At 69.6% G+C, this 461,373-nt stretch carries 411 protein-coding genes, 10 tRNA genes, 1 other RNA gene, 1 pseudogene and 1 riboswitch (2 of these 424 cut by a window edge); of the genes and pseudogenes, 197 read left to right on the forward strand and 226 right to left on the reverse strand.

Features of this window, described 5'->3' with window-relative positions; all coding sequences use genetic code 11:
• The 4 genes in view from NF557_RS13480 to pgm are tightly spaced (at most 27 nt apart) and all read left to right on the forward strand, a layout consistent with a single transcriptional unit that may run on beyond the window.
• A protein-coding gene (locus tag NF557_RS13480; RefSeq protein WP_252620040.1) for an alpha-1,4-glucan--maltose-1-phosphate maltosyltransferase crosses the window boundary here: on the forward strand, positions 1–1,990 show its 3' portion. The gene continues 71 nt to the left of window position 1, outside the view; 1,990 of the gene's 2,061 nt are visible here — the last part of the coding sequence; its start codon lies off the left edge, out of view; its stop codon occupies positions 1,988–1,990.
• Positions 1,990–3,696 (forward strand): maltose alpha-D-glucosyltransferase, encoded by a 1,707-nt coding sequence (gene treS, locus NF557_RS13485; RefSeq protein WP_252620041.1) that lies wholly within the window; start codon positions 1,990–1,992, stop codon positions 3,694–3,696. The genes NF557_RS13480 and treS overlap by 1 nt, the downstream gene beginning before the upstream one ends.
• Before the next feature lies 1 nt (position 3,697).
• On the forward strand, positions 3,698–7,582 hold the full coding sequence (gene glgB, locus NF557_RS13490; RefSeq protein WP_252620042.1) for a 1,4-alpha-glucan branching protein GlgB: 3,885 nt from the start codon (positions 3,698–3,700) through the stop codon (positions 7,580–7,582).
• A 27-nt stretch (positions 7,583–7,609) separates the two neighbouring features.
• Positions 7,610–9,247, forward strand: coding sequence for a phosphoglucomutase (alpha-D-glucose-1,6-bisphosphate-dependent) (gene pgm / locus NF557_RS13495; protein ID WP_252620043.1), 1,638 nt, complete (start codon positions 7,610–7,612; stop codon positions 9,245–9,247).
• A gap of 185 nt (positions 9,248–9,432) precedes the next feature.
• Here pgm and NF557_RS13500 read toward each other — a convergent pair whose 3' ends face one another.
• From NF557_RS13500 to NF557_RS13530, 7 genes are all read right to left on the reverse strand, one after another.
• Positions 9,433–10,473, reverse strand: a complete 1,041-nt coding sequence (locus NF557_RS13500; RefSeq protein WP_252620044.1) for a tetratricopeptide repeat protein — start codon at positions 10,471–10,473, stop codon at positions 9,433–9,435.
• Between the two features lie 119 nt (positions 10,474–10,592).
• Positions 10,593–11,738 carry a hypothetical protein gene (locus NF557_RS13505; protein ID WP_252620045.1) on the reverse strand — a complete coding sequence of 382 codons (1,146 nt, stop codon included), beginning with the start codon at positions 11,736–11,738 and terminating at the stop codon, positions 10,593–10,595.
• A 221-nt stretch (positions 11,739–11,959) separates the two neighbouring features.
• Entirely contained in the window at positions 11,960–13,702 is a 1,743-nt protein-coding gene (icmA, locus tag NF557_RS13510; protein WP_252620046.1) for a coenzyme B12-dependent isobutyryl-CoA mutase large subunit, read from the reverse strand.
• A 10-nt stretch (positions 13,703–13,712) separates the two neighbouring features.
• Complete coding sequence (locus NF557_RS13515; RefSeq protein WP_252620047.1) at positions 13,713–14,495, reverse strand: DUF1353 domain-containing protein; 783 nt, start codon at positions 14,493–14,495, stop codon at positions 13,713–13,715.
• A gap of 7 nt (positions 14,496–14,502) precedes the next feature.
• Entirely contained in the window at positions 14,503–15,024 is a 522-nt protein-coding gene (locus tag NF557_RS13520) for a GNAT family N-acetyltransferase (protein ID WP_252620048.1), read from the reverse strand.
• Between the two features lie 58 nt (positions 15,025–15,082).
• The gene (gene meaB / locus NF557_RS13525) at positions 15,083–16,039 is read right to left on the reverse strand and encodes a methylmalonyl Co-A mutase-associated GTPase MeaB (protein ID WP_252620049.1); all 957 of its coding nucleotides are present in this window, start codon (positions 16,037–16,039) and stop codon (positions 15,083–15,085) included.
• 10 nt (positions 16,040–16,049) lie between these two features.
• Positions 16,050–17,285 (reverse strand): acetyl-CoA C-acetyltransferase, encoded by a 1,236-nt coding sequence (locus NF557_RS13530; protein WP_252620050.1) that lies wholly within the window; start codon positions 17,283–17,285, stop codon positions 16,050–16,052.
• A gap of 142 nt (positions 17,286–17,427) precedes the next feature.
• Between NF557_RS13530 and NF557_RS13535 the strand changes: the two genes are divergently transcribed.
• Entirely contained in the window at positions 17,428–17,847 is a 420-nt protein-coding gene (locus NF557_RS13535) for a DoxX family protein (protein ID WP_252620051.1), read from the forward strand.
• 103 nt (positions 17,848–17,950) lie between these two features.
• Here the strand turns inward: NF557_RS13535 and NF557_RS13540 are convergent, their stop codons facing one another.
• Positions 17,951–18,301 carry a hypothetical protein gene (locus tag NF557_RS13540; protein WP_252620052.1) on the reverse strand — a complete coding sequence of 117 codons (351 nt, stop codon included), beginning with the start codon at positions 18,299–18,301 and terminating at the stop codon, positions 17,951–17,953.
• 87 nt (positions 18,302–18,388) lie between these two features.
• On the reverse strand, positions 18,389–18,709 hold the full coding sequence (locus tag NF557_RS13545) for a 2-polyprenylphenol hydroxylase (RefSeq protein ID WP_252620053.1): 321 nt from the start codon (positions 18,707–18,709) through the stop codon (positions 18,389–18,391).
• Positions 18,710–18,772: 63 nt separating this feature from the next.
• Here NF557_RS13545 and NF557_RS13550 point away from each other — a divergent pair, with 63 nt between their 5' ends.
• From NF557_RS13550 to vapC, 5 genes are all read left to right on the forward strand, one after another.
• On the forward strand, positions 18,773–20,287 hold the full coding sequence (locus tag NF557_RS13550; RefSeq protein WP_252620054.1) for a plasmid pRiA4b ORF-3 family protein: 1,515 nt from the start codon (positions 18,773–18,775) through the stop codon (positions 20,285–20,287).
• Positions 20,288–20,349: 62 nt separating this feature from the next.
• Positions 20,350–21,303: an Lsr2 family DNA-binding protein gene (locus NF557_RS13555; protein WP_252620055.1), complete on the forward strand. Its 954-nt coding sequence runs from the start codon at positions 20,350–20,352 to the stop codon at positions 21,301–21,303.
• 84 nt (positions 21,304–21,387) lie between these two features.
• Positions 21,388–24,771: a DEAD/DEAH box helicase gene (locus NF557_RS13560; protein WP_252620056.1), complete on the forward strand. Its 3,384-nt coding sequence runs from the start codon at positions 21,388–21,390 to the stop codon at positions 24,769–24,771.
• Between the two features lie 26 nt (positions 24,772–24,797).
• Positions 24,798–25,007, forward strand: a complete 210-nt coding sequence (locus tag NF557_RS13565; RefSeq protein ID WP_252620057.1) for a type II toxin-antitoxin system VapB family antitoxin — start codon at positions 24,798–24,800, stop codon at positions 25,005–25,007.
• Positions 25,004–25,408 carry a type II toxin-antitoxin system VapC family toxin gene (gene vapC, locus NF557_RS13570; RefSeq protein WP_252620058.1) on the forward strand — a complete coding sequence of 135 codons (405 nt, stop codon included), beginning with the start codon at positions 25,004–25,006 and terminating at the stop codon, positions 25,406–25,408. Before NF557_RS13565 ends, vapC begins: the two co-directional genes overlap by 4 nt.
• An 11-nt stretch (positions 25,409–25,419) precedes the next feature.
• Here vapC and NF557_RS13575 read toward each other — a convergent pair whose 3' ends face one another.
• The 8 genes from NF557_RS13575 to NF557_RS13605 form a co-directional block, all read right to left on the reverse strand.
• Positions 25,420–26,601, reverse strand: coding sequence for an acyl-CoA dehydrogenase family protein (locus NF557_RS13575; protein ID WP_252620059.1), 1,182 nt, complete (start codon positions 26,599–26,601; stop codon positions 25,420–25,422).
• 90 nt (positions 26,602–26,691) lie between these two features.
• Complete coding sequence (locus NF557_RS13580) at positions 26,692–27,864, reverse strand: N(5)-(carboxyethyl)ornithine synthase (protein ID WP_252620060.1); 1,173 nt, start codon at positions 27,862–27,864, stop codon at positions 26,692–26,694.
• Complete coding sequence (locus tag NF557_RS17615) at positions 27,848–27,982, reverse strand: hypothetical protein (protein ID WP_256842133.1); 135 nt, start codon at positions 27,980–27,982, stop codon at positions 27,848–27,850. Before NF557_RS17615 ends, NF557_RS13580 begins: the two co-directional genes overlap by 17 nt.
• Positions 27,983–28,055: 73 nt before the next feature.
• A complete protein-coding gene (locus tag NF557_RS13585) occupies positions 28,056–28,826 on the reverse strand; it encodes an ABC transporter ATP-binding protein (RefSeq protein WP_252620061.1) in 771 nt (256 codons plus the stop codon).
• A gap of 9 nt (positions 28,827–28,835) precedes the next feature.
• Positions 28,836–31,196: an FtsX-like permease family protein gene (locus NF557_RS13590; protein ID WP_252620062.1), complete on the reverse strand. Its 2,361-nt coding sequence runs from the start codon at positions 31,194–31,196 to the stop codon at positions 28,836–28,838.
• Positions 31,197–31,236: 40 nt separating this feature from the next.
• Complete coding sequence (locus NF557_RS13595) at positions 31,237–33,765, reverse strand: ABC transporter permease (RefSeq protein WP_252624188.1); 2,529 nt, start codon at positions 33,763–33,765, stop codon at positions 31,237–31,239.
• A gap of 2 nt (positions 33,766–33,767) precedes the next feature.
• Positions 33,768–34,520, reverse strand: coding sequence for an ABC transporter ATP-binding protein (locus NF557_RS13600; protein ID WP_252620063.1), 753 nt, complete (start codon positions 34,518–34,520; stop codon positions 33,768–33,770).
• A 14-nt stretch (positions 34,521–34,534) separates the two neighbouring features.
• The gene (locus NF557_RS13605) at positions 34,535–35,422 is read right to left on the reverse strand and encodes a hypothetical protein (protein WP_252620064.1); all 888 of its coding nucleotides are present in this window, start codon (positions 35,420–35,422) and stop codon (positions 34,535–34,537) included.
• Positions 35,423–35,811: 389 nt separating this feature from the next.
• Here NF557_RS13605 and NF557_RS13610 point away from each other — a divergent pair, with 389 nt between their 5' ends.
• Positions 35,812–36,831, forward strand: a complete 1,020-nt coding sequence (locus NF557_RS13610) for an RDD family protein (RefSeq protein ID WP_252620065.1) — start codon at positions 35,812–35,814, stop codon at positions 36,829–36,831.
• 44 nt (positions 36,832–36,875) lie between these two features.
• Here NF557_RS13610 and NF557_RS13615 read toward each other — a convergent pair whose 3' ends face one another.
• A complete protein-coding gene (locus tag NF557_RS13615) occupies positions 36,876–38,219 on the reverse strand; it encodes a DUF2254 domain-containing protein (RefSeq protein WP_252620066.1) in 1,344 nt (447 codons plus the stop codon).
• A 173-nt stretch (positions 38,220–38,392) separates the two neighbouring features.
• Between NF557_RS13615 and NF557_RS13620 the strand changes: the two genes are divergently transcribed.
• Complete coding sequence (locus tag NF557_RS13620; RefSeq protein WP_252620067.1) at positions 38,393–38,749, forward strand: response regulator; 357 nt, start codon at positions 38,393–38,395, stop codon at positions 38,747–38,749.
• A gap of 1 nt (position 38,750) precedes the next feature.
• Here NF557_RS13620 and NF557_RS13625 read toward each other — a convergent pair whose 3' ends face one another.
• The 3 genes from NF557_RS13625 to NF557_RS13635 form a co-directional block, all read right to left on the reverse strand.
• Entirely contained in the window at positions 38,751–40,823 is a 2,073-nt protein-coding gene (locus tag NF557_RS13625; RefSeq protein ID WP_252620068.1) for a sensor histidine kinase, read from the reverse strand.
• Positions 40,820–42,202 (reverse strand): sensor histidine kinase, encoded by a 1,383-nt coding sequence (locus NF557_RS13630; protein ID WP_252620069.1) that lies wholly within the window; start codon positions 42,200–42,202, stop codon positions 40,820–40,822. The genes NF557_RS13625 and NF557_RS13630 overlap by 4 nt, the downstream gene beginning before the upstream one ends.
• Positions 42,203–42,302: 100 nt before the next feature.
• Positions 42,303–42,971 (reverse strand): response regulator transcription factor, encoded by a 669-nt coding sequence (locus NF557_RS13635; protein ID WP_306239320.1) that lies wholly within the window; start codon positions 42,969–42,971, stop codon positions 42,303–42,305.
• Between the two features lie 180 nt (positions 42,972–43,151).
• Here NF557_RS13635 and NF557_RS13640 point away from each other — a divergent pair, with 180 nt between their 5' ends.
• The 8 genes from NF557_RS13640 (at position 43,152) to NF557_RS13675 (ending at position 49,009) form a co-directional block, all read left to right on the forward strand.
• The gene (locus NF557_RS13640; RefSeq protein WP_252620070.1) at positions 43,152–44,189 is read left to right on the forward strand and encodes an NAD(P)-dependent alcohol dehydrogenase; all 1,038 of its coding nucleotides are present in this window, start codon (positions 43,152–43,154) and stop codon (positions 44,187–44,189) included.
• Between the two features lie 46 nt (positions 44,190–44,235).
• Positions 44,236–45,135: an ABC transporter ATP-binding protein gene (locus NF557_RS13645; protein ID WP_252620071.1), complete on the forward strand. Its 900-nt coding sequence runs from the start codon at positions 44,236–44,238 to the stop codon at positions 45,133–45,135.
• Positions 45,132–45,935, forward strand: a complete 804-nt coding sequence (locus NF557_RS13650) for an ABC transporter permease (RefSeq protein WP_252620072.1) — start codon at positions 45,132–45,134, stop codon at positions 45,933–45,935. The genes NF557_RS13645 and NF557_RS13650 overlap by 4 nt, the downstream gene beginning before the upstream one ends.
• Before the next feature lie 70 nt (positions 45,936–46,005).
• On the forward strand, positions 46,006–46,713 hold the full coding sequence (locus tag NF557_RS13655) for a DUF4386 domain-containing protein (protein ID WP_252620073.1): 708 nt from the start codon (positions 46,006–46,008) through the stop codon (positions 46,711–46,713).
• 15 nt (positions 46,714–46,728) lie between these two features.
• Positions 46,729–47,205: a hypothetical protein gene (locus NF557_RS13660; protein ID WP_252620074.1), complete on the forward strand. Its 477-nt coding sequence runs from the start codon at positions 46,729–46,731 to the stop codon at positions 47,203–47,205.
• Positions 47,202–48,239 (forward strand): NAD(P)/FAD-dependent oxidoreductase, encoded by a 1,038-nt coding sequence (locus NF557_RS13665; protein WP_252620075.1) that lies wholly within the window; start codon positions 47,202–47,204, stop codon positions 48,237–48,239. Before NF557_RS13660 ends, NF557_RS13665 begins: the two co-directional genes overlap by 4 nt.
• A gap of 231 nt (positions 48,240–48,470) precedes the next feature.
• Positions 48,471–48,746 (forward strand): type II toxin-antitoxin system RelB family antitoxin, encoded by a 276-nt coding sequence (relB, locus tag NF557_RS13670; protein WP_256855696.1) that lies wholly within the window; start codon positions 48,471–48,473, stop codon positions 48,744–48,746.
• On the forward strand, positions 48,743–49,009 hold the full coding sequence (locus NF557_RS13675) for a type II toxin-antitoxin system RelE family toxin (RefSeq protein ID WP_252620077.1): 267 nt from the start codon (positions 48,743–48,745) through the stop codon (positions 49,007–49,009). Before relB ends, NF557_RS13675 begins: the two co-directional genes overlap by 4 nt.
• Before the next feature lie 182 nt (positions 49,010–49,191).
• On the opposite strand, the gene NF557_RS13680 is transcribed toward NF557_RS13675, so the two are convergent.
• Positions 49,192–49,347: a hypothetical protein gene (locus tag NF557_RS13680; RefSeq protein WP_252620078.1), complete on the reverse strand. Its 156-nt coding sequence runs from the start codon at positions 49,345–49,347 to the stop codon at positions 49,192–49,194.
• Positions 49,348–49,465: 118 nt separating this feature from the next.
• Between NF557_RS13680 and NF557_RS13685 the strand changes: the two genes are divergently transcribed.
• A complete protein-coding gene (locus NF557_RS13685) occupies positions 49,466–50,644 on the forward strand; it encodes an FAD-dependent oxidoreductase (protein WP_252620079.1) in 1,179 nt (392 codons plus the stop codon).
• 1,674 nt (positions 50,645–52,318) lie between these two features.
• Positions 52,319–52,738 (forward strand): hypothetical protein, encoded by a 420-nt coding sequence (locus NF557_RS13690; protein ID WP_252620081.1) that lies wholly within the window; start codon positions 52,319–52,321, stop codon positions 52,736–52,738.
• 814 nt (positions 52,739–53,552) lie between these two features.
• On the opposite strand, the gene NF557_RS13695 is transcribed toward NF557_RS13690, so the two are convergent.
• Genes NF557_RS13695 through NF557_RS13710 form a run of 4 tightly spaced genes read right to left on the reverse strand, consistent with a single transcriptional unit; the run spans position 53,553 to position 61,512 of the window.
• Complete coding sequence (locus tag NF557_RS13695; protein ID WP_252620082.1) at positions 53,553–56,798, reverse strand: type I restriction endonuclease subunit R; 3,246 nt, start codon at positions 56,796–56,798, stop codon at positions 53,553–53,555.
• A gap of 1 nt (position 56,799) precedes the next feature.
• Complete coding sequence (locus NF557_RS13700) at positions 56,800–57,969, reverse strand: restriction endonuclease subunit S (protein ID WP_252620084.1); 1,170 nt, start codon at positions 57,967–57,969, stop codon at positions 56,800–56,802.
• Positions 57,962–59,587, reverse strand: coding sequence for a class I SAM-dependent DNA methyltransferase (locus NF557_RS13705; RefSeq protein ID WP_252620085.1), 1,626 nt, complete (start codon positions 59,585–59,587; stop codon positions 57,962–57,964). Before NF557_RS13705 ends, NF557_RS13700 begins: the two co-directional genes overlap by 8 nt.
• Positions 59,587–61,512, reverse strand: coding sequence for a hypothetical protein (locus NF557_RS13710; protein ID WP_252620086.1), 1,926 nt, complete (start codon positions 61,510–61,512; stop codon positions 59,587–59,589). The genes NF557_RS13705 and NF557_RS13710 overlap by 1 nt, the downstream gene beginning before the upstream one ends.
• Before the next feature lie 179 nt (positions 61,513–61,691).
• Between NF557_RS13710 and NF557_RS13715 the strand changes: the two genes are divergently transcribed.
• From NF557_RS13715 to NF557_RS13760, 11 genes are all read left to right on the forward strand, one after another.
• A complete protein-coding gene (locus tag NF557_RS13715) occupies positions 61,692–62,165 on the forward strand; it encodes a hypothetical protein (protein ID WP_252620087.1) in 474 nt (157 codons plus the stop codon).
• 25 nt (positions 62,166–62,190) lie between these two features.
• Complete coding sequence (locus tag NF557_RS13720; RefSeq protein WP_252620088.1) at positions 62,191–62,700, forward strand: Rv1352/Rv1906c domain-containing protein; 510 nt, start codon at positions 62,191–62,193, stop codon at positions 62,698–62,700.
• Between the two features lie 114 nt (positions 62,701–62,814).
• Positions 62,815–64,080 (forward strand): hypothetical protein, encoded by a 1,266-nt coding sequence (locus NF557_RS13725; protein WP_252620089.1) that lies wholly within the window; start codon positions 62,815–62,817, stop codon positions 64,078–64,080.
• 37 nt (positions 64,081–64,117) lie between these two features.
• The gene (locus NF557_RS13730) at positions 64,118–65,308 is read left to right on the forward strand and encodes a DUF6361 family protein (RefSeq protein WP_252620090.1); all 1,191 of its coding nucleotides are present in this window, start codon (positions 64,118–64,120) and stop codon (positions 65,306–65,308) included.
• Positions 65,301–67,157 (forward strand): phospholipase D-like domain-containing protein, encoded by a 1,857-nt coding sequence (locus NF557_RS13735; RefSeq protein ID WP_252620091.1) that lies wholly within the window; start codon positions 65,301–65,303, stop codon positions 67,155–67,157. The genes NF557_RS13730 and NF557_RS13735 overlap by 8 nt, the downstream gene beginning before the upstream one ends.
• Complete coding sequence (locus NF557_RS13740; RefSeq protein WP_252620092.1) at positions 67,154–70,273, forward strand: helicase-related protein; 3,120 nt, start codon at positions 67,154–67,156, stop codon at positions 70,271–70,273. Before NF557_RS13735 ends, NF557_RS13740 begins: the two co-directional genes overlap by 4 nt.
• 73 nt (positions 70,274–70,346) lie before the next feature.
• Positions 70,347–71,117 (forward strand): heliorhodopsin HeR, encoded by a 771-nt coding sequence (gene heR, locus NF557_RS13745; protein WP_252620093.1) that lies wholly within the window; start codon positions 70,347–70,349, stop codon positions 71,115–71,117.
• Between the two features lie 385 nt (positions 71,118–71,502).
• Positions 71,503–71,658: a type II toxin-antitoxin system HicA family toxin gene (locus tag NF557_RS17890; protein WP_370584413.1), complete on the forward strand. Its 156-nt coding sequence runs from the start codon at positions 71,503–71,505 to the stop codon at positions 71,656–71,658.
• Between the two features lie 41 nt (positions 71,659–71,699).
• Entirely contained in the window at positions 71,700–72,050 is a 351-nt protein-coding gene (locus NF557_RS13750; RefSeq protein WP_252620094.1) for a hypothetical protein, read from the forward strand.
• 78 nt (positions 72,051–72,128) lie between these two features.
• A complete protein-coding gene (locus NF557_RS13755) occupies positions 72,129–72,494 on the forward strand; it encodes a hypothetical protein (protein ID WP_252620095.1) in 366 nt (121 codons plus the stop codon).
• Positions 72,487–73,149, forward strand: a complete 663-nt coding sequence (locus NF557_RS13760) for a vWA domain-containing protein (RefSeq protein ID WP_252620097.1) — start codon at positions 72,487–72,489, stop codon at positions 73,147–73,149. Before NF557_RS13755 ends, NF557_RS13760 begins: the two co-directional genes overlap by 8 nt.
• Before the next feature lie 57 nt (positions 73,150–73,206).
• Here NF557_RS13760 and NF557_RS13765 read toward each other — a convergent pair whose 3' ends face one another.
• The 3 genes from NF557_RS13765 to NF557_RS13775 all read right to left on the reverse strand — a co-directional run bounded on the left by NF557_RS13765 (position 73,207) and on the right by NF557_RS13775 (position 76,708).
• Positions 73,207–75,189: a S9 family peptidase gene (locus NF557_RS13765; protein ID WP_252620098.1), complete on the reverse strand. Its 1,983-nt coding sequence runs from the start codon at positions 75,187–75,189 to the stop codon at positions 73,207–73,209.
• Positions 75,190–75,281: 92 nt separating this feature from the next.
• Positions 75,282–76,508, reverse strand: a complete 1,227-nt coding sequence (locus tag NF557_RS13770; protein ID WP_252620099.1) for a type II toxin-antitoxin system HipA family toxin — start codon at positions 76,506–76,508, stop codon at positions 75,282–75,284.
• Positions 76,505–76,708 (reverse strand): type II toxin-antitoxin system Y4mF family antitoxin, encoded by a 204-nt coding sequence (locus NF557_RS13775; RefSeq protein WP_252620100.1) that lies wholly within the window; start codon positions 76,706–76,708, stop codon positions 76,505–76,507. Before NF557_RS13775 ends, NF557_RS13770 begins: the two co-directional genes overlap by 4 nt.
• A gap of 227 nt (positions 76,709–76,935) precedes the next feature.
• On the opposite strand from NF557_RS13775, the gene NF557_RS13780 reads away from it, so the two are divergent.
• The 8 genes from NF557_RS13780 (at position 76,936) to NF557_RS13815 (ending at position 83,734) form a co-directional block, all read left to right on the forward strand.
• Positions 76,936–78,135, forward strand: a complete 1,200-nt coding sequence (locus NF557_RS13780; protein ID WP_252620101.1) for a Fic family protein — start codon at positions 76,936–76,938, stop codon at positions 78,133–78,135.
• 113 nt (positions 78,136–78,248) lie between these two features.
• Positions 78,249–78,617 carry a hypothetical protein gene (locus NF557_RS13785; protein WP_252620102.1) on the forward strand — a complete coding sequence of 123 codons (369 nt, stop codon included), beginning with the start codon at positions 78,249–78,251 and terminating at the stop codon, positions 78,615–78,617.
• Positions 78,618–78,890: 273 nt separating this feature from the next.
• The gene (locus NF557_RS13790) at positions 78,891–79,793 is read left to right on the forward strand and encodes a phosphotransferase enzyme family protein (protein WP_252620104.1); all 903 of its coding nucleotides are present in this window, start codon (positions 78,891–78,893) and stop codon (positions 79,791–79,793) included.
• A gap of 242 nt (positions 79,794–80,035) precedes the next feature.
• Entirely contained in the window at positions 80,036–81,409 is a 1,374-nt protein-coding gene (locus NF557_RS13795) for a hypothetical protein (RefSeq protein WP_252620105.1), read from the forward strand.
• A 174-nt stretch (positions 81,410–81,583) separates the two neighbouring features.
• Complete coding sequence (locus tag NF557_RS13800) at positions 81,584–81,859, forward strand: type II toxin-antitoxin system VapB family antitoxin (protein WP_252620106.1); 276 nt, start codon at positions 81,584–81,586, stop codon at positions 81,857–81,859.
• Positions 81,856–82,251 carry a type II toxin-antitoxin system VapC family toxin gene (locus NF557_RS13805; protein ID WP_252620107.1) on the forward strand — a complete coding sequence of 132 codons (396 nt, stop codon included), beginning with the start codon at positions 81,856–81,858 and terminating at the stop codon, positions 82,249–82,251. The genes NF557_RS13800 and NF557_RS13805 overlap by 4 nt, the downstream gene beginning before the upstream one ends.
• 165 nt (positions 82,252–82,416) lie before the next feature.
• Positions 82,417–82,947 carry a hypothetical protein gene (locus NF557_RS13810; RefSeq protein ID WP_252620108.1) on the forward strand — a complete coding sequence of 177 codons (531 nt, stop codon included), beginning with the start codon at positions 82,417–82,419 and terminating at the stop codon, positions 82,945–82,947.
• A 358-nt stretch (positions 82,948–83,305) separates the two neighbouring features.
• Positions 83,306–83,734: an Ltp family lipoprotein gene (locus tag NF557_RS13815; RefSeq protein ID WP_252620110.1), complete on the forward strand. Its 429-nt coding sequence runs from the start codon at positions 83,306–83,308 to the stop codon at positions 83,732–83,734.
• Positions 83,735–83,767: 33 nt separating this feature from the next.
• Here the strand turns inward: NF557_RS13815 and NF557_RS13820 are convergent, their stop codons facing one another.
• Positions 83,768–84,007, reverse strand: a complete 240-nt coding sequence (locus NF557_RS13820; RefSeq protein ID WP_252620111.1) for a hypothetical protein — start codon at positions 84,005–84,007, stop codon at positions 83,768–83,770.
• A 169-nt stretch (positions 84,008–84,176) separates the two neighbouring features.
• On the opposite strand from NF557_RS13820, the gene NF557_RS13825 reads away from it, so the two are divergent.
• On the forward strand, positions 84,177–84,545 hold the full coding sequence (locus tag NF557_RS13825; protein WP_252620112.1) for a VOC family protein: 369 nt from the start codon (positions 84,177–84,179) through the stop codon (positions 84,543–84,545).
• 47 nt (positions 84,546–84,592) lie between these two features.
• Here NF557_RS13825 and NF557_RS13830 read toward each other — a convergent pair whose 3' ends face one another.
• The gene (locus NF557_RS13830; protein ID WP_252620113.1) at positions 84,593–85,138 is read right to left on the reverse strand and encodes a hypothetical protein; all 546 of its coding nucleotides are present in this window, start codon (positions 85,136–85,138) and stop codon (positions 84,593–84,595) included.
• A 160-nt stretch (positions 85,139–85,298) separates the two neighbouring features.
• Between NF557_RS13830 and NF557_RS13835 the strand changes: the two genes are divergently transcribed.
• Positions 85,299–87,266 carry a vWA domain-containing protein gene (locus NF557_RS13835; RefSeq protein ID WP_252620114.1) on the forward strand — a complete coding sequence of 656 codons (1,968 nt, stop codon included), beginning with the start codon at positions 85,299–85,301 and terminating at the stop codon, positions 87,264–87,266.
• Positions 87,267–87,306: 40 nt separating this feature from the next.
• On the opposite strand, the gene NF557_RS13840 is transcribed toward NF557_RS13835, so the two are convergent.
• Together NF557_RS13840 and NF557_RS13845 are read right to left on the reverse strand one after the other, a co-directional pair.
• Positions 87,307–87,492 carry a hypothetical protein gene (locus NF557_RS13840; RefSeq protein ID WP_252620115.1) on the reverse strand — a complete coding sequence of 62 codons (186 nt, stop codon included), beginning with the start codon at positions 87,490–87,492 and terminating at the stop codon, positions 87,307–87,309.
• Between the two features lie 13 nt (positions 87,493–87,505).
• Entirely contained in the window at positions 87,506–88,819 is a 1,314-nt protein-coding gene (locus NF557_RS13845; protein WP_252620116.1) for an MFS transporter, read from the reverse strand.
• A gap of 70 nt (positions 88,820–88,889) precedes the next feature.
• Here NF557_RS13845 and NF557_RS13850 point away from each other — a divergent pair, with 70 nt between their 5' ends.
• Positions 88,890–89,594, forward strand: a complete 705-nt coding sequence (locus NF557_RS13850; protein WP_252620117.1) for a winged helix-turn-helix domain-containing protein — start codon at positions 88,890–88,892, stop codon at positions 89,592–89,594.
• Positions 89,595–89,636: 42 nt separating this feature from the next.
• Here the strand turns inward: NF557_RS13850 and NF557_RS13855 are convergent, their stop codons facing one another.
• Positions 89,637–91,148 carry an amidohydrolase gene (locus NF557_RS13855; protein WP_252620118.1) on the reverse strand — a complete coding sequence of 504 codons (1,512 nt, stop codon included), beginning with the start codon at positions 91,146–91,148 and terminating at the stop codon, positions 89,637–89,639.
• A gap of 69 nt (positions 91,149–91,217) precedes the next feature.
• On the opposite strand from NF557_RS13855, the gene mce reads away from it, so the two are divergent.
• Complete coding sequence (gene mce, locus NF557_RS13860; RefSeq protein ID WP_252620119.1) at positions 91,218–91,709, forward strand: methylmalonyl-CoA epimerase; 492 nt, start codon at positions 91,218–91,220, stop codon at positions 91,707–91,709.
• A 10-nt stretch (positions 91,710–91,719) separates the two neighbouring features.
• Complete coding sequence (locus NF557_RS13865; RefSeq protein WP_252620120.1) at positions 91,720–93,045, forward strand: AI-2E family transporter; 1,326 nt, start codon at positions 91,720–91,722, stop codon at positions 93,043–93,045.
• 427 nt (positions 93,046–93,472) lie between these two features.
• Here NF557_RS13865 and NF557_RS13870 read toward each other — a convergent pair whose 3' ends face one another.
• Positions 93,473–93,751, reverse strand: a complete 279-nt coding sequence (locus NF557_RS13870) for a hypothetical protein (protein WP_252620121.1) — start codon at positions 93,749–93,751, stop codon at positions 93,473–93,475.
• Positions 93,752–93,786: 35 nt separating this feature from the next.
• Positions 93,787–95,442: a 3-hydroxyacyl-CoA dehydrogenase family protein gene (locus tag NF557_RS13875; RefSeq protein ID WP_252620122.1), complete on the reverse strand. Its 1,656-nt coding sequence runs from the start codon at positions 95,440–95,442 to the stop codon at positions 93,787–93,789.
• Between the two features lie 38 nt (positions 95,443–95,480).
• Here NF557_RS13875 and nucS point away from each other — a divergent pair, with 38 nt between their 5' ends.
• Both nucS and NF557_RS13885 read left to right on the forward strand, forming a co-directional pair.
• Complete coding sequence (gene nucS / locus NF557_RS13880; RefSeq protein ID WP_252620123.1) at positions 95,481–96,176, forward strand: endonuclease NucS; 696 nt, start codon at positions 95,481–95,483, stop codon at positions 96,174–96,176.
• Positions 96,177–96,350: 174 nt separating this feature from the next.
• Positions 96,351–97,898 carry a gamma-glutamyltransferase gene (locus NF557_RS13885; protein WP_252620124.1) on the forward strand — a complete coding sequence of 516 codons (1,548 nt, stop codon included), beginning with the start codon at positions 96,351–96,353 and terminating at the stop codon, positions 97,896–97,898.
• Positions 97,899–97,944: 46 nt separating this feature from the next.
• Here NF557_RS13885 and NF557_RS13890 read toward each other — a convergent pair whose 3' ends face one another.
• On the reverse strand, positions 97,945–98,334 hold the full coding sequence (locus NF557_RS13890; protein ID WP_252620125.1) for an STAS domain-containing protein: 390 nt from the start codon (positions 98,332–98,334) through the stop codon (positions 97,945–97,947).
• Positions 98,335–98,561: 227 nt separating this feature from the next.
• Here NF557_RS13890 and NF557_RS13895 point away from each other — a divergent pair, with 227 nt between their 5' ends.
• On the forward strand, positions 98,562–99,221 hold the full coding sequence (locus NF557_RS13895; protein ID WP_252620127.1) for a cob(I)yrinic acid a,c-diamide adenosyltransferase: 660 nt from the start codon (positions 98,562–98,564) through the stop codon (positions 99,219–99,221).
• Positions 99,222–99,279: 58 nt separating this feature from the next.
• Here the strand turns inward: NF557_RS13895 and NF557_RS13900 are convergent, their stop codons facing one another.
• From NF557_RS13900 to NF557_RS13965, 14 genes are all read right to left on the reverse strand, one after another.
• On the reverse strand, positions 99,280–99,708 hold the full coding sequence (locus NF557_RS13900; RefSeq protein WP_252620128.1) for a DUF2550 family protein: 429 nt from the start codon (positions 99,706–99,708) through the stop codon (positions 99,280–99,282).
• Between the two features lies 1 nt (position 99,709).
• Positions 99,710–99,982 (reverse strand): F0F1 ATP synthase subunit epsilon, encoded by a 273-nt coding sequence (locus NF557_RS13905; protein WP_252620129.1) that lies wholly within the window; start codon positions 99,980–99,982, stop codon positions 99,710–99,712.
• Positions 99,983–100,114: 132 nt separating this feature from the next.
• Complete coding sequence (atpD, locus tag NF557_RS13910; protein ID WP_252620130.1) at positions 100,115–101,572, reverse strand: F0F1 ATP synthase subunit beta; 1,458 nt, start codon at positions 101,570–101,572, stop codon at positions 100,115–100,117.
• A 17-nt stretch (positions 101,573–101,589) separates the two neighbouring features.
• Entirely contained in the window at positions 101,590–102,492 is a 903-nt protein-coding gene (locus tag NF557_RS13915) for a F0F1 ATP synthase subunit gamma (RefSeq protein ID WP_252620131.1), read from the reverse strand.
• A gap of 78 nt (positions 102,493–102,570) precedes the next feature.
• Entirely contained in the window at positions 102,571–104,217 is a 1,647-nt protein-coding gene (gene atpA, locus NF557_RS13920; protein WP_252624193.1) for a F0F1 ATP synthase subunit alpha, read from the reverse strand.
• A gap of 58 nt (positions 104,218–104,275) precedes the next feature.
• Complete coding sequence (locus NF557_RS13925) at positions 104,276–105,085, reverse strand: F0F1 ATP synthase subunit delta (RefSeq protein WP_252620132.1); 810 nt, start codon at positions 105,083–105,085, stop codon at positions 104,276–104,278.
• Positions 105,085–105,696: a F0F1 ATP synthase subunit B gene (locus NF557_RS13930; RefSeq protein WP_370584155.1), complete on the reverse strand. Its 612-nt coding sequence runs from the start codon at positions 105,694–105,696 to the stop codon at positions 105,085–105,087. Before NF557_RS13930 ends, NF557_RS13925 begins: the two co-directional genes overlap by 1 nt.
• Before the next feature lie 75 nt (positions 105,697–105,771).
• Positions 105,772–105,978, reverse strand: a complete 207-nt coding sequence (gene atpE, locus NF557_RS13935) for an ATP synthase F0 subunit C (RefSeq protein WP_109473824.1) — start codon at positions 105,976–105,978, stop codon at positions 105,772–105,774.
• 73 nt (positions 105,979–106,051) lie between these two features.
• Entirely contained in the window at positions 106,052–106,876 is an 825-nt protein-coding gene (gene atpB / locus NF557_RS13940; RefSeq protein WP_252620133.1) for a F0F1 ATP synthase subunit A, read from the reverse strand.
• A 79-nt stretch (positions 106,877–106,955) separates the two neighbouring features.
• Positions 106,956–107,189 carry an AtpZ/AtpI family protein gene (locus NF557_RS13945; RefSeq protein WP_252620134.1) on the reverse strand — a complete coding sequence of 78 codons (234 nt, stop codon included), beginning with the start codon at positions 107,187–107,189 and terminating at the stop codon, positions 106,956–106,958.
• Between the two features lie 29 nt (positions 107,190–107,218).
• Positions 107,219–107,686, reverse strand: a complete 468-nt coding sequence (locus NF557_RS13950; protein WP_252620135.1) for a hypothetical protein — start codon at positions 107,684–107,686, stop codon at positions 107,219–107,221.
• A gap of 129 nt (positions 107,687–107,815) precedes the next feature.
• Positions 107,816–108,913 (reverse strand): glycosyltransferase family 4 protein, encoded by a 1,098-nt coding sequence (locus NF557_RS13955; RefSeq protein WP_252620136.1) that lies wholly within the window; start codon positions 108,911–108,913, stop codon positions 107,816–107,818.
• Between the two features lie 56 nt (positions 108,914–108,969).
• Entirely contained in the window at positions 108,970–110,262 is a 1,293-nt protein-coding gene (locus tag NF557_RS13960; RefSeq protein WP_252620137.1) for a serine hydroxymethyltransferase, read from the reverse strand.
• Between the two features lie 4 nt (positions 110,263–110,266).
• Positions 110,267–111,100 (reverse strand): L-threonylcarbamoyladenylate synthase, encoded by an 834-nt coding sequence (locus NF557_RS13965; RefSeq protein WP_342454488.1) that lies wholly within the window; start codon positions 111,098–111,100, stop codon positions 110,267–110,269.
• Between the two features lie 74 nt (positions 111,101–111,174).
• Here NF557_RS13965 and NF557_RS13970 point away from each other — a divergent pair, with 74 nt between their 5' ends.
• Positions 111,175–111,858 carry a pentapeptide repeat-containing protein gene (locus tag NF557_RS13970; protein WP_252620138.1) on the forward strand — a complete coding sequence of 228 codons (684 nt, stop codon included), beginning with the start codon at positions 111,175–111,177 and terminating at the stop codon, positions 111,856–111,858.
• Between the two features lie 325 nt (positions 111,859–112,183).
• On the opposite strand, the gene prmC is transcribed toward NF557_RS13970, so the two are convergent.
• From prmC to NF557_RS14010, 8 genes are all read right to left on the reverse strand, one after another.
• Positions 112,184–113,074: a peptide chain release factor N(5)-glutamine methyltransferase gene (gene prmC, locus NF557_RS13975; protein ID WP_252620139.1), complete on the reverse strand. Its 891-nt coding sequence runs from the start codon at positions 113,072–113,074 to the stop codon at positions 112,184–112,186.
• Between the two features lie 102 nt (positions 113,075–113,176).
• Positions 113,177–114,268 carry a peptide chain release factor 1 gene (gene prfA, locus NF557_RS13980; RefSeq protein WP_252620141.1) on the reverse strand — a complete coding sequence of 364 codons (1,092 nt, stop codon included), beginning with the start codon at positions 114,266–114,268 and terminating at the stop codon, positions 113,177–113,179.
• A 69-nt stretch (positions 114,269–114,337) separates the two neighbouring features.
• On the reverse strand, positions 114,338–114,556 hold the full coding sequence (gene rpmE, locus NF557_RS13985) for a 50S ribosomal protein L31 (protein WP_252620142.1): 219 nt from the start codon (positions 114,554–114,556) through the stop codon (positions 114,338–114,340).
• A gap of 137 nt (positions 114,557–114,693) precedes the next feature.
• Positions 114,694–115,812, reverse strand: coding sequence for an alanine dehydrogenase (gene ald / locus NF557_RS13990; protein WP_252620143.1), 1,119 nt, complete (start codon positions 115,810–115,812; stop codon positions 114,694–114,696).
• Between the two features lie 143 nt (positions 115,813–115,955).
• Complete coding sequence (gene rho, locus NF557_RS13995; protein ID WP_370584412.1) at positions 115,956–118,136, reverse strand: transcription termination factor Rho; 2,181 nt, start codon at positions 118,134–118,136, stop codon at positions 115,956–115,958.
• 265 nt (positions 118,137–118,401) lie between these two features.
• Positions 118,402–119,835 carry an aldehyde dehydrogenase family protein gene (locus tag NF557_RS14000; protein WP_252624203.1) on the reverse strand — a complete coding sequence of 478 codons (1,434 nt, stop codon included), beginning with the start codon at positions 119,833–119,835 and terminating at the stop codon, positions 118,402–118,404.
• Positions 119,836–119,911: 76 nt separating this feature from the next.
• Complete coding sequence (locus NF557_RS14005) at positions 119,912–120,946, reverse strand: homoserine dehydrogenase (protein ID WP_252620144.1); 1,035 nt, start codon at positions 120,944–120,946, stop codon at positions 119,912–119,914.
• Between the two features lie 5 nt (positions 120,947–120,951).
• Complete coding sequence (locus NF557_RS14010; protein WP_252620146.1) at positions 120,952–122,598, reverse strand: arginine--tRNA ligase; 1,647 nt, start codon at positions 122,596–122,598, stop codon at positions 120,952–120,954.
• A 112-nt stretch (positions 122,599–122,710) separates the two neighbouring features.
• On the opposite strand from NF557_RS14010, the gene NF557_RS14015 reads away from it, so the two are divergent.
• Positions 122,711–122,782: transfer RNA gene (locus NF557_RS14015), tRNA-Arg, on the forward strand.
• A gap of 70 nt (positions 122,783–122,852) precedes the next feature.
• Here the strand turns inward: NF557_RS14015 and NF557_RS14020 are convergent.
• Together NF557_RS14020 and NF557_RS14025 are read right to left on the reverse strand one after the other, a co-directional pair.
• Complete coding sequence (locus tag NF557_RS14020; RefSeq protein WP_252620148.1) at positions 122,853–124,010, reverse strand: adenylate/guanylate cyclase domain-containing protein; 1,158 nt, start codon at positions 124,008–124,010, stop codon at positions 122,853–122,855.
• A 243-nt stretch (positions 124,011–124,253) separates the two neighbouring features.
• Positions 124,254–124,991, reverse strand: coding sequence for an RDD family protein (locus tag NF557_RS14025; protein WP_252620150.1), 738 nt, complete (start codon positions 124,989–124,991; stop codon positions 124,254–124,256).
• Between the two features lie 250 nt (positions 124,992–125,241).
• On the opposite strand from NF557_RS14025, the gene NF557_RS14030 reads away from it, so the two are divergent.
• The 8 genes from NF557_RS14030 to NF557_RS14065 all read left to right on the forward strand — a co-directional run bounded on the left by NF557_RS14030 (position 125,242) and on the right by NF557_RS14065 (position 134,875).
• Complete coding sequence (locus NF557_RS14030; protein WP_252620152.1) at positions 125,242–125,478, forward strand: DUF2249 domain-containing protein; 237 nt, start codon at positions 125,242–125,244, stop codon at positions 125,476–125,478.
• Between the two features lie 53 nt (positions 125,479–125,531).
• The gene (locus NF557_RS14035) at positions 125,532–126,956 is read left to right on the forward strand and encodes an aldehyde dehydrogenase family protein (RefSeq protein WP_252620154.1); all 1,425 of its coding nucleotides are present in this window, start codon (positions 125,532–125,534) and stop codon (positions 126,954–126,956) included.
• A gap of 133 nt (positions 126,957–127,089) precedes the next feature.
• A complete protein-coding gene (locus NF557_RS14040) occupies positions 127,090–128,067 on the forward strand; it encodes an ABC transporter ATP-binding protein (protein WP_252620155.1) in 978 nt (325 codons plus the stop codon).
• Positions 128,064–128,897 (forward strand): ABC transporter permease, encoded by an 834-nt coding sequence (locus tag NF557_RS14045; protein ID WP_252620156.1) that lies wholly within the window; start codon positions 128,064–128,066, stop codon positions 128,895–128,897. The genes NF557_RS14040 and NF557_RS14045 overlap by 4 nt, the downstream gene beginning before the upstream one ends.
• 179 nt (positions 128,898–129,076) lie before the next feature.
• Complete coding sequence (locus NF557_RS14050; protein ID WP_252624206.1) at positions 129,077–132,886, forward strand: multifunctional oxoglutarate decarboxylase/oxoglutarate dehydrogenase thiamine pyrophosphate-binding subunit/dihydrolipoyllysine-residue succinyltransferase subunit; 3,810 nt, start codon at positions 129,077–129,079, stop codon at positions 132,884–132,886.
• A 73-nt stretch (positions 132,887–132,959) separates the two neighbouring features.
• Positions 132,960–134,009 (forward strand): GNAT family N-acetyltransferase, encoded by a 1,050-nt coding sequence (locus NF557_RS14055; protein WP_252620157.1) that lies wholly within the window; start codon positions 132,960–132,962, stop codon positions 134,007–134,009.
• 9 nt (positions 134,010–134,018) lie between these two features.
• A complete protein-coding gene (locus NF557_RS14060; protein ID WP_252620158.1) occupies positions 134,019–134,204 on the forward strand; it encodes a DUF6104 family protein in 186 nt (61 codons plus the stop codon).
• A complete protein-coding gene (locus NF557_RS14065) occupies positions 134,201–134,875 on the forward strand; it encodes a GDSL-type esterase/lipase family protein (protein ID WP_252620159.1) in 675 nt (224 codons plus the stop codon). Before NF557_RS14060 ends, NF557_RS14065 begins: the two co-directional genes overlap by 4 nt.
• On the opposite strand, the gene pheA is transcribed toward NF557_RS14065, so the two are convergent.
• From pheA to NF557_RS14105, 8 genes are all read right to left on the reverse strand, one after another.
• A complete protein-coding gene (gene pheA, locus NF557_RS14070) occupies positions 134,862–135,791 on the reverse strand; it encodes a prephenate dehydratase (RefSeq protein WP_252624209.1) in 930 nt (309 codons plus the stop codon). The two genes, NF557_RS14065 and pheA, sit on opposite strands and share 14 nt — an antisense overlap.
• 5 nt (positions 135,792–135,796) lie before the next feature.
• Positions 135,797–136,762 carry a zinc-binding dehydrogenase gene (locus NF557_RS14075; RefSeq protein ID WP_252620160.1) on the reverse strand — a complete coding sequence of 322 codons (966 nt, stop codon included), beginning with the start codon at positions 136,760–136,762 and terminating at the stop codon, positions 135,797–135,799.
• 44 nt (positions 136,763–136,806) lie between these two features.
• Complete coding sequence (locus tag NF557_RS14080) at positions 136,807–138,375, reverse strand: sugar transferase (protein ID WP_252620161.1); 1,569 nt, start codon at positions 138,373–138,375, stop codon at positions 136,807–136,809.
• Positions 138,376–138,598: 223 nt separating this feature from the next.
• Positions 138,599–139,207, reverse strand: a complete 609-nt coding sequence (locus NF557_RS14085; protein WP_252620163.1) for an arsenate reductase/protein-tyrosine-phosphatase family protein — start codon at positions 139,205–139,207, stop codon at positions 138,599–138,601.
• A 3-nt stretch (positions 139,208–139,210) separates the two neighbouring features.
• On the reverse strand, positions 139,211–139,750 hold the full coding sequence (gene tsaE / locus NF557_RS14090) for a tRNA (adenosine(37)-N6)-threonylcarbamoyltransferase complex ATPase subunit type 1 TsaE (RefSeq protein ID WP_252620172.1): 540 nt from the start codon (positions 139,748–139,750) through the stop codon (positions 139,211–139,213).
• Complete coding sequence (locus tag NF557_RS14095) at positions 139,747–140,931, reverse strand: alpha/beta fold hydrolase (RefSeq protein ID WP_252620174.1); 1,185 nt, start codon at positions 140,929–140,931, stop codon at positions 139,747–139,749. Before NF557_RS14095 ends, tsaE begins: the two co-directional genes overlap by 4 nt.
• Positions 140,928–142,139, reverse strand: a complete 1,212-nt coding sequence (alr, locus tag NF557_RS14100) for an alanine racemase (RefSeq protein ID WP_252620176.1) — start codon at positions 142,137–142,139, stop codon at positions 140,928–140,930. Before alr ends, NF557_RS14095 begins: the two co-directional genes overlap by 4 nt.
• A gap of 30 nt (positions 142,140–142,169) precedes the next feature.
• The gene (locus tag NF557_RS14105; protein WP_252620177.1) at positions 142,170–143,405 is read right to left on the reverse strand and encodes a 3-isopropylmalate dehydrogenase; all 1,236 of its coding nucleotides are present in this window, start codon (positions 143,403–143,405) and stop codon (positions 142,170–142,172) included.
• A gap of 177 nt (positions 143,406–143,582) precedes the next feature.
• On the opposite strand from NF557_RS14105, the gene leuC reads away from it, so the two are divergent.
• Both leuC and leuD read left to right on the forward strand, forming a co-directional pair.
• On the forward strand, positions 143,583–145,037 hold the full coding sequence (leuC, locus tag NF557_RS14110; RefSeq protein WP_252620178.1) for a 3-isopropylmalate dehydratase large subunit: 1,455 nt from the start codon (positions 143,583–143,585) through the stop codon (positions 145,035–145,037).
• On the forward strand, positions 145,037–145,636 hold the full coding sequence (leuD, locus tag NF557_RS14115) for a 3-isopropylmalate dehydratase small subunit (RefSeq protein ID WP_252620179.1): 600 nt from the start codon (positions 145,037–145,039) through the stop codon (positions 145,634–145,636). Before leuC ends, leuD begins: the two co-directional genes overlap by 1 nt.
• Before the next feature lie 294 nt (positions 145,637–145,930).
• Here leuD and NF557_RS14120 read toward each other — a convergent pair whose 3' ends face one another.
• Complete coding sequence (locus tag NF557_RS14120) at positions 145,931–146,884, reverse strand: hypothetical protein (RefSeq protein WP_252620180.1); 954 nt, start codon at positions 146,882–146,884, stop codon at positions 145,931–145,933.
• A 302-nt stretch (positions 146,885–147,186) separates the two neighbouring features.
• On the opposite strand from NF557_RS14120, the gene leuA reads away from it, so the two are divergent.
• Positions 147,187–148,953: a 2-isopropylmalate synthase gene (gene leuA / locus NF557_RS14125; RefSeq protein WP_252620181.1), complete on the forward strand. Its 1,767-nt coding sequence runs from the start codon at positions 147,187–147,189 to the stop codon at positions 148,951–148,953.
• A gap of 161 nt (positions 148,954–149,114) precedes the next feature.
• On the opposite strand, the gene NF557_RS14130 is transcribed toward leuA, so the two are convergent.
• The 4 genes from NF557_RS14130 to glmS all read right to left on the reverse strand — a co-directional run bounded on the left by NF557_RS14130 (position 149,115) and on the right by glmS (position 153,409).
• Positions 149,115–149,543, reverse strand: coding sequence for a VOC family protein (locus NF557_RS14130; protein WP_252620182.1), 429 nt, complete (start codon positions 149,541–149,543; stop codon positions 149,115–149,117).
• A gap of 138 nt (positions 149,544–149,681) precedes the next feature.
• Positions 149,682–151,160, reverse strand: a complete 1,479-nt coding sequence (locus tag NF557_RS14135) for an NAD(P)H-hydrate epimerase (protein WP_252620183.1) — start codon at positions 151,158–151,160, stop codon at positions 149,682–149,684.
• Between the two features lie 19 nt (positions 151,161–151,179).
• The gene (locus NF557_RS14140; protein WP_252620184.1) at positions 151,180–151,536 is read right to left on the reverse strand and encodes a holo-ACP synthase; all 357 of its coding nucleotides are present in this window, start codon (positions 151,534–151,536) and stop codon (positions 151,180–151,182) included.
• Between the two features lie 13 nt (positions 151,537–151,549).
• On the reverse strand, positions 151,550–153,409 hold the full coding sequence (glmS, locus tag NF557_RS14145; RefSeq protein WP_252620185.1) for a glutamine--fructose-6-phosphate transaminase (isomerizing): 1,860 nt from the start codon (positions 153,407–153,409) through the stop codon (positions 151,550–151,552).
• A 76-nt stretch (positions 153,410–153,485) separates the two neighbouring features.
• Between glmS and coaA the strand changes: the two genes are divergently transcribed.
• Complete coding sequence (coaA, locus tag NF557_RS14150; RefSeq protein WP_252620186.1) at positions 153,486–154,439, forward strand: type I pantothenate kinase; 954 nt, start codon at positions 153,486–153,488, stop codon at positions 154,437–154,439.
• 52 nt (positions 154,440–154,491) lie between these two features.
• Here the strand turns inward: coaA and NF557_RS14155 are convergent, their stop codons facing one another.
• The 7 genes from NF557_RS14155 to NF557_RS14185 form a co-directional block, all read right to left on the reverse strand.
• Positions 154,492–155,922: a class II fumarate hydratase gene (locus NF557_RS14155; RefSeq protein ID WP_252620187.1), complete on the reverse strand. Its 1,431-nt coding sequence runs from the start codon at positions 155,920–155,922 to the stop codon at positions 154,492–154,494.
• A 146-nt stretch (positions 155,923–156,068) separates the two neighbouring features.
• On the reverse strand, positions 156,069–156,977 hold the full coding sequence (locus NF557_RS14160) for an aggregation-promoting factor C-terminal-like domain-containing protein (RefSeq protein ID WP_252620188.1): 909 nt from the start codon (positions 156,975–156,977) through the stop codon (positions 156,069–156,071).
• A 219-nt stretch (positions 156,978–157,196) separates the two neighbouring features.
• Entirely contained in the window at positions 157,197–158,633 is a 1,437-nt protein-coding gene (gene phoH2 / locus NF557_RS14165; protein ID WP_252620189.1) for an RNA 5'-3' helicase PhoH2, read from the reverse strand.
• A gap of 273 nt (positions 158,634–158,906) precedes the next feature.
• Positions 158,907–159,674: an amino acid ABC transporter ATP-binding protein gene (locus tag NF557_RS14170; RefSeq protein WP_252620190.1), complete on the reverse strand. Its 768-nt coding sequence runs from the start codon at positions 159,672–159,674 to the stop codon at positions 158,907–158,909.
• Entirely contained in the window at positions 159,674–160,468 is a 795-nt protein-coding gene (locus NF557_RS14175; RefSeq protein ID WP_252620191.1) for an amino acid ABC transporter permease, read from the reverse strand. Before NF557_RS14175 ends, NF557_RS14170 begins: the two co-directional genes overlap by 1 nt.
• 29 nt (positions 160,469–160,497) lie before the next feature.
• On the reverse strand, positions 160,498–161,349 hold the full coding sequence (locus NF557_RS14180) for an ABC transporter substrate-binding protein (RefSeq protein ID WP_252620192.1): 852 nt from the start codon (positions 161,347–161,349) through the stop codon (positions 160,498–160,500).
• 82 nt (positions 161,350–161,431) lie between these two features.
• A complete protein-coding gene (locus NF557_RS14185) occupies positions 161,432–162,196 on the reverse strand; it encodes an isoprenyl transferase (RefSeq protein ID WP_252620193.1) in 765 nt (254 codons plus the stop codon).
• A 134-nt stretch (positions 162,197–162,330) separates the two neighbouring features.
• Here NF557_RS14185 and trhA point away from each other — a divergent pair, with 134 nt between their 5' ends.
• Entirely contained in the window at positions 162,331–163,116 is a 786-nt protein-coding gene (gene trhA / locus NF557_RS14190) for a PAQR family membrane homeostasis protein TrhA (protein ID WP_252620194.1), read from the forward strand.
• Positions 163,117–163,288: 172 nt separating this feature from the next.
• Here the strand turns inward: trhA and NF557_RS14195 are convergent, their stop codons facing one another.
• Complete coding sequence (locus tag NF557_RS14195; RefSeq protein WP_252620195.1) at positions 163,289–163,510, reverse strand: hypothetical protein; 222 nt, start codon at positions 163,508–163,510, stop codon at positions 163,289–163,291.
• Complete coding sequence (mca, locus tag NF557_RS14200) at positions 163,507–164,559, reverse strand: mycothiol conjugate amidase Mca (protein ID WP_306239323.1); 1,053 nt, start codon at positions 164,557–164,559, stop codon at positions 163,507–163,509. The genes NF557_RS14195 and mca overlap by 4 nt, the downstream gene beginning before the upstream one ends.
• Positions 164,560–164,683: 124 nt before the next feature.
• Between mca and NF557_RS14205 the strand changes: the two genes are divergently transcribed.
• On the forward strand, positions 164,684–165,055 hold the full coding sequence (locus NF557_RS14205) for a DUF4307 domain-containing protein (RefSeq protein WP_252620197.1): 372 nt from the start codon (positions 164,684–164,686) through the stop codon (positions 165,053–165,055).
• Positions 165,056–165,078: 23 nt separating this feature from the next.
• Here NF557_RS14205 and NF557_RS17620 read toward each other — a convergent pair whose 3' ends face one another.
• Positions 165,079–165,207 (reverse strand): hypothetical protein, encoded by a 129-nt coding sequence (locus NF557_RS17620; RefSeq protein ID WP_256842224.1) that lies wholly within the window; start codon positions 165,205–165,207, stop codon positions 165,079–165,081.
• Between the two features lie 168 nt (positions 165,208–165,375).
• Between NF557_RS17620 and greA the strand changes: the two genes are divergently transcribed.
• A complete protein-coding gene (gene greA / locus NF557_RS14210) occupies positions 165,376–165,876 on the forward strand; it encodes a transcription elongation factor GreA (RefSeq protein ID WP_252620198.1) in 501 nt (166 codons plus the stop codon).
• Between the two features lie 76 nt (positions 165,877–165,952).
• Here the strand turns inward: greA and ilvA are convergent, their stop codons facing one another.
• From ilvA to aceA, 3 genes are all read right to left on the reverse strand, one after another.
• On the reverse strand, positions 165,953–167,206 hold the full coding sequence (ilvA, locus tag NF557_RS14215; RefSeq protein ID WP_252620199.1) for a threonine ammonia-lyase: 1,254 nt from the start codon (positions 167,204–167,206) through the stop codon (positions 165,953–165,955).
• 188 nt (positions 167,207–167,394) lie between these two features.
• Positions 167,395–169,098, reverse strand: coding sequence for a malate synthase A (gene aceB, locus NF557_RS14220; RefSeq protein WP_252620200.1), 1,704 nt, complete (start codon positions 169,096–169,098; stop codon positions 167,395–167,397).
• Between the two features lie 108 nt (positions 169,099–169,206).
• Entirely contained in the window at positions 169,207–170,514 is a 1,308-nt protein-coding gene (aceA, locus tag NF557_RS14225; RefSeq protein ID WP_252620201.1) for an isocitrate lyase, read from the reverse strand.
• A 139-nt stretch (positions 170,515–170,653) separates the two neighbouring features.
• Here aceA and NF557_RS14230 point away from each other — a divergent pair, with 139 nt between their 5' ends.
• The gene (locus NF557_RS14230) at positions 170,654–172,099 is read left to right on the forward strand and encodes a helix-turn-helix domain-containing protein (RefSeq protein WP_252620202.1); all 1,446 of its coding nucleotides are present in this window, start codon (positions 170,654–170,656) and stop codon (positions 172,097–172,099) included.
• A 45-nt stretch (positions 172,100–172,144) separates the two neighbouring features.
• On the opposite strand, the gene NF557_RS14235 is transcribed toward NF557_RS14230, so the two are convergent.
• Both NF557_RS14235 and NF557_RS14240 read right to left on the reverse strand, forming a co-directional pair.
• Complete coding sequence (locus tag NF557_RS14235) at positions 172,145–173,518, reverse strand: glutamate mutase L (protein ID WP_252620203.1); 1,374 nt, start codon at positions 173,516–173,518, stop codon at positions 172,145–172,147.
• Complete coding sequence (locus NF557_RS14240) at positions 173,500–173,790, reverse strand: hypothetical protein (RefSeq protein WP_252620204.1); 291 nt, start codon at positions 173,788–173,790, stop codon at positions 173,500–173,502. The genes NF557_RS14235 and NF557_RS14240 overlap by 19 nt, the downstream gene beginning before the upstream one ends.
• Before the next feature lie 153 nt (positions 173,791–173,943).
• Between NF557_RS14240 and msrA the strand changes: the two genes are divergently transcribed.
• A complete protein-coding gene (gene msrA, locus NF557_RS14245) occupies positions 173,944–174,633 on the forward strand; it encodes a peptide-methionine (S)-S-oxide reductase MsrA (protein ID WP_252620205.1) in 690 nt (229 codons plus the stop codon).
• Positions 174,634–174,733: 100 nt separating this feature from the next.
• On the opposite strand, the gene hrpB is transcribed toward msrA, so the two are convergent.
• The 5 genes from hrpB to NF557_RS14270 form a co-directional block, all read right to left on the reverse strand.
• Entirely contained in the window at positions 174,734–177,334 is a 2,601-nt protein-coding gene (gene hrpB, locus NF557_RS14250) for an ATP-dependent helicase HrpB (protein WP_252620206.1), read from the reverse strand.
• Complete coding sequence (locus NF557_RS14255; protein ID WP_252620207.1) at positions 177,331–177,960, reverse strand: class I SAM-dependent methyltransferase; 630 nt, start codon at positions 177,958–177,960, stop codon at positions 177,331–177,333. The genes hrpB and NF557_RS14255 overlap by 4 nt, the downstream gene beginning before the upstream one ends.
• A gap of 20 nt (positions 177,961–177,980) precedes the next feature.
• Positions 177,981–178,946 carry a hypothetical protein gene (locus NF557_RS14260; protein WP_252620208.1) on the reverse strand — a complete coding sequence of 322 codons (966 nt, stop codon included), beginning with the start codon at positions 178,944–178,946 and terminating at the stop codon, positions 177,981–177,983.
• A gap of 36 nt (positions 178,947–178,982) precedes the next feature.
• On the reverse strand, positions 178,983–184,583 hold the full coding sequence (locus tag NF557_RS14265) for an ATP-binding protein (RefSeq protein WP_252620209.1): 5,601 nt from the start codon (positions 184,581–184,583) through the stop codon (positions 178,983–178,985).
• 208 nt (positions 184,584–184,791) lie between these two features.
• Positions 184,792–185,652: a hypothetical protein gene (locus NF557_RS14270; protein WP_252620210.1), complete on the reverse strand. Its 861-nt coding sequence runs from the start codon at positions 185,650–185,652 to the stop codon at positions 184,792–184,794.
• 148 nt (positions 185,653–185,800) lie between these two features.
• Here NF557_RS14270 and NF557_RS14275 point away from each other — a divergent pair, with 148 nt between their 5' ends.
• The 6 genes from NF557_RS14275 (at position 185,801) to NF557_RS14300 (ending at position 194,667) form a co-directional block, all read left to right on the forward strand.
• Positions 185,801–186,823 (forward strand): 3-oxoacyl-ACP synthase III, encoded by a 1,023-nt coding sequence (locus NF557_RS14275; RefSeq protein ID WP_252620211.1) that lies wholly within the window; start codon positions 185,801–185,803, stop codon positions 186,821–186,823.
• Positions 186,820–189,507, forward strand: coding sequence for an alpha/beta fold hydrolase (locus NF557_RS14280; RefSeq protein ID WP_252620212.1), 2,688 nt, complete (start codon positions 186,820–186,822; stop codon positions 189,505–189,507). The genes NF557_RS14275 and NF557_RS14280 overlap by 4 nt, the downstream gene beginning before the upstream one ends.
• Positions 189,507–190,496, forward strand: coding sequence for an NAD-dependent epimerase/dehydratase family protein (locus NF557_RS14285; RefSeq protein WP_252620213.1), 990 nt, complete (start codon positions 189,507–189,509; stop codon positions 190,494–190,496). The genes NF557_RS14280 and NF557_RS14285 overlap by 1 nt, the downstream gene beginning before the upstream one ends.
• A gap of 70 nt (positions 190,497–190,566) precedes the next feature.
• A complete protein-coding gene (locus NF557_RS14290) occupies positions 190,567–191,673 on the forward strand; it encodes an SGNH/GDSL hydrolase family protein (protein WP_252620214.1) in 1,107 nt (368 codons plus the stop codon).
• A gap of 99 nt (positions 191,674–191,772) precedes the next feature.
• Positions 191,773–193,128: a Na+/H+ antiporter NhaA gene (nhaA, locus tag NF557_RS14295; protein ID WP_252620215.1), complete on the forward strand. Its 1,356-nt coding sequence runs from the start codon at positions 191,773–191,775 to the stop codon at positions 193,126–193,128.
• 315 nt (positions 193,129–193,443) lie between these two features.
• Complete coding sequence (locus tag NF557_RS14300) at positions 193,444–194,667, forward strand: acetyl-CoA C-acetyltransferase (RefSeq protein WP_252620216.1); 1,224 nt, start codon at positions 193,444–193,446, stop codon at positions 194,665–194,667.
• A gap of 294 nt (positions 194,668–194,961) precedes the next feature.
• Here NF557_RS14300 and NF557_RS14305 read toward each other — a convergent pair whose 3' ends face one another.
• Both NF557_RS14305 and NF557_RS14310 read right to left on the reverse strand, forming a co-directional pair.
• Positions 194,962–195,270, reverse strand: a complete 309-nt coding sequence (locus NF557_RS14305; protein WP_252620217.1) for a hypothetical protein — start codon at positions 195,268–195,270, stop codon at positions 194,962–194,964.
• Position 195,271: 1 nt separating this feature from the next.
• Positions 195,272–196,165 carry a Bax inhibitor-1/YccA family protein gene (locus tag NF557_RS14310; RefSeq protein ID WP_252620218.1) on the reverse strand — a complete coding sequence of 298 codons (894 nt, stop codon included), beginning with the start codon at positions 196,163–196,165 and terminating at the stop codon, positions 195,272–195,274.
• 166 nt (positions 196,166–196,331) lie between these two features.
• Between NF557_RS14310 and NF557_RS14315 the strand changes: the two genes are divergently transcribed.
• The 3 genes from NF557_RS14315 (at position 196,332) to NF557_RS14325 (ending at position 199,951) form a co-directional block, all read left to right on the forward strand.
• Positions 196,332–198,824 carry a M14 family zinc carboxypeptidase gene (locus NF557_RS14315; RefSeq protein WP_252620219.1) on the forward strand — a complete coding sequence of 831 codons (2,493 nt, stop codon included), beginning with the start codon at positions 196,332–196,334 and terminating at the stop codon, positions 198,822–198,824.
• A gap of 69 nt (positions 198,825–198,893) precedes the next feature.
• Positions 198,894–199,307 (forward strand): alternative ribosome rescue aminoacyl-tRNA hydrolase ArfB, encoded by a 414-nt coding sequence (arfB, locus tag NF557_RS14320; protein ID WP_252624212.1) that lies wholly within the window; start codon positions 198,894–198,896, stop codon positions 199,305–199,307.
• Positions 199,308–199,351: 44 nt separating this feature from the next.
• Entirely contained in the window at positions 199,352–199,951 is a 600-nt protein-coding gene (locus NF557_RS14325; protein ID WP_252620220.1) for an FMN-binding negative transcriptional regulator, read from the forward strand.
• 36 nt (positions 199,952–199,987) lie between these two features.
• On the opposite strand, the gene NF557_RS14330 is transcribed toward NF557_RS14325, so the two are convergent.
• A complete protein-coding gene (locus NF557_RS14330) occupies positions 199,988–200,395 on the reverse strand; it encodes an arsenate reductase ArsC (RefSeq protein ID WP_252620221.1) in 408 nt (135 codons plus the stop codon).
• Positions 200,392–201,729, reverse strand: coding sequence for an NAD(P)-binding domain-containing protein (locus tag NF557_RS14335; RefSeq protein ID WP_252620222.1), 1,338 nt, complete (start codon positions 201,727–201,729; stop codon positions 200,392–200,394). The genes NF557_RS14330 and NF557_RS14335 overlap by 4 nt, the downstream gene beginning before the upstream one ends.
• Positions 201,730–201,807: 78 nt before the next feature.
• Here NF557_RS14335 and NF557_RS14340 point away from each other — a divergent pair, with 78 nt between their 5' ends.
• The gene (locus NF557_RS14340) at positions 201,808–202,158 is read left to right on the forward strand and encodes an ArsR/SmtB family transcription factor (protein WP_252620223.1); all 351 of its coding nucleotides are present in this window, start codon (positions 201,808–201,810) and stop codon (positions 202,156–202,158) included.
• Between the two features lie 29 nt (positions 202,159–202,187).
• Here NF557_RS14340 and NF557_RS14345 read toward each other — a convergent pair.
• The 6 genes from NF557_RS14345 to eno form a co-directional block, all read right to left on the reverse strand.
• Positions 202,188–202,261 (reverse strand) — tRNA-Leu (locus NF557_RS14345).
• Between the two features lie 52 nt (positions 202,262–202,313).
• Complete coding sequence (locus tag NF557_RS14350) at positions 202,314–203,141, reverse strand: uracil-DNA glycosylase (RefSeq protein ID WP_252620225.1); 828 nt, start codon at positions 203,139–203,141, stop codon at positions 202,314–202,316.
• 19 nt (positions 203,142–203,160) lie between these two features.
• Entirely contained in the window at positions 203,161–204,102 is a 942-nt protein-coding gene (locus NF557_RS14355; RefSeq protein ID WP_252620227.1) for a Ppx/GppA phosphatase family protein, read from the reverse strand.
• A complete protein-coding gene (locus NF557_RS14360) occupies positions 204,099–204,671 on the reverse strand; it encodes a DUF501 domain-containing protein (protein WP_252620228.1) in 573 nt (190 codons plus the stop codon). The genes NF557_RS14355 and NF557_RS14360 overlap by 4 nt, the downstream gene beginning before the upstream one ends.
• The gene (locus tag NF557_RS14365) at positions 204,652–205,206 is read right to left on the reverse strand and encodes an FtsB family cell division protein (RefSeq protein ID WP_252620230.1); all 555 of its coding nucleotides are present in this window, start codon (positions 205,204–205,206) and stop codon (positions 204,652–204,654) included. The genes NF557_RS14360 and NF557_RS14365 overlap by 20 nt, the downstream gene beginning before the upstream one ends.
• A 60-nt stretch (positions 205,207–205,266) precedes the next feature.
• Positions 205,267–206,553 carry a phosphopyruvate hydratase gene (gene eno / locus NF557_RS14370; protein WP_252620232.1) on the reverse strand — a complete coding sequence of 429 codons (1,287 nt, stop codon included), beginning with the start codon at positions 206,551–206,553 and terminating at the stop codon, positions 205,267–205,269.
• Between the two features lie 194 nt (positions 206,554–206,747).
• Between eno and NF557_RS14375 the strand changes: the two genes are divergently transcribed.
• The gene (locus NF557_RS14375; RefSeq protein ID WP_252620233.1) at positions 206,748–207,713 is read left to right on the forward strand and encodes a hypothetical protein; all 966 of its coding nucleotides are present in this window, start codon (positions 206,748–206,750) and stop codon (positions 207,711–207,713) included.
• Between the two features lie 100 nt (positions 207,714–207,813).
• Here NF557_RS14375 and NF557_RS14380 read toward each other — a convergent pair whose 3' ends face one another.
• From NF557_RS14380 to NF557_RS14410, 7 genes are all read right to left on the reverse strand, one after another.
• Entirely contained in the window at positions 207,814–208,686 is an 873-nt protein-coding gene (locus tag NF557_RS14380) for a TrmH family RNA methyltransferase (RefSeq protein ID WP_252620235.1), read from the reverse strand.
• 89 nt (positions 208,687–208,775) lie between these two features.
• Entirely contained in the window at positions 208,776–209,582 is an 807-nt protein-coding gene (locus tag NF557_RS14385) for a hypothetical protein (RefSeq protein ID WP_252620237.1), read from the reverse strand.
• Positions 209,579–210,517: a nucleoside triphosphate pyrophosphohydrolase gene (locus NF557_RS14390; protein WP_252620238.1), complete on the reverse strand. Its 939-nt coding sequence runs from the start codon at positions 210,515–210,517 to the stop codon at positions 209,579–209,581. Before NF557_RS14390 ends, NF557_RS14385 begins: the two co-directional genes overlap by 4 nt.
• 110 nt (positions 210,518–210,627) lie before the next feature.
• On the reverse strand, positions 210,628–211,158 hold the full coding sequence (locus NF557_RS14395; protein ID WP_252620239.1) for a hypothetical protein: 531 nt from the start codon (positions 211,156–211,158) through the stop codon (positions 210,628–210,630).
• Between the two features lie 34 nt (positions 211,159–211,192).
• Positions 211,193–212,782, reverse strand: a complete 1,590-nt coding sequence (locus NF557_RS14400) for an ABC transporter permease (RefSeq protein ID WP_252620241.1) — start codon at positions 212,780–212,782, stop codon at positions 211,193–211,195.
• On the reverse strand, positions 212,779–213,732 hold the full coding sequence (locus tag NF557_RS14405) for an ABC transporter ATP-binding protein (protein ID WP_252620243.1): 954 nt from the start codon (positions 213,730–213,732) through the stop codon (positions 212,779–212,781). Before NF557_RS14405 ends, NF557_RS14400 begins: the two co-directional genes overlap by 4 nt.
• Before the next feature lie 30 nt (positions 213,733–213,762).
• Positions 213,763–215,838 carry a prolyl oligopeptidase family serine peptidase gene (locus tag NF557_RS14410; RefSeq protein WP_252620244.1) on the reverse strand — a complete coding sequence of 692 codons (2,076 nt, stop codon included), beginning with the start codon at positions 215,836–215,838 and terminating at the stop codon, positions 213,763–213,765.
• A gap of 78 nt (positions 215,839–215,916) precedes the next feature.
• Here NF557_RS14410 and NF557_RS14415 point away from each other — a divergent pair, with 78 nt between their 5' ends.
• From NF557_RS14415 to NF557_RS14425, 3 genes are all read left to right on the forward strand, one after another.
• Positions 215,917–217,860: an ABC transporter transmembrane domain-containing protein gene (locus NF557_RS14415; protein WP_252620245.1), complete on the forward strand. Its 1,944-nt coding sequence runs from the start codon at positions 215,917–215,919 to the stop codon at positions 217,858–217,860.
• Positions 217,857–219,824: an ABC transporter ATP-binding protein gene (locus NF557_RS14420; RefSeq protein ID WP_252620247.1), complete on the forward strand. Its 1,968-nt coding sequence runs from the start codon at positions 217,857–217,859 to the stop codon at positions 219,822–219,824. The genes NF557_RS14415 and NF557_RS14420 overlap by 4 nt, the downstream gene beginning before the upstream one ends.
• A gap of 112 nt (positions 219,825–219,936) precedes the next feature.
• A complete protein-coding gene (locus tag NF557_RS14425; RefSeq protein WP_252620248.1) occupies positions 219,937–220,371 on the forward strand; it encodes a DUF6918 family protein in 435 nt (144 codons plus the stop codon).
• Between the two features lie 25 nt (positions 220,372–220,396).
• Here the strand turns inward: NF557_RS14425 and NF557_RS14430 are convergent, their stop codons facing one another.
• Together NF557_RS14430 and mfd are read right to left on the reverse strand one after the other, a co-directional pair.
• A complete protein-coding gene (locus tag NF557_RS14430) occupies positions 220,397–221,527 on the reverse strand; it encodes a DUF2332 domain-containing protein (RefSeq protein ID WP_252620249.1) in 1,131 nt (376 codons plus the stop codon).
• Between the two features lie 64 nt (positions 221,528–221,591).
• Complete coding sequence (mfd, locus tag NF557_RS14435) at positions 221,592–225,182, reverse strand: transcription-repair coupling factor (RefSeq protein ID WP_252620251.1); 3,591 nt, start codon at positions 225,180–225,182, stop codon at positions 221,592–221,594.
• 158 nt (positions 225,183–225,340) lie between these two features.
• On the opposite strand from mfd, the gene NF557_RS14440 reads away from it, so the two are divergent.
• On the forward strand, positions 225,341–227,413 hold the full coding sequence (locus tag NF557_RS14440; RefSeq protein WP_252620253.1) for a TPM domain-containing protein: 2,073 nt from the start codon (positions 225,341–225,343) through the stop codon (positions 227,411–227,413).
• 116 nt (positions 227,414–227,529) lie between these two features.
• Complete coding sequence (locus NF557_RS14445; RefSeq protein WP_252620255.1) at positions 227,530–228,246, forward strand: PspA/IM30 family protein; 717 nt, start codon at positions 227,530–227,532, stop codon at positions 228,244–228,246.
• A gap of 90 nt (positions 228,247–228,336) precedes the next feature.
• Here the strand turns inward: NF557_RS14445 and pth are convergent, their stop codons facing one another.
• The 5 genes from pth to glmU all read right to left on the reverse strand — a co-directional run bounded on the left by pth (position 228,337) and on the right by glmU (position 233,104).
• Entirely contained in the window at positions 228,337–228,927 is a 591-nt protein-coding gene (gene pth / locus NF557_RS14450; RefSeq protein ID WP_252620257.1) for an aminoacyl-tRNA hydrolase, read from the reverse strand.
• 144 nt (positions 228,928–229,071) lie between these two features.
• The gene (locus NF557_RS14455; protein ID WP_252620259.1) at positions 229,072–229,752 is read right to left on the reverse strand and encodes a 50S ribosomal protein L25/general stress protein Ctc; all 681 of its coding nucleotides are present in this window, start codon (positions 229,750–229,752) and stop codon (positions 229,072–229,074) included.
• Between the two features lie 238 nt (positions 229,753–229,990).
• Positions 229,991–230,530: a DUF1697 domain-containing protein gene (locus NF557_RS14460; protein WP_252620261.1), complete on the reverse strand. Its 540-nt coding sequence runs from the start codon at positions 230,528–230,530 to the stop codon at positions 229,991–229,993.
• A 31-nt stretch (positions 230,531–230,561) separates the two neighbouring features.
• Entirely contained in the window at positions 230,562–231,545 is a 984-nt protein-coding gene (locus NF557_RS14465; protein WP_256855699.1) for a ribose-phosphate diphosphokinase, read from the reverse strand.
• Complete coding sequence (gene glmU, locus NF557_RS14470; protein WP_252620263.1) at positions 231,542–233,104, reverse strand: bifunctional UDP-N-acetylglucosamine diphosphorylase/glucosamine-1-phosphate N-acetyltransferase GlmU; 1,563 nt, start codon at positions 233,102–233,104, stop codon at positions 231,542–231,544. The genes NF557_RS14465 and glmU overlap by 4 nt, the downstream gene beginning before the upstream one ends.
• A 134-nt stretch (positions 233,105–233,238) precedes the next feature.
• Here glmU and NF557_RS14475 point away from each other — a divergent pair, with 134 nt between their 5' ends.
• A complete protein-coding gene (locus NF557_RS14475) occupies positions 233,239–234,054 on the forward strand; it encodes an SDR family NAD(P)-dependent oxidoreductase (protein WP_252620264.1) in 816 nt (271 codons plus the stop codon).
• 51 nt (positions 234,055–234,105) lie between these two features.
• Here NF557_RS14475 and NF557_RS14480 read toward each other — a convergent pair.
• Positions 234,106–234,184 (reverse strand) — tRNA-Gln (locus NF557_RS14480).
• A 139-nt stretch (positions 234,185–234,323) separates the two neighbouring features.
• Between NF557_RS14480 and NF557_RS14485 the strand changes: the two genes are divergently transcribed.
• Positions 234,324–234,935: a TetR/AcrR family transcriptional regulator gene (locus NF557_RS14485; protein ID WP_252624229.1), complete on the forward strand. Its 612-nt coding sequence runs from the start codon at positions 234,324–234,326 to the stop codon at positions 234,933–234,935.
• A gap of 58 nt (positions 234,936–234,993) precedes the next feature.
• On the opposite strand, the gene NF557_RS14490 is transcribed toward NF557_RS14485, so the two are convergent.
• The 4 genes from NF557_RS14490 to rsmA all read right to left on the reverse strand — a co-directional run bounded on the left by NF557_RS14490 (position 234,994) and on the right by rsmA (position 239,312).
• A complete protein-coding gene (locus tag NF557_RS14490) occupies positions 234,994–235,506 on the reverse strand; it encodes a MarR family winged helix-turn-helix transcriptional regulator (RefSeq protein ID WP_252620266.1) in 513 nt (170 codons plus the stop codon).
• A gap of 123 nt (positions 235,507–235,629) precedes the next feature.
• The gene (locus tag NF557_RS14495) at positions 235,630–237,477 is read right to left on the reverse strand and encodes an ABC-F family ATP-binding cassette domain-containing protein (RefSeq protein WP_252620267.1); all 1,848 of its coding nucleotides are present in this window, start codon (positions 237,475–237,477) and stop codon (positions 235,630–235,632) included.
• On the reverse strand, positions 237,477–238,436 hold the full coding sequence (locus NF557_RS14500; protein WP_252620269.1) for a 4-(cytidine 5'-diphospho)-2-C-methyl-D-erythritol kinase: 960 nt from the start codon (positions 238,434–238,436) through the stop codon (positions 237,477–237,479). The genes NF557_RS14495 and NF557_RS14500 overlap by 1 nt, the downstream gene beginning before the upstream one ends.
• A gap of 9 nt (positions 238,437–238,445) precedes the next feature.
• Positions 238,446–239,312 carry a 16S rRNA (adenine(1518)-N(6)/adenine(1519)-N(6))-dimethyltransferase RsmA gene (rsmA, locus tag NF557_RS14505; RefSeq protein ID WP_252620270.1) on the reverse strand — a complete coding sequence of 289 codons (867 nt, stop codon included), beginning with the start codon at positions 239,310–239,312 and terminating at the stop codon, positions 238,446–238,448.
• Positions 239,313–239,487: 175 nt separating this feature from the next.
• On the opposite strand from rsmA, the gene NF557_RS14510 reads away from it, so the two are divergent.
• Positions 239,488–240,117, forward strand: coding sequence for a superoxide dismutase (locus NF557_RS14510; protein WP_252620272.1), 630 nt, complete (start codon positions 239,488–239,490; stop codon positions 240,115–240,117).
• A gap of 108 nt (positions 240,118–240,225) precedes the next feature.
• On the opposite strand, the gene NF557_RS14515 is transcribed toward NF557_RS14510, so the two are convergent.
• Together NF557_RS14515 and metG are read right to left on the reverse strand one after the other, a co-directional pair.
• Positions 240,226–241,068, reverse strand: a complete 843-nt coding sequence (locus tag NF557_RS14515; protein WP_252620273.1) for a TatD family hydrolase — start codon at positions 241,066–241,068, stop codon at positions 240,226–240,228.
• 38 nt (positions 241,069–241,106) lie between these two features.
• Complete coding sequence (gene metG / locus NF557_RS14520; protein WP_252620275.1) at positions 241,107–242,915, reverse strand: methionine--tRNA ligase; 1,809 nt, start codon at positions 242,913–242,915, stop codon at positions 241,107–241,109.
• Between the two features lie 200 nt (positions 242,916–243,115).
• On the opposite strand from metG, the gene NF557_RS17625 reads away from it, so the two are divergent.
• On the forward strand, positions 243,116–246,751 hold the full coding sequence (locus NF557_RS17625; RefSeq protein WP_280923963.1) for a S8 family serine peptidase: 3,636 nt from the start codon (positions 243,116–243,118) through the stop codon (positions 246,749–246,751).
• Positions 246,752–247,015: 264 nt separating this feature from the next.
• On the forward strand, positions 247,016–247,624 hold the full coding sequence (locus tag NF557_RS14535) for a DUF4126 domain-containing protein (protein ID WP_252620276.1): 609 nt from the start codon (positions 247,016–247,018) through the stop codon (positions 247,622–247,624).
• A 24-nt stretch (positions 247,625–247,648) separates the two neighbouring features.
• Here the strand turns inward: NF557_RS14535 and NF557_RS17740 are convergent, their stop codons facing one another.
• Complete coding sequence (locus NF557_RS17740) at positions 247,649–251,371, reverse strand: nSTAND1 domain-containing NTPase (RefSeq protein WP_342454490.1); 3,723 nt, start codon at positions 251,369–251,371, stop codon at positions 247,649–247,651.
• A 32-nt stretch (positions 251,372–251,403) separates the two neighbouring features.
• Positions 251,404–252,624, reverse strand: a pseudogene (locus tag NF557_RS14540) (AfsR/SARP family transcriptional regulator); the annotation flags it as partial.
• 134 nt (positions 252,625–252,758) lie between these two features.
• Here NF557_RS14540 and NF557_RS14545 point away from each other — a divergent pair.
• On the forward strand, positions 252,759–253,043 hold the full coding sequence (locus NF557_RS14545) for a hypothetical protein (RefSeq protein WP_252620280.1): 285 nt from the start codon (positions 252,759–252,761) through the stop codon (positions 253,041–253,043).
• Positions 253,044–253,118: 75 nt separating this feature from the next.
• Positions 253,119–253,307 (forward strand): hypothetical protein, encoded by a 189-nt coding sequence (locus tag NF557_RS14550; RefSeq protein WP_252620281.1) that lies wholly within the window; start codon positions 253,119–253,121, stop codon positions 253,305–253,307.
• Positions 253,308–253,387: 80 nt separating this feature from the next.
• Here the strand turns inward: NF557_RS14550 and rsmI are convergent, their stop codons facing one another.
• The 4 genes from rsmI to NF557_RS14570 all read right to left on the reverse strand — a co-directional run bounded on the left by rsmI (position 253,388) and on the right by NF557_RS14570 (position 257,954).
• On the reverse strand, positions 253,388–254,236 hold the full coding sequence (gene rsmI, locus NF557_RS14555; RefSeq protein WP_252620283.1) for a 16S rRNA (cytidine(1402)-2'-O)-methyltransferase: 849 nt from the start codon (positions 254,234–254,236) through the stop codon (positions 253,388–253,390).
• 23 nt (positions 254,237–254,259) lie between these two features.
• Positions 254,260–255,003 carry a succinate dehydrogenase/fumarate reductase iron-sulfur subunit gene (locus NF557_RS14560; RefSeq protein WP_252620284.1) on the reverse strand — a complete coding sequence of 248 codons (744 nt, stop codon included), beginning with the start codon at positions 255,001–255,003 and terminating at the stop codon, positions 254,260–254,262.
• Between the two features lie 241 nt (positions 255,004–255,244).
• A complete protein-coding gene (locus tag NF557_RS14565) occupies positions 255,245–257,227 on the reverse strand; it encodes a fumarate reductase/succinate dehydrogenase flavoprotein subunit (protein ID WP_252620286.1) in 1,983 nt (660 codons plus the stop codon).
• A 31-nt stretch (positions 257,228–257,258) separates the two neighbouring features.
• Positions 257,259–257,954, reverse strand: a complete 696-nt coding sequence (locus NF557_RS14570; protein WP_252620288.1) for a succinate dehydrogenase cytochrome b subunit — start codon at positions 257,952–257,954, stop codon at positions 257,259–257,261.
• A 52-nt stretch (positions 257,955–258,006) separates the two neighbouring features.
• Here NF557_RS14570 and NF557_RS14575 point away from each other — a divergent pair, with 52 nt between their 5' ends.
• On the forward strand, positions 258,007–259,593 hold the full coding sequence (locus tag NF557_RS14575; RefSeq protein WP_370584215.1) for a dolichyl-phosphate-mannose--protein mannosyltransferase: 1,587 nt from the start codon (positions 258,007–258,009) through the stop codon (positions 259,591–259,593).
• Positions 259,594–259,632: 39 nt separating this feature from the next.
• Here the strand turns inward: NF557_RS14575 and NF557_RS14580 are convergent, their stop codons facing one another.
• The 5 genes from NF557_RS14580 to NF557_RS14600 are packed head-to-tail and all read right to left on the reverse strand — an operon-like array spanning position 259,633 to position 263,683.
• A complete protein-coding gene (locus NF557_RS14580) occupies positions 259,633–260,091 on the reverse strand; it encodes a GNAT family N-acetyltransferase (RefSeq protein ID WP_252620295.1) in 459 nt (152 codons plus the stop codon).
• A 28-nt stretch (positions 260,092–260,119) separates the two neighbouring features.
• Positions 260,120–260,443 carry a tetratricopeptide repeat protein gene (locus NF557_RS14585; protein ID WP_252620297.1) on the reverse strand — a complete coding sequence of 108 codons (324 nt, stop codon included), beginning with the start codon at positions 260,441–260,443 and terminating at the stop codon, positions 260,120–260,122.
• Positions 260,440–262,170, reverse strand: a complete 1,731-nt coding sequence (locus NF557_RS14590; RefSeq protein WP_252620298.1) for a PH domain-containing protein — start codon at positions 262,168–262,170, stop codon at positions 260,440–260,442. Before NF557_RS14590 ends, NF557_RS14585 begins: the two co-directional genes overlap by 4 nt.
• Positions 262,167–262,673, reverse strand: a complete 507-nt coding sequence (locus NF557_RS14595) for a PH domain-containing protein (protein WP_252620300.1) — start codon at positions 262,671–262,673, stop codon at positions 262,167–262,169. Before NF557_RS14595 ends, NF557_RS14590 begins: the two co-directional genes overlap by 4 nt.
• Positions 262,670–263,683 carry an ornithine carbamoyltransferase gene (locus tag NF557_RS14600; protein ID WP_252620302.1) on the reverse strand — a complete coding sequence of 338 codons (1,014 nt, stop codon included), beginning with the start codon at positions 263,681–263,683 and terminating at the stop codon, positions 262,670–262,672. Before NF557_RS14600 ends, NF557_RS14595 begins: the two co-directional genes overlap by 4 nt.
• A 124-nt stretch (positions 263,684–263,807) precedes the next feature.
• Here NF557_RS14600 and NF557_RS14605 point away from each other — a divergent pair, with 124 nt between their 5' ends.
• Positions 263,808–264,683: a DNA-3-methyladenine glycosylase family protein gene (locus NF557_RS14605; protein ID WP_252620304.1), complete on the forward strand. Its 876-nt coding sequence runs from the start codon at positions 263,808–263,810 to the stop codon at positions 264,681–264,683.
• Positions 264,684–264,695: 12 nt separating this feature from the next.
• On the opposite strand, the gene NF557_RS14610 is transcribed toward NF557_RS14605, so the two are convergent.
• The gene (locus NF557_RS14610) at positions 264,696–267,560 is read right to left on the reverse strand and encodes a cation-translocating P-type ATPase (protein WP_252620306.1); all 2,865 of its coding nucleotides are present in this window, start codon (positions 267,558–267,560) and stop codon (positions 264,696–264,698) included.
• Between the two features lie 108 nt (positions 267,561–267,668).
• Here NF557_RS14610 and NF557_RS14615 point away from each other — a divergent pair, with 108 nt between their 5' ends.
• On the forward strand, positions 267,669–269,369 hold the full coding sequence (locus NF557_RS14615) for a formate--tetrahydrofolate ligase (protein ID WP_252620307.1): 1,701 nt from the start codon (positions 267,669–267,671) through the stop codon (positions 269,367–269,369).
• A gap of 42 nt (positions 269,370–269,411) precedes the next feature.
• Here the strand turns inward: NF557_RS14615 and NF557_RS17895 are convergent, their stop codons facing one another.
• The 4 genes from NF557_RS17895 to NF557_RS14635 all read right to left on the reverse strand — a co-directional run bounded on the left by NF557_RS17895 (position 269,412) and on the right by NF557_RS14635 (position 272,679).
• On the reverse strand, positions 269,412–270,908 hold the full coding sequence (locus NF557_RS17895; protein ID WP_425342940.1) for an IS30 family transposase: 1,497 nt from the start codon (positions 270,906–270,908) through the stop codon (positions 269,412–269,414).
• A 179-nt stretch (positions 270,909–271,087) separates the two neighbouring features.
• Positions 271,088–271,163 (reverse strand) — tRNA-Ala (locus tag NF557_RS14625).
• An 81-nt stretch (positions 271,164–271,244) separates the two neighbouring features.
• Positions 271,245–272,180, reverse strand: a complete 936-nt coding sequence (locus tag NF557_RS14630; RefSeq protein ID WP_252620309.1) for an aldo/keto reductase — start codon at positions 272,178–272,180, stop codon at positions 271,245–271,247.
• Positions 272,181–272,226: 46 nt separating this feature from the next.
• Complete coding sequence (locus tag NF557_RS14635; RefSeq protein ID WP_252620311.1) at positions 272,227–272,679, reverse strand: hypothetical protein; 453 nt, start codon at positions 272,677–272,679, stop codon at positions 272,227–272,229.
• A gap of 56 nt (positions 272,680–272,735) precedes the next feature.
• Here NF557_RS14635 and NF557_RS14640 point away from each other — a divergent pair, with 56 nt between their 5' ends.
• From NF557_RS14640 to NF557_RS14650, 3 genes are all read left to right on the forward strand, one after another.
• Positions 272,736–274,412 (forward strand): bifunctional 3'-5' exonuclease/DNA polymerase, encoded by a 1,677-nt coding sequence (locus NF557_RS14640; protein WP_280923964.1) that lies wholly within the window; start codon positions 272,736–272,738, stop codon positions 274,410–274,412.
• A 43-nt stretch (positions 274,413–274,455) separates the two neighbouring features.
• Complete coding sequence (locus tag NF557_RS14645) at positions 274,456–274,836, forward strand: FitA-like ribbon-helix-helix domain-containing protein (protein ID WP_252620312.1); 381 nt, start codon at positions 274,456–274,458, stop codon at positions 274,834–274,836.
• A 121-nt stretch (positions 274,837–274,957) separates the two neighbouring features.
• Complete coding sequence (locus tag NF557_RS14650) at positions 274,958–280,321, forward strand: cell wall-binding repeat-containing protein (protein ID WP_252620313.1); 5,364 nt, start codon at positions 274,958–274,960, stop codon at positions 280,319–280,321.
• A 74-nt stretch (positions 280,322–280,395) separates the two neighbouring features.
• On the opposite strand, the gene NF557_RS14655 is transcribed toward NF557_RS14650, so the two are convergent.
• From NF557_RS14655 to NF557_RS14675, 5 genes are all read right to left on the reverse strand, one after another.
• On the reverse strand, positions 280,396–281,460 hold the full coding sequence (locus NF557_RS14655; RefSeq protein WP_252620315.1) for a hypothetical protein: 1,065 nt from the start codon (positions 281,458–281,460) through the stop codon (positions 280,396–280,398).
• A gap of 117 nt (positions 281,461–281,577) precedes the next feature.
• Positions 281,578–282,183 (reverse strand): GNAT family N-acetyltransferase, encoded by a 606-nt coding sequence (locus tag NF557_RS14660; protein WP_252620316.1) that lies wholly within the window; start codon positions 282,181–282,183, stop codon positions 281,578–281,580.
• Positions 282,183–282,665: a cyclic pyranopterin monophosphate synthase MoaC gene (gene moaC, locus NF557_RS14665; RefSeq protein ID WP_256855702.1), complete on the reverse strand. Its 483-nt coding sequence runs from the start codon at positions 282,663–282,665 to the stop codon at positions 282,183–282,185. Before moaC ends, NF557_RS14660 begins: the two co-directional genes overlap by 1 nt.
• Complete coding sequence (gene glp, locus NF557_RS14670) at positions 282,662–283,987, reverse strand: molybdotransferase-like divisome protein Glp (RefSeq protein WP_252620317.1); 1,326 nt, start codon at positions 283,985–283,987, stop codon at positions 282,662–282,664. Before glp ends, moaC begins: the two co-directional genes overlap by 4 nt.
• Positions 283,984–284,889, reverse strand: coding sequence for a UTP--glucose-1-phosphate uridylyltransferase (locus tag NF557_RS14675; protein WP_252620319.1), 906 nt, complete (start codon positions 284,887–284,889; stop codon positions 283,984–283,986). Before NF557_RS14675 ends, glp begins: the two co-directional genes overlap by 4 nt.
• Positions 284,890–284,944: 55 nt before the next feature.
• On the opposite strand from NF557_RS14675, the gene NF557_RS14680 reads away from it, so the two are divergent.
• The gene (locus NF557_RS14680; protein WP_252620321.1) at positions 284,945–285,559 is read left to right on the forward strand and encodes a 5-formyltetrahydrofolate cyclo-ligase; all 615 of its coding nucleotides are present in this window, start codon (positions 284,945–284,947) and stop codon (positions 285,557–285,559) included.
• 7 nt (positions 285,560–285,566) lie between these two features.
• On the opposite strand, the gene NF557_RS14685 is transcribed toward NF557_RS14680, so the two are convergent.
• The gene (locus NF557_RS14685; RefSeq protein WP_252620323.1) at positions 285,567–288,182 is read right to left on the reverse strand and encodes a penicillin acylase family protein; all 2,616 of its coding nucleotides are present in this window, start codon (positions 288,180–288,182) and stop codon (positions 285,567–285,569) included.
• A gap of 59 nt (positions 288,183–288,241) precedes the next feature.
• Here NF557_RS14685 and NF557_RS14690 point away from each other — a divergent pair, with 59 nt between their 5' ends.
• The 3 genes from NF557_RS14690 to mscL all read left to right on the forward strand — a co-directional run bounded on the left by NF557_RS14690 (position 288,242) and on the right by mscL (position 289,847).
• Positions 288,242–288,625: an FmdB family zinc ribbon protein gene (locus tag NF557_RS14690; protein ID WP_252620325.1), complete on the forward strand. Its 384-nt coding sequence runs from the start codon at positions 288,242–288,244 to the stop codon at positions 288,623–288,625.
• Between the two features lie 21 nt (positions 288,626–288,646).
• Positions 288,647–289,285, forward strand: a complete 639-nt coding sequence (locus NF557_RS14695) for an SAF domain-containing protein (protein WP_252620327.1) — start codon at positions 288,647–288,649, stop codon at positions 289,283–289,285.
• A gap of 169 nt (positions 289,286–289,454) precedes the next feature.
• Positions 289,455–289,847: a large conductance mechanosensitive channel protein MscL gene (mscL, locus tag NF557_RS14700; protein ID WP_252620329.1), complete on the forward strand. Its 393-nt coding sequence runs from the start codon at positions 289,455–289,457 to the stop codon at positions 289,845–289,847.
• Positions 289,848–289,975: 128 nt separating this feature from the next.
• On the opposite strand, the gene NF557_RS14705 is transcribed toward mscL, so the two are convergent.
• Both NF557_RS14705 and NF557_RS14710 read right to left on the reverse strand, forming a co-directional pair.
• On the reverse strand, positions 289,976–290,185 hold the full coding sequence (locus tag NF557_RS14705) for a hypothetical protein (RefSeq protein ID WP_252620331.1): 210 nt from the start codon (positions 290,183–290,185) through the stop codon (positions 289,976–289,978).
• 48 nt (positions 290,186–290,233) lie between these two features.
• Positions 290,234–293,911, reverse strand: coding sequence for a DUF4011 domain-containing protein (locus NF557_RS14710; RefSeq protein ID WP_252620333.1), 3,678 nt, complete (start codon positions 293,909–293,911; stop codon positions 290,234–290,236).
• Positions 293,912–294,039: 128 nt separating this feature from the next.
• Here NF557_RS14710 and NF557_RS14715 point away from each other — a divergent pair.
• A tRNA-Arg gene (locus NF557_RS14715) sits at positions 294,040–294,112 on the forward strand.
• Positions 294,113–294,595: 483 nt separating this feature from the next.
• Here the strand turns inward: NF557_RS14715 and NF557_RS14720 are convergent.
• Positions 294,596–294,916 carry a nucleotidyltransferase family protein gene (locus tag NF557_RS14720; RefSeq protein ID WP_252620335.1) on the reverse strand — a complete coding sequence of 107 codons (321 nt, stop codon included), beginning with the start codon at positions 294,914–294,916 and terminating at the stop codon, positions 294,596–294,598.
• Positions 294,917–295,086: 170 nt separating this feature from the next.
• On the opposite strand from NF557_RS14720, the gene NF557_RS14725 reads away from it, so the two are divergent.
• The 5 genes from NF557_RS14725 to NF557_RS14745 all read left to right on the forward strand — a co-directional run bounded on the left by NF557_RS14725 (position 295,087) and on the right by NF557_RS14745 (position 296,881).
• A complete protein-coding gene (locus NF557_RS14725) occupies positions 295,087–295,401 on the forward strand; it encodes a hypothetical protein (protein ID WP_252620337.1) in 315 nt (104 codons plus the stop codon).
• The gene (locus NF557_RS14730) at positions 295,391–295,624 is read left to right on the forward strand and encodes a YlcI/YnfO family protein (protein ID WP_252620338.1); all 234 of its coding nucleotides are present in this window, start codon (positions 295,391–295,393) and stop codon (positions 295,622–295,624) included. The genes NF557_RS14725 and NF557_RS14730 overlap by 11 nt, the downstream gene beginning before the upstream one ends.
• A 142-nt stretch (positions 295,625–295,766) precedes the next feature.
• On the forward strand, positions 295,767–295,997 hold the full coding sequence (locus tag NF557_RS14735; protein WP_252620340.1) for a hypothetical protein: 231 nt from the start codon (positions 295,767–295,769) through the stop codon (positions 295,995–295,997).
• A gap of 5 nt (positions 295,998–296,002) precedes the next feature.
• Positions 296,003–296,272: a hypothetical protein gene (locus NF557_RS14740; RefSeq protein WP_252620341.1), complete on the forward strand. Its 270-nt coding sequence runs from the start codon at positions 296,003–296,005 to the stop codon at positions 296,270–296,272.
• A 126-nt stretch (positions 296,273–296,398) separates the two neighbouring features.
• Entirely contained in the window at positions 296,399–296,881 is a 483-nt protein-coding gene (locus NF557_RS14745) for a P-loop nucleotide/nucleoside kinase family protein (RefSeq protein WP_252620343.1), read from the forward strand.
• A gap of 312 nt (positions 296,882–297,193) precedes the next feature.
• Here NF557_RS14745 and NF557_RS14750 read toward each other — a convergent pair whose 3' ends face one another.
• The gene (locus NF557_RS14750) at positions 297,194–297,703 is read right to left on the reverse strand and encodes a hypothetical protein (protein WP_252620345.1); all 510 of its coding nucleotides are present in this window, start codon (positions 297,701–297,703) and stop codon (positions 297,194–297,196) included.
• A gap of 782 nt (positions 297,704–298,485) precedes the next feature.
• Between NF557_RS14750 and NF557_RS14755 the strand changes: the two genes are divergently transcribed.
• The 4 genes from NF557_RS14755 (at position 298,486) to NF557_RS14770 (ending at position 300,384) form a co-directional block, all read left to right on the forward strand.
• Positions 298,486–298,710: an addiction module protein gene (locus NF557_RS14755; protein ID WP_252620347.1), complete on the forward strand. Its 225-nt coding sequence runs from the start codon at positions 298,486–298,488 to the stop codon at positions 298,708–298,710.
• Positions 298,707–298,904, forward strand: coding sequence for a hypothetical protein (locus NF557_RS14760; RefSeq protein ID WP_252620348.1), 198 nt, complete (start codon positions 298,707–298,709; stop codon positions 298,902–298,904). Before NF557_RS14755 ends, NF557_RS14760 begins: the two co-directional genes overlap by 4 nt.
• A 154-nt stretch (positions 298,905–299,058) precedes the next feature.
• Positions 299,059–299,126 (forward strand) — tRNA-Arg (locus NF557_RS14765).
• A gap of 634 nt (positions 299,127–299,760) precedes the next feature.
• The gene (locus NF557_RS14770; RefSeq protein WP_252620350.1) at positions 299,761–300,384 is read left to right on the forward strand and encodes a YceI family protein; all 624 of its coding nucleotides are present in this window, start codon (positions 299,761–299,763) and stop codon (positions 300,382–300,384) included.
• Positions 300,385–300,669: 285 nt separating this feature from the next.
• Here the strand turns inward: NF557_RS14770 and NF557_RS14775 are convergent, their stop codons facing one another.
• From NF557_RS14775 to vapB, 3 genes are all read right to left on the reverse strand, one after another.
• Positions 300,670–300,870: a hypothetical protein gene (locus NF557_RS14775; RefSeq protein ID WP_252620351.1), complete on the reverse strand. Its 201-nt coding sequence runs from the start codon at positions 300,868–300,870 to the stop codon at positions 300,670–300,672.
• A gap of 176 nt (positions 300,871–301,046) precedes the next feature.
• Entirely contained in the window at positions 301,047–301,457 is a 411-nt protein-coding gene (locus tag NF557_RS14780; protein WP_252620353.1) for a PIN domain nuclease, read from the reverse strand.
• A complete protein-coding gene (vapB, locus tag NF557_RS17635; RefSeq protein ID WP_280923965.1) occupies positions 301,448–301,672 on the reverse strand; it encodes a type II toxin-antitoxin system VapB family antitoxin in 225 nt (74 codons plus the stop codon). Before vapB ends, NF557_RS14780 begins: the two co-directional genes overlap by 10 nt.
• Before the next feature lie 126 nt (positions 301,673–301,798).
• Here vapB and NF557_RS14790 point away from each other — a divergent pair, with 126 nt between their 5' ends.
• The 6 genes from NF557_RS14790 (at position 301,799) to NF557_RS14815 (ending at position 306,297) form a co-directional block, all read left to right on the forward strand.
• Complete coding sequence (locus tag NF557_RS14790; RefSeq protein ID WP_252620358.1) at positions 301,799–302,179, forward strand: RidA family protein; 381 nt, start codon at positions 301,799–301,801, stop codon at positions 302,177–302,179.
• Positions 302,180–302,531: 352 nt separating this feature from the next.
• Positions 302,532–303,056 (forward strand): CarD family transcriptional regulator, encoded by a 525-nt coding sequence (locus NF557_RS14795; RefSeq protein ID WP_252620359.1) that lies wholly within the window; start codon positions 302,532–302,534, stop codon positions 303,054–303,056.
• An 87-nt stretch (positions 303,057–303,143) separates the two neighbouring features.
• Positions 303,144–304,034 (forward strand): alpha/beta fold hydrolase, encoded by an 891-nt coding sequence (locus tag NF557_RS14800; protein ID WP_252620361.1) that lies wholly within the window; start codon positions 303,144–303,146, stop codon positions 304,032–304,034.
• 104 nt (positions 304,035–304,138) lie between these two features.
• A complete protein-coding gene (locus NF557_RS14805) occupies positions 304,139–304,543 on the forward strand; it encodes a hypothetical protein (protein WP_252620363.1) in 405 nt (134 codons plus the stop codon).
• Between the two features lie 22 nt (positions 304,544–304,565).
• Positions 304,566–305,636, forward strand: coding sequence for an extracellular catalytic domain type 1 short-chain-length polyhydroxyalkanoate depolymerase (locus NF557_RS14810; protein ID WP_252620364.1), 1,071 nt, complete (start codon positions 304,566–304,568; stop codon positions 305,634–305,636).
• A 55-nt stretch (positions 305,637–305,691) separates the two neighbouring features.
• Positions 305,692–306,297, forward strand: a complete 606-nt coding sequence (locus NF557_RS14815; protein ID WP_252620366.1) for a class I SAM-dependent methyltransferase — start codon at positions 305,692–305,694, stop codon at positions 306,295–306,297.
• A 29-nt stretch (positions 306,298–306,326) separates the two neighbouring features.
• Here NF557_RS14815 and NF557_RS14820 read toward each other — a convergent pair whose 3' ends face one another.
• The 11 genes from NF557_RS14820 to NF557_RS14870 form a co-directional block, all read right to left on the reverse strand.
• A complete protein-coding gene (locus NF557_RS14820; protein WP_280923966.1) occupies positions 306,327–307,175 on the reverse strand; it encodes an alpha/beta fold hydrolase in 849 nt (282 codons plus the stop codon).
• A gap of 1 nt (position 307,176) precedes the next feature.
• Positions 307,177–307,974, reverse strand: a complete 798-nt coding sequence (locus NF557_RS14825; protein WP_252620368.1) for an IclR family transcriptional regulator — start codon at positions 307,972–307,974, stop codon at positions 307,177–307,179.
• On the reverse strand, positions 307,971–308,777 hold the full coding sequence (locus tag NF557_RS14830; protein ID WP_252620370.1) for a 2-keto-4-pentenoate hydratase: 807 nt from the start codon (positions 308,775–308,777) through the stop codon (positions 307,971–307,973). Before NF557_RS14830 ends, NF557_RS14825 begins: the two co-directional genes overlap by 4 nt.
• A gap of 7 nt (positions 308,778–308,784) precedes the next feature.
• The gene (locus NF557_RS14835) at positions 308,785–309,855 is read right to left on the reverse strand and encodes an ABC transporter substrate-binding protein (protein ID WP_252620372.1); all 1,071 of its coding nucleotides are present in this window, start codon (positions 309,853–309,855) and stop codon (positions 308,785–308,787) included.
• 62 nt (positions 309,856–309,917) lie between these two features.
• On the reverse strand, positions 309,918–310,754 hold the full coding sequence (locus NF557_RS14840; protein WP_252620374.1) for an ABC transporter permease: 837 nt from the start codon (positions 310,752–310,754) through the stop codon (positions 309,918–309,920).
• Positions 310,751–311,563 (reverse strand): ABC transporter ATP-binding protein, encoded by an 813-nt coding sequence (locus NF557_RS14845; RefSeq protein WP_252620376.1) that lies wholly within the window; start codon positions 311,561–311,563, stop codon positions 310,751–310,753. Before NF557_RS14845 ends, NF557_RS14840 begins: the two co-directional genes overlap by 4 nt.
• A 222-nt stretch (positions 311,564–311,785) precedes the next feature.
• A complete protein-coding gene (locus NF557_RS14850; protein WP_252620378.1) occupies positions 311,786–313,264 on the reverse strand; it encodes an aldehyde dehydrogenase in 1,479 nt (492 codons plus the stop codon).
• Positions 313,265–313,312: 48 nt separating this feature from the next.
• Positions 313,313–314,113: a 2-keto-4-pentenoate hydratase gene (locus NF557_RS14855; RefSeq protein WP_252620379.1), complete on the reverse strand. Its 801-nt coding sequence runs from the start codon at positions 314,111–314,113 to the stop codon at positions 313,313–313,315.
• A complete protein-coding gene (gene dmpG / locus NF557_RS14860) occupies positions 314,110–315,207 on the reverse strand; it encodes a 4-hydroxy-2-oxovalerate aldolase (protein ID WP_252620381.1) in 1,098 nt (365 codons plus the stop codon). The genes NF557_RS14855 and dmpG overlap by 4 nt, the downstream gene beginning before the upstream one ends.
• Positions 315,204–316,142, reverse strand: coding sequence for an acetaldehyde dehydrogenase (acetylating) (locus tag NF557_RS14865; protein ID WP_252620382.1), 939 nt, complete (start codon positions 316,140–316,142; stop codon positions 315,204–315,206). Before NF557_RS14865 ends, dmpG begins: the two co-directional genes overlap by 4 nt.
• A gap of 45 nt (positions 316,143–316,187) precedes the next feature.
• Positions 316,188–316,970 (reverse strand): 2-keto-4-pentenoate hydratase, encoded by a 783-nt coding sequence (locus NF557_RS14870; RefSeq protein WP_252620383.1) that lies wholly within the window; start codon positions 316,968–316,970, stop codon positions 316,188–316,190.
• Between the two features lie 228 nt (positions 316,971–317,198).
• Between NF557_RS14870 and NF557_RS14875 the strand changes: the two genes are divergently transcribed.
• The 3 genes from NF557_RS14875 to NF557_RS14885 all read left to right on the forward strand — a co-directional run bounded on the left by NF557_RS14875 (position 317,199) and on the right by NF557_RS14885 (position 320,111).
• A complete protein-coding gene (locus tag NF557_RS14875; protein WP_252620386.1) occupies positions 317,199–317,408 on the forward strand; it encodes a dodecin in 210 nt (69 codons plus the stop codon).
• Positions 317,409–317,494: 86 nt separating this feature from the next.
• The gene (locus tag NF557_RS14880) at positions 317,495–319,549 is read left to right on the forward strand and encodes an MMPL family transporter (RefSeq protein WP_252620388.1); all 2,055 of its coding nucleotides are present in this window, start codon (positions 317,495–317,497) and stop codon (positions 319,547–319,549) included.
• A 55-nt stretch (positions 319,550–319,604) separates the two neighbouring features.
• The gene (locus tag NF557_RS14885) at positions 319,605–320,111 is read left to right on the forward strand and encodes a hypothetical protein (protein WP_252620390.1); all 507 of its coding nucleotides are present in this window, start codon (positions 319,605–319,607) and stop codon (positions 320,109–320,111) included.
• 59 nt (positions 320,112–320,170) lie between these two features.
• Here NF557_RS14885 and NF557_RS14890 read toward each other — a convergent pair whose 3' ends face one another.
• Together NF557_RS14890 and NF557_RS14895 are read right to left on the reverse strand one after the other, a co-directional pair.
• Positions 320,171–321,016 (reverse strand): ABC transporter permease, encoded by an 846-nt coding sequence (locus NF557_RS14890; protein ID WP_252620391.1) that lies wholly within the window; start codon positions 321,014–321,016, stop codon positions 320,171–320,173.
• The gene (locus tag NF557_RS14895) at positions 321,013–322,017 is read right to left on the reverse strand and encodes an ATP-binding cassette domain-containing protein (protein ID WP_252620393.1); all 1,005 of its coding nucleotides are present in this window, start codon (positions 322,015–322,017) and stop codon (positions 321,013–321,015) included. The genes NF557_RS14890 and NF557_RS14895 overlap by 4 nt, the downstream gene beginning before the upstream one ends.
• A gap of 298 nt (positions 322,018–322,315) precedes the next feature.
• Between NF557_RS14895 and NF557_RS14900 the strand changes: the two genes are divergently transcribed.
• The 4 genes from NF557_RS14900 (at position 322,316) to NF557_RS14915 (ending at position 327,125) form a co-directional block, all read left to right on the forward strand.
• Positions 322,316–324,136, forward strand: coding sequence for a lipase family protein (locus tag NF557_RS14900; RefSeq protein ID WP_252620395.1), 1,821 nt, complete (start codon positions 322,316–322,318; stop codon positions 324,134–324,136).
• Between the two features lie 74 nt (positions 324,137–324,210).
• On the forward strand, positions 324,211–325,716 hold the full coding sequence (locus tag NF557_RS14905) for a sensor histidine kinase (RefSeq protein WP_252620396.1): 1,506 nt from the start codon (positions 324,211–324,213) through the stop codon (positions 325,714–325,716).
• Positions 325,713–326,339, forward strand: coding sequence for a response regulator transcription factor (locus NF557_RS14910; RefSeq protein WP_252620398.1), 627 nt, complete (start codon positions 325,713–325,715; stop codon positions 326,337–326,339). The genes NF557_RS14905 and NF557_RS14910 overlap by 4 nt, the downstream gene beginning before the upstream one ends.
• Positions 326,340–326,513: 174 nt before the next feature.
• On the forward strand, positions 326,514–327,125 hold the full coding sequence (locus NF557_RS14915) for a hypothetical protein (RefSeq protein ID WP_252620399.1): 612 nt from the start codon (positions 326,514–326,516) through the stop codon (positions 327,123–327,125).
• Between the two features lie 66 nt (positions 327,126–327,191).
• Here the strand turns inward: NF557_RS14915 and NF557_RS14920 are convergent, their stop codons facing one another.
• From NF557_RS14920 to NF557_RS14930, 3 genes are read right to left on the reverse strand one after another with little or no spacing between them, the layout of a single operon-like run.
• A complete protein-coding gene (locus tag NF557_RS14920; RefSeq protein WP_252620401.1) occupies positions 327,192–328,040 on the reverse strand; it encodes an aldo/keto reductase in 849 nt (282 codons plus the stop codon).
• 28 nt (positions 328,041–328,068) lie between these two features.
• Positions 328,069–330,267: an aminodeoxychorismate synthase component I gene (gene pabB / locus NF557_RS14925; protein ID WP_252620403.1), complete on the reverse strand. Its 2,199-nt coding sequence runs from the start codon at positions 330,265–330,267 to the stop codon at positions 328,069–328,071.
• Position 330,268: 1 nt separating this feature from the next.
• Entirely contained in the window at positions 330,269–331,258 is a 990-nt protein-coding gene (locus NF557_RS14930; protein ID WP_252620406.1) for a pirin family protein, read from the reverse strand.
• Positions 331,259–331,448: 190 nt separating this feature from the next.
• On the opposite strand from NF557_RS14930, the gene NF557_RS17640 reads away from it, so the two are divergent.
• The 7 genes from NF557_RS17640 to NF557_RS14970 all read left to right on the forward strand — a co-directional run bounded on the left by NF557_RS17640 (position 331,449) and on the right by NF557_RS14970 (position 342,889).
• A complete protein-coding gene (locus NF557_RS17640) occupies positions 331,449–333,317 on the forward strand; it encodes an SPFH domain-containing protein (RefSeq protein ID WP_280923967.1) in 1,869 nt (622 codons plus the stop codon).
• A complete protein-coding gene (locus NF557_RS14945; RefSeq protein WP_252620408.1) occupies positions 333,310–334,686 on the forward strand; it encodes an SPFH domain-containing protein in 1,377 nt (458 codons plus the stop codon). The genes NF557_RS17640 and NF557_RS14945 overlap by 8 nt, the downstream gene beginning before the upstream one ends.
• A 119-nt stretch (positions 334,687–334,805) precedes the next feature.
• A complete protein-coding gene (locus tag NF557_RS14950) occupies positions 334,806–338,024 on the forward strand; it encodes a S41 family peptidase (protein WP_252620410.1) in 3,219 nt (1,072 codons plus the stop codon).
• A gap of 94 nt (positions 338,025–338,118) precedes the next feature.
• Positions 338,119–338,865 (forward strand): TetR/AcrR family transcriptional regulator, encoded by a 747-nt coding sequence (locus NF557_RS14955; protein ID WP_252620412.1) that lies wholly within the window; start codon positions 338,119–338,121, stop codon positions 338,863–338,865.
• Positions 338,862–339,833 carry an ABC transporter ATP-binding protein gene (locus NF557_RS14960; protein WP_252620414.1) on the forward strand — a complete coding sequence of 324 codons (972 nt, stop codon included), beginning with the start codon at positions 338,862–338,864 and terminating at the stop codon, positions 339,831–339,833. The genes NF557_RS14955 and NF557_RS14960 overlap by 4 nt, the downstream gene beginning before the upstream one ends.
• Complete coding sequence (locus tag NF557_RS14965; protein WP_252620416.1) at positions 339,830–341,476, forward strand: ABC transporter permease; 1,647 nt, start codon at positions 339,830–339,832, stop codon at positions 341,474–341,476. Before NF557_RS14960 ends, NF557_RS14965 begins: the two co-directional genes overlap by 4 nt.
• A gap of 171 nt (positions 341,477–341,647) precedes the next feature.
• Positions 341,648–342,889: an MFS transporter gene (locus NF557_RS14970; RefSeq protein ID WP_252620418.1), complete on the forward strand. Its 1,242-nt coding sequence runs from the start codon at positions 341,648–341,650 to the stop codon at positions 342,887–342,889.
• A gap of 142 nt (positions 342,890–343,031) precedes the next feature.
• Here the strand turns inward: NF557_RS14970 and NF557_RS14975 are convergent, their stop codons facing one another.
• Positions 343,032–343,976: a GNAT family N-acetyltransferase gene (locus tag NF557_RS14975; RefSeq protein ID WP_252620419.1), complete on the reverse strand. Its 945-nt coding sequence runs from the start codon at positions 343,974–343,976 to the stop codon at positions 343,032–343,034.
• Between the two features lie 84 nt (positions 343,977–344,060).
• Between NF557_RS14975 and NF557_RS14980 the strand changes: the two genes are divergently transcribed.
• A complete protein-coding gene (locus tag NF557_RS14980) occupies positions 344,061–344,690 on the forward strand; it encodes a DUF2461 domain-containing protein (RefSeq protein ID WP_252620421.1) in 630 nt (209 codons plus the stop codon).
• 102 nt (positions 344,691–344,792) lie between these two features.
• On the opposite strand, the gene NF557_RS14985 is transcribed toward NF557_RS14980, so the two are convergent.
• Positions 344,793–347,024 (reverse strand): MMPL family transporter, encoded by a 2,232-nt coding sequence (locus NF557_RS14985; RefSeq protein ID WP_252620422.1) that lies wholly within the window; start codon positions 347,022–347,024, stop codon positions 344,793–344,795.
• A gap of 131 nt (positions 347,025–347,155) precedes the next feature.
• On the opposite strand from NF557_RS14985, the gene NF557_RS14990 reads away from it, so the two are divergent.
• Genes NF557_RS14990 through NF557_RS15000 form a run of 3 tightly spaced genes read left to right on the forward strand, consistent with a single transcriptional unit; the run spans position 347,156 to position 349,851 of the window.
• Positions 347,156–348,460, forward strand: coding sequence for a sensor histidine kinase (locus tag NF557_RS14990; protein ID WP_252620424.1), 1,305 nt, complete (start codon positions 347,156–347,158; stop codon positions 348,458–348,460).
• Positions 348,457–349,131 (forward strand): response regulator transcription factor, encoded by a 675-nt coding sequence (locus NF557_RS14995; protein ID WP_252620426.1) that lies wholly within the window; start codon positions 348,457–348,459, stop codon positions 349,129–349,131. Before NF557_RS14990 ends, NF557_RS14995 begins: the two co-directional genes overlap by 4 nt.
• A 3-nt stretch (positions 349,132–349,134) precedes the next feature.
• Positions 349,135–349,851, forward strand: coding sequence for a DUF4097 family beta strand repeat-containing protein (locus NF557_RS15000; RefSeq protein ID WP_252620428.1), 717 nt, complete (start codon positions 349,135–349,137; stop codon positions 349,849–349,851).
• A 31-nt stretch (positions 349,852–349,882) separates the two neighbouring features.
• Here the strand turns inward: NF557_RS15000 and NF557_RS15005 are convergent, their stop codons facing one another.
• Positions 349,883–350,344 carry a GNAT family N-acetyltransferase gene (locus NF557_RS15005; protein WP_252620430.1) on the reverse strand — a complete coding sequence of 154 codons (462 nt, stop codon included), beginning with the start codon at positions 350,342–350,344 and terminating at the stop codon, positions 349,883–349,885.
• A 91-nt stretch (positions 350,345–350,435) separates the two neighbouring features.
• Between NF557_RS15005 and NF557_RS15010 the strand changes: the two genes are divergently transcribed.
• From NF557_RS15010 to NF557_RS15020, 3 genes are all read left to right on the forward strand, one after another.
• On the forward strand, positions 350,436–351,461 hold the full coding sequence (locus tag NF557_RS15010; protein ID WP_252620431.1) for a PHP domain-containing protein: 1,026 nt from the start codon (positions 350,436–350,438) through the stop codon (positions 351,459–351,461).
• Positions 351,462–351,572: 111 nt separating this feature from the next.
• Positions 351,573–351,645 (forward strand) — tRNA-Glu (locus NF557_RS15015).
• A 79-nt stretch (positions 351,646–351,724) separates the two neighbouring features.
• Positions 351,725–351,798, forward strand: a tRNA-Asp gene (locus tag NF557_RS15020).
• Between the two features lie 60 nt (positions 351,799–351,858).
• Here the strand turns inward: NF557_RS15020 and NF557_RS15025 are convergent.
• The gene (locus tag NF557_RS15025; RefSeq protein WP_252620433.1) at positions 351,859–352,284 is read right to left on the reverse strand and encodes a transferase; all 426 of its coding nucleotides are present in this window, start codon (positions 352,282–352,284) and stop codon (positions 351,859–351,861) included.
• Positions 352,285–352,457: 173 nt separating this feature from the next.
• Here NF557_RS15025 and NF557_RS15030 point away from each other — a divergent pair, with 173 nt between their 5' ends.
• From NF557_RS15030 to NF557_RS15075, 9 genes are all read left to right on the forward strand, one after another.
• Positions 352,458–353,231: a CHRD domain-containing protein gene (locus NF557_RS15030; protein ID WP_252620435.1), complete on the forward strand. Its 774-nt coding sequence runs from the start codon at positions 352,458–352,460 to the stop codon at positions 353,229–353,231.
• Positions 353,232–353,270: 39 nt separating this feature from the next.
• Positions 353,271–353,993, forward strand: coding sequence for a class F sortase (locus NF557_RS15035; protein ID WP_252620437.1), 723 nt, complete (start codon positions 353,271–353,273; stop codon positions 353,991–353,993).
• 73 nt (positions 353,994–354,066) lie between these two features.
• Positions 354,067–354,627, forward strand: coding sequence for an ECF RNA polymerase sigma factor SigK (gene sigK, locus NF557_RS15040; protein ID WP_252620439.1), 561 nt, complete (start codon positions 354,067–354,069; stop codon positions 354,625–354,627).
• Positions 354,624–355,505 (forward strand): anti-sigma factor, encoded by an 882-nt coding sequence (locus NF557_RS15050; RefSeq protein ID WP_280923968.1) that lies wholly within the window; start codon positions 354,624–354,626, stop codon positions 355,503–355,505. Before sigK ends, NF557_RS15050 begins: the two co-directional genes overlap by 4 nt.
• A 137-nt stretch (positions 355,506–355,642) precedes the next feature.
• Positions 355,643–355,719 (forward strand) — tRNA-Phe (locus NF557_RS15055).
• A 138-nt stretch (positions 355,720–355,857) separates the two neighbouring features.
• Complete coding sequence (locus tag NF557_RS15060) at positions 355,858–356,736, forward strand: ABC transporter permease (RefSeq protein WP_252620441.1); 879 nt, start codon at positions 355,858–355,860, stop codon at positions 356,734–356,736.
• A 16-nt stretch (positions 356,737–356,752) separates the two neighbouring features.
• Complete coding sequence (locus NF557_RS15065) at positions 356,753–357,838, forward strand: taurine ABC transporter substrate-binding protein (protein ID WP_252620442.1); 1,086 nt, start codon at positions 356,753–356,755, stop codon at positions 357,836–357,838.
• Positions 357,835–358,620, forward strand: a complete 786-nt coding sequence (locus NF557_RS15070) for an ABC transporter ATP-binding protein (protein ID WP_252620444.1) — start codon at positions 357,835–357,837, stop codon at positions 358,618–358,620. The genes NF557_RS15065 and NF557_RS15070 overlap by 4 nt, the downstream gene beginning before the upstream one ends.
• A gap of 123 nt (positions 358,621–358,743) precedes the next feature.
• On the forward strand, positions 358,744–359,535 hold the full coding sequence (locus NF557_RS15075; RefSeq protein WP_252620446.1) for a TIGR03084 family metal-binding protein: 792 nt from the start codon (positions 358,744–358,746) through the stop codon (positions 359,533–359,535).
• A gap of 74 nt (positions 359,536–359,609) precedes the next feature.
• Here NF557_RS15075 and NF557_RS15080 read toward each other — a convergent pair whose 3' ends face one another.
• The 3 genes from NF557_RS15080 to NF557_RS15090 all read right to left on the reverse strand — a co-directional run bounded on the left by NF557_RS15080 (position 359,610) and on the right by NF557_RS15090 (position 363,633).
• Complete coding sequence (locus tag NF557_RS15080; RefSeq protein ID WP_252620448.1) at positions 359,610–360,167, reverse strand: dihydrofolate reductase family protein; 558 nt, start codon at positions 360,165–360,167, stop codon at positions 359,610–359,612.
• A gap of 117 nt (positions 360,168–360,284) precedes the next feature.
• Positions 360,285–362,306: an NADPH-dependent 2,4-dienoyl-CoA reductase gene (locus tag NF557_RS15085; protein ID WP_252620450.1), complete on the reverse strand. Its 2,022-nt coding sequence runs from the start codon at positions 362,304–362,306 to the stop codon at positions 360,285–360,287.
• Positions 362,307–362,415: 109 nt separating this feature from the next.
• Positions 362,416–363,633 carry a hypothetical protein gene (locus tag NF557_RS15090; protein WP_252620452.1) on the reverse strand — a complete coding sequence of 406 codons (1,218 nt, stop codon included), beginning with the start codon at positions 363,631–363,633 and terminating at the stop codon, positions 362,416–362,418.
• A 168-nt stretch (positions 363,634–363,801) separates the two neighbouring features.
• Between NF557_RS15090 and NF557_RS15095 the strand changes: the two genes are divergently transcribed.
• Positions 363,802–364,029, forward strand: a complete 228-nt coding sequence (locus NF557_RS15095) for a heavy-metal-associated domain-containing protein (protein ID WP_252620454.1) — start codon at positions 363,802–363,804, stop codon at positions 364,027–364,029.
• 85 nt (positions 364,030–364,114) lie between these two features.
• Here the strand turns inward: NF557_RS15095 and NF557_RS15100 are convergent, their stop codons facing one another.
• Together NF557_RS15100 and fdhD are read right to left on the reverse strand one after the other, a co-directional pair.
• Positions 364,115–364,822: a Crp/Fnr family transcriptional regulator gene (locus NF557_RS15100; RefSeq protein WP_252620455.1), complete on the reverse strand. Its 708-nt coding sequence runs from the start codon at positions 364,820–364,822 to the stop codon at positions 364,115–364,117.
• Positions 364,812–365,645, reverse strand: a complete 834-nt coding sequence (fdhD, locus tag NF557_RS15105) for a formate dehydrogenase accessory sulfurtransferase FdhD (protein WP_252620457.1) — start codon at positions 365,643–365,645, stop codon at positions 364,812–364,814. Before fdhD ends, NF557_RS15100 begins: the two co-directional genes overlap by 11 nt.
• A gap of 69 nt (positions 365,646–365,714) precedes the next feature.
• Between fdhD and rnhA the strand changes: the two genes are divergently transcribed.
• Together rnhA and NF557_RS15115 are read left to right on the forward strand one after the other, a co-directional pair.
• A complete protein-coding gene (gene rnhA / locus NF557_RS15110; RefSeq protein WP_252620459.1) occupies positions 365,715–366,170 on the forward strand; it encodes a ribonuclease HI in 456 nt (151 codons plus the stop codon).
• Between the two features lie 58 nt (positions 366,171–366,228).
• On the forward strand, positions 366,229–366,912 hold the full coding sequence (locus NF557_RS15115; RefSeq protein ID WP_252620460.1) for an HAD family hydrolase: 684 nt from the start codon (positions 366,229–366,231) through the stop codon (positions 366,910–366,912).
• Positions 366,913–367,118: 206 nt separating this feature from the next.
• On the opposite strand, the gene NF557_RS15120 is transcribed toward NF557_RS15115, so the two are convergent.
• The 7 genes from NF557_RS15120 to NF557_RS15150 form a co-directional block, all read right to left on the reverse strand.
• Positions 367,119–368,669 carry an HNH endonuclease signature motif containing protein gene (locus NF557_RS15120; RefSeq protein WP_252620461.1) on the reverse strand — a complete coding sequence of 517 codons (1,551 nt, stop codon included), beginning with the start codon at positions 368,667–368,669 and terminating at the stop codon, positions 367,119–367,121.
• A 187-nt stretch (positions 368,670–368,856) separates the two neighbouring features.
• Positions 368,857–370,935 carry an acyltransferase family protein gene (locus tag NF557_RS15125; protein WP_252620463.1) on the reverse strand — a complete coding sequence of 693 codons (2,079 nt, stop codon included), beginning with the start codon at positions 370,933–370,935 and terminating at the stop codon, positions 368,857–368,859.
• On the reverse strand, positions 370,932–371,405 hold the full coding sequence (locus NF557_RS15130) for a hypothetical protein (protein WP_252620465.1): 474 nt from the start codon (positions 371,403–371,405) through the stop codon (positions 370,932–370,934). Before NF557_RS15130 ends, NF557_RS15125 begins: the two co-directional genes overlap by 4 nt.
• 122 nt (positions 371,406–371,527) lie before the next feature.
• Complete coding sequence (locus NF557_RS15135) at positions 371,528–371,683, reverse strand: methionine/alanine import family NSS transporter small subunit (RefSeq protein ID WP_252620467.1); 156 nt, start codon at positions 371,681–371,683, stop codon at positions 371,528–371,530.
• On the reverse strand, positions 371,680–373,140 hold the full coding sequence (locus NF557_RS15140; RefSeq protein WP_252620469.1) for a sodium-dependent transporter: 1,461 nt from the start codon (positions 373,138–373,140) through the stop codon (positions 371,680–371,682). Before NF557_RS15140 ends, NF557_RS15135 begins: the two co-directional genes overlap by 4 nt.
• A 183-nt stretch (positions 373,141–373,323) precedes the next feature.
• Entirely contained in the window at positions 373,324–374,154 is an 831-nt protein-coding gene (locus NF557_RS15145; RefSeq protein ID WP_252620470.1) for a CoA transferase, read from the reverse strand.
• On the reverse strand, positions 374,151–376,046 hold the full coding sequence (locus NF557_RS15150; protein WP_252620471.1) for a chorismate-binding protein: 1,896 nt from the start codon (positions 376,044–376,046) through the stop codon (positions 374,151–374,153). The genes NF557_RS15145 and NF557_RS15150 overlap by 4 nt, the downstream gene beginning before the upstream one ends.
• A 203-nt stretch (positions 376,047–376,249) precedes the next feature.
• Between NF557_RS15150 and NF557_RS15155 the strand changes: the two genes are divergently transcribed.
• Positions 376,250–376,951 carry a hypothetical protein gene (locus tag NF557_RS15155; protein WP_252620474.1) on the forward strand — a complete coding sequence of 234 codons (702 nt, stop codon included), beginning with the start codon at positions 376,250–376,252 and terminating at the stop codon, positions 376,949–376,951.
• 41 nt (positions 376,952–376,992) lie between these two features.
• A complete protein-coding gene (locus NF557_RS15160) occupies positions 376,993–377,400 on the forward strand; it encodes a helix-turn-helix domain-containing protein (RefSeq protein ID WP_252620476.1) in 408 nt (135 codons plus the stop codon).
• A gap of 6 nt (positions 377,401–377,406) precedes the next feature.
• Here NF557_RS15160 and NF557_RS15165 read toward each other — a convergent pair whose 3' ends face one another.
• Genes NF557_RS15165 through uxaC form a run of 4 tightly spaced genes read right to left on the reverse strand, consistent with a single transcriptional unit; the run spans position 377,407 to position 382,042 of the window.
• Positions 377,407–378,702 carry a nickel-dependent putative hexonate epimerase gene (locus NF557_RS15165; RefSeq protein WP_252620477.1) on the reverse strand — a complete coding sequence of 432 codons (1,296 nt, stop codon included), beginning with the start codon at positions 378,700–378,702 and terminating at the stop codon, positions 377,407–377,409.
• Between the two features lie 9 nt (positions 378,703–378,711).
• Positions 378,712–379,236: a gluconokinase gene (locus NF557_RS15170; protein WP_252620478.1), complete on the reverse strand. Its 525-nt coding sequence runs from the start codon at positions 379,234–379,236 to the stop codon at positions 378,712–378,714.
• Positions 379,233–380,618, reverse strand: a complete 1,386-nt coding sequence (locus NF557_RS15175; RefSeq protein WP_252620480.1) for a mannitol dehydrogenase family protein — start codon at positions 380,616–380,618, stop codon at positions 379,233–379,235. The genes NF557_RS15170 and NF557_RS15175 overlap by 4 nt, the downstream gene beginning before the upstream one ends.
• A complete protein-coding gene (uxaC, locus tag NF557_RS15180; protein WP_252620482.1) occupies positions 380,615–382,042 on the reverse strand; it encodes a glucuronate isomerase in 1,428 nt (475 codons plus the stop codon). The genes NF557_RS15175 and uxaC overlap by 4 nt, the downstream gene beginning before the upstream one ends.
• 137 nt (positions 382,043–382,179) lie before the next feature.
• Between uxaC and gndA the strand changes: the two genes are divergently transcribed.
• The 3 genes from gndA to larB are packed head-to-tail and all read left to right on the forward strand — an operon-like array spanning position 382,180 to position 385,276.
• Positions 382,180–383,604, forward strand: a complete 1,425-nt coding sequence (gndA, locus tag NF557_RS15185; RefSeq protein WP_252620484.1) for an NADP-dependent phosphogluconate dehydrogenase — start codon at positions 382,180–382,182, stop codon at positions 383,602–383,604.
• Complete coding sequence (larE, locus tag NF557_RS15190) at positions 383,605–384,567, forward strand: ATP-dependent sacrificial sulfur transferase LarE (protein ID WP_256855703.1); 963 nt, start codon at positions 383,605–383,607, stop codon at positions 384,565–384,567. It begins immediately after the preceding gene.
• The gene (gene larB / locus NF557_RS15195) at positions 384,560–385,276 is read left to right on the forward strand and encodes a nickel pincer cofactor biosynthesis protein LarB (RefSeq protein ID WP_252620485.1); all 717 of its coding nucleotides are present in this window, start codon (positions 384,560–384,562) and stop codon (positions 385,274–385,276) included. Before larE ends, larB begins: the two co-directional genes overlap by 8 nt.
• A gap of 96 nt (positions 385,277–385,372) precedes the next feature.
• Here larB and NF557_RS15200 read toward each other — a convergent pair whose 3' ends face one another.
• The 9 genes from NF557_RS15200 to NF557_RS15240 form a co-directional block, all read right to left on the reverse strand.
• On the reverse strand, positions 385,373–386,683 hold the full coding sequence (locus NF557_RS15200) for a TRAP transporter large permease (protein ID WP_252620487.1): 1,311 nt from the start codon (positions 386,681–386,683) through the stop codon (positions 385,373–385,375).
• 3 nt (positions 386,684–386,686) lie between these two features.
• Positions 386,687–387,193 (reverse strand): TRAP transporter small permease, encoded by a 507-nt coding sequence (locus NF557_RS15205; RefSeq protein WP_252620489.1) that lies wholly within the window; start codon positions 387,191–387,193, stop codon positions 386,687–386,689.
• A gap of 1 nt (position 387,194) precedes the next feature.
• On the reverse strand, positions 387,195–388,118 hold the full coding sequence (locus NF557_RS15210; protein ID WP_252620491.1) for a TRAP transporter substrate-binding protein: 924 nt from the start codon (positions 388,116–388,118) through the stop codon (positions 387,195–387,197).
• Between the two features lie 253 nt (positions 388,119–388,371).
• Entirely contained in the window at positions 388,372–390,090 is a 1,719-nt protein-coding gene (ilvD, locus tag NF557_RS15215) for a dihydroxy-acid dehydratase (protein WP_252620493.1), read from the reverse strand.
• Positions 390,087–391,205: a ketol-acid reductoisomerase gene (ilvC, locus tag NF557_RS15220; RefSeq protein ID WP_342454491.1), complete on the reverse strand. Its 1,119-nt coding sequence runs from the start codon at positions 391,203–391,205 to the stop codon at positions 390,087–390,089. Before ilvC ends, ilvD begins: the two co-directional genes overlap by 4 nt.
• Before the next feature lie 75 nt (positions 391,206–391,280).
• Positions 391,281–391,601 (reverse strand): acetolactate synthase small subunit, encoded by a 321-nt coding sequence (gene ilvN, locus NF557_RS15225; RefSeq protein WP_252620496.1) that lies wholly within the window; start codon positions 391,599–391,601, stop codon positions 391,281–391,283.
• A 152-nt stretch (positions 391,602–391,753) separates the two neighbouring features.
• Positions 391,754–393,571 (reverse strand): acetolactate synthase large subunit, encoded by a 1,818-nt coding sequence (locus tag NF557_RS15230; protein ID WP_252620498.1) that lies wholly within the window; start codon positions 393,569–393,571, stop codon positions 391,754–391,756.
• A 341-nt stretch (positions 393,572–393,912) separates the two neighbouring features.
• Positions 393,913–395,418 (reverse strand): catalase, encoded by a 1,506-nt coding sequence (locus NF557_RS15235; RefSeq protein ID WP_252620500.1) that lies wholly within the window; start codon positions 395,416–395,418, stop codon positions 393,913–393,915.
• Positions 395,419–395,468: 50 nt separating this feature from the next.
• Complete coding sequence (locus NF557_RS15240; protein ID WP_252620501.1) at positions 395,469–395,903, reverse strand: Fur family transcriptional regulator; 435 nt, start codon at positions 395,901–395,903, stop codon at positions 395,469–395,471.
• A gap of 197 nt (positions 395,904–396,100) precedes the next feature.
• Here NF557_RS15240 and lpdA point away from each other — a divergent pair, with 197 nt between their 5' ends.
• Together lpdA and NF557_RS15250 are read left to right on the forward strand one after the other, a co-directional pair.
• Positions 396,101–397,501, forward strand: coding sequence for a dihydrolipoyl dehydrogenase (gene lpdA / locus NF557_RS15245; RefSeq protein WP_252620503.1), 1,401 nt, complete (start codon positions 396,101–396,103; stop codon positions 397,499–397,501).
• A gap of 9 nt (positions 397,502–397,510) precedes the next feature.
• A complete protein-coding gene (locus NF557_RS15250) occupies positions 397,511–398,035 on the forward strand; it encodes a YqeB family protein (protein ID WP_252620504.1) in 525 nt (174 codons plus the stop codon).
• A gap of 294 nt (positions 398,036–398,329) precedes the next feature.
• Here the strand turns inward: NF557_RS15250 and NF557_RS15255 are convergent, their stop codons facing one another.
• Positions 398,330–399,271, reverse strand: coding sequence for an alpha/beta fold hydrolase (locus NF557_RS15255; RefSeq protein ID WP_252620506.1), 942 nt, complete (start codon positions 399,269–399,271; stop codon positions 398,330–398,332).
• 144 nt (positions 399,272–399,415) lie between these two features.
• Between NF557_RS15255 and NF557_RS15260 the strand changes: the two genes are divergently transcribed.
• The 3 genes from NF557_RS15260 to NF557_RS15270 all read left to right on the forward strand — a co-directional run bounded on the left by NF557_RS15260 (position 399,416) and on the right by NF557_RS15270 (position 404,330).
• Positions 399,416–400,261, forward strand: a complete 846-nt coding sequence (locus tag NF557_RS15260) for an IclR family transcriptional regulator (RefSeq protein WP_252620508.1) — start codon at positions 399,416–399,418, stop codon at positions 400,259–400,261.
• 127 nt (positions 400,262–400,388) lie between these two features.
• Positions 400,389–402,134, forward strand: coding sequence for an NAD-dependent malic enzyme (locus tag NF557_RS15265; RefSeq protein ID WP_252620509.1), 1,746 nt, complete (start codon positions 400,389–400,391; stop codon positions 402,132–402,134).
• Positions 402,135–402,299: 165 nt separating this feature from the next.
• A complete protein-coding gene (locus NF557_RS15270; protein WP_252620511.1) occupies positions 402,300–404,330 on the forward strand; it encodes a beta-propeller domain-containing protein in 2,031 nt (676 codons plus the stop codon).
• 7 nt (positions 404,331–404,337) lie between these two features.
• Here the strand turns inward: NF557_RS15270 and NF557_RS15275 are convergent, their stop codons facing one another.
• Complete coding sequence (locus NF557_RS15275) at positions 404,338–405,456, reverse strand: hypothetical protein (RefSeq protein WP_252620513.1); 1,119 nt, start codon at positions 405,454–405,456, stop codon at positions 404,338–404,340.
• A 76-nt stretch (positions 405,457–405,532) separates the two neighbouring features.
• On the opposite strand from NF557_RS15275, the gene NF557_RS15280 reads away from it, so the two are divergent.
• Genes NF557_RS15280 through NF557_RS15290 form a run of 3 tightly spaced genes read left to right on the forward strand, consistent with a single transcriptional unit; the run spans position 405,533 to position 408,139 of the window.
• On the forward strand, positions 405,533–406,591 hold the full coding sequence (locus NF557_RS15280; protein ID WP_252620515.1) for a Glu/Leu/Phe/Val family dehydrogenase: 1,059 nt from the start codon (positions 405,533–405,535) through the stop codon (positions 406,589–406,591).
• Positions 406,591–406,944: a nuclear transport factor 2 family protein gene (locus tag NF557_RS15285; RefSeq protein WP_252624241.1), complete on the forward strand. Its 354-nt coding sequence runs from the start codon at positions 406,591–406,593 to the stop codon at positions 406,942–406,944. The genes NF557_RS15280 and NF557_RS15285 overlap by 1 nt, the downstream gene beginning before the upstream one ends.
• 10 nt (positions 406,945–406,954) lie before the next feature.
• Positions 406,955–408,139 carry a YbfB/YjiJ family MFS transporter gene (locus NF557_RS15290; protein WP_252620517.1) on the forward strand — a complete coding sequence of 395 codons (1,185 nt, stop codon included), beginning with the start codon at positions 406,955–406,957 and terminating at the stop codon, positions 408,137–408,139.
• 552 nt (positions 408,140–408,691) lie between these two features.
• On the opposite strand, the gene NF557_RS15295 is transcribed toward NF557_RS15290, so the two are convergent.
• Entirely contained in the window at positions 408,692–409,387 is a 696-nt protein-coding gene (locus NF557_RS15295; protein WP_252620518.1) for a LuxR C-terminal-related transcriptional regulator, read from the reverse strand.
• Positions 409,384–410,727 carry an ATP-binding protein gene (locus tag NF557_RS15300; protein WP_252620520.1) on the reverse strand — a complete coding sequence of 448 codons (1,344 nt, stop codon included), beginning with the start codon at positions 410,725–410,727 and terminating at the stop codon, positions 409,384–409,386. The genes NF557_RS15295 and NF557_RS15300 overlap by 4 nt, the downstream gene beginning before the upstream one ends.
• 115 nt (positions 410,728–410,842) lie before the next feature.
• On the opposite strand from NF557_RS15300, the gene NF557_RS15305 reads away from it, so the two are divergent.
• Both NF557_RS15305 and NF557_RS15310 read left to right on the forward strand, forming a co-directional pair.
• Positions 410,843–412,225: a PspC domain-containing protein gene (locus NF557_RS15305; protein WP_252620522.1), complete on the forward strand. Its 1,383-nt coding sequence runs from the start codon at positions 410,843–410,845 to the stop codon at positions 412,223–412,225.
• Entirely contained in the window at positions 412,222–412,557 is a 336-nt protein-coding gene (locus NF557_RS15310; RefSeq protein ID WP_252620524.1) for a hypothetical protein, read from the forward strand. The genes NF557_RS15305 and NF557_RS15310 overlap by 4 nt, the downstream gene beginning before the upstream one ends.
• Before the next feature lie 125 nt (positions 412,558–412,682).
• On the opposite strand, the gene NF557_RS15315 is transcribed toward NF557_RS15310, so the two are convergent.
• Positions 412,683–412,949, reverse strand: a complete 267-nt coding sequence (locus NF557_RS15315) for a hypothetical protein (protein ID WP_252620526.1) — start codon at positions 412,947–412,949, stop codon at positions 412,683–412,685.
• Between the two features lie 154 nt (positions 412,950–413,103).
• Positions 413,104–413,224: riboswitch (SAM riboswitch) on the forward strand.
• Between the two features lie 249 nt (positions 413,225–413,473).
• On the opposite strand from NF557_RS15315, the gene NF557_RS15320 reads away from it, so the two are divergent.
• The 4 genes from NF557_RS15320 to NF557_RS15335 all read left to right on the forward strand — a co-directional run bounded on the left by NF557_RS15320 (position 413,474) and on the right by NF557_RS15335 (position 416,922).
• Positions 413,474–414,790 (forward strand): bifunctional o-acetylhomoserine/o-acetylserine sulfhydrylase, encoded by a 1,317-nt coding sequence (locus NF557_RS15320; protein WP_252620527.1) that lies wholly within the window; start codon positions 413,474–413,476, stop codon positions 414,788–414,790.
• Between the two features lie 20 nt (positions 414,791–414,810).
• Positions 414,811–416,100, forward strand: a complete 1,290-nt coding sequence (metX, locus tag NF557_RS15325; RefSeq protein ID WP_252620528.1) for a homoserine O-acetyltransferase MetX — start codon at positions 414,811–414,813, stop codon at positions 416,098–416,100.
• A gap of 272 nt (positions 416,101–416,372) precedes the next feature.
• Complete coding sequence (locus tag NF557_RS15330; protein ID WP_252620530.1) at positions 416,373–416,606, forward strand: hypothetical protein; 234 nt, start codon at positions 416,373–416,375, stop codon at positions 416,604–416,606.
• Positions 416,587–416,922: a type II toxin-antitoxin system PemK/MazF family toxin gene (locus tag NF557_RS15335; RefSeq protein ID WP_252620531.1), complete on the forward strand. Its 336-nt coding sequence runs from the start codon at positions 416,587–416,589 to the stop codon at positions 416,920–416,922. The genes NF557_RS15330 and NF557_RS15335 overlap by 20 nt, the downstream gene beginning before the upstream one ends.
• Before the next feature lie 155 nt (positions 416,923–417,077).
• Here the strand turns inward: NF557_RS15335 and argG are convergent, their stop codons facing one another.
• The 5 genes from argG to NF557_RS15360 form a co-directional block, all read right to left on the reverse strand.
• Entirely contained in the window at positions 417,078–418,511 is a 1,434-nt protein-coding gene (argG, locus tag NF557_RS15340) for an argininosuccinate synthase (RefSeq protein ID WP_252620532.1), read from the reverse strand.
• Positions 418,512–418,633: 122 nt separating this feature from the next.
• Positions 418,634–419,833 carry an SPFH domain-containing protein gene (locus NF557_RS15345; protein ID WP_252620534.1) on the reverse strand — a complete coding sequence of 400 codons (1,200 nt, stop codon included), beginning with the start codon at positions 419,831–419,833 and terminating at the stop codon, positions 418,634–418,636.
• A gap of 22 nt (positions 419,834–419,855) precedes the next feature.
• Entirely contained in the window at positions 419,856–420,431 is a 576-nt protein-coding gene (locus NF557_RS15350) for an NfeD family protein (RefSeq protein WP_252620535.1), read from the reverse strand.
• 107 nt (positions 420,432–420,538) lie between these two features.
• Positions 420,539–421,069 (reverse strand): gluconokinase, encoded by a 531-nt coding sequence (locus tag NF557_RS15355; RefSeq protein WP_252620537.1) that lies wholly within the window; start codon positions 421,067–421,069, stop codon positions 420,539–420,541.
• Between the two features lie 56 nt (positions 421,070–421,125).
• Positions 421,126–422,526 carry a hypothetical protein gene (locus tag NF557_RS15360; RefSeq protein ID WP_252620538.1) on the reverse strand — a complete coding sequence of 467 codons (1,401 nt, stop codon included), beginning with the start codon at positions 422,524–422,526 and terminating at the stop codon, positions 421,126–421,128.
• 172 nt (positions 422,527–422,698) lie between these two features.
• Here NF557_RS15360 and NF557_RS15365 point away from each other — a divergent pair, with 172 nt between their 5' ends.
• Positions 422,699–423,946: a carboxylate--amine ligase gene (locus NF557_RS15365; protein ID WP_252620539.1), complete on the forward strand. Its 1,248-nt coding sequence runs from the start codon at positions 422,699–422,701 to the stop codon at positions 423,944–423,946.
• A 17-nt stretch (positions 423,947–423,963) separates the two neighbouring features.
• On the opposite strand, the gene NF557_RS15370 is transcribed toward NF557_RS15365, so the two are convergent.
• Positions 423,964–425,019 (reverse strand): lysylphosphatidylglycerol synthase transmembrane domain-containing protein, encoded by a 1,056-nt coding sequence (locus NF557_RS15370; protein ID WP_252620541.1) that lies wholly within the window; start codon positions 425,017–425,019, stop codon positions 423,964–423,966.
• A 78-nt stretch (positions 425,020–425,097) separates the two neighbouring features.
• Positions 425,098–425,736 (reverse strand): IMPACT family protein, encoded by a 639-nt coding sequence (locus tag NF557_RS15375; protein WP_252620542.1) that lies wholly within the window; start codon positions 425,734–425,736, stop codon positions 425,098–425,100.
• Between the two features lie 43 nt (positions 425,737–425,779).
• Between NF557_RS15375 and NF557_RS15380 the strand changes: the two genes are divergently transcribed.
• The 3 genes from NF557_RS15380 (at position 425,780) to NF557_RS15390 (ending at position 427,513) form a co-directional block, all read left to right on the forward strand.
• Positions 425,780–426,466: a copper resistance CopC family protein gene (locus tag NF557_RS15380; protein WP_252620543.1), complete on the forward strand. Its 687-nt coding sequence runs from the start codon at positions 425,780–425,782 to the stop codon at positions 426,464–426,466.
• A gap of 213 nt (positions 426,467–426,679) precedes the next feature.
• Positions 426,680–426,883 carry a DUF3073 domain-containing protein gene (locus tag NF557_RS15385; RefSeq protein ID WP_252620544.1) on the forward strand — a complete coding sequence of 68 codons (204 nt, stop codon included), beginning with the start codon at positions 426,680–426,682 and terminating at the stop codon, positions 426,881–426,883.
• Positions 426,884–426,985: 102 nt separating this feature from the next.
• A complete protein-coding gene (locus NF557_RS15390) occupies positions 426,986–427,513 on the forward strand; it encodes a hypothetical protein (protein WP_252620546.1) in 528 nt (175 codons plus the stop codon).
• A 94-nt stretch (positions 427,514–427,607) separates the two neighbouring features.
• Here the strand turns inward: NF557_RS15390 and purM are convergent, their stop codons facing one another.
• Both purM and purF read right to left on the reverse strand, forming a co-directional pair.
• Positions 427,608–428,711, reverse strand: a complete 1,104-nt coding sequence (purM, locus tag NF557_RS15395; RefSeq protein WP_252620547.1) for a phosphoribosylformylglycinamidine cyclo-ligase — start codon at positions 428,709–428,711, stop codon at positions 427,608–427,610.
• A gap of 41 nt (positions 428,712–428,752) precedes the next feature.
• Positions 428,753–430,354, reverse strand: coding sequence for an amidophosphoribosyltransferase (gene purF, locus NF557_RS15400; RefSeq protein ID WP_252620548.1), 1,602 nt, complete (start codon positions 430,352–430,354; stop codon positions 428,753–428,755).
• Positions 430,355–430,706: 352 nt separating this feature from the next.
• Between purF and helR the strand changes: the two genes are divergently transcribed.
• On the forward strand, positions 430,707–432,893 hold the full coding sequence (gene helR / locus NF557_RS15405) for an RNA polymerase recycling motor ATPase HelR (protein ID WP_252620549.1): 2,187 nt from the start codon (positions 430,707–430,709) through the stop codon (positions 432,891–432,893).
• 43 nt (positions 432,894–432,936) lie between these two features.
• Here helR and NF557_RS15410 read toward each other — a convergent pair whose 3' ends face one another.
• Positions 432,937–433,176, reverse strand: a complete 240-nt coding sequence (locus NF557_RS15410) for a hypothetical protein (protein ID WP_252620551.1) — start codon at positions 433,174–433,176, stop codon at positions 432,937–432,939.
• 118 nt (positions 433,177–433,294) lie between these two features.
• Between NF557_RS15410 and NF557_RS15415 the strand changes: the two genes are divergently transcribed.
• Together NF557_RS15415 and NF557_RS15420 are read left to right on the forward strand one after the other, a co-directional pair.
• A complete protein-coding gene (locus tag NF557_RS15415) occupies positions 433,295–433,660 on the forward strand; it encodes a hypothetical protein (protein ID WP_252620552.1) in 366 nt (121 codons plus the stop codon).
• 23 nt (positions 433,661–433,683) lie between these two features.
• Positions 433,684–434,334, forward strand: a complete 651-nt coding sequence (locus NF557_RS15420; protein ID WP_252624243.1) for a DUF4037 domain-containing protein — start codon at positions 433,684–433,686, stop codon at positions 434,332–434,334.
• On the opposite strand, the gene NF557_RS15425 is transcribed toward NF557_RS15420, so the two are convergent.
• From NF557_RS15425 to NF557_RS15440, 4 genes are all read right to left on the reverse strand, one after another.
• Positions 434,313–435,215, reverse strand: coding sequence for an LLM class flavin-dependent oxidoreductase (locus NF557_RS15425; RefSeq protein ID WP_252620554.1), 903 nt, complete (start codon positions 435,213–435,215; stop codon positions 434,313–434,315). The genes NF557_RS15420 and NF557_RS15425 overlap by 22 nt on opposite strands.
• Positions 435,216–435,499: 284 nt before the next feature.
• Positions 435,500–435,742, reverse strand: coding sequence for a hypothetical protein (locus tag NF557_RS15430; protein WP_252620556.1), 243 nt, complete (start codon positions 435,740–435,742; stop codon positions 435,500–435,502).
• Positions 435,743–436,844: 1,102 nt separating this feature from the next.
• Complete coding sequence (locus NF557_RS15435) at positions 436,845–437,207, reverse strand: sterol carrier family protein (protein ID WP_252620558.1); 363 nt, start codon at positions 437,205–437,207, stop codon at positions 436,845–436,847.
• 3 nt (positions 437,208–437,210) lie between these two features.
• Positions 437,211–438,449 carry an arginine deiminase gene (locus NF557_RS15440; protein WP_252620559.1) on the reverse strand — a complete coding sequence of 413 codons (1,239 nt, stop codon included), beginning with the start codon at positions 438,447–438,449 and terminating at the stop codon, positions 437,211–437,213.
• 129 nt (positions 438,450–438,578) lie between these two features.
• Between NF557_RS15440 and NF557_RS15445 the strand changes: the two genes are divergently transcribed.
• The 4 genes from NF557_RS15445 to NF557_RS15460 all read left to right on the forward strand — a co-directional run bounded on the left by NF557_RS15445 (position 438,579) and on the right by NF557_RS15460 (position 441,766).
• A complete protein-coding gene (locus NF557_RS15445) occupies positions 438,579–439,625 on the forward strand; it encodes a zinc-dependent alcohol dehydrogenase family protein (RefSeq protein ID WP_252620561.1) in 1,047 nt (348 codons plus the stop codon).
• A 104-nt stretch (positions 439,626–439,729) separates the two neighbouring features.
• Positions 439,730–439,817, forward strand: a tRNA-Ser gene (locus tag NF557_RS15450).
• Positions 439,818–439,920: 103 nt separating this feature from the next.
• Positions 439,921–440,017: signal recognition particle sRNA small type (gene ffs / locus NF557_RS15455), an RNA gene on the forward strand.
• A 111-nt stretch (positions 440,018–440,128) separates the two neighbouring features.
• Complete coding sequence (locus NF557_RS15460; protein WP_252620563.1) at positions 440,129–441,766, forward strand: vWA domain-containing protein; 1,638 nt, start codon at positions 440,129–440,131, stop codon at positions 441,764–441,766.
• A gap of 51 nt (positions 441,767–441,817) precedes the next feature.
• Here NF557_RS15460 and NF557_RS15465 read toward each other — a convergent pair whose 3' ends face one another.
• Entirely contained in the window at positions 441,818–443,371 is a 1,554-nt protein-coding gene (locus NF557_RS15465) for a helicase HerA-like domain-containing protein (protein WP_252620564.1), read from the reverse strand.
• Between the two features lie 42 nt (positions 443,372–443,413).
• Between NF557_RS15465 and NF557_RS15470 the strand changes: the two genes are divergently transcribed.
• Together NF557_RS15470 and NF557_RS15475 are read left to right on the forward strand one after the other, a co-directional pair.
• Complete coding sequence (locus NF557_RS15470; RefSeq protein ID WP_252620566.1) at positions 443,414–443,716, forward strand: type II toxin-antitoxin system VapB family antitoxin; 303 nt, start codon at positions 443,414–443,416, stop codon at positions 443,714–443,716.
• A 33-nt stretch (positions 443,717–443,749) separates the two neighbouring features.
• Positions 443,750–444,268, forward strand: coding sequence for a LytR C-terminal domain-containing protein (locus NF557_RS15475; protein ID WP_252620567.1), 519 nt, complete (start codon positions 443,750–443,752; stop codon positions 444,266–444,268).
• Positions 444,269–444,303: 35 nt separating this feature from the next.
• Here NF557_RS15475 and NF557_RS15480 read toward each other — a convergent pair whose 3' ends face one another.
• Complete coding sequence (locus tag NF557_RS15480) at positions 444,304–444,762, reverse strand: SRPBCC family protein (protein ID WP_252620568.1); 459 nt, start codon at positions 444,760–444,762, stop codon at positions 444,304–444,306.
• Between the two features lie 80 nt (positions 444,763–444,842).
• Between NF557_RS15480 and NF557_RS15485 the strand changes: the two genes are divergently transcribed.
• On the forward strand, positions 444,843–446,339 hold the full coding sequence (locus NF557_RS15485; protein WP_252620570.1) for an aldehyde dehydrogenase family protein: 1,497 nt from the start codon (positions 444,843–444,845) through the stop codon (positions 446,337–446,339).
• A 1-nt stretch (position 446,340) separates the two neighbouring features.
• Positions 446,341–446,805 carry a flavodoxin family protein gene (locus tag NF557_RS15490; RefSeq protein ID WP_252620571.1) on the forward strand — a complete coding sequence of 155 codons (465 nt, stop codon included), beginning with the start codon at positions 446,341–446,343 and terminating at the stop codon, positions 446,803–446,805.
• A 63-nt stretch (positions 446,806–446,868) separates the two neighbouring features.
• On the opposite strand, the gene NF557_RS15495 is transcribed toward NF557_RS15490, so the two are convergent.
• Complete coding sequence (locus NF557_RS15495) at positions 446,869–448,656, reverse strand: GMC family oxidoreductase N-terminal domain-containing protein (protein WP_252620573.1); 1,788 nt, start codon at positions 448,654–448,656, stop codon at positions 446,869–446,871.
• A gap of 45 nt (positions 448,657–448,701) precedes the next feature.
• Here NF557_RS15495 and NF557_RS15500 point away from each other — a divergent pair, with 45 nt between their 5' ends.
• Complete coding sequence (locus tag NF557_RS15500) at positions 448,702–449,085, forward strand: DoxX family protein (RefSeq protein ID WP_252620575.1); 384 nt, start codon at positions 448,702–448,704, stop codon at positions 449,083–449,085.
• A 55-nt stretch (positions 449,086–449,140) separates the two neighbouring features.
• The gene (locus NF557_RS15505) at positions 449,141–449,512 is read left to right on the forward strand and encodes a hypothetical protein (RefSeq protein WP_252620577.1); all 372 of its coding nucleotides are present in this window, start codon (positions 449,141–449,143) and stop codon (positions 449,510–449,512) included.
• Between the two features lie 7 nt (positions 449,513–449,519).
• Here NF557_RS15505 and NF557_RS15510 read toward each other — a convergent pair whose 3' ends face one another.
• Positions 449,520–450,026: a tetratricopeptide repeat protein gene (locus tag NF557_RS15510; RefSeq protein ID WP_252620579.1), complete on the reverse strand. Its 507-nt coding sequence runs from the start codon at positions 450,024–450,026 to the stop codon at positions 449,520–449,522.
• Between the two features lie 97 nt (positions 450,027–450,123).
• Here NF557_RS15510 and NF557_RS15515 point away from each other — a divergent pair, with 97 nt between their 5' ends.
• From NF557_RS15515 to NF557_RS15525, 3 genes are read left to right on the forward strand one after another with little or no spacing between them, the layout of a single operon-like run.
• Complete coding sequence (locus NF557_RS15515; protein ID WP_256842049.1) at positions 450,124–450,687, forward strand: Uma2 family endonuclease; 564 nt, start codon at positions 450,124–450,126, stop codon at positions 450,685–450,687.
• Between the two features lie 51 nt (positions 450,688–450,738).
• Entirely contained in the window at positions 450,739–451,563 is an 825-nt protein-coding gene (locus NF557_RS15520; RefSeq protein ID WP_252620581.1) for a class I SAM-dependent DNA methyltransferase, read from the forward strand.
• A gap of 41 nt (positions 451,564–451,604) precedes the next feature.
• Positions 451,605–452,885, forward strand: a complete 1,281-nt coding sequence (locus NF557_RS15525; RefSeq protein WP_252620583.1) for a threonine/serine exporter family protein — start codon at positions 451,605–451,607, stop codon at positions 452,883–452,885.
• A gap of 546 nt (positions 452,886–453,431) precedes the next feature.
• On the opposite strand, the gene NF557_RS15530 is transcribed toward NF557_RS15525, so the two are convergent.
• Positions 453,432–454,061, reverse strand: coding sequence for a TetR/AcrR family transcriptional regulator (locus NF557_RS15530; protein WP_252620584.1), 630 nt, complete (start codon positions 454,059–454,061; stop codon positions 453,432–453,434).
• A gap of 88 nt (positions 454,062–454,149) precedes the next feature.
• On the opposite strand from NF557_RS15530, the gene NF557_RS15535 reads away from it, so the two are divergent.
• From NF557_RS15535 to NF557_RS15560, 6 genes are read left to right on the forward strand one after another with little or no spacing between them, the layout of a single operon-like run.
• On the forward strand, positions 454,150–455,073 hold the full coding sequence (locus NF557_RS15535; protein ID WP_252620585.1) for an NAD-dependent epimerase/dehydratase family protein: 924 nt from the start codon (positions 454,150–454,152) through the stop codon (positions 455,071–455,073).
• Positions 455,064–456,041, forward strand: coding sequence for a CPBP family intramembrane glutamic endopeptidase (locus NF557_RS15540; RefSeq protein ID WP_252620587.1), 978 nt, complete (start codon positions 455,064–455,066; stop codon positions 456,039–456,041). The genes NF557_RS15535 and NF557_RS15540 overlap by 10 nt, the downstream gene beginning before the upstream one ends.
• Positions 456,038–456,574 (forward strand): hypothetical protein, encoded by a 537-nt coding sequence (locus NF557_RS15545; protein WP_252620589.1) that lies wholly within the window; start codon positions 456,038–456,040, stop codon positions 456,572–456,574. The genes NF557_RS15540 and NF557_RS15545 overlap by 4 nt, the downstream gene beginning before the upstream one ends.
• Positions 456,575–456,602: 28 nt before the next feature.
• Entirely contained in the window at positions 456,603–457,049 is a 447-nt protein-coding gene (locus NF557_RS15550) for an SRPBCC family protein (RefSeq protein WP_252620591.1), read from the forward strand.
• Positions 457,050–457,093: 44 nt separating this feature from the next.
• Positions 457,094–458,071, forward strand: coding sequence for an iron-containing redox enzyme family protein (locus NF557_RS15555; RefSeq protein WP_252620593.1), 978 nt, complete (start codon positions 457,094–457,096; stop codon positions 458,069–458,071).
• On the forward strand, positions 458,068–458,274 hold the full coding sequence (locus tag NF557_RS15560) for a CDGSH iron-sulfur domain-containing protein (RefSeq protein ID WP_252620595.1): 207 nt from the start codon (positions 458,068–458,070) through the stop codon (positions 458,272–458,274). Before NF557_RS15555 ends, NF557_RS15560 begins: the two co-directional genes overlap by 4 nt.
• On the opposite strand, the gene NF557_RS15565 is transcribed toward NF557_RS15560, so the two are convergent.
• Positions 458,271–458,906 carry a methyltransferase gene (locus NF557_RS15565; protein WP_252620597.1) on the reverse strand — a complete coding sequence of 212 codons (636 nt, stop codon included), beginning with the start codon at positions 458,904–458,906 and terminating at the stop codon, positions 458,271–458,273. The genes NF557_RS15560 and NF557_RS15565 overlap by 4 nt on opposite strands.
• A gap of 147 nt (positions 458,907–459,053) precedes the next feature.
• Here NF557_RS15565 and NF557_RS15570 point away from each other — a divergent pair, with 147 nt between their 5' ends.
• Positions 459,054–459,920, forward strand: a complete 867-nt coding sequence (locus NF557_RS15570) for an alpha/beta fold hydrolase (RefSeq protein WP_252620599.1) — start codon at positions 459,054–459,056, stop codon at positions 459,918–459,920.
• Positions 459,921–460,030: 110 nt separating this feature from the next.
• On the opposite strand, the gene NF557_RS15575 is transcribed toward NF557_RS15570, so the two are convergent.
• The gene (locus NF557_RS15575) at positions 460,031–460,297 is read right to left on the reverse strand and encodes a GlsB/YeaQ/YmgE family stress response membrane protein (protein WP_252620600.1); all 267 of its coding nucleotides are present in this window, start codon (positions 460,295–460,297) and stop codon (positions 460,031–460,033) included.
• A gap of 194 nt (positions 460,298–460,491) precedes the next feature.
• On the opposite strand from NF557_RS15575, the gene NF557_RS15580 reads away from it, so the two are divergent.
• Positions 460,492–461,316 (forward strand): IclR family transcriptional regulator, encoded by an 825-nt coding sequence (locus NF557_RS15580; protein WP_252620602.1) that lies wholly within the window; start codon positions 460,492–460,494, stop codon positions 461,314–461,316.
• A 54-nt stretch (positions 461,317–461,370) separates the two neighbouring features.
• Here NF557_RS15580 and NF557_RS15585 read toward each other — a convergent pair whose 3' ends face one another.
• Positions 461,371–461,373 carry the end of a tautomerase family protein gene (locus tag NF557_RS15585; protein WP_252620603.1) on the reverse strand. Its footprint extends 432 nt past the window's final position, so the window shows 3 of its 435 coding nt (coding positions 433–435); its start codon lies off the right edge, out of view; the stop codon is at positions 461,371–461,373.

The following is a 461,373-nucleotide window of genomic DNA, read 5'->3' on the forward strand; positions in this document are numbered from 1 at the left end:
GATCCCCGTGCAGGAGGTCCGGCCTGCCGTGGACGGGGGCGACCGGCCGACCAAGTCCGTGGTCAACGAGCTCTTCCCGATCACCGCCACCGTCTTCCGCGAGGGGCACGACCAGGTCAACGCGACCGTGGTGCTCACCGACCCCGACGGCGCCGAGCACCACGTGCGGATGCACCTGCTCAACCCCGGGCTCGACCACTGGGGCACCACCATCTTCGCCAACCGGCCGGGCATCTGGAGCTACCGCGTCGAGGGCTGGTCCGACCCCTACGCCACCTGGCACCACGATGCCGTCCTCAAGGTCGAGGCCGGGGTGGACGTGGAGCTGATGCTCGAGGAGGGGGCCCGGGTCCTGGAGCGCTCCCGCGGCGAGGTCGAGCACGCTGCCGAGACCCGGCAGCGCCTCGAGGAGTCGATCACCGCCCTGCGCGACACCGGTCGCCCGGTCGAGGAGCGCCTGGCTGCCGGCACCGGTCTGCGCGAGCCGCTCGTCGGCGCCCCGCTGCGCGACTTCGTCAGCCCCAGCCGCAGCTACACCTGGTGGGTGGAGCGCCCCCTGGCCCTGCACGGGGCGTGGTATGAGATGTTCCCCCGCTCCGAGGGCGCCACGCAGGACCCGGAGACGGGGCTGTGGACCTCAGGCACGTTCGCCACCGCCGCCGAGCGCCTCCCCGCGATCGCCGACATGGGCTTCGACGTCGTCTATCTGACCCCGATCCACCCGATCGGCCGGACCAACCGCAAGGGCCGCAACAACACCCTCGACGCCCAGGAGCACGACCCCGGCAGCCCCTACGCCATCGGCGCCGAGGAGGGTGGCCACGACGCGCTCCACCCCGATCTGGGCGACTTCGACGACTTCGACGCCTTCGTGGCCCGTGCCGAGGAGCTCGGCCTCGAGGTGGCCATGGACCTGGCGCTGCAGGCCGCGCCCGACCACCCGTGGGCCACCGAGCACCCCGAGTTCTTCACCACCCGCGCCGACGGCTCGATCGCCTATGCGGAGAACCCGCCGAAGAAATACCAGGACATCTATCCCGTCAACTTCGACAACGCCCCCGACAGCGCCTACGCCGAGGTGCGCCGGATCATGCAGGTCTGGATCGACCACGGCGTGAAGATCTTCCGGGTCGACAACCCGCACACCAAGCCCGTCGAGTTCTGGCAGTGGCTGATCGCCGATGTCGCGGTCGACCACCCGGAGGTGATCTGGCTGGCCGAGGCGTTCACCAAGCCGGCCATGATGCACACGCTGGCCAAGGTCGGCTTCCAGCAGTCCTACACCTACTACGCCTGGCGCAACCAGGTCGGCGAGCTGACCGAATACGTCACCGAGCTGTCCGGCAAGACCGCCCCCTTCATGCGCCCCTCGTTCTGGCCGACGACGCACGACATCCTCACGCCATACATGCAGTATGGCGGGCCGACCGCCTTCCAGCTGCGCGCGGCGCTGGCGGCCACCCTGGTCCCGACCTACGGCATCTATGCCGGATATGAGCACTGCGAGAACGTCGCCCGGCCCGGCGCCGAGGAGCAGATCGACAACGAGAAGTATGAGTTCAAGAACCGTCGCTGGGACCTCGACACCGAGCACGGCGGCCGCGACGAGGCGCACGGCCGGCCCAACCTGGCGCCGTTCCTGAAGCGGCTCAACGAGATCCGGCGCCAGCACCCGTCCCTGCACTGGCTGCGCAACATCACCTTCCACAGCGCCGAGGACGAGAACTTCCTGGTCTTCTCCAAGCGCGGCGGCGGCGCCCACGACGGGTCCGACAGCGACGAGATCATCGTGGTCGCCAACCTGGACCCGTTCGCACCGCGGGCGACGACGGTGCACCTGAACATGCCCTCGCTCGGCCTCGGCTGGAGCGAGCGGTTCGTGGCCCACGAGCTGCTCACCGGCGCGCAGTGGGACTGGGGCGAGGCCAACTTCGTGCACCTGGGCCCGGGCAGCCTGCCGGTGCACATCATCTGGGTGCGGAAGTTCTGATGCGCGGGCTCAACCTCCAGCAGCCCGGCCTGCGGCACGACCCGGACTGGTTCCGCAAGGCGGTCTTCTATGAGGTGCTCGTGCGCGCCTTCGACGACTCCACCGGCTCGGGGTCCGGCGACTTCAGCGGCCTGATCTCCCGGCTCGACTACCTGCAGTGGCTGGGCGTGGACTGCCTGTGGATCCCTCCGTTCTATGCCTCCCCGCTGCGCGACGGCGGCTACGACGTGGCCGACTACACCGCGGTGCTGCCCGAGTTCGGGACCCTGCCGGAGTTCCAGGAGCTGATCTCGCAGGCGCACGCGCGCGGCATACGCATCATCACCGACCTGGTCATGAACCACACCTCCGACCAGCACGCGTGGTTCCAGGCCTCCCGCTCGGACCCGGAGGGTCCCTACGGCGACTTCTATGTGTGGTCCGACACGGACGACCGGTATGCCGACGCGCGCATCATCTTCGTCGACACCGAGGTCTCCAACTGGTCCTTCGACAGCGTGCGCCGGCAGTTCTACTGGCACCGGTTCTTCAGCCACCAGCCGGACCTCAACTTCGAGAACGAGGCCGTCAAGGAGGCCATGTTCGACGTGGTCCGGTTCTGGATGGACATGGGGATCGACGGCTTCCGCCTCGACGCCGTGCCCTACCTCTTCGAGGAGGAGGGCACCAGCTGCGAGAACCTGCCCAAGACCCACGAGTTCCTGGCGTCGCTGCGGGCCATGGTCGATCAGGAGTACCCCGGGCGGGTGCTGCTGGCCGAGGCCAACCAGATGCCGGCCGAGGTGGTCGACTACTTCGGCACGCCCGAGGCGCCCGAGTGCCACATGTGCTTCCACTTCCCCGTGATGCCGCGGCTCTACTACGCCCTGCGCGACGAGAGCGCGGCGCCGATCATCCGCGTGATGGAGGAGACCCCGGCCATCCCGCAGGGCACCCAGTGGGGCACCTTCCTGCGCAACCACGACGAGCTGACCCTGGAGATGGTCTCGCCCGAGGAGCGCTCGGCGATGTATGGCTGGTATGCCCCCGACCCCCGGATGCGGGCCAACATCGGCATCCGGCGCCGGCTCGCCCCACTGCTGGACAACTCACGCGCCGAGATCGAGCTGATCAACGCCCTGCTGCTCAGCCTGCCCGGCTCGCCGTGCCTCTACTACGGCGACGAGATCGGGATGGGCGACAACATCTGGCTGACCGACCGCGACGCCGTGCGCACGCCGATGCAGTGGACCCCCGACCGCAACGCGGGCTTCTCGACCTCCGACCCGGGCAAGCTCTATCTGCCGGTCGTCTCGAGCCTGGTCTACCACTACGGCACGGTCAACGTGGAGGCCCAGATGGCCACCAGCTCCTCGCTGCTGCACTGGATGCGGGGGATGCTGCAGATCCGCTCCCGGCACGAGGTGTTCGGCGTCGGCGCGTTCACCCTGTGCGACGCGGACAACTCGGCTGTGCTGGCGTTCACCCGGCACGTCAGCGACCCGGCCGCGGAGTTCGAGGGCAGGCGCGGCGTGCTCTGCGTCAACAACCTGTCAGGGCGGCCCCAGGCCGCGCACATCCAGCTGCCCGCTGACCTGGCCAGCTCCGTGACCGCGGACCTCTTCGGGGGCGACGGGTTCCCCGACGTCGACGAGGACGGCCGGATCCACCTGACACTCGGCTCCCAGGGCTTCTTCTGGCTGGGCCTGACCACCGAGGGAGCATGAGATGGCCACGCTGACACCATCGTTCGCGGATTTCCTGCCCGGGTGGGTGGCGAGGCAGCGGTGGTTCGCCGGCAAGGGGCGCGAGCCCCAGCTGCGCCGCATCGGCGGCTATCGCCTGGAGGACCCGGCCGACGAGGTCGGCATCGACGTCCACCTCGTCGTCGACGAGTCCGGGCCCCGTCCGGTGACCTATCACGTGCCCCTCACCTATCGCGGCGAAGCCGCACCGGAGCTGCACACGGCACTGGTCGCCACGACCGAGCACGACGAGCTGGGCACCCGGTGGGTCTATGACGGCTGTCACGACCCCGTCTATGTCCAGGCACTGGCCGACCTGATGCACTCCGCAGGCAGCGTCAGCGGCAGTGACGAGGGCACCGGACTCACGGGGAGCGCCACCACGGCACGGTCCCAGGGTCCGCGCCCGGTGGTGCGCCGCAGCGCCGTCCTGGTCGGCGAGCAGTCGAACACGTCAATCATCGTCGAGACCGGGGAGCCTGGCGCGTCAGCGCCGGTCATCATCAAGGTCTTCCGGGTGCTGCAGGCCGGGGAGAACCCCGATGTTGCGGTGCAGAGCGCCCTGGCCGAGGCGGGCAGCACGCTGGTGCCGCAGCCGGTGGGCTGGGTGAGCGGCACCTGGCACGAGGCCGACGGATCGCTCGCCGAGGGTCACCTGGCGTTCGCCCAGGAGTTCCTGCCCGGTGTCCAGGACGCCTGGCGCCTGGCGCTGGTCGCCGCCCGCGACGACGAGGACTTCACCGAGCGGGCCCGCCTGCTGGGCAGCGCGACCGCCCAGGTGCACGCCACCTTGCGCGTGGCGTTCGGCACCCAGGAGCTGACTTCGCAGGTCCGTCAGGGACTGCTGGACCGGTGGCGCGAGCGGCACGAGGAGGCGGTCGCCGCGGCGCCGGAGCTGCAGGAGTATGCCGACCGGTGCGCTGCCGTCTATGCCGCGGCCGCGCAGGCCGACTGGCCCCCGTTGCAACGCGTGCACGGGGACTATCACCTCGGTCAGGTGCTCGATGTCCCCGATCGCGGCTGGGTCCTGGTCGACTTCGAGGGCGAGCCGCTGCGCGCGCTCGAGGAGCGCGCCCGCCCGGACCTGGCGCTGCGCGACGTGGCAGGCATGCTGCGCTCGTTCGACTACGCGGCCGGCTCGATCGCCCAGGAGGGCGACCTCGACCGGGGCAGCTGGGCCGGGGCGGCCCGGACTGCGTTCCTGGACGGCTACGCCACTGAGTCCGGCGAAGACCTGTCGGCTTCTGCTGCCCTGCTGGCGGCACTCGAGCTGGACAAGGTGCTCTACGAGGTGGTCTATGAGGCGCGCAACCGGCCGTCCTGGGTTGGTATCCCGGTCGCGGCGGTGCGCTCGCTGGTAGGCCGGCCGACGAACGGGGCCTCCGAGGGGCCTGCCTCGACCCTCCCGGCCGAGGGTGGCGGGGGAGACGAGGCGACGACACCCGGGCCCAGGGTCGACCTCCGCCAGCCCGCCGACCCCCCGCCGGCCGCCGGTGAGGCCGATCAGCAAAACCACTACAAAAATGCGGGGCCGGGCGACGAAACCACTACAAAAATGGGGGTGGAACCGCGGCCGCTCGACGACCAGGACCTCGAGCGGCTCCTCCGGGGCCTGCACCATGACCCCCACTCGATCCTGGGGGCGCACCCGCACGACGGTGGCATCACCATCCGAGCCCTGCGGCCGCTGGCTGAGACGGTGACCGTGCTGGTCGACGGCGGTCGCCACCCGATGCGCCACGAGAAGCACGGCATCTGGACCGCCGTGGTGCCGGGCACCCAGATCCCGGACTACCGCATCGAGGTGTCCTGGGGCGGCGGTGGGACCCACGTGCAGGACGATCCTTACCGCTTCCTGCCGACCCTGGGCGAGATGGACCGGCACCTGATCTCCGAGGGTCGTCACGAGCAGCTCTGGAAGGTGCTCGGCGCACACCTGAGGACGTATGACGGACCGCTGGGTCAGGTGCGCGGCACCAGCTTTGCGGTGTGGGCACCCCACGCGCGGGGCGTGCACGTCGTCGGCGACTTCAACCAGTGGGACAACACCGCCCACCCGATGCGGGTGCTGGGCACGAGCGGGATCTGGGAGATCTTCGTGCCCGATGTCTGGGAGGGCACGCGCTACAAGTTCGACATCAGCGGCCCCGACGGGCACCGCCGGCTCAAGGCCGACCCGATGGCGCGCGCGAGTGAGGTCCCTCCGAGCTCCGCCTCCGTCGTGACCCACAGCTGGCACGAGTGGGGCGACGAGGAGTGGCTCAGGGCCCGGGCCGAGCACGACCCGCACTCCGGCCCGATGAGCATCTACGAGGTGCACCTGGGCTCCTGGCGCCAGGGCGCGTCATACCGTGACCTCGCAGAGCAGCTGACCCGCTATGTGTCGCAGATGGGCTTCACGCACGTGGAGCTGATGCCGGTCATGCAGCACCCCTATGCGCCGTCGTGGGGCTATCACGTCACGGGCTACTACGCCGCAGACGCGCGCTTCGGCTCCCCCGACGACCTGCGCTACCTGATCGACCGGCTGCACCAGGAGGGGATCGGCGTGATCCTGGACTGGGTGCCCGGCCACTTTGCGACCGACCCGTGGGCCCTGGCCCGCTTCGACGGAACGCCGATCTATGAGCACCCCGACCCGCGGCGCGGCTGGCAGAAGGAGTGGGGCTCCTTCATCTTCGACTTCGGCCGGCCCGAGGTGCGCAACTTCCTGGTGGCCAACGCGCTCTACTGGCTGGAGGAGTTCCACGCCGACGGCCTGCGGGTCGACGGCGTCGCCTCGATGCTCTATCTCGACTACTCCCGCAACGACGGCGAGTGGCTGCCCAACAAGTTCGGCGGACGGGAGAACCTCGAGGCGGTGGCGCTGCTGCAGGAGACCAACGCCACGGCATACCGGCGCTCCCCTGGCGTGGTGATCATCGCCGAGGAGTCGACGTCCTGGCCCGGCGTGACCCGCTCGACCGAGAGCGGCGGCCTGGGCTTCGGGTTCAAGTGGAACATGGGCTGGATGCACGACTCGCTGGACTACATCCACCAGCAGCCGATCCACCGGCAGTACCACCACCACCAGATGACCTTCTCGCTGATGTATGCCTTCAGCGAGCAGTTCGTGCTGCCGATCAGCCACGACGAGGTCGTCCACGGCAAGGGCTCGCTGCTGCGCAAGATGGGCGGCAACGACCGGTGGCAGCAGCTGGCGAGCCTGCGCGCCTACCTCGCGTTCATGTGGGCCCACCCGGGCAAGCAGCTGCTGTTCATGGGGCAGGAGTTCGCGCAGATCGCCGAGTGGGCCGACGGCCGCAGCCTGGACTGGTGGCTGCTGGACCAGCCCGCGCACGTCGGGGTCCAGCACCTGGTGCGCGACCTCAACCTGGCCTATCGCGACACCTCGGCCCTCTGGCAGCTGGACCACAAGGAGGCCGGCTTCCAGTGGCTCAACGCTGACGACGCCGGCGGCAACACCTTTAGCTTCATCCGCTACGGCACCGAGGACGATGCCGGCCAGCGCCCGGTCCTGGTCGCGCTGGCCAACTTCTCCGGGCAGCCGCGTCAGCAGGTCCGGGTCGGCGTCCCCCGGCCGGGACGGTGGAAGGAGCTGGTCAACACCGACGCCGACTACTACGGCGGCTCCGGCGTCGGCAACCTGGGCGCGGTCGAGGCCGTCGACGAGCCCCACCAGGGGCAACCGCACTCGGTCGTGCTGACCCTGCCGCCGCTCGGCATGCTCTGGCTCGTGCCGGAGGCGGTCGAGTCTGCTGTCGTCGACTCTGAAGTTGTCGATTCTGAAGCTGTCGCGCCCGCTGTCGCCAAGTCTGCTGCCGTCGACAGCGCCACATCGCCGGACACAGCCGAGAACCACCCCTAGCCCACCGAACCATCCAAGGAGACAGCCGTGGTCCACGAACGTGCCGGTCAGCCCGCGCAGCCCGAAGACCTGATCGACGTCGCGCACCTGGTGACGGCCTACTACACGGTGCAGCCGGATCCCGGCGACATCGACCAGCAGGTCAGCTTCGGCACCTCCGGGCACCGCGGCAGCGCGCTGGACGCCGCGTTCAACGAGGCCCACATCCTGGCGACCACCCAGGCGATCTGCGACTACCGCGCCAGCCAGGGGACCGACGGTCCGCTCTTCATCGGACGTGACACGCACGCGCTCTCGGAGCCGGCGTGGGCCAGCGCCCTGGAGGTCCTGGTGGCCAACGGCGTCGACGTCCGGGTGGACAGCGAGGACCGCTACACCCCCACGCCGGCGGTGAGCCTCGCCATACTCCGGGCCAACCGGGACAAGGACTCCGGTCTGGCCGACGGGATCGTGGTGACCCCCTCGCACAACCCCCCGCGCGACGGTGGTTTCAAATACAACCCGCCCAACGGTGGGCCGGCCGACACCGACGCCACGGGCTGGATCGCCGACCGCGCCAACGAGCTTCTGCACGCCGGGCTCGACGGCATCAAGCGCGTGTCGTTCGGTGAGGCGCGCGCGGCGGTCACCGACTATGACTTCAAGGGTGCGTATGTCGCGGCGCTGCCCGAGGTGATCGACCTCGACGCGATCCGCAGCGCCGGCATCCGCATCGGCGCGGACCCGCTCGGTGGTGCGGCCGTCGACTACTGGGGTGAGATCGCGCGGGTGCACGACCTGGACCTGACCGTGGTCAACCCCCTCGTCGACCCGACCTGGCGCTTCATGACGCTGGACTGGGACGGCAAGATCCGGATGGACTGCTCCTCCCGCCACGCGATGGCCAGCCTCATCGCCACCAAGGACGCCTTCCAGATCAGCACCGGCAACGACGCCGACGCCGACCGGCACGGCATCGTCACCCCCGACGGCGGCCTGATGAACCCCAACCACTATCTGGCCGTGGCCATCGACTATCTGTATGGCGGCGCGCGCCCCCACTGGCCCTCCACCGCCGCGATCGGCAAGACGTTGGTGTCGTCCTCGATGATCGACCGGGTCGCCGAGTCGCTGGGGCGTGAGCTGGTCGAGGTCCCGGTGGGCTTCAAGTGGTTCGTGCCCGGCCTGCTGGACGGCTCGATCGGCTTCGGCGGCGAGGAGTCGGCCGGCGCCTCGTTCCTGACCCGGGACGGCCACGTGTGGTCCACGGACAAGGACGGCATCATCCTGGCGCTGCTGGCCTCGGAGATGCTCGCGGTGACGGGCAAGACCCCGTCGCAGCGCTATGCCGAGCTGGTCGCCGAGCACGGCGACCCGGCCTATGCCCGCATCGACGCCCCTGCCGACCGGGAGCAGAAGGCCAAGCTCAAGAGCCTGAGCCCCAGCGACGTCACGGCGACCACGCTGGCCGGCGAGGAGATCACCGCGACCCTCACCGACGCCCCGGGCAACGGTGCGGCGATCGGCGGGCTGAAGGTGCAGACGGCGAGCGCGTGGTTCGCCGCCCGGCCCTCGGGCACCGAGGACGTCTACAAGATCTATGCCGAGTCGTTCCAGGGGCCCGAGCACCTCGCCCGTGTCCAGCAGGAGGCCCAGGCCCTCGTCGACAGCGCCCTCGGCGGCTGACTCGTCGGCGCGCCCGCGTCGGCCCCAGCGTTCACCTGCACGCTCCAGCCGACGACACGCCGACAGCAACCGGCCCCAGAGTGCACCTGCACGCTCCAGCCGGTGCGGCGGGCGATCAGAGCGCCGATGCGCGGGCGATCAGAGCGCCGGTGCGGCGGGCGATCAGAGCGCCGGCGCGCGGGCGATCAGAAAAGGGCGCTCATCAGCGACTGACGGGCCTTGGTCACGCGCGGGTCAGTCGAGCCGACGACATCGAACTGGCCGAGCAGGTGCTTGCGGACCCGGTCGCGGTCATCGCCTGCCGAGCGCCGGACCAGCTCGATGAGGCGCAGGAACGCGTCCTCGACGTGACCACCGACCAGATCCAGGTCCGAGGCGTTGAGCTGGGCGTCGACGTCTGAGGGGTCAGCAGCCGCAGCGGCACGGACCGAGGCAGGGTCCAGGTCGGTCGTGCGCCGCATCAGGTCAACCTGGCCGAGTCCCAGCCGGGCGTCCTCGTCCTTGGGGTTGTCCTTCAGCGCCTGCTCATAGGCCGCAACGGCAGCGTCCAGGTCGCCCTTGTCGATCGCCTCCAGCGCCTCCTGGTGCAGCGGCGGCAGCTCTGCCTCCTCTTCGCCCTCCCCCGCAGCCGGGGCCTGGGCCAGGTCGACGCGTCCGGTGATCCCGTTGGTCACGGCCGCGGACAGGAACTGCTCGACGATCTGGCGCACCTGCTCGATCGGCTGCACGCCGAGGAAGAACGGGACCGGCTGGCCCTGAAGCAGGCCGACGACCACCGGCAGGGCACTCACCTGGCCGAACGCCTCCTGGAGCACCGGCGAGAGAGCCTGCACGATGCCGGGGTTGGTGGCGATGTCGACCGCGGCGACCCGGAAGCGCCCCTCGTTGGCGATGGCCTCGTCCACAAGGGTCTGCACGAAGTCCACCGACTCCGGGACCTGGTCGGTGACTAGCACGAGCACCGCGGGCACGGTGGTGCTGCCGGTGACCAGGGCGTTGAACGTCGCGTCGGTGGCCTGCACCAGCACACCGTCGTCACCGGCGGCCGCAGCGCCTGCGCCGGCCTGCGCGCCGGGGCCGCCAGCAGCACTGCCACCGGGCGCACCACTGCCCGCGGGGGCAGCGGCACCGGGCTGTCCTGGCGCCGTGGGGCGTGGGCGGGACAGTGCCGAGAGGTCGACGGCACCGCGCAGGGCGGCATTGAGCGACTGGGAGGGCTGTGTCATGCCCCTATTGTCACCCGGTTGAGCCGCCGTCGAGCAACTCGCTGCTCACGACGACCACTGTGCGAGGTGAGGTCAGCCAGCCGCTGGGCTCCTGGGTGCGCCGAGACAGGGCCGCGAGCTCAGCTGCCAGAAGCGCTGACGACCTGCTCGCGAGCGGCGATGATCTCGGGGGCACCGCCGTCCGTGCGGATGTGCACGGCGAGGAAGACCAGCGTCTTCATCTTGGCGCTGTCCGTGATCGTGTCGTCGCCGGTGAGGTGGGTGAACGCCGTCGGAGGCTTGAGGATCATGCCGCTCTTGACGTCGAAGGCGCTGGTGCGCTCGAGCACCGGGAACATGATCGCCGAGCCGTCCTCCAGCTCGATGGTGCGCAGGGTGTCCGCGCGCAGCGCGTGCGTCGAGGTCATGGTCGCCTGCTCGCTGACGCTGGCAGCCTGGGCCTCGGTGGCCTTGCGCACCTGGGGGCCATAGTCGTTGGTCCGGAAGTCCGGCCGGTCCTCGGCAAACGGGTAGTCCAGGATCTCGAACAGCTTGTCCACGACACCGCTCGGATAGTTGCTGAGCTCACCGCGGGTGTCCCGCAGGATCGTCGAGCCCTCGGAGCGCGGGTCGAACGTGCCGACCTTCGTGCCGGCGAGCATCGGCGCGCTCCACCCGATCTTCCAGTTCTCGCCGCCGTCCTGGCTCACCATCAGGTGCAGCTCGGGCAGGCCGGACTCGGGCACGGACTGCACGACCATGAAGGCGGGTGACTCACCGTCGTCCCTGCTGATCGCCAGCACGTTGGCACCGGAGGGGGCATAGTCGATGACGGGCGTCAACCCGGCGTCGCGCAGGGTGGTCGCGGCCGTCGCTGCCAGCAGCTCAGAGCCGACGAACGCCTGCTCGTTGAGCTCGGCTGCCTCGTCGACGTCCACGACCTGCGAGTCGGCGGCGGTCCTCATCAGCTGGGCCGCGACGCTCTCAGCCTCCTCCACAGAGATGACACCGGCGCCCGCGGCAGGGGCGGTGATCTTGCCGTCGTCGGTGGAGGTGGCGGCGTCACCGGTCGCAGTGCTCGCATCACCCGTGGTGGGGGCGGCGTCACCGGTGCTCGTGGCGTTGTCGCCAGTCCCGCCGGTCGTCGAGGTCGAGTCATCGGCCCCGTCGGCGGCGGTGGTCGACGAGACGGAGTCGGTGCTCTCGGTGTCGTCGGAGTCGGTGCACGCAGAGAGCACCAGGGATGAGGAGAGGGCAAGCGCGAGCGCAGCATGTGACAACTTCATAACGAAATGGTAAACCTAGGACAGGCAGGGTCACCTAATCGTCAAGCGGGCCGCAGAGGGTATGCCGAGGGTCCGGCGAGCACTCCTGAGCACGTCAAAGGGGTGATGAAGGACTCACCTGTGAGTTCCCTGGCAACGTCGCTCCAAGGCCGTTTTTGGCCACGATCCACCTGCGATCGCGTGATAGGCGCCCGCCTGCAGGCGTGCACGACCGCGCTGAATCAGAAGCGGGCCGGCTCCCGATAGACGCCCCACTCATCGCGCAGGGCGTTGCAGATCTCGCCCAGCGTCGCCTCGGCACGGACCGCCTCGAGCATGCTCGGGATCATGTTCTCGTCGCTGCGTGCGGCCGACAGCATCGCGTCGAGGGCCGTCTGCACCCGGCCCATGTCGCGCTCCTCGCGCCGGCGACCCAGCAGGCTCACCTGGTCGCGCTCGACCTCGTGGCTGACCCGCAGGATCTCCAGCTCGTGGCTCACCGACTCGGTGTGCACGTTGACGCCGACGATCTTCTTCAGCCCCTTCTCCAAGGCGATCTGGTATTCGAAGGCAGAGTCGGCGATCTCGGACTGGAACCAGCCGTCCTCGATGCCGCGCAGGATGCCGCTGGTCATCGGACCGATCGGGTGGTCGACGGTGCCGTCGGCTCTGGGGGTGCGACCGCGCTCCCCCATGCGGCGGATGGTCTCGAAGATCTTCTCCGCCTCGGCCTCGATGCGATCGGTGAGCTCCTCGACATACCAGGACCCACCGAGCGGGTCGGCCACGTTGGCGACCCCGGTCTCCTCCATGAGCACCTGCTGGGTGCGCAGCGCGACCTCGGCCGACTGCTCGGTCGGCAGCGCCAGGGTCTCGTCGAGCGCGTTGGTGTGCAGCGAGTTGGTTCCTCCCAGGACTGCTGCGAGCGCCTCGACCGCGGTGCGCACCACGTTGTTGAGCGGCTGCTGGGCGGTGAGGGAGACGCCGGCGGTCTGGGTGTGGAAGCGCAGCCACTGCGCCCGCTCGTCGGTGGCTCCATAGATGTCGCGCAGCCAGCGCGCCCAGATCCGTCGGGCGGCGCGGAACTTGGCGATCTCCTCGAAGAAGTCGAGGTGGGAGTCGAAGAAGAACGACAGGCCGGGGGCGAACTTGTTGACGTCCATGCCACGGGACAGGCCCAGCTCGACATAGCCGAACCCGTCAGCCAGCGTGAAGGCCAGCTCCTGCGCGGCCGTCGACCCTGCCTCGCGGATGTGATAGCCGGAGACGGACAACGGCTTGTAGTCCGGGATGTTCTCGGAGGTGTACTCCATCAGGTCGCCGATCAGGCGCAGGTGCGGCTCCGGCGGGAACAGCCACTCCTTCTGCGCGATGTACTCCTTGAAGATGTCGGTCTGCAGGGTCCCGTTGAGACCGCTGATGTCGACTCCCTGGCGCTCGGCCGCCACGAGATACATGCAGAAGACCGGCACGGCCGGGCCGCTGATCGTCATCGAGGTCGTCACGTCGGACAGCGTGATGTCGGAGAAGAGGATGTCCATGTCGGAGGCGGAGTCGATGGCCACGCCGCAGTGCCCGACCTCGCCCAGGCTCTGCGTCTCGTCCGAGTCGCGCCCCATCAGGGTCGGCATGTCGAACGCCACCGAGAGGCCACCGCCCCCGCGGGCCAGGATCATCTTGTAACGCTCGTTGGTCTGCTGCGCGTTGCCGAAGCCCGCGAACTGCCGGATCGTCCAGGTGCGCCCGCGATAGCCCGTGGGATAGAGACCTCGGGTGAACGGGTAGGACCCGGGCCAGCCGATGCGCTCCATCCGCTCGTCGGCCGCCTCGGCCTCGGCGCTCGGGCCATAGACCGGCTCGACGGCCATGCCGGACAGGGTCGTGAAGTCGGCGTCGCGGACCCGCCCCTTGGCTACGGCGGCGTCGAAGCGCTGCTGCCAGCGGTCGCGGCCGGAGGTGGTCTCGGGGACAGCACTGTCGCTCATGGTGCCTAGGCTACTCGCCGCCGACAGCATCGCGGTCGCGAGTGCGCACACCGTCACGGTTGGCCGGCCCGCTGACCACCCGCTCCACGCCGCGGTAGGCCAGCACGAGGCCGCAGAGCACGACCGTGACGTGCAGCAGGAGGGCCAGGGCGACACCGGTGATCACGCCCGCGCGCCAGTGCCTGCCCCAGGTCAGCCCGAGCAGCACCGGGATGCCGACCGCACCCACGCCACCCTGCAGCAGCTCGCGCCACCACACGTGCTCGCCCATCCACGGCAGCACGTCCCACACGTCGAGCAGGTCGAGGGTGGCCAGGGTCCCCAGCACCACGATCGCCGCCAGCACTCCCACGAGCAGAATCCGGGTCAGCAACCGCCGGGAGTGCCACATCGTGGTGAGCGTGACCGCCGCCCACATCAGCCACGCCCGCACCCGGCCGGTGCCCAGACCGATCATCGCCTCCCGGAAGACGAGGTCGGCCTCCGCGCGGTCGAACGGCTCCCCGTCGCGCCCGAGGGCAGGGCCGATGAAGGCACCGGGACGGGTGATCGCATCGTGCAGGACGGCCGCGGGCAGGAAGTCACCGCTCTTGGGCACCAGCCAGGTGAACAGCGCCGGCACCGAGGCCAGGTCGGTGGTGAACCGGCGCAGGTCAGCGGGCACCACGAAGCACTCCTCGTAGTGACGGCTGCAGAAGCCGATCTTGCGCAGCAGGTGGAAGTCGCGTCCGTCGACGCTGCGCAGCTCCAGGCGCAGCGGCCCACCCTCCTCAGCGTCGAAGAACTCCACCATGACTGCTCTAGTGACGCACCATGCGCAGCTCGACCAGTCCGTCTTCACGGTCGGTCGCCCTGGCGCCGTCGAGCCGGAAGTTGTTGCGTTCATAGAAGCGGATCGCCCGGTCGTTGCCCTCGGCGACCCACAGGTATGCCGACCGCTCACCCAGGACCTGCACCATCAGTTCCTGGGCCACCCCGGTGCCGAGGTGGTCGGAGACCACGTTGATCGCCCACAGCTGGGTGTCGGTGGGGGCATCCTCCTGCTCCCGGGCGGGCCCGACGCTGATGAACCCCACCAGCTGGTCGGCATGCTCCGCCACTGCGACGTGCTCACCGTTGGGGTGGTGCCCGTCAGGGCCCATCTGCTCCATCCGCCTGGCCCAGCCACTGGCGAACCGTTGCGGGGTCAGGGCGGCGAAGGCGTCGTCGTCCATCAGGCCGACGTAGGCCTCGCGCCACACCTGGCAGTGCAAGGCGCCCAGGGCGTCCACATCCTCGACCCTCGGTGGCCGGATGACGTATGCCGACTCCTCCTCAACCATGTCCCCCAACCTACGGCCAAACACCGACAGTGGCCATGAGCCACTCAGGACAGTGTCGTCAGAGGGCGGCGACGATGTCGTCGGCCGCGGCATACGGGTCCGTGGTCCCGGCCACCACCTGCTCGGCGACCGACTCCAGGTCCTGCCCGTCCCCGAGCCCGCCCATGCGCGAGCGCAGCCTGGCCAGCGCGATGGCCTCGATCTCGGCGCCCGCGCGGCGCACCCGGCGCCGGTGCAGCTCGCCGTCGGCCATCCACTCCCGGTGCTTATCGAGCGCCTCGAGCACCTCCTCGACACCCTCGTGCCGGTCCGCGATGGTCTTGACCACCGGCGGGCGCCACAGCCCGGGCTCGGTGCGGTCCCCCAGGCTGATCATGTGCCGGATCTCGCGAACCGTGTTGTCGGCACCATCTCGATCGGCCTTATTGACCACGAAGACATCACCCACCTCGAGGATGCCGGCCTTGGCGGCCTGCACCCCGTCGCCCATGCCAGGAGCCAGCAGCACCATGGTGGTGTCGGCCAGCCCGGCGATCTCGACCTCGCTCTGACCCACGCCGACCGTCTCGACCAGGATCACGTCGCACCCGGCGGCATCCAGCACGCGCAGCGCCTGGGGCGTGGTCCAGGACAGGCCGCCGAGGTGCCCGCGGCTGGCCATCGAGCGGATATAGACCTCCGGGTCCAGGGCGTGGTCGCTCATCCGGATCCGGTCGCCGAGCAGCGCCCCGCCGGAGAACGGCGAGGACGGGTCGACGGCCAGCACCCCGATCCGCAGACCACGGCCACGCAGCCCCGCGACCAGCATCGAGGTGCTGGTCGACTTGCCGACCCCCGGGCTCCCGGTGAGGCCGACGACATAGGCGTGACCGGTGTGCGGTGCGAGGGCAGCCATCACCTCGCGCAGGGCGGGGTCATGGTTCTCGACGAGGGTGATCAGGCGCGCAACGGCGCGCGCCGAGCCCGTCCTGGCCGCCTCGACCAGGACGGGCACGTCGACGTCACGACGCCGCATGTGCGCGGACTCAGGCCTTGCTCGGCACGCGGACGATCAGGGCATCGCCCTGCCCGCCGCCGCCGCACAGGGCCGCGGCCCCGGTGCCGCCTCCGCGGCGACCCAGCTCCAGGGCGAGGGTCAGGACCAGGCGCGCACCCGACATACCGATCGGGTGGCCGAGCGCGATGGCGCCGCCGTGGGGGTTGACCCGCTCCGGGTCCAGGCCGAGCTGCTTGCTGGCGGCCAGGCCGACCGCGGCAAACGCCTCGTTGATCTCGACGACGTCGAGGTCGGTGGGCTCGATGCCCTCCTTCTTGCAGGCGGCCACGATGGCGTTGGCGGGCTGGCTCTGCAGGCTGGAGTCAGGGCCGGCGACGACGCCGTGCGCACCGATCTCGGCGATCCACTCCAGCCCGAGCTGCTGGGCCTTGGCCTTGCTCATCACCACGACCGCGGCTGCACCATCAGAGATCTGTGAGGCGCTGCCGGCGGTGATGGTGCCGTCCTTGGAGAACGCGGGACGCAGCTTGCTCAGGGACTCGGTGGTCGTGTCGGCGCGGATGCCCTCGTCGGTGCGGAAGTCAACCGGGTCGCCCTTGCGCTGCGGCACCGGCACGCTGACGACCTCGTCATCAAACACGCCGTCCTCCCACGCCTTCGCGGCCAGCTGGTGGCTGCGGGCGGAGAAGGCGTCCTGCTCCTCGCGGCTGAACTCCTGGTCAGCGACGTTGGCGGCCTCGGTCAGGTTGCCCATCGACTGGTAGGTGAAGACGTCCCACAGACCGTCATAAGCCATGTGGTCGCGCATCGTGACGTCGCCATACTTAAAGCCGGCGCGGCTCTTCTCCAGCAGGTGCGGGGCGTTGGTCATCGACTCCTGCCCACCGGCGACGACCACCTCGAACTCGCCGGCGCGGATCAGCTGGTCGGCCAGCGCGATGGCATCCAGACCGGAGAGGCAGACCTTGTTGATGGTCAGGGCGGGCACATCCATCGGGATGCCACCCTTGACCGCGGCCTGACGAGCCGGGATCTGGCCCACCCCGGCGGTGAGCACCTGGCCCATGATCACGTAGTCGACCTGATCTCCGGAGACACCGGCCTTCTCGAGCGCGCCCTTGATCGCGAAACCACCCAGGTCAGCGCCGGAGAAGTCCTTCAGACCACCGGACATGCGACCCATCGGGGTGCGTGCACCAGCCACGATGACCGACACAGGGGCACCCGAGGGGGTGGGGTTTGTGGCGTCAGCAGTTGCGGTCATGGGGTCCTCCAGCGACATCGGTGGTGCACAACAGGTCTTCTCCTCATCCTAACGAGCACGGGACGGTCTCTATGCCCGGGCCATCACTGCGAGGTCAGCACTGGACTGAGCCGCTGGTCGTCACCGCACATACACTCCGGGCATGACCTTCCTGCGCACCGCGGCCCGCATCGCCCTCGGCGCCGCGATGGTCGGTGCCGGGATCGCACACCTGACCATCCAGCGCCGCGAGTTCCAGGCCCAGGTGCCGGAGTGGTTCCCGCTCGATGAGGACCTCACGGTGGTCGGCTCGGGGGTGATGGAGATCGCGCTGGGCGCCTCGTTCATCGCGCTGCCCCGGCACCAGCGGCTCATCGGTGGGCTGCTCGCGGCGTTCTATGTCGTGATCTTCCCCGGCAACATCGCCCAGTACCTGGAAGGGACCGATGCCTTCGGGCTGGACACCGACGGCAAGCGGCTCGGGCGGCTGTTCTTCCAGCCGCTCCTGGTGCTCTGGGCGCTGTATGGCGGAGGCTGGCCGCGCCGCAACCGCGAGAGCCGCGAGCCGGTCGGGTCAGAGTAGGCCACGGCACCCTTGACCGGGTCCGGACCGTCGAGTGACGGCATTGCGACCTGGCTTGTGTCAGGCGCTCACGGGCCAATGGCCCTGCAGGTGCCTGACACAGTCAGCCGCTCGTGCGGTCCAGCTCCTGGAGCAGCTCGTGCGCCGCGAGCTCGACGTCCTTGTGGCGCCACTGCGCGGCCCGGAACACGCAGGCGATGAGCGCGGACCGGTGCACCCGCCGGAAGTCGCCGAACCCGAAGGCATAGCGCGCCTTCGTCTCGCCGGTCGCCCCCTCCGTCAGACCCAGGTGCCAGCCGGCGTAGTCGTCCCACGAGTGCCGCTCCAGGTAGGCGTTCTGGGCTGCGGCATCCGGCTGCACCTCGTTCCACTCGCTGTCCAGGACATACTGCCGCGCGGCGATGAGCTCGCGGCACCGGGTCACTCCCGCCTCGTTGACTGCATAGGTGGCCATGGGACCAGCCTGCTCCCTCGCCAGCACCGCCGCACGCGCACAACCCCGTTGCACGCGTGGTGACCAGCCGGGACCGAGAGGCTGCACCTACCCGGTAGGGTCATCGAACGCGTCCAGCTCCTCCAGCGCCGCCTCCCACCGTGCCCGCCGCTCATCTGCATCCTGCTCCCACCATGGCGTGCCCCGCTCCCCCAGCCCGTGCTTGGCCAGGTCGACCCGCCGCCGCGCCGGAGCCGGGTCTTGGTCCGCCAGGCGTAGCGCACGGACCGACGAGCGCCCGCGACCCAGGTGGGACAGCAGACGCTGCGCGACCTTGGGTGGCAACGCCGGGTCCTGGCGGCGCCAGCGGCGGCCGTCGACGACCAACCAGCGCTCATCCGCTGCGGAAGCACCGCTGGACTCGACCATGGCATCGCCCCCTCACAGTTGGTTGTCCCAGGAAGTATGCCGCGCGGCGCATACGCTGAGTCCGTGGACAAGGACGCGATTGAGCAGATGCGCCAGAAGGTGGCCCAGATGTCTCCGGACGAGCTCAAGTCTGCCGTGGCGAGCATCCTCGGTGGTGGGCTGGCAGATCTGGTGGACGCGCGGCATACTCCGCCGTTGCCCACGGTGCCCGACGCCCCGGCCGTGCCGTGCGCGCTGACAGTGCGCACCGATATCGACGAGACGAGCCCGCCGGTCTGGCGACGGCTGGTGCTGCGCGGCGACCTGACGCTGGACCGGGTGCACGAGGTCATCCAGACCGCCTTCGGGTGGGCGGACAGCCACCTGCACCGGTTCTGGCCGGGGCCGGACAAGCAGCTCTGGCGCGGCCCCTACTTCCTCACCAGGTATGACGTCGACGAGGGTGAGGAGGGCATCCTGGAGGTCGACGTGCGGCTTGACCAGGTGTTGCGCGACCCCGGGGACCGGCTCTTCTACACCTACGACTTTGGCGACGACTGGACGCACACGATGCGGCTGGAGTCGGTGGACCCCCTGGCGGACACCGCCCCGCCAGCCGTGTGCACCGCAGGCCGCCGTGCCGGACCGCTGGAGGACAGCGGTGGTCCGCCCGGTCACAACGAGCTCGTGGCGGCCCACCGGACCGACCCGTCGCTGGCCGGGCTCGAGGACTATCTGCGCGACTGGGTGCCCGCGGGTTGGGACCCCGCCGAGTTCGACGCCGAGGAGGTGACCCGACAACTGTCGGTCGTCGGCCTGGCCCCGGAGGAGGTGCTCGCCTCTCTCGCTGGCGACGAGGGGGTGGACTGGCCGGTGTCGCTGGAAGGCCTGCTTGGCCTGGCGCCGCCAGCTGTGACCACCCAGCTCGCCCAGCTCTGTGCGCGGGCACGCACCGAGCACGAGGCCGAGCTGACCGCAGAGGACCTGACGGCGATCACCAAGCCCTACCGATATCTGGTGGAGCTCGCCGGCGATGACGGGATCCCGCTCACCGGCGCCGGGTGGATGAAACCGAGCCATGTCGAGCAGATCTACCGCGAGCTCGAGTTCGACGCGGAGTGGATCGGCAAGGGCAACCGCGAGGACCAGACGATGCCCATCGCCCAGCTGCGCGCGATGTGCCAGCAGCTTGGTCTGCTGCGCAAGCACAAGGAGCGACTGCTGCAGACCAGGCTCGCCCGGTCGCTGAGCTCGGACGATGACTACCTGACCGCGATCGCGTCCCGCCTGCTGCACGACAAGCACCCCTACCAGCGGGCCACCCTCGCCCTGTTCGCGATGTTCACCGCCGCGACAGGCAAGGCCGTGTCCGACCACGTCGACCCAGTCGCCGAGTTGCTCACGGCGTGCGGCCTGCGCACCGGCCCGCACGGGGTGGACCGGCGCGACGTGCTGGAGAACGTTCGGCCGCTCTGGTGCACCCTGCGCAGCGCCACCGGGCGCACCTTCCGCGACCGGGATGACCCCCTGCCCGGGGACCACCGCGCGGTCGCGCTGGCGCGGGCAGCACTCTGGCCGCACCCACCGACGACGTCCTAGACGCGTGTCGGATCCTGCTCAGCGGAAGGCGTTCGAGAGCCAGAGGCGGACATACTGACTCCATGCCGGACGACTTCGTCATCGCCCGCAACCCCGAGGAGGGCACGACGCTGCCCTACCTCCTGCGGATCCCGTGGGGGCCGGAGGGTGTGGTGCTGAAGGCCAAGGAGATGTGGCCGCGCACGGGCAAGGTCTACTGCCACCGCGCGGTCGGGTGGCCGCGTGACCCGGACATCATCGAGCAGGTGCCGGTGCGGTCCTGCGTGCGACGTGGCGCGAGCATCGACCTGGTGCTGGACCGGGGTCGGGAGAACCGCTCGCAGTTCGTGCTGACGCGGATCCGCGGAGGTCGCGAGGCGATCTTCTGGCAGACCGCGCGCATCACCAAGCAGGCCCGGCCGGCCGTGTCGATCCCGACCGCCCGCGGCTCGGGGGTGGCCGGGCTGGAGATCGTCGTGGACAGCCACGAGCGTTATGCCTGGAAGTTCGAGCACCAACAGGTCACCACCGTGCGGCGGGCGCTGCGGGCCGGGGACTACGGCGTGCTGGACGATGACCGGCTGCTGGCCTCGGTCGAGCGCAAGTCGCTGCAGGACCTCGTAGCCACGCTGACCAGCGGGAAGATGCGCTATGTGCTGGCCGACCTGGCGTCGCTGCCGTCCGCCGCGGTGGTGGTGGAGGACAGGTACTCCTCGGTCTTCAAGCTAGACCGGGTGCGTCCGGCTGTCGTCGCCGACTCCCTCGGCGAGTGTCACGCCCGCTTCCCCTCGGTGCCGATCGTGTTCTGTGAGACGCGGGCGCTGGCGCAGGAGTGGACCTATCGCTTCCTGGCAGCCGCCCTCGTCCACCACGGCGAGGAGGCTCACGTCGCGACCGAGGCCTCCGACCTGCCGTCAGCCACTCCCGCGAGCAGCGCCGAGATCCGGGAGTGGGCGCGGGCCCAGGGACTCACGGTCTCTGCCCGGGGTCGGATGAGTGCCGAGGTGCTGGACGCGTTCGCGCGACGGAGCCAGTGAGCCGCTGGTCGTCCACAGGCCGTCCTCGCAGTGTCAGTCCGGCGTCATACCCTGTGCTGTGACCGGAGCCAGGGAGGGATGCGGATGAGCCAGAACCCACGTGACCGCACGCCCTTCGTCGCTCCCGCCTGGGTGCTCGAGCTCAGCGGTGAGGACCTGGCGGAGATCTTCGGGCCGACAACTCTCAGCCGCGGGCACACCTACCAGCGCCAGGGGCGGGTCCACGCGCTGCGAGTCATGGACGACGAGCTGACCGCCCTCATCCAGGGCACGCACCCCTACCGGGCGGTCGTGGCCTGGGACCCGTTCGAAGATGCGCTCCCGGAAGACATCTCGACCGACTGCACCTGCCCGGTGGGCGACGCGTGCAAGCACGCGGCCGCCACGATCCTCGAGGCGCAGGCCATGGCGGCCAGACCGCCAGGACCGGCGGCAATCCCTGCGGCGGGCCAGGTCCTGCCCCTGCCCCACCGCTCAGCCCCGGCCCCCAGCTGGGAGGACCTCCTCGCGCCGGTGGTCGCCGAGGTCCAGCCGTCTCCGGCCGTCCAGACGTCGGCCGTCCCGCTGGCGCTGCACCTCGAGGCGAGCCGCAACACCACCAGGTTCGGCAGCGAGGAGCTGCGGCTGACGATGCGCCCGATGATCCGCGGAGCCTCGGGCGCCTGGATCAAGACCGGCTTCTCCTGGTCCGACCTGCAGCACCCCGACCACGGTCGCCGGAACGACCCGCGGCAGCGGAGCGCGCTCACCGCCCTGCTGCGCGCCCACCAGGCACGTGCCCCCCAGTGGCACCGGCTTGCCGACACGATCGGCGCCGACGCTCTCGGGCCCGCCCTGTGGCCGCTATTGCGCGACGTCGAGCAGTCCGGCGTCGCGTTGGTCACCGGCTACCAGGGCAAGGAGCGGGTGCACCTGCGGCCTTCGCCGGTGGAGTTCGTCCTCGACGTGACCCGCAGCGCCGGCGGACAGCTCCTGGTGCGCCCCGTCGTGGACCTGCCTGGTGCCGACGGGCTGGAGCTGCTCGGCACACCGGCCCACGGCCTGGTGGCCAAGGAGCGTGCCGAGCTGCACCTGGCTGCCCTGGCGCGGCCGCTCACTCCCGCCCTGACCAGGTTGCTGCACGCCCGTGAGCTGGCGGTTCCCGAGGCGGATGCGGAGCGCTTCCTCACCCACTACTACCCCGCCCTGCGCCAGCAGGCGACGCTGCGCTCCTCCGACGGCAGCGTCGAGCTCCCGGAGATCGGGCCACCACGGCTGGGGCTGGAGGTGCGCTTCCTCGACAACCACGTCACCAAGTTGACCTGGACTTTTCGGTATGCCGTGGGCCAGCAGGTCCACGCCCTCCCCCTGCTCCGGGGCACCGAGGCGCAGAGCCAGGTCGTGCGCGACCTGGTCCGCGAGGAGGAGCTGCTCGCCAGCCTCGACGTGCTCGACGGGGCGCCCGGGCTGCGTGTCTCGCTGGCGGGCAGGAGCCGGCTCGGGGTGGTCATCGACCCGGTGCTGCGTGGGTGGGCCACGGTGCAGCTCGTCCGCAACGTGCTGCCGGGCCTGCAGGAACGGGACGATGTCGACATCACGCTGATCGGTGAGCCGCTCACCTACACCGAGGCGGACGAGGCGCCGCTGGTGGAGGTCTCGACCCAGGACCTCGACGAGGACGACCTGCCGTCGGGGGCGGACGGCATACGAGAGGTCAGTCCGGACACGCAGGACTGGTTCGGCCTGGGCATCAAGGTCTCCGTGGGCGGGCAGCCGGTCCCGCTGTCCACCCTGCTGACGGCGCTGGCACGCGGCGAGGAGCAGCTCCTCCTGCCGGACGGGACGTGGTTCTCCCTTGACGTGCCCGAGTTGCACGCGTTGCGCCGGATCGTGGAGGAGGCCCGAGCCCTGCAGGACGAGGACCGGGGCGAGAGCCTGCGGATCAACCGCTACCAGGCCGGGCTGTGGGAGGAGCTGGTCAGCCTCGGGGTGGTGGCCGAGCAGAGCGAGCGGTGGCAGCGCACGGTCGGTGACCTGTTGTCGCTGGATGAGCTCCCGCACCCCGAGCCGCCAGCCGGGCTGACGGCGACGCTGCGCGACTACCAGCTCGACGGCTATCAGTGGCTCTCCTTCCTGTGGGAGCACGAGCTCGGCGGGATCCTGGCCGACGACATGGGCCTGGGCAAGACGGTCCAGGTGCTGGCCGCGGCCGAGCGGGCCCGCGAGCAGGGGCTGCTGAGCCCGGGGCGGCCGCTGCTCGTCGTCGCGCCCACGAGTGTGGTCGGGGCGTGGGTGCGCGAGGCCGAGCGGTTCACACCGGGTCTGCGGGTGGTGGCGCTGACCGAGACGGTGCGGCGCAGCGCCCGCCCACTGGCCGACACGATCGCCGGGGCGCACATCGTGGTCACCTCCTATGCGCTGATGCGCATCGACGAGCAGCACCTGACACCTGTGACGTGGAGCGCGGTGGTGCTGGACGAGGCGCAGGCGGTCAAAAACCACCGCTCGCGCACTTACCAGGCGGCTCGCAACCTGCGGGCACCGGTGAAGTTCGCGGTGACCGGCACCCCGCTGGAGAACTCCCTGATGGACCTGTGGTCGCTGCTGTCGATCTCGGCGCCGGGCCTGTTCTCCTCCCCGCAGCGCTTCGGCGAGGTCTATCGCAAGCCGATCGAGTCCGGCAGCTCTCCTGAGCTGCTGGGCACTCTGCGCCGCCGGGTCCGGCCGCTGATGCTGCGCCGGACCAAGGAGGCCGTGGCCACCGACCTGCCGCCCAAGATCGAGCAGGTGCTGCCGGTCACGCTGAACAGCGCCCACCGGCGCATCTATGACACGCACCTGCAGCGCGAGCGACAACGCATCCTCGGGCTACTGGGGGACGTCGACCGCAACCGCATCGCGATCCTCAGCGCCCTGACCAAGCTTCGGCAGCTCAGCCTCGACGTGCACCTGGTGGTGCCCGATGCCCCGGCGTCAGTGCGCCCCAGCAAGGTCGACGTCCTCATCGAGCAGCTCGTGGAGGTCGCTGCCGAGGGGCACCGCTGCCTGGTGTTCAGCCAGTTCACCCGCTTCCTGAAGGTCGTCCGCGAGCGCCTGGCCGCCGAGGGGATCGGCCACGTCTATCTGGACGGCCGCACCCGGGACCGTCCGCGCCGGGTGGCGGAGTTCACCGACGGTGACGACCCGGTGTTCCTGATCAGTCTCAAGGCCGGCGGCTCCGGGCTGACCCTGACCGAGGCCGACTACGTCTTCGTCCTCGACCCGTGGTGGAACCCGGCGGTGGAGGCCCAGGCCGTGGACCGCACGCACCGCATCGGTCAGGACCGCACGGTCATGGTCTATCGCTTGGTCGCCGAGGACACCATCGAGGAGAAGGTCGTCGCCCTCCAGGAGAGGAAGCGCGACCTGTTCGCCAAGGTCGTTGACGAGGGCGGGCTGATGGGCGCCCCGCTGTCAGCCGATGACATCCGGGGACTCCTCGAAGGCTGATACACATGAAGGTGCATGATGGTGTAGTGACCAGGACGAACATCGATCTGGACGACGAGCTCGTGGCGGCGGTGATGGCCCGTTATCGGTTGGAGTCCAAGCGCTCGGCGGTCGACTTCGCCCTGCGGCAGCTCGTGCGGGAGCCGCTGTCGCTCGAGGAGATCCTCGCAATGCGCGGCAGTGGCATCGAGGTGGACAACGAGGAGATCGAGGGCGACTGGACGGCTGACGAGTGATCGTCGACACCTCGGTCTGGATCGAGTTCCTGAGGCCAGGTCGATCATCCGCCGGTGACCATCTCGAGTCGCTGATCAGACGTCGCGAGCGCCTTGTCGTCCCTGAGACCGTGCTGATGGAGCTTCTCAGCAGCACCACCGACGAGACTGCCGCCGCCCGCCAGCGCCGGATGCTTGAGTCCTTCGAGATCGCACCGCTCGAACCGGTCGTCGACTCCCTGGCCGCTGCGCGTCTGCAGCGACAGTGCCGTCGCAGCGGCGAGGCAGTGCGCAACCTTGGCGACTGCTTGATCGCCGCCGTGGCACTGCGGCTAGCGATCCCCGTGCTGCACCGCGACCGAGATTTCGAGGCGCTCAGGACTCACTGCGGCGTGGAGACAGTCTCCCTGCTCCCGGCCTGACCTGATCGCGGTCAGCGGAAGGCGGCCTGACCGGTCAGCGCCTGGCCAATCACCAACTGGTGGATCTCGGAGGTGCCCTCATAGGTGAGGACCGACTCCAGGTTGTTGGCGTGCCGCAGGACGGGGTGCTCCAGGGTGATCCCGGCGGCTCCGAGGATGGTGCGCGTCTCGCGGGCGATCGCGATGGCCTCGCGGACGTTGTTGAGCTTGCCCAGGCTCACCTGGTCGGAGGTCAGCGTGCCCTCGTCCTTGAGCCGCCCCAGGTGCAGGGCCAGCAGCATGCCCTTGCCGAGCTCGAGGGTCATGTCCGCCAGCTTGGCCTGGGTGAGCTGGTAGGCCGCCAGCGGCTTGTCGAAGATCTGGCGCTCCCCGGCATACCGGATTGCGGTCTCGAGGCAGTCGCGGGCCGCGCCCAGGGAACCGAAGATGATGCCGAAGCGTGCCTCGGTGAGGCAGGACAGCGGGCCGGACAGGCCCTTGGCGTCCGGCAGCATCGCCGAGGCGGGCAGCCGGACGTTGTCCAGGACGAGCTCGCTGGTGACCGACGCGCGCAGGGACAGCTTCTTGGTGATCTCGGGGGCGGAGAAGCCCGGTGTGTCGGTGGGGACGACGAAGCCGCGGACGCCCTCCTCGGTCTGCGCCCACACCACGGCCACGTCGGCTACCGAGCCGTTGGTGATCCACATCTTGGTGCCGGTCAGCACCCAGTCCTCGCCCGAGCGGGTGGCGCGGGTGCGCATCCCTGCCGGGTTGGACCCGAAGTCCGGCTCGGTGAGGCCGAAGCACCCGATGGCCTCACCGGCGGCCATCCGCGGCAGCCACTCCTGCTTCTGCTCCTCCGAGCCGTGCTGCCAGATCGCGAACATCGCCAGCGAGCCCTGCACGCTGACCAGGGACCGCAGGCCGGAGTCACCCGCCTCCAGCTCCAGACAGGCCAGGCCGTATGCCGTGGCATTGGTCCCGGCGCAGCCGTATCCCTCGAGGTGCATCCCTAGCAGTCCGAGCTTGCCGAGCTCGGGGGCGAGCTCACGCACCGGCACGGTCCCGGCCTCATACCAGTCGGCGATCTCCGGCCGGATGCGGTCGTCGACGAAGCGGCGCACGGTGTCGCGGATCGCGCGGTCCTCATCGGAGATGAGGAGATCGGTGCCGAACAGGGCGAGCGGGTGCGTGGGGGGCTTGGGCTGGGCCATGGCGGGTTCTCCCTCGGGACTCGAACGAACCTAACAGCCCCGTCGCTGCACTCGCACTACGCCACCAGCCCCAACCCGCAGTCCCGCGACCTAGGCAGACGGCCTGACTGGGTGCGGGTAGTCCGCCTCGCGGTCCTGGAACGTCAGGATGTTGGGGTTGCGGATCACGCCGTCCTGGATCTCGATGGCGCGGTCGATGGTCGGCTCGGCAGCCCAGGCCTGCGGGCCGGACAGCACCGTGCGCAGGTGCGGCAGCAGCGCCTCGCTGTTGACCCACGTCGCCGAGTCCCAGAAGTAGGACGGCGTGTGGTCGACGGCGTAGTAGGTGATGTTGTCGCCCACCACGAAGGTCGGGTCCTCAAACGACGTCGGCCGGGCCCAGCTGAACCCCATGCCCTCATCGCACGACACGTCGACGATGAGGCTGCCCGGCCGGAAGGCGCTGAGCTCCTCCTCGCGCAGGAACGTCCAGGGCGCCTCCGTGTCCTGCAGGACGCAGTTGACGACGATGTCGTTGTCCGCCAGATAGCTCGAGAGCGGGACCCGGCCGTCGTTGGTCACGACCCGCGTCTGCGAAGGGTCGTCGTCATCGTGGTCGAGGTGCACGATCTGCACCGAGTGGATCGGTGAGGCGACGGCGGCGACCTTGCGGGCCGTGAGCACCCGGACGTCGTCGATGCCCTGCGCGCTCAGCGCCGTCACCGCCCCGCGGGCCGTGGCGCCGAAGCCGATGACGACGGCGCGCAGCTTGCGGCCGTAGGTGCCGGTCCGGCCCAGCAGGGCAAGCGCGTGCAGGACCGAGCTGTAGCCGGCCAGCTCGTTGTTGAGGTGGAACACGTGCAGCAGGAAGCTGCCGTCCCGGGCCCAGTGGTTCATCGCCTCGAAGGCGATCAGCGTCAGCCGGCGGTCGATCGCCTCCTGGGTGAGGACGGGGTCCTGCACGCAGTGCGGCCATCCCCAGACGATCTGCCCGTCGCGCAGCTCCGCCAGGTCCTCGGCCTGCACCTTGGGCAGCAGGATCACGTCGCACTCGACGATCAGTCGGGCCCGGGTGCGGACCCCGCCGAGGGCGCCGGCCAGCGTCTCGTCTGAGACACCGAACGGCAGGCCGTAGCCCTCCTCGACGAAGATCTGGGAGCGCAGCTCCGGGTCGATGGAGTCGACGTGCTCGGGGTGGATCGGGAGTCGGTGCTCGTTCTCCTTGCGGGAGCGAGCCATCACTCCGAGGGTCAACAGGGGACTGGCGTCAGCGCTTCTTGCCATGCAGCGCAGTCTCGATCCCTGTCGACTCTGCTTCCTTGGCCCTCTTGTCGGCCCGCTTCTCCTTGATGGACTTGCCGGACTTCTTGGTGAGCGAGTTGCGTGGTGACTTGTCGGACATATTCAGCCCCTTGATGGGGAGACCCGAAGGGTCCCGCTGACCTCACCATACGCCCAGACAGGCGAACGACCCCTCAGCGCGCGAGCCCGACCCGTTCGCCGGTGGCCAGCCACTGGCTGAGCTCGGTCTGGCGCTGGTCGAGGTCGGTGCCGTCGTGCCGTCCCTGGCGGCGGTCGCCGACGATCTGCCCGTCGACCATGTAGAGCACCCGGTCGGTGCGGGCCGCCACCCGCGGGTCGTGGGTGACCAGCATGAGCGTCATGCCGTCGGCGTTGAGCTCGGCGAGGATGTCCATGATCTCGGTGGCAGCGGTGGAGTCGAGCGCGCCGGTCGGTTCGTCTCCGAACAGAATGGTCGGGGCGTTGATCAGCGCGCGGCAGATGCCGATGCGCTGCAGCTGTCCGCCGGACGCCTCGGAGACGTCCCGGTCCGCCAGCTCGGCGACCCCGGTGCGCTCCATCAGCTGCAGCGCCCGCTCGTTGAGCTCGTCGCGGGGTGCGAGCCCGGCCAGGTAGGCCGGCAGCACCACGTTGTCGAGCAGGCACAGATTCTTGAGCAGGTGGACGTGCTGGAAGATGAACCCCATGCTGGTCAGCCGCAGCCGCGCGAGCTGCTTCTGGTTCATCCCCGTCAGGTCCTGCCCTTCGAAGCTCACGGTCCCGGCGCTGATCGTGTCCATGCCGCTGATGGTGTAGAGCAGCGTGGACTTGCCCGACCCGGACGGGCCCATCACGGAGAGGAACTCGCCGTGGTCGACCTGCAGGTCGATGCCGTGCAGGACGGTATGCCGGTCGAAGGACTTGGTCAGTCCGGTCGCCTGGAGGAGGGGGATCTGCGTGGTCATCGCGGTCACCTATTCGGTGGTGAGGGTGGAGATGCGGGCGTCGGAGATGGAGCGTGAGCTAGCGCCTGTGGTCAGGGCCACGGCCGCGAACAGCGCTGCGGGCAGCAGGACGTAGGTGAGCAGGGGGCTCACCGCGAAGGCGATGCGGCTGGTGCGCTGACCCAGCGACTCGAAGCCGCCGAACAGGCCCTCGAACATCAAGTTGAACAGCCCCTCACCCAGCGTGTTGGCCGCCACAGTGCCGACGAGGACACCCAGCAGGAGCACCAGCAGGACCCTGCTCAGGTATTGCCGTCGCAGGCCCTGGTCGTCGGCGCCCACCGCGCGCTGGACAGCGATCTGGCCAGCGTCCCGGGCCAGCAGCATCCGGGTGAACAGGGCTGTCATGAGCGCCGCGAGCGCCAGTGCCACGACGGCCGAGACGACCGCGGTGACCGTGATCTGCTGGGCGATCGGGCCGAGGGTCTGGATCCGCCACTGCTCGATGTCAGCGACCTTCGCCGGGGCGAGCTGGTCGGAGTATGCCGCGACCTTCGCCCCGCGGTCCGCCTCCGGGGCGAGCTCGACGCCGACGGTGTACCACATGATGTCGTCCGCGTCGGTGGGCAGGACGGACTTGGCGGTCTTGCCCCCGTTGGTGACGTCCTGGTAGCTGCCGACCACCGCCAGCTCGCGGACCTCGGTCCCGACCTGGACGGGGAGGGTGTCCCCGACCTGGCGACCGGCCTGGTTCATCGCCAGCAGTGACAGCGCGATCTCGGTGCCGTCCGCGGGGGCCCGCCCCTCGGCATACGCCAGCGGGAGCAGGGTGTGGTCGCCGTTCTCGACATACAGACCGACGCTGTTGCCGTCCGCGTCGACGGTGTCGTTGCGGGTGGTGACCAACGGGACAACCTCGGTCACCTCGGGGTCTGCCTCCAGCTCCTCGACGGCCCCGACGAACTGCTCGGCAGACGCTGGCTCGCTGTGCCGCAGGTCGATCCGCAGGTCGACCTGACCGGTCCCCATGTAGTTGATGAACCCGGGGGCGCTGGCGGTGCTGGCCGAGCTGATCGGCACGATGATGATGAACGTGCTCACCGCGAAGACGAGGAAGAGCAGCAGGTAGGTCGGTGCGCGGCCCACGACGTCCATCAGCCCGAGCCGGAACTGCACCGGCGCCCGCGAGCGGTGGAGCCGCATCCGGGCGCGGGACTGCCGGCCGGTGCTGCCCGCGCTGAGCGCGGTGACGGCGCTGATCTTGTTGAACCGGTGCAGCAGCACGACCACGAACAGCACGAGGACGGTCAGCACGGCCAGGGCCGCCAGGACGGGCGCCACCCAGTTCCAGATGCTCGGGACCGAACCCATGTAGCGGGTGATGTTGCGGGTGAGCAGGGGCGTCAGGGCCAGGCCGATGGGCAGCCCGAGCGCCGTGGCGATCCCGGCCAGCAGCGCGTACTTGGTCAGGTAGATCCGCTTCACCCCGCGCCCGGGGACCCCGATCGCCTTGAGGACGCCGATCTCGCGGTAGTCCTGCTCGGCGGCGGTGAGGAAGGAGAACCGCAGGCACAGCAGCCCGACGACCAGGAGCAGGGCGGCCACCAGGATCACGACCGCGGCCACCATGCCGTCGCCGATCATCGTGAACATGAGGAAGGCCGCGGAGTCGACCATCTGGCCCGCCGCCGGCATCTCGGAGTCCTGGTAGGCCTTCTGGAAGGTCGCGCTCTGGGTGCCGGGATCGGCCAGCCAGAACTCGATGAGCTGCTCGGTCTCGCCGGTGTGCTCGGCGACCTCCGCCAGGTCGACCGGTGACACCGCGAGTCGCTTCGAGCTGGTCACCGCGGGGTTCATGATCGAGTCACGGGCGAAGCCGGCGATGGTGAGCTCCTTGACGAACCCGTCAGGGGCGGTGATCACGACGGGGTCCCCGACCTCGAGCCCGGCCTCCACCTGATAGATGACCGGCAGCAGGATCGCCCCGGTCTCGACCGCGGTGATCGGCTCGTTGTCCAGGTCGAGCAGCAGGTCCCGCTCCGTGTTGGGCACCACCAGCGAGTTCTGCTGGATGTTGTCGGTCTGCACCACGCCATCGAAGAACAGGTTGGCCCCGTCGATGCCGAGCAGGGTCATGGTCTGGTGGTGCACGACCTCCGGCCGCTCGGCCACCCACTCGTCGACCTGCTCCTGCTCAAACGGCCCCACGTGCAACTGGGCCACGTGCGGGGCGTCGGCTCGCTCCATCAGGTCACTCGAGGCTCCGACGAGCCGGACCAGGGTCCCGGCGCTCGCGGTGGCCAGGACCACCGAGAGCATCATGAGCACGACGAGTATGACGGTGACGCCGCGGTTGCGGCGGAAGTCACGGACGATCATGCGGGCGTACACGACGCCTCACTCTCATGGTGTGTTGATGGGGCATGCGATGTCACTCCTGCACCACCGCGCGGAGCACGTCCACCTTGCTGGCACGGCGGGCGGGTGCGATGGCCGCGATGATGCCGACCGCCGCGGCCACCAGGAGATAGCCGGCGAGCTGGGCCACCGGCACGGAGACCTGGGTGATCCCTTCGTCGCCGAGGGAGCGGCTGATGGCCACGCCGACGAGCGTGCCGAGGGCGATCCCCGTGACGGCGCCGAGCATCGCCATGAGGACTGACTCACGGCGCACGATCGCCCGGACCTGTCGGCGGGTCGCGCCGACAGCCCTCATCAGCCCGAGCTCGCGGGTGCGTTCGAGGACGGAGAGCACGAGGGTGTTGACGATGCCGAGGACGGCGATGACGACCGCCAGGAGCAGGAGCGCGGTGACCACGCCGAGCAGCTGGTCCACCGACGCCTGGTTGCTCGCCACGAGCTCGGCAGGGTCGTTGACCACGACATTCGGGTGGTCCGCAAGCCTCTGACCGATGAGCTGCTCGGTCGCGACCAGGTCGGCACCGGGGGCGGCGGAGACCAGGACGGAACCATCGAGGGTTGACGTCACGTTGGCGGCGAAGTCCTCGAGCGAGACCCAGTGCGCAGAGCCGATGAGCGTGGTCGGCCCCTCACCCACGATGGCGGTGAGGGTCAACGTCACCTCGCCGGTCTCGGGGAAGGTGACGGTGACGGTGTCCCCGACCTCCACGCCATGGGACGCGGCCTCCCGGGTGCCCATCACCACGGCACCCGGGCTCAGGTCGATGACGCCGACAGGGTCGCCGACATCCATCACCAGCTCGAGGTCGCTCGGGTCGAGTGCGGCCACGACGGACCGGGTCCCCTCAACCTGGGCGCCGGCATACTTCAGCGCGACAACGGCGTCGAGGGCCTCCAGATCGCGCAGCGTGGCAGCAGCGGCCGGACTGATCCCCGCCCCGGTCCGGGTCAGGATGAAGTCGGCTCGGTTGCTGCCGGCCACCACCTCCTGCACCGACTCACCCATAGACGTCGCGGTCACGGTGACCGCCGCGACGACCGTGACGCCGATCGTCAGGGCCAGCGCGGTGGCTGCGGCTCGTCGTGGTGCGCGGGCGATGTTGCGGGCGGCCATCCGCCAGCTGCCGCCGCGGCGCCCGTGGCCGGCGATCCTGGCCGTGCCCTGTGCCAGGGACGGTCCAGCTAGGACCAGCCCGACGAAGGCCGTCAGGCTCGCGAGGGCGGTGAGCATCATCTCGTCCCCGACCACAGCACTCGCGACCAGACCCAGGACCCCTGCCCCCAGCACGAGCGGTCCCGCGATGCGCCGGCGCAGGCGGATGCCGTCGGTCGTCGGAGTGGAGTCCCGCAGTGCCTCGATGGGGGCGATGCGGGTCGCGGCCCACCCCGGGACCGCGGCGGCGAGCGTGGTGACCCCCACCCCGACGGCGAGGGCAGCGATGACGGTGCGTGGCTCCAGGGCTACAGCAGTGGTGGGGACCTCGATGCCGATCAGGACGAGCAGCTGTCGGATCCCGATGGCCAGACCCATCCCGGCGAGGATGCCGAGTGCCGAGGCGAGCAGTCCGATGGCTTCCGACTCCAGCAGGATGCCGCTCAGCACCTGCCGACGTGTGGCACCCACGGCGCGCAGCAGAGCAATCTCGCGGCGTCGTTGGGCCACAAGGACGTTGAAGGTGTTCCAGATGACGAACGAGCCGACGAGCAGCGCTACCGCAGCAAAGACGAGGAGGACCTGGGAGAAGACGGCCAGACCGTCCTGCATCGCCGTGGCCTGCTCCCCAGCGACCTCTGCGCCGCTGAGTGCTTCGGTCCCGGGTGGGAGCACGTCGGCGATGCTGGAGCGCAGATCCTCGGGGCGCACGTCCGACTCGGCGAGCACCGCGATCTCGTCCACCTGACCAGACTTGCCCAGCACCTGCTGGGCGGTCGGGAGGTCGAACCCGGCGAGCGTCGCACCCGCGAGGCTGTCGGAGTCGCCAAAACCGGTCACGGCGACGAGGGTGAACGTCTGGGCACCGCCGTCCGCCAGGACGATGTCCACCTCGTCACCCAGGTCGTAGCCAGCCCCCTCGGCCGAGCGCGCGTCGATCGTGACCTCGCCCAGCCCCTGGGGTGGCCGACCGTCCCGGTAGGTGAAGGCGCCGGTGAGGTCGGTGCTGGCACTCACGCTCGTCCCGAGCGTCGGTGCGCCGCCGGGCTGGATCGGTGCGCCGTCCTTGTCGAGGATCAGGGCGAAGCCGGTGACCGAGCCCTCCGCGACCGCGACGCCGGGCACCGCGGCAACAGTGTCCACGAGCCCCTGGTCGAGAGGACGGGCCTCACCCTGGAACGCCGGCTCGTCATACGCACTCGCGGAGCGGACCACCACGTCGGTGTTGCCCCTGATGCCGCTGAACAGCTCGTCGAACGCCTTGTTCATGGTGTCCGACAGCACGAAGGTCCCCGAGACGAAGGCCACGCCGATGGTGACAGCGGCCACCGTGAGGAGCAGACGGAGCTTGTGGCTGAGCAGGTTGCGCAGGGAGACCCGGAGCATCGTCAACGCCCCAGCCGCTTCATCGTCTCCAGCACACCGTCGTGCGTCGGGTCCTGGACGTCTTCGACGATGGCCCCGTCCACGAGGAAGATGACCCGGTCGGCGTATGCCGCAGCGATCGGGTCGTGGGTCACCATGACGACGGTCTGGCCCAGCTCGTCAACGGCGGAGCGCAGGAAGGTCAGCAGCTCGGCGCTGGCCCTGGAGTCCAGGGCGCCGGTGGGTTCGTCGGCGAAGACCACCTCCGGTCGGCCGGCCAGGGCGCGGGCGATGGCCACGCGTTGCTGCTGACCGCCGGAGAGCTGAGCCGGCGTGTGGTCCAGTCGGTCCTCCACATGGAGTGTGGACACGACGGTCGCCAGCCACTCCTGGTCAACCTGCCGTCCCGCAAGGTCGGCGGGCAGGGTGATGTTCTCCTCAGCCGTCAGCGGTGCAATGAGGTTGAACGCCTGGAAGACGAAGCCCAACCTGTCCCGGCGCAGGATCGTGCGCGCCGTGTCGGTCAGTGAGGCGAGGTCCGTGTCGCCGATGAAGGCGCGGCCTGAGGTCAACGTGTCGAGCCCCGCCATGCAGTGCATCAGCGTCGACTTCCCCGACCCCGACGGGCCCATGATCGCCGTGAAGGCGCCCGCGTCGAACCCGACGGTGACGTCGTCGAGTGCGGTCACCGTTGCCCCGCCCACACCGTAGGTCTTGCGGGCCCCCTCCACGCGTGCCGCGATCGTCGCGACATTCGGGACACTTTCCGTAGTCATGCTGCTGGTCATGGTCAACACCTCTGTGAATGGTGCACAAGGGGCAAGGAGGACGATGGGTCGCCAGCTGCGCCACTGCCGTCACGCGTCTCGGTCGTGCGCTGGAGATATGCCCAGCAGGCGGCCAGGCTCGCCAGCACCACGATGGAGACCATCACGGCCACGGGCACCGCGTCGCTCTCACCAGCGCCAGTCATCAGCAGCATCGCCGCGATGATGCTGCTGCCCATCAGGACCGAGAAGGCTAGCCACGGTCCCAGCCAGAACAGGCCCGCCTGGTGCTGCCGCAGGGCGGCGACACCGGTGGCGATGAATGCCGGCAGGACGAGCGCCAGGTCGATCACGTGGATCGGGTTGACCCACAGCCCCGCCTCGGTCAGGCTCGCCGGGGGTTGGCCCGTCACCAGAGCGGGGACCAGCTCGCTCAGCCACAGCGCGGCGAACAAGACCCCGGTCACGATCAGAGTCCAGGCCGCGACCGTGCGGACGCGCCCCGTGGGATAGCTGAGGGCCCCACGGCGCACCGGACCAACGTGGGTCACGACAGCCCACGAGCTGAGACCCAGGACCGCGACATACAGCAGGAACAGGTAGTTGAGGTGGATGGCCATCGCATAGATGGTGAACGCGTAGATGAGGTAGAGCAGGGTGCCGAGCCAGAGCAGGCCCGCACGGGTCGAGCCGCGGCGATAGCGGATGGCGGTGACGACGAGCACCAGTCCGGCCAGCAGGTTGCCGATGTCCTGGCCCTGAGCCTGCAACGTCCAGTTCTGCGTCTCCTGTGCGTAGACACGGGGGTCGACAAGCCCGGCGATGCTGCAGGCCACCACCAGCAGCGCGATCAGCCCCGACCACGCCAGCGGACCGGTCCACGCACGCGTCGCTGCCGGACGGACAGCCATTCAGATCACCTCTCCTGACTACTACACAGCGTAGCAGTAAGCCCTTCCTCTGCAGGCCACGGCCCCTGTGGCATCGGTCACTTCACTGCCCAACACCGGTGTCCACGACGGTCGCCGGTCGGTTCAAGGTTGGCCCAATGCCGCAGTGGGTTTGTCGACCACTTTGCGAATTGTTGACGGACTCTTGACCCCGAGCACTGAGGTCACTACGGTCCTCAGCAGGCACGACTGGGGTCTGGGACGCACGGTCACGGACCACGGCCACAACGTCGGGGAACGGAGTCCAGGTGTCGGATAGGGAGGGACAGCCCTCGAGCGCCCACGCAGGCCGTGGGGCCGACGAGCAGGCACGACGGGCGGCCTCACGCGTCGAGAGGCTGAGGGCGCAGTTGGCCTCCGCAGAGCGCCAGCAGCAGGCGTGGGAGGCGGGTGGCGAGGGAGAGCGGCTCGTCGCCCGAGCCCTGCGCGAAGCCTGTTGGCCCGCGCTCCATGACCAGGCCTGGCCAGGGCGCCCTCGGGCCAACATCGACCATGTGGCGCTCTCCTTGTCACGCATCTGGATGATCGACGCCAAGCACTGGTCCGGCGATGTCACGATCCGGCAGGGCGTGCTGCGGCAGAACGGCTATCGCCGCACCGACTATCTCGAGAAGGCGCGGGACGCGGCCGAAGCCATGGCCTCTGTCCTGCCGGCTGCCAGCCCGCGGGTCGCGCCGATGATCTGCCTCACTCAGTCTGGCCGTGACCTGCCCGCCACGCTGGTCGACGGAGTCATCGTCGTAGGCGTGACGCATCTGTCTCGGGCGCTGGGCCCTGCGCCCGAGGAGTATGAGGAGCTGGCAGGCCTCGTGGCTGACGTGCGGGAGTCACTCCACCGTGAGGCGGTCGGACCGCCACGTCACGGGGCGGTCCGCGCAACAGGGGGCAGACCCGTGACTCCTCCTTTGACCTCGACAGCCACCTCTCGGCGCACGCCATCTATGTCACTCCCCTCTCAGGCCACGCGACTGGCGCCCTGGGGGTTGAGGGCGCGGGCTACGGTGGTGGACTGGGCACTCATGGCACTTCCCCTGATCGCAGCGAGCACGGCGTCACCCAGCGGCGACCTGGACATGATCGGCGGCTGGGTCTGGCTCCTCATCTTCGTCTTTGCCTGGATGAACGGACGTCATGGGTCTCCGGGCAAGAGACTGTTCGGCCTGCGCGTGGCTCGAGCCAAAGATGGGACGCGGCTGGGTGGCTGGCGCGGGCTGCTGCGTGGGTTCCTCCTCTTCCTCACGCTGCCTGCCACCGCGGGCCTCCTGTTTGTGATCTCCCTCCTGTGGCCACTGGTCGATCGACGCAAACAGACCTTGCACGACAAGGCGGTTGGCGCAGTTGTGACAGTCACGCGGCCGGTCGGGATGTAGGGCACGCGCTCCGCCTCAGCGGCCGCAGACCATCGGCGCACCCATCAAGCCCGGGTGAGCACCTGCTCGATCTCGCGCACCCGGGCGGTGAACTCCTCCACGTCGTGGTCCTGATGACCCGCGGCCTGGAACGCCTCCTCGAGCAGCCGGACCTGGGTCAGCAGCCGGGCCCGCAGGGCACGGTCGCGGGCGCGGCTTCCGACCCGCTGGACCAGGTCCAGCGAGACGTGCATGACCGAGGGTGACTCAGCGGCATACCAGCGCATGTGGTCCAGCACGGTGGAGGTGAGGTCGACGGCCGCCACCTGCGGTGCGTGCACACGCAGGGTGCCGTGGGCGTCGTAGCGGCGGGTCGAGGGCAGCTCGCGCTGTGCCAGAAGTGACAGTCCGGAGGACAGGTCGTCCAGAGCGTTGATGGCGGTGAACGGGTCGTTGATGCCGGGGGAAAGAGCGCGGACCGCGAGCTCGGTCAGCTGCTGGACCGCGAAGGAGACGTCTTGGTAGGGGTTGCGGGCGTCGTCGATCTGGACCGCCGCGCGCAGCGCGTCGACGGTCTTCTTGTCGTCGCTGCTCAGGGCGTGCACTCTGGCGAGCACGGTGTCCTCCAGCACGTACTGACCAGGTCGGACGCACAGGTCGACCAGCACGTCCGCGTCCCGGGCCGCCTCCACCAGGTCCTCGCCGCGCACCGAGGTCACGTAGCCCGGCCGGCCGGCGTCGACCGGAACCGCGTCCTCGGCGAGGAGCTGGTCCAGCTCGTCGTCGTGGTGCGCCGGATGCTGGTCGACCTCGTGCTCGTCGCGGCCCACCTGCTCGGGATAGAGCCGCTCGACGGTGTCGCGCAGGTCGGTGCGCACCCGACGGGCGATCGTGGAGATCTGGATGGAGTCGGAGATGTGGTGGATGAAGTAGATCAGCACCGCCACGTTGAGCACAGCCAGGACGACCGCGAAGTTCACCGCCAGGTGCGGGACGAACACCTCCGCGTCCGGGCCTCTCGTGTCGCCCAGGACACGGATCGAGCGCAGCACCAGGAGGCTGTAGAGGAAGGTCGCGACGTAGACGCCGAGCACGGCCTGGTTGCCCCGGTCGGCCATGAAGTTGCGGATGAGCCGCGGGCCGTAGGTGGAGGAGGTGAGGGCGAGCACCGCCATCGTGATGGAGAACGTCGTGCCGGCGACCGCCAGGGAGGAGCCGGCGATGGCGCCGAGGATGTCCCGGCTGCCACTCTCGCCGACCCTGTAGAGGAACGCGTCGGCCCACCCTGGCAGGGACAGGCGCCAGACTCGGTCGGACCAGATGAGCAGCTCTGCCAGGATCACCGCAGCCAGGCAGAGCAGGGCAGGGACGAACCAGAAGCGTTCCTTGAGCCGCTGCAGCAGGGTCATGGACCCACCCTGTCAGGGCTGATGCGCCACGCACGTCAGGCGGGCCGTGCAGGCCCAGCGGCAGCGCAGCGTCCAGGGGGTTGAGCACCTGGACCGTGCGGCCTGCCCCCCTGCACCCTTGACGTCTCGAGGACAGAATTGTCGCAGGAGGTGGGTTCCTCGTGGATGTCCGTGTGTTGCTGGTCGACGACCAGCCGAGGTATATGCAGGCGCTGGCGTCCGTGGTGGGAGAGACGGTCGGTTTCACGGTCGTGGGGCAGGCTGGCACGGGCGAGGAGTGCCTGCGACTGGCCCCGACGCTGCGCGCGGATCTGGTGCTCCTGGATGTGAACCTGCCCGGCCTGGACGGCGTGGAGGTGGCACGCCGGCTGCGGGGTGGCGACGCACCACCCGTGGTGGTGCTGCTGTCGACGTATGACGAGGAAGCAGGCGAGCGCTTCGTCGTCGAGTCGGGGGCGAACGCCTACGTGACGAAGTCGGCCTTCGCACCCGAGCTCCTGACTCGAATGTGGGCGCGGTGGTCAGCCTGACTCATCCCCCAGCTGGTTGACGAGCCAGGCGCACCCCGGTGGCCGCCCTCTCGGTCGCCGGGAGGGAGACCGTGACCACCGTGCGGTTCTCCGACGCGGTCAGGGCGATGGACCCTCCGGCCGCGTCAACCCGGTCTGTCAGGTGCCGGAGGTCGAGCTCAGGGAATCGGCCCTCCCCCGACACCTCAACCGACAGCTCGCCGTGCCACACCCCCAGGCGGACGCTGACCGGCTGACCGAGTTCGCCGGCAAGCTCGGCCACACAGAAGTACGCAGCTGCTTCAGTGCGCGCGTCGAGTCGTCGACCGGCATCCCCATCAGCCGCGAACAGCTGCCCCGAGGTGTCCGCACGGGCCAGGAGAGAGCGGAGCGCCGCGGGCAGTCCGGATCGGGCGAGCTGGGCCGGGAACACCCCCCGCGTGATCTCGCGCAGGGCCTCGAGTGCACTGGTCACGGAGGTCACCAGCGGTTCTAGCTGTGCGGGACCGAGCGGCACGTGGTCCGCGCTCTCGGGACGGGACAGCCGGCGGAGCCGCTCCGGCATGGCCTCCAGGTGTGGGATGACCTGACCGGCTATCGCCCGCTGGAGACGGCTTCGCTCGGCGTCACCGGCGTTGATCAATCGACGACGGGACTGCGCCAGCTCCTCGGTGCGCTCACGAAGCTGCTCCACCTGGCCGGACAGCTCGGCCGTCAGCCGCGCGTTGCGGAAGGCCAAGCCGGCCTGGTCGGCAAGGTCGACCACCAGCCGATGCTCACGCGCCCGCAGCGGGTGTCCGGGTGCCATGGCGACCGTCACACTGCCCAGTCGCAACCCGCCGTGCACGATGGGCACCTCGATCGTCGATCCGCCCGGGTTGTCCAGACCCTGCTGCGGCCACCGGGCGAACTGGTCCTGCCCGTGCTCCACGTCCAGTCGCACGACCGCGTGGTGTGCGTTGACAGCCTGCGCGGTGGCCTGCGCCATGGCGGGCAGCAGCCCCGCCGGGTCCGGGCGCTCACCGAGTCGGAGGCTGAAGCTCGCGAGTGCCTCATATGGGGCGGCGGCTTCACCGAAGGCCACCCGGTCAGCAGCCCGGAGCACTCTCCCGCGCAGCGGCTGGAACGCCGTGGCCACGACCGCGGTCGCCAGCAGTGAGAGCCAGAAACTGCCGGTGCCCCCGCTCACGACCGACCCCGCCAGCACCACGACGAGGACGTAGCCGGCAGCCGCCACCACGGTCGCCAGGGCAAGGACGAGAGCCCTGTTGATGATGAGGTCGATCTCCAGCAGACGGTGCCGCAGGACGGCGACGGCCACACAGATCGGGACAGCGATCTGGGCCAGCCGCAGCGGCAGACCCGCAATCCAGGTCCCTTCTTCACCCTGCAACCGCGGGACCACGAGAACGACGACGACGCCGACGGCCAGGAACGTCGCGGAGGAGGCGATCCACAGCAGCTGCCGTCGGGCGTCGTCCCGCGCGCGCCGCAGCCTGACCAGCAACGACACGGCGGAGGCAATGAGACCGGCAGCGACCAGCAGGTAGCCGACGGTGAGTAGGACAGTCGCTGTGGTGCCGCCCCCGTACTGCTGCCCGACGACGAACTCGGCTGGCGGGGTGAACAGTGACCCCAACGTGTGCAGCACCAGGCCCGCGACCGTGGCCCGGACGGCCCAGCGCCACCGCGGTGACAGGAGATGACCATCAGGGGCAATCAGGAACACCATGATGAGCGCCACGAACGCGGGCCAGCCCAGCAGCGGCGCCGCCCACGCGCTGAGGTGCGCCCAGCGCGGGCTCCCGGGGCCGTCTCCGTCCAGGACCCAGATGCTGTAGGCCTCACCGGCCATGGTCACCGAGAGCAGGCTGGCGACGCTCAGCAGCCACCCGACCCGCTGTCTGGGGTCGTGCGACACGATGAGGGCCCCCATCAGCGCGCACCCGAGGCTGGCCAACGGGGTCAACGGCCAGCCGTGGTCCGCCCACGTGGCCTCGCTCAGCAGCGACCGGTGGGCCGCCGTGAACACCGTGTCGAGGACGATCGCCACCAGGGTGATGCCGACGACTGCCCAGGCCAGGCGGCGCCTCACGCTGGCACCACCGGGCGCAGGGCGGGCGCGGTCGGTGCCGGATCCAGGCACTCCTCACAGGGCACTCGTGCGGTCACGCTCGTCCCCCCACCGGGGCGCGAGGAGACGTCGACGGTTCCGCCGACCGCGCTGAGCCGGTCGGCCATGTTAAGGAGACCACCCGAGCCTGCCTCGGCGAGGAGCAGCTCGCTGTCGAACCCCACGCCGTCGTCGACCACGGTGAGCGACCAGTGGTGCTGGTCCTCCTGCACCACCTCCACGCTCACGTGGTCGGCACCAGAGTGCTTGGTGGCGTTCTGGACCGCCTCGAGTGCGCAGAAATACAGTGCTGCCTCCACCGGCGCCGGCAGGCGCCCCAGCGGGGCGGGGTGCACGGTGACGGGGGTGGGGCTGGCGGCGAGGGCGGAGCGCAGGGCGACCAGCAAGCCGGCCTCCTGCAGCAGCGTGGGGTAGATGCCACGGGACAACGAGCTGAGCGTCGCGATGGTCTCCAGCGCCGCATCCGCCTGCGACGCCAGCAGCTGCGCCGCGCGTTGTGGGGAGCTTTCTGCAACTGCCTGGGCGAGGCGCAGGTTGACGGCCAGCGCGACCAGGTGCTGCTGGGCACCGTCGTGCATGTCCCGCTCCAGGCGCCGCCGCTCCGCGTCCTGCGTGTCGACCAACCGCTGCCGGGAGGCGCGCAGGTCGTCGGCATGACCCACCAGCTCATCGTGGCGGGCTTCGAGCTGGGCCTGGAGCGCTACCAGGCGCAGGACGAGACCAGCCTGCCCCACGAGCCCGGCGAACAGCCGTTGCTCCACCGCAGTCAGCGCAAGTCCAGGACGCTCCTGCAACCGCAGCACCCCCAGGAGCTGACCGTCGTGCCTGACCTGCATGGACCGCCGTCCGGCCTCCTCGGCACCGGCCTGGCCCGTGAGCTGCACGGATGGCTGCCTGGTGTCGGTGCCGGCGTCGACCGGCCAGGTGCCGGCCAGGGTCAGCCGACCGGCGACGACCAGCCAGACCTGCGCCCACTGCGCACCGGTCCCCTCCGCCAACAGCTTCGCCATCCGACCGGGCAGCCCATCTGTGGTGCCGCCCGTGGTGAGGTCCTCGGAGAACCGGCTCAGCACGTCATACGGTGTGGCGACGCTGTGGTGCCCGGCCCGGGCCACGCTCCGTTCGAGCGCTGCCTGCACGGGCGCGAACAGCAGCGCAACGACCACGGTGGCCAGCACCGACAGCAGCACGGACGGTGAGTCTGTGCTCCCGATGAGGACGCCGCCCGCCAGGACCACGACGACATACACCCCGACGACGAGCCCGAGCAGCACCGCCATGACGGCCAGCCGCCCGACCCAGGGGTGGCGCAGGCGGGGTAGCACGCTGCGGGTCCGCATAAGGCAGTGTGCTCCTCTGCGCGCCCCACGGGAAGGGGGCCGTCCCGAGCCCGGACTCGCGGCTGCCCCCACTGCGTCGCTCAGCCTCCCGACAGCAGGCTCAACGGCCCGTGCCGCTGGCCTCCAGGTAGGCCAGGACCGCGCTGACGCGACGGTTCACTGCACGTTCCTCGACGAGCCCAAGCTTCTGGAAGACGGCTCCGATGTGCTTCTCCACGGCACGATCGCTCATGAACAGGACCTGGGCGATGGCAGCGTTGTTGCGGCCGGTGGCCATCTGCTCGAGGACCTCTCGCTCCCGGTCGGTCAGGCCGAGAAGCGGGGCGTCGGCGCCTCGGCGGGCGAGCAGCGCTTCCACCACCGATGGGTCCAGCACGGACCCGCCACTGGCGACCTGGTGCAGGGCCCGCGCCAGCTCGTCGAGGTCTGACACCCGTTCCTTGAGCAGGTAGCCCATGCCGGCCACACCGTCGGCGAGCAGCTCGAAGGCGTAGTCCTCCTCGACATACTGCGAGAGGACGACGACACCGGTGCCCGGATGCCGGGCGCGGATCTGCTTGGCCGCCTCGATCCCTTCCTTGGTGTTGGTGGGAGGCATCCGTATGTCGGTGAGCACCGCGTCAGGTGAGTGCAGCTCCACGGCACGCAGCAGGCTGGGCGCGTCACCGACGGCGGCCACGACCTCCAGTCCGTCAACCTGCGCCAGCAGTCCCGAGACCCCTTCCCGGACCAGGAAGTTGTCGTCGGCGAAGACGACCCGCAGCACCATGCCAACGACTGTAGGCCACAGTGACCGCCGGCCGTGGGGTCACCCGCCCGCGCACGGGGGGCTGGCCCACCGGGTCGTGCTGCCTGCCCCATCGTGTCGCAGCACCGCAGTTCGTAGCGTCAAACACGACAAGCCAACCGCGCGCACCAAGGCACGCGTCGACCACGACAGGACGTCACCATGGCACACACCGCACGCACACCCTCGACCGTGTCACCGCACGGTGACACGGCCCCGGTGATGAACGCCATCGTTCACACCCGCTACGGGACCGACCCCTCGCAGGTCCTCAAGCTCGCCACGGTGAGCCGGCCGGCACCCGCCGATGACGAGGTGCTGATCCGCGTCCGCGCTGCCAGCGTCGACCGCGGCACCTGGCACATCATGGCCGGAGTCCCCTACCCCATCCGCCTCGCCGGGTTCGGACTGCGCGCGCCCAAGCACCTCAACCCCGGCCGCAGCCTCGCGGGCACCGTCGCGGCCGTGGGGCGGGCCGTCAGCACGTTCACCCCGGGGGACGAGGTGTTCGGCACGTGTGACGGATCGTTCGCCGAATACGTGTGCGCCAAGCCGGCCAAGCTCGCGCTCCAACCGCCCGGTGTCTCCTTCTCCGAGGCCGCGGCGGTCCCCGTCTCCGGCGTCACCGCGCTGCAGGCCGTGCGCGACCACGGGCGGGTTCACACCGGCCAGCACGTCCTGGTCATCGGTGCCTCCGGCGGAGTGGGCGGGTTCGCCGTCCAGATCGCCAAGGCCTACGGGGCCACAGTCACCGGCGTGGGCAGCTCAGCCAAGCTCGACCACGTCACCGCCCTGGGTGCCGACCACGTCATCGACTACACGACGACCGACTTCGCCAGTGGTGAGCAGCGCTACGACGTGATCCTCGACATCGGCGGCAACCGGACGCTCACCCACCTACGGCGCGCGCTGGCCGCACGCGGAGTGCTGGTCCTCGTCGGAGGCGAGACGGACGAACGCTGGCTCGGCGGCATGGGCCGCACGGTGCGCGCCCTGATGCTCTCCCCGTTCCTGGGTCAGCAGCTCGGGTCGTTCATCGCCTCGGAGAACGCCGAGGACCTCGAGGTGCTCGCGGGGATGCTCCAGACCGGCCAGGTGAGGCCCGCCATTGACCGGACGTACCCGCTCGCCGAGGTCGACGCCGCCATCACCCACCTGGCTGACGGCGCAGCACGCGGCAAGACCGTCGTCGCGTTCTGACCCCCCACCAAAACATCGCCTCACCCACCCAAGAAAGGTCGGCTCCATGATCGTCATCGAGCAGCTCACCAAGAAGTACGGCACCACCATCGCCGTCGACGACGTCAGCTTCACCGCCGCCGCAGGACGGGTGACCGGCTTCCTCGGGCCCAACGGCGCCGGGAAGTCCACCACCATGCGGGTGCTGGTCGGGCTCACCCCCGCCACCACCGGCACCGCCACCGTGCACGGGCGCCGGTTCGTGGACTTGCCGAACCCTGGCCTCGAGGTCGGCGTGCTCCTCGACGCTTCAGCCCAGCACGCCGGCCGCACCGGACGGGAGACGCTCGGCGTCGCCGCACAGTTCATGGGCCTGCACCGGCGACGGGTGGAGGAGATGCTCAACCTGGTCAGCCTCACGCCCACCGAAGCGGACCGGCGCGTCCGCGACTACTCCCTCGGCATGCGCCAGCGGCTCGGCATCGCCGCAGCACTCATCGGTGACCCGCAGGTGCTCATCCTCGATGAGCCCGCCAACGGGCTGGACCCGGCCGGCATCCGCTGGATGCGCGACCTGCTGCGCGGCTACGCCGACCGCGGCGGCACCGTCCTGCTCTCCTCCCACCTGCTCCACGAGATCGAGGTCATCGCCGACGACATCGTCATGATCGGCCACGGCCGGATCGTCTCCCAGGGCGCCAAGTCAAAACTGCTGCACGCGGCCGGCACGCTCGTGCGGGCTAGCGACCTCCCCGCCCTGGAGCGGGCCCTGACGGCGTGGGGACTGACGGCAAGCCCGTCGCGAGACGGCGCCCTGCACACCGACGCCGACGCCACCCTCGTGGGCCACGTCGCGCACCAGGCGGGGGTCGCTCTCAGCGAGCTCCGAGCCGCCGACAGCGCCGGCCTCGAGGACATGTTCCTCGAGCTCACCTCCACCACCCAGCGAGAAGGAGTGCTGGCATGAGTGCCATCCCAGCCGACATCGTCCACACCCCCCACGTCGCGATCCCCCGGATCCCCCTCACCAGGGTCGCGGCCGTCGAGCTCCGCAAGATGTTCGACACCCGCTCCGGTTTCTGGCTGATCGCCAGCATCGCCATCTCCGCAGTCCTGGCGACGATCGGCGTCATCGTCTTCGCGCCGGAGGACCAGCTCACCTACTCCACGTTCGCCACCGCGATCCGCTTCCCCGTGGTGGTCATCCTGCCCCTCATCGCGATCCTCGCCGTCACCGGTGAGTGGACCCAACGCACCGGCCTCACGACCTTCACCCTCGTGCCGCACCGGGGCAGGATCATCGCCGCCAAGGCGACCGCCTCCGTGGTCATCGCCATCGCAGCGATGGTCGTGACCTTCGCCGTGGGCGCGCTCGGCAACCTGGTGGCCGGCGCCGTGACGGGCGCGCCCATGGTCTGGGACGTGACGACCACCCAGGTCCTGTACTACGTCCTCGGCATGATCCTCAGTCTCCTGGTGGGCTTCATGCTCGGAGTGCTCATCCGCTCCTCCACCGGCGCGCTCGTCGCCTACTTCGCCTACACCTTCCTGGTGCCGACGCTGTTCGGCCTGCTGGCGACCTACCAACAGTGGTTCCACGACCTGCAGCCCTGGATCGACATGCAGTTCGCGCAGAGCGGCCTGTTCATCTTCGAACGGTCCCTGACCGGCGAGCAGTGGGCCCAGATCGGCGTCAGCAGCACACTCTGGCTCCTCATCCCCCTGCTCCTCGGACTGCGGTTCGTCATGCGAGCCGAGGTCAAGTAGCCGCCACAACCTCCGAGTCCCCTACTGGCTTTATCACTCAGACAGCACATTCCAAACGAAGGAGCACATCATGGATTCTCAGAAGCGCCTCGCCCGCACCGCGGGGTTGTACTACCTGGTGGTCGCCGTCCTCGGCGCCTTTGCGCACGTGGTCCGGGCTCTGGTCTACGTGCCGGGCGACGCCGCGGCCTCGGCGGAGAACATCGTGGCCAAAGCCTCTCTGGTCAACTACAGCTTTGTCGCCGACCTCGTGCAGGCAACGTTCCTCGTGTTCGTCGTCATGACGCTCTACCGGCTGTTGCACCACGCGGGCAAGAACGTGGCCCGCGCGATGGTCATCTTCGTCGTCATCGCGGTCGCCCTCATCTGCCTCAACATGGTCCACCAGCTCGGCGCGCTCCTGGTCGCCACCGACTCCGCATACGCCGCGGCGTTCGACTCCCAGGGCTCGGAGGCACTGGTGCTGCTGATGCTTGACCTGCAGCACTACGGCTACCTCATCGCACAGATTTTCTTCGGGCTGTGGCTGTTCCCGCTCGGGCTTCTCGCTATCCGTTCCGGGATGTTCCCCCGCCTGCTGGGCCAGCTCCTCATGGTCGCCTCAGTCGGCTACCTCCTCGACGTGGCGCTGCAGTTCCTCGCCCCCGAGTTCGCCGATGCAGTCAACCCGGCGCTGGTCACCCTGTTCGTGGTCGCCGAGGGCGCGCTGCTTGTCTACCTGCTGGTCCGAGGCGTGCGAACTATGCGTCCCGCCGAACAACTCATCGCCGCGGCCTGAAGTCAGGAACCCATCATGCTCACCACAACGAAGCCACAACGCATCCACGACCAATCCCTGCGACCCAGAGTGGCTGTCGTGTTGGCGGCCGGCCTCCTGGTCGTGACGGCATTCCAAGTCGCCCTCACGTTCGGTGCACCGTTCGGCGCTGCTGCCCTGGGAGGCACGAACCCCGGGCAACTCCCCGACAGCTTCCGGCTCGTGACCGGGTTCTCCACTCTTGTGTGGCTCTTCGCCACGCTGCTTGTGCTGGCTCGTGGAGGGCGTGCCCTCGTTCCCTTGCCGGAACGTGTCTTCCGGGTGGGCACCTGGGTGCTGGTGGGCCTCCTGGGCCTGGGGGCGCTGATGAACTTCGCCTCATCCAGCCCCTGGGAACGCTTCGGCTGGGGACCCTTCACCCTCGTCATGTTCACCCTCTGCCTTGTCCTCGCGCGAAGTGGCTTGCCCGGTCACCCGACCCGGCAAGCCGGGCCGCCGCGACGGGAGTCATGATCGTGGTCCGTCACGGCTACCCCGCTCTTCACCGGCCGATACCCATAAGGTCCGACAAAGCAGCCCTGCCCAGGCCCGAACGGACGCCACCTGGCGACCTGGCCTACTACGACGTAGTGGTCATCGGCGGAGGAGCCGCGGGCCTGTCCGCGGCGCTGGTCCTCTCCCGCGCCCGCCGCAAGGTCCTCGTGGTCGACGCCGGCGCGCCACGCAACGCCCCCGCCTCCCACATGCACGGCTACCTCTCGCGGGACGGCCTCCCACCTCATGAGCTCCTCGCGGTGGGGCGTGATGAGGTGACGCGATATAGCGGCGAGGTTGTCGCGGGCACGGTCACTGACCTGGTGCCGGACGGCCGCAACGGCTTCTGGGTGCTTCTCGGCGACGGGCAGCGGATCCCAGCCCGGCGCCTGCTCGTCACCACTGGTCTTCACGATGAGCTGCCCGACATCCCCGGCCTGTCCGATCGGTGGGCTCGCGACGTGCTGCACTGCCCGTACTGCCACGGGCACGAGGTCCGCGACCGCCAGCTGGGCGTCATCGGCGGCTCTCCAGGCGCGGTGCGTTACGCCCAGATCGTGCGCCAGTGGACCCACGACCTGGTCTACTTCACCCCACCCGACCTCCTCACCGCCGCTGAGCGGTCCGAGCTCGTCGCCCGGGCCATCAGGGTCAGGGAGGGCACGGTCGCGCAACTCGTCATCGAGGATGACCAGCTCGTCGGCGTGCAGCTGAGTGACGGCTGCGTCGTGCCTCGTGATGCGCTGTTCGTCCCGCCTCGCTTCGTGCCTCACACCGGCCTCCTGGCCGGCCTCGGCTGCGAGGTCAACGACGACGGTTGGGTGACCACCGACGCCACCGGCCGCACCAGCGTCCCCGGCATCTGGGCTGCCGGGAACGTCGTGGACCCCCGCGCGCAGGTCATCACCGCCGCGGGAGCCGGCTCTGCATCGGCCATCGCGCTGAACGCAGACCTTGTCGAGGAAGACGTCCGCAACGCCGTCCGCGACTTCCACCGCGACGTTGCGTCCTGAGAAACACCGTCTGGCGCTGGTCGTCGTCGACCCGGGCGGGATCATTCGACGAGTGCCACGCGCGCATCTGGTGACGGGGTGGCGCACACGGCAATGGAGCACCTTGTCCGAGTGCTTGCTGGCGACCTGGGGCAGACCTCCGACAGCGCCACTGTGCGCATTGCCGCAGAGGCCCTTGCGACCGAGAGTGGTTTACCGTGGTGTGACTACGTGTAGTCATGGAGGTGCGCTGTGACAGTCAGTGATGTTCCCCGGTCTCTTCGTCTCCCGGTGGATGTTGACGAACGACTCTCACGGCTAGCGGCAGCCACGGGACGGTCGAAGAGTTTCTACCTCCGCGAACTGGTCACCGCTGGGATCGATGACCTGGAGTATGCCTACGGGGTGGCCGCTCGAGCGGAAGCCATCCGCGCCGGCCAGCGCGATACCCGGCCGCTTGAGGAGCTGATGTCCGAGATGGGCATCACCCGCGAGGACCTGGACGCGACGCCTGACCAGCCTGCATGACGTGGAGCATCCGCACCGACCGTGACTTCGACCGGGCGTTAAAGAAGTTGAACCGACAGGCTGCAGCGCGAGTGTTGAAGGCCCTCACCGCACTGGAGAAGCTGGACGACCCGACGCAACGATGCAAGGCCCTGTCGGGTCCCTACACGGGTCTGTGGGGGTTACGGGTGGGCGACTACCGTGTGATCCTCGACATCCGGCGCGGCGAACTCGTCATCATCGCCCTCGACGTCGGCAACCGGAGCAGCATCTACGGCTCATGAATCCGTCGGAGTCGGGCGTCGCAAGGCGGGTCGGAGCAACACGCCGATGATTCCTGACGAATAGGCAACGCAGCACGCACCAACTGGATGCCGTGCGAACTTGACCCACCATCGTGGCACTTCTGGATGATGCAGATTGCCACGTCTAGGAAGCGTAGGTCTCAGAAGGGGTGGCGTAGGGACTAGCGGTCCGACCTCAGCTTGAGCCAGCCCCAGGCGGCGGTGGCGAGGAACAACAGGAGGCCGATGAACAGCAACCACAGCAGTCCTTCGATGAGTGCGCCGACAAGGGCGAACACGAGCCAGAGGGCGAGCAGGGCGATGACGAGGGTCTTCATCTGCTCACTCTTCCACGTGCCAAGCACGCCACACTCGGTTGGGTGCCAGCTCGAGAGCGGTGCTGGGCTGCGGAACGTAGGCTCGTGCGAACGGCAGCACCCGAGGACGGGAGAGACCATGGCATCGCACGACGTCGTCATCGTGGGTGGTGGCAATGCTGGCATCTCGCTGGCCGCGCGGCTGCGCCGCATCGGGTGCCGGGACGTGGCAGTCATCGCCCCAGACCCGGTCCACCGCTACCGACCGCTGCTCAACTACGTCGGCGGCGGGCAGGCGTCGATGTCGCGCCTCACCCGGCAGATGACGGCGGTCATGCCGACCGGCTGCACCTGGCTCCCGCACCGCGCCGTGGCCGTTCACCCCGACGAGCGCGAGGTCGAGCTCGACACCGGTGAGCGGATCGGCTGCGGCGACCTCGTCATCGCCCCTGGCCTCGAGCCGGACCTCGCGGCGATCCCCGGCTTGGTCGAGGCGATGGACGCGGGATGGTCCGTCACCGCGCACCTGAGCTCGCGCGCCGAGGACACCTGGACGGCGATCAGGCGTATGACGCGGGGCCGGGTGGTCTTCACCATCCCTCCCGAGCCCGCACCCTGCGGCGGCACCGCGCTCAAGCCCCTCTTCCTCGCGTGTGACCACTGGCGTCGAGAAGGCGTCCTGGACGACATCGACGTCCGGCTCGTCACGCCATACTCCTCGCTCCTTGACCTGCCGTTCACCGACCGGCGGGTGGAGCCACACCTGCAGCGGTTCGGGGTGACCGTCCACCACGACGCGACCGTGGCGTCGCTGGACCACCAGGCCCGGACCGTCACGCTGCGCACCCCGAGCGGCGAGGAGGTGGTGGACGAGGTGGACCAGGCCTTTGTCGTGCCGCACTACCGCGCGCCAGGCTGGCTGGCCTCGCTCGCCGGTGACGACACCGGCGGCCTGGTCGACATCGACCCGGGCACGCTCGCCCACCACCGCCTCCCCCGCGTGTGGAGCCTGGGCGACGTGGCCCACGTGCGCACGCGCCCCTCTGGCGGGGCACTGCGCAGCCAGGTCGAGGTGCTCGCCGACAACATCCGGCGCGGACGGACCGGTGAGAGTCTGCGGCACTACGACGGCTACACGATCATCCCCATCACCGTGGACCGGCGACGCCTGCTGCTCGCCGAGTTCGACCGGACGGGCAAGCCGCAGCCGACGACGACCCTGATCGACCTCACCGTCCCCCGCCGCCTGCTGTGGGCCTTCGACCGATATGTCGAGCCGGTCGTCTACTTCCGAGCGCTCCTCAAGGGTCGCGTCTGACCGGAGGCATTCCGCCCACTTTAGGGCAGCGTCGATCCGGCTCCCTTCTGTTGTCAAGGGGTCGGGATCGGCTCACTGACAGCACCCGGTGCCGGGCAGGTTGAACAGAATCGACGCCGCGTCAGCCGTCATGCATAGGCTTGAACACGCTCGTGGTCCTCGCTACTGATGTCCTGAGCAACACCCATGCTGGCGCAGGGCCACGAACCCTCACGTCAACGCCACACCACGCTCGAAGTTGAAGAGCCGGATTACGTGGCTACTCTGCGATATTGTCACACGCATGTTCTTGCCGGTTTCGATCAAGCACGCGCCCCCCGAGACACCACGGCCGCGACCACAAACTGCCAATTTCGGGGACACGCCTCACATAACGCACCAGATCCCCCCTGATGAAGGTGCCTTTTTCAGCTCTTCGGGGGAGGCGTGACACAAGAGAGTCCACCACCCCAACCGCGCGCGGCGATTGGGGCACGTTCGCAGACGCGACGCTTCGCCGAATCGTTAACGGCAATTGCAGCATTCGGGGGCGTTTCATATTTATGCGTACAGACGCTTCAGGCTGGCCAGTTGCCGTCACTCTGGCTAGCGGCTGCCGTGGCGTGTCTCAGCATAGTTCACTATTTTGTGCGCATCTGGGCCACGGGTCGAGAAACCACCCTCAGACCAGACCCAGCACCGCCCCTTTCTTTCACTCCCAGCCCGATCTACTCCCCTGAAGAAGTGTTGCTTTTCTCGCGCGCGCTCCTTCAGCCCGCGGTTGTCTTCGACCGCATTAAGGAATCTGTCACCCCGCTGACGCGAGCACACCAGGTTTCCACGCGATACTGGCTACACTCTCCTAATAGGGCAGCACGCGACGGCTTCTTGAGAGTTCCCGTTCTAAGGCCAGAGAAGGGCGTCCTGTTCGACGACTTCCAAGTCCTAGACTCCTCTGGCGCAGAAGTTCCGTCTCTATCGTTCCCTGAAGCGACAGAGTATTGTTGCGCCGTGTTGAACAGCATCGCCACTCTATTAGATAATGAAAAGTATGATGTCTATCTAACTGAGTACGAGGAAACCCTGCGTGAATACGTTGGGGGTCCGCCGCCTATCGGAAGGGAGCGAAGAGACGCCGAAGTATGGCTTGGCAAGTTGCAGGGAGCCATGGGCGGAGACTCCGACATCGCTGACATACTAACTCGAACCGCCGCACTACTAACGAGCAGCTATTGCATAATCGCCCTATTTCCGGTAGCGAGCGAATCAGGCCCAAATGAAACGACTACTCCCGTTATCTTTGAGACACGGTCGAGAATAATCCTTGACCGCAGAAGGAGTGGACCAAAATGGGTGCAAGCGATCAAGGCGGTGGCTGGCCTGCCCGGCAAGGCCCTCGGCTTGCGTTCGCTACATTTCACATATCCATTGGCCCGCGCACACTGGGCGAAGAGTTACCATCTTGAGTTCTTTGGCCCAGAGGGCACCTACCTATTACGGCAGGGATTTCCCACGAGACACTTGGCCCTACAATTCAGCTATCACGCATTTAGACGGAGATTAGGGCAGCGGTATTCGCATTTGTACATTCGCGGGGCAAAGTCGAGCACGAAGCGGGACGAGGTGAGCTTCACGTTCCGAGAGCGCCCACCAGGATCGCTAGGATCGGCCGCCGCTACGGCCGCTGGATCCTTCGTGATCCTCTTTGGCGCCGCCAGCTATTTCAATAAATACGACGAACCAGCTACTCTTAGCATGTTCACGCTACTCCTAGCATTCCCCGCGGCTGCCGCAGCTTGGGTCGGCATAGACAGAACGCACAACTTTTTTGGCGGTTCGGCAAAGGCGCGCGTTATTAGTCTTACTACGTTTGCGGTATCCGTGTTTGCAGTGCTGGCATCGCTCAAAGTCGACTGGCCACCAGATTTCCCGAGGTTCGGCGACGCCGACGGTCAGATTTTGGGATATCCTTGGCCCTGGGGAGGTCTGCTCGTGGTGTCGGGGGCGACCATGCTGGTCGCGGTCTATCTCTGGCTGTCCGAGGCGATCATGTACGCGAGGTTTAGCGGCAGGGCACCAGACGGGGTGGACAAGACCTGGGATGAGGTGATGTGATGGCCGCTAGATGGCTTGACTTGACGTGGTACTCTGTCGCACCCGTGAATGTTACGACGGTGCGGCACCGTTTCAGGGAGGTTACGAAGTGCGTTCCCTACTAGGTCACTTGCTTGGCTCCGCCGTGTGGAGCGCCCCGGCGGTCGACGGCACGCCGCTTGCTGTGGACACCACACCCGACGGAGCCCAGCGCGATGAGGAGGCTCTCAAACGGGAGGAGGAGGAGGCTTTTCAGAGCATCACGGAGTTCCTCGCTTCGGATGAGGAGTTCGTGTCTGCCTATCTGAAGGCGAGAGCGCGTATCAGCACCGAGACTGATAGATCGAGCTCCGGACGGCAGCGTCGCGCCCGACGCCCACCCAAGCTCAGCGCTACGTTGCGGCCGCATCACGCCTAGTTCGCCGCTGCGCGGGCCCCTCGGTCCCCCGCGATAGAGTCCAACAAGTTTGCCGTACATGTGCAGCGTGCGGCTCCTCGCGCAAACTTCGGGATCCTGCCAGGGAGACACACTCACCCCCTCGTAGTACGGCCAGCATCCCGCCGTCTGCAGACGTCCAGATCACGCACGCTTGGGCGCATGAGACTCTTGAGGGGCCTATAACGGCCCCGTTTGTCCGTTGGACGAGCAACGACTTTCCTTTCATGGACGCCCCCGCCGAGTCGCCAGCCACGATCAGGGTCGCTTGCCTAGGAAGTTGCCCAGCACGGTGAGCGAGGTAGTGAGGCCCACTCTGCACCCTGTCGCCAGAACTGCATGGACACGTTGAGCAAACCTCGCTGACTCAGGGCCCGGTGGAACCAGAGCCCGCCCTGCCTACCGGCCAGTCTGGTTGCCAGGAGAGCGTGCCGTAAGCATACGCGGAGCCATCGCCTCCATCTGGTCCATCACCTGCTTGACTGCCGCCTGCGACTGGTCCGGTGGATATCCGTGCTTGAGCAGCAGCCGCTTGATCGTGGTCCGCAGCTTGGCCCGCACGTCTTCTCGCACCGTCCAGTCCGTGCGGATGTCGCGGCGCATCACCGTCACGAGGTCACGCGCGATCTCAGCCAACTTCCCCTCCCCCAGCGTGTGGACGGCGGACTCGTTCAGGCTCACCGCGTCATAGAAGGTGAGTTCATCGATCTCCAGTGGGGGGTCAAACCTCTTGCCGCGATCGTGCTCGGCCACGGTCTCCCTCGCGAGAGCGACGAGCTCGGCGATCACCTCGGCCGAGGTGAGCTGCTGGTTGGTGTACTTGCGCATGACCTCAGCAATCCGCTCGGAAAAGGCACGTTGCCGGATCGTGTTGGTGCCGGTGGCCTTGATTGACTCTCGTGCCACAAGGTCCCGCAGCGCCTCGATCGCCAGATGCGGGTTCTCCGCCTGCTGGGTCTGGGTGATGAAGTCCGGTCCCAGATCCATCAGACTCGGCCGCGGCATGCCAGCCGCCTCATAGATGTCGAGCACCTCCCCGATCTCGGTGCTCTGCGCGATGAGTGAGCCGAGCAGCCGCTCGACATCTGCCGGGATCGGCTCGCCGCTGGCCTGGCGCGCCTCAGCGTCCAGCTTGGCCATCCAGACGCGCACTTCTTCGTAGAAGCGCACCGTGGGACGGATCTCCTCCAGCTGCCCTGAGGCCGAGCACAGGGCCCAGGCGCGAGCGAGAGCTGTGGACTGCCGGCGGTATGTCGTGGCGAGGCCCATGCCGGCTTCCTCACCTGATCCTTCGGTCGCCTGGTTGCCGGGTGTGGCCGGGTTGCGCAGATAGTTAACCATCCGCGTCACTACGTGGAACCATGCCCTGGCGTCACCGCGACTGGCGCGATCGGAGTAGTCCTGACGCCAGTTGAAGCCGGCTGTCAGCGCATCAAGCTGGTCCACCAGCTCGTGGGTCAGCGTGATCGCACCACTGAAGTCTCGGCCCAGCGGCTTCGTCTCCTGGTCCGATGGGGTGTATTCCGCGAGCGCCGCCTGCAGGTTCTCTGCCAGCGGGGCGTAGGCCACGAGCAGACCGTCATGCTTGCCGCGGAAGGTGCGGTTGACGCGGGCCAGCGTCTGCATGAGCAGGGCGCCCTTGAGCGGCCGGTCGAGATAGAGCGTGTGCAACGGGGGCGAGTCATAGCCGGTCAGCATCATGTCCTTGACGATGACCAGTTCCAGCTCGTCATCCTCATTCTTCAGGCGCGCCTTGATCGCCTTGTTCTCCGACTCCCGCCGCACGTGGTCGGACACCGGTGGTTCGTCGGTGGGGTCCCCGGAGTAGACGACCTTGATCCGCCCCTTGTCCAGCTCGTCGGAGTGCCAGTCGGGACGCAGGGCCACGATCGCGTCATACAGCCGGGCACAGATCTCCCGGGTGGCCCCGACGATCAGCGCCTTGCCAGGTCCTTGGATGAACTCGTCCATCACCGCCCGCCGGGACTCCCAGTGGGCGACCAGGTCCTCGGCGAGCTTCTCGACCCGGGCTGGTGCGCCATAGACGGCGTTGACCACGGCCACACTCCGCTCGACCTTGTCGCGCTCGACGTCGTCCAGGCCCGCGGTGACCTCATCAGCGGCAGCGTCGAGTTGGTCCTCGGTCACGTCGTCAACCAGACCCACCTTGATGAGCCGTGGCTCGAAGTGCACCGGCACCGTCGCACCGTCGTTGACAGCGCGGGTCAGGTCATAGATGTCGATGTAGTCGCCGAACACCTCCTGGGTGTTGCGGTCGCTGAACGAGATCGGCGTGCCGGTGAAGGCGATCAGCGTCGCGTTCGGCAGGGCGTCCTTGAGGTGCCGCGCATAGCCGTCGAGGTCGTCATAATGGCTCCGGTGTGCCTCGTCGACCACCACGATGATGTTGCGTCGGTCGGACAGCAGCGGGTGGTTGTCGCCTGCCTCCCGCTCCTGCTTGGAGAGACCGAACTTCTGCAGTGTGGTGAAGATGATCCCGCCGCTCAGCCGGTCACTCAGGATCGAGCGCAGCTGAGCGCGCTTCGTCACCTGCACCGGGTCCTCCGGCAGCAGCAGGCTCCTCTTGAACCCGCCGTAGAGTTGGCCGTCCAGCTCAGTGCGGTCGGTGACGAGGATGACCGTCGGGTTCTCCAGGGCGGGGTGCCGCTGGACGTAGTGGGTGTAGAGCTCCATCTCCATCGACTTGCCGGAGCCTTGGGTGTGCCAGACCACCCCTGCCTTGCCGTGAGAGCCGACGGCCTTGATGGTCTCCCCCACCGCGCGGTTGACCGCGAAGTACTGGTGCGGCTTGGCGATCCGCTTCAGCAGTCCTTCGTCACCGGTGCTGTCGTATGCCGTGAAGTTGCGTAGGAGCTGCAGGAACCGGTCCTGGTGGTAGACCCCCGCGATGAGTTGCTCGAGCCCCGTGCCGGGACCCGCGTCGTCGGATGGGTCCGCGTAGGCGAAGGGGTTGCCATCTTCATCGACGTTCCACGGGGAGAAGTGGTTCAGCGGCGTGAAGGGCGTGCCGTATTTGGCGATGACTCCATCACTGGCGACGTTGAACACCACGAACCGGAAGATCATCGGCAGTTCACGGACGTATGTGCGGAGCTGGGCGTGCGCGGCAGCAACGTCCGCTGTCTGGGAGCCAGCCTTCTTGAGCTCGAGGATGGAGACGGGGAGGCCGTTGCAGTAGAGCACCAAGTCCAGACGGCGCTCCACCTCGAGGTCGCGCACCGTCACCTGGTTCACCGCAAGCCATTGGTTGTCAGACGGCTCGATCGAAACGAGGCGAATGGTCGGGTTGTGCTCGACCCCCTCGTGGTCGATCCAGCTGATCCCGCGGTATCCCTCGGTCAGGTAGACATGCGCCCGCCGGTTCTCGGTGATTGCGTCGTTGGAGGTGGGTCGCAGGATCTCCTCCGCTGCCTGCTTGAGGTACTGCCCCGGCACGCTCGGGTTGAGCCGTTGCAGTGCCTCCAGGAAGCGGGTTGGCAGGACGATCTCCGACCAGGACTCCCGCTCCCCCGAACCGGGCGCGATGTCCTTGCCGGTCTTTGGCTCCCAGCCCTGCTCGGCCAGGTCGTCAAGCGCGGACTGCTCCCACTCCGCCTCACTGATGCCTGCGAAGTTGATCGACATCTCACACCACTTCCTCGATGACGCGCTCCGTATCCTTGACGTGGATATTCCTCGACATCAGTCCTGGGAGCAGTGCATCCCTCGTTTCGGCAAGACGTGCACTCTCCAGCACCGCTGAAGCAACACGTGCGGACATGGCGTCGACGTAGGCACCAAACTCCCGCGCTGATTCCTCGCCCGGCCACGGAATCTGAACTGCTGCAAGGTCTTTCCACTTTGTACGTGGCATTCGAGTGCCTTCGCTCGCTGCAGTACAGCGCTCAACAGTCAAATCGCTACTTGCGGCAGCCAGGAGGAATCCCCGGAGACCTGGCTCAGTAGCTCGTACAACAAGGATGTCTGTCGAGGCCATCCCTGGTTCGGAGGCAACTACGACTTTGTGGAAGTAGGGACGCAACTTCCCAAACAGAACGTCACCCGCTCGAAACAGCGCCTTCGTACTGCTGATCTCACCCGCCGTGCCCTTCGCGGTCATCCACATGTGCCTACGTGGCACGTGCTCAAGCCCGACGTAGGGCACGTCTGGCGAGACGGTCGTCGGATCAATCAGATCCCGAGGATGAATGGCGATCGTCCCGATTGTGGTCAGTTCATCTGACAGATCACCTAAGGACTTGAAGCGAGCACGAACTAACTCGTCTGCCACTTCCGCCAGGCGCGCGTTGGCGGCAATCTTGTCGTCGAGCGCCCCCAACACCTCCGCAATCGCACGCTGCTCGTCTAGTGGAGGGAGGTCCAGGACCAAGCTCCTGGCAGACCCGATGTTGAAATGTTGCTGCACAGCTCCGACCAGGTGTGAGTCGATATGCGTCGCCGTTACCCAGTTCAGGTAATAGCTCAGCCAGCGGCCATGCAGCCCTGGGCCAGGCCTCGTGATGATCAAGTCAGAACAGTTGGCCACGGGAAGGCTCAGGGGGATCATGGCAGTCTGGCCAGGTTTGCCAGTCCTCACGGTCACCACGTCGCCGGGCGCCAGCGCCGATTTTCTGAGCGTCCCGTGAAATGCCTCATCGATGTACCTCAAATCCTCCATCTCAATCGCGTGAGGCCGCACATTGAGACTGCGCAAGAACGGAATCCCGCTGTCTCGATATTCGTCGATCATCGGGCCGACATGGCCGACAGTCACAGCAGCGACCTCAGCCAGCCGCACGCTCGTCCACTCAGACATCTACTCGTCCCAAGTGCTCCCGCACCTCGGCCTCAAGGCGCGCTGACTCGTCGAACTGAGCAAACAGCTCCTGCGTCAGCCGTTCGATCTTCTCCTCGATCGGCTCGCCGTCGTCCTCGGCCTCGGCTGCGCCGACGTACCGACCGGGCGTCAGCGCGTAGCCGGCGTCCTTGATCTCCTGCAAGGCGACAGACCTGCAGAACCCGGGGACGTCGGCATACCTTAGGTCCTTCTCCACCGCGGACGGGCTGCCGCGCCAGGCGTGGAAGGTGTCCGCGATCTTGGCGATGTCCTCTGGAGAGAACGCGCGCTCGGCGCGGTCGACCATGTAGCCCAGGTCACGGCCGTCGATGAACAGCACCTGTCCGGTCCGGTCCGTCGCCCCCTTGAGCCCCGCCGTCTTGTCCTTGGCGAAGAACCAGACGCACACCGGGATACCCGTGCTGCGGAAGAGTTGCGTCGGCAGCGCCACCATGCACGAGACGAGGTCAGCCTCGACGATCTGGGCGCGGATCTCCCCCTCGCCACCAGAGTTGGTCGACATCGACCCGTTGGCCATCACCACGCCCCCAGACCCGCCGGGGGCCAGCTTGCTCAGGATGTGCTGGATCCACGCATAGTTGGCGTTACCTGCAGGCGGGACGCCGAAGCGCCAGCGTGGGTCGTCGTCGGTGCGGTGCCAGTCCTTGATGTTGAACGGCGGGTTGGACATCACATAGTCCGCCTCCATCTGCGGGTGCAGGTCGCGGGCGAAGGTGTCGCCCCACACCGGCCCGAGATTGCCGTTGAGCCCGTGGATCGCCAGGTTCATCCGTGCCAGCTTCCAGGTCCGCTCGTTAAGTTCCTGGCCATAGATCGAGAGTGCGGTCTTGTCCTTGTTGTGTGCCTCGAGGAACTTCTCGGCCTGTACGAACATGCCACCGGAGCCGCACGCCGGGTCGTAGATCCGCCCCGACGTCGGCTCAAGGACCTCTACGAGCGCGCGCACCACCGACGGCGGGGTGAAGAACTCACCCCCGCGCTTGCCCTCGGCGCGGGCGAACTTCTCCAGGAAGTACTCATAGACCTCCCCCAGCAGGTCGCGCGCCTTGACCGCACCCTCACCGGTGAACCGGGCGGAGTTGAGGATGTCCAGCAGCTCACCGAGCCGTCGCTGGTCGACGGCCTCCCGGTTGAAGCCGCGCGGCAGCGCCCCCTTCAGCGACGGGTTAGTCCCCACGATCAGGTCGAAGGCCTCGTCGATGAGCTGGCCGATAGTCTTTCCCGGCTGCCCGTCCTGCGCGGGCAGGCCCTTGGCGTGTGCCACCAGGTAGGGCCAGCGTGCCGACTGCGGCAGATAGAAGACGTTGTGCGCGGTGTATTCGTCGATGTCGTTGAGCTGGAGCTCCAACTGGTCGGCGTCGCTGTAGAACTCTGCGAGCTCGCCACGCAGCTCCTCCCGGCGGGCGTCGAAGGCGTCGGAGACGTACTTCAGGAACACCAGGCCCAGGACGATGTCCTTGTATTGCGAGGCGTCCATCGAGCCGCGCAGCTTGTCTGCCGCCTTCCACAGCGTGTCCTTCAGCTCCTTCATCGTCGACGGGGCAGTGGGCAGTGACTGCTTCTTCCTCGGTGGCATCAGCGTCCTTCCTCTCGTGGGGCGGTGGCGTGAGCTATGGCCTGGTCGGCCTGCTGCTCAAGTTGGGTGAGTTGGTCCAGGATGTCGCGGCGCTCGCTCTCGATGCGGTGCAGCTCTTCCCGCAAGGGGGCTTGGCGCTCTGGCGGCACGAGGCGGATGCGCCATCGGCGCCAGTCGTTCCCGGCTGCCTGATTGATGTCGGCGGCGATCACCTCGGGCACCAGGTCAGGCATCCCCTCATCGGGGTCGGCCATCACCCGCAACGTCCGCGCCGGGGCGAGCACGACGGTGCCACCCTCGCGGTCCACCCTTGCGGACGGGCGGGGTGATGTGCAGAAGATGACGTCCCCGGGCTCGGTGTCCCGGGAGGAGGGGTATGCCGTGGGGAAGGTCAGTGGGTCCACCGCTCGTGAGCCGGTGGGAAGCGACCCAGTGAGCTCCTCGGGACCGATCACGGCACGCCCCGTTGCCTGCAGGTGCGCCGAGTCCACGCGATTGCCAGAGATCAGACGACACTCCCGTCGAGCGATCACGTCATCGAGGGTGCGGCGGCCGCGACCGGTCGACAGGACTGGGCTGCGGGTGTCAACAAGCGGGACGTGGCCCGGGATAAGGGTGGCCGTCACGACACGGTGGCCGAAACGATAGGCATGGTGCTCCACCTGTCGCGGATCCACCAGTGAAGCGAGCACGTCAGTGATCAGGTCGTCGCTGGTGCTGGCGTCGAGGGCCGCTGTGGACAGGTCGCCGACAACCGTCCAACGATCCATCACCGGGACGTCGGGGTGGGCTGGGCCAAGCACCCACAGAGCCAGGTGCTGGCGCGGCGCGCGCACCAGGAGACCCGATGGCAGCCGGATCGCCGCTCGGAGGCGGCCGCTGCGCAGCACGGCGTCCCGTGCACGGTCGGTCTCAGCACTCGTGGGACGGTCGGTCAGCGCCGACGCCGGCCCGACCACCACGACTCGCGAGTCCGGTGCCAGTTGGATGACGAGATCGCCCACCGCGTCCAGCACCTGCGTGTCGCTGGAGCCCATGCCGCTGCCGTCGGCGTGGTGCACGGCTGCCAGTTGCATTACGTGAACCGAACCATCGAACGGTGCTTCAGGGAGCCTGAGATCTCCCGCGTCGGTGTGCGCCACCGCGACCTGGTGCAGGTCGTGCACCCGGAGCCGGCGTCGGCGCAAACGCCCCACCGATGTGTCATCCGGTGCGACCGCGACGCTGGGAGCTAGCCCACCGGCATACTGCTTGGCTGCCTGCAGCAATAGGTCGCCGACCCCGGCGACGGGGCCCACGAACAGGGGCGCCTCCCACCCTGCATCCGCCGCCAGCTCTGCCGCCAAGCGCCCCACGAGAGTGCTCACCTGAGGCCGCAACTGCACCGCGGCGAGCCCACCCCCACCGCGCGCGAGCTGTTGCGCCAGCAGCAGCTCGAACGCCGCGCGGGCCGAGTAGGACGCGTCGGCGAGCGCATCAGCGTGCGCGGCGAGCTCGGACAGGTGCGGCCCCAGCGCAGCGATCTCGCGATAGAGCAGCTCGTCATGAGGATCTGCCTCTTCGGCCACCTCGAGCAGGCGTCCGTCTGTGAGATCCGCCAGTGCCTCTCCACGCTCGGCCCCCAACACCAACAGTGCGGTGAGCCCGGCAAACATGGTCTCCTCGGCCAGCCCACCCACCTGCGCGAGCTGTGCGTGGGCGGCGACATCTGCGCGCTCCACGGTGGCGTTGCCGCGACCGGTGACCGCCAGGTAGTCCACGACCTCGAAGGCGTCGAACCTGTCGTGCCCGGCCACGCGAGCAACAGGTGCGGGGAACGGATGGCCCGAGGCCGGACGGCTGCGCCAGACGGATGCTACAGGACGGGCCACACCTGCCAGTCGGGCCACATCGGCGAGCGACATGTGCAGCATCGATGCGGTCATGCGCCCTCCGTCCTGGCCGTCGGTTGCTTCCGGAGCCCAACGTAGGCGCTGCGCCTGCGGAGCACAAGGGTCGACGCGATAACCCCCCTTATCGGTTTGGTCGTTGGTCAGTTCATCACCCAGCGCGGACTCTAGGGGCACTACGGCAGCCAACCCGGCAGCGACACAGGAGGACTCCCATGGCTCCAGCCACGAACAGCCGCCCCGCGGCATACTGCGACCCGTTGCAGCCGGCTCTCATCATCGAGGACCTCCCCACGCGCCTGCCTCGCACGGCAGTCCTTCTTGCAGCGTCCTTGGCCCTCGCCGCGTGTGGCAACTCTGACCAATCCCCGGGCGCCGCAGCGCCCCCGGTGGCACAGGAGACGCCACTCGTCGTCGCCGCAGCCGACTGTGGCGACGTCGGGGAGATCGCCGACGAGGGGCACACGCTGTTCTTTGACACCGAGGGCGAGGAGGACACCACAGGGGACTCGCCCTTCGATGTCGCCTGCGTGCTCCTCGCTCTTGACACCCCGTCCGCCGTGATCCGGCACATGGACACCACGCGAGCCCTCGACGGAACCCAGACCGACGAGTGGGGCGATCTTCATGCCAGGTGGACCTATCACCCGAACGTCGGCATGAACCTCACCATCACCGTGCGCGACTGACGCACACAACTGAGAGGAAACTGGCATGAATAAGAGGCACCTGATCGGATACCCCGTCACGGCGCTCATGTTCCTGGGCGTTGGCATCGCCGGGAACGGCGGCGAGGGCGCACCAACCACAGCTCGTCCGACCTCTGCGGCCACCGTCACGGTGACCGCCGACGGTCCGTCTGCAACGGGTTCAACCGTCGCAGTCACCCCGCCCGCAGTGACAGAGACGGTGGACGGCCCCACAGTCACGGAAACGGCGGAAGGTCCGACCGTTACAGAGACAGTCACGCCCGCGCCGGAGGCCCCTGACGAGTCGATCCCAGGAGACGGCACGTTCGAGGTTGGTGTCGATGTGCAAGCTGGGACCTACGTCTCCGACGGTTCGGTCGGGGGTTGCTACTGGGCACGGCTCAGCGGAAGCGACGGGTTCGACTCCATTATCGACAACAACTTCGGGGAGGGCCAGATGATCGTGACGATCAAGGAGAGCGACCGCTTCTTTGAAACCAGCGGGTGTGAACCGTGGGCACGGCGCTCAGGCTGACCTACGCTGACTTGAACCGGCACGACATCCTTGTCGATACCATCATCGTGTGGGGCCTGCTCGGCCCACCGTAAACGAGTACGAACCTCTCCCTTGCCCTTCCAGGAGCCGACCATGGACAGTGAGATCCAACTCATTGCTGACGGCGAGGGACTGGCAGTCATCGGCGAGTCCGCGACTGTCGAACGCTTCCTCGCGTCTGAGGGGCTGCCGTCGAAGGACCTCGGCCTACACCGACTTCGCACGCTCATGGGTTCAGGAGGAGCGGTAGCCCAGGCAGGTTCAGAGATCGCGGCCTCCTCGGGCCGTTGGGTGAAACTCACGGAGGAATCTGCGCAAGCCATCAAGAAGTATGGACTGAGGGACAACTCGACGACGGGTCTCAGCACTGGCGTCCTCAAGGGAAGCAAGGGCCAGATCAAAGGATTCGTGGAGTTCGCGAAGGCTCCTGCCGCGTCTGCGCTGACCAATCCGGCGGTTCTCGCAGGCGCTGCCGGGATCATGGCGCAGGTCGCGATGCAACAGACGATGAGCGAGATCACGGACTACCTCGCAACCATCGATGAGAAAGTCGACGACGTGCTGCGCGCCCAGAAGGACGCCGTTCTTGCCCGAATGATCGGAGTCGGCTTTGTCATCGACGAGGCGATGACGATCCGGGAGAAGAGAGGTCGGGTCGACCAACTTACGTGGTCAAAAATTCAGAGTGCTCCGGCGACCATTGCGGAAACGCAGGCTTACGCTTTGCGCCAACTCGACTCCCTCGCGGAGAAGCTGGAGCGCAACGCAAACTTCGGTGATCTCGCCAAGGCGGCCAAGAAGGCAGACTCCCTATCGAAGGAGTGGCTTGGTGTGCTGGCGCGCTGTTTCCAGCTCCAAGACGCAGTCGCCGTGCTCGAGCTCGACCGGGTGTTTGACGCATCCCCGGATGAACTAGACGGGCATCGTCTGGGGCTGAAGGCTGCGCGGGCGAACCGGATGGAGCTCATCTCACGCAGCACCGAGCGCCTCATGGACCGCATGACCACGGCCGCTGGAACGGCCAACGCGAAGGTGCTCATGCACCCATCCAAAGCCCCTTCTGTAGTCCGATCGAGCAACCACCTTGCGGTCGCCGTCGTCGACTTTCACGGCAGGCTCGGAATCGAGGACGGACGGACGTCGCTAGATGCTAAGAGGTGGACGGACGCGGCTACAGAGGTCAAGGACAGGGCAGCCGAGGCGGGGTTGGACGGTGTCAACGCCGCAAAGCGAGTCCGCAACGAGGCACGCGACCGAGCCAGATCAGCAACGGGCAAAATCTCCAGTCAACTCGTCGATCGCACGCGCCGCTGGAGCCGTGATGATGACAAAGCCGAAACGCCGACTGACATGCCTTAGTCGTGCAATGTCCAGGTGACTGAGGCAGGCTGGCCAGATGCCGTCGAAGCTCGCCTGGGTGGACTACTCCTCAGCCCACCGTGACGAGATGGATCGGCTCCTGGACGCCTTCCGCGACAGGGGGACGGTGGATGAGCTGGGCATCGGCACCGTCCGGGACACCTTCAGCGAATTGCTCTTTCCGGGCACCTCCACGCTGCACACGCGTGCCCGATATCTGCTCTTCGTCCCCTGGGTCGTCACGTCCATCACGAGTCGCCGGCTCCCCGCGGACCGGGCGGGGCGTGAGATGCGCCAGCAGGAGGTCCGACTCATCGAGTCGCTGCGCGCCGGAGATCTTGACGGAGGCGTCATCGGTCGAGACGCGCGCGCCAACCTCGCGCGCATGCCGAGCGTTGTCTACTGGGGCGCGCTGGCTGCCTACGACATCAAGCGCTGCGGGCACACGATCGAGCAGCACCTGCGCTACGCAGGCGAGCGACCACTGGCTTCAGTCGACGAGGACGACGACCCCCAGCACGTGCGCCACGTCGACCCATGTTTCCGTCAGGTCCCGGTTCCCCCTGACAACTGGCTCAAGACCACCGACTTCACACTCAACCGTCACGAGGCTGAGTTTCTCCGCGATCGCATCAACGACACCTGCCGCAACCGCTACCTCGGGTGGCTGGTCCAGCATGGGATCACCGGCGACCCCGGCATCCCCTGGGACGACACCCTCGTGGTGGGCCTGCCTCCCGAGCTTCTCCGCGGCTTGGCCCACGCGCACAGGTTCAGTGTGCTCCACGAGGGCGGGCCGATCCTCTACAACCTGCTGCTGGCGCGGGACAAGAGTTGGGCGGACGGGGTGGATAGATACACCGAGCTCTTCCTCGCGTGGGCTAGCTACGAGGAGACGCGTCAGGCGGCGGGGACCTGGGACGGTGAGGACTTCTGGCGGTGCCTGTCCCAGGCCAGATGGCGGCTCAACACCTCCACTCGCGCCTATGTCGACACCTGGGTCGGACTCGTCCGTGAGGGACGGGATCTGACCAGCGATCCCGCAGCCGAGAAACTCATCCGCGACCGTGAGCTGCGGCTCAAGGGTCGCCGGTCCCGTTTCGTCAACGCCGACGCGCTCGAGGCATGGGAGGGCGGCAACGGGATGGGGCGGATGCTCTATCGCTGGTCCGAGACCAAGCAGCTCGTGCGCGACATCCACCAGGGGCTGGAGCGGGCCGATGCTTGAGCCGACCACCCGTGCCCTGTTCGTCGATGCCTTCCGTCCGCCCACGGGCCACGAGGTCGACCTCGCTGTCGGCACGACCTACACCCTGGGCCTGCGGATGCTGTTCCTGCCCCCGTTGGCCATGGCCGCCCACGACCGTGAGATGCACCTCGTCGACGATCAGGTCGAAGATGATCAGGGTCACGCGCACAGCGACACGCTGGCCCTGCTGGAGTCGGTCCGTCGGTATGCCGACCGCACCACGGTGTACTGCCACGCCGGCGCGATCGGGTCCCCCGGCGCCTACCCACGGCTGTTGACCTTCGCCGAGGACTGCGTCGTGCAGGTGCGGACGCCGGTGCCGGGCCACATCTTCCACCCCAAGGTGTGGGCGCTGCGGTTCCGTCGTGAGGACGAGGTGACCCATCGCCTCGTGGTGGGCAGTCGCAACCTCTCTGAGGACTCCTCGTGGGACACCCTCCTGGTCCTCGACGAGGGCCCGCGGGGTGAGGGGATCGAGGGCTCCCCGGCCGCGAACTTCGTCCGAACACTGCCCCGGTTCGCGCTGGGACACGTCGCCCCCGACCGGCCCGCACAGGCGGCAGACCTCGCCGACAGCCTCGCAGATGCCTGGTTCGAGCTGCCCAAGCCGTTCACAGGCGGCGAGCTGCGCCCGCTCGGCATCGGACCCGGTCGCGAGTCGGCGTGGCCCATGCCGCAGCGCCCCGACCGAGCAGTAGTCATCTCCCCCTTCCTCGACATCCCCACCACCACCCGGATCACGGCACGCAAACCTCCGGTGCTTGTCTCCCGTGAGGAGACCTTCGCCCTCGTCGGGGCCGACGCGGTCCGGCATACCCAGGTCAAGGTGCTCAGTCCCCACGCAGAGGCCGAGCTCGCCACCGCATCCGGCACCGTCCGCACGCACCCTGGGGAGGTCCGCACCGGTCTGCACGCCAAGGTCCTGGTCTGGGACGACGGCCCCACTGGGCACGTCCTGACCGGTTCAGCCAACGCCACCCACGCAGCCTTCCACGGCAATGTCGAGTTCGGTGTGCTGCTCACCGGCCCACGCCGAGTGTGCGGCGTGGAGGCGTTGCTCCCGGACAGTGGACCCTCCAGGGACCGGATCACATTCGGCCACATCCTCCAGGAGCACACAGTCTCGAACCCGGAGCCGGGTGAGGATCTGACCCTGGAGGCGGAGCGGCAGGCGACACTTCATCACGAGGCGCTCCTGGAGGCCGGCCCCCGTTTGACCTGCGAGGAGGACGACGACGGCCGGTATGCCGTGTCCCTGACCTTCGAGCGCTCCATGCCTGGCAGCCCGGGGAGGACCATGGTTCGTCTCATCAGCCGCCCGCGGACCGACCGGCACCCACCGGACGAAGCGGTCTGGCGCGGTGTCCAGCTGACCCAGCTCACGCCATACCTCGAGGCGGTCACCCTCGTCACAGTCCCCGGCGAGGATGAGGACCTCGAGATCGCGAGCGTGCTCAAGGCAGAACTGCTCGACGCCCCGGAAGGGCGAGCATCGGCGGTGCTGCGCACCTATCTGGGATCCGAGGAGGCCATCGTGCGCTATCTCAGATATCTGCTCGACGACGTCGATGCGGGCTCGCTCTGGGAGGACCTGCACCTCCCGGATGGGGATGACGAGGCGCGTGCCCGCCCCAGGATGGCCTTCGAGGACCTGTCAATCCTCGAGCCCCTAATGCGGGCCGCCTCCGACGGCAGCGAGGCGCTCGACCGGGTGGCGGCACTGCTGCGCGACCTGGGTGTCAGTGAGGACGCGCCGGGAGTGGTGCCACCGCAGTTCCTGGCGATGTGGCAGGCGATCTGGCAGGCGGCGCGGGAGGAGCAACGATGACCCCAGAGCGTCCCGATCTCACCGCTGCGCTAGCGGGCCTGAAGGACTTCCAGCTGCGCACAGTCGACGCGGTCTGCGAGCGGCTGTGGGGTGAGGCCGACCCATCGGCACGGTTCCTCGTGGCCGACGAAGTGGGGCTGGGCAAGACCTTGGTCGCCAAGGGCGTGCTTGCCCGCACCGTCGACCACCTGTGGGAGTCGGATCACCGGATAGACATCGTCTACATCTGCTCCAACAGCCAGATCGCCCGTCAGAACCTGCGGCGACTCCACGCCGGGCTGCACACCGAGATCCCGCACGCCGACCGTCTCACCATGCTGCCCACCGTCCTGCACCAGATGAGCAGGCAGAAGGTCAACATCGTCTCATTCACGCCGGGCACGTCCTTCCACCTCGGCACCAGCGGGGGCACGGTGCGGGAGCGGGCACTGCTGCTGGTCATGCTCGAGCGCGCCTGGGGAGGCCGCCTCCTGCACGACCGCAAGTGGATGAAGTTCTTCCAGGGCGGCGCGGGCGAGCCCCGCATCCGATGGGAGATCCAGCAGGCCCGAGAGGGGGCGATCGGCGAGCCGTTGATCGAAGCCTTCACAGAGGCCCTGCGTCTGCCGTCCGATGACGGGCGACCCCTCCAGGAAACCCTTCGAGAGTGCGCCGACGAGTTCCGCTGGCTCCGGAAGGGCTCGGGCGTGCCGTATGCCGTGTCCACGCGTCGTTACCGGCTCATCAGCCAGTTGAGGCAGGCACTCGCCCGGATCTCCATCTCCCACCTCCAGCCCGACCTGGTGATCCTGGACGAGTTCCAGCGCTTCAGCCGGCTGCTCACCGGCGACGACGACGCCTCGCGTCTAGTGCAGTCACTGCTCGGGCCGGTGGAGGTCGAGCGTTCCGGCGCTGCGCGCACCGCGCGCACCCTGCTGTTGTCGGCCACCCCGTTCAAGATGTACACGCTCCCGGACGAGCCGGAGGGCGACGACCACTATCAGGATTTCTTGCACACCGTCGAGGTGCTCGCAGGCAAGGCGCGCGCCCGCATCGTGCGGGACGCCATGAGCGAGATGCGGGCCTGCCTCCTCCGCGGTGACCTAGTCGATGCGACCGTGGCCAAGGACGTCGCGGAAGTCGAGCTGCGCCGGGTGATGGCGCGCACTGAACGTCTCGCCGCGACGTCCGACAGGGACGGCATGCTCACGTCACGGCGAGAGACCGTCCCGGTCACGACCTTGGACGTCCGGGACTACCTCAACCAGGCCCGGGTCTCCCGTGCGCTCGGGTCACACGACGGGCTGGAGTATTGGCGCAGCGCTCCGCATGTGTATGAGCTGATGGAGCGCTATGACGTCAAGCGTCGGATCGAGGACGAACTCAAGGCCGGGACGGGCCGACTCGACGGACTACTTCGCACTCGCTTCACCCCGGATGATGTGGATGGCTTCGAGGAGATCGAACCGGGGAATCCGCGCGTCAGGTGGCTGGCCGACGACGTGCTGGGGTCTGGCGCCTGGAAAGCCGCCTGGCTCGCGCCCTCACTGCCCTACTACTCCCCTGTTGGGATCTATGCCGAGCCCACGTTCCAGTCCTTCACGAAGCGCCTGGTCTTCTCGGCCTGGAGTGTCGCCCCCAAGGCGATCGCCACCACCTTGAGCTATGAGGTCGAGCGTCTCCTCGCGGCACGGTCGGCAACGATGCGCAACCGCGGCTACTTCGCACCGCGCCGGCGCGGGCTGCTGACACTGACCGTGAGCGAAGGCCGACTCGGTGGGATGCCAGTTCTTGCGCTGCTCTACCCATCGGTGGCCCTTGGGCGCGCTGGTGACCCACTGAGGCTGGCCGCAGACCTCGGCCGCACGCTTCCTCTTGAGCGCTCGGCGATGCTTGACGTGGTGCGTGATCGGGTCGAGGGACTGCTTCGCCGCTTACCGACGGGGAGAGGAGACGGTGCGGTCGACCAAAGGTGGTACTGGGCGGCTCCGATCCTCTTGGACCGGCTGCAGGGCGTCTCCACGGTCGAGGGCTTGAGTTTCGGTGGCGAAAGCGCCTCGGATCTCGGCGCCGATGGGCTGAAGCAACACCTCGATGAGGCACTGCGCATCGAGGCCGATGAACTAGGGCTGCGACCCGACGATCTGCTCGACGTGCTGGCTGAGCTGGCAGTCGCTGGCCCGGCTGTGTGCTCCCTCCGCGCCCTGGCTCGGGCTGTCAGCGCCCCCGAAGACCTGAGCGCATCGGACCTGCGATCAACCGCATCAGAACTGGCTTGGTCTCTTCGTGCCGTCTTCAACGGTGCAGAGATCATGGCGATCCTGGAGAGTGAGAGCGAGCACCCGTACTGGCGGCAGGTGCTGCGCCACTCGTTGGATGGCAACCTGCAGGCGGTGCTCGACGAGTACACCTCCGTCCTCAACGAAGCCCACTCGCTGGACCGTGAGCAACGGGGTGAGCACCTAGGTCGACTGTCCATAGCCTTCAAGGAGGGCAGCGGACTTCAGGCCTCACCACAGGCGATGGACTTCTTCAGCAATGGCGTCGATGCCCCTAATCGCCGCCGCATTCGCACCCACTTCGCCGCCCGCTACGGCCGCGCAGCCGCGGTCGATGACAAGACCATGCAGCGCGAGACCCAGGTCCGCGAGGCGTTCAACTCGCCGTTCTGGCCATTCGTGCTCGCGTCGACGTCTGTCGGTCAGGAGGGGCTGGACTTCCACCACTACTCACACGCCGTGGTGCACTGGAACCTCCCATCTAACCCGGTGGACCTGGAGCAGCGAGAGGGACGGGTCCACCGTTACCGCGGGCATGCGGTGCGCAAGAACGTCGCCGAGAAGCATGGCGGGAACGCTCAACTGGTGGGGGGCGGCAATCCCTGGTCTACCCTCTTTGACCTCGCAGCGGCCGAGCGTGGCGACCGGTCGGAGATCTTCCCGGACTGGGTGTATCCCGGATCTGCCTCGATCCTGCGGCTAGTGCCGGTTTTGCCGATGAGCCGTGGCACTCAGCACTACCGCAGGCTGCTCAAGACTCTCGGTGCCTATCGGCTCACGCTGGGGCAGCCTCGGCAAGAGGAGATGCTCGCCTACGTTGGTGAGCACAGGGAACTCGCGCTGGATCTGGCGCCCTGACGTAGCACATACAGAGGCAACGTGATCGTCGCGGCTAGGCTGAGTCGCACCAGGCCAACGAGACGGAGCGCCCGTGACCACACAGACCGACCAGTCGCGCTACACCCGGCTGCGCACCCTCAACTGGATCGCCGCGGCGTTGCACGCGGTTCAAGCAGTCGCCGTCGTCGTCCTGGCGACCGACTTCACCCTCCCGATCACCGCGACATACCTGTCCGGCCCGCCCGGCACCCCGCCCGGCGACCAGGTCACGCTGTGGGACGTCCCGACCGGCCTGGCCATCGCCGCCTTCCTGGCGCTGTCGGCGATCTTCCACGTCATCGTCGCCTCACCGGGAGCGTTCGACCGCTACCGGGCCGGGCTGGCGCAGGGCCACAACTACTTCCGGTGGGTGGAGTACTCCCTGTCCAGCTCGCTGATGATCGTCATCATCGCCCAACTGGTCGGCATCTCCAACGTGGTCGCCCTGCTCGCGCTCTTCGGCGTCAACGCGTCGATGATCCTCTTCGGCTGGCTGCAGGAGAAATATCACCAGCCCGGGGACGGCGGGTGGCTGCCCTTCATCTTCGGCTGCTTCGCCGGGGCCATCCCGTGGACCGCGGTCGTCATCTACACCATCGCCCCCGGGTCGACGACCGGCGCCGAGCCGCCCGGTTTCGTCTACGGCATCATCGTCTCGCTCTTCCTCTTCTTCAACGTCTTCGCACTCGTCCAGTGGTTGCAGTACAGGCCCGTCGGCCGCTTCCGCAACTACCTCACCGGCGAGACGACCTACATCGTCCTCAGCCTCACGGCAAAGTCAGCGCTGGCCTGGCAGATCTTCGCCGGCACCCTCGTCGGCTGAGGAGGGCCTCACTGGCCGCGCAGCCAACTCGTCGCGGATAGTCGCAAGCCCGTCACGGCCGTCAATAAGGGTGGCGGTACCGTCGAGGACTTCAGTGGTCGTGGAACTGAAGCAGTGGGGCGCTACCGAGCGGTTCGAGACAGCGACACGGCTCTCGGGCAGAGTTATCCACAGGCTGCGCGAGGAGCGGGCGTCCGCCTCGCGGCGTGGCAGGGTGGCCGGTCATGATGACAACTCCTGGACCGCAGGTATCCCTCCGCCTCGAGGAGCGTCGGAATGGGCGAGCGACACTGCAACATATGTCTAGTCTCCTTGCCTTGTTTTTGCCTATCTGGGTAGACTAAAGTCAGTGGTCAGCGACCAGCCCACGCGGGTCATGCAAAAGATGTTCCGGCGAGCCGGCTGGACGCCGGTGCGCAGCGTCGGTTCCCACACTGTGTGGGAATCACCGAGCGGCAAGAGATTCACCCTGCCTGACGGGCACAGGACGATCTCTCCCGGAGTCGTGCGCAAGGCCACCAAGGCATTGGAGGAGGGCTGATGGTGCATCAAGTCGACGTCACACGGGACGGACGCTGGTGGATGGTGTCGATCCCCGAGATCGACGGGCTCACCCAGACCCGCCGACTGAGCGAAGCTGAGAGCATGGCCCGCGAGCACATCGCAGTGACGCTCGACGTGCCGCTGAGCACTGTCGAGGTGACGATTCGCACAATCTCCGTCGACGATGTGGCGGTCTCCGACGAAGCCGCTGCGATCCAGCGCGACCGCACCGAGGCGGCAAGGCTGAACGAGGAGGCGACCGCGCGCGCCGAGCGCCTGGCCAAGGCCCTCGTCGAGCACGCCGTGCCGATCCGCGACATTGGCACGGTCCTGCGTGTCTCCCATCAGCGCGCTCATCAGTTGGCGTCCCACGTGGCCAACGCCAGCTGAGTCACGCCAGCGGCGACGTCCGCGCCCACCGGTGCGCAACTCTTGCGCATGTGCATTTCTTGCGCATACACTGACCGCATGAACGACGAGCTGAACACCCGCTACTCCGACGCCGTGAGCGCGCTGAGCGAGGTCGACCTGACCTCATCCACCTCGGCGGTGACCTCGTTGACGCGGGCTCGGGACGCCGTGCAGTCCGCGCTCGATGAGGCGATGGCTCAGGCCGTCACCCTCGAGGGCGCCTCGCTGCGGCAGGTGGCGGCCCTGGCCGGCATCGCACCCAACAGCGTGTCGCCACGACTGGCCCGCTCGGCCACGCTCTCGGCCTACAGCCGGGACGGCCGGGTCGATGCTGCCGGCATCACGCTCGCGAGGGCCGACAACCAGGAGGACGCACCGATGAGGTTCGTCCGCCGCAAGAGCAAGGGGAACACCCGTGACTGACCCGAACTACACCCACATGGCCTTTCTGCTCGACGCCTCCGGCTCGATGGCCACCATCAAGTCCGACATCGAGGGCGGCTTCAACGCCTTCATCACCGACCAGCGCACCCAGCCCGGCCGGTGCACCGTCACCCTCGCCGACTTCTCCAGCCCCGGCGACTACGTGGTGAGGTATGCCGCCAAGGACCTCTCGCAGGTCCCTCCCCTCTCCCTCGAGCCGCGGGGCATGACGGCCCTGCTCGACTCGATCGGGCGCCTGATCAGCGAGACCGGCCAGTTCCTGGCGGGGCTGCCGGAGGACCAGCGACCGGGCCTGGTGATGGTCGGCATCATGACCGACGGCCACGAGAACAGCTCGCGCGAGTGGAAGCACCAGGCCATCAAGGAGCTCATCGAGCGCCAGGAGCAGACCTACCAGTGGGTCTTCAACTACCTCGGTGCCAACCAGGACGCGATCGAGGTTGGGGCCACCCTCGGCGTGCGCGCCGACTCCGCCTTGACCTATGCGCCGGATGCGGCGGGGTCGGCGATGGCGGCCTACTCAACCTCGATGTCTTCACTGCGCGGGGCCGTCGCCGCTGGCGCGAGCGTCGGCTCGGCCCGCAAGCGCGCGGCCTACACCGACAAGCAGCGTCGAGAGGCCGCCGAGCGCTGAGCTGCGCATGTCCCACGATGAGGGCGAAGCCGTGCGGCTGGTCCGGGTCGGGCCGCCTCAGGCCCGCAGCTGCGGCTCGTGGCTGGCCAGCGCCTCGGTGAGGCCGGGCACGCCGTCGGCGCCGGTGAGCACGGTGAGGCTGGAACCCGTCAGGTCCTCGCCGACCGGCTCGACCCGGCCGCCCAGGTGCGCGGCCAGGAAGCCCTCGGCGAGCGCGGTGAACGCCGTGTTGTTCTCCGGCCGCGCGAAGCCGTGTCCCTCGTCGGGGAACAGCACATAGGTGACCGGGATCCCCTTGTCCTGCATGGCAGCGACGATCTGGTCGCTCTCGGCCTGCTTGACCCTCGGGTCGTTGGCGCCCTGGGCGATGAGCAGCGGCCGGACGATCCGGTCGGCGTGGGTCAGCGGGGAGCGCTGCCTGAGCAGCTCGCGCCCCTCCTCGGTCCGCGGGTCACCCACGCGGCGGGCCAGCTGCTCGAACATCGCGGTCCAGTAGGGCGGGATGGTCTCCAGCAGGGTGTGCAGGTTGGACGGCCCGACGACGTCGATGCCGCAGGCGAACAGCTCGGGGGTGAAGGCGAGCCCGGCCAGGGTCGCGTAGCCGCCATAGCTCGCCCCCATGATCGCCACCTGGTCGCGACTGGTGACCCCCTGCTCGACCGCCCAGCCGACCGCGTCGACCAGGTCCTCGTGCATCGCAGCTCCCCACTCGCCGTCGCCGGCGTTGATGAAGTCCTTGCCGAAGCCGGTCGAGCCGCGGAAGTTGACCTGCAGCACGGCATACCCGCGGTTGGCCAGCCACTGGACCCAGTCGTCGAAGCGGTAGGCGTCGCGCCACCACGGGCCACCGTGCACGAGGAGCACCATCGGCACCGGCCGACGCGGCAGGCCGCTCGCCGTGTCGGCCGTGCCGGCCGGCACACTGAGATAGCTAACCAGGAGCCTGCCATCCCGGGCCGGGATCTCCACCGGCGTCATCGCGACCAGCGGTGCCGCCTGCAGCGCGGGCCGAGACCGGAAGAGCTCGGTCACCCGACCGGAGTCACGGTCATAGAGGTGATAGACGCCAGAATCCCCGGCCGCCGAGCGCATGACCATCCAGGTCCGGTCGTCCAGCGTCCGGGTGAGCACGGTGACCTCGCCCGTGCCGTCTTCCTCGAGCCGTTCCAGATCGGCGGCCACCCCCTCGTCGACGACGGTCCACTCCTTGCGCAGGTAGGTCACGGCAGCGGCCTGCACCTGCCCCGTCGCGGGGTGGAGCAGCACGTCCTCGACGTCGGCGCGGGCGTCCTGGTGCACCAGCCGACGCGCGCCGCCAGCGGTCGGCACGGCATACAGGCCCGTCGTGTCCCGACCGCGCGAGTCGAGCAGATAGAGGATCTGGCCGTCGTGCGTCAGCGACAGCGCCTCGGTCGTGAGCGCGTCCTCGAAGCCGATGTCCTCGACCCGCTCCCAGCCCTCCCCGCGCCGGGCGAGCAGGTCGACCCCGCCGTCGGGGCGCGTCCGCACCGCGTAGCGCACGACGAACTCGGCGTCCGCGAGGTAGCGGGCGAAGCCGTCGACGTTCTCCTCGACCAGCGTGCGCTCGCCGGTCTCCAGGTCGATCCGATAGAGGTCGTGCCACCGGGCGTCCCGGTCGTTCATCCCGACGAGCACCTCGTCGGGGCGGTCGTGGCTCAGTCCGGCGACCTGCGCCGTCGTCTGCGGGTATGGCGTGAGGTCCCGGGCCTCCTGCCCGTCGAGGGTGACCCGGTGCAGGTGGTAGTCCTCGTCCCCGCCGTCGTCCCGCAGGTAGAGCAGGGTGTCGGGACGGTAGGTCCAGAAGTAGGCCTGGATCCCCCGGCTCGTGTCGCTGGTGACCGGCTCGGCGGCCGACGGGTCGTCGACCGGGGCCACGAAGACGTTGATCACCCCGTCCAGCGGGGCCAGCCAGGACAGGTGCCGCCCGTCCGGGCTGAGCTGGACCGCGGCCCGCTCCGGGTTGCCGAAGATGGCTGAGCGGGGGATCAGGGGGACGTCGGTCGCGCTCGTCGTGGGCATGGGTCGATTGTTCCCGCTCGTCGGGTCGGGCGCACCCAGGTTCTGGTGGTCGTCTTTGACGGGAACGGATGACGACCTGGGTCGGCACAGGCTCAGGCGCCCAGGTCTCGCCGCCGTCGCTCCAGCACCCGCACGAGGTCCCGCCGCCGACGTGCGTCAAAGGGCACCACGCCGTCCCGCACCTGTTCCACGACGTCGGCGGTGGCGGCCAGCACCTCCGCCAGGACCCGTTCGACCGCGGGTGGTGGCACGCCAATCTCGTCACCGAACTGCCGGAGGGCCTTGGCCGTGAGATTCTCGCGCCTCCCGGCCAGCGACAGCGCGAAGGTCGTGTCGCCATAGGGCACGGTCGATGGGATGTCATAGATCGACGCGACCGTGCGGTCGGCCGACCCCACCACCGACAGGTTCTTGGCGTGCAGGTCGCCGTTGCCGGTGGCCCACGCGAGCACCACCTGCTGCAAGATCGCCCGCAGGGCCAGAGGACGGGAGCGGCACACCGCGGCCAGGGCGGTCGCGAGGTGTTCCATGCTCACCGCATACTTGTCCGCGGGGTGGATCCCCAGCACCTGTGCCCCGTCCTCCACCGCCAGACGCCGAAGGCCACCTCCCTGAGCGTCGGGCACTCGGTCGAATCGGGTCACCAGGAGGCCGGGGCGACCGTGGCGGTCGCGCACCACCTCGGCGTCCACCACCGGGTGCCGCAGGCGCCGGGCGACCCGGAGGAAGAACGCCTCGCTCTCCACGACGTGTGGGAGCTCCGGCACCTCAAACTTCAAGAGGTGCGCTCTGCCCTGATGCGCCAGCGGCACCGTCAGCATGCGTCCCGACACCTTGTCCTGCACGCCGGCCAGCGCAGACGGGTCTCCGATCCCCTGGGTCGCCAGGAGGTCAGCGAAGTCAACGTCAGCGAAACTGCCTTTGACCACCGCCGGGCTGACAGCAGCAGCGGTGTTCTCCGGCTGGGTCAGCACCTGCACGTCACCGACTGGGTCAGCGCCCACGGCCAGCAACAGGGACAGCTCGTCGTCCGCGCTGGTCTTGACCGCTCTGCGCAGCGCGGTCAGCCGGCGGCCCTCGGGCAGCAGGTTCGCAAAGAAGGCAGGCACCGCGCCCGCCACGGTCCGCACCGGCTCCTCGGTCAGCGGGAGGGTCGTGGCGACAGCCCTGCGACCCGAGTCCAGGTATGCCGTGGTGTAGGCGAACTCCACACCACCCGCAGTTCTGGTAAGGGTCGCCGCAGGCTGACCATCTTTGACGACATGGGCGACCTGGATCTCGCGCGGGTCGGAGGGAGTCCCCGCACCGACGCGGGTCATGGCGTCTCCGTGGGCACCAGCTCAAGGCGGAGGCCCAGGACCTCGAGCACGGGCTCCACCTTGTCAAGGCGGACGCTGGGCTTGCCTGACTCGAGCAGGCGCACGAACCGCTCGGACACTCCTGCCAGCTCGGCTAGGTCGACCTGCCGCAGGCCGAGCTCTCGCCTACGGTCGGTCAGCTGCTCATGCCACGCCTGCATAACACCTCCACCATCAGCACGATCGTGCCGGTTTCGTCCAGTTTGACGCCTCCCAGGCCGCTTGTCTAGATGAACCGGCACGATCGTGCCTCATGCGCGTGACAAAGCGCATTTTCGCCCGATCCCTCTGGCCGACAGGCACGATCGTGCCTGTGGGGCCGCGTTGGTCTAACCTCAGTTGAACTCCACTGTCTTATAGCTTATGCAGATAAGTGATAAGATGCCCCATGGTCGATCTCAGCTGGCCGGCGGTCTCCCAGGAGCCTCGGGCATGGGCACCCACGCATGGCGCGGTGGGCCTGACGCGACGTGAGCGCTTGGCCGCGTCCCAGACCTCGTATGACGCGGCAGTGGTCGCGGAGATCGCCGTCCTCACACCGGCCCTCCCTGCGGACGTCACGGCCGAGGCCGAGGATGCGGTCGCCGAGCTCGCGAGATTCGACGAGAGCATGGGGCGGGACGTCCTGCCCTACTCGGCTGTGCTGTTGCGGGGTGAGTCGATCGCGTCGTCTGACATCGAGCACATCACCTCTTCGGCTCGTAACATCAGTCTCGCCGAGGTGACCCGTGACGAGAGCACGGGCTACGCTAGCCTCGTCGCTGCCAATGTGCGGGCCATGCGACGAGCGATCGACGTCGCGATCGCCCCGGACGTGGCGGGTGTCCTCACCCTGCACGAAGAGCTGATGCGCCATGACCCGCGCCACGAGGCTGGCGCCTTCCGCGCCGAACAGGTGTGGATCGGTGGGCACGACTCCACTCCCGTGGGGGCGCACTTCATCCCGCCCCATCACGAGCGCATCGCTGCTGCCATGGACGACCTGGCTCGCTTTGCCCGCCGGACTGATCTGTCGCGGATGGCTCAGCTAGCCCTGACCCACGCACAGTTCGCGACCATCCACCCGTTCACCGACGGCAACGGCCGCACCGGGCGTGCGCTGATGCACGTCATGCTCAGGGAGAGCGGGCTCGTCCAGCACGGCGTGGTCCCGGTCTCAGCCGGCCTCCTGACAGACACACGCGGCTACCACGAGGCCTTGGATGCCTACCGCGACGGCGATCCGGAACCGATCGTCCGGCTTTTCACAGCCAGCTCGCTGAAGGCGGTCACCAACGCCAGCCGCCTCGTGACAGAGGTGCGGGAGATCCGACAGTCTTGGGATGCGCGCGTCCGCGCTCGCAAAGGCTCGACGACGTGGCGGATTGCGGACCTGCTCCTGCGCTACCCCCTCGTCACTGCCAGGACCTTGCACGACCACCTTGGGACCTCGCCGACCAACGCACCCCGCGCCATCGCGCCTCTGCTCGAGGCCGGTGTGGTGCGAAGCGGCAGACACTACGCGTCCAGGTCCGCCTACTGGTGGAGCCCCGAAATCACCGACGCCGTGGATGACTTCGCTGTCCGCGCCGGACGGCGGCACCTGTGAGCGTCGACCCGGCCTGAGCGGACCGCCACGATGTTGGTCGTGACGCAGCGTCCTCAGTTTCAGGACCTGGGAGCGTTGTTCCAATTTTCCACTTGTTCCCGTGGCATGAACATATGCGCGAAGTGGAACGCAAAGAGCACGCTCTAGGGCGCGACGGGCTGCTCAGGGTCGTCATGCGCTTGCTCAAGGCCCTGAACTTGGACACTCGATGGGACTACCTCCCCCACAAGGGAACCGACGCTCAAGTAGTGGACGGGCATCTGGAGGTGCGGTGGGCAGGCGGCGAGCACGGCTTTCAAGCCCATATCAGGCGCACCGTCCGCCCCAGCCTCATCACACTGGCCGGACCACCTCCCAACAACACCATTCTGATCACCGAGCACGTCACTGACGGCGTGGCCAAGGCACTCGAGCGGATGGGGTGGGCGGGATATGTTGATGCCGCTGGCAACGCATCTCTCGCCGCGCGTCGCCACGAGTGAGGCGAGCACTCGCCCGGCCTCTTGTGGCGTGTCAGTGAGCGGGGCGTGCCTGCGTGGCCGCTGAACTGGGCGTCGACGCGGCCCCGGCCGGGCGCGCCGCCCCCTTCACGGCCTGCGGAAGAAGGAGGACCACCAGCGAGTCCTCCGGACCCTCAGTCCCGAGGAAAAGGGAGAAGTGCTCCAAGTGTGGCGGCGTCGCCTGCTCACTCGTCGCTTGCATGCGTGGCGCACCCCCTGGGGGTGAGTGGAAACAGTTGCATACGATCCCTAGTTATGACTACCTCGAAGATCGACCTCCTTGAATGGGCTATGGCCCCGGACGGCGTACCGTCCGAGTCGATGCACCGCCTAGCCCAACAACTGCTCGGTCATGACGTGTCGGGCGTAGAGGTGATTCGGCGTGGATCCAACCTGGTACTCAAGGACACGGCTGAGACGACCGTCTTTCGCGTTCAGCATGTGTGCCGATCACGGGAGGTCGAAGAGAACCTGCAGCTCGTCGCCTCACTCGACAGTGCGGGCGCTCCCGTCGTGGCAGCAAGGAACGAAAGGGCCGCGAAGGACGGCAGCGTCGTCGTGACCGCGTGGCCAAAAGGCCTCCCAGCGGGGACAACGGATCAGCGTGCCCTCGGCGCCACCCTCAACGCGCTGCACGACATCACGCCACCTGCGGCCCTGCCCACTGTGGATGTGAGAGCCAGATTCGAGGAGCGCCTCACGGGGTTGGATGCTGACGTGCCGGTAGACATCGTGACAGCTCTGTCCAAACATGCGGACCTCGCCGTGACGGCGCTGGAAGAGTCCCTGGCATCCGGCAGTGTGCTGTTGCACGGCGACGCTCACATCGGGAACCTGGTTTGGCTTCGAGATAGTGCCAGGTTCATCGACCTGGATGATCTGTGCACCGGTCCTCGCGAGTTTGATCTCGCCCCATCCCTCGTCTCCTACCATCGGTTCCACCGTGATGATCGGCTGTGGTCCGATTTCCGGGCTGGCTATGGTGATGACCCGGACTGGGAACTTGCCGAGCGACTCACCGTCGTTCGGGAGGCCACGATGAACACCTGGCTCGCCACCCTCTGGGCGTACGACTCGGCAGCACAAACCGAACTTCTGCACCGAATAGATACCTGGGACACCGACTGGAAGGACCATGACCCTTGGCGTCCGATCTGAGTCCTGCGCTGCCCCATGAGTGGCTCGCCCCATGGAGCAGCCGGACAACTATCCGGCTCGTCCTCGTCAAAGAGGTCACCTCGCCCGCCGTAACAACCGGGGAATCCAAACCCATTGCAGACGTCTTGCAGTTCGGACGTCTGGCGGCACACGTGCGTCAACACGGTGCTATCCTTCCGAGGTGCAGATCCGTTGACGACGTCGATCCACAGCACGTCAGGTGGAACCGGGTAGAAGGACGGTTGGAGACCAACCGAGCGATCCATTCACTCTGGAGCATGCCAGGGGCAGGCACGGACTTCATCGTCCAATTGGTCGACATCACTCCTGCGGACGGCATCTCCGATCTCGTGGCGGCTCTGGAGGATATGTACTACGGGGATCTCACGCTAGGTCCACAAGATCCGCCACCGCCACCAGAATCAGGTGGCTGCGTCGCGCGCACACACCAGATGGTCGTATTCTCCGAACCTGGCGAGCGTGAACTAACCGATGACGAAATCCAGCGGCTCATCTACCGCGCTGATATGCCTGCTCGCGGGGAATACAGCAGCATCCGTCGTCCCGATGAACTCAATCGCCGCCCGGGCCGTGGAGCAGCTCTTGGCCCTTTCGTCACGGTACTTTGGGGTCAACAAGACTACATCGAAAACTGCGCATTTCTATCCGTTGTGGTGGGCACCGCCGCGGTCAGTGTCATCGCCGACGCTCGACACCGACTCCTAGCCGAGATCGCAGCCTTGGGGCGTGAACTGGGCGAGCAAAGCACAACTGAGCGCGCCGTAGCGAGCGTTCAACAGACACGCCTGCGACTGGAAGCTGTAAACCGCGTCATAGCGGGCACCGAGAATAGAATCGCACTTTGCATCGACGGTCTCTCCACGATGATGCCGTACATTCCTGCCCTTCGGGTTGAAAGTTACCACCGAGCTCTCTTTGAAGCATTTGATACTGAAGGGAACCGGAGTGCGCTCGAAAGACTTCTCGTAAGGTTGAACGAACTAGTGCGATTAGAGCAGGATGCCTTAGATTCCCGCATGACGATCCAGTCAGAAGCTCGATCGAAGCGTTGGTCTTTGAGCATCGGTATCGCCTCAACTTTGACCATACCGTTCGGCATCATCTTCGGTTTCTTTGGGATTGGAGCCGCTGAGATTGACGCCTCACAGTCAATGTTCGCCACACGCTATCTGCCGCTATTTGCGATCGTAGCCGGGCTGATGTTCGCCATTATCGCCCTCCACTATATTTTATATCGAGTGCACCGAAGTCGCGACGCCGCTCAACGCCGACCAATCCGTCCTGGCGCGCCCGTGAGCCGTGCCCCAAGGGCGAGACTGACTCATTCCAAGAGCATCACATCAGACCCTGTGGGATCTAAACCGGTTTCAATGAGAGAGGCAAGTCCGGAAAAGCCCAGCATCACAGCGGGATCCTTATCTCACACTGAGTCTGTAGCCGATATCTCGGGCCATTCTGCGCCCTTATCTGGGCCATTCGACGGTGAAGAACCGCCCGACGACGACGCCCCGAACCGCCATCCGCACCATTCCACGCCTGTCGAGAGGGAAGACTCCGAACAGAGGACGCAACGAATTCATAAGAAGTCGCACTAGAACCGACTGGACAAGTTCCGCCGCCAACTGGGCCGCCACGATCACCACTTCCTGTTTGCGCGACCCGTGCCTGACCCCGTACTGGGCGGGGCGCCCGAACGGAGCGACTCGCGCTGGGACTGCAGATACTTCTTCTCTTGGTAGACTACGATGCGCCGAGGGTAGACTTCTACCATGAGCCTCAATATCAAGAACCCCACCACGCACCGCCTGGTGCGTGAGCTCGCGGCGGCGACGGGCCAGTCCCAGACCGCGGCGGTCGAGGATGCCGTGCGCAGAAGGCTCCGCGAGGTCCAGTCCGAGAGCGGTCCCACGGTCGAGCACCGGGACCGGCACGCGCGAGCGCGGCGGATCGCTGAGGCGTTCCGCGAGGATCTCTCCGAGGACGAACTCCGCCGCATCAGGCACTCCGAGGACTGGCTCTATGACGAGCACGGGCTGCCTCGATGATCCTCGACACCTCCGCGCTCGTGGCCATCTTGACTGACGAGGAAGACAGCGAGGTCCTGCTGAACCTCGCTGTGGAGTCAGCGCACCTGCGGATGAGTGCCGCCACTGCGCTGGAGGCCTCGATCGTCCTGGACAGCCGCTCCTCACCTCAGCAGCGTCGGCGGCTCGATGACCTCCTTGCGGCACTTGCTGTGGAGATCGTGCCCTTCGATGCCACGCACTGGGCCCTCGCCCGTGAGGCCTACCGAGACTTTGGCAGGGGCTCGGGACACCCGGCTCGGTTCAACATGGGCGACTGCTACGCCTACGCCCTGCACCGCGCGACGGGCGAACCCTTGCTCTATGTTGGCGACGACTTTGCTGCGGCAGGAGTCCCCCGAGCGGCACCATGATTTGCGTGACACGGATGCCGCCACCGACACGCGCACATTTCCCTCGTCACGGAGCTGCGGGGCCACAGACCCTGGTGCCGCCGAACCATCACTGCCACACTTGGTGTGGCGGAGCTCTCGCTCCAGGTTGTGCTCCGGCGTCCTTCGCGCACGAGAGGCACAGACATGAGGACACACACTGCACGCGCCACTGTGATCACTGCGGTCGCCGCCACCTGTCTCCTGGGGTTTCCCCTGGGGGCCGCGGCCACCGGGCCGGCCACGCCGACAGCGACCCGCGGGGCACAGCACGCTGAGGGTGACTTCCTCGCGTCGGTTGACTTCAGCTCACTCCAGGCCCGTGATGTCCGGGGCAACAAGTGCGAGTTCACCGTGAACGGAGCCCTCACGCTCACCGGCACCGTGACCGGCGAGGCCGTCGGCGTGACCACGGCCGTGATCTTCGCACCGTGCGCTGACGCGCTCGCCTCCCCACCAGGGACCTACTTCGACCTCTTCCGCTTTGAGGGCGAGTTCACGGGCGAGGTGCTCGGCGAGTCCGTCAGCGGGCAGCTCAGCTACGCCGGCCGCACCCGGGTCGGCGGTGCCATCGACGCCATCATCCTCCTGGACGGCGACGACGCGCGGGCCGTCCTGCGGGCAGACGCTCAGGTCGCCGTGGGCGGCACGTATGCCGGGGTGGCCAAGAAGTCCTGAGTGGCCGCCTGGGCGGACGGGTGGTCTCTGACCACGCCGGGGTACCCCCATGGTGACAAGGGTCTCACGATGACCTATTCCACTCATCGCTGAGATCTGGTCTGATGAGACCATTCCCGCGGGGGAACGCCCCAGCGGTGTTCCGTCGGCGGAAGCAGCAACCATGAGCACAACGTTCCCGAGGAAACACGCTCCCCTTCCTCTCCTCATCCTGTGCCTTGCCCTACTGACTGCATGTGCCGGCACGTCAGAGCCACCGGATGCTGCCGCGCCGGCCACGGTGACCGCAACCGTCACGCATACGGTCGAACCAACCCCTGCGGCGACGAGCGCGACCGATGATGAGAGCACTGCACAGGTGACCGTGACCGAGACGGTGACGGTCACCGAGACAGCCGCCGCGACCGCTGCGCCCACTCAGGAAGCCGAAAAACCTGCCAGTGACGCCGCCCCGAAGCCGTCGGATATCACCAGGTCTCAGGAGCAGGCGATCGGTTCCGCAGAGTCCTACCTTGAGTTCACCCACTTCTCCAAGAAGGGCCTCATTGGCCAGCTGTCCTCCGAATATGGTGAGGGCTTCTCGGAGGCCGATGCCACGTTCGCGGTGGAGTACCTCGAGGACAACGGCCTCGTGGATTGGATGGAGCAGGCAGTCGGTTCCGCAGAGTCTTACCTTGAGTTCACGCACTTCTCCCGGCAGGGTCTGATCGACCAGCTGATGTCGGAGTATGGGGAGCAGTTCACGCAGGCCCAGGCCGAGCACGCCGCTGACGCCGTCGGTCTCTGACCTAATCGCCATCGCCCCGACGCGGCAGCAGGCTCACTCCACCTCGGGCGCCTCGGTGCTGCCGTCGTCGTGGATCTCCTCGGACATCCGGTCCAGCTCCGCGTCCTCGACTCTCGCACCGGCCTGCTCCATCCCTTCTTGGAGGTCCTCCCGGACGGTCGCTGGCTCGGCACCCTCGTCCCAGCTCTCGACGCGCTCGACCACATTCTCAGCGGCTTCCTGTCGGGCGTCGGAGACTTCGTCGGTGGCACTGCCGGTGGGTTGGTCGCTCATCTGACTACCGTAGGGCGGCACCGCTCAGCGCGCTCTCGCTCGCGCGACCCCCGCCATGAGGGAACCCTCGCCCGTGATGACACCGGAGCGTGAGCAGCGACTGTCGGCGCTCGGTGCCAGACTCGACTCATGGTGGCCGACCAGCGCCACACCGACTCGAGGAGGCACCATGCCCCACGGCGACATCACCCACATCGACATCCCGGTCAGCGACATGGACAAGGCCCAGACCTTCTACAGCACGCTCTTCGGCTGGCAGATCGCTGAGATCCCCGGCTACGAGGGCTACCCGATGTGGCAGGCGCCCAACAAGATCAGCGGCGGCGGCCTGGCACCGCGCAGCGAGGGCTTCACCCAGCCCCGGTCCTATGTCGAGGTGGACTCGATCGACGACACTCTCACCAAGGTGACCGAGCAGGGCGGCAAGATCCTGATGGAGAAGGACGCGATCAGCGAGACCAGCTGGTGGGCGATCTTCGAGGACCCGGACGGCAACGCGGTCGGGCTCTACGAAGGAGTCACTGACACCGGCGAGTGACGTCGCCGGACGTGCGGTTCGCTCGTCGGCGCTGGGTGGCGGGCGACTCAGAACAGGTCGCGGTGCCGCGCGAAGTGCTCCCGCGCCGGGCCGTCCGGCCCCATGCCATAGACCCGGAGCAGCTCAGCCAGCGCGGGGTGCGAGCCCTCAAGCGCCGCCGCCGCTGAGCTCAGCTCCTGGCCGGAGGCGACGGCCCGCAGCAGGTTTCGCATGCCATCCACCACCGCGTGCTCGCCGGTCGGGCTGGCCTGCGCCTCGGTGCGGGTCCAGTGGCCGGTCAGAGCCTGGATGTCATCCAGTCGCGCTGGCAGGTCCTGCGCCGACACACTCCCCGCGCGGACCCCGTCGGCCAGCTCCTCCAGGACGTGCATCCGGTGCAGCACCGCCGGGTTGCCGATCTTGACGCGCTGGGCGTTCATCAGCTGGGACAGCATCGGCGGCGACATCCCCAGGACCCGCGACAGACCAGCCTGAGTCAGCTCGAAGGCACCCATCAGGCGGCGGAAGGCGTCGGCGAGCGGCTCGCCATACGCCTCCCGCTGTGCCTGTCGGTTGCGCTCGACGGTCTCCACCACGCTCAGCACCTCCCTCATCGTTTGCGTCCGCGAACGCCACCTTAGCGGTTCCGTGCGGCACGTCGTGCTCCCGCAGCTACAGTATGCCGAAACGCCACCTCAGCGATGAGGCTTGACTTTGCGATTGCAACCTCATATGTTTGCCATCGCAAACATTCACGACCTTGAGGGGACCACGATGACCAGGCCCACCGCACGCTGCGCCGCGACCGCGCTGGCGACCATGCTCAGCACCGCGCTCCTGGCGACACCGGCGCTCGCCACCGCCCCAGGCACCGCCACCGCCCCAGCCACCGGCACGACCCCAGACACCACAGCGTCCACCGATGGGCAGCTGCTCCTGGTGCTGGATGCCTCCGGCTCCATGCGGGACGAGGACGGCGCCGGCACCCCCAAGATCGAGGGCGCCCGCAGCGCACTCGACGCGGTCATCAACGACCTCGGGGACGACCAGCAGGTCGGGCTGCGGCTGTTCGCCTCCACCGAGAGCGAGTCCGACACCGCGGCCGCGTGTGCGGACTCCGAGCTGGTGGTGCCGGTCGGCACCGGCAACCAGGCCGCGCTGAGCGCTGCGGTCCAGGACTATGAGCCGTATGGCGGCGAGACCCCGATCGGTTATGCGCTCCAGGAGGCCGCCACGGACCTGGGCTCGGACGGCCAGCGCTCGATCCTGCTGGTCTCCGACGGCATCTCGACCTGCGACCCCGACCCGTGCGAGGTCGCCGAGGACCTCACCCAGGACGGCATCGAGCTGGCCATCCACGTCGTCGGGCTCGACGTCGACTCCGAGGCGCGCGAGCAGCTGCAGTGCATCGCCGAGGCCGGCAACGGCACCTACATCGACGCCGCCGACACCGACACGCTCACCAGTGCGCTGACGCAAATGTCGACCCGCGCCTTCCGCCCCTTCAGCGTCGCCGGCGACCCGGTCGTCGGCACCACCGACCCCGCCACCGCGCCGACCGTGGGCGAGGGGCAGTTCACCGACACCATGCCGATCAACCAGGACACCCCGAAGTTCTACCGGCTGCAGCGCACGACTCCCGGCTCGACGCTGCACGTCGGAGTCACGATGCGTCCCGAGGCCGGCGGTCTCGGCTCCTACCGCATGTGGCTCGAGTCGCCCGACGGCGACAGCTGCGGCACCATCCACGGTTCTCCCTGGAGCGCCGGGGCGGGCAACTCGTTCGGCACCGCCGGGGTCAGCTCGGCGCGGTACGGCGACGACGGGCCATGCCAGGAGGACGACGAGGTGATCCTGCGCCTCGAGCTGCAGGGCGGCTCGGAGGAGCTGCAGGATGGCCAGTTCGAGATGGTGGTCAGGGAGGAGCCCCCGGTCAGCAACGCCGACGAGCTCCCGGGTGTGGCTCCCCGCTCCGAGTGGCAGGAGCTGGAGCCGGGCGAGCCGGTCGGCGACGTCGTCGGCGGGTCATCGCTCAATGACGCACCCCGGATCGAGCCGGGCGGCACCTACTCCTCGGAGATCACCCGCGGAGAGATCGTCTTCTTCCGGGTCCCGGTGGACTATGGCCAGCGCCTGCAGGCCCTGGTGGAGTTCCCCCGTCCGACCGGCGTCTTCGCCGACACGACCAGCGGGGCAAGCGACATCGCGGACGTCGTGATCGTCGGGCCGACCCGCAGCGCGGCCGAGGACCTGATCGCCAGGGCCGGCGACCTCAGGCGCCGCGCGATCATCTATGACGACCGCGCCGTGCAGGCTGCCGTCACGACCCACGAGGTGCGCTGGGCCAACCGCACCTCCGGCAACCAGCTGGGGTCGGCCCTCGCGGGCGACTACTGGGTCGGGGTGAGCCTGACCTCGAACAGCGAGGTGCGGCCGACGGTCCCGTTCACCCTCACCACCGAGGTGTTCGGTGAGGTCTCCGGCGAGCCGGCGTATGCCGACCCCTCCTCCGCGGACGACGTCACCACAGCAACGGCTGAGCCTGCTGAGACCAGTGTGGACACCTCGGAGGAGAGGAGTGCCCCCGCGCCCGAGGAGGCGACGGAGGACACCGCGGCAGCGCCACCTGTCGCGGCCACCGACGACGGCGCTCCGCTGGGCCTGATCGTCGGCCTGGCCGCACTCGGCATGGCTCTCCTGGTCGCGGGCGGGTTCGTGCTCGCCAGGGCGATGCGCACCTGAGCGGGGCGCCGACCGTGCCCGTGTCGTCACCACTCGGGGACTAGGGCTCCTGCCAGGCTGCGGGTGGCAGCGTCGCGGCGGCGGGTGGCAGCACCCGCCGCCAGACGGCGCTCGAGGCTGCGGGTGCGCTGGACGTGCGCGTCCGCGCCGCCAGACGGTGCTCGAGGCTGCGGGTGCGCTGGTCGTGCGCGTCCGTGGCCAGGTCGATGTCGATCAGTGAACACATGGCGATCCTCCTCTCAGGCGTTCTGCGTGCTGGTGGTCTGGGCCGTGATCTCGTGCTCCTGCACGAGAGCGGTGGTCACGCGGGTGGCGGCGTAGGCGGTCGCCAGCAGGCTGAGCACGACCGCCCCGACGAAGACGGTCGGCAGGCCCCACACCTCGGCCACCGCGCCCCCCAGCAGCGCACCCAGTGGCATCAGGCCGTAGCCGATCATCCCCCCGGCGCCGCCGACCTTGCCGAGCTTGGCGACCGGGACCAGGCGCTGTCGCATGGTGCGCCCGACGACGTTGCCGCACATGTTGGTGAAGCCCACGACCAGGAAGGCGGCCGCGATGGCCCCGGCGTGCGGGACCAGGAAAGGCACGAGGAGCAGCGCCGAGTTGAGGAACCAGCCGCCGATCAGCAGCGGCACCTCACCGACCAGTCCCACCAACCGCTCGGCGAGCAGGGCTCCGGCGACGGCACCGACGGCCAGGACCGCCAGGAGCAGGGGGTACTGCTCGGGGGTCAGGCCGACCCGCGACTCCGGCCCGACCATCCACAGGATGAAGACCGCGAAGTATGCCGTGCTGGCGAAGTTGAGTGCGGAGCCGGTCAGCAGCAGCGGGCGCAGCACGGGGTGGCTGACCTGGAACCGGAAGCCCTCGAGCAGCTCGTGCAGCTTGCCCCCGACCGGCTCGGGCGACCGCTCGGCGCGGTAGCTCCCACGCAGCCCCAGCCCGATCAGGAGGAGGAAGACGACCCCCAGCGCAGCCGGGACACCGAAGACCCACCCGGCCCCGACGACGAAGAGCAGGCCGCCGACGGGTCCGCCGACGAAGTTGTTGAAGACCGTCTCGGCGCCCATCACCCGCCCGTTGGCCGCGGACAGCCGCGACTGCGGCGCCAGCTGCGGGATGATCGAGGACCCCGCGAGGTCGACGAACACCTGGGTGATGCCATAGATGCCGACCGCTGCGATGAGCAGCGCCATGGTGAGCCGGTCGGTGGCGGCGAGCCACGTCATACCCCCCAGGAGCAGCACGCGCACCGCGGCTCCGGCCAGCTGGACGTGCCGGCGGTCGAGCCGGTCGACCACCACTCCGGCGGAGACACCGAGCAGCAGCCAGGGCAGCCAGAACGCGACCTGCAGCAGCGAGATCTCGCTCGGTGAGCGGGTGAGCGTGACCGCGATCAGCGGCAGCCCGCCCAGCACGATGCCGTCGGCCAGGTTGGCCAGCCCGACCCCGCCCAGGTGTATGCCGAAGGGCCGGCCGAGCCGCTCGGCTCGCGTGGGCTGGGTGGTCGCTGTGGTGGTCGCTGTGGTGGTCGCTGCGGTGGTGGTGCTCATCGTGCCGCTCCCGTAGAGTAGGTGCAGAAGAACATCTGCATAACTTTCTCTGCAAAGGTACCTCTGCATCATGGCCGAGCGCAAGACCCCTTCCGATACTTTTTCTGGCGACGCCTCCACCGGGGGCCCCTCGATGGGGGACGCCTCCGTCGAGCCGACGTATTTCGCCAGACAGATCGACGCCAGCGCCATGAAGGCGTTCGCCCACCCGCTACGCATGGCGATGTATGACTACCTGAACGACCGTGAGGCGGCCACAGCGACGATGCTGGCCAAGCACACGGGCGAGAGCACCGGGCAGACCAGCTATCACCTGCGCCAGCTGGAGCGGCACGGCTTCGTCGAGGAGGACCCCGGGCGCGGCACCGGCCGCGAGCGCTGGTGGAAGGCGGTCGGCTTCCGCATGGACGGCATCGAGCTGGGCAAGGACTCAGCGACCCGGCCGGCGGTCGAGACGATGCTGCACAACCAGGTGGCTCAGCGGGCCGAGTCACTGCGCGAGTGGTATCTCCGCTCGGTCGAGGAGCCGGAGCCGTGGCAGACCAGCTCCCTGCACAGCCGCAGCACCGCGACGATGTCGGCGGACGAGGCTGACGAGCTGGGTCGGGCGCTGATAGAGGTCATCCACGAGCACACCGAGGCGGCGAAGGCGCGGCACGAGGCGGCTGGCGCTGCCGCTGGCGCTGCCGGTGACGCGGACGTCGAGCCTGCCGAGGGCGAGGGGACCCGCCGGGTGCGCGTCTTCCTGGACGTGTTCCCGCTGCCGGAGGACTGAGCCCGCCACCTCACGAGCAGGAGGTGGCGTCGCTGCTCGCGGCTACTCAGCCACCAGGTGGCCGCCGACCACGGTCGCCGAGACCGTCATGGTGCGCAGCACCTTGGCCTGCACGGCGGGGTCGCCGCCGGCCAGCGGGTCGGCGTCAAGCAGGACCAGGTCCCCGGGCTGACCCACGGCCAGGGTGCGCCCGTCCACGGACGCGGCCAGCGCCTCCCTCGGCGTCAGCGACAGCTCGGGGTGCCACGGCTCGCCTCCCTCGGGCGCGCGGCAGACGGCCACCGCCATGGCCAGCCACGGGTCCAGCGGTGCGACCGGGGCATCCGAGCCCAGCACGATCGGGATGCCGTGCTCGCGCAACGACCCCAGCGCAAACGCCCGAGCGGTGCGGTCCGGCCAGCACTGCTCGGTGACACCCCGATCGTCGAGCAGATGCGCCGGCTGCACACTCGCGCGGACCGGCAGCGCGGCCCACTGCGCCAGCCCGCCCGCCGGCAGGAGCTGGGCGTGCTCGATGGAGCCGCTCGCGCCGGTCCTCGCGAAGACTGCCAGCGCCTGCGCCACCGCCCGGTCGCCAATCGCGTGCAGCGCCGTCTCCAACCCGTGCTGGTGCGCTGTCGCCACCAGATCGGTCAGCTCGGCCTCGCCGAAGTTGGCCATGCCGAGCGGTTGCGCCAGGGTGGCGCCGTCGGCATACGGCTCGCAGCACCAGGCCGTCCGGGTGTTGAGCGAGCCGTCGGAGATGACCTTCAACGGGCCCATGGTCGCCCAGTGGTCGGTGCCCGGCAGGGGGTCGCCGGTGCGCCAGCCGCGGGCGATGACCTCAGGCAACCGGCCGGCATACACCCCCGTCCGCACCCGGAAGGGACCGGTCACGGCCAGCCGGGAGGGCCAGCGGTCCCAGGACGGGCTGAACTCGAGGTCGACGACCCCCACGACGCCGCGCTGCCGCGCCTCACGCACCGCGTCGACCGCCGCTGCCTCGGCCTGGCTGGCCGCCCCGGGCAGGTCGCCCAGCCGGTCATAGGCGTCGAACCACTCGTTCTCCACGACCAGCCCGTCGCGCCAGGGGACGTCGAGCAGGCGCATCGCCGCGGTGTTGAGCCAGCCGTGGTGCGCGTCCCCACTGACCAGCACGACGGGCCGGTCGGGACTCACCTCGTCGAGGTCGGCCGGGGTCGCTCGCCGCGGCCAGCTGGCCGAGCGATGCCCGAACCCGACGAGCGGGGTCTGCGAGGCGTCCGCGCGGGAGGGCCCCGGCGCGCCGGTCAGGCCACGGCGCACGATCTCCAGCGCCTCCTCGACGCTCTTGGCGGAGGACAGGTCGAGGCGGGAGCGCACCAGTGCCCACTGGACCATGTGCACGTGCTGGTCCCACAGGCCGGGCATGGCCCAGCGACCCTCCCCCGCCAGCTCGGCGACACCAGCCGGACGAGCCAGACCGACTCCGACGGCGACGACCGCGCGGTCCCTGATGAGGATGTCGACGGGCGAGGTCTCCCCCGCCCTGCCGAGCGGCACGGGGCGCACATCCCGCACCAGCAGATCGTTCATGGCGGCAACGGTACGTCTGTGACCGCCCAACCCACACATCGACCCGCGGCGCCTCGATAGGGTCATCCCATGACCGGCCTGCCCGACGACCTCGCACCGCTGCTGCTCGCCATCGACCACGTGGGCATCGCCGTGCCCGACCTGGACGCGGCGATCGCCTTCCAACGTGATGTGCTCGGGCTGGAGGTGCTGCACGAGGAGACCAACGCCGAGCAGGGGGTGCGCGAGGCGATGATGGGACCAGCCGGTGCGCAGCCCGGCGGTGCGGTGGTCCAGCTGCTCGCCCCGACCGGCCCCGAGTCGACCATCGCCAAGTTCATCGACCGCTCCGGTCCCGGTCTGCAGCAGCTCGCCTACCGCGTCGCCGACGTCGAGGCGGTCAGTGCGACGCTGCGCGAGCGTGGTCTGCGGCTGCTCTATGACGGTCCTCGCCGCGGGACCGGCGGGAGCCGAATCAACTTCGTGCACCCCAAGGACGCCGGCGGGGTGCTGATCGAGCTCGTCGAGCCACCCTCGACCGACTCCGGCGCGGTCCCCGGCGATCGGGGACCCGTTGGGTGATGATGAGCCGGTGAGCGAGGCAGAGTCGAGCGCGAGAGCCGGGAGCCGCGGCCGGTTGCGGCTGCCCAGGGTCGGCCGCGGGTCGATGGCCGGGCGCGGGCGCGAGGCCGTGGAGACCTGGCGCCGCTATCGGCACTCACAGCTGTCCGAGCTCGCCGAGAGCAACCGGTTGCAGCGCGAGCTGCTCGAGCGCACGCACGGTCAGGCACACCTGCCCGGTCTGCCCGGTCCGAGCACGGAGCCTGCCGGCCCTGCGCGTGACACCCCGGAGGCGTCCGGGGACTCGCGCCGTGACCTGATGACCGTCACCTCACCGTTCATGTTCGGCTTCTTCGGCGCGCTGGGCGTGCTGACCGCCTGGTTCCTGGCGCAGAACGTCTCCCGGCTCAGCTCGGTGATCACCTTCGTGCTGATCGCCGTCTTCCTGACCCTGGCCCTCAACCCGATCGTCACGAGCCTGACCAACCGTGGGTTCAGCCGCCCCGCCGGGGTCTTCACCGTCTTCCTCGGCATGGTCGCGGTGCTGGGCCTGCTGGGCTGGCTCGTGGTGCCACCGATCGTGCAGGAGACCTCGACCCTGATCGAGCGCATGCCGCGCTATCTCGACGATCTCAACGCCCAGCCCTGGGTGCAGCAGCTCGATGCGCGCTATGACATCAGCGACCGGATCAACGCCGAGATCGAGAACCGGCTCCAGGACAGCACCTTCCTGTCCACCATCTTCGGCGGCGTCCTCGGCGCGGCCGGGTGGCTGGCCGGTGGGCTCATCGGGGCCTTCACAGCCCTGGTGCTCACGCTCTACTTCCTCGCGGCCCTGCCCACCGTCAAGGACGCGGGCTACAAGATCGTGCCGATGAGCCGCCGGGCGCGGGTGATCGGGCTGGCCGAGGAGATCATGCGCCGGGTCGGCGGCTATGCGCTGGGCCAGGTCGCGGTGGCCAGCATCAACGGCTCCGCGTCCTGGGTCATGATGTCCCTGCTCGGTGTGCCGTATGCCGCGGTGCTGGCCGTGTTGGTCGGCGTCCTGGGACTCATCCCACTCATCGGCGCGACTCTCGGCGCGGTGATCGTGGCGCTCGTCGCAATGAGTCAGGGGTGGGTGGTCACCCTGGTCGTGCTCATCTACTACGTGATCTATCAGCAGTTCGAGAACTACGTCATCGTGCCGCGCATCATGTCCCGCACGGTCTCGGTGCCCGGCGCGGTCACCGTCGTCGCGGTCTTCGCCGGCGGCACGCTGATGGGTGTGCTCGGCGCCCTCATCGCGATCCCGGTGGCCGCCGGCCTGCTGCTGATCTACAACGAGGTCGTCATCCCCCGCCAGGCCCGCCTCTAACCAAAAAATATAAAGGTTTTGCGGGCCGCGCACGCATTTTCATAGTGGTTTTGCTTGCCGAACCTGGACGGCATCGACGGTATGCCGTGCCTCACCTTGGTCGCGCTCGTGGCACCGCCCCGGATCCAGCCGTGCCACACGCGTTGGTCGGCCTCGCCGCGAACTGTCGGTCTCCTGGCCCGGGTCACAGATGAGGTCGAGATGCGGCACCGCCGTCACCGACCGAGCTCCCTCGTGCCAGGCGGCAAACCGCGCAACTGCTCGTCAGTGACACCCAGTGCGCAGGGGCCCCTGCAAAACCACTCGCAAAATGCGGGAAACACCCGCAAAACCGCTATGAAAATGGGTGGGGCGACGCGGCACCAGCGGGACAGTTCGGTCACCGCCAGGATGATCCCCAGCACGAGCAGGAGGACAGTGTGATCACTCATGCCCAGGCGTGCCCCGGTCGGCGCCGGTCGCGGGCGTTCCAGCACGTCGTGTGCCAGTGCCGCCGGTTCTCCACGCCCGACATGCTCGACGCCGGCCAGGCCACGGTGTGGGCACTGGACGCCGGCACGTCCTGCTGGCAGCCCGGGCACAGATAGCTGCGCCCGGAGTCATTGCCCCGGACCTGGCGGAAGGCCCACTCCTGCCCGGCGAACTCGACCTCGTCGAGCACGGGACGACGCTCGGAGCCAGCCGGCCCGTCCCGTCGCGGCGGCACGCGCCCGCCACGACGCTTCCGGTTGGAGCGACCCATCACTCGCCGCTGAGGAAGGGCTCCTCCAGGAGCACGTGCTCCACGAGCAGCGGCGACGGCGCCAGGTGCGACTGGAAGCCGGCGGTCCCGGTGTAGAGCTCCTCGGCCACGGCGAGCACCTCGTCGGCACCGAGCTGGTCGATCATCGCGAACGGACCGACCGGATAGCCCAGTCCGAACTGCAGCGCGGTGTCGATGTCTTCGGCGCTCGCATAGCCCTCATCCAGCATCCGGACACAGTCGTTGAGGTGGGTCACCAGCAGCGCGTCGACCACCAGGCCGGTGCGGTCCTTGCAGACCACGGCCTCGGCACCGATCGCAGAGATCACGGCGCGCACGGTGTCCACGGTCTCCTGCGAAGTCTTGATCGTCCGCCCCGCCTCGATAACCTGACCGTTGGGCGTCGGCGCGTGCACCCGCAGCACCACGGTGTCCTCGGCGCGCCCGCTGATCGAGGCGAGCGCGACGGCGGAGTAGGTGTTGGCGGTGGCCAGGATCGTGCCCGGCACGGTGACCTCACCGAGCTCGGCGAACAGGTCGTCGACGTCACGCAGCTCCTCGGCCGCGTCGATGTCCAGGTCCTCGTCCTGCGCCTCGACGACCAGGCCCACCGCCGACAGCCCGGACAGGTCGTCCGAGGCATCGGCCACCTGGACCACCTCGAACCCGCCCTCGGTGAACCGGCTCGCCAGCTCGTCGGCGAGCGCGCCGGAGCCGATGACCCCGACCGACTGCACGTCCCGGCCGGTCCCGCCGGCGGGGGTCAGCTCGTCGTCCACGACCTGCCCGCTGCCCGGCTTGGCGAAGGTGTAGAAGCCCTGACCGCTCTTGCGGCCGAGCCGCCCGGCCAGCACCATCCGCTCGAGCATCGTGCTCGGGGCGTGGTGCTGACTGCGGCTGTGGCCATAGATCACGTCTGAGATGTGGTGCAGGACGTCGAGCCCGACCAGGTCACCCAGGGTCAGCGGGCCCATCGGCAGGCCGATGCCGACGCGCACGGCGGTGTCCAGGTCCTCGCGGCTGACGTGGCCGGACTCATACATCCGCATCGCGGCGACGAAGTAGCCGTAGAGCAGGTAGTTGGCCACGAACCCGGCCCGGTCCCCGATCACGACCGGCTTCTTGCCCAGGCCCTCGGACAGCGCCCGCACCGTCTCGGTCGTCTCCGGGTCGGTGAGCGGGGTGGTGATGACCTCGACCAGCTTGAGGATCGGCGCCGGGTTGAAGAAGTGCATGCCGATGACGCGGCCGGGCACCTTGGCGGGCGCGGCGATCTCGGTGATGGACAGGCTGGAGGTGTTGGTCGCCACGATCGCGTCGTCGCCCAGGACGTCCTCGAGCCTGCCGATCACCTCGTGCTTGAGCGACATGATCTCGGGCACGGCCTCGACCACGAGATCGGCCGGCGCCAGATCGGCATACTCCGTCGTGATCGTGATGCGACCCAGGATCTGCGCCTGCCCGGCCTCGTCCAGCTTGCCCCGGGCGACCGCACGATCCGTGGAGGTCTGCAGGATGCCCCGGCCACGCTCGGCATACTCCTGGGTGCTCTCCACCCCGATCACGGTCAGGCCGCCGCGGGCGAACACCTCCACGATCCCAGCACCCATGGTGCCCAGTCCGACGACTCCGACAGTCTTGATCTCACGTGCCATGCGCCGATCCTCTCACCTGCCTTGTCTAGGGTGTGCACGTGCGTGTCGTGATTGCCCGGTGCAGCGTGGACTATGCGGGAGCCCTGCAGGCCCACCTGCCGTTGGCGACCCGGTTGTTGATGGTCAAGGCGGACGGGTCGGTCCTGATCCACTCCGACGGCGGGTCCTACAAGCCGCTGAACTGGATGGCACCGCCGTGCAGTATGTCGGAGCTCGAGCCGGATGAGGACGAGACTGCCGAGGGGGTCGAGTCGGTCTGGGTCGTGCGACACGGCAAGCGGGAGGACACGCTGCGGATCCGGTTGCACGAGGTGCTCTCGGACTCCTCGCACGACCTGGGCATCGACCCCGGTCTGGTCAAGGACGGCGTGGAGGCCCAGCTGCAGGCGCTGCTGGCCGAGCACATCAGCACCCTGGGCGACGGCTACACGCTGCTGCGCCGGGAGTATGCCACCGCCATCGGCCCCGTCGACATCCTCTGCAAGGACGCCACCGGGGCGACGGTCGCGGTGGAGATCAAGCGCCGCGGCGACATCGACGGCGTGGAGCAGCTGACACGCTATCTGGAGCTGCTCAACCGCGACCCGCACCTGACACCGGTCCAGGGAGTCTTTGCCGCCCAGGTCATCAAGCCCCAGGCGCGGGTGCTGGCCACAGACCGTGGGATCCGTTGCGTGACACTGGACTACGAGGCGCTGCGCGGCATGGACAACTCCGCCGACCGGCTCTTCTGACGCTTTCTGGCGCTCCTACCTGCCCAGCCCCCACGTCTTGGAGCCGGAAATGTATCTTCGGGCCGGCTGCAACAGGCTCCAAGATCATTTTCCGGCTCTAAGACGAGCAGGCGGCGGGGTGCCGACGAACAGTCGCCGGGTGCGCGCACCAGGGAGCGGGGGCACAATCACCCCATGACCCGCCGCGCCGCCATCGCCGCACCCAACCCGTCGGCCACCCAGGCGGGGCTGCACGCCCTGGGCGCCGGTGGCAACGCCGTGGACGGCGCGATCGCCGCGATGATCACGGCGACCGCGACCGAACCGGGGATCATCAGCCCGCTGGCCGGGGCGTTCATCAACATCTGGCCGGCCGAGGGCGACCCGGTCGTGATCGACGGCAACGTCGAGATGCCGGGTCGCGGTGCCGACCCCGCGCGGTTCGGCAGCGGCCTGATCGAGTGCGTCACGACCTACGGTGGCGGCTTGACCACCTATGCCGGGCCGGGGTCGGTCGCGACCCCTGGCATGTTTGCCGGGATGGGCCTGGCGCACGAGCGGTTCGGCGCCGCGCCCTGGGGCGAGCTGCTGGGGGTAGCGGCCATGATCACCGCCGACGGCTTCCAGCTGAGCCACACGGCGGCGTCCTACTTCGAGCTGGTCGCGCACACGATCTTTGCGTGGGACCCGACCACCCGCGGGATCTACACCCACGACGCGACCGCCTGGGCACCTGGGCACCTGATCCGCGACGATGCGCTCGTGGCGACGCTGCGCCAGATCGGCGAGGAGGGTGCCGCCAGCGTCTACACCGGTGACATCGCGGCGCGGATCGTGGCCGACATGGACGAGCGCGGAGGCCTGCTCACGGCGCGGGACCTGGCGGAGTACCGCCCGGTGGTGCGCACGCCGCTGCGCACCACCCTCGGCGCCTGGGACCTGTCCGCCAACCCGCCCCCGGCGATCGGCGGCGCGGTGCTGACCGCGATGCTCCGGCTGCTGGGTGACGTCAAGGAACGCGTCTCTCCCGCCCACGCCGCACGGGTGATGAAGGACGTCCTTGACCTGCGGTTGCACCGGGTGGATGTCGCCGACGACCTCGAGGTCGCGGGGCACGAGCTGCTCGAGACGATCGCCTCGCTGGGTGCGGTCGGGCTGCCCACCTCGCAGGACACGGCGCACGTCTCCGTGGTCGACAGCGACGGCAACGCCTGCGCCATCACCGCGTCGTCGGGCTATGGCTCGGGGATGTCCGTCGGCGGCACCGGCATGCTGGGCAACAACGCCCTGGGTGAGCCGGAGCTCAACCGCCGCGGCCTGCACGCGCTGGCGCCGGGGACCCGGCTGGCCTCAAACATGGCGCCGACGACGGGCCGGCACCGCGACGGCACAGTCCTCTCGATCGGCACTCCCGGGGCCGACCGCATCACCACGGCGCTGCTGCAGGTCCTGGTCCACTTCTGCCTGCACGGAGAGACGCTGCAGTATGCCGTGGACGCACCCCGGTTGCACGTGCGTCACCTGGACGACGGTGGCGTGCGGATCGACTTCGAGGAGTCGGCCGAGCTGGAGGAGGCGCTCACCGGACTGGTCGGGCGGTCGAGCGGCGCGGTGGTGCCTCTGCACGCGCACGAGCGACGCGCCATGTATTTCGGGGGCGTGGGAGCGGCGCTGCGCACTCCCGAGGGAGAGTTGACCGCTGTCGCCGACCCGCGCCGCGACTCGGCGACTGTGGTCGGCTAGCGCACCGACCGGCATACCTCCACCAGGCCGTGCGGCAGGTGAGGCGTCAGCGCGGTTGTTGCATCGGCATGATCGGCATCTGCCTGATCGGCCCACCGGAGTGCATGGTGTCCAGCCGGGCCAGCACGAGGTGCAGGCGGGTGATGCGCATCAGGCGCTCGAGGCGCTCGGAGGCCTCGGCGATGACGAGCCGGCGGTTCTGTCGGCGCGCGCGCTGGTGCAGCCCGACCAGGACCCCGAGGCCGGTGGCGTCCAGGACCTCCGCCTCACGCAGGTGGAGCACCAGGTCGCCGTCACCGGCGGCAAGGATGCGCTGCAGATGTCCCCGCAGCTCCGGCACGGTGCTCACCCCAAGATTGCCGCGGATGGTCGCCTCGCGTCCCGGTGAGTCGATGAGCAACTCGATGTCCGGCCCAGCCCAAGCCACAACGGTCATGCCCTGCTCCTCCCGAGTGAACAATGCGCCCCGGCACCCGCCTCATCGCATTACCACATAGTGTCTATCCCCCTAACGTCGCGGGTCCACCGATATTTGCGCTCTTGGCGGTTACGATTTAGTAAAATCTTTTCGGCCGCCCCGCCACGGCTCACGTCCGGAAGGGTGGGACCGTCCTTGGCGAGGGCACCCGGACTACCGACCACCGGCGATGCGATGATGCAGGCATGGTCATCCTGAATCGGATCTACACCCGCACCGGCGACGACGGGACGACGGCGTTGGGCGACATGAGTCGCACGAGCAAGAACGACCCTCGGCTGACGGCCTATGCGGACACGGACGAGACCAACTCGTTCATCGGTGTCGCCGTCACGACCGGCGGACTGCGCGAGGACATCACGCAGACGCTGACCCGCATCCAGAACGACCTCTTTGACGTGGGCGCTGACCTCTGCACCCCGTTGCGCGCGTCCTATGACTACCCACCGCTGCGCGTGGAGGCCGTCTGGGTCGACGAGCTCGAGGCGGACTGCGACCGCTACAACGAGGAGCTGGAGAAGCTGCGCTCCTTCATCCTGCCCGGCGGCACCCCTGGTGCGGCACACCTGCACGTGGCCCGGACCGTGGCCCGTCGCGCCGAGCGCTCCGCCTGGGCTGCCCTGGAGGCCCATGGCAGCGACCCGGCTGCGGAGGACGCCGAGCGCGGCGAGGGTGGGGTCAACCCGTTGACGGCGAAGTATCTCAACCGCCTGTCCGACCTGCTCTTCATCCTGGGTCGGGTGGCCAACGTCGCGGCCGGTGGTGACGTCCTCTGGCAGCCCGGTGGAGGTCGGGCCGAGGCGCCGGAGAAGAAGCGGCGCGGCGCGAGCGACTCAGGCGTCTAGCTCGGCAGCGTCCAACTCGGCAGCGTCTAGTTCGGCACCTGCCGGTCCCGCGCGGTCGTCAGGCGACGTTGGCGTTCCAGCCCGGGGGCACGGACTCCAGCCAGGAGCGCAGCGCGGTGTAGTGCTCGCGCCCCAGAGCCAGCTCGAATCGCTCGCCGGCATAGTCACACGGCACGGCCGTGACCGGGGCGTCGAGCCACGGGACCAGCGCGGGGTCCTCGACTCGCGCGTGGCCCAGCTCGAGGGCGGATCGCTGCCAGTGGTGCAGCGGGGAGCGGAACGGACCGCCGCGACCGAAGTGGTCGAGACGGCCCGTGTCATAGCTGAGCATCCCGCGCGACCAGGGCTCGGACTCGTCGCGGCGATAGGCGCACGGGAACGAGTGCGACCCGCCGGCCAGGCGCGAGAAGGCGAACAGGCCGACGCCCATCACCAGCGCAGCCGCCATCACCGCGAGGGCGATGAGGACGAGGGCGCCGCTGTCCATGTCAACCCTGGGTGAGTCCGGACGCGTCGACCTGCGCGGCCACGATGGTCACGCGGTCGTGGTCGACCGACAAGAACCCCGAGTCGATGGTGACGGTCTGGCGCCCCCCGGACGTCTCGAGGGTGACCTCGCCCTCGACGAGCGAACCGAGCAGGGGTGAGTGCCCTGGAAGTATGCCGAGCTCACCCTCGGTGCTGCGGGCGCGCACGAAGCTCGCCTCGCCCTGCCAGACCATCCGGTCGGCGGCCACAAGCTCAACCTGCAGTGCACTCACGTGCGGTGTCCTCTCCTCAGAGACCGAAGTCCCAGTCTAGTCCAGGGCGGGCGGCCGGCCGAAGCCTGCCGCCCGCCCTTGGGTGTGCTCAAGACCCTGTGCTCAAGACCCTGCGGCCCCAAGACTTGTGGGTCAGTTGTTCTTCTCGAGCTCGGCGGCCTGGCGCTCGACGTCGTCGAGGCCACCGCACATGAAGAAGGCCTGCTCGGGCACGTGGTCGTAGTCGCCGTCGGCCACCTTCGTGAACGCCTCGATCGTGTCGGCCAGCGGCACGGTGGAACCCTCGAGACCGGTGAACTGCTTGGCCACGTAGGTGTTCTGCGACAGGAAGCGCTGGATGCGACGGGCGCGGCCGACGAGGATCTTGTCCTCCTCGGAGAGCTCGTCGATGCCGAGGATCGCGATGATGTCCTGGAGCTCCTTGTAACGCTGCAGGATCGACTTGATGCGGACCGCGGTGTTGTAGTGGTCCATGGTCACGTAGCGCGGGTCGAGGATCCGGCTGGTCGAGGCCAGCGGGTCCACGGCCGGATAGATGCCCATCGAGGCGATCGGACGGGACAGCTCGGTCGTCGCGTCCAGGTGGGCGAACGTCGTGGCCGGGGCCGGGTCGGTGTAGTCATCAGCCGGCACGTAGATCGCCTGCATCGAGGTGATCGAGTGACCACGCGTCGAGGTGATCCGCTCCTGCAGCACACCCATCTCGTCGGCCAGCGTCGGCTGGTAGCCCACGGCGGACGGCATCCGGCCGAGCAGCGTGGAGACCTCCGAACCGGCCTGCGTGAAGCGGAAGATGTTGTCGATGAAGAGCAGCACGTCCTGCTTCTGCACATCGCGGAAGTACTCCGCCATGGTCAGGGCGGACAGCGCCACGCGCAGACGCGTGCCCGGCGGCTCGTCCATCTGCCCGAACACGAGGGCGGTCTGGCCGAGGACGCCGGCCTCCTCCATCTCGACGATCAGGTCGTTGCCCTCACGGGTGCGCTCGCCGACACCGGCAAACACCGACACACCACCGTGGTCGCGTGCGACGCGGGCGATCATCTCCTGGATCAGCACGGTCTTGCCGACACCGGCACCACCGAACAGACCGATCTTGCCACCCTGGACGTAGGGGGTCAGCAGGTCGATGACCTTGATGCCGGTCTCGAACATCTGGGTCTTGGACTCCAGCTGGTCGAAGGCCGGGGCCTTGCGGTGGATGCCCCATCGCTCGATGATCTCGAGGGTCTCACCCTCGGGAAGGTCGAGCACATCACCGGTGGCGTTGAAGACGTGGCCCAGGGTCACGTCGCCGACCGGGACGGTGATCGGGCCGCCGGTGTCCTGCACCGGGGTGCCGCGGACCAGGCCGTCGGTCGGCTGGAGCGAGATGGCGCGGACCATGTTGTCGCCGATGTGGAGGGCGACCTCGAGGTTCAGCGTCTTGGTCTCGCCGTTCAGTTCGACGTCAACCTTGAGCAGGTTGTACATCTCGGGGATCTGGCCCGGGGGGAACTCGACGTCGACGACGGGCCCGATGATGCGGGACAGACGACCGACGCCGCCCTGACCCTGCTGGGCGTCCGTCTCATTCACGGTTGCAGTCATGGTGGGGTGCTTCCTTCTCACTTGGCGTCGCTGAGGGCGCTGGCGCCGCTCACGATTTCGCTGATCTCTTGGGTGATCTCGGCCTGGCGTGCCTGGTTGGCCAACCGGGTGTAGGTCTTCAGGAGCTCCTCGGCGTTGTCCGTCGCCGACTTCATCGCGGCCTGGCGGGCGGCGAGCTCGGAGGCGGCCGACTGGAGCAGCGCGTTGTAGATCCGCGAGTTGACATACTGCGGCAGCAGCGCGTCCAGGACCTCAGGACCGTTGGGCTCGAACTCATAGAGCGGGAAGAGCTCCTCGTCGGGGGCTGCCTCCTCGGCGTCCACGACCTCCAGCGGCAGCAGGCGCACGACCTGCACCTCCTGGGTGACCATGGTCTTGAACTGGGTGTAGACGATGTGGATCTCGTCGACACCGCCCTCGTCGGCGCCCTTGATGAAGTCGGCCGTCAGCCGGTCACCGATCTCCTTGGCCGCCTCATAGGTCGGCTTGTCGGAGAACCCGCTCCACGACTCCTCGCTGTCCCGCTGGCGGAACCGGAAGTAGCCCTCGGCCTTGCGACCAGCCAGATAGGGCACGACCTCCCGGCCCTGGTCCTGGAGCAGCTCGCGCAGACCCTCGTAGCTCTTCAGCGCGTTGGCCGAGTAGGCACCGGCCAGACCACGGTCGCTGGTGATGACCAGCACGCCCGCCCTGGTGGGGTTCTCGCGCTCCATCGTGAGCGGGTGGTCGATGTCCGAGGAGAAGGTCGCCACGGCCGAGACCGCGCGGGTGATCGCGCGCGCATAGGGCGTGGTCTGCGAGACCCGCTCGCGGGCCTTGACGACACGGGAGGCCGCGATGAGCTCCATCGCCCGGGTGATCTTCTTGGTCGACTGGACGGACCGGCTGCGCTGGCGGTAGATCCGCTGCTGCGCTCCCATATCTCGCCTCTCTCTGCAGTCGTGGGGGTGGTGTGGACGGTGGTATGCCGCGCGGCCGGGTGGTCGCGCGGCACCCGATCAGCGCTTCTGGCGCTTGATCTGCTCCTGGTTGACGTCCTCGGTCTCGAGGGCGTCGCGGTTGTCGTCGTCCTCGTCGCTGCCCGGCTGGATGCCACCGGACCCGGCGCGGAACTGCTCCTTGAAGCTGGCCATCGAGGTCTCGAGCGCGGCGATGGTGTCATCGCCGAGCTTGCCGCTCTCCCGGACGCCGGCGAGCAGGTCGCCCTGCTCGCGGCGCAGGAAGTCGATGAACTCGCCCTCGAAGCGGCGGATGTCCTCGACCGCGACCGAGTCGAGCTCACCGCTGGTGCCGGCCCAGATGATCGCGACCTGCTCCTCGACCGGGATCGGGCTGGACTGCGGCTGCTTGAGCAGCTCGACCATGCGGGCACCGCGCTCCAGCTGGGCGCGGGAGGCCGCGTCCAGGTCGGAGGCGAACATCGCGAAGGCCTCCATCTCGCGGAACTGCGCCAGGTCGACCTTGAGCCGGCCGGAGACCGACTTCATGGCCTTGACCTGGGCCGCACCACCGACCCGGGACACGGAGACACCCACGTCGATCGCGGGGCGGACGTTGGAGTTGAACAGGTCGGCCTGCAGATAGATCTGACCGTCGGTGATGGAGATGACGTTGGTCGGGATGTAGGCCGAGACGTCACCGGCCTTGGTCTCGATGATCGGCAGGCCGGTCATCGAGCCCGCGCCCATCTCGTCGGAGAGCTTGGCGCAACGCTCGAGCAGCCGCGAGTGCAGATAGAAGACGTCACCGGGGTAGGCCTCGCGGCCCGGCGGGCGGCGCAGCAGCAGCGACACGGCGCGGTAGGCCTCGGCCTGCTTGGACAGGTCGTCGAAGACGATCAGGACGTGCTTGCCCTGGTACATCCAGTGCTGGCCGATGGCCGAGCCGGTGTAGGGCGCGAGGTACTTGAAGCCGGCCGGGTCGGAGGCCGGGGCCGCGACGATGGTGGTGTAGTCCATCGCGCCGCCCTCCTCGAGGGTGCTGCGCACCGAGGCGATGGTCGAGCCCTTCTGACCGATCGCGACATAGACGCAGAGGACCTGCTTGTCCGGGTCGCCGGACTCCCAGTTCTGCTTCTGGTTCAGGATCGTGTCGATGGCGACGGTGGTCTTGCCGGTCTGGCGGTCACCGATGATCAGCTGACGCTGGCCACGACCGACGGGGATCATGGCGTCGATCGCCTTGATGCCGGTCTGCAGCGGCTCATGCACCGACTTGCGCGCCATGACGCCGGGGGCCTGCAGCTCGAGGACGCGACGCTCGTCGGACTCGATCTCACCCAGGCCGTCGATCGGCTGGCCCAGCGGGTCCACGACGCGGCCGAGGTAGCCGTCGCCGACGGGGACGGACAGGACCTCGCCCGTGCGCTTGACCTCCTGGCCCTCGTCGATGCCGGAGAACTCTCCGAGCACGACGACGCCGATCTCGTGGACGTCAAGGTTGAGGGCCAGACCGAGCGTGCCGTCCTCGAACTCGAGCAGCTCGTTGGTCATGGCCGAGGGCAGACCCTCGACGTGCGCGATGCCGTCACCGGAGTCGGTCACGCGGCCGACTTCCTGGCGGTCGGCTGCCTTGGGCTCGTAGGACTGGACGAAGGTGTCCAGCGCGTCCCGGATCTCGTCCGGACGGATCGTGAGCTCCGTCATCATCTTCTCCTCGTATGTGGCCCGGTCGGGCCCCTGGTGCGGGTGGTCTGCGGGTGGGTCAGCTGGTGAGTCTGCGGCGCGCCTCGTCGAGGCGGCTCAGGATGGTGCCGTCGATGACCTCGTCACCGATCTCGACACGGATGCCGCCGACCACGTCAGGGTCGACGACGGTGTTGACGTGCACGTCGCGGGAGTACTGCTCGCTGAGCGCCGTCGTCAGTCGGGTGACCTGCTCCTCGCTGAGGTCCACGGCCGTGGTGACGGTGGCCGTGAGCTGCTCCTGGCGGCGGGCGGCGATGGCGAGATAACCGTCGACCGCGTGGTCGAACCGGGTCCGGCGGTGGGTGGCTGCCAGCTCCGCCAGACGGGTCGTCTCGGGAGCGGACCGCTCAGCCAGCAGCTGGCGCACCAGCGCGGTCCTGGCCTCGACCGGTGCCAGCCGGTTGGTCAGGGCCGAGCGGAGCTCGCTGGTGCCGTCGACGATCCGAGCGAAGCGGAACAGCTCGTCCTCGACCTGGCCCAGCCGGCCTTCGGTCTCGGCCTGCGCCAGGATCGCCTCGACGCCGCACTGCTCCAGCGCCGCGACGAGGTCTGTCTCCGAGGCCCACCGGCGCGAGACGATGTGCGCCGCGAGCTGTGCCGAGGCGTCACCGACCCGTCCGGCGAACAGCCGGTGGACCAGCTGACCCTTGTCGGCCCCCTCGCGGGAGGGGTCTGCCAGCGAGCGCCGCAGCACCGCGTTGGCGTCGACGACACGGGCAACCTGCAGCAGCTCCTCGCCCAGGCGGGCCCGGTCGGTGTCCTGCGACAGGGCCTGCGAGAGTGCCTCGCGTGACTCCGCGAGGGCCGATCGGGACGCGCCCTGCATCAGTTCCCCTGTCCCTCGGAGCCAACAGCCTCGGGACGGACGTTGCCCGCCTCCAGCTCGGCCAGGAACCGGTCGATGATGCCGCTCTGCCGGGTCTGGTCCTCGAGGGACTCCCCGACGATGCGTCCGGCCAGGTCGGTCGACAACCGGCCCACGTCACCGCGCAGCGAGACCATGGCCTGCTGACGTTCGGCCTCGATCTGCTTGGTGGCGGACTCGGTGATGCGGCCGGCCTCGGACTGCGCCTGTGAGCGCATCTCGGCGATGATTGCGGCGCCCTGCTCCTTGGCCTCCTCGCGGATGCGAGCAGCCTCGTCGCGGGCCTCCGCGAGCTGTGCCTTGTATTCACGCAGGGCGGCCTCGGCCTCCTGCTGCGCCTTCTCGGCCTGCTGCATGCCACCCTCGATCGCGGCAGTGCGCTCGGCATACGCCTTCTCCAGGTTGGGCACGACAAACTTGGCCACAACCCAGTACAGGATGCCGAAGGCGACCAGACCGAAGATGAGCTCGGGCAGGTAGGGCAGGATCGGCAGAGCCGAGGCCTCGGGGTCTTCCGACCCGGCGGCCGCGACCACCGGGACGGCAGTCAGGGTGCTAGCGGTCAGCTGCACGATGGTCTCCTCAGGGACAGTGTCACCTCAGCGAGGCGACACCAGGATTGGTCTGGTGGGTGGTGAGGACCAGCGTCAGAGCCGGATGAAGAAGAGCACCAGGGCGAAGATTGCGAGCGCTTCGGCGAGCGCGAAGCCCAGGATGGCGATCGGCTGGAGGATCTTCTGAGCCTCCGGCTGGCGGGCAACGCCGTTGATGTAGGCCGCGAAGATCAGACCCACGCCGATGGCCGGGCCGATGGCAGCCAGGCCGTAGCCGAGCAGTGTGATGTCACCAGTCACGTTGATTCTCTTTCTGTGTGTTGTCCCGGGCGACTGTCAGCCGTCCGGTGGCAATGAGCTATTTAGTTGTTGGTCAGTGCTCGTCCACCAGGGCACCACCGATGTAGGAGGCAGCCAGGAGGACGAAGACATAGGCCTGCAGGAACTGGACCAGGGCCTCGAAGACGGTCATCGCGAAGGCCATGACGAATGCCGGCAGGGAGACGACGCTTAGCAGTCCCCCCTGCTGGAAGAGCTCCCAACCACCGACGATGAAGACGACCAGCAGCAGGTGGCCGGCGAACATGTTGCCGAAGAGTCGCAGCGCCAGCGTGAGCGGGCGGGTGATGAAGAAGGTCAGCATCTCCAGCAGGAGGATGGCCGGCTTGATCCAGCCGGGCAGTCCGGCGGGGATCATGAACTTGAAGTAGCCGGTCAGCCCGTGCTTCTTGACGCCGATCCAGTGATAGACGAGGTAGACCAGCAGGGTCAGCGCGATGGGGAAGCCGATGCGGCCCATCGTCGGCATCTGCACCGGCGGGATGATGCCCATCCAGTTGTTGAACAGGATCAGCACGAACATCGTGAACAGGAACGGCACGAAGGGCAGGAAGTCCCGGCTGCCGATCATGTCGCGGGCGACGCCGTTGCGCACGAAGTTGTAGACCGCCTCGGTGCCGGCCTGCCCCTTGCTCGGGACGACCGCGGCGTGGCGCGTCGTCGCGATGAGCCACCAGGACAGCAGGCCCACGGTGATCGCCATGACCACCATCGGGCGGGTGATCGCCAGCGTCATCTCGGAGCCGAACAGGTCGACGGTGCCGAACTTCACCAGCGGCTGCCAGAACAGCGAGGGGTCCGGGGGGAAGTGACTCTCCCCTTCGGCCATAGGCAGCAGCACAGCTGCAGTCGGGCTCACAGGTTCTCCTCAGTCGTGCTCGGGCGGGTGTTCTGGGCAGTGCCGCATCGCGGCAACCACAGCGGGTTGGCGACGGACGTCATGACGTACCGTACCGGAGCCAGATGATGTACATCGAAAGCGTCATCCCGACAAGTAGGCCGATGACGACAAAGAACGTCAGGTCCAGCCAGTGGTCGAGCAGGTAGCCGGCGCCGCCGAAGAGCAGGGGGCCGGCGAGCAGGTAGGCGATGACATCGGTGGCCAGGTTGGTCTGTCCGCCATGACCCGGAGTGTGCTCCGGCTCGCTCGGGCGCTCGGTCGGTTCGGTCATCGGCGTTCTCCCCGCATCGGCTCGCGACATCATTGCATCTCACCAGGCCCTGAGTCATTTTCGAGCTCACCGAAGGCGAGCTGTCGGGAGCCGGTGTAGCCCAGGACCACGCCGACCTGGAACGCCAGGCCCGCGGCCAGAAACCCCAGACCCAGTGGCAGCATCTCGACCCAGTCCACCCGGGAGAGCGCATAGAGCACGGCGAACCCGACGATGATCTGCAGGCTCAGCAGGGCGAAGGCGCCAGCCATCGACGCGGACGCCGGTCCGGCCAGGACACCGGTGATGCCGAGCAGGCCGGCCAGGAAGATCCCCACGCCCAGGGAGCCGCCGATCAGCGCGGAGAGCGCGGCCTCCCCGTCGCGGACGGACCAGGCGATCACCCCGGACAGCAGGGTGACCAGCAGGCCGGGGACCAGCGCGAAGATGACCATCCGCCGCCGCACAGAGCCGGGTGCGCGCCGGGGGCGCGGCCGGGAGCTGCGGCTGGCGGACATCGGGGATCCTCACTGGTCGACACGGTGGGGGCAGCGACGGCGACGAGGTCACCGGAAGTGCTTGTGAAAGTTATCACAAGCACTCGGTCGGGGTCCAGCCACGAGCGTCACCGGCGTCGGTGACGTTGCTCACGGGACCGTCGGGTGCCGCCCAGGTTGCCAGGTCAGGACCGTGGCCACCACCAGCAGCAGCGCCAGCACGACCGCCGTCACGAGCGGCTCGAAGAAGGCAAACGAGACGGCGCCGACCGCGAGGAGGGCCGACCACAGATAGAGCAGCGCGACGGCCCGCCGGTGGCTGTGTCCCATCTTGAGCAGCTGGTGGTGCAGGTGCGCGGCGTCCGGCTTCCACGGCAGGTCACCACGACGGGTGCGCCGGACCACGGCCAGCAGCATGTCCAGGATGGGCAGGGCCATGATCGCCACCGGCAGGAAGAGCGGCAGCAGGATGGCGGTGGCCGCCGACGTCGCCGCCACGCTCGAGCTGGGGTCCACGCTGCCGGTCATCGAGATCGTCGCCGCCGACAGCAGCAGCCCGAGCAGCAGTGCCCCCGCATCCCCCATGAACAGCCGCGCGGGGTGGAAGTTGTGCGGCAGGAAGCCCAGGCAGCACCCCATCAGGGCAGCGGTGATGAAGGTCGCGGTGCTGAAGACGTTGGGCGGGTCGAAGTTGTGGCTGACCAGATAGCTCCACGCAAAGAAGGCGCCGGCCGAGATGAACACCACGCCGGCAGCCAGCCCGTCGAGCCCGTCCACGAAGTTCACCGCGTTGGTCGACACGACGACGATCAGGATGGTGAGGGTGACCAGCACCGGCTCCGGCAGCACCGTCACCCCGAAGACCGGGATCGACATCAGCAGCACGCCGAAGAACGCCATGACGCCGCCGGCCAGCACCTGACCGGCGAGCTTGGTCAGCCAGTCCAGCTCCCGCACGTCGTCGACGGCACCGAGCAGCGTGATGATCATCGCGCCCAGCAGGACCCCGAGGAGCTCGCGGGTCTCAAACAGTCCGGACAGATAGGGCAGCTGGCTGCCGACCGCCACCGCAGCGGCAAAGCCCAGGAACATGGCCACCCCACCGAGGCGCGGGATCGGCACGGAGTGCACGTCCCGGGCCCGGACCGGCGTGACCGCACCGACGGCGAAGGCGAGCCAGCGGACCAGGGCCGTGGCGGCATACGTGAAGATCGCGGCGACCAGGAGGACCAGGAGGTATTCGCGCACCGCTCACCCCACAGTCACTGATCGGCCAGCAGTATGCCGGCAGGGCCGTTGCGCGGTCAGGGTGCCGGGTAGGCCGGGTAGCTGGTCAGCAGCTGGCCCACCTCGTCCCGGATCGCCCGGGCACCCTCGTGCTCCGGGTCACCGTCGGTCGTGGTGACCGCCCGGTGGATCAGGTCCGCGATCTGGTCCATCTGCTCGGGGCCCATCCCCTGCGTGGTGACCGACGGCGAGCCGACGCGGATGCCCGAGGCGATGTTGGGCTTCTCCGGGTCGAACGGGATCGCGTTCTTGTTGAGCACGATGCCGGCGGCGTCACACCGGGTCTCGGCGTCGATGCCGGTGACGCCCACGCCCTGCAGGTCGTGCAGCGACAGGTGGGTGTCGGTGCCGCCGGTGATCGGGCGGATGCCGCGCTGGCCGAGCCCGTCCGCCAGGGCCTGGGCGTTGGCGATCACCGACCTCGCGTAGGCCTGGTAGTCGGGCGTCGCGCACTCGGCGAAGTTGACCGCCTTGGCCGCCACGTTGTTCATCAACGGACCGCCCTGCATCATCGGGAAGACCGCCCGGTCGATCTTGGCGGCGTGCTCCTCCTTGCAGACGATCGCACCGCCGCGCGGCCCGCGCAGCACCTTGTGGGTGGTGAACGTGACCACGTCGGCGTAGGGCACCGGCGACGGGATCGCCTGTCCGGCAACGAGGCCGATGAAGTGGGCCGCGTCGACCCAGAAGAGGGCGCCGACCTCGTCGGCGATGGCACGGAAACGCTCGAAGTCGATCAGCCGCGGGATGGCGGAGCCGCCGGCCAGGATCATCTTGGGCCGGTGCTCCTTGGCCAGCGCCTCGACCTGGTCGTAGTCGATGTCCTCGGTCTCTTTGTCGACGCCATAGTGCACCGCGTTGAACCACTTGCCGGAGAAGGAGACCGAGAAGCCGTGGGTCAGGTGACCACCGTGCGCGAGCGACATCGCCAGCACGGTGTCGCCGGGCTTGGTGAAGGCGCCATAGACCGCGAGGTTCGCGCTCGCCCCGGAGTGCGGCTGGACGTTGGCGTGGTCCGCGCCGAAGAGCGTCTTGGCCCGCTCGATGGCCAGCACCTCGGCCTTGTCGACCTCGGCGCACCCGCCGTAGTAGCGCCGCCCGGGATATCCCTCGGCGTACTTGTTGCTGAGCGTGGACCCCATCGCGGCCATCACGGCCGGTGAGGTCTGGTTCTCGCTCGCGATCAGCTGGATCCCGGCTCGTTGCCGGTCCAGCTCGCTGACCAGGATCCCGGCGATCTCCGGGTCCTGCTCGAGGAGCTTGGCAAAGCTCGGTCCGTAATAGGTGTCGGCGTTGACCTCGGTGCTCATGACCTCACTGTAGTGAATGGTGCGCCGGCACGGTCCGATGGTCGCCAGACCGCACCGGCAGACCGCTCGGACGCACCCCCGCGACCACGTGCAGACCCCTCACCCGACCGTCCGTGGCCGCGTCCTCGACCACGTCTTCTCCCGCGGCGTCCGCATCTCCGTCGGCGACTGTCTCCTCGTCGGCAGCGGACGGCGGGCTGTCATGCAGCACAGTCGCACCCAGCACCTCGCGCAGCCGCTCGGCCGGGAGCGCACCGTGGCGCAGCACGATCGGCTCCTCCCCCGTGCAGTCCACGATGGTGGAGGCAGAGCTGTCGGCACGCACGCCCCCGTCGAGATAGAGCGCGACGGCGCCGCCGAGCTGGGCCTGGGCCTCGAGCGCCGTCGTGGCCGGCGGCTGACCGGTGACGTTGGCGCTCGTGACCGCCATCGGGCCGACCTCGCTGAGCAGCCGCAGTGCCACCGCGTCATCAGGCATCCGAAGCGCCACGGTGCCGTTGGTCTCCCCCAGGTCCCACGCCAGTGTCGGCTGGGCGCGCACGACGATCGTCAGGGCTCCGGGCCAGAAGTGGCGGATCAGGATCTTGGCATACATCGGCAGCTCGGTCGCCAGCCCGTCCACGGTCCGGGTGCTGCCCACCAGGACCGGAGGAGGCATCTCCCGCCCACGGTGCTTGGCCGCCAGCACCATGGCAACGGCGACCTGGTCAAAGGCGTCGGCACCCACGCCATACACAGTGTCGGTCGGCAGCACGAGGACCTTGCCCGCGCGGACCACCTGGGCAGCCTGCTCGAGTGCGTCGTCGACCTGGTCGGGGTCGGTGGCATCCACAATCACCGGGCCAGTTTCCCACGCCGCGCGGCGCAGCCCTGACCCCACGCCTGCGAGAAGGGCCGTGTCAGGATCGTCGTATGCCGCAACTGACCGACCAGCGCCTGTCCAGCCACGAGGTCGACACACTGACGGCCGGGTCGGGCGAGCCGGTGGAGCTGGTGCGGTGCGACCTGTCGGAGCTGCGCCTGCGCGACGTGGACCTGGACGATGTCTCGCTCACCGACTGCACCCTCGACGGCGCCGACCTGACCGGGTCCCGGCTCTCCTCCGCGACGCTGCGTGGCGGCTCGGCGACCGGCGTCCGGCTCGAGCGCTGCGACCTGACCGACGCACGGTTCGACCAGGTCGACCTGTCCAGCGCCGTCCTCAGCGGGGCGCTGCTGACCGACGCGCAGTTCCACGGCTGTCGGATGACGGGTCTGGTCGCCGAGGCCACCCGAGGACTGGGTGTGCTGCTGCGGGGGTGCAACGCCTATGGCGCGGAGCTCCCGGGGCTGGTGCTCGCCCGGCGCGAGCACACCGGCACCCGCTTCACGGAGGCCAACCTGGCGGGGGCCGACCTGCGCGAGGCGGTCCTCGACGGGTGTGTCCTGCTGCACGCCGACCTCACCGGCGCCAACCTGGACGGGGCCGACCTGCGCGGCGCCGACCTGGGACCGTGCACCCGCGAGCGGCTCGACGCGCTGGCTGGTGCGATCCTGTCCAGCGGTCAGGCCATCGCTGCCCTCCAGGATGTGAGCGGCGCGGTCGTGATCGACTGAAACCCGCTGTGGCACTCAGCAAGACGGCCCTGCGCTCCGACAGGACAGGGAGCCGGTGAAGGGCTAACGTCGTGGTGTAGCAACAGCGAGGTCGTCCCAACCCCAGGGCACGACCAGGACACAGGAGGTAACGCACATGCGTGGAAGTGGACTCATCTGGACCATCGTCGGAGTTCTGCTGATCATCGCACTGCTGATCTTCATCTTCTGATCGTCAGCTAGCCGCACGAACGTCGCACGTGCCCGGCCCCTGCTCGTGATCCGCACGGATCGTGGGTAGGAGTCGGGCACCTGCTGTGTGGGGGGGTGATGTTCTGGCCGCTGCTCAGCTCCGGGGGGCGCGCACTGCTCGCGTGACGCGCGGCAGTCCGGTCAGATCGAGGTGGTCCGCGACGTGCGACCACACGCGCGCGGCAGTGAGCGCCCGCACCAGGGCCTCGCCCTGCACGTCGGCGTGCTCCATCACCAGCACCCCGCCGGCCACGAGCAGGTCAGCCGCCCGCTGAGCCACCGCGAGCGGGACGGACAGACCGTCGTCACCCCCGCCATACAGCGCAATCTCTGGGTCGTGGTCGCGCACCTCGGGGTCCACCGGGACGCTGCCCGGAGGGATGTAGGGCGGGTTGCTCACCACGACGTCCACCGCGCCGACCAGGTCGTCGAAGGCCACGGTCGCGTCGCCTAGCCGCAGGTCCAGGGCGAGGCCGGAGCGCTCGACGTTGGCGGCCGCCCAGGCGTGCGCGTCCTCGGACAGCTCGACCGCGTGCACCTGGGCGGCGGGCCACTCGTGCGCCAGGGCCAGGGCGATGGCCCCGCTGCCGGTGCACAGGTCCACGACCACCGGCCGGTCCCGGCCCCGCTCGCGCAGGTCGGTCAACGCCAGGTCCACCAGCACCTCGGTCTCGGGGCGCGGCACGAAGACACCGGGGCCGACCCGGAGCGTGAGGTGCCGGAAGTGCGCCTGACCGGTCAGGTGCTGCAGCGGGACCCGGGCGGCGCGCTCGGCAACCAGGCGGTCGTATGCCGCGCGCTCCCCCTCTCCCACCGACTCACCCATGAGCAGGGCACGGCTCAGCTCGGCCTGGTCGCGGTCCAGCACGTGGCCCAGCAGCGCCTCTGCGTCGCGACGAGGGCTGGCCACTCCAGCGGCCTGCAGCTCGCGGGCCGCGGCGCGCACCAGATCACCCGCGCGGCCAGCGCCCGTGGAGGGGTTCATCGCGGGGTCACCATGCACGAAACCTCCCCAAAAATGGGTGGCGGGCCAGCGAAACCTCCCCAAAAATGCGTGGGAGACCTGCGAAACCTCCCCAAAAATGGGTCACCGGTCACCGAGGGCGGCCATCCGGGCGGCCTCGTCGGCGTCGACCGCCGACTGGACCACCGCGTCCAGGTCACCGTCCAGCACCTGGTCGAGGTTGTAGGCCTTGAACCCGGTGCGGTGGTCGGCGATCCTGTTCTCCGGGAAGTTGTAGGTGCGGATCCGCTCGCTGCGGTCGACCGTGCGGACCTGGCTGCGACGCTGGACCGACGCCTCCGCGTCGGCTGCCTCGACCGCCATCTGGTGCAGGCGCGAGCGCAGCACCCGCAGCGCCGACTCCTTGTTCTGCAGCTGCGACTTCTCGTTCTGGCAGGAGACGACCACGCCGGTCGGCAGGTGGGTGATGCGCACCGCCGAGTCCGTGGTGTTGACCGACTGGCCGCCGGGGCCGCTGGAGCGGAACACGTCGATCTTGAGCTCGTGCGGGTCGAGCTCGACCTCGGCCGGGTCGTCGACGTCGGGCATCACCAGCACGCCGGCGGCAGAGGTGTGGATGCGGCCCTGGCTCTCAGTGACCGGCACCCGCTGGACGCGGTGGACGCCGCCCTCATACTTCAGCCGGGCCCACGGCGCCTCCCCCGGGCCGGGGACACCGGTGGCCGTCAGTGCCACGCGGGCGTCCTTGTAGCCGCCCAGGTCGGACTCGGTGGCCTCGAGCAGCTGGGCCTTCCAGTGACGACGCTCGGCATAGCGCAGATACATCCGCACCAGGTCGCCGGCGAACAGCGCCGACTCGGCACCGCCCTCCCCCGCCTTGACCTCCAGGATCACGTCGCGGTCGTCATCGGGGTCCCGGGGCAGGAGCAGGTGGTGCAGGTGCTCGGCGGCCGCGTCGACCCGTTCCCGCAGGGCAGGAAGCTCGTCGTGGAACGACGGGTCCTCGGCGGCCATCTCGGTCGCGGCGCCGACGTCACCGTCCGCCTCCTGCCACTCGCGGAACGCGGCGACGGTGGGGCTGAGCGCGGCATAGCGCTTGTTGAGCTTCTTGAGCAGGACCTGGTCGGAGTGCGTGGTGGGGTCCGCCAGCTGCGCCTCGATCGCGGCATACTCCTCCAGCAGCGGTGCCACGGCGCTGACGTCGACCACACTCATCTCCGGTCCTCTCCACACAAAGCGCAACGCCGGCCCCGCGACAGTGTCGCGGGACCGGCGTGCACGGGGCTACTTGCTCTCGGCCTTCTTGCCGTAGCGCTCCTGGAAGCGGGCGACGCGGCCACCGGTGTCCAGGATCTTCTGCTTGCCCGTGTAGAACGGGTGGCACTGGCTGCAGACCTCAGCGTGGATCGAGCCGGACGGTGCGGTGCTGCGCGTGACGAACTGCGCGCCACAGTTGCAGGTCACCCGAGTCTCGGCGTACTCGGGGTGGATGTTCTTCTTCACGGTGTCTCCTCGCGGGTGGCGGATCCCCGGGTCGGAGCGCGGTCGCGCCCCGTGAACCGGTGGGCCAAGGGGTCATTCTGCCAGAATCAGCAGCATCGTCATAAACACGCCCACCGGGTCACGCATTCCCGCCGCGCTCAGTCCGCCAGGACAGTGTCCGGGGTGACAGCGTCGAGGCCGACAGCCTCCCCGACCGGGCGGTTGGTCAGTATGCCGTCATGCGCGTTGAGACCGCCCGCGAGGGCCGGGTCGGCCCGGCAGGCTGCCGCCCAGCCGAGGTTGGCCAGCGCCACGGCATACGGCAGGGTCGCGTTGGTCAGCGCGACGGTGGAGGTGTTGGGCACCGCTCCGGGCATGTTGCCCACGCAGTAGAACGTGGAGCCGTGCACCTGGAAGGTCGGATCCTCGTGGGTGGTGGCCCGCGAGTCCTCGAAGCAGCCGCCCTGGTCCACCGCGATGTCGACCAGGACAGACCCGGGCTTCATGCGCGAGACCAGGTCGTTGCTCACCAGCGTGGGGGTCCTGGCGCCGGCCACCAGCACCGCGCCGATGACCAGGTCCGCCTCCTGGACGTGCTGCTCGACCGCCAGCTTGGAGGAGGCCAGGCCATGGACCCGGTTGTTGTAGCGCCAGAACGACATCCGCAGCTTCTCGAGGTCGGTGTCCAGCAGCGTGACGTCAGCACCCATGCCGAGCGCGATGTTGGCCGACTTCTGGCCGGACACCCCGGCGCCGAGGACGACCACCTTGGCACTGGCAACCCCACCGACCCCGCCGAGGAGCACGCCACGCCCACCCCGCGCCTTGAGCAGGTGGTAGGCCCCGACCTGGGGGGCCAGGCAACCGGCAACCTCCGACATCGGATAGAGCAGCGGCAACAGGCCAGAGCTCAGCTGCACGGTCTCGTAGGCGATCGCGGTGACCTTGCGCGCCAGGAGCTCCTGGGTCAGCTCCTTGTTGGCGGCCAGGTGCAGATAGGCGAAGAGGAGCTGGCCCTCCCGCAGGTGCGGGTACTCGGAGGCGATCGGCTCCTTGACCTTCATGACCAGGTCCGCCGACTCCCACACCGCGCCCGCCTCGGGCAGGATCTGCGCCCCGGCCGCGGCATAGTCGTCATCGCCGATCGAGGAGTCGGTCCCGGCACCGGTCTCGATGACGACCTCGTGCCCGTGGGCCACAAGCTCGTGCACCCCCACCGGGGTGATGGCGACGCGACCCTCCTGGACCTTGACCTCGCGGGGCACACCGATCTTCATGCTCAGCTCCCGTCAGTGGCAATGCGGACCGCGACGATGCGGCCCCTCCGACCCTAGTGGTCCGGCCCCGTGGAGGGCGCCCGGGCAGCGATGTGGCCCGGCTCCCACACGGGAACCGGGCCACACGGCATACGAGACGCTGGTCAGTCCTCGTCGTCCAGCTTGATCGAGGAGGTCTGCTGCACCTGCACGAGGAACTCGTGGTTGGACTTGGTCTTGCGCAGGCGGTCCAGCAGCAGCTCGACGGCCTGCATGGAGTCAAGCGCGGAGAGCACGCGACGCAGCTTCCACATGATCTTGAGCTCGTCCCCACCCATCAGGATCTCCTCGCGGCGGGTGCCGGAGGGGTTGACGTCGATGGCCGGGAAGATGCGGCGGTCCGCCAGCTGGCGGGACAGCCGCAGCTCCATGTTGCCGGTGCCCTTGAACTCCTCGAAGATGACCTCGTCCATCTTGGAGCCGGTCTCCACGAGCGCCGTCGCCAGGATGGTCAGCGAGCCACCGTGCTCGATGTTGCGGGCGGCTCCGAAGAAGCGCTTCGGCGGATAGAGGGCGCTGGAGTCGACACCACCGGACAGGATCCGGCCACTGGCGGGAGCCGCGAGGTTGTAGGCACGACCCAGGCGGGTGATCGAGTCGAGCAGGACGACCACGTCGCCGCCCATCTCGACCAGACGCTTGGCACGCTCGATGGCCAACTCGGCCACCGTGGTGTGGTCCTCGGCAGGGCGGTCGAAGGTGGAGGCGATGACCTCACCCTTGACCGTGCGCTGCATGTCCGTGACCTCCTCCGGACGCTCGTCCACCAGGACGATCATCAGGTGCGCCTCCGGGTTGTTCTGCGTGATCGCGTTGGCGATCGACTGCAGCACCAGGGTCTTGCCGGCCTTCGGCGGGGAGACGATCAGACCGCGCTGGCCCTTGCCGATCGGGCTGACCAGGTCGATCATCCGGGTCGTCAGGTTCTTCTGCTCGGTCTCCAGGCGCAGGCGGTCCTGCGGATAGAGCGGCGTCAGCTTGGCGAACTCCGGGCGTGCCTTGGCCTCCTCCGGGCTCTGGCCGTTGACCGAGTCGAGCCGGACGAGCGCGTTGTACTTCTGCCGGTCGCCACGGCCACCGGAGTGCTGCTGCTGGTCGCCGGCCTTGATGGCACCGGTGACGGCGTCACCCTTGCGCAGGCCGTTCTTGCGGACCATGCCCATCGGGACATAGACGTCGCTGGGCCCGGGCAGGTAGCCGGTCGTGCGGATGAAGCCATAGCTGTCCAGGACGTCGAGCACACCGGCGACGGGCACCAGCACGTCTTCCTCGGTGTAGGTGCTCTCCTGCTCCTCGGCGTAGTTGTCCCCACCCTGGCTGCGCCCGCGCTTGCGGTCCCGGCCCCGCTGACGGCTGCGGCGACGGCCACTGCGGCCACCATCCTCGTCGTCGTCATAGCGGCGGTTCTGGTTGCCGCCCTGCTGGTTCTGGTTGCCGCCCTGCTGGTTGCGGTTGCCGCCCTGGTTGCGGTTGTTGTCGTCGCCGCCCTGGTTGCGGTTGCCACCCTGACTGCGGTTGTCGTCGCCCTGGTTGCGGTTGTCGTCGCCGCCCTGGTTGCGGTTGCGTCCCTGGTTGCGGTTGTTGTCGTCGCCACCCTGGTTGCGGTTGTCGTCCCCGCCCTGGTTGCGGTTGTCGTCGCCACCCTGGTTGCGGTTGTCGCCGCCACCACCCTGACGGTTGTCCCCGCCCTGGTTGCGGTTGCCACCCTGACGGTTGTCCCGGCGGTTGTCCTGGCGGTTGCGGTCCTGACGGCTCTCGTCGTCACCCTGGGCGCTCTCGGCCTGGGCGTCGTTGTCGCCCCGGCGGTTGTCGCGCTCGGTCTGGCGGCCGTCCTGACCCTCGCGCTCAGCACGCTGCGGAGCGGCCTGCTCCTCGGCCGGGGCCGAGGAGGCCTCGCTGCCGCGGTCGGCGGAGTCGGACTCCGTGCGGCGGGCGGCCGGCGCACCGGCTGCGGCCGCGACGCGGCGCGAACGACGCTGCGGACGCTGCCCGGCCTCCGGGGTCTCTTGCGCCCCGTCCGTGGAGCTCTGCTCCGCGGGGGTCGACGTGCTGCTCGGCGTTGAGGTGCCGCTCTCGGCACTGCTCGCGGAGCGTGCCTGCCGCCCGGCGCCGTCCGCCGAGGCCCCGCCGCGCGCACGGATGGCCTCGACGAGGTCCGCCTTGCGCATCTTCGGGGAGACGGTGATGCCCATGCTCCCGGCGAGAGCCTGCAGCTCAGCGACGCGCATCGCGCTGAGGTTGCCCCCCGCACGTGTCGGTGCAGCGGTCTTGGTGGTGTCTGTCACGAAGGTTTCCTTCTCCCTCGTAGGGGCCAGCCACAAGCTTGGCCCGGGGGTTTCAGGTAGATCCGGCTCGTTGCCGGCCCGAGTGGGATTATCACCAACCACCGCGACACGTCATCCTTGCCCCAACTCGCGGGAAAGGCCACATGACTGGTGGTGGGATCACAACGCGGGACCACGGGGCAGATGCCCACATGCGTCAATCACGAGTGCATAGCCACGGTATCACCTGTCACGGCGCTGGCACACCTCAGGCCGCCCCCGCGCGTCAGCCCAGCTTGACGTTGACCTGCTTGATCTGGGTGAAACCCTCGAGCATCCCCTCGAGGGAGAGCTCGCGCCCGATCCCGCTGTTCTTCATGCCGCCGTAGGACTGTCCGACCACCTGACCGCCGCCCTGGTTGACCTGGACCCACCCCGAGTCGATCCGGTGCGCCATGCCCAGCGCCCGGTCCAGGTTCTGGGAGAAGACGAACGCCGCCAGTCCGTAGTGCGAGTCGTTGGCCATCGCCACCGCGTCGTCCACCTCGGTCCACGGAATCACCGACAGCACCGGGCCGAAGATCTCCTCACGGGCGATCCGCCAGTCGTTGGAGACCTGGGTCAGGATCATCGGAGCGTGATAGAACCCCGGCGGGCCGACCTGCAGGGCGGGGCGCCCGTCATACGCCACCTCGACCCCGTCCTGGGCCAGGCCGTCGTCGATATAGCCCTGCACCCGGTCCCACTGCTTGGCGTTGATGATGCAGCCGATGTCGCTCGCTTCCTCGCGCGGGTCACCGACCACCAGCTGCTTGGTGCGGGCGACCAGCTTGTCGAGGAACTCGTCGTGGATCTGCTCGTGCAGGAACAGCCGCGAACCGGTGGTGCAGCTCTGGCTCTGCCGGGCGAAGCGGCTCGCGAGCAGCACCTGCTCGATGACCTCGTCGGTGCACGAGTCGGCGTCCACGATGCACGGGGACTTCCCGCCCAGCTCGAGCGAGCTGTGCGCCAAGCGGGCGCCGGCCTTGGCCGCGACCTGGAGGCCCACCGCGGTCGAGCCGGTAAAGGAGACCTTGTCGACCCCCGGGTGCTGGACCAGCGCGTCGCCGATCTCGGCGCCATAGCCCGTCACGACGTTCAGCACGCCCGGAGGCAGGTGCTCGGCGCAGATCCGGGCCAGCTCCAGGATCGTCAGAGGTGCATCTTCGGCGGCCTTGAGCACCATCGTGTTGCCGGCCGCGAGCGCGCCGGGGACCTTGAACCCGGCGATCATGAGCGGGCTGTTCCAGGGCAGGATGCCGGCCACCACCCCGAGCGGCTGGCGGCGGGTGTAGTGGAGCTGGCCTTCGCCCGCAGGCAGCACGGTGCCCTTGACCTCGGTGCTGACGCCGGCGAAATAACGGAAGCAGGCCACCAGGTTCGTCGCCTCGGGGCGCGCCTGGGTGCGGATCGCGTTGCCGGTGTCCAGGGCGGTGAGCGTGGCGAGGTGATCAATGTTGGCCTCGAGGTCGTCGGCGACCCTCAGCAGGGCGCGCTGCCGCTCGGTGGCTGGCAGCGCGGCCCAGGCAGGGAAGGCCTCCCGTGCCGCGCGCACCGCGCGGTCGGCGTCCTCGGCCCCCGCTCGTGGCGTGCTGGCGATGACCTGGTTGCGGTCGGTGGGGGTGATCACCTCAACGGTCTGCCCCGAGGCTGCCGCGACCCACTCGCCGCCGATGTGCATCAACTGCTCGTCCACGTCTGCTCCAGTTCTCGGGGTGGTTCGGACCGGCGCTCGCCCTCGACGTTGCCGGCTCCGGCTAGTCTCGCGCAGCCACCCTGGCCCGCGCCAGGGTGATGAGGTCTCCGAGCACCGCCGAGGCGGTCTCGTCGCCGCCGGCACCGGCGCCGGACAGGCGCAGGCTCCCGGCGGACTCGGAGTCGATGATCACCATGTTCATGCCCTCGCGGGTCAGCGCGAAGGGGTGGTCGGCCGAGACCAGGGTGGGGCGCACGGCGACCTCTACGCGTGGCTCGGCGCTGGAACCGGACCGGGACGCCGAGGCGATCAGCTTGATCACCTGTCCCGTCCCGCGGGCTGCCTCGAAGTCCTGGTCGGTCAGCCCGGTGATGCCCTCGCGCTTGACGTCCTCGAGGGTGACGTCGACGCCCCAGGCCAGGCGCGCCAGGATGACGATCTTGGCCGCGGCGTCTAGGCCCTCGAGGTCCTCGGTCGGGTCGGCCTCGAGATAGCCCAGGTCGCCGGCCTGCTGGACGGCCTCCTGGAAAGGCACCCCCAGTCGGGCGACCGTGTCGAGGATGTAGTTGGTGGAGCCGTTGACGATGCCGTGGATCGAGCGGATCTCGTCACCGACGAGGGCCTGGCTGACCACGTGCAGCACGGGGACGGCCGCGACCACGGCGGCCTCATAGACCAGGGTCCGCCCGAGCCGCTCGGCCGTGGCCTCCAGCTCGACGCCGTGCTGGGCGATCAGCTGCTTGTTGGCCGTGACGACATCCGCACCGGCACCCAGGGCGCGGGTGATCAGCTCCTGGGACAGCTCGATGCCGCCCATCACCTCGATCACGATGTCGACGTCCTCGACCAGCGACCCGGGGTCGTCGGTCAGCAGGTCGGGCAGGATGCCGGTCAGGTCTCGCGGACGACCCAGGTCGCGCACCGCGATTCCGACGAGTTCCAGCGGCGCCCCGACCCGCTGGGCATAGAGCTCGGCCCGGGCCACCATCGCCTTGGCGACGGCGGCACCAACCGTGCCGGCGCCCAGCAGGGCGACCCGCACGGGTGCCCCGGCGCCAGCCTGCGATCCGGTCGGCTGTGCGTCCTGCTCGCTCATCTGACTCACATCCTCTCCGGCGCCGTGACGCCGAGCAGCCCGAGACCGTTGGCCAGCACCTGTCGCGTGGCGTCGTTGAGCCACAACCGGGTGCGGTGCAGGTCGGTGATCTCCTCCTGGTCGTTGAGCGGGCGAACCCGGCACTCGTCATACCACTTGTGGAATGCGGCGGCGAGGGACTCTAGATAGCGGGCGACGCGGTGCGGCTCGCGCAGCGTCGCCGACTGGGCCAGCACGCGGGGGAAGTCCCCGAGCGTGGCCAGCAGCACAGACTCGGTGTCGTGGGTCAGCAGGGACGGGTCGAAGCCGTCGTCCCGCGAGACGCCGTCCTCGCCGGCCAGCCGGGCCACGTTGCAGGTGCGCGCATGTGCGTACTGCACATAGAAGACCGGGTTGTCGTTGGAGCGCTTGCGCATCTGCTCGCCGTCCAGGTCGAGCGGGGTGTCCGCCGGGAAGCGGGCGAGCGAGTAGCGCACCGGGTCTGAACCGATCCACTCGATCAGGTCCGTGAGGAAGAGTGCGTTGCCGCGCCGCTTGCCCATCCGCTCGCCGGAGATGTTGATCAGCTGGCCGATCAGCACCTCGATGTTGCGCTCCGGATCGTCGCCGGCACATGCCGCGATGGACTTCAGGCGCCCGACGTAGCCGTGGTGGTCGGCCCCCAGCAGGTAGATCTTCTCGGGGAAGCCGCGGTCCTTCTTGCTCAGGTAGTAGGCGGCGTCGGAGGCGAAGTAGGTGGGGTCGCCGTTGGCCCGGACCAACACCCGGTCCCGGTCGTCGCCGAAGTCGGTGGTCCGCAGCCACACCGCACCTTCGGAGTCATAGACGTGCCCCTGCTCGCGCAACCGCGCGACGGCCTGCTCGACCGCGCCGGAGTCGTGCAACGACTTCTCTGAGAACCAGACGTCGAAGTGGACGTTGAACGCCTCGAGCGTGTCCTGGATCTGCTGCAGCTGACCCTGGTAGCCGAGCTCGCGCGCCACCGCCACAGCCTCCGCCTCGGGCAGCTCCAACAGGTCCGGGCGCTCCTGCTGCGCCTGGGTGGCGAGATCGGTGATCCACTCGCCGCCATAGCCACCCTCGGGCACCTCAGCCCCCCGCGCACGAGCCACGATGGAGGCACCGAACAGGTCCATCTGGTTGCCCGCGTCGTTGGTGTAGTGCTCGGCTGTCACGTCGGCCCCGGACGCGATGAGGAGCCGGCGCAGGGCGTCGCCCAGCGCCGCCCACCGGGTGTGGCCGATGTGCAGCGGCCCGGTCGGGTTGGCGGACACGAACTCGAGGTTGATGACGTGCCCGGCCAGGGTGTCGTTGGTGCCGTAGGCCGCCCCCGTTTCGACGATGGTGCGCGCCAGCTCACCGGCGCTTGCTGCATCGAGGGTGATGTTGAGGAATCCGGGACCGGCCACGTCCACCGAGGCGACACCAGCGACCTCAGCGAGGCGTCCGGCGAGGAGCGTGGCGAACTCGCGCGGCGGCATACCGGCCTTCTTGCCCAGCTGCAGCGCGATGTTGGTGGACCAGTCGCCGTGCTCGCGGCCCCTGGGTCGCTCCACGCGCACCTCGCGGGGGACCTCGACGGTGAACTCACCGGCCGCGACGGCCTGGTCGAGGGCGGCGATGATGGCTTGGGCAAGTTGTTCCGGAGTCACCTCGCCGAGTCTAGTTGCGTCCTGCGGACCTCCACGACGACGTATGCCGTGTGCCGGGCCTGGGCGTCGCGTGCGGAAGCATGCCGTGCGGCTGGTAATCTGTGACGCTGTTGCCCCCGTAGCTCAGGGGATAGAGCACCGCCCTCCGGAGGCGGGAGCGCAGGTTCGAATCCTGCCGGGGGCGCAACGGAACACGAGATGGACGTGAGTGGCAGGGCGCGGAAGCTACGGCGTCCGCAGTGAGCGTGGGGTCATCAGGCCAGCGACCGACGAGCAACGAGGAAGGTCGGCATCGAGCCTCGTCCCTTCAGTTCCATCGGGCCACGAGAAGTGGCCTCGACGAGTCCGCGGACGCGCAGCCAGGTTGTTTCGCTGATATGGAGCGCACCGGCGACCCCCTGTGACTCGAGACGGCTGGCCACATTGACTGTGTCGCCCCACAAGTCATAGCTGAACTTCTGTGTGCCGACCACGCCCGCGACGACCGGACCCGTGTGAATGCCGATCCGAAGGGCGAGCGTCTGGCCGAGGTCTGCTGCCACCAGTGCCACGAGATCCAACAGATCCAGGCCGAATGCCACGACTCGAGCTGGATGATCTGAAGAGGGTTCCGGCACTCCGCCCACGGCCATGTATGCGTCGCCGATGGTCTTGATCTTCTCCAGCCCGTGGCGTTCCGCCCGCTCATCGAAACCGGTGAACAAGCGATCGAGTAGATCGCGAGTCGCGCGGGGCTCCAGGCGGGTGGCGAGCGGGGTGAACCCCACGAGGTCCGCGAACAGCACCGTGGTGTCGTCGAACCAGTCGGCGATGGTCGTCTCGCCCGCCTCCAGTCGCTGGGCGATCTTCGCTGGCAGGACATTGAGCAGGAGTCGTTCGGAAGTCGCGTGCGCCTCGGCCAGCGCCACCGTCTGCGCCTCGATGAAGCGTCGTTGGGCGAAGACGTCGCGCGCGCCCCGCTCGAGAAGGTAGGTCGTCGCGAGTCCGACAACCATGGCTACGGCGACCAGGAAGAGCTGCAGCAGGGCTGTCGGAGTGGGGTGGAGCGCGACGAGAGATGCGAAGCCGACCAGGTAGATGCCGGCGGCCACGAAGGCCAGGATGAACCGCAGGCGGAGGACGACGAAGGCAAAGATGGCGACGAGAAGGATGGCCGGTGCCGCCAAGGAATCGTGCATGCCGGCGATCTCGGACAGGACGAGGACTGCCAGTCCCGCCGAACCGTTCAGCGTGAGCCCGATGAGCTGTTGCCGGACAAGCGTCGTCGCCCACCGTGCTGCCACGTAGCCAGCTGCGTTGAGCCCGGCCATGCCGAGGCAGATCGGCACGACGACCGCGGTGTCGACGACGAGCGCCGTCGGGATGAGCACCGTCGCGGACAGCCACAGGGCAAGGCCGGTCAGTGCCCCCATCCGCAGCTGCAGCCCGTTCGACTCGGCAACGTCCGCCTGATAGTCGCGCTCCAGCGCCGGATCCGCGAACCCGAGACTTAGTCGGCTTCGAACTCCGCCGATGTCTGACACGTGGGTAGTTTAGTGCCACAGCCACACTCGCAGCCTGAGTTCTCACCTGGCTGCCGGCGGTCACCTGCGACGGGATCGGGACCCTCTGAAAAACTCCTCAGAGGGTCCCGGCGGCAGGTCTCGACTACGGGGTCAGCCGATCTTGACGACCTGCGTGCCCCCAGCGAAGGTGTCGTGCCAAGCGCGCCGCCCGACGGTGTCGCTGCTGATGCCGACGGCGATGAGGATGACGGCGATGAGCTGGCCCAGGCCGGCCAGGATTCCACCGATGATCGGGATGACCCCGAGGATGCCTATGGCGACCCAGATGTTGCGACGGATGGCCTGCTCCATCGTCGGGTTGCCCCCAGCAGGACCGCGCGTCTGCAGCTTCATCAGCATCTTGCCGATGGTCTGCCCACGGCTGGACTCCATGAAGGCGAAGTAGCCGAGGTAGATCGCGGCCAACAGCACCGAACTGACCACACCCGCCAGGAAGTCGCCACCGCTACCCATGCCCATCACGCCTGCGTTGCTGCCCATGATGATGCCGATGATCAGGAAGCTGACCACGATCAGGTTGATGACGAACAGGATGACGTAGTCGATGAGTCGGGCCAGGAACCGATCGAGCAGCTCGGCCGGCTGGCCGACCTTGCTCGGTCCCGCACCGTATGCCGGCGGGGCCGGTTGGTAGCCCCCTTGTGGCTGCTGGTAGGCCCCCTGTGGTGGTTGTTGCTGGTAGGCCCCCTGTGGTGGTTGCTGCTGGTAGGCCCCCGGCGGTGGTTGCTGCTGGTCGCCCCCCGGCGGCGGTGGCGGCGGCGGTGGCTGCCCACCCGCGCTTGGCGCGGGGTCGGCTCCGGGCGGGCCGTTGTAGGTCGGATCGGACATCGGACACCTCATTGGGTCGACGGTCACGGGACGCGCCCGGCTCCTGAGCCGCACACGCTTCCTGCGGATTGCGCTCTCGCAGCGCAACACTGCCTGGCAGTGTAGCCAGGTATGCGGTTGACAGGAAGGGCTATCCTCCCCCGGTCTCCCCATCCGGGACAGCCCTCTTCCCGACCCTGCAGAGGACCTCCCGCGGACCTGCGCTACATTTTTGACACGCACTGTGAACTAATCAAGCCCAGGAGGAACCATGACCCAGGACAGCCAGCTCGACGTCCGCGAGCTGATCCCACGCGACCGGCACACGCAGATCTTCTCGACCTATCAGGCGCTCGAGCCCGGTGCGGCCTTCATCCTGGTCAACGACCACGACCCCAAGCCGCTGTACTACCAGTTCCAGGCCGAGAACGCCGGAGAGTTCAGCTGGGAGTACCTCGAGGAGGGGCCGGAGGTCTGGCGCGTGCGGATCGGTCGCACCACCGGCTGAGCGCGCGGACCGGGGCTGCGTGATGATGGGGCCGTCAAGAAGGAGACCGCATCATGGCGCTGACCAGTTCCTACATCGGGGGCCAGGACGTCCCGAGCACGGACACCTATCCCAACATCGACCCTGCGACGGGTCGCAGTCTGGGTGACGTCACCCTGGGCAGCGCCGATGAGGTGGACCGGGCTGTGGCCTGCGCCGCTGCCACGCAGCGGGCGTGGGTGCGCACCACCCCCGAGGAGCGGTCCGACCTGCTGACCGCGTGGGCGGGCCTGGTCGAGCGCGACGCCGAGCAGCTGGCCCACCTGGAGAGCCAGGACACCGGCAAACCGCTCTCCCAGGCCCGCGCGGATGCCGCGGTGGCGGCGCGCTACCTGCGCTTCTATGCCCACGCCATCGACGCCTACTACGGCATCACCATCCCCAAAGGACCCGACCTGCACGCCTACACCGTGCGGGAGCCGTTCGGCGTGGTCGGCGCCATCATCGCGTGGAACTATCCGATGCAGCTCTTCAGCCGGTCAGTCGCGGCCGCGGTGGCGACAGGCAACGCCTCGATGGTCAAGCCGGCCGATGAGACGCCCCGGACCGCGGTCGCCCTGGCGCGCCTGTCCGTCGAGGCGGGACTTCCCGCCGGGTTGGTCAACGTCGTCACCGGCACGGGTGAGCAGACCGGCGCCGCGCTGACCGCGCACCCGGACGTGGCCCACCTCAGCTTCGTCGGCTCCACCGAGGTCGGATCCGTGATCGCCCACGCGGCCGCGGCGCGGGTGGTCCCGACCGTGCTCGAGCTCGGGGGCAAGTCCGCCCAGGTCGTCTTCGCCGACGCCGACCTCGCCGCAGCCGCCGAGGCCGTCGCCCGCGGCGCCCTGCAGAACGGGGGCCAGACCTGCTCTGCGGGTTCCCGGCTGATCGTGCACACCTCCGTGCAGGATCAGCTGCTCGACCTCGTGGCCGAGCGCTTCCGCACCACCTCGATCGGACCGGGGGCGGAGGACCTCGACCTCGGCCCACTCGTCTCGAGCACGCAGCTCGCCCGCGTCGAGGGCTTCATGGACGACCTGGCCGGCGGTGAGCTGGTCACGGGTGGAGGCCGGCCGTCCGGCGAGCACCTCCGCGCCGGCAGCTATTTTGAGCCCACCTTGATCCGGGGCGTGGACAGTCAGGGCCGGATCGCCCAGGAGGAGATCTTCGGCCCCGTCGTCACCTCGATGGCCTTCGAGGACGAGGAGGAGGCGGTCGCACTCGCCAACGCCACGGCATACGGACTCCTGGGTGCGGTCTGGACCCGCGACCTCTCCCGCGGCCACCGGATGGCCGGCGCCCTGCGTGCGGGGCAGGTCTTCGTCAACAACTATGGGGCCGGTGGTGGCGTCGAGCTGCCCTTCGGCGGCTGGGGCAGGTCCGGCTATGGCCGCGAGAAGGGCTTCGAGGCGCTCAACTCCTTCACCCAGACCAAGACGGTCGTCGTCAAGCTCTGACCGCACGGCCCGTCCCGCAAGATCTCCCCCTCACAGGGGATGCGCCGGCGGTGCCTGCCGTGGTGGGGTGGTCCCTGCGAGAGTATGTCGCTGCACCAGAGATCTTGCCCGTCCAGCCTGAAGGGGGTTGCTCATGAGTCTTGCCGCCACAGCGGAGACGCCGATCCACGCACCCGGCGCCGCGATCGTCGTCGACAGCCTGTCCAAGAAGTTCGGTGACTTCGTCGCCGTCGACGACCTTTCGTTCCAGGTGTCCCCGGGCCGGATCACCGGCTTCCTCGGACCCAACGGCGCCGGCAAGACGACGACACTGCGGATGCTGCTCGGGCTGGTCCGCCCCACCCACGGCACCGCTCGAATCGACGGCATGGACTATGCCGAGCTCTCCCGTCCGCTGCAGACCGTCGGTGCCGCCCTCGAGGCCACCAACTTCCACCCCGGGCGCACCGGGCGCGACCACCTGCGCGTCCTGGCCGCCACGCACCGGATCCCCGACGCCCGGGTCGACCAGCTCCTGGAGCTCGTCGGGATCCCGGCCGCTGCCAACAAGCGTGCCGGCGGCTACTCGATGGGCATGCGACAACGCCTCGGCCTGGCCGCCGCACTGCTCGGCGACCCGCACGTGCTGATCCTGGACGAACCCTCCAACGGGCTGGACCCCGAAGGCATCCGGTGGCTGCGCGGCTTCCTGCGCCACCTGGCCAGCGAGGGCAAGACGATCCTGATCTCCTCGCACCAGCTCAGCGAGGTCGAGCAGACCGTGGACGACGCCGTCATCATCGCCAACGGCCGGCTCGTCCGCCAGGGCACCATGGACGAGATGCACGGCGACCCGGCGGCACTCGTGCGCACCAGCGACGCCCGCGCCCTGGTGACCGCCCTCCAGCAGGCGGGGCTGGCAGCCGGCGACGAACCGGCTCAGGGCCCGGGTGCGGTCCGCGTCGGCACCGGTGACCTCACCCGGGTCGGCGACGTCGCGCTCGCCGCCGGCGTGCCGGTCCATGAGCTCCGTGTCCTGCGCACCGACCTCGAGCGTCTCTACTTCCAGCTCACCGAGTCGCCGGAGAACCTCAACCGCAACCGCGAGACCACCGAGGAGGCCGGCCGATGAGTGCGCTCCTCCGCTCTGAGCTCCGCAAATACTTCAGCACCCGCATGTGGTGGGGCATGTCGCTGGCGATGTTCCTCGTCGGCGGCATCTTCGCGGCCATCACCGGGGCGTTCAGCCTGCACGGTCAGATGCCGGTGGGCGACGCGATGGTCAACCTCGACGAGGTGGTCCCCGAGCTGACGCTGGCCCGGATGATCTATGCCGCCGGGATCCAGTTCGGCTCCATGCTCGCGCTGGTCATCGGTGTGCTCAGCATGGGTCAGGAGTTCCGGCACAAGACGATCTCCAACACCTTCCTGGCCGGACCCCGCAGGCACCAGGTCATCATCGCCAAGGTGGGCGCCCTGGTCGTGATCCTCGCCCTCAACGCGGTCGCACACATCGCCGGTGCGGTCGTCGGCGGAGGCATCCTGCTGTCCACGGCCGGCGTCGCGCTCGTGCCGGACGCGGGCGCTCTGGCCCAGACCTTTGCGCTGATCGTGCTCATCCTCATCGTCTGGGGGCTGGTCGGGCTGGGCCTGGGCGTGGTGATCCCCAACCAGGTCGCTGCGCTGTTCATCGGCATCGCGTTCACGCTCATCCTCGAGCCCCTGCTCGCCTTTGGACTGACCTTCTTCGACGGATGGGACGTGCTGGCCAAGTTCTTCCCGAGCCAGGCAGCCACCGCGACCCTGTCGTTGTTCTCCGGGGTCGACTCCTCTCTGGCTGAGGCGATGGGAGGAGGCAGCAACCAGCTCCCGTGGTGGGGCGGCGCCCTCACCCTGGTGGGTTATGCCCTCGTGATGACGCTGATCGGACTGGTGCTGACGCGACGCCGGGACATCGCCTGAGTGGTTCTCGGCCTCGCGGGACCTGCTGCGCACGACAGCACTGATCGGAGATAGGCTTGCCCCGCACCAGTTCGGCCGACTACCTGTGAGAAAGAGGCGCGCACGCCGTGGCGAACCAGTCCCCCAGCAGCGACAACCCCCTGGCAGACTTCGGGGCCAACGAGTGGCTCGTGGAGGACATGCGCGAGCGATACGACGCAGATCCGTCCTCCGTCGACGTCGCCTGGCGAGAGTTCTTCGCTGCCCAGGGCAGCAGCTCGGGTCCCGTGACGAGTGGCGAGACGGCTGCCTCAAACGCCGCCCCGGCCAAGGCCGAGTCCAAGCCGGCCGAGAAGAAGCCGGCCGAGCCCAAGCCTGAGCCCAAGCCGGCCGAGAAGAAGGCTGAGCCCAAGGCCGCCGAGCAGAAGCCTGCCGAGACCAAGCAGGCCGAGACCAAGCCGGCCGAGAAGAAGGCTGAGCCCAAGGCCGCCGCCTCAGAGCAGAAGGCCTCAGAGCCCAAGGCCGCCGACGACCAGGACAGCCCGCAGAAGACTGCTGACGACAAGGCGGGCACCTCCGACCAGCCGCCCACTCCTCGGGATGCTCCCGCCCGGGCGGTGACCAAGCCCCAGTCGGAGTCCGAGGTGACCCGGCTGCGCGGCGCCACCGCTCGCACCGTGACCAACATGGAGTCCAGCCTCCAGGTCCCGACGGCGACGAGTCTGCGCGCGATCCCGGCCAAGTTGTTGATCGACAACCGCATCGTGATCAACAACCACCTCTCGCGCAGCCGCGGCGGCAAGGTCTCCTTCACCCACCTCATCGGCTATGCCATGGTCCGGGCGCTGCAGGCCATGCCGGAGATGAACAACGGCTACACCGTCGAGGACGGCAAGCCCGCCATCGTCCAGCCGGCCCACGTCAACCTGGGCCTGGCCATCGACGTGTCCAAGTCCGACGGTTCCCGCCAGCTCCTGGTGCCCAACATCAAGAGCGCCGAGGTGATGGACTTCGCCAACTTCTGGGGCGCCTACGAGGACCTCGTCCACAAGGCCCGAGACGGCAAGCTCACCATCGAGGACTTCCAGGGCACCACCATCTCGCTGACCAACCCCGGCGGGATCGGCACGGTGTCCTCCGTGCCGCGCCTGATGCAGGGGCAGGGCACGATCATCGGTGTCGGCGCGCTGAACTACCCGGCCGAGTGGCAGGGGGCCAGCCCGGAGTCGATCGCCCGGGCGGCGGTCAGCAAGGTGCTCACGCTCACGTCCACCTATGACCACCGGATCATCCAGGGCGCCCAGTCCGGGGAGTTCCTGCGGGTCCTGCACGAGATCCTGCTCGGTGCCGACGGGTTCTACGACGAGATCTTCACCTCGCTGCGCATCCCCTACCAGCCGGTGCGCTGGGCACCCGACATCACCTCCTCCCACGACGACGACGTCTCCAAGGCCACGCGCGTGCAGGAGCTGATCCGCGCCTACCGTGTCCGTGGTCACCTGATGGCCGACACGGACCCGCTGGAGTACCGCCAGCGTCAGCACCACGACCTGGACATCGAGACGCACGGCCTCACCCTCTGGGACCTCGAGCGCAGCTTCCCCACCGGCGGCTTCGGCGGCAAGGCCCGGTTGACCCTGCGCAAGATCCTGGGCATCCTGCGCGACTCCTACTGCCGCACGGTCGGCATCGAGTACATGCACATCCAGGACCCCGAGCAGCGTGCCTGGATCCAGGAGCGGGTCGAGGTCCCCTACGAGAAGACCTCTCCCGACGAGCAGCTGCGGATCCTGCGCCGGCTCAACGCGGCGGAGGCGTTCGAGACCTTCCTGCAGACCAAGTTCGTCGGTCAGAAGCGGTTCAGCCTGGAGGGTGGCGAGTCGGTCATCGCGCTGCTCGACCGCATCCTCACCGAGTCCGCCGAGGACGGCATGGACGAGGTCTGCATCGGTATGCCGCACCGCGGCCGGCTCAACGTGCTCGCCAACCTGGCCGGCAAGTCCTACGGACAGATCTTCCGGGAGTTCGAGGGCAAGCAGGCGGTGGGCTCGGTCCAGGGCTCGGGTGATGTGAAGTACCACCTCGGCACAGAGGGTGAGTTCACCACCGAGGACGGCAAGAAGACCGGCGTCTACCTCGCCGCCAACCCTTCCCACCTCGAGGCCGTCAACCCGGTCCTCGAGGGCATCGTGCGCGCCAAGCAGGACCGCCTCGACCTCGCGGGCGAGTCGTTCACCGTCCTGCCCGTGCTGCTGCACGGCGACGCGGCCTTCGCCGGGCAGGGTGTCGTGGCTGAGACGCTCAACCTGTCCCAGCTGCGCGGCTACCGCACCGGCGGCACGATCCACGTGGTCATCAACAACCAGGTCGGCTTCACCACCAGCCCCGAGCAGTCCCGCTCCTCGGTCTACTGCACAGATGTGGCCCGGATGGTGCAGGCACCGGTCTTCCACGTCAACGGTGACGACCCGGAGGCGTGCGTCCGGGTCGCCGAGCTGGCCTACGAGTTCCGCCAGGCGTTCAACAAGGACGTCGTCATCGACATGGTCTGCTACCGCCGCCGCGGCCACAACGAGGGCGACGACCCGTCGATGACGCAGCCGCTGATGTATGAGCTGATCGAGTCCAAGCGCTCGGTGCGCAAGCTCTACACCGAGGCTCTGGTCGGTCGCGGTGACATCACCATCGATGATGCTGAGAAGGCGCTCCGCGACTACCAGCACCAGCTGGAGCAGGTCTTCACCGAGACCAAGGCAGCGCTCAAGGGCGAGGACGGCACCACGGGTCAGCTGGACCGCCCGCGCGCCCAGGACGAGGACGAGCGCGCGCCGATCACACCGCACAACACCTACATCCCCCAGGAGATGCTGGAGCGGATCGGCAATGTGTTCGGCGAGGCACCTGAGGGCTTCACGGTCCACCCCAAGCTGGCCCAGCTCATGGAGCGCCGGGTCCAGATGGTCCAGGAGGGCGGCATCGACTGGGCGATGGGCGAGCTGCTCGCGATCGGTTCGCTGCTGATGGAGGACACCCCGGTCCGGTTCTCCGGCCAGGACACCCGTCGCGGCACCTTCGTCCAGCGTCACGCCGTGCTGACCGACAAGGTCACCGCCCAGGAGTGGTCGCCGCTGCGGGAGCTGTCCGAGGACCAGGCCAAGCTGTGGATCTACGACTCGCTGCTCAGCGAGTACGCCGCCATGGGCTTCGAGTACGGCTACTCGGTCGAGCGGCCGGACGCGCTGGTCATCTGGGAGGCCCAGTTCGGCGACTTCGCCAACGGCGCCCAGACGATCGTCGACGAGTTCATCTCCTCCTCGGAGCAGAAGTGGGACCAGCGCTCCTCCGTCGTGCTGCTGCTGCCGCACGGCTACGAAGGTCAGGGTCCGGACCACTCCTCGGCCCGCATTGAGCGCTACCTGCAGCTGTGCGCCGAGGACAACATGACCGTCGCCTACCCCTCCACACCGGCGTCCTACTTCCACCTACTGCGCAAGCACGCCTACAACCGTCCCCGCAAGCCCCTCATCGTCTTCACCCCGAAGGCGATGCTGCGGCTGAAGGCAGCGGCCAGCGCGCCGGAGGACTTCACGCAGGGCACCTTCCGTCCGGTGCTGCCGGACCGGGTCGAGCTCGACCCCGCCAAGGTCGACCGCGTGCTCCTGGTCAGCAGCAAGCTGACCTACGAGCTCGAGGAGGAGCGTGACAAGCGCGGCGACGACCGCACCGCCATCATCCGCGTCGAGCGTCTCTATCCCGAGCCGGGCAAGGAGGTCGTCGAGCAGGTCAAGGCCTTCCCGAACGCCGAGCTGGTCTGGGTCCAGAACGAGCCCAAGAACCAGGGTGCCTGGCCGTTCATGGCCCTGAACCTGCCCGAGGCTATGGCCCAGTATGGCGAGGAGCGGCCTCTGCGCGTGATCGCGCGTGCGGCCTCTGCCTCGCCGGCCACCGGCCAGGCCAAGGCGCACGCCGCCGAGCAGGCCGCCCTGCTCAAGGAGGCCTTCGACCGCTGAGTCGTCAGCCGGCCCCAAGCTGGTGTCGACACGCGGTCAGTGGCCGACGACGGTTCCTGAAAGAATGCTGGCTATGAGTTCTCCAGACATCGCCCCCTCCGAAGCTGTGCTGCCACCGGGATGGACCGCGCACGACCCCACCGGTGAGGACGTCGAGGACCTGGTGCGGCTGCTGCGTCGGCACGAGCAGGACGCCCGTGGCTGGCCCGGAGCGGACAGCGAGCACGTCGCGGCCGAGGTCACGGGCCGGGGCGCCACCGCCCGGACCCACCGGCTGATCCGTGACCCCGACGGTGCTGCCCGTGGCTGGGTGAGCTGTCACGACCGGGCCGCAGGTCGCGTTCTGGTCGGCATCACCGTCGACCCAGCGCTCGAGCTGTCCCTGGCAGACCAGGTGGCCTTTTATGCGTTCGCCCTGGCCGAGCGGGTCTCGGCCGACATCGCCCGCGACCGGGGGCTCGCAGCCACCCAGATGGACTCGGGGGCCTTCCGCGACGACGAGCGTCAGGACCGCTGGCTCAAGGAGGCCGGCTTTGCCCACGTGCGCACCTGGTGGCAGATGGAGCGCGCGGTCACGCCGAGCGAAGCCACCGACCACCCCGCTCCTCGCGAGGGCGTGGTCGTGCGTCGGGTCCGCCGTGACGATGCCGTCGGGTTGCCCCAGGAGCAGGACCTGCGAGACGTGCACGCCATCCTCGAGGAGTCCTTCGCAGACCACTTCAACAACTACCGCGAGACCTTCGAGGAGTTCGTCGAGCGACTGCGTTCTGACCCCGGGCACCGGTGGGACCACTGGTGGCTGGCCGACGTCGACGGCCGCCCCGCGGGCGCCCTCGTCGGGTCAACGGTCACCGGACGACTGGACGCCGACGGCAACCCGGTCCCGGACGGGTCGTATGTCGAATACATCGGTGTGCACTCCAGCGCACGTGGCCGGGGGGTCGCCAAGGCCCTGCTGTGGACCGTCATCGCGGACGCCGCGGCCCGCGGACGCAACCGGGTCGGACTGGAGGTCGACGCGGACTCGCCCACCGGCGCAGACGGCATCTACAGCTCGCTCGGGTGGCAGACGGTCTATGTCACCGAGTCGTGGCACAAGGATGTCCCCGCCTCTGCGGGATAGTCTGCGGCTGTGTACTTCACCGACCGCGGCATCGAGGAGCTCGCCACCCGCCGTGGCGAGGAGGAGGTCAGCCTCGAGTGGCTCTCCGCCCAGCTGCGCACCTTTGTGGACCTGCACCCCGAGTTCGAGGCAGCAGTCGACCGACTGGCCACGTGGATCGCCCGCCTGGACGACGACATCGACGATGACGAATGATGGAGGACACCCCTGTGACACCCGCTGACGACGAGTCCGCCGTGGAGTTCAACCCCAGCGCCGAGTTCCACATCGTGGAGGGGCCCCGTGACATCGGTCTCTGCTTCGTGGGCGACGGCTTCGTGGCCGGCTACGGCGACCCCAAGGCGCTCGGGTGGGTCAGTCGGGTGGTCGGTCGCAGTCCTGTGCAGGACGCAGACCTGACGGCCTACAACCTGGGTGTGCGCGGTGAGACCAGCGCCGACGCGATGAGCCGCTGGCGCACTGAGTGCGCACCCCGCTGGGAGGGCCGCTCCGAGCGGCGCCTGGTCGTCGCCGCCGGAGCCCGCGACATCACGGCGGGGATCACCACGGCCCGCTCCCGGCTCAACCTGGCCAACATCCTCGACGAGGCCACGACCACCGGGATCAGCACCTTTGTCGTCGGGCCGACCCCGACACTGGACGCCGAGGAGAACGACAGGCTGGCGGTGCTGGCCGACGCCCAGGCAGACGTCTGCTCGCGCCGGTCCATCCCCTACGTCGACTGCTTCCACCCGCTGCGCCACCACGAGCAGTGGCAGTCCGACCTGGCCGCCGGCGACGGGGTGCACCCGGGCCAGGCCGGCTATGGCCTGATCGCCTGGCTCGTGCTGCACGCCGGCTGGCACGACTGGCTCAGGACCAGCTGAGCCCCTCCACCCAGCCCTGCGCGTCCTGATAGGCCCGCGCGCTCGCAACCTCCGGCACCCTCGTCGGTGAGCCGTGGGCGCGGGGGTAGGAGCCCAGGAAGCGCACGTCCGCGCAGACCCGGCGCAATCCGGTCAGGGCGTCGGCCATGCGTGGCTCGCTGAGGTGGCCCAGCGCCTCGATGGCAAAGCAGTACTGCCCCAGCGCCTCCCCCGTCGGACGTGACTCCAGACGCACCAGGTCGACCCCGCGCATCGCGAACTGGTTGAGCAGGTCGAGCAGGGCACCGGCGTGGTTGTGCCGCAGGTAGGCCACCACCGTGGTCAGGTCCGTGCCGGTGGGGGCGGGGACCGGCCCCGGCCGCGCCAGCCGGATGAACCGGGTCACGGCACCGGGTCGGTCAGCGATCCCGTCGACCAGGATCTCCAGCTCGTGCCGCTCGGCGGCGAGGGGGGCGGCGATCGCCGCGTCATACACCTCGGCAGCGACGAGCACCGCTGCCCGCGCGGTGGACGACTCCGGGATCACCTCGGCCGCCGGCAGCTCACGGGCCACCCAGTCCCGCGTCTGGGCCTGGGCCATCGGATGGGTGGCGATCCGCCGCACGTCGGCCAGCGAGGTGCCCGGGCGGACCATCAGGGCGAACTGCACCTCCACGTGCACCTCGCCGGTGATCACCAGCGGTTCGCCGCGGATCAGCTCGTCGAGCGTGGCCGAGACCGACCCCTCGACAGAGCTCTCGAAGGGGACGAGCGCTGCCGACAGCGTGCCGGCACGCAGCGCCTCGAGGGTCGCCTGGACCGTTGGTGCGGCCCACGCGGTCGCGGCGGCCTCCGGGTCGAGGCGGCGCAAAGCCTCCTCGGTGAAGGTCCCGGCCGGGCCCAGGTAGCCCATCCCGCCGGGCAGCCCACCCTGCATCGCGGTCACGGGGTCAGCACCACCTTGCCGAAGACCTCGCCACGCTCCAGCGCGGCCAGCCCGGCCGCGGCCTCCGACAACGGCAGCACCCGGTCGATGAGCGGACGCACCCCCGTCTGCTCGAGGACCCGCACCAGCTGGGTCAGCTGCTCGAGGTTGCCCATCGTCGAGCCCTGGACCCGCAGCTGCTGGAAGAAGATGCGGGTCAGCTCTGCGTGTGACGGTGCGTCACCCGAGGTGGCGCCGGCGATGACCACGGTGCCGCCGGGTCGCAGTGACTTCAGCGAGTGGGACCAGGTGGCGGCCCCCACCGTCTCCAGGACCACTTCCACCCGCTCGGGGAGGCGCTGACCCGGCTCGAAGACCGCCTCGGCCCCCAGCTCCAGGGCACGGTGCCGACGCCCCTCGTCACGGCTGGTCGCCCAGACCCGGTAGCCGGTGGCCGCACCCAGCGCAATCGCGGCCGAGGCGACCCCGCCACCGACCCCCTGCACCAGCACTGTGCTTCCGGGCGGGCCGCCGTTGACGCACAACATCTTGTATGCCGTCAGCCAGGCAGTCGGCAGACAGGCGGCCTCCTCAAAGCTGATGCCGGCCGGCTTGGGGACCAGGTTGCCTGCCGGCACAGCGACCTGCTCGGCCAGCGTCCCCTGGTGCAGCTCGGAGAGCAGGGTGCGGCGCGGGTCGAGGGTCTGCTCCCCGGTCCAGCCGGGCGAGGAGATCACCGAGTGGACGAGCACCTCCCGACCCTCCTGGTCCACCCCGGCGGCGTCACAGCCCAGGATCATCGGGAGTCGCTCGTGGCCGAGCCCGACGCCCTTCAGCGACCACAGGTCGTGATGGTTGAGCGCGGCCGCCCGCACGTCCACCAGGACCCACCCCTCCGGCACCTCGGGTTCGGGACGGTCCCCGACGACGAGACCCGACAGCGGGTCATCCGGGCTGAGGTCGGCGGCATAGGCGGCTAGCACAGGGTCAGGCTATCCCTGCGCGTCGCGAGGTGACGGCGGGCGGGTCAGTAGGCGCCGTGGTCGTCGGGTCGCAGGACCACCCGGAAGGTGCGCCACAGGATCATCAGGTCCAGCAGCGGGGTCCAGTTCTCCACGTAGTAGAGGTCCAGCCGCACCGACTCGTCCCAGGAGAGGTCACTGCGGCCGTTGATCTGCCACATGCCGGTCATGCCGGGCTTGACCAGCAGTCGGCGACGGGCGTCGGCACCATAGGAGGCGACCTCGCGGGGCAGCGGCGGGCGCGGACCGACCAGGCTCATCTCGCCGCGCAGGACGTTGAGCAGCTGGGGCAGCTCGTCGAGGCTGTAGCGTCGCAGGACTCCACCGCAGCGGGTCACTCGCGGGTCGGTGCGCAGCTTGAACAGCGGCCCAGAGCCCTCGTTGAGGGTCATGAGGGAGGGCAGCGCCGACTCTGCACCCGCGTGCATCGTGCGGAACTTCAGCATCCGGAACGTGCGCCCGTCGCGGCCGACCCGCTCCTGACCGAAGAAGACCGGGCCACCGTCGTCGAGCCGGATCATCAGCGCGATGCCCAGCAGCACGGGCAGCAGCACGATGAGACCGAGGGCGGCGCCGACCCTGTCCATCGCGTTCTTCAGCAGCAGGTTGGGGCCTGCGAAGCTCGGTGCGTCCACGTGGATGAGTGGCAGCCCCTGGACCGGGCGGGTCAGCACCCGCGGACCCGCCACATCCATGATGCCGGGCGCGACGACGAGGTCGATGTCCGTGCCCTCCAGGGCCCACCCCAGGTGGCGCAGCCCGGTGGAGCCCAGTCCCGCGGACGATGACACGGCGATGACGTCCACGGACATGTCGGCCGCCCTGACGAGCACGTCGGCCTCGGCCCCCACGACAGGGACGCCGGCGACCTTGCCGCCAGAGGTGTTGTCCACACAGGCTCCCAGCACGTTGTAGCCGGCGTCCGGGGTGCGCTGCAGCGCCACCACGAGGTCAGCGACATGCGCCCGGTCCCCGACGAGCAGGACGCGGTCAGAGAGGCGCCCGGCCCGACGCTGCCGGACGAGCCAGCGGCGCGACAACCACCGCGAGGCCAGGAGGAGGAGGGTGCCGAGCGGGAACGCGAGCATGACGTAGCCGCGTGCCACGTCCAGCTTCAGCGCGAACGCGACGATCGCCAACGACGAGAACAGCCACAGAGATGCGTGGAAGACCTGCCTGTACTCCTGGACCCCGTGCCCGCTGAGCCGGCCGTCGTAGCCCGAGTGCAGGTGGAGCATGAGCACCCACGCCACCGCCAGCCCCGCACCGATCTCCCAGTAGCCCACATCCCTGGACAAGTTGGGGGCCGACAGGCTCGCCCCGTCCAGGCCGAAGCGGGCGATGGTCGTGACCGACAGCGCCAGCAGGATCATCGTCAGGTCAGACAGGCGCAACCATCGCAGGTAGCCCGCGAGGTAGCGACGGGCCCGGGGGCCGCTGTGGATGGTGCGCGAGCGGCCACGTGTGAGATCTGCCAGCTCGTCCGGGACCACAAACAGTGGTGCCGTCGAACCCACGGTCCCGGCACCACCGACCGACACGGTGGGCAGAAGTGCACCCTCGCGCACTTCCATGTGCTGCTGCGCCGACATTGGACCCCTGCGTGATCGGTTCCTGTGTTACGGACCTGTGACTTTACTCACCCTTTACCTACCGCAGAGTAGTTCTTTACTGTCGCGAGCGCTACCCCCGTCGCTGGAAATTTGTTGACACCCTCCGCAACACCCCCCCTCCCAGTGTCGCGAGCCGCCGTCCGACATGGGGGCGGCGCGGTCCAGCGGGTCCCTGCCAGCGCTGTCAGGTGAGCGCGCGCACCGCCGAGGGCCAGGCGGCGCGCACCTGCTCCTCCATCTGCTGATAGACCTCGTCGGGGCGACGGAAGGGGTCGGCGATGTCGAGCTCTGACACCGGCACCCGGCCCCGTCTGCCGGTGAGCAGCGTCGCCAGCGCACGCAGCCGCTCCGCTGGGGGCAGCTCCCTGCCCGGCAGCTCCTCGTCAGGGAGGCCCTCCGCCAGGGCCGCGAACTCGCGGAAGGTCAGCGCGTAGCGCACCGCCTGCGGGTGCAGGCGCACGACCATGGCCCGGTGGTCTTTGGTCGCGGTCAGCACCAGGTCGGCCTGCGCCACGAAGGGCGGGACCAACCGCCTCGCCACGAAACCGTGGGGCGTGCCACCCCACCTGCGCAGCACCGCGGCCGCTTGCTCGTCCATCGGGTAGTCCACCAACGCGTGCGTGCCGGCACTGGTGACCTCGTGGGTGCCCGTTCCCCAGGCCCCGTCCAGCTCCCTCTGCAGGAGCCGCTCGAGCAGGGGCGAACGGCAGATGTTGCCCGTGCACACCGTGAGCAGGCGGCCCGGCCGCGCGGGCTCCGCCGAACTCTCCTGCCCTGCCTGGCCGCGAACCATGACTCAGCCTCCCTGCGTCCAGCGGGCGCCGTGGCTGCTCGCCTGCACCACTCGTGGTTGGTCACCATCAGGATCGGTGGCGAGCTCGGGCGCACCCGGCTCCAGCTCGGCTCCCTGCGCCGGCTCGTCCGCCCCCGAGAGGCTGATCTGCAGGCGGTCCTCGGACAGGGACTCGGCCAGGCCGTGCCCCCACTCCACCACCGTGACCACGGACTCGAGGTCAGCGTCGAGGTCGAGATCGTCCAGCTCGGCCAGACCCTCCAGACGATAGGCGTCGACGTGCACCAGTGCCGGACCGGCGCCCAGGTTGGGGTGCACCCGGGCGATCACGAAGGTCGGCGAGGTGATCGGGCCCCGCACCCCCAACCCCTCCCCGATGCCCTGGGTGAAGGTGGTCTTGCCCGCTGCCAGCCCGCCGGTCAGCAGCACCAGGTCACCGGCCAGCAGCAGCCGGCCGAGCTGCACCCCGAGGGCGTGCGTCTCCTGCGCCGTCGCGACCGTGACCGGCGCTCCCGAGAGAAGGAGCTCCACGACAGGTGTCATGCCCGTGCCCGGGTCCGTCCCCGGGCCGGACGGGTCATCCGGTCGCGCCGACGCTTGGTGAGGTCGGTGACCGTATGCCGTGAGCCGGCCTCGCGGGGTGTCTGCCCCCGGGAGCGGTCGGCTCGGGTCAGCAGGTCGAACAGCTCCTGGTTGAGCAGCTCGGGGTGCTCGAGCATGATGATGTGTCCTGCGTCCCTGACAAAGACGTGCTCTGCCCCCGGGATGGCGTCGACGATCTCCGTGCTGTGCACCGCCGAGGTCAGCACATCCTTGTCACCGTTGAAGACGAGCACCTCCTGGCCACCCATGTTGGCCAGTGCCTCGCGCTTGTCGTGGTCCTCCAGCGTGTGGGTGAAGGCCGAGATCACCGTCAGCGGGGTGCCGAAGATCATGTCCGCCGTCAGCCGAACCAACGACAGCGGGACCGGCGAGCCGAACGACCCGCGCGCCACAAAGAACTCCTGCAGCTCCTTGCCGCCGCGCAGCACGGAGTCGAGCAGGTCCTGGTGCGGCGACAGCTGGGTCAGGGCGGTGGGACCGAACTTGTTCACGACGCGCCCCAGCATCGAGCCGACGCCCCAGGTGATCCGGTGCAGGCCCCCGGCGCTGGTGCTGATCAGGGCCACGGCGACCACCCGGTCCCGGAACAGCCCGGGATCCGCCTCGGCCAGCGCCATCACGGTCATGCCGCCCATCGAGTGCCCGGCGAGCACCAGGTCGCCGGTCGGGGCGACCTGCTGGATCACTCGGGCGAGGTCCACGCCGAGCTGCTCGATGTTGTAGGACTCCTCGGCGCCCTCGCCGGAGGTGCCGTGACCGCGCAGGTCCCAGGTCACGACGCGGTGCCCCGCCTCGAGCAGGGCCCGTCGCTGGAAGACCCAGCACCGCAGGTCGAGGGTGAAGCCGTGCGACAGGATCACGGTGGGCCGGCTCCCGTCCCACCCCTCCGGCTCGTCGATCTCGACGTGCAGCGGCACTCCGTCGTCGGCGACCACGACCGCGACCTCGGACGGCGCCACGGTGAAGTCGTCCTCGGTGCCAAGCGCGATGGCGTGTCGCCGGTCCCGCCACAACCGGTCGACGGTGACTGCACCCACGGCCGCCAGCCCTGCCGCCGCGAGGCCCGCGCCGATGCCGGCGCCGAGGCTGACGGGAGATCTCGAACGTTCCGGACGGCTCACCAGGTCTCCTCTTCTGCGCCAACGGGCGCTCCGGCATACTCCCGCGGGACCCGGGGGCCGAAGCGGGTGACGATCTCGTAGTTGATGGTGCCCACAGCCTCGGCCCAGTCCTGGGCGGTGGGCTCGCCGCGGTCACCCGGCCCGAACAGGATCACCTCGTCGCCCGCGGTCACCTGCTGGTCCCCCACGTCCACCACGAACTGGTCCATGCAGACACGCCCGGCGATGCGGTGCCGCCGACCGTTGATCATGACCTCGGCCAGCCCTGAGGCGTGGCGCGGCACGCCGTCGGCATAGCCGAGCGGGACGTCGACCAGATTGGCCGGCCCCGACGTGGTGTAGGTGTGGCCGTAGGACACGCCCTGACCTGCCGGGACCGCCTTGACCACCGACGCCTCGGCGATCGCGGTCATCGCCGGGACGAGGCCGAAGTCCGCCGAGCTGCCGACCTCTGGGGCGGGCGTCAGGCCATAGACCGCCAGCCCGGGCCGGACCATGTCCCACGCGGCAGCCGGGGTGGTGAGGGTAGCGGCCGAGTTGGACATGTGCCGCACTTCGGGGCGCAGGCCCGCACGCTCGGCGAGCGCCACGGCCTCGGCGAAGGCGGTCTGCTGTGCCTGCACGGTGGGATGCTGCGGGGCGTCGGCATAGGCGAAGTGCGTGAACAGGCCGGTGACCCGCACCGCTTCCTCGGCCTCCAGCGCCCGCGCCCGGTCGACGAGCGCGCTCCAGTCCGTCGCCGTGCTGTCCGTGCCGACGGGAAAGAGGTAGGCGCCGTTGCGGCCCAGGCCGGTGTCGGCCTTGAGCTGCACTCGGGCGGTGCGGCCGGAGGCCCGGGCTGCAGCCGCCACCTCGTCGAGCATCCAGGTGGCCGAGACCCCCAGGTCCACGTCCGCCTCGATCGCCTGGGCGAAGCCGGCGCCGGGTGCGTGCAGCCAGGCCAGCACCGGTGCGGTGACCCCCGCCGCACGCAGTGCCATGGCCTCCGTCAGCTGGGCCACGCCGAGCCAGCTGGCTCCGCCCGCGAGGGCCGCCTGCGCGGACCTGACCAGCCCGTGGCCATAGGCGTCAGCCTTGACCACGGCCATCACCTCGGCCGCGCCCGCACGCTGCTTGAGCACGCCGACGTTGGCGGCGATGGCCGCCAGGTCGATGACGGCCCGGGCCGGGAACGGCACCGTGGCGCGGGGTGGGGAGGGTGCGGTCATAGTCGGTCCATTCTGTCAGCCGACCCGCGCTCAGGCCGTCAAACCGGCCTGGACCGCCGCCAGTTGCGTCATCAGGCTGCTCCGATCGGCCGCCGACCCCGCACCTGCCGACCCTGCACCTGCCGACCCTGCACTCGTGCCGTCACCGGCCCCGGGCGTGCCTCCCTGCGCCAGGACCGAGGCGATGCGCTCCCCCAGCTCGGCGGTCGAGGCACCCATCTGCTCCCCGGAGAGGGCGGGCAGGTCCGCGAGCACGGTCGCGGTCGCGGACTCCACTGCGGCTGCGGCAGCGCCCTCCCCCAGGCTGGCCAGGCACAGGGCCAGGGACAGGGCCGCCCCGGCCGGGTTGGCCAGACCCCGCCCGGCGATGTCCGGTGCTGAGCCGTGCACCGGCTCAAACATGCTCGGTGCCGTGCCCTCGATGTTGAGGTTGCCGCTGGCCGCCACGCCCAGACCGCCCTGCAGGACCGCCCCCAGGTCGGTGATGATGTCGCCGAACAGGTTGTCGGTCACCACGACGTCGAACCGCTCCGGGGCCACGGGCAGGTGCATGCACATGGCGTCCACGTGGACGTAGTCGTGCTCCACGTCCGGGAAGCGGGCCGCCACCTCCTCCATCACGTCGGACCACAGTGCACCCGCCTCGACCAGCACGTTTGTCTTGTGGCACAGGGTGACCCGACCTCGCCGTTGCTGCGCCAGACGGAAGGCGAAGTCGACAGCCCGGTGCACGGCATACCAGGTGTTGACCGAGCCCTGCGTGGCCACCGCGGCCTGGGTCCCCCGGTGCACGGTGTTGCCGCCACCGACATAGCTGCCCTCGGTGTTCTCCCGGACGATCACCAGGTCGCAGCGCTCGGGGGTCAGCCCGGAGATCGGCGTGGGCACCCCTGGATAGAGTCGGACCGGCCGCAGGTTGATCGCCTGGCGCAGGGCTGCGCGCAGCGCGAGGATGATCCCGCGCTCGAGGATGCCCGGAGTCACCGCCGGGCTGCCGATCGCGCCGAAGAGGATCGCATCCTGGCCGCGCAGGAGCTCGACGGTGTCGTCGGTGAGGAGGTCACCGGTCGCCTGGTAGTTGTCGGCCCCCAACGGGACGTCGGTGCGCTCGGTGGTGAAGCCGAACCGGGCCTGCGCCGCATCGAGCACGGTCAGCGCCGCCTCGGTGACCTCCGGACCGATCCCGTCGCCCCCGATCACCGCGAGTCGGTGGACCCGGCCCCCTGCAGACTGCTCCACGGTGTTCTGGGCGACTGACTGCGACACGTTGTCCTCCTGGGGCTACCGACGAGTTCGTCGCACCAGTCTGCTACACCGGGCTGGCAGGCCCGCTCGGGGTCTGGCCCGGGCTGCTTTCCCCGACGTCAGGGACCGGGGTTACAGTGGCGGCAAACCCGGCCCGACCCGCGAGTGGCAGGCCCGATCTGTTGGTGAAGGAGGAGCATGGGACACACGCTGGCCGAGAAGGTCTGGCAGTCGCACGTCGTGCGGCAGGCAGAGGGTGAACCAGATCTCCTCTACATCGACCTTCACCTGATCCATGAGGTGACCTCCCCACAGGCCTTCGACGGGCTGCGGCAGACGGGGCGCACCGTGCGCCGCCCGGACCTGACCGTCGCGACCGAGGACCACAACGTGCCGACCACCCTCGGCCCGGTGCTGGACCCGGTCAGCCGCACCCAGCTGGAGGCGCTGACGACCAACTGTGCCGAGTTCGGCATCGTGCACCACCGCCGCGGGCGCCGCGGTCAGGGCATCGTGCACGTGATCGGTCCCGAGCTGGGTTTGACCCAGCCGGGCATGACGATCGTGTGCGGAGACAGCCACACCTCCACCCACGGTGCCTTCGGGGCGCTGGCCCTGGGCATCGGCACCTCGGAGGTCGAGCACGTCCTGGCCACGCAGACCCTGCCGCTGAAGCCGTTCCGGACGATGGCGATCAACGTCACCGGTGAGCTCGCGCCCGGAGCCTCCGCCAAGGACATCATCCTGGCGGTGATCAACAAGATCGGCACCGGCGGCGGGCAGGGCTACGTCCTTGAATACCGCGGCCCCGCGATCGAGGCGCTGTCCATGGAGGGGCGCATGACGATCTGCAACATGTCGATCGAGGCCGGTGCCCGCGCCGGGATGATCGCCCCGGACCAGACCACCCTGGACTACATCAAGGGCCGTCCGCACGCCCCGAGCGGGGCCGACTGGGACGCTGCCGTGGAGGCGTGGAGCCAGCTGCGCACCGACGACGACGCAACCTTCGACGAGGAGGTCACCATCGATGCCAGCACGCTAACCCCCTATGTCACCTGGGGCACCAACCCCGCCCAGTCGGTCTCTCTCGACGACGCCGTGCCCGACCCGACCAACCTCGGTGACGACGACGCGCGCGGCAATGCCGAGCGGGCCCTGGACTACATGGGCCTGACGGCCGGCACCCCGATGCGGCAGATCGCGGTCGACGCGGTCTTCCTCGGCTCCTGCACCAACGGCCGCATCGAGGACCTGCGCCTGGCGGCGGAGGTGCTGCGCGGTCGCACCATCGCCGACACCCTTCGGATGATGGTCGTGCCCGGCTCGCACGCCGTGCGCGAGCAGGCCGAGGCCGAGGGCCTGGACGCTGTGTTCACCGACGCCGGGGCCGAGTGGCGCCTGGCCGGCTGCTCGATGTGCCTGGGCATGAACCCCGACCAGCTCGCCCCCGAGGAACGCTGCGCGTCGACGTCCAACCGCAACTTCGAGGGCCGGCAGGGCGCCCGCGGACGCACCCACCTGGTCAGCCCTGCCGTCGCCGCAGCCACCGCCGTGCGCGGCACCCTGTCCGCCCCGACCGACCTGGACGAGCCCGCCCCACCTGGCCCGCGGCATACCCCCGACCCGACGCACCAGGGGGTGCCGGCCTGATGGAGAAGTTCACCACCCACACCGGCGTCGGTGTGCCGCTGCGCCGCAGCAACGTCGACACCGACCAGATCATCCCGGCCCACTTCCTCAAGCGGGTCTCCCGCACCGGCTTCGAGGACGGCCTCTTCTCCCGCTGGCGCGAGGACCCCTCCTTCATCCTCAACCAGGAGGCGTATGCCGCGGGCTCGGTCCTGGTGACCGGCCCCGACTTCGGCACCGGATCCAGCCGCGAGCACGCCGTCTGGGCGCTGCAGCAGTACGGCTTCCGCGCGGTCATCTCCTCGCGCTTCGGCGACATCTTCCGCGGCAACAGCGGCAAGGGCGGCCTGCTGACCGCCCAGGTCGCCCAGCCCGACGTCGAGCTGATCCTCAAATATCTGGAGAACACCCCCGGCGCCACCGTGACCGTCGACCTGCCCGGCCGCAGCATCACCGCAGGCGACATCACCGCCCCGTTCCAGGTGGACGACTACGTCGCCTGGCGCCTGCTCAACGGACTCGACGACATCTCCCTCACGATGCAGCACGAGGACGACATCACGGCCTACGAGGCGGCCCGCCCGACCTACAAGCCCGTCGTCACGGCGGCGGTGGGCTAGCCAGCAGCGGAGATCGACCGGGTCACCGCTCGGCCCTCCGGGGACTGAGCCCCCACCTCGCCGCGCCCACCTCACCTCGCCGCGCCCGCCCCACCTCGCCGCGCCCGCCCCACCTCGGCGGACGCCCAACCTCGCGGCGGACGGCCCACCTCGCTGCGGACGGCCGTTATGTCATGCAGCGCCAGGGTTGTGGCCCTGGGGATGCATGACATAGCGTCGCCGCAGCGTCTGCGCGGGGCAGGTGCGACGGGAACCGCGTCCCCAGTTCATGCAGCGCGTCCTCCCCAGCCACGGTTACGCAGCGCGTCCTCCCCAGCCACGCTGGCGCAGTGCCTCCGCGACCTGGGCCATGAAGCCCGCCTCATCGATCAGCAGGCCGAGGACCGGGATCTCGAGGGTCAGATCGCTGTGCAGAGTGCGGTCGTTGCGCCTGCGCGCGTCAGCCACGGGTCCGAGCCCAGTGTAGTGCTGGGCACCGTTGATCTCGACGTGCACCGCGTAGCCGCCGAACCTGACATCCAGGTAGATCAACCCCTGCGACGTGCGCCGCACCTCCTGACGCGACGGCTCAGGGAGACCATGACGGCGGCGGGCCCGGGCGAAGTCCAGCTCGCCCAGTGCGTGCGCGCCGTCACAGACCAACGGAACAGCCTCTGACAGCAGGGCGCCACGTCGGTGCCGCTGGGTCGCCTCCCACTCCTTGAGAAGTCGACTCGGAAGGATGAGTCGCTGCTGGACTGACATCGCCAGCACGGTCAGTGCCTGCCGGTCCGACGTTGCCCAGCCGGCCGCTCGCAGGGCCGCGACCTCGGGCGCGGTGCGTGGTGGATCCGTGTTGAGCGTGCGACCCATCCGGCGTTGGTGATGAATGCGCACCCCGTCAGCAGGACGCGTTCGGGTGCCGCGGGGCACGCTGACGTGCACAACCGTCTCCTCCCACGACCGCAGGCCGGCAGCGAGCAGGGACGAAGGTCCGTCGAGCACGGCGCCGGATCCCGACTCCCACACGGCCACGCACCAGGACGCCTCCCGGCTCGGCTCGGGCCCGATGAGTCCGATGGTCCTGCGGCCCAGCCGGTGCCAACGGCCTGCCCTGGTCTCCGCGAGCACCTGGTCGTAGGTCAGGCCGAGGGCGTACAGCTCGTCCAGGCGTGCCGCGCCGTCGTGCCGGGCGCCCAGTTCGCGAGCGACCATCTCCCGGCGCTCGGCCGGGGTGAGTGCCCTGACGGCCTGCCGGAGATCCCCCATGCCGCCATCGTGGCGCAAATGCGGATTTCGCCGAGGACCCCCTGTGGACAAGGCCCTTGTGTCAGGCACCTGCAGGGCTCGGACCCGCCCGGTGCCTGACATAGAGCGCCGGAGGACAGGCGGCGAAGCGGCGGGCGGGGAGGCGGGCCACTTGACGCCACGGCAGGAAGATCGGCTAGAGTCGACCGCAATGGCACGCATGCTCCTCCTCAGTCGCCGCAGCGAGACCCTCTAGGTCCGGCCCTCGCTGCGGAGTCTCTGCTGTCCCGGACGCCCCGACAGCCCCCAGCGAGGAAGCCAGCATGACCGCCACCCAGACCACGTCTCCGATCACTCCTGCCGTCGCCCCCGAGCGCAACCCCCAACAGCCCAGCGGGATGCCGTTCGGCCGCTACTCGGCATACCCCGCCGTCGACCTGCCCGACCGCACCTGGCCCGGCAAGACGATCACGCAGGCACCGCGCTGGTGCGCGGTCGACCTGCGCGACGGCAACCAGGCACTGATCGACCCGATGACCCCGGACCGCAAGAAGCGCATGTTCGAGCTGCTGGTCAGCATGGGTTACAAGGAGATCGAGGTCGGGTTCCCGGCCGCCAGCCAGACCGACTTCGACTTCGTGCGGATGCTGATCGAGGAGGACCTGATCCCCGACGACGTCGTCATCCAGGTGCTGACCCAGGCACGCGAGCACCTGATCGAGCGCACCTACGAGTCGATCGCGGGGGCCAAGCAGGCGATCGTCCATCTCTACAACTCGACGTCGACGCTGCAGCGCCGGGTCGTCTTCCGCGCCAGCGAGGACGAGATCGTGGACATCGCGACGCAGGGAGCCCGGATCTGCAAGAAGTATGAGGAGCAGCTGTCCGGGGACACCGAGATCTTTTACGAGTACTCCCCCGAGTCCTACACCGGCACCGAGCTGGAGTTCGCGGTCCGGGTCTGCAACGCGGTGATGGAGGTCTTCGTCCCGACGGCGGACAAGCCGGTGATCATCAACCTGCCGGCGACCGTGGAGATGGCCACCCCCAATGTGTATGCCGACTCGATCGAGTGGATGAGCCGTCACCTGAACCACCGCGAGAACGTCATCCTGAGCCTGCACCCGCACAACGACCGAGGGACGGGTGTGGCGGCTGCGGAGCTGGGTTACCTGGCCGGCGCTGACCGCATCGAAGGCTGCCTGTTCGGCAACGGCGAGCGCACCGGCAACGTCTGTCTGGTGACGCTGGGGATGAACCTGTTCACCCAGGGCATCGACCCGCAGATCAGCTTCTCCAACATCGACGAGATCCGCCGCACCGTCGAGCACTGCAACCAGCTGCCGGTGGCGGAGCGGCACCCCTGGGGCGGGGATCTGGTCTTCACCGCCTTCTCCGGCTCCCACCAGGACGCGATCAAGAAGGGGTTCGAGGCCCTGGAGGTCGACGCGGCGGCGGCCGGCGTGCCGGTGGACGACTTCCGGTGGGAGGTGCCCTATCTGCCGGTGGACCCCAAGGACGTGGGCCGCACCTACGAGGCGGTCATCCGGGTGAACAGCCAGTCCGGCAAGGGTGGCGTCGCCTATGTGATGAAGACCGAGCGCAAGCTGGACCTGCCGCGGCGCATGCAGATCGAGTTCAGCCAGGTCGTGCAGCGTCGCACCGACTCCGAGGGCGGCGAGATGTCCCCCGCCGCGATCTGGGCCGAGTTCGAGCAGGAGTATCTCGAGCAGCCCGGGCCGGTCGTGGTCAAGAACTTCTCGATCGTCCACGAGTCAGGCGAGACCGAGCAGGACGTGCTGACCGCCACGATCTCGGTCGACGGAGTTGAGCACCAGGTGGAGGGGCACGGCAACGGTCCGGTCTCCGCCTTCGTCCACGCTCTTGAGGCAGTGGGCGTCGACGTGCGCGTGCTGGACTACTCCGAACACGCGATGTCAGCAGGTGACGACGCGACCGCGGCGGCCTATGTGGAGTGCGCCATCGATGGGCAGGTCCGCTGGGGCGTGGGCATCCACCCGAGCATCGTGACCGCGTCCCTGAACGCTGTCTGCAGCGCGATCAACCGACCCTCCACGCCCACGTCCTAGAGGCTCTGCGTATGGCGGGTGGCCGGCCGGGTGCGATGTGGCGGGCGGCCCGGCCGGGTGCGATGTGGCGGGCGGCCCGGCCGGGTGCGATATGGCAGGGCGGGTGGGCCCGGCGGGCCGAGGTGGCAGGGCGGGTTGGCGACGGATATCAGCCGCGGGCGTTAGCCCCGGCCGTCACCGAGGATGGTCTGCCCGTCTTCCGTCACGTTCCAGAACGGGTTGTGCGCGACCTCCCACGGGTGGCCCTCAGGGTCGATGAAGATGCCTGAGTAGCCGCCCCAGAAGGTCCCAGCCCCGCGGCGGCCGATGGTGGCGCCGGCAGCCTCGGCCTCGTCCAGGACATCATCGACCTCCTCGCGGCTGTTGACGTTGTAGGCGAGGGTGGCTCCGCCCCAACCGCCGGAGTCCTCGACACACGAGTCGACCTCGAGGGCGGCACGGTCCCAGAGGGCGACCACGAAGCCTCCGGTCTGGAAGAAGACGACGCCCTCAGGTGCGGGGGCGGGCTCCCACCCCAGTGCCTGATAGAAGGCCACGGCGCGGTCGAGGTCGCGGACGCCGAGCGTCAGCACACTCACTCTCTGATCCATGGCAGCACACTAGCGGGGGCCTGTGCGGTGGATCCGACAGGGCGGTCGACGAGGAGGGTTCGGGGGTCCGGATGCGGGTCCGCCTGCGGCGCGGCTCCGGGTGCGGCGGTCGCGGCGGACGCGGCGGACGCGGCGGTCTCAGCCCGGCGTCAGGTCGCTGGCCACGGTCTCGGCGATGGCCTGCGCCACCCGGAGCGCACGGACCGGGCCGCCGGGGTTCGCACGGCGAGCCGCGCGGCCGTGGATCAGGGCCGCGAGGGCGCCCGCATCCAGCGGGTCAAGACCGGCCGCCACCAGCGTGCCGACCAACCCGGCAAGCACGTCACCGGCACCGGCCGTAGCCAACCAGGCGGGCGCATCCGACTGGCACCGCAGCGGCCGGTCGGTGTCCGGCGAGACCACCAGCGTCGTGGCCCCCTTGAGCAGGACCGTGGCCCCGGTGAGCTCCGCCACCCGTCGCGTATGCTCCACCGGGGCTGCCGCGATCTGTGAGCGGTGGTAGACACGTCCGGGCTCCAGCCGGCTCAGCAGCCGTGCCAGCTCACCAGCGTGCGGCGTCAGCAGGGTGGGGGCCTCGCGCGGGCCGTCGACCAGGTCGAGCGCGCCAGCGTCGACGACGCAGGGCAGGTCGGAGGCCAGCGCCTGCCTGCAGGCCTCGACCTGGCGGCGGACATCGAGGGTGGTCTCGTCGGTTGGCACACCAGGCCCGATCACCCAGGCCTGCACCTGTCCCTGGCCCGGCACACTCTCCGGGGAGGCCACGAGCACCTGCTGGGCCGCGGCATCAGGACCGATGTAGCGCACCATGCCGGCACCGGCCTCGATCGCTGCCGTCACCGCGAGGACTGCAGCCCCGGGATAGCGGCTGCTGCCGGCGACGACGCCGAGCACGCCTCGGGAGTACTTGTCGTCGCTGGGTCCGGGCACGGGCCACAGGTGCGCGACATCCGCTCGGGTCAGCTGCTCGACCGCTGCGTGCTCCGGCTCCGGCACCCCGATGTCGACCGTCGTCAGTCGGCCGACCGCGGACCGCGTCGCCGGCAGGACATGCACGGGCTTGGCCATCCCGAAGGTGACGGTCTCATCAGCTCGGACCGTCCGCCCCAGGGCAGCGATGCCCTCTGGGTCGGCTCCGCTGGGCAGGTCCACCGCGATCACCAGCGCTGACGCGGGGATCGAGTCGGCCAGGCCGGCCATGGCGCCGGTGAGTCCGGGCCGTCCGCCGATCCCGAGCAGCCCGTCGACGACGACATCGGCATCCTCGAGCGCCTGGCGGACCGGCTGGGTCAGCGCCCGCCGGGTGCGTGCGACCCGCAGCCGGGGCACCCCGGCGTCGGTGACGGCGCGCAGGCCGCCCTCGTGGACGGCCGTTCCGACCTGCACGACGACGACGGAGAGATGCTCGGCCAGGTGCGCAGCGGCATACAACGCATCGCCGCCGTTGTCACCCGGACCGACGAGGACGGCGACGGACCGCGCCGCCTGCTCACGCGCCCGGGCCAGCACCACGACCGCCAGTGCATCGGCCGCACGGCGCATCAGGGTGCCCGGCTCGACCTCGGCCATGACCTGCGCCTCGGCCGCCCTGACGTCGGCGACACCGAACGCGCGGATCACGGGCAACCCACCGCCGGATTCACAGTTGGCCCTCCGCGATCACCACGGCCGACGCGATCCCGGCATCGTGCGACAGGGACAGGTGAAAGGAGGTGACGCCGAGCTCCTCGGCACGCCCACCGACGCTGCCCCAGACCTCGAGGAACGGACGTCCCAGGTCATCGGTGCGCACCGTCGCATCGGTCCAGCTCAGCCCGACGGGGGCACCCAGGGCCTTGGCGAGCGCCTCCTTGGCTGCAAACCGGGCGGCGAGCGAGGGCAGGCGCAGCGTGCGCTCCTCCGGCGTGAACAGACGCTCCAGCAGTCGCGGCGTCCGCTCCAGCGAGTCGCCGAAGCGGGCGATGTCCACGACGTCGATGCCCAGCCCGATGATCACCGGAACACTCGCGTCACTCGACGGTGACGGACTTGGCCAGGTTGCGCGGCTGGTCGACGTCGAGACCCTTGGCCGTGGAGAGCTCCAACGCGAAGATCTGCAGCGGCACGACGGTCAGCAGGGGCGCGAGGAGCGCCGGCGTGCGCGGCACCCGGATCACCTCGTCCGCGAACGGGACGACGTCCTCGTCCCCCTCCTCGGCGATCACCAGGGTCCGGGCGCCACGCGCGCGGATCTCCTGGATGTTCGAGACCACCTTGCCGTGCAGACCATGCTCGGAGTCCGGGGACGGCACCACGATGAAGACCGGCTGGCCCGGCTCGATCAGGGCGATCGGACCGTGCTTGAGCTCACCCGCGGCGAAGCCCTCGGCGTGGATGTAGGCCAGCTCCTTGAGCTTGAGCGCGCCCTCCATCGCCACCGGGAAGCCCACGTGCCGGCCCAGGAAGAGCACGGCCCGGCTGTCCGCCATGAAGCGGGCGATCTCCTTGACGCGGTCCATCCCGTCGAGCACCGTCTGGATCTTCTCCGGCACCTGGTGCAGCTCGCGCATCACCTCCACGACACCGTCGTCGTGTCCGCCACCGCGGACCTGGACCAGATAGAGCCCCAGGATGTAGCTGGCTGTGATCTGCGCGAGGAACGCCTTGGTCGAGGCGACGGCGATCTCCGGGCCCGCGTGGGTGTAGAGCACACCGTCGGACTCGCGCGGGATCGTCGAGCCGTGGGTGTTGCAGATCGAGATGGTCCGCGCGCCCAGCTCCTTGGCGTGCCGGACGGCCATCAGGGTGTCCATCGTCTCGCCGGACTGGCTGATCGAGACCACCAGCGTCTTCTCGTCGATGACCGGGTCGCGGTAGCGGAACTCGTGGGCCAGCTCGACCTCCACGGGGATCCGCGCCCAGCGCTCGATGGCGTATTTCGCGACCATCCCGGCATACGCCGCCGTCCCGCAGGCGACGATGACCATCTTGTCGATCGCCCGCAGCTCCTCCTCCGACATCCCCATCTCGTCGAGGACGAGGTCGCCGTTCTCGTTGGTCCGCCCGAGCAACGTGTCCGCGACCGCGTGGGGCTGCTCGTGGATCTCCTTCTCCATGAAGGTGTCGTAGCCACCCTTCTCGGCGGCCGCAGCGTCCCAGGTCACCTCGTAGGCGCGGCCCTCGCTCGGCGTGCCGTCGAAGTTGATGACCTCATAACCGTCCGGGCTGATCGTCACGATCTGGTCCTGGCCCAGCTCGAGCGCCTGGCGGGTGTAGCCGATGAAGGCGGCGACGTCCGAGCCGAGGAAGTTCTCGCCCTCCCCGATCCCGACGACCAGCGGGGAGTTGCGGCGTGCGCCGACGACGACGTGCGGCTGGTCCGCGTGCACCGCCAGCAGGGTGAACGCCCCCTGCAGGGTGTTGACCACCTCGCGCATCGCCTCGGTGAGGTCACCGGTGCGCTCGCACGCGCGGGCGACCAGGTGGGCCACGACCTCGGTGTCGGTCTCGGAGGAGAAGGTGACGCCCTCGGCGAGCAGCTGCTTCTTCAGGGCGTAGAAGTTCTCGATGATGCCGTTGTGGACCAGCGCCAGCTTGCGGTCCGGACCGCCGCGGTGGGGGTGTGCGTTGGCGTCGGTGGGACCACCGTGGGTGGCCCAGCGCGTGTGTCCGATCGCGGTGCCGGTCAGCGGGAGCTCCTGCGCCTCCAGGGCCCCCACCAGGTTGGAGAGCTTGCCAGCGCGCTTCTGCCCCACGACCTCGTCATCACCGACGAGGGCCACACCGGCCGAGTCGTAGCCTCGGTATTCCAACCGGGTCAGCCCATCCATGACCACACCGAGTGCCCGGTCGCTGCGAGTCGGACCGACATATCCCACGATTCCACACATGCGGGCCAGCCTAATCTGTCCGGGCATCGCGGGCCGCATGGAGGCGCCGGACCGGCCACCGTGCACAATGTCACCCATGGCTTCCACCGCTGACGGCCTGACCTCGCCGTATGTCGAGCTCACCCGAGACGACTGGGCAGCGCTGCGCAACCAGCACCCGATGCTCCTGTCGCAGGAGGACGTCGTCCGGCTGCGGGGTCTGGGTGAGCGGCTCGACATCCAGGAGATCGAGGAGGTCTATCTGCCGTTGTCCCGGCTCCTGTCCTTCTATGAGCAGGAGACCGAGCGCCTGCACCAGGTCACCAGTGACTTCCTGGGCGAGCGCCGGGCCCGCACCCCGTTCGTGATCGGCGTCGCCGGCTCGGTCGCCGTCGGCAAGTCGACCACGGCTCGCATCCTGCAGGCCCTGATCGAGCGCTGGGAGTCCAAGCCGTCGGTCGAGCTCATCACCACCGACGGCTTCCTGCTGCCGAACAAGGTCCTGACGGAGCGCAACCTGATGGCACGCAAGGGCTACCCCGAGAGCTACGACCGTCGCGCGCTGCTCCGGTTCGTGATGGAGGTCAAGTCGGGCAAGAGCGAGGTCGTCGCGCCGGTCTATTCACACCTGACCTATGACATCGTCCCCACCGAGTCGATCGTGGTGCGCCGCCCGGACGTGCTGATCGTCGAGGGTCTCAACGTCCTGCAGGCACCGCGCCAGCACCATGACGGGCGTACCGGGCTGTCCGTGTCGGACTTCTTCGACTTCTCCGTCTATGTCGACGCCAAGCAGGAACTGATCAAGCGGTGGTATGTCGATCGCTTCCAGCGCCTGCGCAGCACCGCGTTCAACCAGCCCGAGTCCTTCTTCCGCCGCTATGCAAACCTTGATGACGACGCCGCGGTCGAGCTTGCCGAGAGCATCTGGGACGCGATCAACGGGCCCAACCTGATCCAGAACATCCTGCCCACAAGGGGGCGGGCCACCCTGGTGCTCAACAAGGGTGAGGACCACGCCGTCAAGCGGGTCCGCCTGCGGCGCCTGTGAGTATGCCGGGAGCGCCGGACCGCGCTCCCGGTCACCTCTGGGGGGACGCCCGTCAGGCCTGCTGCGGTCGGGTCATCGCCAGGACGTCCAGCGCGGCGTCGAGCTGCTCCTCGGTCAGATCGCCCCGCTCCACATGACCACGTTCGATCACCACCTCCCGGATGGTCTGCCGGTTGGCCAGGGACTGCTTGGCGACCGCTGCAGCGGCCTCATAGCCGATGTATCTGTTGAGCGGGGTCACGATCGCGCTCGAGCTCTCGGCGAGCTCCCGGTTGTGCTCCACGTTGGCGGTGATCCCGCTGATGCACCGGTCGGCCAGCACCCGCGAGGAGTTGGCCAGCAGCGTGATCGACTCGACCAGCGCCGCCCCCATCACCGGCAGCATGACGTTGAGCTCGAAGGTGCCACTGGCCCCGCCGATGGTCACGGTGACGTCATTGCCGATGACCCGTGCACACGCCATCAGCGTGGCCTCGGGAAGCACCGGGTTGACCTTCCCGGGCATGATCGAGGAGCCCGGCTGGAGGTCCGGGAGCTGGACCTCCTGCAGCCCGGCACGCGGACCTGAGCCCATCCAGCGCAGGTCGTTGCAGATCTTGGTGAGCGAGACCGCGACGACCCGCAGAGCCCCGCTGAGCTCCACCAGTGCGTCCTGGGCGGACTGGGCCTCGAAGTGGTCCGCCGCCTCGACGAACGCGACCCCGGAGCGGGCCGACACCTCCTCGATGACCTTCGGGGCGAACTGCGGGTGGGCGTTGAGGCCGGTCCCGGCAGCGGTGCCGCCCAGCGGCAGCTCGGCGACGTGTGACTCCGCGGCCGTGCGCACCCGGTGCCCGCCGAGCTCGATCTGACGGGCATAGCCTGCGAACTCCTGGCCCAGGGTCACCGGCACGGCGTCCATCAGGTGCGTGCGGCCGGCCTTGACGACGTCGGCGAACTCCTCGGCCTTGGCCGCCAGCGCCCTCTGGAGGTGCTCCAGCGCCGGCGTGAGCTCGTCGTGGACCAGCCGCCCCGCGGCGACCCGGATGGCCGAGGGGAAGGTGTCGTTGCTCGACTGGCCGGCATTGACGTGGTCGTTGGGGTGGACCTGCGGCTGCCCTCCGGTCGCGCGGTTCGCCAGTGTGGCGATGACCTCGTTGACGTTCATGTTCGTTGAGGTGCCCGACCCGGTCTGATAGATGTCGATCGGGAAGTGGTCGTCGTGGTCCCCAGCCGCGACCTCGTCGGCAGCGGCGCTGATCGCGCGGGCCCGGTCGGTGTCGATGACCCCGAGCTCGGAGTTGACGCGTGCTGCCGCGGACTTCAGCAGCGCCAGCGCATGGATGATCGACGCCGGCACCGGCTGCCCGGAGATCGGGAAGTTCTCCACCGCGCGAGCCGTCTGCGCGGCATACAACGCATCGAAGGGGACCTCCACCTCCCCCATCGAGTCGTGCTCGGTGCGGGTCCTGGGGGTCGCGTCGCTCTGGGTCTGCTCACTCATGCCCCCAGTGTCTCGCGCACCACCGACCCGCGCGAGAGAGGCAGCACACAAGGACCCCGGCCCGTCAGATGACGGACCGGGGTCCAGCTGTGCAGGTGGTTGCTCAGTGGCAACGCTCCGCAGCGCTCAGCGGCACTGCGGGTGGGTCAGTACCAGCCGACGGACTCGGAGTGGGCCCACGCGCCGCAGGGGCTGCCGTAGCGACCGGAGATGTAGCCCAGGCCCCAGCGGATCTGGGTGGCGGGGTTGGTCTGCCAGTCCGAACCTGCCGACGCCATCTTGTTGCCGGGCAGCGACTGCGGGATGCCGTAGGCACCCGACGACGGGTTCTGCGCATAGGTGTTCCAGCCGCTCTCACGCATCCAGAGCGAGTTCAGGCAGCCCCACTGGTCATCGCCCCAGCCATAGCCCGAGAGCATGCCGCGAGCGATGGAACGCGGGTCGCCGGAGGAGACGGGGGCCGGGGCAGGTGCCGGCGCCGGCTCGGGAGCCGCCGCGCGCTCCTGGGACCGGGAGGCCGCCTGCTCCTGCTCGGCCTGCTCGGCAGCGGCCTGCTCGGCTGCGGCCTGCTCAGCAGCGGCCTGCTCGGCGGCAGCCCGCTCAGCAGCAGCCCGCTCAGCAGCGGCCTGCTCGGCTGCAGCCTGCTCAGCGGCGGCCTGCTCTGCTGCGGCACGCTCGGTGGCGATCTCGGTAGCGCGCTCGGTGGCGATGTCGCCGGCCTTGCGCGAGCTCCAGGCCGAGAAGCCGAGGGAGTCGGACGAGACCTGGCCCTCCAGTGCGTCGACGGCCTCGCTCAGCGATGAGTCGACACCGTCGGTGACGCTGCGCAGCGCCGCCTCACCGGCGAACGGGCTGCTGTTGGACAGGGAGTCTGCCGCACCGTCGGCGTCGAGCGTCGGTGCGCTCGGGGTGCCGGCGTAGGTCGCCATCGCGACGGCGCCAGCGGCGATGACCGCCGTCAGCGCAGTCGCGCCGCGGTGCAGGCGGCGGCCGGGGCGGTGCTTGCCGGTCTGCTCGTCGTTCGGCAGCACAGTGATGTCAGGGGCGTTGGACACAGGGGTAACCTCCACGCTCAGGACACCGTTGCTGCCGGGGCGCAGCACATGCTCACACGGGTTCGAGCGTTATCAATTCGTGATGTGATTGCTCAACCGTGACAGCCGGGGTCAACAGATTGCAAATTCAACCGGCGCCGCGTGGTGAACGTCACACCCCCTTGGGGGCCGCGTGCGTGTGGCAGGTGATGCCCCTGGTGCTGGTGGGACGCGACGGTCTCAGAACTGCGCGTCGCCGCCCTCCAGCAGGTCGGTGACCAGTGCCGCGATCGGGCTGCGCTCACTGCGGTGCAGGGTGACGTGTGCGAAGAGCGGATGGCCCTTGAGGGTCTCGATCACGGCGGCGACGCCGTCGTGCCGGCCGACCCGCAGGTTGTCGCGCTGCGCCACGTCGTGGGTCAGCACCACGCGAGAGCTCTGACCGATCCGGGACAGGACCGTGAGCAGCACGTTGCGCTCCAGGCTCTGCGCCTCGTCCACGATCACGAACGCGTCGTGCAGCGAGCGACCCCGGATGTGGGTCAGCGGGAGCACCTCCAACATGTCGCGGTCGATGATCTCCTCGACGACCTCCTTGGAGACCACCGCGCCGAGGGTGTCGAAGACCGCCTGGGCCCACGGGCCCATCTTGTCGTTCTCGCTGCCCGGGAGGTATCCCAGCTCCTGGCCACCCACGGCATACAGCGGACGGAAGACGATCACCTTGCGGTGCTGGCGGCGCTCCATCACCGCCTCGAGCCCGGCGCAGAGCGCCAGCGCGGACTTGCCGGTGCCGGCCCGCCCGCCAAGGCTGATGATGCCGACGTCGGGGTCGAGCAACAAGTCGAGCGCGATCCGCTGCTCCGCCGAGCGGCCGTGCAGCCCGAAGGCGTCCCGGTCACCCCGGACCAGCTTGACCGCGCGGTCGGGCGCCACCCTGGCCAGGGCGCTGCCCGACGGGCCGAGCACCGTCAGACCGGTGTGCACGAGCAGCTCCTGGGCGACCGGGTGCTCAAGCCGCCCCGTCTCATAGAGCGTGGACATGCCGGCGTCGTCCACCTCGAGCTCGGCCATCCCGGTCCAGCCGGACTCGACCGCGAGCTCGGCGCGGTACTCCTGGGCGTCCAGCCCGCAGGCCGAGGCCTTGACCCGCATCGGCAGGTCCTTGCTCACCACGGTCACGTCGTGGCCCTCGCGCGAGAAGTTGCAGGCGACCGCGAGGATCCGGGAGTCGTTGTCCTCGAGGCGGAAGCCGACCGGCAGCGAGCCGGGGTCGGTGTGGTTGAGCTCGACCCGCAGCGTGCCACCGTCCGAACCCACGGACACGGGCTCACTCAGCCCGCCGTGCTGCACCCGCAGGTCGTCGAGCATGCGCAGCGCCTCACGGGCAAAGTAGCCCAGCTCGGGGTGGTGCCGCTTGCCCTCGAGCTCGGTGATGACCACGATCGGCAGGACCACCTGGTGCTCGGCGAACCGGACCAGCGCACGAGGGTCAGACAGCAGGACCGATGTGTCCAGGACATAGGTCTTGGTCCGCGACCCCACCGTCGTCGGAGCGCGACCGGCCGCGGCAGGGACGGCTGAACCGGCAACGTCTGGGACGGAGTCCTGGGTTGCGGCCGGTGCGGCGCTGGTGACACGCGTGGAGCGGGTGACGGATCGGCTGGTTGATGCCATGTCGACTCTCCCTGTGCACGCGCTGGCGTCACGCGTGCTGGCGGTGGGCTGACCGGGACCGGACCCTGACCAGATCGTCGAGGTGCCGGTGCCGGCCCCCCGCCCAGAGCTGTCGCTCCATCTGGTGAGCCTCCCGAACGAGGACGGGTGTCCTGCGTCACATCGACCGTATGCCGTGCCCACCGTTCAGCGCGCGCCTGCGGTCGGCGTGTCCGGGATCGGGACGGTGAACTGTTGGCAAAGTGCGCCCGACCACCGGCTGTCTGGGCAGGCTCAGAGCACCTTCGACAGGAACGACTGCGTGCGCTGGTGCTGCGGGTTGGTGAGCACCTCGGTCGGGTCGCCCTCCTCGACGATGACGCCACCGTCCATGAAGACCAGCTTGTCGCCGACCTCACGAGCAAAGCCCATCTCGTGAGTGACCACCATCATCGTCATGCCCTCGTCGGCCAGCGTGCGCATCACGTCAAGCACGTCGCCGACCAGCTCTGGGTCCAAGGCGGAGGTCGGCTCGTCGAAGAGCATCATGTCGGGGTTCATCGACAGGGCACGGGCGATGGCCACCCGCTGCTGCTGTCCGCCGGAGAGGTGGGCGGGATAGGCACTCACCTTGTCGGACAGGCCCACCCTGTCGAGGTTTGCCCGCGCGATCTCCTCCGCCTCCTTGCGTCCTCGGCCCTTGGCCCGCTGTTGGGCGATCGTGAGGTTGCGCAGGGCCGTCATGTGCGGGAAGAGGTTGAACTGCTGGAAGACCATGCCGATGCGCGAACGCACCTTGTCCAGCTCGGTGTCGGGGTCGGTGATGTCGATCCCCTCCACGAAGATCTGACCGGAGGTCGGCTCCTCCAGCCGGTTGACGCAGCGCAGGAGGGTGGACTTGCCCGAGCCGGACGGCCCGATGACGCAGACCACCTGACCACGGTCGACGTGGAAGTTGATGCCGGTGAGCACCTCGTGGTCGCCGAAGCTCTTGTGCAGGTCCCGCACCTCGATGGCAGGTGCGTTGGCGTCGACGTCCTGGTGAGGATTCAGCTGGGCCATCACCGACTCCTCTTCTGCTTGCTCTCCATCCAGGCCACCAGCCGCGTGAGCGGCAGGGTGATGGCCAGATAGAGAAGGGCGGCGAACATCAGGCTCGTCGCGGTGCCCGCGGACGGGCCGCTGGCCATGAAGTCGCGGGCCAGTGTGGTCAGCTCCTTCTGGTTGGCCGCCAGGCCCACGACGAAGAGCAGCGAGGTGTCCTTGAGCAGGATGACCAGCTCGTTGGTCAGGGGCGGGATCACGATGCGCAGCGCCTGGGGCATCACGATGGAGGCCATGGTCCACGGCGCGTTGATGCCGAGCGAGCGCGCGGCCTCGGTCTGCCCCTTGGGCACCGCCTCGATGCCGGCGCGCAGCGTCTCGGCCATGTAGGCGCCGGCCACCAGCATCAGGGCCAGCAGACCTGCCCCGACCGTGCCGCCCGGTGGACGCCAGCCGAAGGCGATCGGCACACCGAGCGCCATGAAGAGGATGACGACCAGGGCCGGTAGGCCTCGGAAGAACTCGATGTAGGCCGTGGCCAGCCACCGGAACGGCGCGATGGGGGCCAGCTTCATCAGCACCAGGACGACCGCCAGGACGAAGCCTCCGACGAAGGCCACGATGGTGTAGAGGATCGTGTTCTTCACCCCGACGAAGACCATGTCCCGCCAGTTGCCGGTGAAACCCTCGGTGAGGAAGAAGTTGCTCTTGATGGCCGGCCAGTCGGCGACGAGGACGAAAGCGACCACGATCGCCGCGAACACGGCATACAGCGTGAGTGTCGTCAGGCGCGTGCGCGCGCTCCGGGTCATCGGCTAGCCCTCGGCCTCGTCGCCCCCGCTCAGCTCGTGGACTCGGCGTCGTCGGAGTCGGCAGCGTCCTCGGAGAAGTACTTGGCATAGAGCTCGTCGTAGTCGCCGCTGTCGCGCAGCTCGGCCAGCTGCTCGTTGACCGCGTCGACGAGTGCGTCGTTGCCCTTCTTCATCGCCAGTCCGTAGGTCTCCTCGGTGTCGTACTCCTCGACGATGGTGAACGCCTCGTCCGCGGTGTGCGGGACGTTGGCGGGCAGGTCCTGCAGGATCGCGTCCACCTGGCCAGCCAGGATCGCCTGGAACATCTCGGCGTCGCTCGGGAAGCTGACCAGCTCGGCATCGGTGGCGTTCTCCGTGGCATAGCTCTCACCGGTGGTGCCCTGCTGGACGGCGACCCGCTTGCCGGACAGGTCCCCGATGCTGGCGATGTCGGAGTCGGTGGGGACGAGCAGGGACTGCAGCGAGTCGTAGTAGCCGTCGCTGAAGGCGAGGTTCTGGGCGCGGTCCTCGGTGATGGTCATCGCGGAGGCCGCCATGTCACACTCACCGGCGTTGAGGGACAGGCCGGACTGCAGCCCGTCGAACGCGGAGTCCTTGACGACCAGGTCGACGCCCAGTCCGTCCGCAACGGCCGAGACGATGTCGATGTCGAAACCGCTGAAGCCCGAGGGTGCCGTGTCGTCGAAGTCCTCGAACGGCACGTAGGGGACGTCAGAACACACGGTGAGGGTGCCCTCGGTCACGAGGTCGAGGTCCGCAGCGTCAGCCGCCGGAGCGGCGTCGCCGTTGCCGGCGTCGGGGTCTTCCTCGGAGCCGCACGCGGCGAGGGAGAAAATCAGGCCGGCCGTGGCCGCAGCAGCAAACAGGGGTCGAGTCTTCATCCTGGCACTGTATAAGGCCCAGCACGCACAGGCCACAGACCACACCAGTCGTCACCGAATAGTGATGCAACGGTGACGCGGGTCAGTTGCCGAAGCGACGCTCGCGCTCGGCATAGGCACGCAACGCGCGCAGGAAGTCGACCTTGCGGAAGTCGGGCCAGTAGGCCTCACAGAAGTAGAACTCGCTGTGCGCGCTCTGCCACAGCAGGAAGCCCCCCAACCGCTGCTCGCCGCTGGTCCGGATCACCAGGTCCGGGTCGGGCTGGCCCTTGGTGTAGAGGTGCTCGGCGATGTCCTCGACCTCCAGGCTGCCGGCGAGCTCCTCCAGCGATGCCCCCCTCTCGGCCGCCTCCGCCAGCAGCGAGCGCACGGCGTCAGCGATCTCCTGCCGCCCGCCATACCCGATGGCGACGTTGACCACCATCCCCTTGACGTCGGCGGTCCGGTCGACCGCGGCACGCAGGACCTCCACCGTCTCGTCCGGCAGCAGGTGGGCCGCGCCGACCAGGTTGATCCGCCAGTGCCTGCGCTGCGCGAGCTCGGTCACCACGTCCTGGATGATGGCCAGCAGCGGCTCCACCTCACCGGCGTCGCGGCGCAGGTTGTCGGTGGACAGCAGCCACAGCGTCACCACCTCGACCCCGGCCTCCTCGCACCACGCCAGGAGCGGCGCGATGTTGTCCGCGCCGGCCCGGTGCCCCTGGGCGGTGTCCGCACCGCGCAGCCTGGCCCACCTCCGGTTGCCGTCCAGCATCACTCCCACATGGCGTGGCAGGCGCTCCGACGGGAGGCTTCGGGTGAGCGACCGGTTGTACACGCGATAGAGCAGGTCGCGGGGAGAACGCATGAGCGCAAACCTACTCGCCGACGACAGGTAGCGGGCCGGGCGTCACGGTTCCGGCAGACCTCTCACGCGGGGACCAGCAAAATTTCTGAGCCTACCCGTTGGTAACTTACGGTTGCGTAGGTTACGCTTGGGTCATGGAAGACAGCAGAGATGGTATGCCGCCCGCTCACCGGGAGGCGCTGCGCGAGGGCTCCGCGGTGGACGGGGTGCGCGAGGAGATCCGCGACACCGCACGAGAGGTCCGGGACAGCGCCAAGGAGGCGGTCGCCGCGATCAAGCCGAAGCTGCGGGGGTGGCTGCACCTCGGCACGGCTCCGCTGGCCCTGGCCGCCGGCATCGTGCTCGTCGCCCTCGCGCCGACCACGACCGCACGGGTGGCCTCGGCGATCTTCGCTCTCACCGCGGTGCTGCTCTTTGGCACCTCGGCGATCTATCACCGCGGCTCCGGACACTTCAGCGATCGGACCAGTCGGCTGCTCAAGAGGCTCGACCACGCCAACATCTTCCTGATCATCGCCGGCACCTACACGCCGTTCGCGCTCCTGCTCCTGCCCGACGGCCAGGCCCGGACGCTGCTGTGGCTGGTCTGGGGCGGCGCCTTGGCCGGCGTCCTGTTCCGGGTGCTGTGGGTCGGCGCCCCGCGCTGGCTCTACACCCCGGTCTATGTGGCGCTGGGTTGGGTCGCCGTCTTTTATATGCCGGGCTTCTGGCGCAGTGGTGGCCCGGTCGTCGTCACGCTGATCGCTGCCGGCGGCCTGCTCTACACCATCGGCGCTGTGGTCTACGGCACCAAACGCCCCAACCCCTCACCGCGCTGGTTCGGCTTCCACGAGATCTTCCACGCCTTCACGATCGTCGCGTTCGCGGCGCACTACGTGGCGGTGTCGTTCTCGGTCTATGGCACGACCCCTGTCGGCTGACCGCTGAGGTCCGCCACGTGACCCACCTGGTCCAACTGCATGGATCCTTCACGCAGCAGGCCGATGTGGCGCGAAGGATGCGCACAACTGCACGCGGGAGGGGGCGTGCACGGTCGGCCAGCGTCTGAACTACGAGCGTCTGAACTGCCAGCGCCTGAACTACCGGGACGGCTCAGCCTCGCTCGGGTTTCCCGTCCGGCTCGCCCGCCTCGGCGGAGCCCGCTGACTTTTCCGAGGCGGCCTCCTCCTCCTCCAGCCGCAGCTGCTCCTGGTGCTTCAGGCGACGCAACCGCTTGGACAGGTCCATCCCGAGCAGGATCAGCACGATCGCCAGGAAGAACACGACCAGGAAGCCGCCCAGCCCTGCGGTGATCTCAACGCCGGTGCTGTTCACGACGCCTGCTCGTCGGAGGAGTGCTCGCCGTCGGCGTCACGGTGCCCCTCGAGCTCGGTGATCTCGTCCTCGACGTCATCGGTCTGCCGTGCGTCGTCGACACCGTCGCCGTCGGCATCCACCGGGGGCGGCGGGGTCGAGCGGTGCACGGCCACCACCTCACCGTCGGTGTCCCGCTCGGGCGCCTGGCGGCATACGACCTCCAGGTCCAGGTCGCGCAGCCCCGCAAAGAGGTCGTCCTCGGGGAAGGACGGCTCGACGAGCGACACCGCCAGCTCCCAGTCCTCGGTCGGGTGCACGCGCTGCTGCAGCTCCAGCGGGATCTGGAACCAGAACCCATCCGGGTCCACCTGGGTCGCGTGGGCGCGCAGCGCGTCGTCCCGGACCGAGAAGAACTCAGCGCACGGCACCGCCGTGAACATCTCGCGCTCCGGTCGCTGCCGCATCCGCTCCACCCAGTCCTGGTAGGGCGACTCCAACCCCTCGGCCTCCATCGCCTCGTGGAGCGCCCCAATGCGCTTGGCCGACCAGCCGGAGTAGTAGACCTTCTGCGGCTGCCACGGCTCACCGGCGTGCGGGAACGCAGTGGGGTCACCCGCGGCGTGGAAGGCGGCCATCGACACCGTGTGGGTCATGATGTGGTCGGGGTGGGGATAGCCACCGTTCTCGTCATACGTCGTGATCACGTGCGGTCGGAACTCGCGGATCACCCGGACCAGCGCCTCGGCCGTGACGTGCACCGGCTCGAGGGCGAAGCACCCCTCCGGCAGTGGGGGCAGCGGGTCACCCTCGGGCAGGCCCGAGTCGACGAAACCCAGCCAGGTGTGCTGGACACCGAGGATCTCGGCGGCACGCGCCATCTCGTCCCTGCGGACCTGTGCCAGGTCACGCTCGATGCTCGCGTTGCCGAGGAGCTTCTCGTTGAGGATGTCGCCACGTTCGCCGCCGGTGCAGGAGACCACCATCACCGAGGCTCCCTCGGCGACATATTTTGCCGTGGTGGCCGCACCCTTGCTGGACTCGTCGTCCGGGTGGGCATGGACAGCCATGAGTCGAAGCTCCTGGGACACCCTTGCACTCCTTGAGATCTGGCGTGACAGACAATGGTGTCGCGCACCTGCGCGGCACAGTCCCCTATCCTCTCATCCCCGCCACCCCGGACGGAGCCCTCCCGTGAGCACGACCACCACCACGAGCACCAGCAACACCAAGTGGTGGGTCGTCGGCGGCATCGGGGTGACGGTCATGGTGGTCCTCGCGGTCTGGTTCGGGATGTCAGCCACCGTCGGCAAGGTGCACTGGTACAACACCGGGTTCGAGGTCGTGTCCGACGAGCAGGTCGACGTCCGGTTCGACCTGCGCCGGGACCCCACCCGCGCGGTCGAGTGCGACCTGCACGCTCTGGACGACAAGCACGCCCGCGTCGGCACCGGCAGCGTCGTCGTGGCCCCCGGCGAGGAGTCACCGAGCCGGCACGTCGAGCCGCTGCGCACGGTCGCCAGAGCCACCACCGGCTACGTCGACACCTGCTCCTACGTCGACTGACGAGCGCTCCGGGACCGCCGGGCTCACCCACCGATCGGTATGCCGTGGGGCAGCTTCTGCGGGGCCGGCACGGCGGCCCACCCCGGGCTCACGGGCCGGTTCTGCGGGGCCGGCACGGCGGCCCACTCGTAACCCGATCGTGACCTGAGCATGTGGCCACCCGGGGTTTCCTTGTTAGAATGAGGGTTCGTTAAGGTCCGGGCCGGACAGCACTGGTGAGCAGACACCAGATTTTTCCCAGTGCCCGGACCTCACTGTTTGATCGTGACAGGGTCACCTCGCGTGACCGGCCCTGACGCGCGACCCGAGGAGCTATTGAAGTGACCAACACGACCACCAAGCAGACGGCTACCTACCTGACGCCTGAGGCGCATGCTCGCCTGCAGGCTGAGTTGGCCCACCTCAAGGGTGAGGGCCGCAGCGAGATCTCCGATCGCATCGAGGAGGCCCGCGAGGAGGGCGACCTCAAGGAGAACGGCGGCTACCACGCGGCCAAGGAGGAGCAGGGCAAGATGGAGGCCCGCATCCGCCAGCTCGAGCAGCTGCTCCAGAACGTCACGATCGGCGAGGCCCCGGCCGACGACGGTGTCGTCGAGCCCGGCATGGTCGTGACCGTCGAGATGTTCGGCGACACCGAGCAGTTCCTGCTCGGCAGCCGCGAGATCATCGGTGACGACGAAAAGCTGACCGTCTACAGCGAGAAGTCCCCGATGGGTGCGGCGATCCTGGGCCACGGCCCCGGCGACAACGTGACCTTCCAGGCGCCCAACGGCAACTCCATCGAGGTCAAGGTCATCTCAGCCACGCCCTACTCGTCCTGAACGAGCACCGAAGCACCGCCCGCCACGACGGGCACCACTGCCGCCCCGGGTCGACCACGTCGGCCGGCTGACCGACTCAGTCGGACAGCACGGGGCGGTAGCCATGCTCGGTGAGGGCGTCGACCACCCGCCGTGAGTGCTCCTGACCGTCCGTCTCGAGCGTCACCGCGATCTGCACCTCGTGCACGTGCAGGGCGGCCGTGGTCCGGCCGTGCTGGACCTCCAGCACGTTGGCGCGCTGCTCGGCCAGGAGGGTGAGCAGTCCCGAGAGCGAGCCCGGCCGGTCTGGGACCGTGACGCGGAACTGCAGGTAGCGCCCCGAGATCCCGAGTCCGCGGCGGATGATCCGCAGCATCAGCAGCGTGTCGATGTTGCCGCCGGAGATCACCGCGACGACGGGCCTGGTGGGGTCGAAGGCCGGTTCTGTCCCGGCCTGTCCGGCCCGGTCCATCAAGTGGGCGACGGCGGCGGCACCGGCGGGTTCCACCACCAGCTTGGCGCGCTCGAGGAGGAAGAGCATCGCTCGGGCGATGCTGTCCTCGGTGACCGTCTCCACACCGTCGACGTGCTCCTGCACGAGGGCGAAGGGCACGTCACCGGGGCACCCCACCGCGATGCCGTCGGCCACGGTGGTCATCTGCGGCACCGGGACTGGGTGCCCCGCGGCCAGCGAGCCGGGCCAGGCTGCCGCCTCTGCCGCCTGCACGCCGATCACCTGCACGTCCGGTCGCTGGGCCTTGACCGCCGTGGCGATGCCGGCCAGCAGCCCGCCGCCGCCCAGACAGACCAGGATCGTGCCGACGTCGGGCACCTCCTCCAGGATCTCCAGCCCGACGGTGCCCTGACCGGCCACGATGGCCGGGTGGTCGAACGGCGAGATGAAGATCGCACCTGTCTCCGCCTCGACCTCGCGCGCCCGCTCGATGCAGTGGTCGATCGTGGTGCCGACCTGCTCGACGGTCGCGCCGTAGCCGCGGGTCGCGCGCAGCTTGGGCATCGAGGCTCCGTTGGGCATGAAGACGGTGGCCGAGATCCCGAGCATCCGGGCCGCGAGCGCCACGCCCTGGGCGTGGTTGCCCGCGCTGGCCGCCACGACGCCACGCGCTCGTTCCTCCTCGGAGAGACCGGCCATCCTCGTGTAGGCGCCGCGGATCTTGAACGACCCGGCGCGTCCCATGTTTTCGCACTTGAGGTGGACCGGGACACCGGCCAGCGTGCTCAGCGATTGGCTGAACTCCATGGGTGTCGGGCTGATCACCCCCGAGAGGAGCTCTCGCGCGGCGGCGATGTCGGCAGGGGTCACCTGAGGCAGCGTGGACACACCGCACACCCTAGTGCTGCTGGCTTCGGGGCGCCCGGGACGCAGACACCGCTACCGCGCGAGGAGCGGACCTCCCGGCCCGAACGCCAGAGACCACTGAGACCTCAGGCGTGCGATGCGACGTCTTCCAACGTCGCACCGCGCGCCTGAGGTCTCAGCGCCTCCAGGTGGGGGCCTCGAGGGTGGGGCCTGGCGGGTCAGGCGGCGTCCTCCTTCTGGCCGGCGCCCGGGACGTTCTCCGACATCCGCAGGTCCTCCTTGTCCAGGGGTCCGGTCATCGGCGCATCGATGAGATAGCGGACGTAGGCGTAGTTCGTGAAGAACCCGGGCAGGTACTCGCCCAGCGCGACATACTCCAGCACCTCCCGCGCCCTGGCCAACGGCTCCGCAGCCTCCGGACCTTGCTCGGCGGTGAGCCGCCCGGCCTCCTCCTCGATGAGGTCGGCGACCAGCTGACGGGTGACGACCCGCAGGTCGTCCAGCGGCGTGCGGTTGCGGATCCACTGCCACAGCTGACCGCGCGAGATCTCGACGGTCGCGGCGTCCTCCATCAGGTTGTCGATGGCAACGGCTCCGGTCCCTGACGTCCAGGCCGCCAGGTAGCGCAGCGACACCGTGATGTTGGTGCGCACCCCGGCCTCGGTGACCGTCGGGTCCGGCAGGCCGGTGAGCAGGTCGCTCGCGGTGACCTCGACCTCCGGGCGCTGACGTTGGCGCTGGTCCGGGTTCTCACCCAGGACCTGGTCGAAGACCTCGGTGCAGGTCGGGACCAGCGCCGGGTGGGCGACCCAGGAGCCGTCGAAGCCGTCCGCGGCCTCCCGCTCCTTGTCGGCCCTGATCTTGTCCAGGGCCGCGGCCGAGGCGGCCTCGTCGGTCCGGTCCGGCACGAAGGCCGCCATGCCGCCGATCGCGTGCGCACCGCGCTTGTGGCAGGTCTTCACCAGCAGCTCGGTGTAGGCGCGCATCAGCGGGGTGGTCATGGTGACCTCGGCACGCTCCGGCAGGACGAACTCCGGTCCGCGCTGGGCGAAGGTGCGGATGTAGCTGAAGATGTAGTCCCAGCGACCCGCGTTCAGGCCCGAGGAGTGATCCCGCAGCTCATAGAGGATCTCCTCCATCTCGAACGCTGCGGACACCGTCTCGATGAGCACGGTCGCCCGGATCGTCCCCTGTGGGATCCCCATCAGGTCCTGCGCCATGACGAAGATGTCGTTCCAGAGGCGCGCCTCCAGGTGCGACTCCAGCTTGGGCAGATAGAAGTAGGGACCGGCGCCGCGCTCGATCAGCTCCTGGGCGTTGTGGAAGAAGTAGAGCCCGAAGTCGACCAGCGAGGCCGGCAGCGGCCGACCGTCCACGGACAGGTGCTTCTCACACAGGTGCCAGCCCCGTGGGCGCAGGACGATGGTCGGGGTCTGCCCACCCACGGCATACTCCTTGCCGTTCTCGTCGGTGAAGTCGACCTGGCCGCGGATCGCGTCGAACAGGTTGACCTGGCCGTCGATGACGTTGAACCAGGTGGGCGCGGTCGCGTCCTCCAGGTCGGCCATCCACACCCGGGCACCGGAGTTGAGCGCGTTGACGGTCAGCTTGCGGCTGGCCGGCCCGGTCATCTCGGCGCGGCGGTCGGTCAGGCCCGGCGCGGGCTCGGCCACGCGCCACGACTTGTGCTCCCGGACACCACGCGTCTCCGGGAGGAAGTCGAGCTCCTCGCGGCCGGCGCTGATCTGGTGCTGGCGAGCCCGACGGGCCTGGAGCAGCTCTGCGCGACGGCCGGCGAACTCACCGTCCAGCTTGCGCACGAAGTCGAGGGCCTCGGGGGTCAGGATCTCGGCGAACCGGGGGTGGTCTGAACCGCGGACCTGGACAGCGCCGTTGGTGCCCCGGGAGGTGGAAGTGGTCATCTCAATCTCCTTCTCGTATGTCGTGTGGCCGGGATCGCTGCCCCCGCCCGGTGAGCCGGTGGCCCGGGGCGGGGCAGCTGGTGGCCGGGGCTGGGCCCGGGTGTGTCTTTAGTGGAACTGCTCTTCCTCGGTGGAGCCGGTCAGCGCGAGGGTGCCGCTGGACGGGTTGATGGCCGTGGAGACCTTGTCGAAGTAGCCGGTGCCGACCTCGGCCTGGTGCTTCACGGCGGTGTAGCCACGGGCGGCGTCGGCGAACTCGGCCTCCTGCAGCTCGACGTAGGCGCTCATGCCGGTGCGGGCATAGCCGTGGGCCAGGTTGAACATGGAGTGGTTCAGGGCGTGGAAGCCGGCCAGGGTGATGAACTGGAACTTGTAACCCAGCGCGCCGAGCTCGTCCTGGAACGCGGCGATCTCGCTCTCGGACAGGGCCGCCTTCCAGTTGAAGGACGGCGAGCAGTTGTAGGCAAGCATCTTGCCCGGGAACTCCTTGTGCAGCTCGGTCGCGAACTCGCGGGCCAGGCCCAGGTCCGGGGTGCCGGTCTCGACCCAGATCAGGTCGCAGTAGGGCGCGTAGGCCTTGGCGCGTGCCAGCACCGGCTCGATGCCGTTGCGCACGCGGAAGAAGCCCTCGCTGGTGCGCTCGCCGGTGACGAACTCCTGGTCGATCGGGTCCACGTCGCTGGTCAGCAGGTCCGCCGCGAGAGCGTCGGTGCGGGCGATGACCAGGCTCGAGACGTTGAGGGTGTCAGCGGCGAGGCGGGCCGCGTTGAGGGTGCGCACGTGCTGGGCGGTGGGCACCAGCACCTTCCCACCGAGGTGGCCGCACTTCTTCTCCGAGGCCAGCTGGTCCTCCCAGTGCACGCCCGCAGCGCCGGAGACGATCATGGACTTCATCAGCTCGAAGGCGTTGAGCGGACCGCCGAAGCCGGCCTCGGCGTCGGCGACGATCGGGACCAGGTAGTCGGTGCCGTTCTCGGCGTTGGACCAGTCGATCTGGTCGGCGCGCATCAGCGCGTTGTTGATGCGGCGGACGACGGCCGGCACGGAGTTGGCGGGATAGAGGCTCTGGTCCGGGTAGGTCTGGCCGGACAGGTTGGCGTCGGCGGCGACCTGCCAGCCGGACAGGTAGATCGCCTCGAGGCCGGCGCGCACCTGCTGGACGGCCTGATTGCCGGTCAGCGCACCGAGGGCGCGGGTGAAGGGCTTGGTCTGCAGCTGCTCCCACAGTTTCTCCGCACCCCGGCGGGCGAGCGTGTGCTCCTCCACCACGCTGCCGCGCAGCCGCACCACGTCCTCGGCGGAGTAGGTCCGCTCGATGCCGCTCCAGCGGGGGTTGGCCGCCCACTCGGTGCGCAGGTCCTCGGCGGCCGAGTCCTGGGTGGTCGTGGTGTCCGGGCTGTTGAGTGTGGCAGTCATGGAGCCATCCCTTCGGTGTTCGACACTCCTGCAAGAAGTGCCGTCTCTAGTGCGATGGACCCATCATTGAGTCAAGAACAACCCCTCGAGCCACCCTTCTGCCGGTCAATTTGTGCAGTTCTTGCGCTATCGTGGCGCAATGACGGATCTCGCCACCGCCCCAGACTCGATCACCATCGGTCGCCAGCTGCGGCACGTGCGTCGCGCAGCCGGTCGCACCCTGGACGACGTCGCCGGAGCCGCGGGCATCTCCGGCTCGGCGCTGTCGCTGCTGGAGAACGGCAAGCGCGAGGCCAAGCTCTCGACTCTGGTCGCCCTGGCGTCTGCCCTCGGGACCGACCTGTCCGAGCTGCTCGCGGCACGCCCGCCCAGCCGCCGCGCGGCACTGGAGATCTCACTGGAGAAGGCGCAGCGTGCAGACTCCTTCCAGTCGCTGGGGGTGCCGGCCGTCAAGATCGGTCCGCGACTGCCCACCGAGGCCCTCGAGGCGCTGGTGGGCATGCATGAGGCGCTGGCCACCGTCCAGGCCGAGCGTGCTGCCACCCCCGAGCACGCGCGGCGAGCCAACGCCGCGCTGCGCGACCGGATGCGCGCGGCCAACAACTACTTCCCTGACATCGAGGCGCAGGCAGCAGGGCTGCTGGGCGCCATCGACCACCGGGGTGGTCCGATCACCCGCACCGCTGTGGACAAGCTGGCCCAGCACCTCGGCTTCTCCCTGGTCCACACCACCGAGCTGCCCGAGTCCACCCGCTCGGTCACCGACCTGGCCCACCGACGGATCTATCTGCCCCAGCCGGTCGTGGGACAGAGCGACTCCCGGTGGCTGGCTCTGCAGGCTCTCGGTCACGTGGTGCTGGGGCACGAGGTCCCCGCCGACTACGCCGAGTTCCTGTCCCAGCGCGTGGAGATCAACTACTTCTCCGCGGCCCTGCTCGTGCCCGAGGCCTCTGCGGTGCCGCTGCTCACCCGGGCCAAGGCCGCCAAGGACATCGCGATCGAGGACCTGCGCGATGCGTATGCCGTGTCCTACGAGACCGCGGCGCACCGCTTCACCAACCTGGCGACCCGGCACCTCGACCTGCCGGTCCACTTCATGCGCATCTCCGAGGCCGGGCTGATCTACAAGGCCTACGAGAACGACGGGGTCCGCTTCCCCAGCGACACGACGGGGGCCATCGAGGGACAGCGCGTCTGCCGGCACTGGACGGCCCGGGTCGTCTTCGACCAGCCGGACCTGTCCAACGCCTACCAGCAGTACACCGACACCAAGTCGGGCACCTACTGGTGCACGGCCGTGGTCGACCGCACCAGCAACGGCACCTTCTCGGTCAGCGTCGGGGTGCCCTATGCGCAGGTCAAGTGGATGCGCGGCCGCGAGACGACGGCTCGGTCCGCGTCGCGCTGCCCAGACCCGACCTGCTGCGCGCAGCCGCCGGCCGAGCTCGCCCGCCGGTGGGAGGGTCAGGCGTGGCCGAGCGCCCGGGTGCACTCGCACCTGCTCGCGGCGATGCCGCCCGGCGTCTTCCCGGGCGTTGACGACACCGAGGTGCTCAACTTCCTCGAGGCCCGCTCCGAGCACTGAGGTTCTGGGCGGCTCGCCAGGCGCGGACCCGCCTGCGACCGAACCCTAGGAGACGCCGGTGACTTGCTCGGCGACCCGACGCGCGAGCGAGGGCCGCTCGAACGCCAGCAGCCCTGCGGCAAAGAGCAGGTATGCCGTGTCGACCGAGACCGCTGCATCCTCCGGCGGGCGCCACCCACCACCGTGGTCGGCCAGCACGGCCCGCAGCAGCTCGTCGGCCGCGCCGTCGCGGGCGTGCCGCAGCACGCCACCAGAGCCGATCAGGTGACCGACGTTCTGCAGCGGGCGGGGCGCCTCCCCCGGGTTGGCTGGACGCGCGTGCCGCCGGGCGGCAGCGACCGCGGCCAGCCGCGCCAGCTCCAGGTCATGGCCCTCCTCGCGAGCAGTCTGGGCCGGGTCGGTGTCCCCGGGCAGCACCCCGGGCCGCTCGTGCACCTGCTGCACCCACCGCTCCAGGCCGGCCGGATCACGCGCCGGCAGTGCCTCTGCGGCGGCCGCCTCAAGCACACCCGGCGCGTTCCACCGCATCCCGAGATCGCCTTCCACGGTCCGCGAGTGCCACAGGCGAGCCACCACCTCCTTGCGCAGGGTGGCGTCCTCGCCCTCGGGGGTGAGCACCGAATAGACGTCGGTCGTCGCCCCACCGATGTCGACGACCATCACATCGGTCCCCGCCGCGTCAGCGACGGCCTCCACACCGGTCAGGACAGCGTCCGGCGTGGCGGCCCGCACCAGGGAGGGGAACAGCGCCCCCTTCGACAGCTTCTTGCCACCGATGACGTGGCGCAGGAACACCTCCCGGATGGCGCCGCGTGCCGACGCAGGCTCGACCACCCCGATGCGCGGCAGCACGTTGTCAGCCAGCACCCACGAGCGACCGGTGCGCTCCAGCTCGGCGATCACCTCGTCCCGGGCGGCCTGGTTGCCGGCCACCACGATCGGGGCGCCCAGCCGTGCGGTCGCCAGCCGCCTGGCGTTGTGCACCAACACCTCGGAGTTGCCGCCGTCAGTGCCTCCGACGAGGAGCACGATGTCGGGGCGGTCGGTGCGCAGCGCCGCCACGTCGACCGTGCGCAACGGACCGGTCGCGATGTGCACGACCTTGGCACCGGCGCTCAACCCCACCCGATGGCCCGCCTCGGCAGTCACCTGCCGCTCGTAGCCCACGACCGCCAGGCGCAGCCCACCACCGGCGCTGGAGCAGAGCAGCACGCGGTCCCGCTCGGTCAGCCTGGGGACCTCGTGGCCTGCAGCGGCGAACTGCTCAGCCAGGGTGGCGACGCCCTCGAGCACATCGGTGCCCAGCGTCGTGGGGGTCGCCCCGCGCGCGAGCAGGTTCCCGTCCGGGTCACACAGCGCCGCCTTGGTGAAGGTCGATCCGACGTCGACGCAGAGCAGGTTCAGCTGAGCAGTTGCCACACGGACATGATGACAAGGAGCAGGGCACCCACAGCCATCAGGACCAGGCCGGCGAGGATCTTCGGCCGGGCAGCGGCAGGGTCAGGGCCCGGCCCGTCCACGCCGAAGCCGATCTCGGTGCCGATGTCCAGGGTGCCGGGGGGACCGCCGAAGCCACCCTTGCTGCCCACCTGCGCTCGCGCCTCGTCCCGCTCGCGGCGACCCCAGAGGAAGACGCCGGCACCGACGAGGATCAGCAGCAGGGGCAGCCCAAACCGCAGTGCAACGTCCATGGCAGGCAACCTGCCACATCGCCAGGTCAGCCGCGAGCGCAGAACCCGGGTGTCGGCATACTCACCGCTGTCCCGTTGTCCCGCTGTCCCGCTGCCTTCGCCGGCTCCGTGGCCGACCGTGTTCATCCGGGCGACCCGGCGCATACTGGAGGGATGAGGAAGTCTGCGCCTGAAATCATCGGTCGTCCGCTCGCCGGGCGGCCCGAACCACTGCCCGACATCCCCCTGACCCACGAAGTGCTCGGCACTCCCCTGCACGGCCCGTGGGGGGGCAACACGGCGATCCTGTATGTCGCGATGGGTTGTTTCTGGGGCACCGAACGGATCTTCTGGCGCGAGCCGGGTGTCCTGGTGACCGCAGCCGGTTATATGGGCGGCTCCACCCCCAACCCGACGTATGACGAGGTCTGCACCGGTCGCACCGGTCACGCCGAGGCGGTGCTGGTCGCCTATGACCGCTCGCAGACCGACGCCGAGACCCTGCTCAAGGCGTTCTGGGAGAACCACGACCCCACGACCCAGGACCGGCAGGGCAACGACCGGGGCACGCAGTATCGTTCGGCGATCTACTGGACGACGCAGGACCAGGAGGCGGCCGCGCTCGCCACCCACGATGCCTTCCAGGAAGTGCTGTCCGACAACGGTTTCGGTGAGATCTCGACAGAGCTCGCGCCGGCCTCCGAGGTGGGCCCGTTCTATTTTGCCGAGCGCGTCCACCAGCAGTATCTCCACAAGAACCCGATGGGCTACTGCAACCACGGACCCAACGGCATGACCTGCCCCGTCGGCATCGTGCGCCAGGACCAGCTGCCCAGCCAGGAGTCGGTGCTCGGCCGGGAGTGAGCCCACGCGCGCCGAGTCTTCTCAGGTTCGACCGCTCCTATGCTTGCCGCGGACAACAATCCAGAGGTCCAACCCAGCGGCACCCCACGCGGCCGGACTGTCAGGGGCGGCGGCGGGTGCGCGCGGTCGCGGGAGCCGTCCACGGATCCTCCGGCCACGGGTGCTTCGGATAGCGCCCGCGCATCTCGGCCCGCACCTGGGCGTAGGGCCCGGACCAGAACGAGGCCAGGTCGTCGGTGACCGCGAGCGGGCGTCCAGCCGGCGAGAGCAGGTGGAAGAGCACCGCCACCCCGGCCACCGTCGGCGTCTCCGCCCATCCAAAACACTCCTGGAGCTTGACCGCGACAACCGGCCGTCCGTCGGGATCGTCGACCGCTGGATAGTCGATCCGCACGTCGCGCCCGCTCGGCACGGCCAGCCGCTCCGGCGCGAGCTCGCCCAGCCGGGACGCCTGCGGCCAGGGCAGCAGACGACGCAGCGGATCGTGCAAGTCGATGCGGTCGGCCCGGCCACCCGCGGCGAGCGCGTCGACCTCAGGGCCCAGCCACTCGCGCCAGTGCCGGGTCAGGGCGGCGTCGGACATGTCGGGCCACGGGTCGTCGTGGACGCGGTGCAGCAGGGCCAGGCGACGGCGCAGCCCGTCAGCGGCAGGCGACCAGGTGAAGACCGAGAGCCCGTGGGTCGCCAGCGCTGACTCGACGGCGGTGCGGGCGTCCTCCGGGCTCAGCCGCACCGCGACGGAGGAGAGCTCGATCGCCCCGAGCGCGCGGACCCGGCGGGCGGTCACCCGATGGTCGCCGAAGGCCGCCGTGGTGCGCTCGGTGAGCAGTCCGGCTGCCGCGAGCTCGGCGGTCTCGCTGCTCAGTGGTGCGGCGGAGCGGATCACCGCGCCGGTCCCGGCCGCGACCCGTCCCTGGGCCCTGGACACGTCCGCGACCGCCAGCCACTCATGGCCTTGCAGACTGCCGGGCGGGAGTGCGGCTCGCGTGCCCGACGCGAGCAGGTAGGCCGCACCCGCGCGTCGCGCGACGCGGTCCGGGTGCGCGAGCGCGACGACCAGGCCGGTGGCATCCCCCACGGTGGCGGGGCGTGGATCACCTGCCGCGTCATCGGTGGTCCCTCTCGAGTCGGTATGCCGAGTGGCCAGGTCCCGCAGCCGCCGCATCTCCTCCTTCCACCGGCTGGCTCCAGGTGCGGTGCCGCGGCGCAGGGCACGCAGGAGTGCGGGCAGGTCGGCGCCCTCCGGGCGGTGATCGTCGGCGAGGGCCGCCACCACCTCCGCAGCCGCGCGGGACCCCACCAGCTCCGTCCCGTCGAGCAGCGCCCTGGCCAGGCGCGGATCAGCGGGAACCGCTGCCAGCCGGGCCCCCAACCCCGTGGCACGGCCCTGCTCGTCGATGGCACCGAGCCGACGCAGCACGACCTCCGCATCGTGGAGCGCTCCGGCAGGCAGGGCGTCCGGCAGCGCGAGCCCGACGCCGCGTGGGGAGCCCCAGCAGGCCAGGGTGAGCACGGGCCCGACCAGGTCGGCGACGGCGACCTCCGGCGTGACGTGCGCCGGCATCGCGGCGAACGTGGTCTCGTCATAGCACCGGACCGCGAGCCCCGGACCCTGCCGGGCGGCCCGCCCGGCGCGCTGGATCGCGGCATCGCGCGAGGCGGCGACGGTGACCAGCCCGGTCATGCCGCGAGCGGCATCACGACGGGGCTCACGCGCCAGGCCGGCATCGACGACGACGCGGACCCCCGGGACGGTCAGCGAGGACTCCGCCAGAGAGGTCGAGACCACGATGCGTGGCGCCTCGCCGGCGCGTGGTCCGGCAGTCACCCGGTCCTGTGCGCTGGGGGCGAGCCGGCCGTGCAGCTCGAGCACCTCGGCTGAGGGGACGAGGTCACGCAGCCGCCTGGCGAGGCGCTCGATCTCGCGGAGCCCTGGCCCGAAGACGAGCATGTCGGGAGGCTCGGGGAGCCCGAGGACGGCCGCAGCCTGGTGATGTGTCTCGGCGGTGGTGACCGCGACATGCTCAAGGAAGGCATCGGCCACACCCCTGGCGTCGGTGCGCGGACCCGGTGGGGGCAGCCACCGGACCTCGAGCGGGTGAAGGGCGGACGGACAGTCGACGACGGCCGCGGGGTCGGGCCGCCCGTGTGCGCCCTGCTGTCCCTGCGTCAGGAGGGCCGCAAAGCGCGGGGCGTCGAGGGTCGCCGACATCGCCACGAGCACCAGCTCCCGCAGGCCGCGCAGCTCAGCCAGCATCCCCACCAGCAGGTCCGTCTCGATGCCTCGCTCATGGACCTCGTCGAGGATCACGGCTGCGGTCCCAGGCAGGTCCGGGTCGGCCAGCAGCCGGCGCAGCAGCACCCCGGGTGTGCAGAACTCAATCCGCGTGCCCGCCGACACCCGCCGTTCGCCGCGCACGGTGAAGCCGGTGAGCTCCCCTAGCGGTGTCCCACTCAGGTGCGCCAGCCGCCGGGCGGCTGCCCGAGCGGCGATGCGGCGCGGCTGCACCACGACGACGCGTCCCGGCGCGGCAGCTGCGGCCAGCACCTCCGCCACCGCCGGCGGGGCGAGTGTTGTCTTGCCGGTGCCCGGGGGCGCCTGGACGACCGCGACCCCCCGCTCACGGACGGCAGCCTGAAGGGCAGGGACGGCCGTGGCGAAGGGCAGGCCCCGCCCGATGCGGACGAGGTCGACGGTCACACCTTCGGCCGTTCAGCCCGCCCGAGCGAGACGTAGCCCCAGGGTCTGGTGACCGCTGGGCCGGGGACATACCACGAGTCCACTGCACCGAGGCGGAACCCTGCCGCCTCGAGCAGCTCGGGGGCCGACCGGGTCAGGTGGCAGCCACCCGCCACCGCGCGCTCCATCGGCTCGAGCCGGTGCTGCCAGCGCCGCACTCGTTCGCCGGGCGCGCGGCCGTGCTCCAGGAAGTGCACGGTCCCGCCGGGTCGCAGGACGCGCCGTGCCTCGGACAACGCCTGGCCGGGGTCCTGGACGGTGCACAGAGAGAACGTCACCAGGACGGCGTCGACGCTCGCGTCGGCCAGGCTGATCGCCTCCGCACGCAGGTCCCCTCGGGTCACCGGCACCGGACTGGCTGCGATCGCCTCCTCGGCGATCTGCCACGACAGGTCGGACGGCTCGACCGCGGTCAGCGAGCGCACGGCGGAGGGCAGGTGGGGCAGGTTCAGGCCGGTGCCGAACCCGAGCTCCAGGACGTCACCTGCGAGGTCGACGCAGACCTGTCTGCGATAGCCAGCCACGATCGGGTTGTCCAAGGTGGCGTGGGTCATCCGCGGCACCACACGCTCGTTCCACCAGCCCATGCCGCCAGTGTCTCAGGAGATCACGCGGCACCGTCGTGCCAGCGCAGGGCCCGCAGCGCACGCATCGTGTTCCACCGGCTCGGGGCATCGTCACCGTCCTCCAGCTCGAAGTGGATCAGGCCGGGGTGGGTGTTCTCCTGCAACCAGGTGCCGTCCGGTTGCCGCTTGTCCCGCACCCGGTCCGCGGCCTCGGCCAGTCTGGGGTCGGGCGTGCCCCCGACGACCCGAAAGTAGTCCAGCGCGCGCAGCACGTCGTAGTGCCACTGGGTCGGGAAGGAGAACTGCAACCAGTCGGGGTCGATCACCTCGCCGGTGCTGGCCCTGCGGAACAGGTTGCGGCTGAGCAGGAACTCCTCCCCGCGCTCCCGCGAGGGCGTCACCTGCTGGGAGCCGCCCGACCGTTCATACTCCAGCAGACCATCCAGCACACAGATCGTGCTGTGGAAGGAGGAGCGGGTCGAACCGTTCCCCGCCTCGCAGTTCCACCCGCCGTCCTCGAGCTGTTCCCCCAGCAGTCGTGTCACGACGCCCTCCACGTCCTGGCCGAAATAGGCACCGATCGCGACCGTTCCACCGTTGATGCACGGCTCGACCTCGCCCTCGAAGAACGGCTCACCGGCATACTCCCACCGGCTGTGGTCCCGGACGCCCTCCACCGCGGTGCGCACCGCCGGGTCGGCGGGATCGACGCCACACTCTCGCAGCAGTCGCAGCGTCGGCAGGGTCGCGACCCACGGCTGCCCCTCCGGATCACCGACAACCGGACCCGGCGGGCGCCAGCCCGACCCCGGGAAGCAGGCGCCACCGGCCCACTGCCCGTCGACCTGCAGATCGAGCAGTCGCCCGCCCCAGCCACTGCTGGCCACCAGGGCACGCTCGGCCGCCACCTCCTGCGGCGAGGCATCGGTCAGGTCGCGCAGCACCTGCCACCGGATCGCAGGGTCACCGGCCAACAACCACGTCGTCACGTCTTCTTCTCGCTCCATGGACGCGACGCTACGCGTGATTGCGGACGAACGACTTCAGGTTTGCTGGTCCTTCTCGATGGCATCGATCACGGCGGGACGCAGGTCAGCAGCCGCGATCACCGCGTCGACCGAACCGACCTCAACCGCCCGGTGGATGCTGTGGATGCTGTCGAACTCCGCCGCGACCTCGCTGATCTTGTCCGCCCGCAGCTCGGCTCGCACGTCAGCCAGCTCGACCATCAGGGCCGCCCGCTCCTCCTGGGGCGCTGAGGCGATCCGTTCCTGCAGCTCCTGGACCTGCGCACTGGCGGCGGCGCGCTTGTCGACCTCGCCGGCAAAGACCACCGCAGCTGCCGGTGCCCCGCCCAGGACCGAGGCGAAGGAGCCCTCGATCGCGAGCACCGTCATACGAGGGTTGAGCCGCTTGGAGAAGACCACGAACGCGCCGCCGTGATAGCGCGAGATGACGCAGAACACGATCGGGCCGTCGAAGTTGACGATCGCCCGGCCGATCTCGGCGCCATACTCCAGCTGCAGGTTGCGCATCGAGTCCGGGGAGCCGTCGAACCCCGAAAGGTTGGCCAGCACCACCAGCGGCCGGTTGCCGCTGGCCGCGTTGATCGCGCGCGCTGCCTTCTTGGACGAACGCGGGAAGAGCGTGCCGGCGGTGTAGGTGTCCGGCCCGTCGGTGGGCGGGAAGCCGTGCCGCGGCACGGAGCGCGACTCGATGCCCAGCAGGCAGACCGCGTGACCACCGACGTGAGCGTCCTGCACCACCGCCGTCTCGGCGTCGGCCATCCCGGCCCACCGCTCCAGCGTCGGGTGGTCCTGGTCGACCAGCGCCGCCATCACGGTGCGGATGTCGAAGGCCTTCTTGCGGTCCGGGTTCTTCTGCGCCGAGAAGATGTCGCCGACCGTGGCGAAGTCCGTGGCCGACGGGTGCTCGTGGGGATAGACGGTGACGTCCCGGTCGTGAGGGTCGGTGGTGGTCACCGGACGAGGCCCCGCCTCGCCGGGGACCACGTAGGTGTGCTCGTAGTGGGCCATCAGCGTGTCCACCGCGCCGGTGAGGTCGCGGGCCCAGTACTGCGCCTGCCCGTTGGGGCCCATCACCCGGTCGTAGCCGCCGATGCCGAAGTTGTCCTCGGCCGAGACCCCGCCGGAGAAGTCGAGCGACTGCTTGCCGGTGAGCACCATCGCGCTGTCCGGGGTCATCACCAGGATGCCCTTGGTGTGCATCAGCATCGTGGCCTCGGCATTCCAGTAGGGCTGGGCGCCGACGTTGATACCTGCCACGACCACGTTGATCTCACCGCCGTCCTGGGTGAACTCGACGATGCGCTTGAGCGCCTCGGCCACCCAGTCCATGTTTTCGGTGCCGGAGTCCATCGACACCCGGGCTCCTGCGGAGAGGGCATACCACTCCACCGGGACCGCGAGCTCCTCGGCCAGATCGATGGCCGCGATGACCCGGCGGCACTCGGCCTCGGAGAGCGCACCCAGCGCCTTGGTCGGGTCGCCAGCCAGAACGACCCGGGTGATGCCCTCGGGGTGCAGGTCGGTCGGCGTGGTGACGACCGCGGTGATGATCGCCGCGCTGTTGAGCCCGCCGGGACGCGCTACCGGCACCAGCCGGCCGGAGTCGTCGAGGTCGTGCTCGACCATGCTGCCACCGGGTCCGGTGATCACACCGGTGAGCTCATAGGGATAGGCCAGCCCGCGCCGGCGGGCGCGAAGCACCTTGCCCTGATAGTCGTCAAGGGGCTTCAGCGGCTCCGTCGGAGGGGGGTCGAACGAGGTCACCACGCCGCCACCGGGCTCGGCGCGGAAGCGGATCGCGACCGGCGCGACCGGACCGTCGCCCCTGGCGACCCTGCCCTGAGCGACGACCTCCTCCAGACCGGCTCGCTCGGTCAGGGGGGTGATCTTGTGCTGCAGCGCGCTCAGCTCGTGGGCTCCTGCCTCGATGACCGGCCACACGTGCACCCAGACGTGGTTGGCGTCCAGGGGTTTCCCCGGCCCGCCACGCTCAGTGCGCGCCCGGCGGATGGCCTCCAGACAGCTCTCCACCGCACGCTCGCCCTGCGGCAGACTGATCACCCGACCGTGCTCATCTCGTATGACGGTCAGCTGCCTGACCTGGGCCAGCGCCACCAGTCGTCGGTCGGCAGTGTTGTGAGGGGCGATGCACTCATAGAGCAGCACGTCGTCAGGCGCCTCGATGCGGGTGATGTCGAACTCCCGAAGGCGCCACAGGTCCAGCCGGCGGCCGACCATCGGGTGCACACCACGCACCAAGGTGTCCTCCTGGGTGCCCGCGGCACCGTCGGGGCGGAAGGTGAGGTATTCGATCTCGCGCCCACCGCCCGGGCACCCGGCGACCACCACGCGGCGGCACCGCGGCGCGAAGTCGAGCCCGGCGAGCACACCGCCCAGCTCCGCGCTCGCCTCGTCCGTCGACTCCGGCATGCCGGGCCAGTGCAGATAGAGATCCACCACGACCCCGCCGAGCTCGCTCCCGGTCTCCACCTCGGCGGCCAGGGCGTCGACCAGTGCGGACGCCGGGTCCTCCATCTCAGCCATCGTGCCGACCGTCGTGATCAGGCGGGTCGGGCGGTCGTCAAGGACGTAGTCGGCCGTGACCAGCTCTCGGTCTGCCACCGTCACGCGGCGCACGTCGTGCAGGTCGAACTCACGGTAGTGGCGACGCACCAGCACCTCGAGCAGCGGCTCACGGTGCGGCACCCCGGCCTCGAGCCGGTCGGCCAGCACCCCGGCGACCGTCTCCGGGATGGCCACCAGCCGATCGATCCGCTCGGGACGCCCCGCGAGGTCGTCGGAGGCTGCCAGCGCCTCCACCTCCTCGGCGACCCCGGCGAGGGCCTCGGCCCGGGCCGCGTCGACCATCTGCTGGTCGAACCACCGGAACCGCACGCTGCGGGCCAGGTCTCCCACGACGGGATAGCGCAGCAGGGTGGCGCGGACCAGCCGCTCCAGCGCGGCGCGTGCCTCGGCCGCGCGCTCGGCCGCCGGAGTCGGCTCCGCGATCCAGGCCTGCAGCAGGGCGGTGACGACCTGGAGGTCCTTCGTGGAGCGCTGCTGCGCCAGGAAGATGCGAAACACCGCGTCCTCCAGCGCCTCGGTGCGGTCCAGGTCGGTGACGCCGTAGTGCGACAGCACCCGTTGCAGGCGGTCGCTGAACGACTCCGGCAGCCCCCCACGCTCGACATCCAGGCTCTGCAGATAGGTGTGGAAGTGCTCGCGGGCGCTGTGCACGCGCAGCTCCGTGCGCTCCTCGTCCTCGTTGGGGCGGTTGCGGCTCAGCTCGGCGAGATCGGCGAAGGCGCTGAGCAGCTCGATCTCACCGTCGAGCACATCGACACCCTGCGCCTTGGCCTCAGCCCGGACCGCCAGGTAGGACGCCAGCGCGTCACGACCGTCACCGGCCGGCAGGTCATAACCCAGCACCCGGGACAGCAGGGCGGCGCGGCTCACCTGCGCCCGCTTCTCGAGCGAGGCGACCTCCGGGTCGTCCGGCAGGTCGAGGTCCGGACCGTCCAGGTCGGCGCCGCCCACCGCTGTCGCCTCCGCCTCGTCCCCCGTCGGCTCCAACCGCACCATCGGCGTGCCCGTCTCCACCTGGCTGCCCGTGCGCACCATCAGCTCACGCACCCGGGCGGCGAACGGCGCGTGCACCACCGTCTCCATCTTCATCGCCTCCAGGACCAGCACCTGGGCGCCCGCAGCGACCTCCTCACCGACCGCGACCGGCGTGGCCACGACCAGGGCCGGCGACGGCGCGCGCAGGACCCCGCCCTCGTCACGGCTGACCCGGTGGGTCACCTCGTCGACCTCCACGAGGTGGACGGGGCCGTGGATGGCACTGACGATGCGGTGCCGTCGACCGTTGACGGTCAGGCGCGTGTGGAAGGCGTCGATCGGCTCGACCTCGACATCGACGGACTGGGACTGGCCCGCCCCGGCCACCGTGACCCGGAAGTGCTGAGGGCCCGTCTGCACGGTCGTCACCTGCCACGGCACCCCGCGCAGCTTGAGGTCGACCGGACGGCCGGTGGCGTGCTGGACCTGGGGCCGTCCGCCGCGGGCGGTCTCCAGCAGCCGAGCGAGCTCGACCTGGCGCTCATCGTTGTAGGCGTCGATCCCGGCGGCAACCAGCGCCACACCGGAGTGCCTGTGGTTGACCAGCCGCCCCTCACCGCGGACCCGGTCGATCCACCCGGTGTCCACCCACGCCCAGGGGCTCTGCCCCCGGCTGCCCCCGCTGGGGGCTCCGCCCCCAGACCCCGGGACACCCTCAGGCTCAGCAGATTTCGGAGGTCCGACCACCTCAGGCTGCTCGAGCAGCTCGAGCACGAAGCTCTTGTTGGTGGCGCCGCCCTCGATGACGACGGTCGTCTCACCGACGGCCCGCCGCAGCCGGGCGAGGGCCTCGTCGCGGTCGCGGCCGTGGGCGATGATCTTGGCGATCATCGAGTCGAAGTCGGCGGGGATCGTGTCCCCCTCACCGACCCCGGTGTCGACGCGCACGCCCGGTCCGGTCGGCAGCTCCAGCAACGCGATGCGACCGGGGGACGGCGCGAAGTCACGGTCCGGGTCCTCGGCGTTGAGCCGGGCCTCGACCGCATGGCCCCGCTCGACCGGCCGCTCGCCCTCGAGCCGCCCACCGGCCGCGACGTGCAGCTGGGCCCGGACCAGGTCGACGTCCGTGGTGATCTCGGTGATCGGGTGCTCGACCTGCAGGCGGGTGTTGACCTCGAGGAAGGCGAACTGCTGGGACTGCGGGTGATAGAGGAACTCGACGGTGCCCGCGCCCCGGTAGCCGACGGCGAGCGCCAGCCGCTCGGCCGCGCCCTTGAGCTCGTCGGCCTGCGCCTGCGTCAGCAACGGGGAGGCCGACTCCTCGATGATCTTCTGGTTGCGCCGCTGGATCGTGCAGTCGCGCACGCCGATCGCCCACGCCGTGCCCTGCCCGTCGGCGATCACCTGCACCTCGACGTGCCGGGCCCCGGTCACCAGGCTCTCCAGGAAGACGACCCCGCTGCCGAAGGCACGCTGCGCCTCGTCACGCGTGCGCTGATAGACCTCGCGCAACTCGTCGGCGTTGGTGACCTTGCGGATGCCGCGGCCGCCCCCTCCGGCCGTCGCCTTCAGCATCAACGGGTAGCCGACCTCGTCGGCACTGGCCAGCGCGGCCTCCAGGGTCTCCAGCCCACCCCTGCTCCACGGGGCCACCGGCACCCCCACCTCCTCGGCGATCAGCTTGGAGCCGATCTTGTCGCCGAGCTTGCGCATCGCCTCGGCGCTCGGACCGATGAAGGTCACACCGAGTCGGTCGCACAGGTCCACGAACGCGGGGTCCTCCGCCACGAAGCCCCAGCCGACCCAGACGGCGTCGGCGCCGGTGTCCACCAGCGCCTGCTCCAGCACGGCCAGGTCGAGGTAGGGCCGCGCGGACGCCGGTCCCAGCGGGTGTGCGAGGTCGGCCTCGCGGACAAACATGGCCGTGCGCTCGGCGTCGGTGTAGAGCGCGATCGTCTGCAGTGGGGTGCCGCCGGCCGCGTTGTGGTCGCGCACCGCGTGGATCAGTCGGGTCGCGGCCTCGCCGCGGTTGACGATGGCTATTCGAGAGAACATTCGTCTCCAACTTCTTAAGGCGGCGCTGGCTGCTGACACGGGGTGCATCTGACGTTGCCACGTTCGGGCGACTACTCGCGAGTCGACGCCACGATGAGCATGTCCCCCGCAGTCTCCCGCACCTGGGGCCGCGACGCACCCGACGACCCGGAACACAGCACTGCCCCCGCACTCCGGCGGAGTGCGGGGGCAGTGCTGTGGTCTCAGCTCAGCGGCCGGTTGGCATCCCCGGCATCTGCATGATGTTGGCGGCGTCGGGGGCGGCGATGTCCACCGGCTCACCCCAGTTGTCCATCTTCATGACGGCCTCGACTCCCTCGAGCTCGAAGATCACCTGACGCATGAAGTTCTGGTCATCCAGCCACACGTCATACGTCAGCTCGCCCGGCATGCCCGCCATGTCCTCGGACTCCACCTTGCTGGTGTCGAGCAGCAGCTCGTAGTGGTTGAGCTGCTCGCCGTCCACGTCCTCGACCCCGACGAAGGTGACCTCCTGGGCGCCGGCCTCCCAGTCGTCCCACTGCGAGGTGATGTCGACCTGGTCGGTGAACTCCTCGGCGTCCGCGCCCATGAACTCCTCGAGCGGCATCTGGATGAACTGGCCGTCCTCGGTGACGCCCGGCATCGACATGAACGCGTCGCCGTCGATGAGGATCATGTGGATGTTGCCCGCGCCGGGCACCTCCATCTGGATGTCCATCGCGGTGCCGTCGGACAGGTCAGCCGCACCCTTCATGATCATGCTCTGGCCGTCCATCCCCATGTTCATGTCCAGGGTGAACGAGGTCATGTTCTCCATGCCCGGGCTCTTGAGCAGCGTGATGAACTCGTCCGGGCTGATGGGGGTGCCGGCGGCCTGCTCACCGGAGTCGGTCTCGGTCTCGGTCCCGCTGTCATCGCCCGCGTCGTCCGTGGTCGCGTCCGCGGCGTCCCCGGTGGTGTCGGTCTCGGTGCTGGACCCGTCGTCGGTGCTGACGTCCTGCGTGGGGGTCCCCGGATCCACCACCTCAGGAGAGTCTCCCCCGCACGCAGCCAGGGTGAGCACAAGGGCTCCGCTGGATGCGATCATGCCCCACGTAGTGCTGTTCCTGCGCATGTTGTTGCCTCCCTCTTGAGCAGCGATTCTCGCCGCGGATACCTCATCGTTTCACGACCCGACGCTGGGCTGTGTTCTTATTGATCTAACTGACTGACGACTCGCAGAGCACCGAGGTTCCATGAACGGCAACACCATCTTCCGGCACCACGACACCGCTGTGCTCTCTGTCACGGCTATCGACGCTCCCGTCGTCGTGACCTCGGACCAGTTCGACGAGCGGCTGGCGGAGACCTACCGCCGCACCGGCATGCGGCCGGGGATGCTCGCCAAGCTCGCCGGGATCCACGAACGGCGCTGGTGGCCCGAGGGGACCAGCTTTGTCGACGGCGCCATCGAGGCGGGGGCCAAGGCGATCGCGGAGGCCGGGGTCGACCCGGCCCGCATCGGCCTGATGATCAACACCTCCGTATGCCGTGAGCACCTGGAGCCCTCCATCGCCGTGCGGGTGCACGCCGAGCTCGGGCTGCCCACCAACTGTCTCAACTTCGACCTGACCAACGCCTGCCTCGGCTTCGTCAACGGCATGCAGCTGGCGGCCACCATGATCGACGCGGGGCAGATCGACTACGCCCTGATCGTGGACGGCGAAGGATCGCGCCCCGCCCAGGAGCGCACCCTGGAGCGGCTGACCGGACCCGACACCACCGCCGAGGACCTGCAGAACGAGTTCGCCACGCTGACGCTGGGCTCGGGTGCGGCCGCCATGGTCCTGGGCCGGGCCAGCGAGCACCCCGAGGGCCACCGCGTCGTGGGCGGCGCCTCCCGTGCGGCGACCCAGCACCACGAGCTGTGCGTCGGCGACTACGAAAAGATGAGCACCGACACCAAGGGCCTCCTGATCGCCGGCATGCAGCTGGCCGGTGACCTCTGGGAGGACGCCCGTGGGGAGTTCGACTGGTCGGACATGGACTGCTATGTCGTGCACCAGGTCTCGCAGGTCCACACCGGCCGCACGGCCAAGGTGCTCGGGCTGCCGGCCGACCGCATCCCGCTGACCTTCCCCACCTTCGGCAACATCGGCCCCGCCGCCGTCGCCGTCACGCTCGCCAAGCAGGTCGAGCACCTCACCCCCGGCGACCGGGTGCTGATGATGGGCATCGGCTCGGGGCTGAACATGACCTGCATGGAACTAGCCTGGTGACGGCAGGGGCACCGCAGGCTGCGGAGTCACCGCTGCCCGCGGAGTCGCCACTGCCTGCGGGGCTGCCAGGGGTCGACCGCACCTGGTCGCGCACCGTGCTCGCTGCGGACGCCGACGGGATCGAGCGCCGTTGGCACGTGCTGGACAACGGTCCAGCGCTGGCGGCGTCCGGCGTCCCGGTCGAGCAAACCCTCCTGTGCGTCCACGGCAACCCGACCTGGTCCTATCTGTGGCGACGCGTGCTCGAGGCGGCACCGCCGGGATGGCGCGTGGTCGCCGTCGACCAGCTGGGCATGGGCTACTCGGAGCGCACCGAGGCACCGCGCACCCTGGCGCAACGGGTCGAGGACCTGGGACGGCTGACCGAGGCCCTCGGCATCGACGGCCCCGTGGCCACCCTCGCCCACGACTGGGGAGGCCCGATCAGCCTCGGTTGGGCCCTCGCCCACCGCGAGCAGCTGACCCACGTGGTCCTGACCAACACCGCCGTGCACCAGCCCAAGGGCTCCCCGCTGCCGGCCGCCATCGCCGCGGTCCGCACACCACCGCTGCTCGACCTCGTGTGCCGTCAGACGCCGGGCTTCGTCTGGGCGACCACCGCCACCTGTCGCCCCGCGCTGCCGGCACCGGTCCGCGCGGCGTTCGCGGCGCCATACCGCAGCAGGGACCGTCGCGTCGCCGTCGGTGACTTCGTGGCCGACATCCCCACCAGCGCCACGCACCCCAGCCATCCGACGCTGACCGCCATCGCCGAGAGTCTCGGCGGGCTCGCCGAGGTGCCGGTGCTGATGGTCTGGGGCCTGGCCGACCCCGTCTTCTCCGGGCGCTACCTGACCGATCTGCAGCGTCGTCTGCCGCACGCGGACGTGCACACCTATCCGAGGGCCAGTCACCTGGTGCTCGAGGACCGACCCGAGGGCGTCGCGCTGATCTGGGACTGGCTGACCCGCCCCAGGACCACGGTGACTTCCGCCCCTGCTCCCACGGTGCCGATCCGCATCGACACCTCCTCACCCGAGGCCACCGCGATCGTCGAGCTCACCGGCGCCGGCGGACACATCACCTTCGGTGCGCTTGCCGAGCGGGTCGAGGGCCTGGCCCGCGGCCTCCACCTGCGCGGCGTGCGCCGCGGCCAGCGCGTCGCTCTGCTGGTGCGCCCCGGCGTCGACCTGACGACCGTGCTGTATGCCGTGTGGCGACTGGGCGCCGTGGCTGTCGTGGCCGACGCCGGGCTGGGCCGCCGCCGGCTGGCCGCCGCGCTGCGCGGTGCCGCCCCCGACCACGTCATCGGCTTCCCCGCAGCCCGCGCCCTCGTCGTGGCGGCGAACGTGCCGGGCCAGTGGATCCGCCTGGGCCCCGAGGACGTCACCACCCTGATCGCCGACGGGTGCGGACACACGGTTGACCCTGCTGAACTCATTAGTGCCACAGCCGACCTCGACCACGACGGGGCGGTCCTGTTCACCTCGGGTGCGACCGGACCGCCCAAGGGTGTGGTCTACACCCGCCGCCAGGTCGGGACCCAGGTGGGCCTGCTGCGCGACACCTTCGGGCTGCACCCCGGAGAGCGGTTCGTCGCGGCGTTCGCACCGTTCGCGCTCTATGGCCCGGCGCTCGGGCTCGGCTCTGCCGTGCCGGACATGGACGTCACGGCGCCGGACACCCTGACCGCTAGTGCGCTCGCCGACGCCGTGGAGGCAGTGGAGGCCACCGTGGTGTTCGCCTCGCCCGCGGCGCTGGAGAACGTGGTGGCGACCGCCGGCGACCTCTCGGCCCACCAGCTGGAGGCACTGCAAGGCCCACGCCTGGTCCTCTCGGCGGGGGCGCCGGTGCCGCTCGCGCTGTTGCGCCGGCTCCAGGAGCTGCTGCCGGCGGCTGCCACACACACGCCCTATGGCATGACCGAGGCACTGCCGGTCGCCACGCTCGACCCGACCACCCTCGACCCGGCAGACCCCGTCGACCGCGAGGGTGGGGTGTGTGTCGGGGCGCCGCTGCCCGGCGTCACGGTGCGGGTGGCACCACTGTCGCCAGACGGTGGCGCGGGCGACGAGCTGTCCTCTGCGGCAGGGCAGTTCGGCGAGATCGTGGTCCGTGCGCCTCATGTGAAGGATCGCTACGACCGGCTCTGGGGCACGCAGCGGGCCAGCGAGCGCCCGAGCGGCTGGCACCGGACCGGTGACGTCGGTCATCTTGATGCCCGTGGCAGGTTGTGGGTCGAGGGTCGGCTCAGCCATGTGGTGCGGACGGCGCAGGGCCCGGTCGCTCCCTATCCCGTGGAGCAGCTGATCGAGTCCGTCCCGGGTGTCCGGCGGGCGGCTGTCGTCGGAGTCGGCCCCGTCGGCACCCAGCAGGTGGTCGCCGTCGTCGTGCCGGAGGGGCTAGCTGGACACAGCGGCCCCGGGCGCAGCGGTCCCGGACGTCTCCTGGAGGCGGTCACACAGCGCGTCCGCCAGGGCGACACCAGCGTCCCGCCCGAGATCGCCCAACAGGTGCGCGAGGTCGCCGGGGTCCCCGTTGCGGCGGTGCTCCGCCGTGACTGGCTCCCGGTCGACATCAGGCACGCGGCCAAGGTGGACCGCACCGAGATGGCCCGATGGGCCACCGGGCTGCTGCACGGGTCACGGGCGGCCCGCGAGCAGTTCCGCTACCATCCCAAGGCCCCGAGCCGACGGAGCCGCTGATGCGCGTGCTGGTCACGGGCGCGAGCGGCATGCTGGGGCGGGCCGTCGCAGACCACCTGTCCGCCCGCGGCGACCTGGTGACCGTGCTGCAGCGTCGACCGTCCAGCAGCCCGCACCGCGAGGTGCTCGGGGATGTCGCCGACCCGGTCGCCGTCGCCCAGGCAACACAGGGGCAGGACGCGGTCATCCACCTCGCGGCCAAGGTCGATGTGGTCGGGCCGTGGGAGGACTACGCGCGCACCAACATCACCGGCACCCGCACCGTGGTCGATGCCGCTCGCACTGCCGGGGTCACCCGCTTCGTGCAGGTCTCCTCGCCCTCGGTGGCACACGCCGGTGCGTCGCTCGCGGGGGTGGGCGCAGGGCCGGCAGACCCGGCGCACGCCCGCGGCAACTATGCCCGCAGCAAGGCCGCGGCCGAGGTCATCGCCCTGGACGCGGACGGACCTGAGCTGGCGGTGACCGCCGTCCGCCCGCACCTGGTCTGGGGTCCCGGCGACACCCAGCTCATCGGGCGCATCCTGGAGCGGGCCCGCGCGGGCCGGCTGCCGATCGTCGGTCGCGGGACGAGCCTGGTCGACACCACCTATGTCACCAACGCGGTGGACGCGATCGTCGCTGCCCTGGACCGGATCGACGTGGCGCACGGGCAGGCACTGGTCGTCACCAACGGTGAGCCGCGCCCCATCGGTGAGCTGATCGGCGACATCTGCCGCGCGGGAGGCGCCCCGGCCCCTCGTTGGCACGTCCCGGCGCGTCTGGCGTGGGCGCTCGGTGCAGCGGTCGAGGGCGCCATGGTCGTCTCGCACGCTGTGCCGGGGGTGCCGACCATCACCGAGCCTCCCCTGACCCGCTTCCTGGCCGAGCAGCTGTCCACCGCCCACTGGTTCGACCAGCGGCACACCCATGCCGTGCTGGACTGGACGCCGAGGGTCAGCCTCGCCGAGGGTCTGCGACTCCTTGCTGCAGGGACACCGGCGGGCCAGTAGCGTGGGCACAGCCGGAGTCACCACGAGCAGGCCGTGAGGTGACGATGACACACAGGACTGGGGCCGAGGGATGAGCAGGGCATCGCGGGCACGCCGCATCGCGGCCGCGGCGGCCTATGGCGGCGGCGGGGTCGCTGCCGCTGGCCTGGCCGGGTGGGCGCTGCTGCAGGCCGAGGTGCTGCTCGCCAGACGCATCATCGGTGACGGTCCTGGGACTCCTCGGCACGACGAGGGGACGTATGGCGCGGGGACGGGCCAGGCGCACCGGATCCTCGTGCTCGGCGACAGCACTGGGGCCGGCGTGGGCGCCAGCCACCGACGGGAGACCATCGGGGCCATCGTCGCGACCGGGGTCGCGGCACTGAGCGGCCACCCGGTGGACCTGTGCAACGTGGCCCGCAGCGGCGCCACCTCGCCACAGCTCCTCGGTCAGCTGGAGCGCGGTCTGCAGACCATGCCCGAGCCGGACGTGGCTCTCATCATGATCGGCGCCAACGACGTCAAGGAGCGGCTGGAGCGCACCGCCTCCGTGCGCGCCCTCAGCGAGACGGTGGCGCAGCTGGTGGCAGCCGGCGCCGAGGTGGTCGTCGGCACGTGTCCCGACCTGGGGACGGTCCGGACCATCCCCCAGCCGTTGCGTGCCCTGGTGCAGCGCTGGAGCCGCGACCTGGCCGCCGCCCAGACCGTCGCCGTCGTCGAGGCGGGAGGCCGCACAGTGTCCCTGGGTGACCTGCTCGGCCCCTCCTTCCGGGAGTCCCCGGAGCTGATGTTCAGCCCGGACGGGCTGCACCCGTCCTCTGCGGGCTACGCCCGGGCCGCCGCTGCGCTGCTGCCCAGCGTCGTGGACGGCCTCGGCCTGCGCACCCTCGACACCGACCGCAGCCCGGACCACCGCCGCGGCGAGCGGGTCGAGCCGCTGCCCGAGGCCGCGCAGCGCGCCGTCCTCGACCCCGGCAGCGAGGTCAGCGCGACGCATGTCGACGGGCACAGCCGGGGCGAGCGTGGCCGGTGGGCGCAGCTCCTGCGCCGGCACCGGGGTCCCGACCCACGGGACGCGGACGACAACACGGACGACAACGCAGCGGACGACCCGGTGGTCCACCACGTCGAGGCCGGCGACGCTGGTGGCGACTTCGCCCCCAGCGGCACCACCGGTGGTGGCGCGCCAACGCACTGACAGCCCTCGGCATACGCACCGTCGTGCCGTTAGGGTGGTAGCCAATGGTGTGCCGGGAAGTCTGGTCGGCGTCCTTTTGTCGACCCCGAGGAGACACCGTTGTCCCGCACACCAGACCCGTCATCCGCCCGGCGCCGCACGCTCGGCCGGGCCAGCTACGCCGAGGTCGTCCGCATCGGAACCCTCCTGCGCAAGGAGACGGTCGGCGGCATGCTGCTCGTGGGGGCGGCCCTCATCGCGATCGTCTGGGCCAACTCACCGTTTGCCGACACCTATTTTTCGATCCGGGACACGGAGGTCGGCTATGCGCCGTGGCACCTGAGGCTGAGCCTGGGCTCGTGGGCCGCCGACGGGCTGCTGGCGATGTTCTTCTTCCTGGTGGGACTCGAGCTCAAACGTGAGGTGATCGTCGGCGACCTGCGCCAGTGGGACCGCGCGATCGTGCCGGTGGCCGCGGCCTTTGGCGGTGTGGTCGTGCCAGCCCTGATCTATGCCGCCATCAACTGGAGCAACCCCGAGGCGTTGCGGGGCTGGGCCATCCCGACAGCGACCGACATCGCATTTGCCGTCGCGGTGCTCGCCATCATCGGCTCGCGTCTGCCTCCCGCGCTGCGGATCTTCCTGCTGACGCTGGCCGTCGTGGACGACCTCATCGCGATCCTGATCATCGCACTCATCTATTCCTCCGGCATCGATGTCACGATGCTCCTCTGGTCCCTGGTGCCGTTGGTGGCCTATGCCCTGCTCGCCCGGCGTCAACGCACGCTTTTCCGCCATCGGCAGCTGTCGTGGTGGCTGTTGCTCCTGCCGGTCGGCGCCGTCTTCTGGGCGCTGATCCACGCCTCCGGCATCCACGCAACGATCGCCGGCGTCGTCCTCGGCTTCACCGTCCCAGCCAGGCTGCGCGCGGACCGGGGAGAGCGACCAGGAGAGGAGCAGCACGCCCTGGCTGAGATCTTCGAGCACCGGATGCGGGTGCTGTCCGCCGGCTTTGCCGTGCCGGTCTTTGCGTTCTTCTCCGCCGGGGTCGCCGTGGGGGGCCTCGAGGGACTGACGTCGGCCCTCAGCGCGACGGTCACGATCGGGATCGTCACCGGCCTTGTCGTCGGCAAGATCATCGGCATCACCAGCACGACCTGGCTGGTCACCCGCGTCACCCGGTCCAGTCTCGATCCGTCGCTGCGCTGGATCGACATCGTGGGTGTCGCCGCTCTGGCCGGGATCGGCTTCACGGTGTCCCTGCTCGTCGCGGAGCTGAGCTTCGGGGTGGGCACCGAGCTGGGCGACCACGCCAAGGTCGGCATCTTCGTCGCCTCCCTCATCGCGGCGGTGGTCGGATCGATCATCCTGACCGCGCGCAACCGGCATTACGCGGCGCTCGCCGCCGAGGAGCAGGTTGACAGCGACGCCGACGGCATCCCGGACGTCTATGAGCCGAAGACCGACCGCGGCTAGACCCGGCTAGACCCGACCGCGGACAGACCCCACCGCAACTCCATCACCGCCTCAGTCCGCCACTGAGCCGGTCGCCCGAGCGTCATGCGGTCCCGGTCCTGCAGAACCAGGGTCAGAGCACCGGACTTGCAGGACCGGAACCTCATGGCCGCTGGAGGTGCCACAGTCAGCGCACGGCGCACGGCGCACGGCGCACGGCGGACCCGCGTATCGGGCCAGCACGGGGGTGCGGCAGGCCGGCGCACAAGGGGACCGACGATCTCGCCGCGCGGGACGGCTTCTAGACTCTGGGCAACGACCCCACCAGGAGGAACCATGCCCGAGGCAGTCATCGTCGCCGCAGCCCGAACCCCGATCGGGCGTGCGTTCAAGGGCTCCCTGACCACCGTCCGACCCGACGACCTGGCCACCGGTGTCATCCGCGCCGCACTCGACCAGGTCCCCGACCTGGACGCGACCACCATCGACGACCTCTATCTCGGCTGCGCCGAGCCCTGGGGCGAGCACGGCAGCAACATGGCCCGCGTCGTGTCGGTGCTGCTGGGCATGGACGGGCTGCCTGGCGCCACTATCAACCGCTTCTGCGCCTCTTCCGTGCAGACCACCAGGATGGCCTTCCACGCCATCAAAGCCGGTGAGGGCGACGTCTTCATCAGCGCCGGCGTCGAGGCGGTCTCTCGCTATGCCGACTTCTCCGGCGCCGGTGGCAGCAAGGCAGAGTGGCAGAACCCGAAGTTCGCGGACTCCGCCGCCCGCAGCGCCCGGATCGCCGAGACCAACGCCACGTGGACCGACCCGCGTGCCGAGGGGCTGCTGCCCGACATCTATCTGGCCATGGGACAGACGGCCGAGAACGTCGCGACCGCCCGAGGCATCTCGCGCGAGCGCCAGGACGAGTGGGGTGTCACCAGCCAGAACCGCGCCGAGGCCGCCATCAACGCGGGGGTCTTCGAGCGGGAGATCGCCCCCGTCACCCTCGCGGACGGCACTGTCGTGGCCAAGGACGACGGCCCCCGCGCGGGCGTCACGCTCGAGAAGGTCTCTTCGCTGCAGCCGGTCTTCCGCGAGGACGGCACCATCACGGCAGGCAACTGCTGCGCGCTCAACGACGGGGCCGCCGCCCTGGTCGTCATGAGCGACACCCGGGCCAAGGAGCTCGGCCTGACGCCGCTGGCGCGGGTCGTGTCGACCGGAGTGTCCGCCCTGTCCCCCGAGATCATGGGCCTGGGCCCGGTCGAGGCCTCCCAGCAGGCGCTGGCCCGCGCTGGCATGACGATCGGCGACATGGACCTCTATGAGATCAACGAAGCCTTCGCCGCCCAGGTGCTGCCCAGCGCCGACGACCTCGGCATGGACTTCGACAAGCTCAACGTCCACGGTGGCGCGATCGCCCTGGGTCACCCGTTCGGCTCCACCGGTGCCCGCATCAGCACGACCATGATCAACGCCCTGCGCACCCGGGACGGCCAGTTCGGGCTGGAGACGATGTGCGTCGGCGGCGGCCAGGGCATGGCGATCATCCTCGAGCGCCTCAGCTGATCCCTCCGCCAATTTTCATAGGGGTTTCGTCTGCCGAGCCCGGCTTTTTGTCGTGGTTCTGTCGGTCAGGTCCGGCTCTTTGTCGTGGTTCGTCTGCCGGTTCCCACAGACTGCCTCGCCGGAGGGTCAGTCCGCCGTGAGTCATTCGCGACGGGCTGGCCGTCGGTCGAGTCCAGGCGCCTCGATGCGATGGCGCCCGTTGGCGCTGTTGCCGTGGCTCGTCGCGGCGCCGGGGAGCCTACAAAACCGCTACGAAATTGCGGGAATGGCCTGCAAAACCACTCGGAAAATTGGTTAGAGGGCGCGGCGCAGGGCGGTGAGCGCGGCCGCGAGCGGCACCGGGTCCAGCTCCGCCTGTCCGTGGTCGTAGACCATGACCTGCAGCTGGTCCATCAGGACGGCGGGACCCAGGTCGGGGACGGGAGTGAGCGGCATACCAACCTCGCGGGCCACGTCGTCGGCGAGGCGCTGCACGACTTCGCGGACGCGCGGGGACGCAGAAAGCGCGTGGTCCAGCGGCAGCTGCTGCCACCGCCGGACCACGCGCTTCAGCTCTGTCCCGACCTCATCACGCGCGGCTGCGCGCGGGTCGGGAGTGCTCATCTCAGTCGCGCTGCAGGATCGCGAACAGACGCAGGAACTCGATGTAGAGCCACACCAGCGAGGCGACCAGACCGTGGCCCATCAGCCAGGAGTACTTCTCCGGGGCCCCGGCCTGGATGCCGCGGTCGATCGAGTCGAAGTCGACGGCCAGCGAGTAGGAGGCCAGCGCGACGCCCAGCAGCGAGATGACGATGCCCAGCCAGCCGCCGTAGATCCCCCAGCCGTCACCGAAGCCCAGGAAGCTGGCGCCGATGTTGATCAGCAGGAAGACCAGGTAGCCCATCGCCATCATCCCGAAGATGCGGCGGGACTTGCTGGTGACCTTGATGAAGCCGACCTTCCAGGCGATGAACATGCCGGCGAAGGTGCCGAGGGTGGCCACGACCGCGCTGGTCACCACACCGGGGTAGTACTGCTCGAAGGTGAAGCTGATGGCGCCGATGAAGCCACCCTGCAGGACGGCGTGCACCATGATCAGCGGGACGTTGACCTTCTTGCTGAAGCCGATCACGAAGCTCAGCCCGAGAGAGCCAAACATGCCCAGCAACCAGATCGGCATCGCGATCGGGGACAGTCCGGTGTCGGGGTCAACAGTCCCGCTCACGACGAACCAGGTGCCGGCGGCGACCGCCAGGAGCACGCCGAAGAGGACCCCCGACTTGATGACCACGTCGTCCAGGGTGAGTCGTCCGGTCTGGGCCGGGCCGGCGGGTGCCTGGCGATACATCTGGTCCAGCTGCTCGGAGCTCATCGTCTCGGAGGCGCCGGGGTAGCCCATCGGCATCTGCGGCTGGCCCTGCGGGGGCGGGCCGTAGCCCTGCTGGGGGGCCTGGTTGAACCCGGCGTACTGTTGGGCTTCCTTGTCAATGCGGTTGAAGACAGGGTTGGTCGCCATCTCTGGCCCTCCTCGTTAGCGGCACGTGCGTGTCGTCACGTCACAGTTTAGAGCGAACCGGGACGCCAACTTGTTCCCCTCCTCCACAACGTTTTGGCGCGGGAAGGCCACCGACCGGTATCCTGGCAAGTCTTCCACAAATCGTTCCGCTCGCTGAGGAGCACCGATGCCGAGTGCTAGGCCCGCACGCCTTGCGTGCGTGACCGCTGCGGCCGCGCTGGCCGTGGCGGGCCTTGGCGTGCCGAGCTCCAGCGCGGCCGGCACCGCTGTCACGGCGCCGTCGGCCGGGGTGGGTCTTGCCCAGGCATCCTCCGCGGAGAGCGAGGGCTACCCACGACAGCACGTGCTGGACGAGCCGCCCGCCGACTCCTCGGACGCCTCCCTCAGACTCGGCCTCACGGCATACGACCAGATCGCGCCGCTGCTCAACGACCTGCAGCGCCGGTCCCAGCGGGTGAGCGCCGAGGTCATCGGTCAGACCGTCACCGGCCGCGAGCTCTATCTGGTGACGCTGACCGCGCCCGAGTCAGCCGCCGAGTCACGGCAGCAGGACCAGATGCGCGAGCGGATCCTGCACCAGCCCGACCAGGCCGCAAAGGACCGCGATCTGGCGCGCAACTACAAGACGCCGATCTTCATCAACAACAACATCCACGGCAACGAGTGGGAGGGCACCGACGCGGCCCTGCGGCTGATCGAGGACTACGCCACCAGCAACGACCCGGCGGTCGTGCAGACCCTGCAGCAGAGCCGGATCTATGTCGTCGTGTCGATGAACCCGGACGGGCGCCACGGCAACACCCGCGCCAACGCCTCCGGCTTCGACCTGAACCGCGACTTCATCACGGCCACCCAGCCCGAGGTGGTCGCCGTCCGTGACGCACTGGTGGACACCCAGCCGCTGGTGATGCTTGACCTGCACGGCTATGTCAACGGCACGCTGATCGAGCCGACCACGCCACCGCACGGCGAGAACTACGAGTACGACCTCTTCATCAAGCACGCCTACCCCAACGGGCTGGGCATGGAGCAGGCGGTGCTCGACCTCGGCTTCACCGTCGAGGACGACGGGGTGAACCCGCCCCAGATCCCGTTCCGCGACTGGGCCGAGGGCTGGGACGACTGGCCGCCGATCTTCACGCCGCAGTACGCCGCCTTCCACGGTGCCGTCGCGCACACCATCGAGGTCCCGCTGCGGGTGAACAACAGCAGCTACAACCGGCCGGAGGAGGAGCTGCAGCGCCGGGCCGCGATCAACACGGACATCGCGCACGCCGCGATGGAGTCCTCCATCAGCTATCTGCAGGAGCACCGCGGCGAGCTCCTGGCCGACCAGATCGAGATCTTCCGGCGCGGGGTCACCGGCGCCGACCCTCTCGAGGTCACCGACGAGCTCTTCCCCGAGATCGGTCCTGAGGACGTCTATCTCACGGAGTATCCCCGCGCCTATGTCATCCCCGTCGGCGACGGGCAGCGTTCGGCACCGGCCGCTGCCCGGCTCGTCGACCATCTCATCGCCAACGGCGTCGAGGTCCGCACCACCCGGGTGCCGGTGACTCTCGACGGGCAGACCCACCCGGCCGGCAGCTATCTGGTCGACCTGCACCAGGGCAAGCGGGGCCTGGCCAACACGATCCTCGGCGCCGGCACTGACATCAGCGACCGGGTCGACGCGATGTATGACATCTCCGGCTGGAGCCTGGGGCTGCTGTGGGGCGCGGACGTCGCGACCATCCCGCAGGACGGCCGTATGCCGCGGGCCGGGTCCGCGATCGAGGCAGCGGCCCCCACGGGCCAGGTCACCGGCACCGGTGACCTGTTGCTGCACCTGGACGACCCGAACGACCTCGCGGCCCTGAACCACTTCGCGCGCTCCGACGTCGTGCCGGAATGGCTCGACGACGGCACCGTGCTGATCCCCGAGGAAGCGGCCGACCAGGCCCGGGCGACCGCCGAGTCTTTCGGCGTCACCCTCACCCCCGCACCGGACGGTGCCTCCGGCACGCCGGTCGGTCACGAGTTCGTGGTCGCTGCGGCCGCGCCGTCGACCGAGGTGTGGGCCCTGCAGGAGATGGGCTTCGAGGTGCGCGAGGTCAACGCGACCGTCCTCAACGACGGATTCGACTATTCGCAGGTCGACGCTCTCTACGTCTCGACGTCGGCGGTCTCATGGTCCTCGCTGGAGGACCCGGCCCGCAATGACATGACCTCCTTCCTGCGCAACGGTGGAGGGTTCGTGGGGCGCGGACTCCACGGGACCGACCTCAACGCCGAGCTCGACCTGCTCGACGTCACCCTGGAGCGCGGTCGCAGCGACGGCAACGGCGTGGTGGCAGTCGACAACGCCGAGACCGCCATCAGCGCCGGTGCGACTCCACACTCCTTCGTCTACTCCCCCGCCTGGTTCACCGAGCTGGGCGAGGATGTCACCGTCGATCAGCACTACGCCGGTGACGACGTCCTGGTCAGCGGCCACTGGGCGGGGACCGCTGAGGAGGGCGGCCAGGACGCCGCCGCGGGCCAACCGCTGATCGTCAGCGGTGCCGACTACGACGGTGCGGCCGTGCTCTTTGGCAGCGAGCCGCTCTTCCGGGCCCACCCGAAGGGTCAGTTCGCGCTGGTGGGCCGAGCCCTGTTCTGGTCCTCGCTGCAGGACTGAGCCGTGGCACGGGCACCCCAGCCGGGGGCGGACCTGGTGGTCCCACCCGGACCGGGCCTGGTCGACGGCATGACGATCCCCTCTGGCGAGCTGCTGGAGCGCTTCTCCCGGTCGAGCGGCCCCGGTGGCCAGGGCGTCAACACCACGGACAGCCGGGTCGAGCTCATCTATCGACCCGCGTCCTCGATCGCGGTCGCCGAGCTCTCCGAGGCTGCCCGGGACCGGCTGCTGCATCGTCTGGAGACTCGCCTGGTCGGTGGGCAGCTGGTGGTCGTCGCCTCGGAGCACCGCGCGCAACGACAGAACCGGGTGGCTGCGCGCCAGCGCCTGGTCGCAGCGCTGCGCGCCGCAGCAGCTCCCCCACCTCCCACCCGACGCGCGACGAGGCCGACGCGGGGCAGCCAGCGACGCCGGTTGGAGGCCAAGCGGCAACGCTCCCAGACCAAGGCCGGCCGCGGACGGGTCACTGGTGAGGGTGGCTGACGGCCGGGTGACAATAGCGACAGCCCCACCGAGACGAGGACGCCGTGAGACACACCCCGCACTACCTGATGACCAACCCTGAGGAGGTCAGACGGCTCATCCGCGCCCACCCGTGGGCCACGATCGTCTCGCCGACGAGCAACGGCCTGGTCGCCTCGCACTACCCGGTCCTGCTCGAGGAGGAGGCCGAGGGCATCAGCATCGTCAGCCACGTCGGGCGCCCCGACGAAAAGCTGCACGAGCTGGGTCAGCACGAGGTGCTGGTGGTCATCCAGGGGCCGCACGACTATGTCTCGGCGAGCTGGTATGCACCTGATGACCTGGTCTCGACCTGGAACCACGTCACGGCGCACCTCTATGGCGTGCCGGAGATCCTCTCCGAGGAGGAGAACTATGGCGTCCTCTCGCGCCTGACCGACCACTTCGAGCACGGCCGCGAGGGAGCGCGCAGCCTGTCGCAGGACGAGGCGGGCACCCGGCGCATCGCCAAGGGCACGGTCGGGCTGCGGCTGCGGGTCACCCGGTTCGATGCGCGGGCCAAGCTGAGCCAGAACAAGTCTCCCGAGGTCTGGGAGCGGATCACCGAGGAGCTGGACGCCAGCAACCCCGCGCTCGCCGAGGAGATGCGCCGCAAGGCGACGTGAGTGCGGCGCGACCCCTCCGGCTCGCGTCGGCAGGTCTCAGCCGCTGGCGGGCAGCAGCTCGTCGATGAGGACCTGCACCCGCTGGCGGATCTCGTCACGGATGGGTCGCACGGCCTCGATGCCCTGACCGGCCGGGTCGTCCAGGCTCCAGTCCTCATAGCGCTTGCCGGGGAAGATGGGGCAGGCGTCGCCACAGCCCATCGTGATGACGACGTCGGAGTCCTGCACCGCCTCGGTGGTCAGCACCTTGGGCTGGTTGGCCGAGATGTCGATGCCTTCCTCTGCCATCGCGGCCACAGAGACCGGGTTGATGGCATCGCCGGGAGCTGACCCGGCCGAGCGGACCTCGATCCGGCCGGCCCCGAGCGTCTGGAGATAGCCCGCGGCCATCTGGGAGCGGCCGGCGTTGTGGACGCACACGAACAGGACACTGGGACTGGTCATCGCGCCACCCCCGCCGGTGCGGTCAGGGTCAGGGGTTGTGGGCCGGGGTCTGTGCCGCAACAACCGCCACCTGCGCCGGGCTCCTCGTCGAACAGGCCGGCCCCTCCACAGACGCCGGTGTCCGGCAGCTGCAGCTCCACCGCCCGGGCGGCCACGAGGTCGCCGGCCAGCGCCGCCGCGATCGAGCGCACCTGCTCATGACCCGTCATCGCCAGGAACGAGGGCGCCCGGCCATAGGACTTCATCCCGGCGAGGAAGAGCTCCCTCTCTGGTTGGGCGAGCACCTCAAAGCCGTGCGGCTGGACCGAGCCGCATGAGTGCAGGTTGGGGTCGATGCCCGGCGCCAGCGCGGTCGGGGCCTGCAGTCGCGCGTCCAGGTCGAGCCGGACCTCGGACAGGAAGGTCAGGTCCGGGCGGAACCCGGTGGCCCCCACCACCTGGTCCAGCCCGTCCATGTGCCGCCCGTCGGCCGCCCACAGGGCGACCTGCCGGCCGTGGCGCTCGACCGCGCTGACCCGGAACCCGGTCACGACCTCGATCAGGCCCTCCTGCACGGCGGTGCGGACCCGGGTGCCGAGCGCCCCGCGCGCCGGCAGCTCATCGAGCTCACCGCCGCCGAAGGCGCTGCCCACCGCACCGCGTCGCACCACCCACACCACGCGGGAGTCAGCGGTGTGCAGCGGCGCTGACGTCAGGGCGATCAACGCGGTCAGGGCCGAGGCACCGGAGCCGACCACCGCGGTCGAGGCTCCCTGGAAGCGGGTCAGGTCGCGGACAGGATCGGGCATGCCGTGGAGGACCTGCCCGGTCGCGGCATCCTCCCCCGCAGCGGGATAGCCCTCCGCGCCCAGCGGGTTCGGCGAGCTCCAGGTGCCGGAGCAGTCGATGACCGCGCGCGCCAGGACCCTGTCGTGCGTGCCGCCGGGACTGCTCACGTGCAGCACGAACGGCTGCTCATCGCGCCCCGAGTCAACCAGCAGGTCCCGGTCCAGCCGCGCGACGCCGATCACCTGGCTGCTCGTGCGCACGCGCTCGCCCAGCAGCTGCGCCAGTGGCTCGAGATAGTCACGGGACCACTCAGCACCCGTGGGGTATGCCGCGCGGTCGGGATGCTCCCAACCGGCCGCCTCGAGCAGTGCGACAGCGGCTGGCGAGGTCACCTCCGACCACGGAGAGAACAACCGCACGTGCCCCCACTGCCGGACCGCGTCGGCCGCTCGCTCGCCGCGCTCCAGCACGATGACGTCCTGCTCGCGCACCACCAGTTCGGCTGCGGCCGCGAGACCGATGGGTCCGGCGCCGATGACGACGACGGGCAGTGCTGACGATGTCATCTCAAGAACTCCCTGCTTCGATAAGTGTCGATGCAACGCATTCTTGCAACATTCTTCGATAGTTGTCAATATAGCCGTATGCCCACGACCACCGCCCCTGCCGCCAGCCCGACCGGCACTCCTGCGTGCGACGCGGGCTGCGCACCCGGCGAGGGCCTCTCGCGTGAGCAGGCCGACCGGGTGTCGGCCCTGCTCAAGGCGCTGGCCGACCCGGTGCGGCTGCGGCTCTACTCACGGATCGCGGCCGCGCCGGACCAGACCTGCGTGTGCGACCTCGGAGACTTCGGCGTCTCCCAGCCGACGGTCTCCCACCACCTGCGCAAGCTACGTGAGTCCGGGCTCATCGAGAGCGAGCGCCGTGGCACCTGGGTCTACTACCGCGCGGTGCCCACCGCCCTCGAGCCAGTCGGGGTCCTGCTCGGCCGCTGACGACCACCGAGGTCGCACGTGGACGCGAGTGCCCCCGGCGGGATTCGAACCCGCACTGGACCCATTTTAAGTGGGCTGCCTCTGCCGGTTGGGCTACGAGGGCCGCGGCCAACCCTACCCAGTTCCCGACCGGCATCCGATCGACGCCGGTGCCCTCACAAGGTCGCGATGACCTCGTCCAGCATCGCCTCGGTCAGCTTGCCGGTGAAGGTGTTCTGCTGGCTGACGTGATAGCTGCCGACCAGCCGCACCACCCGCGAGTCCGGGGTCACCAGCTGTGCCTGCGCGCCGTGCCCGAAGCGCGGCCTGGGGCGCGGCACCTCCCACCCCATCTGCTTGACCGTGCGCAGCGTCGCGTCCCAGCCGATCAAGCCCAGCGCCAGGATCGAACGCAGGGTCGGCGCGGCCAGCTCCAGCTCGCGGTGCAGCCACGGCGCGCAGGTGGCTCTCTCCTGCGTGGTCGGCTTGTTCTGCGGCGGGGCGCAGCGCACCGCTGAGACGATGCGCAGCCCCTGCAGCTCCAGGCCGTCGCCGGCGTGGTCGCTGGTCGGCTGGTTGGCATAACCACCCCGGTGCAGCGCGGCATACAGCCAGTCGCCGGAGCGGTCGCCGGTGAACATCCGGCCGGTCCGGTTGGCTCCCTGCGCAGCGGGGGCCAGCCCCACGATCAGCACCGGGGCCCCAGCCGGGCCGAAGCCGGACGCGGGGCGGCCCCAGTAGGGCTGGTCCGCGAACGAGGCCCGCCGTCCTGAGATCGCGACCGACTCGCGCCAGTCCACCAGCCGCGGACAGGCACGGCAGACGGTGATCCGTGCGTCGAGCTCGGCCACGTCCGCGCACGAGGCCGCCAGGTCGGCCACCTGGTGGGGCGTCACCGCCACGGGAGTATGCCGTGAGGCCGGGTCTCCCGGCCAGCCCGTCCCAGGTGGCACCGGTGAGGCAAACTCCTGACCGGTGACGGGGTGCGGGTCGGTCGTGCGCATCGGGGCCGTCGCCGCCAGCTCAGCTGTCCGACGGTGCCAGGGACAGCGCGATGCCGTCGAGGATGTCGCTCTCCGAGGCCCGCACCGAGGCCAGCCCCGAGTCGTGCTGGACACGCTGGACGACGCTGCGCCACACCAGAGCACCCGCGCCGATCACATCAACCCGACCCTCGTGCATGTAGGGCAGTGCGCTGCGCTGCGCCCGGCTCAGCTGCAGCAGCTCGGTGGACGCGGCGATGACCCGGTCCGCAGGCACGTCCGCACCGTGGATCGCCTCACGCTGATAGCTGTCGAGCGCCAGTGCGTGCGCGGTCACCGTGGTCACCGACCCCGCCAGCCCGATCAGCGTGCCGACCCCCGTGAGGTCCACCTGCCCGGCAGCAGAGTTGATGGCGTTGGTGATGTCACCCAGCGCCGGCCAGATCTCGTCCTCGGTCGGCGGGTCGCTGCGCAGGTGCCGCTCGGTCAGCCGGACGCAGCCGATGTCGACCGACACCGACTGCTCGACGCCCTCGGTGCCGCGCACGAGCTCGGTGGACCCGCCGCCGATGTCCACCACCAGATAGGGGCCGCCGCCCGACAGACCCGCGGTGGCACCGGCGAAGGAGAGGGCCGCCTCCTCCTGGCCCGACACGACCTCGGGCACCGTCCCGAAGTGGGCGAACGCCTCGCGGACGCCTGCCACGAACTCCTCGGAGTTCTCGGCGTCACGGGAGGCGGAGGTCGCGACAAAACGGACGGCGGTGCACCCGTGCTCCGCACACAGCTCCGCATAGTCGGCGGCCGCAGCCAGGGTGCGTGCCATCGGCTCGGCGCCGATGCGTCCGGTCGCGTCCACCCCGTGACCGAGCCGCACGATCCGCATCTCGCGGTGCACCTCCCGGAGCGCGCCACCCTCGACGTCCGCGATCAGCAAGCGGATCGAGTTGGTGCCGCAGTCGATCGCCCCGACCCTCGTCATACGGACTCCTCCTCGTCCTCGTCGCAGCAACCACCCGACCACCACTGGGGCAGCGCGGCCAGCGCCTCGTCACCGAGCGGGTTGATGCCCGGCCCGACCGCCAGGGAGTGCGCGACCAGGACGTGCAGGCACTTTACGCGGGTCGGCATGCCGCCGGCCGAGATGCCGTCGATCTCGGGGACCTGGCCGAGCTCAGCGCGACGGGCCAGGTAGTCCTCGTGCGCTGCGGCATACGCTTCGGCGAGGTCGGCGTCGACGGCCAGTCGCTCAGTCATCTCGCGCATCATCCCCTCGCTCTCCAACGTCGAGATGGCGCCGGTCAGCCTCGGGCACGTGGCATAGAAGGAGGTGGGGAACGGCGTGCCGTCGGGCAGCCGTGGCTCGGTGCGCACCACCGTCGGACAGCCGCACGGGCAGCGGTGCGCGATGGCAACGACGCCGCGCGGTGTCCGGCCCAGCTGTCGGTGGATGGCAGCCAGGTCATCCTCGGTCGGCGCCGCCCACCCATCGCTGCCGACACTGAGGGCCGCGCCGGTCGGGGCGGTGGTCTCAGGGTCGCTCGGCGTCATCGCTCTCCGGCAGTCCTTCGTTGGCGGTCACCACGGACTCCCAGACCTGACCGAACCAGGGTCGGTTGGTGTGCACGTCCTGGGTGACCGGGGTCATCCCCTCGAGCGGCTCGGTCAGCTGCTCGCCCGTGTCGTCCAGGACGGTGAAGGCGACCTCCCCCGGCCGGACGAAACGCAGCCGCTCACGGGCCTGCTGCTCGACATAGTCGTCGTCCTCCCACAGCTGCAGTTCGCTCTCGATGGACTCGATGTCAGCCTGCTCGGACGCGATCTGCTGCTCCGCCTTGGAGATCGCGGCCCGCTGGTCGAGATAGCCGCGCAGGGTCGGTGTCAGGAACAGCGCCAGGAACCCGAGCAGCACCAGCAGTCCTCCCAGACGCCACAGGTGCGGTGGTGTCTGGCGCCGGCCCGAGGCGGCACGGGCCGGCCGGGCCCCCGAGCGGGGGGCGCTGGCGCTCTGCCGCGAGCGTGCTGCGGGTCGCTTGGTGCCTGGGCGGGACGAGTCGCGGCCGGGGCCTCGAGCGCCTGCTGCCACCGTGTCCTCCTCTCGGACGTATGCCGGGTGCTGGGTTGGTCTGTCGGCTCGGGTGGGTCGTCAGGACTGCGCGGTGAAGCGGGGGAACGCTCCGGCGCCGGCATAGACCGCGGCGTCGTCGAGCTCCTCCTCGATGCGGAGCAGCTGGTTGTACTTAGCCACGCGCTCGGACCGCGCCGGTGCGCCGGTCTTGATCTGGCCACAGTTGGTGGCGACGGCCAGGTCGGCGATCGTCACGTCCTCGGTCTCCCCGGAACGGTGGCTCATCATGCAGCGGTAGCCGTGGGTCTGGGCCAGCGTGACCGCGTCGAGCGTCTCGGTCAGGGTGCCGATCTGGTTGACCTTGACCAGCAGCGAGTTGCCGATGCCCTCGGTGATGCCGCGCTGCAGGCGCTCGGGGTTGGTGACGAACAGGTCGTCGCCCACGAGCTGGGTCTTGGTGCCCAGCCGGTCGGTGATCGCCTTCCAACCGGCCCAGTCCTCCTCGTCCAGCGGGTCCTCGATGGAGACCAGGGGGTAGTCCTCGACCAGTCCGGCGTAGTAGTCGATCATCTCCTCGGCCGACTTGCTCCCGCCCTCGAAGGTGTAGGAGCCGTCCTCGTGGAACTCGCTGGCGGCCACGTCCAGGGCCAGCGCGATGTCGCTGCCCGGCGTGTAGCCGGCCTTCCCGATCGCCTCGATGATCAGGTCGAGCGCGGCCCGGTTGGACTCCAGGTTGGGCGCGAAACCGCCCTCGTCGCCCAGCCCGGTGCTCAGCCCGCGCTCCTTCAGGACCGCCTTCAGCGCGTGGTAGACCTCGGTGCCCCAACGCAGCGCCTCCCGGAAGGAACCGGCGCCGATGGGAGCGATCATGAACTCCTGGATGTCGACGTTGGAGTCGGCGTGCGAGCCACCGTTGAGGATGTTCATCATCGGCACCGGCAGCACGTGTGCGTTGGGGCCACCGACATAACGGAACAGCGGCAGCCCTGCTGACTCCGCGGCCGCGTGGGCCACCGCCAGACTGACGCCGAGGATGGCGTTGGCGCCGATCTCAGACTTGTTGTCGGTGCCGTCGACGGCGAGCATCTCGTTGTCGACCAGTCGCTGCTCGCTGGCGTCGAAACCCAGCAGGCGGGGCTCGAGGTCGTCCATCACAGCGGCCACGGCCTGCTCGACCCCCTTGCCGAGGTAGCGGCCCTCGTCACCGTCGCGACGCTCTGCAGCCTCGAACTGTCCGGTGGATGCCCCCGAGGGCACCGCGGCCCGCCCCACCGTGCCGTCGTCCAGGCCGACCTCGACCTCGACGGTCGGGTTGCCGCGGGAGTCAAGGATCTCCCGGGCGATGATCGCGTCGATGACTGCCACGACTACTCCTTCTTCATGGACACCAGAGAGGCGCCCGCGGGTGAGCACAACGGGTCGACCCTGAGCCTAACGGCCCGGGCCGTCCCTGCCCGACGGAACCCACCGTGTCGCGAGATTCTCCTGCACCGAACGCCCGGGACCGAGCGCGGCGCGCCACCGGCGGCGTGGGCCGGCCGTGGCTATACCATCCCGCCATGGGTCTGAGAAGAGTCGTTCTGGCGATGATCGTGGCTGTCATCGCCACCGGTTGCGCGAGCAATGCCGAGGAACCACGCGCCGACTCTGGTCCTGCCCCGGACGACACGACCCGGACCCACTCGACCGAAGACGGCTCCACCGAGGGCGTGGAGAGCTCGGCGGAGCCCCTGGAGGTGGAATCTCTGGACGCGGAGTCCATCGACGCGACCGCGGCATGGGACATGGCACTGGGTCGCTTCTCCGACATCACCACCCTGGAGTACACAATCGACAGCGCCCTCCTGGAGGACTACGGCGGGTTTAGCTCGCTGCGCACAACCGTCGTGGACCGGGAGCAGGAACTCGCCGAGGTCCACGCCACCGTGTCGGGCCCGTCCGAAGCCGAGTCCGGGCTGCCCGAGGACATCGAGATGATCGTGGTGATCACCACGGACCGGGCTCTGCTGCACATGCCGGGGTGGGTGAGCACAATGCCGGAGATGGACGGTATGTGGCTAGAGATGACACCAGAGTCGGTGGGCGACGCAGGCCTACCTGCTGATCTGACGCACACGGACTTCCGTGACTTCTTCCCACCGGCCGAGCTGGTGGACTTTGCCCCGCTTACCGCGCGCCCCGGGGCAGGGACGGGGATCACCGTGCTTTCTGGCACCCTGCCCGCCGTGGACGCCCTCAGCTTGTTGGGTCTGAGCAACTACCTGAGACAGAATCCTGAGGCCGCGCTCGGAGTGACCGGGACCATGACGGCAGAGGTCACACTCGACGAGACCGGCTTCCTGCAGTCTCTGTCCCTGATGCCGGAGGTGCACACGATCGACGCCGGCGACGATGAGGCCCTGGGCCAACTGCTCACAGCTCTCCCCTACGGTGCCGCGACGCTGACTGTCCTCGCTGTCGATGAGGAGGTGCAGATCACGCTGCCACCGGCAGAGAACCGCGTCAGCGACTTCCCCGGTGCCTGATGCTGACCGTGAGGGAGTCTTCTGCGTGTCGCGCACGGTGTCGGTGTGGCGTGTTGCGCGCCAGGGCTCAGAGATCACCGACGATCCCGCACCAGCGGCGTCAGCGTAGTCGCTGCGCCAGCGCCTCGTGCAGCACGACCGACCCGGCGACCGCGGCGTTGAGCGAGCTGGCGGCCCCGACCATCGGGATGCTGACCACCTCGTCGCAGGCATCGCGCCAGGCGCGGGTCAGGCCGCGGGTCTCGTTGCCGACGACCAGCACCGTCGGGCCGGTCAGGTCGGTGCGGCGCAGGGCAGCCCGGCCGCCCTCGTCCAGACCGAGCACCGCCCACCTGGCGGGTGGCTCGGGCGCTGCGCCGCCCGCGCCGGCTGCGGCCAACCCGCCGGCTGCCTGCTGCTGGACCCAGGCGAGAACCTCGGCGTGCGAGGGCACCCGCACGACCGGGACCGTCAGCATCGAGCCGGTGCTGGCGCGCACGCAGCGCGGGTCATAGGGGTCGGCGGCATGGCCGGTCACCACCACGCCCGTGCCACCGAACGCGTCGACCGAGCGCACCAGGGTGCCGATGTTGCCGGGGCTGGCAGGGCGGTCGAAGACCGTGATCAGGGGTGCTGCCGGGACGGGCTGCGAACGGTCGTGCAGGGCGGGGTCGACCAGGAGTCGGTCCAGGTCGTCCGGCGGCAACGCCAGCACAGCGATCAGCTCTGGGACCGAGTCGTCCTTCTGCCCCAGCTCAGCCATCAGCTCGTCCGCGAGCACCGCGTGCTGGCCGGGTGTGCTGCGCCAGACATCCTCGGCCCAGTCGGACAGCGGCCGGTCGGGGCGCAACAGGGCCTGCACCGGCCAAGCACGCTCGAGGGCCAGGCGCAGCGGACGCACGCCGTGGACCAGGAACTCGCCGGTGCGGTTGCGCTTGGTGCGGTTGGTCAGCAGCGCCTGCCACTGCTGGAAACTCGCGTTGCGCGTGTGCACCGTCAGAGGCCGCTCGGCAGTGCCGCCCGCCTGACGCGCGGGATCTCCGCCAGCGCGGTGGCGAGGGACGGCTCCGCCCTTGCGCGAGCTCACTGTGGCGTCCGATCGGCAGGGAGGGCGACCCACCCCGCCCGGTCGTGCACCGCCAGCCCGCCCCAGCCCGGCCAGCCACCGAGCAGCGTCTCGACCTCGCCCATCGCCGCGTCCAGCTCGGCGCGGGGCCTACCGAAGAAGGTCTGCTTGTCAGCCACAGGGTGCGGACGGAGGTCACGCGTCTCCAGACCGACTCGGCAGCGCCGGCCTCGCTCCCGACTGGCCACGACCGTCGGCCGCGCGAGCTCGGTGATGCTGTCCGGTCCGGTCACCGCCCGCCGGTAGGCCATCACGGTCACGGTCGGGACCAGGTCCAGCACCGCATCGAGCAGCCGGCCACAGTCGGGCACGCCCGGCTCAGCCGGCACCTCCACCTGATGCAGCCAGAACGACACGTCGACCTCGACCGGCAGCGTGCTGGCGGTCGCGAGCTCCTCCAGCAACCTCAGATAGCGCCGGACCACGTCCTCCCGGTCGTCGTCCCACTGCGGGTGCCCCCACGGTTCGAGGTCGAGGTGGATCCCATCGAAGAGGGAGGCCGTCTGAGCCGTCCGCAGCCAGGTGCGTGCCTCGCCCGGTTCGTCGAGCCATGCCGGATCGCCGCCGAGCGCCTGCAGGCCGACCCTGCCGCCCAGCCGGGCCCGCACCTCACGGAGCCACGGGAGTCGCCCAGTGTCGCCCCACCGGGTCGGCGTCGCCACAAACAGGTCGCGCACCGCAGCGGTCTGCGCCCACCGAGCCAGCTCCTTCGGGACCGGCTCGTCCCAGACCCAGGCCGTCCGCGCGGGCGTCGGCTGCCTCACGGTCCTGCGGGCTCCGCCGGCAGCTCGGTCGCGACCCGCCTGAGCACCGCTCGCAAGGCAGCTGCCGGGTCGACACCGGCGTCGCGGGCGGCGATGACCTGGGCCAGCAGCGCCGCACCGACCCGGGTCTGCTGAGTCTCCTCGTCCACCTCTGCTGAACCGTCCGCCCCCGACCGTCCACGCTCGTCAGCCACCCACTGCGCCAACCACGGCCCCCCGCCGACCCGCTCCAGGCGGGAGACGACCTTCGCGGCCCGGGCGAGCTCCGGCATACCTGCGGGGATGCCGTCGAGCGGGTGCTCGCGGTGCGGCTTCTCGGCGGCCTTGAGCTGCTCCCAGTTCGCTTCCACCGCAGCAGCATCCGCGGCCTCGACGCCGGCAAAGACGTGCGGGTGGCGGTGCACCAGCTTCTCGACCAGCCGCGCGCTGACGTCGTCGATGTCGAACCCGTCCTCGCGCTCGGCCGCGACCCGGGCGTGGAAGGCCACCTGCAGCAGCACGTCGCCCAGCTCCTCGATGATGTGCTCATCGTCACCGGACTCGAGCGCCTCGACCGCCTCGTGGGCCTCCTCGACGAGATAGGGCACCAGGCTCTGGTGGGTCTGCTCCGCGTCCCAGGGGCAACCCCCCGGCGAGCGCAGCCGGTCCATGACGGCGACGACGTCGAGCAGCCGCGAGCCGGGCTGGTCCCACGAGCCGACCAGGACCTCGACCTCCGGGGCGGAGCCGCCGCCGCGGCGCGTCGCCTCTGCAGCGAGAGCGTCGGTCAGGCCAGGGTCGCCGTCGGGGCTGCCCACCCAGACGACCGTGCCGCCCACGGCCCGGTCCAGCAGGCCGGCCGCGAGGGTCCGAGGGTGACCCTCCGCCGCGGTCACCGTCGTGCCGGCAGCCAGTATGGCGCGAGGCTGGGCGTCCGAGACGCTGCGGGCGAGCACATGGTCGGCCGACTCGAGACGCTCCCAGGCCTCTCGTGACAGCAGGCCGGGCGCCAGCCGCGGTGAGGTCAGCAGCAGGCTGAGGCGACCGTTCGGTCCCGGGCGCTCACTCAGTTCTGGACCTCGCTGATGTCCGTGATCCAGTCGGGTGCCTGCGCGATGACCTGGCCGGCCTCGGCGTCCCAGCTGCCGAACCGCGGGTTGACCTGGATGTCCGCGCCGCCGCCGGGCGGCAGGCCACCCAGCCCGTTGAGGTGGGTGATCGAGCGATAGAGGTTGATCAGGCTGTCGCTGGGCTCCTCGACGCCCCCGCTGCGCATCTGAGCCTCCAGCTGGGCATCGGGCACCGGCGGCAGGCCCGCCTCGGTGTAGGCCGTCTCGGCCAGGTCACCATAGATCAGCAGGGTCAGGGTGTCGCTGGTCGTCGCGGGCTGCACGGGGAGGGTGTTGAACTGCGCAGTCGCCTCCTGCACGTCGGCGACGCTGATCTCCTTGCCGTCCACCACGGCGGCGACGCCGGCGGACAGGCTGGCATCGCCCGAACAGCCGGAGAGCGCGAGCGCTCCAGCGGCGGCGACGGTGGCCGCGGTCAGGGAGCGACGGGCACGGGCACGGGTCAGGGAACTGGCTGCGATCCTCACGGGCACATCATGTCATCCGCCTGCGCGAACTGCCTCAGGCACTGCCGATGTCGCGGCGCCTCAGGCCCAGGACGGCCAGGACCAGCAGGGCGATGGCGACGAGGGTCAGGATGGCGACGACTGTCCAGTCCATCGCCTCCAGCGGCATCCGAGGGGTCAGGTTGAACGGCGAGAGGTCACGCACCGCCGCGGGGATCTTGAGCAGGTCGCCCAACCAGCCGACGACGAAGCAGCCCGCCAGGACGACCCAGACGAGCCCGCCGAGCCGCGGCGCCCAGCCGTGCAGCGCCGCGGCGAGTCCGCCGATCACCGCGACCGCGGGCAGATAGGCCAGCGTGGCTCCGACGAGCTGCCCGAAGCGGTCGGCCGAGCCGCTGACCACCGCGTCGGCCACGGCGACGCCGACCGCGGTCGCCAGGAGGAGCAGCACGGTGCCGCCGCCAGTCACCGCGAGCCAGCCGAACTGCCAGGACCGGCGCGGGGTCTTGGTGGCCAGCACGAACTCGGCCCGCCCCTGCGACTCCTCGGATCGCAACCGGTGCACCGAGGACACGGTGAAGCAGGCGACCACCAGGACCAGGATCAGCAGGATCAGCCCGAAGTAGCCGGTCACCAGGTCCTCGCCACCCTCGCTGCCCATCATCGAGGCCAGCTCCGGGTTGTCCTCCAGCATGGTGGTCACCTCGTGGCCGAACGAGCCGAGGGCCAGGCCACCCAGGCAGAGACCGACCGCCCACCAGAACAGCGACGAGCGCTGCTGACGCAGGGCGAGACCCGGCACAGAGGAGAGCAGCGCGGAAGCACGTGGGCTCCCGGGTCTGGTGGCCACGAGGCCAGCACCGACGTCACGCCGTCCGGTCAGCAGCACCGCCGTCACCGTGAGCACGGCCGCGCAGGCCAGCGGAAGCAGCAGCGGCCACCACCTCTCCTCGCCGAAGGGGTGGACCGCCTGCACCCACCCCACCGGCGAGAACCACGTCGCGGCACCGCCCTCGATGTCACCGAGTGAGCGCAGCCCCCACGACAGGCCCAGGACCGCGACGGCGATGCCGAGCGCTGCGCGGGCGTGCTCGGTGATCTGTGCCGCCACCGCCGAGACCGCGGCGAACGTCACGCCCAGGCACGCCATTGCTGCGCCAAAGAGCAGTGACCCGCTCGCGGGAAGTCCCAGGGCCCACAGGGACAGGCCCAGCAGCAGCCCGATGACGACGCTGGCGCCACCCACGACGACCAGCGCCGCAGCCAGGGGTGCGTGCCGTCCGAGCACCCCGGCGCGCAGCAGCTCGGTGCGTCCGGCCTCCTCCTCAGCACGCGTGTGGCGCACGGTGAGGAAGATCGCCATCAGCGAGGTCCCGACGGCCGCGGTCAGGTTGACCTCGAACAGGGTGATGCCACCGACGGTGTCCAGCGCCTGGGGCGGGCCGCTCATCACGATCGCCGCTGGGCTGTTGCTGACGGTGGCGGCATAACCGGCGCGCAGCGCGGGAGTGCTGTAGACGCCCTGCACCGCTGACGCAGAAGCCACGACGATGCCGACGATCGCCCCAATCCACAGGGGCAGGTGGATCCGGTCCAGCCGCAGGAAGAGGCGCACCATCTCACCTGTGCCGATCAGCGTGCTCACGCCCCCGACGCCCCCGCGCCGTCCGAAGCCGAGCCGTCGGCCGCCCCGGAGTCCGACGACGCCGGCGGCTGGTCGCCATACTGGCGCAGAAAGAGCTCCTCCAGCGTCGGTGGGTGGCTGAGCAGCGAGCGGATCCCCAGGGTCGCCAGGTGGGTGATCGCCTCGTCCAGATGGTCGGTGTCGACCTTGAAGGTGACCCGACCGTCGCTGCGTTCGAGACCACTGACCCCGGCGATGGCGGCAAGCCCGTCGGCGGCCCGGTCCGTCTCTGCGGTCACCGTCGTGCTCGTCAGGTGGCGCAGGTCGGCCAGGGTGCCGCTCTGCACCGTGCGCCCGGCCCGGATGATCGAGACCCGGTCGCACAGCGCCTCCACCTCGGCCAGGATGTGGCTGCTCAGCAGCACGGTGCGGCCCTCGTCCTTGGCCCGGTGGATCCACTCCTGGAAGACCTCCTCCATGAGCGGGTCCAGACCGGCCGTCGGCTCGTCGAGGATCAGCAGCTCGACGTCGGAGGCCAGGGCCGCCACCAGCGCGACCTTCTGGCGGTTGCCCTTGGAGTAGGTCCGGCTCTTCTTGGCGGGGTCGAGCTCGAAGTCGTCCAGCAGCCGGGCCCGGCGCGACTCGTCGAGCCCGCCGCGCAACCGGCCGATCAGGTCGATCACCTCGCCGCCGGTGAGCCCGGGCCACAGCGCCACGTCGCCGGGCACATAGGCGAGGCGACGGTGCAGGGTCGCGGCGTGCCGCCAGGGGTCTGCACCCAGCAGTCGGACCTGCCCGGAGTCCGGGCGCAGCAGCCCCAGCAGGACCCGGATGGTCGTGGACTTGCCGGATCCGTTCGGTCCCAGGAAGCCGTGCACCTCACCCCGGGCGACCGTCAGGTCCAGACCGTCGAGCGCGTGCGTGGACCCGAACGACTTGTGCAGTGACTCCACCAGGATGGGCGCGTCCATGGCCCCGAACCTACCCCTGGCGGCTGACGCTCACCCCAGGCCCAGCCGCTCGGCCAGGAAGCGATAGGCAAGCGCCTGCATGTGCGCCAGCTGCGCGTTGGTCGCCGCGCCACCGTGACCGCCCTCGATGTTCTCGTAGTAGGTGACGTCCTTGCCGGCCGCCAGCATCTGCGCCGCCATCTTGCGCGCGTGCGCGGGGTGCACCCGGTCGTCGCGGGTGGAGGTGGTGAACAGCACCGGCGGATAGTCCCGCCCCGCGTCGAACAGGTGGTAGGGACTGAACGTGGCGATGAACTCCCAGTCGTCTGGCACGTCGGGGTCGCCGTACTCCGCCATCCAGGACGCCCCGGCCAGCAGGTGCGAGTAGCGCTTCATGTCCAGCAGCGGCACCTGGATCACGACGGCGCCGAACAGCTCGGGGTGCTGGGTGAGCATGTTGCCCGCGAGCAAACCGCCGTTCGAACCTCCCTGCACCCCAAGGCGTTCGGGCACCGTGACCCCGGTGTCGACCAGGTCGCGTGCGACCGCCGCCATGTCCTCATAGGCGCGGTGCCGGTTGGCGCGCAGCGCCTGCTGGTGCCAGGTCGGGCCGTACTCGCCACCACCGCGGATGTTGGCGAGGGCATAGGCACCGCCGCGCTCGAGCCAGGCGGCCCCCAGACCACCGGAGTATGTCGGGGTGAGGGAGATCTCGAAGCCGCCGTAGCCGTAGAGCAGGGTCGGGGTGGTGCCGTTGGCCGGCAGGTCCTCGCGGTGCACCAGGAAGTAGGGCACGCGGGTGCCGTCCGCCGAGGTGACGAATCGCTGCTCGGCGACCAGGCCGGCTGCGTCGAAGAACGTCGGCATCGCCTTGACCGGCTCAGGCTCGCCGCCCGCGGCAACGTCCGCGAGGGCGAGCGTGGTCGGGTGCAGGAAGTCCGTGGTGTAGAGCCAGACCTGGTCCGAGGTGACCCGGTCCACAGCCGCTACCTGGACGGTTCCCACGGCCGGCACTCCCGGGAACGGGGTGCGCTCGAGCGATGCACCGTCGTGGCTGTCAAGGGTGAGCACCTCGAGCCGGTGGGTGACGTGCTGGAGGACGTTGAGCACCAGGTGGTGGCGGGTCCAGGTGAAGCTGGCCAGCGAGCTGGCGGCCGTGGGGACGAACAGCTCCAGCAGGTCCCGGGAGCCGGCAAGGAAGTCGTCGAGCCGTATGCCGAGGAGCGAGCCGGCGCGGTAGGTGCGGTCCGCGGGGGTCCAGTCCTCACGGAGGCGGACGGTGAGCCACTCGCGCGTCACCGAGGCCTGCGCCGAGTTCGGCACCTCGATCCGGGTGAGCCCGCCGTCGGTGCCGCGCAGGAACAGCTCCCCCTCATAGAAGGCGATGGCGCGATACACCAGGTCCCGCTCGTGACCCGGAGTCTGGTCGTGCATCGCCGTGACCGCCACGTCCTCCTGGGCGCCCTCGAAGACGAGCTCCGCCTCGGCCAGGTCGGTGCCCCGCCTCCAGAGCCGAGCGGTCCTCGGATAGCCACTGTCCGTCATACTCCCCGGCCCGTGGTCGGTCATCACGAACAGCGTGTCCTCGTCGACCCACGAGATGTTGCCCTTGGCCTCGGGGCGCTCGAAGCCGCCGGTGACGAACGACCTGGTGTGCAGGTCGAACTCGCGCGAGACGTCCGCGTCGGCACCGCCACGGGACAGGTCGACCATGGCCAGCCGGTGGTCGTCCTGGGTGCTGTCCTTGCTGCGGCGCAGGACGCTCACCCCGTGCCAGACCCAGTTCTCCCCCTCCGCCTCGCTGAGCGCGTCCAGGTCCAGGACGGTCTCCCAGTCGGGGTCCTGAGTGCGATAGGACTCCAGCGTCGTGCGCCGCCAGATGCCGCGCTCGTGCGCGGCGTCCTTCCAGAAGTTGTAGTAGTGCTCGCCGATCTTGCTGACGTCGGGGATCTTGGCCTCGGAGTCGAGCATCTCCAGGATGCGGTCGCGGGTGCTGGCGAACTGCGCTGTGGCCGCGATCCTCGCCCCCTCTCCCGCGTTGCGCTCCCGCACCCAGTCCAGCTGGGCGGCCCCCTCGACGTCCTCAAGCCAGGCGTGCTCGTCCGTGGTGTTCTGCGTCGTCGTCACCTGCCCAGCGTAGGCGCTGGTGCGCGCCGCAAATTCGGTGGCCGACCAGCTCTGCGGGACCGTACCCTTGGTCAAGCCATGCAAGACTTCCCGCCCGAGATCCGGGCCTACTCAGCACGCGACGACGCCGCGCCGGACACCCGCAGCCCGAGGCACTTCCTCTGGTGGATGATCCGGCTCGAGGGCACGCTCGCGCTGGCCGGCGTGGGCATCGCCCTGGTGTGGATGCTTCCCCAGGTGCTCGGCCCCTGGCTGGTCGGGCGCGCGATCGACGACGGCATCGTCGGCGGTGACAGCGACCTGTTCCTGCAGTGGGTTCTCGTGCTGCTGGCCATCACGGTGGTGGGCGGTCTGAGCGGCACCGTCTATCACACGGTGATGGTGCGCGAGTGGCTCGTGGCGCTCTATGGCACCACCAAGCTGGTCACCCGCAAGACGCTGCAGCTCGGCCACGTCCTGCCGCGTCGCACGCCGACCGGCGAGGTCCTGTCCGTCTCCGGCAGCGACAGCGACCAGTTCGGTGGCTTCATCGAGATCGTCACCCGGGCCTTCTCCGAGCTGGTGGCCTTCCTCTGCGTGGCGGTCATCGTGATCTCCATCAGCCCCTCGATGGGCGCACTCGTGCTGATCTCCGCCCCGCTGCTGGTGCTCTGCGGCCTGCCGCTGCTGCGCCCCATGCAGCGCTGGCAGGGCATCGAGCGCTCCCGCAACTCCGAGCTCACCTCGATGGCCACCGACATCGTCGGCGGTCTGCGCATCCTGCGCGGCATCGGTGGTGAGGCCACCTTCGGTGGCAACTACGCACGCCAGTCCCAGCGGGTGCGCCAGTCCGGCGTCTCCGCGGGAGTCTGGCAGGCCGCGGTTGAGGCTCTCGGGGTGCTGCTCAGCGGCACCTTCGTCGTCGCCCTCATGTGGGTCGGCGTGCGCGAGGTCGTCCAGGGGCGGCTCATGATCGGCCAGCTCATCAGCGTCCTGGGCTATGGCCTGTTCCTGATCCAGCCGATGCGCACCTTCGTGGAGTTCGCCCAGAAGATGACCCGCTCGGTCGTCTCGGCCCGCAAGGCGATTGCGGTCCTGGAGCAGCGACCGCCCTGGGTGCCCCCCACAACCGCGCGCACCCTCCCGCACGACGCTCCGCTGACCGACGACGCCTCCGGCCTGGTCGTCTCGCCGGGCCGCCTGACCATGGTCGCCTCAGGTGTGCCCGACGACTCGGCGGCCCTGGCCGCCCGCTTGGGGCGCTACCTGCCAGAGGAGCCGGAGGCCCAGATCAGCCTCGAGCTCCCCGAGGACCTCAAGGGCCGGGCTGCGCGACGCGAGCGTGCTCGCCGGGTCATCGCTCGGGCCGAGCAGGCCGTGCGCGACGAGGAACGGGCCCACCGCGCGTGGGGCGTGCGCGTCGGCGATGTCGATCTCTCCGAGGCCGAGCTCGCGCAGGTGCGCAGCCGCATCCTGGTCAGCGACACCACCCCGCACCTCTTCGCCGGCACCCTGCGCTCGGCGGTGGACCCGCACGGCCGGTTGGACCGGGAGGCCGCCGAGGCCGCGCTGTGGGCCGCCTCGGCCGACGACGTCTTCGACGCAATCCCCGGCGGCTGGGCGGGTGAGCTCGACGAGCGGGGCCGGGGTCTGTCCGGTGGGCAGCGGCAGCGGCTCGTCCTCATGCGGGCGCTGGCCGCCGACCCGGAGGTGCTGGTCCTCGTCGAGCCCACCTCGGCTGTGGACGCCCACACCGAGGCCCGAATCGCCGAGCGGCTTGGCACCGCCCGCGAGGGTCGCACCACCGTGGTGATGACCACCTCTCCCCTGCTGCTGCACCACGCGGACGAGGTCGTCCTCCTGCAGGACGGTCAGGTGACCGCCCGCGGCACGCACACCGACCTGCTGGCCGGCAACCCGGCATACCGCTCGGTGGTGGTCCGGGGCGAGGAGTCGGCCACGGTCGACGACCCCGAGCCCGACGACACTCCCCCGCAGACCCGCCACTCGATGACCCGCCCCGCTCCCCAGGAGGTGCTATGAGCACGACACAGGCCCCGCTGCTGCCGCCCGGCCTGGCGGCTGAGTCGGCACGCACCTGGGACGCCGGGGACTCCGGTGGACCGGTGATCCCCGACGAGCTCGTGCCTCCCACCACTGCCACGGTGCCCGAGCGCGCCGCAGCGATGCGCCGGCGGCACCTGCTCCGCGAGCGGCGAGCCGCTGAGTTCGTCGCCGACACGATGAGCTCGACCCGGGGACTGCCGATCGCGGCACCGCGTCAGGTCATGCGCTTCATCGGGCGCCTGCTGGCCGAGCGCAGGCTCGGGGTGGTGGCCGTCGTCCTGGGCAACGCCCTCGCCGCCGTCGCCGGCCTCCTGGTGCCCTGGTGGCTGGGCCGGTTGGTCGACAGCACCGTCGCGGACGTGGCGGCCGGTCGCACCGACGCGGCACTGGCGACGGCCAACACGGTCGCGCTGGTGGTGGGCGCCATCGTGGTGCTGCAGGCGCTGCTGACCCTGGCCGCCAAGAGCGCCTCCGCCGTCCTCGGACAGGGGATCCTGGCGTCGGCGCGGGAGTTCGTGGTGCGCGCCATCCTCAGGCTGCCCCTCTCCCGGGTGGAGTCCGCCAGCTCCGGCGACCTCGTCACGCGTGTCACCCGCGACGTCGGCACGATGAGTGAGAGCGTGCGCTGGGCGTTGCCGCAGGTGATCGTGGCGGGCACCACCGTGGTCGCGACGCTGGTGGCGATGGTGGTCAACAGCTGGCTGCTCGCTCTGCCTTCCCTCGTCCTGCTGGCGATCTCCCTGGTGCAGGTGCGGCGCTATCTCAGGCGCGCACCGAACGGCTATCTGACCGAGGGCGGCACGTATTCGCGGATCAACACCCACCTGACCGAGACGGTCGAGGGGGCCCGCACGGTCGAGGCCCTCCGCATCGGGGACCAGCGCCTGGGCATCGGCGACGACGACATCGAGGTGTCGGCACAGGCCGAGCGCTACGGGCTGACGCTGCGCAACCTGCTGTTCCTGGTGATGGACCTGGCCTTCAGCCTGCCGCGCGTGCTGGTGCTGACCCTGGGTGCCGTGGCCTACACCCAGGAGTGGGCGACGATCGGGCAGATCACCACGGCAGTGCTCTACACCGAGGCGCTGTGGGGCCCGTTCGACATGCTGGTGCACACCCTCGACAACGTGCAGGTCGGCATCGCGTCCACGACCCGTCTGCTGGGGATCGCCACCGTGCCGCCCGACCGCGAGGCGGACGAGGGCGAGCCGGTCGACTCCGCCCTGGTGGGCTCGGACCTGCGTTATGCCTATCGCCCCGGTCAGGACGTGCTGCACGGCATCGACCTGTCGCTGGCCCAGGGTGAGCGGCTGGCCATCGTCGGACCCAGCGGGTCGGGCAAGTCGACCCTGGGCCGGTTGCTGGCGGGGATCCACGGCCCGCGGACCGGCTCGGTGCGGGTGGGCGGGGTCGACCTGACCTCCCTGCCGCTGGACCACCTGCGTCGCGAGGTCGCGCTCGTCACCCAGGAGCACCATGTCTTCATCGGCACCGTGCGCGACAACATCGTGCTCGCGCGCGAGGAGGCCTCGGACGACGAGGTCGTCGCGGCCCTGCGTGCCGTCGGCGCCTGGGACTGGGTGTCGCGGATGCCGGAGGGGCTGGACGCCCGGATCGGCTCCGGCGCGCAGGACCTCACGCCGGGGCAGGCCCAGCAGGTCGCGCTCGCGCGACTGATCCTGGCCGACCCGCACACGATCGTGCTCGACGAGGCGACCTCGCTGATCGACCCGCGCACGGCCCGGCACCTGGAGGGCTCGATGAACGCCCTGCTGTCGACTCGCACCGTGGTCGCGATCGCGCACCGGCTGCACACGGCGCACGACGCCGACCGGATCGCGGTGGTCATCGACGGCCGGGTGGCCGAGCTCGGCAGCCACGACGAGCTGGTCGCGCTCAACGGCGAGTATGCCGCGCTCTGGCGGGCCTGGACCACCTGACCTCCCCTCCGGACCTGGGCACCGTTGTCGACGCTGTGCGATAGATATTTCCCTCCCACACGACGCATCACGGTGCCCAGACTGCTCGTGAGGGGCGCCTAGGCTTGGGCACATGAGCTCCCTGCCGCAGATCCTGCTCGACCCTGCCCGCCGCCCGGCCGTCGTGGACACGCTCGTGGGTGTCGTTAATGCCGAGGTGGCAAGCAAGTCCGGCCTCGGCGGCAGGGTGATCAGGACCGGCTACGGCGCGGTGACCAAGCTGGCCGACGGTTTTGTCGCCAAGGCCGTCAACCGCCTGCTGCCCGGCTTCGCCGACGCACTCGACCCGTTCTGGCAGGAGCGCGCGGGTCGCTCGTTCGCCGATGTCCTGGTCGCCCGGCAGGACGAGGCGGCCGAGGCGCTGATCGCCGTCACCGACGCCCAGGTGGCGGGCACCTCCAACGGCGTGGTCAAGAAGGTCTATGGCACGCTGCGCGGTCGGGCCAGGGAGAACGTCGTCGCCGCGCTCCCCCGCGTGGGTGCCGCGATCGAGTCGCACGCGGGCTGATCCGCCGCCGGGATGATCGAGACGCTCAGGCGCCCGATCCCCACCAGGTGACCGGCACGCCGTGCGGCGGCGCTTCGCCGAGGACCCGTTCCTGCCCTGAGGGCCATGATGTCGCCGTCACGACGAACCGGTGCGGACCGTCCGCTTCGAGGCGGCGCGGCTCGAACGCCAGGTGGGTGAACGGCATCGTCTCGGTGGCCGTCTGTCCAAGCGCCTGGACGTGCTCGCTGACCCGGTGCTGCTCCTCCTGCGGGAGGTACTGCCACATCACCGAGTGCCACAGCACCGTGCGGGTGCCCTCCCGAAGCTCGAGGGACTCCACGTAGTCACCCGCACCGGCAGCCACCAGCGACACCGGCTCCTCCCGCGCGAGGACCAGCGCTGACCTGAGCCGTGCCAGCCTGGCGCTCTGATCGGGCCACACGCAGGACAGCAGCGACAGGGCACCGTCCTCGGTGGTGGCATCGATGGGGCTCAGGTCGCAGCCACCACGCTCCACGATCCGGACCCTCGGCGCGGCACCTTCAGGCACTCGGTCCCAGGCCGGGTCGAGCAGCACCCCGTGGTCGTCCCCAGCAACCCCCGACTCCCCGCCGCCCGCCGGGCTCGCCATCTCAGCGGGCCACGCGTCACCGTCAGCGGCGTGATAGGTGAAGTGGTCAGCCAACAGATTCATCCCGGCAGAGGCGCCGATCTCAAAGAGCCGGATGGGCAGACCGTCCGGCACCAGCTGCAGCAGTCCGCCGAACAGCGCCGCGGAACGGCCCACCTCGTTGGTCTGCGGCGGGGACGCCAGCCCGGCACGGACCTGCTCCACATGCTCGACCAGCACCTGGCGGAAGGCGGGCCAGGCCGCGTCCGGGTCGCCCGTCCCGCCCACGCTCGGATAGTGCGCCGCCAGGTCAGGAGCACCCCCGGTGAGGACCAACCGGTGGACCGCGGCCATCAGGCGCAGTGCCAGCGCCGACGGCCCTCGGTCCAGCTCGTGGCCGTCAAGCACGGCGGCACCGGCGCTGCCACCGGTCCCCGACCCGCCCTCGGAGACCTCCTGCGCGAGACGCTCGAGGAGCACGGCATAGAACGGCGAGCCCAGCTGCTCGCAGGCAGCGGCCTGCTGGCGGATCAGCTCCACCTGACGTCCCAGTCCTGTGCTCACGTCTTGCATCGTGCCACGGACGAAGACGTATGACGCGCCACGGGTGGGTGCCACCCGCCCGCCCTCAGGTGGCAGCGACGGCAGCCAGGTCATCGAGCATGACCTGACGGATCAGCACGCTCGCCCAGTCCAGGATCTCCTTGTCCCGCAGCACCTTGCCGCCGACCCGCGCTGTCTTGGGCACTGGCACCAGGATAGTCCTGGTGGCCGCCTTGAGGATGGTGCCCGGGAAGAGCCGGCTCAGGCGCAGCTGCTGACTCTCGCGCAGCTCGACCGGGCCGAAGCGGATCGTCTGTCCCTGCGTCGAGATGTCGGTCAGGCCCGCGCGGCGGGCCAGCGTGCGCAGCCGGGCCACCTCGAGCAGCGTCTGCACCGGGAGCGGCGGGGCGCCATAGCGGTCGACCAGCTCGGCCTCGATCTCGGTCAGCTCGGCCTCGTCGGTGACCTTGGCCAGCTTGGTGTAGGCCTCCAGCCGCAGCCGCTCACCGGGGATGTATTCGTGCGGCAGGTGCGCGTCGACGGGCAGCTCGATCTTGATCTCCGTCGGCGTCTCGTCCAGCTCACCCTTGAAGCCGGCGACGGCATCGCTGACGAGCCGGACATAGAGGTCGAACCCGACGCCGGCAATGTGACCGGACTGCTCGCCGCCGAGCAGGTTGCCCGCGCCCCGGATCTCCAGGTCCTTCATCGCCACGGCCATGCCGGAGCCGAGGTCGGTGTTGGTGGCGATGGTCTGCAGCCGCTCCACCGCGGTCTCGGTCAGCGGCTTCTCGGGCGGATAGGTGAAGTAGGCGTAGGCCCGCTCCCGGCCACGGCCCACCCGGCCACGCAGCTGGTGCAGCTGCGAAAGGCCGAACTGGTCCGCCCGGTCGACGATGAGGGTGTTGGCGTTGGAGATGTCCAGCCCGGTCTCGACGATCGTGGTGCAGACCATCACGTCGAAGTTGCCCTCCCAGAAGTCGACCACCACCTTCTCCAGCCGGTGCTCCCCCATCTGGCCGTGGGCAGTCGCCACCCGCGCTTCCGGGACCAGCTCGCGGATGCGGCTGGCGACCCGCTCGATCGAGGTCACCTTGTTGTGCACGAAGAAGACCTGCCCGTCACGGAGCAGCTCCCGCCGGATCGCCGCGGCGATCTGCCGCTCGTCATAACCGCCGACGAACGTCAGGACCGGGTGCCGCTCCTCCGGCGGGGTGGCCAGCGTCGACATCTCCCGGATGCCCGTGACCGCCATCTCCAGGGTGCGCGGGATCGGGGTGGCCGACATCGCGAGCACGTCGACGTTGGTGCGCAGGGCCTTGAGCTGCTCCTTGTGCTCGACACCGAAGCGCTGCTCCTCGTCGATCACGACGAGGCCGAGGTCCTTGAAGGTCACCGCGGTCGACAGGATGCGGTGCGTGCCGATCACCAGGTCGACGCTGCCGTCGGCCAGCCCCTTGATGACCTCCTTGGCCTCCTTGTCCGACTGGAAGCGCGACAGGGGCCGCACGACCACGGGATACTGCGCATAGCGCTCGGTGAACGTCTCGAAGTGCTGCTGCACCAGCAGCGTGGTCGGCACCAGGATCGCGACCTGCTTGCCGTCCTGGATCGCCTTGAAGGCGGCCCGCACCGCGATCTCCGTCTTGCCATAGCCCACGTCACCGGAGATCAGCCGGTCCATCGGGACCGGCTTCTCCATGTCCGCCTTGACCTCCTCGACGCTGGAGAGCTGGTCGGTGGTCTCCACGAAGGCGAAGGCGTCCTCGAGCTCGCGCTGCCACGGAGTGTCCGGACCGAACGCATAGCCCTGTGTCGCCATCCGCGCGCTGTAGAGACGGATCAGCTCGGCCGCGATCTGCTTGACGTGCTTCTTGGCGCGCGACTTCGTCTTCTGCCAGTCAGCACCGCCCAGGCGGTGCAGCGACGGCGCCTCGCCACCGACATACTTCGTGATCTGGTCGAGCTGGTCGGTGGGGACATACAACCGGTCGGCGGGCTGACCTCGCTTGGCCGAGGCGTATTCGAGCACGAGGTATTCGCGCACCGCCCCCTGCACCTGCCGCTGCGCCATCTCGACGAACCGGCCGACGCCGTGCTGCTCGTGCACCACGAAGTCACCGGGCCGCAGCTGCAAGGGGTCGACCTGCGCCCGCCGGCGCGACGGCATCCGCCGCATGTCCTTGGTCGTGCCCCCGGTGCTGACCTGGCCGGTCAGATCAGCCTCGCCGACCAGGACCAGCTTGGCGCCCGGCAGCACGAAACCGCGCCCGACGCTGCCTGTGGTGACCTGCACGACGTCGGGGTCCAACATCTCCAGGGGAGAACTGAGCCGGTGCGGGATGTCGCTCTCGGCGAGCACCTCGCTGACCCGACGCGCCAGACCGGGTCCCTCCAGCGAGACGATGACCCGCTGGCCGTCGGCGAGCCACCCGCGCAGTGCCGCCACGACCGCGTCGGTGTCGCTGCGGAACGCCTCGACCGGGCTGGAGTCGACGGTGATTGCGCGGGCGGCGTCGTCATCGCTGCCATCGGTGAACTGCGCGAGCTCGTCGTCACCGGCGAAGGCTGTGAAGGTCCACCAGCTGAGGTCCAGCTCGAGTGCGCGTGCCCGCATGTCGCCCAGCGACCAGTAGGACGCCCCGCCCAGGACCTCCTGGAGGTCGACCGGACCGGATGACGCGGTGGCGCCACCGGCGGCCGCTGCCCAGCTGGCGCCGAGGAACTCCTCACTGGTCTGCACGAGATCGTGCGCGCGCGAGCGGATCCGCTCCGGGTCGAACAGGACAACGCCGGTGCGCTCCGGGAGCACGTCGAGCAGAGTCTCCATCGCATCGACCAGCACAGGTGCCAGCGACTCCATGCCCTCGACCGCGATCCCCTCGGCGAGCTTGCCCAGCATGTCCCCGACCCCGGGCAGCTGATCGGCGAGCGCGGCCGCCCGCCCCCGCACCTGATCGGTCAGCAGCAGCTCGCGGCACGGAGGTGCCCAGAGCCCACCGTCGGCGATCTCCAGGGAGCGTTGGTCGGCGACCTTGAACCAGCGGATCTCCTCGACCGTGTCGCCCCAGAACTCCACCCGCAGCGGGTGCTCCGCGGTGGGCGGGAAGACGTCGAGGATCCCGCCCCGCACCGAGAACTCGCCACGCCGCTCGACCAGGTCGGTGCGGGTGTAGGCGGCTGCGGCCAGTGCCTGGACCACGTCCTCGAACTCGTGGGTCTCCCCCGCCCGCAGCTGCACCGGCTCAAGCTCACCGAGTCCGGCCACGAACGGCTGGAGCAGGGAGCGGGCGGAGGCCACGACGACCTGCACCGGTCCGTATGCCGAGTCGCCGGTCTCCGGGTGCGCCAACCGGCGCAGCACCGCCAGTCGCTGACCGACTGTGTCACTGCGCGGGCTGAGCCGCTCGTGCGGGAGGGTCTCCCAGCTGGGGAAGGTCGCGATGCCCTCGGAGGGGAGGAACTCGGCCAGCGCGGCGGCGAGGTCGTCCGCCTCGCGCCCGGTCGCGGTGACGGCCAGGACGGTCCGGTCGGCCGCCAGGCCCGCCACCAGTGCAGGACGGGCTCCGGAGGCGACGGCGACGTCCACCAACCGCTCGCGGTCGGCGGCAGCAGCCACCACCGCAGCGGCACCGGGATCGGTGACCAGCCCGGACAGCACTGGGGTCAAACTCATCGGACCTGACTCTCTCGACGTCACGCGCCGGGGCGGTGGTGGGCAGCACAAAGACCCCGATCTAGGAACCGACCCGGGTTTCTGCAAGTCTAAGGGCGAGCACTGACACCACCTGGGGCGCGGTTGCGTCCACAGGACCCGGACAGGAAGATCAAGGCGTGATTGACACAGTTGACGGCCACCGCAACCCTGCCCGGTCCTGGGGTGCCACCCTGCTGCTCGGTGCCGCTCTCGGGCTCCCGCTGTCGCTCACGGCGGGGATGGCGACGGCCGACGAGGAGCCCCTCGAGCTGACCGACCAGATCACGGACACGGTCGGCGCCCTCGCCGGCAGCGAGGACGAGGTCGAGGCCAGCCTGGCCGACCTGCGTGACGAGACCGGCCTGCAGCTCTTCGTGGTCTATGTCGACCGGTTTGACCGGGCGGACGGCGCGTCCTGGGCCGAGGAGACCTATGACCTCAACGGATTCGGTGAGGACGACCTGCTGCTCGCGGTCGCCGTCGACCAGCGCGCCTATGGGACTGCCAGCACCGCGCGGGTCATCGACAGCGGCGGGCTGACCAGCTGGCGCAGCGAGTTCATCGAGCCCCACCTGGCTGACGACGACTGGGCCGGCGCGGCGATCGGCGCGGCCGACGGCCTGGCCGAGCTGCTCCCCGACGGGGTCAACACCCCCGTCAACACCGACCAACCTCCACCCAACAGTGGCGAGAGCTGGCAGCCCTCCGGCTCCAGCGGCTTCAGCAGCTTCCCCTGGATCTTTGCGGTGCCCGTGATGGCCGTCGTGGGCTCCAAGGTCATCTCGGCGGTGGGCAACAAGTCCGCCAGGCGCAGCCGGGACGCGGCCGGCGAGCTGCCGACCGAGTCCAGCCGCACCGCGCAGGTGCCCACCCAGGAGCTGCAACGCCATGCGGCCGCGTCTCTGGTGGGCCTGGACAACGCGTTGCGCAGCGCCGAGGAGGAGCTCAGCTTCGCCGAGGCGCAGTTCGGCCAGCAGCGCACGCAGGCCTTCCGGGAGGTGCTCAAGGACTCCCGCACCAGGTCGCAGGAGGCGTTCCGGATCCGCCAGCAGCTCGACGACGCCGACCAGGAGGCCGAGTCCGTCGAGCGCCACATGCTGGGTCAGATCATCGAGCTCTGCACGGCGGCCAAGGCCAACCTGGACTCGCACACGGCTCAGTTCGCCGAGATGCGCGCGCTGCAGGACAACGTGCCGCAGTTCCTCGAGGAACTTGCTGGGCGCGCCGGTGAGGTGGCTGAGCGGCTGCCGGTGGCAGACCAGGAGATCAACGGGCTGGCCGCGCGCTATCCCGAGCAGGCGTTGGTCACCGTGCGCGCCCACCGGGCGCAGGCTGAGCGGCTCATCGACAGCGCCCACGGCTTCGTCGATGCCGGCCGCGAGGCCCTGACCACCAGCGACCGTCCGTCCGCGGTTGCCGCTGCGCGGGCGGCCGAGGAGTCGATCGGCCAGGCGGTGCGGCTGCTGGATGCCATCGCCTCGGCCGACAGCGACCTGGCCAACGCCAAGCAGGTGCTGTCCAAGGCGGTCGCCTCGCTGACCTCTGACATCCAGGACGCGCAGCGCCTCGCCCCCAAGGACTCGGTCATCCAGCCCGTCGTCGAGCGTGCCCGGCAGGCCATCGCCCGGGGGCAGAGCGCCGACACCTCCGGTGACCCGCTGGCCGCGCTGGCGCTGCTGGACGCCACCGAGCACGACCTGGACACGCTGCTCGACCCGCTGCGCGACGCGGAGAGCCAGCGCACCAAGATCCGCGAGGACTTCGGTGAGCGGGTCAGCCGGGTCGGTGCGCGCCTGCGCAGCATCGACGAGACCATCGCCACCCGCCGCGGAGCCGTCAACAGCGGCGCGCGGACCCGGATCTCCGAGGCGCTGCGCCTCTTTGAGGACGCTCAGCGTCTGGCGGACACCGACGCGACCAAGGCCGTCAGTCTGCTGACCCGCGCGGAGCAGCTGGGCGAGCAGGCCCTCAGCGAGGCGCAGCAGGACCTGGACCGGTGGAACGGACCAGGCAGCAGCAACCGCAGCGGCGGCATCGACCCGCTCTCGCTGATCCTCGGCGGCATCCTGGCCGGCGGCAACCGGCACAGCGGCGGTTGGGGCGGGGGCGGCGGCTTCGGTGGCGGTGGTTTCGGCGGAGGAGGTGGCGGTGGCTTCGGCGGAGGCGGTTTTGGTGGCGGCGGCACGGCCTCGTCGGGAGGTCGATTCTGACCACGGATGATTGACTCACTGTGGAACCAATCGGCGGCCCGCGCCGTCAATGACTAGGACTGGCACACACAAGACGTCTTGCACCACACTGGTGCCGACGAAAGGACACATGGACCATGACTCAGAAGCAGACCATCCTGGGCCGGATCAGCCAGCTCGCGAAGGCAAACGTCAACTCGATCCTGGACCGCGCCGAGGACCCGGAGAAGATGCTCGACCAGCTCGTGCGTGACTACACCAACTCGATCGCCGAGGCCGAGGAAGCCGTGGCGCAGACCATCGCCAACGTGCGGATGGCCGAAGCTGACCTGCGCAGCGACGAGGAGGCGGCGCAGGAGTGGGGCCGCAAGGCAGGTGCGGCGTCACGCAAGGCCGAGGAGCTGCGCGGCAGCGGCGACGCCGCCGGCGCCGACAAGTTCGACAACCTGGCCAAGATCGCGCTGGGTCGCCAGATCCAGCACGAGAGCGACGCCAAGGCGGCCCGCCCGGCCATCGACCAGCAGAACGTCACGGTCGACACCCTCAAGCAGGGACTGACCAGCATGAAGACCAAGCTGGAGCAGCTGAAGTCCAAGCGCGGCACCCTGGTCGCCCGGGCCCGCTCGGTCGAGGCCCAGGGCAAGGTCAACGAGGCCATGCGCTCCATCGACGTGATGGACCCCACCAGCGACCTGGGCCGGTTCGAGGAGAAGATCAAGCGCGAGGAAGCCCTCGTCGCGGGCCGGGCCGAGGCCCACGCCACCACCCTCGAGGACCAGTTCGACGAGCTGGAGGACACCGGTCACGACGCTGAGATCGAGGCCCGCCTCGCCGCGCTGAAGAACCAGGGCTGACCACTAGCACCACCGCACCACACGCTGGGCCCGTCGGACACCGTCCGGCGGGCCCGGTGGACTTTTCAGCCTCGGGGGAAGGACCCGGACTCAGCGTGCGTGGAACCGCCCCTGGGCAGCCTCGAGGCCCAGGTGCACCAGGTCGTGGACCGCGTCGACTCCGTCGCCGATGAGCAGTTCGACGTCCACGCGCTCCCGTGCCGGGAAGTCGGAGAGCACATAGGCCGCCGGGTCCTGACGACCGGGAGGCCGACCGATGCCCAGCCGCACCCGCAGATAGTCCTTGGTCCCCAGGGACTGGCTGATGGAGCGCAGTCCGTTGTGGCCGCCCTCGCCCCCACCACGCTTGAGCTTGATCGCACCGAAGTCGATGTCGAGCTCGTCGTGCACCACGATGATCTGAGTCAGCGGCACCTTGTAGAACGCGACTAGCCCCGCCACCGGGCCGCCGGAGACGTTCATGTAGGTCATCGGCTGGGCCAGGATCGCGCGTGGCCCCGGCGCCCCGCCTGGCAGCGTGCCGAGGCGGATCTCGCTGACCCAGGCGCGGGCCTTGTGCTGCTTGGCCGCGACGCCGGCCTGCTGAGCCAGGTCGGCGATGACCATCGCCCCGATGTTGTGCCGGTTGCCGGCATACTTCGGCCCCGGGTTGCCCAGGCCGACCACCAACCAGGGCTCCATCGCTCCTCCTCGTGCGGTCAGTCGTGCGGGAGTTCGTGCCGCAGACAACCTACTGCCCGGGGCGCACACTCTGGCGAGAGTGCGCCCCGGGCAGTCAGCCGTCGGCAGTCGGGATGAGCCGGTCTAACTCACCCCAAGAGTGGGTCAGGCGTCCTCGGACTTGGCCTCGTCGCCCTCAGCCGCTGCCTCGTCACCCTCGGCAGCCTCGTCGGACTCCGGCTCCTCGTGCTCGATGCCGGCATCGGCCTCGGCCTCGGCGAGCTCGGCCTCCAGGGCCTCCTCGGAGATGGACTCCCGGACGTTGACCAGGAGCGCCTCGGGGTCGGTGACCAACGTGACGCCCTCGGGCAGCTCGACCGCACCGGCCAGGATCTGCGTGCCGGCCTCAAGACCCTCGACCGAGACCACGAAGGACTGCGGGATGCTGGTCGCGTCCGTCTCGACGGAGATCTCGGTGTAGTCGGTGGTGACGATCGTCTCGGGCGCAGCCTGGCCCTCGACGTGGACCGCGATGTCGACGATGACCTTCTCACCCTTGATGATGACGACCAGGTCGACGTGCTCGATGGTGCGCTTGATCGGGTCGCGCTGCACGTCCTTGACCAGGGCCAGGTGGTCCTCGCCGCCCTCGACGGCCAGCGTCAGCACGGCGTTGGTGTGCTTGAGCGCCATCATGGTCTCGTGACCCGGCAGGGTCAGGTGGATGGGGTCGCCACCGTGGCCATAGAGGACGGCGGGGATCTTGTCGGCGCGGCGCACGCGACGGGCCGCGCCCTTGCCGAACTCGGTGCGCTTCTCGGCAGAGATGGAAAGCTTGTCAGCCATGGGGGCCTCCGTGTGTCGGGGTTCTTCAGTGGATGGCCTCGACGCGGGGCACGGCACGACACGGCAGCGGGCCGGTGGACGGCTCAACCGCGTCGATTCACGGACGCCGCAGTCCTTCGTGCTGCGTCCCTCGCCGAGGCAACAGTCGTTCAGTCTAGGCGCTGGACAGGGCGCTGACCAACTTGGCTCCCGCGTGATCTGCGGCACTGCTCCTGCGCGGGCCACCCAGCCCCGTCGCTCAGCCCCAGCGGCGCGCCACCTCGGTGACCACCCGCACGTTCCTGGTGGTCGTGAGTCCGAGCCGGCGACCGGCAGCGCTGGACAGTGGGTCCGGGTCACCGGCCACCGCCACCGGCCAGAGCGCGTGCATGCTGCGCGGCCCCGCCACGATCCGCACCCGGTCGTTGCTGAGCGCCTCCAGCTCCGCCCCCATCTCGGGGGCGACGGGGTAGCGCAGCAGATAGACCATGTGCCTCTCGGTGGCACCGAAGTCGGCGTCGAGCGTGGCGGCATACTCCGCCAGCTCGGTCAGCTCCGCGCTCCCATAGACGATGGTGGGGACCTCGAAGCCCCGGTCCGCCTCAAAGGCGGCCTCGAGGGCGGCCTCGACCCGGGGCAGTGATCGCATGCGGGTGCCGACCCGCACGTTGCCGGTGTTGAGATAGGTCTCGACGTCGGCAAAGCCCGCGCCCTCCGCGCTGGCCCGGACCGCCCCGGCGGGGAACTTGCGCCGTGCCCCCAGGTTGATCGCTCTCAGGAAGCCGACATAGGTGGGCACGGGCCGGGTCCTCTCTGCCGCAGGGTGCCGGTCAGGCGTTGCCGTCGAACATGCTGGTGACCGAGCCGTCCTCGAAGACGGCCCGGATCGCCTGGCTGAGCAGCGGCGCGATGGACAGCTCAGTGATCTTGTCCAGCACACGCGCCTCGGCGGACAGCGGCAGCGTGTTGGTCACGATCACCTCGCGCGCCACCGAGTTGGCCAGCCGCTCGACCGCCGGGCCGCTGAACAGGGCGTGGGTCGCGGCGATCACGACGGAGGCGGCACCCTCGGCCATCAGTGCGTCGGCCGCCTGGCAGATGGTCCCGCCGGAGTCGATCATGTCGTCGACCAGGATGCACGTGCGACCGGCGACCTCGCCGACGACCCGGTTGGCCATGCTCTGGTTGGGGCGGGTGATGTCACGGGTCTTGTGGATGAAGGCCAGCGGCGCTCCGCCCAGACGCTGGCTCCACTGCTCGGCGACCTTGATGCGGCCGGCGTCCGGCGAGACGATCGCCAGGTCCTCCTTGCCATAGTGCTTCTTGACATAGGAGGAGAGGATCGGCAGCGCCATCAGGTGGTCCACCGGGCCGTCGAAGAAGCCCTGGATCTGCGAGGTGTGCAGGTCGACGGCCATCAGCCGGTCGGCGCCGGCGACCTTGAACAGGTCGGCGATCAGGCGTGCGGAGATCGGCTCGCGCCCGCGGTGCTTCTTGTCCTGGCGCGCGTAGCCATAGAACGGCAGCACCACGGTGATCCGCTTGGCGGAGGCGCGCTTGAGCGCGTCGACCATGATCAGGTGCTCCATGATCCACTCGTTGATCGGCGCCGTGTGGCTCTGGATCACGAAGGCGTCACACCCACGGACCGACTCGTCGAAGCGGACGTAGATCTCGCTGTTCGCGAACGAGTAGGCGTCCGTGGGGACCAGGTCGGTGCCCAGGGTGGTGGTGACCTCCTCGGCCAGGCTCGGGTGGGCCCGACCACTGAAGATCATCAGGTTCTTCTGGGTGGTCTTCTGGATGCCGGTCACGCCGGGTCCCCTTCGCTCTGGGAGTGAGTATGACGCGCGTCAGGCTCGGTCGTCCCGGTCGCCGTGGTCTGGTCCCCGGTCGTCGCGGTCTGGTCCCCGGTCGCCGACGCCGCCGCGGCCTCGGCGGCGGCCGCGGTTTTCGTGCCCGCTCGCTTGCGTGCGACCCAGCCGTCGATGTTGCGCTGGCGGGCGCGGGAGACCGCAATCTGGCCGGCCTCGACATCACTGGTCAGGGCAGAACCCGCCCCGACATAGGCGCCATCGGCGACGGTGACCGGGGCGATAAGCACCGTGTCGGACCCGACGAAGGAGTGCGCCCCGATGGTCGTGTGGTGCTTGTCGACGCCGTCGTAGTTGGCAAAGATCGTGCCGGCGCCGATGTTGGCGCCCTCGCCGATGGTGGCGTCACCGGCATAGGTCAGGTGCGGCACCTTGGCACCCTCGCCGATGACCGCGTTCTTGGTCTCGACGAAGCCTCCGATCTTGCCGCGGGCTCCGAGCTCGGTCCCCGGTCGCAGATAGCTGAACGGGCCGACGGTCGCCTCGGGCCCGATGATCGCGAGCTCGCCCTGGGTGCGCACCACGCTGGCACCGTCGCCGACCTCGACGCCGGTCAGGGTCGTGTCCGGGCCAACGACGGCTCCGGCCCCGATGGTCGTTGCGCCGAGCAGCTGGGTGTTGGGGCGGATGACCGTGTCCTGCCCGATCGTGGTGTCAGCGTCGATCCAGGTGGTGGCGGGGTCCACGACCGTGACACCCTCGCGCATCCAGTGCTCGACGGTGCGGCGGTTCAGCTCCCGGCCGAGGTCGGCCAGCTGCACCCGGTCGTTGACGCCCTCGGTCTGCCAGAGGTCCTCGATCAGGTGGGCCGTCACCCGCCGTCCGTCGCGCCGGGCGATGCCGATGACGTCGGTGAGGTATTTCTCGCCCTGCGCGTTGTCCGTGCCGACCTCGGCCAGGGCGCTGCGCAGCACCTCGGCGTCGAAGGCATAGATGCCCGAGTTGATCTCGCGGATGTCGACCACGTGGGCAAACTCGTCACCCGCCTCGCGGTGGGCCAGGGCGTCCTTGAACTCCATGATCTCCACCACGTCGCCGGCCTCGTCGCGCACCACCCGGCCATAGGCCTTGGCGTCGGGCAGCTCGGCGGTGATCACGGTGACGGCTGCGCCGCTGGACTCGTGACGTGCGGTGAGGTCGGCCAGGGTCTGCTGCGTCAGCAGCGGGACATCGCCCATCGTCACCAGGACCGTGCCGGTGAGGTCGGCGGGCAGGACATCGAGCCCGCACTCGCACGCGCGGCCGGTGCCCTTGACCTCGTCCTGGTCGGCCACGATGGCCTCGACGTCGAGCTCGGCGACGTGTGCGGCCACCCGCTCACGCTCGTGCCGCACGACGACGGCGAGGTGGCCGGGCCGGGTCCCCCGCGCGGCATACATCGCATGGCCCAGCAGGGTGCGCCCGCCGATGGGGTGCAGCACCTTGGGGGTCTTGGACTTCATCCGGGTGCCCTCGCCAGCGGCGAGGATGATGATGGCGGCCGGGCGGTTCTCGCTCACGCGGAAGTCGCTCCCAACGTCTCGGGGACAGGACACTGGCGGCGGTCCCTCCGGGACTCCCGTCACTGGGATGCTACCTGCCTCGCGCGGTGGCGTCAGATGGGTCCCGCCGCGACCCTTCCTAGAGTGGGCGCATGACTGATGCCATGAGTGATTCCGGGCGGGGCGTGCTGGTGACCGGCTCCTCGCGAGGAGTGGGGGCTGCCACCGCCCGCGCCTTCGCGCAACGGGGCGACCGCGTGGCGGTCCACTACCGCGGCGCGAAGGAGTCGGCCCGTGCGGTGCTCGACAGCCTGCCAGGAACTGGCCACGTGCTGCTGGGGGCCGACCTCGCCTCCCCCGAGGAGACGCAGAGGCTGGCCGCGGATGCCGCGCAGGCCCTCGGGCGGGTCGACGTCCTGGTCAACAATGCGGCGCTCTTCCTTGACCCGGCGGCCGGCGGCAGCCGACGCGGCGACCACCGGGTGACCGACACCGACTACGACAGCTGGGTGCGCGCCTGGCAGACGACGCTGGCCACCAACCTCCTGGGGCCGGCCAACCTGACCTTCTGCGTGGCCCGTCACATGATGGAGGTGCCGCCCGCGGACGGCCGGCCCGTCGGAAGGGTCGTCAACGTCGGTTCGCGCGGGGCCTACCGCGGCGAACCCGACGTGCCTGCGTATGGCGCGAGCAAGGCCGGTCTGCACGCGTTCGGGCAGTCGATGGCCGTGGCCCTGGCGCCGCACGGCATCAGCGTGACGTCCCTCGCACCAGGGTTCATCGCGACCGACATGGCCGCGCAGCTCCTCGATGGTCCGGCCGGTGACCAGATCCGTGGGCAGAGCCCGTTCGGCCGGGTCGCCACTCCCGAGGAGGTCGCCGGGGCCATCGTGGGTCTGGCCGAGCCGGCCGCGGAGTGGACCTCCGGTGCCGTCGTCGACTTCAACGGGGCGAGCTACCTGCGCTGAGGAAGCTCCGTGCGTGCACCTGAGCAGGTGCACTGCTGCTCGTCAAGCAGGCTCCCCGGGTTGGAATCGAACCAACGTCGCTAATCCTGATTCAAAGTCAGGCGGCCCCTACCAGCAGAGCAACCGGGGAACGTCAGGTGCAGGCACCGGACCGGACTAGGTTAGGCCAGATCCGACCTCGGACGGCAGTCGCCGCCGCGGATGCAGGCACAATGGGGTCCGTGAGCCGCTCCGATCCCAAACTCAGCACCCCTGTCGCACGTCACCGGATGACCGGGCCCCAGCGGCGCGAGCAGCTGATCGTCGTCGGTCGGACACTGTTCTCCGAGAAGGGCTTCGAGGGCACCACGGTCGAGGAGATCGCGGCCAGCGCCGAGGTCTCCAAGCCGGTGATCTATGAGCACTTCGGCGGCAAAGAGGGTCTTTATGCCGTCGTCGTCGACCGCGAGATCCAGGCACTGCTTACCGCGATCACCGACGCGCTCTCCGAGCCGGCCCACCCGCGGGCTCTATTGGAGCGAGCGGCGCTGTCACTGCTCGACTACGTCGAGAACTCCACCGAGGGGTTCCGGATCCTGGTGCGGGACAGCCCGCCCGGACAGTCCACCGGCTCCTTCGCCTCGCTGATCAGCGATGTGGCCAGCCAGGTCGAGCACATCCTGGCGGCCGAGTTCAAGCGTCAGAAGCTCGACCCCAAGATGGCCCCTCTCTATGCCCAGATGCTGGTCGGGATGGTCGCCACGCCCGGCGGCTGGTGGCTCGACTCCCGCCGCATCAAGAAGGAGGACGTGGCCGCCCACGTCGTCAACCTCGCGTGGAACGGGCTGTCCGGCCTGGAGTCCAAGCCCGGCCTGCGCCTGATCCACCCCAAGGGCAAGTAGCCGCCTAGTTGTCCCCGAGACAGGTGGCAGGCGGGCGGGCGAGGTCAGCTCGGCGGACCTAGTCCTGCTCGAACGGTGCCAGCAGCCGGCGCAGCGCAGCAGCGAGCTCGTCCCGCTCGCGGACCGACAGTCCGGCCAGCAGCTCATGCTCATCGGTCACCAGGTCGGCCAGCGCCGAGTCCACCGCCTCACGGCCCTGTGCGGTCAGCGTGATCAGCACCGTGCGCCGATCGCTCTCCGAGGGGGCTCTGGCCACCATCCCTCTGGCCAGCAGCCGGTCGATCCGGTTGGTCATGGTGCCGCTGGTGACCATCGTCTGCCGCACCAGCTCGCCGGCGGACAGCTGGTAGGGCTCCCCCGACCGGCGCAGGGCCGAGAGCACGTCGAACTCCCAGGCCACGAGGTCCACCCGCTCGAACGCATGCCTACGCGCCAGGTCGAGGTGTCGGGCCAGACGGCTGACCCGGGAGAGCACCTCGAGTGGGGAGACGTCCAGGTCAGGGCGCTCGCGCCGCCAGGCAGCGACGATGTCGTCCACCTGGTCGGCGGCTCGGGACCCGGTGTCACTCATAGGCCCACTGTAGTGAGCCTCAAGAATCTCGACCTCAAGACGTTGCGGCGGCGACGACGTCGCTGCCCACCCGGCACAGCGTCGCGCCCAGAGGGCGAGGACGGTTGCCCTGAGGCCCATGCCCTACTCGATGGTCTCGGCAGCCTCGAGCCACTCCAGCTCCAGCCCCTCGCGCTCCTCGTGCAGCTGGGCCAGCTCTGCGCTGAGCCTGGTCATCGCGTGTGCGTCGGTCGCCTGGGCCGCCATCTGTTCATGGACCCGCGTCTCGCGCTCCCCCACCCGTGCCAGCGACTTCTCGACGCGGGCGACGGCCTTGCGGGCCTCCCGCAGCTCTGCCGCACTCGCCGTGGGCGCGGCGCCCGCGCCGACAGACCCGCCGGCAGCTGAGGGCGCCCCACCGCGGGCGCGGTCCGCCTCCCGGACGGCAGCCCTGGACCGGTGGTCCACCAGCTCGCGGCGCAGCTGCAGATACTGATCCACCCCACCCGGCAGGTCCCGCAGCGCCCCGTCGCCGAGCAGGGCGACCTGGCGGTCCGTCATACGCTCCAGCAGGTATCGGTCGTGCGAGACCACGATCAGGGTCCCGGCCCAGCCGTCGAGCACGTCCTCCATGGAGGTCAGCGTGTCGATGTCCAGGTCGTTGGTCGGCTCGTCCAGCATCAGCACGTTGGGCTCGTCCATCAGCAGCCTGAGGAACTGCAGGCGTCGCCGCTCACCACCTGAGAGGTCGCCCACCCGCGACTGCTGGCGCCCGCCGGTGAAGCCGAGGCGGGTGGCCAGCTGGCTCGCCGAGATCTCCTTGCCGCCCAGGATCGTGAAGGAGCGGACCTCGGTGATCGCGTCGATGACCTTCTTGCCCGCGGCGGCCTCCAGCTCCCGCAGGTCCTGGCTGAGATAGGCCCAGCGCACCGTCTTGCCGGTCTTGAGCCGGCCCGACTCCAAGGACACCTCGCCCATCAGCGCCCGCAGCAGGGTCGACTTGCCGGCGCCGTTGACGCCGACGACCCCGAACCGGTCACCCGGCCCGATCCGCCAGGTCACCTCGTCCAGCAGGACGCGGTCGCCGAGCTGGATGGTCGCGTCGACCAGGTCGAACACGTCCTTGCCCAGCCGCGTCGTGGCAAAGCGGACCATCTCGACGCTGTCCCGGGGCGGCGGCTCGTTGGCGACCAGCGCCTCGGCAGCATCGATCCGGAAGCGCGGTTTGCTCGTGCGCGCCGGGGCCCCCCGCTGCAGCCAGGCGAGCTCCTTGCGCAGCAGGTTGTTGCGCCGCTCCTCGGTGACTGCGGCGACGCGCGACCGCTCCGCGCGGGCCAGCACATAGGCCGCATAACCCCCGTCATAGCTGTGCACCTGCCCCTCGCCGACCTCCCAGGTGCCGGTGGCCACCGCGTCCAGGAACCACCGGTCGTGGGTGACGAAGAGCAGCCCGCTGCCCGGCCGGGGACGACGCTGCGCGAGGTATGCCGCCAGCCAGGCGACCCCTTCGACGTCCAGGTGGTTGGTGGGCTCGTCGAGCAGGATCAGGTCGGGGTCGGCCACCAGGAGCGCTGCCAGCGCCAGCCGGCGCAGCTCACCACCGGACTTCGCGCCGATGACCGAGTCGAGGCCGCCGAGGGCGGAGGCGTCCAGGTCGCCCAGCAGGCCGGTCATGATCTCCCGGATGCGGGCGTGGCTGGCCCACTCGTGCTCGGCCAGGTCCCCCAGAACCACGTCGCGGACGGTGGCGCCGGGGTCGAGCACGTCGGCCTGCGCGAGCATGCCCATCGTGACGCCTGCCGGGCGCAGGACCCGGCCGGCGTCGACGTCACGGGTCCCCAGGAGCACCCGAAGCAGGGAGGTCTTGCCGCCCCCGTTGCGGCCGAGGACACCGATCCGCTCACCGTCGAGCACGCCGAGCGAGACGTCATCCAGGAGCACCTGCGTGCCGGCGACGAGGTGGACCCCGTCCGTGGAGATGAGGTTGGCCATCAGCCGGTGAACCCAGGGCCGGGGGGGACGATGCTCTGCACCACCTGGGCACCGGCGACGGGGCCGGTGGCCCGGCGGATGTCACCGTCGGGACCACGGGCGGCCAGTCCGACCGAGAGGTCGATCGCTGCGGCCTGGGTGCCGACGAGGAAGGCCACGGTGGGGCCGGAGCCGGACACGATAGCGCCCTGCGCCCCGAGCTCGAGGCCGGCCTCGAGCACGTCGTCGAGCACGGGATAGAGCGAGCAGGCAGCCTCCTGCAGGTCGTTGTGGAGCGCCGCACCGACCGCGTCGGTGTCCATCGTCCGCAGCGCGGCGACCAGGTCACCTGAGGGCACCGGGTCGGCCACCTGCACGCCGGCTGCGGCGCGGAGTCGGTCGCACTCGGCATACACCTGCGGGGTCGACAGGCCTGGCTTGTTGCTGACCCAGAGCACCCAGTGCAGCTCACCGCGGGCCAGGACCGGAGCCAGGCGCTCGCCCCGGCCCGAGCCGATCGCGGTGCCGCCGTGCAGCAGGAACGGCACGTCCGAGCCGAGGCCGGCAGCGATCGGCTCCAGTTCGTCGCGGGTCAGCTGCAGGTCCCAGAGCGCGTCGCACGCCACGAGGGCGGCGGCAGCATCTGCCGAACCGCCGGCCATCCCGCCCGCGACCGGGATGTTCTTCTCGATCCCCAGGGCCACGGCGCCCTCGACGCCATAGCGTCGCGCCAGGGCCTTGGCGGCCTTGATGGCGAGGTTGGTGGAGTTGCCCGGCACGCCCTCGGCCGTGGCACCACTGACCTGCACGGACCAGCGGTCGGACTCGATGGCGGTGACGTAGTCGTAGATGCCGACCGTGTGGAACACCGTGGCCAGCTCGTGGTAGCCGTCCTCCCGGAGCGGGCCCACGACCAGCTCCAGGTTGATCTTGCCGGGGACACGGACGGTGACTCCCCGGGGCTCGGCACCCTGACTCATGCCGCCACCCTATTGGTCCGTGGCCCGGGCCTCAGCCACCGCCGCGAACTGCTCCACGGTCAGACGCTCTCCGCGCGCCCCCGGGTCCACGCCCGCTCGACGCAGGATATCCTCGGCCGCTGCCGGGGACCCGGCCCAGCCCGCGAGCGCCGCTCGCAGGGTCTTGCGCCGCTGCGCGAAGGCGGCGTCGACCACCGCAAACACCTCGGACCGCTTCGCTGTCGTGCTCGGCGGGTCACTGCGGACCATGCGCACCAGGCCGGAGTCGACGTTGGGCGCCGGCCAGAACACGTTGCGACCGACGCGACCCGCCGAGGAGACCTCGGCATACCAGGCGGCCTTGACGCTCGGGACGCCATAGATGCGTCCGCCCGGCGTCGCTGCCAACCGCTCCGCCACCTCGAGCTGGACCATCACCAGCACCCGCTGCAGGCTCGGGAGGGCCTCCAGCAGGTTGAGCACGACCGGCACCGCGACGTTGTAGGGCAGGTTGGCCACCAGCGCGGTCGGCTGCGGGTCGGGCAGCTCGGTGACCCGCAGCGCGTCCTGGTGCAGCACGGTCAACCGGTCGGCCCGCCCGGGGGCCAGCTCGGCCACTGTCCTGGGGAGCTGCTCGGCCAGCGCCGGGTCGATCTCGACCGCGGTCACCCGGTCCACGACGTGCAGCAGCGCGAGGGTCAGCGACCCCAGACCCGGCCCCACCTCCAGCACGACGTCGTCAGGGCCGACGCCGGCCTGTCGGACGATCTTGCGGACGGTGTTGGGGTCGATGACGAAGTTCTGCCCCCAGCTCTTGGTCGGCCGGATCCCCAGACGTCCCGCCAGCTCGCGGATCTCGGCGGGGCCGAGCAGCTGGTCGTGCGGGTGCGGCTCCATGACCGGCCAGCCTAATCGGACTTCGGCTGCCCTCCCGGCAGGAGGGGCGCACTCGTGCACTCGGTCCGGTGGGCCCCACTGACCCCCGGCCGGGGAATGCTCCACGGTTGCAACTATGTTGCAGGTAGGACAGGCTCGAAGCCTGTGGACATCGACAACAGAGGAGCTGTTTGCTGTGGCTGACTATGCACTTCCCGACCTTCCGTATGACTATGGCGCCCTCGCACCGCACATCTCCGGCGAGATCATGGAGCTGCACCACTCCAAGCACCACAACGCCTATGTCACGGGCGCCAACACGGCGCTGGAGAAGTTGGCCGAGGCCCGCGACAAGGACTCCTTCGACTCCGTCAACATGCTGTCCAAGAACCTCGCGTTCAACCTGGCCGGGCACGTGAACCACACGGTCTTCTGGCCCAACATGTCCCCGGACGGTGGCGACAAGCCGGTCGGTGAGTTGGCCTCCGCGATCGACGACACCTTCGGCTCGTTCGACGCCTTCCGCGCCCACTTCACCGCCAACGCGCTGGGCATCCAGGGCTCCGGCTGGTCGATCCTGGCCTGGGACACCCTGGGCGAGAAGCTCATCCTCTGCCAGCTCTACGACCACCAGGGCAACCTGTCCGCCGGTCTGGTGCCGCTGCTGATGCTGGACATGTGGGAGCACGCGTTCTATCTGCAATACAAGAACGTCAAGGCCGACTACGTCAAGGCGTGGTGGAACATCGCCAACTGGGCCGACGTGCAGGAGCGCTTCGACGGCGCCCGCACCAAGACTGCTGGTCTGATCACGCCCCACGCCTGATCGACCCCGTTCCACACCGAAGGCCCCGGCGCGAGGTGCGCTGGGGCCTTCGTGTGCGTCTGGCGCCCACGGCCCGCCCACGACATCACTGGTTGCCACGATTGCCCCCTACCAGGGGCCGTAGACCGCCTCGGAGTTGGCGGACAGCGCCTCGCAGAGCGTGGGCACGGCGACGTTGAGCGTCTCGGCCATCGCGCGCACCGTGTGCGGCACCAGATAGGGCGCGTTGAGCTGACCGCGGTGCGGGCTCGGCGTCAGATAGGGCGCGTCGGTCTCGACCAGCAGGTGCTCCAGCGGGGTCACCGCGAGCGCGTTGCGCAGGTCCCTGGCGTTCTTGAAGGTGACCGTCCCGGCGAACGACAGGAAGTAGCCGCGCCGCACACACTCGCGGGCCATCTCCATGTCACCGGAGAAGCAGTGCAGTACCACCCGCTCTGGCGTCTCCTCCTCAGCCAGGATGCGGAGCACGTCGTCGTGCGCGTCGCGGTCGTGGATCTGCAGCGCCAGTCCGGTGCGCCTGGCGATCGCGATGTGCGCCCGGAAGGACTCGTGCTGTGCCGCGACGCCGTCCGGCCCGGTGCGGAAGTAGTCCAGCCCGGTCTCACCGATGACTCGCACCCGCGGGTGGGCGGCCAGCTCCTCGATCTCGGCCAGCGCCTCGTCGAGCTCGCCCGCGTCAGCATGCTTCGGCGCCTCGTTGGGGTGGATCGCCACCCCACCCAGGAGGGCAGGGTGATCATCGAGTATGCCGACCGTCCAGCGAGCGCTCTCCCGGTCACACCCCACCTGCACCAGTCGGTTGACGCCGACCCGCGCGGCCGCCGCGACCTGCTCGGCAACCGGAACCGGCTCACCGTCCCGGCCGATGTCCAGATGGCAGTGGTTGTCCACCACCGGGATCGGCAGCGGCGTGGGCGCAGGTGGCGCCTGCCCCCGCGAGCTGTCGCTCATGTCTCGGTGCTCATGTCTCGGCGCTCATTCGTCGGTGCTCATTCCTCGGGCAGCCCCAGGCGGCGCCGCTCCTCGCCAGCAGTGCCCGGGTCGAGCTTGGTGAAGATGGGCGTGGGCTTGGCCACGGGGGTGCCGACGCGGATCGGCCGGTGCTCCCAGCGGGGCGCGGTGGAGTAGTCGCCGGTGATGACCGGATAGTCCGGGCGCGTCGGGTCGTCCAGGTCAGTGACCTTCTCCACGACCGGCATCGGCTGGAAGACGCCCTCGCCGCCGAGTGCCTGGTGCACCGCGGTGGAGCTGTGCGGCAGATAGGGCGACAGGATCGTGTTGAGGTCGACCACGACCTGGGCGAGGACGTGCAGCACCGTCGCCAGCCGTTCGCGCTGGTCCTCGCCCTTGAGCTTGAACGGCTCAGTGGCGGAGACATAGGCGTTGGCCTCGCCGACCAGACGCATCGCCTCGGCGAGCCCGGCCTTCTGCCGGTGGGCTCCGATGAGTCGGCCGACCGCGTCGAACCCGTCGGCGACCTGCTGGAGGAGGGCACGGTCGATCTCCTCGAGCTCGCCGGCGGCCGGGACCTCCCCGAAGTTCTTGGCGACCATCGAGGCGGTGCGGTTGACCAGGTTGCCCCAGCCGGCCACGAGCTCGTTGTTGGTGCGCTTGACGAACTCCGGCCAGCTGAAGTCGGAGTCTGCCGTCTCCGGTGCCGCGGCCGAGAGGAAGTAGCGCAGGGCGTCGGGCTGATAGCGATCCAGGACGTCGCGCACCAGGATGACGATGCTGCGCGAGGTGGAGAACGCCCTGCCCTCCATCGTCAGGAACTCGCTGGACACGACCTCGGTGGGCAGGTTCAGGTGCCCGAAGGGCCCTTCCTGCCCGCCGCGGGCGCCCTCGCCGTTGTGCGCGAGCATCTCGGCGGGCCAGATCTGGGAGTGGAAGGTGATGTTGTCCTTGCCCATGAAGTAGTAGGACAGGGCCTTGGGATCGTTCCACCAGTCGCGCCAGCGCTCGGGCTCCCCCTGGCGTCGGGCCCACTCGACCGACGCCGAGAGATAGCCGATGACGGCGTCGAACCAGACATAGAGCTTCTTGGAGGGGTTGTCCGCCCAGCCGTCGAGCGGGACGGTGATGCCCCAGTCGATGTCGCGGGTCATCGCCCGCGGCCGGATCTCCTCCAGGATGTTCTGGGAGAACTTGATGACGTTGGGACGCCACAGACCACTGGCCTCGCGTCCGTCGAGCCAGGCGCCCAGCGCCTCGGCGAGCGCCGGCAGGTCGAGGAAGAAGTGCTGGGTGTCCTTGAACTCCGGTGTCTCGCCGTTGATCTTGGAGTGCGGGTTCACCAGGTCCGTCGGGTCGAGCTGGTTGCCGCAGTTGTCGCACTGGTCGCCCCGAGCCTCGGCATACCCGCAGATCGGGCAGGTGCCCTCGATGAACCGGTCCGGCAGCGTGCGCCCTGTCGAGGGGCTGATCGCAACCTGCTGCGACTGCTCGACCATGTAGCCGTTGGCGTGACAGGCCAGGAACATCTGCTGCACCACGTGGTGGTGGTTGGCCGTGGTGGTGCGGGTGTAGAGGTCGTAGGAGACGCCGAGCGCGACGAGGTCCTTGGCGATCAGGCCGTGGTTGAGGTCGATGAACTCCTGGGGGCTCATCCCGCCCTTGTCGGCCTGGACCAGGATCGGGGTCCCGTGCTCGTCGGATCCCGACACCATGAGCACGTCGTGACCGGCCATCCGCATGAACCTGCTGAACACGTCGGAGGGGACGCCGAAACCGGCGACGTGGCCGATGTGACGGGGTCCGTTGGCATAGGGCCAGGCGACGGCAGACAGGACATGGCTCATGGTGGGCGAGTCTAGTTCGCCGCAGGGGGCCGGTCGGACGACCACCCCAGGTCACGAATCGATAACGCCCCCCTCGGAGGTCTGGCAAGTGTCGGGACGACTCCATAGTGTCGAGGAGGCCGGTGATACGCACCGGGACTAATCAGGGAGAAGACATGACACGAGCGAGAAGCAGGGCTTCCTCGCGCGGTCTTCGCCGCATGACGACTGGGGCGGCGGCGCTTGCGCTCGCCATCACCACAGTCAGCAGCGGCGGAGCCTTCGCGGACGGGTCCGACTCCGAACTGACACCACTTGAGCAGCCCGGTGCCCCCGCGAGCCAGTCCAAGTTCCAGGACGGCACTCTGCAGGGGGTCGAGCAGACCCCCTCGGCCTACTTCGTCCAACTCCGCGCCAACCCCGCGATCAAGGGCGGCTCCACCGCCGCGGTCCAGAGCCAGGCAGACACCTTCCTGGCGCACGCCGAGTCGGTCGGAGCCGACCTGCAGGTGCGGGAGACCTATCAGTCAGTCTGGAGCGGCATCTCTGTCTCCGGCTCACGCGCCGACGTCGAGCGCGCCGCCGGCTCACGCGACGTCGTCGCGGTGTTCCCGGTCTATCAGCTCGAGGTCCCTGACGTCCCCGCCGCGGGCATGCAGCCCCAGATGGCCTTCGCCAAGGGCATGACCGGCGTCGACGAGGCACACGACATGGGCTACACCGGCGACGGGATGCGGATCGGCATCATCGACACCGGTGTCGACATCGACCACCCCGACTTCGGCGGTTCGGGCACTCCCACCGACGGCCTCCACCAGGACTGGCGCACAGCCCAGGTCCGGTTCGGATATGACCTGGTAGGCGATGCCTATGACGCGTCCAACCCTGAGACCGACCACCCGGTCGGTGACGGCAACCCGGACGACTGCCAGGGACACGGCACCCACGTGGCCGGCATCGCAGCCGGCAACGGCGACGAGACGTCAGGTGGCGTCGTCGGGGTCGCCCCGGACGCCCTGATCGGCGCCTACCGCGTCTTCGGCTGCAACGGCTCGACCAACACCGACATCATGCTCTCGGCGATGGAGCTCGCCTACGAGGACGGCATGGACGTGGTCAACATGTCCCTCGGGATCGGCTGGTCGTCCTGGAAGCAGTACCCCAGCGCACAGGCGTCCGACTCGATGGTCGACGCCGGCATCGTCGTCGTGAACTCCATCGGCAACGAGGGCGCCAGCGGCACCTTCTCGGCCGGCGCCCCCGGCGTGTCCGACAAGGCCATCGGTGTGGCCTCCTACGACAACATCCAGATGACCGTCAACTCGGTCACCATCAGCCCGGACGACACCCCGGTCGGCTACGTCAACGCCACCGGTGCCGCCCCGACGCCGACGGAAGGCACCACGGTGCTCTCCACGCTCGGTGCCCCCGGCAGCGCCGAGGCGCGGGCCTGCGTGCCCGTCACCGCCGACCTCACCGGCACCACGGTCCTGATCGAGCGCGGCGCCCATGCCGACTACCCCGACTGTGACGCCTCGTTCTACAACAAGGCGTTGCAGGGCCAGGAGGCTGGCGCGGAGGCCGTGATCATCTACAACAACGTCCCCGGCCTGATCAACCCGACGGTCGAGCCCCCGACGCCGGCGGACCCGGCCATCACCATCCCGGTCATCTTCATCCAGCAGGCTGACGGCGTCATGATCAGCGACCGCGTCGCGGCCGGTGAGACGACCCTGACCTGGACCGACGAGCGGACCACCATCCCGACGCCGACCGCAGGGCTGATCTCCTCGTTCAGCTCCTACGGCATGACCGCCGAGCTGGAGCTCAAGCCGGACCTGGGTGCACCCGGTGGCCACATCTTGTCCACCTACCCGCTGGAGCAGGGCGGCTACGCCTCCCTGGGCGGCACCTCGATGTCGTCCCCGCACGTGGCCGGCACTGCTGCTCTGCTGCTGCAGGCCCGCCCCGAGCTCAGCACCGAGCAGATCCGCACGGTGCTGCAGAACAGCGCCGACCCGGCCGTCTGGTCGCTCAACCCAGGGATCGGTCTCCTGGACTCCGTGCACCGTCAGGGTGCCGGCATGGTCGACATCGACGATGCCATCCTCTCCTCGGCCATCGTCTCCCCCGGCAAGCTCTCGCTGGGTGAGACTGACGCCGGTCCGGTGACCCGCACGATCGCGATCACCAACACCAGCGACGCTGAGATCAGTTATGCCCTCGCCAACAATGACGCCACCATCGCCACCGACGGGATCGACTACACCCCCGGCTACTGGGGCGCGGCTGTGGGCGTCGCTGCACCGGCGACGGTGACTGTCGCACCGGGCGCCACGCAGGTCTTCGACGTGACGTTTACCGGCCCGGCGATGGACCCCGCGATGCAGGTCGGCCTGCAGTATGGCGGCTACCTCGAGTTCGAGCCCACCGGCGGGACCGCTGGTGACATCCTGCGGGTTCCCTATGCCGGTTATGCCGGTGACTACCAGGACCGCCCGGTCCTGATGGACGGCCCGTATGCGTTCACCATGCCGGTCCTCGGCGTGCATCTCGGTGGAGGCAGCTACGACGTGTTCCCGGAGACCGGGACCGGCGACGAGCCCGTCTACACCCTGGTGGGCGAGGACGACCCCGTGATCCTGGCCGAGTTCGGGCACCAGGCACGACAGGTCGAGCTGACCGCCTACCAGGCCACCGCGGACGGTTCCCAGGGCGCCGAGGTCGGTGTCGTCTACACGGAGGACTACCTCCGTCGGAGCGAGGCACCGGGTGACTTCCTGGCGTTCGCGTGGGACGGCACGTTCGAGGGCGAGACGGTCGCTGACGGCAAGTACCTGCTGGAGATGACCATCACCAAGGCCCAGGCCTTCAACGACACCGGCGCAGCGGCCACGGAGACCTACCTCTCCGAGCCGTTCACCATCGATGACGCACAGACCGCTCCCACCGCCCCGGAGGTCACCCGTTACGACGGCTACGACCGCTACTCCACGGCGGCGAAGATCTCGGCGCAGAACTACGACGCCGGTGTCGACACGGTCTACATCGCCACGGGCGACACCTTCCCGGACGCGCTGGCTGGCGCCGCCCGAGCAGGGAGCGAGGGCGCACCGGTCCTGCTGGTGAAGTCCTCCTCGATCCCGGCCGCGACGCAGTTCGAGCTGGACCGGCTCCAGCCGGGCAGCATCGTGATCTTCGGTGGGGACACCACGGTCACCGGTGCTGTCGAGTCCCTGCTGCGGGACTACACCGACGGGACCGTCTCCCGGATGGCCGGCATCAACCGGTTCGAGACCGCAGCGGCGATCTCTGCCGATCTGGCTCCGGGCGTCGACACCGTCTTCATCGCGAACGGGTATGACTTCCCGGACGCGCTGACCGGTGCGGCACGCGCCGGCACGGTGGACGCTCCGGTCCTGCTCACCCGCACGGGCTCGCTGCCGGCAGCCACCCGCGCCGAGCTGGACCGGCTCAACCCGGACACGGTCGTCATCCTCGGCGGCCCGAACTCGGTGTCCGGCACGGTCCAGACCCAGCTGGCGACCTACGGAGACGTGGAGCGCAGGGCCGGGGCCAACCGTTATGACACCGCTGTCGAGGTCTCCTCGGACTTCTCCGCTGGTCTCGACACGGTGTTCGTGGCCACCGGGGAGAACTTCCCCGACGCGCTGACCGGCGCTGCCCTGGCCGGCCACGTGCACAGCCCCGTGCTGCTGGTGAAGCCCAACTCGATCCCGGCATCGGTGGTGACCGAGCTCAAGCGGCTCGGCGCTGGCGAGATCCAGATCCTGGGTGGTCACTCCTCCGTCTCGCAGGCGGTCGAGGACCAGCTGATGGCGCTGACCTACCCGTGAGGTAGGCCACCAGCCAGCACAACGCAGCACGGCGGGCCCGCAGGGAGCACCATCTCCCCTGCGGGCCTGCCGCTGTCTGGGCCTTCCGCTACCTGGGCTTTCCGCCATCCGGGACCACGTGACGCAGGTCACGGTGCAGGCGCGGAACCTGGGCAAACGGGAACACATCAGAGCAGCGCCGTGGTTGACTGTCAGCCGTGGTTGACTGACAAGACGGTGCCCCAGCTCGGGGCCTGCTGACCGACGAAGGGGGCGAGGCTCTCCATGCTCGCTGCACTCACCGGCACGGGACTGTCCGCTGCCGCCGGCCTCAACGCCTACATCCCGTTCCTGATCGTGGCGGTGATCGCCCGTTTCACGGACTTCATCAACCTGCCGACGCAGTTTGCCTGGATCGAGTCCGGCTGGGCGATCGGCGCCGCGGCGGTGCTGCTGCTGGGTGAGGTCGTCTTCGACAAGATCCCGGTGGTCGACCACATCAACGATGCGGTGGGCACCTTCGTCCGCCCCGCCACGGGCGGTCTGATCTTTGCCGCCACCCAGGCGGCGGAGGACCTGGAGCAGGGCTCCTCGTTCATGCAGGACAACCCGTGGGTCGGCGTCGTCCTCGGCATCATCACCGCCGGTATCGTGCACACCGGCAAGGCGGTGACCCGTCCTGTCGTCAACGCCAGCACGATGGGCATCGGGGCTCCCCTGGTCTCCACCGCCGAGGACACCGCCTCGGTCGGCCTGAGCTTCGTGGCAATCTTCTTCCCCATCATCGTGATCTTCGTGCTGCTCCTCCTGCTCTGGGGGGGCTTCGCTCTGTGGCGCAGCGGACGACGCCGACGACGAGAGCGAGAGAGCGCCGTGAGCGCCTACTACGGCTGAGCGGAGCGATCTGCCCCCACAGCGCTACGGCGGTCCTGCTCCAGAGTTCGGAGCTTCTGCCAGGCGTTCCACGGGCTTGGCACTCCACATCACGGCGTCGAAGGAGTCGCCTCGGAACTCCTCGTGTGGCAGGGACAGCGCAGCGCCCGCAAGCTCCCAGCCGATCTCGGCGTAGTGGAAGTCGGTCGCACAGCCCGGGCCGCTGTCGACACCCAGCAGCAGCCGATCCGGTCGCTGGTCGGACGTGGTCACCTGACCGCGGCACCAGACCGCTCCGTCCCGATGGATCACGTAGGCGTTCTCGCTGAGCTCAACCCGGTAGTCGCCCGACCTCTCGACGGCGAAGCCCCTGATCAGCTCCACGGACGCCGGATCTAGCTCCGCCCCGTAGGCCGCCTCGTAATATGCCACGACCGCTGACTCCAGGTCCTCGGCGGTCCAGCTCACGGCATACACACCACGCAGCTCCGGAGGGACCGTCGCCGGGCCACCGCGGAGGTCAGCGAGGCCAGGGCACGGTGTGATCGAGTAGTCCCGGCACTCGTTCTCCGAGATCCCACGGGTCAATGAGTCGCGCACCAGGGCGAGGAGACGATCGGGGTCTGTGGTGAACTCCGTCACGGCACCGCTCGCGCTCATGATGACCAGGTCCTGGTCATCCCGCCACTGCACCCCGTGGAGACGACCGAGACCCGGAGTCGCGCGGTCGACGAACGCGCCGGTCCGAAGGTCCCAGACTCCGACGAACCCCTCCTGCGTCGCCATCGCTATCCGGGTGCCGTCCGGAGAGACAGCAGCGGACGACACGAGACCATCGACAAGCCTGGGCCAGACTGTGGTGATCGTCAGCGTCTCGGGGTCAATGAGCAGGACGTCCGTGTCTGTGAGGTTGTTGCGCCACGGGGTGACCGCCACGAGTGAGCCGTCCGCGGCAAAGCCGGTCAGCCCGCTCCACGAGTTGTCCTCGCCAAGGCTCTGACCCAGGACTGGCGCCCAGGTGCTGGTGTCGACCGTGACGATGTTCGAGGTGCCAGACCGGTTGCCGATGCTGGTGGTGAGGTAGAGGTGACGGGAGTCGGGTGCGAAGATCAGGTCCCAGACCGGTCCCCACTGCTCCACCGAGTCGGAGCCCTCCCCGAACAGAATGCTCTCCAGCTTCCCCGTCCTCGCGTCCCACACCGCGACGCTGTAACCCTCGGCGCCAGCGATCCATCGGCCGTCCGGGGACCAGCGCACCCGCGTGGCGTCGAACGCAAACGGAAGCTCCGGAAGGTAGCCGCAGCCGGTGGAGTTGGCCTGCCACCTGGTGTGCTCACAGATCTGCTCCAGGGTGAGCCTCACCTTGCCCGTGGCGACATCGCGCACCTGCAAGGGGCCAAGGACCGGTGGGCCGCCGCCGGGCGGTGCCGTGTCGGCCTGCGAGACCAACAAGGTGCCGTCCGGCGAGACGTCGAGCGCGTAGCTCGAGCTGACGGCCGGCACCGTGAGGTGACCACCCCCACCGATGTCGAAGATGTCCAGCTGTCCCTGACCACGGGAGCAGTCGCGGCCGACAACGACGCGGTCACCGGCGACCCGCAACTGGTCCATCGCGGCACCGCCTCCGCACGAGTCCACCGCCCACCCCTCACCGCGCGGCTTGGTGTCGACCACCACCGCTCCGCCGGCATCCATGCGGGTGACCAGAGCCCACCGGTCACCGGCCCCGGAGGGCCGGCCACTCCCCGTCGCCGCCACTCGGCGGAGCTCCTGACCGGTGTGCGCGTCCCACACGGTCAGGACGTTGTCCCGCCCTGTCGTGAGGACGGTGTCCCCGCCGGGACCAAAGGCCCCATAGGAAGTGGCGCCGTGCCCGCCGAACTCGACCAACGTGCGACCGTCCGGCACCGAAAGGACCTTCCAGGTCGTCGTGACCTGCTCGTTCGTGGGGTAGGGCTCGGAGTCCTTGACGAGGATCCGCTCGCCCGTGGGATCGAGGTCGAAGGGGAAGGTGCTCTTAAGGCGCGCTAGCTCGGCGCCGCTAGTCGCGTCAAGAATCCTCGTGGTCTCGACCTCCGGTCGATCGCCCAGCGAGTGGTCATCTGTGGGCTGGTCCACGACCGCCGCCACAGATCCGTCCTCGCTCAGCGCGAACCCGAGGTTCCAGGTCAGGCCGAGGTTGGTCACCCCGACCAGCGTCATCTTGCCGCTTTCTCGGTCCACGAGATAGTTGCCCACGCCTCCCTCGAACCAGCGGCACCCGGTGACCACTGGGTGATCTTGATCCGTCGCCCAGGCGGGGTCGGTGGATGGCACCAGCGTGCGCACCAGGACGACATCCTCCGAGATCTCCAACGGCCAGCCACCACACGGACCGACGTCGATCACGCCGAGGGGCTCGTGGGTCGAGCCGTCCCACAGGTGGATGCCCAGCGCTCCCCCGCGCGGTGACGACGCCTCGAGCGCTGGCCCCAGCCGCGTCGATCCCGTCGGGTCCCACGCGACGCCGCTGGCGAGGACAGATCCATCGGCTGAGTAGACCGCGCCCGCAAGCACTGCCGACTCAAACCCCGGCTCGTCGGGCCGCACCCATTCCCACACGAGCTCGCCGGTCTGCGCATCGTGCACCTCGAGGGCCCGGGAGGGCTCGTAGACGCTCTCCGCAGACATGGCGACCCGCGTCCCGTCCGGGTGCAGAACGGCCTGCAGGCGGTTGGTCTTGTGGTCCATGCTGATCCGGGAGACAACCGGGTCGGCAGCATAGGTCTGGTGCAGGGCACCGGTGGTCTGCAGACTCGACTGAGCGGTCTGCGCCGCGACCACCGCCAGGGTCTTGGCCAGGGCGGGATCCGTGGTGAGCTGGGCCAGGGCCGAGGCCGACAGCTCCTGGGCGCGAGTGCGGTCGGCCTCGGCGGCGAGGGCCGCACCCGCCTCCTGACTCTGCTGCCATTGCACGCGCGCGACCCCGCCGAAACCAGCCGCGAGGAGCGCGAGGACTGCCGCCCCCGCGACGAGTAGTCGGAGTCTGCGGTTGGTCCGCCGTTGCTGCCTCGCCTCGTCCTCGAGCCGTGCCAGGGTGCTGTTGTGCGCGGCCTCGCTCACATCGAGGAAGCCCTGCTCCACGCGGCTGAGCCGGTGAGCGCCGCGGTCCCACCACTCGCGGGTCGCGGCCAGACGGGCGCCGCGGTAGAGCTCACTGTCTGGCCTGCCCATGACGTCCCACGCCTCGGCGGTCGCCGCGAGGTGGTGCCGGATCCGCTCACCCTCGATGTCGTCGGCCAGCCACGACTGCAGGCGAGGCCACGCCTTGGCGAGCGCTTCGTGGGCGATCCCCACCCTGTCCCGCTCCATGGTGACCAGCCGGGCGCGGACCAGCCGCTCGAGCAGCTCCTCGTGCTGTGCGTCGGCCGTGAGCGCATCGCGTGAGACGCTCGTGCGGACCGGGTCCCCGCCCGGGTCCGCCTGCACCATCCGCAGCAGCATCTCCCGCATGGTGAGCCGCTGGGGCTCGGAGGCGTCCTCATAGACCTTCTCCGCCGACTGTGCCACCGCCCCTCGGATCCCTCCGGAGGATCGATAGCCGTCGACGGTCAGTGTCGTGCCCTGCCGTCGCTCCCAGGTTTCCCGCAACGCGTGGGCCAGCATCGGCAGCGACCCGGGCTCGCCCTCGACGTCACGGACGAGCAGGTCGACAAGACCCTGCTCGAGCAGCAGGCCCGCCCGTCGAGCTGGCTGTTCGATCGCGGCGCACAGCCCCTCGCGACCCATGGCCTTGAGCAGATAGAGCCCGTCCTCGACAAGGCGCGCGCGACGTCCGGGTAGGCCGCCACCTCACCGAGGCGGTCCGCCCGCAGGGTGACGACCACGGGGCGCAGTCTGACCTGCTCGACGATCGTGGCGATGAACTCGGCCCGGGTCTCCTCGGCGACCCCGGCCGTGAACAGCTCCTCGAACTGGTCGACGACGAGGACCGGGGTCGCGCGGCTGCGCACCACGGCCGCGAGCTCGTCCACAGGGCGCAGCGCCGGCACGATCACGGCAACACTGCGGCCCTCGGCCCGGAGGTGGGCGGCCAGACCTGCTCGCACCAAGGAGGACTTGCCTGACCCGGACGGCCCGACCACGGTGAGGAAACCGTTGCGCGCGAGACGTTGCAGGCAGTCATCGACCTCATCGCCACGGCCGAAGAAGACATCTGCGTCATCGACGTCGTAAGCCGCCAGACCGGGCCAGGGGCATGTCGCCGAGGATGGCGGTGCCTCAGGCACGGTCAGACCAGGTTCCTGCTGCAGGACCGCCTGCTCGAGCTCCACCAGCTCCCTGCCCGGGTCCAGGCCCAGCTCCTCGGCAAGGACCTCCCTGGCCCGTCGCAGCGTGCCAAGCGCCTCGGCCTGCCTGCCGTCCTGATACTGGGCCCTGGCCAGCAGCGCCCACCGGTGCTCCCGCAGCGGCTGGTCGCGCACCCGCAGCGCAGCTTCCGCGAGCACCTCACGGTGGCGACCCGAGGCCAGCAGTGCCGTCATCCGCAGCTCTTCCGCCAGGAGCCGCAGCTCCTCCAGGCGGATCGCCTCTCCGCGGCCGGGCTCCCAGTCCTCGAGATCCGCCAGGGCGCTTCCGTGCCAGAGCGCCAACGCCTCATCGGCGGCATACGCGGCCTGGTCGCTGTGCCCGAGCGCCGCGAGCTCGCGGGCCCGGGAGACCAGTCTCTCGAACCGTCCGGCATCCACGTCCTCCGCCGGCACCACCAGCCGGTAGCCACTGCGCCCCGTGAGGATCGCCTCCGGTCCCAGCCGGCGCCGCAACCGGGCAACACACCCCTGGACCACCTTGGCCCAGCTCGCGGGCAGCTCCTCACCCCACAACGCCTGCGCCAACGTCTCCGACGAGACTTCCTGGTGCCGGCGTGCGACCAGGACTGCGAGCACCTTGCGGTCCCGCGGCGAGAGGGCCGGGCCTGCGTCATCGACGGTCACAGGCCCCAGCACGGTGATGGCGGCCATAAACGGATAGTCCTCCCCCATGAACCCCCACCGCAAGACCCCAACCACAGGCTGATACCCGGCTGATACCGGCTGAGCACCGATGCGATACCGGCCTGTCCCACGGTGGACCGATCAGACCTCCAACCGGGGGCCACACCACGAGAGGACAAGGCATGAAACTCAGCACCAGCACCGCCGTGATCGCCCTCCTCGTCGGCAGCGTCGCCCTCGGCGCCTGCGGGCAGGAGGACGCGGAGAGTGACACGGCCGACGCCGCACGCGCGAACTCACTGGGCTACGGCAACTACGCACCCCGTGGGCCCGCCGTCGTCGCTGCCCAGCCGCCCTACAGCCGGGGCAACTCGGTGGACGCGGGACAGAACTTCTCGTGCAGCGACCAGACCCAGGCGCCGCGCCGCTCGTCTCGGGACCCCGACAAGGTCAGCAGGTTCGAGTGACCCCGATGCGCACCCCGGAGCCCACGCACCACGCACGCACATTTATCGGCAGTTCGAGAACAAGGAGTTGTACCCATGTCCCAACTGGACTACCTGGCGGCGCAGAGCATCGCTCGCGAGCGCGAGCACAATCTGCAGCTGAGCCTGCGGCAGGACGCCGCCGACCGCGCACGACCCGTCGCACCGACGGCTCGGGCGCACACACCCTCGTGGGTTCACGATGCGCTGGTGCACCTGCACCTGGCGCACGCAACAACTCACTGAGGCTACCCACAACAACACGCCGCACGCCGGGCCGGGGACACTGCAGACGTCCCCGGCCCGCGTGGCACCAGGCCGCGAGATCAGCTGCGTGCGGCTACCGCAGCGTCGTAGAGCGCCTTCACAGACAGGCCGGTCCGGCTGGCGACCTCGCGGCATACGTCCTTGAGCCGCTCTCCTGCAGCAGCCCGGCGCAGGATCTCCGGCAGCACGTCTGCGGCCTCGACGGCAGGGCCAGCAGCCGGGTCGAGCCCGGAGACGACCACCGTGACCTCCCCCCGGACCCCGTCGGCCGCCCACTCCGCCAGCTCCGCCAGCCCACCGCGGCGGACCTCCTCGTAGGTCTTGGTGAGCTCGCGGCAGACGGCCGCCGGCCGGTCCTCACCCAGCACGGTCGCCATGGACGTCAGGGTCGCTGCCAGCCGGTGGGGGGCCTCGAAGAAGACCATCGTGCGCGGTTCGCTGGCCAGCTGCGCCAGCGCCCGCTCCCGCTCGCCCGTCCTGCGCGGCAGGAACCCTTCGAAGCAGAACCGGTCGACCGGCAGACCCGAGACCGCCAGCGCCATCAGCACCGCCGACGGACCTGGCACACACGTGACCGGCAGGTCAGCGGCCACACACGCACTGACGAGGCGATAGCCAGGATCGGACACCGACGGCATGCCCGCGTCGGTCACCAGCAGCAGTCGCTGACCTCCGGCGATGCGCGCGACAAGGTCGGGGGTGCGGGCGGCCTCGTTGTGCTCGTGATAGCTGAGCACCTCGCCCCCGACGCTCACGCCCAGCCGGTCGGTGAGCCGACGCAGCCGCCGGGTGTCCTCGGCCGCGACGACGTCGGCGCCCACCAGCTCCTCGAGCAGGCGCGGTGAGGCGTCGCGGGAGTCGCCGATGGGTGTGGCGGCCAGGACCAGGGCCGCACGCTCGCGCGGCACTGGCGACCCTCCGTGCTCCTCGATCAGCGGCCGTGCCGCAGGGAGCGCAGCAGGTCGCCGTTCATCTGCGAGATGACGTTGAGCGGGATGCCCTTGGGACAGGCACGCGTGCACTCCCCGAGGTTGGTGCACCCGCCGAAGCCCTCCGCGTCGTGCTGCGCGCTCATCGACTGCACGCGCGCGTCCCGCTCGGGCTGTCCCTGTGGGAACTCGCCGAGGTGGGTGATCTTGGCACCCATGAAAAGGCTCGCCGAGCCGTTGGGGCAGGCGGCGACACAAGCACCGCAGCTGATGCACTCGGCGGCCATGAAGGCGCGGTCGGCCTGGTCCTTGGGGACGGGGGTGGCGTGCGCGTCGGGGGCCGAGCCGGTGTTGGCCGAGATGTAGCCGCCCGACTGGATGATCCGGTCGAACGCACCGCGGTCAACGACCAGGTCCTTGATGACAGGGAACGCGTCGGCGCGCCAGGGCTCGATCACGATCTCGTCACCGTCGCGGAACGAGCGCATGTGCAGCTGGCACGTGGTGGTCCGCTCCGGCCCGTGGGCCTCACCATTGATCATCACGCCACACGTGCCGCAGATGCCCTCGCGACAGTCGCTGTCGAAGGCGACCGGCTCCTCGCCCTCAGCGATGAGGCCCTCGTTGAGGACGTCCAGCATCTCCAGGAAGGACATGTCGTCGGACACGCCCTCGATGGGATACGTGGCCATGCCGCCCTTGTCGCTCGGGCCGCTCTGCCGCCAGATCTTCAGAGTGAGGTTCATCGGGGCCCCCGCGAAGTATCGGAGTGAGGAACGAACGTAGAACTTTGTGGGGTGATCTTCATCGGGGCCCCCGCGAAGTATCGGAGTGAGGAACGAACGTAGAACTTTGTGGGGTGATCTTCATCGGGGCCCCCGCGAAGTATCGGAGTGAGGAACGAACGTAGAACTTTGTGGGGTGATCTTCATCGGGGCCCCCGCAAAGTATCGGAGTGAGGAACGAACGTCGGACGTGCTGGGCTGGTCACTTGTAACTCCGTTGCTTCAGCTCGATGAACTTATAGCTCAGTGTTTCCTTGTGCAGGACCGGGCTCTCGCCCTCGCCGCCCCACTCCCATCCGCCGACATAAAGGAACTCGTCGTCGTTGCGCAGCGCCTCGCCGTCCTCGGTCTGGCTCTCGGCGCGGAAGTGTCCGCCACAGGACTCACGCCGGTGCAGCGCGTCGATGCACATAAGCTCACCGAGCTCGAGGAAGTCGGCGACCCGCCCCGCCTTCTCCAACGACTGGTTGAGCGTGTCGGCCGAGCCGAGGACGCGCACGTTGCGCCAGAACTCCTCCCGCAGCGATCGGATCAGGTCGATCGCCTTGCGCAGGCCCTCCTCGGTGCGCTCCATGCCGCAGTACTCCCACATGATGTGCCCGAGCTCTTTGTGGAAGGAGTCGACCGAGCGCTCACCGCTGATGCCGAGCAGCATCTGGATCCGGCTCTCGACCGAGTCCTGCGCCTCGATCACGGCAGGGTGCGTGGGGTCGATCGGCTCGTAGGGGCCGTCGGCCAGGTAGTTGCGGATGGTGTTGGGGAGCACGAAGTAGCCGTCGGCGAGCCCCTGCATGAGCGCCGAGGCCCCCAGGCGGTTGGCGCCGTGGTCGGAGAAGTTCGCCTCGCCCGTCACGAACAGGCCGGGGATGCTGGACTGCAGGTCGTAGTCGACCCAGAGCCCGCCCATCGTGTAGTGCACGGCCGGATAGATCCGCATCGGCACCTGGTAGGGGTCCTCGCCGGTGATCTGCTTGTACATGTCGAAGAGGTTGCCGTATTTGTTCCGCACCGCGTCCTCGCCCAGCCGCTCGATCGCGTCGCGGAAGTCCAGGTAGACGCCACGACGGAAGTCGCCGACCTTGGGGCCGACCCCGCGGCCCTCGTCACACATGTTCTTGGCCTGCCGGGAGGCGATGTCGCGGGGCACCAGGTTGCCGAAGGCCGGATAGAGCCGCTCGAGGTAGTAGTCGCGGTCCTCGGTGGGGATCTCGCGCGGGTCCTTCTCGCAGTCCTCGATGCGCTTGGGCACCCAGATGCGCCCGTCGTTGCGCAACGACTCGCTCATCAGGGTCAGCTTGGACTGGTGGTCCCCGCTGACCGGGATGCAGGTCGGGTGGATCTGCGTGTAGCAGGGGTTGGCGAAGTAGGCGCCCTTGCGGTGCGCCCGCCAGGAGGCGGTGACGTTGCAGCCCATCGCGTTGGTCGACAGGAAGTAGACGTTGCCGTAGCCCCCGGACGCCAGCACGACGGCGTCGGCCAGGTGGGTCTCGATCTCGCCGGTGACCATGTCGCGGGCGATGATGCCGCGGGCCCGAGGACCAGCACCGTCGTCGATGACAATAAGTTCCAGCATCTCGTGGCGGGAGTACATCTTGACCGTGCCGGCACCGATCTGGCGCTCCAGCGCCTGGTAGGCACCGATCAGCAGCTGCTGACCCGTCTGGCCGCGCGCATAGAAGGTGCGCGAGACCTGCACACCGCCGAAGGATCGGTTGTCCAGCAGGCCGCCGTACTCCCGCGCGAACGGCACGCCCTGGGCCACGCACTGGTCGATGATGTCCGCGCTGACCTCGGCCAGTCGGTAGGTGTTGCTCTCGCGGGAGCGGTAGTCGCCACCCTTGGTCGTGTCATAGAAGAGCCGGTAGATCGAGTCACCGTCGCCCTTGTAGTTCTTGGCGGCGTTGATGCCACCCTGCGCGGCGATCGAGTGCGCCCGTCGTGGGCTGTCCTGATAGCAGAACGACTTGACGTTGTAGCCGGCCTCCCCCAGGGTCGCCCCCGCCGAGGCCCCGGCCAGGCCGGTGCCCACGATGATCACGTCGAGCTTGCGCCGGTTGGCGGGGTTGACCAGCTTGGCGTCGAACTGCCGCTGGGTCCACATCCTGTCGATCGGCACGTCAGGGGCCGCGCTGTCGGCGATGGGCTCACCCTCGCGGTAGAGCCCCTCGATCAGGGGTGCGTTCATCGTGTCTGCTCCGTCCGGGTGCGCCGAGCGATCATGGGATAAGTCCGAGGAGGATGGCCACTGGGGGCGCCGCAAAGCCGACCACGACGACGGACGCCACGAGGATGGCGGCCAGTCGCAGCCGCTCGGCAGCCTCCAGGCTGGTGTTCAGGCCCAGCGTCATCCCCGCGGACCACACCCCGTGCAGCAGGTGCATGCCCAGGGCCACCACGGCGAACAAGTAGATGAGGACGGCCCACCACTGCTCGAAGCTGGCGACCAGCCGGTCAGCCGGGTTGTCATAGGAGCCGCCGATGTTGATGGTGTGCGTCGTGAAGTGCAGCAGGTGGAAGATCACGAAGATGAAGATCGCGACCCCACCCCAGCGCATCGAGTTCTTCACGAAGCGGGCCCACTGACCCTTGCGCTGGTAGTAGCCCTTGGTGCGGGCAGAGCCGGCGCGGCGCCAGAGGGTGACGGCCGAGGCGACGTGCAGCACGAGGCTGACCAGCAGCGTCACGCGCATCACCCAGAGGAACCCGCCCTCGGGCAGCATCGGGGAGCCGAAGGTGCGCAGGTGGTGGGCATACTCGTTGAACTGCTCCTCGCCCCCGAAGATCATCAGGTTGCCATACATGTGCGCGAGGATGAACCCAAGGAAGATCAGCCCGGTGACAGCCATCACCGTCTTGAGCACGATGCTCGAGGTCCTGGGCCGCGTGCCTGCGGAAATCGTTGAGGTGGCCACGGCACAGGACTGTACTACCCACGTCAGCGTCCGGTGAGGAAGGCCACCTACTATGAGCGCCGTGACCGAACCGTCGGGGGCGCCTTCGCGCCTGCGCGAGCGGCTCCTCGGCCCGGCGGTCAGCAGGCGTGCGGCAGCCTGGGGGTGGTGGGGGCCGCTGCTCGTGATGGCCGTCGGGGGCGTGGCGCGCTTCATCAACCTCGGACACCCGACCTCGTTGGTCTTCGACGAGACCTACTACGTCAAGCAGGGTTGGTCGTTGATCCGGTTCGGCACCGAGATGGACATCAGGGAGGGGCTGGAAGAGCCCGACGAGCTCTTCACCGCGGGCAACCCAGATGTCTTCGGCACGACACCCGACATGGTGGTGCACCCGCCGATCGGCAAGTGGATGATCGGCGCGGGTGAGTGGCTCTTCGGCGTGGAGAACCCGTTCAGCTGGCGGTTCGCCGCCGCGGTGGTGGGCACCCTGTCGATCCTGCTGATCGGACGCGCGGCGTGGCGGATGTTCCACAACCCGCTCCTGGCGACGGCTGCCGCGACGCTGCTGGCCGCTGACGGCCACCACTTCGTGCACTCCCGGACCGGGCTGCTCGACGTGTTCGTGATGTTCTGGGCACTCGCGGCGTTCTGCCTCCTGCTCGTCGACCGGGACCATGGCCGGGCTCGTCTGGCCGCGCGGGTCAGCGCCCTGGCACCACCACCCGGGAGTATGTCGTGGGGCCCGGGGCTCGGGATCCGCTGGTGGCGCGTGGCCGCGGGCGTGAGCCTGGGGCTGTGCATCGGCACCAAGTGGTCGGGGCTGTTCTTCCTGGCCGCCTTCGGCCTGATGACGGTCTGGTGGGACATCGGTGCCCGTCGCGCTGCCGGGGCGCAGAACTGGTTCCGCGGCTCGGTCGTGCGCGACGGCATACCCGCCTTCCTGCAGCTGGTGCCGGTCGCCCTGGTGACCTACCTGCTCAGCTGGAGCGGATGGTTCCTGACCGACCACGGCTACAAGCGGCAGTGGGCCGCCGACCACCCGGCCACCGGCCTGGCCTCCCTGGTGCCGGACCCGCTGCGGTCGCTGTGGTCCTATCACCAAGAGGTCATGGGCTTCCACGTCGGCCTGCACAACGAGCACGCGTGGTCCTCCAACCCCTGGTCGTGGATCGTGCAGGGACGGCCGACACTGTTCTACTCCCGCTGGCCCAAGCTCGGGGAGAGCGGATGCGAGGTGAACGACTGCGTCACCTACATCGCCTCGCTGGGCAACCTGCTGGTCTGGTGGGGTGCCACGGCCGGGCTGCTCGTCGTCGCCTTCATGTGGCTCATCGGCCGGGACTGGCGCGCCGGTGCCGCGCTGTCCGGGCTGATCGCCGGGTGGCTGCCGTGGTTCATGTATCAGACCCGCACCATCTACAGCTTCTATGCGGTCGCCTTCGTGCCCTGGCTGGTCCTGATCGTCACCTACTGTCTCTCGCTGGCGCTCGGCCGCGCCGATGACCCGCTGGTGCGACGGCGCTGGGGCGCGGCGATCGTGATCGTCTATGTGACCGCGGCCGTGGCGCTGTTCATCTGGTACTACCCGGTCTATACGGCCCAGACGATCCCGCGCGAGCAGTGGAGCCTGCGCCTGTGGTTCGACTTCTGGACCTGATCGGCCGGGTCGGTGCCGTCAGCGGTCGCGTGCCGTCGGTCAGCGCCCGTAGCGGTCGGGGTGCTGCCACGGCCAGTCGGTCCTGATCCAGTCGGCCACCGCGTCGGCGAGCGGGACGTCGAGACCGGCGTGACTGGCGCGCACCCACGACTGGACGCTGACGTCGTGGCCCGACTCGGTCGTCGGATAGAGATAGACGCACCCGATGACATCTCCATCGCCCGGGTCAAGCACCGTGAAGGTGAACCCCTTGCGGGCCGCGAAATCCGCCTCGTGGCGGGTCAGGTCCTGCAGGTTCCGCTCGGGAGTCATCCCGTCCGGGAGCGGCCAGCTGCCGTCCGGATAGCCAGGCGTGGACCGGATGTGCTCGGTGCTGGACATCCACGCGGCGAGGTCGGCGTCGTTGTGCTGCGGACCGAGCGGCTCGAGACGGAAGCGGTCCCTGCTCAGCGTGCGGGGTGGCTCGAAGCCGTCGGGCACGAAGTCGCTGGGGGTCATGGTGCGACCGTAGCCCGAGCCGGCGGACCTAGGTGGTCAGCCCCATCGCCTCAGCAAGGAGCAGGTGCTGGCGACCGTCCTGGGCCCGACCTGCTCGCTGGAGCGTGCGCGCGAGGAGCAGGTGAGCATAGGCCTCGCTCGGCCACCGTCCCACCACGGTCGACAACACGTCCTCGGCCCGCCCGAGCTGCGCAGAGTGGTAGTAGGCCCGCGCCAGCCAGATCTGCAGCTCGACCTGGTCCGGCTCCTCGACGACCAGGGTCTCGAAGATCTCCGCGGCCTTGGTGAACTGCTTGTTCTCGAAGAGGAACGTGGCGCGGTCGTAGGTCCCGCTCAGGTCCTGCTCCATCATGACTCCTTCCCGGTCGTGGCCACTCGCGTCGCGATGAACTGGTCGATCACCGCCGGTGTGCCGGCACTGGCTAGTTCAACAGCCCAGGGCAGCGGAATATTGCTGATGGTGACGACCTCCGGACCGGCGGCTGTCGTGGCCAGCAGATCAGCCAGTCCGCGTCGCCGCTGGAAGAAGGACTGCTGGACGACCCAACCGATGACGCCGCCGCGCTCCAGGACCACCCGCTGGCGCTGGAGAGCGCCGCTGCGGCTGACCAGGTGCGCCGGGGTGAGCACGTGTCCCAGGTTGCGGAAGGCCAGCTCGGCCAGGCCCAGGCTGACCAGCCCGACCCCGACGGCAACCGCTCCCACCGTCCACCAGGGCAGGTCGCGCCACCAGGTCAGGCCGGCCATGACGGCGGTGAAGAACGCTGTCGGCCACACGCTCTGGAACAGCAGTCGCCGGTGCGCCATCGGCCCGTGGCCGCGGACCGGCACTGTGAGTGGTCCATCGGCCCCGAGCACGCTGTGGCCTACCGACTCCGCCACCACGCGCGGGCAGGGCGGGAGCAGCTTGGTGGCGCCGCCGGAACCGACCCCCGTCGCCAGGGACGTCAGCTCACCGCCCCGGACCGCGCGCAGCAGCAACGGCTCGGTCAGCTGGACGCCCCGGATCCGGGCCTCCTCGACCGTGGTGGACGTGGTGGTGAGCAGGCCACGCGTGAGTCGGATCGTCCCGCCCGGCTCCCGGACGAGTTTCAGGTTCCACCACTGCAGCACATAGTTCAGGGTCGACACCACGAGCCAGCCGACCACCAGGACGAGGAGCAGCCCCAGCACGACCGCCACGACCGCCTGGGCGAGCACCCAGTCGTAGGCACCGGTCACGCTGTCCTGGTCGAGGAAGCCGAGGTCGTCGCCGAACTGCATGAGCAGACCGAAGGCCGTCGCGACGATCACCAGGCTGGACAGGCTGAACGGCGCGAACCGCAACCAGGACCAGTTGATCTCGGCGAGCACCTCGTCCTCGGCCAGCACCGGCTGACCGGGAGGTGCCGGTGGGACCGGAGCGTCCGGCATACTCCCTGCGGTTGCTGGGTCGGACGCACTGTCCGCAGCCGCCTCGGCAGGACCGAGCCCTGCGGCCCCGCGGCCCCGTGCGCCGCGCAGCAGGAGGTATTCGCGCAGCCGGGCAGCGTCCTCCTGAGCGAGGCCGTCGAGCTCGAGCCGGGTGTCGTCGACCCCCGTGCCGACCTTGGCGCGCGCCAGCCCCAGGAGCCGGTGCAGGGGCGGCGACTCCAGGTCGACGCTGCGCACCCGGTCCAGCGGGGCGGTCTTCTCGGACTTGTTGATCAGCCCCGTCTTCACCTGCAGCTGGGTGTCGGTGAATCGGTAGTGCGTCGTGAACCACGGGATCAGGCCGAAGGCGAGGGCGGCGACCACCAGGAGCGGCAGCACGCGCACCGACCAGCCGTTGTCGGACTGGCTGACCCCGATGAAGGCGATCAGGATCGGGAAGGCCATCGACCAGAGCACGCGCACCGGGTGCACCAGGAGCATGCGCGGGGACTGCCGGTGCCACTCCCGGTCGCGAACGGCCTCCGGTGGCGGCAGGTCGTAGGCCGGACCCGCGGGCGGTCCGGGGTGCTGCGGACCTGAAGGCTCGGGCTGCGCCAGCCCGGGCGGTTGCGGCCCGGGGTGCTGCGGTCCGGTCGGCGGCTCCATGGGCGGGCCTTGCGCTGTCACGTCGCATCACCCTCGTCATGTCCGGTGATCTCGGTCAGGTCGGCCACGATCCGCTTGGCGGTCTGCTGGTCGAGGCAGTTGATCGAGATGGGCCCGGACGCCGAGGCGGTGGTCACGGTGATGGAGGCCAGGCCAAACATTCGCTGGATCGCACCCTGCGTCGAGTCGACCGTCTGCACCCGCGAGAGGGGGGCGATGCGCTGCTCGATGTTGAGCCAGCCCGAGCGGGTATAGATGGCGGTGGGGGTCACCTCCCACCGGTGCACGGCATATTTGAACCGCGGGACGACCAGGGTCTCGACGAGTGCGCCGAGCACGAGCAGCACGAGGATCGCGGTCGCCCACCACCACTTCTCGGGGAGTACGACGAAATAGACCACCGCCGCGACGACCAGCAGGATCCCCTCCCAGATCAGGGCACTGGTGCGCCAGTAGCCGATCGCGCGGGGCGAGACCTTGTTGATGGGCTCCCGCAGGGCCGGGTCGCCGGTCACCGTGCTCATGACTGACCCCCGATCGTCGCGACCATCAGGGCCTTGATCGTGTGCATCCGGTTCTCCGCCTGGTCGAAGACGATGCTGGCCGGTGACTCGAAGACCTCGTCGGTCACCTCGGCACCCTGGGCCAGGTGGGGATACCGCCTCACCAGGTCACGGCCGGTCTTGGTCCCGGTGTCGTGGAAGGCCGGTAGGCAGTGCATGAACTTGGCGTCCGGATTGCCGGTGGCTTCCATCAGGGTGGTGTTGACCTGATAGGGCAGCAGGAGATCGACCCGCTCCGCCCACGCCTCCGCAGGCTCACCCATCGAGACCCAGATGTCGGTATGCACGAAGTCGACCCCGTCGACCGCCTCCCGCACGTCCTCGGTCAGGGTGAGGCGAGCGCCGGTCTGGTCCGCGATCGCCTGGCACTGCGCGACGAGCTCGTCGGTGGGCTGCAACGCCCCGGGGGCCCCGATCCGGACGTCCATGCCGAGCTTGGCACCGATCAGCAGCAGCGAGTTGCCCATGTTGTTGCGGGCGTCCCCGACGTAGGCGTAGGCGATCTGCTCCAGCGGCTTGTCGGTGTGCTCTGTCATGGTGAGCACGTCGGCCAGCATCTGGGTGGGGTGCCAGTCGTCGGTGAGGCCGTTGTAGACCGGCACCCCGGCATACTCGGCGAGCTCCTCGACGACGGCCTGCTCTGACCCGCGGTACTGGATGGCGTCGAACATGCGACCCAGCACCCGCGCGGTGTCCCGGATCGACTCCTTGTGCCCGATCTGGGTGGAGGCGGGCTCCAGGAAGGTCGTCGAGCCGCCCTGGTCGTGCGCGGCGACCTCGAAGGCGCTGCGGGTGCGGGTGGAGGTCTTCTCAAAGATCAGCGCGATGTTCTTGCCGACCAGGAGTCGCTCCTCAGTGCCGGCTCGCTTGGCGGCCTTGAGCTGTGCGGCGAGGTCCAGCAGATCGCGGATCTCCTCGGGGCTCTCCTCGACCAGGCTCAACAGACTGCGGCCCCGTAGGTCTCGTGCCATCTCGCGTCCTTCCCACCTTCCACTCACACGCGACCAGGGCGGGTGTCACCGTGGTCCTCGCCGGGCGCCCCGACGTCGGGGTCTATCGTCGCACTGCCGGACCTGCTGGCCTACGCTGCACCTCGTGACCCGCCTGGAGCTGCCCGCCACCGGTGGCCTCGAGGCGGACGCGACCCTGACGACCCTGGCCAACCACGCGACGCCGGGCAGCGAGGTCGTGACGATGGGCGCTCCTGGGCAGCGCGGCACCTACCGACGTCTCCTGGACCTGGCGGGTCGGCCCACCGCGGTCACGTTCGAGATCCATGCCGGCGGCATCACCCTGACCGCTCACCCAGACGACGCTGCCACCGCGCCCTTGCTTGCCGAGGCTGCAGACCTGACCCGTTGGTGGTTCGACCTGGACACCGATCCCGCACCGGTCAGCGCCCGCCTCGCTGCCGACCCCCGTCTGGCTTCCCTGGTGGCACGGCGCCCCGCGCTGCGGCCGGTGCGCCACCCGGCGGGCTTCGAGGCATCAGTCGACACGGTCCTGGGCCAACAGGTGACCCTCGCCTCGGCGCGACTGTTCGGGGAACGGTTGCGGGCGGCATACTCCCCCGGCGTCGTGGCTGGCCTGCGCGTCTTCCCCGGTCCCACGGCACTGCTGGCCGCGCCCCTGGAGGAGCTGCGCGCGGCGGTCGGCCTCACTACCAGTCGGGCCAGGACGGTCCAGGCAGTGGCCCAGCTGTTTGCCGACGGGTTCGAGCTGGTGGCCGGGACGGATCCTTGTCTCGCCCGGGTGGGGCTGCTGCAGGTGCCGGGTATCGGCCCGTGGACCGTGGAGTACCTCGCGCTGCGGGCCCTCGGTGACGCCGATGCGTTCCCTGCCTCAGACGCCGTGGTGCGGCGGGTCCTCGGCGGTGCCGGGTCCCGGGCCGCCGAGGAGGAGTCGCAGGCGTGGCGCCCCTACCGAGCCTGGGCCACGGCGCACCTGTGGGCAGCCCAGACCACCACGTGAGCGTGGGGTCGGTCAGCGCACCACGGCACGGCGCGCGTCGAGCCGGCGCTCCACGAACTTGAGCGCCTCGTCGAACCAGAGCACGGAGCTGGCCATGACCGCGCACACCAGCCAGTGCCAGAGATCGAGCGAGGCCGTGCCGAAGGCTTGCTGCAGCACGGGCAGGTGCACGACCGCGACCTGAGAGGCGACACCGAAAGCGACAGCGGCCAGCAACCACCTGTTGCTCAGCAGCCCGTGGAAGGCGCTGGTGGTCTGCGATCGGGAGTTGAAGACGTTGTAGAGCTGGGCCAGCACCAGGGTCGTGAAGCCAGCGGTGCGGGCCACCTCGAGGGTGTCGCTGCCCTCGACCAGACCGCCCGGCAGGAAGATGTCGATCGTGAGCAGCGTGGCCACGGCCATCACCGCCCCGACCGCCACGATGCCTCCCCACATGCGGGCGTCGATGACGCGCTCACCGACCGCCCGGGGCCGCCGCGCCATCACATCGTCGGTCTCGGGGTCCACCCCCAGCGCCAGCGCGGGTGCCGAGTCGGTGACCAGGTTGATCCACAGGATCTGGGTCGCCAGCAGCGGCAGCACGACCGCGTCCTGGCTGGCCGCGGTCAGTCCGATGACACCGGCGAGCACCACCCCGAGGAAAACCGTGAGGACCTCGCCCATGTTGGACGACAGCAGGTAGCGCAGGAACTTCTTGATGTTGTCGAAGATCACCCGGCCCTGCCGGACGGCGGCGACGATCGTGGCGAAGTTGTCGTCAGCCAGGATCATCGACCCGGCCTCCTTGGTGACCTCGGTGCCGGTGATGCCCATCGCGACACCGATGTCGGCCGACTTCAGTGCGGGCGCGTCATTGACGCCGTCGCCGGTCATCGCGACGATCTCCCCCGCCTCCTGCAGGGCGTCCACGATCCGCAGCTTGTGCTCGGGCGCGACGCGGGCGAAGACGTTGACCCGGGAGACCACGTCGGCGAACCCGGGCCGGTCGAGAGCGTCCAGGTCGATGCCTGTCACCGCCTCCGCGCCCTCCTCGGCGATCCCGAGGTCCTGCGCGATCCGCAGGGCCGTGGAGGGGTGGTCGCCGGTGATCATCACGACCCGTATGCCGGCCCGGTGCGCCTCGCGGACCGCCTCACCGGCTGAGTCGCGCGGCGGGTCGATCATGCCGACGGTGCCGACGTAGACCAGATCGTGCTCAAGCTGCTCCGCCGCCTCCGCCGGAACCTGGCCGGAGGCGATCGCCTCGACGCCGACCTCCTCGACCCGCAGGGAGCGGTAGGCGACGCCCATCGTGCGCATGGCCCGACCGGAGAGCACCTCGACGTCGGCGAGGATCGCGGCGCGGGTTCCCTCGTCCAGCGGCCGGGTCTGCAGTCCGTCGCGCACCGCGGTGCACCGCTGCAGCAGGATGTCCGGGGCGCCCTTGCTGATCAGCACCGGCCGGTCGTCGTGCTCATGGTCCAGATGCAGCGTGGACATCCGCTTCCGCTCTGAGGTGAAGGGCACCTCACCGACGCGGGTGAAGCGGGCGGTGCGCCGTTCGGTCAGTCCCATCTTGCGCTCGGCCACGAGGAAAGCCGCTTCGGTGGGGTCCCCCAGGATCTGCCACTCCCCGTCCTCCTCCCGCAGCTCGGAGTTGGAGGCCAGCGAGCCCCCCGCCAGGACCACGACGTCCTCGGCGCGCTGGGCCTCGAGGCCGCCGCCACCGCCCTCGGTGGTGGCTGCCAGCACCACGCCGTTGGCGATGACGTCCCCCTCGGGGCGATAGCCCACCCCGGTGACCTCGGCCGTCCCCGAGGAGGTGAGGACCGTCTGGAGGGTCATCTCGTTGTTGGTCAGGGTGCCGGTCTTGTCCGAGCAGATCACCGAGGCGGAGCCCAGTGTCTCGACGGAGCTGAGGTTCTTGACGATGGCGTTGCGCTGGGCCATCCGCTGCACGCCGATGGACAGCACGACGGACAGGATCGCCGGCAGGCCCTCCGGGACGGCGGCGACGGCCAGCGAGACTCCCAGCAGGAGCACGGTGACCGCGTCGTCGAGGGTGTTGACCCCGCTGATCAGCCACACGGTCCCCATGACCACCGCCGCGATCACGATCACAATGGCCCCGAGCATCTTGCCGATCAGCGCGATCTCGCGCTCCAGGGGTGTCGGCTCACGCTGGGTCTGCTCCAGCATCGTGGCGATGGCACCCATCTCGGTGTCCATCGCGGTCCCCGTCACGACCGTCCGCCCGGTGCCCTGAGTGACAGCCGTGCCCTTGAAGACCATGTTGGTGCGGTCGCCGAGGGGTTCCCCACCGGCAAGCACCCCGGGCCTCTTGGTCACGGCGGTCGACTCACCAGTGAGCGACGCCTCGGCGACCCGGAGGGCGTTGGCCTGGACCACGCGGGCGTCCGCGCCGATGCTGTCCCCCTCGGCGAGCACCAGCAGGTCGCCGCGGACCAGGTCCGAGGCGGGCACGAGCTGGGTCCGCCCGTCACGGACGACCGTCGCGTGCGACGCGGTCATCCGCTGCAGCGCCGCCACGGCCTCCTCGGCCCGGGCCTCCTGGCTATAGCCCAGGATCGCGTTGGCGATGACGATGAGGGTGATGACGATCGAGTCCGTGGGGAGGCCGTTGGCGCCCTCGACGACCCAGGCGAAGGTGGCGATCACGACGGCTGCGAGCAGCAGATAGATCAGCGGGTCCTGGAACTGGGCCAGGACCTTGCGCCAGGTGGGCACCGGTGGGGCAGAACGGAGCTCGTTGGGCCCGTCGGAGTCCAGACGGGCGGCGGCCTCCACCTGCGTCAGGCCTCGTTCCGGGTCGGTGTCGACTGCGGAGACGACCTCGGCGAGCTCGGTGGTGGACGGGTTCCCCTGGATGGCGGCCACACCCTATTGTCTCGCGCCGGCGCCCGTTCCCACCGGCGGGGCCGGCTCGACTGGGCTGGCGGCTGCCCAGCGTGCCCAGGTTGGCGGGGGGCGCAATACGCTCGCCCTATGAGCCGTCCCGCTGCCCTGCCGACCGATCTGGAGATCGCGAGCGCCGCCACCCTGCGACCGATCGCCGACGTCGCCACCGACCTGGGCATCGCCCCCGAGCACGTCGAGCCCTATGGCCGGGACGTCGCCAAGATCGACCTCGCCGCCGCGGCAGCCGCACCCCGCGGGAAGTATGTCGTGGTGTCGGCGATCACCCCCACTCCCCTGGGTGAGGGCAAGACGACCGTGGTCGTCGGTCTCAGCCAGGCCCTGCGGCGGCTCGGGACCAACGCGGTAGCAACGTTGCGGCAGCCCTCGATGGGCCCGACCTTCGGGATCAAGGGCGGCGCCGCCGGTGGCGGCTACAGCCAGGTGGTGCCGATGGAGCGGCTCAACCTGCATCTGACCGGCGACTTCCACGCCATCACGGCGGCGCACAACCTGCTGGCCGCCGCAGTGGACAACCACCTGCACTTCGGCAACGAGCTCGGCCTGGACGTGCGCAACATCACCTGGCGCCGCGTGATGGACGTCAACGACCGCTCGCTGCGCAACGTCGTGGTGGGACTGGGCGCCCGCGCGGATGGTCTCGTGCGGGAGACGGGCTTCGACATCACCGCCGCCTCCGAGGTGATGGTGCTGATGACTCTGGCCACGTCATACCAGGATCTGCGGGCGAGGCTGGGCCGGATCGTGGTCGGCTACAAGGGCGTGGGCAAGCCGGTGAGCGCCGAGGATCTCGGGGTCGCCGGCGCGATGGCTGTCATCCTCAAGGACGCGCTCAAACCCAACCTGCTCCAGACGCTCGAAGGGGGGCCCGCCCTGATCCACTGCGGGCCGTTCGGCAACATCGCCACCGGCACGTCCTCGGTCGTGGCTGACCAGGTGGCGCTGAGCCACGCGGAGGTGGTGGTCACCGAGGCCGGGTTCGGCGCCGACATGGGCGCCGAGAGGTTCTTCAACGTCAAGTGTCGGCTGGGGGGTCTGCAGCCCGACGCCGTCGTCCTGGTGGCCACGGTGCGTGCCCTCAAGGTGCACTCCGGCAACTACGACATCAGGGCTGGTCGCGCTCTCCCGCAGGAGCTCTTCGCGGAGAACCCGGAGGAGGTCAGGGCTGGCCTGGCGAACCTGCGCAAGCACCTCGAGATCATCCAGGCCTTCGGCGTCAGTCCGGTCGTGGCCATCAACGCCTTTCCTCAGGACCACGACAGCGAGCACGCGGTGATTGCTGAGCTCGCGGCCGAGCTGGGCGTCCGCTGCGCGGTGAGTCGGCACGTCGCCGAGGGTGGAGCCGGAGCCGAGGACCTGGCCCGCGAGGTGCTGGCCGCTGCGGAGGAACCGACCCGGTTCACCACGACATACGCGCTGGAGGACACCCTCGCGGAGAAGATCGAGGCGATCGCGACCAAGGTCTACGGGGCTGACGGGGTCGACTACTCCCCGGACGCAGCCAAGGCCCTGCAGACCTATGAGGACGCGGGCTTTGGTGACCTGCCCGTTGTGATCGCCAAGACCCACCTGTCGATCAGCTCCGACCCGGCCCTGATGGGAGCCCCCAGCGGGTGGCGCCTGCCGGTGCGCGAGGTCCGGGCCAACGTCGGCGCCGGCTATGTCTATGCCATCGCCGGAGACATGCGCACGATGCCCGGCCTCAGCCGCCACCCCAACGCCGAGCGCATCGAGCTGGCACCAGACGGGACGGTCAGCGGGCTGTCCTGAAGGGCACCTGCATGGATCCTTCCCACGATCTGCCCGGCGAATTCAAGGGGTCTGCGCAACGGTGAGTAGTTCGGCGAGTCTAGCGGCGGGAGTCGCGAAGCCGAGTGTTTTGCGGGGTCGGGTGTTCAGGAGGTCCTGGGCGTCACGGACTTCTTCGTCGGTGACCTTGGCGAAGTCGGTGCCTTTGGGGAAGAAGTCACGGATCAGGCCGTTGGTGTTCTCGTTGGTGCCGCGTTGCCAGGGTGAGTGCGGGTCACAGAAGTAGACCTGGCAGTCACTGGCCAGTGTGAAATCAGCGTGCTCAGCCAGCTCAGATCCTTGGTCCCAGGTGATGGTTCGGCGCAGGTCGCCCGGGAGGTCGGCGACCATCTGGATCAGGGCCTGGGTCACGGTCGGGGCGTCGTGGCGGTCCGGGAGTCGGTAGATCAGCACGTTGCGGGTGGCCCGCTCGGCCAGGGTGATCAACGCGGTGGCGCCCTTGGCACCGATGACGAGGTCTCCTTCCCAGTGGCCGGGCACGGCCCGGTCGGCCACCTCGGCAGGTCGGGCGCTGATGTGGTTGTCCTCATCGATCCAGGACCGGCTGCTGGCCTTGGGCGGCAGCTTGGAGCGGGGCTTGCGGCTCGTGCGGCCGGTGCGGGTGGCCTTGGCCACCTTCACCTCGTGACGCAGGGAGCCTTTGCCCTGGACGTACAGCGCTTGGTAGATCGTCTCGTGGGACACCCACATATCTTCCTCGTCCGGGTAGCTGAGACGCAGGTCAGCAGCGACCTGCTCGGGCGACCACCTCTTGTTCAGCCGCTCGATCACCGCGGCTCGCAACCGCGGGCAGGACAACCGGCGGGCCTGCGGACGGGCCGCCGCGGCAGTGGCAAGGTCCTGCGCGGCCCGAGCGCGGTAGCCGGCTCGGTCAGCGAACCGGGCCAGCTCCCGACCGATCGTGGAGCGGTGCACGCCCAGCACCCTGGCGATATGGGCGTTGGTCGCGGTGGTGCCAGCCAGGTGCTGGAGCACCCCGCGCCCGGCCTGGGTCAACCGGCCCCGCTCATCGCGGTAGTCCTCATCCATAGGTACAGCAGGTACCAGGCTCGCGCGAGCCGCCGCCCGCGACGCGCCGTCCAACCCCCCGATCCCACCGGGTTGCCCGGACCACCCCTGCGCGACGATCCACCGGTACAGGGTCGACTCGTTGATGCCGAGCGTGCGGGCGACCGCTGTCAGGCTCTTTCCCTCGGCAAGCATTCCGAACGCTTCGGCGCGACGCTGTGCACTGCTCGGCTGGCCCACCTGACCGGCCACCCGCACCGGAGCGATCAACTCCTCCCCGGCCGGGGTCAGCAAGCCCCGGGCATCGACATAACCGCCCTCAAGGAAGCCAGCCGGCAACAGCTCCGGTCGCAAGACGAGCTGGTCGGCGGCCACACCCGTGGCCCGCACCCAACGAAGCACCGACGACCGGTCCCGGGCCAAGACCCTGCCCACCTCCTCCAGAGCCATCCCAGCAGCCACCAAACCCAGACCATACGAACGCAGCACCATGCCTCCCGGCAGATTGGTGTTGCGCTGACCCCTGAACCCAAGCCCTCAGCGTGTGAAGGATGCGCTCAACTGCACGCCAGGGACCGTGACGACGCGCGGGCGTCCGCGTCCGGAACGCACTGAGGCCGCCCGCTCGGACGGCCTCAGTGATGCTTCTCAGCTCTGTGCGGAGAGCAACCTGGTGGAGCTGAGGGGAATCGAACCCCTGACCTTCTCATTGCGAACGAGACGCGCTACCAACTGCGCCACAGCCCCAGGTGCAGCAACAGACTGTAGCACCGGGAACGGCGATTCTCCGATTCCCGGGAGGCGCGCAACGGCGCTCAGGTCAGCCGCTCATCCGAGCTCGGCGAGGTCGTCAGCCGTCGGCTCCCACAGACCAGCGTCCGCGTTGGCCCGGACCTGCTCGCCGCTGGTCACACCGGCGATGACCGATGCCACGGCGGGCTGGGCAGCCAGGCCACCGATCGCGACCTGCAGCATGGTCAGGCCGCGCCCGTCGGCAAAGGTCTGCAGGCGCTCGATCTCGTCCCAGTCCGCGCCAGCCAGGCGCTCAGCCTGGTTGTCGGCCGCGAGCCGGCTCCCCTCGGGTGCGGCCTGGCCCCGGCTGTATTTCCCCGTCAGCAGGCCGTACTCGAGCGGAAAGAACGGGAGTATGCCGACCCCCACCGTCTCGCAGGCCGGCACCAGCTCGTCCTCGGCCGCGCGGTCCAGCAGGGAGTACTTGTTCTGTGCGGAGATGAAGGCGCTGTAGCCGCTGGTCCGGGCGGTCCAGTCGGCCTCAACGACCTGCCAGCCGGCGAGGTTGGAGGAGCCGATGTAACGCACCTTGCCCTCGGCGACGAGCTCGGTCAGGGCAGCCAGGGTCTCGTCGATCGGGGTGACCGGGTCGGGGCGGTGCAGCTGGTAGAGGTCGATCCACTCCGTGTCCAGCCGCCGCAGGCTCGCCTCGACCGCCTTGCGGATGTAACGCCGCGAGCCGCGAGCGCCCCAGTCGGGGCCGTTGCCTCCCTGCATGTCCATCCCGAACTTGGTCGCGACGACGACCTCCTCGCGGCGTGCGCCCAGGGCGCGTCCCAGCAGCTCCTCGGACTGCCCCAGGCCATAGGTGTCAGAGGTGTCGAACAGCGTGATCCCCGAGTCGATCGCGGCATCGACGATCTCACGCACGATGTCTCCGTCGATGCGGGTGCCGAATGCATTGCACCCGATGCCGACCGTGCTGACGCGCAGGCCGGAGTCACCCAGTGGGCGATAGGTCATCTCAGTCATGACACCAACCGTACGTGCCGGCACCGCCTCACGATGCCGTGGCCGGTTAGGACGCGGCCGCTGCGGCGCGCCGGCGGATGAGGTGCGAGATCCACAGCAGGAACAGCTGGTGCACCGGCGGCACGGACGGGTCCAGGTCGAGGGTCGCCCGTGACGACCAGGTGCTCGCCTGCTTCCCGACCCCGACGGACCTGCCGTCGCGCTGGACCCGGTGGGTCGTCTGCCAGAACCCCTCGGGTCCGATCTCATAGGTCGCACCGTCGCCGGTGATGGTCCACGCGGAGCGCCAAGCGCTCGCCCTGGTGGCTCGCAGGACCACGCGCGGGTTGCGTGCGAGTCGGGCGACCCGGTCTCTGCCATCGCGACCGAACGTCCAGGCCTGGCCGCCGATCACGAGCTCGGCTCCCTCACGCCAGGTCTCCGGGTCCACTGTGGCGACCTGCTCCCCGTCCAGAAGGATCGGCACGACGCCGCCCTTCTTTGCTCCCCACTCCAACATGCCTCCACGATAGCCAGCCCCCAGGGAGCGTCAGACCCACGGCATACGGTGACACCGTGGACCAACCCGTCGCGCCGACCCGTGAGGGGCTCCTCGTCGCGGACGGCACTGCCGGTGACCAGCTGATCCCGTGGGAGGACGCGGCGAGGTGGGTCCGCGGGCAAGAGGTGGCGGGCGAGATCCGTTGGGTGTGGCCCGACACGGCGTCGGTCTATCCCCGGCTCCTGGCCGCGGGGGTCCGGCTCGAGCGCTGCCACGACCTGCGGCTGTGTCACGCGATCCTCGCGCTCGCCTCCCCCGCACCGTGGTCGGCGCCGCCCTGGCTGTCCCGCGCGGCGCCAGAGCCACTCGTGCCGGCTGCGCCGACGCTGCTCGACGACCTGACCCCGGACAGCTCCCCATCACTGGCCGACGTGGTCGCCGAGCACCAGCAGCAGCTGGCAGCGGTCGCCGCCTCCGCGGACCCAGGACGTCTGCGGTTGCTGCTCGCCGCCGAGTCGGCGGGAGCTCTCATCGCCGCCGAGATGCGCCACGACGGACTGCCCTGGGACCGAGCGAGGCACGAGGTGATCCTCACCGCTGAGCTCGGACCCCGCCCGCCCCAGGACCGCCGCCCCGAGCGGTTGGAGCAGCTCGCCGCACAGGTCCGGGAGCTGCTGCACAGCCCGGACCTGAACCCCGACTCGCAGGTGTCACTGCTCAAGGCCCTGCGCAACGCCGGGCTCAACATCACCTCCACCGCCAAGTGGGAGCTCACCAGGCAGTCGCACCCGGTGGTGGCGCCGCTGCTGGACTACAAGCGACTGGCGCGCCTGCTCTCCGCCAACGGGTGGCACTGGCTGGACAAGTGGGTGGACCCTGGCGAGGGCGGCCGACAGGGTCGGTTCCGCACCGACTATGTGCCCGGCGGCGTGGTGACCGGACGCTGGGCCACGAGCGGCGGGGGTGCGATGCAGATCCCCCGGACCGTCCGGGGCGCGGTCGTCGCCGACCCGGGGTGGCGGCTTGTGGTCGCGGATGCCGCGCAGGTCGAGCCCCGGGCACTCGCCGGCATGGCGGCCGACCTCGCCCTGGCCACGGCCGGACAGGACGGCGACCTGTATGCCGGGCTGGTCACCTCTGGGGTCGTCGACACCCGGGAGCGGGCCAAGGTCGGCATGCTCTCGGCGCTCTATGGCGGCACCTCGGGCGAGGCCGGGGTGCTGCTCCCACAGCTGCGCCGCGCCTATCCCCGGGCGACGGGGTTGGTGGACCACGCGGCCGGTGTCGGGGAGCGCGGAGGCACCGTGCGCACCTGGCTCGGACGCACCAGTCCACCCCCAGGCTCGGGCTGGCACGCCGTCCAGGGCAGGGCCGGGGAGTCCGACGCAGCGGCGCCCGACGAGCGGATGGCGCGCAGCCAGGCCCGCAACCGCGGCCGGTTCACCCGCAACTTCGTGGTCCAGGGCACGGCCGCGGAGTGGGCGCTCTGCTGGATGGCCGAGACCCGGCGCCGGTTGCGCGCGCTCGATCCGGTGGAGCACGACGACGGGCCGGGCCAGGGCCACCCGCACCTGGTCTTCTTCCTCCACGACGAGGTCGTGGTCCACACCCCTGAGGGGCTCGCTGCCGAGGTGGCGGACATCCTGCGGGAGTCCGCCGAGAGTGCGGGGCGGCTGCTGTTCGGCGGCTTCCCGATCACCTTCCCGTTGCACGTGGCGACGGTCACGAGTTATGACCAGGCCGACAAATAGTCCAGGCACTACCGAGCCTGTGCTAGCACCGCTAGCATCAACTGTGGCGACAATCACCATTCGACAGCTCGACGACGAGGTGCGTCGGCTGCTCAAGGTGCGGGCCGCACTCCACAACAGGTCCATGGAGGCCGAGGTCCGGCACATCCTCACCTCCGCCGCACTGGATGTCGACGGTCAGTGGTCCACTGCCCGCACGCGCCGGCCGACGGACGACCCTCGGCCCACCCTCCGCCTCACGGAGCGTGAGGAGGAGGTCTGCGACCTCGTCGCCCTGGGTCTGAGCAACCGGCGCATCGCCGCTCGGCTCTATCTGTCCGAGCGCACCGTGGAGAGCCACGTCAGCGCCATCCTGCGCAAGCTGGACTTCCCGAGTCGCTCCTCGATCGCGCACTGGCACGCCAGGCGTCCGCCCCAGAGCTGACGTCCCGAGACCGGGTGTTTCCACTGATGCTGGCCGTCAAGAGCCGCCCTAGGTTCGTGTCAGGTGTAGCCATGCCCTCGGGGTGATGACCCCGGCTGAGCACACAGACAGGGGAACGCGCATGTCACAGACACTGAGCACGGGTCGGGGGGCGCGGGGCCGGGACCGGCTGGTCCGGCGGTGGGTCGCCTCGAGCGCGGGCGCCGCCCTGGTCCTCACCGGCTCGCTGGCGGCCGGAGTGACGGCCAGTGCCACGCCCCCGACGCCCGCCGAGGTCCTCGCGCCGGTTTCGGCGGACAAGATCCAGCCAGAGGTCACGACCGAGTTGGAGGAGGCCGGCCGGGCGACCGTGCTGATCCGGTTCGCCGACCGGCCGGACATGGGGGCGTTCGCCGCGGTCGATGACTGGGACGCCCGGGGACAGGCGGTGTATGACGCGCTGACCAGCACTGCGGACCGGAGCCAGCGGGGGGCCCGGACCAAGCTGGAAGCCGCGGGGGTTGACTACACGAGCTTCTTCATCAGCAACGCCATCCTGGTCCGGGGCGGGAACGAAGCGCTGCTGACCACTCTGGCGGCCGACCCGGAGATCGAGGGGGTGTATCTGCCGGCCGACTACGAGGTGCCCGAGCTCGCTGTGGGTGAGGAGCTGCCCGCTCCCCACGCGGTGGAGTGGGGCATTGCCAACATCAACGCCGACGACGTGTGGACGCAGTTCGGCGTGACCGGCGAGGAGCTGGTCATCGCCAACATCGACACCGGTGTCGACTACACGCACCCGGCTCTGGTCAACCAGTACAGGGGCAACAACGGCGACGGCACCTTCGACCACAGCTACAACTGGTTCGACGCCGCCGGCGCAGGCTCCGACGAGCCCGTCGACTTCGTCGGCCACGGCACCCACACGATGGGCACCATGGTCGGCAGCGACGGCGGGGCCAACCAGATCGGGGTCGCGCCCGGCGCTCGCTGGATCGCCGCCAACGGCTGCTGCCCCTCCGACGAGGCCCTGATCACCTCCGGCCAGTGGCTGCTGGCGCCCACCGACCTCAACGGTGAGAACCCGTTGCCATCCATGCGCCCGCACATCATCAACAACTCCTGGGGCAGCGAGCTGCCCAGCAACGACCCGTTCATGGAGGACATCTCGCAGGCATGGGCCGCGGCCGGGATCTTCGGGGTGTGGTCCAACGGCAACGCGGGCCCGGAGTGCGAGACCTCGGGCTCTCCCGGCAGCCGGACTCTCAACTACTCAGTCGGTGCGTATGACGTGGGCAACGCGATCACCGGCTTCTCCTCCCGCGGGGCGGGCCAGGACGGGGAGACCAAGCCCAACATCTCCGCTCCGGGGGCCAATGTGCGCTCTGCCGTGCCCGGCGGCGACTACCTGGCCGCGGACGGGACGTCGATGGCGGCACCACACGTGGCCGGGACCATCGCTCTGCTGTGGTCGGCGGCCCCCGACCTGATCGGGGACACCGAGCTCACCAAGGAGCTGCTGGACGGCACGGCGGTCGACACCGCCGATGACCAGTGCGGGGGCACCGAGGCTGACAACAACGTCTACGGCGAGGGCCGGCTGGACGCGCTGGCTCTGCTGGAGTCCGCTCCGATCGGCCCGACCGGCAACATCGCCGGCACGGTGACCGACGCCTCGACCGACGGCCCGATCGCCGGGGCGGGCGTCACCCTCGTCGGCGAGCGGACCCGTTCCACCGCCACCGCCGCCGACGGCACCTATGCCCTGCGGCTGGGGACGGGCGAGTGGGACGCCACCATCAGCAAGTTCGGCTATCTGCCGCAGACGGACACCGTGACGATCCCGCTCGACGAGACCCTCGTGCACGACGTCGACCTCACCCCGGCGTCGTCCGGCATGCTGACCGGCACGGTCACTGACGGATCCGGGCAGGGGTGGCCGCTCTATGCGCGGATCAGTGTCGTCGGCGTGTCCGGCGTGGCGGCATACACCGATCCGGAGACCGGGGACTTTGCGCTCTCCCTCCCCGTGGGCACCCACACGGTCCAGGCGACCTCGCAGCTGCCCGGCTACGTCTCGCAGACCCGTGACGTGGTGATCACCGAGTCCGGGGCGGTCGCCGACTTCGCCCTCACCATCAACCCGATGAGCTGCAACGCGCCGGGCTACGACCTGGTCCTGGGCGGGGTCAGCGAGGCGTTCGATGACTTCCAGCTTCCGGCCGGATGGGCCCTGGAGGACCTCAACGGGTCCGGCAACAACTGGGAGTTCCTTGACCCCTACGGCATCCCCAACGGGACCGGAGGGGACGGTGGCTTCGCGGTCGCCAACAGTGACTTCACCGGCCCGGGGTCAACGTGGGACGCGGCGCTGGTCAGCCCGGCTGTCGACATCACCGGCGACACCAACACGACGCTGACTTTCAAGACCCTCTATGAGACGGTGCAGAACGTGGGCGACCAGGCCTCCGTCGAGATCACCACGGACGGGGGCGCGTCCTGGGATGTGGTGTGGGCGAGCACGTCATTTGCCATCGGCGACGTTCACCTCGACCTGACCGACAGTCTCGCCGGCGCGACCGAGATCCAGACGCGCTTTCGCTACCAGGGGACCTTTGACCTGTGGTGGCAGGTCGATGACGTCTTCCTCGGTGAGCGCACCTGTGTGCCAGGTGGCGGAGGCCTCGTCGTGGGCTACGTCCACAACGACGTGGACGGCGCCGGGATCATCGGTGCCAAGGTCACCTCGCTGGACCAGCCCGCAGACTCGGGCACGACGCGGGCCACCCCCGACGACGAGAACCTCGACGACGGCTTCTACTGGCTCTACTCCTCCCTGGAGGGTGTCCACCCGTTTGAGGCGAGCGCCCGCAACCACGGCACGGACCAGCAGGACGTGACGGTCCCGGCGGGCGCCGTGGGACGGGCGGACTTCGTCCTCGGGCAGGCGCTGCTGGAGATCGACCCGACGTCCATCGAGACGACGGTGGCCCTCGGTGCCGCGGACACTGGTGAGTTCACGGTGACGAACACCGGCACGAGCCCTGCGGAGCTGACCTTCACCGAGAACCGCGGCGGCTTCGAGATCCTGCGGGCCGACGGAACCAGGATGACGACCCAGCAGCTGGCCGACGCTGCGGGGACACCGCTGATCGCCAAGGACATCGAGCGGTCGCTGGAGGCCTCTGCCCTCAGTGCCGGGCCCACCGGATCCGCATTTTCCCCGGCGGCGGCTCCCACCGACGAACCCTGGACCGACCTGACGCAGCTGCCGCTCCAGATCACCGGCAACCGCGTCGTCACCATCGACGGAGTCTGGTTCAGCGTCGGCGGCTTCACCTACGAGAACTCCCCGGGTCTCTACCGCTATGACGCTGTGGCGATGGAGTGGATGCCGCTCGCCGCGATCCCCGCTCCCGTGGAGATGCCGCTGGCCGCCGCCGTCGACGGCCAGATCGTCGTCGCGGGTGGCTGGTCCATGACCGGCGATCCCACGTCCGACACCTGGATCTATGACCCCGAGACGGACAGCTGGTCCTCCGGCGCCCCCATGCCGACCCCCGTGTCGTCCATGGGTGTTGCCGTCGTCGACGGGGCGGTCTTCGCGATCGGGGGATGCACGACCGGATTCTGCGAGCCCGTCGCAGACACCGTCCAGGCCTACGACCTCTCGACGGACACCTGGAGTGAGTTCTCGCCCGCTCCGTCAGCCACGGCGTTCCCGGCCTGCGGCGCCCTCGAGGGCGTCGTGGTCTGCGCGGGCGGTGTCGACGGTGCCGGTCAGGATGTCCCAGACACGTGGGCCTTCGACCCCAGCGCGGACAGCTGGTCGCCGCTGGCACCGGCTCCGGTGGCACTCTTCGCTCCGGCCTCCGCGGGCGCCAACGGCCAGCTCATCGCGGTTGGTGGCATCCAGGACGGACAGCTGACCAACGCGTCCTGGGCCTATGACCCCACGACGGACAGCTGGTCACCGCTGCCGAACGCCAACCACGCGGTCTACCGCGGCGGTGGGGCGTGCGGTGTGGTGCGGGCGGGCGGCCAGGACGACGTCGACCTCGTCACCTCTGCGGAGCTGCTCCCGGGCTTCGACCTCTGCAGCGAGGGCGGGGGTGATGTCGACTGGCTCTCACTCGACATCACCGAGGCCGTCCTGGACCCGGGCGAGAGCGTGACGGTGCAGGTGACGACCGACGGCGCGGCGGTCAACCAGCCAGGCACCTACACCGCAGCCGTCGGGATCGTGGCCAACGTCGCGATCCGACCCACCCCGGTCGATGTCACCATGCACGTCACGCCGCCGCTCTCCTGGGGCAAGGTCGAGGGCACCGCCTACCTCGCCTACTGCGACGGCGGTCAGGTGGCCGGCGACGGCATCACGATCGACATCGCCCCGGTGCGAGAGGACGTCGGCCAGGGCTGGGTGATCTCCACCAACAGCGAGGGCTACTACGCGCGGTGGATCAACACCCAGGTGGGGACCCTGCGGATGACTGCCACGCTCGGTGGCTACCGGCCGGACGCACACCTGGTCGACCTGCTCCGCGGGTCGAGCGTGACCCAGGACTTCTCGCTGCTCGAGGCCTCGTGTCAGGAAAATCCGGATCCGGTGCCACCAGAGGTGATCCGGCTGGCTGGGCAGGACCGCTATGCGACGGCCACCCGGATCTCAGCGCAGTTTGCCCCGGGCGTGGACACGGTCTATGTCGCCACGGGAGTCACCTTCCCCGACGCCCTCGCGGCCGCTGCCCGAGCGGGCAGCCTGGGCGGCCCCGTGCTGCTGGTCCGGCCCACCTCGGTGCCGGCCGTGACCAGCGTCGAGCTGGCCCGCCTCGACCCGGCCAACCTGGTCGTCGTCGGCGGCACGACGTCGGTGTCCAACCTGGTCGCCAACCGGCTGCGCGCCGTGGTGCCGGACGCCACCTTCACCCGGCACGCGGGCGCGAACCGCTATGAGACCGCCGCCCTGATCGCCGGTGACCTCGCCGCTGCGGACGTGGCCTATGTCGTCACGGGCGAGGACTTCCCCGACGCGCTCACTGCGGCGTCCCGGGCCGGGTCGATCGATGGTCCGGTGCTCCTGGTGAAGCAGGGGTCGGTGCCGGCCGCGACCGCCGCGCAGCTGACCCGGCTCGCCCCGGAGCGGATCGTCATCGTCGGTGGCACCACGTCGGTCTCACCCGCGGTCGCTGGCATCCTCGCGGGCTATGGCACGGTCGAGCGCGTCGCCGGAGCGAACCGCTATGAGACCGCCGCCGCGTTGACCCAGGACTGGCAGACGTCGCAGGACGTCTTCGTCGCGACCGGCCAGGACTGGCCGGACGCGCTCGCCGGAGCCGCCCGAGCAGGTGCGACGGTCTCCCCTGTGCTGCTCGTGCGCCAGGCCACGATCCCACCCGTCACCTGGGCCGAGCTCGAGCGGCTCGACCCGGGCCGGATCTTCGTCCTCGGCGGTGAGACGACCATCAGCCCGGCCGTGGAGGAGCTGTTGCGGACGCTGGAGTAGCTCGCTGCCGCCACCGGCACGGCCGCCACCGGCACGGCCGCCACCGGCCGTCGCGTGGCTCGCGACTCCTAGAGTCAGCCGACGTGGTGGACCGAGGGCAGCTCCTCGAACTCCTCATCCAGCGCGAGGGCGTGGCCGTCGAAGGGCAGGTCCTCGACCGCGACGGGTGCCGCAGCCCCGCCCGGAGCACGGATCGCCTTGGCCTTGAGCGTGTAGGTCGGTGGCGGCACCGGGACCGGCGCCCAGGTCCCGGGCTCCAGCTCTGCGCCGGTCTCCACGTCGTCGCCGAGCAGCTCGGCAGACTCGACGGCGGAAGCGGCAGCCAGTCGCGCGGTGCCGTCCTGCGCGGCAGCGTCGGCCGCGCTCGCGCCCTCCATGGCTTCGACGTCATAGAGCTCGACAGCCACCGCCCCGGCGTGGGCGACAGCGTGAGCAGGAGCCGCAGCCGCAGCGTCGGCAGGAGGTGCCCCCCGGCGGCCCCGGGCGGAAGCCATATCCGGGCGGCGCTGACCGCTATGGGTCCGGCCTGCGCGGTGGGACTCACCGGCGGCCCTGGCCCGCACCGGCGATGTGGCGCGACGCTGCTGGGTGCCCACCGAGAAGCGCACGAAAGTCAGGGCCAGGAGCAGTGCCCCGGCGCCGGCGACGGCGGCCCACCACTGGGTCAGGCCGATCGCCCACACTGTGACGCCGGCAGCGAGCGCCAGGACGCCGAGGGCCAGCGCAACCGCGCGCAGCAGCGGCGTCCTCGACCGGGACGAGCCGGTCGGCACAGACCCACGAGCGGTCGATCGAGCCGCAGGACGACTCACGGGGCGAGCCGCAGGACGCGCGACCCGGCGCGCCGCAGCGGGAGCGGGAGAGCCGCTGACAGCCACGGCAGCACTCCCGTGCTGGGCGCGCTTGACCATGACCTCAGGGTGCGCGGGGCGGGTCACCGAGATCGAGTAGGACCGCGGAGCGGCCGCGGACAGGTCAGCACGCGGCATACGCTGCCGGCGCTCGAGCACCCGCATCGCCTCGGAGAACCGGTCGACGGACCGGGCCGTGGCGACATGGTCACGTCGCCGGATCCAGTGCTGGATGAGATAGGCAGCCCACACCGCGAGGATGACCACGAAGATCAGACTGTTGGGCACACCCAAACCTTAGGTAGCCGCACGATGGTTACCGGGGAGTTCTCGTGCGTGTCGCGGAAGTGGCGCGTGTGACGGGAGTTGCGGCGAGCGCGGGACGTCCTCCTCGCTCCCGAACCGTCAGGTCGCCGACCGCAGCCGCTCCACCAGCCGCTGCGACCCCAGCTGCTCCGCGGTGACCGCGAACTCGATGTGATCCCGCCAGGCCCCGTCGACGTGCACCTGTCCGGCCCGGAACCCCTCGTCGGGCAGCCCGAGCCTGTGGGCCACGGCCAGGCTCGAGGCGTTCTCGGGGCGGATGCCGACCTCGACCCGGTGCAGCCCCACCTCAAAGATGGCGTGGTCGATGGCCATCGCCAGGGCCCAGGTCGCCAGGCCGCGGCCGGTCGAGCGCCGATCCAGCCAGTAGCCCGCCGCCGCCGTCCACCGCGAGCCCCACACGATGTCAAACAGGTGCATCTGCCCCACCAGCAGGCCGTTCGCCTCGATCACGAAGGGGAGCACCAGACCCTCGCGGGCCGCGCGGTCCAGCAGCCGGCGCAACCGGTTGAGTGAGATCGGGGGCTCGGGCCCGGTCGGCAGCGTCGCCTCCCAGGGGCGCAGCCAGTCCACGTTGTCGGCGCGCAGCTCCTGCCATCGCGCCCTGTCGGAGCGAGCCATGGGCCGCAGCACGATCTCGACGCCGTCGTCGCGCACCTCACGCAGGCTGACCGGCCAGACCAGCATCAGGACCTGGTCCAGTCCCCAGAGCGGCCGCCGGACTTGGCCACGACCATCACGTCGGTGATGACCGCCAGCTTGTCGACGGCCTTGATCATGTCGACCATCGCGAGCGCGGCGACGCTCACGCAGGTCAACGCCTCCATCTCGATGCCCGTGCGGTCGGCCGTGCGCACCGTCGCCCGGATCAGCACGCCGTCGTCGACCACGTCGAGGTTGACCTCGACACCGTGCAGCGCGACAGGGTGGGCGAGCGGCACCAGGTCCGGTGTCTTCTTGGCAGCCTGTATGCCGGCCAGCCGGGCGACGCCCACCGCGTCACCCTTGGGGGCGGTCCCCTCCCGCAGGGCGCGGACCGCCTCTGCGGACAGCTCCACCTTGCCGGTGGCGGTGGCCTCTCGTGCGGTGACCGCCTTGGCGCTGATGTCCACCATGTGGGCGGTCCCGTCGGCCCGCAGGTGGCTGAGTGGCTGCGACGACTCGCTCACGACGCACCCCGGTGGCGCCCCCGCGGGCGGCCGGCCTCGGACCCTGCGCCCTCGGCTCCGTCCTGGTCGGTCGCAGACTCCTGGGCCAGCTCGGCCTCGATCTCCCAGAGCGGGCGCAGTGGCAGGACCTGCACCTGTGAGCCGGTCAGCACCTCGGACTCCTCGGCGGGCACGATGGCCAGCCCGTCGGCGACGGCGAGACCAGCGACCAGGTGCGACCCCGGCCCGCCGGCCGGCTCCGCCGCATAGGCGCCGCTGACGTCACGGAGCAACCGGACCCGGTGGTACTGCTGGCGTCCCGCAGGCGAGGTCCAGCCGGACAGCACCACGGCCGGGACCGTGACCTGCTCATAGCGCTGCTCGGACAGACGGGCCAGCGCCGGCCGGACAAAGACCTCAAAGCTGACCAGCACGCTCACCGGGTTGCCGGGCAGGGTGAAGACCGGCACCTTGCGCCGGCCGAGCAGGCCGAAGCCCTGGGGCTTGCCGGGCTGCATGTCGACCTCGGTGAACTCCATCGAACCGGCGCCGGTCAGCACCGCCTTCACCGCGTCATACGCCCCTTTGCTCACCCCGCCGCTGGTGATGACCAGGTCGGCGGACGTGAGGTGGTGGTCCAGCTCCTTCTTGATCGACTTCTCGTCGTCGGGCAGGTGGCCCACATGGGTCGTGTAGTGCCCCGCGGCTCGCACCAGCGCGGCCAGCATCGGGCCGTTGGAGTCATGGATCTGGCCCGGACCGACCGGCTCACCCACCGGCACCAGCTCGTCACCGGTGGACAGGACCACAACCCGCACGGCGTCACGCACCGTCACCTCGGCCACGCCCGCCGAGGCCAGCACCGCGACCTGCGCCGGTCCGATCCGCGAGCCGGCCGACAGGATCCGCTCTCCGGCGCGCACGTCCTCCCCCGCTCGGCGCACGTGGGTGCCCGGCTCGACGGAGGCGCTGATCAGCACCTCGTGGCTGTGCCCGTCGGTGTCCTCCACCTTGACGATCGCGTCGGCCTCCTCCGGCATCGGCGCGCCGGTCATGATCCGCCAGGTCATGCCCTCTCCGAGGGTGTGTCCCTCACCGTCGCCGGCAGGGATGTCGCCGGCCACGGGCACCAGCTTCGGGCTCTCCGGGGAGGCGCCGGCAACGTCGGCGGCCCGCACGGCATAACCGTCCATCGCCGAGTTGGCGAACCTCGGCAGGTCAACGGGGCTGGTGACGTCCTGGGTCAGCACCAGCCCGTGGGCCTGGGCCAGCGGCAGCGTCACCTCTCGCACGGGCGTGATCTGGTCCAGGACGGCCGCGAGGTGCTCATCGACAGTGGTCATCGGCTCTCTCCCGCCACGAAGTTGTCCAGCCAGGTGCTGAAGTCCGCTCCGAGCTCGGGGTGCTCTCGGCCCAGGCGGACCACCGCCTTGAGGTAGTCGAGCCGGTCCCCGGTGTCATAGCGCCGACCCCGGAAGACCACGCCGGTCATCCCCGCCCCGTCACCGTCAGCCTCCGCCAGCTCGAGCAGCGCGTCGGTCAGCTGGATCTCCCCTCCGCGTCCCGGCTCGAGCCGCTCGAGGACGTCAAAGACCCGCGGGTGCAGCACATAGCGGCCGATCACCGCCAGGTTCGACGGCGCGTCCTCCACGGGCGGCTTCTCCACCAGCCCGGTCACCCGCACGACGTCGCTGTCCTCGTCTGCCGGGTCGATGGCGGCGCAGCCATAGAGGTTCACCTGCTCGCGCGGCACCTCCATCAGCGCCACGACGGAGCCCCCGCGCTGCGCCTGGACCTGGATCATCTCCTCCAGCAGGTGGTCCCGGGCGTCGATCATGTCGTCGCCGAGGAGCACCGCAAACGGCTCGTCCCCGACGTGCGAGCGGCCGCAGAGCACCGCGTGGCCCAGCCCCTTGGGCACCCCCTGCCGCACGAAGTGCACCTCGGTCTCGGTCGTGGCGTTGACCCGGTCGAGGCGGGCCTGGTCACCCTTGGCCTCCAGGGCCCGCTCGATCTCGGGATGGCCGTCGAAGTGGTCCTCGATCGCTCCCTTGCCGCGTCCAGTCACCATCAGGACATCGGTCAGGCCGGCGCGGACCGCCTCCTCCACGATGTACTCGATGGCGGGGCGGTCCACCACGGGCAGGAGTTCCTTGGGCACGGCCTTGGTCGCGGGCAGGAACCGGGTGCCGAGACCGGCCACCGGGATCACTGCCTTGCGCGGGCGCTGTGTGGGCTCGCTCATGGCGCCAACCCTAGTCGTCGCCGCGGCGCGGCTCAGGTCGAGGACAATGGCCCTCATGGTCGATGTGCGCGCCGCCAAGAAGCAGGCCCGGACGCTGGCCCGGGCGCGCCGCCGGGAACTGGTCGAGAGCCAGACCGCAGCTGATCGTGGTGCGCAGGGTGACGCGCTGGCGCGGGCTTTCCTCACCTGGCTGCGGGAGTATGCCGAGGCGCTGGGTCGGGCTGACCTGGCCGGTCTGACGGTGACCGCCTATGAGGAGATGCCGACCGAGCCCCCGGTCAGCGGGCTCGTGCGGGCGGCGCAGGAGGTGGGGATGCGGGTGCTGCTGCCGGTGACGATCCTGGAGACCCGCACGCTGCGGTGGGTCGACGCCGCAGGCGGCAGCCCCGCGGATGAGGGGCCCGAGGCCCTGCTGGGCGTGGACATCGCCCTGATCCCCGGTCTGGCTGTCGACCCGGAGGGATACCGTCTCGGCCAGGGCGGCGGGTTCTATGACCGGGCGCTGCCGATGGTGCGCACCGGGGTGCCCGTCATCGTGGCCCTGCACGACCACGAGCTGCCGGGGAGTGACACCGCCCCGGTGCCGCAGGTGCCGCACGAGAGCCACGACATACGGGTCGACGGGGTGCTGACGAGCGCAGGGGTGCGGCTGACCAGGCAGCCGCACTGACCGGAGGCTACGGACGCAGCGTCAGGGTGTGGACCGCCGAGGCCTCGACCGCGGCGCGGGTGTGCGCCCACGGGAAGGTCTCGTTGGCCAGCCACGCGGCCGTCTGGTCGTTGTAGTTGGGGTGGAACGCATGGCCGGAGTTGCCCGTCTGGTTCACCCAGGTCGAGGCGTCCAGGTCCGCCAGGTCGACCACCATGCGCATCGATGGCGCCGCCGTGACCCGCTGTCCCTCACTCGCGTCCCAGCTGAAGGCGTTGACCAGCGCCGAGCCGCCCGGCGCCGGGAAGGGCCCGTCATTGAACGCCCACCGGACCAGGCCCGGCACGTCGTCGCTGCCGAGGACCTCGTGGCGCATCGGGACCCGGTGCAGCTGGCCCCAGGACCAGTCGGACGGGTCCTTGCCGTTCTTGCGGGTCAGTTCCAGGCGGGCGTTGATCATCGCCTGGCGCAGGACCTCGTCACGGGTCTCGACCACGCCGGCGGTGCGCTTGTCGTCCCACCAGTCGTCCTCGGGACGGTCGAGCAGGTTGGTCACCACGAGCATCCACCGCGAGTTGCCGTCCGGCGACATGTCCGCAGGCAGCTGGTCCTCGAAGGTCAGCTCCAGGATGTGGCCCCAGACCGAGTAGAAGTACATCGCGGCCGCCGACTGCTCCCCGTCGACCGGTGCCGTGCGGTCCCAGTCGGTGAGCATCTGCTGCGGCTCGCGATAGAAGTCGGAGGGGACCTCGACCTCCAGGAGGGCGGGGATGAGAGCGTCGGCGAACGAGCTGTAGGTGTCCCCCTGGATCTGACGCATGTCGTCGACGGTCAGCGCTCCCTCACCCAGCTTCTGGGTGAGCAGGTCACTGATCCGCTGGGAGCGGTAGCCCTTGGCGGGCTCCGAGGTCAGGAAGGGGCGCGAGCCCTCGGTCACGGCCTGGTTGGCGGTGACGATCACACCATCTGTCGGGTTGAACGTCGAGGGCATCTGGCTGAAGGGCACCCAGCCCTTCCAGTCATAGGCCGGGAGCCAGCCTGGTGCGGGATAGAACCCGGGAGGAGCCCCGTTGGTGCTTGTCTCGCGCACCGGCACCAGCCCGGGTGCCTGATAGCCGATGTTGCCCTCGGTGTCGGCATAGACGAGGTTCTGGCTCGGCACGGCGAACTGGCGGGCGGCCCCGCGGAAGGAGTCCCAGTCGCTCGCCTGGTTCATCAGGAACACCGCGTCGGCAGTGCGGTTCGGTTCCAGCCCGGTCCAGGCCAGCGACACGTCATACGAGGTCAGGGACTCGACCCCGTTGATCGGCGCGGTCAGGCCCGCGTCGCGCACGCTGCCCACGACGTCCGACAGGATCGGGCCGTGCCTAGTCTCGCGGACAGTGATGGTGACGTCGTCGTCGCCGGCAACGGTGATCACCTCGTGGCGCTCCTCGACCGGGACCCAACCGTCCCCTCGGCGGACCCGGCCGTCCTCGTCGATCTCCTCGAGATAGAAGTCGGTCACGTCCGGGTCGAGGTTGGTGAAGCCCCAGGCGATGTCGCTGTTGTGCCCGATGATGATGCCGGGGAAGCCGGCGAAGGAGAAGCCCGTCACGTCAAAGGGGCACGCATCACTGACCTCGCGGCAGTGCAGGCCGGTCTGCATCCAGATGCCCGGCTGGGTGACCCCGAGGTGCGGGTCGTTGGCCAGCAGCGGCAGGCCGCTCTCGGTGTGCTCGCCGGAGACGACCCACGAGTTGGAACCAATCCCCTCGCCCTCGCCGAGCAGGTTGGGCACCGCGGCGAGCGCCTGGAGCGTGCTGTCATAGGTCGCCTGCGCGCCGGCGACGGCGGTGGACCCGCCACCGGCCCGCCCCCTCGTGGTGTCGCTCGACCCACCCCCGCGCGACTGGTCCCCGCGCGACGGCTCAGCGTCGTCGACGGGAGCGGGCTTCCACTCGTCCTCCGACAGGATCGGCGCGTGCTGCTCAACGGGAAACTCGGGATAGAGCGAGAGCAGCTGCTGCCTCGAGACACTGCCGACCAGGCGGGCGCGGTCAAGCTCATTGGTGTAGTTGCCCCGCAGGTCCCAGGCCATCGCCTTCAGCCAGGCGAGGGAGTCGAGGTCGTTCCACGGCTCGATCCGGTAGTCGGGCACGCTCTGCCCGAGCACGACATACTCCAGCGACACCTGCGACGGTGCCGGGTTCTGCTCGAGGTAGGCGTTGACCCCGGCCGTGTAGGCCGCAAGGTAGCGGCGCGTGGTCGGGTCGAGCATCGGCAGCTCGGCCTCGGCGACGCGGCGCCACCCCATCGTCCGGATCACCTTGTCGGTGTCCAGGCCGGGGGCGCCGACCAGCTCACTGAGTCGTCCGGACGTCACGTGCCGGCGCAGGTCCATCTGGAAGAACCGGTCCTGGGCGGCCGTGAAGCCCTGCCCCATGAAGAGGTCCTCGGAGGTGTCCGCATAGATGTGCGTGATGCCGCGCTCATCGCGCAGCACCTCGATCGGCGCACTCAGCCCGGTCAGCGTCAGCTCACCGTCCACCTGGGGGAAGCTGCGGCGCACCAGGCCGACACCGAGCACGCCCGCGGCAGCGGTCACCAGCACGAGGGCCGCGACCAGGGGGACGATCACTCGACGCAGGACACTTCGGGACACGGACCGAGCGTATGCCACCGAATCGGCGCTCGGCCGCACGCCACGTACAATCGGTCCTCGTGCCGACCTACTCCTACGCCTGCAAGAGCTGCGACAACGCGTTCGACATCCAGCAGGCCTTCAGCGATGACGCCCTGACCGTGTGTCCGAAGTGCGGTGGCAGCCTGCGCAAGCGCTATGGCTCGGTGGGCGTCGTCTTCAAGGGGTCCGGCTTCTATCGCACCGACTCGCGCAAGGGAGCGGTGGCAGCGGGCAAGGCGTCGACCGAGGCCGGGACCTCATCGGGTTCCGGGGAGTCGGGGTCGGGTGGTTCCTCCAGCACCTCGGGCGACTCGGCGTCGGGTGGCTCAGGTTCAGGCAGCTCTGGCTCGGGGGCGTCCACAGCGTCCACCTCGAGCGGTTCGAAGTCCACAGGTTCGTCGACGAGCGCCGCGAGCGCCTGACCGAGTCCTAACCTCTCGTGTGTGACCAGGTCCATACGAGTGCCGCTGCGCGGCCACGACCGGCGATCGGTCTGGCGCCGTGGTGTCCTGCGCAGGATCCTCGCCGCTGTCCTCCTCGCCGCTGCGGTGTATGCCGTGACGACCGCCCTCGTCCCGGCTCCCCCGGACCCTGGTCCAGTCGTGGTCGTGGCGACCTCCGACCTGGCCGTCGGTGACGAGATCACGGCCGACTCCGTGCGCCCGGTCCGGATGCCCGTGGGTCTGGTGCCTGACGGCGCACTGTCGGACCCTGCCTCAGCCCATGGCGCCCTCACCACCGCTCCGCTGCGGGCAGGCGAGGTGATCACCGACCTGCGGGTCTCACCCCGCGGCCCCCTAGAGGGTCTCGACCCTGATCTCGTCCTGGCTCACCTGCCACTGACCGAGCCAGACCTGTCGGCCATCCTCGGGCCGGGGACGCGGGTCGATGTGCTGGCGACCGTCGACGGGGCGGTGCTGGCGACCGACATACTGGTCGTCCAACGGGTCCCGGGTGCCGACGCCACCGGGGTGACTCAGAGTTTCCTCGTGGCGGTGACGCCCTCCCAGGCGGCGCGGTTGGCGGCCGCAGCGGGCGCCGACCTGCCGGGACAGGGCCTCACGGTCGTCATCCGACGCTGACGGCTGTGACCAATTCCACGCCACGAGAAGTGGGAACTGAACGCACGGCTGCGCTAGGGTCGCCGACGGCCTGCGCCAAGGACGGCGACAGTGTCCACCTGGCCCACACCGGTCTGGGCTTCGTTTGTGTCAACGTCGCGTCCGTAGGGATGCCATTCGGAGGAACCATATGCTTCAGGGATTCAAGGACTTCATCATGCGGGGCAACATCGTCGACCTCGCGGTTGCGGTGGTCATCGGCACCGCGTTCGCCAAGGTCGTCGAGGTCGTCGTCGGCTCTCTCATCACCCCGCTGCTCAACGCCATGGGTGGCGCCGAGGCTCGCGGCCTGGGCTTTGAGGTCATCAGCGGCAACTCCGCGACCTACATGGACTTCGCCGCGATCATCAACGCGCTGATCGTCTTCCTGCTGACCGCGCTGGTCGTCTACTTCGTCATCGTCGTCCCGATGAACAAGGTGAACACCCGCATGGGCTTCGGCGTCGCGGCGGACGAGGCTCCGGCCGAGGACGTCGCCCTGCTGACCGAGATCCGCGACCTGCTGGCCCGCGGCAACCGCTGAGGCCACCCCCGCTGCCGGTCAGCCTGGCTGCCGACTGACACCAGAACCCGGTCCCACACAGTGGGGCCGGGTTCTGTCGTTGCGGTGACTAGGGACTCACCGATCCGGGGACTCACCGATCCGGGGACTCATCCCCAGTGCGGGGGGCGCTGTGCACGCCACCACTCGTCGGTGCCGATCTCCTTGGCCAGGTCCCGCGACACCTCATCGAGGTCCTCCAGCTCGTGGGGCTCCGTGAAGTCTGGCGCGTCCTCCGGGGAGGCGTTGGTGGCCGGAGCCACCACCCTGCGGTGGGGCCGGCCCCTGGACGAGCGACGGGGCACCCCGTCCTCACTCACAGCTGGCACCCCCGCGATGTGTGCATCGCCCACCAGCACGTGACGTGGTCATCGCCCGCGCGCCTGAGCGGCCCGGCGGGCAACGTCGACGAGGCGGGCCACCTCTCGGGCGGGGTCGCGGAAGACGTCGGTGGTCCAGACCCGCACGGGCGTCCAGCCCAGCCGTCGCAGCTGGGTGCTGCGGGTGCGGAGGCGGTCCGGGTCGAGTCCGTCCCGCGCGGGCAGGGCGTCGGTGTCGATGGCCAACAGGGGACGCTCAGGTTCATCCGGGTCATCCACGACGAGCTCGATCCGGTGCGGTCCCTCACCGAAGTCGCAGCGGACCGTCAGTCCCTCCGCGCGCAGCCGGGTTGCCAGGTCGGCGATCAGCGCCGGTGCTGCTGCACTCTCGCGGCCCACCTCAGATCGTGCCGCCGCGATCGTCTCGCGCACCATCGTGCGGCCTGGAGAGTCGGGCAGGCCCTCGAGCGGTCCGTCGCTGACCACCACCACTGATCTGCGCGCCGACCCCAGGGCAGCGCCGGCCCAGGCGGCGTCGAGGTCTGCTCGTCCGGTCAGCACCACGATCATCCGATCACGGACATCGCCCGCCGCAGACTCGACCGTGCTGAGCAGAAACGGCTCGCTGACGTCCTCCCGGAAGGCGCCGGCCACGTCTGCGGCTCCGGCCCGGTCCCGCAGCGCGTGCTCGAGAGCCTCGACGATGGCGATGTCGTCGACCACGACGCCGAGCGAGTGGTCCGGCGTGCGTTGGCCGTGGTCGAGGACCACGTCAACGACGGTGCCGATCAAGGCCTCGAGGTCCGTTGCCTCCACATGGGTCACCCGCGAGGGCAGCCGCACGCCCGGGAAGCCTGCGACCGTGGAGCCCGCGCGTCGGGGCAGCATCCGCTGGTCCAGCGCCCGATAGTGGTTGGCCAGGCTCGCGGCCGGCAGCACCGCCGCGGCCGCAGCCAGCACCGAGTCTGACACGTCCTGCCGAGGTCTGGCCCGCTCGTCCACCACTGTCGTCAGCATGGTGGCGGGCAGGCCGCCGGAGTCGCCGACGACCAGCACCTGCTCGGCTCTGGTCAGCGCCGGGACAGCATGGGCCAGCGGCACGCGCTGTGCCTCGTCGATCACCAGCAGGTCGACCGTGGTGCCCACGGGCACGGTCGCCGGGATGGTCAGGGTGCTGGCCAGCCAGCACGGCCGCAGCACCCGGATCAGGTCCGGAGCCGCCTCGAAGAGATCCGTCATGCGCAGCGGCGGTCCGGCATCCACGACCGACCGCAGTGCCTCCTCCTGCTCCTCGTGCCGGGCCACCGCCACGGCAACCCGCTGCCGAGCTGCCTCAAGCACAGCCGCCCGGGCGGCCTCCAGCCCCTCCCGCCCCAGGGTCTCGAGCTCGGTGAGGGCTGACCGCAGCTCGGCGCTAGTCGTCTGTCCCTCCCCAGCGGCGACCTGGTCGTGCAGGGATGCCCAGAAGACCAGGTCCGCCTCGGCCTCGACGTGCTCGGCGGCAACCCCGCGGCGTGCCAGGTCATCGACCAGCAGGCCAAGACCGCGATCGCGCAGTGGCTGCAGGTCGGCGTGGACCGCGGCCACGACCGGCAGGCGGTCGGCGCGGGCGTCCAGGCGGATCAGCCGCTCGAGGAGCAGGTCCAGGTGAGTCGTCTCAAGATCCCGGCCGGCCGCAACGGGCTCCAGGACCTCGGCGAGCCAGGAGAGCTGCCCGTGCAGCTCGGCATACTCCTGCGCGGCCTCCTCCCACCCACGCGGTGTGCTCGGCCGGGCGGCTCGACCCGCGAGGGACTCCCACTCCGCGCGCTCCTCGCGCGCATGGGTGAGGCGATCCGCGAGATCCGGGGGCGGGGTGCCGGGGCGCAGCAGGCTGCGCGCCTGGCGACGCAACCGGCTGCGCGCCATCGCCGGGAGCTTGTCCGCGCTGCCACGGGGGTGCTTCGTCCTCGCCTGGACCAGCTCGTCTAGGGGCGCCTCATAGACCTGCGGGGTGAAGACGTCCAGGGTGTCCCGCACGCGTCGCAGCAGGTCGAAGGTCCGGGACCACTGCTGGATGTTGACCGGTGGCGGCAGGCCAACCTTGTCGCACAGAGCGTTGACCTCCTCCCGGGCGGACGTGAACCTGCCGGTCACCAGGTCGCTGACGATCGTCGCCGCGCGGTCTGCGTCCTCGGGTGAGGTGATCTGCGCCCCGAACCAGGGATCCTCGCCGCGGCGCACCCAAGCACCTGCGGACACTGCGCGGGTGAGCGCGTCCCGGACCTCACCCATCGCGTCAGTGGTGAGCTGGGTGAGGACATCACGCTCGAGCCGGACGTGGGAGGCGGGCGGCTGCTCCAGACCCGCGAGCCGGGTCAGCACATCCTGCGTCTCGGCGAGCGTGACCCCCCACGGCTCACGCACGCCGTGCAGGTAGTCCTCATGGCGCTGCAGCACGGCGAGCGGGTCGCCGGGGGTCCGGCTCTCGGTCGCCGCGCGGTCCACGTCCTCGGCCCCACCGGCTTCCACGTCCCGGGCCCCACCCGCGTCCTCGTCCTGGGCCCTAACCGCGTCCTCCTCGCCCGTGGCCAGCGCGGAGTGACGCGCCCGGTCCAGGTCGTCGACAAGTTCGGCGGCGGCACGGCGAGCTGCGGCAGGCGACTCCCGGACGTCCAGCACCAGGTCGCCCATGCCAAGAGACCGCAGCTGCTGGTGGACGTCCTCGAGGGACTGGCGGTGCTCTGCTGCGACGAGGACCGTCCCCCCGTTAGCGAGTCGACGAGCGACGGCGTTGACGATGGTCTGGGTGCGCCCCGTGCCGGGCTCGGCATCCAGGACGAGCGAGCTCCCGGAGTCGAGGCGGTCAAGCACCTCGCGCTGGGACCGGTCCGCCTCCAGCACGGTGCTGTCGTCGTATGCCGCGACGCGGGTGGCCCCTGCTTCCGCCGACCCGAACTGCGTCGGTGTAGTGGAAGCCTCAGGGGCATCCTGTGATGCCAACCTGGTTGCGAGAGAGACGACCAGAGGGCGCTGAGCCAGTCGCTCCACAGGCCCAGACAGCTCAGCCACCAGCGGCAGCTTGGCGAGCGGATAGGTGCTGAGGACGAGCTGCGGTCCGATCCCGAACTCGGGGATGCCCTCGCAGGCCTGCTCCAGTGCGTCATACGTCGGCCGTGGGTCAAACCCGTGCCGTCCCGAGCTGCCACGCGCAAGCTCCTGACCGTCCAGCTCGATCCCCCGCTCGCCACGCAGGTAGTGCTCTAGGGCCGGGTTGAACACGACGTCCGAGTCGAGCCGGAGCACATAGTCCTGACGCGTCGCATCGGTCGGACGGATCCGCGCTCCCCGGAGCAGCACAGGCGCACGAGGAGGGATCGGTGCCCGAGGCAAGTGCCAGGAGGCCATCCCGACCGCGAGGAAGAGGACGCTCAGCCCGTGCTCACGCTGCAGCTCGAGGGCCTTGGCTCGGATCGCGGTCAGCCGGCGACGGGTCTCAGCCAGGGCGACGGACTCACGCACGAGCTCGGAGAGCAAGGTGCTGTGACCAGCCAGCAGCTTGGCGACGCCGCCGGGGTGCGCCACGGTCAGGTCGAGGGTGCCGGTGGGCATCTCGCGGTGCCACAACAGGCCGTTGCGACCGCCGAGCTCGGCAAGCTCCCCCCGCCAGATCGCCTGCGCGGACTCGAGGACGGACAGGGTCTCTTGGCCGACGCGGGACCCCGGGGCGTCGACTGGTTGCTTCACCGTGCCAGGTTAACCAGTGACGAGGCTGGTTCCCGCCAGGCGCCAGCCACCAGTCCGGTCCGGTAGCCTCTCCCAGTGGCCCACCACGGGATGGGCCTGAGGTCGACCGGTGTTGACCTCAACGCCCCGCCCTCGTAGCTCAGGGGATAGAGCACCGCTCTCCTAAAGCGGGTGTCGCAGGTTCGAATCCTGCCGGGGGCACATTTGTGCGGGTCAGCCGCTTATCAGGCTTGTCCCTCTGGGTGGACGAGCACCGCTTTCGCGGTGGGTAACGACTCGCTCCCGTGTGGCTCGGACAACGTTTGCGCTGGTCTAGGAGCGGGTATCAACGGCCCGGGCAACCGGCATCAACACTCCCATGCCCGCACGTCACAGCAAGTACGACCTTCTCAGCGACCGCGCAGAGGTGAGCCCTACAACCGCTCTGGTCTGTGAGTGGTACGTGCTCGACAGTCCAGCTAGCCATGCCATGCCGCGCACGACAAGCCCAGGGTGGCTATGTCCTGAGCCTTGGATGGAGTCACGATCCTTGCGGTTCGCCGCACGGCGGATGAGTACGAGATTGCGCAGGACAGCGGCATAGGCCAGCGAGGCGAACTCATCGACTGCAAGATGGGGCTTGTAGTCCAGGCAACGCTGGATCGCCTGGCGGATGTCGGCGAACCGTTCTTGTTCAGATCGGGGTCACACCGGCACCGCATCAACCAGAGCACTGGACGACACCTCATCACGCAACAGCGATGCCGCCACCACGTCGACCCTTGACTCTAGGAGTTGGCTCAGTTCTTCGGCGACGCCGGCCACGCGCAGCAGATCGTTCCCACCGCTCGGCAGCAGGTCTACTAGCAGGTCGATGTCGCTGTCGGCAGTTGCATCGCCGCGTGCAACAGAGCCGAAGAGGCGGGGATTGACAGCCCGGTATCGCCGCAGGATGAGGTCCATGGCATCACGATGCGCCGCGATCGCTGCACGCAGCGAAACGCTCTCGGCCGTAACCACGCTCATGCAACGAGCGTACCGGGCGACTCCGTCCCTGGGGTCTAAACGATCGGCACCACCGACGGGGGCTGGCCCTACCGCGTCCTCCACGCGGCGAAGTGACGCACTCACCATGCGATGTGGGTTGACACCAGAGAAGGCTTCCAGCCCGTAGTCGTTTGTTATACACTCGTGGCGTGGCTGAACTCCTCGACCTCGACCGGCTCGACGAAGCCGACCCGTTCGAGATCGAGGCGCAGGCCGCGCACCTGTTCAAGCATCCGCATCTTGGTGTCGAGGATGTGCTCGACGTTTGGGCGAGTGATCCGCTCTTCTACCCCGCGAAACCACCGGCCCACTGGCTGATGGTGGCCGAAGTCGGAGGAAGGGTCCTGATCGTGCCACTCGCACCTTCACGATCTGGCGATCCCGCCAGATGCCGACCTATCGGCTGCTACGAGGCATCTTCGGGCCTCGCCACTACCTACCGGAGGGACCGCGATGACTACTGAACCAAGGACGCCAGATCAGGAGTACGACTTTTACGCCCAGCCGACCAACCAGGAGCCGCAGGGCCCGCCGCGTCGCCGCAGCAAGCGACTGACCACGCCGATCGCAGTTCGGTTCCCGCCCGAGCTGCTCGCCGAAGTCAAGCGCCGCGCCGACGCCGACGACCGGTCAGTCTCGGCATGGATCCGACGCGCCGTCGAGCACGAATTGAACAGACCAGCCTGACCGCAAAAGGAAGACAGTGCGGGCGGTACGCGGCGGTGTGACGCGGCCCCCGCGCGGGTTGCACCAGCCCAGCCCAGCGCGGCTCATCGACCATAGTTGAGGGGCCATTGACCGACTAGCCCAGGCAAGATAACTTGGAAGAGTGTTGGACGAGCCGATCATCGCCCCTTCCGCGCTCAAGCATGGACTGGACAAAGACGGCATCCTTCACGCCTACCGCAACCCTGTCCGGGTCTGGGACCTGGGCGAAGGGTTCACCCTGATCGTGGGCCCGAACCAGGCCGCGATCTTCCTTGAGGTCGGCTACGTCGACGGCGAGCAGACCCACGTCATTGTCCATGCCATGTTGGCCCGCAAGAAGTTCCTGAGGTGATGAAGATGCCACGCACCGTAGAAGAGATCCTGGCCCACGCCGACGAGCTCGCCGCGCGATTCGAGTCTTACGAGCCGGACCCCGACCATGAGCTGGACGCCGCCGCCGTCTCGCTGCTGCGCTCCGCGATCGCGGAGCGATCCCAGGCTGAGCGTCACCTGCTCGAGGCAGTCCGTGCTGCTCGAAAATCCGGCATGCCCTGGTCTGCGATCGGTTCTCTCGTCGGCACCACCGGCGAGGCAGCTCGCCAGCGTTACGCCAACAAGGTCGCGTAAGGCCCGCAGCGCTGTAGATAGGCGCGTCCAGTCGCGGCGGATTGACGCGCATCCGGAGCGACGGAGCGAACGAGCGACCCGCGGCAAAGTAGTGCGTCTGGCGTCCAGCCTCTTAGGGTTCTCGGCATGGCTGTTGGACGCGTGCATCTCTTCTATGGCTTCGCCGGCTCGGGCAAGACCATTCTCGCTCGCGAGCTCAGCAGCGGTGGTCGCGGCGTTCGCTTCACCCTCGACGAATGGATGCTGCGTCTGCACCCCGGCCTCCACTTTGAGTCCGCCGATTATGGCGAGAAGGCAGCTGAGGTACGTGAGGTGATCTGGACGATCGCCGAGCAAGTCCTGCTGGCCGGTGTTGACGTCGTTTTGGACTGGAACAGCTGGTCACAGGCTCGTCGCAGCTGGGCCGTCGAGCGGGCGTCAGCAATCGGCGCACCGGTCCTGTTGCACACGTTGACCGCTTCCATCGAAGTGGCCTCTGCCCGCGTCAAAGACCGCACGGCGAGTGGCGCTCAGTTCGCCCACCCCGTGACTACGGAGGGCAACGAGCACCTTGCCTCACTGATGGAAGAACCGTCCAGCACGGAGGGGATGGAAATTCACCGTCACTGAGCGCGGCAGTACAGTGCGGCCAGCGAGGACGATGCAGGGATGCAAGGTCGGGTTGGATCTAGTGCGCGGATGGGCTGAGCATCGACCAGTGGGGGGGGCGAACTGATGTCGAAGCCACGCGCTCGGCGTCGCGTGTGGTGCGGAGGGCAGGAGCCCGTTTTCGACCTCGTCGGTAGCATCGGGGACAAGGACCAGTTGCGCGTCTAGCACAACCCGCAGATGCGGGCGCGGCTGCAGCGGTGGCACTCCTGCTCGCCGAACCGCCGGTGGTCGAGACCTTGACGTGCGCGGCTGAAACTACGTGGCGCCCAGTCACTCCCCGAAGAGCACGTCCTGGGGTGGCAGCCGCGGGCACACCGACTCCAGTGCTTCCTGCTCCTCGAACGTGATCGGGTCCATCCCGTCCTGGGGCAGCCACCAGGTCTGGGTTGCGCGGTAGTGCTCCAGAAAGGACTCAAGGGTCGGCATCCCGCTCACGTGGTGACCCCGCCCGGCGTAGCAGGGAACGGTCTGGTTGGCGACCCAGTTGTAGATGAGAGTCATCTGTTGGTCGGTGTATGGCTGTGAGTAGGCGAGGAGCCGTGGGTACTGCGCCGCGCAGCGGTAGTCGGCCAGGGTAAAGGCGTCTGACTGTGCCGCCGGGACCTGCCAGGTGTAGGAGTCGCCACTGACCTGAGGCGGGAATCCGACCGCGGTCAGGCACTCCGCCTGGACCGGCATGTACTCCGCATCGGAGACCTCGCGGATGAGGTCAATCTGCTCAGGCGGCCCCTCCAGCCCTCGCTCCTCCCACAGGAGTTGCAGCACATCTTCCCTCGTCACCGACGTTAGGAGAGCGCTGTCCGTCTCACGGGGCTGTCCGGTCTGCGGTGCTGCAGGCTGGTTAGTGGGTTCCTGCGGCCCAGTCGGTGACTCCCCGGAACACGCCACGAGTATGCCGAGCATCAGGGCTAGAAGCCCCACCCGAACGGACGCTAAGGTCATGGCCCCTCCTCCGATATTCGTCACCATGATCAGATGTGTAGCCCACAATTCCGTGGAGTGTCTCATAAGTCTGCCACGTCCGACTCCCTCTTCCCTGCTACCGACCTCATCGCGGCCGACCCCGGCATCACCGGGCTCCCGGAGAACTCGATCACCGAGTTCCTTCGACCTCAGCCAACTAGCCCGCGAATGACCTGACAGTTGCAGGACTAGGCACGACATGAATGTCCCCAAACGCGGCGACGAAGCCGACAGCCTCAATTCGGCGGTTGAGTGATGTCACGACCCTCTGGTGCGCGACTCCCGGGGTGGGGACTGAGCCGCGCTCGTGGTAGCCCATTCTGGGCGCAATGACGCGGACGCCCACCGTTGTAGAGAGGCGACTACCGAGTTCTGCGAGACGCAGTCTCGCGCTGCCGTGCGCCGGGCACGCTGAGCTGGGGGACGGTCGCCGCACGCTGTGACCGAGGCGGCTCTTGCAGGTTGCTGCCAAGGGCCAGTGTGAGCTGCCAAGCGGACGCTAGCGGGAGTCGCAATCACTCCCATGGCATCGGGACGGTCGAGGCACTCAGGACCTCAGCGTCTCCGCTGAGGGCACTGGTCGCCGTAGGCTGGGAACCATGACTTCGACCGGTGACGTTTTCGAGGCCGCCCTGACCCTGCCCGAGAGCGACCGTGCTGAACTCGCCCACCGTCTCATCGCCACCCTGGGCGATCCTGCCGACGATCCCGACGTGGTCGCCGCGGAGTGGAGCATCGAGCTCAGCCGTCGGCTGGCCGACATCGAGGCAGGGACGACAACCGGTATTCCCTGGGAGGAGCTGCGCAAGCAGCTCAAGTCGTGACACTCCAGGTTCTCTTTGAGCCGGAGGCCATGAACGAACTACGCGAGGCCAGACGCTGGTACGACGATGAGCAGCCCGGACTGGGCGGCGACCTGCTGGTCGAGGTGGAGATGAACATCGAGCACGCCCTGCGCTGGCCCGAGTTGGCACCCCGCCTGCTAGTGCCCGGGTACCGGCGCCTACGCCACCCGTAGTGGGAAGGCTTGCGTCCGGGGAGAGGTGTCCACCCCGGCGCACGGGCACTCAACCTTTGGTACGTAGATGGTCCATGACCGACTGCGGATCACCACAACCATCCATCATGAACCACGCCGTCCAACGTCGTGACCTGCGGGTTCACCTAAAGCTCGCCTCGGAGTCCCGCGGGGGACGCTCTCCTAAAGCGGGTGTCGCAGGTTCGAATCCTGCCGGGGCACACTGTATTTCTGCAGGTCAGCGTCATTGCACGGTCTCCGTGGTCGAGTGCAGACCTGATGACGAGCCCGGATTGTTGCCTGATTGGTTCCCGAGCGTCCGGTTGATCCGGTCGATTGCGGCCCGTTCGGCGTCGGTCCCATCAGGTTGCCGTGGGTGTCGAGCGTGAGCTTCGTGGAGGTGTGTCCGAGCCAGGAGGCGATCGTCTTGATGCCCAACCTCGCAGTTCACCGAACCGCAGCCCGGTCAGTCCCAGGATGAGCGTGACGTCAGATAGATCACCCGCCGCTGTTGATGGTCAATGACCAGTTCGAGCAACTCGTCCAACGTGCACGGTGCCACGCCGCCCTGTTAGATGTCGCGGAGGCGCTCGGCCAGCGGGGCGAACTCTTCCGACTGCAGATGGGGCTTGTAGTCCAACCCATGTACGTCCGGTCTGCCCGGCCGCGGCGGACCGTCAGACCCCGCCGTGGTCAGTCGCGATGGCGCTCGGGGTGGCCTGGTGCCGGCAGAGGTGTGCATGGAACAGCTGAGTGGCGGTTCCGAGCGGTCAGAGGCAAGGGATACTTGACATGACAACTATTTTCTGTCATTGTATTGATTGAAAGAACAACCAACTGACGCGAAGGACACAACATGGGCCTGTTCAACCGCTCCAAGAAGACCACCACCGAAGCAGCGACCGTCGTCTCCGAGCCAGGCACGAGCTTCGTCTCGGACCTCGCCGGCGACTACGTGCTCGACCCGAGCCACACCCGCCTGGGCTTCTCCGCCCGCCACGCGATGGTCACGAAGGTTCGCGGCAACTTCGAGGACTTCGAGGGATCGGCCCACATCGACACCACGACCCCGGCCAACTCCAAGGTTGAGGTGAGCATCCAGGCAGCATCCGTCACCACGGGCAACGAGCAGCGCGATGGCCACCTCAAGACCCCCGACTTCTTCGACATCGAGAACCACCCGACGATCAGCTTCACCTCCACCAACGTGAAGCGCGACGGTTCCGAGTGGGCCATCACCGGCGACCTCACCATCAACGGTGTCAGCAAGCCCGTCACAATCGACTTCGAGGAGACCGGATCGGCCAAGGACCCTTACGGCAACACCCGCATCGGGTTCGAGGGCGCCACGACGATCGACCGAACCGACTGGAACCTCAACTTCAACACGACGCTCGAGACTGGCGGCGTCCTAGTGAGCGAGAAGGTCAAGCTCGAGTTCGACATCTCCGCGATCGCCCAGGTCCCGACCGTCGCCTGACCTCACCTGCCAACAGCAGCATCACTCTGAGAGGCGTGGACCGAGAGGTCCACGCCCTTCAGTCGTGCTGGTGTTCGGGATATGCCAGCTCCTCGCGAATGACTCGCCTGGAAAACTCCGATGGGTAGCCCTTGCGCGCCGCCTGGTCGCTCTACTGATCGGGCAGCGACCGGACCTGGGCGTAGGCTGGCGGATTGATGCGCGGTGGAACGTTACTCGCGGGGAGGAATGAGAGCCACGCTGTGTCAGCTGCAGGGTCTCCGGGTACTCCGCCACAGGTTCGCCCTATCGTCCGTTGCCTCCGACCCGTCGAGCGCCGCGGACGAGGAGCACCATCCCGACTAGCGCGGCCAGCGGACCGAGCACCGCCCACAGTGTCACTCCGGTCATGGGACTGCCCCCGATCCACCCCAGACCCTGGCCCGTCCAGAGCAAGCCGATGAGCACCAGAACGGCACCGGGCAGTAATGTCAGCGACCGCCTCATCCTCGCAGACTACTGCTGTCCCCACTCCCCGCCCGGGAGTGCCCGCACGGACGGTCGCCCCAGCCTCGAAATCGGCGGCGGCCAGAGGCGCCAGCCCGAACGCCGGCGATGTGGCGCACCCGTGGCGGCGGAAGGGCGCGTGGCTGAAGAGTGCGTGCGGCGGGCTGTAGGGGCTCTCACACGTGGAGTCGTTCGGCACGCTGACCGGTGATGCTGGCGATGAGGTCGAACTCCTTGTCCAGGTGAAGCACGCTGAGTCCGGCCAGTTCTGCGGCAGCGGCGATGAAAAGGTCCGGGATCGAGGGTGCTCGGCGCAAGCCCCTCCCGGCCAGGAGGAGCTGCACTTGAAGTGCCCGGTCCTCGATCGTGGGAGTCAGGTACTCCACCGGCATTGCCGCCACTGGAAGGGCGGCAAACAACGACCGGGCGTCATCCTCGTTCCGTGCGGAGTAGCCGATCTCCAGCCTGGTGACGTTAGTGACGCGCACCAGGCCTCGGTGGATCCGACCTGCCCACTCCTGGGCATCGGGACTGTCGGCCAGGCGCACCAGTGCCAACTTGTCAATGAGCCACTCGCTCACTGCCACACCGACTCCATCACTTCGGGATCGGCGAGGTCAGCAAACCGGTTGGCGAAGGCCCGCAGGTCGCCAACAGACACCGGCGAACCCTCGCTGGCCGCGTCCGCAGCGAGACGTCGGCGGATGTACTCCACCCGGGATAGGCCCAATCGAGCGGCGCGCGCGTCGACGCGCGCCAACACCGCTTCGGGCACGTCTCTGATCAACACGTCAGCCATCATGACGGTCGTCGTTCAGCGCACGCTCGACGGTCGTGCGGCTCGGGAACGCTTGTGAAGTGCCTCGACGTCATACCCGCCCCGGCCTCGTCCGCTCGGGAACGCGCGCTGAAGGATAGACTCCGCTTCATGCCTCGGGAGGTCGTCCACACCGACCAAGCGCCGTCCTCTCCAATGTGGAGCCAGGGCGTCAAGGCCGGTGACCACGTCTTCGTATCAGGCATGGTTGGCATCGACGCGACGACCGGGAAGCTCGCCGGCGAGACGATCCAAGAGCAAACGCTGAAAGCGCTTGCGAACTGCCTCGCCGTCGTCGAGGCTGCTGGCGGGACTGCTGACGATGTCGTCGACGTCACCGTGCTGCTGGCAGATCCGGATGACTTCCAGGGGATGAACGAGGTGTACGCGTCCGTGTTCACGACGGACCCGCCGGCGCGCAACACGCCGCGGTTAGGCCCGGCGCTGCCTGGCGTCCGCGTATCGATTCGGATGACCGCAATCCTCAAGTAAGGGAAACCCGGTGAGGTAAACCCGGCGTCAGGCGCCTGGAGACAGTGCGCATTCTGCCAATCGCCTCGACCGCGGCAAGGGGCTCAGGGCTCCCCCAGTTGCAGCCGTAGCGCCGCGTGGTCGGTCAGCCCGGCCACGCGTAGGTTCATGAGGATACGGATGCCGATGTGACCCATCTCATGCCCGGACTGCAGGGCCACGACGTGGGATAATGGAGTCTGCAGGTCCCGCGGAGGGCGGGCGTCACCACCCGGTGACTGTCTCCCTTCGCGCTCCCCACACCGTGCCGGGTGGTGGACGCCTCTCGTGGGGCGGGAGTCCGCTCCCGCTTGTTAGTGAGGCTCGATCACACATGCAGTTCGTTCCCGATCAGGTTGTCGTCCACCCCCACCACGGTCCCGCCCGAGTCGTCGGCTTCACCGAGAGGGAACTGCGCGGCCGCTCCTTGAGCTACCTACGGCTGGAGGTCGAGGGCAGCAACCTGTCCATCGCCGTGCCGCTCGGCAGCATCGAAGAGGTGGGAGTCCGGGAGCCGATGTCCCGCGAAGAGCTGGATGACCTGTTCGGCGTGCTCACCGCCCCCGACGCAGTCCAGGAGAAGCAGTGGGCTCGACGGATCAAGGACGAGGTCCAGCGCTTGCGCACCGGAGACGTCCTGACCATCGCCGGGGTCGTGCGCGACCTGATCCGGCGCCGTGAGGAGCGTGGTCTGTCGCTGGGTGAGCGCGACCTGCTGCGCGACGCCAGGCGGCCGTTGGTCTCCGAGCTGGTCGGGTGCCTGCGGATGAGCGAGGAGCAGTGTGAGGCCGTCGTCGATGAGGCCGTGCTCGAGGGTGTCGTCCCTGCAGTGCCCCTGCAACTGGCTGCGGCGAGTTGATCCGCTAGCGTCGGCTGGCGCGCGGCGCCACCGCACGCGTCCCGGGGCTAGGCGGTGGTGGCGCAGCCCCTCTGAGACACTCAGATCGTGAGCACCACCACCTCCGACCTCGTGACCCCCTCCGGCCTGGCCTATCGCGTCCAGGGCGCGCCAGACGGCGTGCCGGTCCTCGCCCTGCACGGCACGCCGGGGTCGCGCTTCAGCGGGACACCTGCGCGCGACGCCCTGCACGCACTGGGCCTGCGCGTGGTCACCTATGACCGCCCGGGCTACGGGCAGAGCCCCGCCGGGGAGTCCCGGTCCGCCCGAGAGCTGGCCGGGGACGTGCTCGAAGTCCTTGACCAGGTGGGCGTCGTCGGCCCGGTCGGCCTTTTCGCCGGCGGCGGAGGGACCCCGGCCGCGCTGGCGACCGCCGCGCTGCACCCCGACCGGGTCAGTGCCCTGACCCTGGTCTGGCCCCTGGCGCCAAATGCTTCCGATGCCGATAGTCCCGGCATGCCGCAGCACGAGTGGGTGCGCGACATGGAGGAGCAGCAGCGGATGCTGCACGCCCTCGCCCTGCAGGACCCAGTCTTCCTGCGGGACCAGCTGGAGCTGGGCCTGGGCGCCCTCGGCGGCGCCGAAGGCATCGTCCTGGACCTCATCGAGGCGCAGGAGCCGTGGGGCGTCGACCCGGCGGAGGTGCGCTGCCCCGTCGATGTCTGGTGGGGCACGGACTCCTCCGTCAGCCCGGCCGGCCACGCCAGCTGGCTTGCTGGTCAGCTCACCGGTGCGCAGGTGGAGCGACACGAGCAGGACGAACCGCGGTGGCACGTGGGCAAGCTGGTCGAGGTCTTCGCGGTCCTGGGCCAGCGCCTGGGTGTCGAGCCGCTCACACCTCAGCAGCTCGCCGCAGCCTCGGCCGCGGTGGACACCGACGGGTGCGGCAGCGGGGGGATCGGCGGGTGCGCCTGCGGCGCAGGCGGCTGCGGCGCCTGACGGCGGAGCTGACGGCTCGTCTGCGGCGGTGACCATCCACCTGGATGGCGTTTGGATGGCCTATGGAGTAGTCTCCTGAATGCACCCATGACAGGAGCTCACCAATGGCCGCACCACGCGAGGTCGACAAGGCCGAGAAGATCACCATCAATCTCGGACTGGTCGACCTCGGGCAGATCGACCTGCTGGTCGCCGAGGGATTCTTCAGCAACCGCACCGACTTCATCCGCACTGCGATCCGCACCGAGCTGGCCGGCCGGACGCAGGCGGTGAACCAGACCGTCACCCGCAAGTCGCTGGTGCTCGGCACCTGCCACCTCGGCAGGGCAGAGCTCGAGGCGGCGCAGGAGGCGGGCGAGCAGCTCGAGCTCCGAGTCCTGGGCCTGGCGACGATCGCCCCTGACGTCACGCCCGAGCTCGCCCTGGCCACCATCAGTCACGTCGAGGTGCTCGGCGCCTTCCGCGCCAGTCCCGCCGTCAAGACCGCGCTCCGACCCCGCACCGCCTAACGACCGAACGGACACCGACACCATGCCCCGAAACCCTGGCTACTCCCTGCCCGGTTCAGACTCCGCGATGGCCGAGGCCACCCGACTCGTGCGGGCCGGCCGGCTCACGGACGCCACCGCGCTGATCCAGCGCAACCTGGGCAGCCCTAGCCCGGTGGCGTCCCCCGCCTCCACGCCGAGTCTGTCGCGGCGGCTCCGCAGCGGTCGCCCGACGCTCCAGCGCGCCCCTGGGGGAGCTCGACTCCCCCGCACAGCAGCATCGGCTGCGCCCGCGGGATCCGTCCGCACCGGCGTGCACCGCGGCCCCGCGGGGAAACGCCCCTATCGCCTCTATGTGCCCCGCACCACCGCCTCCACCCGACCGCTGATCGTGATGCTCCACGGCGGCACCCAGGACGGCGCCACGTTTGCCCGCTCGACCGGCATGGACACGATCGCGGACGAGCACGGCTTCCTCGTCGCCTATCCGGAGCAGACCACCGCCGCCAACCCGATGCGCTACTGGAACTGGTTCTCCGACCAGCAACGCACCAGTGGTGAGCCGGCGATCATCGCCAGTCTCATCGCCGAGCTGGTGCAGTCAGAGGGCGTCGATCCCGCGCGGATCTATGTGGCCGGCTTCTCGGCCGGCGCCGCGATGGCGGCGGTGCTGGCCAGCACGCACCCCGACCTGGTGGCAGCGGTGGGGATCCACTCCGGTCTGGCCGCGGGTGCGGCGCACGACGTGGCCTCTGCCTTCACCGCGATGCGCTCCCCCGGTCCGGCTCGTCGTCTGGCGCAGCCCGTTCCGGCGATCACCTTCCATGGCGATGCCGACCCCACGGTCGCCATCGCCAACTCGACCAGGCTGGCCGACCAGTTCGGGCTCGACGCCACCCCCGAGACCGAGCGCGGCGCGGTGACCGGCGGACGGAGCTTCACGGTGCACCGCCAGAGCACGGGTGAGGACAACCAGGTGTTGCTCGAGCAGTGGGTGGTCCACGGCATGGCCCACGCCTGGTCGGGCGGCCCGGCCGGCGGCTCCTACACCGACCCGACGGGCCCGGACGCCTCGGCAGCGATGGTGCGCTTCTTCCAGACCCACCAGCACTGACTCCGCGCATCGGACCGGGCGGCGCAGCGTCAGACCCGCGCCCTAGTCTGGTGGCGTGGTCGAGACGAACAGGTGGCTGCGCCAGGTCGCCGCAGACCCCCAGCACTCCAGCAGGTATGTCGACCGGTTCCGTCAGCTGGCCGCCGACGGTGCCGACCTGGTCGGCGAGGCACGGCTGGTCGACGCCATGGCCGGACGCACGGCGCGGATCCTCGACGCCGGGTGTGGGCCGGGGCGGACCGGCGGGCACCTGCACCGGCTGGGGCACACCGTCGTGGGCGTCGACCTCGACCCGGTGCTCATCGCCGCCGCGGAGCAGGACCACCCCGGCCCGACCTGGCTGGTCGCCGACCTGGCGGACGTGGACCTGCCGGCCCTCGGCATACCCGAGCCGTTTGACGTGATCGTCAGTGCGGGCAACGTGATGGCGTTCCTGGCGCCGCGCACCCGACGCGATGCGCTCAAGCGGCTCCGGGCCCACCTGGCCCAGGGCGGCCGGCTCGTGACCGGCTTCGGCGCCGGGCGCGGCTATCCGTTCGCCGAGTTCCTCGACGACGCCGCCGCCGCCGGCCTGCACGCTGACCTGCTGCTCTCCACCTGGGACCTGCGCCCTTTCACGGACGACTCGGACTTCCTCGTGGCGGTGCTGCGCAGCGCGTGAGCCGACCCGTCACGCAGGTCTGGGAGCCGTCAGGAAGTCTGCGCAAAGAAGCGGGTGAGCAGCGCGTTGAACTGCGCCGTGCGCTCGATCTGCGTCCAGTGGCCACAGCGACCAAAGACGTGCAGCTCCGAGTCGTCCAGCAGCTGGTGCAGCCGCAAGCTCGTCTCGAGGGGGATCACCTGGTCGTCACGACCGTGCACGATCAGCGCCGGCTGGCTGACCGCTCTGATCTGCTCCTCAGGGGTGGCCATCGCCGTCACCCACCGCTGGCGCGGCGCCGGGAACATCGCACCGAACCGATCCTGCGCCCCGTCGGCGATCGACGCCTCATAGCGGATCTTGGCCAGGTCGCCGCTGACCAGGGACTGGTCATAGGCAAAGATCCGCAGCAGCTCGTGCATCGCCTCGACCGACGGCTCATAGCCCCACACCGCGTCCAGGCCCGGCGTCAGCTCGAACTCCACCCCGACCGAGCCCATCAGGACCAGGCGCTCGACCCGCTCCGGGTGCCGGCTGGCCAGCGCGAGGGCCACCGCCCCGCCGAACGAGTTGCCGACCAGTCCGACGCGCTCGAGCCCCAGCGCATCCAGCACGCCGATCGCGTGCTCCACCCAGGAGTCCAACCCGTAGTCATGCCCGGCGGGCGGGACGGTCTGGCCAAAACCCAGCTGGTCCGGGGCGATCACCCGGTTCCCGGCAGCGACCAGCGCCGGCATCGTCAGGCGCCAGTTCGCGAAGGCGCTGACACCGGGACCGGAGCCGTGCAACAGCATGACGGGAGCACCCGCCCCTAGGTCATGCACCCAGGTGTCGACACCGCCCACAGACACCATCGAGCCGGCATCCGGCGTGATCTCGGGGGCAGGGGCGACGGTCACGTCAGGCTCCTTCGTCGTTGTCGTCTCGGGTCCGCGACTCATCGCGGCGGAACTCCAGGTTGCGGTTCAGGGTCCGCCCCAGGCCGAGCGCGGCGATGTGCACGGCCGGCGCGACCCGTTGCGGGCTGATCGACCCGACATGGTGCGAGACGGACAGGCCGCCGATCACGGCACCGTCCAGGCTCAGGATCGGCGCCGCGGCACAGACCAGCCCGACGGTCGCCTCCTCGCGGTCATAGGCGACGCCCGTCCGCCGGATCGTGCTCAGCTCCTTGCGCAGCTCGTCGGGGTTGGTGATCGTGTTGGGCGCCAGCGGTCGCAGCGGCTGCTCGAGGACCCGGTCCACGACATACCTCGGGGAGTAGGCGAGCATCGCCTTGCCCACGCCGGTCGCATAAGCCGGCAGTCGTCCGCCCACCCGCGAGGGCAGATTGTCGGCGCGCTGCATGATCTCGACATAGAGCACGTCCGTGCCGTCCAGGACCGCGAGGTGCACCGTCGCCTTGGTCGCCTCGCGCAGGTCGGACATGAAGGGCAGCGCGGCCCGACGCAGGTTGCGCTGCAGGGGCACCAGCTGGCCGATCTCAAACATCCGCAGCCCCAGGCGCACCCCGGAGTCAGTCTTTTCCAGCATCCCCAGGGCCAGCATCTCCTGGATGATCCGGTGACCGGTGGCCTTGGACAGCCCCGCGCGACGGGCCAGCTGTGCGGGAGGCACCGACACGTCGTTGGGGCGGAACGCCCCAAGGATGTCGAAGGTCCGCTGCAGCATGCCGGTCCGGGTGGGTTCCTCACTCATCGGCTGACCTCCACGTGTCCCGCCCAACCAGAGCTGTCGAACTGGGCGCTCACCGTCGCGCCCGCGGCGAGCGGGAGGGTGGGCGTCAGGCCCCCGGTCAGCACGATGTCACCGGCCCGCAGCGACCGACCTTCTTCGGCGAGAGCGCCGGCCAGCCACCGCAGCGAGGACAAGGGGTGGCCCATGGCTGCGCCGGAGGACCCGGTGTATGTCGTGGCGTTGCCGTGGGCATCCACCTCGCGGATCGTGATGCCGATGGTGGCCAGGTCGGCCGAGGCTGGGATCGGGTCTCCCAGGACGACGCGCGCCGCCGACGAGCCATCTGCCGTGTTCTCCTCCCAGGTGAAGGAATACCAGGCCCACACACTATCGACCACCTCCAGGGCGCACCGCACCTCCGCGACCGCCTCGGACAGGGCACGGTGACCCTCCGCCTCGGACAGCTTCGCCAGCTGGCGCGGATCCACCTCTGCGGCCATGACCAGGGCGACTTCCGGCTCGACCCGGGGCTGGGCCAGCCCCGGACCGACCGGTGCGCCGCTGCAGCGGACCATGTCGGCATACAGCGGTCCGTAGTTCGGCGTGCTGATGCCCATCTCGTGTCGCAGGGCCTCGGAGGCATAGCCCACCTTCCACCCCGTCAGGACGGCGCCGGCCGCCAGGCGCTGTCGCTCGCCGGCCCGCTGGACCTGCCACGCCACCCCCGCGTCGCGCAGCTCGGGCAGGCTGCCGGAGACCAGGAGGGTCCCGGAGTCATGCTCTCGAGAAAGACGCGCGGCGAGGGCGGCGGGCACGGTGGTCACGGCCTGGTCAGTGGTCCGAGTAGGCGAACTCGACAACCTCGTCGATGCTCTCGCCGCTGACGACGGGCGTCAGGTCGAGGTCGGCCGGGACCACCTCGGAGGCGGAGAGGATCTCCACCACGGTCTCCCAGGCTGACATGGCGACCTCACCGGGGCGCTGGTCGTCGGTGTCGGGACGGATCACGTTGAGCGCCTCGTCATAGAGCGCCTGGGCGGCATCCGGGTTGGCACAGGCCTCCGGGTGCTCCTCACAGATCATGTCGAAGGCCTCCTGCTCGTTCTCGAGCGCGAAGTACTGACCATCGACCCAGGCCTTGGCGATGCCCTTGGCGTTGGTCATGCCCTGCTCGGAGTCGAGCACCTCCTGGGTGGTCACCATGCAGGTGCCCGGGACCGCGGAGTACTTCTCAGGGGTGATGTCGACCCACGACACACCGGAGGCGGTGAGCGAGGCGATGTCGGGGAACGACGACGAGTAGGCCTGGACCGTGCCCTTGGTGATCGCGTCCAGCGTCTGCGGTCCGGCAGCGCCGATCGGAAGCACCTTGATGTCACCGGGCGACTCCAGCCCGGCGTCCGCCAGGGCGGCGTTGACATACTGGTTCTCGCCACCGCCGGGCTCGGTGATGCCGATCGCCTTGCCGGCGAGGCCGGCGATGTCGGTCACGCCGGACTCCTCGGTGGCCATGATCCGATAGACGTTGTTGACCTGGTTGCAGAAGATCACGCGCACGTCGTCGCGCTTGGAGGCGGCGACCGCGATGTCTGCCGAGCCCAGGAGGGCGAACTGGACGTTGCCCGAGACGAGCTGCTGGGTGACGAAGCCCGAACCGTCCGCGACAGAGGTCTCGACCGTCACGTTGTTGTCGTCGAAGTAGCCGTTGGCCCGCGCGACGATGAGTGGTGCGAACGGAAGACCCTCCGGGAACGGCAGGAGAATCTCGACGGCATCACCGGCGGCGTTGCCGCCAGCGGTGGCGGTGTTGTCACCATCGGCGGTGTCACCGCCACAGGCGGAGACCAGGAGGAGTGCGGAGGCAGCCACGGCTGCACCGACTGTCTTGCGGAACACGGACATGGGGGACTTCTTTCTTGGGATGAGTGGGGCCAACACGGGGGTGCAGGGATCGAGGCGGCCGATCAGTTGGACCAGGTGATGAGCTTCTTCTCCACGAGCTCGATGAGCCCATAGAGGATCAGACCGATGACCGCCAGATACATCACGACGCCGAAGGCGAGCGCGACCTCAAGCTGGAAGTTGAACTCGTTGATCAGGACGCCCAAGCCCTCGGACGCACCGACGAACTCACCGACGATGGCGCCCAACAGCGCCAGGGTCAGGGCCGTCTTGATGCCGGCGAAGGTGATCGGGGCGGCCGTGGGCAGCGTCAGCCGGACGAACGTCTGGCGCGTGCTGGCGCCATAGGTGCGGAAGAGCAGCCGGGCGTTGTCATCGACCGAGGCCAGCCCCGCCACCGTGTTGATGACCACGGGGAAGAAGCAGATGACCGCAGCCATGACGACCTTGGACGTCATGCCGAAGCCGAACCAGGTCAGGAAGATGGGGGCCAGCGCAATGCGTGGGGTGTTCTGGAAGGCCACGACGAACGGCCAGATCGCGACCCGGAAGACCGCGAAGGTGCCGGTCAGGGCTCCGATCGCCAGCCCGAGCGAGGCACCGATCGCAAACCCGTACAGCGTCTCCTGCAGGGTGACCCAGGCGGCCTCCCAGAAGTAGCTCTCGGTGGTCAGCTGGACCATCGCGCCGAAGGTGTCCGACGCCGAGGGGACGGTGATCGGGTTGATCCAGCCGCTGATGCTGGCCAGCTCCCAGAGCCCGATCGCGGCGACGAGCACGAGGACCGGCAGGGCCACCCGGACCCAGGTGCGGGACAGCAGTGGTGTCCGCTGCCGGGAGGGCTCGGGCACCGACTCGGCCCGGGCGGGACCCGGCGTGGTGGTGGTTGTAGTGGTCATGCGATCGACCCGTCTTCTCCGGCCAGGGCCTCACGGACCTGGCGAGCGATGTCCTGGAACTCGGGGGTGCTGATCATCGCGGCCGAGCGGGGGCGGGGCAGCGTGACCTTGATGTCACCGACCACCCGGCCGGGGCGGGCGCCCAGGGCGATGATGCGGTCGGACATCATGACGGCCTCGGGGATGGAGTGGGTGACCAGGATCGAGGTCTTGCGCATGTCCTCGTGCATCTTGGTGACCTCGAGCCCGAGGTGCTCGCGCTTGAACTCGTCCAGCGCCGCGAACGGCTCGTCCATGAGCAGGACCTGCGGGTCGAGCGCGAGTGTGCGGGCAAACGCCACTCGCTGCTGCATGCCGCCGGACAGCTCCCACGGGTTCATGTCCACCGAGTGACCGAGGCCGACGAGCTCGAGCAGATAGTCAACGCGCTGGTCGACGTGCGGGCCCTTGTCCTTGGTCAGGTCGAACGGCAGCTCGACGTTCTCGCGGACGCTGCGCCACGGCATGAGGACCGACTGCTGCAGCATGAAGCCGACGTCGCGCCGGCCCTCCTTGGGGGCCTGGTCGCCCACGCGGACCTGTCCGTTGTCGAACGGGATCAAACCGGCGATGAGCTTGAGCAGAGTGGACTTGCCGCACCCGGAGGGGCCGACGAGGGCGACGAACTCTCCGGCCTCGATGTCGAGGTTCACGTCGCGCAGCACGGGCAGCGGGCCAGAGGCGGTGGAGTAGGTCTTGTTCACCCCCTGGAGGGTGATCGGCTCACCGGCAGCAACTGCTGCGGGAGCGGACTGCGTCATCGAAGTCATGGAGAACTCCTGGGCGTCGTTGGCCAAGTTGGGCCCGGGACCGGGCTGGTGATGTGCTGTCCACCATAGGAAGTGGACAAAGGTTTTTGGGACGGAGTCTCATCCAGTGAGACGCGGATTGTGAAACGCGGTCTCGCCCTGTGGGACGGCGGCATCGCGGGGGTTCCCGTGCTGCCGTCCCACCGGCGATAGAGGTGGTGCGGTGGTGCGGTGAGCCAGGTCCTACTCGGTGCTGATCTGCATGACGACGGCCTTGGGCTCGGTGAAGAAGTCGCGGCTGAAGAGGCCGCCTTCTCGGCCGACGCCGGAGTCGCCGAACCCACCGAAGGGGGCGCGCAGGTCGCGGATGAAGAAGCAGTTGACCCAGACCGTGCCCGCGTCGAGCTGGGCGGAGACGCGGTGGGCGCGGTGCAGGTTCTCGGTGAAGACCATGGCGTTCAGGCCGTATGGCGTGTCGTTGGCCAGGTGCACCGCCTCGGCCTCGGTGTCGAAGGGGTGGACGACCACGAGCGGGCCGAAGATCTCCTGCGTGACGTGCGGGGCGTCCAGGGGCAGGCCGGTCACGATGGTCGGGCGGATCACCAGACCCTCGCCCGCTCCACCGGTGGCGATGGTGCCGCCCTCGTCCTCGACGCTGTCGAGGTAGCCGCGGACCTTGTCGTAGTGCTCCTGGGAGGCGAGCGGCCCGAAGGCACTCTCCTCGGTCTTCGGGTCGGCCGGGACCAACGCCTGCGCTGCCGCGACGAAGCGCTCCATGAACTCGTCATAGATCTCACGGGCGACGAACAGCCGCGACCCGGCCAGACAGACCTGGCCGGCGTTGCGGAAGATCGCCTGGACCGACCAGTGCACGGCGTTGTCGAGGTCGGCGTCGGCGAAGACGATGTTGGCGCCCTTGCCGCCCAGCTCGAGGCTGACCGGGGTGAGGTTGCCTGCGGCGACCTTGCCGATGACCTTGCCGGTGCCGGACTCACCGGTGAAGGTGATCCGGTCGACGCGGGTGTCCTCGGTCAGCGCCGAGCCGACCGAGTCGGGGCCGTAGCCGTGCACGACGTTGAAGACGCCCTCGGGGAAGCCGGCCTCGATGGCCAGGCGAGCCAGGATCGTGGCCGAGGTCGGGGTGTCCTCTGCGGGCTTGAGGACCACCGTGTTGCCCCAGGCCAGGGCCGGGGCCACCTTCCAGGTCTCCAGCATGAGCGGGAAGTTCCACGGGGCAATGGCCACCACGACGCCGGCGGCCTCGTAGCGGGTGTAGGTGTGGTGACCGGTGTCCATCGGCAGGGTCTCGGCCACGGACAGGCGCGCGTGGTCGGCGAAGAAGCGGAAGTTCTGGGCCGAGCGGGCGACGTCGTGGCGGGCCTGGGTGATCGGCTTGCCCATGTCGCGGGTGTCGGCCATGGCCAGCTCGTCGGTGTGCTCCTCGATGAGGTCGGCCAGGCGGTGGATCAGCCGGGCGCGCTCGTGGAAGCCCATCCGCGGCCAGGGTCCTTCGTCGAAGGCCGTGCGGGCGGCGGTCACCGCCGCGTCGGCGTCGGCGGCCGTGCCGAGGGCGACGTCGGCCCAGGGCTCGCGGCCCCAGGGGTCGACGGACTCGAAGGTGGCGCCGTCGATCGAGCCGATCTCCTGGTTGCCGATGACGTGCCCGAAGAACGGGCGGGTGCTCTCGGTCGGGACGGTGTCCACGGTCTCGGTGGTGGTCATGACTTCTTCCTTCGTTGCGTGATGGTCACATCGTCGATGCCGGGCATCTCAGTCCTCCCAGGACAGATAGATGGACCCGAGGTTGGTGTAGTGGAACGCCAGCGTGGTGCCCGCCTGGACGGGCACGGCGTCGGTCATGGCGCCGAGCAGGACGACCCAGCCGGCTTCCATCGTGATGCCGCGGGCGCCGAGCATGTTGGCTGCCGCGGCCAGCGCCTCGGCCGGGTGGCCCATGATCGCGGCGCCGGTGGCGGTGTCGACCACGGCACCGTCGACCTCGACCAGGACGGCCTCCAGGGCCAGGTCGACCTCGGGGACGGTCTTGGCGACCGTTCCGGTGACGTAGGCACCGGAGGAGGCGTTGTCAGCCACGACGTCCTGGTGGGTGAAGCGGAAGTTGCGATAGCGGCTGTCGATGACCTCGACGCCGGCCAGGACCGAACCGACCGCATCCAGGGCCTGCGCCGGGGTGACCCCCGGACCCCTTAGGTCGGCCTTGAGGGTGACGACGAGCTCGGGCTCGACACGGGGGTGGATGAAGTCGCTGACCTTGGCCGGGCCCTCGGTGGGCAGCACCATGCCGTCGGTGAGCCACGCGACGATCGGGCTGTCCACGCTCATCGTCTGCTGCTTGGCCTTGCTGGTCAGACCGAGCTTGACGCCGACGATCTGCCCGCCGCGGGCCAACCGCTTCGCCAGGGTCAGATCCTGGATCTGATAGGCCGTCGCCACGTCCAGGTCCGGCCAGTCGTCGCTGAACGACTCGCGGTCGACGCGCTCGTCCTCGCAGCGGATCAGCTCTGCCGCCACGGACTCGGCCGTCCAGGTGGACTGTGTCGTCTCGCTCATGCGGGCACCTCGTCCTGGGCCGCGGCAAGCTCGATGGCCAGCTCGATCATCAGGTCCTCCTGGCCGCCGACGTAGCCCTTCTCACCCGCGCGGCGCAGGATCTCGTGCGAGGGCACGCCATAACGCTCGCCCGCCCGCTCGGCGTGCAGCAGGAAGCTGGAGTAGACCCCGGCATAGCCCTGCACGATCGAGGCGCGGTCCATCCACGGCAGCCGTGTGATGTAGGGCAGGGCGACGTCGTTGGCGGCGGACAGGACCAGGTCGAGATCAACCCCGGTCCGTATGCCGAGGCGCTCGTAGGCAGCCACCAGCACCTCCGTCGGTGAGTTGCCGGCGCCAGCGCCCAGGGCGGCCAGCGACCCGTCGATCTGACGGGCGCCGGCACGATAGGCCAGCACCGAGTTCGCCACACCGAAGGACAGGTTCTGGTGCCCGTGATAGCCGACCTGGGCGTCACTGCCCAGCTCGGCCACGACCGCGGCCACCCGGTCGGAGGCCTGCTCGAGCACGAGCGCCCCGGCCGAGTCCACGACATACACACCCTGACAGCCGGCGTCGGCCATGATGCGGGCCTGCTCGGCCAGCTGCTCGGGCTCGAGGCGGTGGGAGAGCATCAGGAACCCGACGGTCTCAAACCCGAGGTCCCGGGCCGCCTTGAAGTGCTGGATCGATACGTCCGCCTCGGAGCAGTGCGTGGCGATCCGGGCCACCGACGCCCCGGCGTCACGAGCGGCCTTCAGGTGGTCGATGGTGCCCAGCCCGGGCAGCATCAGCACGGCGATCTTGGCCTGCTCGGCCTCCTCGACCGCGGCCTTGACCAGCTCGAGCTCGGGCACCAGGGAGAAGCCGTAGTTGAAGGAGGACCCGCCCAGCCCGTCACCGTGAGTGACCTCGATGACCTGCACGCCGGCGGTGTCCAGGGCGCGGACGGTCTCCCGCACCTGCGCCTCGGTGAACCGGTGCCGCACGGCGTGCGAGCCGTCGCGCAGCGTGGTGTCGGTGATCCGCAGGTCGATGCCAGCCGCGGCCAGGTCGTTGGGGTGACCGGGGTAGTCCGGGGCCGCCGTCGCGTTCAGGGACTGCGTGCTGCTCATGCCAGTGCTCCGCTCTTGCTGCTCTGCTGCTGGTGGGTGGCGACCAGCTCGCCCACGCGGGCCGCGGAGGCGGTGATGATGTCCAGGTTGCCGGCATACTCCGGCAGGTAGTCCCCGCGCCCGCGGACCTCGAGGAAGATCGCCACTCGCGAGCGGCCGTTCCAGATCTCGTGCGCGACGTCATACTGCGGGTCGGCGATCAGCTTGTAGCCCGGGACGTAGTCCTGCACCCGCGCGACCATGTCGTGGATCGAGGCGGTCAGCTGGTCCTGCAGCTGACCGGGCTCGGCGGCCTCGGCCGGGATCGAGCAGAAGACCGTGTTGCGCATGATCATCGGCGGGTCGACCGGGTTGAGGATGATGATCGCCTTCCCGCGACCGGCGCCCCCGACCTGCTCCAGCGCCGTGGACGTCGTCTGCGTGAACTCGTCGATGTTGGCCCGCGTGCCCGGACCGGCCGAGCGGGAGGAGATCGAGGCGACGATCTCGGCATACTCCACCGGGACCACGCTGCTGACGGCCTTGACCATCGGGGTCGTGGCCTGACCGCCGCAGGTGATCAGGTTGAGGTTGTCCGCGTCCAGGTTGATGTCCAGGTTCACCGGCGGGCAGACGTAGGGGCCGACCGCCGCGGGCGTCAGGTCGATCGCGGTGATCCCGGCCTCGCGGTAGCGCGGCGCGTTCGCGAAGTGGGCACCAGCGCTGGTCGCCTCGAACACGACGTCCGGAAGCTCGGAGCGGGACAGCAGCCAGTCCACCCCCTCCGGGGAGGCCTCCAGGCCGAGCTTGGCCGCGCGGGCCAGGCCGTCCGAGGCCGGGTCCACGCCGATCATGTAGCGCAGGTCGAGGGTCTCGCTGCGCATCAGCTTGAACATCAAGTCCGTGCCGATGTTGCCGGAGCCGACGATGGCGGCTGTGGGCTTGGTCTCTGCCATGGTGTGCCCTTTCCTTAAGGAGGAGTCAGGTGGTGACGAAGCGTCTTAGACGAAGCGGGTGGTGACGGTGCCCAGACCAGCGATCTGGGCCGAGACGGTGTCACCCTGCGCGACGGTGACCGCAGCGGTGACCGAGCCGGAGAGGATGACCTGGCCGGCGCGCAGGGTGACCCCACGCGCGCCGAGGGTGTTGATGAGCCAGACCGCAGCGGTCAGCGGCGAGCCGAGGACGGCCCCGCCGGCACCGGTGCCGACGATGCGACCGTTGACAAAGAGGTTGCAGCCAGCCAGTCGCAGATCCTGGTCGACCAGGGACGTGGGGCGAGAGCCCAGCACGACGCCGCCGGAGGAGGCGTTGTCCGCCACCGTGTCCAGCAGCCCGATCTTCCAGTCCCTGATGCGGGAGTCGATGATCTCCAGCGCGGGCACGACATACTCGATCGCCCCCATCACCTGGGCGACCGTGGCGTTGGGGCCGCTGACGTCGCGACCGAGGACGAAGGCGATCTCGGGCTCGACCTTGGGCTGGACGAAGTGCTCGGTCGGGACCGGCGCGTTCTCCAGATAGGTCATCTCGTCCAGCAGGTAGCCGTAGTCCGGCTGGTCGACGCCCATCTGGCGCTGCATCACCGCTGAGGTCAGCCCCACCTTGTAGCCGACCACCTGGGCGCCGCCGTCGAGGCGCTCACGCAGCTGCAGCTGCTGGATCTCATAGGAGTCATCAAGCGTGATGCCAGGGTGGGTCTGCACCAGCGGCGCGATCGGCTCGCGGGTGGTGTATGCCGAGGCCAGCTCTTGCGCGACCCTCAGGCGAACGTCGTTGTCCATGGTGTCCACTTCGTCGGAACGGTCAGCGTGAACGCTGAGTTCGGGTTGATCCAAGACAACTCGAGATCGACTCACTCTGCAAGACCTTGTTTCACTGAGTGAGACTCGAAAGTGCCGGGACCGCCTTCTCCACCTCAGCCCTCTCCACTGTTGCACCCGGGCGATCCCGTCTACGTTGAGAGAGCAGCCGGGCGACCGACGTCCGGCGCGACGCACCGGAGGCACGCCATGTCCAACCACGTGTATGCGATCTCAGAACTGGTCGGCAGTTCCCCCGACGGAGTGGAGGCCGCCGTGAACAACGCGCTGCAGTCCGCCAGCCAGACCGTGCGCAACCTGGACTGGTTCGAGGTGACCGAGGTCCGAGGCCACCTCACTGACGGCAAGGTGGCCGACTGGCAGGTGGGCATCAAGCTCGGGTTCCGCGTCGACAAGTAGCCGTGAGACCGCGCGTGTCGACCCGAGGGCTTTCCATGCCGTAAGGTTGGACAAACATTGTTCAATCGTGCAGCAAGGAGTCCTCCGTGAAGGAGCCCATCGACCGGATCGTCCGATTTGTCACCGGACGGCGCACCGCCTGGATCAGCGTGCTGTTGGGCGTGCTCCTGGGCGCTGGCGTCATCGTCGGGCTCGGCGAGGCCGACCGCGGTGCCACCCCCACCGACACCCTGCCGGTGGGCTACGAGTCCACCGAGGCCGTGGCGCTGCAGCAGCAGCTGCCGACTGAGGAGACTGCTGCCGCAGTCATTCTGTTCACGACCGACGGTTCGATCTCCGGACAGCTGGGCGAGCTCGAGCAGGTCGTGGCGGGCTTGGACACCGGAGTCGAGGGGCCCCCTGCCTTCGTCCAGCCCGCCGAGGACGACACGGCCGCCCTCTCCGTGGTCAACGTCCCTGCCGAGACCGCGACCGATGTCGGTGAGTCGGTGTCGGAGCTGCGCAGCAACCTGCTGGAGGCGGCACCTGACGGCGTGACCGCGCAGGTCACCGGCCCGGCGGGCATCCGAGCCGACCTGACCGAGGTCTTCGCCGGCGCGAACACGACGTTGCTGGCGTTCACCGCCTCCGTCGTGGCGATCCTGCTCCTGGTCACCTATCGCAGCCCGTTCCTCTGGCTGATCCCGTTGAGCGTCGTAGGCCTGGCCGACCGGACCGCCGCGCTGTTGGCCACTCAGGTGCTCGCCGGGTTCGGGGTGTCCTGGGACGAGTCGACGATCGGCATCCTCTCCGTCCTGGTCTTCGGAGCCGGCACCAACTATGCGCTGCTGCTGATCTCCCGCTATCGCGACGAGCTCCGCACCCGGGAGAGCCGGCACGAGGCGATGGCCCACGCCGTGAAGCGTGCCGCCGAAGCCATCCTGGCGAGCGCGGCGACCGTGGTGGTGGGCGTGCTGACGCTGCTGCTCTCCGTCTTCCCCACGACGCGTGGCCTGGGACTGGCCTCGGCAGTCGGCATCGTCGTGGCGGCCGCCTTCGTGCTCCTGGTCCTGCCCGCAGCCCTCGTGCTGTTCGGGCGCTGGATCTTCTGGCCGCGGGATCCGCATGTCGGTGAGGAGGGGCAGGCGGGGCGCCGTTCCGCATGGCGCAGGATCGGCGACCAGGTCGCGGCCCGTCCGGGCACCTTTATCGCCGGGACACTCGCGCTCCTCGCTGCGATGGCCTTCGGTCTCACCCAGATCCAGCTCGGCCTCTCCGCCTCGGAGCAGTTCCTCGACCAGCCGGAGGCCATCTCTGCTGCGGAGCGACTGGCGGAGTCGTTCCCCGCGGGCACGGCCGACCCGACGGTCGTGGTCACCGCGACCGAGGACGAGCCGGCCGTCGAGCAGCTGGTCACCGACCTCGAGGGCCTCGACGCCGTCGGCTCGGTCATGGTCAGCGCCCAGGGCGGCGGCGTCACCCAGCTCAACGCCGTCCTCAGCGTGGAGCCTGAGAGCGATCAGGCACGCCAGGCCGTCGAGGAGATCCGCACCGTCGCGTCGCAGACCTCCCAGACCTATGTCTCCGGCCCCGAGGCGCAGTCGATAGACGAGTCCGACGCCAGTGCCCGCGACCGCCTCGTGATCCTGCCGCTGATCCTCGGACTGGTCCTGGTCGCGCTGATGGGGATCCTGCGATCCGTCCTGGCACCGGTGATCCTCGTGGCCAGCGTTATCGCCAGCTTCGCCGCGGCACTGGGGGTCTCCTGGTGGTTGTTCACCAGCATCCTCGGGTTCAGCGGGCTGGACCCCAGCGTCCCGCTGCTCTCGTTCCTGTTCCTGGTCGCCCTCGGCGTCGACTACAACATCTTCCTCATCACCCGCACTCTCGAGGAGGCCAGGGAGTCGGGCACCCGCGAGGGCGTCCTGCGCGCGCTCTCGGCCACTGGTGGTGTCATCACCAGCGCAGGGATCCTGCTGGCAGCCGTCTTTGCCGTCCTCGGCGTGCTCCCGCTCGTGGTCCTCGCGCAGGTCGGGGCGGTCATCTGCATCGGCGTCCTGCTGGACACCCTGCTCGTCCGGACCATCCTCGTGCCCGCGATCGTCCTCACGCTCGGCGAGCGCTTCTGGTGGCCACGCAAGGTGGCACCGGCCGACCGCTGACCTGCGTGCATCATCGCGATCGCGCCGGGAGGCTCCAGCCAGCACACTGGACCTTGTGGAGTGGATTGCGTTGCTCCTGGCCCTGACCCTGGTCCTGGGCCTGGCAGTCGTGCGTGGCCGGCGACAGGTGCCACCCCGCCGCGGAGGGGCCAGGCAGGCCCCGTCCCGGACGCGGCGGCAGCGGCGCGACGACCCGGTCCTGGCCCCGGACGACGAGGAAGATCTGGCCCGGGGTTTCGCGGCAGCAGAGCACGACGGCTCCCACATCCTGGATGCACTGCTCGACCGGCGGCTGCGGACGGTGCAGTCGCGTCGCGTCCCGCTGCGCGCCGTCCGCCCGGCGCCCGGGGTGCACACCGGCCGCCTCGTCTTCGCCAACGGCATGGTGCTGCTGGCCAGGGCCCGCAGACCGGGTGAGCTCTATCTCGTCGCGCTGAACGTGCGCGCCCACGCCATCTGCCTCGACTCGTGGTCCCACGAACCGGACGGGACCGTGCTGCGCCTCACGTGGAACTCCGAGACCGCGGAGCTGCTGGCACTCGGCCTCGACCAGGCCGACTGAGCCTCCCGGCTGCCGAGGGTCGAGTCAACGCGACCCCCCTCGGCATCCTGACCTGGCTGTCAGGCGGAGGTGCGCCGATAGCGGGCGATCGACAGCGGAGCGAAGATCGCGACGATCAGGACCGTCCAGATCAGGGTGTAGAGCACCGGGTGCTGCAGGGACCACGCGTCAGAGGTCACCGCCGCCGCGGTGGTGTTGCCAAAGAGCTCTCGCGCGGCCTGGGTCACCGTCGACACCGGGTTCCACTCGGCAAAGACCCGCAGGACCGTGGGGAACGTCTCGAGCGGGACGAACGCGTTGGAGATGAACGTCATCGGCATGATGACGATGAAGGAGGCGTTGTTGATCACCTCGACGCTGGGCACCAGGAGGCCAACATAGGCCATCACCCAGCTGAACGCATAGGCAAAGACCAGCAGCAGCGCGAAGCCCGCCAGTGCGTCAAACACCGAGTTGCGGATCCGCCAGCCGACCAGGAGCCCGGTCAGCGCCATGATGATCAGTGTCAGCACGTTGTAGACGACGTCTGAGGCCGTGCGCCCGATCAGCACGGCGGCCCGCGACATCGGCAGCGACCGGAACCGGTCGATGATGCCCTTCTGCATGTCCTCGGCCAAGCCGGCGCCGGTGAAGGTCGAGCCGAACACCACGGTCTGGGCAAAGATGCCGCCGATCAGGAACTCGCGATATCCCGCCGGGCTGTCCCCGACGCTGATCGCGCCTCCGAAGACATAGGCAAACAGCAGCACGAACATGATCGGGCTGATCAGGATGAAGACCAGGATCTCGGGGACCCGCTTGATCTTGATCAGGTTGCGCTTGGCGATCACCCAGCTGTCGCTGAGCACGCTCAGTGGCGTGGTCTGGCGGACCGGGAGCTCCGGCCTCCTCACGGTGGTCGTCATCGACGTGCCTCCTCTCGTGTCTGGGCCGGCTCGTCGCGGGTCGCGTCCTGGCGGGCCTCCTCCGCCGCGTGGCCGGTCAGCTCGAGGAAGACGTCGTCCAAGGTGGGTCGACGCAACCCGATGTCGAGCACCTCGACACCGCTGGCCTCCAGCCGCTGCAGCACCTCGGTCAGCGCCCGCTGGCCGGAGTCGACCCGGGCACTCATGGCCCGTCGGCCGTTCTCGGAGCGCTGCACCTCACTGCTGGCCACAGCTGCCAGTGCGGCGAACGCAGCCTTGCTGTCGGCCTGCGGGTGCAGCACCATCTCCACGCGCTCTCCGCCGACCTGACCCTTGAGCTCATCAGCCGTGCCGTGCGCGATCGCGCGGCCGCGGTCGATCACGATGATGTCGTCGGCCAGCAGGTCGGCCTCCTCGAGATACTGCGTGGTCAGCAGCAACGTGGCACCGCCGGAGACGAGCTCACGGATCACGTCCCACATCTCCTGACGCGCCCGCACGTCGAGGCCGGTCGTCGGCTCGTCGAGCACCAGCACGGGCGGCTCGGCCACCAGCGCTGCAGCCAGGTCGAGCCTGCGCCGCATGCCGCCTGAATAGGTTTTTGAAGGGCGGTCCCCGGCGTCGGACAGGCTAAACCGCTCGAGCAGCTCTCGGGCACGGGCACGGGACTGCGCCCGGCCCAGGCCATACAGCCGACCCACCATGTCGAGGTTCTCGAAGCCGCTCAGGTGCTCGTCGACGGCGGCGTACTGCCCCGAAAGTCCGATGCGCGAGCGCACACCCTGCGGATCACGAAGCACGTCGATGCCGGCCACCACCGCCTGTCCCTCGTCGGGCTTCAACAGTGTGGTCAGGATGCGGACCGCGGTCGTCTTGCCCGCGCCGTTGGGCCCGAGAAGGCCGAGCACGGTCCCCTCGGGCACCGACAGGTCCAGCCCGTCCAGGGCCGTCACCTCGCCATACCTCTTGACCAGTCCCCTGGCCTCGATGATCTCTGTCATGCGCACTCCCTCGGTTTGTCCCAACCGACAATTAGACAGGACTCAACTCCGAAAGTCATCGGAGTTTCGCGACTCGATCCACCCTGGCCGAGGCCGTGGTTTGCCTTCACCCATCGAGTGTGGCACCGACCACTGACATCGCTGCTGTGGAGTGCGCGTGGAGGGTCGCGACCCGCCGCGCTGTCGTCGGTATGGCGTCAGTCGGCTGAGCGGGACTGTCCACCATGGCCGCGGCCCCGCGACCTCCACTACGCTGCCGCCAGACGGCCGTGTAGTGCGGCCCAGCCGAACGGACCCGATGACCTCGCCAACTCCTGGGCAGCCCAGCTGGGCCATCCGCCTGCAGTCCCCGCCCCGCTGGCTCCTGGTGGTGGTCGGGCTGCTCGCGGTCGTGGTGGGGGTCGCGCTGGTGACCCGGCCGCTGACCTCGCTTCAGGCGCTGGGGCTCTATCTCGGTGTCGCGCTCCTGGCGCTGGGCGGACTCACCCTGATCAGGACCGACGGCGAGAGCGACCCTCCGGGCGAGCCCGATGCCTGGGAAACGCTCCGCGCGGTCGGCGCGATCGTCCTCGGACTGCTCATCCTGCTCTGGTTGCGGCACCACTTCGACCTGCTCGCCCTTGCGGTGGGGGCCGCCCTGGTCATCTCAGGTGTGCGCCGGCTGTGGTCGGCCACGCGGGGGCAGCGCACCGAGGCGGCGGAACGGCGCGGCACCGTCGAGCGAGTCGCCAGCGGCGTGTTGGCCCTGGCCGAGCTCGTCATCGGCCTCCTCGCACTGCGCTGGCCCGACCTGACCCTGTTGGCCGTGGCCGTGATCTTTGCGGTGCGCCTGGTCGTCCTGGGCGTCCTGCTCATCCGTCGCGGCCTCGCCGGACCGCGACAGACCCGGGCGCCGGCGGGCACAGCACCAACCTCGTCTGCGCGCCCGTGGCTGCGCCTCACCGGCAGTGTCCTCACCCTCCTCCTGGCTGCAGGAGCCGCCTTCCTCGGCTACGAGGCCCGCACCCTGTCCCCGGTGGTCGACGACTTCTCTGCCACCCCGGCAGACGTGCCCGACACACCGGGCACCCTCCTGCGACACGAGCCGTTCACCCGGGACGTACCCACCGGAGCCACCGGGTGGCGCATCCTCTACACCACGACCGCGGCGGGCGGGTCGCCCGCCACAGCCAGCGGCATCGTGCTCACCCCCGACAACGCCGACGCGCCGCGCCCCGTGATCGCGTGGGCGCACGGCACCACCGGTGGGGCGACCCATTGCGCACCGACGCTGCTCACCCACCCGTTCGAGGCCGGGGCGATGCCCGCCCTCGACCGCGTGGTCGAGCAGGGCTGGGCCCTGGTCGCCACCGACTACACCGGCCTCGGCACGCCCGGCGCCCACCCCTACCTGATCGGCACGGGAGAGGCGCACTCAGTGCTTGACGGCATACGCGCAGCACAGCAGCTGCCCGACGCCGACCTGGCCCCGCAGACCGTGGTGTGGGGGCACTCCCAGGGCGGGCACGCGGCCCTGTGGACCAGCCAGCTCGCAGCGGACTACGCCCCCGAGCTGGACCTGCGCGGCACCGTGGCGATGGCCCCGGCCGCGGACGTGACGGCGCTGGCCGCGAGTCTGCCCACGGTCAGCGGCGGGGAGCTGTTCGCCTCATACGTGATCACGGCCTACGCGGCGCACTACCCCGAGATCACCCTCGACCAGCAGGTCATCCCCCCGGCCCGGACCCTGGTGCGCGAGATGTCCGGCCGCTGCCTGTCCGAGCCGAGCATCCTGGCGTCCCTGCTCTCAGTGCTGTCGCTGGCCCGCGACCAGTCCGTCTATGCGACCCCGCCGACCGAGGGGGCGTTGGGCCAGCGGCTTCACGAGAACATCCCCACCGGCCCGTTCCCGATGCCGGTGCTGATCGCCCAGGGCGAGGCCGACACCCTGATCCAACCCGCCCACCAGCAGGCGTATGTCGACCGGCTCTGCTCCGCGGGGCAGTCACCTGAGTACCGGACCTACCCAGGGCGGGACCACCTGTCGGTGGTCGAGCCCGACTCGGACCTGATTGAGGACCTGCTGGCGTGGACCGTCGACCGGTTCGACGGGGTCGCCGCAACGCCTAACTGCAGTTGACCCGGGAGATCGACCCCTACCGCCGGGAGATCGACCCCTATCCCCCGGGAAGACCCCGGCCCTAGATTGTGCTCGTGAGCGAAGTCCAGACCCTCGCCGTGACCCGGCCGATCCTGGCGCAGGGCCCGCGCACCGAGCGGGTGCTGCGTGGGATCGCGCTGACTGGGCTGGTGCTCGCCGTGCTCACCGCCGTCGCGTCCCTGGTCGTCATGGTCGTCCTGCCCGCCGAACGCGCGGAGCAGCTGAACAGCACAGTTGCGGCGAGTCTGCTGACCGTCGGCATGGTTGGACTCGCGGTCGCCGGCACCGTCCTGGCCCGGCAACAGCCCCGCTCCCTCATCGCCTGGCTCATGCTGGGCACCGCCCTGGCCTGGCTGCTCGGCACCATGGCGCTGGCCGGGGCGTGGTGGCTCCTGGACGGGGACAGCGCACTGGCTCCGTTCGCCGGGTGGCTCACCAACTGGATCTGGGTCCCGGCCCAGGCGCTGTCCATGGTGGTGCTGCTGCGCCTGCCCACGGGGCGGCTGCCCAGCCCCCGCTGGAGGGCGGCCGAGCGGGCCGTGCTGGTCTGGGCGGGGCTAGCCGTCCTGACCACCGCCCTGCTCCCCGGGCCCCTCGGGGCGGACATCCTCGCGCCCCTGACCAACCCCATCGGGGTGAGCGCCCTGTCCGGCTTCTCCGAGGGACTGCTCACCGCTCTGTTCATCGTCCTGCCGGTCCTGATCCTCGTCTCGACCGCGGCGCCTATCCTGCGCTGGCGGCGCGCCGGCACCCGCGAGCGCGCCGCCCTGCGGTGGATCGCCGTCGCGGCGGTGACGGTGGCGGTCGCGGCACCGCTGGCCGCCGTGAGCGAAGCCGGCGAGATCCTGCAGGGCGTGGCGGGTCTCCTCCTCCCGATCGGCATCGGGCTGGCCGTGCTGCGCGAGGAGTTGTGGGATCTGGATCTGCGACGTCGCTATGACCGGCTGCGCCTCACCCGCGACCAGGAGCGCGAGCGCCTGCGCCGTGAGCTGCACGACTCTCTCGGACCGGTGCTCGGGTCCATCTCGATGCGAGCGGAGGCTGCTCGCAACCTCTTGACCAGCGGCGACGCGGCCCGTGTGGACAGCCTGCTCGGATCGATCGGTGACGCGACCGAGGGGGCCCTCACGGAGGTTCGCCGGCTGATCGACGGCCTGGGACCGGGCGCGATGCACGACCACGACCTCGTGCCCGCCCTGCGGGTCCAGCTGGAGGCCCACGCCGACTCCTTCCCGGTCACCCTGCACGCTCACCCCGACCCGCTGCCGCCGCTGGATGAGAAGGTGGCGGCCACGGCATACCTCGTGATCAGTGAGGCGGTGCGCAACGCCGCGCGGCACTCCGGTGGAACCGGATCCACGGTCAGCCTGCGGATGAGGGGCGATCGGCTGCGTGCCGAGGTGTGGGACGACGGTCGCGGAGTAGGAGACTCAGCAGCTGGCGTCGGGCGATCGGGCATGACCTCGCGCATCGCGGAGGAGGGTGGCCGGTTGAGCATCGCGACCGGCCAGGCCGGTGGCACCGTGGTGACCTTCGAGCTCCCGGGGGCGCTGCGGTGATCCGGGTCGCACTGGCCGATGACCACCCCGTCTTCCGCGAGGGCCTGCAGCTGCTCCTGGACAGCTCAGGAGACATCGAGGTCGTGGGGGTGGCAGCAGACGGAGCCGAGTTGCTGACACTCCTTGACCAGCCGGGCCTGGAGGTGGACGTGGTCGTGCTCGACCTCGACATGCCCGTGCTCGACGGGGTGGCGACGGCCCGTCGCCTCGCGGCGTCCCGCCCAGGTGTGGGCATCCTCGCTCTGACCATGCACGACGAGCCGACGGTCGTGGGCCGGGCCCTCGATGCGGGCGTGCGGGGCTACGTGCTCAAGGGAGCCGGTCACGGGGCGATCGCCCGGGCAGTGCGGGCCGTGGCCGAGGGCGACACGGTGCTCAGTGGCACGGTAGGGGAGGCGGTGCGACGCCGCTCGCTCGCGGCCGACGGTCCGGCGCTGCCGGGGCTGTCGACGAGGGAGTCGGAGGTGCTGACTCTCGTGGCCCAGGGCCGCGACAACCACGAGATCGCGCGCTCGCTCTATCTGTCGGTGAAGACGGTGCAGAACCACGTGAGCGGTCTGCTGTCCAAGACCGGCGCCCGCACCCGCGCCGAGCTCGTCGCCCTTGCCCGCGACGCCTGGTAGACGGTCTTCTCGCCCGCCCCCCAGCGTGTCCCCCCGTCCCGCCGCTAGACGCACGACTCCCTGAGCACGCCAAGCCTCAGATCAGGAGTTCCGCCCCTGTCCACCGGGAATCCGGGAACGCCACCGTGGTGGTCAGCGGCCGGGAGCAGCCTGGCCGACCCGAAAGGAAGACGCATGCTCACCACACGCCGCTCGCTCGTCGCCCTGGTCGCCATCTGCGGGGCCCTCGTGCTCAACGCCTTCGTGCTCAGCCCCCTGTGGATTCTGGCGCCCGCCGAGGCCTTCAGCGACACCGTCGCCATCGCGGCCTTTCCCTGGAGTCAGCGCATCAGCTGGCTCCTGCTGACCCTCCTCATCCCCGTCATCCCGGCCGTCCTACGGGCAGGAGGCCGGGGCACCCCGCCGGCGTGGGTCGGCCCGCTCGTCCAGATCACGCTGGCCGCGCAGGCTGCGACGCACTTCGTCCAGGGCTTCGTGATGGCCTGGCTGCTCCCCCTCGCCCCGGAGGTGATCGACCTGACCACCGACGGCGGCGCCCTCCAGATCGCCTTGTTCACGATCTGGCTCTCCTTCCTCGTGGTCAACGTGCTCTTCGCGGTGACCCTGTGGCGGGCCGGTCACAGCCGGGTCGGCGCCGGCCTGATGATGGTCGGCGCCGTCGTCACGCCGATGTTCGGGCCGTTCGGCGCAGGCCTGCTCGCCCTCGGTCTGACCGTCATCGCGGTCGGGGCGCTGCGGTCCCGCACCGCTGCACCCGAGCGCGTGCTGTCGCCGACCACGCTCTGACGCCTGCAGAGACAGCGAGGCCCGGGACATCGGTCCCGGGCCTCGCTGTCTGGGTGCTGCCTGCCGTCAGGCGCGCACCTGCGTGAACGCCGCCGTCGCGGGGTCGGCCCCGATGAACTCGTCGGAGTCCAGTGCGCTGATGGCGCCCATGTCCTCGTCGGTCAGCTCGAAGGAGAACAGGTCCAGGTTGGACGCGATGCGCTCCGGCGTGACCGACTTGGGGATGACGATGGTGCCCTGCTGGACGTGCCAGCGCAGCACGACCTGACCGGTGCTGACGCCGAGTCGCTCGGCGATCGCGGTCACGGCCGGGGTGCTCAGGTCCTTGCCCTGCCCCAGCGGCGAGTAGGCCTCGACCGCGATGCCGGCAGCGCGACTGGCGTCCTGGGTGTGGGTCTGCTGGAAGGTCGGGTGGAGCTCGACCTGGTTGACCGCCGGGACGACCTCGGTCTCAGCGAGCAGCCGCTCGAGGAACTGCGGGAGGAAGTTGGAGACGCCGATCGCGCGGACTGCACCCTGCTCATACAGCTTCTCGAAGGACTTCCAGGTCTCGACATACTTGTCGGCACTCGGGAACGGCCAGTGCACGAGATAGAGGTCGACGACATCGAGGCCGAGGGCCTTGCGACTGTTCTCGAAGGCGGCCAGCGCGGTCTCGGCGCCCTGGTCCCCGTTGCGCAGCTTGGTGGTGACGAAGATGTCCTCGCGTGGCAGACCGCTGGCCCTGATCGCCGCTCCGACACCGGCCTCGTTGTAGTAGGCCGCCGCCGTGTCGATGTGCCGGTAGCCGGCCTCGAGCGCCTGCTCGACCACCTGCTGGGTCGTCTCCTCCGGCACCTGGAAGACGCCGAACCCGACCTGCGGGATGGTGACGCCGTTGTTGAGCTCGATGCTGGGGATCGTGGAGTTCGTCATACCTGTGCCTACACGCGCGGACGCGCTGCTATTCCGCGGCGGCCGCCAGCGCCCTGGTGAGCGCCCGCGCCTTGACCTGCGTCTCGGCATACTCCTCGGCTGGGTCGGACAGGGCCGTGATCGCGCCTCCGACGCCGAACTCGGCCACGCCGTCGCTCAGCGTGACGGTGCGGATCACGATCGACAGGTCCATCGCGCCGTCCAGCCCGATCCAGCCCAGCGCCCCGGCATAGACACCGCGCGGGCCACCCTCAAGCCGGTCCAGGATCTGCATCGTGCGCACCTTGGGCGCCCCGGTCATCGAGCCACCCGGGAAGCAGGTGCCGATGACGTCCAGGCAGTCCATGCCCTCGGCGAGCTGCCCGCGGACCGTGGAGACCAGCTGGTGCACGGTCGCATAGGTCTCGACCTCAAAGATGCTAGGCACGTGGACCGAACCCGGCCGGCAGACCCGGTGCAGGTCGTTGCGCAGCAGGTCGACGATCATCAGGTTCTCCGCACGGTCCTTGACGAAGGTGCGCAGGTCCTCGACGAGCGCTGCGTCGGCCTGTGGATCCGTGCCGCGGGGGCGGGTGCCCTTGATCGGGCGCGCCTCGACCGCACCGTCGGCGCTCACCGAGACGAACCGCTCCGGAGACGCACTGAGCACGGTAGTCCCGGGTCCGCGCAACCATGCGGCGAACGGCACCGGGCTCGCCTCCCGCATCCCTGCGGCGAGCGTCGCCTCGTCCACGCGCCCCGGCCAGGTCGCGGTGTTGGTCAGGCAGATCTCGTAGGACTCCCCGGCCCTGATCTCCCGCTGGCACTGGGCGATCAGGTCGAGATACTGCAACTGGGTATGCCGGAAGGTCGCCTCTCCCCGCGCGCTGTCCTCGTCCGCGTCCAGCTCACCCCCCGCGTCCGCCCCGTCCACCTTCAGCCCACCCCCCGCGCGCAACTGCATGGCTCCTTCACGCTCCACGCTCGAATCGCTGTGAAGGATGCGTGCAGTTGGACGCTGAGGACTGCCGTCGACCGCCGCCCGCGCCGTCTCGACCCAGGCCACCTGCTCGGCCTGTGTCTTCGCGTCCCAGAGATAGACCGCGTGGGCAGTGCCCTCCTCGTGGTCGACCACCACCGCCCGGTCCGCCATGACCAGCCGCGCATCCGGGTGGGGCGAGGCGTGCGCCGCGCTGCCGCCGAGCTCGGCCTTGAGCTCATAGCCCAGATAGCCGACGAACCCGGGCCGGAACGTCCCGGGAAGCTCGGCCGCGTCGCTCACGCGCAACCGGTCGCACAACCGGGCCAGGTTCGGCAGCAAGGGGCCCTCCAGCCGCTCCCCCGTCGAGAGCTCGGTGACCGCCCCGGCACCCTCCGACGGGTCGCCTGTCCCGACCCGGTGCGTCAGCACATAGGACAGCGGCCCCGAGGCGTCCCCCATCACAGAGCACCGACCCGACGCCGAGCCGGTGCCGGAGGCGTCGAGCCAGAACGCGGTGGCACTGTCGGCGAGCAGCGACTGGTGCAGCGCCCACGTGTCGACGTCGCGGCCGAGCACGACGGCAGTGACCCGCACCGGACGTCCGCCTGCTGTGCGGGTCGGGAGCGGCCGGTGCACATCGCCGATCGCGACGCGTGAGGAGACGGTATGGCGGGGCTGCACCCCCGCCATACGCAGGAAGTTGGCGACCAACAGCTCACCGTGCTCCGAGAGCACCGACTCCGGGTGGAACTGCACTCCCCAGCGCCGCTCGCCCGGCTCGTGGAGCGCCATGACGACCCCGTCATCGGTGGCCCGGGCGTTCACCCGCAGGGGCGACGGCGCACTCAGCGTGACCTCGAGCGAGTGATAGCGCACCACGTCGAACGGCGACGGGATGCCCTCGAACAGTCCCGTGCCGTCATGCTCCACCGCGCTGACCTGGCCGTGGACGGGGGTCGCGAGCTCGGTGACGGCGTCACCGGCCAAGTGCGCCATCCCCTGGTGCCCGAGGCAGACCCCGAGCACGGGCACCTCGCGCTGACGCAGCGCCAGGTCGCTCAGACCCATGTCCGCGGCGTGCTGCGGACGCCCCGGTCCAGGCCCGACGACGATCGCGTCGAACGACGTGAGGTCGTCGTCCGTGAGGTCGCCGGCCGGGTGATCGTGGCGCCAGACGGTGGGCGGCTCCCCGAGCACCCGGTGGAGCAGGTCAGCGATGTTGTAGGTGAAGCTGTCGACGTTGTCGATCAGCAGGACGCGCGACAAGTCAGCCCCGTGGCTTCAGCCGCACCCCGGGCAGCGACGGCGCGGGCAGCGGGTCACCGTCATAGTCGAAGATCCCGAAGCGGGTGTCCGCCCCGCTCGCGACCCGCTCCTGCCACTCCGCGCGGAAGGCCTCGACCTCGTCATGGGTGCGGCCGATGAAGTTCCACCACATGACGATCTGCTCACCGAAGGGCGGTCCGCCGAGCAGGATCACGCGGGCACCGTGCTCGCCGGCCCGCAGCTCGACGGACTCCTGGCCCGGGGCGAGATAGGCCAGATCGTGCGCGCCGACCTGCTCCGGACCGACGGAGACCGGTCCGCCGTCGACGAGGACCCCGTGCTCGAAGGTCGGGTCCAGCCGCAGGGTGATCACCGCGCCCGGCTGCACGGTCAGCTCGGCGCCCAACAGCGGGGTGTATGTCGTGACGCTGGAGCTGACCGGACCGTCCAGTCCGGGGTCGTCGACGTCGACCTGACCCAGGAACACTGCGAGCCGTCCGCCCACCAGGTCGACCGGCTCGGGCACGTAGTGCTCGAATCCCGGCTCGACCGCGCGCGACCCGTCCGGCAGGACGGTCCAGAGCTGGACGCCGTGCAGGGTCGTGGCCGCGGGGGTGGAGACCTCGGAGTGCGAGACTCCCTGTCCCGCTGTCATGAGGTTGAGCTCGCCCGGTCGGACCATCGCGTGGACACCGGTGCTGTCGCGGTGCTCGATCTCGCCGGTGAACAGCCACGAGACGGTCTGCAGGCCGGTGTGCGGGTGGGGCGGCACCACCATGCCGCCGGACTGTGCCACCGCGTCCGGGCCGTAGTGGTCGGCGAAGCACCAGGCGCCGATCGTCGTGCGGCCCCGGGTCGGGAGTGTGCGGCGCACCGTCATCGCCCTCGGGCCACCGAGCGGCACCTCACGCGGGGCGATCACCTCCAGAGCCGGACCAGGCTGGTCCGCGCCACCCTCCACCTCAGCCGGCGCTATCTCGAGATTGCTCATGCCGTCGAGACTACTGACACCGTCTGCAGCGCGCTCGCCCTCCGCCGCCCACTCCCGGCCGCCCGCTCCCGATCGTCCGCCTAGGCGAGTGCCCGGGGAACCGCAGGCGCCTGAGCGCCGTCTGCCCTGTGAAAGACTCGACAGCGCGCGGCGAGGCCCGCGCCAGAGCACGGATGAAGGGGATGAGGGCTTGAGCAACAGATCACAACAGTTCATCGACGCCGCACGGCAGGTCGCCGGAGGCGCGGACGTGCGCGACGTCGTCGGCCAGTCGCTCCAGCAGGCAGCTGGTGGCGCGGCCGCGAGCGGCGGAGCAGGCTTCGGTCTGAACGCCCGGGACTTCCCGGCAGCCCGCGGTGAGGGTGGATCTGCCGGCACCCGGATCGCCTCCGAGAGCGTCTCGCTGGATGACGCCGCCGAGCACCTGAGCCGCAGCCACTACGAGATGGGCCCCAGCGGACCGGTCCACGTCATCACCCCCATGGTGATGCCCAAGGGACGCCGCCTGCGGGCCATGCTCCCAGTGATCTTCCTGGTCATCCTGGGTGTTGTCGGCAGCGTCGTCCTGCTGCCCTTTGACGGGATGAGCTCGGCGCTCTTCGGAGCCCACTACTGGATCCTTGTGCTGCTCGTGGCCGCCTTCATGTGGTGGCGCCAGGGCATGGTCATGGTGCCCGAGGGCTGCACCGCCCTGATCAGCCGCTTCGGCAAGGTCGAGGCTGAGGTCGGACCGGGTCGGGTCACGCTGTGGAACCCGTGGAAGCGCGTGTCCTACATCGTCAACACCACCCGCGAGTACCCCTTCAACGCCCCGATCCGTCAGGCTCCCACCAAGTCCGGGGTGCAGGCCTCGGTCGACCTGTTCCTGCAGTTCCGCATCGTCAACGCCCGCGAGTTCGTCTTCGTGCTCGGCGCCGTCCAGGGCTTCCAGGACAAGCTCAACAACGCGATCTCGGAGACCACGCGTTCGCTCATCTATGACCAGGAGGCCTCCGGCATCTATGACCTGGTCGGTGAGAGCACCGCCCGCCTCCTCGAGCAGCTCAACTCCCAGTTCGCCCCCGCCGTCGAGCTCACGACCGCCAACATCACGCACGCTGAGCCCTCCGCGCAGGAGTACCGCATGGACCTGGCGGCCCCCGAGATGATCCGGGTGGCCAAGGAGGCCTACACCTACCAGTACGAGCTCAACCTCAAGAAGGAGCAGAACGAGGGTGACCTGAACAAGGACCTCGCCTCGCTCAACGAGAACCTCTCGGCGATCCAGGCCGACATCGCCCGCTACCAGGCGCAGATGGACACCGCGCTCGAGCGGGAGACCAACCGTGCCAACGCGCTGGCCCGCCAGCGTTTCGTGGAGTCGGAGTCGACCGCGCATGCCAACGCAGCCCTGCTCGAGGCCCAGGCCCTCGACATCCGGGCGCTCAGCGCGGCGCTCGCCCCGGAGATCCTGGACTACCGCTACCAGCAGGACATGCTGGACAAGATGGAGAGCCTGGCCCAGTCGCTCCCGCAGATCGTGCGGGTCGGCGGTGGCGAGGGCACCAGCGTGGACTACCTGCAGATCGCCCGCGAGCTCGTCGGCGGTCAGGACCACAAGCTCTTCACCGACGAGGACATGGCGGCCATCCGCTCACGCCAGCCCGATATCGCCCAGCGCGTCTCCGGCCGCGAGAGCGAGATCGGCCACCTGCTGCAGGCGCCCGAGGCGACCGACGTCGAGATCATCCCCGCCTCCGAACCGGTCGACGACCCGGAGGGCGAGGGCGTCCTCGACCAGATCCGCCGCTCGGTGGCGGATGAGGCGGTCAGCGCCAACCTTGAGGAGGCCACCGGCCGCCAGGCTCCGGAGCCCGACCCTCAGGGCGGACCCGGCGCAGGTATGCCGGCCAGTCCCCAGGGCGCAGTCCCCGGCGGTCCCCAGCAGCCGGAGGGCCAGTTCCCTCCCCCGCCCCCGCAGGGCTACCCGCCGGCACCGGGCGCCCAGCCGGCGCCGCAGCAGAACCCGGCAGCACCGCAGCAGGACGACGTGACGAACGAGGGTGAGAACCGTGGCTGAGCAGATGATGGAGCAGACCTCCCGCGCGATCCGCGGCCAGGGCATGAGCTCGATCAAGGAGGTCGTGTCCAGCTGGAGCGACGTCGCCCGGTTGCTGCGCGGTGGTGAGTCAGGCGCTCTGGTGCCTGTCGTCATCCCCCGAGACAGCCGCGGCCTGCGCTGGACCACCCTCGTGTGGTTCGCCCTGTGGGCCCTGATCAGCGGGTTCCTGCTGATGAGCGCCGACCGTGGCAGCCTGGGCACCCTGGCGATCCTGGTCACCGTCGTCTCCCTCGTGCTCGCCGCCCTGTGGTGGTGGCGCTCCTCGATCGTGGAGATCGAGGAGGGCACCGTCGGCGTGCTCACCAAGTTCGGTGCCATCAGCGGACCCGGTCTCGCGCCGGGCCGGCACTACCTCTGGCACCCGTGGGCGCGCGTGGCCTACGTCGTGGACGTCACGACCGAGATCCCGTATGCCGCGCCCGTCCTGTCCTCCCCGACGCACGAGAACGTCCCCCTGAAGTCGATCGAGTTCTTCCTGCGCTTCCGCATCGTCGACGCGATCCGCTTCGTGCAGACGATCGGTGCCGGCAACTTCGACCTGGTGCTGTCCAACTCGGTCCAGGACGCCATCCGCCAGCGCAGTCGTCAGGTCCGCACCGAGCGTGCCTATGACCTGCGCGGCAGCGACGTCAAGGACATGCAGGACCTGCTCAACCGTCAGCTGACCCGCTATGGCGTGCAGATCATGGGCTGCAACATCCCCGACGTCCAACTGCCCGACCAGTACCGCGAGCACCTGGCCACCCGCGAGCGCGTCGCCAAGGAGCTCGTCGCCTATGAGAAGGAGTGGGAGCTGACGCGCAAGCGCCGCATCGACACCCTGCTGATGGAGATCGAGCGGTCCAAGAAGATCCGCGACGCCAAGATCGTCGAGGTCAAGGCCTCGCTCAACAAGGCCCGCAAGGACGTTGCGCAGATGCTCGAGGAGCGTGAGACCGAGGCGCAGAAGATCCGCTACGAGATCGAGACCCGGGCGCGCACCAACCTGGTCGCCGCCCAGGGTGAGGCCAAGGCCCAGGAGCAGCTGGCCACGGCCTACCGCGACAACAGGGCCGTGCTCAGCTACGAGCTGGCGCGCCGGCGACTCGATGTCGGTGCGACGCTGGCCGAGTCCGCCCCGCGGCCGGTCATCGTGCACACGGACGCCGGGTCCAGCGACAACTCGGCGCTGTCCACGCTGCTGATGGCACAGCTCCTGCCGCAGATCCAGGCGGGCGCCTCCGGGCGCCCGCGATCGGCACCGCGGCAGGTCCCCGACGACGTGGCCCAGGCGGCCGGCAACGTCGCTCAGCGTGCGGCGCAGGCCGTCCGCGGCCGCCAGCAGTAGTCCCCACCACCACGAGACCCCGGGCCGACACGGCCCGGGGTTTCGCATACCGAGTCCTTGCCGAATCTTGACCATCACCATGGGCGCGGTGACAGCGCCCGCAACTAGGGTTGGACCTCGTGACTTCGGCTTATCTGCGCTTTCCGCATGTCCACGGTGACCTGGTCACGTTCGTCGCGGCCGACGACGTGTGGCTCGTCCCCGTCTCGGGTGGCCGGGCCTGGCGGCTGACCGCCGACGGTGCCCCCGCACGCACGCCACGGTTCAGCCCGGACGGCGCCCACATCGCCTATGTCTCGCACCGCGACGGCCACCCCGAGGTGATGGTCGTCGAGGTCGCGACCGGCGCCGCCCACCGGCTCACCTGGTGGGGTGCCAAGAACACGCTGGTCCTGGGCTGGACCGCCGACGGCCGGGTGCTGGCCGCCTCGCACGCCGGCGAGGCCAACCTGCGCCACCTGACGGTGCGTGCGGTCGCCCTGGACGGTGCCGTCGAGCGGCTCTCCTACGGCCCCGCGTGGGGGGTGGCGGTGCGCGGGGACGGCGCTGTCGTTCTGAGCACGCCGGGCAGCAGGCCACCAGCACACTGGAAGCGCTATCGCGGAGGCACCGCACCCCGCCTGTGGCTGGACAGTGCCGGCGACGGCTCCTGGACCCAGCTGCTGGTCGAGGACGCGGCAGGCCTGGTCGACCCGATGTGGGTCGACGAGCGTCTCGTCTTCGTCTCCGACCGGGCCGCGACCTTCCCGTCGGCCGCGGACGAACAGGCCAACCTGTGGGTGTGGGACCTGGGCGACGGCGACCCGGTCCAGCTCACCCACCAGACCGCCGAGGACGGCTATGTCCGCGACGCCAGCACCGACGGGTCCCGCATCGTGTGGCACAGCCGGGGCGACATCTGGCTGCTGGACCACCTCGACGGGCAGCCCCAGCGCCTGGAGATCGACCTGCAGGGTGTCCTGCCGCAGCCACGCTCGGCAGAGCCGACCGAGCGGCTCGAGGCCGTCGTGCCGGACCACGGTGGGGACGGGAGCCTGGTCGGCTGGCGGGGCAACGCCTTCTGGCTGAGCCACCGCGAGGGTCCCGCCCGCGCGCTGGTCGCCGACTCCGGCGTGCGGGTCCGCGAGCCCGCTCTGCTCGGACGCACCGGCCGTGCCCTGGTGGTCACCGACGCCGAGGGTGAGGACGCCCTCGAGGTGCACCATCTCGACGGGAGCCAGCCACCGCGCCGACTCGCGGTGGGCGCGCTCGGCCGCATTCTGCATACCGCCTCCGACCCTGCCGGAGAGACCGTAGCGACCGTCTCGCACGACGGCCGGATCAGTCTGGTCACGGTCGAGGCCGGCAGCGTCCGCGAGCTGGCGCACTCGGCCGAGGGGGAGGCCACCTGTCTGGTCTTCTCACCAGACGGGCGCTACCTCGCCTGGGCCCAGCCCACGCTCGAGGGCGAGAGGTCGCGGCTGATGATCGCCGACCTCACCTCCGGCGACGACCCCGTGGCGCTGACCGACGGCAACCTCCACGACCGTTCACCGGCCTTCACCAGGGACGGGCGCTATCTGGTCTTCCTGTCCGACCGCACCTTCGACCCGAGTTATGACACCCACGAGTTCGCGCTGTCCTTCAGCGGGTCGACGCGCCCGTGGCTGTTGCCGCTGTCCGCGACCGACCCGGCCCCGTTCGGCCCCAGCGCCGAGGGCTGGCGGATCAGCAAGGAGCCCGCAGCTGCTCCCGGAGAAGCGACGCCGACCGTGGAGCCTCCGGCCAGCCCTGACCTCGACGCCGACGGCGCCGAGGAGCGGATCGTGCCGTTCCCCGTGCCGTCGGGCGACTACCGGGACCTGCGCGCGGCCAAGGCCGGTGTGCTTTGGGTCCGGATCGCCGGTGAGGCGGGCGTGCTCGGGACGCGGCGTGCGGGGGTGACCGGCGATCCCGCGGCCGACTCGCTGGAGCTCTGGTCCTTCGAGCAGCGCAAGGTCATCACGATCGCCGACAAGGTCGACTCCTGTGCGGTGTCCGGCGACGGTGAGCGAGTGGTGCTGCGGGTCAAGGACGACGTCATCGTCTCGCCGGCCGACCACAAGCCCGACGACAAGTCCGGCGAGGCGGTCACGGTGGACCTGTCCCGCCTGCGTCTCGAGATCGACCCGCTGGCCGAGTGGCACCAGATGTATGACGAGAACGCCCGGATCATGCGCGACCACTACTGGCGGGCGGACATGGGCGGCGTCGACTGGGACGGTGTGGTGGCGCGCTACCGCCCGCTCGTAGCGACCCTGCGCACCCACGACGACCTCGTCGACCTGTTGTGGGAGGTCGTGGCCGAGCTCAACACCTCGCACGCCTATGTCATGCCAGCCAGTCCCAGCGGGGACCAGTCCCGGCGGCTGGGCCTGCTCGGTGCCGACCTGTCTCCTGCCGACGGCGGGTGGCGGATCGACCGGATCCTGCCCGGCGAGTCGAGCGACCCGGACGCGCGCTCCCCGTTGCGAGCCGCTGGCGTCGACGCGCGGGAGGGTGACCTGGTGGTGGCGGTGGACGGCAGCCCCGTCGACCCCGCCTTCGGGCCGGCCACCTCGTTGCTGGGCGCTGCGGACAAGCCGGTCGAGCTGACCTTGCGCCGGGACGGGGTCGACCGTCGGGTCGTGGTCGTGCCACTCGGTGACGAGGAGGTCCTGCGTTATCAGGACTGGGTCCGCTCCCGGCGCGACTATGTCCGCGAGCACTCCGGAGGCCGCGTCGGCTATCTGCACGTGCCGGACATGACGAGCACCGGCTGGGCCCAGCTGCACCGTGACCTGGGTCGCGCCACCCGGGCCGAGGGCCTCGTCGCCGACGTCCGCTACAACCGGGGCGGGCACACGAGCCAGATGGTGCTGTCCCGGCTGATGGGCTCGGTCGTGGGCTGGGGCGTGGGTCGACACTTCGCGACACCGTCGAGCTATCCGGACCAGGCTCCGCGCGGGCCGGTTGTCCTGGTCGCCAACGAGAACTCCGGGTCCGACGGTGACATCGTCAATGCCGGCGCCCAGGCGTTCGGGATCGGGCCGGTCGTCGGCGTGCGGACGTGGGGCGGGGTCGTCGGCATCGACGGCCGTTTCGACCTGGTCGACGGGACGTCGATCACCCAGCCGCGCTATGCGTTCTGGTTGTCCGGCAAGGGTTTTGACGTGGAGAACCACGGTGTCGACCCCGACATCGAGGTGGTGCACTCGCCCTCCGACTTCTTCGGGTCGGCGGATCCCCAGCTGGACCGTGCGATCGCCGAGGTGCTCGCACGCCTGGCCGAGACCCCGAGCGCCCAGCCACCTGAGCTTCCTGAGCCGCGGGTGCGCTGACGAGGCGGTCGCAGCCGCAATTCACCCACCGTTGATCTGGTGACCACGACGCGCTAACGTGTCCTTCAACGGGCGTTGAATTGTCGAGGGACTGATGAACGCGAAGGATGCTCAGCCGGCCGAGGGCAGTCCAGCGCGCCGACCCACACCGGCCAGTCGTCGCCGGCAGAGTAGCCGACGTGGGCAGGCGGGCCGCCGGGCGGGACGCCCGGACACCAGGGCCGAGATCCTCGCTGCGGCTCTGAGCCTGTTTGCGGAGCGCGGCTACGCCGGCACCTCCATCCGTGCGGTCGCCGCCGGGGCCCGCGTGGACCCTGCGCTGGTGCACCACTACTTCGGCACCAAGGAGGGCCTGTTCCGCGCGACGCTGGACACCCCGATCAACCCCGAGGAGCTGGTGGGCAGGATCGTCGACGGCGACCCCGCGGGTGCCCCACGGCGGCTCGTGGAGACGTTCTTTGCCGTGTGGGACTCACCCGAGACCGGCCCGGCGATGGTGAGCTTCCTGCGCCGAGTCCTGGCAGACCAGCAGTCGGCGACACTCTTCCGGGACTTCATGGGTGCCACGCTGCTGCGCACTCTCGCCGAGAGGCTCGTCGAGGGGAGCGACCACCAGGTGGCAGCCGCTCGGGTGCAGCTGGCCGTGAGCCAGCTCGTCGGGCTGGTCATCATCCGCAAGGTGCTCGGGATGGAACCGCTCGCGAGCCTGACCTCCGCCCAGCTCACCGATGCCGTCACCCCCTCCGTCGCGCGCTACCTGCGAGGGGACAGTGCCGAGCTCGACCTGTTTGCCGTCGTCGAGCCCCCGCCCGCGCCCCCAGCAGGAGGTCAGCAGCCATGACCCAGACACCGGCCGCACCAGCACCTTCGAACGACCCCGCCACGAACGACCCCGCCACGGGGGACGTGGTGATCGAGACGATCGGGTTGGTCAAGACGTTTGGCTCGTTCACCGCGCTCGACGGCCTCGACCTGCAGGTCACCCGGGGTGAGGTCCACGGCTTCCTCGGCCCCAACGGCGCCGGCAAGTCCACCGCGATCCGGGTGCTGCTTGGCCTGTTGCGCGCGGACAGCGGCTCGGTCGAGCTCCTGGGTGGTGACCCGTGGCGCGATGTGGTCGCCCTCCACCAGCGCCTGGCCTATGTGCCCGGCGACGTGGTGCTCTGGCCGGGCCTGTCTGGCGGCGAGGCCATCGACCTGTTGGGCAACCTGCGCGGCGGCCTGGATCCCTCCAGGCGAGCCGACCTGATCGAGCGCTTCGAGCTGGACCCGACCAAGCGTGGGCGGCAGTACTCCAAGGGAAACCGCCAGAAGGTGGCGATCGTCGCCGCGCTGGCTGCCGACGTCGAGCTGCTCATCCTCGACGAACCCACCTCGGGGCTCGACCCACTGATGGAGGCGGTCTTCCAGGACGAGGTGGCGTCGGAGAAGGCCAGGGGGCGCACCATCTTGCTGTCGAGCCACATCATGTCCGAGGTCGAGGCGCTGGCCGACCGGGTCAGCATCATCCGCGAAGGCACCATCGTCCAGACCGGCACGCTGGCCGACCTGCGCGGGCAGACACGGGTCACCATCAGCGCGACGCTGGGCCGGCCGCCCGCCGACCTGAGCGCGCTCACCGTGCTCCAGGATGCGCACTTGGACGAGCACCGACGGCTCACCGGCACCGTCGACCCCGATCACATCAATGCCGCCATGGCCGCGCTGGTGCCGCACGAGATGTCGGCCCTGACGGTTGCGCCGGCCACCCTTGAAGATCTCTTCCTGCAGCAGTACTCGACCACCGAGGACACGCAGGACCGACCGTGAGCACCACCCACGCCACACGTCATACCCACCGCGCTCCCCCCGGGATGTCCCGGCCGGGCGCCGGACCCGCGACGAGGGCGCTGCTGAAGGTGACCATCCGTCAGGACGCTCACAACATCGCCCCGTGGGTCGTGCTCATCTCCGTGCTGTCCGCCTCCTCCGTCCTGATCTATGCCTGGATCTTCCCCGACGCTGCGGACCGCACCGCGCTGGCCACCGCGATGCGCGGCAACCCGGCCCTGTCCCTGATCTTCGGCCCGGCACGCGACCTGTCCACCAGCGACGGCTTCAATGCGTGGCGAGCCGGCCAGCTGGGTGCCTTCTTCGCCGGACTCATGACGATCCTGATCGTGATCCGCAACAGCCGGGCCGACGAGGACTCCGGTCGGGCCGAGCTCCTCGCCTCGGGAGTGCTCGCCCGCCAGTCCCGGCTCGCGGTCGCCGTCGCGATGGCCACGCTCGCGTCAGTCGCCCTGGGGGTGGTCTGCTTCGTGCTCACCGTCGCCTGCGGCGGCGGTCTGGCCGCCACGCTGGTGCTCTCCGCCACCTTCACCGCCTCGGGGCTGATGTTTGCCGGGGTCGCCGCGATCGCGGCCCAGCTCGGCTCCGAGGCGCGGACGGCCAGCAGCCTGGCGATCGCCACTCTCGCGGTCTGCTTCGTGGCGCGCGGCTACATCGACACCAGCGGCGGGGGCGACTGGATGACCTGGCTGACTCCCCTCGGGTGGTTGGCGCAGGCCCGACCCGCTACCGACAACAACCCGTGGCCGTTGCTGGTCGCGCTGGCGTTCGCGGTCGTCCTGATCGCGGTCGCGTTTGTGCTCCAGGGGCGCCGTGACTTCGGTCAGGGACTGCTCGCGGGCCGCCCGGGACCCGCCGAGGCCGGACTGGCCGGCACCGTGTGGGGGCTCGCCGTCAAGCTCCACCGCGGGGCCCTCCTCTCGTGGTCGATCGGACTGACCCTCCTTGGTCTGGTCCTGGGCAACCTGGCGTCCTCGGTGGGCGACGTCCTGGCCGACAACCCGGCGATGGCCGCCATCCTCGCTTCTGGCGCGGTCACGGTCAGTGACCTCACCTTCGCCTTCGTGATCACGATCCTGCAGCTCATCGCCATCATCGCCGCCGTGATGGGCGTGCAGATGATCCAGCGGGTGCACGCCGAGGAGATCGACCTCAGGGTCGAACCGTTGCTGGCAGGGTCACTGCACCGCTCGACATACCTGGCCAGCAATGTCGTTGTCGCCCTGGTCGGCTCGGGGATCGCCATGATGCTCGCCGGCACGGGCCTCGGGGTCGTGGCCTCGGCTGCGGACAGCTCGATCTCGATCGGCGAGGTGATCGGGCAGGCGCTCCTGATGATCCCCGGGGCCTGGGTGCTGGTCGCACTCGCCGTCGCCGCCGTCGGTGCAGCACCCGGCAAGCGACTGGTCGGGTGGCTCGGGATCGTGGCGACATTTGGCCTGACCATCCTCGGCCCGACCTTCCGCCTGCCTGACTGGGCCCTGAGCATCAGCCCGCTGCGCCACGTGCCTCATGTCTCTGCCGTCTCCCCCGAGTGGGCCGGGTTCGTCGTCCTGGTCGGTGTCGTCGTGGCGCTGCTCGCCGTCGGCTTCGTGGGCTTCCGCCACCGCGACGTGCTCTGAGGCCCGTCGGTGCCCTCAGCTGGGTGCCCGAGGCGACGCGGTGCGGTGACGCGTCTCACCGCAGATCCGGCTCATCGGTGCTGCTGATCCCGCTAGAATGGAGATGCACAGGGACTTGACGCGCCAGGGGTGGGATGGCGCGAGTTGCCTGAACCCACCCGGAGGCCCTGCTTGTCACCCGTCGCGTCCTATCGACGTCTCTTTGCCCTGACCGGCCCGTTGTATGTCGTCGTGGCCTTCCTCGGCCGCCTGCCCCTGGCGATGTCCCAGCTCGGGGCTCTCCTGCTCGTCTCCGGCGTGACGGGCTCCTACGGTGCCGGCGGTGCCGTCGCGGGAGCCCTCGCGGTGGCCAACGCCATCGCTGCCCCCATGGCAGGCGGCCTCACCGACCGCATCGGCCAGCGCCCCGTGCTCCTGGTCCAGTCCGTGGTCGGATCCCTGGGCCTGGTCTCCCTCGTCCTGCTCGCCAACGCCTACGAGCGCGGCACCGCCTGGTGGCCGCTGCTGATCGTGGCCGCAGTCGCCGGGGCGTTCACCCCGCAGATCGGCACGATGGCCCGGGTGCGCTGGCGTCCGATCAGCCGGCGCGCGGGGGTCGAACGCCGCGATGTGGTCGACGCCGCCTTCTCCTATGAGGGGGCCGCTGACGAGGCCTCGTTCGTGCTCGGACCCGCACTGGTCGGCGTGGTGGGCGCCCTCATCAACCCCGGTGCCGCGATCCTGGCTGCCGGCATCCTGCTCGCCGCGTTCGGCACCTGGTTTGCGCTGCACCCCACCTCAGGGCTCGTGGGGCGGCCGACCGCGCACACCACCGCCGACACCGGTCGGCTGTTGACGCCGTCCCTGCTCTTCCTCGCTGCCGTGCAGCTGTCCGTCGGCGTCATCTTCGGCTCGGTGCAGGCAGGCACCTCGGTCCTGGCGACCAACGCCGGAGAGCCCGGACTGACCGGCTTGTTCCATGCCCTGCTCGGCGTCGGGAGCGTGCTGGCCGGGCTCGCGGTCGTCGCGGTGCCCGACACCTATGCCTATGAGAGCCGGCTGCGCGTCTTCACCGTCGCACTGGCCGTGCTGGTGCTGCCGCTGCTGGCGGTGGACGGACTCGGGATGCTCACGATCGCCCTGCTCGTGCTGGGTGTCGCGATCGCCCCGACGATGATCACCACCTTCACGCTGGCTGAGCGGATCACGCCGGTGCGCCGGCTCGGTGCCGCCATGACGATCCTGGCTGCCACCACGGGTCTGGGTTATGCCGTCGGCTCCAGCGTCGCCGGCCGCCTCGCCGACTGGGGCGGTCACCAGCCGGCCTTCGTCGTCCCCGTCGTCGCCGCCTTCCTGGCCATGGCCCTCGCCCTCACCGGCGCCCGCACCCTCCGCGCGGCCCAGGGTCCCCCAATTTTCGTAGGGGTTTCGTAGGTCGATCCCGGAATTTTGCAGTGGTTTCGTAGGTCGCTCCCGTGATTTTGCAGTGGTTTCGTAGGTCAATCCCGTGATTTTGCAGTGGTTTCGCAGCTCCTCACGAACGGGTTCGAGGCGTTCCAGATCTCCCCAACATGGTTCAGCGACCTGCGACTGCCTCCATGTCGCGGACGTAGCGTGAGATCACCCGCACGGGCTGATAGCCGACGGAGAGATAGAGCCGGTCGGCGCCGGTCGGGCTGGTCGAGTCGACCTCGAGCTCGCTGATCCGATAACCGGCCGCGCGGGCGGCTCGCAATGAGCCCAGCAGGACGTCGTGGGCCAGGCCGCGACCGCGGGCCTCCCGGCGCGTGCCGACCAGCTCGACGTGGCTGACGCCCGGCTCGTGCTCGTTCGTGACGGCGTAGGCCAGCACCCGACCGTCCTCAACCGCGACGCGGCTCTGGTCCGGCCGTTGCGCAGACGACTTCCCCCAGAAGGCCCAGTGCTCGGCGGAGATGGGACTGAAGTTGCGGTGGTCGCGGAAGGCATCGTTGTGCGCGTCGCGGATCCCCTCCTCCAGTGATTGGTCCGGACGCACGGCGACCGAGTCACCTCCCGGGTCGACCCAGTCGGCCAGCTGCACCTGCATGGTGATGAAGTAGTTGTCGGGCGCATAGCCACGGTCCTCCAGCAACTGCTGCGACGACGACTCCGGCAGACCGCCGGAGGTGCGCAGCCGCAGCGCCTGGCCCGGGTGCCGCTCGCCCGCCAGACCGCTCGCTCGAGTCTCCAGCCGCGACAGCAGCTCGCTGCCCAGGCCCTGGCCGCGGTGGTCGGGGTGGACGGCGCCGTCCACGCTGACCATGGCCCGGCCCTCCACCAGCCCGTCGCGGGCAAACACGCTGCCCAGCGCCAGGAGCTCGCCGCCGTCCCAGGCACTGACCGTGTCGGTCGAGACGTCGAACCGAGGCACCTGGAACATCTCGGCGGTCGCCTCCTCGGTGGTGACCTGGCCGGTGCCATCGCGCACTGCCACCAGGTTGGTGAAGGTCACCACAGCGGAGACGTCAGCTGCGGTGAGAGCGCGCCAGGTCATCGACATGCACGCAATTCTGCACCGCCGTCCTTGATGTCGGCGAACGCCAGCCCTGCTGACCAGCCCAGCCCCCGGCATACGCTGGGAACCATGAGCTTCACCGGGATCCCGCACGATGCCGCCGACTTCTATGCGGAGCTGGAGCAGGACAACAGCACCGACTTCTGGCAGGCCCATAAGGACCGCTACGAGGCACGCGTGCGCGGCCCGCTGACCCAGCTGCTGGAGGAGGTGGAGGAGGAGTTCGGTCCCGCCAAGATCTTCCGGCCCCACCGCGACGTGCGGTTCTCTGCGGACAAGAGTCCCTATAAGACGCACCAGGGCGGCTATGTCGCCGCCGGCACCCGATCTGGTTGGTATGCCGAGGTGTCGGCTGACGGGTTCCGTCTCGGGGGTGGGTGCTATCACATGGACAGTGCTGTGCTGGCGTCCTACCGGTCGGCGGTCGACGGGCCACGCGGCAGGGAGCTGGAGCAGATCGTCGCGAGGCTGCGGGGGTCCGGGTGGGAGGTGGACGGCGACCAGCTCAAGACCGCACCGCGCGGGTGGAGCAGGGAACACGAACGCATCGGGCTGCTGCGCCACAAGACGCTGTCGGCGATGCGCTGGATCGAGGACGCCGACATCGTGACGACCGACGCGCTCGTGGAGCAGGTGCGGGCCGACTGGCGGGCCGTGCGGCCCCTGGTCGAGTGGCTCCGGCCCGTGACCGCCGCCTGACCCACGCCCGTAAACGCGCTTGTGTCATGCAGTGCCGGGGCTGGGACCCTGGCACTGCATGACATAGCGCCTGTGGCACCGCAGCGGGCGCGGCGCCGAACCTCAGTGGTGCAGTCGCGGGAGCCAGGTGGGGCCGGTGTGGGCTCGCTCGCCGAGCAGGGTGAGCACCGCGGGGAGCAGCACCCCGCGCACGACCGTGGCATCGATCAGCACCGCGACGGCCAGGCCCACGCCCAGTTGCTTCATCTCCAGCATCGACAACGTCCCGAAGATCGAGAACACCCCGATCATCACGGCCGCCGCAGCAGTGACGACGCCGGCCGAGCGGGCCACTCCGCGGCGGACCGCCAGCCGCGGCGAGTCCCCGGCGTCGAAGGCCTCGCGGACCCGGCTGGTGACAAAGATGTGATAGTCCATCGAGAGGCCAAAGAGCAGGACGAACAGCATCATCGGCAACCAGGAGGCGATCACTCCGGTCGAGGTGAAGTCGAGCAGCCCCTCGGCCCACGTGCCGCCGAAGACGAGCACGAGCGCTCCGTAGGCCGCTCCCACCGACAGCAGGTTCAACCCCACGGTGGCCAGCGCCAGGGCCGGTGACCCGAAGGACACCAGCATCACCAGCAGCGAGAGCGCCAGCACGAAACCGACGACCCAGGGCAGGCTGTCTTCCATCCAGTTCGTCAGGTCTACCACCGCTGCCTGCCCGCCCAGGTGCACGTCGGCCCCGGGCACGTCAGACAACTCGGCCCGCACCTGCGGGAGCAGTTCACCGCGCACCTGCTCGACGGTGGGCGCCATCGCGTCATCACTCGGGGTCACGTCGACCCCGAGGTTCCAGGTGCTGACCGTGCCGTCCGTGGACCGCACGACCTCATCGGCGGCTCCGGAGATGTGCGTGATGCTCTCTGCGTCAGCTGTCACCCCCAGCAGCGCTGCCTCGACGTCGTCCGCGGACTCCGCCGGGGCACGCACCACGACCTGCAGTGCGTCGGACTCGGCCGGGACCGCGGTCTGGAACTGGTGATAGGCCTGCACGCTCTTGAGGTCCTGCGGCAGGGCCTCGACGTTGCCGATGGCGGTCTTCATGCCCAGTGCCGGGGTGGCCAGGGCCACCAGCAGTCCACCCACGACGACGAGGGAGGCCAGCGGACGGCGGGTCACGACGCCAGCAAGGTGGCCCCAGAACGAGTTCTCCGAGCCGCGGCGGGCCTCCCGCCGACGGGTGAACGGCAGGCGGAGAGCGTCAACCTTGTCGCCGAGCAGGCCCAGCAGGGCGGGGAGCACGGTGACTGCGGCGATGACGGCCACGCCGACGACGAGCATGGCGCCCAGTCCGAGCGAGGTAAACATCCCGCCGGCCACGAGCATCCCCGACATCGCGATCACCACGGTGAGGCCGGAGATCAGCACCGCACGGCCAGCAGTGGCCCCGGCGATGCCGATCGAGTCCAGCACGGAGGCACCAGCACGTCGTTCCTCACGGGCACGCCGCAGGATCAGCAGCGCATAGTCGACACCGACCGCCAACCCGATCAACAGCACGATCGCCTGGCTGTTCTGGTCGACCGGCCGCCAGGTGGACACGATCGCCGTCAGACCGAGGGCGGCGGCGACGCTGCCGAGGCCGATCAGCAGCGGCACGCCGGCTGCCACGACGGCACCGAAGGCGAGCAGCAGGATGATCAGGGTGGCGGGGATCGCGAACAACTCGGCCCGCTGGAAGTCCTCGCCGACCGTGTCGTTCATCTCCTGGTCCAGTGACGTCTGGCCAAACTGGGAGATCGTGAGGTCGCCGTGGAGGGCCGCGAGGTCGTCGGTCGCCTGGAGTGAGCCGTCGATCTCGAGTGCGACGCCCTCGCCGTTATCGGTAAACTCCAGGGGCAGCACGATGCTGCCGTCCTGGCCGGCGAAGGTCTCTCCCACGGCGATGACGCCGGGAACGGTCTCATAGGTGGTGGCCAGCTCGGAGCCCAGCTCCGCGGCACGCTCTGGCGACAACGGACCCTCCGGGTCCGAGACGATGATGAACTCTGTCGGGACGTCCCCGAAGTCCGCCTCATCCAGGGTGTCGTAGGCCTCGGCAGAGTCGCCGACGAGCTGGTCGTTGATGTCCTGGGTGGTGATGCCGACTGTGCCGAGCAGGCCCACGCTGCCCAGCACCACGAGCAGGGCGGTGGCCGGCACGCTCCACCGGTGCCGGGCGCACCACAGCGCCAGTGGGCTGCGGGGCAGATCTGGGCGGTAGGCAAGCTCATCCGTCGCGGACGGCTGCCCGTGCTCCGGACCTTCGGGGGCAGTGGGACGCACCAACGCGTCGGTCGGGTTCTGGATCATGCCTCCAGCCTCTCGACCCGGCGACCTCTGCGCACTGGCGCGGACACCCGAATCACCGGGGGGATAACCCAACCCCAGGTTCGGTGGCTCACCCTCTGCCCCAGCCGATCCCACGGTCCTAGTGTTGAGGCATGCCCACCGCGCCGACACCCGCCCGCAGCCTGCTCAGGCAGTGGCTCCGGGGCTGGCGGCACGTCACCTTCCTGGTGCTCAACCTGCTGACCGGGCTCGTCGCGCTGGCTCTCATCGTGTGCATCATCGTCGGCGCGGTCCTGCTCGTGGCGGCCGGCGCGGGCGTGCTGCTGCTGTGGCCGGCGCTGTGGCTCGCGTGGCTGTTCGCCAAGGCTGAGATCGGCCGGCTTGAGGCCTTCACCGGGCGGCGCATCACACCGCACGTGTCCACCGGTCAGCCCCGGTGGGTCACCACGCTCGGGGTGAGCAGCGCTCACCGGCGCGCTGCGGCATACTCCGGCCTGCACGCCCTCTGGGGTCTGCTGACCGGGGGGCTGGTCAGCGCTCTCCTGGCCAACTGCCTCGCCCTCCTGGCCCTGCCGCTGTATGCCGGGCGCATACCGGAGGTCGGAGTGCACCTGCTCGGGGTGGTCCCGCTGCACTCGACGGCGGCGTGGGTGGGCGCCTGGGTCGTCGCACTGGTCGTGCTGCTCCTGCTCCCGCTTGCGGCCCGCCAGGTGACCCAGGTGGACACCCAGCTGGTGCGGTCGCTCCTCGGGCAGGACCCCGAGGAGGAGATCGCGCAACTCTCGGAGCGGGTCGAGACGCTGACCACCTCGCGGACGGAGACCGTCGACTCAGTGGAGTCCGAGCGGCGCCGCATCGAGCGGGACCTCCATGACGGCCCACAGCAGCGGCTGGTGGCCATCGCGATGGACCTGGGCATGGCCCGCGAGCGTCTCGCCCACGACCCCGAGGGAGCACGGGGGCTCCTCGACAAGGCCCACTTGGCGTCCAAGGAGGCGATCGTGGAGATGCGCCATGTCGCCCGGGGTATCACCCCACCGATCCTGGCCGATCGCGGTCTGGATGCAGCTGTCTCGGCCCTGGCTGCCCGCTCGGCTGTGCCCGTCACCGTCGAGGTCCGCGGCGTTGACCGCCTCGACCCCACGACGGAGGCGATCGGCTACTACTGCGTCTCCGAACTGCTCACCAACGTGGCCAAGCACTCGCAGGCCCGGCAGGCCACGGTGCGCCTCGACCTCCACAGGCACCTGTCCCCGCCCGCACTGCTCATCGAGGTTGAGGACGACGGTGTCGGCGGCGCCGACCCACGCGGCGGCACTGGCCTGGTCGGGCTGCGCCAGCGCGTGACATCGGTGGACGGCACCCTCGCGGTCCGCTCGCCTGCCGGCGGCCCGACCACCGTGGTGATCCAGCTGCCCGCTCGACCCGCCCCCACCACCCCCAAGGAGATCCGATGACAACACCGGTGCAGGTCGTGCTTGCCGAGGACTCGGCCCTGCTGCGCGAGGGCCTGGTGCGCCTGATCGGCGAGGGCGGCGGGTTCGAGGTGGTGGAGGCCTGTCCCGACGCCGTGACCTTCCTGGACGCCGTCGAGCGCCACCGTCCGGGCCTGGTCGTGGTCGACGTCCGGATGCCACCGACCTTCACCTCCGAGGGCATCGTCGCCGCCCTGACGGTCCGCGAGCGCTATCCGGACACGGCCGTGCTGGTGCTGAGCCAGTACGTCGAGGAGCAGTACGCCACCGAGCTGGTTGCCAGTCGCGCAGGGGGCATCGGCTACCTGCTCAAGGACCGGGTCGCTGACACCTCAGACTTCATCACAGCACTGCACGCGGTCTCCGGCGGCGGCACCGTCCTGGACCCCGAGGTCGTGCTGCAGCTGCTCTCGCGGGCTCGCAACACGGACCCGCTCGAGCGGCTCACGCCCCGGGAGCGGGAGGTGCTCGGCCTGATGGCCGAGGGCCGCACCAATGCCGCCATCGCCCAGAGCCTGTTCATCGGCGCTGGCGCCGTGGAGAAGAACGTCTCCTCCATCTTCACCAAGCTCGACCTGCCACCGACCGATCAGGACCACCGCAGGGTGCTAGCGGTCCTGCGGTGGCTCGACCACGGCTCAACCAAGGAGTAGGTCATGACCGCCTCAACCAAGCGTGCGATCGTCCTCGCTGGGAGCGCCGTCGCAGTGCTGATCGTGCTCGCTCTGGCCGTCCCCGCCGTCGGCCGCATCATCCAGACCACCGAGCAGGCTTCCCACGACCTGCCCGTGGGCATCGTCAGCCTCACCGTCGACGGTGACGTCGGTGACGTCGCGATCAGGGTGGCCGGACCCGGTGAGGAGCCGGGAGCCGTGGCGACCGTCCGTTCCGGCGTCACCGAGCCCACCGTGGAGGCTGTGGTGAGCGGCGACGCCGCGGTGCTGTCGGACACGTGCCCGAACAGCTGGTGGGACAACTGCTCCGTCGAGTGGGCGGTCGTCGTGCCGGCTGGGACGGGAGTCACGGTGGAGCACTCCGTCGGCGACATCACCGTGGTCGAGGTCACCGGCGCCGTCTCGCTCAGTTCGGACGTCGGTGACATCACCGCGACCGGTCTCGGCAGCGATACCGTGCGGGCCCACAGCGACGTCGGCGACGTTGTCCTGGACCTGGTGTCCCCACCTGAGGACCTGCAGGTCAGCTCGTCGACTGGTGACGTGAGAGTGACCGTGCCAGACGATGGCACGAGCTACCGCGTCCTGGCCGAGACCACGATCGGCCAGCTCACCAACACGATCGGGTCCGACAACAGCCAGAGTCGGATCATCGACGTCCGCACGTCGGTCGGGGACATCAGCCTGCACCGCGGCTAGGCGCGCCGTGGCGAGCATCACCCGACGCTCCTCATCCCGAGTTAGCCGCCCTCGCGGGTGCTTCCCGGATCATCGGCAGGTGCATGATCCCGTCCTCGTCATAGTCCGGGCCGGAGCGCGCGAAGCCGAGCCGGGCATACCACTGCTCCAACTGGACCTGTGCGCCGATCTCGGTGCGGCGGTTGCCAATTCGCTCCAGCGCCAGGGCGACCAACTGCGCCGCATAACCGTGTCCCCGATGACCTTCTGCCGTCACGACCCGCCCGACTCGGGCCCGGTCGCGATCGTCCAGCACCCGGACATAGGCCGCCACCTCCCCGTCCACGTCCACCCACAGGTGCTCCGTGGTCGGCTCGTCGTCGCGGCCGTCCAGCTCGGGATAGGCACAGTCCTGCTCGACCACGAAGACGTCGACGCGCAGCCGCAGCACGGCATACAGCTGGGCGGTGGTCAGGTCGGCGAACGAGGCGACCCGGAGCTGTGGTTCGGTCATCAATCCAGAGTATGCCGCGCGGTCGCCTCCGACGGCTCTAGGGCGGGCCCACTGGGCCGAACATCTTGCTGCGGTGAACTACCGTCGGACCATGAGCATCGAGCCGGTGGACGCCCTGCGGCGGATCGCCTTCCTGCTGGAGCGCAGCCGTGCCTCGACCTATCGGGTGAAGGCCTATCGGCAGGCTGCGGACACCCTGCTGGCCATCCCCGAGAAGGAGGTCCGGGAGCGGGTGCGCCACGGCACGCTGAAACAGCTGGAGGGCATCGGTCCGTCCACCGCCGCAGTCATCGAGCAGGCCGCGGCCGGGCAGGTGCCGACCAAGCTCGCCGACCTGGAGGCGAAGGTCGGCGGTCCGCTCGTCGAGGGCGGCGAGCAGGTGCGGGCCCAGCTGCGCGGCGACCTGCACAGCCACTCCGACTGGTCCGACGGCGGATCCCCCATCCAGGAGATGGTGGCGACGGCGATGGAGATCGGGCACGACTATCTCGCGCTGACCGACCACTCGCCACGGCTGACCGTTGCCAACGGCCTCACTGCCGCCCGGCTCATCCAGCAGCTAAAAGTCGTCGATGCGATCAATGCCGCGGTCGGAGAAGACTTCCGGCTGCTCAAGGCGATCGAGGTCGACATACTCGACGACGGGTCCCTGGACCAGACCGACGAGCTCCTCGACCAGCTCGATGTGCGGGTCGCCTCGGTGCACTCCAAGCTCAAGATGGAGTCCTCGGCCATGACCCGGCGCATGGTGGCGGCCGTGCGCAACCCGCGGACCAACATCCTCGGGCACTGCACAGGTCGGTTGGTGACCGGTGACCGCGGCACGCGAGCGGAGAGCACCTTCGACGCGAGCGCGGTCTTCGCAGCCTGCGTCGAGAGCAATACGGCCGTGGAGATCAACAGCCGCCCCGAGCGCAGCGACCCACCCGATGACCTGCTCACCCTCGCGATCGGGTCCGGGTGCCTGTTCTCGATCAACACCGACGCGCACGCCCCGGGCCAGCTCGACTTCCAGGCCTACGGCTGTGAACGCGCGGAACGACTGGGCGTGCCCGTCGAGCGGATCGTCAACTCCTGGCCCCTGGAGCAGCTCCTCGAGTGGACCTCGGCCCCCTGAACCTGGTCACAGATGACCCCGTTTTGGCGGCAGCTGGATCCGTCACGTATGCTCTGTCACTGTCCTCGACGGATCCGAGCTGCGCTTGGCGGCGAGGGGGCGGCAGGACGGGTCCCCATCGTCTAGCGGCCTAGGACTCCGCCCTTTCACGGCGGCAACACGGGTTCGAATCCCGTTGGGGATGCGTGGTCTTGTGACCATCCGGTCTTCGGACCGAGCACGACAAGGTAGCCTTCGGGCCACAGCATGAAGGCCTGTCACCAGGCCCCGTAGCGCAGTTGGTTAGCGCGCCGCCCTGTCACGGCGGAGGTCGCGGGTTCGAGTCCCGTCGGGGTCGCAGTATGGCGCCGTCACCCAGTGTGGGTGACGGCGCCTTTTGTGTGTGGCCCAGCCGGCGTCAGGCTGCGGAGCTCTCCTGCTGGACGCTCTCCCGCTGGACCCGACCGAGCACTGCCCGGGCCGAGACCTTCTCGTCGGCGTCCACGCGCTGGAAGTCGCCCACCCGCGCGTGGTCACCGATGCTCACGCGCATGCCAAGACGGGCGCCACGGCCCAGCTCAGCCGCACGACCCACGCGCGCGTTGGTGCCGACGACCGCGTCCGGGCCGACGACCGCATCCGCATCGACCCATGCGCCGGAGCTGATCCGGGCGCCGCGCGCCACGTGCGCACCCGGGTCGACATAGGCCGAGGCGTGCACGAAGGCACCGGGGTCGACCACAGCACCGTCGGCGACCATGCCGCCACCGAGCACGTGCGGGTAGTACCGCAGCGGCTTGCCGGGCACTTCTTCGATTTCGACGAACTTTCTGCGCCTGCTCATGCTCATCCTTCCGAGGGAAAGTAGTGAGGGGTTGACGCCCGGATCACACGATCCAGGCGCACTAGCACAAACGTCGCTGGGCGCCGCAGTGTTCCCGCCTTTCCCGTCAGCACCAATCCAATGGAGCGAGGGTGGCGAATCAGCCATGACAGACCATCAACGAAGGAGATGTCATGCGCACCACCCGAACCCGACTCGCCCCCCTCGCCATTGCCGCCCTGGTCGGCCTGCCGTTCCTCGCGGCAGCACCTGCCTCGGCCGACGACCACTCAGGCACGGAGCTGTCCGGCACCCTGACCGAGCTGAACGACTCCGGGGCTTCAGGCACCGCCTGGGGCATGCTCGAGGGCAACGAGCTGCACGTCATCCTGGAGACGCAGGGGCTGCTCGACGGCGCCCCGCACGCCCAGCACATCCACATCGGCGGCATGAACATGTGCCCCGGTGCGGACGTGGAGGGCACCGGCCCCAACGGGGAGCTGCAGACCTCTGACGGTGTGCCGTCCTACGGCGGTGTCGCCCTGAGCCTGACCAACGAGCCCGGCATGACGAGCGGGGAGCACGCGCTGGACGTCGCGAACTTCCCGGCCATGGGCAGCTACACCTACGAGCGCACCATCGAGGTGGACGACGCCACGGCAGCCGACATCGCCGAGGGCAACGGTGTGGTCGTCGTGCACGGGGTCGACCACAACGGCAGCGGCACCTACGACGGTGACGCCATGTCTGACCTGGACCCGGCACTGCCGGCCGAGGCCACCAACCCCGCCCTGTGCGGCGTCTTCGAGGTCGCCCAGATGTCGATGCCCGAGGACGGCGTCGCCACCGGAGGTGCCAGCACGGCTGGCACCGAGCACACCGGCATCCTCGCCCTGGGTGCGCTGACCCTGGCCGTCGGTGGCCTGGGCCTGGCCGGCACCCGTCGGCGCGCCGGTGAGCGCGGCTGACCGATGAGCTCAGCAACACCTGGGGGCCGCGGACGCCGTATGACGTTCGCGGCCTTCGGGCTGCTCCTGGCCGTGGGCGTCGGACTCCTCTGGTGGGCCACCAGCAACCAGGTCGGTGAGCCACCCACACCGGCGAGCGCCCGGCATACGGCCCAGACAACACCGGACAGCAGCCCCCCACCCTCTGGCAGCGAGGCTGCGCCGTCGACCGACACCTCTGCCAGGACCACCAGCCCTCCTGGGGCCGCGGACACCGCAGGGGAGTCCGCATCCCCAGGAGCCAGCCCCGACACGGCCGAGGCGCTCCCGGCCTCAGAGCCGGTGCGGGTCAGCATCCCCTCGATCGACGTGGAGAGCCCGCTGCACGCACTGGGTCTGGCTGACGACGGCACCCTGGAGGTCCCCAGCGGCGAGCGCTACGACGAAGCCGCGTGGTACTCCGGCTCCCCCACCCCCGGTGAGGCCGGACCCGCGGTCATCGAGGGGCACGTCACGAGCCAGGGGTCGGTGCCGAGCGTGTTCTTCGAGCTCGGTGCCCTCGAGACCGGCGACCTGGTCGAGGTCGAGCGCGAGGACGGCACGACGGCCACATTCGAGGTCTATGGCGCGCAGAGCTTCCCCAAGGACGAGTTCCCCAAGGCGACGGTCTATGGCAACACCGAGGGTCCGGAGCTGCGCCTGATCACCTGCGGCGGGACCTACGACCCGGCGCGTCGGGCGCACCTGGACAACATCGTCGTGTTTGCCCGGATGGTGCCGTGACCGAGGGAGCCGAGGCGGTCATCGGCCACTCTTCCGAGCGGCCGGAGCAGTCCCGTTAGTGCATGATGGGCCGGTGACGGATGACCCCGGGCGGGACCTGTCCCGGCTGCTGACGGCCTCAGCGTCAGGAGACCAGGACAGTTTCGCGGCGCTCTATGACGCCACGGCTCCGCGGGTCCTGGGCCTGGTGCTGCGGGTCCTGCGGGACCGGGCTCAGGCGGAGGAGGTCACCCAGGAGGTCTTCCTGCAGGTATGGCGCACGGCTGGGTCGTTCGACTCCTCCCGCGGGAGCGCCCTGGGCTGGCTCCTGACGCTGGCGCACCGACGGGCGGTGGACCGGGTCCGGTCGGTGGTCGCCCAATCCAGGAGGGACGTCGCCTACGAATCACAGAGCGTCACCACACCGTTCGACAGCACCGCCGAGATCGCTGAGGGACGGTTGGAGGCCACCGAGGTGCATGTTGCTCTCGGGGCGCTGACCGCGACCCAGCGGTCGGCGGTCGAGCTCGCCTTCTTTGACGGGCTGACGCACAGCGAGGTCTCGGAGAGACTGGGCGTGCCGCTCGGCACGGCCAAGACGAGGATCAGGGACGGCCTGAGACGGATGCGCAACGAGTTGGGAGGTGCACGGTGAGCCAGCGCGACGACAACGAGCGCGACGACAACCTGGGCCCGCGTCGGGGCGATGCGGCAGACCCCGTCGGCCTCCCCGACCCGCACGACCTGGCAGCTGCCTATGCCCTTGACGCGGTCGACGACGCCGAGCGCGCCGCCTTCGAGGCACACCTGGAGGGGTGTCCGGACTGCCGGCGGGAGGTCGCCGAGCTCACCGAGACAGCGCTGGCGCTCAGCGACGGCCTCGAGGTGGAGCCTGCGCCCGCGCTGCGCGAGCAGCTGCTCGCGCAGGTCGCCGTCACCCCGCAGGACGCCCCCACCTCGCAGGACGCCCCCACCTCGCAGGACGCCGTCACCTCGCGGGACGCCGTCGCCACGCAGGACGCCGTCACCTCGCAGGACGGCAGGCCTGACGAGCTTGCCGACCGCCGGGCCGCACGGCACCGCGCCCCCGGGCGGTTCAGCCGGTGGGTCCTGGCCGGTGCTGCGGCGGCTGCCGTCGCCGTCGGCGCCATCGCAGTCACCCAGTGGCCGGACGACGCGTCGGACCCCTCGATCGTGGCGGTGCAGGAGGTCCTGGACGCCCCCGACGCGGTCCGGGCCTCAGGGTCGGTCGACGGTGCCACGGTCACGGTCGTGACGGCATACTCGATCGATCGGTCCGTCGTGGTGACCGAGGGCCTGGCGGACGCGCCCGAGGGGCAGGACTATCAGCTGTGGTTCGTGGGCGGGGACGGCGCTGCGGTGTCGGCCGGGCTGCTGCCGCGCGACGACGACCAGTTCCTGCTCGAGGGCGACCCCGGGGAGGCGGTTGCCGTCGGGATCACGCTCGAGCCCGCTGGAGGCTCCGAGCAGCCTACGAGCGACCCGCTGGTGGCGGTCCCGCTCGAGGGTTAGCGTCAGACGCAGGTCGGCGTCCTCCCCGTGGCCCTGTTCTTGCACCGGACTGACCGCTGGGATCAGGTATAGTGAACCCGCGCCGGAGCGATCCGGCGTCCTGTCTGCGCAGGTCAGATCTCTGTCAGCGCAGACCCGGCCAGGTAGCTCAGTTGGTACGAGCGTCCGACTGAAAATCGGAAGGTCGGCGGTTCGACCCCGCCCCTGGCCACCACCACGCCTCGCGCAACAGCCGCAGGTCGCACGCCGCGATCTGCGGCCTTTGTGTCGCTGGCAGATCCAGCCGTTAGGCTGCACCGACGAAAATGCGCAGTCTGCGCATGGCGATATCACGGACGGACACCTCACTCTGATGGGCAACCCACCCGCTCCGGCCGACCACCTGGGCCAGTCGCTCAAGGTCGTGGCCGATCACAAGCGCTCGCGCAGGACCCGGCGGTTCCGCAAGCTCGCGCTCAGCGCGGTGGTGCTCGTGGTGTTCATCGCGATCTGGTGGTTGGTCACTGCGGCGGGCTGGATCAAGCCGCTCTATCTCCCCAGCCCGAAGGCCGTCTGGGACGCCTTCGTCCAGTCAAACTCGTGCCGGACCGTGGGGGCCGACCGCACTGTCTGCGGCGAGCAGAACTACTACATGTGGGAGCACCTGCTCGCCTCGCTGCAACGGATCAGTGTCGGCGTGGGCGTGGCCATCATCCTCGGTCCGATCGTCGGCTTCCTGATGGCCAGCATCCAGTGGCTCAACGACGCGCTGGAGCCCTACCTCAACTTCCTGCGCTCGCTGCCGCCGCTGGGCTACATCGGGCTGCTCCTCGTCTGGTTCGGCATCGGCAACACCTCGAAATACTGGCTGCTCTTCCTCGCCGCCTTCCCGCCCATCGTCATCGCCACGATCAACGGGGTGCGGGGGGTGCGCCAGGACAGCATCCACGCCGCACGGTCCATGGGCGCCAGTCACTGGCAGGTAGGACGTTATGTGGTCCTGCCCTCGACCCTGCCGGAGCTGATCGGCGGCATCCGGATCGCGGTCGGCTTTGCCTGGACCACCGTCGTCGCCGCCGAGCTCAATGCCGGCATCCCCGGGATCGGCGGGCTCGCCTATGTCTCGGGCCAGCAGCTGCACACCGCCCTGACCATCGCCTGCATCATCGTCATCGGGCTGGCAGCCGTCGCCCTCGACGCCATCATCAAACACCTGGGGACCATGCTGGTGCCCTGGTATGGCAAAGCGTGACCCAAGGAGAAGACCTATGACTCAGTCCCGTTCCCGCACCGCACGCTCGGCCGTCCTGGCTGGCGTGGGCATCGCCGCGCTCGCCCTGACCGGCTGCGTCGATGACAACCGGACCAGCAACCCCGACAGCGAGCAGGGTGCCGGCGGGGCCGAGTGCCCCGTAGAGGTCAACGAGGATGTCGAGACGGCGGTGCGCATCGCCTATCAGCCGATCCCCAACGGTGACCTGATCGTGCGCGACCACGGGTGGCTCGAGAGCTGCCTGCCCAACGCGGACATCACCTGGTCCAAGTTCGCCTCCGGCGGCGAGGTCATCCAGGCCTTCGGGTCCGGCTCCGTCGACCTCGGGCTCGTCGGCTCGAGCCCGGCGACCAAGGCCGTATCCCCGCCCGTCAGCGTCGACATGCAGGTCATCTGGATCCACGACGTGATCGGGGACGCGGAGTCGCTGGTCGTCCAGGAGGGCGCCGGCGAGAGCCTGGCTGATTTGGAGGGCAAGAAGGTCGCCGTGCCGTTCGCCTCGACCGCCCACTACTCCCTGCTCGCGGCCCTCGAGCGCGAGGGAATGACCGCCACCGACCTGGATCTGATCAACCTCTCCCCCGACGCCATGCTGGCCGCCTGGGAACGCCAGGAGATCGACGCCGCCTGGGTGTGGGCCCCGACGCTGCCGGTGCTCGTCGAGACCGGCACCATCATCCTGTCGGCCAAGGACACAGCCGAGGCAGGAGCACCGACCTTCGACCTGGCCGGCGCCACGACCGAGTTCGTGGAGACCAACCCCGAGTTCATGCAGGTGTGGACGGCAGTGCAGAACGAGGCGGTCACGATGATCAAGGACGACCCGGAGGCAGCTGCCGCCTCGATCGCGGTCCAGCTCGGCATCTCCCCCGAGGAGGTCACCGCCCAGCTGGGCGGTTACACCTACCTCGACGCTGCAGAGCAGGCCGGCGACGACTACTTCGGTGGCCAGCTCGCCCAGGACCTGATCAACACCGCAGACTTCCTCGTCACCCAGGACGAGATCGACGAGGTCAACACCGCAGAGGCCTACGAGGCGGCGATCTATCGCGACTCCATCGACCAGGTCGCCGGGCAGTGAGCTTCTCGCTGGAGCGGATCTCCCAGCGCTATCTCACCGACAGCGGGGAGATCGTCCACGCCGTGGAGGACACCACGATCGAGGTGGACACCGGCCAGTTCGTCTGCGTCGTGGGGCCGTCCGGCTGCGGCAAGACCACCTTGCTCAAGATCCTCGCGGGCTTCCTGGAGCCCACCGGAGGCGTGGCCCGGGCCAACGGCGTCCCGATCAAGGGGCCGTCCTGGGAGCGGGGCGTCGTCTTCCAGGCAGCCAACCTCTATCCCTGGCTGACCGCGCGCAAGAATGTCGAGCTGGGGTTGAAGTTCCGCGGCGTCGCCGCGGACATCCGCGCCAGCACCGCCGAGGCGTGCCTGGACCTGGTGGGGCTGGGCGGCTTCGAGGACAAGAAGCCCTATGAGCTGTCCGGCGGCATGCAGCAGCGCACGCAGATCGCCCGGGTCCTGGCCAATGACCCCGAGATCATCCTGATGGACGAACCGTTCGGCGCACTCGACGCGCTGACCCGCGAGCGCCTCCAGATGGACCTGCTGAAGATCTCCCGCGAGCGCCGCAAGACGGTCTTCTTCATCACGCACAGCGTGGAGGAGGCGATCATCCTCGGCGACCGGGTGCTCGTCATGAGTCCCCGCCCCGGCCGCGTTGTGCTGGACGAGAAGGTCGAGATCTCCAAAAAGTACGGCCGCCTCCTCGACGGCAAGGAGCTTCGCTCGACCCCGGAGTTCACGCAGCTGCGCGACCAGATCAGCGACACCATCTATGCCGGTCAGGCGTCAGCCGACTAACCTCCGATCGGCTCGGCGTCAGCCGACTGACCTCCGGTCGGCTCGGCGTCAGCCATGATGGAGACCTGGGCGCTGAGTCCGGGCCCAGCCCCACTGGCCGCGACCCCCTGCGGAGGGCCACCGATGAACAAGCTGACTGCAGTCCTCGAGGACCTGGAGGCAGAGTCCCTCGCGCTGGACACCGTCGTCGCCTCGCTGGACGAGGAGGGCTGGCGCACCGCCACCCCTGCCGAGAGGTGGGACATCGCGACGCAGATCGCGCACCTGGCGTGGACCGACGGGGCCACGGTCGCCGCGGCCGCACAGGGCGCGAGCTGGGCCCAGCTCTCGCGGGAGGCCGAGCAGGACATCACCGGGCTCGTGGATCGGGAGGCTCTGCAGGGTGCCGGCGTCGCACCAGCCGAGCTGCTCTCGCGGTGGCGCCGGTCCCGCGCCACTCTGGTCGAAACGCTGCGCGCCGTGCCGGAGGGCAGCAAGCTCCCGTGGTTCGGCCCACCCATGAGCGCCACCTCGATGGCCACCGCCCGCCTCATGGAGACGTGGGCTCACTCGGTCGACGTGCACGACGCTCTCGGCCTCGAGCCGACGCGCACGGACCGCGTCCGGCATGTCGCGCTCCTGGGCGCACTCACGCGAGGATTCGCCTTCCGCGCCCACGGCCAGCCCGACCCGGACGAGGTGTTCGTCTCGCTGACGCTCCCGTCCGGCGCGCAGTGGCAGCACGGAGATCCCGGTGCCGCCGATGTGGTGCGCGGATCGGCCTACGACTTCGCGCTGAGGGTGACCCAGCGGCGCCACCGTGACGACCTTGATCTCGTCGCGGAGGGGCCAGGGGCAGACCAGTGGCTGGACCTCGCCCAAGCCTTCGCGGGACCACCCGGCCCGGGCCGCGCCCCCGCGGCACCCGTCGGCTGACCAATCCCCCGATGTGGCTGCAGGTCCCGCAGCTGAATGAGTCCCGCAGCGTGAGTCACTCCCGCAGGCGCGAGTCACTCCCGGCGCCGATAGGCCACCACCGAGTTGCCCGCTGACGTGCGCACCAGGTCGACGAGCTCCAACCGCGTCATGGGGTCGCCCGGGTGGAAGAGCCGACGGAAGCCGCCGCCGGCGACGACAGGGTGCACGATCAGCGTGAGCTCGTCGAGCAGCCCGGCCAGGAACAGGTCGCGCACCACGGTGATGCTGCCCTGCACCCCGATGTCGCCTCCCTGCGACCGCTTCAGGTTGCGGATGTGCTCGTGCAGATCGCCCTCGATGACCCTGGAGTTCTGCCAGGTCAACGGCTCCGTGAGAGTGGTGGAGGCGACATGTTTGGGCACCGGGTTGATGAAGTTGGCGAAGACATCATCCTCCGCAGGAGCAGAGGAGGGCCAGTAGTCAGCCCACTCCTGATAGGTCACCCGTCCCAGGACGACGTCGTCGATCCCCCCGATCGTCCGCGTCATCAGCTCGCCGAGCTCTGCGTCAAAACTGTCGAACTGCCACTTGTCGGGTCCCTCGACGGCTCCGTCGAGGGAGCTGAACAGTCCGGTGATCACCTTGCGCATGAGGCCCTCCATCAGTAGTCCGGTCGACAGACAGACCGGTGACCGGCCCCAGACTCATCGCGCAGCACCCCTCGGACCTCACCGTCTCGCCTCACGCGCCGTGGCGCGATCAACGCCTCAGAGGGCGGCAGCCAGCTCAGTGCCCTGACGGATCGCCCGCTTGGCGTCCAGCTCGGCGGCGACGTCGGCTCCACCGATCACGTGGACGATCACGCCCCGGGCCGTGAGCTCGGCCCCGAGACTGTTGACCGACTCCTGGCCGGTGCACAGGACGACCGTGTCGACCTCAAGCACGGTCGGGTTCTTGCGCTCCTCACCATGGGTGACGTGCACCCCCGCGTCGTCGATCCGCTCATAGTTGATGCCGGTGTGCTGGCGCACGCCCTTGGCCTTCAGCGAAGCGCGGTGCACCCAGCCGGTGGTCTTGCCTAGGCCCTTGCCGATCTTGGACGTCTTGCGCTGCAGCAGGTGCACCTCACGTGGCGACGGCGCAGGGTCGGCCGGCACCAGGCCGCCGCGGGCCACGTCGGGTGAACCGACACCCCACTCGGCCATCCATTCCTCGATGCCCATCGGCGAGGGGCCGCTGTGCGTCAGGAACTCCGAGACGTCCACCCCGATGCCTCCAGCGCCCAGCACCGCCACCCGTTGCCCGACCGGAGCGCCGCCCAGCACGACCTCGGCATAGGTGTGCACCATGGGGTGGTCCACGCCGTCGATCTCGGGGATGCGCGGCCGCACACCCGTCGCGAGCACCACCTCGTCGAAGCCCACCAGGTCATCCACCGTGGCGTGCCGACCCAGGTGGACCGTGACGCCCTCCAGGTCCAGTCGGCGGCGGTAGTAGCGGATCGTCTCGGCAAAGTCCTCCTTGCCGGGGATCCGCATCGCGATCGCGAACTGACCACCGATGTCGTCTGCCGCCTCGAAGAGCTCCACCCGATGACCTCGCTCCGCCGCCGACACCGCAGTCGCGAGCCCGGCCGGTCCTGCGCCCACGACGGCCACGGACCTGCTTGCCCGCGTCGGTCCGAGCACCAGCAGGGTCTCGTGCACCGCGCGCGGGTTGACCAGACAGCTGGCCGTCTTCTTGGCGAAGGTGTGGTCCAGGCACGCCTGGTTGCAGGCGATGCAGGTGTTGATCTCGTCGGCGCGGCCCTCGCTCGCCTTGCGGACCCAGTCGGCGTCGGCCAGGAAGGGCCGGGCCATCGACACCAGGTCCGCGCTGCCGTCGGCGATGACCTCCTCGGCGAGCTCGGGCATGTTGATCCGGTTGGAGGTGATCACCGGGATGGTGACCTCCGGGCGCAGCTGGGCGGTCACCCGGGTGAACGCGCCGCGTGGCACCGAGGTGACGATGGTGGGGACGCGCGCCTCGTGCCAGCCGATGCCGGTGGACAGGATCGTGGCCCCGGCAGCCTCGACTTCCTTTGCGAGAGAGACGATCTCAGCCCAGCTCTGCCCGTCAGGCACCAGGTCCAGCATGGAGAGCCGATAGATGATGATGAAGTCCGGACCGACCGCCTCGCGCACCGCCCGGACGATCTCCACCGGCAGCCGACGCCGCCTCTGCGGGGAGCCGCCCCACTCGTCGGTGCGCTGGTTGGTGCGCGGCGCGAGGAACTGGTTGATCAGGTAGCCCTCCGAGCCCATGATCTCGACGCCGTCATAGCCGGCCTCCTGGGCAAGTCGTGCACAGCGGGCGTATGCCGCCACGGTCGCACGCACACCCCGTCCGGTCAGAGCCCGAGCTGAGAACGGGGTGATCGGTGACTTGCCGGCCGAGGCTGAGACCGACAGCGGGTGATAGCTGTAGCGCCCGGCGTGCAGGATCTGCAGGGCGATCTTGCCGTCCCAGGCGTGCACCGCGTCGGTGACGACCTGGTGTTGTCGCACCTGACGCCGACTGATCAGCGCGGACGCCCCCGGATAGAGCGTGCCCGCCAGGTTGGGCGCATAGCCACCGGTGACGATGAGCCCGGCGCCACCCCGGGCGCGCTCGGCGAAGAACGCGGCCAGCCGCCCGGCATTGGCGCCGCGGTCCTCCAGACCGGTGTGCATCGAGCCCATGACGACGCGGTTGCGCAACTCGGTGAAGCCCAGGTCGAGGGGCTCAAGCAGGTGGGGGTATGCCGTCACCCGGCTCAGCCTACCGGCGCAGGTTACTGACAGGTAACGGGCCGTTGGCCTGGTCGATCGGCGCGTGCCGCGGTCGATCAGCGCGTGCCCCGGTCCACGGGCGCTGGCCTCAGACATCCTTGAGGAGGTCGGTCAAGAATCTTCGCGCATCGGCGTCGGTCTCGAGGTCGGGCAGGTCGTCATCCATGCCGTCTCGGGAGGCCTGTCGGACCAGGAACCGCACCGTGGACCAGGGTGTGGCCAGCCACGACAGGTCGAGCATCGCGTTGAGCTCGGCACCGGTGCGGCCCGCGAGGTCCCCGAGCGGATCCTCGGCCGCAGCGAGTTCGGCCTGGGCCTGGGTGCGGTGCGTGACCATCCGCTCCTGCTGCCGCAGCCACCCGTCGACCTGCCGATCGACCTCGTCGGCTCGCTTTCGACGCCAAGGGGAAGCTTCCAGGAAGCGGTCAAAGATCCACTGCTCCTCGTCCCACCAGCGCCCGGTGCCGCCGAAGGCCACCGCCGGCGTCACCGGCGGCCAGTCCGGGCCGACGGCAGGGAGCGCGTCGAACGCCGCACGCAGGTGAGCTGCCCGACGCCCTGTCCACCATGACCGCGCGTCAACCGTGCTCACCACCTCGTGCAGCCGTGCCCGGATGAGCTCGGCCCCGGCGCGGATCCGCTCCAGCTCCCGCTCTGGCGCACCGTCGCCGCGCGGGTCGTCGTCCAGGTGGGTCAGCCGGTCGGCAGCTTCTTCGGTCTCCTCCGCGAGGAGGTGACTCAGGGCGATGCCGACGGGCACCAGCAAGGGTGCGATCACCGGCTTCCACAGGCCGCGCCCGACCACGCGCAGGGAGACGCGGAGCTGCTCGCCGACCGCCGCGGGGACGACGCGGCCTCGGACCCGCACCAGCAACCAGTCGAGCTTGACCTCGACGTCGAGCAGACGGTCCCGCTCCGGCCTGAAGCTCGCCTGCGCCATCAGATGCTTGAGGCTGCTGGTGGCGGTGAGGGACCGACAGTCGTCGAGGCTGTCGACGACGACCGTGACCCGACGCCCCGCGTCAGCGCCCTCCTGATATTCCAGGAAGAGCTCGCGCGCATCGGGAGGTCCGCCGATGCCATAGGCGGCGCCGCCCAGGGAAAAGCCCTCAGGCGGGACCCAGCGATAGACCGCCCCGGGCTGCAGGTGCTCCCCGGAGATGAGCCGCACCTGCTCACCGTCGCGGTCGAACAGGCCCACCTGGTCACCGCTGCCCGCGAGCTCCTCCACCACCATGGCGCGCCACCAGGCGTCGAAGCCCTGGTCGCTGGGCCAGGTCACCGGGGCCACCGCCGTCCATCGCATCCGGTGATCCTGTCATCCTGCTTCCCCAAACCCTGCTTCCCGGTGTTCTCCTGCCCTGAGTTCACCCGGGGTTCTCTTGACCTCGGGTTCCTTGACCTGGATCAAGGACAGCGAGCGCAACGGGCGAGACGCTGGGTGGAACCCACCGGCCCTCGAGGAATGAGCACCATGAAGACCCTGATCACCGCCCGGCTCAGCACCGCGCCACTGGACCCGTCCGCGATCGGACGGATCGTCTCGGCCGTCGGCCGGCTCAGGAGCGTCGACTCGGTGACCGTCTCTGTCACTGACGCGCGGGTCGACGTCGACTTCGACCCGCACGCGATCACGGTCGAGGAGCTGCGCGAGGTCGTGATGTCCCTGGGCTACCAGGTGCGAGGCGCCCGGGTCGCCTGAGAGGAACCTCGCCTGAGCGGGTCAACGCGTGACCGGGTCGACTCCTGACGGGGCCGGCTTCGGACCGGGACCAGCGCCGCGAGGCCTACTCCGCCAGGTGCAGGAGACGGTCGATGTCCAGGATGACGATGTCCCGGGCCCCCTCCAACGCGATCACGCCAGCATCCTGGAGTCGGCGCAGCTGCCTGCTCAGGGACTCGGGGGTGGTGTCGAGCAGCGAGGCGATGTCCTTCTTGGCCAGCGGCAGGCGCACGCGGGTCGTGTCGTGCCCAGATCGCTTGGCCGGCAGTTCCACCAGGTAGCGCGCCAGACGCCCGCCGACCTCGACCGAGGTGACCGCGGCCAGCCGCTCCTCGGTGGCGTCCAGGCGACGGCTCACACCCTGCAGCATCCGCAGCCCGATGCTGGGGTGCGCACCGATGAGCTGGCCCAGGTCCTGGTGGCGAAAGACGCACATGCTCCCCGCTTCGAGCGCGGTCGCATAGTGGTCGGGGCGTCCACCGCCGAGGAAGGCTGACTCCCCCACGAAGTCGCCCGGATGCAGCACCCGGATGATCTGCTCCTGCCCGTCCGCACTGATGCGGCTGATCTTGATCATCCCGGTGTGCACGACCATCAGCTGGGAGACGTTGTCGCCGGCGCCATAGATCTGCTCACCCTTGGCCGTCTTCACCTGGCGCGCCACCGCCGCGACGTCCAGCTGCTCGCCGTGGGTCAGCGCCTGGAACAGCGGGACCCGCGCGACGCACAGGTCGTCCGAACGCTCGGTCACATCGACCAGCTCAAGCTTCATCCGTCACCACCCGATCGGCCCGACTATAGACATTGAGTGTCTCACCGCGGTTGAAGCCGATCACGGTCAGCCCGAGATCGGCGCCCAGCTCGACCGCGAGCGCAGACGGCGCCGACACCGCCGACAGCACCGGGATGCCAGCCATCGCAGCCTTCTGCACCAGCTCGAACGAGGCTCGGCCCGAGACCTGCAGCACGGACCCGGTCTCTGGCAGGCGCCCCTCCAGCAGGGCCCAGCCGACCACCTTGTCGACGGCGTTGTGCCGCCCCACGTCCTCGCGCAGACACACGAGCTCACCATCGACGAAGAGCCCTGCAGCATGCACCCCGCCGGTGCGGTCGAAGACCTGCTGCTCCGCCCGCAGCGCCTCCGGCAGACCCAGCACCACGTCCAGCGGGAGGGTCAGGGGGTCCTGCGCGACGGCATACGACGAGGTCTTGCGCACCGCCTCGATCGAGGCGGTGCCGCACACGCCACAGCTGCTCGAGGTGTAGACGTGCCGCTCCATCGAGGTGTCGGGCAGCGCCACGCCCTCGGCGAGCCTCACATCGATCACGTTGTAGTCGCGCTCGCCGCCGGCAGAGATCCCGGAGCGATAGTCCATCGCGCGGATCTGCTCCCGAGCCGTGACGACGCCCTCGCTGACCAGGAAGCCGGCGACCAGCTCGAAGTCGTGGCCAGGGGTCCGCATGGTGACGGAGAAGGAGCGCCCACCGAGGCGGATCTCCAGCGGCTCCTCACCAGCGAGTATGTCGGCGCGCACCCGGGTGGACCCGTCCCGTCCCAGCCGGGTCACCCGCCAGGGTCTGGTCACGCGCGCCATGGAAGCCTCCTGGCCCCAGCGTAGCCACGCGTGCGGGGGCAGGTATCACCGCCTGGATAGGGTCAACCTATGACTGAGGCCCTGCCCGTGGTGGAGATGTGGAGCGACGGGGCGTGCAAGGGCAACCCCGGCGTCGGCGGGTGGGGCGTGTGGATGCGGTCGGGCAGTCATGAGCGGGAGCTGTGCGGCGGCGAAGCGCTGACGACCAACAACCAGATGGAGCTGCAGGCGGTCATCGAGGGACTGCGGACCCTGAACCAGCCGTGCCAGGTGACGCTGCACGTCGACTCGTCCTATGTGATGAACGGCATGCGCTCCTGGATCGCCGGCTGGAAGCGCAACGGCTGGAAGACCGCGGCCAAGAAGCCGGTGAAGAACGTCGAGCTGTGGCAGGCGCTCGACAACGAGGTCAGCCGGCACACCGTGCACTGGGTCTGGGTCAAGGGCCACTCGGGCGACCCGGGCAACGAGCGCGCCGACGCGCTCGCCAACCAGGGCGTGGACACCATCCGCGCGCACTCCTAGGCCATGCGCACTAGGGCGATCGCGCACTCCTAGGGCGTTGTCGGGCACGATGGACCGCGTGAGTACCCTCCCCATCGCGGCCGTCGTCTTCGACATGGACGGCGTGCTGACCGACACCGAGACCATCTGGGACGAGGTCCGCCGCGGGCTGGCGGAGCAGGATGGCGTGGCCTGGCCCGAGGGAGCGACCCAGGCCATGATGGGCATGTCGACGCCCGAGTGGTCCGCCTACCTCACCACCACGGTGGGGGTCCGTGGCGACCCGGGCGAGCGCACGCTCGAGGCGATGGCGGCGCGATATCGCAAGCACCTCCCGATCCTTCCAGGAGCGGTGGAGGCCGTGCAGCGGCTGGCCGCCAGGTGGCCCTTGGCCCTCGCCTCGTCCTCGGCCCGCCGCCTGATCGACACCTCGCTCGAGACCCTCGGCATCACCGACCTCTTCCAGGTCTCGGTGTCGACCGAAGAGGTCGCCAGGGGCAAGCCAGCACCTGATGGATTCCTGCGGGCCTGCGAGCTGCTCGGCGTGGAACCTGCCCGGGCGGTGGCTCTCGAGGACTCCAGCAACGGTCTGCGGTCGGCCTCGGCCGCCGGGATGCGCGTCATCGCCGTCCCCCACAAGGCCTTCCCGCCCGCCGATGATGCCCTCGCGCTCGCTGATGTAGTCGTGGGCAGTCTCGATGAGGTCACTGTCGACCTGGTCGCTGGCCTGGGATCGTCGGACGTCTCGCGCCCCCCGCGATGACCCACGGCCACCTCCTGGAAGGGTCGGGCCAGGAATCAGTCGGGCCAGGAATCAGTCGGGCCTGGGATCAGTCGGGCCTGGAAGGGTCAGGCCTGGAAGGGTCAGGCCTGGAAACAGTCGGGCCCAGAACCGGCCTAGAAGGGGGTCTCGGCGTGGGTGTGACCCCGCTGTCCCGGTGTGGGTTGGCGGGGTCGGGGGCGTGGCCGCTAGGTGTCGACCAGGGGTGCGGCGTGGGTCCCGGTGCTGGTTCCTGGGAGGTGCCAGGTGACTTCGGTGGCGGTGATGGTGGCGGTGTAGCCGTAGCGGTGGACGGTGACGTGGTGTCGTCGGCACAGGGCGGCGGCGTTGGACAGGTCTGTGGCGCCGCCGAAGATCCAGTGGATGACGTGGTGGAGGTCGGTCCAGGACGTGGGCATCGTGCAGCCCGGGAAGGAGCAGCCTTTGTCCCGCAGGTGGACTGCTTTGCGTTGTGCGGGGGTGAACAACCGCCGGGTGGTGCCGACGTCTAACGGTTCAGACGGGCCGCCTAGGACGATGGGGATGATCTGCGCGTCGCAGGCCAGGCGCCGGATCGTCCCGGCGGAGAGGCGTTGACCGGTGGCCGTCGTCCCCCCGCCACTGACCTTGCCAGCCAGGGCCTCGTGGCCGATGGTGACCTGGATCTTGGCCTTGTCGGTAACGACCGTGCCTTCGGGGGCGGCGACGCCGCGGCCGATGATCTCGAGCAGGGCGTCAGCACGGCGGGTGGAGGCGGTGCGCGGGTCCAGTTGGTGGGCGCCGTGCTCATCAGCGCCGGGACGGGGCTTGGACAACGGGTCCAGCGCGGCGAGCAGGATCGCTTCGGCTTCGTCGTCGAGCAGGAGCTGCCACTCGGCCAGGCCGGCCACGGTCCCGGTGCGGCGTAGCAGCCGCCGGGCGCCTTGCTTGTCGTCGAGCTCGTCATCGTCATCAGGCTCGATGAGAAGCTTCTTGGCCTCGGTCCCGATCTGGGCCAGGGCACGCAGCCCGGTGGTCTCGACGATGTCGGTCATCACATCGGTCAGGGCCTGCAACGACTCTTTCGTCGCGATCGGGGTCAGCTCCTGGGTCAGGCGGGTGATGATGTTGGCCCGCGAGACCCGGGCACTGCCGTCGGTCACCTTCTCGGACAGGGCCTCGAACCGGTCATCGTCGATAGCGGCTGCGACGCGGGCGGTGGCCAGGGCTTCGGGACGGTCGATCATCGGGGCCCACGTGGTGATCCAGTCCGGGACCGTGTGCCCGGACTCCCCCGGCAGCCCGCGGGTGATCGCCTCATGGGTAGCCGCAGTCAACAGTGACTGCGCGGCCTGGACCAGGGCCTGCGCCGCGCCGATCGTCTCCCCGAGTGCTTCCTCGGGCAACGTCTCAAGGGGGAAGTCGCCTGCGAGCATCTGGGTCATGTGCGCCGTCCCGGCAGCGAACTCGGGAACCTCATGACCGCTGGCCGTCAACCGCGGACCACCATCAGCACGCCCGGAGCCGTCCAGGTCGCCCGCAGCCTGCGGGTCGGCATCGTCGGGCGGGACCAACGGTCCACTGCAGGAAGAGGCTTCCCGCAACGGACCAGTGCCGATCACCGGGCGATACTTCATCGGCCCACGCCCACCAGCGTCCGCGCCGTCCTGGTCCGTGCCGTCCTGGTCCGTGCCGTCTTGGGCGGTGTTGTCCTGGGTGGGCACGTCAGGAGCGGCGACGGTGGCCCCACCGTGACTGTCCGACCTCGACCCCTGATCCATAATTAGAACATACATGCCACTACCGACAGAGCCCTGACCAGCACAAACGCGGGTGCACGACAGTTCAGGGGGAGCAGCGCCGCGATGGAGGGCAGACCTGCTCGCTACCAGGTGAGCACGAGCTCGCCGGTGCTGTGCCCCCGTTCGCCAAGAGTGTGCGCGTCGGCGACGCGTTCGATCGGGAAGGTCACCGGACGGGGTCGCTGGGGACCAGCGGCAGAACGAGAGCCGCCAGGTGCGAGCTCAGACTCCGGACATAGGTCGCGCTGAGGTGGTTGCTGTCGCGATAGACCGGCACCCCGCCGATCACCGGAGAGCAGGTCTCCAGCGGGCAGATGTAGTCCGTGAGGTCGATGAGCGGCAGGTCGGGCCGCAGCGCGATGAGCGCGATCTGTCCGGTGCCGGCCCGGGCCAGCCCCGACTCGCGCGAGAAGGAGCACCTGGTCAGTTCCTGCGGGTTCTCCAGCATGCAGTGCCGCATGTTTTCGTCGGCCCGCGGGACGTCCCGAATCACGCCGACCCGGATGCCCACCGCCTCGAGCGGCGCGATGGCCCGCTCCAGTCCCTCCGCCATGGCCCCGGGCTCGATTCCGTAGGAGGCGTGGGAGGACAGGACCAGGTCCGGCTCCATCGTGAGCAGGTCCGCTCGGACGGCATCGTTCCAGTCGAGACACTGCCAGTAGGTCGCCCCCGCACGCTGGATGTCAACACCGCCGACGAAGGGACAGGACGACTTGGTCATCATCCCGATCCGCCATCCGTTTGCGCGGCCCAGCAGGTCCATCGCCGTGAGCCACTGACCGGCGTGCGAGTCTCCGACGAGCACGACCAGGATTGCGCCGTCCGGGTCACCAGCCTCGCAGAAACCGGGTTTGGTGGCGGTCAGACCGACGTGACAACCCTCCGGTTGGTATGCCGGAAGGTCGGCCTCCAGTGCATCCAGTGGTGGGTCCATGGCCTCCATAACGTCCACGGCCACGCCGGCCTCAGACTCGATGGGGTCATCCCCAAGCACCATGGCCCCGAAAGGGTCCCGGACGACCTGCACCGCCTCCGGCAACACCCAGCTGGGCGACTCGTCCGGCACCTGTGGCCCGGCGGCCAGGAAGACTGCAGAGCCCGCGATGAGGCCTGCGAGCGAACAGTTGAACCCGAGCCGCAAGGACCGCCTGGTGAGGGTCAACCTGCTGAAGCGGCTGCCGGCCGCGCGAACTGGCTCCTCGACATACTTCCAGGAGAGCCAGGCGGGGACGACAGACAGGGCAGCCACGGACAGTCCGGCCACCAGCGGCACCTGGTGACCGTCGCCGAGCAGCTGCATGGCCACGACCAGCAGCGGCCAGTGCCACAGATAGAGGCTGTAGGAGATCTTGCCCAGGAACTGCATGGGCGGCGGGCGCAGGGCGATGATCGGGCCATGTCGGCCAGCGGCCGGTCCGGCCATCAGCACCAGTGCCGCCCCGACGGTGGGCAGCAGCGCCTGCCAGCCGGGGAACGGCGTCGTCTCGGAGTAGGTCACGATCGCCAGCAGGATCATCGCCAGACCCAGCCATCCGCCTACCCTCGCGACGGACCGGCGCAGGTGGTGCCACTCGGCCGCGCCGAGTGCCACAAAGCCCCCCAGCGCGAGCTCCCAGATGCGGGTCGGGGTCACGAAGTAGGCGACGGAAGGATTGGCGGCGGTCAGATAGATCGAGTAGGCCAACGAGCTGACGAAGGCAACAGCTGTCACGGCGACAACTCCGCCACGCAGCCGCCGACGGAAGATCACCGGCACCAGAAGGAGGAGGACCGGCCAGACGATGTAGAACTGCTCCTCCACGGCGAGGGACCAGAAGTGTTGGAGCGGGCTGGGGGCCTGGTCCTGGGCCAGGTAGTCGACCGAACCGCCCGCCAGGGTCCAGTTGACGACATAGGCAGCGCTGGCGGCGATGTCCCTGCCGATGTCCGGCCAGCGATGCGACGGCAGGAGTGTCAGGCTCAGGATCGCGGTGCCGAGCAGCGCGGCGAGCGCGGCCGGCAGCAACCGACGTGCCCGCCGGGCATAGAACGCGGCGAGCTTGATCGTGCCGTCCCGTTCGAGCTCGGTGACCAGGATCGTGGTCATCAGGAAGCCCGAGATGACGAAGAAGACGTCGACACCCACATAGCCACCCGGCAGCCACGGGAGTCCCGCGTGCCACAGCACGACGGCCAGCACCGAGACCGCTCGCAGGCCCTCGATGTCCTGGCGGAACCCGGCACGCCTTCGCGCCGACGGGCTCATCGGCGTCCTCGCCCCGCGCGGGCCGCCAAGGTCAGGCCGACGGCGAGGGCGATGCCCCCACCGGCACCAAACAGGGCCAGCCGCGACGGCCCACTCGCGTCGGTGGGCAGCTGCGACAGCTGCGTGCGCTCGATCCCCGGTCGCGGACCGGCCACGGCGACAGCGACCGAGTCGGCCATGGCCTGGGCGAGCCGTGGGTCCTGGTGGCGTGTCGTGACCAGGATGGTGTCGTCCTGCCTGGAGACCTGCAGGCGCGCTGACTCGGTGAGCGCCGACTCGGCTCCCAGCAACGCAGCGACGGCGTCAGGGTCCGCCCGCAGTGAGCCGAACCGCTCGATCACCGAGTCAGCAGCCTCGCCACTGCTCGTGTGCACCGTCGCGACGGCTCGATAGTCGGTGGGCCACACGGTGAGCGCCAGCCCCCACGCCGCGAGCACCACAAGGAGCCGAGTGACCCAGCGACTAGACACACCCCAGTATGGGCGGGCCTCCGTGGCCGCGATGGGTCGGCACGCCGGAGAGCCTCGAGGATGGGATCAGGGCGGCTGCGCGCCAAGAGGCGTAGGAGCGCTCAGCTGTCTCCCACTCCCCCTCACGTGTCCCGCGGCCAGGAGGCCTCTCCGCCCTGGTCGCGGGGCGGGGACCCGCCTGCGGCGCCGGACCGGCGATAGTAGACGACCGCCAGGACCAAACCGCCCCACAGCACGACGATTGCCAGCACCAGGAACGCGATCGCGACGCCAGTCATCGGACCTCCTCCAACTCGTCGTCCCCGGTCAGGTCGTCCGGGTCAAAGGCCTCATCCTCAGCCGCCGTGTCCCTGCGGCCCGGCAGCACGGTGAACACCAGGGCGAAGAGGATCGCGAAGCCAACCGTTCCCCAGCCCATGAGGTTGGTGTATGACCTCGGGTAGGGCGGGTCGCCGCCGTAGCCGTCCTGGATGAGGGACAGGCCTGTGGTCGTGATCATCACCAGCAGCATGACCGGGACGACGAACGAGATCAGCACCCGCCACCAGGTCCCCACCTGGAACGCGGAGACCAGGTTGAGGTGCGCCTGCAGCTCGGGCAGCTTGCGCAGGCCCCACGAGATGATCACGGTCATCAGGATCGCCGAGGTGATGATGCCGATCTCGTTGATGTACTTGTCGACGGTGTCCAGGGTGTAGAGCCCCGTGGTCGTCGCGAACAGCACGATCGAGATGGAGCCGCAGACCCCCACGACGAGGGCCGACGCGGCCGCCCGACCCAGCTCGAACTTCTCCTGCAGCGCCGCCACGACCACCTGGGCGATCGAGATCATCGACGTGAACCCGGCCAGCACCAGCGAGCCGAAGAACAGCACACCGAAGATCGGACCTCCGGGCATCATGGAGATGATCTGCGGGAAGGTGACGAAGCTCAGGATCGGGCCGGTGAGCCCCTCCAGCTCGTTGACGCCGACGCCGCTGGCCGCGGCCATGAAGCCCAGCGTGGCGAAGACACCGATGCCGGCCAGGATCTCGAACGAGGAGTTGGCAAAGCCGGCGACCAGACCCGTCGTGGTCAGGTCGGACTTGCGCTTCAGATAGCTGGAGTAGGTGATCATGATGCCGAAGGCGATCGACAGCGAGAAGAAGATCTGGCTGTAGGCCGCCAGCCACACGTCGGTGTTGGTCAGCTGCGAGAAGTCCGGGGTGAACAGCGCGTTCAGCCCATCCATCGCGCCGTCCAGGAAGAGGGCGCGGACCACCAGGATGGTGAACAGGACCACAAGCAGCGGCAGGAAGAACTTGTTGGCCTTCTCCAGTCCGTTCTGCACGCCGAGCACCATCACGAACATCACCGCGAGCCAGACCAGCAGCAGCGGCAGGAGCAGGTGACCGACGATGTCGAGGCTGAGGCCGGGCGTCTCGGCGAGCTCGAGGTACTCGCCGGTGAAGAACGCGGTCGGGTTGTCTCCCCACGCCTCGGTGACCGAGAAGATCGTAAAGCTCGCGGCCCACGCCAGGATCACGCCGTAGTAGCACATGATCACGAACGAGATCCCCACCTGAAACCAGCCCAGGGTCTGCCCGCCCCTGAACAGCCGCCCCAGGGCCCGGGGCGCCGAGCCCTGGTAGCGGTGCCCGATGGCGTAGTCCAGGAACAGGATCGGGATGCCAGCCGTGAGCAGTGCCACGAGATAGGGGATCAGGAACGCTCCCCCGCCGTTCTCGTAGGCCACTCCCGGGAACCGCCAGATGTTGCCCTCCGACTGCCGAACCGATCGCGGCCAGCAGGAACCCGGTCTGGCCAGACCAGTTCTCACGCTTCGTTGCTGCCTTAGCCATACAGGACACTATGGACCTGTGCCATCCCCGCGTCTAGTGATGCGTGCACAGCCACAGTGGCAACTTCTCCCCCCGCCTCAGAGCACTGCCACCACGGGGACGTCGTGCTCGCTGCCCCACGCCTCCCAGTCCTGCGCGTCACGCTCGAGGAAGGCCGCCGCGAGCTCCGCGTGGGTGCCCCCGATGCCGAGCAGGTCCAGCAGCCGCGCCCAGAAGTGTGGTTCCAGGGCGGCCACGGCCACCCGTCCGCTCCGCGCGAGATAGATGGCGTATGCCGGGTGGCCGCCACCGAGGATCCCGCCGGGAGCGGTCAGGCCGTGCCGCAGCGGCTCCCCCAGGTCCCGGGCGGACTCGACCAGCCCGACCTCGGCATACCCTCCACTGCCGTGCAGGTCCGCCTGTCGCAGTGCGAGCACGCACTCGGTCACCACCCGCTCGGCCGCCGACAGATCGGCCAGCAGCACCCGCGGCAGCTCGGTGCCGGCGCCGAGCAGTCCGGCCTGCGCCTGATAGGTCAGGTCGTGCCCGGCCTCCTCCGCGCGCTCGCCGGTCTCCCCGACGATGGCGACCCAGCCGAGCCGGGGCCAGCGCTGCGCCACCACCTCCCGGGTCAGGCCGAGCCGGGCGAGGGCCGACGGACGTGAGGAGGTGAGCAGGAGATCTGCCTCGTCCAGCAGCTCGTGCAACCTCGCCCGGTCGGCTGGCTCCTTAAGGTTGAGCCGGATCACCTGCTGGTCCCCCACCAGCGCGTCGACGAGGTCAGCGGCGACCGTGCGCAGGATGTCGCCACCGGGCCCCTCGACCCGGATCACCTCCGCCCCCTCGGCCCGCAACCGCCGCGCCGCGACCGGGCCGGGCAGGGTGCCAGCCAGGCTGACGACCCGCACCCCCGCCAGACGCCCGGTCATGACCGCCCTGCCAGGGTGTGCCGGATCAGCGAGTGCAGCGTGACCAGGCCGTCGCGGGAGAGCACCGACTCCGCGTGCCCCTGGATCGTCGCCACGCCGGGCCCGCGCAGGGCGACGACACCATGCTCGACGTCGGCCGCCACCTCCAGCTCGACCTGCTCCCCCGCGCTCTCGAGCACCGCAGGCCCGGGTCGCGCCACGAACGTGTTGTAGAAACCGAGCCGGGCGGGTGTGCCCCAGAGGTCCACCTCGAGCTGCACGCCCTGGTTGGGGCGCGCCAGCTTGGTGACCTCCAGGCCCGCCATCCGGGCGAGCACCTGGTGACTCAAACAGACCGCGAGCAGCGGCAGGCCGGCGCCCAGGCGCACCCCGATCAGCTCCCGCAGCCGAGCCAGCCGGGCGTCGTCCGGGTCGTCGGGATCACCCGGTCCGGGTCCGAACAGCACCAGCTCCGCCCCGGCGACGTCCGCCTCGGCGACCTGGTCCCAGCGCAGCACCCGCGCCACCATGCCGAAGTGGCGCACCTGGTGGGCCAGCATCTGCGTCCACATGTCCTCGGCGTCGACCACCAGCACCTCCGTCCCGACCAGCAGCGGGTCGGGTCGGGCCTCCTGCGGTGAGAGCCAGAAGGCGGCCAGCGAGTCGTTGCGTGCCTCGAGCGCGTCGCGCACCCCGGGCAGCTCCACAAGCGTGGGAGTGTCGCGCACCTCGCGTCGCGGACGCAGCCCCAGCGCAGCCAGCATCCCGCTCGCCTTGGCGGTCGTCTCGGCCACCTCGGACACCGGGTCGGAGTGGCGCACCAGCGTGGCGCCCGCACTGATGGTCACCGTGCCCGCGTCATCCAGGTGCGCGGCGCGGATCAGGATCGGCGCGTCCAGCGACTCGCGCCCGACGACACCGTCGCGACCGGGCTCTTCCCGTTCGAGCAGCGCCAGGACACCGGAGTAGTAGCCCCGCCCAGCCGGCTCATGACGCCTGATCACCGTGCACGCGTTCTCCATCGGCGAGCCGGTCACCGTCGGAGCAAACATCGTCTGGCGCAGAACATCCCGTGGGTCGGAGTCGGCGCGGCCGTCGAGGAGGTACTCGGTGTGCGTCAGGTGGGCCATCTGCTTCAGGTAGGGCCCGGTGATCCGCCCGCCGTGCGAGCAGATCTGCGCCATCATCTTCATCTCCTCGTCGACCACCATGAAGAGCTCCTCGGTCTCCTTGGTGTCCACGATGAAGCGGCGGAACGCCGGCTCCAGCTCGGCCTCGCCCGGGTGCCGGAAGGTGCCGGAGATCGGGTTCATCCGCACCCGCCCGTCCCGCACACTGACGTGCCGCTCGGGCGTCGCGCCGACCAGCGTGTGCCCGGGCGTGTGCACGGCGAAGGTCCAGTAGGTCCCGCGCTCATCGGTCAGCAGAGTCCGCAACCAGGTCAGCGCCGCGGTCGCGGGGTCGGTGTCGGTCTGGGCGATGACGTCGCGCCGGATGACGAAGTTGGCGCCCTCACCGTTGCCGATCTCGTCCTCGATCACCGAGGTGACGATCTCGGCATACTCCTCGTCGGAGACGCTGAACCGCTCATCGGTGACCTCGACAGCGGCCGAGGGGAGTATGTCGCGGAGCAGGTCGACCGGGATCCGCTCGGTCGCCGCGGCGACCAGGACGCGCAGCGGCGTCCCGTCGTCATGAGCGTCAAAACCGCGCTCGGTGACCTGCCGGAAGGGCACCAGGGCCAGCACCGGCCGGCCCGCCGTGGCCTCGGGGATGTCGGCGAGCAGGCCGATGTCCTGCACCTCGCCGACCAGGAGCTCGACCTCAGTCCCCTCCTCGCGCCACAGCAGCGCCCACGACAACCCGGTGGGGTCGGCGAGGACACGGTCGAGCAGCGGGTGAGCGGTCGGCATGAGGTGATCCTGCCATCTTGGCGTGCGCGGTCCCGCAGACGGCCCATCTGCCGCGGGTCCCGTGCGGAGGTGAGGGGAACCACAACCGCGGCTCCCGCACCGATCCGGGATAGTCCGCCCCCGGCCGCCTTGCATCCACGGTCCCGAGTCCGACCAGATGAGTGTCCCTCAACGCGAGTTATCATAACTGATATGATATTCCAGTGGTAGCCGAGCCGACCCTGGACGACGTTCTTCGCTCCGCCGCGGAGCTCCAACGTCTTGTTCCCGACGCCGTCCTCGTGGGGGGGACTGCAGCCGCGATTCACGCCCACCACCGCCAGTCCTTCGACCACGACCATGTGCTCTCCGAGCTGGCGGAGCGGTATGCCGAGGTGCTGGAGGCCGTCGAGGTGTCCGAGGGGTGGGTGACGAGCGTGCGGGCGAGCTCGCCACCGCTGACACTGCTCGGGTCCCTCGACGGCGTGGAGGCGGGACTGCGTCAGCTGCGAAGGGCCCGGCCGCTGGAGGTAGAGCGGCACGACCTCACCTCAGGCAGTGCACTTCTGGTGCCGACACTGCCCGAGATGCTCCGCATCAAGGCCTACCTGGTGGTGCAGCGCAACGCCACCCGTGACTACCTGGACACGGCGGCGCTCAGCTCCAAGATTGGGGTCGATGAAGCGGTGGCGACCCTCGCCGACATCGACACCTACTATGAGGACCGTAGCCGCACCCACGGCTCGGTCCTGACGGCGCTGGTCCAGCGGCTTTCCGAGCCCGCTCCTCGGGACCACCGCGTGACCGGCCAGCTGGCCACCTACAAGGGCCTGGACAAGCGGTGGCACGACTGGGCCGCCGTCGTCCAGGTCTGTCTGGACATTGCCGACGGGATCCTGCGCACGGTGGAGCGCGACCTGCCATGACCCTCGCCTTCCGGAACGTGGATGTGCCAGGCGGGGCACCGGTGAGTTCCTGGCCATACGAGGCCATCGTGACCGTCATCGAGCGTGGGTTGATCGCAGACTGGGCAGTGCTGACCCGGGAGATCCGTCGCGACCCGTGGGGTCCGGTGGCTCGGCAGGTGAGCGACTACCTCAACTACGAGCGACCGGTCGGCGTGGCGCCCCTGCTGGAGCGGGCCATCGGCTCCGCACGCCGATGCGCGCTTCAGGCCGAACGTGCCGAGGTGGCACGGGACGTGAATGAGTTGGTCAACCGGTCGGGATTGACCTCAGCCTCCTTCGCCGAGCGCATCGGGACGTCGGCATCCCGCCTGTCGACATACCGGTCCGGGAAGGTGATCCCCTCAGCCGCCCTGCTGGCCCGGATGCGGCGTCTCGTCAACCGCCTCGACGACAGCTCCGCACCCTGACCGGTCTCAGCGGTCGCCGAGCTTCTCCTTCGTGGCCCACAGGCCCGCGGACGGCGTCGAGATATAGAAGACGCGCTCACCGTCGGGCATCTCGTTCCACCCGTCCTGCATCACGTCGGGGTTGTAGCGCTCCAACGCCTCCTCGAGCGACATGTACTGGTAGCCCACGGACTCGATGTCCTCACGGGTCAGCGCACCGGGGGCGTAGGTGATGGTGAAGCGACCCTCGGAGGACCCGTGCACCAGGTGGGCGGTGCCGTGCGGGATGTCCTGCATGTCCGCCTCGGTGCGATAGAGCTCGAGCACCTCCGACTGGCTGAGATAGCCGTACTTGCGGATCAGCTCGTCGACCTCGGGCTGCTCACCGAACCGCTCGACGCCGGGAGCGATCACCAGCAGCTCGCCCCCGTCGGCGATCGCCATGCGGGTGCGATAGACCGCCTTGTTGGCCACCCAGGTCGCGCGGAACTCATCGGCCTGCATGACGGCCACGATCTTGTCGACCGGCTCGTCAAAGGCCGTGATGTTCTGCGCCTTGCTGGCTCGCGCGGCGTCCAGATAGGTCTCCAGGTCGTCGCCGACATAGACCCCGGTGTGCACGAGCTGGCTGTTGTCGTCATAGTCCATGACCACCTGGAAGTAGACGTCCTTCAGGTGCCCCAGGAAGTGCTCCTCGGCATAGTTGAAGCAGTGCCGCACCGGGGTGATCAGGTTGCCTAGGTTGTTCTCGATCCCATAGACCGCCGACGCCATGTGCGAGGAGCCGAGCAGCCGCTTGCCACCGAGGCCGATGAAGTAGTTCTTGTTGTGGTTGGCGAAGCCGAGCACCTCGTGGGGCACGACGTGCCCGATGTTGATGATCAGGTCCCAGTCCTGCGTGACCGTCATCGTGTTGAGGTCGATCGGCATCTCCCAGTCGACCGCCCCGCCCGTCTGCTCCCTGACGAACTCCGCCGGGACCGTGCCGACGTTAGTGACTCCGGACTTCCAGTCGTGGACGTGGATCTTTTCCTCGGGGATGGTCCCGAACATCCACCGGTTGTCCTCGGGCGTGTGCGGCACGTGCTGCCCCAGGGTGGGGATGAGGTGCACGTCGGCGCCCATCTCCTCCAGCAGGTGGAAGAAGTGCTCGGTGATCCAGCCGAGGCCCGCGTGGGCCCGGGTGATGTCCGGCGGCAGCAGCAGGACACGGGTGTATGCCGTGATGTCCAGTCGTTCCTTGGCCTCCGTCAGAGTCTGCTCCACCAACTTCTCGATCGTCGGGCGGTCGATGGGCTTGGCCTCATGGCTGAACCAGGTCATGTCGCCAACCTAGTCCTGGGGGCCGCAGGATTCCAGAGGGCCGCGCCCCATCCAGTCCACCGCGGCGTCCACCAGCTCCTCGGGACTGAGCGCCAGGTCCAGCGCCACGCCGAGCTCGTCCTCCTGCAGCTCCTCGAGGATCGCGAACTGGGAGGTGAGCAGGCTCGGCGGCATGAAGTGGTCGCGCGCCCGCATCCGGGCCTCGATCAGCTCGGCGGGGCCGTGCAGGTGGATGAAGGCCACCTCGGTCCGCCCGGACAGCAGGTCGCGGTAGGAGCGCATCAGGGCGGAGCACGCCAGCACCGTCGAGTGCCCCTGTCGTCCCTGCTCGGCCATCCACTCGGCCAGCGCGAGGAGCCAGGGACGCCGGTCGGCGTCTGTCAGGGGGATGCCGGCGCGCATCTTGTCGATGTTGGCAGGCGGGTGGAAGGAGTCGGCGTCGGCGAAGGTCCACCCGACACGCTCGGCCACCAGGGCGGCGATCGTGCTCTTGCCGGACCCCGAGACTCCCATCACCACCACGTGCCGGCTCATGACGATCCTGCTGCCTCAAACTCGGCAACCTGACTCAGCACCTGCTCGACCAGCGCCTCCGCCGGATCACTGATGCCCATCCAGTCGAGCACGGTCCGCACCGCCTCGGCGGGCTCGGCAGCAGCCACCTCTGCCACCCGGTCCTGCTGGGCGTCGGTCACCGGTGCGCCGTGCCCGTGCAGGTGCGCGATCCACGCGGCGACCGGGCGGGTGGCGCCGACCGGTGAGCGTCCGGCAGCCACCTCTGCCGCGAGCGCCGGGCCAAACCGGATCGGGACCTTCTGCGAGCCGTCCGCGGCGATCTGCGCGAGCAGGTGCCGGATCCGCGGGTTGGAGAACCGCTCCACCAGCGCCTGCCGATAGGCGACGACCTCGTCCGCGTCGACCTCGAGGTGAGCCGCGGCCACGTCCCACCACTGCTCCACCCAGCCGCGCACCGTGTCGTCGCCGATCGCGGACGACACGGTCTCGTGCCCCAGGATCGAGGCGCCATAGGCCATCAGCGAGTGCGAGCCGTTGAGCAGCCACAGCTTGCGCTGCTCGTGTTTGCTGACGTCGTCGACGAACTGGGCACCGGGCCACTCGGGCCGTCCTCGGGGGAACTCCCCTGCGAGCACCCACTCGGCAAAAGGTTCGGTGACCACGACCTGCGGGTCGTCGACCTGCAGCAGCTCGCCCACGGTGTCGCGGTCCTCGTCGGTGCCGCGTGGGGTGATTCGGTCGACCATCGTGGTCACGACGGTGACGTTGGCCTCGATCCAGTCGAGCAGCGTGGGGTCGACCTCGGTGGCCAGGTCGCCCACGACGCGGGCGACCATCGCGCCGTTGTCGGGCACGTTGTCGCATGGCACCAGCGCGATCGGCCCGGCGTTTGCCGCGCGACGGGCCAGAAGACCGGCCACCAGGCGGCCCGGCGTCGTGCTCACCGAGTCGCTCTCGGGGTCGGCCCGCAGCGCCTCGATGTCGGCGCTCACGTCGGGGTCGGCCAGGTCCAGCCCCCCGTCGGTGGCCCGGCGATAACCCGCCTCGGTGACGGTGCTGGTGACCAGCGCCAGGTCTGGTGAGGCGAAGTAGGAGCGCAGCGCGGCCACATCGTCGCCCGGGTGCACCTCGCTCAGCGAGCTGACCACCTCGGGGCGATCCCCGTCGGGCTCGCGCACGAGCAGGGTGTAGATGCCGTCCTGGGCCGCGAGGTCGTCTGCGATCCCGGCGGAACGACCGGTGAAGGCGGCATACCCCCAGTCCGCTGCGTCCTGCGAGTGCTCGGTGAACCACGCCTGATGGGCACGGAAGAAGTTGCCGAGGCCCAGGTGGACCATCCGCACCGGCGCGACCGGCCGTCCGTGGTCCTGGCGGCTCAGCCGACCCTGCTGGTCACTCATGACGCGCTGCCTCTGGAGAGGTTGAACGCCGCGGACGGGATCGTGGTGACCAGGTCGGTGGCGATCTGGTGCGCGTCCTCCTCACGCAGCCGGTGGTCAGCCACGAGTCTGGCCAGGAAGCCGCTGTCCAGCCGCCGTGACATGTCGTGCCGGGCCGGGATGGAGCAGAAGGCCCGGGTGTCGTCGATGAAGCCGGAGGTGCGATAGAAGCCGATGGTGTCGGTGACTGCGGAGCGATAGCGACCGATCGCCTCCGGTGCGTCGAGGAACCACCAGGGCGCCCCGGCATACACACTCGGATAGAAGCCGGCCAGTGGCGCGATCTCGCGGCTGAAGACCGTCTCGTCGAGGGTGAACAGGATGAGCCGGAACTGCTCGACGGTGCCGAACCGGCTGAGCAGGGGCTGCAACCCGCGGGTGAACTCCATCTGGATCGGGATGTCGTGACCGGTGTCGGGCCCGTGGGCCTCCAGCGTGGGCTCGTGGTGGTTGCGGTAGGACCCCGGGTGCAGCGTCATGACCAGGCCGTCCTCGGTCGCCATCCGCGCCATCTCGACCAGCATGTGCCGGCGCAGCGCGGTGGTCTCCTCCTCGGTGGCCGTGCCGGCCAGCGCCCCGTCATAGATCCGGGAGGCCTCCGACTCCTCAAGGGTGAGGGTCACGACATCGGCATGGCTGTGGTCGCTGGAGACGGCGCCGTGCTCGACGAAGTAGCGGCGGCGGTTCTCCAGCGCCCGGACGTAGCCGGCATACGACCCGGTGTCCTCGCCCGAGACCTCGGCGAGGCGGGCGACCAGGTCAGCGAAGTCGGTCCGGCCCGGCTCGAGGTACTTGTCCGGGCGGAAGGTGGGCAGCACCCGACGGTCGAACGTGTCGTCCGCGGCGAGCGCCGCGTGGTGCCTCAGGTCGTCACACGGGTCGTCGGTGGTGGCCAGCACCGAGATGTCGAACTGGTCCATCAGCGCACGGGGGCGAAAGTTGTCGCCCGCGATGACCTCGGCGATCCGGTCATAGCTGGCGTCCGCGGTCTTCGCAGAGAGCGTCTGGGTGAAGCCGAAGATCCCGACCAGCTCGTCCTCGAGCCAGTAGCGCACCGGTGTGCCGAGGAAGAGATGCCAGTGCTCGCACAGGTGCGCCCAGGCCCGGCGCGCGCCCGCCTCGTCCAGCTCGGCGCCGCCCACCCCGAGCTCGGCGAGCGGCACCCCGGCGGCGTGCAGCATTCGGAAGATGTAATGGTCCGGGCTCAGCAGCAACGAGGTCGGGTCCTTGAATGGGGTGTCCTGCGCCAGCCACTCCGGCGGCACGTGGCCGTGGGGGCTGATGATCGGCAGGCCCTGCACCGAGCCGTAGAGCTCCCTGGCGATCTGTCTCGTGCCGGGGTCAGCGGGAAGCAGGCGGTCCGGATGCAGCGCTGAGGTGACCATGGACCCCATCCAACCCGGTCTGTCGACAACGGTCCAGTGGTGGGGTCGCGGCACGACTCGTCAGGCCCTGCTCTTGTGAACGTCCGCCGGGTTGGGGAGAGTAGGGCCACGTGCAGGACCGACTCACAGGAGAAGACATGGTCGCAGCAACAGCTCAGGTCGGGGTGATCGGTCTGGCGGTGATGGGCAGCAACCTCGCCCGCAACTTTGCCTCTCGGGGGCACACGGTCGCGGTCTACAACCGCACCGTGGCCAAGACCGAGACGTTCAGCGCTGACTTCGGAGCGCACGGCACCTTCGTGGCCGCGCCCACGCTGGAGGAGTTCGTGGCCGCCCTGGAGCGGCCGCGCAAGGTGATCATCATGGTCCAGGCCGGCCTGGGCACCGATGCCGTGATCGAGCAGCTGATCCCGCTGCTCGAGAAGGACGACATCGTCGTGGACGGCGGCAACGCGCACTACGAGGACACTCGCCGGCGGGAGGCTGCGCTGCGCGAGGTCGGTCTGCACTTCGTGGGGGCGGGCATCTCCGGTGGCGAGGAGGGTGCCCTCAAGGGACCGAGCATCATGCCCGGTGGCAGCCCCGAGTCGTATGCCGCGCTCGGCCCGTTGCTGGAGGACATCTCCGCCAAGGTCGACGGGGAGCCGTGCTGCGCCTACATGGGCACCGACGGCGCCGGCCACTTCGTCAAGATGGTGCACAACGGCATCGAGTATGCCGACATGCAGTTCATCGCCGAGGCTTACGACGTCCTCACCGCGGCCGGGATGACCGCCCGGGAGGTCTCGGATGTCTTCCGCGAGTGGAACACCGGCGACCTGGACTCCTATCTGATCGAGATCACCTCGGAGGTGCTCGACCAGGAGGTGGACGGCAGACCGCTCGTCGAGGTGATCATGGACCAGGCCGAGCAGAAGGGGACCGGCCGCTGGACCGTGCAGATCGCCCTCGAACTCGGGGTGCCGGTCAACACGATCGCCGAGTCCGTCTTTGCCCGCTCCACCTCCGGCCACACGGCCCTGCGCGAGGCCTCCCAGGGGCTGACCGGCCCGGACCGCACGATCAGCGTCGACGACCGGGCGGCTCTCGTCGACGCGGTGCGCGCCGCGCTGTGGAGCTCCAAGGTGGTGGCCTACGCCCAAGGGTTGGACCAGATCCGCACCGCCAGTGAGACCTACGGCTGGGACGTCAACATCTCCGAGGTGGCCCGCATCTGGCGCGGCGGCTGCATCATCCGGGCCAAGCTGCTCGAGCGGATCCGGCAGGAGTATGCCGGCGCGAACCTGGCCACGCTGCTGGCCGCGCCGAGCGTGGCGGCCGAGCTGGGCAACTCCCAGGACGCGTGGCGGCACGTCGTCGCGGTGGCGACGGAGGCCGGGGTGCCCGTGCCCGGCTTCTCCGCCGCGTTGGCCTACTACGACACGGTCCGCTCGCCGCGGCTGCCCGCCTCCCTGGTGCAGGGGCTGCGCGACTTCTTCGGAGCGCACACCTATCAGCGCATCGACAAGCCGGGCACCTTCCACACGCTGTGGTCCGGTGACCGGAGCGAGGTGGAGATCTGAGTGGCCGCCACCCATCGCCTCCTTCCCGTGGTCGCGGTCTCCCAGGCGGGGGCGCCGCCGACACCGCCTGCCAACCTCCTCACCGCAGACCGGGTCCTCCAGATCGCCGAGCGGGTCGACGCCCACCAGGACGTCTCGCCCGAGATCGCTGCCCTGATCGAGCAGGTGACCGTCCACCTGCCCGCTGAGGGCAGGTTGGGCGTGGCCTACTCCGGCGGCGTCGACTCCACCACCCTGCTGGCCGTCGCTGTCCGGGAGCTGGGCGCGGACCGGACTGTCGGCATACTCGGGGTCTCTCCCAGCCTGGCCACCGCCGAGCGCGCAGCCGCCCACGACGTCGCCAGCCAGATCGGGGTCGGCGTCGTCGAGGTGCCCACGGACGAGGGGTCCTCGCAGGCCTATCGCGCGAACGGGCCCGACCGCTGTTTCCACTGCAAGGACGAGCTGTTCACCCGGATCGGTGACGACGTCGCCGCGGCGCACGGGCTCACCGCGATCAGCTATGGCGAGAACGCCGACGACGCGATCCGGCCCGATCGTCCGGGTGCCCGGGCGGCGACCGAGCACCTGGTGCTCCGTCCGCTGGCCGACGCGGGGCTGACCAAGGCCGACGTGCGTGCGGTGGCGGCGGCCCTGGGCCTGCCCAACGCGGACAAGCCGGCGGCCCCCTGCCTGGCCTCGCGGATCCCGCACTTCAAGGAGGTCACCCCCGAGAAGCTGACCCAGATCGACCGGGCCGAGGCGGCCGTGCGCGCCCTGGGCTTCTCGGACTGTCGGGTGCGCCACCATGACGACGTCGCACGGCTGGAGCTGACCGACCACGAGCTGGCCCGCGCGGCCGACCCGCAGGTGCGGGCCGCCCTGGTCGAGGGCGTGCGCGCCGCCGGCTTCCGGTTTGTGGCACTGGACCTGGTCGGCATCCAGTCCGGCGCCTTCACGATGCCTCTGGTCACCCGTGACTGACTTCCCCCACACACAGAGCGCGCCGGGTGGCAGTCTCGAGGGGATCGCGGAGTTCGACTTTGACCGGGCCGCGCGACGCGGCTATCCCGAGGCGGTGCTCTGCGAGGGCAAGACGATGGAGCACCTGGTCGCGATCGCCCGGGCAGTCGGTGAGCGGGGCAGCACCAACGGTCACCAGCCCCTGGGCACGATCCTGTTCACCCGGGCGTCCGCCACCCAGGCGGAGGCCGTCTGCCGGGAGCTGCCCGACGCGGTCCACGACCCGGTGGCCCGGATCATCGCCTGGCCGGGACCAGTGCCGGAACCCAGCGGAGGCACCGTCCTGGTGCTCTGCGCCGGGACTGCCGACATCCCGGTCGCGAGAGAGGCACTGCTCACCGCCCAGCACCTCGGCAGGCCGGCCGAGCTGGTCGTCGACGTCGGCGTCGCCGGACTGCACCGCATCCTGGCCCGCGTCGACCAGATCGCTGCCGCCTCTGCCATCGTCGTGGTGGCCGGCATGGACGGCGCCCTGGCCAGCGTGGTCGCCGGTCTGGCGTCAGCACCGGTGATCGGCGTGCCCACCTCAGTCGGTTATGGGGCGGCACTGGATGGTCTGGCCCCGCTGCTCTCGATGCTCAATGCGTGCGCTCCAGGGGTCGCCGTGGTCAACATCGACAACGGCTATGGCGCCGGGCACCTCGCAGCGCAGATCGCCGCCGGAGGCTGACCCGAGGCAGGTGAGCGCCCGGCATACGGCATCTGACACCGAAGGGTCGCTGTGGGCTTGCTAGCCCGCAACGACCCTCCGGTTCGAAGGACGAGGTCAGTCAGACAACAGGCCCAGCGCGTCCGGCAGCCACATCGACAGGGGTGAGATGTAGGTGACGAGCAGCAGGCCGACCGCCAGTGCGAGCAGGAACCAGAGCAGTTTGGCGACGACCGGTTCGATGCCCATCCCGGCGACCCGGGCGCCGACGAACAGCACGTTGCCCACGGGCGGGGTGATCACGCCGATGGAGAGGGCGTAGACGATCACCGTGCCGAAGTGGACCGGATCCATGTCGAACGTCGTGACGATCGGCAGGAAGATCGGCGTGAAGATCAGGATCGCCGGCGTCGGGTCCATGAACGTGCCGACCATGAGCAGGACCACCAGCATCATGAACAGGATGATCTGCGGGCTGTCGGAGATCCCCAGCATGAACTCGGAGACAGCGTTGGGGATGTGCGAGAACGACATCACGAACGATAGGGCCGTCGAGACACCGACCAGCAGCATGATGATCGCCGTGGTCCGAGCGGCGTCCAGCAGCGCCTTCGGCAGGTCCGACCACTTGATGGTCCGATAGATGAAGCCCAGCACCAGGCAGTAGACGACCGCGATGGCCGAGGACTCGGTGGCGGTGAAGAAGCCCGCCACGATGCCACCGACCACGATGATGATCATCAGCAGCGAGGGGACCGCCCGCCAGATCACCAGCAGTCCCTCCTTGAAGGTCACGTGCTGGGATGCCTGCGGCGTGCTGAACCGGCGGTAGGTCAGCATCACCACGATGATGCAGGCCAGGGCCCAGATCAGGCCGGGGATCACCCCGGCCATGAACAGGGCGCTGACCGAGGCCCCGCTGACCAGGGAGTAGACGATGAAGGTGTTGCTCGGCGGGATCAGCATGCCGGCCGGGGCGGAGGCCACGTTGACAGCTGCCGACCACTTGGGGTCGTAGCCGTCCTCCTTCATGCGCGGCGTCATCACCGTGCCGATGGCGGCGGCGGCTGCCACCGCGGCACCACTGACCGCTCCGAACATCGCGTTGGCCACGACGTTGGTGTTGGCCAGGCTGGCCGGCGTCTTGCCTACCAGGACCTTGGCAGCGTCGATGAGCCGCCCGGCGATGCCGCCGGTGTTCATCAGCACTCCGGCGAGCACGAAGAACGGGATCGCCAACAGGGTGAAGCTGTTGATGCCGGTGAACAACCGCTGGCTGGAGACCAGCGCGGCCTTCTCGAAGTCGAGCAGCACGATCGCTGCGAAGAAGGAGCCGAGCCCGATGCTGACCGCGATCGGGACCGAGAAGACGATGCCGAGGGCGATCGTCGCGACGAGGATGATGGCAGCTAGCGCAATGGGATCCATGGGTCACACCACCTGGGGGTTCTCGTCGTGAGCGATGGCTTCCTCGGTGTTCCGCAGGACGGCCTGAAGGTGATAAAGCGCATAGAAGGTGATAATCACCCCGACGATCGGCATCGCGAGATACATCACCCCGACCTGGGTGGGCAGGGCACTGAGCGACTGGTTCCAGGCACCGTTCGCGGCGCGGAGCCCGCCATAGACCAGCACCGCCAGCGCAAACAGGATGATGCTGAGCTGGACCACGATGGCGACCACCTTCTGGGCGCCGGTAGCGAACTTGGTGACCACGAAGTCGACCGCGATGTGACCGCGCTCGGAGAAGACCAGGGCGGTGGCGAAGAGCCCCACCCACACGAAGGTGTAGCGGGCCAGCTCCTCCGTCCAGGCGCTCGGGCTGTTGAGGACCTGGCGGCTGAACACCTGCCAGACCACGACCAGCACGAGCAGTGCGAACAGGACGACCGAGGCAAACTTCAGCACCTGGTCCAGTCCCCGTTTGATGGGTTCCATGTCAGCCCTCCTGCTCCGGCGCGGCGGCGCGGATCTTGTCATAGAGCTCTCGTTGCACAGGAGTGGTCAGGAACTCGTCGGCCAGGGGCGCCAGAGCATCCTTCACCTCCTGCTGATCCAGCTCCAGGTAGGTGGCTCCACCGGCCTTGGTGGCCTCGATGGCCTCGTCCGTGGCCGCACCCCACAGCGTGGTGTGGTCCTGGTAGGTGTTGATCCACTCGTCCTCGAGGAGCTGCCGGTCGGCCGGGTCCAGCCTCTCGAGCATCTCCGTGCTGGCCACCATGTAGTCGAGGCCGACGAGGTGGTTGGTGTTCGTGAAGAAGGGTGCGACCTCGTAGTGGTTCTGCGTGTAGTAGGAGACCTCGTTGTTCTCTGCTCCGTCGAGGACACCGGACTGCAGCGCGGTGTAGACCTCACCGAAGGCCATCGGGGTGGGCGAGCCACCCAGCGCCCGGATCATGGCGAGGTTGAGCTCACTCTCCTGGACGCGGATCTTCACCCCGTCCAGGTCCGCCAGTGAGGAGATCTCGTTCTTGACGTAGACGTGTCGCGACCCCTGGGTGAAGCCGCCCATCACCGTCAGATCGTTGCTGTCCTCCAGCGAGGTGTAGAGCTCGCCGACGATCTCGGGGTCGTGCACCACGGGCATCTGGTGCTCGACCGAGTCGAAGACGCCCGGCATGTTGAGCACCAGGAAGTCTTCGCTCAGGTTCTCCATCTGGGACCCGGAGATGATGCCGAGGTCGATGATGTTGTCGCTGAGCAACTGCAGCACCTCAGCCTGTGCGCCGAGGGTCTCGTTGGGGAAGATGTCCAGGCGCAGGCGCCCGTCGGTCTGCTCCTCGAGCCGGTCGCTGTAGTTCGCCAACGCGATGTAGGAAGGGTGGGTCTCCGTCTGGTTCAGCGCCACCCGGAGGATGGTCACATCGCCACTCCCGCCGTCGCTACAGGCGGTGAGTCCGAACCCGACCGCCAATACCGACACTAGCGATACGATCCGCTTTCTCATGAGCGTCCTTCCGTCCCAGGGACTGCTTGCGGGTCACCCTAGGGCAGCGCCGTCGCCGGGTCTATAGGACTGGCCCGACAACCTCGTTTCGGTGCGCCCGCGGCCGGGGGTGGTGGGGCACCCCCGACCGCCGCGACGGCCGGCTCTGCACCGGGCAGAGCCCACCGCGTCAGCAGGTGACGGCGCCCTCGGAGGCGGACCCGACCAGCTTGACGTATTTGGCGAGCACGCCACGGGCGGCCCGGTCCGGCGGAGGCGGCGGAGTCCACACGCCGCGACGCTGGGTGAGTATGTCGGCGCTCACCTCGACGTCCAGGGTCCCCTGCGCAACGTCCAGGACGATGGGGTCACCGTCCTCGACCAGGGCGATCGGACCGCCCTCGGTGGCCTCGGGTGCGATGTGCCCTACACACAGCCCGGTGGTGCCGCCGGAGAAGCGGCCGTCGGTGACCAGCAGCACGTCCTTGCCCAGGCCAGCCCCCTTGATGGCGCCGGTGATCGCGAGCATCTCGCGCATCCCGGGGCCGCCCTTGGGGCCCTCGTAGCGGATGACCACGACGTCACCCGCCGAGATCGTGCCGTTCTCCAGAGCGTCCATCGCCGCACGCTCCCCGTCAAAGACGCGCGCGGTCCCGCGGAACACCTCGGAGTCGAAGCCGGCGGACTTCACCACCGCGCCACCGGGAGCCAACGACCCCTGCAGGATCGTGAGGCCGCCCGTCTTGTGGATCGGGTTCTCCAGCGCGCGGAGCACCGTGCCGTCCAGATCCGGCGGGGGCACGTCCGCGAGGTTCTCGGCGACCGTGCGACCTGTCACCGTGAGGCAGTCACCGTGCAGCAGGCCCGCGTCGAGCAGCGCCTTCATGACCACCGGGATGCCGCCCACCCGGTCGACATCGACCATCACGTGCTGCCCGAAAGGCTTGACGTCGGCCAGGTGCGGCACCCTGGCGCCGATGCGGCGGAAGTCGTCGAGGGTCAGCTCGACATCGGCTTCGTGGGCGATCGCCAGCAGGTGCAGCACCGCGTTGGTCGACCCGCCAAAGGCCATCACGACCGCGATGGCGTTCTCGAAGGCCTCTTTGGTCATGATCTGCCGTGCCGTGATGCCCTGACGGAGCATCCCCACCACGGCCCGTCCCGAGGCCCGGGCGATCCCGTCGCGGCGCCGGTCGGTGGCCGGTGGGGCCGCCGATCCGGGCAACGCCATGCCCATCGCCTCGGCGACGGCGGCCATCGTGTTGGCGGTGTAGAACCCGCCGCAGGCACCCTCACCCGGGCAGATCGCCCGTTCGATCGCGTCGACGTCCTCGCGGGACATCAGCCCGGCCGAGCACGCCCCGACGGCCTCGAAGGCGTCGATGATGGTGACCTCGCGGGTCGACCCGTCGGAGAGCTTCGCCTGCCCGGGAAGGATCGTGCCGGCATACACAAAAGCAGCGGCCAGATCCAGCCTCGCGGCAGCCATCAGCATCGCCGGCAGCGACTTGTCACAGCCAGCCAGCAGCACGGAGCCGTCCAGCCGCTCGGCCGACATGACGGTCTCGACCGAGTCGGCGATCACCTCGCGGGAGACGAGGGAGTAGTGCATGCCCTCGTGCCCCATCGAGATGCCGTCGGAGACAGAGATGGTCGCGAACTCCAGCGGGTAGCCGCCGGCCTCGTGCACCCCGTCCTTGGCGGCCTTGGCCAACCGGTCGAGCGAGAGGTTGCACGGGGTGATCTCGTTCCACGACGAGGCGACCCCGACCTGGGGCTTGGCGAAGTCATCGTCGCCGAGCCCGACCGCCCGGAGCATGCCGCGTGCCGCGGTCTTCTCCAGCCCGTCGGTGACGTCGCGCGACCGAGGTTTGGGGTCGATCGCGGACTGGCTGTCTGTGCTGGTCACCTGGTTGCAGTCCCCTCGACATAGTCGGAGTCGTGGCTCTTGACCCAGGACATCATCCCGCGCAGCTCACGACCGACCTCCTCGATGGGGTGGGTCTCGCCCTCGGCACGCAGCTTCTTGAACTCCGGTGCCCCGGCGTCCTGGTCGGCAATGAACCGGGCCGCGAAGCTGCCGTTGCGCACGTCCTCGAGCACGGCCTGCATGTTCTGCTTGACCTTGTCGTCGATGACGCGCGGGCCGGAGACGTAGTCGCCGTACTCCGCGGTGTCCGACACCGACCAGCGCTGCTTGGCGATGCCGCCCTCATACATCAGGTCGACGATCAGCTTGAGCTCGTGCAGGCACTCGAAGTAGGCGACCTCGGGCTGGTAGCCAGCCTCGGTCAGGGTCTCGAAGCCCTTCATGATGAGCTCGCTGACGCCACCGCAGAGGACGGCCTGCTCACCGAACAGGTCGGTCTCGGTCTCCTCGGTGAAGGTGGTCTTGATGCCGCCCGCGCGCAGCCCACCGATGGCCGCGGCATAGGACAGCGCCAGGTCCCACGCGTGCCCGCTGGCGTCCTGCTCCACGGCGACTAGGACCGGCACACCCCGCCCGTCGACATACTCCCGGCGCACCAGGTGACCGGGACCCTTCGGAGCGACCATGCACACGTCCACCCCGGCCGGCGGCGTGATGTAGTCGAACCGGATGTTGAAGCCGTGGCTGAAGAAGAGCGCGTCACCCTCCTCCAGGTGCGGCTCGACGGCCTCGGCATAGAGCTTGCGCTGGGTGTGGTCCGGCGTGAGGATCATGATCACGTCGGCCTCCTGCGCGGCCTGCGTCGGGGTCACCACGCGCAGCCCCTCCGCCTCGGCCTTGGCGCGCGAGCGCGAGGTCTCGGGCAGCCCGACGCGCACGTCCACCCCGGAGTCCCGCAGCGACAGCGCGTGCGCGTGCCCCTGGCTGCCGTAGCCGATGACCGCGACCGATCGGTCCTGGATCAGGGACAGGTCGGCATCGGCGTCGTAGTACATCTTGGCCATCAGAAGTCGTTCTCCTTTTCCCCAATTTTTGGGGAGGTTTCGTAGGTGGCTCACGCATTTTTGCAGGGGTTTCGTGGGTGGCTCACGCATTTTTGCAGGGGTTTCGTAGGTGGCTCCCCCATTCTTGGGGAGGTTTCGTCGCAGGCTCGCGAGACCTTGGGGAGGTTAGGCCCAGGCTGCTGCCATCGCGCCGACCGGGCGCGGGCCGTGGTCGTTGATCGCCCACAGCTGGTCGCGGATCGCGGTCGAGTCCGACAGCTCCTCGATGTGGATGACCTCGATGAGCTTGTCCAGCTGGTTGGTGACCTTGTGCAGCTGGTCCTCGCCGACGTTGATGATGATCGTCATCCGGGAGACCTTGGGGTCCTCGGTGGGGCCGACGACCAGGTGGTCGATGTTGAAGCTGCGGCGGGCGAACAGGACCGAGACCCGGGCCAGGACGCCGGGGTTGTTCTCGACCAGGACAGAGAGTGCGTGGCGGCTCATGTTGTGCTCCTTGTAGGTGCTGCGGTGCGCGGTGGTCGCGCGGTGTGGGTGCCCCTGTGGGCGGTGCTGTTGGCCGACGACGCTGTCGGCAGATCTCGGATGTCCGGCCCTCACCCGGACTCAGCTAATCAAGAGGCCGGCGTGGGTGCTCATCAGTCGTCCTCCTCGAACTGCGGGGCCAGGTCGCGGGCGTGCTTGATGTCGTCGTTGCTGGTGCCGGAGGCGACCATTGGCCAGACCATGGCGTCCTGGTGGACCCGGAAGTCCACGACGACCGGCACGTCGTTGATCTCCATCGCGGCCTCGATCGTGCGATCGATGTCGGCCGGGTCGTCGCAGCGCAGGGCCTCACAGCCATAGGCGCGTGCCAGCATGACGAAGTCGGGCACCTGGACCGGGGTCCGGCTGGCCGGATCGGTCGGCGTGCCGCGCAACCCGGTGTGGCTGTAGCGCTCGTTGTAGAAGAGCGACTGCCACTGGCGGACCATGCCGAGGGCCCCGTTATTGATGATGGCGACCTTGATCGGGATGCCCTCCACCGAGCAGGTGGCCAGCTCCTGGTTGGTCATCTGGAAGCAGCCGTCGCCATCGATCGCCCAGACCGTGGCGTCCGGCCGGCCGACCTTGGCACCCATCGCCGCCGGCACCGCAAAGCCCATCGTCCCGAGCCCACCGGAGTTGATCCAGGTGCGCGGACGCTCGAAGCCGAGGTAGTGCGCCGCCCACATCTGGTGCTGCCCGACGCCCGAGGTGTAGACCGTCTCCGGACCGGAGATCGCACCGATCCGCTGGATCACCTGCTGGGGAGCGGCCTCACCCCCGGGTGCCGCGTCATACGACAGCGGATAGCGCGCCCGGGTGGCCTCGCAGAACGCGACCCACGCGGCATAGTCGGGGACCGTGCCACCCTCGACCCGCGAGCGGAACTCCGCCGCCAGCGCGGCGATCGTAGGCCGGCAGTCACCGACGAGCGCCACCTCCGCCGCGCGCACCTTGCCGATCTCGGCGGGGTCGATGTCGGCGTGGATCACCCGCGCGTGCGGGGCGAACGACTCGCGCACCCCAGTGACCCGGTCGTCGAAACGCGCACCCAGGCTGATGATCAGGTCGGACTTCTGCAGGGCGGCCACCGCCGCGACCGTGCCGTGCATCCCGGGCATCCCCAGGTGCTGCGGGTGGCTGTCCGGGAAGGCCCCGCGCGCCATCAGCGTGGTGACCACGGGCATGCCCGTCAGCTCGGCCAGCGTCTGCAGCTCGCGGTGCGCGCCGGCCCGGATCGTGCCGCCACCGACATAGAGCACCGGGCGACGCGACGACAGCATCAGCGAGACCGCGTCACGGATCGCCTCAGGAGCGGCATCGAGCACGGGCTTGTAGCCCGGGAGCCGCAGGTCGCTGTCGGTCAGGCGCGTGGTCTCGGCGACCAGCGCATCCTTGCTGATGTCGACCAGCACGGGGCCAGGTCGGCCGCTGGCCGCCAGGCGGAAGGCGCTGGCCACGGTCGGGCCGATCAGGGCCGGGTCGGTCACCAGGAAGCTGTGCTTGGTGACCGGCATCGTGATCGAGCGGATGTCAGCTTCCTGGAAGGCGTCCGAGCCCATCGCGGTGCTGGGGACGTTGCCGGTGATCGCGACCATCGGGACCGAGTCCATGTTGGCGTCGGCGAGGGGCGTCACCAGGTTGGTGGCACCCGGACCACTGGTCGCCAGGCAGACACCGACCTTGCCCGTCGCGGCGGCATACCCCTGGGCGGCGTGGCCGGCGCCCTGCTCGTGCCGGACCAGGATGTGGCGCAGCTCGGGACGCTGGTAGAGCGTGTCGTAGAGCGGCAGCACCGCTCCCCCCGGGAGCCCGAAGATGTGCTCGGTCCCCACTCGCAGCAGCGCGTCTACCAGCGCCTCGGAGCCGGTCGTCGTGCTGGAGGGCGCCGGCTGGTGGCCGGTCGCGGTGGTGGCGGGCTGAGCGGTCATGGCTTCCCGTGGCTTCTTTCCTGGAGGTGGTGGGCTGGTTAGGGCATTAAAAAAACCCCCGGCCCGGGTGGGCAAGCGGAGGTAGGACGCGTCTCGGTAAGTGGCTACCGGGTGACGCGCCCTGTCATAATAAGTACGAGGCCGTAATGCATATGCACACCATGCCCTCATGGACCAGCGTCCTGTCAAGGGAAATGATGTGTGATGCGGGTCACAGACCCTGTATGACGGGGCGCCAGAGCGCAAAGACCCTCCCGCACGCAGCGGGAGGGTCTTCGTCAGTCACGAGCTTTCGGCGAATGCTCTGCGTTCAGCTCCAGAAGGTCCGGACGGTTCAACCGTCAGGACGCGATCTCGTCGTCCTGGGGGTCGTTGCCCGGAACCTGCTCGTCGAGCCCCATGTAGTAGGCGTGCTCGATGTGCGCACCGACCTCGGCGTCGATCTTGGTCCAGTAGGCGAAGACCCGGGAGAGCACCGGCTCCACGACACCGGTGAGGCTGCCGACGACGGTCTGGACCAGCCCCTGTCGCTCCTCCTCGGTGTAGACCTCACGGACCAGGGTGTGCGCCTGCCCGAAGTCGTCGTCCTCCGGGTGCAGCGTGTAGGCCGCCCGCACGAGCGAGCCGTCGGCCTCCCACCCGCTGTCGCTGACACTCTGCTGGTCGGCGTAGGGCCGGCCGTAGGAGTTGGGCGCATAGACGGGCGCGTTGCCGCTGTGGTGGAACTGCATCGCACCCTCCTTGTCATAGGAGTTGACCTTCGACTTTGGCGCGTTCACCGGCAGCTGGCTGAAGTTGGTGCCGAGCCGGTTGCGCTGGGCGTCCGGGTAGGAGAACACGCGACCCAGCAGCATCTTGTCCGGGGACAGGCCGGTGCCCGGCACGGTGTTCGACGGGCTGAACGCCGCCTGCTCGATCTCGGCGTAGTGGTTGGTCGGGTTCTCGTTGAGCGTGAACCGACCGACCGGGATCCGCGGGTAGTCCTTCTTGGACCAGGTCTTGGTCAGGTCGAACGGGTTGAAGCGGTAGTCCTTGGCCTCCTCGTAGGGCATGATCTGCACCTCGAGCCGCCAGCTGGGGAACTCCTCGTTCTCGATCGCGTCGAACAGGTCGCGGCGGTGGAAGTCACCGTCCACACCGGCCAGGGTGGTCGCGTCCTCGTTGGACATGTTGTGCACGCCCTGGTCGGACAGGAAGTGATACATCACCCAGAACTTCTCGCCCTCCTCGTTGACCCACATGTAGGCGTGTGAGGAGTAGCCGTTCATCTCGCGCCAGCTGCGCGGCAGGCCCCGGGGACCCATCAGGTAGGCCACTTGGTGGGCCGACTCCGGCGACAGCGTCCAGAAGTCCCACTGCATGTTGCCGCTGCGCAGGCCCGAGTCGGGGGTGCGCTTCTGGGAGTGGATGAAGTCAGGGAACTTCATCGGGTCACGGACGAAGAAGATCGGGGTGTTGTTGCCGACCATGTCGAAGTTGCCCTCGTCGGTGTAGAACTTCAGCGCGAAGCCGCGCACGTCGCGCCAGGTGTCGGGCGAGCCGAGCTCACCGGCGACGGTGGAGAAGCGGGCCAGCATCCGGGTCTTGGCGCCCGGTTGCAGGAAGGAGGCCTTGGTGAACCTGCTGACGTCCTCCGTCACCACGAACTCACCGAAGGCGCCGGAGCCCTTGGCGTGCGGGCTGCGCTCCGGGATGCGCTCGCGGTCGAAGCGCGCCAGCTTCTCGACGAGCGCAACGTCGTGCAGCATCAGCGGGCCGTTGGACCCCAGGCTCAGCGAGTGGCTGTCGGACTCCCGCGGCGCGCCGCTCTCATGGGTCCCCCCGGAGTATGTCGAGTGCTCAGTCATGCCTTCTCCTCTTGTGGTGGCGGTGGTGCAGGGTGGTGGTTGCTTGTGGTTCAGGTGGTCGTGCTGCAGGTCGCGCAGAGCCCGGAGTAGGTCACATCCGCGGTCTGCACGGTGAAGCCCTGGGTGTCGGACGGCTGGAGGCACGGGGCGTGCCCCACGGCGCAGGGCACGTCGGCCAGGGCGCCGCACTGACGACACAGCAGGTGATGGTGGTTGTCCAGCAGGTCCAGCTCATAGAGCGCTCGCGTGCCCACCAGCATGCTGCGCACGAGGCCGGCATCGGTCAACGCGTGGAGCACGTCATAGACCGCCTGGCGGGAGACCGTGTGGTCCTCCACCTCATCGAGCAGGGCGCGGACGTGGTCGGCCGAGACGTGCGGGTGGTCCGCGAGGACCTCGAGGACCATCAGGCGGGGCCGCGTGACCCGCAGGCCGGCGGCACGCAGGCGCGACGCGGGATCGAGTCTGTCGTGGACCACGCTCACGCCCTCATCCCCTCTCAACACAGTCTGCCAACACCCTCTACGGGCCTTCTCTGGACTAAGTCCAGTTTACCTGCTTTCTGGATTAAGTCCAATCAAGCCACCGGTTCCACCACGCCGACCCTGCTGGGGGCGGCCCTGGCGCCCGGCTCACCGGGGTGCGCCTGACGAATCGGTGAGCGGACGGCATACTTGTCGACATGGCCGATCACTTTGACGTCGTTGTTCTCGGTGCTGGTCCCGGTGGGTATGTCGCGGCGATCCGCGCGTCCCAGCTCGGGAAGACGGTCGCCGTCGTGGAGAAGCAGTACTGGGGCGGGGTCTGTCTCAACGTCGGCTGCATCCCCTCCAAGGCGCTGATCAAGAACGCTGAGCTGGCGCACACGCTGGCGCACGACAAGGAGAAGTTCGGCATCGAGGGTGACGCCACGATGTCCTACGGCCCGACGCACAAGCGCAGCCGCCAGGTGTCCGCGGGCATCGTCAAGGGCGTGCACTTCCTGATGAAGAAGAACAAGATCACCGAGGTCGACGGGTGGGGGACCCTGACCTCCAGCACCTCGATGAACGTCGAGCTGGGCGACGGCGGCAGCCAGGAGCTCACCTTCGACCACCTGATCCTGGCCACCGGCGCCACCACCCGGATGATCCCGGGCGTGGAGGTCAGCGACAACGTGGTGACCTATGAGGAGCAGATCCTCGACGAGAACCTCCCCGGCTCGATCGTCATCGCCGGCTCCGGCGCCATCGGCGTCGAGTTCGCCTACGTCATGGCCAACTTCGGCGTCGACGTCACCATCGTGGAGTTCCTGGACCGGATGGTCCCCACCGAGGACGTCGACGTGTCCAAGGAGCTGCTCAAGCACTACAAGAAGCTCGGCGTCAAGGTGATGCTCAAGACCAAGGTCGAGTCCGTCGAGGACACCGGCAGCGGCGTGAAGGTGACGGTCAGCCCCGCCGACGGAGGCGACTCTCAGGTGATCGAGGCCGACCGGCTGCTGTCCGCGATCGGCTTCGCCCCCCGCCTGGAGGGCTACGGGCTGGAGACGATCGGGGTCGAGACCACCGAGCGCGGCGCCATCGCGGTCGACGGCCGCGGTCGCACCAACATCGACAACGTCTATGCGATCGGTGACGTCACCGCCAAGCTGATGCTGGCGCACACCGCCTCGTTCATGGGGATCGTCGCCGCCGAGACCATCGCCGGCGCGGACACCCAGGAGATCGACTTCGACTTCATCCCGCGCGCGACCTACTGCCACCCGCAGATCGCCTCCATGGGATACAGCGAGGAGCAGGCCAAGGAGAAGGGCTACGACGTCAAGACGTCGAAGTTCCCGTTCTCCGCCAACGGTAAGGCCCAGGGCCTCGGCGACGCGGTCGGCTTCGTCAAGATCGTCGCGGACGCCGAGCACCACGAGATCATCGGCGCCCACCTCATCGGCCCGGACGTCACCGAGCTGCTGCCGGTCCTCAATGCCGCGCAGACCTGGGACCTGACCGCCGACGAGCTCTCCCGCGTCGTCTTCGCGCACCCGACCCTGGGCGAGGCGGTCATGGAGGCGCTGCACGGCGTCGCCGGCCACATGATCCACCTCTGATCGATCCGTATGCCGCCCGCTTCCTCACCAGGTCCCTCGCCTGATCACCTGGGGCCCGGTGAGGTCACCCGTCTTGGGTTCGACCGCACCGGCAAGGCCTGGGTCGTCGGCGTCTGTGCCGCAGTCGGGCTGCTGCTGGGGCTCGCCATCCGCCCCGTCGCCGAGTCCGCGACCGGGCTGGACTGGGTGCCCTTCCAGGGTCCACTGCGGCTCATCGCCTCGGCCGACCACCCATGGGTCGGCTGGCTTCTGGCAGTCCTCGGGATCATCGCTGGTCTCGTCTTCGCCGCGGTGATCATCCACCAGTCCCCCGTGCTGCACGTCGGGAGCGACCAGATCCGGGTCGACCAGAAGGGGCAGGTGCGCACCATCCGGCGCGCGCAGGTGGCCACCGTCTACCGCGACGGGAGCGATCTCGTGCTGGAGACCGAACAGGGCCGCACCCTCTTCCGCGGTGATGTCGAGGGCGGCAAGGGCGCGGTCCGGGAGGCCTTCATCGCTCGTGGCTACCCCTGGGACGCCGAGCCGAGCTGAGACGTGCCCTCGGAACTCGCCGATCGCTGAACCGCAGCCCGACCTGGGATCGTCTCGCATGGCCGTCACCACCGAGTTGGGTCAGGCTCGACGAGGACCGGCCACTCTCCCCCGTCGTCACCGCGCGCTTCGCCAGCGAGCGCCGCGTGACCGGGAGTGCCTTTCTAGTGTGGTCGTGGCGGGTCCGGAACGTCGGTTTTCGAACGAGCCGGCAACGGGTGGTGAGCGGTTGGCGCTGGAGTCAGTGTCGTCACCGTTGTGCCCTCTCGGATTCCGTCGGTGTCCGCGGACAGGTCACGGTGCCGCGGCGACGATCTCGAGCACTGCGGCGGCGATCTCCTCGGGGATGACCGACATCATGGTGTGCGGGACATCCATGGTGATCGTCTGGGATGGATCGAAACGCCCGATCAAAGCCTGCTGCTGGTCGCGGATGGCCTGGCGGAGCTCATCGCCGTCCTCTCCGGGCGGCCCCCCTAGGACCTCGGTGACGAAGATGGTGCCGGGGACGTCGGGGATGCCGTCGAGGGCGGACTGCGCGATGTCGTAGGCGCCGTAGTGGTCGATCTGCTCTTTCGAGTCCTTCCAGGCATCCTCGGGGAGCCTCCACTCCTCAGGCAGGAGCTGGTCCAACGCAAGCTCGTCCTGCAGCGTCGGATCCAGCAGCACGACGCCAGCGACGTCGTCGGGATAGGTCCCTGCATAGGTGTAGGCGACCAAGCCTCCGAACGACCCACCGAGGAGGACGACGGGAGTCTCTAACCCCAACTCTTCGACCAGTGCGTGCAGGTCCGTGACGGTCTCGGACACCGGGATGGGGCCCTCTTGCCCGCTGCTTCGGCCGACGTTGGTGCGCTCGTACTCGCAGTAGGTCGTCTGGGTGCCGATGCGTTGCTGCATTTCTGGGGCGTGCGCCCACGAGACCGAGTCGGTCGGCTGGATCATCCCATGCAGGTAGATGACTGCAGGTGAACCGGTGCCATAGCAGGTGGCCTTGAGCAGACGGCCCTCTGCCACCTCGATGCGGTCATTGAACCAGGGTTCACCCGGCCCGGCATGACCGGTGGATGTCGTCGCCGTGCTGTCCGGAGGCGGGGCCACGGTGGCGTCCGCCGCCGACGTCAGCGTGCTGTCGGCGGCCGGTGCCACCGTGGGGGAAGCGGTCCCGCCGTCGCCGCAACCGGCCACCATCAGGATGACCGCGATCACGGCCGCCCCGGAACTCGTCGAGTTCATGGCGGACCCCTTTCTCGTGCGACTGGATCGTCTCGGCGCTCCTGGTCGTGTCGGCAAGTCTCGGCGAGTGTGCCCGGCAGGGTCTAGCGAGACGTACCGCTGAGTGACACACTCGGATAAGAGTCGCCGCGAAGAGAGACGCCGATGGATGACCGCACCGTGCTCGGACGCGTGTTGCTCCTTCTGAGCGCGGTGAGCGACGGGGACGATCCGGTCAGCCTGGCCGAACTGACGCGGAGGACCGGCCTGCCCAAGGCGACGGCACGGCGGATCGCCGAGGACCTGGCGGTGCGGGGCGCGTTGACTCGCAGTCCGGACGGCTACGCAGTCGGCTCGGCTATCTACACGCTCTCCTCACGGCTGACGGAACGGCGTGACGTGCGGGTGAGCGCCACCCCACGGTTGGCGGAGCTCCAGCGCCGGACCAACGCCCCCTACGTGTGGATGGTTGACACGTCCGACCCCCTACAGGTGTCGTTGATCGGCGCGCTGTATGCCCGGGGGCTCGAGTCCGCAGCCGGCACCTGGCCTCGCCAGGTCTGCGATCCTGCGATCCTGACCACAGCACTGGGCCGCGTGCTGCTGGCCTTTCGGCCCGAGACAGCGGAGGCACTGCTGGCACGCGGTGTGCCCCGGATCACGGCGGCGACGGTGACCCACCCCCGCCTTCTGCACGAGCAACTAGACCGAGCGGCACAGGATGGCTACGCCCTGGAACACGAGCAGGTCAGGTTGGGATGGTCTTGCCTGGCATTGCCGGTCCGGACCCAGGGCGGCGGAGGGGCGGTGCTGGGGCTGGTGACTCCGAGTCACTCACTGAAGGCCCGGGCGATGCTCGAGGTGCTGAGGGACGTGGCCGATGACAACTCTTGGCGCTTGGCGCACCAGCCCGAGCGCCGTGCTCACTCCTTGGAGTCCGCGCGATTTCGGCCTGGGGTCAGCGGCGCCGACGCAGTGCGTTCTGGACAGGCGACGACACCAAGCCGCTGACGTCACCGCCGAGTGTGGCCACTCGGAGACCAATGCGCTACCGACGTGTTGCCGTGCACGACCTGCGCGGTGAGCTGGACCTGCTCGGCTGACGGATCCGCGGGGGCGGGTGCACTATCGTTCCGCTATGGCGCGTCAGTTTCAGTTCCGCACCGAGGGCGGCGTCGAGACCGTCCAGATCGCCGTGCGCGGACGGCAGGTCCTCGCCCGGCCGATGCTCAACTTCGGCCCCGCCTACACGCTGGAGCAGCGCCGCGCCCTCGGTCTGCAGGGGCTGCTGCCACCGGCCGTGAACTCGATGAACGAGCAGCTCAAGAGGGTTTATCGGCAGTTCGACCGGCAGCCCGACGCGCTGAGCAAGTATGTCTATCTCAACCAGCTCCAGGACCTCAACGAGATCCTCTACTACCGCCTGGTGGCCGAGCACCTGGACGAGATGCTGCCCATCATCTACACCCCGACCGTGGGCGAGGCGATCGAGCGGTTCAGCTCCACCTTCGACCGGGCGCGCGGCATCTATCTGGCGATCGACAACCCGGGCGACATCGACGAGGCCCTGGCCTCCCACGGTGCCGGCCCCGAGGACATCGACCTGCTGGTGGTCACCGACTCCGAGGGCATCCTGGGCATCGGCGACCAAGGCGTCGGCGGCATCCGCATCGCGGTGGGCAAACTCGCCGTCTACACCACCGCCGCCGGGGTGCACCCGCTGCGCGCGGTCCCGATCGTGCTCGATGTCGGCACCGACAACCTCGCGCTCCTCAACGACCCCGCCTATCTCGGGGCCCGTCACGCCCGGGTCCGCGGGGAGCGGTATGACGAGTTCATCGCGACCTTCGTCGCGGCCGTCAAGCGGCACTTCCCCCGGGCACTGCTGCACTGGGAGGACTTCGGCGCCAACAACGCCCACCGCATCCTGGACACCTATCGCGAGGAGCACGTCTCCTTCAACGACGACATCCAGGGCACCGCCGCCGTGGTGGCCGCCGCGGCGATCGCGGCCGTGCGCGCCAAGGGCGAGCAGCTGAGCGACCAGCGCGTCGTCATCCACGGTGCGGGCACGGCCGGGATCGGCATCGCCGACCTGATGCGTGACGTGATGGTCCAGGAGGGTCTGCCGGAGGACGAGGCCGCGCGACTCTTCTGGGGGCTGGGGAGCCGGGGCCTGCTGCACACGGCCGGCCCCATGCGTCCCTTCCAGGAGCGCTATGCCCGACCGTCCGACGAGCTGGCCGGGTGGACCACCGCCGAGCCGGGCCGTTATGACCTGGCCGACGTCGTGCGCAACGTGCAGCCCACCATCCTGATCGGCACCTCGGCGCAGGCCGGCTCGTTCACCGAGGCCATCGTGCGCGACATGGCCACCGGGTGCGAGCGCCCGATCATCATGCCGCTGTCCAACCCGACCGCCAAGGCCGAGGCGGTCCCCGCCGACCTGCTCGCCTGGACCGACGGGAAGGCGCTGATCGCGACCGGCTCTCCGTTCGGCTCCGTCGAGTTTGGCGGCACGACCTTTGACATCGCCCAGGCCAACAACGCCCTGGTCTTCCCCGGCATCGGGCTCGGTGTCGTCGCCTGCCGCGCGACGAAGGTGAGCGACCACATGATCGCCGCCGCCTCACGCGCCGTCGCCGAGATGACCTCCGCCAAGCGGCTGGGCGCCTCGATCCTGCCGACCATGCGCGAGCTGCGCGCCGTCTCTGCGGCCGTCGCAGTCCGGGTTGTGGAGGCTGCCGAGGAGGAGGGCCTGGCCACGGTGAGCCTGGCCAACCCGATCCAGGACATCCAGGACCTGATGTGGCAGCCGGTCTATCCCACGGTGGAGGTCGTCACCGAGATCACCGAGCCCTCGGCGCGCCCCACCGACCCGTAGCCGCACAGCACACCAACCCGTAGCCCCGGCCCCCCCACCTCCCGTGCCCACCGAAGCACCCGTCCGTTCGCCCCGTCATACAGCGACTCGGGGTGGAACCGACGCCGCGTGGGCTGCGTCACAGCGCAGACACTGCCGTCAGCCCGACTCGCACCGGAGGCCACGATGCCTCGTTCGCCGCTCCCCAGCTCGACTCTTCCCGCGCTGCTCAGCATCACGCTGCTGTCCGGCCTGGCCGCGTGCTCGGAGCCACCCGGCACGCGGGCTCCGGCGGGCTCACCACCCTCGGGCTCGACTACTGCGACATCGCGGAACGACACTGCCGCCTCCGCCGCGATCACGGCTCTGCCCGCATCGCTGATCGAGCGCTTCTCCGGGTGCGAGCAGCTGCTCACCTACTATCAGGCCAACGCACTGGAGCAGGTCGGACCCTATGGCATCGGCGGCGGTTCCTATGAGGGTGGCTGGCTCGACGACGGCGAGGATGCTGCGTCCTCTGGCGTCGCGAGCCAGGACTCCGGCGGCAGCCCGTCACCCGAGCACTCCTCCACCAATGTGCAGGAGGAGGGCGTGGACGAGGCCGACATCGTCAAGACCGACGGCCGCATCATCGTCACCACGATCACCGGCAGAGTGCAGGTTGTGGACGTCGCCACCGAAGAGGTGATCAGCACCGTCCGTCTGCCCGGCCGACAGGACCAGGTCTATCCCGGCGAGCTCCTGCTGCACGGCTCAACCCTCGTCGTCCTGTCCTCTGAGTGGAGCAACTGGATCCCCGCCGATGACGGGCGTCAGTTGGCTTTCCAGGGCTCGCGCACGGTCGTCACCACGGTCGACCTCAGCGACCCGGCGGACCCGCGCACCCTCGGGTCGGCCCGCATTGAGGGGACCTATCAGTCGGCCCGGATGGTCGGCGACACCGTCCGCATGGTGATGGTCAGCGAACCACCGTCCGTGGAGCAGACCTGGCCGAAGGACGGGCGGCTCAGTTCGGAGGAGGAGGCCGAGGAGGCCAACCGGCAGCTGATCCGCGACACCGAGATCGATGACTGGATCCCCCACGTTCAGGTGCTCAACGCCGACGGCACGACCCGGTCCACCCAACCGCTGCTCGACTGCGGCGACATCTCCCGACCGCGCGACCCCGCCGGGCTGTCGACGATGTCTGTCCTGAGCTTCGACATCGGCTCTGGCACACCGGAGCCCACCTCAGGTGCCGGACTGGTCGCCAGTGGGAGCACCGTCTATGCCAGCACCGACCGGTTGATCGTGGCCACCAACCGCTGGGACCCGTGGCGCTGGACCGGCGGCGACATCTCGGAGTGGGGTGATGGCAGCACCGCCAAGACCGACCTGCACTCCTTCGACATCAGCGATCCGAGTGGCACGACCTACCGAGCCTCCGGCACGGTCGACGGCTATCTGCTGAGCCAGTGGGCCCTCGACGAGGAGGACGGCGTGATCCGTGTCGCCACCACCACCGACCCCCGCGCCGCCTCGCAGGACTCGGAGTCGTCTCTCGTCATGCTCCGCGAGGACGGCGACACCCTGGCCGAGACCGGCCGCGTCGACGGGCTCGGCCTGACCGAGCAGGTGCGGGCCGTGCGCTACCTGTCCCCCGACCTGGCCGCCATCGTCACCTTCCGGCAGACGGACCCGCTCTATCTCATCGACACCAGCGACCCCACGGGACCCCGTGTCACCGGTGAGCTCAAGATCCCCGGCTACTCGGCATACCTGCACCCCATCGACGAGGACACGCTGCTGGGTGTCGGGCAGGACGCGGACCCCGAGACCGGCGAGACCAAGGGCCTGCAGGTGTCGCTCTTCGACATCAGCGACCTGGGCGCGCCGAAGCAGACGCACGTGATGACGTGGGAGGACGGCTACTCGCCCGTCGAGTGGGACCACCGGGCGTTCACCTACTGGCCCGCCACCGACCAGGTCTTCCTGCCGATGTCGCGCTGGGCCGAGACCAAGCAGGAGTCTTTCGGCGGGGTGGTCGTGCTGGACGTCGACCAGGCGCTGACCGAGGACGGCAGGATCAGCGTCACCCCCGGCCGGGACGACTACTGGGGCGAGGGGCCGAGCCGCACGATCGTGATCGGCGACCAGCTCTGGACGCTGGACTATGAGGGGCTGGCGCGCTTCGACCGGGCCACGCTCGCCGGAGGGTGGGCCGTCGACCTGAGGTGAGACGCCCTCAGAGTCCGGTCGGTTCGGCCAGCAGCTCGACGTCGGTGCAGACCCCGAGCGGCACCAGGTCGGCCAGGGCCAGGTTGGCTGCGGCGACCGGGTTCGTGACGGCATACTGCACCTCGCCGATCTCCAGGTCGACCCCCGCCACGGACCCGCGGTCGAACCCGTCGGAGAAGCCGATGGTCTCGGTGGTCGGCCAGTCCTCGGCGAGCGCCAGACGAGCCGCCAGGTCCCCCTCGATCGCCGCCCGGTCCGTGCCGACCGGGTAGGCCAGCCGGACCGTGGCCCGCTGGCCGGTGAAGGCAATGGCCACCGCGTCCACCTCGAGCAGTCCCTCGACGTCGTGGGCGGCGAGCAGCTCGTCCTGGTCATCGACCGTCGCGTCGACCCCCAGCGCATCGACGAACGGCACGCACCCGTTGCGCACGATCAGGCTCTCGGCCGCGACGTCACCCACCCGCGCCGTGGCACTGTGGCTGCTGGTCGCCCACACCCCCTCGGCGCCGGCGCCCTGCAGCACCGTGGAGGTTGCCCGGTCGAGCGTCGCCTCCGCCAGCCCGGGCGCGTCGTCGTCGATGGCTGCCTGCACGAGGTCGAGGTCCAGGTCGGGCCGCAGCGCGAGCAGGAGGCCACTGCCGTCCGGCCCGGTCCACCGCACCTCTGCGTCCACGTCGTCCTGGGTGAAGTCATAGGTCAGGTCATAGCGGCTGTTCTCCTCCCGCAGCAGCCCGTCGGTGAGCAGCACGCTCGACGCCTCGGCCGCGCGCCAGAACTCGAGCCGGTCGGTCATCAAGTCCTCTGACGTCAGGTCGGGCACGCCGAGTCGCGCCCGGATGGCGTCATAGTCGGTGACGGTCAGGTGGGTCGCCTCAGCAGGCGTGGCCAGCAGTGCCAGGCCGTATGCCGACACTCCAGCCGCGGCCGGACCGTCCGGCGGCGACGTGGTCACGACGGTGTTGTCGGCAGCCGCGCCGTCCACCGTGGCACCGTCGGAGGTCGTCTTGTCAGCAGCGCCGGACGTCGCCGCGCCGGTGCTCTCGGCCGGACCTGGGTCCTCCTCGACGGCACACCCGGCAATGACGAGCAGCAGCGGGGCGACGACAGCGAACGCGGACCGGACCATGCCCCGATCCTCGCACCAGAGCGCCGGGGACCGGACCCGGTGGCCGGGCCGTGGAGCGTTGTGGTGGACTGCCATCATGAGCAACAACGACACTGGGAGCAGCGTGGCTCCCAACTTCTTCGCCTCCGAACAGGTCATCACCTGCCACGACGAGGCGACCGGCCTGCGCGCCGTCATCGCCATCGACAACACCACGCTGGGTCCCGGCTTCGGCGGCACCCGCTGGCGCCCCTATGCCTCCCCCGAGGCGGCCGTCATCGAGGCGCAGCGGCTGGCCGCGGCGATGACGCTCAAGCACGCCCTGGCGGACCTGCCTTATGGCGGTGCCAAGTCGGTCATCCTCGCGGACTCCCCCACGGCGCTCGACGGTGACGAGCGTCGGTCGGCCCTGCTGGCCTTCGGCGAGTTCGTCGCCCGGACGAACGGCGCCTACATCCCCGGCGTCGACATGGGCACCACACCGGGCGACATGCGGGTCATCGAGGAGCGCGGCGGTCGGGCGTTCTGCGACGAGGTGGACCCGGGGCCCTACACCGCGCGAGGGGTCTATGCCGCGATGCGCGCCGGGGTGCGGCACGCGCTCCACCGGGACATGAAGGGTGTCCGCGTCGTAGTCCAGGGCACCGGTCAGGTCGGGGCCAACCTGGCCAGGTTCGCCGCCGCGGACGGGGCGATCGTCTCGGTCGCCGACATCGACGGTGACCGTGCGCAGGCACTGGCCGACGAGCTGGGCGCGACCGTGATCGACCCCGACGATGCGCCGTATGCCGAGTGCGACGTCTTCGCCCCGTGTGCTGTCGCGCGGGTGCTCACCACCGACAACGCCAGCCGGGTCCGTGCCCGCGTCGTCGCCGGAGCAGCCAACGACACGCTCGACTCCGCCGAGGCAGGCGAGGCGCTGCGCGCGGCCGGGATCACCGTCGTGCCGGACTTTGTCGCCAACGCGGGTGGCGTCATACAGGTGCATGCCGGGGTGGTCGGTTGGGACGAGGACACCCTCACGGCCGCGCTCGAGCGGATCGGCGACCGCGTGCAGGACATCCTGGCGGAGGCCGACAGGCGTGGCATCACGCCCGAACAGGCCGCCCGCGACCGGGCAGCCGAGCGGTTGGCCGGCGCCACGAACGGCCAGTGATGGACCTGGTCGAGGTCACGCACCGCTACTATCGGGCGGTCGACGCCGGCGATGTCCAGGGCGTCCTCGACTGGTTCGCCGACGACTGCGTCTATCACCGGCCGGGCTATGGACCGATGCACGGCCAGCCGGCGATCGCCGCCTTCTATGGGGGTGAGCGGGTCATCGAGTCGGGCAGCCACCAGCTCGACCAGCTCCTCGTCGACGGGGCCTCGGTGTCCGTGCGCGGTGTCTTCACCGGGCGGCTGAAGGACGGCTCCCAGGTGCAGGTCGGCTTTGCGGACTTCATCGACTACGACGGGGACGGTCGGGCACGGCAGCGGCGGAGCTACTTCGACACCCCGACTGTCTGAGCCGGGATCCGTGGAGTCGGATGCGTCGGACGGTCACGGCCGGCTGCTGCTCGCCCTCGGGCTGGCCGCTGGGCCGCTCGTCGCGCTCGGCCTGGCCCGGTTTGCCTACGCGCTGCTGCTGCCAGCGATGAGCGAGGACCTCGGCTGGTCCTACTCCGCGGCGGGCGCGCTGAACACGACCAACGCCGCCGGCTATCTGGTCGGCGCGCTCGTAGCCACGCCGCTGGCCCGGTCGATCGGGTCCCGGCGGGCCTTCCTGGCCGGCACTGCGGTCACCACCCTGGCGATCGGCCTCACCGCTGTGACCAGCCAGTATGCCGTGCTCCTCACCATCCGTTTCGTCGCCGGGCTGGGTGGCGCCCTGGCCTTCGTGATCGGCGCCGCGCTGGTGGCCGAGGCGAGCCACCGCGGGTCGCGCGGCCGAGCGGCGATGCTGCTCGGGGTCTATTTCGGCGGTGCTGGCGCGGGCATCGTGGCGGCGGGGCTGCTGGTCCCGTGGATCCTCGACCGCACGGCCGGTGCGGGCTGGCGACAGGGCTGGCTCGCGCTGGGGGCCGTCGCCGCGGTGGCCACGGTGGCCGCCGTCCTCGCAGCCCGACGGGTCGGTGACCCCGCCCCGCCGGAACAGCACGCCCGCAGCTGGGACCGCCGACTGATCGGCTGGCCGGTGCTCGCGTACACCTGCTTCGGCCTGGGCTACATCGCCTATCTGACCTTCATCAGTGCCTATCTGACCGAGCACGGCATGAGCGGTCCGGTAATCGCCGGGTTCTGGGCGGTCCTCGGGACGGCCGCAGCGGTCTCGGGACTGGCCTGGGGGCCGGTCCTGGGGCGGCTCGGCGGCTCCCGCGGCATGGTCGTCGTGATGACGGTCCTGGCCGTCGGGACCGTGCTGCCCGTGCTGCTGGACGGAGCGGTGGCGGCCTATCTGTCGGGAGCCATCGTCGGCGGGAGTTTCCTCGCGGTGGTGACGGCCGTGAGCATCTCGGTGCGCGAGACCCTGCCGCAGGCGCACTGGACCGCCGGCATCGCCTTTGCCACGATCGCCTTCGGTCTCGGCCAGACGGTCGGGCCGACCCTGACCGGCTGGGTCTCCGATGCGACGGCGGACCTGGGCACCGGCCTCCTGCTGTCCGGCGCGATCCTGGTCGTCGGCGCGGCCCTGGCGCTGCTGCAGCGACCACCTGCCCGCTAGCCGCGTCTGGACCTCGCTCACCTCCGCCCCGCACGCGCCGTTCGACCCCCCGTTTCAACCGCCACCGTTTCGACCGCCCTATTGCTTGCCATGGCCGACAAACAGGAGGTCCATCTCGGCTCGTGAGGCTTGCACGCAGCCGACACACCGCAGCCAGCCCGCCTCCGCCGTTTCGACAAAACACCGTTTCGACCGCCCTATTGCTTGCCATGGCCGACAAACAGGAGGTCGGTCTCCGCTCGCGGGGCTCGCACGCCGCCAGCCCACCGCAGCCAGCTCAACCGCCACCGTTTCGACAAAACACCGTTTCGACCGCCCTAATGCTTGCCATGGCCGACAAACGGGAGGTCCATCTCAGCTCGTGAGGCTTGCAAGCAGCCGACACACCGCAGCCAGCTCAACCGCCACCGTTTCGACCTCCCTAATGCTTGCCATGGCAGCCAAACGGATGGTCAGTTTCGGCTCGTGGGACTCGCGCGCAGCCGCCCCCGTCCGAGCCACCCCACAAATGCGCAGCCGCCCCGGTCCGAACTACCCCCAAAATGCGCAGGATCACAGCAGGCGGCGCCCCATCGCCCAGGCCGTGAGCTCGTGGCGCGAGGAGAGCTGGAGCTTGCGCAGCACAGAGGAGACGTGTGTCTCCACGGTCTTGACCGAGATGAACAGCTCCTTGGCCACCTCCTTGTACTGATAGCCACGCGCGATCAAGCGCATCACCTCACGCTCGCGCGCGCTGAGCCGGTCCAGCTCCTCGTCCACCTCGGCGATCTCCCCGGCTGCGGCGCCAAACGCATCGAGCACGAACCCGGCGAGTCTTGGGCTGAACACGGCGTCGCCGTCAGCCACGCGCACGATGGCGCCACCCAGCTCAGGGCCGCTGATCGTCTTGGTGACATAGCCGCGAGCACCCGCCCGGATCACCGCGATCACATCCTCGGCCGCATCGGAGACGGACAGCGCGAGGAAGCGGACGGGCGCACCGGACTCGGTCGTCACCCCGGCACAGCCGGTGATCACGTCGCTGCCGCCTCGACCGTTGCCGCCGGGCAGGTGCACGTCGAGCAGGACCACGTCCGGGCGCTGCTCGCGGATGACGGTCACGGCCGCATCGACGGTCCCCGCCTCGCCCACGATCTCGAGCCGGTCGCCGGAGACCTCGTCCAGCTCGGCGCGCACGCCGGAGCGAAACATCCGGTGGTCGTCGACCAGGACCAGGCGGATGGGGGTGGCGGTGCTCTGACCGGTCATGACTCGGCTCCTCGTGACTCGGTGGACTGTTCGGGCGGTCTCTGTGGGAACTCCTGCGGAGACTGCTCGGGGGACAGCGGCAGCTCGCGGGGCAACGGCAGCTCGAGGCTGACCTCGGTCCCCTGCTCGAGCCGACGCACTCGTGCCGTGCCGCCGTGGCGCTGCATCCGGCCCATGATCGACTCGCGCACACCGAGCCGGTCTGTCTGGACCTCGTCCAGGTCGAAGCCAGCTCCGTGGTCGCGGACGAAGGCCTCGACCGAGCTGGCGCCGACCTCGACATAGGCCGACACCGGCGGGGCTCCGTGCCGCACCGCGTTGACCATGGCCTCCCGCAGCGCGTTGACCAGCGCCTGGCCGTCCGCATCCAGCGGGCGGTCGCCGGTCACGATCACCTCGACCGGCACGCCGTGCAGGTCCTCGACCTCGTGCCCCACAGCAGCGACTGCCCCGGCAAGGGTGGCCGCCTGACCGACGGGTCCGGCATACAGCCAGCTGCGCAGCTCCCGCTCCTGGGCCCGGGCGAGCCGGGAGACCTGCACCGGGTCGTCCGCCCGACGCTGGATCAGGGCCAGTGTCTGCAGCACCGAGTCGTGCAGGTGCGCAGCGATGTCCGCGCGTTCGGTCTCGCGCACGCGAGCGGACTGCTCCTCACGCAGCTCGCGCCACAGACGCGTCAGATAGGGCGCTGCCAGCAGCCCCACACCGACCACCGCCAGCACCACCGCCACGCCGACGTCGCGCAGGTCAGCCAGGCTGCTCCCCTGCGCGCCCAGTGCCACCAGACCAGCGACGGCCAAGCCAATGCCGACCACCAACCTGCCGAGCGCCTGCTGCCGGGTGGCTCCGTGGTGGGCCAGGAGCCGGTCGCGCCCGCCGGTGTCCAGCTGGGACCAGACAAAGACCGCGCCCGTAGTCAGCACCAGCACCGGGATCGTGATGTCCAGGCGCAGGTTGAGGCCCTGCGCCTGCACGAGAGCCAGGCCGCCGAGCAGGATCGCCAGGCCGCCCGCCAGGATCAGCAGCGTGCCGGGATCCGGCGGGAGCAGCCGGCCGCGCGGACGTCCGGACTCGGCTGGCCCCACCCCGCCACCGCTCGCAGGCAGGCCGTCGGCGGGGATCGTCGCCCACAGGAACGCATAGACCAGGGCACCGACGCCACCGACAGCGGTCAGGCCGATGAAACCGACCCGCAGCGCCAACGGGTGCAGCCCCAGGTGGTCCGCCAGGCCACGGCATACGCCCGCCACCACCCGGCCGTCAGCCACTCGTCGCAACGGGGGCCGCTGCCGGTGCGGGGCACTCCCCGTCGGTTGACGTGGCACGCGTGGACTGGTCACTCCCACATCCTCCCCCACGACCGCGCCGCGAACCCCGTCACTCGGGGTGCTCTCAGGGTCCAGTCAGGGTCGACCCTCATAGCGGCAGAGGCGGGTTGGGCGGGACAGTTGAGTCATGACACAGACACCACCCCACGGGGGAAAGTATGGCGGGCACCCCGGCTCGCAGGGCGCGGACAACTTCTTCGCCGGGCTGCGTCGCGTGGACCTGCGCCGCTCCGACGACAACTGGATCGCAGGTGTGTGCTCCGGCCTCGCCGAGCGCCTCGGGGTCGACGCGCTGGTGATCCGCGCGCTCTTCGTGCTGCTGAGCCTGGGCATGGGAGTGGGGGTCCTGATCTATCTGGTGGCCTGGCTGCTCATCCCGAACCAGCAGGAGGAGACTCACATCGAGGCAGGCCTGCGCGACGGACGCGCCGAGTCGATCGTCCTGCTGGTCGTCGCAGTGCTGGCCATGTTCGGCTCCTTCGGGTGGTTCGGCGGGGGCTGGCTGTGGGACCGCGGAGGCACGTTCGGCTGGGGACTGGTCAGCCTCGTGATCTTGGGTCTGGGCGCCTGGTGGCTCTGGAGCGAGTGGTCCAAGCGTGAGCAGCCGGGCTTCTATGGCCAGCGCTTCGCGATGGAGACACAGTCGCAGCACCCGGCACCGCCGTTTGCCGGTGCCACCCAGGCCCCGGGTGACAGTGCCGGCGCAGGTGAGGCTGCCAGCGCGGGCGACGGTTTCGCGGGCACCCCGGCAGCGGCCACCAGCGGCGGGGCCACCGCCTGGGCCGGGCACGGCGGGGTCGCGCCCCTGGGCAGCCCCTCAGAAGGCGGCACCTGGCACCGGCGGGAGCAGGCCCCCAAGCCGCCGCCTGCGCCGCGGCGCCCGAGCCGTCGCTCGGCCGGCGTCGCCGGCACCCTGCTCGGCATGGGCCTGGCGCTGACGGCGGGCGGCGGGTTGGCGTGGGCCGCCGCTGAGTACTCCTGGTCGGTCAACCCCGTCGTGATCGGTCTGGTCGGCGCCCTCGGCGCACTCGGCCTGGTGGTGCTGATCCTCGGGCTGGTGGGCCGGACCTCCGGGTTCCCCGGGTTCCTGGCGGTGGTGGCCCTGCTGGCGACGGCGGGAGCACTCCCGATCGGCGAGCAGTTCGTCGTCTCGGGACGGGTCGGTGACGCCACGTGGAACCTCGGTCCGTCGTCCGACGACCCCGGTCCCTACCGGGTCGGCGCCGGGACCGGCACCCTCGACCTGCGCCGGGTCAGCGCTGAGGAGTTCACCGAGCCGATCGAGGCCAGCGTCTCCTTCGGCAACCTCACGATCCTGGTGCCGGAAGACGTCACGGTGCGGATCGAGGCCGGCGTCGGCATGGGCAGCGTCGTCCCCGGCGACGGCAGACCCGAGTTCGGTGGAATCAATGTCAATGAAGCGATCGTGGTCGGCGACGGCCCGGTCGAGCTAGAGGTCGAGGCCCGCGTGGGCTTCGGTCAGATCCTGGTGGAAGGCGACGGGCGATGAGCAGCAACTGGCACGAGAACAGCTGGACGGACACCACTGAGACAGGGCTTGGCCCAGAACTGGATGACCAGACCACGGGTCTGCACACCAGCCAGGAGCCGACACCAAAGCAGCTCTCCCGGCCCACCGGACCGTCCTGGGGCACGGTTGCCCTCGGGCTGGTGTGCCTGGCGATCGCCGGAGGCGCACTGTTCGTCGAGCTGACCGACGTGGTGCTGGACTGGAGCAACGTCGGTCCGCTGACCCTGGTCGCCCTGGGCGTCCTGCTGGTGCTGGTCGGCCTGGCCGCCCTCCTGCGCAGGAGCAGTGACGACGAGGACCTCGAACCCTGAGAAAAGATGACCCCCTGAGGTGACGAACTCACCGCTGCCACGGGGACTTGGCAGACGGTTGCCCGACGGCCGGTGACGACGCGAGACGTCGTCACCGGCCGTCATCTCGTGCGTCAGGGCGGACGTCAGCCCTGCGACCCGCCTGCCTGCCGGGCCCTGCGGGCATAGCGGTCCGCCTCTCCCAGCCGGACCACCCCGATCATGCTCCAGACCAGCGCGACGACCGCCCACACGATCGCCATCCCCATGCTCTCCCGCGCGACATAGCTGATCAGCATCACGAGAGCGAACGACACCGCGAGCGCGAAGATGACGACCCGCACCGCCTTGGGCCAGCCGTCGAAGGCGCGGACGAGGTCTGAGCGTCCATCGGGTGCGGGCTCGGTTCCCATGCCCAGACGCTACCCAGTCGGCGCCACCGCAGGCGTTCCACCTCAGAATCCTTGCACCGACCCGATCGGCGATCGCATATTCTTCGTATGTCGTCGCTCACGTGCCCTGTTCACCGAATTGACCTCGGTGATTCGGTCTGCTACAAATACCTCAGGTCAAGAGTCCCAACGCCAAGCCCCGGTTCGTTGGGCGGCAACCCTCCTCTCGCGGTGGGGTGCCCCGGGTGATGACCGGGCGGACGTGGCACCGGAGCCACGATCCGCAAGCGCGGGCCCGTCGACCGGTGGGCCCAGTAACGCACGAAGGAGCGCTGCTGTGACCTGTTGCCGAATGCCCAACCGCTGAGTCCGCCACCTCAGACAGCCACGCCCGCCCCCGGGCCGAGTCTGCGCGACTCAGCCGGCGCGACCCCCTGCGCCCCACCGCCCTGCCCCCGCAGGCGGCGCCGCCCACTGCGCGCCACACCTGCCGCGCCCCCGGCGCACCACCGACAGTCCCATCCCGAAACCTCTTGGAGCACACCATGTCCTGGTCCTTTGCCACCCGCCAGATCCACGCCGGTCAGACCCCGGACGCCGCCACCGGCGCCCGCGCCCTGCCGATCTATCAGACCACCTCGTTCGTCTTCGACAACGCTGATGTTGCCGCCGCCCGGTTCAACCTCGAGGATCTCGGCCCCATCTACACCCGCATCGGCAACCCGACCCAGGAGGTCGTGGAGGCCCGCCTCGCCGACCTCGAGGGCGGCGTCGGCGCGCTGCTGCTGGCCAGCGGTCAGGCGGCGTCGACCTTCTCGATCCTCAACGTCGCGCAGGCCGGCGACCACCTGGTCGCCTCCCCCAGCCTCTACGGCGGCACCCAGAACCTGTTCGCCCAGACCCTGCCGCGCCTCGGCATCGAGGTCACCTTCGTGGAGGACCCGACCGACCCCGAGTCCTGGCGTGCCGCGGCCAACGAGCGCACGAAGGCCTTCTTCGGTGAGAGCATCGCCAACCCCAGCGGCCTGGTGCTGGACATCCGCGCGGTGGCCGACGTGGCGCACGAGGTCGGCGTGCCGCTGATCATCGACAACACCATCGCCACGCCCTACCTCACCCGCCCGATCGAGCACGGCGCCGATGTGGTCGTCCACTCGGCCACCAAGTACCTCGGCGGCCACGGCACCGCCATCGGTGGCGTCGTCGTCGACAGCGGCAACTTTGACTACGCCAAGGACCCCGAGAAGTTCCCGCTGTTCAACACTCCGGACGAGGGCTACCACGGCCTGACCTTCGGCAAGGACCTCGGTGTCGGCAACGAGATCTTCGGCGGGGTGAACCTGTCCTACATCCTGCGCGCACGGGTCACCCTGCTGCGCGACATCGGCGCGGCGATCTCCCCGTTCAACGCCTTCCTCATCGCCCAGGGCATCGAGACCCTGTCGCTGCGGGTCGAGCGGCACGTGGCCAACGCCAAGCAGGTCGCCAACTGGCTGCGCGACCACGAGCAGGTCGAGTCGGTGAGCTATGCAGGACTGCCCGGCCACCCGTCATACGAGTTGGCCCAGAAGTATCTGCCGGAGGGCGCCGGCGCGGTCCTGGCCTTCGAGATCGCCGGGGGCCTCGAGGCCGGCAAGGCCTTCGTCTCCGCGCTCGAGCTGCACTCCAACGTCGCCAACATCGGCGACGTGCGCTCCCTGGTGATCCACCCCGGGTCCACCACCCACCGTCAGCTCAACGAGCAGGCGCTGGCAGCGGCCGGCGTCACCCCCGGCCTGGTGCGCCTGGCCGTCGGACTCGAGCACATCGACGACATCATCGCCGACCTGGAGACCGGTTTCCGGGCCGCGAAGGGTCTCTGACCGGAGCTCTGAGCAGCGCGATGACCACAGACACTGTCCGGCCCGGCAGCCGACGGCACACGCTGCCAGTCGGTGACCTGCCCCTGGAGTCCGGGGAGCACCTGCCCGGCGTGCGAATGGCCTACGAGACGTGGGGACGGCTCAACGAGGCCAGGGACAACGCCGTGCTGGTGCTCCACGCGCTCACCGGGGACTCCCACGTGGAGGGTCCCGCCGGGCCGGACAGTCCCACGCCCGGGTGGTGGCCCGGGCTGATCGGCCCAGGAAGGGTGCTGGACACCGACCGCTACTTCGTCATCGCACCCAACGTGCTGGGCGGATGTCGCGGGAGCACCGGCCCATCCTCGCCGGGGCCGGACGGTCGGCCGTGGGGATCCTTGTTCCCCCGGCTGACCGTCCGGGACCAGGTCCGCGCCGAGGCGCTCCTGGCTGACCGGCTCGGCATCCACACCTTCGCCGCCGTGATCGGCGGGTCCATGGGTGGGATGCGCGCGCTGGAGTGGGCCGTCACCCTGCCAGGCAGGGTCAGACGCTGTATGCCGATTGCCACCTCCGCGATCGCCTCCGCCGACCAGATCGGTTGGGCCACACCGCAGCTGTTCGCGATCAAGGGCGACCCCGGCTACCACCGGGGGGACTACTACCCCGGCCCCGGACCGCGCCACGGCCTGGAGGTCGCCCGCCAGATCGCGCACGCCACCTACCGCAGCGCTGCCGAGCTCGAGGACCGCTTCGGCGCCACCGCCCAGCCCGGTGAGGAGCCGGCCGCGGGTGGGCGCTTTGCGGTGCAGTCCTATCTCGAGCACCACGGCAAGAAGCTGGCCCGGCGCTTCGACGCCAACAGCTATGTGACGCTGACCGAGGTGATGAACGGGCACGACATCGGCCGGGACCGCGGCGGGGTCGAGGCCGCGCTGCGCCGGATCACGGCAGACCTGACCGTCGTCGTGGTCGATAGCGACCGGCTGTTCACCCCCGCCGAAGGTGAGCGCATCGCCGCAGCCCCGGCCTGTCGAGGCCTGGTGAACGTGACCTCTCCATATGGCCACGACGGCTTCCTGATCGAGACCGACCAGGTGTTTGCGGCCATCGGTGACGCCCTGGCAGACCGACCCGTCGGCACCAGTGCCCCCGCTCAGCAGCCTGCGGGCCAGCGCGACTCAGCGGGGACGCCCGCGGGCGACGGTCGCGCGCTCGCCTTGGACGAGGACGACCTGGCGGGGTCGGCGCACCGGGCCGAGGTGCGACCGGCAGTGCCGTTCAGCGCGCCCGGGCTGCCTCCGGTGCTCAACGGCACTGGTCTCTGGTAACACAAATTTGGTAGGGGTTTCGTAGGCCCCCGACGCCTTTTCGTAGCGGTTCCGTAGGCCCCCCACACCTTTTCGTAGCGGTTTCGTAGGCCCCCCCACACTTCTTCGTAGCGGTCACGGACGCGCCGACGCGGATTGCCAGAATCTTCGGATGAGGCCGAGCGTGCGCTGCAGGAACTGACCGCCGACGGGTCGAGCCGCTCCGGTGCCGCGCAGCCGAGCTATCCACAGCGGGCGTATGACATCTGTGTGACAGCACATATCATTGCATCATGGCTGTCGTGAATGTCCGGATCTCAGGCGAAGCAGAGCGTGCCCTCGACGTGTTGACCGCCGATGGCACGAGCACGTCGGACGCCGTGCGTCAGGCACTCGTCGACGCTGTGGGACTGCGGCGCCGCCGGGCGATGCTGGACGACGCGAGGCTCGCGATGGCGGACCCCGCTGACCGTGAGGCGATGCGCGAGTCGATGCAGGAGTGGGCCGATGTTGTTGACCCGTGGTGACGTCTTCGAAGTTCCTGGTCCACGTCGGCCGGTGGGTCATGAGCAGCGCGGGCCGCGTCTCGGCGTGGTCGTTCAGTCTGACGACCTCCCCCTCTCGACGGTGCTGCTAGCCCCAACCTCCCGAAGTGCTCCCCCGCGATTCTTCCGCCCCCTCGTCCACGTCGCGGGCGAGGCGACGTGCGTCCTCGTCGAGCAGTTGCGAACGATCGACGTGAGCCGACTGGGACGACTTGTCGGCCACCTGGACCGAGACGATCGCGGCGCCGTGGATGACGCGCTTGAGCTTGTGCTGGCCCTAGACCTTCGCACCCGCTAGTTGCCGGCTGCACGTCCTTCCTCGACGCGAGCACGAAGTGGGTCCGACCACTGGCGCCGGGCGCCCAACAGATCCCTCGGGTGGGCGCCCGCGGACGATCTACGAAACCCCTACCAAAATGGGTGGGAGACCTACGAAACCCCTACCAAAATTGGTTAGTCGGTGCCGAACTCCATCGCCGCGTTGTCCAGCGCCTCCTCGGAGCCATTCGTCGGCACGCCGCGACGGGAGGCGATGCGCTCGGCACCGCCGACCTCGATCGCGCCCAGCAGGATCCCGTTCTCGACGAGCACCTGACCCTCGTCCATCGGTTGCCCGGCATAGAGCTCGAGCTTGTGGCGGGAGTCGGCGATGTCGAGGTTGCGCATCGTCAGCTGGCCGATCCGGTCGTGCGGCCCGAAGACCGCGTTGTCCGTCCGCTCCATCGACAGCTTGTCCGGATGGTAGGAGAAGGCCGGCCCGTCGGTGTTGAGGATCGTGTAGTCCTCACCGCGCCGCAGCCGGACCGTCACCTCGCCGGTCACCAGTGACGCGACCCAGCGCTGGATCGCCTCCCGTGACATGAGCGCCTGCGGGTCGAGCCAGCGCCCCTCATAGAGCAGCCGCCCCAGGCGGCGACCCTCCGCGTGGTAGTGCGCGATGGTGTCCTCGTTGTGGATGGCGTTGATGAGCCGCTCATAGGTGAGGAAGAGCAGCGCCATGCCGGGCGCCTCATAGATGCCGCGCGACTTCGCCTCGATGATCCGGTTCTCGATCTGGTCGGACATGCCCAGGCCGTGCCGACCGCCGATGGTGTTGACCTCGTGGACGAGTGCCACCGGGTCGTCAAACCGCACCCCGTTGAGGGAGACCGGGCGCCCGCGCTCATAACCGATCGTGACGTCCTCGGTCTCGATCTCGACGGCCGGGTCCCAGAACTTCACGCCCATGATCGGATCCACCGTCTCGAGCGAGACGTCGAGGTGCTCCAGGGTCTTGGCCTCGTGCGTCGCGCCCCAGATGTTGGCATCGGTGGAGTAGGCCTTCTCCTGGGAGTCGCGGTAGGGCAGGTTGCGCTCGGTGAGCCACTCGCTCATCTCCGCCCGGCCGCCGAGCTCCTCGACGAAGTCGGCGTCCAACCAGGGCTTGTAGATGCGCAGGTCGGGGTTGCTCAGCAACCCGTAACGATAGAAGCGCTCGATGTCGTTACCCTTGAAGGTCGACCCGTCGCCCCAGATGTTGACGCCGTCCTGGTGCATCGCCTGGACCAGCATCGTGCCGGTCACGGCGCGGCCCAGCGGCGTGGTGTTGAAGTAGGCGCGCCCGCCCGAGCGCACGTGGAACGCGCCGCAGGCCAGGGCCGCCAGTCCCTCCTCGACCAGCGCGAGCTTGCAGTCGACGTGGCGCGCGAGCTCGGCGCCGTAGTCGAGGGCGCGCGCTGGCACCGAGTCGATGTCCGGCTCGTCGTACTGCCCGATGTCGGCGGTGTAGGTGCAGGGAACGGCACCCTTATCGCGCATCCAGGCCACCGCGACGGAGGTGTCGAGGCCCCCTGAAAAGGCGATGCCGACGCGCTCGCCGACGGGAAGACTCGTCATCACTTTGCTCACGAGCGAGAGTGTATACGGATCACCGCATAACTATGCAATCGCTCTTGCTCCGCGTATGCCGAGCTGGCCGGTTCGCGGACCGCGGCGGGCTGGGCAGCCCTGGGCAGCCCTGGGCAGTGCCTCTAGTGAGTCGGCTCGTCGAAGGTGCCGGAGTCCGGTTGTGGTGCGGGGCCAGCTTCGGGGTCAGCCGCGGGGCCAGCCTCAGGTTGACTCGACGACCTGGAGGAGGCGTCCTGCGGCATACCACCGCCAGGTCCCCTACGGCGAGCGGTCCGGGTCGACTCTGCTGCCTCCTTGGCGGCCCCGGCCGCTTCGGCCCGTGCTCGGCGGAGCGCCTCGGCGGGGTCCTCCAGGACGATCTCATCGACGTCCGCGTCCTCGTCGTCGGCACCGAGGCCCGTCGCAGGCGGGCCGTCCAGCGAGCCGGTGCCGGACGGGCCGTGCGGGCCGAGTGCCGCCCCGATGCCCTGCAACGCCTGGGTCAGCTCGGTCGGGACGATCCACATCTTGTTGGACTCGCCCTGGGCGATCTGGGGCAGCATCTGGAGGTACTGGTAGGCCAGCAGCTTGGAGTCCGGGTTGCCCTTGTGGATCGCGTCGAAGACCCGCAGGATGGCGCGGGCCTCACCCTGGGACTCCAGGATCGCGGCCTGGGCGGTGCCCTCCGCCCGCAGGATCTGAGCCTGCTTCTCACCCTCGGCGGTGAGGATCTGGCTCTGCTTGACACCTTCGGCGTTGAGGATCGTCGCGCGTCGGTCGCGCTCGGCACGCATCTGCTTCTCCATCGAGTCCTGCACGCTGGCGGGCGGGTCGATCGCCTTGAGCTCGACGCGGTTGACGCGGATCCCCCAGCGGCCGGTCGCATCGTCGAGCACCCCGCGCAGCTGGCCGTTGATCTGGTCGCGGCTGGTCAGCGTCTGCTCGAGGTCGAGGCTGCCGATGACGTTGCGCAGCGTGGTGACGGTCAGCTGCTCGATGCCCTGGATGTAGTTGGCGATCTCATAGGTCGCAGCCTTGGGGTCGGTCGGCTGGAAATAGATGACGGTGTCGATGCTGACCACCAGGTTGTCGCTGGTGATGACCGGCTGGGGAGGGAAGGAGACCACCTGCTCGCGCAGGTCGACCGTGGCGCGCACCTTGTCGATGAACGGGATAAGGAAGTGCAGCCCGGCATCGAGGGTGCGGCTGTAACGTCCCAGCCGCTGCACGATGACCGCGCTCGCCTGCGGCACGATGCGGATGGCCCGGCTGATCGCGACCGCGGTGAACGCGACCAGGAGGGCCAGGACGATCCAAAGGGCGACTGTCGCGGGTTCGGGCATGGCGGCCTCCGTGGGGTGTGGGCTATCGGCTGTCGGGGTCTGGTGCGTGGTTGCCGGGGTGGTTGTCGGCGGTGTGGTTGCCGGCTGTGTGGTTGCCAGACGCGTCGTGGCCAGGGCGCTGGGCGTCGGTCGAGGCGCTCTCCGCAGATGCGGCAGCAGTGGACTCGACCACGGCGGTCGCTCCCTCGATGCGGACGACCTGGACGGTCTGGTCGACCGCCAGCACCGTGCCCGGGGTGGTCCGCGCCGTCCACTCCTCGCCGGTCAGCTTCACCAGGCCGGTGCGGTCGGTGACCTCCTGGAGCACCACCGCCGTGCGGCCGACCAGTGCGTCGGCGTTGGTGCGGTCGCCCTCGCCCTCCGGCTTGATCTTGCGCAGCGCGACCGGACGCAGCACCGCGAGCAGCAGCGCGGCTGTCGCGACGAAGGTGAGGACCTGGACGGTGATGCTCTGGTCCAGCCCTGCCGCGACGGCGGCGGCTACCGCGGCCACGGCCAGCATGAAGAAGACCAGGTCGAGCGAGGCGATCTCGATGAGGCCGAGCACGAGGGCGCCGGCGATCCACCACAGCCACTGGGTCTCTCTGAGCCACTCCATCGCGCCGCCTCCCTTTTGTCGTCAGTCTAGTGGAGTGACCTCTGGGACGGTTGAGAGCACGCCCGGAGAGGGACGACGCGACTGGACGCAGGGACGACCCCGCGCGATCAGGGCAGGTCGAGCTCGCGCAGCACGTCGGCCGCAATCTCCTCCGGAGTCCCGGCGACGTCGAAGGTGCCCCCGTGCTCGTCCGGGACGAGGCCCTCGAGCGTTGCCAGCTGGGAGTCGAGCAGCTCAAGCGGCATGAAGTGGTCGTCACGGCCGGACATCCGCTGTTGGAGCAGCTCCTTGTCCCCCGTGAGATGCACGAAGTATGTCGTCGCGCCCGCCCCGCGCAGCACGTCACGGTAGGAACGCTTCAGGGCCGAGCAGGTGATGATGGTCGACCGCCCCGCGGCGTCCTGCTCCCGGATCCACTCCGCGAGCGCCTCCAGCCAGGGCCAGCGGTCCTCGTCGACCAGCGGCTCGCCGGAGGCCATCTTGTCGACGTTGGCCTGCGGGTGGAAGTCGTCCCCCTCGGCGAACTCCCAGTGCAGGACCGTGTTGATCTCGCGCGCCACCGTCGTCTTGCCCGCCGCGGAGGCACCCATCACCACAAGGTGCAGCGGGGCGGGCTCTCCTGCAGCTGGGTCACTCATCCGACACACTCTGCCACGAACGCACCGTCCCACTCAGCCTCGGACACGCCTCCTGCTCAGCGCCTGGCGTCGTCAGCCACAGGAGAGTCCTCCCCGTCGTCGCCAAACTCATGCGCCACCCACTCAACCCAGGCAGCCTCGAACTCCTCGGTGCCGACTCCCAGGTGATCGCGCAGCGCCAGGTCGATCGCCTCGTCACCGTCCGTGAAATAGTCCAGGCGACTGAGGTCGAGACCCAGGGCCACGGTGACCTCCAGACCGTGCTGCGCCTCGACATACTCAAAGACACTCCCGGCCTCATAGAAGTGCTGGCTGAGGTCCTCCTCCTCATAGAACTCCCACCAGCGCGCCGGCGGGAGCGCGTCCGGCAGACTGCCCGTCTCGAAGGCCCAGCGGTAGTCGCCCGCAGCCATGTCCCGAACCTCCGGGTCGCCGACGCTCTGGAACCAGAGGGCCACTCCCTCATACACCCAGGTCGTGGGGCTGGCGTGTGGCCCGGACTGCTGCGAAAGGGCAACGGTGGTCGCGATGTTGCGCATGGACGGCGAGCCGCCGTCCAGCCGGGGGTACCAGCTGAACTCGCCCTCGATCTCACCCCGGTCGAGCACCACCCGCACGGGACCGGGCGCACCGTCCTCGACATCGGGGAGGATGCCGTCGCGTTCCACCTCAGGCGAGCTGGCCGGGGTGATCCACCCGCCGAAGGAGGCCCCCTCCCCCTGTCCGAGCATGGCAGAGACGGGCTCGGCCGAGGCGAGCATGACCAGCATCCGGTCCGGGCCCGGCAGAGGGAACTCCGTCAGGGTGGCCGCAGCTGCGGTCTCGAGGGCCTCGGTCGTGCGGCGGGTCCCCGCGCTCGCCTCGGTCACCACGAGCAGGTGCTCGGTCTCGATCACCGAGATGGGGCCCAGGTCCCACAGCTGGGGGTATGCCGCGTCAACGTCATCGGGACCCGCCACCTGGGAGACCCGCCAGCCAGCATCGGCGCGCACCAGCGTGAAGACGTAAGGCTGCACCACCGGCTCGGCGTCGACCCCCGTGACCTGGTGCCGGAAGCTGAACTCGACCTCGGCACCCTCCTCCCCGGCCGCGTTGGCCAGGAAGACCGGGTGCAGCTCGCGCACGTCCATCGGCACCGCCTGCACGCCCTCGAACCAGTCGCGTTGCTGCTGCGCCGCAGCACCCTCGAGCACGGTGAGTGACAGCCACTCCTCGACATCGCCGCTGGCCAGGGCCGCGGTCATCTCCTCGCCCAGCGCGATGGCCTCCTCAGCCGTGATGCCCGCCCCGGACGGCGCGTCTGTGCGGTCCGCCTCGTCCGAGGCAGTCGCACTGGTGGAGGAGGCCACACTGGGTGGCGCAGCGGTCGGTGGCGCCCCGTCGCAGGCAGCAAGAGTCAGCGCGAGCGCCCCCACCACAGCCACCGGAGCCGGCCACCGCCCGCGCGTCCTCGTCATGGACGGATGATATGGCTCGGGCTGCCCAGATCGGGGCCGCACAGGCCTCGGGTTGAGCGTGTCGCGCTTCGGCTCGCGGTGGGATGACATCGCAAGTGCCACCCCTGCCATTAGGCTCGCTCCCGAAAGACTCTGCGCGACTCTCGTGCGCTGCCACAACCCGAGGAGCACCATGGCCACCGTGAACCCTGACCCGGACTTTGACGTCGTCATGCTGGGGACGGACATCGGCATCTATGGGCTCGCGCGCGCCTTCCACGAGCGCTACGGCATCGTCAGCACCGTCATCTCCCGAGTCATCGCCGGGCCGATCAAGAACTCAAAGATCATCGACGTGATCGACCTCGGCGAGGAGGCCGCCCGCCCCGAGACGCTCGCGGCGCTCGAGAGCGAGGGCAAGAAGCGCAGGGCCGCCGGTCGGACCACGCTGCTGCTGTCCAACGCCGACACCTTCAGCCGGATGCTCTCGGACAACGCCGAGTGGCTGCGCCAGTGGTATGTCGTGCCGGCCGTCGACGGCGCCGTGCTCGACATGACGGCGGACAAGGTGGAGTTCGCCAAGGTCTGCGAGGAGCTCGGCATCCCCAGTCCGCGCACCCTGGTGCAGGACTTCTCCGGGGCGGACGCGGCTGGCTGGGAGCCGGACACCGTCGACCTGGACTTCCCGGTCGTGGCCAAGCCGGCGATCGGCGCGGCCTACGAGGGTCTGGTCTTCGAGGGCAAGCAGAAGATCTTCCTGGTCGACACCCCCGCCCGGTTGCGCGAGATCTTCCTGCTGGTCAAGGGCGCCGGCTTCCGCGACCGGTTCGTCGTGCAGGAGCTGATCCCCGGAGATGACACGGCGATGCGCTCGATCACGGCCTATATCGACTCCTCGGGCGAGGCCACGCTGCTGGCCACGGCTCAGGTCCTCCTCCAGGAGCACCAACCGCTGGCGATCGGCAACCCGGCTGCCATGATCACCACCCCGTTCCCGGAGCTGATGGACCAGGCTGAGCGCTTCCTCAAGCACGTCGGCTACCGCGGCTTCGCCAACTTCGACGTCAAGCTGGACCCCCGCGACGGCGTGATGAAGTTCTTCGAGATGAACCCGCGGATCGGCCGCAACAACTACTACGTGACCGCGGCCGGCGCCAACGTCGCGGAGTTCATCACGACCGACCTGATCGAGAAGCAGTCGCACGACCAGGTCATCGTCCGCAACGAGATCCTCTACTCCGTGCTGCCGCAGCCGCTGCTGCGCCGTTATCTCTCCGGGGAGGCCAAGGCGCTGCACAAGCGGATCTCCGCGAAGGGCGTGCACCACCCGCTGGACTATCGGGACACGTGGTGGCGCAAGGCCTATGTGGCGACGGCCAAGGCCAACTACGTGAAGAAGTACGCCACCTACTACCCGCGGCCGACGGACTCCGGCTTCTAGCCGACGGGCTCGAGCTTCTAGCCGACAGGTTCGGGCGACCAGGGCCGGCCCGGTCTCGTCTGCCGCAGGTGCCACAGGTAGGCCAGAGCACCGCCGGGGATCTCGAGAGCGAACGTGAAGAAGCTGAACAGCAGCACCCCGGCCATCGTCGCGGTGGGGTCACCACCCAGCGCCACGAGCACCGCGGCCGTCCCAGTCTCGGCGAAGCCCGCGCCCCCCGGAGTGAGGATGACCAGGGTCAGCATGCGCCCCGTCGCATAGCCCGCGGTCACCTGTGCCCACCCAAGGTCGTTCCCGACGACGGCTAGGCAGCCCCAGAAGAGCACGCCCTGCAGGGTGAGATAGACCAGCATGCCGCCGACCAGCGGCACCCGGCCGTCCCGGAGCAGCTCCCTCGCGCTCCCGCGCAGGTCCCCGAGCAGGCCCGGCAGGTCCTGTGGCGCGGGGCGTCGGATCAGCCGGGTCAGCCAGACACTCGCCCGCGTGATGACCGAGATGAGCCACCGGGCCGCCCCCTCGTGCAGCAGGGCAGCGACCACGAGGGCGATGACGGCCAGCGTGATGGCGATCCCGACGACCGCAGCGGTGCGGACCGACTCATCCACCTGGGAACCCACCAGCAGCAGGGCCCCGAGGCCGGCGGCCGGCAGCGCGAGCCGAGCCAGGTTGTGCCACAACCCGGTGACGACGGTGAACAGCCCGATCGCGGCGTGCGAGTGACCGTAGTTGCGCATCATGCTCCACGTCACCGCGACGCCGACGGCGCCACCGGCCGGAAGCAGGTTGGACACGGCGCTGCCGGCGAACTGCAGCGCGAGGGCCTGGGACTTGCGAAGTCCCGGCAGAGAGGCTGCCATGACAAAGGTGAAGGCCCACAACCCGACCAGCCACAGTGCGGTCAGAGCGGCCATCTGCCACCCCGTCACGAACGAGAGGGTGGCCATCGTCGAGCGCCAGTCCGACCCGGTGACGGTGGGCAGCACGAAGGCGAGCAGCACGACGAGCAGCGTGGACGAGAGGGCAACGCGGACCGCGCGGGTCCAGGTGCGCTGCGGCCGCCGGTCAACGCTCACGGAGGCGTCTCTCGTGGGGTGCGCCGACGGGGGCCATGACCACGTGCGCCGCGCTCCCCATGGCGGCAGGATACGGGGCTACCGTCCGGGCTGGTCCACCCACTCCGTCGCGCCGGGCCGGAACGCAGCGACCCCACCAGTCAAGCGGGCCACGTGGGCGCTCACCTGCGCCAGGTCCCCGACCGGCACGGCGAGATGGAGTATGACGGAGCTCGCGTAGTCGACGTCCCGCACCACCACGCCGTGCGCGCGCAGGTCGTGCTCGAGGCGCCCCGCGTCGGCGTGACCCACCTCCACGCTGCCCAGCTGGAGCAGCTCGCGCCGCAGCGGCTCAGCCTCGGCGAGCGCGGCGCGCACGGCGTCACCGTAGGCCCGGACCAGCCCTCCCGCGCCCAGGAGCGTCCCGCCGAACCACCGGGTGACGACGGCCACGACGTCGCTGAGGCCGCTGTGGGTGAGCACCTCCAGCATGGGTGCGCCCGCGGTGCCAGATGGTTCGCCGTCGTCGTGGGACCTGGTCAGGTCGCCCTCCGGACCGAGCACCCACGCGGAGCAGTGGTGTCGCGCGTCCCAGTGCCTGGTGCGCGCCTCCTCGACGACGGCGCGCGCGTCCTGCTCGGAGTCCGCGCGGCGCAGCCAGCACTCGAAGACCGAACGACGCTCCTCGATCGAGGCCGTCACGGGGCCGCGGATCGTCTGATATCTCCTGCGGGCCATGGCCCGCAGGATACGGCGCGGCAGGGAGGGTTAGGCTGGAGGCGTGTTCACCCTCTCCACGCGGGGGCGACGGCCAGGGGGTCGCACCGCCCTCGGCGCACTGCTGCTCACCCTCTGGCTGACTCTGCTCGCCGCGCCCGCCAGCGCCCATGACTCGCTGGTCGACAGCGATCCGGCGCAGGATGCCGTCCTGACCGAGGTCCCTTCCCAGCTCGAGCTCACCTTCAGCGGAGAGATCTCCGACCTGGGCGTGCAGTTCGTCGTGATCGGACCGGAGGAGCGTGACGTCGTGCAGGGCACGCCCACGGTGTCCGGGACCGTCGTGACACAAACCCTGACCGAGGAGCTGGTGGACGGCGACTACGAGGCCACCTGGCGGGTGACCTCGTCAGACGGACACCCGATCTCCGGCACCATCGGCTTCAGCATCGCCGACGCGACCACGTCGCGCTCCGGCGACCGTGGTGAGGCCACCGCCACCGATGGCGGCACGGCCGCACCCACGAGCGGGGCCGTGACCGAGGACGCCGAGACCACCGCCCCGACCGCTACCCCCTCCCCGACAGAGGCAGCGACACCAGCACCTGCTGACGACGCCGTCGTCACCGCCGAGGCCGCACCGGACCCGACAACTGAATCGAGCGGCATACCCACCTGGGGTTGGCTGGTCGCCGCCCTGGCCGCCGTCGGCCTCGTGGCGTGCGGCTTCCTGGCCTTCCGTCGCAACTGAGCCGGCGGACCGCTCGCCCCCGCTGCTTCCCCCCGTCCCGCCGTGGCCCGCTGCGGGCTGAAGCCGCCCGCGCGATGCGGCTTCCGGGTCAGAAATCATGTACCGTTAGCAGCACGACAGATACATTCCCCGGGCCGACTGCGCGGTCTGGTGGCACCATGGTGTCACCTGACATGCGATGCCGACCCGCACAACGCACAAGGGGGTCTCGCCATGGGGCGCGGCCGGGCCAAAGCAAAGCAGACCAAGGTCGCCCGGAGACTGAAGTACTACTCTCCGGACACTGACCTCACCGCACTCGCGCGTGAGCTGGGAGCAGGCGGCGAAGCCGCCCCACCTCCCGACGCTGCCGAGGAAGCGGTCGAAGAGCCGGACGAGGACGACGCCTACGAGCGTTGGGCCTCCTCCGACAACTGACGTCTCCGCCGCCTGGCCCGGGGCTGGTCCCCGTGGCCAAGGCGGCGTTGTCGTGCCTCGTGGCGCGTGGTGACCGCGTCGCTAGAGCGTGAAGGAGCAGTCGTGAAGGCATGGCATGAGGCGACGTGGGTCGGCCCGGAGGGTGAGACGCCGCGACGCAGGTTCCGGTGGGGTTGGCTCTGGCTGCTGATCATCCCCGCAGCCCTGGTGGCTTTCTCGATCGCCCGGTTCAACGGCTTCTGGCAGTACACCGAGATGTCGGTGACCACGCTCCAGTGCGAGCAGGCTCTGCCCGAGACCGAGCCGACATGGGCTCAGATGGAGGCGGCCGGCTGCAGCCCGACGTCGCTGGGCGCCGACGTGGTCATCCTCGACGGCGGGCAACCGGCGGACAGCGAGCCTGAGACCGACGGCACCACGTGGACCTTCGAGCGGGTGCCCAGCGCGTTCTCCACCCTGGGGATCAACGTCACGCTGCCCGAGTCCGCCGGCCGCGTCCACACCGTCAACGCCGAGGCGGAGCCTCCCGAGGTCCTCAACGAGATGAACGGTGACGCCCAGCGCCGGACCTTCTCGGAGCGCCTCCTGCAGGGCGACAGCACCACGTTCTATGTCGTGGTGAGTCCCTAACCCATTTTTGTAGTGGTTTTGTTGGCCCTCCACGGCTTTTTGTAGTGGTTTTGTTGGCGCCCACGGCTTTTTGCGGGGTGGGCCAGCCCCGCGGTCAGGCGCGATAGTTGCCGGTGACCCGCACGGCCCCGCCGTCGACACCCTTGGCGCCGCGCACGATCTCCTCGCCTGTCTCGCCGGTGTCCGCGAGCACCTCACCGACCACCCACGCGGGCACGCCGAGCTCGACCGAGGCGGCCACGGCACGGTCGGCCTGCTCGCCCGGCACCGTCGCGACGAACCCGACGCCCATGTTGAGCGTCCGCTCCAGGTCGGCCAGCGGCACCGAGCCGAGCTCCTGCACCAGCGAGAACACTGCGGGCGGGGTCCAGGTGGCACGGTCGATCGTAGCCATCGCCCCGGTCGGCAGCACCCGTCCCAGGTTGGCCGCCAAACCACCGCCGGTGACGTGGGACAACGCGTGCACGTCGACGCCGTCGGTGGCGATCAGGTCGAGCAGCATCCGGCTGTAGATCCGGGTCGGCTCCAGCGCCTCCTCCCCGATCGTGCGCCCCAGCTCCTCGACGTGGCGGTCCCACTCCCAACCCGCGGCAGCGATCACCCGCCGCACCAGCGAGTAGCCGTTGGAGTGCAACCCGGACGACGCCAGCGCGATCACGGCGTCGCCCTCGCGCACGCGTTGCGGACCCAGCACATCGTCATACTCGACGACACCGGTGGCGGCGCCGGCGACGTCATACTCCTCCGGACCGAGCAGCCCCGGATGCTCAGCCGTCTCGCCCCCGACCAGCGCCACCCCGGCCAGCTCGCACCCGCGCGCGATGCCGCTGACGATCGCCGCGATCCGCTCCGGGACCACCTTGCCGCAGGCGATGTAGTCAGTCATGAACAGCGGCTCCGCCCCGGACACCACGATGTCGTCCACGACCATGCCGACGAGGTCGATGCCGATCGTGTCGTGCACGTCCATCGCCTGCGCGATCGCGACCTTGGTGCCGACACCGTCCGTGCTCGTGGCCAGCACCGGCCGGCTCATGGAGCGCAGGGCGCTGGCGTCGAACAGGCCGGCGAACCCGCCGAGCCCACCGACAACCTCGGGACGCTGCGCCCGGGCGACCGAGGCTTTCATCAGCTCGACCGCGCGGTCGCCGGCCTTGACGTCGACGCCGGCGCTGGCATAGGTGATCGGCTCGCTCAACGGGCTCTCCTAGTGCTCTCTGGTGGGCTGGGTGCTGCTGCTCAGGGCCGCGAGACGGCGTCGGCCGCGCCGCCGTGGCTGCCCAACCGCACTCCGTCGACGTCGACCGCACCACGCTCCCGCAGGGGGGTATGCCGTTCGGGCGGGGAGGTGGGCACCTCACCTCCGCTGAACTCCAGCTCGAGGACGTCCTTGCCGAGCTGCTCAGCGACCGGCAGCTCGATCGGGTAGTCGCCCGAGAAGCAGGCCGTGCACAACTGGTCGCGTGGCTGCAGGGTCGCCGCCACCATGCCCTCGTGGCTGATGTAGCCCAGGCTGTCGGCCCCGATCGACTGGCGGATGTCCTCCACGCCCAGCCCCGTGGCGATCAGCTCGGCCCGGGTGGCGAAGTCGATGCCATAGAAGCACGGCCAGCGCACCGGCGGCGAGGAGATGCGCACGTGCACCTCGGCGGCGCCGGCCTCGCGCAGCATCCGCACCAGCGCGCGCTGGGTGTTGCCCCGCACGATCGAGTCGTCGACCACGATCAGCCGCTTGCCGCGGATCACCTCACGCAGCGGGTTGAGCTTGAGCCGGATGCCGAGCTGGCGGATCGTCTGGCTCGGGGCGATGAAGGTGCGTCCGACGTAGGCGTTCTTGACCAGGCCGTTGCCGTAGGGGATGCCCGACGCCTCGGCGTAGCCGATCGCGGCCGGGGTCCCCGACTCCGGCGTCGGCATCACCATGTCGGCGTCGACCGGGTGCTCGCGCGCCAGCGTGCGCCCCATCTCGACGCGGGACTCATAGACACCGCGACCGTTCAGCGTGGTGTCGGGGCGGGCGAGATAGACATACTCAAAGACGCAGCCCTTGCGGTCGGTCTCGGCGAAACGCTGGCTGCGCAGACCGTTCTGGTCGATCGCGATGAGCTCCCCCGGCTCGACCTCGCGCACGAACGAGGCACCCACGATGTCCAGGCCGGATGTCTCGGACGAGACCACCCAGCCTCGCTCGAGGCGACCCAGGACCAGGGGACGGACCCCCTGGGGGTCGCGCGCGGCATACAACGTCTGCTCGTCGCAGAAGACGAGGGAGAACGCTCCCCTCAGCGTGGGCAGCACCTCCATCGCAGCGGCCTCCAGCGACAGGTCCGGGTCGGCGGTGAGCAGTCCGGTGACCAGGGCGGTGTCGGTGGTGTTGCCGCGGCGCACCTCGCCGGGAGCGTTGCGCAGGTCACCGCCGTGTATCTCGACGAGCCGGTCGCGCAGCTGCGAGGTGTTGACCAGGTTGCCGTTGTGCGCCAGGGCCACGGTCTGGTCCTCGGTGCCACCGAGGGTGGGCTGGGCGTTCTCCCAGGAGTTGCGCCCGGTGGTGGAGTAGCGGCAGTGACCGACCGCCAGGTGACCGCGCAGCGAGGCCAGGCTCGACTCGTCGAAGACCTGGGAGACCAAGCCGACGTCCTTGTAGACCAGCAGCGAGCGGCCGTCGCTGGTGGCGATGCCGGCCGCCTCCTGGCCACGGTGCTGCAGCGCATAGAGGCCGTAGTAGGTGAGCTTGGCCACCTCTTCACCGGGTGCCCAGACGCCGAAGACGCCACATTCGTCCTGCGGGGCCTTCTCGTCGGGCATCAGGTCGTGAGAGAGCCGTCCGTCTGCGCGTGCCACTGGCCTATCGTCGCACAGCCGCCCGACACTGCTCGCTGCGCGCCGGCGCGAGGGAATCTGCGTCGCTGTGGGGAAATCTGCGTCGGTGTGAGCGAGTCCCGCGATCGGTGCGAGCGGATCCGCGTCGGTGTGACGGCTCCGCGCTCGCACCGACGGCAGACTGCTCGCACCGACGTAGCGCAGGATCGTCGACGGGCTCCCCCTGCCCCCATTGACCTGTCCCATGGCCTGCCTGCCAAGGCCATTTTATCGCGCGGGAGGGGGCTTGCGGCAAGGCCCCCGTCAGGACCGACAATCGACGGATTACGCGGGAGGGGACAAGCTTTTGGAACGGAGCCAGGACGTGGACGCGATGACCCGAGCTGCCCAGATCTTCGAGCTGCCCGAGCGGCTGGCGACCAAGGACGACTCTGCGCTGATCGGCGCCGACCAGGAGCACCTGGCCGCCGTCGGGCAAGCGCTTGAGGAGACCATCGACGAGCTGTCGGCTCGCCTGGACGACACACGCCGGCGCCCGGCGGGCGGAGGGCAGGACGCGCTCGAGCGCGACCAGGAGGTCCACCGCCTGACTGCGCGGCTGCGGACGCTGCGCCGCTTCGGCCTGGACCTGTGCCTGGGGCGGATGGTCCTCGACGAGGGCGCCGGCGGTGCCGCCGGAGACCGGACCGTGTATGTCGGAAGGCTGGGGCTGACGGACAGCACCGGTCGGCGGCTGCTCGTGGACTGGCGCTCCCCGGCTGCGGAGCCGTTCTTCGGCGCGACGCACGCCAACCCCATGGGGCTGGCCAGTCGTCGCCGCTATCGCTGGACCCGGGAGCGCATCACCGACTACTGGGACGAGGTGTTTACCCCCGACGGGCTCCAGGGGCACGCCGCGCTCGACGACCAGTCGGCGTTCATCGCCAGCCTCGGGAGCAACCGGTCGCCGCGGATGCGCGACGTGCTCGGCACGATCCAGTCCGACCAGGACGCCATCATCCGTGCCGGATCCCGCGGTGCCCTCGTCGTCGACGGTGGGCCCGGCACGGGCAAGACGGTCGTAGCCCTGCACCGGTCGGCATACCTGCTGTATGCCGATCCGCGCCTGGGTCATCACCGCGGCGGTGTGCTCTTCGTCGGACCGCACCAGCCCTATCTCGCCTATGTCGCGGACGTGCTGCCCAGCCTCGGCGAGGAGGGCGTGCAGACCTGCACCCTGCGCGACCTGGTGCCCGAGGGAGCCGACGCCGCCCCCGAGCTGGACCCGCAGGTGGCTGCGCTGAAGTCGAGCGCCCAGATGGTGGACGCGATCGAGACGGGCATCCGGTTCTCTGAGGAGCCGCCAGGCCGCGGGATGACGGTGTCGAACGACTGGGCAGAGATCCCGGTGACCGCCTCGGACTGGAGCGAGGCGTTCGACGCCGCGCCGCCGGGAGTCCCGCACAACGAGGCCCGCGAGAGCGTCCTGGACGCGCTCCTCGACATCCTGGTCGACAAGGTCGACGCTGCCACCACGGAGGAGGACGAGCAGGTGCAGCCGGAGGCTCTGCGGCGCTCTCTGCGGGCGGACGAGGACCTGACCTCGGCCCTCAACGCGGCGTGGCCCATGCTCGACGCGGGTGACGTCGTCGGGGACCTGTGGACGGTGCCGGCCTATCTGCGTCTGTGCGCGCCCTGGCTGACGCCGGAGGAGGTCAGGGCGTTGCAGCGGCGCGACGCCTACGCCTGGACGGAGTCGGATCTGCCGCTGCTCGACGCCGCCCGACACCGGCTCGGCGACGCGGGCCTGGCACGCGACCGGCACCGCAGGGAGGCCCAGCTGGCGGCGCAGCGTGAGGAGATGGATCGCGTGGTCGAGCACCTGGTCGCCGCCGACGACTCCGAGATGCAGGTGATGTCGATGCTGCGCGTGGAGGACCTGCAGGGTGCGCTGGTCGACGAGGCTGGCGTGTCCACGAAGGACCCGGACCGGCTGGCCGGCCCGTTTGCACACGTTGTCGTCGACGAGGCCCAGGAGCTGACCGACGCCGAGTGGCAGATGCTGCGGCTGAGGTGCCCCTCGCGCAGCTTCACCGTCGTCGGGGACCGCGCGCAGGCCCGGCACGGCTTCACCGAGTCCTGGCAGGAGCGACTGGAACGGGTCGGGCTCGAGCGCATCACTGTCTCGACGCTGAGCATCAACTACCGCACGCCTGAGGAGGTGATGACCGAAGCCGAGCCGGTGATCCGTGCGGCCCTGCCGGACGCCAACGTGCCGGTCTCGGTGCGCAGCACCGGCATCCCGGTCAGCTATGGCGTGGTGTCCGACCTGGGCCAGGTAGTCGGCGACTGGCTCGCCGCCCACGAGGAAGGCGTCGCGTGCGTCATCGGTGACCCCACCTTCAGCGCCACCGCACGGGTGCAGTCACTCACCCCGCAGCTGGCCAAGGGGTTGGAGTTCGACCTCGTGGTGCTGGTCGACCGGGGCGGGTTCGGGGCCGGAATCGAGGGCGCGGTCGACCGCTATGTGAGCATGACGCGCGCGACCCAGCAGCTCGTCATACTCGGGGATCATGGCTAGCGCCGGGCGGGTTCACGCCGGGCGCCCGCGGGCGGTCCCGTGTTCAGGAACGGTCCGAGAAGCGCTCCACGAGCAGATAGACGATCCCGCCGAGCAGCCCGCCGAAGAGACCCAGCGGGCCGGCCACCGCGATGAACTCCTGGCCGGCGCTCGCCCGAGGGGCGTCTGGTCCGAGGTAGGCGACCACCGCGCCGATGACAAACCCCAAGAGCGCCCCCGTCACCAGGAACGGCACCAACTGGGGACGACGGGACACCTTGCGGCGAGATGGCTGGTCAGTCACACGTCCAAGGATGCCACGGCCCGCACCGCCGGTCGTGCCCCGTGGTCCGGTCGGCCCCGTGGTCCGGTCGTGCCCCGGACGTCCGCGGTGGCACGTCGAGTGCCGGGGGGGAGGTGAGATGCCGGTGTTCGTTCCGGGAGCCGAGCTGAGTCGGCGGTTGTATGACGATGTCGTGCACCCTGTTCTCCGGGCGAGGTTTCCTGGCCTGCCGCACTCCGCGGCACTGCTCGGCCGGGGGTCGGAGGTGCTCGGCTTCGACGATGAGATGTCGACCGACCACGACTGGACGCCACGGGTCCTGATCTTCCTCGCCGAGGAGGACGAGCGCCAGCATGGCGACGCGGTGCGGGAGGCACTGGCGCAGGACCTGCCGTCCGCCTTCGCCGGCCACCCGACCGGCTTCGAGGTCTGGTCCGTCCGCAGCTATGTCCGGCGACAGCTGGGGCGGACCTCGACCGCGACATCGAGCCGCGCGACTGGCTGACCTTGTGGGAGCCCGGGTTGCGCATGTTTGTCTCGGGGCCGGTCTTCCACGACGAGGTCGGCCTGCAGGGGGCCCGCGACCGGTTGGCCTACTACCCCCACGACGTCTGGCTCTACCTGCTGGTCACCGGGTGGTGGCGCGTCCACCCGGAGATGAACCTGGTCGGCAGAGCGGGATTCGCGGGCGACGAGCTCGGCTCCGGGCTGATCGGGGCGCGTCTGGTGGGCGACCTCATGCGCCTCGCGTTCCTAATGGAGCGGCACTACGCGCCCTACTCAAAGTGGTTCGGCACGGCCTTCTCACGCCTGGCCTGCGGCGCGGAGCTGACACCCGTGCTGCGGGAGGTCGGCCGTGCGCAGACCTGGCAGGAGCGCGAAGCAGCACTGGTGGGTGCTTACGAGAAGCTGGTCGCGATGCACAACGCGCTCGGCCCGACCGCCGAGGCGACGACGCAGGTCGTGCGGATGTGGGACCGACCGTTCCAGGTCGCCTGGGCCGACATCCCGGACCTCCTCCTCCCCCTCATCCAGGACCCGGCGGTCGTCAGCATCGCCCGGCGATGGCCGGTCGGGCCCGTCGACCAGTTCCGCGAGCTGCTCTGGCCACCGACGAACCGGGCACTGCTGCTGCGTCTCTTTGACGAGGAGCCCCCTCAGCTGAGCGTGCGCAGGTAGCCCTCGAGGACCGCGATGTCGGACTGGTAGGGCGGCTCCGCACGGGGCCAGTGCACGATGACGTCGGTGAAGCCCAGCTCCTCGGCCCGCCCGACCTGGTCGGTGAGGAACTCCACGGAGCTGAGCGCCGCAGGGCCGGAGGCGTCCAGGGTGAGATAGCGCGCCATCGGCGAGCGCGGCCCCACGACCGCGGCACCGCTGTCAGTCCCGTCCGCGCACTCCCCGGCAGCCTGCTCCGCGTCGGTGAACCGTTCGGCGACCTCGGCGACGCCGGTCCACCACTGATCGACCGCGTCCCGCTCAGCCCAGTCCCCAGCGGCGGGTCCGGTGGTGACCCAGCCCGCGGCATACCTCACGGCCAGGTCCATGGCCCGCGGACCGTTCGCGGCGACGAGCAGCGGGGTCGGCTCGCTGATCCGGTTGCGGGCGTCGACCGCACGATAGAACTCGCCGTCGTGCTCGACGTGGTCCTCACGCAGACTGCGCTCAAGCAGAGGCACGAACTCGCGGAACCGGCGCGACCGCTCACCCCTGGTCAGGTCATCACCCAGCACGCGAGAGTCGAGATCGCCGCCGGCGCCGACCCCCAGCAGGACGCGGCCACCGCTGATGTCCTGCAGGGTCAGGGCGTCGCGGGCCAGGGCGACGGGGTGCCGAAAGTTGGGCGAGCTGACCAGCGTGCCCAGGCCGATGCGCTCGGTGACCATCGCCGCGGCGGTGAGGGTGGCGACCGTCGAGTGCCACGGCGAGTCCGGCAGCCCGCCCCAGACCAGGTGGTCATAGGTCCAGGCGTGGTCGAACCCCATCTCCTCGGCCCTTCGCCAGATCGGCTCGGCCTCGCGCCAGGGATATTCGGGAAGGATGCAGATGCCGTGACGCATGCGATCAGCGTAGGCGCCTTGGGTGGTCGCCTCCGCGCCGGTGGGGTGATCCCCCGTCGGTGCACTGCGGCGCCCCCGTCGGTGATGCGGCGGCGCCCCCCGTCGGCGAGGTCGCTGCGCGGGACTGGCGAATCGACCTCCCGTATGCGTGCCATGGCCGACAAACCAACGGTCCAACGCGACGGTGGCGCGCGCTCACCTGGCGGGTCGACCTCCCGCATGCGGGCCATGGCCGACAAACCAACGGTCCAACGCGACGGTGGCACGCTCATCTGGCGGGTCAATCACGACGAGGCGAGCAGTTGCTCGATCTGCTCAAAGAACTTGTCGGGGCACGTCCTCAGCCCCAGCACCGGAACCTGCAGGCTCCGCAATCCTGGATCGCGCAGACCCAGATCGTTGAAGCGCAGGGCGTCGTCGATGCCTGCGGTTCCCTCGAAGTGCTGGGCTCCTTGAATCTCAACGTGCACGCCCTGCGCCTCCCAGAAGACATCGAGGTAGACCCGTCCGTTCTTGCCTGTGCGCACGGCCTGCCGGGTGGGCTCTGGGAGTCCGCGCCGACGGCACTCCTGCGCAAAATCCAGTTCGTTGAGAGAGTGTGCACCGTTGCAGACGTCCTGGTCACGCTCTCGAGGAACGCCCGCCGCGGTGAATAGCGAATCCCTTCCCAGCGCGCAAGCAACCTCTTTGGCAACACCAGCCGCTGCTGGACCGCCATCGCAACGATCGTGGCCGCCTGTCGATCGCTGGAGGCTCCCTGTGCCGCTCGGATGGCAGCGACCTCAGGCTTGGTGCGGCGCAGGCCCACCGGCACGGTGTCTCCCAGGTCCCGCAGCAGGTGGTGGGTGACGCCCTCGATCCGTCGCGGGCGCGCCCCGTTCGGCACCGAGATGTGCACCGTGTGCTCGCGCCACCCGGTCAGTCCCGCCGCCAGGAGCGCACTCGTGCCGTCGAGCACGGAGCGCGATCCGGACTCCCACAAAGCACGCCACCATAGGCCGCGACCGGTGGGGGCTGCCGTGGTGATGCACAGTGTGTGGCACCCCGCCGGCACCCAGACCCCGCGGTCGACCTCGCCCTGCACCTGGCCCCGGGTCAGACCAGCCTCTCGCAGCAACACTCGGTTCGACACTCCGTCGTGCTGGTCAGCGATCTCTCGTGCCAGCGCATGACGTCGCGCGCGTTCCCGTGTCGTCGCAGCAGCCCTCTCTTGGCGCGTCGATCGTCCGTTCACGCGGTGATGATGCCCCGACAACCGCGTCCGTCGCCGAAGTTGTCCACAACCCCGCAGCTTCGACCTCCCAGGTGCATGCCATGGCAAACAATCGGGCGGTCGAATCGTCAGCATCATCTCGCAGCGTCCACGCGGACCCAGTCGCAGCCACCACCCGTCGTCGATACCAACGGGGTCAACCTCATCCCGCGCAGTGTGGCGGTGGGGCGTGAGGGGGTGAGCGCAGCTTCGACCTCCTACATGCATGCCATGGCAAGCAATCGGGAGGTCAGACGGGTGCTGACGAGGAACCAGACGCGCGCTGTCGACGAGGAACCAGACGGGCGCCGACGAAGATCCAGGCGAAACGCCGCGGAGGGTGGCGCCAGCACGCGCGGGACCCGTCGACCCGCGCCTCAGTCGAGCGGCAGATAGTCCACCAGGTCGGCGCGCTGCCCGCTGGCGCGCACGGTGCCCGCGTCGCGCTCCGCCGCCCACGTGCTCGCGCCGGTCACGAGTCGCAGCCAGGTCTGGCCGTCGGTCTCGATCACGTTGGTCGGAGTGCCGCGCGTGTGCCGGGGGCCCTCGATGCACTGGACCGCGCCGAAGGGCGGCACCCGGACCTCGACCGAGCGCCCCGGGGCACGGGCACCCAGTTCCTCCAGCATGTAGCGCACCGCCATCGCGACGACCTGGCGAGGAGCCTGCTCAGGGGCGCTACGCCATACGGCCAGAGCCGACTCGCCCTGATCGGGTGCGATGCGACGACGTGGAGGCAACGCTCAGCCCAGCGGGTCCCGCTCGATCGGGCAGGACATGCACCGGGGGCCGCCGCGACCGCGACCGAGCTCCTGACCGGCGATCTCCAGGACCTCCACACCCAGCCCTCGGAGGAAGTCGTTGGTGACCGTGTTGCGCTGGTACGCGACCACGACACCGGGCTCGAGGGCCAGGACGTTGCAGCCGTCGTCCCACTGCTCGCGCGCGGCCGCCCGGGGGTCCTGCTCCGCGGCGACGACGCGGGGGGAGCCGATGCCCATCGCGTCCCCGATGACCTGCATCATCTCGCCCGGGTCGTTGGACCGGATGTTGAGATTGGGCAGCTGGGAGTCGCCGGGGCCGGTGGAGGTGATCGTGTATGACGTGAGGTCCGGCAGGCCGAGATATCTGGTGAACGTCTGCTCGTCGAGCATCGTCATCACGGTGTCCAGGTGCATCACGGCCCGCGCCTTGGGCATGTCCAGCGCGATGATCGTGTCGATCTGGTCCGAGGCGAGCGTGCGCTGCGCGAGCCGCTCCACACCCTGAGTCGTGGTCCGCTCGCTGATCCCCACGAGCAGCACCTTGTTGCCGAGCACCAGGATGTCGCCGCCCTCGGCGGTGGCCGGCCCGGCTTCGACGCCCTCGGACCACCAGTCCATGCCCGCGTCCCGGAACATCGGGTGCCACTGATAGATCGCCTCGTAGTGGACCGTCTCGCGACGCCGGGCTTTCTTGTGCATCGAGTTGACCGCGACGCCGCCATAGAGCCAGGCCGAGGTGTCCCGGGTGAACAGGTGGTTGGGCAGCGGCGCGAGCAGCGCGTCGTGCGGGTCCAGCTGGGCGATGACGACAGAGCGGGGGGCGTCCATGCGCTCCAGGACCTCGGCCTTGGTGATGCCACCGATCAGGAACTGGACCAGGTCATGGTCGTCCATCTGGTCGAACAGCTCGTGCATCTCCTGCGCGGCGAACGGTCCGAGGTGCCGCTGGTCCAGCGACTGGGACAGGATCTGGGTGCGGGCCTGCGGGATGCCGACCGTCTGCTCGAGCAGCTCGTCGAAGTGGTGCACGAGGATGCCGCGCTCCTCCATGACCCGCACGAACTCCGCGTGCTCCTCCTGGGCCCGCTCGACCCAGAGGATCTCGTCGAAGAGGTAGCGCTCCTTGTTGTCAGGCGTCAGGCGGCGCATCTCCAGCCCAGGTCGGTGCACGATGACCTGGCGAAGTCTGCCCACCTCGGATCCGATATGAAGTGGCATCAGCAGGTCCTTTCGTGGCGGCAGGGACACTCTGCCACACGCGGAGCGGGCCCTCAGGGGCTCATCGGGCAGGCGGGTCCGGGGTATGACGACACGCCGGCACCGCGGTCCGTCCCGCAGAATGGGCTCATGGACGCAACAGTGCTGCACGCCCCAGGTGACATCCGCCTCGACCAGGTGCCCGATCCGCAGATCATCCGCCCCACCGACGCCGTGGTCCGGGTCGCGGCGGCCTGCGTGTGCGGGTCGGACCTGTGGCCCTATCGCGGGATCTCGAAGGTGAGCGGGCCGCGCCGCATCGGGCACGAGTGCATCGGCGTCGTCGAGGAGACCGGCAGCGAGGTGAGCACCGTGCGCGCCGGCGACTTCGTGATCACGCCGTTCCTCTGGTCGGACAACACGTGCGCGCACTGCGCGGTGGGGATGCAGGCCGCGTGCGCCAACGGCGGTGGCTTCGGCGGCCCGGACCGCGACGGTGACCTCGTCGACGGCTGTCAGGGTGAGTTCGTGCGCGTGCCGCTGGCCGACGGCACGCTGGTGGCCACCCCCGAGCAGCCGGACGAGGCGATGCTGCCCTCGCTGCTGGCCCTCACCGACGTGTTCGTCACCGGGTGGCACGCGGCCGTCTCGGCCCGCGTGCAGCCTGGTCAGACCGTGGTCGTGGTCGGCGACGGCGCAGTCGGCCTCAGTGGGGTCCTGTCGGCGGCGATGCAGGGTGCCGAGCGGATCATCGCCATGTCCCGGCACGCCGACCGCCAGGAGGTCGCCACCGAGTTCGGCGCGACCGACCTCGTGGCCGAGCGGGGCGAGGAGGGCGTGGCCCGCGTCATGGAGCTCACGGGCGGGATCGGCGCCGACGCGGTGCTCGAGTGCGTCGGCACCAAGGAGTCGATGGAGCAGGCCTTCGCCAGCGCTCGTCCGGGCGCCACGGTCGGCTTCGTCGGGGTGCCGTATGGCGCGGAGGCACCCATCACGCAGATGTTCCGGCGCAACGTGGGCCTGGCTGGCGGGATGGCGCCGGTGCGCGGCTATCTGGACGAGCTGCTCCCCCGCGTCTGGGGCGGCGAGGTCAACCCGGGGCGGGTCTTCGACAAGACCCTGCCGCTCGCCGAGGTGGCCGAGGGCTACCGCGCGATGGACGAGCGCCGCGCGATCAAGGTGATGCTGCGCCCCTGAGCGCCCTCCAACTCGCGGCCGCACCCCCACCGGTGTGCCGGCATACGCCCGCTGTGGCCTGCCGGATTTCCGAGGTCAGCAGCCTGTCGGGTAGCCTCTCCGACGGAGGATTCGCATAGTGGCCTAGTGCGCACGATTGGAAATCGTGTTGGGATAAAACCCTCGGGGGTTCAAATCCCCCATCCTCCGCCACTGTCCTGACACAGGACGACAGACCCTCGGCCCCCAGCGGGCCGGGGGTCTTGTGCGTCGCCAGCGGGTTTCGTCCCAGCGCGCCCGGGCACGTATCATGGCAACCGGTCCCCCGTGCGGTGGTACCTCACTGAACTCCCCCAGGGCAGGAATGCAGCAAGGGCAGGTGAGCTCTTCCAGGTGCGCGGGGGGCCTTCTTCGTCCCCGGCTCCACCACGGCGACCGCCCGCGTCGGGTGTGGGGCTGACGCCGTGACGTGATCGTGACCAGACCCGCGGAACCGTTCCGTTGCTCCCCGCCGTCGCACCGGCATGAAGAAGACGTTGCTCGCAACGCTGCTGGTGGCGGGGCTCGGCGCCACAGCATGCTCAGGGGACCCCGAGCCGCACGACCCCACCGAGGGCACGCCGGCAGGCGATCACGAGGAGGCGCGTCGCTTCGTCGAGGACTACGCCGAGGACCGGGACGAAGGCGCAGCAGGTCCCGCGACCATGGCTCATGAGGGCGCTGCCGACGCCGCGAGCGAGGGCGGGGACATCGCCCACCCCGAGCCGATGCCGATGCCGCCACCGCCGGGTCCGGGTGAGGACAACACCTTCACCGACGTCGGCGACACGGCGTGGGTGGCGGCCCAGGAGAGCCCGATGTCCACCTTCGCGCTCGACGTCGACACCGGGTCCTACCGGGTGGCCCACGCCATGGCGGCCAACGGGACCTCACCGCAGCCGGACTCGATCCGCGTCGAGGAGTGGGCCAACTCCTTCGAGTATGCCGACAGCGCGCCCGAGGGGACCGCGCTCGGCCTGCAGGTGGAGACCGGGGCGGCGCCCCGTGCCGGGGACGGGACCGCGCTGGTCCGCGTGGGGATCAGCTCGGACGAGGTGGCCGCGCAGGACCGTCCGCAGACCAACATCACCTTCGTCATCGACACCTCCGGCTCGATGGACATCCGGGAGCGGCTCGGCCTGGTGAAGTCCTCACTGGCGCTGCTGGCCGAGAGCCTCAACCCCGACGACACCATCGCGATCGTGACCTATGGCAGCGAGGCCGCGCCGGTGCTGGAGCCGACGAGGGTCTCCGACCGCGACACGATCATTGACGCGATCGAGGAGCTGCAGGCCGGCGGCAGCACCAACATGGAGGCCGGCCTGGCGATGGGCTACCGCCAGGCGCGGGTGGCGCAGGTCGAGGACGGCATCAACGTCGTGGTGCTCGCCTCCGACGGTGTGGCCAACGTCGGCACGACCGACGGCGGCACCCTCGCCGACGAGATCGCCGGCGCCGGTGAGGAGGGCATCCACCTGGTCACGGTCGGCTACGGCATGGGCAACTACAACGACACGCTCATGGAGCAGCTGGCCAACCAGGGCGACGGCTTCTACGCCTACCTCGACACCTTCGAGGAGGCCGAGCAGCTGTTCGTCGAGGACCTGACGCAGACGCTGACCGTCGTCGCGCGGGATGCCAAGAGCCAGGTCGAGTTCGACCCAGAGCTTGTGGAGTCCTACCGGCTGATCGGCTACCAGAACCGCGCGCTGGAGGACGAGGAGTTCCGCGACGACACCGTGGACGCCGGCGAGCTCGGCGCGGGTCACCGAGTCTCAGCACTCTACGAGCTGGTCCCGACCGACGCCGTCACCGACGGCGCAGTGGTCGGTGAGGCCCGCCTGCGCTGGGCCGACCCGGACAGCGGCGAGACCACCGAGGTGAACGCGCCGATCACCTGGTCCCAGGACGAGGCGTCCGAGACGCTGCGCCTGGCGGCGCTGGTAGCCGACTCCGCCGAGCTGCTCAAGGGCAACAGCATCGTCAGCAAGCGAGGGTTCACGCTCGCCGACCTGAGGTCCGAGGCACAGGCCCTTGCCAGCCAGGACGTGGCAGGCGTCGCGGAGCTGCTGCACCTGCTCGACGAGGACCTGCACCGGCAGGGCGCCCCGATCGAGGACTGAGACGTGTCCTGGCTCATCCGCCCATGGTGGCAACCCTGGAACAGCTGACCGTCAGCGACGCCGACCGGTGCCGAAGATGCTTCGGGAGATCTCCCGACCGATCACGGTGCCGGCCGAGCGCAGCATCGACTTGAACGCGCCGGACCCGACGACCTGCTCCACGAGCGACTCGTCCTCCTTGGTCCGCGACTTCGGCGCCGTGGCAGCGGCCTTCTCGGCCTCCTGCGCGGCCTCCGCCTCAGCGGCGGCAGCGGCGCCGGCCTCCATGCGCGCCGCCAGCTTCTCGTAGGCCGACTCCCGGTCCAGGGACTCGGAGTACTTGCTGGTCAGCGCCGAGGCCGCGACCACTCCGTCGACCGTCGCCTCCGGCGAGGGACCCATCGTGGCTTGCGGGGCCCGCAGCAGGGTCTGCGCCACGGGCGTCGGCGCGCCGCGGTCGGACAGGACGGTGATGATCGCCTCGCCGGTGCCGAGCTGGGTGAGCACCTCCTCCAGGTCGTAGTCACTGATCGGGAAGGTCGTCGCCGCCGCCTTCAGCGCCTTGGCATCCTTCGGCGTGAAGGCGCGCAGCGCGTGCTGCACGCGGTTGCCGAGCTGGGCGAGCACGGACTCCGGCACGTCGTCGGGGACCTGCGTGACGAAGAAGACGCCGACGCCCTTGGAGCGGATCAGCCGCACCGCCTGCTCGATGGACTCCAGGAACGCCTTGGACGCGTCCTTGAAGAGCAGGTGCGCCTCGTCGAAGAAGAAGACCAGCTTGGGCTTCTCGGGGTTGCCGACCTCGGGCAGGTCCTGGAACAGATCGGCCAGCAGCCACATCAGGAAGGTGGAGAACAGCGCCGGCTGGCTCTGCACGCCGGGCAGCTCCAGGCAGCTGATGATGCCGCGACCGTCGTCAGTGGTGCGCATCAGGTCGGAGGTGTCGAACTCGGGCTCACCGAAGAACTCGTCGGCTCCGGCGCCCTCGAAGGCGATCAGCTCGCGCAGGATGACTCCGGCCGTCGCGGTCGACAGACCACCCAGCGCCTTCAGCTCGGCCTTGCCCTCGTCCGAGAGCAGGTGCTGCACGACCGAGCGCAGGTCCTTGAGGTCCAGCAGCGCCAGGCCGTTCTTGTCGGCGTAGTGGAAGATCAGGCCGAGGCTGGACTCCTGGGTGTTGTTGAGCCCCAGCACCTTGGAGAGCAGGATCGGGCCGAAGGAACTGATCGTGGCCCGGATCGGCGCGCCCTTGCCCCGTCCGCCGAGGGAGAAGAACTCCACGGGGTATGCCGTGCCGGCCCAGTCCTGGCCGAGGCTGCTCATCCGCTCGGTCACCTTGGGATGGTCTCCGGCGGGGGTGGCCAGGCCGGTCAGGTCGCCCTTGATGTCGGCCAGGAAGACCGGCACGCCAGCGGTGGAGAGCTGCTCGGCCATCACCTGCAGGGTCACCGTCTTGCCGGTGCCCGTCGCGCCCGCGACGAGACCGTGCCGGTTCATTGAGCCCAGGGGCAGCCGGACCGGGGCGTCCGGCACCGCGGCGCCCTCGTGCAGGGCCGCACCGAGCGTGATGGAGGGCCCCTCGAAGGTGTAGCCGCTGCGGATCTGGTCGATCTGGTTCTCGCTCACGGGAAGCACTCTATAAGTCAGGGCGACTCATACACTGGCGCCATGATCTTCAAGGGCGTGGGTGACGGGCAGCCCTATCCGCCCCATCACCTTGAGGACTGGTCGCACCTGCCACCGCGTCTGATCCGGCTGGATGAGCTGATCACCACCAAGTCGGTGCTGGACCTGCAACACCTGCTGGCGGCCGACTCCACCTTCTATGGCGACATCTTCTGTCACGTGGTGCAGTTTGACGGCCAGCTCTATCTCGAGGACGGTCTGCACCGGGCGCTGCGTGCTGCCCTGGCCGGACGCCCGTTCGTCCACGGGCGTGTCCTCGTGCTTCCCGACCGCCGCACTCGGTAGCGTTCGGGTCAACGTTTTCGCAAGGAGTCCCGCGTGGGTTATGTCCGAACTGCTGGCATGTCGACTGCCGCCCGGCGCCGTCGCCGACGCACCGCCCTGGTGCTGACCGCGCTGATCGGCATCGTCGCCGCCGTCGGTCTCTACGCCACGGCCTACTACATGGGGTGGCTCGGCGACAGCGACACCACGACCGCCGACGAGACCGCCATCACCACGGCGGCGCCCACGCTGGCTCCGGAAGAGGTCACCGTCAACGTCTACAACGCCTCGGGCGCCCCCGGCATTGCCGGCCGCACCTCGCAGGCCCTGTCCTCGCACGGCTTCAAGATCGACGCCGTCGACGACGCCCCACCGGGGACGGAGGTGCCAGCAGTGGCCGAGATCCGACACGGTGCCGCCAACCTGGAGGCGGCGCAGCTGCTGCAGACGCTGGTCCCGGACGCCACCCTGGTCGCCGACACCCGGCAGATCGATGTGCTCGACCTCTACATCGGGACGGACTTCGTCGAGGTCACGTCCGCCGACAACGACTCGGCCACCGCGACCGGCTGACCCACGACGAGCACGTCGACACCGTCTGGCGCGGGTCAGGCCTCGGCGGCTGCGGCAATGTCGACCAGATCCTGCTCCAAGGCCTTGCGGGTCGCCCGCGCCGCCACCCCGCCCAGGACCTTCATCCCCACCTTCTGCAGCCCTGACGGCGCGGTCATCTCGGCATCGAAGCGGACGCTGAGCTCGGTCCGCGCCCCCTCGTCCAACGGGGTCAACGTGAACTCGGTGACATAGTTCGCCCCACCGGACTCGGCCCGCACCTGCGTGCGTCGCTGCGGGTCGCTCGTCGCCACCCACATCTCCTCGGTGGCCTCCCTGCCAAACATCTTGCGCGTCTCACGCCAACGGGTGCCCACGGCATACGGCCCATCGGTCATCCGCTGCACCGAGACGACCCCCGACAGGGTCTCGTGCGCGTGGTCGAGATCGGTCACGACCTCCCACACCCGCTCCGGTGACGCCTCGATGATCCGGCTGACGACGATCTCGCTCATAGACCCATCGTGCAGCACGCGGCGCACTGTGCCTGACGCCACCCTTGGTGATGGACACCCAACCGGCGAAGATGGGCCCTATGAGCACCGAGTATGCCGTGGCGCCGGCAGAGCAGTCCGTGGACCCGTCTGCGCTGGTCACCGAGGCGGTCGACCTCGCGCGTGAGACGCAGACGTGGTGGGACTCGATCGGCTTCTCCGGGCGCCGGCATCTGCTCGACCGGTGGCGGCAGGACATCACGGAACACCTCGACGAGCTGGCCGCCGTCGTGCACGACGAGATGGGCAAGCCGCACGGAGACGCCGTGCTGGAGATCGGCATGGCCCTCGAGCACCTCGCCTGGGCCGCGAAACACGCCCGCCGGGTGCTGGACCGCAAGCGGGTGGGCTCGACGCTGCTGGCAGCACACCTGGCAGCCACCGTGGAATACCTGCCGCTCGGCGTGATCGGGGTGATCGGCCCGTGGAACTACCCGGTCTACACCCCGATGGGCGCCATCGCCTATGCCCTGGCGGGTGGCAACACGGTGGTCTTCAAGCCCTCGGAGCTGACGCCGTTGACGGGCCAGTGGCTCGCGGACAGCTTTGAGCGCGCCGTCGGGCGGCCCGCCCTGCTGGCGGTCCACGGGCGTGGCGAGATCGGGGACGCCCTGTGCCGCTCCAGCGTCGGCATGATCAGCTTCACCGGCTCCCCCGGCACCGCCAGGTTGGTGATGGCGACCTGCGCGCAGAGCCTCAAGCCGGTCCTGATCGAGGGCGGTGGCAAAGACGTCCTGATCGTGGCCGAGGACGCCGACGTCCCGGCAGCAGCGGCGGCCGCGGTGTGGGGCGGGATGAGCAACGCGGGCCAGACCTGCGTCGGCGTCGAGCGGGTGCTCGCCCACGAGGCGGTCTATGACGAGCTCGTCGCGGCCATCGCGCGCGAGGCCGCCCGCGCCCGGGCCGGGCTGGACGACGGGGCCGACCTAGGGCCGATCTCACTGCCCAAGCAGGTCGGGATCATCCGCGAGCAGGTGGCCGATGCGCTCAGCCGGGGCGCCCGCGCGGTGCTCGGCGGGGAGCAGTTCAACGGACCGGCCGGAGAGGTTGCTGATGGCAGCCCGCTCGAGGACCCCGCGCGGGTGATCCAGCCGACCGTGCTGGTCGACACTCCCCCCGACGCGCGGATCCAGCGGGAGGAGACCTTTGGCCCGGTGATCACCGTCGACCGGGTGGCCAGCATGGACGAGGCCATCGAGCGCGCCAACTCCGGCTCCTACGGGTTGGGCGGTGCCGTGTTCTCGCGCAAGCACGGGCCAGAGATCGCGCGACGCATCCGCAGCGGGATGACGTCGGTCAACAACGTCATCGGCTTCACGGGACTGCCCCAGCTGCCGTTCGGCGGCGTCGGCGACTCCGGCTTCGGGCGGACGCACGGGGCCGAGGGCCTCAGGTGCTTCTGCTATGCCAAGTCCGTTGCGCGGCAGCGTTTCACGCCGCCCGTAGCCGTCACCAACTTCGACCGGCGAGCGCGGGTGGACGGCATCTTCAAGACCGCTGTCAGTGTGTTGCACGGCTCGCGCCCCTGGCAGCAGTGAGATGGGCTCCCGTCGGCTGCTGGTCGTCCACCACACCCCGTCGCCGGGGATGCAGGCGATGCTCGAGGCCTGCCTGGCCGGCGCCCGGGACCCTGACATCACGGGGGTCGAGGTCGTGCTGCGCCCGGCACTGGTCGCGAGCCCGGTCGACGTCCTGGAGGCCGACGCCTATCTGCTCGGCACCCCCGCCAACATCGGCTACATGTCGGGTGCGCTGAAGCACTTCTTCGACCAGATCTACTATCCCTGCCTGGACGCGACGCAGGGGCGGCCGTTCGCGGCATACGTCCACGGCAACGAGGGTCTTGAGGGGGCCGTCCGCGCGATCGGCAGCATCTCCTCCGCCCTCGGTTGGGAGGCCGTGGCACCCACGCTCGAAGTGATGGGAGCGCCGGACCAGGAAGCGCTGGAATCGTGCCGCGAGCTCGGCGCGGTCCTGGCCGCGTCGATCATGCCGGACGCCTGATTTCGACCGCTGCTTTGCTCGCCCGTGTCTGCAGAGCAGCGGTCGAAATCGTGCGGTGCCTGGTCAGACCGGAGTGATCGGCAGCCGCAGGGCTCCGGGCGCGGGGCCGGGCACCGCCGGGGAGCGGGGCGAGACCGGGTGAGTCACGGCATACGCCTCACCAGGCTGTGGCCGAGGATCCGCCTCACCCTTGTTGGGCCACAGGGCCATCGCCCGCTCGGCCTGCGCCGTGATCGTCAGCGACGGGTTGACGCCGAGGTTGGCCGAGACCGTCGAACCGTCCACGATGTGCAGGCCGGGATAGTTGTGGACGCGGTGATAAGGGTCGACGACACCGGTCTCGGCACTCTCCCCGATCACGCAACCACCGAGGAAGTGCGCCGTCAGCGGCCGGTTGAACGGCTCCCCGATGTTGCCGCCAGGCATGCCACCGACGATCCTGGCCATCCGCCGGACCGCCTCGTTGGCGACCGGGATCCAGTTCGGGTTGGGGGCACCGTGGCCCTGTCGGCTGCCGAGGATGCGCCGTCCGGTCAGCCGGCTGCGGCGTCGGTGGGTCGTGATCGAGTTGTCCAAGGACTGCATGACCAGCGCGATCACGGTGCGCTCGGACCAGTGCCTGAGGTCATAGATCTTGGGTAGCACCGCGCGCTGGCGCCACAGCTCGCTGGCCCACGTGCGCCACCGAGGAACTCCTGGGACCTCGTCAGTCAGCACGGTCTGCAGAGCGTTCATCGCGTTGCTGCCGTGGCCATAACGGACCGGCTCGATGTGCGTGTGCGGCTCCGGGTGGATGGAGGAGGTGATCGCCACGCCCTGGCTCATGTCGGGGCCGTCTGCCATGCGAATCGCCCCCAGCAACGCCTCCGAGTTGGTGCGGGACAGGTGGCCGAGTCGCTCCGACAGGTGGGGCAGATGGCCCTCGTCGCGCAGCCGGTGCAGCAGGCGCTGGGTCCCCAGGGCAGAGGCAGCGAGTATGACGTGGTCCGCGGTGAGCTCGTAACTGCCCCTGCGCAGCGGTCTGGTGTCGCGCACGGTCACGGTCCACCCAATTTTTGTAGTGGTTTCGCTGCCCTCCCCCGCATTTTGCGGGCGGTTTTGCACTTCGCCGGCGGGCTGCACCCGCGTGACCGTGCTCATCGGCCGGATCTGGGCGCCGAGACGCTCGGCGAGGTGCAGGTAGTTCTTGACCAGCGTGTTCTTGGCGTTGTGGCGGCACCCGGTCATGCACTCGCCGCACTCGGTGCAGCCCTTGCGCTCAGGCCCAGCACCGCCGAAGTAGGGGTCGGGCGTTAAGGCTCCCGCGACCTGCCCAAAGTGCACCCCGACGGGGGCATAGCGGAACGTGTCCCCGACCCCCATCTCGTCGGCGACTTGGCGCATCACCTCGTCGGCCGGGGTGTGCGTCGGGTTGGTCACCACGCCGAGCATCCGTTTGGCCTGGTCATAGTAGGGCGCGAGCTCGGCCCGCCAGTCCGTGATGTGCGCCCACTGCGGGTCCGCATAGAACTCGTCGAGCGGCTCATAGAGCGTGTTGGCATAGACCAGGGACCCGCCCCCGACACCCGCGCCCGACAGGATCATCGCGTTGTCGAGCGTGTCAATGCGTTGTATGCCGTAGCACCCGATCCCGGGCCGGAACAGATAGCGCCGCAGGTGGAAGGAGGTGGGGGCAAAGTCCGCGTCCTCGAACCGGGCACCGGCCTCGAGCACGAGAACCCGGTAGCCCTTCTCGCTGAGTCGCAGCGTCGCGACCGATCCACCAAAGCCGGACCCGACGATGACCACGTCCCAGTGCTCAGGCGTCGCGGGACGCGGGGTCGCGTGGGGCCAGCTGCTGCGGCGTCGCATGCGCGTGATCATCTCACCAGGGCGCCGAGGCCTGACAATAGGTGGATGCAGCCGAAGACCCTCCCCCTCGTCATCGTGCCGTTCGCCGTCTCGGGGGTGATCCACCTGGTGAAGCCAGAGACGTTCGAGCCGATCATCCCGACCCCGCTGCGGCCCTGGGCCCGGGACCTGGTGCTGGTCTCCGGTGTCGCCGAGCTCGCCTGTGCCGCCGGTCTGCTGCACCCCCGGACCCGGCCCGCTGCGGGGCTCGCGAGCGCCGCGCTGCTGCTCGCCGTGTGGCCCGCGAACGCCCAGATGAGCGTTGACCTGGGACGTCGTGCCCAGCGCAGGCGCGACCCGAGGTCGTGGGCATCCTTCGCTCTCAGCCTCGGGCGCCTCCCGCTCCAGGTGCCGATGATCCGTGCCGCGTGGCGGGCTTGGCAGGGCTGACCGGTGGGGCCTGGCGAGCACTCGCTGGACCGTGTGGGCCTGGAAGGATCGGCATATGCCGCAAGACCGCCCCGACGCCTCGTCCAGTGATGACGAGCTCCAGACCTTGCTCCTCCACGAGGTGTCCTGCTTCCCCGACGTGGAGGTCCACCTGACACCCGAGCAACTTCGCGAGGCGATCAACGTGCTGGCTCGGGACGGCCAGGAAGCTCTCGGCATCGATGACCCGATCGCGGCAGGATGGGCCCTGTTCATCATCCACCTCGAGGAGCTGGCCGAGACACTGCGCCCCGACGAGCATCACATCGTGTGGCACGACGGCGCCCTGCACCGGTCAGTGCGTGCGGACGGGCCGCCGACACGGGGGGCGCTCCCTGACCCTCCAAAGGGCGGCCCCGAGTTTCAGTGGACTGCCGCGCGCCGCTGACCAGGCCTCAAGAGCGACGGGGCAGCCCCACCATCTGACGGGTGCGGTCGCGCGCCTGGGCGCTGGAGGCGAGCTGGTCGGCCGGTGCGCCCGCCTGCACCCGCTGGGCGTAGGCGACCTCGAACTGTTCCAGGGCCTCCTGAGGTCGGTCTGCAGCCAGGAGCGTCTTGCCGTAGTGCTGGCGCAGGACCGGCTCCCACGGTGAGCCGGTGCACTCGGCCAGCAGGTCGGCATACGCCCACAGTGCGTCCTCGAACTCACCCAGGTCGCGGGCACAGTCGGCGAGCAGTGCTCGCACCCGCACGCTGGGATCTGCCGTATGCAGCAGCTCACGTGCGTGTGTCGGGTCACCCGACCAGAGGGTCTCGACCGCCTCCCCGAGGGCGTCAGTGGACATGCCTTCGCGGAAGGCCCTCAGATCGGTGATCCGTGGCCGCAGCGTGGCGCCGTCGATCACCCAGCCGGGCCCGCCCTCGACGTCTGGTGGCGGCTCGGCTCCGAGGTCTGCACGCATCCGGTCACTGTGCCACGTGCGCGGTCGCCTGTGGACAACCGTGCGGCTCTGTCAGTCGGACCTGGCAAGGTCGCTCGTATGACGGAAAGGGGGCACCATGGGGATTGTGACTGTCATCCCGCAGTCGGGTCCGTTGACCCGGGACGACCTGGAGTTGCTGCGCAGCGCCGAGGGTGGGTCCGGGGTGCGCTACGAACTGCTCGACGGGAGCGTCATCATGACGCCGTCGCCGGGTAGGTGGCACCAGACTGCGGCGTTCGAGTTGGCCAGATTGCTTCGCAACTCGAAGCCAGACGACCTCGTCGTGCTGATGGCTCCGTTTGATGTCGCGCTGGCAAAGGACACGGTGCTGCAACCCGACATCCTCGTGGCCCGACGCGGCGAACTGACCGACGCCGACCTCCCAGCTCCGCCCGTCCTCGCGGTCGAGGTGCTTTCACCGAGCACTCGGCGCATCGACCTGACGCTGAAGTGGGACCGGTTCCGCGAGGCCGGTTGCCAGTCCTACTGGGCTATCGACCCTTTCGAACCCACAGTCACGGTGTGGGAGTTGCGCGACGGTGATTATCACGAGGTGTTGGTCGCTCATGGTGCGGAGAGAGTCAGCGTGACCGCTCCGTTCCCTCTGGAGTTCACTCCGGCCGACCTGCTGCAGGACTGAGCACCAAAAAACGGGTGGCCGTGGGGCGACGCGACCCAGAGGATGGTGCACATGGACCTGACTTCACTGGACCACCTGCCGCAGGACACGTTGTGGGACGCCCGGGCTGCGGCGGCATACGACACTCCCGGCACGGGCATGTTTGCGCCGCAGGTCATCGGCCCAACCGCCGACCGGTTGGCGGAGCTGGCCGCAGGTGGCGCGGCACTTGAGTTCGCCGTCGGGACGGGGCGGGTGGCGATCCTGCTGGCCGAGCGCGGGGTGCCGGTCACCGGGATCGAGCTGTCTGCGCCGATGATCGAGCGGCTGCGGGAGAAGGTGGACGAGCAGACGCTCCCCGTCGTCCACGGCGACATGGCCACGACCCGCGTCGGCGGTGACTTCTCGCTGGTCTATCTGGTGTTCAACACGATCGGGAACCTGCTGACGCAGGACGAACAGGTCGAGTGCTTCCGCAACGCGGCGGCCCACCTGCAGCCCGGCGGCCGGTTCGTGATCGAGCTGTGGGTGCCGGACCTGCGTGGGGCCTCACCGACGGCGCCGGCGCAGGTGTTCACCGCCGAGGACGGATATGTCGGCCTCGACGTCATCGACACCGTGGGGCAACGGATCGTGTCGCACCACTTCCGCTTCGACCAGGGTCCCAGTGACCCGGACGCCAGTGACCAGGACGCCAGTGACCAGCACCCCAGCGGCCGGCGACGAGCCACTGTGGACCGGACGCCGCACCGCTACATCTGGCCCGCTGAGTTGGACCTGATGGCGCGGCTGGCCGGCCTGGAGTTGGAGACCCGTCACGCCGACTGGGAGGGTTCGGCGTTCACGGCGGACTCGGGGTCGCACGTCTCGGTCTATCGCCTCGGGCCCGCTGACTGACCGGTGCCAGCCCCGACCGCCCGTGCGAGACAATGGCGCTCGTGGCCACAGAAACCCCAGACGTCAGGACCCGGCGCCTGCTGACGTGGCTCGGCGCGGGCCTGCTCGCTGGAGGTATGCCGGTCCACGAGGTCGAGGAGGACGTCCGGGAGGTGGCCGCGACCCTGGGGCACGCCGGCATCCAGGTGGCCTGCTCCCCCAACGCGGTGACCCTCTCCCTGTCCTCGGGGCAACCGGCCTCGTTCGAGCGGGTCGAGGGCGGCATCCGCCTCGACCAGCTGGCGGAGGTCTCCGTGCTCCAGGCGGGGCTGCGCACCGGCGCGATCGAGGTCGAGGATGCCCTGGACCGGCTGGGCACGTTGCGGGCCCAGCCGCACCGCTATGCGCACGGCGGCCTGCTCGCCGGCGGCATCCTGGCGGCGGTCGGCATCGCGCTGGTCCTCGCGCCGAGCTGGCCCTCGGTCGGGTTCGCTGCGCTGATCGCTCCGGCGACGGTCGGGCTGATGGTGCTCGCGCGCCGCAGCCCGCTGGTGCAGACCCTGCTGCCATTCTTCGCGGCGTTCGCGGCGGGGATGATCGCGTTCTGGGCGGCGCGGCAGGACCTGCTCGACTCACCGCTGTGGACGCTGATCGCCGCGATCGCCGTGCTGCTGCCCGGCGCGGTGATCGTGACCGGACTGACCGAGCTGGCTGCCGGCTCGATGCTGGCCGGCACGGCGCGGCTGGGCCACGGGGCCACCCAGCTGCTGCTCTTTGCCCTCGGGCTCGGCAGCGCCGTCGTGCTGCTCCACGTCCCGATCGAGGACCTGGACCCGACGCGACCGGCCGGGCTGGGCTGGTGGGCCCCGCTGCTGGGCGTGGTCGTGGTGACGGTCGCGATCTCGCTGATGGAGTCGGTCTCCATCGCCATGGTGCCGTGGGTGCTGGCCACGATCCTGGCGACCTTCGTGGCGATGAGCGCTGGCAACGCGATGTCGGAAGCGCCGTGGGTGGGGGCGTTCCTCGGCGCTGCCGCGGCCAGCCTCGTGTCCTCGGTGGTGGAGTTCCTGCGCCCACAGGTGCCGCGGGTGATCGCCTTCCTGCCCAGCTTCTGGCTCCTGGTGCCCGGTTCGCTAGGCCTGGTGTCGCTGACTCGGATCCAGGTCGCCCCCGACGCGGCGATCGGGGCCGTCGGTGGGGTGACGGTGATTGTCGCCGCGATCGCGCTCGGCATCGTCGTCGGCGCCAGCCTCGCCCGGCCGCTGCGCTCGGTCGCCCGTCGCATCGGGTTGCTGCCGCTGCTGCAGCGCCTGCCGCGCAACCTGCGCGCCCCAGCTGGCTGAGACCGACGCTGCCGGAGGTCGTGCCGACCTGGGCCCTGTCACCGGAGCGTCAGAGGACGCGTGTCTCCGTCCTCATTCATCGCTCCGAGCACGCCAGGCGGACAGCGCCAACAAGGCAGCAGTCGGTGTCCACATGGCCCGCTCCGGCCAGGACGGCGAGATGCCGTTCACGACGGCGCCGACGCCCATGAGGGTGGCGACTCCGGTGAGAACGTGGCGGCGCACTCGCACCGGGGTGCGCGGACTCGCGACCGCCACAGCGAGCCCGGAGTAGAGCAGCGCAGCCCCGGCGCTGACGCGTCTGAGGCCGTGCGGCAAGACGCCGGAGTGAGCGCCACCGTAGCTCGCGCGACCCCAGGGGGCGCCCGCCGCGAGTGCAAGTTGGAAAGTGGCGAGACCACCAAGACCGACAGCGGTCACTCTGCGTTCAAGGGAGGGCAATTGGCCTGCAGCAACCGATCGATGCGATCGCGTCCCGTTCATCTGGTCATCATTCCGCATCCGGCGCCTACAGGCGGACAGAGTTTGCGGGGCAGTGGGCGGGCCCTAGGGCACTAAGCCGGTCAGATAGCTGCGCAGGACCGATGAGATCTCCGCCTTGGACTCCGGGGTTCCAGGCGGGGCCGCGGACAGAGACCCGACCCCCACGAGCCGATCGAACTGGAGCCCGTCGATGAGGGCAATCAGACCGTCGGCCTGCCGCGGCGGATCGACGGCACCGAGCCGGGTGAGCGCAGCCGCCGCCAGTTTCCGGAAGACGTCTCCGGCGTGCAAGATCTCGCGCAGGTCCGGGTCTGAGGCGACCTCGATCTCGCACGCCATCCGTGCCAACGTGCGTTCCGACTCCTCGAGGATCTGACCGTCGACGAAGGCCGCGACCGCATCGGCCAGCTGGCTAGCCTCCGCAAGCCTGCCGGAACGCGACCGTGGCACCTCGACGGCTTCGGTCGCAGGGACCGACACCTGAGCCAGTCGCTCGTGGGTGATGTCCGCGAGGCGGAAGAGCACGCCACGCAGCAGTTCGCGGCGGCTCCTGAAGTGGTATGACGCGGTGCCCGAGGGCACGCCAGCGGCGGCGTCCACGGCGCGGTGGGTCAGCGCTCTCACCCCGCTGCTGGCGATCACGCTGATCGCTGCGTCGGCAAGCAGCTGTGGTCGGTCGCTCGTGACAGGCATCCTCAAAACCTCTTCCGTTGTGGACCCTAGGGCTGTACTCTACCGCTACAGGTGTAGTGCTACATCTGTAGCGACTAAGGAGCCTGAAGTGTCTGAGAAACAGTTGCACGCGGTGGTCGGGGCAGCAGGCGCAACGGGCCAGCGCGTGGTCGCCCATCTCCTGGAGGCCGGGTGCCGCGTTCGCGCCCTCACCCGGGACGGTCGCCCGGTCGGGCATCCCAACGCGGAGCTGAGCACGGTCGACGCGCGGGATCCAGTGGCGCTGGTCGCGGCGACGGACGGTGCTGCGGTGATCCACCACTGCGCGATGCCGCCGATCGGACGGTGGCAGCAGGACTTTGCGCCGCTCACTGACGCGGTCATCGTTGCAGCGGGGGCCACGGGTGCCCGGGTTGTCTACGCCGACGACACGTGGATGTACGGGCGGGTCAGCGGGCCCATGACCCCGGACCTGCCTTACCGGCCGGTCGGCCCGCTAGGGGTGTTGCGCGCCTGGCTGGCCGAGCGTCTGGAGCATGCCGCGGCCACGGGACGGATCCGCCTGTCCATCGTGCGAGCCGGCGAGCTGTACGGCCCAGGAGTGCGGTCGATGATCGCTGGGAACGTGTTCGACGGCGTGGGACCCACCTCCCAGGCACTGTGGTTCGGCTCACCTGATCTGCCGATCACCCCGACATACATCGACGACTTTGCTCGAACCGTGGCAACGGTGGGCCGCCAGGACACGGCGGACTGCGCGGTCTGGCACGTCCCGAGCCCGGAACCGACCACCGGCCGCCAGTTCGTGAGGCTCGTCGCTGAGCAAGCGGACCGGCGGGCCTCGGTGACCGCGGTGCGCACCTGGCACCTTCGCGCTCTGGGCAGCGTCGTGCCGCTCGCCCGCAAGGGCGTTGAGCTGCTCTACCAGTTCGAACAGCCCTTCGTGATCGACGGAACAGCGACGATGAGAGCTTTCGATCTGTCGCCGACCCCGTACTCCGTCGGTGTGCAGGAGTCGTTGTCGTGTCCCTGATCCAGAAGTCCCTGATCGAGGAGGGGCAGCACGTGCCGGCTGAACCCGAGCGCACAGCTTCCTCGGCCGGACGGGTGGGCGGCGGGGCCGTCGTCCGATTCATCCGCCGACGACCCCTGGTGTCGTTCTTCCTGTGGGCCTACACGGTGGGACAGGTCCTGCCGTGGTCGGTGGCGCTGGCCGGGCTGTCGGAACGGGTATGGCTGATGACGGGAGCGGTGGTGGTCAGCACGTTAGTCGGCCTGCTCCTGCCCGCCCTGGTCATCACCCGCATCGTCGACGGGCCCGAAGGGCTTCACCGCCTGTGGCGGCGCGCGGTGAACGTGCGCGTCGGCGCGGTCTGGGCCGCGGCCGCATTCCTGCTGGTGCCCGCCGTGACCCTGGGCGTCGGGCTGCTGATCGGCGGCGCGCCTGCGGACCGGTCCGCAGGCTTCCTGCTCACCGCCGTCGGTCCCCACTTCCTGCTACCCCTGGTGATCACCTTCGGGCTCATCAACTGGTGGGAAGAGGTTGCCTGGATGGGCTTCGTCCAGGTTCGGCTGCAGGACTGGCGCGGCCCGCTGCTGGCCGCCGTGACCGTGGCGCCGCTGTTCGCGCTGCAGCACAGCGCCCTGATCGCTGGGCAGGGCGCCCTGGCCGCGGCGGTGCTGCTGGTCATGCTGTCGGTGCTGGCCGTGCCGTTCCGGATCGCCGTTGGCTGGGCCTACCACCGCACTGGCAGCCTCTTCCTGGTCGGGCTCATCCACGCGGTCGGCAACGCCGCAACCGGTGGCGACGGGATCAACGCGGGCTACCTGCGCCATCTGTATCCGGGCAACACCGACGTGACGATGGCGCACCTGCTCGCGATGTTCCTGCTCGGGTTGCTCGTGCTCATCGTCACCCGCGGCCGACTCCTTGAGGTCGACACCGCCACGTTGCCACCACGGGCCGCGGCGACCGCGCACAGGACGCAGGACGAGTCATGATCGGGGACAGGTGGGGAGTGACCGACAGCGAAACGGCCCTGCCCTACGCGTGCGATGAGTTCATGAGCCCGCCCACGCTTCAGGTATGGCGAGGGGTGACGGTGCATGCGCCGCCGGAGGCCCTCTGGCCGTGGCTGACACAGGTCAGGGTCGCGCCCTACTCCTACGACTGGATCGACAACGCCGGTCGCCGCTCGCCGCGCGAGCTCCTCGGCCTGCCTGAGCCCGTGGTCGGTGACAGGTACACCACGTCGGGGCGACGTGAGATGGGTCGCATCGTCTCGATCGACCACGGACGCCAGTTCACCGGAACGATCCTCGGGGCGTTCATGTCCTATCTGCTCGTGCCAGACGAGCACGAGACCACACGGTTGTTGCTCAAGGTCGTCATGAACCCCGGGCGCCTGCTCGCGCCAGCTGTCTCCGTCGGCGATCTAGTCATGGCCAGACGTCAGTTGTTGAATTTCAAGGCGCTCGCCGAGCAGGGGCCGCGCCCACCCGCGACCACCACCACCAAACAGCCGCCGTCCTGACGGCGTTGGCCTGACAAAGGAGAAGCACATGGATGTGCGCACAGACGGACACTCCACCACGACCCCACACGTGGTGTGGTCCTTGTTGTCGGCCATCGAGGCCTGGCCGCAGTGGACGCCCACCGTCACCTCCGTGACGAGGGAGAAAACTGAAGCTGACAGCCCACGGGCTTCTGACGGCATCGGCGTGGGAAGCAGATTCTCGGTGACGCAACCGCGGCTGGGCAAAGCCAGCTGGGTGGTCACGGAGTGGCAGGAGGGACGGTCCTTCACCTGGGTGTCCCGGCGACCGGGCATCCGCACGACCGCCACCCATCAGCTGCACCCTCAGGATGGGGGGACGCGCATCGAGTTGGCCATCACCTGGGACGGCCCGGGAACTTGGCTGGTCCGTGCGCTGTTTGGGCGAATGACCCAGCGCTACACGGACATCGAACTCAACTCGTTGGTGACAGCCGCGGAGGCCAGGGGGTAGCGCGACGGCGGGCGGCCCCGCAGCGTGCGGGTGAGAATCGGGACATGCACGACGTCGCCACCCTCGCCCCGATGCTGCCGAGCCCGAGGGGCCCGCTGAGCGAACGTGTCGTGGCGGACCTGCGCACCGACCCCTCACGACTGGCGCAGCGGCCCACTGGCCTGGACGCGGCCGACGACACCGATGCCGCCCTCGCCCTGTGGATGCTGCACGAGCTGTCCTACCGCGGGTTCGACGATGTGAGCCCCGACGCGGAGTGGGAGCCAGCCGTCCTCACCGTCCGCCGGGAGCTGCAGCGTGACCTTGAGGGCCGGTTGCGAGACCGGTGGCCGGGACACGAAACACGAGGCGGCGACCTCGCCGACGAGCTGATGCGCTTCATCGAGGCCGACGACGGGCCGTCCGTCGCGTCCTACGTGCACACCCGCGCGACGCGGGAGCAGGTGCTCGAGCTCGTCCGCTGGCGCTCGATCTATCACCTCAGGGAGTCCGACCCCTCCACCTGGACCCTCCCCCGGCTGACCGTGGGCCCCAAGGCAGCGCTGGCCGAGCTGCAGTATGACGAGTACGGCGCGGGCCGGCCCGACCGGTTGCACTCGCACCTGTTTGCCGAGGGCATGCGGGCCCTGGGCCTCAGCACCCACTACGGCGCCTATGTCGACGAGTGCCCGCTGGAGGTGCTGGAGATGAACAACGTGATGAGCCTGTTCGGCCTCCACGGGCGCCTCCGCGGAGCCTCGATGGGGCACCTGGCGGCGTTTGAGGTGACCAGCTCCGTCCCGAGCGGCCACCTTGCGCGCGGGCTCCAGCGGTTGGGGATGCCCGAGCTTGTCGACTACTACACGGAGCACGTCGTGGCCGACTCCGTCCACGACCAGATCGCCGTGCGGCTGATCTGCGCGGCCCTGGCGACGGACGAGCCCGAGCAGGCGCAGGACATCTTCTTCGGCGCCTTCACCTGTCTGGATCAGGAGGCCCGCTTTGCCCGGGCGATCCTGGACCGTTGGGCGGTGGCCGCGTGACCGACAGCCCGTCCGGCCAGGTCATCGTGTGCCCTGGCGGCCCGATGCTGCTGCGCGGGGCCCGCAGCTTCACCGACGACGACGGCACCGTGCACGACATCGACCGTCCGGTGGTGGCCGTCTGCCGCTGCACCTTCTCCAGCGTCCTGCCGTGGTGCGACAGCACCCACAAGCGGCTGCCGGATGAAAGGCGTCCGACCTAGCGAGCGTCCGCAGCAGGCGGCCGGCGCAGACCCACGAGGACACCGCTCTCACCGGTGCGCACCTCGGTCACCTGCAACCCGTATGACGAGGGGTCAAGTTCGGCACACTGGTCCGCGGTGCCCAGCTGGAGCACGGCTGCCCCGTCCAGAGCCAGGTGGTCTCGGATGAGGCCGAGGCAGCGCCGCGCCACGGCGAGCCCGTCGGTCCCGCCGTCGATCGCCAGCAGCGGATCCTCGGGGAAGCGCCCCGTCTGGTGAGCCGGCACCCACGGCGGGTCGGCGATGATCACCGCAAAGACCTCATCGCTGCCCACGACCTCGGTCATGTCGCCACCGCGCACCTCGACCCAGTCGTCCAGCCGCCCCGCGGCGGCGTTGCGCGCTGTCAGCTCGACAGCGGCCGGGTTGATGTCGACCGCCACCAGCTGCCGACGTGAGTCGGCCGGGGTGAGCGTGGTCGCGAGCAGGCCGATGTGCCCCGCGCCGCAGCAGAGCTCGAGCACCGGCCCCGCGGGCGCCGCAGCCATCAGGTCCGCTGCCCACCGCGACTGGTCGGCGGTCCACCACCGCGGCTCCAGGACCCGGCTGTCATAAGCGATGGCCAGGCCACAGAAGTCCATCGTCGGAGTCACCGCACCACGCTAACCAGTCACTGGCCTGGCTGGCGGGCGAGCCGATGGGGCCGCGGCGCAGCGCTCGCCGGGAGCACGGCATACTGACCCCCAATCGCGCCGCGCCCGCCCCGGGTGTGGTCGCCCGTCCCGACCTGGAGGTCCCGGTTGCCCAGCTGGCAGGCTCGCGCGGTCTCGCTCTATGTGCGGCTCACCCGCAAACGCAGGCATCGCACCCTTGAGCAGGGTGAGCGCTCGCTCGCGCACGGGTTGCCCGAGACCGAACCGCCGACGTCGCTCGCAGGTCGGGTCAGTGCGGAGCGTATGACGGGGGTCCAGGTCTTCCGGGTCCTCCCCCCAGCCGAGGCAGATGCGGGTCGGGGTCCGTTGGTCTACTGGCACGGCGGGGCCTTCATCAACGGCATCGCCAGGCAGCACTGGCAGCTGGTCGAGCACCTGGCGACCGCGACGGGGCGCGAGGTGCTGGTCCCGCGATACGCGCTGGCACCGGCGCACGACGTGGACGACACCCTGCCCCTGCTCGAGGAGGTGCTGCAGGCGGTGCCCGGCGACCTGCCGGTCCACGTCCTCGGCGACTCTGCGGGCGGCACCCTGGCGTTGCTGCAGGCGCAGCGTCACCCCGACCGGGTCGCGGGCCTGACCCTGATCGCGCCGTGGCTGGACCTGTCGATGGCCAACCCGGCAGTGGACCTGATCGAGCCGCACGACCCTTGGCTCACCCGGGCAGGTCTTCGGCCGCCCGCCCGCGCGTGGGCCGCGGGCAGGGACCTGCGCCACCCGGACGTCAGTCCCCTCTTTGGCGACCTCGAGCGACTGCCACCGACCCTGGTGCTGGTGGGTGACCGCGACATCTGCCTGCCGGACTGCGAGCTCCTCGCTGCGCAGGCTCCCTCGGTCGTGACGTTGCGGGTCGGCGCCGGCCTGCCCCACGTCTATCCGCTCCTGCCGATCCCGGAGGCACGCCCCGCCCGGGCTGAGATCGTGCAACACATCCAGGACACGCTGCCACGGTGACCGACGCGCCGTGCTGGCGAGGAGGGAGGCCAGCCCCGCGTCATACGACGACTGAGCCCCCGCCGGGGCGCGGCGAGGGCTCAGCATTGCTTCTCGAGGCGGGGTGCTGACTACTTGCGTCCGGTGACCAGCTTGACCAGCCACAGCAGGATCACCGCGCCGAGGAGCGCCGTGAGGAAGCTAAAGAAGTAGCCCGCCCCCTCGATGTCCACGCCGAGCGCCCCCAGCAGGAAGCCGCCGAGGAAGGCGCCGACCACGCCCACGATGATGTTGAGGAGGAGGCCCTGCTGCTCGTCCGTCCCCATGATCTTGCTGCCGATCCACCCGGCGAGCCCGCCGATGATGATCCAGGCGATCCAGCCAACTTCTGCACCCATGTTGTCCACTTTTCTTCTCGTCGAAGCGACAGTGTCCTGCCGCAGTTCGGCCCCGACCTTACGGGCCTGACGCCCTGGACACACCTTGGGACGGCCCCCCGTTGTCGCGCTATCGCGCACGAGCACCTCCCAGACCGGACGCACGCCCAGCCGCTGCGTCTAGAGTTGCGGTCAGGCTCGGCGAGGAGGCAGGCATGGCGGGACTGAGCACCGTCCTGAAGTTGGGTCCGCTCCTGGACCTGTTCACCCTGGAGCGTCACACGTGGGGCGTCAGCGAGGTGGCCGAGGCCCTGTCGATGCCGCGCTCCAGCGCGCACGCGCTGCTCATCAGCCTGGTCGAGATCGGCCTCCTGCAGACCCGCGGGCGCGGCCGTTACAGCATCGGCTGGCGGGTCCTTGAGCTGGGCGAGGTGCTGCGCAGCCGCACTGACCTGCGGACCCTGTCCGCGCAGGTGCTGGAGGACCTGGTCCGCGAGCACGGCGAGACGACCCACCTGGCGGTCATGGACCGCAAGACCGTGCTCTATGTCGACAAGGTGCGCGGCACGCACAACATCGTGGTCCAGGGAGCCCGGATCGGTTCGCGCCTGGAGCCCCACTGCACAGCGGTCGGCAAGGTCCTGATGGCCAACATTGACCGGTCCCGAGTGGTGGAGCACTACGCAAACCGCGAGCTGCAGCGCTACACCAGCACGACCATCACCGATCTGCCCTCGCTGCTGGCGGAGTTGGACGAGGTCAAGAAGTCAGGGGTCGCGTTCGACCGGGGAGAACAGCTCGAGGAGATCCACTGCGTCGCCGTCCCGGTCCGGGACGAGATGGGGGCGGTCGTCGCCGCGCTCAGCATCAGCGTGCCGGTCAACCGGTTCGCAGTCCGGCAGGCCGATCTGATCCAGGCTGCCCGCGGCGCGGCGACGGAGATCCAACGGCGCATCACGCACGCTCTCGACCAACCGGCCGACGCGGTGTCCGGCACCCCCGACGTGCGAGAGCTCCGCCCTATCCAGCCCCGGAGCTAGGTGGCACCCACCGCAGGGTGGGGTGGGCCGGCGGGACGCCGAGCTGCAGTCCCGTCA

The organism is Ornithinimicrobium cryptoxanthini, from assembly GCF_023923205.1.
In the GTDB taxonomy this organism is placed as follows: domain Bacteria; phylum Actinomycetota; class Actinomycetes; order Actinomycetales; family Dermatophilaceae; genus Ornithinicoccus; species Ornithinicoccus cryptoxanthini.

Bases quoted from the DNA above. Each gene is read 5' to 3' on its own strand.
- NF557_RS13835 (WP_252620114.1), top strand. From the start codon at position 85,299: ATGACCAGGCCCACCGCACGCTGCGCCGCGACCGCGCTGGCGACCATG.
- NF557_RS14335 (WP_252620222.1), bottom strand. From the start codon at position 201,729: ATGACATCGTCAGCACTGCCCGTCGTCGTCATCGGCGCCGGACCCATC.
- NF557_RS13640 (WP_252620070.1), top strand. From the start codon at position 43,152: ATGGCACACACCGCACGCACACCCTCGACCGTGTCACCGCACGGTGAC.
- NF557_RS13715 (WP_252620087.1), top strand. From the start codon at position 61,692: ATGGCTCCAGCCACGAACAGCCGCCCCGCGGCATACTGCGACCCGTTG.
- NF557_RS14790 (WP_252620358.1), top strand. From the start codon at position 301,799: ATGCCTCGGGAGGTCGTCCACACCGACCAAGCGCCGTCCTCTCCAATG.
- NF557_RS13660 (WP_252620074.1), top strand. From the start codon at position 46,729: ATGCTCACCACAACGAAGCCACAACGCATCCACGACCAATCCCTGCGA.
- icmA (WP_252620046.1), bottom strand. From the start codon at position 13,702: ATGAGCGACAGTGCTGTCCCCGAGACCACCTCCGGCCGCGACCGCTGG.
- atpD (WP_252620130.1), bottom strand. From the start codon at position 101,572: ATGACTGCAACCGTGAATGAGACGGACGCCCAGCAGGGTCAGGGCGGC.
- NF557_RS13530 (WP_252620050.1), bottom strand. From the start codon at position 17,285: ATGACCGCAACTGCTGACGCCACAAACCCCACCCCCTCGGGTGCCCCT.
- NF557_RS13885 (WP_252620124.1), top strand. From the start codon at position 96,351: ATGACCCGCCGCGCCGCCATCGCCGCACCCAACCCGTCGGCCACCCAG.
- NF557_RS13680 (WP_252620078.1), bottom strand. From the start codon at position 49,347: ATGAAGACCCTCGTCATCGCCCTGCTCGCCCTCTGGCTCGTGTTCGCC.
- NF557_RS14310 (WP_252620218.1), bottom strand. From the start codon at position 196,165: ATGGCGACCAACCCTGTCTTCAACCGCATTGACAAGGAAGCCCAACAG.
- NF557_RS13580 (WP_252620060.1), bottom strand. From the start codon at position 27,864: ATGGCAAGAAGCGCTGACGCCAGTCCCCTGTTGACCCTCGGAGTGATG.
- NF557_RS17895 (WP_425342940.1), bottom strand. From the start codon at position 270,908: ATGGTGCTGCGTTCGTATGGTCTGGGTTTGGTGGCTGCTGGGATGGCT.
- NF557_RS13790 (WP_252620104.1), top strand. From the start codon at position 78,891: ATGACTACCTCGAAGATCGACCTCCTTGAATGGGCTATGGCCCCGGAC.
- NF557_RS13845 (WP_252620116.1), bottom strand. From the start codon at position 88,819: ATGAGCACCACCACCGCAGCGACCACCACAGCGACCACCACAGCGACC.
- NF557_RS14340 (WP_252620223.1), top strand. From the start codon at position 201,808: ATGCCCACGACCACCGCCCCTGCCGCCAGCCCGACCGGCACTCCTGCG.
- mce (WP_252620119.1), top strand. From the start codon at position 91,218: ATGACCGGCCTGCCCGACGACCTCGCACCGCTGCTGCTCGCCATCGAC.
- NF557_RS14895 (WP_252620393.1), bottom strand. From the start codon at position 322,017: ATGACAGAGATCATCGAGGCCAGGGGACTGGTCAAGAGGTATGGCGAG.
- NF557_RS14185 (WP_252620193.1), bottom strand. From the start codon at position 162,196: ATGCGTTCTCCCCGCGACCTGCTCTATCGCGTGTACAACCGGTCGCTC.
- NF557_RS13945 (WP_252620134.1), bottom strand. From the start codon at position 107,189: ATGACCGAACCGACCGAGCGCCCGAGCGAGCCGGAGCACACTCCGGGT.
- NF557_RS13605 (WP_252620064.1), bottom strand. From the start codon at position 35,422: ATGGCTGTCCGTCCGGCAGCGACGCGTGCGTGGACCGGTCCGCTGGCG.
- tsaE (WP_252620172.1), bottom strand. From the start codon at position 139,750: ATGACACCTGTCGTGGAGCTCCTTCTCTCGGGAGCGCCGGTCACGGTC.
- NF557_RS13630 (WP_252620069.1), bottom strand. From the start codon at position 42,202: ATGCGGACCCGCAGCGTGCTACCCCGCCTGCGCCACCCCTGGGTCGGG.
- NF557_RS14155 (WP_252620187.1), bottom strand. From the start codon at position 155,922: ATGAGTGAGCAGACCCAGAGCGACGCGACCCCCAGGACCCGCACCGAG.
- NF557_RS14415 (WP_252620245.1), top strand. From the start codon at position 215,917: ATGCAAGACTTCCCGCCCGAGATCCGGGCCTACTCAGCACGCGACGAC.
- NF557_RS15095 (WP_252620454.1), top strand. From the start codon at position 363,802: ATGAAGACCCTGATCACCGCCCGGCTCAGCACCGCGCCACTGGACCCG.
- NF557_RS14420 (WP_252620247.1), top strand. From the start codon at position 217,857: ATGAGCACGACACAGGCCCCGCTGCTGCCGCCCGGCCTGGCGGCTGAG.
- NF557_RS14275 (WP_252620211.1), top strand. From the start codon at position 185,801: ATGAACGGCAACACCATCTTCCGGCACCACGACACCGCTGTGCTCTCT.
- NF557_RS14585 (WP_252620297.1), bottom strand. From the start codon at position 260,443: ATGATGGAGCAGGACCTGAGCGGGACCTACGACCGCGCCACGTTCCTC.
- NF557_RS13805 (WP_252620107.1), top strand. From the start codon at position 81,856: ATGATCCTCGACACCTCCGCGCTCGTGGCCATCTTGACTGACGAGGAA.
- NF557_RS13545 (WP_252620053.1), bottom strand. From the start codon at position 18,709: ATGGTCGAGTCCAGCGGTGCTTCCGCAGCGGATGAGCGCTGGTTGGTC.
- NF557_RS14995 (WP_252620426.1), top strand. From the start codon at position 348,457: ATGACAACACCGGTGCAGGTCGTGCTTGCCGAGGACTCGGCCCTGCTG.
- NF557_RS13585 (WP_252620061.1), bottom strand. From the start codon at position 28,826: ATGACCACGCAGATCCCCCTCCTCCAGGCGACCGGACTGACCAAGTCC.
- NF557_RS15520 (WP_252620581.1), top strand. From the start codon at position 450,739: ATGGACCTGACTTCACTGGACCACCTGCCGCAGGACACGTTGTGGGAC.
- NF557_RS14485 (WP_252624229.1), top strand. From the start codon at position 234,324: ATGACCGGGCCCCAGCGGCGCGAGCAGCTGATCGTCGTCGGTCGGACA.
- NF557_RS14855 (WP_252620379.1), bottom strand. From the start codon at position 314,113: ATGAGCGAGACGACACAGTCCACCTGGACGGCCGAGTCCGTGGCGGCA.
- glp (WP_252620317.1), bottom strand. From the start codon at position 283,987: ATGACCACTGTCGATGAGCACCTCGCGGCCGTCCTGGACCAGATCACG.
- vapB (WP_280923965.1), bottom strand. From the start codon at position 301,672: ATGATGGCTGACGTGTTGATCAGAGACGTGCCCGAAGCGGTGTTGGCG.
- NF557_RS15490 (WP_252620571.1), top strand. From the start codon at position 446,341: ATGGGCTCCCGTCGGCTGCTGGTCGTCCACCACACCCCGTCGCCGGGG.
- NF557_RS14455 (WP_252620259.1), bottom strand. From the start codon at position 229,752: ATGGCTGACAAGCTTTCCATCTCTGCCGAGAAGCGCACCGAGTTCGGC.
- uxaC (WP_252620482.1), bottom strand. From the start codon at position 382,042: ATGGTCACCTCAGCGCTGCATCCGGACCGCCTGCTTCCCGCTGACCCC.
- NF557_RS14255 (WP_252620207.1), bottom strand. From the start codon at position 177,960: ATGGGCTGGTGGAACGAGCGTGTGGTGCCGCGGATGACCCACGCCACC.
- metX (WP_252620528.1), top strand. From the start codon at position 414,811: ATGACCACAGACACTGTCCGGCCCGGCAGCCGACGGCACACGCTGCCA.
- NF557_RS15425 (WP_252620554.1), bottom strand. From the start codon at position 435,215: ATGCGTCACGGCATCTGCATCCTTCCCGAATATCCCTGGCGCGAGGCC.
- NF557_RS14560 (WP_252620284.1), bottom strand. From the start codon at position 255,003: ATGAACCTCACTCTGAAGATCTGGCGGCAGAGCGGCCCGAGCGACAAG.
- NF557_RS15375 (WP_252620542.1), bottom strand. From the start codon at position 425,736: ATGGCCCGCAGGAGATATCAGACGATCCGCGGCCCCGTGACGGCCTCG.
- NF557_RS14355 (WP_252620227.1), bottom strand. From the start codon at position 204,102: ATGACGAGGGTCGGGGCGATCGACTGCGGCACCAACTCGATCCGCTTG.
- NF557_RS14030 (WP_252620152.1), top strand. From the start codon at position 125,242: ATGACCCAGGACAGCCAGCTCGACGTCCGCGAGCTGATCCCACGCGAC.
- NF557_RS15235 (WP_252620500.1), bottom strand. From the start codon at position 395,418: ATGACTGAGCACTCGACATACTCCGGGGGGACCCATGAGAGCGGCGCG.
- NF557_RS14230 (WP_252620202.1), top strand. From the start codon at position 170,654: ATGACGGATCTCGCCACCGCCCCAGACTCGATCACCATCGGTCGCCAG.
- NF557_RS15320 (WP_252620527.1), top strand. From the start codon at position 413,474: ATGTCCTGGTCCTTTGCCACCCGCCAGATCCACGCCGGTCAGACCCCG.
- NF557_RS13675 (WP_252620077.1), top strand. From the start codon at position 48,743: ATGACGTGGAGCATCCGCACCGACCGTGACTTCGACCGGGCGTTAAAG.
- metG (WP_252620275.1), bottom strand. From the start codon at position 242,915: ATGAGCCATGTCCTGTCTGCCGTCGCCTGGCCCTATGCCAACGGACCC.
- NF557_RS13615 (WP_252620066.1), bottom strand. From the start codon at position 38,219: ATGACCCTGCTGCAGCGGCTCAAGGAACGCTTCTGGTTCGTCCCTGCC.
- NF557_RS13840 (WP_252620115.1), bottom strand. From the start codon at position 87,492: ATGTGTTCACTGATCGACATCGACCTGGCCACGGACGCGCACGACCAG.
- NF557_RS15135 (WP_252620467.1), bottom strand. From the start codon at position 371,683: ATGACTGGCGTCGCGATCGCGTTCCTGGTGCTGGCAATCGTCGTGCTG.
- NF557_RS14850 (WP_252620378.1), bottom strand. From the start codon at position 313,264: ATGACCACCACCGAGACCGTGGACACCGTCCCGACCGAGAGCACCCGC.
- lpdA (WP_252620503.1), top strand. From the start codon at position 396,101: ATGGCCGATCACTTTGACGTCGTTGTTCTCGGTGCTGGTCCCGGTGGG.
- NF557_RS15005 (WP_252620430.1), bottom strand. From the start codon at position 350,344: ATGACCGAACCACAGCTCCGGGTCGCCTCGTTCGCCGACCTGACCACC.
- NF557_RS14035 (WP_252620154.1), top strand. From the start codon at position 125,532: ATGGCGCTGACCAGTTCCTACATCGGGGGCCAGGACGTCCCGAGCACG.
- NF557_RS13700 (WP_252620084.1), bottom strand. From the start codon at position 57,969: ATGTCTGAGTGGACGAGCGTGCGGCTGGCTGAGGTCGCTGCTGTGACT.
- ilvC (WP_342454491.1), bottom strand. From the start codon at position 391,205: ATGCGTGAGCCACCCACGAAACCCCTGCAAAAATGCGTGAGCCACCTA.
- NF557_RS14065 (WP_252620159.1), top strand. From the start codon at position 134,201: ATGATGGAGGACACCCCTGTGACACCCGCTGACGACGAGTCCGCCGTG.
- NF557_RS15555 (WP_252620593.1), top strand. From the start codon at position 457,094: ATGCACGACGTCGCCACCCTCGCCCCGATGCTGCCGAGCCCGAGGGGC.
- NF557_RS14020 (WP_252620148.1), bottom strand. From the start codon at position 124,010: ATGGGGGCACTGACCGGCCTTGCCCTGTGGCTGTCCGCGACGGTGCTC.
- NF557_RS14635 (WP_252620311.1), bottom strand. From the start codon at position 272,679: ATGTTGGAGTGGGGAGCAAAGAAGGGCGGCGTCGTGCCGATCCTTCTG.
- NF557_RS14490 (WP_252620266.1), bottom strand. From the start codon at position 235,506: ATGAGTGACACCGGGTCCCGAGCCGCCGACCAGGTGGACGACATCGTC.
- NF557_RS14575 (WP_370584215.1), top strand. From the start codon at position 258,007: ATGAGCGCCGTGACCGAACCGTCGGGGGCGCCTTCGCGCCTGCGCGAG.
- glgB (WP_252620042.1), top strand. From the start codon at position 3,698: ATGGCCACGCTGACACCATCGTTCGCGGATTTCCTGCCCGGGTGGGTG.
- NF557_RS13890 (WP_252620125.1), bottom strand. From the start codon at position 98,334: ATGACCGTTGTGGCTTGGGCTGGGCCGGACATCGAGTTGCTCATCGAC.
- NF557_RS13785 (WP_252620102.1), top strand. From the start codon at position 78,249: ATGCGCGAAGTGGAACGCAAAGAGCACGCTCTAGGGCGCGACGGGCTG.
- NF557_RS13695 (WP_252620082.1), bottom strand. From the start codon at position 56,798: ATGTCGATCAACTTCGCAGGCATCAGTGAGGCGGAGTGGGAGCAGTCC.
- NF557_RS15265 (WP_252620509.1), top strand. From the start codon at position 400,389: ATGGCGCGTCAGTTTCAGTTCCGCACCGAGGGCGGCGTCGAGACCGTC.
- NF557_RS13520 (WP_252620048.1), bottom strand. From the start codon at position 15,024: ATGGTTGAGGAGGAGTCGGCATACGTCATCCGGCCACCGAGGGTCGAG.
- NF557_RS14565 (WP_252620286.1), bottom strand. From the start codon at position 257,227: ATGAACGCACCCCTGATCGAGGGGCTCTACCGCGAGGGTGAGCCCATC.
- mfd (WP_252620251.1), bottom strand. From the start codon at position 225,182: ATGAGTTTGACCCCAGTGCTGTCCGGGCTGGTCACCGATCCCGGTGCC.
- NF557_RS14805 (WP_252620363.1), top strand. From the start codon at position 304,139: ATGGCCGCACCACGCGAGGTCGACAAGGCCGAGAAGATCACCATCAAT.
- NF557_RS13950 (WP_252620135.1), bottom strand. From the start codon at position 107,686: ATGTCCGCCAGCCGCAGCTCCCGGCCGCGCCCCCGGCGCGCACCCGGC.
- NF557_RS15495 (WP_252620573.1), bottom strand. From the start codon at position 448,656: ATGCGACGCCGCAGCAGCTGGCCCCACGCGACCCCGCGTCCCGCGACG.
- NF557_RS15580 (WP_252620602.1), top strand. From the start codon at position 460,492: ATGGCGGGACTGAGCACCGTCCTGAAGTTGGGTCCGCTCCTGGACCTG.
- NF557_RS14050 (WP_252624206.1), top strand. From the start codon at position 129,077: ATGCGCGAGCGATACGACGCAGATCCGTCCTCCGTCGACGTCGCCTGG.
- NF557_RS13825 (WP_252620112.1), top strand. From the start codon at position 84,177: ATGCCCCACGGCGACATCACCCACATCGACATCCCGGTCAGCGACATG.
- NF557_RS14475 (WP_252620264.1), top strand. From the start codon at position 233,239: ATGACTGATGCCATGAGTGATTCCGGGCGGGGCGTGCTGGTGACCGGC.
- pth (WP_252620257.1), bottom strand. From the start codon at position 228,927: ATGGAGCCCTGGTTGGTGGTCGGCCTGGGCAACCCGGGGCCGAAGTAT.
- NF557_RS14180 (WP_252620192.1), bottom strand. From the start codon at position 161,349: ATGAAGACTCGACCCCTGTTTGCTGCTGCGGCCACGGCCGGCCTGATT.
- NF557_RS17890 (WP_370584413.1), top strand. From the start codon at position 71,503: ATGTTCCGGCGAGCCGGCTGGACGCCGGTGCGCAGCGTCGGTTCCCAC.
- NF557_RS14260 (WP_252620208.1), bottom strand. From the start codon at position 178,946: ATGGAGCGAGAAGAAGACGTGACGACGTGGTTGTTGGCCGGTGACCCT.
- NF557_RS13500 (WP_252620044.1), bottom strand. From the start codon at position 10,473: ATGACACAGCCCTCCCAGTCGCTCAATGCCGCCCTGCGCGGTGCCGTC.
- NF557_RS13775 (WP_252620100.1), bottom strand. From the start codon at position 76,708: ATGCAGGCGTGGCATGAGCAGCTGACCGACCGTAGGCGAGAGCTCGGC.
- NF557_RS15415 (WP_252620552.1), top strand. From the start codon at position 433,295: ATGCCGGTGTTCGTTCCGGGAGCCGAGCTGAGTCGGCGGTTGTATGAC.
- NF557_RS17625 (WP_280923963.1), top strand. From the start codon at position 243,116: ATGACGACTGGGGCGGCGGCGCTTGCGCTCGCCATCACCACAGTCAGC.
- NF557_RS15230 (WP_252620498.1), bottom strand. From the start codon at position 393,571: ATGACCGCTCAGCCCGCCACCACCGCGACCGGCCACCAGCCGGCGCCC.
- NF557_RS15205 (WP_252620489.1), bottom strand. From the start codon at position 387,193: ATGGAACCCATCAAACGGGGACTGGACCAGGTGCTGAAGTTTGCCTCG.
- NF557_RS15330 (WP_252620530.1), top strand. From the start codon at position 416,373: ATGGCTGTCGTGAATGTCCGGATCTCAGGCGAAGCAGAGCGTGCCCTC.
- NF557_RS14055 (WP_252620157.1), top strand. From the start codon at position 132,960: ATGAGTTCTCCAGACATCGCCCCCTCCGAAGCTGTGCTGCCACCGGGA.
- NF557_RS14795 (WP_252620359.1), top strand. From the start codon at position 302,532: ATGCAGTTCGTTCCCGATCAGGTTGTCGTCCACCCCCACCACGGTCCC.
- NF557_RS14775 (WP_252620351.1), bottom strand. From the start codon at position 300,870: ATGAGGCGGTCGCTGACATTACTGCCCGGTGCCGTTCTGGTGCTCATC.
- glmS (WP_252620185.1), bottom strand. From the start codon at position 153,409: ATGTGTGGAATCGTGGGATATGTCGGTCCGACTCGCAGCGACCGGGCA.
- NF557_RS13645 (WP_252620071.1), top strand. From the start codon at position 44,236: ATGATCGTCATCGAGCAGCTCACCAAGAAGTACGGCACCACCATCGCC.
- NF557_RS14040 (WP_252620155.1), top strand. From the start codon at position 127,090: ATGAGTCTTGCCGCCACAGCGGAGACGCCGATCCACGCACCCGGCGCC.
- NF557_RS13780 (WP_252620101.1), top strand. From the start codon at position 76,936: ATGGTCGATCTCAGCTGGCCGGCGGTCTCCCAGGAGCCTCGGGCATGG.
- NF557_RS13595 (WP_252624188.1), bottom strand. From the start codon at position 33,765: ATGCTCCGGGTCTCCCTGCGCAACCTGCTCAGCCACAAGCTCCGTCTG.
- NF557_RS14595 (WP_252620300.1), bottom strand. From the start codon at position 262,673: ATGAGCACGGTGACCGGCGACCCGGCCCTGCGGGAGCCCATCAACAAG.
- meaB (WP_252620049.1), bottom strand. From the start codon at position 16,039: ATGCGGCGTCGTGACGTCGACGTGCCCGTCCTGGTCGAGGCGGCCAGG.
- mscL (WP_252620329.1), top strand. From the start codon at position 289,455: ATGCTTCAGGGATTCAAGGACTTCATCATGCGGGGCAACATCGTCGAC.
- NF557_RS15150 (WP_252620471.1), bottom strand. From the start codon at position 376,046: ATGCCGACCGCTCACCCGCTGCTCGACCGTGTCCTCGCCGACCCCACC.
- NF557_RS14550 (WP_252620281.1), top strand. From the start codon at position 253,119: ATGTCCCAACTGGACTACCTGGCGGCGCAGAGCATCGCTCGCGAGCGC.
- NF557_RS15120 (WP_252620461.1), bottom strand. From the start codon at position 368,669: ATGGATCAGGGGTCGAGGTCGGACAGTCACGGTGGGGCCACCGTCGCC.
- leuD (WP_252620179.1), top strand. From the start codon at position 145,037: ATGGAGAAGTTCACCACCCACACCGGCGTCGGTGTGCCGCTGCGCCGC.
- NF557_RS15445 (WP_252620561.1), top strand. From the start codon at position 438,579: ATGGACGCAACAGTGCTGCACGCCCCAGGTGACATCCGCCTCGACCAG.
- NF557_RS15310 (WP_252620524.1), top strand. From the start codon at position 412,222: ATGAGCAGCAACTGGCACGAGAACAGCTGGACGGACACCACTGAGACA.
- mca (WP_306239323.1), bottom strand. From the start codon at position 164,559: ATGGCTGTCCATGCCCACCCGGACGACGAGTCCAGCAAGGGTGCGGCC.
- rsmA (WP_252620270.1), bottom strand. From the start codon at position 239,312: ATGGAGCCGCACCCGCACGACCAGCTGCTCGGCCCCGCCGAGATCCGC.
- NF557_RS17620 (WP_256842224.1), bottom strand. From the start codon at position 165,207: ATGCTCAGGTCACGATCGGGTTACGAGTGGGCCGCCGTGCCGGCCCCG.
- NF557_RS17740 (WP_342454490.1), bottom strand. From the start codon at position 251,371: ATGGGTCGCGAGGGGCTGTGCGCCGCGATCGAACAGCCAGCTCGACGG.
- NF557_RS15175 (WP_252620480.1), bottom strand. From the start codon at position 380,618: ATGAGTGACCAGCAGGGTCGGCTGAGCCGCCAGGACCACGGACGGCCG.
- NF557_RS14975 (WP_252620419.1), bottom strand. From the start codon at position 343,976: ATGTCGATGACCTGGCGCGCTCTCACCGCAGCTGACGTCTCCGCTGTG.
- NF557_RS14425 (WP_252620248.1), top strand. From the start codon at position 219,937: ATGAGCTCCCTGCCGCAGATCCTGCTCGACCCTGCCCGCCGCCCGGCC.
- msrA (WP_252620205.1), top strand. From the start codon at position 173,944: ATGAGGAAGTCTGCGCCTGAAATCATCGGTCGTCCGCTCGCCGGGCGG.
- NF557_RS15550 (WP_252620591.1), top strand. From the start codon at position 456,603: ATGGATGTGCGCACAGACGGACACTCCACCACGACCCCACACGTGGTG.
- NF557_RS14745 (WP_252620343.1), top strand. From the start codon at position 296,399: ATGGCTGTTGGACGCGTGCATCTCTTCTATGGCTTCGCCGGCTCGGGC.
- NF557_RS13740 (WP_252620092.1), top strand. From the start codon at position 67,154: ATGACCCCAGAGCGTCCCGATCTCACCGCTGCGCTAGCGGGCCTGAAG.
- NF557_RS15030 (WP_252620435.1), top strand. From the start codon at position 352,458: ATGCGCACCACCCGAACCCGACTCGCCCCCCTCGCCATTGCCGCCCTG.
- NF557_RS13600 (WP_252620063.1), bottom strand. From the start codon at position 34,520: ATGACTACGGAAAGTGTCCCGAATGTCGCGACGATCGCGGCACGCGTG.
- NF557_RS13810 (WP_252620108.1), top strand. From the start codon at position 82,417: ATGAGGACACACACTGCACGCGCCACTGTGATCACTGCGGTCGCCGCC.
- NF557_RS14845 (WP_252620376.1), bottom strand. From the start codon at position 311,563: ATGACTTCGATGACGCAGTCCGCTCCCGCAGCAGTTGCTGCCGGTGAG.
- NF557_RS14045 (WP_252620156.1), top strand. From the start codon at position 128,064: ATGAGTGCGCTCCTCCGCTCTGAGCTCCGCAAATACTTCAGCACCCGC.
- NF557_RS15280 (WP_252620515.1), top strand. From the start codon at position 405,533: ATGAGCAACAACGACACTGGGAGCAGCGTGGCTCCCAACTTCTTCGCC.
- NF557_RS15335 (WP_252620531.1), top strand. From the start codon at position 416,587: ATGTTGTTGACCCGTGGTGACGTCTTCGAAGTTCCTGGTCCACGTCGG.
- NF557_RS14130 (WP_252620182.1), bottom strand. From the start codon at position 149,543: ATGGATCAGAGAGTGAGTGTGCTGACGCTCGGCGTCCGCGACCTCGAC.
- NF557_RS13665 (WP_252620075.1), top strand. From the start codon at position 47,202: ATGATCGTGGTCCGTCACGGCTACCCCGCTCTTCACCGGCCGATACCC.
- NF557_RS14720 (WP_252620335.1), bottom strand. From the start codon at position 294,916: ATGAGCGTGGTTACGGCCGAGAGCGTTTCGCTGCGTGCAGCGATCGCG.
- prmC (WP_252620139.1), bottom strand. From the start codon at position 113,074: ATGAACCCCTCCACGGGCGCTGGCCGCGCGGGTGATCTGGTGCGCGCC.
- NF557_RS14500 (WP_252620269.1), bottom strand. From the start codon at position 238,436: ATGAGTCAGGGTGCCGAGCCCCGGGGAGTCACCGTCCGTGTCCCCGGC.
- NF557_RS14955 (WP_252620412.1), top strand. From the start codon at position 338,119: ATGAACGCGAAGGATGCTCAGCCGGCCGAGGGCAGTCCAGCGCGCCGA.
- NF557_RS14515 (WP_252620273.1), bottom strand. From the start codon at position 241,068: ATGAGCGACAGCTCGCGGGGGCAGGCGCCACCTGCGCCCACGCCGCTG.
- NF557_RS14350 (WP_252620225.1), bottom strand. From the start codon at position 203,141: ATGCGCACGACCGACCCGCACCCCGTCACCGGTCAGGAGTTTGCCTCA.
- NF557_RS15575 (WP_252620600.1), bottom strand. From the start codon at position 460,297: ATGGGTGCAGAAGTTGGCTGGATCGCCTGGATCATCATCGGCGGGCTC.
- NF557_RS15090 (WP_252620452.1), bottom strand. From the start codon at position 363,633: ATGCGATGGACGGCGGTGGCCCCGGTGACCTGGCCCAGCGACCAGGGC.
- NF557_RS14445 (WP_252620255.1), top strand. From the start codon at position 227,530: ATGACTCAGAAGCAGACCATCCTGGGCCGGATCAGCCAGCTCGCGAAG.
- NF557_RS15385 (WP_252620544.1), top strand. From the start codon at position 426,680: ATGGGGCGCGGCCGGGCCAAAGCAAAGCAGACCAAGGTCGCCCGGAGA.
- treS (WP_252620041.1), top strand. From the start codon at position 1,990: ATGCGCGGGCTCAACCTCCAGCAGCCCGGCCTGCGGCACGACCCGGAC.
- NF557_RS14405 (WP_252620243.1), bottom strand. From the start codon at position 213,732: ATGGACGCGCCCATCCTGGTGGAGTCACTGCACAAGTCGTTCGGGTCC.
- aceA (WP_252620201.1), bottom strand. From the start codon at position 170,514: ATGACTGCCACACTCAACAGCCCGGACACCACGACCACCCAGGACTCG.
- NF557_RS15420 (WP_252624243.1), top strand. From the start codon at position 433,684: ATGTTTGTCTCGGGGCCGGTCTTCCACGACGAGGTCGGCCTGCAGGGG.
- trhA (WP_252620194.1), top strand. From the start codon at position 162,331: ATGGAAGACAGCAGAGATGGTATGCCGCCCGCTCACCGGGAGGCGCTG.
- NF557_RS13635 (WP_306239320.1), bottom strand. From the start codon at position 42,971: ATGGTGCTGCGGGTCGTCTTCGCCGACGACAACTTCCTGGTCCGGGAA.
- NF557_RS15545 (WP_252620589.1), top strand. From the start codon at position 456,038: ATGATCGGGGACAGGTGGGGAGTGACCGACAGCGAAACGGCCCTGCCC.
- NF557_RS14285 (WP_252620213.1), top strand. From the start codon at position 189,507: ATGCGCGTGCTGGTCACGGGCGCGAGCGGCATGCTGGGGCGGGCCGTC.
- NF557_RS15100 (WP_252620455.1), bottom strand. From the start codon at position 364,822: ATGAAGCTTGAGCTGGTCGATGTGACCGAGCGTTCGGACGACCTGTGC.
- NF557_RS15515 (WP_256842049.1), top strand. From the start codon at position 450,124: ATGGGGATTGTGACTGTCATCCCGCAGTCGGGTCCGTTGACCCGGGAC.
- NF557_RS15505 (WP_252620577.1), top strand. From the start codon at position 449,141: ATGCCGCAAGACCGCCCCGACGCCTCGTCCAGTGATGACGAGCTCCAG.
- NF557_RS14930 (WP_252620406.1), bottom strand. From the start codon at position 331,258: ATGAGCAATCTCGAGATAGCGCCGGCTGAGGTGGAGGGTGGCGCGGAC.
- leuA (WP_252620181.1), top strand. From the start codon at position 147,187: ATGACCGCCACCCAGACCACGTCTCCGATCACTCCTGCCGTCGCCCCC.
- NF557_RS15365 (WP_252620539.1), top strand. From the start codon at position 422,699: ATGGCCACCGTGAACCCTGACCCGGACTTTGACGTCGTCATGCTGGGG.
- NF557_RS14915 (WP_252620399.1), top strand. From the start codon at position 326,514: ATGCTCACCACACGCCGCTCGCTCGTCGCCCTGGTCGCCATCTGCGGG.
- NF557_RS14770 (WP_252620350.1), top strand. From the start codon at position 299,761: ATGGGCCTGTTCAACCGCTCCAAGAAGACCACCACCGAAGCAGCGACC.
- atpA (WP_252624193.1), bottom strand. From the start codon at position 104,217: ATGACGGAGCTCACGATCCGTCCGGACGAGATCCGGGACGCGCTGGAC.
- NF557_RS15145 (WP_252620470.1), bottom strand. From the start codon at position 374,154: ATGACCGGGCGTCTGGCGGGGGTGCGGGTCGTCAGCCTGGCTGGCACC.
- NF557_RS14265 (WP_252620209.1), bottom strand. From the start codon at position 184,583: ATGTTCTCTCGAATAGCCATCGTCAACCGCGGCGAGGCCGCGACCCGA.
- NF557_RS15355 (WP_252620537.1), bottom strand. From the start codon at position 421,069: ATGAGTGACCCAGCTGCAGGAGAGCCCGCCCCGCTGCACCTTGTGGTG.
- NF557_RS14810 (WP_252620364.1), top strand. From the start codon at position 304,566: ATGCCCCGAAACCCTGGCTACTCCCTGCCCGGTTCAGACTCCGCGATG.
- NF557_RS14360 (WP_252620228.1), bottom strand. From the start codon at position 204,671: ATGACGCCGAGCGACCCTGAGACCACCGCCCCGACCGGCGCGGCCCTC.
- NF557_RS14535 (WP_252620276.1), top strand. From the start codon at position 247,016: ATGCTCGCTGCACTCACCGGCACGGGACTGTCCGCTGCCGCCGGCCTC.
- NF557_RS14755 (WP_252620347.1), top strand. From the start codon at position 298,486: ATGACTTCGACCGGTGACGTTTTCGAGGCCGCCCTGACCCTGCCCGAG.
- NF557_RS13725 (WP_252620089.1), top strand. From the start codon at position 62,815: ATGGACAGTGAGATCCAACTCATTGCTGACGGCGAGGGACTGGCAGTC.
- NF557_RS13770 (WP_252620099.1), bottom strand. From the start codon at position 76,508: ATGACCCGCGTCGGTGCGGGGACTCCCTCCGACCCGCGCGAGATCCAG.
- ald (WP_252620143.1), bottom strand. From the start codon at position 115,812: ATGAAGATCGGTGTGCCCCGCGAGGTCAAGGTCCAGGAGGGTCGCGTC.
- NF557_RS15010 (WP_252620431.1), top strand. From the start codon at position 350,436: ATGAGCATCGAGCCGGTGGACGCCCTGCGGCGGATCGCCTTCCTGCTG.
- helR (WP_252620549.1), top strand. From the start codon at position 430,707: ATGACCCGAGCTGCCCAGATCTTCGAGCTGCCCGAGCGGCTGGCGACC.
- NF557_RS13960 (WP_252620137.1), bottom strand. From the start codon at position 110,262: ATGAGCACCGAGGTCAACGCCGACACCTATTACGGACCGAGCTTTGCC.
- NF557_RS15360 (WP_252620538.1), bottom strand. From the start codon at position 422,526: ATGACGAGGACGCGCGGGCGGTGGCCGGCTCCGGTGGCTGTGGTGGGG.
- NF557_RS13830 (WP_252620113.1), bottom strand. From the start codon at position 85,138: ATGAGGGAGGTGCTGAGCGTGGTGGAGACCGTCGAGCGCAACCGACAG.
- NF557_RS14545 (WP_252620280.1), top strand. From the start codon at position 252,759: ATGAAACTCAGCACCAGCACCGCCGTGATCGCCCTCCTCGTCGGCAGC.
- NF557_RS15260 (WP_252620508.1), top strand. From the start codon at position 399,416: ATGGATGACCGCACCGTGCTCGGACGCGTGTTGCTCCTTCTGAGCGCG.
- NF557_RS13505 (WP_252620045.1), bottom strand. From the start codon at position 11,738: ATGAAGTTGTCACATGCTGCGCTCGCGCTTGCCCTCTCCTCATCCCTG.
- NF557_RS13735 (WP_252620091.1), top strand. From the start codon at position 65,301: ATGCTTGAGCCGACCACCCGTGCCCTGTTCGTCGATGCCTTCCGTCCG.
- NF557_RS15200 (WP_252620487.1), bottom strand. From the start codon at position 386,683: ATGGATCCCATTGCGCTAGCTGCCATCATCCTCGTCGCGACGATCGCC.
- NF557_RS14330 (WP_252620221.1), bottom strand. From the start codon at position 200,395: ATGACCAGTCCCAGTGTCCTGTTCGTGTGCGTCCACAACGCCGGCCGC.
- NF557_RS14960 (WP_252620414.1), top strand. From the start codon at position 338,862: ATGACCCAGACACCGGCCGCACCAGCACCTTCGAACGACCCCGCCACG.
- NF557_RS13655 (WP_252620073.1), top strand. From the start codon at position 46,006: ATGGATTCTCAGAAGCGCCTCGCCCGCACCGCGGGGTTGTACTACCTG.
- NF557_RS15270 (WP_252620511.1), top strand. From the start codon at position 402,300: ATGCCTCGTTCGCCGCTCCCCAGCTCGACTCTTCCCGCGCTGCTCAGC.
- fdhD (WP_252620457.1), bottom strand. From the start codon at position 365,645: ATGGCGCGCGTGACCAGACCCTGGCGGGTGACCCGGCTGGGACGGGAC.
- NF557_RS15500 (WP_252620575.1), top strand. From the start codon at position 448,702: ATGCAGCCGAAGACCCTCCCCCTCGTCATCGTGCCGTTCGCCGTCTCG.
- NF557_RS14675 (WP_252620319.1), bottom strand. From the start codon at position 284,889: ATGAGCGAGCCCACACAGCGCCCGCGCAAGGCAGTGATCCCGGTGGCC.
- NF557_RS15000 (WP_252620428.1), top strand. From the start codon at position 349,135: ATGACCGCCTCAACCAAGCGTGCGATCGTCCTCGCTGGGAGCGCCGTC.
- NF557_RS15060 (WP_252620441.1), top strand. From the start codon at position 355,858: ATGGGCAACCCACCCGCTCCGGCCGACCACCTGGGCCAGTCGCTCAAG.
- NF557_RS13560 (WP_252620056.1), top strand. From the start codon at position 21,388: ATGAGCCAGAACCCACGTGACCGCACGCCCTTCGTCGCTCCCGCCTGG.
- NF557_RS14375 (WP_252620233.1), top strand. From the start codon at position 206,748: ATGGGTCTGAGAAGAGTCGTTCTGGCGATGATCGTGGCTGTCATCGCC.
- NF557_RS14840 (WP_252620374.1), bottom strand. From the start codon at position 310,754: ATGACCACTACAACCACCACCACGCCGGGTCCCGCCCGGGCCGAGTCG.
- alr (WP_252620176.1), bottom strand. From the start codon at position 142,139: ATGACCGCACCCTCCCCACCCCGCGCCACGGTGCCGTTCCCGGCCCGG.
- NF557_RS14740 (WP_252620341.1), top strand. From the start codon at position 296,003: ATGCCACGCACCGTAGAAGAGATCCTGGCCCACGCCGACGAGCTCGCC.
- NF557_RS15440 (WP_252620559.1), bottom strand. From the start codon at position 438,449: ATGCCACTTCATATCGGATCCGAGGTGGGCAGACTTCGCCAGGTCATC.
- NF557_RS14890 (WP_252620391.1), bottom strand. From the start codon at position 321,016: ATGACGACCACCGTGAGGAGGCCGGAGCTCCCGGTCCGCCAGACCACG.
- NF557_RS14315 (WP_252620219.1), top strand. From the start codon at position 196,332: ATGCCGAGTGCTAGGCCCGCACGCCTTGCGTGCGTGACCGCTGCGGCC.
- NF557_RS13895 (WP_252620127.1), top strand. From the start codon at position 98,562: ATGGTCATCCTGAATCGGATCTACACCCGCACCGGCGACGACGGGACG.
- NF557_RS13720 (WP_252620088.1), top strand. From the start codon at position 62,191: ATGAATAAGAGGCACCTGATCGGATACCCCGTCACGGCGCTCATGTTC.
- NF557_RS14615 (WP_252620307.1), top strand. From the start codon at position 267,669: ATGAGCCGTCCCGCTGCCCTGCCGACCGATCTGGAGATCGCGAGCGCC.
- NF557_RS15075 (WP_252620446.1), top strand. From the start codon at position 358,744: ATGAACAAGCTGACTGCAGTCCTCGAGGACCTGGAGGCAGAGTCCCTC.
- leuC (WP_252620178.1), top strand. From the start codon at position 143,583: ATGGGACACACGCTGGCCGAGAAGGTCTGGCAGTCGCACGTCGTGCGG.
- NF557_RS14080 (WP_252620161.1), bottom strand. From the start codon at position 138,375: ATGGAAGTGCGCGAGGGTGCACTTCTGCCCACCGTGTCGGTCGGTGGT.
- NF557_RS15460 (WP_252620563.1), top strand. From the start codon at position 440,129: ATGAAGAAGACGTTGCTCGCAACGCTGCTGGTGGCGGGGCTCGGCGCC.
- NF557_RS13925 (WP_252620132.1), bottom strand. From the start codon at position 105,085: ATGCAGGGCGCGTCCCGATCGGCCCTCGCGGAGTCACGCGAGGCACTC.
- NF557_RS13800 (WP_252620106.1), top strand. From the start codon at position 81,584: ATGAGCCTCAATATCAAGAACCCCACCACGCACCGCCTGGTGCGTGAG.
- NF557_RS14600 (WP_252620302.1), bottom strand. From the start codon at position 263,683: ATGGCACGAGACCTACGGGGCCGCAGTCTGTTGAGCCTGGTCGAGGAG.
- NF557_RS13850 (WP_252620117.1), top strand. From the start codon at position 88,890: ATGGCCGAGCGCAAGACCCCTTCCGATACTTTTTCTGGCGACGCCTCC.
- NF557_RS15080 (WP_252620448.1), bottom strand. From the start codon at position 360,167: ATGCGCAAGGTGATCACCGGACTGTTCAGCTCCCTCGACGGAGCCGTC.
- NF557_RS14730 (WP_252620338.1), top strand. From the start codon at position 295,391: ATGACTACTGAACCAAGGACGCCAGATCAGGAGTACGACTTTTACGCC.
- NF557_RS14085 (WP_252620163.1), bottom strand. From the start codon at position 139,207: ATGGTTCGCGGCCAGGCAGGGCAGGAGAGTTCGGCGGAGCCCGCGCGG.
- NF557_RS15295 (WP_252620518.1), bottom strand. From the start codon at position 409,387: ATGACCGGTCAGAGCACCGCCACCCCCATCCGCCTGGTCCTGGTCGAC.
- NF557_RS14990 (WP_252620424.1), top strand. From the start codon at position 347,156: ATGCCCACCGCGCCGACACCCGCCCGCAGCCTGCTCAGGCAGTGGCTC.
- prfA (WP_252620141.1), bottom strand. From the start codon at position 114,268: ATGAGTGTGGTCGACGTCAGCGCCGTGGCACCGCTGCTGGAGGAGTAT.
- NF557_RS14580 (WP_252620295.1), bottom strand. From the start codon at position 260,091: ATGACCCCCAGCGACTTCGTGCCCGACGGCTTCGAGCCACCCCGCACG.
- NF557_RS14270 (WP_252620210.1), bottom strand. From the start codon at position 185,652: ATGATCGCATCCAGCGGAGCCCTTGTGCTCACCCTGGCTGCGTGCGGG.
- rnhA (WP_252620459.1), top strand. From the start codon at position 365,715: ATGACTGAGGCCCTGCCCGTGGTGGAGATGTGGAGCGACGGGGCGTGC.
- NF557_RS13750 (WP_252620094.1), top strand. From the start codon at position 71,700: ATGGTGTCGATCCCCGAGATCGACGGGCTCACCCAGACCCGCCGACTG.
- coaA (WP_252620186.1), top strand. From the start codon at position 153,486: ATGGCTTCCACCGCTGACGGCCTGACCTCGCCGTATGTCGAGCTCACC.
- NF557_RS14920 (WP_252620401.1), bottom strand. From the start codon at position 328,040: ATGACGAACTCCACGATCCCCAGCATCGAGCTCAACAACGGCGTCACC.
- NF557_RS15250 (WP_252620504.1), top strand. From the start codon at position 397,511: ATGCCGCCCGCTTCCTCACCAGGTCCCTCGCCTGATCACCTGGGGCCC.
- NF557_RS14870 (WP_252620383.1), bottom strand. From the start codon at position 316,970: ATGGACAACGACGTTCGCCTGAGGGTCGCGCAAGAGCTGGCCTCGGCA.
- NF557_RS15530 (WP_252620584.1), bottom strand. From the start codon at position 454,061: ATGCCTGTCACGAGCGACCGACCACAGCTGCTTGCCGACGCAGCGATC.
- NF557_RS13705 (WP_252620085.1), bottom strand. From the start codon at position 59,587: ATGCCACCGAGGAAGAAGCAGTCACTGCCCACTGCCCCGTCGACGATG.
- NF557_RS13900 (WP_252620128.1), bottom strand. From the start codon at position 99,708: ATGGACAGCGGCGCCCTCGTCCTCATCGCCCTCGCGGTGATGGCGGCT.
- NF557_RS13535 (WP_252620051.1), top strand. From the start codon at position 17,428: ATGACCTTCCTGCGCACCGCGGCCCGCATCGCCCTCGGCGCCGCGATG.
- NF557_RS14240 (WP_252620204.1), bottom strand. From the start codon at position 173,790: ATGGACGTTGCACTGCGGTTTGGGCTGCCCCTGCTGCTGATCCTCGTC.
- NF557_RS15255 (WP_252620506.1), bottom strand. From the start codon at position 399,271: ATGAACTCGACGAGTTCCGGGGCGGCCGTGATCGCGGTCATCCTGATG.
- NF557_RS14170 (WP_252620190.1), bottom strand. From the start codon at position 159,674: ATGGCCCAGCTGAATCCTCACCAGGACGTCGACGCCAACGCACCTGCC.
- NF557_RS14825 (WP_252620368.1), bottom strand. From the start codon at position 307,974: ATGAGTGAGGAACCCACCCGGACCGGCATGCTGCAGCGGACCTTCGAC.
- NF557_RS14980 (WP_252620421.1), top strand. From the start codon at position 344,061: ATGAGCTTCACCGGGATCCCGCACGATGCCGCCGACTTCTATGCGGAG.
- NF557_RS14005 (WP_252620144.1), bottom strand. From the start codon at position 120,946: ATGAGCGAGCAGGACGCACAGCCGACCGGATCGCAGGCTGGCGCCGGG.
- aceB (WP_252620200.1), bottom strand. From the start codon at position 169,098: ATGACCACTTCCACCTCCCGGGGCACCAACGGCGCTGTCCAGGTCCGC.
- NF557_RS15485 (WP_252620570.1), top strand. From the start codon at position 444,843: ATGAGCACCGAGTATGCCGTGGCGCCGGCAGAGCAGTCCGTGGACCCG.
- NF557_RS14305 (WP_252620217.1), bottom strand. From the start codon at position 195,270: ATGAGCACTCCCGACCCGCGCGCAGCCGCGCGTGATGAGGTCGGGACA.
- NF557_RS13875 (WP_252620122.1), bottom strand. From the start codon at position 95,442: ATGGCACGTGAGATCAAGACTGTCGGAGTCGTCGGACTGGGCACCATG.
- NF557_RS14835 (WP_252620372.1), bottom strand. From the start codon at position 309,855: ATGTCCGTGTTCCGCAAGACAGTCGGTGCAGCCGTGGCTGCCTCCGCA.
- NF557_RS13855 (WP_252620118.1), bottom strand. From the start codon at position 91,148: ATGAACGATCTGCTGGTGCGGGATGTGCGCCCCGTGCCGCTCGGCAGG.
- NF557_RS13555 (WP_252620055.1), top strand. From the start codon at position 20,350: ATGCCGGACGACTTCGTCATCGCCCGCAACCCCGAGGAGGGCACGACG.
- NF557_RS15285 (WP_252624241.1), top strand. From the start codon at position 406,591: ATGGACCTGGTCGAGGTCACGCACCGCTACTATCGGGCGGTCGACGCC.
- NF557_RS13730 (WP_252620090.1), top strand. From the start codon at position 64,118: ATGCCGTCGAAGCTCGCCTGGGTGGACTACTCCTCAGCCCACCGTGAC.
- NF557_RS13540 (WP_252620052.1), bottom strand. From the start codon at position 18,301: ATGGCCACCTATGCAGTCAACGAGGCGGGAGTGACCCGGTGCCGCGAG.
- NF557_RS15065 (WP_252620442.1), top strand. From the start codon at position 356,753: ATGACTCAGTCCCGTTCCCGCACCGCACGCTCGGCCGTCCTGGCTGGC.
- NF557_RS13915 (WP_252620131.1), bottom strand. From the start codon at position 102,492: ATGGGAGCGCAGCAGCGGATCTACCGCCAGCGCAGCCGGTCCGTCCAG.
- NF557_RS15025 (WP_252620433.1), bottom strand. From the start codon at position 352,284: ATGAGCAGGCGCAGAAAGTTCGTCGAAATCGAAGAAGTGCCCGGCAAG.
- NF557_RS14680 (WP_252620321.1), top strand. From the start codon at position 284,945: ATGGTCGATGTGCGCGCCGCCAAGAAGCAGGCCCGGACGCTGGCCCGG.
- phoH2 (WP_252620189.1), bottom strand. From the start codon at position 158,633: ATGGCATCAACCAGCCGATCCGTCACCCGCTCCACGCGTGTCACCAGC.
- NF557_RS14495 (WP_252620267.1), bottom strand. From the start codon at position 237,477: ATGGCCAACCTCATCTCCACGGACGGGGTCCACCTCGTCGCCGGCACG.
- NF557_RS14000 (WP_252624203.1), bottom strand. From the start codon at position 119,835: ATGCACATCGGCGGCGAGTGGGTCGCGGCAGCCTCGGGGCAGACCGTT.
- NF557_RS15470 (WP_252620566.1), top strand. From the start codon at position 443,414: ATGATCTTCAAGGGCGTGGGTGACGGGCAGCCCTATCCGCCCCATCAC.
- arfB (WP_252624212.1), top strand. From the start codon at position 198,894: ATGACGATCCCCTCTGGCGAGCTGCTGGAGCGCTTCTCCCGGTCGAGC.
- NF557_RS13650 (WP_252620072.1), top strand. From the start codon at position 45,132: ATGAGTGCCATCCCAGCCGACATCGTCCACACCCCCCACGTCGCGATC.
- NF557_RS14630 (WP_252620309.1), bottom strand. From the start codon at position 272,180: ATGACTGAGATGACCTATCGCCCACTGGGTGACTCCGGCCTGCGCGTC.
- NF557_RS13755 (WP_252620095.1), top strand. From the start codon at position 72,129: ATGAACGACGAGCTGAACACCCGCTACTCCGACGCCGTGAGCGCGCTG.
- pheA (WP_252624209.1), bottom strand. From the start codon at position 135,791: ATGCAGGGTGGGCTGCCCGGCGGGATGGGCTACCTGGGCCCGGCCGGG.
- NF557_RS15345 (WP_252620534.1), bottom strand. From the start codon at position 419,833: ATGCCCGAACCCGCGACAGTCGCCCTTTGGATCGTCCTGGCCCTCCTG.
- NF557_RS13970 (WP_252620138.1), top strand. From the start codon at position 111,175: ATGCCGCAACTGACCGACCAGCGCCTGTCCAGCCACGAGGTCGACACA.
- NF557_RS15510 (WP_252620579.1), bottom strand. From the start codon at position 450,026: ATGCGTGCAGACCTCGGAGCCGAGCCGCCACCAGACGTCGAGGGCGGG.
- ilvN (WP_252620496.1), bottom strand. From the start codon at position 391,601: ATGAGCCGCCACGCACTCTCTGTCCTGGTCGAGAACAACCCCGGCGTC.
- NF557_RS13710 (WP_252620086.1), bottom strand. From the start codon at position 61,512: ATGACCGCATCGATGCTGCACATGTCGCTCGCCGATGTGGCCCGACTG.
- NF557_RS15035 (WP_252620437.1), top strand. From the start codon at position 353,271: ATGACGTTCGCGGCCTTCGGGCTGCTCCTGGCCGTGGGCGTCGGACTC.
- NF557_RS14290 (WP_252620214.1), top strand. From the start codon at position 190,567: ATGAGCAGGGCATCGCGGGCACGCCGCATCGCGGCCGCGGCGGCCTAT.
- NF557_RS14120 (WP_252620180.1), bottom strand. From the start codon at position 146,884: ATGGGGGATCTCCGGCAGGCCGTCAGGGCACTCACCCCGGCCGAGCGC.
- dmpG (WP_252620381.1), bottom strand. From the start codon at position 315,207: ATGAGCAGCACGCAGTCCCTGAACGCGACGGCGGCCCCGGACTACCCC.
- gndA (WP_252620484.1), top strand. From the start codon at position 382,180: ATGGTCGCAGCAACAGCTCAGGTCGGGGTGATCGGTCTGGCGGTGATG.
- NF557_RS13820 (WP_252620111.1), bottom strand. From the start codon at position 84,007: ATGAGCGACCAACCCACCGGCAGTGCCACCGACGAAGTCTCCGACGCC.
- NF557_RS13515 (WP_252620047.1), bottom strand. From the start codon at position 14,495: ATGGTGGAGTTCTTCGACGCTGAGGAGGGTGGGCCGCTGCGCCTGGAG.
- NF557_RS13685 (WP_252620079.1), top strand. From the start codon at position 49,466: ATGGCATCGCACGACGTCGTCATCGTGGGTGGTGGCAATGCTGGCATC.
- NF557_RS15350 (WP_252620535.1), bottom strand. From the start codon at position 420,431: ATGGAGTGGCTCAGAGAGACCCAGTGGCTGTGGTGGATCGCCGGCGCC.
- NF557_RS17615 (WP_256842133.1), bottom strand. From the start codon at position 27,982: ATGTCCGACAAGTCACCACGCAACTCGCTCACCAAGAAGTCCGGCAAG.
- NF557_RS15125 (WP_252620463.1), bottom strand. From the start codon at position 370,935: ATGAGCCCGTCGGCGCGAAGGCGTGCCGGGTTCCGCCAGGACATCGAG.
- NF557_RS13765 (WP_252620098.1), bottom strand. From the start codon at position 75,189: ATGCCCACGACGAGCGCGACCGACGTCCCCCTGATCCCCCGCTCAGCC.
- NF557_RS15275 (WP_252620513.1), bottom strand. From the start codon at position 405,456: ATGGTCCGGTCCGCGTTCGCTGTCGTCGCCCCGCTGCTGCTCGTCATT.
- NF557_RS14900 (WP_252620395.1), top strand. From the start codon at position 322,316: ATGACCTCGCCAACTCCTGGGCAGCCCAGCTGGGCCATCCGCCTGCAG.
- NF557_RS15305 (WP_252620522.1), top strand. From the start codon at position 410,843: ATGACACAGACACCACCCCACGGGGGAAAGTATGGCGGGCACCCCGGC.
- NF557_RS15315 (WP_252620526.1), bottom strand. From the start codon at position 412,949: ATGGGAACCGAGCCCGCACCCGATGGACGCTCAGACCTCGTCCGCGCC.
- NF557_RS14875 (WP_252620386.1), top strand. From the start codon at position 317,199: ATGTCCAACCACGTGTATGCGATCTCAGAACTGGTCGGCAGTTCCCCC.
- NF557_RS15480 (WP_252620568.1), bottom strand. From the start codon at position 444,762: ATGAGCGAGATCGTCGTCAGCCGGATCATCGAGGCGTCACCGGAGCGG.
- NF557_RS14865 (WP_252620382.1), bottom strand. From the start codon at position 316,142: ATGGCAGAGACCAAGCCCACAGCCGCCATCGTCGGCTCCGGCAACATC.
- NF557_RS15165 (WP_252620477.1), bottom strand. From the start codon at position 378,702: ATGACCTGGTTCAGCCATGAGGCCAAGCCCATCGACCGCCCGACGATC.
- NF557_RS13575 (WP_252620059.1), bottom strand. From the start codon at position 26,601: ATGGCCCAGCCCAAGCCCCCCACGCACCCGCTCGCCCTGTTCGGCACC.
- NF557_RS14300 (WP_252620216.1), top strand. From the start codon at position 193,444: ATGCCCGAGGCAGTCATCGTCGCCGCAGCCCGAACCCCGATCGGGCGT.
- NF557_RS15170 (WP_252620478.1), bottom strand. From the start codon at position 379,236: ATGAGCCGGCACGTGGTGGTGATGGGAGTCTCGGGGTCCGGCAAGAGC.
- NF557_RS14025 (WP_252620150.1), bottom strand. From the start codon at position 124,991: ATGTCCGATCCGACCTACAACGGCCCGCCCGGAGCCGACCCCGCGCCA.
- NF557_RS14650 (WP_252620313.1), top strand. From the start codon at position 274,958: ATGTCACAGACACTGAGCACGGGTCGGGGGGCGCGGGGCCGGGACCGG.
- NF557_RS14175 (WP_252620191.1), bottom strand. From the start codon at position 160,468: ATGACCCGGAGCGCGCGCACGCGCCTGACGACACTCACGCTGTATGCC.
- NF557_RS14985 (WP_252620422.1), bottom strand. From the start codon at position 347,024: ATGATCCAGAACCCGACCGACGCGTTGGTGCGTCCCACTGCCCCCGAA.
- NF557_RS14660 (WP_252620316.1), bottom strand. From the start codon at position 282,183: ATGCTGGTCTGGCCGGTCAGCCTGCGTGAGGTGCGCGACGACGGCGTC.